This window comes from Clostridium sp. FS41, assembly GCF_000954015.1.
GTDB classification, from domain to species: Bacteria; Bacillota; Clostridia; order Lachnospirales; family Lachnospiraceae; genus Enterocloster; species Enterocloster citroniae.
The window spans coordinates 115,343-472,921 of record NZ_JYHN01000069.1; the positions used below are offsets into that span (position 1 = coordinate 115,343).

The window sequence follows — 357,579 nt, forward strand, 5'->3', positions numbered from 1 at the left end:
AAACATTACGATCATATAAAGTGTAAACGGATTAGCTGATTCCAGATTAAATTTATCAAATACCGTATTAAGAAGAAAGGAAGCCGCACCTGACGCATCCAGCGAAAGCCCTACTGCATATGCCCCTGCGGAGAATACCATCAGGTCCCACGGGATCTTTGTCTCTTTCCAGTTGAGGATTCCTACATAAGGAAGGAAAAACAGGGCAGATGCCAGCAATGCTACCATGACTAGACTGATCTGGAACCCGAACAGTTGGATATGATGTCCGTCTGTTGCCCACAGGAATACGGTAAGGGCAAAAATGCACAAGGCCTTTATCTCATTCCTACTGATCGGTCCCATCTCCTTTAGCTGGTCCTTCAGGGACTGGGCACCTGAGTCGCCGGCACCTGAGGGCGGAGCCTTAACCTCGCTCTTAAACAGAATATTTCCTATGATGATGGAAGCGATCAGTGTCAGGATTGCTATGGGCATACTGGCAATAAACCATTCTCCCCAGGTCACGTTTACATTTGCCATGCTTAGGATATATCCCACTGCCAGAATCTGGGGAGCTGTGGCTGTAAGGATGCCACTGGTTGAAATATTATTAAAATGGATCTCCTGTATCATCAGCTGTTTGCCAAAATTGCTCTTGCCAGGCACTGCCTGATATACATTCAGAACCATAAGGCATATGGGCAGAAGCATGGCTGCCCGGGCGGTGGTGGACGGAACCACAAATGCCAACAGTAGATTTACCACGCCCAGGGAGATCAACGCCTTTTTAGCCGTTGTGCCAAACCGTGAAACAATGAACAGAGCCATCCTTTTTGCAAAACCAGACTTCTCCATTCCAGATGTAATGATAAATGCGGACAACATCAGCCAGATCACATCCTGTCCAAACACAGCCAGTGTATCCTTCTGTGTCCATCCGCCTGTAAATACAAGAAGAACGATCGCCAAAAGAGCTGCGGCATAGGTGGGCACTGCCTGTGTAACCCAGAGCACAAACACCATGCCAAACACGGACAGTGACGCCTTTCCCTGAAGCGTCATCTGTATTGGTGTATCCATTGTGTAAATGAGTGCAAAGACAAGAAGCGCAACCGCGATTCCCATGATTTTCATCCATTCCTCAAAGGACAATCTTCTCTTTTCCTTTTTCACCCCTGAAGAAACCTCCATAAATATCTTGACCTCCCGTCATTTATGTTTTATCATCTTAATAGAACTATTGGTTATATATCCGATCGGTAATTATATTATATTTCTCATTATACCATAAGTCAAATTCCCTTTTTGTCGTCATCATATAACTTTTTGTAATATAGGGAGGTATTCCATGGACATACATAAGATCTTCAGTTTCTGCGCAGTGGTCGATCAGGGAAGCCTTTCCCAGGCAGCTAAAGCCCTTTACTGCTCACAGCCCGCCCTTTCCAAACAGATCCACTCCCTGGAAGCGGAAATCGGCTACCCACTGTTTGACCGTACAGGCAAGAAGATGGCCCTGAATAAGAACGGACAGCTTCTGTATCAGTTCGGCCGTCATCTGGAAAAGGATTTTAATCAGCTGAAAGCTGACCTGTATTCATCCAACCATTCCTATGGGCATGAGATCAGTTTTGGAGCCACCAACTTTATCGGTATCTATCTGCTTCCTCCCATACTCAGTGGTTTCAAAAAACAGTATCCCGATATACCGATAAATTTTACAGTGAACTTTTTTCCTAATATCCTGAACATGCTGGACCAGGACGTGATCAGTTTTGCCATCATTCCCGAGGATGAGGAAACCACCCAGAATCCCGGCTATATCTGCAGGCCCTTCTATGATGACGAGATGCGTGTGGTCTTCCCTCCCTCCCATCCTCTCAGCGGCAAAAAACAGATTATGCCTGAGGATCTCCTTGATTATCCCTTCCTGATCTCCCAGATCCAGTCAGCCACAAGGAAATTTGTGCTCTCACGGCTGCAGTCCTATGGGATTCACCTTGGAAATGTACTCAATATGTACAATACTGAGGCCATTAAGCAGGGGATCCTTAATGGGATGGGAATTTCCGTGCTATCCAGGTACTCTGTATTAAACGAGGAACAGAATGGGCGAATCTGCACCATGCCTTTGCAGGGAATCGATATTATGCGCAGGCTCTACTTTATCCATAAGAAATCCCACATTCTCTCCAAGGAGGAAATGCTGTTCATCAATTCCTTTTTTAAGGAAGCATGATAAACCTAGAACAAAACGAACATAGATAACAAAAGAGTGAAAAAAAAACTGCGCATCCATGGTCTTTCAACCATGATTGCGCAGTTTTCATATACGTTTGGACACAATATCTATTCAGATATACCTATACAGGCAAAGTTATCAATTACTCGATAACGCTTACAACTCTACCAGAACCAACGGTTCTTCCGCCTTCACGGATAGCGAAACGAAGACCCTGCTCCATAGCTACTGGATGAATCAGCTCTACGGTCATCTCTACGTTATCGCCAGGCATACACATCTCGGTACCAGCTGGCAGCTCGCAAACGCCGGTAACGTCAGTTGTTCTGAAGTAGAACTGTGGACGATAGTTGTTGAAGAAAGGAGTATGACGGCCGCCCTCGTCCTTTGTCAGAACGTAAACCTGAGCGGTAAACTTCTTGTGGCACTTAACAGAACCTGGCTTACACAGACACTGTCCTCTTTCGATTTCAGTTCTCTGAACACCACGCAGCAGAGCGCCGATGTTGTCGCCGGCCTGAGCCTCGTCAAGCAGCTTACGGAACATCTCGATACCGGTGATAACGGACTTACGAACGTCCTCATGGATACCGATGATCTCAACTTCGTCATTCAGGTGCAGAGTTCCACGCTCTACTCTACCGGTAGCAACAGTACCACGGCCGGTGATTGTAAATACGTCCTCTACTGGCATCAGGAATGGCTTGTCAGTCTCACGAACTGGGTCTGGCACCCACTCGTCAACAGCCTTCATGAGCTCAAGAACCTTGTCGCCCCATTCGCTGGAAGGATCTTCCAGAGCCTTCAGAGCAGAACCCTGGATAATAGGTGTGTCATCGCCTGGGAACTCATATTCATTTAACAGTTCACGGATTTCCATATCTACTAATTCAAGCAGCTCTGGATCGTCAACCATATCACACTTGTTCATAAATACAACGATATAAGGAACGCCTACCTGACGGGAAAGCAGGATGTGCTCTCTTGTCTGAGCCATAACACCATCGGTAGCTGCTACAACCAGGATAGCGCCGTCCATCTGGGCAGCACCAGTGATCATGTTCTTAACGTAGTCAGCATGTCCTGGGCAGTCAACGTGTGCATAGTGTCTGTTCTCTGTCTCATACTCAACGTGAGCAGTAGAAATCGTGATTCCACGCTCTCTCTCTTCTGGAGCTTTATCGATATTCTCGAAAGCAACTGCCTGGCCTGTACCTAATCTCTCATGCAGAGTCTTTGTGATTGCTGCGGTTAAAGTGGTTTTACCATGGTCAACGTGTCCGATGGTACCAATGTTACAATGAGGTTTGTTTCTTTCAAACTTAGCTTTAGCCATTTTATAACGTCCTCCTTAATTTGCGCCCTGTATAATGGGCTATTATAGTTAATGTCAGGCTATCAATCATTATATTCCATTTTCCCTTGATTTACAAGCCTTTTGTTAATTATTTCTTGTGGTCGGAAAGCACCTTTTCCTGTACATTCTTGGGAACCGGCTCATACTTCTCAAAGAACATGGAGTAGTTTCCACGGCCCTGAGTTCTGGAGCGCAGGTCTGTTGAATAACCGAACATTTCTGACAGCGGAACATATGCTTTTACCATCTTGCCTCCGCCGATATCTTCCATGCCTTCGATGCGTCCACGGCGGGAGTTGATATCACCGATAACATCACCCATGTAGTCTTCAGGCATGGTTACTTCAACCTTCATGATAGGCTCAAGCAGGATTGGGTTGCCCTTGTGCATAGCATCCTTAAATGCCATGGATCCGGCAATGTGGAATGCCATTTCGGAGGAGTCAACCTCATGGTAAGAACCATCGTATACATCAGCGTGAACACCCAGCACTGGGAATCCGCCAAGGATACCGGTCTTGCATGCTTCTTCGATACCTGCTCCGACTGCCGGGATGTATTCCTTCGGAATCGCACCGCCCACAACGGAAGAAGTAAACTTAAAGGTCTCTTCTGCATTTGCCTCCATCGGTGTGAAGTGAACCTTACAGTGACCGTACTGTCCACGTCCGCCGGACTGCTTCGCATACTTGCTGTCAACATCAACAGCCTTGGTAAATGTCTCCTTGTAAGCAACCTGAGGAGCGCCTACATTGGCCTCTACGTTGAACTCGCGCAGCAGACGGTCTACAATGATGTCCAGATGAAGCTCGCCCATACCGGAGATAATGGTCTGGCCGGTCTCTTCATCCGTGCGAACACGGAAGGTAGGATCCTCTTCAGCCAGCTTCACCAGCGCATCGCCCATCTTATCCTGGCTTGCTTTGGTCTTAGGCTCGATCGCGATATCGATAACCGGCTCTGGGAATTCCATGGACTCCAGGATAACCGGATTCTTCTCATCACAGATCGTATCACCGGTAGATGTCATCTTAAAACCAACAGCAGCAGCGATATCACCGGAGTAAACACGATCCAGCTCGTTTCTCTTATTGGCATGCATCTGAAGGATACGTCCTACACGCTCTTTCTTGCCTTTTGTTGCATTCAGTACATAAGAACCGGAGTTCAGGCTTCCTGAATACACACGGAAGAATGCAAGCTTACCAACAAAGGGGTCGGTCATGATCTTAAATGCAAGAGCTGCAAATGGCTCATCATCGGAAGAATGACGCTCAACCTCATTGCCCTCCAGGTCAACACCCTTGATAGCAGGGATGTCTAATGGGGACGGCATGAACTCAATTACTGCATCCAGTAACTTCTGAACACCTTTGTTTCTGTAAGCAGTACCGCAGCATACGGGGATTGCCGCACACTGGCAGGTAGCTGTTCTCAGAGCTTTCTTCAGCTCCTCGTTGCTGGGTTCCTCACCCTCCAGATATGCCATCATTAAATCGTCATCCAGCTCACAGATCTTCTCTATCAGCTCAGAGCGGTATAATTCGGCATCATCCTTCATATCCTCAGGAATATCAACGATGGATATGTCATCGCCCTTATCATCATTATAGATGTAGGCTTTCATTTCAAACAAATCCACGATTCCCTTGAAATCATCTTCTTTGCCGATTGGCAGCTGAATGCAGATCGCATTCTTGCCAAGTCTGGTCTTAATCTGTTCTACGGCGCCGTAGAAGTTTGCGCCCAGAATGTCCATCTTGTTGATGAAGGCCATACGTGGTACGTTATAAGTGTCTGCCTGACGCCATACGTTTTCAGACTGGGGCTCTACACCGCCCTTTGCACAAAATACGCCGACAGCGCCATCCAGCACGCGCAGGGAACGTTCAACCTCAACAGTGAAGTCAACGTGTCCTGGTGTATCAATAATATTAATACGATGCTCTAATGCACCCGGCTTCGGCTTGCAGTTTTCCTGCAGGGTCCAGTGACAAGTGGTAGCAGCGGAAGTAATGGTGATACCTCTCTCCTGCTCCTGAGCCATCCAGTCCATGGTAGCAGTACCCTCGTGGGTATCGCCAATTTTATAGTTTACACCAGTGTAATACAGAATACGCTCAGTCGTTGTGGTCTTACCAGCATCGATATGGGCCATGATTCCGATATTCCTGGTTCTCTCCAATGGATATTCTCTTCCAGCCAAGGGATTTTCCTCCTTAAATAATCAAACAAGTTTAGCACATGACCGCGATTAGAAGCGGAAGTGTGAAAACGCCTTGTTTGCTTCTGCCATCTTGTGCATGTCTTCTTTCTTCTTTACAGATGCGCCGGTGTTGTTGGCAGCGTCCATAATCTCATTAGCAAGTCTGTCCTTCTGGGTCTTCTCGCCTCTCTTACGGGAGTACAGGGTGATCCAGCGCAGAGCCAGTGTCTGCCTTCTCTCAGGCCTAACCTCGATGGGTACCTGATAGGTAGCTCCGCCGATACGTTTTGCCTTAACTTCCAGAACAGGCATGATGTTGTTCATTGCTTCTTCAAATACTTCCATGGCGTCCTTGCCGGTTGTCTCAGCAACACGGTCGAAAGCACCATATACAATTTTCTGAGCAACACCCTTCTTACCATCTAACATAATGTTGTTGATCAATTTGGTAACAACCTTGTTATTGTAGATCGGGTCTGCCAGAACGTCTCTCTTCTGAGTATGTCCTTTACGTGGCACGTTACTTCCCTCCTTAATAGAACTGTCCAGACCTGCGCTGCAGATCCTCACAGCGTTTCATTAGATCATAGGTACTCGTATTGAGTTAATACGTTCATGCACGGTCTTACAATATATAATCCTGCAACCACAGGTCAATATCATCATTCCGGCACAATTCCTACAAATCAAATATGCGGTCTAACTAATTATTTCTTCTCTTTTGGTCTCTTAGCGCCGTACTTGGAACGGGCCTGCCTTCTGTTAGCAACACCTGCTGTATCCAGTGTACCTCTAACGATATGATATCTGGTACCTGGCAGATCCTTTACTCTTCCTCCACGGATCAGTACAACACTATGCTCCTGAAGGTTGTGACCCTCTCCTGGAATGTAGCTTGTAACCTCGATGCCGTTGGAAAGACGAACTCTGGCAATCTTTCTCAGTGCTGAGTTAGGCTTCTTAGGGGTAGCAGTCTTAACAGCGGTACACACGCCACGCTTCTGTGGTGCGGAAACCTCTGTAGCCTTCTTCTGTAAGGAGTTGTAACCCCTCTGCAGAGCGGGTGCAGTAGACTTCTTTTCGCTGGTCTGTCTTCCCTTTCTCACTAACTGGTTAATTGTTGGCATTCTTTTCACCTCCTGTGATATTGTCTGCGGTTGCTGTATGTCAGCTTTTTGCGCACGAAAACATTACGTGTTTAAGCACGCCATATCATTATATACATGCAAAAATGTTCTGTCAAGGAATTTCTTGTGTTTTTTCGATTTTTCCCCCTAAAATACCCCCAGAACCGCCGTATATCCCAGGGCCGCTGCAAAAAACAGCAGTATCATAGGTATGTTCCGTTTCACCAGTTCACCAATATTTACCTTAAAATATTCCGCTGCAACAAACAGGCATACATGGGTGGGGCTGATCTGCATGGCAGCATAGGAGGAACTCATAAGCAGCACCAGCAAAGGCACTCCTCCCTGGGGCATGGCGGCCATGGCCATGGGCATACAAAGGGGAATGATGGCATTTGCACCGCTGATAATGGATCCAAAAAAGAAAATAAGGGCAAAGACAAGAGGCATGGGGATCGGAAGGCTTCCAAAAAAAGCGGGGAGCTCGTGGATCACCCCGGTGGAGGTGATGATATCCTTAAACATCATGATCAAAATGGTATTAAAAATAATAATGGACTCAAAGGCGGAACGGAACATGGGTCTGATCTCCTCCATCCCCAAACGGTCCACAAACACATTGAGCACTGCCACCAACGGGGTGGCCGCATACACGGGAATGTCAGCCGCAATGATCAGAACCACAATAAGCAGGATGGACCACAGGCTCCGGACCAGCATTTTTACGGACTCGATCCTGCCGCCCTTGGGAGCGCGTCCCGTGGCCTTTGGCAGCTTTCTCAGGTAGAACACATATCCGATCAAAAACAAAACCGCCACCAGGGGAAGCATGGCCACCACAAACTCCCCCGCGCCTATGCCCGACACCGCCAGGGCAATGAGGATGGATGAGTAGGTGGGCAGGAAACACTCCGGTATATGGCGGAAAAAGCTGGTGACCGTTGTCATATCCTCCCTGCTCATGTAATCCTCACAGGAGGATTTTACAATATCCGCGCACAGGTTCATGGCCCCGGCCGAGGGCAGAAGTCCGATCACCGCAGGAGCGGCGGATGCGTTGATCCTCCGGTTGTTAAACAGTCCGTTTAAGGATTCCTCCGCCTGCTTTAACCTGCTCCGGCATTCCAGCATCCGCTGCAGGAAGGTAATGAAATAAAAACTCAGCACCACGGTGATGGTATCCCTGCCGGCCATGGACCTGCCCATGATCACAACCGCATCCGTTACAGGAATGCCATAGAGCACCAGGGCCGCCACAAGGCCGCCGGAAATGGCCATAAACAGAGGGCGCTTCATCCAGAGGATGGCAATGATCACCAGGAAGACAAGACAAAGTTTTGCGATCAAGAGGTTCATTTGGATCTCCTATCTCCATTATTTCACTTCTTTATGATAAAATACAAAAAATATACAGCTGCCATGATATTGATTTTATCATGGCAGCTGTATTCCACACAATCTGTTTTATTACGTCTTTTCAGATATCATATATTATTTGCTGTGGTTCTCCAGCCATCTGGCCGCACAGTTTGCAAAACCGGCCGCACCATACGGCAGCATCTCCTCATTAAAACGGACCTTGGCGTTATGCTGGCTGCAGAAATAGCCGTTTTCCCGGTCCGGTCCCGCACCAATGTAAAAATAGGCGGAGGGGATCTGTACAGTAACACTGGCAAAATCCTCTGATCCCATTTTCATGATCGGCGGCTCCACCACGGAGGCTTCATCACCCAGAACCTCCTCCAGGTAACCCCGCATCTCGGTCTCCACCTGGTCGTCCACGATCAGGGGATCATTCTGATGGCCGAATGTCACCTTGCTGGTACAGTTAAAGGTCTTGGATATCCCATCCACCACTTCCTGAAGACGGCGTACCAGGAGCGCTCTCTGCTCTGTATTATAGGTACGTATACTGCCTGTCATGGTGACCACCTGAGGGAATACGTTAAATGTCTTGGTATCACTCTCAATGGAGCACACGGTCAGCATGCATATCTCAGTGGGTGTGCACTCACGGCTGATCAGCGCCTCCAGTCCGGTAATGATATGGGCGGAAGCATTGATGGCATCCACTGCCTGATGAGGACGCGCCCCGTGGCCGGCTTTTCCCATTACCTCGATCTTAAATACATCATTGGAGCAGAATGCAGGTCCCTTGCTGTAATTCAGTTTTCCCAGTGGAAGAAGGGCATCCACATGGAAAGCCATGGTGACATCCGGCCTTGGGTTTTCCAAAAGGCCGCCATTGATCATTTCCTGGGCGCCGTTTCCGGTCTCCTCACCTGGCTGGAACATCAGCTTTACCGTACCTTTGAGATCCGCTTCATTTTCCTTTAACATTTTAGCCGCCCCCAACAGCATGGCGGTGTGGTTATCATGGCCGCAGCAATGAGCCTTTCCAGGGTTTACGGAGGCAAAGGGAAGTCCGCTCTCCTCTTCCATAAGCAGTCCGTCCATATCGGCACGCAGCAGGATCACAGGGCTTCCGTGGCCGGCCATGGCAACAAGGCCCGGGCCTACGTGCGCGACCTCGTATCCCATGCATTTTAACTTATCTTCGACAAATGCTTTGGTTACAGGTATGTCGCAGCCTATCTCCGGGTGCTGGTGCAGAAACCTTCTGTTTTCAACGATCTCTTCTGTCAGTTCATGTGCTCTCTTTAAATAGTCCATCATGTTTCTCCTTTCATGCGCCTTTGTACACGGGTTCTCTTTTCATCCAACTGTGTTACAAGCCGATCATGGTGGCGATCACCACCATAACGCCGCCAAGACACAGATTGGTTACGATAATCCTCCAGATGTATCTCACATACTGGCCGTAGCTGATTCCCGCAATGGCAACCGCACCCATGGTGGCTGCCGACATTGGCAGAAGCAGATTGGTCAGACCGTCACCAAAGATAAATGCCGTTACAACGGTCTGAGGGGTAAGGCCCAGTACATCGCCCAAAGGTCCCATGATTGGAATGGTGGCTGCTGCCTGGCCTGAGCCGGAAATAATAAAGCAGTTCATAATGATCTGGAATATATACATAAACAGAGCGCCCACAACCTTGGGCATACCGCTTAACAAATTGGAGAACGCATATACAATGGTATCACTGATACATGCCTGGTCCATAACAAGGCTGATGGCCTTTGCAAAGCCCACTACCAGAGCGCCTACCAGGACCTTTTTGGCCCCTTCCACAAACTCATTGCAGATCTGGTTGCCGTTAAAGCCTCCGGTCAGGCCGCATACAACCGCCATGATCAGGAACACGCCGCCTAATTTTGGTCCAAAATCCCAGCCGTTTAAAGTGCCGTAGATAACAAAAGCAATGCCGGCAATAAACTCTATAAGGACAAGGATCCGCCTTGGGGTCATCTCAGAGTCGATCTCACTCGCCTCCGTCATTTCCTCCTTGGCAGCCAGTTCCACATTATAGCAGCAGCTTCTTGCAGGGTTTTTCCTGAGTTTCAGGGCATACCATACGGTCCAGAAACTGACGGAACACAGCAGCAGTCCGTAGCCGATGGCACGGTACCAAAGACCGGAAAACAGTTCAATCCCAAGAAGGGTCTGGGCCACACCCGTGGTCATGGTGTTAAACAGTCCGCTTGCAAATCCGGCATTGCCGGCCGCAATGGTGATGGACAGGCCTACCATGGCGTCAAAGCCCAGGGTCCGGGCAAAGAGAATGCCCAGGGGTACAAATGCCAGCATGCTCTCCGCGCTGCCGGTAAAAGCCGGCAGCAGGGAGAATGCCACAATAACAATGGGAAGCAGGGCTGCGCCCAGATGGCCGCCCATTTTAAGCACCTTGGCCAAAACAGCCTTGGTTGCGCCTGTGGCCTCGATCACGGCAAAGGAACCGCCGATGATCAGGACCATGTTGGCAATTCCGGCAACGGCTTGCATACCGGCTGGAATTGCAACAAAAATATCAAATGGAGTTGCACGGTTCGCTGGAACCGTATGATAGCTGGAAGGGTCTACCACCTTTCTTCCCGCAACTTCGATACGGTCATACTGCCCCGCCTGAACTAAATAAGTTAAAATGGCCGCAAACACGATCATGATCAGGATGATGATCAGCGTATGGGGAAACTCCATTTTCTTTTTGTTGTTGGTTTGGTTCATTTTATTTTTTCTCCTACCTGCCTTAATATGCCGGCCAGCTTACAGACCGATCATGGTGGCGATCACCACCATAGCACCACCGATACACAGGTTGGTCACAATGATTCTCCAGATGTATTTCACATACTGGCCATAGGTGATGCCCGCAATGGCAACCGCACCCATGGTAGCTGCGGACATAGGAAGAAGCAGGTTGGTCAGACCGTCACCAAAGATAAACGCAGTAACAACAGTCTGTGGTGTCAGGCCCAGAACATCGCCCAGAGGTCCCATGATCGGGATAGTAGCCGCCGCCTGGCCGGAACCGGAGATGATAAAGCAGTTCATAATAACCTGGAATATATACATAAACAGTGCGCCGATCACTCTAGGCATACCGCTGAGCATGCTTGAGAATGCGTATACGATGGTATCGGTAATGCAGGCCTGGTCCATAACAAGGCTGATCGCCTTTGCAAAGCCAACTACCAGTGCGCCCACTAAAACTCTCTTAGCGCCTATAACAAACTCTTCACAGATCCTGTTGCCGCTGAAACCGCCGGTCAGTCCGCAGATCACAGCCATGATCAGGAATACTGCAGCAATCTGGGTTCCAAAATTCCATCCGTTTAAAGCACCATAGATAACAAAGCCGATACCGCAGGCAAATTCCAAAAGTACAAGAATTCTTCTTGTGGTCAGTTCAGAGTCGATCTCGCTAACGTTTGCCTGTTCTGCCTTGGCAGCCATTTCCACATCATAGCAAACACTCTTTGCAGGATTCTTCTTAACTCTCACTGCGTACCATACAGTCCAGAAACAGACGGAGCACAGCAGGAGGCCGTAGCCGATGGCACGGAACCACAGGCCGGAGAACATCTCAATACCCAGAAGTGTCTGAGCCACACCGGTGGTCATGGTGTTAAACAGGCCGCTTGCAAATCCGGCATTACCGGCTGCAATGGTGATGGATAAACCTACCATGGCATCAAAGCCCAGAGTCCGGGCAAAGAGGATGCCCAGGGGCACGAATGCCAGCATACTCTCAGCATTGCCGGTGAATGCTGGCAGCATGGAGAACGCGATGATAACGATAGGAAGCAGACCTGCGCCCAGGTGGCCGCCCATTTTAAGCACTTTGGCAAGGATTGCCTTGGTTGCGCCGGTTGCCTCGATTACGGCAAAGGAACCGCCGATAATAAGAACCATGTTTGATATGGATGCCACGGCCTGCATGCCTGCAGGGATTGCCACAAAGATATCAAATGGGGTTGCACGGTTGGACGGCACCGTATGATAGCTGGCCGGGTCTACAACTTTTCTTCCTGCAACCTCTATACGGTCGTACTGACCCGCTTGAATCAGATAGGTTAGAATGGCAGCAAACACGATCATGATCAGGATAATGATCAGGGTATGCGGAAACGCCATTTTCTTTTTTGTTTTCGTATCGTTCATTATATATTACCTCTCCTACATTTCTACATTTGTATTCCTGCAGCGGTCACAAACCGTTTTAAATAATCCGCAGGTCTTTGCTCATCTTATTCAGGCATTCATAGCCGTTTTCAGTGACAGCCACCAAATCCTCGATCCGGACCCCGCCCAGATTGGGGATATAGATCCCAGGCTCCACAGAAAAAGTCATATTCGGCAGTACTTCCATGGTATTTGCACCCCCAACATCCGGGAACTCATGGCCGTCAATACCGATGTTATGACCGATCCGGTGAGTGAAATATTCTCCATATCCGTATTTGGTGATAATGTCACGGCCGATCTTATCAATATCGCAGAACCGCATGCCCGGCTTTATGGCATCCATTGCTGTCAGCTGGGCTTCCTTTACCACCTCATAGATATTTCTCATCTCATCGGAAACAGATTTGTAAAACACGGTGCGGGTCATATCGGAACGGTAGCCGTTCAGACGCGCGCCGGCATCAATCATGATGCAGTCGCCGGCCGCAGGTGTGGTCCCGTCAGGCTTATGATGGGCATAGCCGCAGGATTTTCCATAGGCAACCACGCCTATAATGTTGTAGCCGTCCGCACCATGGGCACAGTACATCTCGTGAAGCATGCGGTGATGCTTCTGCTCAGTGAGTTCCGGGGAAACATATTGAAACATCTCGCTGATTACTTTTTCATTCACAGCCTGTGTTTCGCGCATCAGCTGGATCTCCCCGTCATCCTTTACCATGCGTATGTAATCAATGATCCCGCTGTTCAACACATATTTGGCATCTGCCGCTGCCATCAGGCGCAGCAGGAAACTGGAAGGCCAGTTTTTATCAATACCCACGGTCCCGCCGGTACGGATCTTTTTTGCCAGAATCTGAATGGAATCATCACTGTCAGTATACCAGACGATCTCAGCGCCCTCTGCCAGAGGAGCGTAGTCGGTCTGAAGGGAATTAATAAAAAAGGTACATGCACCCTGAGTGTCCAGACACAGGGCAAACAGGCGTGCACCGGAGGCAACAAATTTACCGGTCAGATAAAAGATAGTGGATGGATCGCTGATGACCATTTGATCCATATTATGTTGTCTCATGCTGTTAATAATTTTTTCAATACGGTCCGTTCTCATTATGGGGCCTCCAAATTCTTGCTGTATGCATAAACCGTTAATTTATAAACTATAAACGCGCGTCCGCGCGCGATAAACGGCCGGTGCGCTGAAACGCTTTTGACCTTTTCTTCACAGCCTTTAAGCCTTCTTATAAGGAGGCAGAAAGATCGTTATCAGCAAAGGGCAAAGAGGAGGAGGCTGGTTCCAGGCCTCCCCGCTCTCAGGTCAACCCTCTTTTTTTATTTAATGTACCACACAGGTGCCTTTATGCTTCAGGCGCCCAGGATTTAACAGCTGCAATGGAGCCGCCCATATCGCACAGCTGTGTCTTTACACAGATCGCATCGATCAGGTAGCAGCGTCCGGATGCCTCTGTGGATGCTTTTGCTCTTACCAGAGCGGCAGTCAGTTCCTCTGGGCTGAATACACGCTCAGCCACACAGCCGTAAGCCTCTCCAAGCTTCACATAGTCAATGGTTCCATCCTGGTTGTATGGCATTTCCACTGCATATTCAAATCCGTATCCCTTCTGGTTCTGACGGATCAGTCCCAGGTATGCATTGTTAACAACAACTACAATGATGGGTTTCTTAAATGCAGATGCAACTGCGATCTCTTCGCCCATGAATGTCAGGCCGAAATCTCCTACAACTGTTACGCTGTTGCATTCCGGATGTGCTACCTTTACGCCGAATGCTGCTGGTACTTCGTATCCAAGAGTACCTGCACCACCGGATGGCAGATACTTTCCGGCCTTGTTGATCTTCTGAAGCTGGCCGCTCCAGATCTGGGTGATACCGCATCCAACCGTGTAATAAGTCTCATCATCAAAGGCTTCATTCACTTCCTGGAATACGCGGTGAGGCATGATTGGGCTGCAGTCATAATCGGTCTTGCGTGCCAGTTCCTCACGCAGCTTGGATATCTCTGCTGCGCGGGCAGGATTGATCGGCTGTACGCCTGCTGCCTTTACTTCTGCGATCAGGGCCTCGGTTGCCAGCTTGGCATCGGACACGATTCCCAGCTCCGGCTCAAATACCATACCGATCTGGCTTGGCTCGATATTGATGTGGATGAACTTACGGTCCTTGCAATAGGTTGCCAGGTCGCCTGTATGACGGTCTGAGAAACGGTTTCCAATACCGATCACAAGATCGGAATCCAGGAAGATCTTGTTTCCGATGGGCTGTCCTACCTGGATACCTACATGGCCGGCATTAAGAGGATGATCCTCTGGGATTCCGCCCTTTGCCTGATAGGTGGTAACAACTGGTGCCTGCAGCATTTCTGCCAGCTTAACAACCTCATCCGTACAATGGCTGATAAAGCATCCGCCGCCCATGATGATAACCGGCGCCTTGCTTGCTTTTACCATCTGTACCGCTTCTTTGATCTTATCCATGTCAGGTGCAACTACGGGGATTTCCATTGGAACATAGCTGTCAATATCAAAATCCAGTTCTGCCTTCTGTACATCCAGAGGAAGTTCAACAAGAACCGGGCCCGGACGGCCTTCCCTCATCAGGTAGAATGCTTCTTTCATTACATCCACGATATCCTCTGCCTTTAACACGCTCCATGCTTTCTTGGTAACGGTCTTAACTATGTCTGGCATATCCACACACTGGAAAGGCTCCTGCTTTAACTGATTCGCATTGGCCTGGCCTACTACGCAGAGTACGGGCATGGAATCGATGAACGCGGTGTAAAGACCGGTCACAAAGTTGGTAGCGCCGGGACCTGCGGAGCAGATTGCCAGGGCAATTTCATTCTTTGCTCTCTGGTAACCGTCAGCAGCATGGACACATGCCTCTTCATGTCTCATGGTGAAATGCTCGATGGGGGCATTCTCCATGTACTTGTATACCGGATTGATGGCTGCTCCGGGGATACCAAATGCAGTATGGATTCCCTCTTTGCACATAATCTCTACAATGGCTTGCGCAACTGTCATTTTCATTGTTTTTCTCCTTTTATGCTTAAAATAAATGGTTCCTTTATCAGTTCACCACATGGATGGGAGCGCCAGCAAGATATGCTTTTACGTTCTCTACCGTATGGTCCATGATCCTCTGCCTGCTCTCCTTTGGTGCCCAGGAAATATGAGGCGTAATGATGCAGTTCTTTGCCTTCAGAAGCGGATTGTCTCCCTTGATCGGTTCTGTGGATACCACGTCCAGACCCGCACCGGAAACCTTGCCGGAATTCAGTGCGTCTGCCAGATCCTGCTCCACAACCAGAGGACCGCGGGAATTGTTAAGGATCATTACCCCGTCCTTCATCTTTGCAATGGCATCCTTGTTGATGATCCCCTGTGTTTCAGGGAACAGCGGGCAATGAAGGGCAATGACATCTGATTTCGCGTACAGCGTATCCAGATCCACATATTCGGCAATCTCTTTTCCGGACTCATTGGGATAGTTGTCATAGGCCAGGATATTCATACCCATGGCTTTGGCGATCTTTCCTGTCTGCTGTCCGATGCGTCCGAAACCAATGATACCCATGGTCTTGCCGTCCAGCTCGATCAGGGGGTAATCCCAATAGCACCAGTCCTGGCAGTGTTCCCATTTGCCTTCATGTACCGTCTGGCTGTGATGAGCCACATGGTGGCACAGCTCCAGCAGCATGGCAATTGCAAACTGGCCCACGGAAGCTGTTCCGTAAGAAGGCACATTGGAAAGGGGGATCCCTTTTTCCCTTGCATATACATAGTCCACCACATTATAGCCGGTGGCCAGCATGGCGATGTATTTTATGCCAGGGCATGCATCCATGATATTCTTTGTGATCGGTGTCTTGTTGGTGATGACCACCTCAGCATCTCCGATACGGGAAATGATCTCATTCTCATCCGTTACGCTGGTCCTGTCATAAACCGTAAGCTCACCTAACTTTTCCAGTTCTCCCCAGCTTAAATCCCCTGGGTTCTCCGTATAACCATCCAGAACTACTATTTTCATGCGTTATCCTCCAGCAGAGCCCATGCCCGGTTCAGCACCCTCTTGGTATTGGCCAGGACAATGTCCTCATCCTCACCAGGACGCAGTGTCACTTCCATAGACAGTACATAAGGGTTCTCTGCATCAAAGAAGCCTTCCTCTTTCATAACTTTGAGATAATCCAGCAGCTGTGGTGTGTCATTGGCGCTGTTGGGATATCCGAATCTTGGATGAAGGTCACCGTAGCCATCGCAGCCTTTCACGACAACTGCATTTCCAAAGTGGAAATGGGTGATATACGGCCTCAGTGTGCGTATTACGAACCTGCTTGTTTCATAGGTGGTTGGGAAATGGCTTAAATCCACCAGAAGTCCAAAGTTGCTGTGGGTGGTGCGCATATCAGCGGCAAACTCCGCTGCATAGGGCGCCGGGCCAATGAGTGCAGCCTTATCCATATCGTAATCAAACACCTCCAGCTCCACCATCATGCCCTTTGCCGCGGCATAATCGCATACTGCCCGTGTTGTCTTTAAAAGCTGCGCATAAGCCTGATCCTTTGTCTCCGGCTGCCATTTACCTGCCAGAAATGCAATTCCCTTTGCACCCAGGTATTCAGCCTCATCAACTGCTTCGATCAGTGTTGCTTCCGCCTTCCTGCGCCCTTCCTCGTCAAGGTCATTGGGGTTTAACTTTCCGCCCAGAAGACGTGGCTGCGCGCCGTAGCAAACCTTCAGATGGCTCTGTTCCAGAAGCTTTTTCGCCTCCTCATTCTTATCGCCGTAGCCCTTTAACTCAATGGCGTCAAAGAAATCATCTTTGCAAATGGCCTTCAATGATTCCATGGGATCTCTCTGGGGATAGCTCATCCACTGAATGGTTCCTACCTGAAAATATTTGTGAATTGATTCCTTCATGGCTCTCTGCTCCTTACTTGAATCCTAAATTACGTGTGTCAATATTCCCTAAATGTTGTGATCAGCTGCGCTCCACCGCTTCACGCACAGCGCGCAGATTTTCCTCCGGTGAACGCGGGTCTGCCACACAGCCCGGGCCGATCAGAAGGCCCTTTCCATCCACCATGTCGATGGCCTCGCGGATATGCTTCTTGATCATGTCCGGAGTGGTACCCTGGCGTGACATGATGCTGTCATATTCCAGGGATGAACCAACAATGGCCGGTCCCTCATAAAGTCCTCCCAGGAATGCCTTGGGGCACTTCTCCCTGGCTTCCTTTAAGGATGGTCCGCTCTGACGGTCATGCCAGTTTATCACGTTGCACGGATAAGCGGATACTTCATCAAATCTGATGTTGCTGCCGTGGATATGAACCACATTAAACCAGGTTACATCCTTATAAGCGTTGATGATCTGAATATCATACGGCTTACAGAACTCCGCAAACATGGCATCGCCCATAAAATCATAGCTTGCGCACTGTTTTGCAAAAAAGAATCCGCTTACACCAGCCTCAATGTTGGCCTTCACAAAATTAATCGTGGTCTCCGTAATGGCTGCCAATGCTCCGTGTACCAGTTCAGGGCATTCCAGCATATCCTGAAGCATACGGTTTCCTGCCAGTTTTTTCAGGGTGGTGGCAGGGGAGAAAATGGTCTGTATGTAAGGGGTTCCCGGTTTAACCAGCCTCTCCAGCCACTGGGACAGCTGTAGCACTTTGCCCCAGGTTCCGTAAACTGCCGGCAATGGCTGGATCCTCTTGTAGTCTTCCCTGCATTCAATACCAGGAGCCGCAATTTCCACTTCCTTATATTTGTCGCAGTAGATATCCAGCTTTGCGCCCCAGTCAGAGACGGTATAAGCGCCAAAGGGCATCATTTTGATAAAATCATAATCATAGGTTTCGTTAAACTCCACCATAGCCTCTGCCAGGGAGCGTGGATCCTGATCCTTGTCAGATATATGCATCCACACACTGGCCGGAATGCGGTCCGGTTCACGGCCCTCTATGGCCGCACGTACACGTTCTTCCCTATTCATAAACATCCTCTCCTGTATCAATTAATTTAATATGTTTTCAGCTGCTTTAGTCAGAAACCATGATGCGCAGGATTTCCTTGTCAGTCTCTGCCATACCGTCACGGCCCAGACGTCCAACACTGGCGATCATGTTCTCTACGCCCTTCTTTACAATACCGTCTCCGCCGACAAACTGCTGGCCTTCCTGATACATCTCATAGCCCAGGATACCGTTGTCAACTGCCAGTGCAATCTTGCCTGCGCAGGATGCCTTGGCACCGTCACATACAACACCGGAAGCAATGGCAAGAGCATTTACAAGTGTATGGATGATTCCATCCAGGTCAGCGCCCTTGAGGTAAGCAATACCACAGCCGGCAGCAGCGCCTGCATTGATTGCGCCGCAGTATGCGCTAAGACGGCCGATGGGGGTCTTCTGATGGATTCCTAACAGGTTGGACAGAACCAGTGCGCGGTAAAGTTTTTCTTCGCCTACGCCCATTGCTCTGGCATAAACAATAACCGGTACAGAAGCGGTGATACCCTGGTTTCCTGAACCGGAGTTAATGATAACAGGCAGTTCACAGCCGTTCATACGCGCATCGCTTCCGGCAGCAGCCATGGCTCTTGCCTTCAGGCGGAGTGCGGACTCATTGCAGCTGTCCATAACTTCCTTGTTTGCTTTCAAAAGTACGGAACCGATGTTAGCGCCGTAATCGTTCTTAAGGCCCTCTTCGGAAATGTCCATATTGTAAGCGATCTGAACATCCAGAAGCTTCTTAACATCTTCAACATCAACGGTATTTGCAAAATCATAGATTTTCTCAACAGAGAGGCAGGAACGGTCTGTCATATCGGACTCGCTGTCATCCTTAACCTCGCTGGACTGAAGGACTTCTCCGTCCTTTTCAACCAGTACGATATTAGTGTGGTAGTTGGCAATACGAACCTTAGCATAGGATTCGCCTGCATATACGGTAACAACAATGTCAAAGATCAGTGGGGAGGAAGCGATATTTACTGCGATGGGAACCTGCTCCATAAATACACGGATGGATTCCTGCTCTTCCTTGGTTACGGAAGCGATTACTTCCAGCTGCTTATCAGCATTGCCTGCAACAATACCTGCTGCCGCTGCTGCCGGGATACCGCGCAGGTGTCCTGTGTTAGGAACAATTACGCTCTTTACATTCTTGATAATGTTGCCGCTGGCTTCCACTACCACACGGTCGGGAGCTGCTCCCAGTATTTTTCTGGCCATTGCCGCACAGTAAGCAACAGCAATGGGCTCCGTACATCCCATTGCAGGAAGAAGCTCTTCCTCCAGGATCTTTATAAAATTCGTATAATCGATATCGTTCTTATTCATTGAACTTACTCCTTTATCTATCCTTATCCTAATTGTAGGAACCGCTTTACCCCAAAGGGGCAGCGGTTCCTTGGTTGATTAAATTGTTGCCAGTATTTCCTGAGCCTTAGCCAGACGATCCTCCGGTACATACAGCGGTACGCAGCAGCCTGGTGCAAGGATCAGACGGCCATCCGGAACCTGATCCATGGAAGCTTTCAGGTGAGCCTTCAGTTCTTCATCAGATGCTGTGCCCAGAACCTTCAGTTCCTCTACGCCGCCGATGAGAAGCTTATCGCTCTTCTTGCGTGCATCAGCCAGGGAGATATCCACCAGCTGGTCATGCCAGTTCAGTGCTGCAACAGGATACTGTGACATGATATCGAACATAGGTGCATTTCCATGCATATGCATGATATTGAACCACATATCCTTAGCTGCTTCCAGAACTCTCAGGTCGTAAGGACGGCCAAATTCTTCGTACTCAGCAACGCTCATCTTATCGTAGGTTCCCAGCTGGCTGGCAAAGAAGATACCGTCAGCTCCCATCTTAGCCATTTCCTCAACCAGCTTAATGGTTGTCTGGCAGATGGTCTCAAGGCCCTTGTGGAACAGTTCAGGATTGCGGCGCATATGTACGAACATCTTGTCGCCAGCCATCTTAATAGCGGTTGTCAGTGGGTTGAAGATTGTGATAACAACAGGAACCTCGCCCTTATAGTGGTCAACAACGCCCTTTGCAGCCTCGATGGTAGCAGCCATGGAACCCTGATCCATAGGAAGTACGTTCAGCTTAGCCCAGTCTTCGTCATGTTTAATACCGAAATCTGTAACAACACCTACGCTGGAGCAGGTCTCCGGCCATACATTGTCGCGCTCCGGCCACTTAATAGCTGAACCCCAGTCCTGAACGCTGTAAAGGCCCTGGTATGTTACCTTAACGAAATCCCACTGGAAACGGTCCTGGAACTGAATGATCTTCTTAACAAGTTCCTTCGGATCCTCGTCATATGGTGGAAAATGTTTCCAAAGGTTCATGGATTGTGTATCCAGTTTTTTGCCCTCTAATAAAGCTTTGATTCTCTCGGTCTTAGTCATGATAATACTATCTCCTCTCATAATGTGTGATATATTGTAAAAAAGTCTCCTTTTGTAAGGATTCAGGTGTTAAGCCGGGAATGCGGTGGGAACCAGCATCTTTGGCAGGAACAGGAACAGGTTGGGGAACAGTACGCCCAGGAAAATCACCAGCAGGGTCACTCCAATGATGGGCGCAACGCTCTTAAATGCCTGGGGTATGGTGATCTCTCCAATCTGGGAAGTGATCATCAGGCAGGTGCCGTATGGAGGCGTAACCATGCCCAGTGACAGTGTCAGCACAACGATCAGTCCCATATGGACATCATTGATACCAACCACAGCTGCAAGCTGCTTTATAATAGGAAGGAAAATAATAATAGCTGTAATGGGGCTCAGGAATGTTCCGATAAACAGCAGGAACAAGATCAGGAGCAGGTAAACGCCCAGGTAGGAGTCCGTGATGCCCAGGATCGCATCTGCGATCATCTGCGGTGCGTTCAGGTAAGCGATCAGCCAGCCCGTAACACCTGCGGCAGCCACTGCAAACATGCTCAGGGAAAAGTCCATGGCTGTTTTCAGCAGAATCTTTGGAACATCCTTGATCTTATAGGTACGGTACACACAGAACATCAGGATCAGTGCATAAAAGCAGGAAATGGATGCTGACTCTGTGGCAGTGAACAATCCGCTGCTGGTGCCGCCCAGGATGATCATGGGAAGGAAGATAACCGGAAGGGCTGCGCGAAGAGCCTTGCCCCGCTCTTTCCATGTGTATCTCTCCCCTCTGGGGTAGTTATGTTTAATTGCCATATAATATGTATACATACACTGGGCAAATGCAATAAGGAAACCAGGAACAAAGCCTGCAATAAACAGTGCGCCGATGGAAGCGCCGCTCATGGCTCCGTACACAACCAGCAGGACGCTGGGAGGAATGATAACACCCAGAGTGGATGAACAGGCAGTGATGGCAACGGAGAAGCCGCTGTCATAGCCGGCTCTCTTCATGGCCGGAATAATCATGGCGCCGATACCGGCGGCATCAGCCTGAGCGGAACCTGAAAGATGTCCGAATAAAAGGCTGATCAAAACATTTACATGGCCCAAACCGCCCCGTATGTGCCCCACAAAGGCATCGCATATGGCAAAGAGCCGGTCCGTGATACCTCCCTTATCCATCAGCTGCGCCAAAAGCATAAACAGCGGAACTGCCAGAAGTGAAAAGTTATTCACCGAACTGTACATACTGTTAATGGCACTGGTAAGAGGAAGGCCCATCTTTATAATAACGATCATGGAGGAAAGTCCTAAAGCGTAAGCAATCGGGATCTTGATCATGACCATAATGGCGAAACTCACTAACAAAATTAAAAGCAATTGACCGTTATCCATTGAGATCCCCCTTCTTATTAAATAGTGAAATCATCCGTTTTACATCATTGACCATATGAATCAAGGTGTACCACATCATAAAACACCCGGACAGAGGAATGCACATAAAGAAATATGCCTGCGGAATGTTAATAGCTGTGGATAAACGCTTCATACCCATAATGGTGTAAACCGAGCCATAACGGATCAATACGTAAAAGAAGATAATGCCCGCAATATTACTGATAATGTCCAACAGGCAGTTGGACTTTTCAAAACGGTCAGGCAGGAATGCCAGCACATAGTGGGCGCGGTGGCGGACAGCAATGGCGCTTCCCAGAAATACCGCCCATACAAAACACACAACACTGATGTCATTTGCCCATACCATGGGAATCTTCAAAAAATTACGGCAGACAACCTGCAGGGAAATTATAACAACAAAGGCGGCAACCGACAAAGTGCCAATACCCTCGCAGACCTTTTCAATCAGGTCTGAGAATACTTTTACAAAGTTTGAAATAGCTTTCATATAATTTTCCTCTCCTATTGCGTAAAGGTACTGAAAACACCAGTTTTCACATTGATATCTGTGATTACTTGATCAGTCCGTTGATCAGGTCCAGGAATTCCTGTCCGTTGCAACCGGAGGCAATCTGCGGATACAGTTTTTCAACAATTTCTTTAAACTCAGCCATGTCAGGCTCGCATACGATCAGACCATGGTCTGCTACCAGCTTGTCAAGCAGTGTATCATCCGCCTCATCTGCGATCTTGGTGCCCAGTTCCGATGCCTCAATGGCAACTTCCCTGATCAGCTGCTGGTATTCCTCAGGCAGTTTGTTGTAGCTGAGTTCACCCATGGTAATGTGGGTTGGTGTAAACTGATGAGCTGTCTTTATGTGGTAATTGGCAACCTCATACAAAGCGTTGGTATCAAATGCAGCCAGTGTGCACTCAAACGCGGCAACCGTATTACTCTGGATCGCGGAATAAATATCATTAAAGCTCATGGATGTGGGGATGGTTCCCAGCGCTTCCCAAACCATTGCTTCCGTAGCGGAGGAGGTGGTCCTGATCTTCAGGTTCTTTAAATCTGCAACTGACTCAATGGGCTTATTGGTGTGCAGGTCTCTCTGACCTCCGTTGCTAAGTCCCAGAAGAATCAGGCCCAATCCGTTATCATCATACATTTTCTGTATGTAGTTAAACACTTCGCCGTCCGGAGTCAGAACGCTTTCAAATGCATCACGGTCCGGGAACAGGTATGCCAGTGATAAGATCTGGAACTGGTTTACAAAAGGAGCTGCATTCTGGGTGGATCCGATTACGATGTCCAGGGCACCTGTACGCATGTCATCAATGGTTCCTTCATCATTTCCCAACTGACCGCCCGGGAAAACAGTGGCTTCAATAGCACCGCCGGAACGCTCTTTCAACTGATCAGCCATGTACTGCCCCATCTGGACCCATGCATGGTCGCCTGTTACAACAGTGGCGATCCTTAATTTAAACTCGCCCTCTTTATACTTGGATTCGGTTGCTGCTGAGGAAGAATCAGAATCAGATTTTGTGGTAGCCTCCTCAGATTTGGCCGGAGCCTCTGTTGCTGAGGTCTTTGCGTTGCTTGAACCGGATCCGCATCCTACCATAGAAGCGGTCATTGCAGCTGCCAGCACAAATGCCATAAGTCTTTTTTTCATAAATTCTTTTCCACCTTTCTTTTTCATCATTTCTTTTTCATCATTTTTATGATATCCCCCTGTTGTCAAATTCACCTGACAACATATCGTTTAGTCATATACCTCGGGCCCATATATATTAAGGCATATGGCTTGATCGAGGGTGATCCACCCCTTCTTTTTATTCTGCCCTGTAGCTTAGCGGCGGTGTTTAGTTCCTGCTAACCCATAAGCAAAATTTTAATAAATAAAATCACGTTTCACTATTTGATATCGTCATTATAACAGTGCATTTTGCATAAGTCAATACGGGAACTATAATATATTTTAGGAATATTTTATAAGATTTAAAAGACATTGACAAACCTGGTTTAGATACTATATAATAAAATAACATGAAATAAGATTTTAAATATTGAAATATCATGACATAGATATTTTATGAAAATACAAATACGCGAAAGACCTTGTAACCGGCAGAAACCTGCCCCGGGCGCCCCATGGGATCTTAACGGAAATGTAGCGGCGGCTGTCTATTGTGGAAACAAAGCAGGGCATGTTATAATAGGTGGAAGGTTTCAAAGTATGTTGAAAGGAAGTGCAATTTTGGAAAAAGCAACCGGCAAGGACGGAACACAGTCAAATCATTCCGCAGGAAAGCTGCTTATGATTATAGAATGTCTGGCAGATAAATCCGAGCCAGTCCGTCTCATGGATATCTCCAAGGAACTGAAGATGAACTCCAGTACAGTGCTGCGCTTTCTCACTGCTTTGGTGGATAACGGTTATGCCAAGCAGGAGCCGGAAACAGCCAGGTACAGCCTTACTTATAAGATATGTACCCTTGGAAGCAAGGTAAGTTCCCATATCGGTATCAAGGATGTAGCACGTCCTTATATGACCGAGCTCTCCATGTTGTTCGGAGAGGTTGTCTGTCTGGCCGTGGAACAGGACCGGGAAGTAATCTATATTGATATTGTCCAAAGTTCCACGAAGATGCTCAGAAGCATGCAGCGCATCGGCCACATAGCACCGCTCCACTGCACCGCGATCGGCAAACTGCTCTTACTGAACTACACGGACGAACAGCTGGACCATGTGATCGCCGACAAAGGTCTGACCAAATTTACAGAAAGCACCATAACCACAAAGGAACAGTTGGTGGAGGAGCTGCAAAGCATCCGCTGGAATGGGTATGCCTATGATGATGAGGAGTGCGAAATCGGCGCACGCTGCATCGCCTTCCCCCTATATGACGTGGAAGGCAAAGTGATCGCCGGAGTAAGCGTAACCGGCCCTACCGCGCGCATGTCCATTAAGCAGATCCAGCTAAAACTCCAGCCGGCCCTTCAGATCATAGGAAGGCTGCGGAAGGAATTGGGATATACGGGATAAGGGATTTTTCAATGGATTTTCATGGGGGCGTTCAACGCCCGCCAATCCCCCCTCACCCTTTATCCGTATTGAAGTCATCTTAGCACTCCTCATGATCAAAGTCAATCTTTTTCCAGCACCGCTCCCCCGCAATAGGGCAAATTGTACAATTAAAAAGGACTGGTCACACTGGCCGGACCTAAAAAGGATTCCTCTGGCCGAAACAGCCCGAGGAATCCTCTCTTTTGCATATCATATCTCACCACAGACGTAATAGAAGCGCTGAAGCATTTGTGCTAAGCTTTACAAAGGGCATCTTCCCTCATCTGACGGGTGGACCATGGTATCAGGAATACCATACGGATATATCCTCTCATATTCAGCCTTCAGTTCCATCAGATTCTCCGTGCAGATGGTACGCCGCCCTGCTTCTATCTCCTTTACCATGTCTACCAGTTTTTTGTTAAGGGGAAGTGAAAGCCCCAGTTTTTCCCCCATCTGGACCGTAACCCCTACAGTACCATCAATCTCACTTTTGCGATGACGCACCGCCAGGTCACGGTATAGACCTGTATAGTTTTTGACCATAGGCCGGTAATGGTCCGCAGTAACTTGCAGCGCCTCCTTAAAGCGGCCCTGACGGTACAGATCCGGCCGGAAGTCGTCAAAGGACACCAGTTCTATCCCAAGCTTTTCAGGAACCTGCATGGCCTCCAGCGCAATACATGCAATGGTTTCCTGGGTGGGCCCATACTCCATCCCGCCAGGAATAAGAAGATGGGTGATCCCCGTGGCAAACATGGCGCAGATATTCACCTGTTTGCTCCAAAGCTGACGCATCACCTGGCCGCTGATCTCCACCTGCTGGAAGGGACTAATAAACTCCCGCAGATGTTCCAAACGCTCTGTTATCCTTCCGTCCAGTTCCCCGATCACAAAATTGCTATGTCCTCCGAATTGGATGACCCCTGGCTCTATGTAATCTGCCGCCCAGTTTACAAAGGCGCCTACCACCCGGTTCTGGCCCACATACTCAGCGATTACATATTCGTTGATGCCATTTTGCAGACTGACCACATATCCGTCTTTCTTTAGCAGAGGAGCGATCTTCTCCATGGCCGCTCTGGTATGCTGGGTTTTAGTCGCGAGAAACACCACCTCCAGCGGTTCCCCCAAGTCATCAATATGGACTGCTTTTACCGGAACCGTGAAGTCCCCTCCCCGGGGATCACGGATGGTCAGCCCTCTCTCATTCATAGCCCGGATATGGTCAGGAACAGCGTCCACATACAGGATCTCCGCCCCGGCTCTAGTAAGCCAGGCTGCCATGGAACCTCCGATCGCCCCGGCTCCCACTAATGTATATTTCATTTGTACCCTCCCCTGTTTTGTCACATTCCGGCATTCTCCAGCCGTCTGGCGGCCTGTATGAGAAAATGGCGGACCCTGTTTCTGTTACGCAGCAGCTGGCGTTCAAGGAATTTGAATTCATTGCTGTTCCTGTCCATGGATGCCAGTTCGGACAGCTGGTCAAATTCCGGAAAAGCCGGAATGGGTACAGCCAGATCGGCCTGGAACAGGTCGCCGTCTTTACAGTAGTGCACCGGTATAAGGATCCTGTTCAGATCCATGCAGAGATCGTTCAGCATGCCTGCCTTTTGAGTATCAGATTCATTCAGCTGTTCCAGGGTGTTCAGGCGGGTAATTTCCCTGTCCAGGGTCAAGAATTTATCTTTTAACCCCCCAACCAGTTTCATCACCTCCGTCAGATCAAAGGCGCCTGACGCAACACTCTGGTAATGTTCCAAATTCCCCATCATCTCATCCGCCAGTTCCGCATAGGAAAATGGATATACATTGGCCATAACCACTCGGGCGATCGCTAATGCAAATATCTGGGCATCCCTGCGCAGTTCCTCCTCCCCCAGATGTTCAAATACATCCTGGGTGGTATGCCAGTACCAGGGAAGTCCGGGCATAAAGGTTCCCTCCCCCTGTCCATCCACCGGCTGCAGGGACAGGCATTCAAACAGGGTCGGTACGCCGTGAGCCCAGAAGGACTGGTCTCCATTCCGCTGAATACGCATGTATTCCGGATCCTGACCGGTCCTTTCCCTGACCACCTGACGCCCCAGGGCATAGCACTGTTTGTTGCACTCTATATGGGAAAAGTTGTTGGATCCTTTGGTTCCTACCGTGTCTATATCAAAGTTAGCCACTGCATGATCATGCAGATCCTCCCAATAGGTATCCCCATACCAATTGCTGCCGCTGTAGCGCCCATTGCTGTGGCCGCTCCACCATACGAACCGGATATTTACGTTCATCTTATCCTTGTATTTGCTGAACACCCGGGCCAGTTCCAGGACCACGGCATTAGAACCGCCATTGTCCGCGCCCCCTTTATGCCAGGAGTCCACATGTCCTCCAAACATGACAAACCGGTCCGTGGGTTTGTCCGCCTTCAGCTCTGCCACACACACAGGCACGGTGCGAAATTTAGTAGACACCTCGGTTACCATCTTTACGCAGGTCTCTCCCCGGTCCAGACTGTCTAAAAGCCGTTTGCCGTCTGATGCATTTACCGTCACCACAGGTATCTTGGAGAGCATGCCCACTGTGGAGGGAACCGGCTGGCCCCAGATGGGGCTGATGGACATATTGTACGGGTAGTCTCCGCTGGTAATGCAGATGATCCCGGCAGCTCCACGGTTCTCCAGCGCCTTGCAGGGAACCGCCGAAGCCAGACCATTCATCACGGCGATCCTGCCCGTGATATCCTCCTGTCCGTTGGCAGGCTTTTTACCGCCCACGTAAACCGCTTTCCCCTCCAGGCCTGCTTCCCCTGTGGAAGCGCCATAGCTGTGGGTAATGCAGGAAGATAGTTCAGTCCCGTCCTGAAGGGTCAGGCTGCCAAAAACAGGCAGGCTGATGTAATTCTCCACATAATGGATGTCCACATCCAGCCCCAGTTCCCCCATCACACTGCGAAAATACTCAGCCGCCCGTTTTTCTCCCGGGCTACCCGATTCCCTGTCCTGGCTTGTGATGTATTCGGCGTGCTCCATCAGTTTTTTGCCGTCCACCTCCTCCATCAGCTTGATTTCTAACTCTTTATTTATCATCTTATTACACTCCCTCTCTTGTCTGATCCGATATTCCCAGGTACAAAACCTGGAATCTCAGTCTGCAAATGGTACCCGTCCGCAGGATTCTCCTCCGTCTATGATAAAGTCACTTCCAGTAATCCAATCCCCACATTCGCTTGCCAGGAAGCAGACCATTCTGGAAATATCCCTGGGCGCACCAGGACGCCGCAAAAGAATACGCGGGATAATATTGGCCCGCACAGCATCCTTGCTTGGATCGCCCTCCCAGCGTCCAACCTCCACGTATCCCACCGAAACCGAGTTGACATTGATATGCGCAGGCGCAAGCTCCAGAGCCATAGCCCTGGTCAGGCCCAGTATCCCCGCCTTGCTGGCACAATAATTGCTGAAATTCACACGGCCTGAATGAGCCGCACCTGAAGTAATATTTATGACCCGGCCAGGCGTACCCGCGTCAACCAAACGCCGGCATACCTCTCTTGACATATACATGGTTCCCTTTAAGTTAATATCAATTGTATTGTTCACCTGATCATCACTCATCTCTACCAGAGGGGCTACATCATAAAAATATCCCGCATTATTGACCAGTATCTGAACCGGCCTGCCATAAAACTCCATGGCCTCCTCCGCCATGCGGCTGCAGTCCTCCGAATGGGAGATATCCCCCTGAAGGACGCAAACCCTGCGCCCCATTTCCCTTATCTGATCAGCCAGTTCCTCGCACCGCGCCCTGGACCCCCTGCAGGTCAGGACCATATCAGCCCCCAAACCTGCCAGATCCAGGCTGAGAGCTCCGCCGATCCCTCCTCCGGCGCCTGTTACCATTGCTATTTGATTGGATAAATCCATGGAAATCATATACCTTCTCCTTTCATGACTGCCTTATTTTTCCTACGCAGGCCCTCATAAGCCGGAAGGCCTGCTATAATGATGATACATACGCCAATGATCATATCCCGCTTTCCTTAATTCAGGAAAATACCGGCTCCCGGTCCAAGAGGCAGCTTCAGGAAATAGAATACCAGGACCAAAAGGAAAAATGCGATCAGATACGCGAACGCATAAGGCATCTGCATCGAAATCAATGTACCAAGTCCAACCTTGTCCTTCTGGCTCACTTTATAGGATTCCAGGAGCCCCAATGCGATGGGGACATTAAGTTCAACAGGAGACAGGATATTAAAGCATGAGTCACCAATACGGTACAGGACCTGTGTCATGGCCGGACTTATGTTCAGCATGGCCAGCATGGGAACCAGGAAAGGTGCCAGCATAACCCACTTTCCGCTATTGCTTGTGATAAAGAGGTTACAGAAGCAGGACAATAGGATGATCAGGATAAAGAGACCAATATTCCCCATATTCAGACTGATCAAAAGTTCTGCTCCTTTGGCAGCCAGAACAGTAGCAATACCGCTACGTGAGAACAGATCCACAAAAATACAGGCAGTCAGACAGACAACCATAAATGAAGCCGCCATATCCAGACATTTTTCCATCATCAGAGGAACATCCTTCCATGCCTTTATCTTACCGATCCCAATACCATAAGCCGAGCCTATAATCATAAAGAAAAAGAACAGCAGCGGTATAATCATGTTCAAGAACGGTGAATTAGGTATCAAAGTTCCATCCGGGCTGCGCATAAAAGAGTTCTTTGGAATACAGGCAATTACAAGAAGAGCTATATAGATCACAGTAGCCCATCCTGCAAATTTAAGCCCCCGCGCTTCCTGGCTGGTCACCTTCATCTTTTCCAGTTCGCTGGCGTCCTTTTTCAGAACAAGTTCCGGATGCTGGCGGTTCAGGTGAGGAACTGTTACGTATTTAGTGACTACCACACAGACAGCAGTGATAATAAAGGTTGCCGCTGCCACGAAATAATAGTTAATAGCCGCATGGGTAGGCGCAAGCGCACCGGTGGCATCCACAATATGGTTAGCCTCAACAATCTGAGCAGATATTCCAGCCAGAGTTGTATCTGTAGCCGCAATCATCAAACAGGCCGTGTAACCGCCATTGGCTGCCGCATACCCCATGATGATTCCAATCCACGGATGCAGTCCCAGAGATTTAAACACAGCGGCTGCTATAACCATGGTAAACACCACCCCGGCGCCAAATCCTATGCTGGAATTGACACCCACAAAAGACACAGCGATGAAAACGATCATGATGGGAGCGCCAATTACCGCCTTACGCATCAGAGCATCAAAAAGGCCCAGCTTTTCTGCATATCCCACAGCCACTGTCATAAAAATCAGCATGCCCAATGGATAGTAATTTACGAAGATACTAATAAAGTTTGTGAGATAATGGGCCAGGGTCTCGAAAGTCATCAGGTTCGTGACCTGGGCAGTGGTTACCTGAATGGCCCCATCCACCACGGTTTCGTAAGAAGCTGACCAATTCATGCCGTGCAAAACAGCACTGAGTACCACCGTAATCAGAGCCAGGCTTGCAAACAGCCAAAATGGATGCGGCAAGAGATTCCCCACCTTTTCAATGGCGCCCATGGATCGCTCTAGCCAGCTTTTCTTAACTACTTTTTCATCATCTTCCTTTTTCATTAACATTCCCCTTTCTTTTGTATGGAAGCGTCAAATCCAACACTCCATTTTTTATTAAAAACCTTAGATTTTAAGGTTTTATTCACTTTTTGCAAAAAAAATGCATGAACAAATAAACATGTCCATGCGCTCTGTCTTTTTGACCTGAAAGATTTGGCTTCGTCGGTGCATCATTGCTTTCCAGAGTATCGTCCAGTATTCGGTCCTTTTGCCTGAGAGTTCTCCGCTTCCCCTTCGGCGCCGCGTCCTGCGCGGTCTCTCCCGAATCTATCATCCGATAATATGTAGTTGTCCGTAAATATTTGACTCTTCGTCCACTCTTGCTGAACCTATATTAGCACAATTAACGATTTCAGTCAATAGATAAAGTTCTTGAATTTTGGCAGTTTTAACTATGTAATTTTCAATTAATCAGAGGTATTATAAGCAGATTTTTTTAAAAAATGTTTTTTTTAATAAATTTCGCACTATTATATTGTGAAATTATACAATACCCCCCCCCCCCTCCGTCCAAAGTTTTATCTCAATTATAAATGCACAAATCTGAAAATTAAACAAATTAAGACATCATACTCTTTTGTTATACGCTGTTTATGCTTAATAAACAACAATAACCATAAAAGATGATGTCTTATAAAAAAGCAAATCAAATTCAGACTTATTTACAACTGTTCAGAGTCCCATCCTATGACTTCCGCTTTGCCTCACTTATAAAGACCTTGGCCCGTTCCGGGTCAATTGGATTCTTCATATCCCCGTTCTTGATCCAGGTGGCAACGGACACGCCGTCAAAATATTGCATCAGCTCATGGATGTTGTCTCCGGTGGCTCCTCCGCCAAGAAAAATGGGCGTGTCCTTTACCCTCTCCCTGGCTTCCTTGACCATACGGATGCTCTCATCCACAGACTTACCGGACATAAACAGGCCGTCTGCAAACGCCTCATGGACACACTCCCATGCAGCATCCCCCACCGGCTTTCTGCCCAGGGGGATTCCGTGCACCTCGTACACATCCGCATAGACGGGCACCTTGGATCCGGTGCGTTTTCTAAGGTTTGCGATGTCCACACACTGGGCCTGAAGGATACCGGCGCTGGTAACGCTTGCTCCTGTAAACAGGTGCTCCACCCTTACAAAGTCCGCTCCCACCGCATCGGCCACGGAAAGGCCGGCCACTCCGTCCCAGTTCATAAGGATCCCCATGAGCAGTTCAGGAAAACGCCTCCTGATCTCATAGGAGATCCTGGTCATGTAGGCGATCGCCTCGGGACTGGATTCCTGTTTAATGGGCATGTCGTTCATATTCTGTACAATGATTCCGTCAAAATGGTTCTCCGCCACCATTTCCGTCTCCCGCAGGGCCATATCCACGATCTCCCGGATCCCCATCCCCGCGTGCCGGTAACTGCCGGGCAGCGGCTCCGGCTGTATCATGGACAATACGATCTTTGAACCGCGTCCTAAACAATTCATCTGCGTTCTCTCCTTTTCCTCATCCTATACTCCCCTTAAATTCCGGCTGTACTCCATGCTGATCCCATACATCTGACCAGAGGGTATCACACCCTTTTCAGTCACAAACCCCCGGATGAACTCCGGTTCCACACCCACCAGCTCGGGGGTGATAAAATCAACGGACCCCCTGTCCAGGTCCTCTCCCCAGTTCGCTGTCAGCTTTTCCTTCAGGTCATCATATACCAGCTTCTTCCTGCCGCCAAACACCGGCCTTATATCAAGCTTGATCAGAGGTGTAAGGAAATACAGCGGTACCCCGTAATGCCTGCATATCAGGCCCACTATATCAGAGCCTGTGGTATTAAAGCCCGTGCCGTCCGGATAAAATGTCTCCGCGCCCATGAAGGCGCCATGGCAGTCCTTAAGATAATACATCATGGACGCCTCCGGGATAAACTTGATCTTATGCCCGGACTCCAGGCACGCCTTTACAAAAGGCCTTCCCCCGTCAATGATCCGGCTCTCCGCAATATAGACCGTATACTGCTTTCCATTCTCCTTTAATCCCCGGAGGAATTTCTCAACCGTGCTGGAATAATCGTATACAAATATGGTCTCCATGGTCTCCGCCAGTCTGACCCCATAAGCCACACACTGCTTCACTGCCTCAGCAGCCGTCCTGGCATAGCTGTTCTTTGTCTCCAGTATCAGGGGCGCCGCTTCCTTCAAGTCCATCCCTGCATAAGATCTGATATTATGAGTCATAAGCAGGATCGCATTGCTGACCGCCTGGCTGGCCTCCCCTCTTGTGGCGATAAAAAAATCCGCCACCGCCAGGATCTCATCAATCACCTGGTCCGCGGGCCTTTGTTCATCCTCTCCCCTTCGGACCACGGCTTCGATCATATCCCCGACCATGGCGATATGATTGCTCGCCCCCAGGACCCTTTGCTCCACAATTGAATCAAATACTTCCCTCATAGGGCCGGGCAGTATATTCCTTACGTTGTTTTCCATTTTAACAAATCTCCCCTTGTGCGGCGCGGATACAGGATCCGCCCCGCATTTTGTTATCTCAATTGCCTCAGCAGTTTCCGTTGACTCAGTCAAGCCCCAGTATCCTGGCGCCGTTTTTTCCAAACAGATACTCCCTGTATGTTTCATCCAGATGGAACATATCAAACACATCCAAAGAGCATCTGGTCAACCGTTCCGGATAGGATGAGCCAAACACCAGCTTCTCCTTTGGAAGGCTGGTCACTGCTTTCTTCAGAATCTGGACCTCATACTGGTTGGAGGTCTCAAGATAAATATTAGGGATCTCCTTTCCCAGGTCCACGCAGCCATATCCATAATCGAAACATCCCATGTGAAGGAACAGGAACACAAGGTCCGGATGCCTTCTCACATGTCCCAGCCACTGCTGCGGCATGGAGCGGGAGCCGATTCCGGTAAATACCTTGACCGGAACCCTGCGTTCCTCAGCCACTGCAAGCACATCCTCAATCCCGCTGCATGCATCGGGATAATAGCCGTGCTCCACGGAATTAAATTCCAACATCACCATGCCGGGAAGCTTTAGGGCTTTCCTGGCTGTTTCGGCGCAGTTATCCTCCTTTGGGTTGATGACCGCGCAGCCGGCCAGACGGTCCGGATAAGCGGACACCAGCTTTGATATATACCGGTTCCCCGCTTTCACAGGCCAGCCATCCAGGGCAGAAACCACGCGGAAGTCAATCCCGTTCTTCTCCATATCCAAAAGGAGTTTTTTCTCCTCTTCTTCCTGTCCTGCAGGATTCCTCTTAATATGCGAATGGATATCAACGATCATCCTTCTACCTCCAGTCTTATCCCAAAATACCGCAGTAAGTTCCCACAATACCCACGATCATGGTAACCAGGATCAGTCTAACTGCGGATATCTTCTTTTTGGAGATCAGCAGATACATAAGCCCAGTGTACAGCATCCCCAGTATGCCCGGCATCAGCCCGTCAAGGGTTTCCTGGATGCTGAGCACCGTATCGCCGCTCTGGTACACAATGGGAATGGAAATGACCACAAGGGCCGGTATAAATCCGCCCACGATCACATAAGCCGCAATGGCCGCCAGCTCTGAGATCCTACTGATCAGTCCGCTGGACTGTATCTTTTCCACAAATTTAACGCCCTGTTTATAGCCCTGGAACACCCCCAGATACCTTACGCCCAGCGACACGATGGACATGCCGATCACAAAGAATATGGGCCCTATCCAGCCGAGTCCCGCTGTGATAAGTGAAATGGCGATACCTGCCAGGATGGGTCTGGCCGTACCGTTTAAGAGGGAATCCCCCAGTCCTGCCAGAGGTCCCATCAGGGCGGTCTTAACAGCATTGATAGAATCAGGGTCAATATCGCCCTCCGTAGCGTACCGCTCCTCCATGGCCGCGGCCACTCCCACGGGAATGGCTGAAGTGATGTCATTGGTAAGGAAATATTCCATATGCCTTGCATATGCTTCCTTCTTCTCCTCAGGGTCCTCATAATACTTTTCAATCACAGGCATCATTGCCTCTGTAAATCCCGCGTTCTGCTGGCGCTCATAGTTGTTGGTACCCCTGATGGTAAGCTGGTGCAGGAATACCTTCCATAAGTCGCGGTTTGTAAGCTTGTTCTCATTCCCGTTGTTCTCTGTACTCATATCATTCTCCGTCCTTTCCCCAATCACGCGTTTGCATCCGCAATCTTAAAGTAATAGTACATGGCCACACAGATCACTGCCAAAAGGGCGATCCCGATCATGTTGATATTCAGGTATGCTGCCACAAAGAAGCCTAGCAGGAAGAAGGGCCAAAACTTCTTTACCTTAATGGAATTGAGCAGCAACGCAAAACCGACCGCTCCGATCATGCTGCCTCCCACTGACAGGCCTGTGATGACCTTGGCCGGGATGGCGTTGATGATCGCCTGCACATAAGATGCCCCAAAATAAATGGCCAGAAATGTGGGAACGCCGTACAACAGGGCGTTGGCTGCCATGGGAAAGATCAGGTTATTGGCAACGATCCCCCTGGTATCCAGGCGTTCCGCCGCCTTTTCCACGCGGTGCATCAGGTATACGTTGATCACTGAATTCTGGAATGTCTCTGCCATCTGTCCGATAAAGGAAACAGGAAGTGCGGTCGCCACGGCCAGATCCGTTCCGCCTCCGCCCAGGATAGCGATCCCGGTTGCAATGGCTGTGCTGATGGTGGGATTGGGCGGCACTGCCGTACCCACAAAGATAACAGCCAAAAACATAAGTTCCACCGTAACACCCACTGCAAAGCCGGTCTGCACATCCCCCATGATCAGACCCACCACCGGGCCGACCACCACCGGACGGAATATATGCGTCTGGGTCGTATGGGAATCAATAAAAGCAACCGTCACAAACACTGCTACCAATAATGCCTGCATAAATAAACTCATAACCTTATCCTCCCCTTATTATGCCAACTTACACTTTTTCAGAAGTTCCATCACATCCTGGCTGCGCTCATTTGGAACCGCCCGCACTTCCAGTCTTACGCCATGTCCATAGATCCCCTTAATGGCCTCCACATCCTCCGGGAACACCCACAGGTTGCCAAGCACTTTGGTCTTGCCCTTTTTCATGTTCATATTTCCCACATTGATCTGATCTTTCTCAATCCCCGCCTCTATGAACTTCAGGGCCTGCTCCGGACCGCGCATAAGCAGCAGCACCTTTCCGCTCCCCTCGCCTGACTGGATATAGGCAATGGCGTCATCCACGCTGAGGATCTTCAGGGCAATGGAATCCGGTGTGGCCATCTTAAGAAGGGACTGCTGGAACTCATCCTTAGCCGCCTTGTCATCCGCCACAATAATAGTCTTTGCATCAGCGTAGGCAATCCACGCCGTAATGATCTGTCCATGAATCAATCTGTCATCAATACGAAATACGCTTATATCCATCTCTTATAACCTCCTCGTTATGAGCACTTGGAGACCGTATTTTGGTCTCCTACGTGCGATACATGTCACTGGCACTTAGCGAGGTCTCCCACGAGCTTAGTGCAGTGGCTCGTTATGAGCACTTGGAGACCGTCCTTTGGTCTCCTACGTGCGATCCTACAGTTCACTTAATCCAATGGTGGAGCCGCTCTGCTGCTGTAAATACTCAGCCAGGTCCTTAAGTTTAATATCCGGGTTTCCGCACTGTACAATGGCCTCGATCAGTATAGGAAGGTTCATCCCGTATATGACAGCCACGTCCTCATTCTTAAAGGAATACCTGGACACCACGTTAAAGGGCGTTCCTCCCTTGATATCGCACAGGACCAGATACTGGTTATCCGGTGAAACACCGGTTATCTTCTCCCCGTACAATTCATCCAATTCATCCGAACCCATCTCCTCGCCAAAGGTAACGTAATCCAGGTGTTCCTGTTCTCCTACCAACATCTTCACCGACTGCATCATCCCCTCAGCCATGCCGCCGTGGGATGTGATTAAAATGTGTATCATTTTCCTGCCTCCAATCTCTTTATAAACACCTGGAAGAATGGCTCCAAAGATATTCTGCGTTCTTATGGAATATATACTCCAGCTTTTCCTCCGGTACTTTCAGCTCATAAAACTTCTCAACCTCTATGTTCACAGGCTTATAAGGCCAGTCCGTCCCAAAGCACACACGCTCAGGCCCCAGCACATCGATGGCCCTAAGAAGCACATCCACATCCATCTGACCGGAAGTCTCAACCCATACATTCTTTAGATCCTTCACCGCCTCTATGGCGGAAAGCCCAAACTCATAGTAACCGATATGGGTGAAAAGGAAATTGATATCCGGAAACTTCCTGGCATATTCAGCCCAGGTATAAGGCGTTGAAAAGGGAGCGGTCCCCACATGGGTCTGCACATGCACTCCATACTTGCGGATCTCGGCAAAGATATCATTCAGCGCCGGCGTATTATCCGGGTAATATCCATGCTTCCAGGAATGGAACTTCACACCGTCCATCCCATAATCTCCCAGACAGCGGTTCACCTCGTCAATGGCGTCCGGCGCCTTGGGATTAATGAATGCATATCCCTTAATGACCCCCGGAAATGCTTCCATGGCCCTGTGTACCAGATCATTCTGTGCCCTTGTGGAAATACCTGACAAACTGCTGATCCCTACTTTTGATATCCCGTAGGCCTTCAGGTCGTTCACCAGATCTTCCGGTGAATTCTCATCCCCCGAACTGGTCTTTCCCAGATGAGAGTGAATATCATAGATAAGCATCTGACCATCCTCCTGACTTGTGGTTTTAACATATTATGATTATAACGTTATAATCATAATATAGTAAACTTGAATCATTTTGTCAATAGTTTTTCCAAAAATAATGTACAATAAAACAGGGATACCGGATCCTCATCCGATATCCCTGCCATATTTTTCTCTTATATCAGTCCAGACGCAGCTCCACCTTATATTGATAGTAGTCTGGATTATAAAACATCTGAACATACTCAAAGGGGTTCTTATCCCCTGAATAGGTCACCCGCTCCTTGTAAAACACAGCTGTCTGGGGTTTCAGTCCCAGCACCTCCAGTGTCCGGTCCGATGGCGTCTTCACCTCCAGAACCTCAGACGCCGTGGTGGGCACGATTCCATTGGCCCTCAATATGGCATAGAGGGACACATCCGGCCCAAACTCCTCCTCCCTAAGCTTCAGCCCGGAAACCATCTTAATGTATGATTTGTGAAGGCCCACTGCCACATCCTGACGGTACCGTTTCCGTTCAATATAAAAGACAGGCTCGCCCTCCTCTAATTCCAACAGCTGTGCGATCCGCTTTTCCGGCACCAGTTCCTGAAAATCCAAGAGCCGGGAGCTGGCCCTCTCCCCGTACAGGCGGACGTCATCCGTAAAGCTTGTAAGCTTTTTCATGTCATAGGCATGCTTTGCCTTACAGACAACCGTCCCCTTCTTTCCCCGGTTCTTTTCCACCAGCCCTTCCTGGGCCAGCATCTCTATAGCGCCCCGGACCGTCACCCGGCTGACCCCATAAATCCGCTCCAGCTCAGGCTCCGAGGGAATCCTTTCTCCTGGCCTGAGGAGACCGCTTTGAATCTTCTTGAGCAAATCCAGATAAATCTGGTAATGCAAAGGGACCTTGATTTTCTTATCTATCACTGAATCCACGCCTCTACCCGCCTTCCCCTGCAATACAGTATGAAAGTTTAACATTGTAATCTTATGATGTTACTATTATAACATCTTATTTGGTTTTTTTCATCCTCTTTTTGCAGGATGAAAAAGCAAACAGCCGGCTGTCACCAGCCGGCCGTCTGCCCATACCCATACCTAATCTTCTATAATCTCATATCTGAACCAGTCAAAATCCGCATGGTTCTTTGACTTTTCGTGACCGGACGAAGCATACATTCCCAGGTATGTGCCCACATATCCATCGGCCACCAAAGTGCTCAAGATGGAGCCGTCAGCGCCCAGGACCACCACCCTTTTGTCCCGTTCCTTTGAACCGCAGTAAAAATCATAGCGCCCTTCGCTGCCTTCTACAAACAGATAGACTCTGCCTGAACCAATCTCGGAGCATCCGATCAGCTCCCTGGTTCCGTTAACCACACGGTAACAGCTGATCCTGGGTTTTCCCCTGTGGATTTCCTTTACCAGGAGGAAAGAAAAACGTTCATTCTGGGTCAGGACCAGCCCAGCCTCCTCACCGTCCCTCAATGGTTCAAACTCCATGGCGAGCGCTGCCTGAAAATTATAATGCTGCTGCCGCCGCACAAGCATGGCCGGAGTTTCCATATCCTCCAGCTTTACCGGCAGCAGTTCCATTCTCAGATATCCGGGCCGCTGGGTCAGATCATGAAACGGAGTTTGTACAGGGCGCCTCATGCACCAGATCATGTCCAGGGATTCATCCTCAAAATTGTCCACCCTGCTGTGGAGAGGCGGACGGTTGTAGGAAAGGCCCGGCCTTCTCTCCTCCAGGTTCACCATCCCATTATGGTTGTCCACCAGAGGCCACCCGTCATAGTCCCAGGCAATGGGGACCATAAACACCTCCCGCCCCAGATTAAACTGCGCATTCCTGTTGCGGTCAGGGGTACGGATCCATTTCCTTGGCTGGTACCGCTCATAATCATCGATTTCCTGCTCATAGGGCCTGATCCCCAGCAGGAGCATATACCACTCCCCCTCCTGCGTCTGAACCAGATCCCCATGCCCAGTCACCGCAACCCCCAGGTCATTGATCAGGCGCAGGCCCCGGTTGGTTACAATGGGATTTCTGGGACACGGCTCATAGGGTCCGAACAAACTCTTACTACGGCAGATATTTACGCAGTGGTTTGTCTGCGTGCCTCCGCAGGCTGTCATCAGATAGTACATGCCCTGGACATGATAAATGTGGGGAGCTTCCATGAACAGGCTGTGATCCACATTTCCATCATATATGATATGGCGTCTGCCAATGAACTGAAAGGTATTCCGGTCCAGCTCGCACAGATAGATCATCTTGTGGGTGGGGTATTTTAGATCTTCAGGTATCATGTTGCCGCAATACCAGATCCTGCCCTCCTCATCAAAATACAGGGATGGGTCGATCCCGTCCGCGCCTTTGATAATCACCGCATCGGACCACTCCCCGGCAGGATCCTTACTTGTAAGGATAAAATTATACCGGTAAGTCCTGCCCTGGACGTCCAGGGTATTCACAATATAAAACATGCCCTTATGGTATCTTATGGTGGCTGCCCACAAACCTTCTGAACTGTCACAGTTTCTGTAGTCCAGCTGGCTTGGCCTTGATATAGCGTTGCCGATCTGCTCCCAGTGCACCAGATCCCTGCTTTTAAACACCGGAAGCCCCGGAAAATAGGAGAAGGAGGACGTAACCATATAATAATCATCCCCTACCCTGCACACAGACGGATCCGGGTATCCTCCCTTGATAATTGGATTGCGAAATGTATCATTTTTCATAACTGCACCTCTAACCATCACTCCTTAACTGCACCTGCCGTCATACCGGCGATCAGGTATTTCTGCATAACTGTAAAAACCGCCAATGTGGGTACGCTGGAAATCATGGCAGCGCACATCAGGTAGTTCCACTGGATCTTGTACGCGTCAGCCATGGTGCTGATCGCGTAGGTGATCGTCTTTTTCTCATCAGCCGACATTAGCACGGATGCAAACATATACTCGTTCCAGTTCTGTAAAAACGCATAGATGACCGTTGCCACCAGCCCGGGAAGGGCAATGGGCATGATAATCCTATAAAATGTATGGAACGCACTGCTTCCATCCACCCTTGCGGCCTCATCCAGTCCGGTGGGGATACTCTTAAAATATCCGTACATCATCCAGGTACAAAACGGAATGCTGAAGGAAGCGTACACGATCAGCAGACCGGTGCGGGTGTTATTTAAGTGCAGGGAAACCAGGATCTTATAATAGGGAATGATCTTCATCACTGCCGGAAACATCTGGGTGACCAGCAGAAAGCTGAGCAGCAGGGCCTTGCCCTTAAATTCATATCTGGACAGTCCGTATCCGCACAGAGCCGCGCATACAACGCCGAATATGGTGGATCCCCCCACGGCTATGGCACTGTTTTTAATGTATGTGGCAATGGGATATTCTTTCCATATATTTACAAAGTTTTCCAGGGTGGGGCCTGACGGAAACAACTTCAGGCCCCTGGAAAGGGTAATATCCGTCATGGATTTAAGGGATGTAATCACCATCCATGACAATGGGAGCAGCACCAGAAGGCAGCCTGTAATAAGGACCACGTACCCCAGCAGCAATACAAGTCTGTTCTTATTTGTTCTAGTCATCGCGCAGCAACCTCCTGAAAACAACTCCTATAAGGTAACATATCACAAGAATATATACTGACTGGGCCGAGGCAAAGCCGTATTTGAAGTAGGAAAACGCATTTTTGTAAATCTCAATGGCCGACACCATGGTGGAACTTCCCGGCCCTCCGGACGTCATGAGCCAGATCATGGTAAACTGCTTAAACACCCACACCGTATCCAGGATCAGGATAGTGGTCAGGATCGGCTTTAAAGCCGGAACCGTTATATAGCAGAACCGCTGCCATGCATTGGCACCATCTATTTTGGCCGCCTCATACATGTCCGTTGAGATGGTCTGGATTCCCGCCAGTATCTGCACCATAACAAGGGGATACCCCTTCCAGATGCTCACCAGGATCACACAGGGAAATGCGGTTGCCGAAGTGGTAAGCCACCCCACCGGTTCAGATACAATATTAAAATGCATCAGCAGCTCATTGAGGATCCCTCCCTGGGTGTTCAGGATCCATTTGTACAGGTACGCAATGACCACGTCCGGGAACAGCCAGGGCAGTATCAGGATCCCCCTCAAAAGGGTGCGCATCTTAATATCCATGTTGAGGAAGGATGCGAATATAAATCCCAATACAAAGTGGCCTCCAACCACGGTCACTGTAAACACCAGGGTCTTCCACAGGCTGTGCAGGAATGAGGAATCTGTCAATGCCTGGATATAATACTTAAAGCCCACAAAGTTCCATTTATTGACCAGGTTGGTATCAAAAAAACTGATGTAAATGCCGTACATGATAGGGTATAGGACCAACAGAACTATGGTCAGTGTGGCCGGTGTGATAAAGCCATATGGAACCAGCGCCGACTTAAGCTTATTCCGGCTCATCCCTTGCAATTTTCCTTTCAAACCCTTACCTCCTAATTGCTGTATGACGTTGCAACCTCTTCCGCCTTGGCTGCAGCGGCAGCAACCGCATCATCAATGGACACATTTTCTGAAACAACGGTCTGCCAGCACTCGCCGCATATATCCCTCAGCTCAGCAAGACCTGCAAATGCAGGATAGATCACCGCACTGTCAGAGGCTTCCGCAAAACCGGCATATGCCTCATCCTTTTCACAGATCGCCGTCAATGCGTCATTGACAACCGGCAGACGGCAGGTGGCTTCGTTCCAGGTTACACTATTTTCAACGCTTGTCATATATTTCAGGAAATCCGCTGCTACTTCCGGATTCTTGCAGGTGCTGCTGACCGTCATACCCACGCTGGAAAATGAAGTCACAGGGTCAACTCCTTCAGCTGTTGGCATTGGGAAACTTCCCATCTTACCCCGCATCTCAGGATTGGCGTTGTAAATTCCTCCCAATACATTGGATGCGCTGAAAAACATACAAGCCTGGTCAGCCGCTATCATTGTGTAAGCCTCAGAATAACCGGTCTCGATCAGTCCCGGAGGTGTTACTCCCTGGTTTGCAGCCATATTGACAAAGGATGTCATTGCATTTTTAAACTCCGGTGTTCCAAAGCCCGATGTAAAGGTACCATCCCCATTGTCAGTAACAAAGTCACAGCCGTAGGTCAGGGCAAATGTCTGGAACCTGGACTCGGCGGAATCATTTCTGGTTCCTGCAAAGGCACAGCCATACCGGTCGGTTTTGCCGTCCCCGTCCAGATCCTCCGTCAGAGCCTTGGCTGCCTCAAGGAACTGCTCCCATGTCTTTGGTATCTCAATTCCTTTTTCCTCAAACAGGTCTTTTCTGTATACCATGGCCGTAATGTTATTCTGCCATGGCATATAAACCAGTGTGCCGTCCACTGTTGCATTTTCAACAGCCGCAGGCATGAGGCCATTTAAGTATTCCTCACCCAGAAGCTGGTCCATATTGCTGACGCTCATTCCCATCTCCAGACAATTAGCGGAATACGCCTCTGTCATGGTGAAGATATCAGGAAGGGTCCCCGCCGTGGCCTGAGTGATCAGTGTGGTATACAGATCATTCATGGAACACTCCACCGGTGTCAGCTTGACGTTTGGATACATGGCCATATAATCATCCATCACACCTCTTAAATAGGGTCCCCCGTCAGAATCCCCAAGGGAGGTGATCATCACATCCAGAGAGACATCTCCTGCCCCCGCCACATCAAAGGTGCTGTTATAGTTCTTTTCTACAGCAGGCGCTGAATCTGCGGCAGCCGCTGTATCTGCGGCCGTTGTATCCGCCGCGTTCCCCTCTTCTGCCTTTGCAGCGGTGGTGCCTGCCCCCGTTGTGCTCTGCGTTCCTGATCCCCCGCAGCCCCCCAGCATGCTTACAGCCATAACCGCCGCTGCCACAGTACGCATTAACCTTCTCTTTTTCATAAAATACTTCCTCCTTTTTTGATTTGTACATATTTATGATTTTTTTTATTTAGTACACTTGCATTTTGTATGTTTTTATTATATAAATATGTATATTGAAAAGCAACTTAATTAAAATAAATATCTCTTTAGTTTTTCTAAAGTTCATTGTGTATTTTTCCATATTTTAATTTTAGAGGAAGGGGGTTTTTGTTATAGAAAGTAAACTGATCGAATATATCATAACCATTGCCAAGCATAAAAGCATCTCAAAAGCCGCAGACGAGTTATATCTGACCCAATCCGCCCTGAACCAGCAGCTGCTGAAATTGGAGACAGAACTGGGCGCTCCCCTGTTTGTCCGCACAAGGAATCACTGGGAGCTTACTGAGATCGGGAAACTCTACGTGGAACGCTCCCAGCAGATCCTCCAGATAAAAAAGCAGACCTACAACCAGATCCAGGATATGGCAAAAAAATGGACTGGCACCATCACCATTGGGCTGACACCAGAGAGAGGGATACAGATGTTTACAGCTATTTATCCCATCATCCATGCCAAGTATCCGGAAACTATTTTCCAGCCCATTGAAGCAAATGTGGATACACAGGTTAAAATGATGGATTCCAAGGAAATGGATATCAGCTTCCAGACCATTTTCGAGAGAAAGTATAAGCATCTGGTGTACGAAACTATTTTCTATGAGCCCTTTTACCTGTGTATCCCCAAAACCCACCCCCTGGCTTACAAGGAGAAAACAGAACCGGACCAATATCCTGAGATATCCCTGTCTCTTTTTAAAAACGAACTGTTCACCCTGGTCAAAAAATCCTCCACCATGCGTGTTGTCATTGACCAGCTTTTTAAAAAGTCGGGTTTTGAACCAAATCTTCTCTTTGAATCCACCAGCATGAGAACCATGCTCCGGCTGACTGAAAACAGCCAGTGCTGCTCCATCATCCCCAGATATTACGCCCTGCCCAACAGCCATGTTTCCTACTTTTCCCTGGGACCTGACGCCAGCTGGGAACTGGCCGCCGTCCACGCCCGGAACCACTATATCAACAATGCTGCCAAAGACTTTATACGGATGGCTGTCACCTATTGGCGGGCCCACCCATACAGCGACTAATGCAGATCCATTGAAAGAGGAACATAAGCTTGCCGGAAACGCCGGGGCTTTTCCGCTGAAGATACCGGCAGCCTGCCGGAGGAAAGCAAAAGAAGAACGCTTCCAGGTGTCTATACCTGAATGCGTTCTTCTTTTTTATAATACGGGACTTATTCACAGCCCCTTTATACCTTAATCCGCCGCTGGATCTCACGCGGCCGGCCGATGGAATTTCTTTTATACTTCTTCATCCTCATCCACATCAGCCATATCATCCAATGCCAGGACTTCTTCCGCCACATTGTCCTCTGTGAGATTCATCTCATTCTCATCCTCAGAGGCCAGGACCAGCTCATCCTCATCGGAAAGCATAATCTCATCGGAAAGCATCTCATCCGTGTCCAGCTTCACATTGCGGTAACGCTTCATGCCCGTACCTGCCGGGATCGGCTTGCCGATGATAACATTTTCCTTTAATCCGATCAGATGATCCACCTTTCCGTTGATGGCCGCCTCGGTCAGAACCTTGGTAGTCTCCTGGAAGGATGCTGCTGAAAGGAAGGAATCTGTTGCCAGGGATGCCTTGGTGATACCAAGCATTACCTGTCTTCCGTCCGCCGGTTTCTTGCCATCGGCGATCAATGCTTCGTTCATCTCGTTATAATCAAGCACATCCATGGATACGCCGGGCAGAACATCGCTGTCGCCGCTCTCCTCGATCTTGATCTTCTTTAACATCTGATGAACGATCATCTCAATATGCTTATCATTGATCTCCACGCCCTGGAGACGGTAAACGCGCTGTACTTCCTGAAGCATATAATCCTGAACCGCACGCACGCCCTTGATCTTCAGGATATCGTGTGGATTGATACTGCCTTCCGTCAGCTCATCGCCTGCTTCCAGCACCTGGCCGTCCAGCACCTTGATCCTGGAGCCGTAAGGGATCAGATAGGTTTTGGAATTTCCTGTCTCGTTGTCCGTTACAGTAATCTCCCTCTTCTTCTTGGTATCCTTGATCTGTACCACGCCGCCAAACTCAGTGATGATGGCAAGACCCTTTGGCTTACGGGCCTCAAAAAGCTCCTCCACACGGGGAAGACCCTGTGTGATATCGCCGCCGGCCACGCCGCCCGTATGGAACGTACGCATGGTCAGCTGCGTACCAGGCTCACCGATGGACTGTGCCGCAATGATTCCGACTGCCTCGCCCACCTGTACAGGCTGGCCGGTAGCCATGTTGGCGCCGTAACACTTGGCGCACACACCCACGTGGGACTTACAGCTTAAGACTGTACGGATCTTGATTGTCTTTCGGCCGGTCTTGTTCAGCACCTTCATAACAGCTGCCGCACGCTTTGGTGTACACATATGGTTAGCCTTGACCACAACCTCTCCTGTGTCAGGATCCGTAATGGTCTCAGCAATATAACGTCCTGTGATCCTCTCTTCCAAGTCCTCGATCATCTCGTTGCCGTCCATGAAAGCCTTGATCTCCATAAACGGGATATCCCTGCCCTCACAGCAGTCCACTTCACGGATGATCAGATCCTGAGAAACATCTACCAGACGCCTTGTCAGGTAACCGGAGTCAGCCGTACGCAGAGCCGTATCGGACAGACCTTTACGCGCTCCATGGGCGGAGATGAAGTACTCCAGTACGTCCAGACCTTCACGGAAATTGGACTTGATAGGAAGCTCGATGGTGTGTCCCGTTGTATCCGCCATCAGTCCACGCATACCTGCCAGCTGTTTGATCTGCTTATCAGAACCACGGGCGCCGGAGTCAGCCATCATGTAGATGTTGTTGTACTTATCCAGCCCGGTCAGCAGGTCATGGGTCAGCTGATCATCGGTGGTCTTCCAGGTCTCAATTACCTCTTTATAGCGCTCCTCCTCGGTGATCAGTCCGCGGCGGTAGTTCTTGGCAATACGGTCAACGGTTGCCTGCGCTTCCTCGATCAGCCTCGGCTTGCTCTCAGGCACGGTCATATCGGAAATGGAAACCGTCATGGCTGCCCTGGTGGAATACTTGTAACCGATAGCCTTGATATCGTCCAGTGTCACGGCTGTCTGGGTAGCGCCATGGACATTGATAACCTTTTCAAGAATCTGCTTCAACTGCTTCTTGGCCACATGGAAGTCTACTTCCAGCTTTAACTCATTCTCCGGGATGCTTCTGTCCACAAAGCCCAGATCCTGAGGAATGATTTCATTGAAAATAAAACGTCCGATGGTGGATTCAATCACACCGGTTTTCACAGTACCGTCCGCCATGGTCTTGTTGACCCTTACCTTGACGCGTGAATGCAGGGTTGCCTCCTGGTTCTCATAAGCCAGGATCGCCTCATTGACGCTCTTGAAAACCATGCCCTCACCCTTTGCGCCGGGACGCTCCTGGGTCAGATAGTAGATACCGAGTACCATATCCTGTGAAGGAACGGCAACAGGGCCGCCGTCTGAAGGCTTTAACAGGTTGTTAGGGCTTAAGAGCAGGAAGCGGCATTCTGCCTGTGCCTCTACGGACAACGGCAGATGGACAGCCATCTGGTCGCCGTCAAAGTCGGCGTTAAACGCAGTACACACAAGAGGATGAAGCTTGATCGCCTTGCCCTCTACCAGAATCGGCTCAAATGCCTGGATTCCCAGTCTATGGAGCGTAGGGGCACGGTTCAGCATAACAGGGTGCTCTTTGATAACATCCTCCAGCACATCCCATACTTCTGACTGCAGTCTCTCCACCATCTTCTTGGCGTTCTTTATATTGTGGGCGGTTCCGTTGGAAACCAGCTCCTTCATAACAAAGGGCTTAAACAGCTCGATAGCCATCTCCTTGGGAAGACCGCACTGGTAGATCTTCAGTTCAGGTCCTACTACGATAACAGAACGTCCGGAGTAGTCAACACGCTTGCCCAGAAGATTCTGGCGGAAACGTCCCTGCTTACCCTTTAACATATCGGAAAGGGACTTGAGTGCACGGTTGCCCGGGCCTGTAACAGGTCTGCCGCGGCGGCCGTTGTCGATCAGGGCATCCACAGCCTCCTGGAGCATACGCTTCTCGTTGCGGACAATGATATCCGGAGCGCCCAGTTCCAGCAGTCTTGCAAGACGGTTGTTCCTGTTGATGATCCTTCTGTATAAGTCGTTAAGGTCAGAGGTGGCAAAACGTCCGCCGTCCAGCTGTACCATGGGACGGATATCAGGCGGGATCACAGGGATCACATCCATGATCATCCACTCGGGACGGTTGCCGGAGTTTAAGAATGCCTCCACCACTTCCAGCCTCTTGATGATCCTTGCACGCTTCTGGCCCGTGGAATCCGCCAGGGCCTTGCGCAGGTCCAGAGAATCCTTTTCCAGGTTAATGCTCCTTAACAGCTCCTGCACGGCCTCAGCGCCCATTCCCACACGGAAACCGCCGGTGCCGCCGTACTTCTCCACCTCTTCCCGGTACTCCTTCTCAGACAGTACCTGCTTATACTGCAGGCTGGTGGAACCGGCATCCAATACAATATAGGAGGCAAAATACAGCACTTTCTCCAGTGTTCTGGGGGAGATGTCCAGGATCAGGCCCATACGGCTGGGAATTCCCTTAAAATACCAGATATGGGATACGGGAGCGGCCAGCTTGATGTGGCCCATGCGCTCTCTACGGACACTTGCCTTTGTCACTTCCACGCCGCATCGGTCGCAGATAACACCTTTATAACGAATCTTCTTGTATTTACCACAATGACACTCCCAGTCCTTACTAGGCCCGAAGATCCTCTCACAGAACAGGCCGTCTTTCTCCGGCTTTAACGTTCTGTAGTTAATGGTCTCCGGCTTTTTGACCTCGCCGTGGGACCACTCCAGGATCTTATCAGGGGAGGCCAGACCAATCTTAATGGCATCAAATGTCATTGGATGATAAGTTTCATTAGTTTCTGGCATGAGCATTTACTCCCTTCTATTCTTCGTCTTCATCGTCAGCAGAATCATCCAGGAAGATCTCCTCATCATCTGCCTCCTCGATATAATCATCGGCTGCCTCTTCTTCGTCCACAGTCACCAGTTCGTTGTTCTTGAACTCCTGTTCCTGGTAGCCCAATTCAGCATAAGGCTCCTCTGAAGGTGCAAAACGGCGGTCGCCTTCCAGCATGGCGCGAAGCTCTGTATCGCCGTAATCGATATTCTCGGCCATCTCAACTTCCGTGCCGTCATCGCGCAGAACCTGAACATCCAGTCCAAGGGACTGCATTTCCTTAAGGAGAACCTTAAAGGACTCAGGCACGCCCGGTTCAGGGATGTTCTCGCCCTTAATAATGGCTTCATAGGTCTTCACACGGCCTACCACGTCATCCGACTTCACAGTCATGATCTCCTGCAGGGTGTAGGAAGCGCCATATGCCTCCAGAGCCCAAACCTCCATCTCTCCGAAACGCTGTCCGCCGAACTGTGCTTTGCCGCCCAGTGGCTGCTGTGTTACCAGGGAGTATGGGCCGGTTGAACGGGCATGAATCTTATCATCAACCAGATGGTGCAGTTTCAGATAATGCATGTGTCCGATGGTAACGGCTCCGTCAAAGAACTCGCCGGTACGTCCATCGCGCAGGCGCACTTTACCATCCCGGCTGATGGGGACACCCTTCCACAGTTCGCGGTGCTCCAGATGGGAGCCAAGGTAGTCCATAACCTCGGGTTTAATAAGGTCTTTATATTTTGCCTCAAAGTCTTCCCATGTCATATTTACATAATCGCTGGAAAGCTCCAGGGTATCCTGAATATCATTCTCGTTTGCTCCGTCAAAGATAGGCGTGGACACGTTAAAGCCCAATGCCTTGGCAGCAAGGCTTAAGTGGATCTCCAGCACCTGTCCGATGTTCATACGTGAAGGCACGCCAAGAGGATTCAGCACAATGTCCAGAGGACGGCCATTGGGCAGGAATGGCATATCTTCCACAGGAAGCACGCGGGAAACAACACCCTTGTTGCCGTGACGTCCGGCCATCTTATCACCAACGGAAATCTTACGCTTCTGGGCAATATAGATTCTCACGGTTTCGTTCACGCCAGGGGAAAGCTCGTCTCCGTTCTCCCTTGTAAACACCTTTGCGTCCACAATGATGCCGTAGGCACCATGGGGCACCTTTAAGGAAGTATCCCTTACTTCCCTTGCCTTCTCACCGAAGATGGCACGAAGCAGCCTTTCCTCAGCGGTCAGTTCCGTCTCTCCCTTGGGAGTAACCTTACCTACCAGGATATCTCCTGCGCGCACCTCAGCGCCGATACGGATAATACCGCGCTCATCCAGATCCTTTAACGCATCCTCGCCCACGCCGGGAACATCACGTGTGATCTCTTCCGGTCCCAGCTTGGTGTCACGGGCCTCTGCCTCGTACTCCTCAATGTGGACCGATGTATATACGTCTTCCTGGACCAAACGCTCAGAGAGAAGAACCGCATCCTCGTAGTTGTATCCTTCCCAGGTCATGAATCCGATCAGCGGGTTCTTGCCAAGGGCGATCTCGCCGTTGGATGTGGATGGGCCATCGGCAATTACCTCCCCAACCTCCACGTGGTCGTTCTTATAAACGATCGGCTTCTGGTTGTAGCAGTTGCTCTGGTTGCTTCTCTTAAACTTGGTCAGATGGTATACATCACGGTTGCCGTCCTTATCCCTCTTGATGATGATCTCGTTGGATGCGGAACGTTCAACCACACCGGCATTCTTTGCAACCACGCAAACGCCGGAGTCAACAGCTGCCTTTGCCTCAATACCGGTTCCTACTGCAGGCGCTTCCGTGGTCAGAAGGGGCACTGCCTGACGCTGCATGTTGGATCCCATCAGGGCGCGGTTAGCATCATCGTTCTCCAGGAAAGGAATCATGGCCGTAGCCACGGAGAATACCATTTTCGGAGAAACGTCCATCAGGTCAATGGACTTTTTCTGGAACTCGGATGTCTCTGTACGGAAACGTCCGGATACATTATTATGAATAAAATGCCCCTCGTCATCCAGTGCCTCATTCGCCTGGGCAACCACGAAGTTATCCTCCTCGTCAGCTGTCAGGTACACCACCTCGTCCGTAACCCTGGGGTTATTCGGATCCGTGCTCTTATCCACCACACGGTAAGGCGCTTCGATAAAGCCGTACTGGTTCACCCTTGCATAGGTTGCCAGTGAGTTGATCAGACCAATGTTGGGACCCTCAGGCGTCTCAATGGGGCACATACGTCCGTAATGGGTGTAGTGTACATCTCGCACCTCAAATCCGGCACGGTCCCTTGACAGACCGCCAGGGCCCAGGGCGGAGAGACGGCGCTTATGGGTCAGCTCGGCCAGAGGGTTATTCTGATCCATGAACTGGGACAGCTGGGAACTTCCGAAGAACTCCTTAACCGCCGCGGTCACGGGTTTGATATTGATCAGGGACTGGGGCGTAATACCGTCCATGTCCTGGGTTGTCATACGTTCCCTTACCACACGCTCCATACGGGACAGACCGATGCGGTACTGGTTCTGAAGCAGTTCGCCCACGGCGCGGATCCGCCGGTTGCCCAAATGGTCGATATCATCTGCGTTTCCCACTTGCTGCTCAAGGTGCATATTATAGTTAATGGAAGCAAGAATATCTTCCTTTGTGATATGCTTTGGGATCAGGTCATGGATATTCCTGCGGATCGCTTCTTTCAGCTCCTGGGGATCGGTGCCAGCTTCTTCCAGAATAGAAGAAAGTGCAGGGTAGTATACTAATTCCGTGACCCCCACCTCTTCAGGATCAAAGGGCACATAGGAGGAGAGTTCCACCATCATGTTGGATAAAACCTTCTGCTTCCTGTCAGGTCCGTCAACCCAGACATAAGGAACAGCGGCATTCTGGATCTGCATGGCAAAATCCTTGTTAAGCTTAGTTCCGGCCTCTGCCAGGATCTCACCTGTGGAAGTATCCACCACATCCTCTGCAAGCACCTGTCCGTTCAGACGGTACTTGAAGGAAAGCTTCTTATTAAATTTATATCTTCCCACTTTGGCCAGATCATATCTTCTGGGATCAAAGAACATACTGTTAAGCAAACTTTCCGCACTGTCAACAGATAATGGCTCACCGGGACGAATCTTCTTGTATAATTCCAGCAGACCATCCTGGTAATTATCGGATGTATCCTTTCCAAAGCTGGCTAATAACTTAGGCTCTTCACCAAAGAGCTCCAGAATCTCCGCATTGGTACCGAATCCCAGGGCACGGATCAGAACAGTCACTGGTACCTTACGGGTTCTGTCTACACGTACATAGAACACGTCATTGGAATCTGTCTCATATTCCAGCCATGCACCACGGTTGGGGATGACAGTACAGGTATACAGTTCCTTACCTACCTTATCATGGCCAATACCGTAGTAGATACCAGGGGAACGTACCAGCTGGCTGACGATAACACGCTCAGCACCGTTGATCACAAAGGAACCGGTATCTGTCATCAAAGGCAGGTCGCCCATGAATATCTCGTGTTCGTTCATTTCATCTTTATCTTTATTGTACAGTCTTACCTTTACCTTTAGTGGTGCGGCGTAAGTTGCATCCCGTTCTTTACACTCTTCGATGGTATATTTAATATCATCCTTACACAATGTAAAGTCAACGAATTCCAGACTTAAATGTCCTGCGAAGTCTGCTATCGGAGAGATATCATCAAAAGCTTCCCTGAGTCCTTCGGCTAAGAACCACTGGTAGGAGTCTTTTTGAATCTCAATCAGGTTTGGCATCTCAAGCACTTCTTTCTGTCTTGAGTAGCTCATTCTTACGCTTTTCCCGGCCGGTACCGGACGTATTCTGCTTTTCTCCATTGACGTTTCACCCCTGTTTTCTAATTTGGTTCGTAATATTTTTATTCCGTTTGTTATTGATACAATCTTCACTGAAATCCAGTGCTGCCGCGGGGGATGATCCCTCCGGGAGGCAGTAACATTGCGCCGAACAAAACAAAATATCACTGTCGTTCTCTGTGATTGGGCGGAGGGCATCTTACCAAAGGGCGCAAAAAGCCCACCTCACCACAATAGTGCACACTCCATAATAACACAGCCCTGTCAAGGTGTCAAGCATTTTTTACTTGCTTTTTGCCGGTGAAAATGATATACTATTAAAGAATGTCCCCTGGGGTTGTGGAATAATTAACAGGTGTACCAGAGCATGCCAGAAAAATATTTGTGCCTGTCTGACTGCTCCGCTTGCAAGGGCGGAGACTGCTGATCCGATATGAGAAGAGGAGCAGCCAGACAGGTGCAATGATGTTTCAAGCAGGCTCCAACGGGGGGAATGACAATATATTTACAGTTTGGAGGTATACCTTTATGGCAGATACCATTATGCACGTACTGCTTGTAATCTTAGCCATTGCAGTGGTCGTTCTGGTTGTTCTCTATTTTCTGGGGAACAGGCTGCAGAAGCGTCAGCTGGAGCAGCAGCAGCTCATAGACGCGGCTGCCCAGACCGTATCCATCCTGGTGATTGACAAGAAGAAGATGAAGATTACCCAGGCCGGACTACCAAAGGCAGTGACTGACCAGACGCCAAAGTACATGCGTTGGGCAAAGGTACCGGTGGTCAAGGCTAAGATCGGTCCTAAGGTCATGACTCTCATCGCGGACGGACGGGTGTTTGAATCCCTGCCCATCAAGACAGAGGCCAAGGTTGTGATCAGCGGTATTTACATCACCCAGATCAAAAGCGTGCGCGGGGGCGCGATCCCGACTCCTCCCAAGAAGAAGGGGTTCTTTGCCAGATTCAGGAAGAACAAGTAAACAAAAAGAAGCGGCCAAACCGCTTCTTTTTTATTTGCCTTTATACCATTTGCCTTCATACCGCTGCTTACCATTCCTGCACATTCCCGCATCATCAGCCCATATACTTTAATTAGCGGACATCTGTGTGTAGGAACCGGCACATGACTGGACATCCAGCCGTATGCTGCAGTCCGACAGATGCTCGTAGTTGATGTCCAGGGAGTAGTCAATATCCACCTTCAGGCTGTCAGGCTGTTCCTTGATCTTTATCTTGTTTGCCTGGATCCCCACCACCATATCCCCCAGGGGGGTAGTATAGCAGGACAGGTTTTTCTTGTTCTTCTCAAACTGCATATGGGTGTTGGCGATTCCCTTTTTGATGATATCCATCCCCACCGGGGATATCTTGATCACGTTCTTCACCTTGCCCTCAAAGCCTTCCATCACTTCATCATAGAGGATGTAGTGCTTTCCATTCTTCTGATAGTAATCACCCCTTACTATCATCTCGACGTCTGAGTCCTCTTCGTCCATCATCTGGATACCGCTGATAGTGATCAGCACATCTTTCGTCATAGTTCTTCCTCTTTTCCTCGCCCGTCACCTGTGCCTGTCTTACAGCCGTTTACGTGCAAACGCATTTCGCCTGCCCAGCGAGGTCCTTATGAGCTTAGTATCGTCAAAGTTTCCATTATGCATAGCGTTCCATGCCATGGGACAACAGCTTTTCCACCAACTGGTCCTTGCTGATCCCCCTGGCCTCCCACAGCATGGGGTACATGCTGATGGCTGTAAATCCGGGCATGGTATTGATCTCGTTAAAGACCACCTCGCCATCGTCCTTTACAAAGAAATCCACGCGGGCCAGACCGTATCCGTCCACTGCCCGGAATATATCCATGGCAGCTCTGCGCACACGCTGGGCGGCCCCGTCCGGGAGTTCAGGATCTGTCACGGTACGTGAGTCCTCGTTAAAATACTTGGCATCAAAGTCATAAAACTCTGCGGCTGCCAGGATCTCTCCCACGCCTGAGGCTTCCACCGCACTGGCGCCTCCTCCGAACACAGCGCATTCAATCTCCCGTCCCACAATGGTCTCTTCCACCAGTATCTTCCTGTCATGGCGGGCCGCCTCTGTAAGTCCGTCCATCAGCTCCCGCCTGTTGTCAGCCTTGCTGATGCCCCTGGAAGAGCCTGCATTGGAAGGCTTGATGAACACGGGATAGGGAAAGTGCTTTTCAATCCGTTCCGCCACCTGGTCCATGGCAGACAGTTCTTCCCTGTACACCGCCTCGTATTCCGCCTGGCGTATTCCCAGGTCCGACACAATGATTTTTGTATACAGTTTATCCATGGATACTGCCGAAGCCAGAACACCGCAGCCCACGTAGGGAATCCGGGCCAGTTCCAGAAGTCCCTGGATGGTGCCGTCCTCGCCATACAGCCCGTGAAGGACGGGGAACACGACATCCAGCTTCACCTCTTCTATCTTATCTCCATCCATCAGGATCATGCACTTCCTGGTAGCATCCGGCGAAAGCAGGGCTGTCACAGTACCTCCTCTCCAGGCACCAGTCTTCACATCATCCAGTGAGTCCGCCTTGATCCAATGTCCTTCTTCTGTGATGCCTACCAGCAATACATTGTAACGTGTTCTGTCTATGTGCTCTATAACATTGGCAGCCGACATACAGGACACAATGTGCTCTGATGACTGTCCGCCAAATATAACTGCAGCTGTTAGTTTGCTCATGTCAGTCTCCTTTTAGTCCGCAAAAAATGCGCTTGGTTCATGATTATAGTATATCATATGTGGCAATAATTACAAACAGAAATTAATTTGGCAAGTAGGGCCAATTTATCAAAAAACTTTGATTTTAGGAGGTTTTAACATATTATGAAATACAAAATCAGCCTGTGCATATCCGCACTTTGTTTTTTAACCGCATTTCTCATCACACTGGCCGGCCGCACCACCGGGGAGGAGGCCCTGGCTTCCCGCATCGCCCCGGAAATCCTTCGTTTCCATATATTGGCGGAAAGCGACAGCGCCCAGGATCAGGCTCTTAAGCTGGGTCTTAAAGGACTGGTCCTGGACTATGTCCACAGCCAGGTACCGGACAGCTCCGGCAAAGAGGAACTCATAACCTGGTTGGAAAACAATAAGACCAGCATCGAAACCATGTCCGAGGAATGGCTTTCGGACCAGGGCAGCGACCATCCGGTGACACTGGAAGTCACACAGGACTATTTTCCCACCAAGGCATACGGCGACATGGTATTTCCCTGCGGCACTTATGACGCTGTGAGGATCACCATAGGCAGCGGAAAAGGACACAACTGGTGGTGTGTCCTCTATCCTTCCCTCTGTTATACGGATTCCATCCGCGCGGTTGTGCCTGATTCCTCCAAACAGACCCTGGCCTGTCTCCTGGATGAGGATGACTATCGTTCCCTGCTGGCACAAAAAGACAAGGACGGTAAAAAAACGGAGGTCCGGGTCAGGTTCCGTTTCCTGGACCTGCTGCAATAAGTATTCCCAAATAAAATATATTAAAGCGCCTTCTGTCCGTCCAGCAATTCCTGAAGCGCCTCATCGCTCACATCGATCCACACATCCTCTTCCTCTGCATTCAGGCCCAGGTACTGGGCCAGGGTGCGGGGATCATCACTGTTGTTCCAGCGGCTGATATACCGGTCTATCTCCTCAAAGGGGATCTCCCCTGCCAGATAACGCTCCTTAAAGGTTCCTTCTTTTAATGCTTCTTTCCTGTCCAAATCTTCCTCCATTACCTTCTCCCCCGGCCTACAGCCGCGCTGTCCATTTCCTGCTCCTTGATATTGCGGGAAACCGTGATCTCCTGGTTATCAATATGCTCCCTGGCCGCGTTCTTGGCCTCCGCGATATTGCGGTTTCTCAGGGCCTTCAGAATGTGCTCATGCTCCACCAGAAGGACCTGGCGCTTATCCTCATCCTTTATGTACTCCAGGCGGTATCTGTACATCTGTTCCCGAAGATTGTTAAGCATCTGAACCAGCTTGTCGTTGCCTGTCCCCTGGTAGATCACATCATGATAATGCTCATCTGTCTCCGCAATAGCCATTGCCTCTCCCCTGGCAATGGCATTCCTGAAGCTTCCCTGGACCCGCTCCAGCTCATCCATATCTTCCTCGGACATCCTCTGACAGGCCAGTTCTATGGCCAGTTCCTCCAGGGAACGGCGCACCTCCAGCACATCCCTCAGGCTCCGCTCAGATATCTTGGCAACCTCGGCGCCCTTTCTGGGTATCATCAGCACCAGGCCTTCCAGCTCCAGTTTGCGGATGGCCTCCCTGATGGGTGTTCGGCTGACCCCCAGCTTTTCCGCCAGCTGGATCTCCATGAGACGCTCTCCCGGAGCCAGCTCCCCCTTTAATATAGCCTGCCTTAATGTATTAAATACAACATCCCTCAGCGGCAGGTACTCGTTCATGTTAACCTTAAAATTATTTTCCATTGTATCAAACCCCTTTCCTCCATGATTTGCCATGACTGATATACTCTATTACTGATTTCTTCTCACATTAAAAAAGTTAGTCAGGTAGACCTGCCTTGCAAGCTCTGAAGCCTGCCCAAACCGAAGCGCCTCATAAGCTGACTGGGCCGCTCTTGGATTGGTAAAAAGCCCGAATACGGTGGGACCGCTGCCGCTCATCATGGCGTTTACCGCCCCGTAATCCCGCATCACCTGTTCGATCTTTGCAATCACCGGATACGTTTCCCCGGTTACCAGTTCCAACACATTGCCGAATTTACCGGCCACCTCCATCAGGTCCCGGCGGCGGATCGCATCCACCATTCCGTCTATATCCGGGTGGTCTTCCGGGGCCAGCTCCATGGCATCCAGTCTCTCGTACACGGTCTTGGTGGAAACGCTGATACCCGGTTTTGCTATGAGCACCTGGCACTGTGGCATGGGAGGCAGCTCGGAGAGCTTTTCACCGATCCCCTCGGAAAGAGCGGTTCCCCGCATCAGGCAGTACGGGATGTCAGCCCCCAGCGTCACGCCTCTCTCCATCAGATCCCTGGTGGTAAGGCCAAGCCCGAACATCTTGTTCACGCCAAACAGCACCGAGGCAGCGTCCGTGCTTCCGCCTGCCATGCCCGCGGACACGGGAATGAACTTGCGCAGATGAATGGCAACCCCCTGCCTGATATGGAACTCATCCATCAGAAGCTTTGCAGCCCTGTAAGCCAGATTCTGCTCATTGGTAGGCAAATAGAACAGGTTGGTCTCAATCCGTATGCCCGGCTCGCTGGTCCGGTACAGGTCAATGCGGTCATGAAGCCCAACGGTCTGCATGATCATCCGCACTTCGTGGTATCCGTCCTGGCGCCTGCCCAGCACATCCAGGGCCAAATTGATCTTTCCATATGCTTTTAAGCGTAAATGTGTAATCATACCTGCGCTCCTCTATATGTAAATTGCTGACACTGTTCAGGACATTCATTTTCCCTCTGTTCTGAACTGTTACAAATTGTTTGTATTTCTGTTTTTATAATACATTATATTGTATACAATACTTTCAGGTTTTTTTCAAGTTAAAAATGAAAAAACCGGCAGATTTTTTTCTGCCGGCCGGAGATTATCTGCTCTTTAAATTTTCAATTGCCTTTTTCATGGCCTCATCCTCCTCACCCAGCATGGGCGTGGAATCAGAATGTACCTTGTCCTCATCTTCCTTGGGAATGTACTTCTTAAAGATCATGGTAAAAAAGTAAGAATTGACAAACGCAATCAGCGGCATTCCAAAAAGCATCAGGAGCATGGAAGCCTGGGGCAGGTAAAACAGGCTGAAATAGGAGGCGGCCACCATGCCCGCATCAATGACAAGGATGCCAATGGTCTGCAGCAGATGCCGCACCGACATAAAGAACGCGTTCATGATGGTCCGCTTTACCGGGTTATAGAACCTGGCCTGCAGTGGGAATACGTAGGTGAGGATAAACATGTAGATTAAAAGCATTCCCCCTGACACAGCGGTGAGAACTGTCTTTAACATACCTCCAAGGGCCATCTGTCCGCTGATAAAAAACCAGAAGTCCACCGACAGCACCAGTCCTGCCGCCAGCAGGATGAGCCAGATGGCAGTTGCCTGCTTAAAATTATTCTTAAAGGACCGGAAAAAGGAACGGATGGTGGAATCATCCTCATCCCTTGCCAGTTTCAGGGTTACATAATATACGGCCGTGGTGGAAGCGCCAATGGTGAACACAGGGATGGAGCAAATGATCCACAGGATGTTGAGGAGGATCAGATCTCCCAGCTTGCCTATGAACCTCCACACCGGATTGTCATAATTGAATAAACCTTGCAACATATACCGTCCTCTTCTTTCTGTAAATAGATTTTCAAACACACTTCAGAACTATTCTATCATATTAAACAGAAAATGCAAAGAGTTATAACATGCCCTACCCCCCTGCGCCATATATCAATCATTTTCATAAATTTTTAATGTGCCCCTTTTCCCATTCTATGGTATACTAACAGGAAATACCATATGAACAATACATAAAATGGAAGGAACAGCATTTCTATGTCCGTAAGAAAAGAAGCTGAGGCTGAGAAACAAAAGTTAAAGAACATGTCCTGGAAGGACAGGGCATGGTATGTATGGGAATATTATAAATTCCACATCCTGGCCCTGATACTGGCAGCCGGCGCCCTGTGGACCGTGGGCACCATGATCTACCGCCAGACTTTTACCACCCGGCTGTCCATAGCCGTCATCAATGATAGGGCGGGAACCACCAGCTCCACCGCCGGTCTGGAGGCAGGGCTTAAGGAGGCCCTTGGATGCGGCAGCAAGGACCTGATCGAATTCAACGAAGGCCTGTCTGCAAGCTTTAGTGAAGACAGCATGTCCCAGTACGATTATGCAACTCTTGCCAAGATATCCGCACTGGTGGCCAGCAGGTCACTGGATGTGGTCATAGGGGACCAGGCCTCCATTGACCACTATGCCTCCATCAATGCGTATCAGAACCTGGAGGAGTATCTGCCTCCCGAACTTTACCACAAGGTGAAGGACCATATATACCGTGCCAATGATGAACAGGGCAGCTTACAGCCCTTTGCCATTTCCCTGGAGGATACCGCCTTTGCCCAGGAGACCGGGATCCTTATGGATCCTCCCTATCTGGCGGTGATATCCAGCGCTCCGCATAAAGAAGCTGCCCTTGTGATGGTCGGGTACCTGTTTCCCTGACCGGTGGTTGGGTACCTGCATCCCCGGTTGGTGATCGGTTATCTGCTTCCCTGATTGGGGGCAGAATGCGGGTTTCTCTGATACATTCCATTCCCAGGCGTTCCGCCATCGCGCGGCTCGCCTGGTTTTTTTCATCAATCAGGGCGCACAGCCTGACATCCAGCACCTCATGGGCATAGTCCATGATGGCGGAAACAGCCTCGGCCCCATACCCCCGGCGCCTGTACGGCCGGAAAATGTGATATCCCAGCTCCAGCCACGACACGGTCCGGTCCGGATCGTTTTGGTATAAAAGCTCCTCCATCTCCTCCGGAAGCCTGGGATTGGAGACCCCGGCCATTCCCACCAGCACATCCGTCTCTTTCTCCGTCAGGGCCCAGGTCCCGTATTCGTAAAATCCATACTGCCTGTCTATGTATAGGGCCAGAAGCTCCCGGGAACGGAACACGCCCTCCTGGGCACCGTACTCCTCCTCAGGTATATGATCCGCATCCTCCTCCACAAACTCCCGTATGACCAGCCTTCCTGTGGAGGCAATGAGCCAGGGCAACCCCAGATGCCGGCGCAGCACCAGCTGTGCCAGTTCCCGGCTGGCATCCTCAAACCCGGGAATAACATAGGAAACGCCCTTTAAATACCATTTATTTTCATCTCCCTGAACGCCAATAATGGCCCTCCCGGCTGCTTGCGCTGCCAGAAGGGCCTCAGGCTCATCAGATATAATCACCGGATGGGATACTCCATCCAGTTGGATCCTATATTCGATTACCATACACGGCCTGCCTTTTACTGTTGCTTACACTGTCTCCGGTTCCGGATATGTCTCCCCAAAGGTTTCCACTGTCATGGACTTGATCTTCTGCTCCTTCATGGGACGGTCATTATAATCCGTCTGCACATCCGCGATCTTGTTCACAACATCCATACCCTCTGTCACCTTTCCAAATCCGGCATAGGCACCGTCCAGATGCGGGGAAGTGGCATGCATGATAAAGAACTGGGAGCCGGCAGAGTCCGGCATCATGGATCTGGCCATGGAAAGAACGCCTGCCGTGTGCTTTAAATCATTCTTAAAACCATTCTGCGAAAACTCTCCCTTGATAGAGTAGCCTGGACCGCCCATACCGTTTCCGTTGGGGCATCCGCCCTGGATCATGAATCCGCTGATTACACGGTGGAAGATCTTCCCGTCATAAAAGCCCTTGTTTACAAGGCTGATGAAGTTGTTAACTGTATTGGGTGCGATCTGCGGATATAACTCAGCCTTCATCACATCCCCATTGTCCATGGTAATGGTAACTACTGGATTTGCCATCTTACTATTCTCCTTTTATCAACGGCCGGATAAGGCCGGCCTTTTTTCTTTTCTAACTATAACAAATTCCGTCAGGTTTGTCCAGACGCTCCCTCAGATGCGGTCCGGTCATCCCTCTGCATTTTCCTGAAAATGCGGCACAGCATGAATACGGCAGCAATAGCCAGTACAAATTCCGCTGTAAACTGCGCATAGGCAAGGCCGTACAGGGGAAACAGCCGGTTCAGCACATAGAGGGCCGGTATCTCTAATACGATCTTTCGCAGGATGGCAAAGCTGAGGGCGGCCCGCCCCATGCCCACGGCCTGGAACACGCCCACGGCAAGGAAATCCATGCACAGAAAGGACAGTCCCAGACAAAAGCCCCGCAAAAACCGTGTGCCGTACGCAATAATGCTCTCATTGTTCATAAAGGACCGTATCAGGGTGCCTGCGCCAAAATAATATCCCAGAGATACCACGATCAGGAAGGGAAGCAGGGTCCTGACGGCAAAGATCACGGTCTCCTTCATGCGCTTATGGTTCCCGCTGGCATAGCTGTAGCTGATCAGGGGCATGATTCCCTGGGAGAATCCCATGGCCACCTGCATGGGCACCATATTGATCTTCTGGGAAATGCCCATGGCCGCCACTGCCTGTGCACCGTAAGATGAAGTAAAATTGTTCAGTATGGTCATCCCGGTCACGTTGAGAAGGTTCTGGATGGCGGCGGGGATGCCCACGCCGCACACGCCCAGCACAACGGCCTTTTGCATGGAAAATTTCTTAGGCAGGATACACACAAAGGTATTCTTTCGCCTGACATACAATAGTACAAAAAAGTAAATGCAGGCAACGCAGTTAGACAAAAAGGTGGCCAGTCCTGCTCCTGCCGCCCCCATGTCCAGTCCCCATGGAAGGATAAAAACAGGGTCCAGGATAATGTTGAGAAAGCAGCCGCTCATGGTTCCAATGCTGGCGTGGAGGGCCGATCCCTCAGAGCGTACCATGTAGGCCATGACCACGTTGAGAATGGCAGGGGCTGCCCCGAAAAGAACAGTCCACTTCAGGTATCCCAAAGTGGCTTCCATGGTGTTGGCGTCCGCCCCCAAAAGCACCAGCAGGGGATGGAGGAATACGGTGCACAGAAGGGAAAACAGAATGCCGCTGAACAGGGCGCAGTAAAACCCAAAGGCCGAACTTCTTCGGACCGCCTCATAATCCTTCCTGCCCAGCGCCCTGCTCATCATACTGGAACTTCCCACTCCAAACAGGTTGTTCACCGCATTAAAAGCCAGCAAAACCGGTGCAGCCAGCGTAACAGCCGCGTTCTGCACCGGGTTATTCATCATACCTACAAAATATGTATCTGCCAGATTATAGATCACCATGACCAGCGAACTGAGGATCGTGGGCACCGCCAGCTGCATCACTGCTTTTGGTACCGGTGTCTGCTCGAATAATATGGTCTTATTATTGTCTATCATGTCAAAACCCCCTTGCCTGAAACGCCGTCCAACCGCGGACGCCTTTTTTATTTTATCATGCCAGGGGGTATAAAACAAGATGGTTCATACTGCACTTATTAACTGTACTGTCCCTGACGGCTGTTCAGGGCCTTAAACTTTTCCAGCACCTGGTCTACCAGTTTTACGGCTCTTTGGAAGGTCTCATCCCCCATCTGATTGTAGGGGAAAATAGCCCTGTCCGCGATCCCCAGTCCCCTGTGGTTCATCACCTTCTTAAATAGCAGGGAAAAGTTGGAATCCAGATCATATAAAGGCATCAGTTCATGGATCAGCCCGGACAGTTCCATGGACCGGCGGAAATCCTTATCATTGGTAGCCTTCACCAGCGCGCTCCAAATCTCCGGCACCAGGTTTGACAGGCCCCCAATGCACCCGTTTCCTCCGGAAGTGATGTTATACAGGTACTGGTCGTCAAAACCAGAATATGTGTCAAAGGAATGCCCCCTTGCAGCCAGGCAGATGAGATTGGTGTGGTTGGGCTCCGACACGGAATCCTTGAGCCCGGCAATATTGGGATTGGCCTCAAGCAGCCTTGCCACGGTGGAAGGGGCAATGGAATATCCTGTCCTGGCCGGATAATTATATATGTAAAGGCTGCCCTTCACCGACTTTGCCAGGGTATCATAGTAGATAAATAGTTTTTCCTGGTCCATCCCGTAGTAGTATGGGCCGATTACCATAGGCCCCGCATACCCCATGTCACAGACTTCGTTGGAAAGGGCCACCGTGTCCTGGAAATTCATGCTTCCTGTCCCCGCATACAGCTCTACGCGTCCTGCGGTGTACTCCGCGTAAAAGCGGAAAAAATCACTTTTTTCCTGTCTGTCCATCCCTGTAAATTCACCCGTGGAACCCAGCACCAGAATGCCGTCCACACCTCCGTTTACAAGAAAATCGATCACCTTCTTGTTGGCCTCGTGATCCGGCTTTTCATGCTGGTCCAATACAGTTACTACAGGTGTTATGATCTTATACATTTCTTTCCTCCTCTTTGCAGGCAATTGGCCTGGGTCATAAATGTTCATAAGCGGTTTGCTTGGTGTTTTTATTACAGTGTCTTTGGTATGTATATACATACTTAGTTTGATATAACGTACATTATAATGATACGATATCATTTCCATGCCTTCTTGTCAATTCCGCCGGGATACTAAATAAGACTTTTTGAGAACTGAATAAAATTTTCTTTTTCATTTGTAGATGATGTGCAAAATGGTTTCTGCAATTCTTTGTGGAGTTTCTTGAGCAGCGTGGGAAATCCTTAGGACCGGCAGCAGGTACCTGGCTTGCGGCGTACGTCTGGGCTTACAGCGTATATCCTGGCTTGCATACACATTTTCGTGACAGACCTGCACGATTTCTGCTATAATATTATTTAAAGCGCCTTTATAGGCTGACTGTTTCGATCGTCAAACATCTCCGGCGGATATACCGGACGCCCATCAGAATCATTCCATGGGTATGAAGGACAGCAATATCATGCCGGGGTGACATGGCGGAAGCCTTTACCAACCGCCCCCATCCGCCAAGGCGGATCCGATCATTTACACACTTAAGGGAGAGATCATATGCCATCAAACCAGCACAGACCCACGGAACGCGTCCTGGACATCCTGGAACTGCTTTCCACTAATCCTGACGGAATGACCCTGACCCAGCTGTCCAGGGCGCTTAACGCACCCAAAAGCAGTATCATGCCCCTTGTGCACACCATGACATCCAGGAAATTCATCTACCAGCATAAGGACACATCCAGGTACTGTATGGGAATCGCAGCTTACTCTGTGGGTTCCTCCTACACCAATACAAAAAACGCCCTGGAATTTATCCAGAGCGAAATGAAATATATTGTTTCCCAAAGCAATGAAACCTGCCAGCTGGGAATCCAGGTGCGCAGCAATCTGCTCTATATTGCAAAAGAAGATTCCGCGGAACCTCTTAGGCTTGTCTCCTATGTGGGAAAGCAGATTCCCCTGTACTGCACCGCCATTGGCCGGGCCCTCCTTGCCCAGAAGACGAAGGATGAGATCCGGGCCCTGTATCCGGATGGGCTCACTGCCTTTACAAAAAACACCATCACGGATTGGGAGGAACTGTTCCGGGAGCTGGAGCAAACCAGAAACCGGGGATATGCCCTGGAACACGAGGAATGTATGCCCCTTTTAAACTGCGCAGGCATTCCCCTGTGCAGCAACGGCCAGGTCATTGCCGCCCTGAGCGTGTGCATCCCAACCTTCCGCTATTCCGAGGACAAGCTGCAGTCTATTATCCGGCTTTTGAAGGAATCCAAGGCAAAGCTGGAGACATATTTCCAGGGATGCGATGTGGACCTGGGAAGTATCAGCTGACCTGTTCCGGCATGCCGTAGGCGATCAGAGGATCCCCCTCTCCGATTCCAAGCCCCCTGGTCTGGTAAAGCACGATCCCATCGTACTCTGCCCTGTATTCATCCAGAAGGCTTCCCCACACATCCTTCACCTGTCCCAGCAGGGCACCTTTCTTAAAACGGTCCCCCGCCGCCAGCGCCGGATACCAGAACCCCTGTGTTTCAGCTTCAATGTAGGTCGCACGTCTGACCCGTTCCTGGGTCATCGTGTGTATCTCCCTGCCCTCCAGCACCCGGAGGCGGATTAGGATATTGCGGATATCCTGTTTATAGAGTTCCACCTCCTTATTTGTAAATATCCCTCCTCCGCCCCTCTCCATGAGAACCGAGGGGATACCGTGGATGCAGGCGCAGCTGTAGGCGCCTGTGGCGGCACCTGATCTGGCTCGGACAGCAGTATCCGTTGCCATGGCCATGGCCTCCGATGCCCGGCACACTTCCTCCCGGGCAGCTCCCGTATAATACACAAAAGGCATCACCTCCTCGCTGGTATCGCCTCCATGGACATCGATGCAGTAATCTGCCAAGCTTTGGAGTTCATGCACCATGGAATAGGCGATCTTCTCCGAAAGTGTCCCATCCTTTTTTCCCGGAAAGACCCGGTTCAGGTTCTTCCCGTCCTCAGGCACCACAAATCTGGTAAATGTCCTGGCTGCCGAAGGATTGGCAATCAAAAGGCAGATCACATTTCCATGGACCAGCTCCGGGTCCAGCTCACGGGACAGCTCCATTACGGTCTGGATGCCGATATATTCGGCCCCGTGGACTCCGGCGGATATGAGTACGGTCGCGCCCTCCTCCCTGCCGCAGATCACGGTGATGGGGAGTTTTATATCACTGTCCTCCACTTCCAGCCAAATGTTTTTCTTTTCGCCGGACACGGCCCGGTATGTCCCAACCTGTATGGATTTTATTTCCTGTCTCCCATCCGTCTCCTGTCCTGCCTTACCTTCCTGTCTCACATTTCTTTTTTCCATCAAACAGTACTCCTCTTTATTTCCGTGTATAAATTTGTGTGCGCTGGCGGGAAATCAGCCGCAAAGATGGGTCCCTGGAAGACTCCGGGAACACACTTTCATCCACAGACTGTGTCTGTAAGCTGCCAGCCCCAGGCTTCTGCCCCCATAAAAGGTCAAGTACCCGATCCACAGCCCGTCATTGCCCCAGGCATATACTCCCAGCCAGCATACCGGCAGGCACAAAAGCAGTGACCACAGTGTGGACAGAAATATCGGTCTGGTTACACTGCTGCCCGTATATACCCCGTAAACTGCCAGGCCCGCCGCTGCCACCGGAGGGTAGAGTAAACAGTATATCCCGTACTTACGCGCCAGTTCCAGTATGTGGGGTATATCTGTAAATACCATAAACATGCGGCTGCCCAGCACAAGGCATGCTCCGCTCATCGCCGCTGCCGCCAGCCAGCCCCACTGCCATGTCTTCTTCAGGATCTCCCTGAACAGGGACTGTGACCGCTGCCCGACCGCCCTTCCCGCAAATACGCTGGAACCATTGGCAAGCCCCTCAAACAGGTACGCCTGTATGGAAGTGATCTGAAGCAGGATAGCGTTAACTGCCAGGATGTCCGTACCCAGTCTGGCTCCCAGGGCTGCAAATACATTATTGTGTATTACCAGGCAGATGGTGCGAAAGAGCAGGTCCCTGTTTTCCTGTACCATGCCTCTCACACCCCGGCGATCCCAAAGTCCGCGGATATTTACGGTTCCAACCTTCCCATACCGGTACATGCAAAGCACGCCGCAAGAGCAGGTATAAACCTGGGATATGAGGGTGGCGGCGGCAACCCCCGTGATCCCTTTTCCCAGGATACATACAAACCAGTAATCCAGTGCCATATTTACAATGTTTCCGCTGATCTGCATAAACAGGGAAGCCTTCACACGGCTCTGACCCATGAGCCATCCCAGCATCACATAATTGGACATGACAAAGGGCGCTCCCCAAACCAGGATCCTAAAATACCCCTGCACATCCCCTGCCACTGCTGCCTCCGGTCCGGTCATCCACAGATATCCACGGATGATGGGTTCCTGGAACACCAGGAAGGCCGCGGAGATCAAGAGCGCAGAGAAAAGAGGCAGGAAAAAGGTGCGTTTTTTCTCCCCGTCATCCCCTGTACCCCGAACCTGGGCGCTGTGGCCTGTGGTGCTGACTCTCAAAAAGCCAAAGAGCCAGTACAAGGTATTAAACAGGTTTGCGCCCAGAGATACCCCTGCAATGGCCGGAGCATCCCCCATCATGCCGATAACTGCCGTGTCCACTGCTCCCAGCAGGGGCTGCGTTACAGTGGAGACCATAAAGGGAATGGCCACTGCCAGATATTCCCTGTGTGTCAGTGTCAGACTACTTTTTCCCATATGCGGCGTTCCTCTTCTTCCCTGGAAATGATCCCCCTGTCATCAAACTCCACAATGGAGTTCAGCAGTTTTTTGGCATAAGGATGCTCCACCTGGGAGATGCAGTCCACTTCCCGGACCTCAGCCACCCTTCCCTGATACAGAAACAGCACGTTGTGGCAAATATAGGTGACAGAAGTCAGATCATGGGTGATAAACACATAGGTTAAGTTCCGCTTTCGCTGGATCTCCTTTAACAGGTCCATGACCTGGACCTGGGTGTGGGCGTCCAGGGAACTGATGGCCTCGTCAAAAAGAATGATTCTGGGGTTCACGGCAATGGCCCTTGCAATGCAGACTCTCTGCAGCTGGCCTCCGCTGAGTTCATGGGGAAAACGGTCCCTGTACCCCATGTCCAGCCCCACCAGGTCCAGAAGATGTTCCAGCTCCCTTTCCATATCCATCTTGATTTTCTCTTTCTTTTCCCTGACTGTCAGGGATTCAGCGATCAGATCCCTGACTCTGAATCTTGGATTGGCCGATGTGGTGTAGTCCTGAAAAACCACACTCATCACGGTTTTATCCCTATTTTTCTTTCCGCCGTACAACCGGCTTCCATCCAGGTGCACGCTTCCCTTATCCGGCTTTAAAAGCCCGCACAGCACCCGGCCCAGCGTGCTCTTTCCGCTTCCGCTCTCGCCAAGAATCCCCAGGCACTCCCCCTCCTCCACATGAAAGGAAACGTCAAACAGCACCTGCTGACGCTCCGTACCGAATATCTTTTTCTGGTTCTCCCTGCGGAAACTTACATTGATGCCCTCTGCCTCGATCATATTCATATCAGATTCATCCTCCTTCCTGCCAGCGCCTCCCTGTACCTGGCCATGACAGCCCGCTTCTTTTCCACCAAAAGCCTGGTATAGGGATCCTGGGCATGTTCCATGATCTCCCGGAATGTCCCCCGGTCAGCCACTCTCCCCTGGTTCATCACCAGCACCTGGTCTGCTATCTCCGCTATAACTCCCAGGTCGTGGCTGATAAACACCATAGCTGTCCTGGCTTCCCCTTTTATCCTGACAAATTCCTTCATGATCTCATACTGGGTAATTGCATCAATAGCGGTTGTGGGTTCATCCGCAATAAGGATATCCGGCTCCATGGACATGGCAAGCCCGATCATAATGCGCTGAAGCATACCACCGCTTAACTGGTGGGGATATTTTTTCAGGACTTCCTCTGCTCCCCGTATCTGCATGGATCGTAAGACCTCAATAGAACGGGCGTGGATCTCTTCTTTCCCCATTTCAAAATGCTCCCCATATGTCTCCGCCATCTGATGACCGATGCGGTACAGAGGATCAAAGCAGGTCATGGGATTTTGCAGGATCATGGCGATCCGCCTGCCCCGGATCCGTCTTAATCCCTCCCTGCCTGTCCGGATCAGGTCTTCCCCCTGGTACACCGCCTCGCCACGGACAGAAAAGCTCTGGTCCAAAAGCCCCATGACGGCCTTTAGACTCATGCTTTTTCCGCTCCCCGATTCTCCCAGGATCCCAAGGCATTTTCCCGTATATACGTCAAAATCCACTCCCCGTATAATCTCCTGCACACGCTTTTTATAATGAAACGCCACATGCAGGTTCCTTACTGACAACACCGGCTCTGTCAACTTAACACCTCCTTTGGGTCAAGGGCATCCCTGAGGGCATCACCCAACAGATTAAATGCGGCAACCACCACCACAATGGCAACCCCCGGGGCGATCATCTGCACCGGATTGGTGGTCATCACGTTTTTTGCCTCGTTTAACATGGCTCCCCACTCAGGTGTGGGCGCCTGCACCCCCAGCCCCAGAAAGGACAGGGTGGAAATATTCAGGACGGCCCAGCCGATATCCAGGGTAGCCAGAACCGCCATCTCAGAGGCAATGCTTGGAAGCAAATGCCTGGTCAGTATAAATGTCTCTCCGCTGCCAATGCACCGGGAATACAACACAAAGTTCCTGTCTCTGTATTTCATTACATTGGTCCGTATCATGCGGGCATACCAGGCCCATTTGATCAGCACATTGGCCATGATCACATTGCGGACATCGATCCCCAGCAGGGCCACCACGGCGAAGACCATGATCTGACTGGGAAATGACATCATTACATCCACGGCACGCATGATAACCTCCTCCACCGGTCCCCGGAAATATCCGGCCAGAAGCCCCATGATGGTCCCCAGTCCAATGGTTCCCACCATGGTCACCAGTGACAGAAACAGCGTGGGGCGGATTCCATATATCATCCTGGAGAGGATACACCGGCCCAACTGGTCTGTGCCCAGGGGAAACTGACGGCTGCCGCCTGCAAACTTATTCAGGATATCATTTTCATAAGGATCATTGGGCGCGATCCAGGGGGCAAATATCCCTGTCAGCGCCACCATGAGCAGGATAACGATCATCACAACCGCCATTTTATTTTGGAACAGCCTTTTCCACATACTCAGGACACCTCCCTTCTAAGCCTTGGATCCGCGATACACTGGATAATGTCAAAAAGCAGATTGAATACCACAAACAATGTTCCGATCAAAAGTACATATGTCTGGATAACAGGGTAATCCCGGTTAAAGATGGAATTAATGCATAGCTTGCCAAGACCCGGCCAGGCAAATACGTTTTCCACCACAATGGTCCCCGCCATCAGCTGGGGGATACTCATGCCAATAGCCACAATACAGGTGTGGAGAGAGTTTTTCAGGATGTGTCTCACCAGGATGGATCTTCGGCGCAGCCCCCTGACATTGGCATAAAGCACATAATCCTCCTTCATATTCTCCAGCATGTTGTTGCGTATGAGCCGGATGTACGTGGATATGTAAGTAAGAGATACGGTAAAGGAAGGCAGGATCAGATGTTTCCATCCCCCGTTTCCGCTGGTGGGCAGCAGGTCCAGCTTGATGCTGATGAACCAGATCAGCAAAAGCCCGATCCAATACGCAGGCATGGCAGTGGTCATAAACACGATCCCCCGCACTACCCGGTCAAACCAGCTGTTCTTGTAAACAGCGCAGAAAAATCCAATGGGAAGACTCAGTAAGATCACAAAGACCAGGGATGTAAATGCCAGCACTGCGGTGGCAGGCAGGCATCTTTCAATCTCTCCCAGAACGGTTCTGGACGGGTTGGTGTAGCTGACCCCAAAGTCCAGGCGCAGACAGTCCATTACCCAGCGGCCGTACCGCACCAGATAAGGATCATTCAGCCCAAGTTCCTCCCGGACCTGCTCAATGGCCTCCTCTGAAATGATAGGTGTCTGGCGCACCCGCAGGGCAACCTCTGCCGGGTCAGACGGGATCATATTGATAAAGACAAAACATAAAAATGAGATGCAGACGAGAAGCGGGACCGCGGATAGGACCCGCTTAACAATATACGTTTTCATATACCCTCCTTTTCCTAAAAAAGCATGCCGCCCGGTCATCCCGCGGCAGGCATGCTCATGTGCTTCAGACAATCACCTTACTCAAAATACATGCTGGTAAAGGGTACCTCATACTGGGTCTGGGTAAATCCGACTCCCTTAAGGGCCGAAGTGGAAATGGCCTTGTTGCACTCATAGGTGAGAGGGATATAGACCGCATCCTCATGAAGCCTTGTAAGCACAAAGGTGTAGAGTTCCTGCCGTTTGGCCTCGTCCGTGGACACCAGGATATTGGTGATGGCCTGGTCGATCTCCTTTTTATCCTCCAGACCCAGCTGGGCCGCATAGTCTCCGTACACAGGCTGCCTCATGGCTGCCAGGGAGGACTGAGGGTCATAGGGCGTTCCCCAGCAGATATTAAATACCATGTCAAAATTACCGGCCTTCATATTATCCCTGTAGGACTGCTCCTCCTCGCCCTTGATATCCAGCTTGATCCCCAGCTTCCCGTACTCGGACTGGAGATACTCGGCAATGGTCTTTTCCGTCACACTGTCGCTGTTGTACAAAAGGGACATGGCCATGGTCTGTCCGTCTTTTTCCCTTAGGCCGCCGCTGCCCATGGTCCATCCGGCTTCCTCCAGCATGGACTCTGCCAAAGCCGTGTCGTATCCATAGGGTTTGAGGTCTATGTCACAGTAGGGCACCGTGGACGCAAACAGGGTGTCTGCCGGCTTTTCCAGCCCATAGAACACTCCATCGGATATGGCCTGGCGGTTTGTAGCGTGCTGCAGCGCCTGGCGCACGGCCTTATCCCGCAAAACCCCGTTGGCAGTGTTCAGCACGATCTGACGGGTGGAGGTGGGGTCTGACAGCGCCACCTGAAATTCTTCACTGTCCAGGTACTTGTTCACCGCATCCGCATCGATCATGTTCTTTCCAAAGATCAGGTCGATCTCCCCTTTCTCCAGGGCAAGGACACGGGTCTGGTTGTCCGGGATCACCTTCACTGTGATCTTCCGGATCCGGGGCTGCCGGCCCCAGTAATTTTCATTGGCTTCAAAAACAGCATACTCATCTGTCACAAAATCCGTCAGCACATAGGGTCCTGTTCCGATGTAAGCGTCAACACCGTCCTTGGTGCTTCCCTCTTTCATGGCATTGGGAGAGATCATGGCAAAGGGGCGTGTAACGCCCAGCTCCGTAAGCATGGGGTAATAGGGCTGGGAGAGTTCAATCACAAAGGTCTCATCATCAGGGGCCGAAACATCCACCAGAAGATTCATCATCTCCAGCCATGTATGGCGGTCCTTGTTCTCTATGATGGCGTCAAAATTGGCTTTTATGGCATTGGCATCACAAACCTGTCCATCGGAAAATGTCACTCCCTGGCGGATCTTAAATGTATATATCCTGCCGTCCCCGCTGATCTCCCAGCTTTCTGCCAGACACGGCTCGTAGCCGTCTTCCGTGATATTTACAAGAGTCTCATAAAGCATTTCCTGGGCATACATTTCACCCGCATACAGATGAGGGTTCAGATCCCGGATATCCCGGTAATTGACAAACACCAACTCATCCCTTGCTCCCATTTCATTACCTGCGCCGGAACCTTCCTCATCTGCCCGGGTACCGGAACCTTCCTTATCATCGCCCGCCGGGGCTGTTACGGAGCTTTCCGCTTTGTCATCCCCAGCCGATTTACCGGCCGTGCCCGAGCCGGATGCCGAGCAGCCGACAACAGATGCGGCCAGAACGCCTGCAAGGCACAGACTCCAAATTCTTTTTTTCATCATGTTCCTCCTCAATTAGATTTCAGAGGATACTATACCATAGTTAGTCAAGACTTACTAATGCCAAATTGAGAGGGGTTGGTTATCAGGATTTGTTATATCCATCATTTCTGCTCTCCGTCCAACGCCTGTTTCAGGGCATCGATATAACGTTTTGCTTCATCAGACAGATTTCTTCCCGCCAGGGTCACGTACCCGATGGACAAAAAGGGTTCGCAATGTTTTACCTTCAGTGCTTTGATATCATATTTTCCATAATCCCCTGATACAAAATCCACTCCCATACAGCAGACATCAGTGTGCAGCAGCAGGTTATTGATCATGTAATCACTGTTTGTGGAGAAAACATTGTTCATATGCTCTATCATGACCGCTCCCACGCTCACCCTCTCAATGTGATGCTCCATTGCAAAAAAGTCATCTGTCTCCTCCACAAATTTCAGTCCCCGCAATTCGGAAAAATCCACTGACTCCCTTTCGTACAGCGGATGGTACTTTCCCACATAAATACAGATTCCCCTGTTGTCCAGCGGAAAAAATTCCAGCTTTTTATGCCCGATAATATGCCGGAAACACTGCATCTGTGCATTTGCCAGGTATACGATCCCAATCTCGGAAATATGGTTTGCCACATCATCCGTGATCTCCTCCACCGTGCCCTCCCGGTACTCATAATGAAGTTCGGACCTTTCCCCGTTTCCTTTATACAATTCCACCAGCAGCTTTGTCAAAAGGCTGCTCTGGTACCCGGACACTCCGAACTTGGCAGCCCCCTGGCTGGCTGCCAGGGACCGTATGATATGGGAATGCCTCAGAATATGTACGGCATTCCTGTAAAGCATTTCCCCCTGCTCCGTCATACGGATCCCCTTGTTGCTCCTGACCAGCAAGCTGGTCTTCAGTTCCCGCTCCAGGCAGTGAATAACCCTGCTGACATTGGGCTGCGTGGTGTAGAGCTGCTCTGCGGCCCGGTTCAGGCTGCCGTGATCCACTGCTGCCACAAAGTATTCCAATTGCTTGATTTCCATATCCTCTCCTCCATGGGTAAACAAGGCCATAACAATAAAGCCGTTCAATCAAAAGCCATATAATAGAAGCCATACAATAAAAATTGCCACACGATAAAAGCAGCCCCATGTTAGCATGGGCAAACCCCGTGTGGCAAGTATTTCCAGCGATAATTTTTATCATCATGGAGGAGAACTCCGATTTGTTTCGCTCAGGCCGCCAATATGCCGGAAAGTTCCCTTAATTTTTGTTTGGCTTCCTCTGTCAGTTTTTTCGGCGCCCGGATCTCCACGGTCACGTACTGGTCGCCGTAAACAGACGGATTCCCCATGGACACGATCCCCTTTCCTTTTAACCGGATCTTGCTGCCCGGCTGGGTACCTTCTTTTATCTTGCATACAACATCCCCATAAAGAGTGGGAATGGTTGCCTCACCTCCCAGGACCGCTGTGGTAAATGGGATCCTGACCGTGGTGTACACATCCTGGCCTTCCCTGCGAAATCCCGGTTTGTCTTTTACCCTGACCGTGAGCAGCAGGTCCCCTGGCTCTGCGCCTTGTGTTCCCGGATTCCCCCTGCCCTTTAGGCGTATGGTTTTCCCGGATGCAATGCCTGCCGGGATATTGACTTCCAGGACTGTCATTTCCAGCCCGCTGCCCTGCAGCTGAACGCGCTCCTTGCCGCCAAAAGCAGCTTTATCAAAACTGATCTCTATCTCAGCCTTCAGATCTGAACCTTTCCTGTTAGAATCATGGCCAAACAGGCTTTTTAGAATATCGTCCATGTCCTCCCCGCCCTCAAAATGATACTCCTGAAAGCCTCCCCCCGGCCTGGTGTAAGAGCCGCTCCGGAAACCATTCTGGAAACCGCCCTGGAACCCATTTTGGAAACCACCCTGAAAACCATTCCGGAAGCCGCCCTGAAATCCTCCCTGGAAGCCACTGTCACGGGCGCCTTGATATTCCCCTGCGCTTGCGTCAAAAGCAGCGTGACCAAACCGGTCATACAGTTTCCTCTTTTCCTCATCTCCCAGTACGTCATAAGCCTCATTAACTTCCTTAAAACGTTCTGCGGCCTGTGCATTCCCTTCATTGCTGTCCGGATGGTATTTTTTTGCCAGCTTTCTGAATGCTTTTTTGATTGCCTGCGCATCCGCATGTTTGTCAATGCCCAAAATCTCATAGTAGTCTCTTTTCATTCTCCTCACTTCCCTTCTGATCTTGGCTCTACATGAAAGGAGAGGTCAGACTGGCTGACCCCTCACTGTCCCAATGATGCTTTAATCGTGCTCCATCATTATTCTATGGTAATATATTTCTTCTCTTCCACCGCAGGCTTTGCCTCCTTTTTCGGCACAAAGAGTTTCAGGATTCCGTGTTTGAACTCACCCTTTATGTCAGCTTCCGTGAGGTTCTCCCCCACATAGAAGGAACGCTCACAGGCCCCTGCATAGCGCTCCCTGCGGATGTACCTTCCTGTCTTCTTCTCCTGCTCATCCTGGTCAAACCCCTTGGACGCACTGATGGTCAGCGTGCCGTCCTTCAGGGAAACCTTTACCTCATTCTTAGCAAAGCCCGGCAGGTCCATCTCCAGCTCATAGCCGGAATCAGTCTCTTTGATATCGGTCTTCATCAGGTTCTTGCCCCGATGGCCATACAGCTTCCTTTCCAATTTCTTCTGCTCTTTATCATCAAAGAATGGAAAATCAAAAAAGTCGTCAAACAAGTTTTCTCCAAAAATACTAGGCATTAACATAAGTCATCTCTCCTTTTTTTATATGCTTGTGTACCTTGTTTCTTTGGACTGGGAATCCGGATCTGTGGGAGTAGAACCCATTATTTCAGCCTTCCCTTCTGATCCCTTTTCCTTTGTTCTGGCTACGTTATACCACTTATTGTTAGCACTGTCAATAGGCGAGTGCTAATTTCACAAATACTTCACAACTTCATACTTTTTTGTCCCTTTCATTCTCCTCTTATCCCCAAACAACCGGCTCCATAAGTATACTTTCCCTAAAATCCCACTCCCTCTGAAACCACTACATCGGCGGATGTAAATCCCCCTCCCGCCTCCATACCGGCGCCAACGTCCGTCATTTGGCCCGCATACGGGTCTAGGCTGCCGCACAGCCGGTCCAATGCCTGATCCTTCCTGTCCCGCCTGATGCCCAGGATCCAGTATGCGTCTGAAATCCCCTCCCGGACCAGATTATGATCCGCCCTCTTTCTGGCAGAACGCATTTTCTTTATCTCCAGCTTGACGGCTCTGACCTTTCTCTCTTTCCCGGCTCTTTTTGCCTTCTTTTCCCTCACATCCATTATCTCTATCCATACCCCGGTACAAACATTGTCCCCCGCTCCACACCCACAACCATACCCCTTTCCGGCGGTCCTCACCGCCCGCGTCCATGTTCTTGATTAAATCACGCAGGCAAAATGCAGTCAAATCCCCTTTCGCAGGCAGGTTCAAAAACAGTAACAATGGCATGGGGCCGCTGTGGAAACCGGCTCATTCACACAATGTTCATATTTCATTCAAAAACCTTTTACACAATCAACATTTTTTCTTCATCTTTGCCGTATATACTTTAACCATAGACAGAGAGATACAAAGCTGTCACATAAAAAACGCTTACAAGATTTTTTTCATAATACTCGAGCTGATAAGAAATTATCAGCTCTCCTCCCTTTTAATAATACTTTTTCAAAAAACGTATCATCCGCGGATGATACGTTTTTTACGTTTGGGAGGATCAGACCTCCCATCATTTTTCAGTTCCCATTCCTGTCAAAACAATATGATCTTGAACAGCCCCAGAAGAAAGAGCAGGATGACTCCGGCCAGAATCACTTTCATTGCCATATCCTGTTCCGTAACCCAGCCCCACAGTCCCCGGCCGCCATCTTCCTCCGAATCCGCCCAATCATCATTGGAAACATTTTTGGATGCGCCCATTGAGGTGTTCCTTGAAGTCTTCTTTGAAGTGTCCCTTGACATGTCCCTTGGAGCATCCTGCGGCTCCTCCATAGGCATATCCAGAAATACCACCGGGGCCTCCTCGTCCTTTTTGGTCTCCTGGGCGGCACTTTTTAGGGCCTCCCGGGCTGTTTTCCAGTTACTTTTATCCACATAATAATTTGTATAAGGTACGATTTCCACAATCCCCTCTTTATAGCGGTTGGTAGGCACGGTATTTTGGCCTTTCTCCACATAATAGGGTATGTTCCTCTCTTTTAACGCCTCCTCCAGATATACGGTGTCCACCTTATGCCCATTGGACAGGAGCACCGGGTCCCTCACCATCTGAAAGGACGCCTCAAAATCTGATGCAACATCGATCAGCTGCTTCCCACATTCCTCACACACAATTGCATCCGGCGGAAATTTCTTTCTGCATTTCGGACAAATCCGTCTTGTTTCCATTGCTGTTCCTTTCCGGGTCCGGCCGTTGCCGAACCGCAGCCTGTCTATGGTACGATATTTCCTGTAGGCTAATTATAGCCGTATCAACCGTTATTTTCAAGGGGTTGTTTTCCCTCCCGCGGCTCTCCTTCCCAATCCTCCGCGAAATCCCTCAGGCAGCGTCACTTCCCTGGACAAAAACAGCAGGGCGGTCAGGTTGGGAAATGCCATTAGTCCGTTCCATATATCCGACAGCATCCAGACCACATCCAGACGTGCCTCGCTGCCCAGGAACACTGCCCCCAGAAACAGCAGGGGATAGACTCTTGCCGCAAATTTACGGCCCGCATATTCCCCCAGCCCTGTCCTGCTGACAAAATATGCTGCCGCCTGTTTCCCCAGATAAAACCAAGCCATAATGGTGGCAAAGGCAAACACCACCATGGAACCGCTGACCAGATACTCTCCCACAAGTCCCAGTCGCCCGCTGAAGCACCAGGCCGCCAGGGCCGCTCCCTGATAAGGCACGGTTTCCGGCGCCGAGTCCGTCATGCACAGGATCACCAGGGCGGTAAGGGTGCAGAGGATCACCGTGTCAAAAAACACCTCAAACATGGCCCACATCCCCTGCTCATGGGGCGTGGTATTCTCCGCCGGCCCATGGAGCACTGCCAGGGTTCCCAGGCCTGCCTCATTGGAGAACACACCCCGGGATATTCCATACCGGATGCTGCGGCTCACCACATAGCCGGCGCCGCCGCCCGCCGCCGCTTCCGGACAGAATGCCGAGGAAACCATGGACGCCAGGGCTGCCGGTATCCTGTCAAAGCAGGAAAATATCACGATCAGGGAAAATATGATATAAATGCCTGAGGCGGCAGGCATCAGCTTTTCCGCCACATTTCCGATCCTGCTGATGCCTCCGCATATGACCAGCGTCAGGATCCCTGTAAACACCAGCCCTCCGGCCAGGGCAGGGACCTGCCACGTGTATTCCATGGTGCTGATGGCAGAATTGGCCTGGACCATGCTGCCCATCCCCAGGGAACACATAAGGCAGAGAAAGCTGTAGAGCACTCCCATCCCCTTGATCCCAAGGCCCCGCTCCATGTACACAAAGGGACCGCACACATAATGGCCCTCACTGTCCTTATAACGGTACCGTATACCCAGCATGGTCTCCACATAAGCTGTTATCATGCCGATCAGGGCCGATATCCACATCCAGAACAGGGCTCCCGGCCCGCCTGCGGTCAGGGCCGTGGCCACTCCCGCTATATTGCCCGTGCCAACAGTGGCCGCCAGGGCCGTGCACACGGACTGGAACTGGCTGATTCCCTTTTTGGCCTCCCCATGTCCCTTCCCGGCATGGTCCGATTCCTGCTGTCCCCCTGTTTCTGATGCCTTGCCTGACAGGATACGGCCAGCCGTATGGCTCCACCAGTATAAAAAACCCCTTATCTGGAAAAAATGACATTTAACAGTAAAATAAATACCAACCCCCAGAAATATGACAAGGGTCCATGGCCCCCATACCATCTGGTGTATCCGCTCCAGCCATTTCATCATATTAATAATATACCGTCCACTATGAGTTCTTATTAAATGTCTTATTCCCCAAATATGCTTGCTATGACAATTCCAGGAATTTTCTTGTGGTTGTACCTCGCAATTTAAGGTGGTTTATGATAAAATAATTGTAACAGTTCAGGAGTGCGCCAAACCGCTCCCTATACCTGGGATACCCTTGTCCACTGAGGGTGAGAATGATTGAGAAAAGAGGTATGCCGATGCCAGGTTTTACAACCCACTACATTTTAGGCATGAAAGCATACAATGATATGCCGCAGAACAATCTGAAGTTTATCATTGCCAAATACCGGTGGCTTTACCAGCTGGGACTGCAGGGACCGGATATGTTCTTCTACAACCTGCCCATCCTGCGCCACCGCGACCACCGCAATGTAGGTTCCTATATGCATGAGCATCATGTGAATGACTTTTTCCGCTGCTGTTTCCTGCAGCTTTCCAGGATTGATTCCAGGCAGCAGAGGGAAGAGGGACTGGCCTATATGTGCGGCTTTATCTGCCATTATATCGGAGATTCCATCTGCCATCCATATGTGTACGGGCGCATAGAGTATGATGTCCACCACCCTGGTTCCTATTACCACGGTCTTCATGCCAAGCTGGAGAATGATATTGACGCCCTTCTTCTTCAAAAGTATAAAAGGAAAAAGCCGTCCCAGTTTAATCAGGCCGCTACCATCTGCCTGAATGGCATGGAAACCCAGTTTATTTCCCGCTTCCTGTCAGACTGTATCAATGAGGCGTTCTATCCCCTCAGCTACAAGAACCGGTATCAGGTGACAGCACCCATGATCCACCGTTCCATACTGGCCCTGCGCTTTGGATGCAGGACCCTGTCGGACCCCAACAGCCGCAAGAAGGATAAGATCGAGTTCTTTGAATCCATTTTCCTGAAGAATCCCGTGGCCTCCAGCAAGCTGGTCACCGATATAGTGGAGAATCCGGCCTGGAGTCTGAACCTGCACCATGAGACCTGGTGTAACCCCTGGGATAAGCGGATCGCCTCCAAATCCTCCTTCCCGGACCTGTTTAAGCAGTCCCTGGGAAAGCTGAGCACGGTTTTTTACATGATCAATTCCATGCTGGATACGGGACAGCTCCTGCGGACATCTACACTGGAGATGCTGCTCTCCGAACTGGGAAACTATTCCTATCACAGCGGTCTTCCGTGTGTGGATGACTAAAGCGTGTTTGAAACTTTTCCCGCATATGTAACTGTTCAGGACATCCGATGTGATGATAAATATGATGATAAAAAGTACGGTCTCCCCGGAGCGCTTCTGGGAAAACCGTACTTTTTTATTAATCAGGCAAAGTCTCTATTCGATCACCTGGTCTCCGTCTTTGATACAGTAGGAGGTCTTGATGCCCAGACGGACCATCCAGTTCTTTGTCTCCTGGGTGAGCCACGGGCCGCTTCCCGCGCCGCCGCCATTGTCATTATCCCACAACCACTGAGGTGTGGGCCAAAGGGCAACGCTGGGCCTTAAAGCCTTGTACACTTCATAGTCCACTCCGTTCTGCCCGTGATGGGCCAGCTGGACAATGTCGCACTTCAGCGCGCTCAGATCGTGGTCCGCCATGAGCTGGGCTCCTCCGGCCCTTGCCAGATCTCCCAGGAACACTGCATTGGTCCCGTTCAGGGAAACCAGATATGCCACGCTGCTGTTATTTACAAAATCACTGGTTGTCTTATATGCCTTGTTCAGCACCTGGATCTTGGCCGGACCTGCGTTAATGACCTGGCCTGACACGATGTCGCCGTGAAGTGTGCCCTGGGGCACAAGGGCAAACGCTCCCTTGAGGTAGGATACCATGTTGGCTACCTCCTGGTCCTTCTCGGCATACCAGCTGTCCTCATGGAATGAGTAATAGATCCCGTCAATGGTTATCTCGCCGTTGTGTTTGTAAAGGATATCCGCAAGGGCGCCGGCATGGTCTGAGTCAGGATGGGTGATCAGCCAGGCCTGAACATGACCGCCCTTTTGTTTGATCTGCTCCAGCAAAAAATCGGCATTGTCGGTCCATCCGCCGTCCACAACGATCAGACCGCCCTCTCCTGTCTCAATAATAACCGACAAAAGCTGGGCCGATGTATTGTGGTTGGCGTACATGGTAAGGCGTCCCGCCCCAAACAGAGAGGACGCATCCGTCTTAGGAGTGGATACCTCACCGAACTGTGCGATCTGTGCCTTTGTCTGAATCACAGGCTGGTCTGAAGCCGCTGCCTGCGAAGAACCGGCAGACGCATCTGCGGCCTGCCCTGTGGTCTGGCCCGCCGCCTGGCCTGCTGTCTGTGACTGTTCTGCTGCCTGTGACTGTTCTGCTGCCTGGCCTCCTGACTGTGCGGGCTGGATCACTGCCGCTGCCTGGTTGGACTGTGCGGACTGGCTGTTATCCTGGTCATCCTTTATGATAATCTTATCAGGCGAGGTGAGGGCCTGTCCCTGGGCCTTAAACGGCTGTGAATCAGTCATTGCAAAGCTGTTCATGCTGCTCCCCGCAGTCATGAGCAGCATCATGGCCAGCAGTCCTGCCGCCGCCTGTTTCCAGTATCTGTCAATTCGCATTCCCATAATCTCCTTAATTAATTCTGGGCCACCAGCGCTCTCTGCTCTCCGGCCTTCACGGTATCATTTACCAGATAAGTGTCTGTCTCGCCCTCTTTATCATAGAAGAATACCTGCACCAGGACGTCATGGTCATCAAAGTAGCTTCCATAGTATGTCCCGTCCGTATCTTCCTCTTCCGGAGCTTCATAATAAAAATTCTGGGTGGAGACCGAGGTGCCCACTTCCTTTAACACGGTCTGGGCAAACACAGTGGCGATTTCCCCTGTCGTCTTATGGCTTACAGGAAGAAGCAGGGTAACCAGGCCGCTGTCCTTATCATATCTCACATCCATGTCCATAACATAATCTGCAAATTCCCCGTATGGCTCCAGGAACTTGTCCCTTAGATCCTCCCTTACTTCTGTCCAGTCAATGTCAATGTCTTTTCTTACTTCCAGATCAGGCTGTCCGTCTCCTTCCACCAGTCCGCTGCTGGGTGATACGATATTACTCTGTGTACAGCCGCAGAGCATGGCCACTAAAGCCACTAATATCAATGATAATTTTCCAAATTTTCTCATGATATAAAAACCTCCTTTTTGTCAACGGTACTATTATAACGAAGTTTACTGTAATTTAACAGTCCTTTTTTCTTACAAAATTATTGTTATTTTTCCAAATTCCGCTTGCTTTTTCCAGGGACTGATGATAATATGTTCAATATAAATCTTAATTTTATTTTTTTGAACACCAAAGGAGGACATAGAATGAAACCGGAAGCAAACATCCCACAGGAACAGACCTTGACGAAGCGCCTGGACTGGATCACCACCATCATACCTTTTATCTGTATTGTCACATTATGTTTCCTTTTTATGGCATTTCCCTCAGGATCCACCTCCATACTGGAATCCGTCCGCTTTTTCCTGGGCGACCAGCTGGGGAGTTACTATCTGATCATTGGGCTGGGGGCTTTGATCTGCTCCTTTTACATGGCATTTTCCAGATACGGGAAAATAAAGCTGGGTAACCTGGAAAAGCCGCAGTATTCCTCCTTTCAGTGGGGCTCCATGATGTTCACCGCCGGCCTGGCCGCTGACATCCTGTTTTACTCACTCTGTGAATGGATGCTGTACGCAAACGAATCCCACATCCTGGACATGGGTTCACAGCAGGACTGGGCCTCCACCTATCCATTATTCCACTGGGGTCCCATACCGTGGAGCTTTTACCTGATACTGGCTGTTGCCTTTGGATTCATGATCCATGTGCGCAAACGGAGCAAGCAGAAATATTCCGAAGCCTGCAGGGCCCTTCTTGGAAAAAGGGTGGACGGCATCTGGGGGAAGATCATTGATCTGACAGCCGTGTTCGCGCTGCTGGCAGGAACCGCAACCACCTTTTCCCTTGCAACCCCTCTTCTGTCCATGGCCTTAAGCCGTGTGTTCGGAATTGCTGAAAGCAACCTTCTCACCATTGGCATCCTTGTGATCATCTGTATCGTATACACCATGGCAGTATACTTTGGGATGCAGGGCGTGGCAAAACTGGCTGCATCCTGCGTGTACCTGTTCTTTGCCCTGCTGGCCTACTTCCTTTTCTTTGGCGGGGAAACCCGTTACATCATTGAGACGGGGATCACTGCGGTGGGAAACATGGCACAGAACTTCATCGGCATGGCCACCTGGACCGATGCCCTGCGCACCACCTCGTTTCCCCAGACATGGACGATCTTCTACTGGGCATACTGGATGGTCTGGTGTGTTGCCACCCCATTCTTTATCGGGACCATCAGCAAGGGAAGGACCATACGCCAGACCGTGCTGGGAGGATATTGTTTCGGGCTGTCCGGAACCTTTACCTCTTTTATCATTCTGGGCAACTATTCCCTGGGACTTCAGATGCACGGAAAGCTGGACCTGATGGCGTTCTATGAGCAGACCGGCGACCTGTATCAGACGATCATCGCCGTATTTGAAACCATGCCCCTGGCAAAAGCAGGACTGGTCCTGCTGGCCATTACCATGATCGCATTCTACGCAACCTCCTTTGACGCCCTGACCATGGTTGCCAGCTCCTACTCCTATAAGGCCCTTGGCGCTGACGAGGATCCGGACAAATCCGTAAAGCTGTTCTGGGCCATCATGCTGATGCTCCTGCCCATTGCCCTGATCTTTGCGCAGAATTCCATGGCCAACCTGCAGACGGTTTCCATTATAGCTGCATTTCCCATTGGTTTTATCATTGTATTGATCGTGTGGAGTTTCTTTAAAGACGCCAGGCATTACCTGGACCATGAAAAGCATACCTGAGAATGATCACAAAAAGATACAGCAAAACGAGGGCCGCCCTTACAGCCCTCGTTTAGTGTCTACATCGCATAGTTGCTACGCTCCTTGTCCCTTATTTATCCTCCCAAAGAATACTCTGTATTCTGTCTTCGGCTTCCAGCTCATCGCTTCCCTTAAAGTAAAAAGTCAGAAAACCGGTCATTCTGAAGTTCTTTACCTCATCGTACCGCTTAATGTTGGCCGTGGTTTTATCGCTAGTAACATAGATGTCACAGTCAAATTGATTTGCTGTCTGAATTAAATAGGAGATGGGAATGGGTCTGAATATCCTCTCCTTACTGTCAACCTGTCTCGTTAACATAGAATCACCTCAATTCAAGAACAAAACCAACTACTTGTTACCACTCTCCTCTGGATAATTATTCATGCCCCTATATAGAAAGAATAACATTTTTTTCCTTTAATTGCAAGGGATAAGCTTCATAACCTGTTGTTTTTTTGTAAAATATTAATAAAATAAAGTCATAAAATCCCCCGTTTTACCGTTACCTTTGACAATAGGCAAATTTTATGGTAAAAACAGGGGATTATTGTAACCAGATATCTACTCGGCGTCTACAGTCAGACCGGCCACTGCCCAGTTGTAGTCCTGCATGGCCTGCTGAAGATTCAGGTCCGCGCTTCTGTACGCGGCCCTGGCCTGCAGGTATTGAAACTCCTGCTGCATGAAGCCGATCTTGCTCAGGCTTCCGTTGCCGTGCTGGATCTGGGCCGCCTGCCAGGTATTCTGAGCCGCCTGCCATGCTGTGGAGGCGGAATCAAAGGTCACCTTTTTCTCCAGTATGGTATCATACAGGGTCTGGATATTGGAGCGCACGGAATCTTCATTGTATTCCACGCTGCGCATCTTGTTCCTGGCCTGGGTGGTGGACTTCGTCATCACCTTTTCGATCTGGCTCATGTCTCCTCCCTGGGTCCCTCTGAGGGAGATCAGGGAATAATTGTTGTTTACTGCCTTTTCCTTATCCGCATTTACATCAATGGATGCAATGGCCGCCACGTCAGCTGAAGGCACGGTCCCGATCACAGGGTCCCCCTCCGGTCCCCATCCCGTAAACTGGCACAGGGTCTTCTTAAGGCTGGCCGCCTGGGTATCCAGGGCTTCCAGCTGGGATTTGGCAGATGTAAGGCTGGCTGCCGCGCTGATCACGTCCGCATCCACCGCAAGGCCCTGGGCCTGCATGGTCTGCTGTATGCTCTTTGCCGTCTCTGCGATCTCCACGCCTTTTGCAGCCGCATCCCGGTTGACCATAAGCTGCTCATAACCGTTCATGGCCAGCTGAAGGCTGTACACGATCTGGTTTACCTGGCGCTGAAGGGACTTCATTCCCTTGCTGTCGTCCCTTGTGGAGGTTCCTATGCTCATCCCCATGGACTGGGCCACACGCCGGTACTGCTTTGCATAACCGCGGTTGGTATATACCTTCTCCATCTCATCCTGGATCTTCTCTGCCTCCACCTGGCCGCTCTTTACGGCATCCTCTATATCGTCCGCTGCTTCCTCCATCTCCCGTGCGGCTTCAAACATGGTGCTGCTGATATCCGCCATTTCCTTTGTGTAGGTGTTGGTGGCGGCATCGTATCCCTTTTTTATGGGTTCATAATAGTTCTTGATCAGGTCTTCCAGTTCATCATAATCCATCTGATTATCCTGCAGTCTTGCATAGGCTTCTGTAAACTCCGCATCCGGAGCCGGCGCCGGGAGCGCCAGGGCTGTAAACGGGCCGGAAGCAGATAATATCAGAGCCATGGAAGCGCCAAGTAAATACCTGCTGTATATCTTCATCATAATTGTCACCCTTTCCTGCTTCCTGATGTTAGAATGTAAGTCCCTTTTTGATCCAGTCATATTTTTCCATGGCCAGCATGAGCTGCATTTTTCCGGTTTCAACATCATTCTTGGCAGATGTGTAGGCGTTCTGCTGCTGGACCAGTTCCAGTGAGCTTATATTTCCCGTGGCAGCCTTGGCAGATGCCGCATTCATGTTCACTGTCTCCAGCTGGAACTTTATATTTGCTGCATCCAGGGCATCTCTGGCATCCAGCACCGTATTGTACTGGGTCTTAAGGCTGTTGTATACCTTGTTCCTGGCATCCTCCAGGGTCGCGTTTGTGGAAGCGATCAGGTCCTCGGACCTCAGGTTCTGTATTTTACGCTCATTATATTTCACATCATAATTATTGGCAACAGCCTGTTCCCTGTCCGCCTCCGGATTCATGGCCGCGATCCGGTTCAGGTCCGGCGCCGGTATGGACCGGATCTCAGGCTGGGAATCCGCTCCCCATCCCAGCATCATGCAAAGATTGCGGTGTACGTTGTCCGTTGACTTCTGGGCCGACAAAATGCTGGCATCAATGTCCTGGACACTCTTAAGGGCTGTTAGCACATCGGTCTCAGTGGCCATTCCCGCATTCCTGCGCGCAACGGTTGCCTCGTAGGAAGCCTGGGCCAGCGCCCTGCTGGCGTTAAGGTTCTCCATGGTATAGGCGGACTGTTCATAGGTTGCCATCAGCTGCTGGGCCTGGAACACAAGGTTGGCTTCTGTCTGGTCATACGTTATCTTATACATATCCGCGTCCATATAGTTCTGGTCCGCCACCTTGGCCAGGGAATTGCCTGCAAAATCCAGCTGGGCTGCCTGCATCCTGCCATTATAGGAATCCGTATCCGTGTTGCTGGCATCATCCCACAGATCCCTGGCATCATCCAGAAGCTGTTCATTGATGTCGGTAAGATTCTGCTTTTTCTGGTCGCTGAGCGTGGAACGGTTGCTGCGCACCGTGGGGTTATACTCGTGTATCAGATCCGCCAGTTCGCCGTATTCCATTACATTGTCCCTTAGGCTGGCCCACTTGTCGGCAGAATAGGCAAACTCCGGGCTGATGTCCTTGGTGATGTCCGGGGCGGGCGGTTCCGCAACCGCGTAGTTCTCATCCGGCTTGCTTGCAAGGGTGGCAAATGCTGTCATGGGCATGGATCCGGCAATGGCGGATGCTGCCAATAAGACAGCTGCCCGGTGTCCGTATTTTTTCATATTTCTCATCTTGATTCTCCTCTTTGTCCGTGTTGCAATGTGGTAATATTACAGATTCCCTTTTCCAGGATCTGCATTTCTTTTCTGGTCACTGTAAGAAGCTGCTCTTTATCCACAACATTTTTATAATACTGGGTAACGGCCTTGATGGTAATAAGCATGAGCATCTCCACCAGATATGCCAGATTCTCTTCATCAATGGGGTAATGATCCCTGTCAATGCGCTCATAAATATTCTTAATGAACGTCCTGTAGGCTTCATCCTCAAGCATGAAGCCACTGATCCCAAACAAATGGTTCTGGTTGACCAGGCTCAGGTCGGAAAGCATGTTCCTGTACATGCGGTATCCCAGGCCGTCCTCTCCCTGCTCCATCACTGCCTCCAAAAGCTGCACCGCTGCTGCAAACGGGTTCCCCCCTGATTCCTTCAGGGTCCTGAACACCTTTGCCTGGCAACTCTCCCTGAACCCACGCAGCATATACTGCATAAGGTCATCCTTATCCTCAAAATATGTATAAAAGCTTCCCCTGGAGATATCGGCTTCCTTGATGATCTGGTTAATGGATGCAGAAGAATAGGGTACTCTGGAGAACTCATGGACAGCTGCTTCCAGTATGGCCTGCTTCTTTTCTTCCTTTAGTTTCAAAAAACGCTGTGTAGGCATTAAGCCAGCCTCCTTGCTATCATTGGTATCCTCATATTCCCTTAAAATGACACAATGTCATTGTGACATATTGTCACGTAGCCAATTATAAACACTTATGCCAGGTATTGTCAAGAAAGGAAGCATTAAATTTCCATAAACTTAAACAATATATCCTGCCAAAGAACCAAATTAAAAAAGAGGAACCTGAACATGTCAAGCCCCCTTCATATGATCACTTCCCGATCTCCTCAAAATTTTCCGTCCTGTCAACAATGTAGATCGGCCTGTCTTTAAGCTCTGTAAACAGAATGGCAATGTATTCCCCGATAATGCCAATGATCACAAACATCATGGCAAACATAAAACAGATCAGCACCACGATGGTGGCGTAACCGCTGGGCGCCCCCCTGCGCGTAAACAGCGTATAAATCATAACCAGCAGCCCCAGCAGGGCTGAGAATATCCCCGCATAGATTCCCAGCTTCAACGGCATATTGGAAAAACATAAAATCGTATTAATGGAGAAAACAAACAGCTTTTTGATGCTGTATTTGCTCTCCCCCGCCACCCTGGCCCTGGCCTCATATTCTATTGTAGTCTTTTTAAAGCCTACATTCTGCACATAGCCCCGCAAAAAACGCACCTTTTCACGGTAGTTTTCCTTCAGGACCTGGGCAACGTGACGGCTGATGGCAAAGAAGTCAGAGGCATTGGCCTCAAAATGTACGTCTGAAATATGATTGATCAGCCAGTAAAAACCGGAAGATGTTATGTTCTTTACAAGACCCGCGGTCTTATTTCTGGTGCGGACCATGTTGATAACTTCATATCCCCTCTCAAAGCATTCCAGAATCCCGGGAATACATTCCGGAGGGTGCTGAAGGTCCGCGTCCATACATATGATGCCATCCCCCCTGCTGTAATCCAGTCCGGCGATCATGGCGGCCTCGTGGCCGAAATTTCTGGAAAAGCTGACCACCTTTACGTTACTGTCTCCTGCAGCAAGGCGTTCCAGTATGGATAAACTCTGATCCCCGCTTCCGTCATTTACAAAAATCAGTTCATACTCCCACGCAATCCCCTTTAGTACCCCCGTTGCTTCTCTGTAAAAATCTTCCAATGCCTTTTCTTCGTTGTAGACTGAGACCACAACCGATAACAATCTGTCCATGAACTATGTCTTAAGTCCTTTCTTCATTCAGAGCCGGAGCAATTTTCAAACTCACTCTAATCAAACACCTCAATCTCCATGCTGGAGTGGGCGGGAACCCGTTGCTCCTCAGGAGGCAGCTGCATGTAATCCCCATACAGAAGGGTCAGGACCTCATGCCAGCCCTTTGGTATCATCAGCTGTGTATCCTCAAACGGGGCGTCCTCCACATTGTCGCACCAGTCCTGGTCCACGGTCACGTACAGGAAATCCGGCTGGTAGTTGCTGTAGTAGCGCAGTCTGCCCTTGCTTTTCCTGTCCTTTAATGCAAGGGCCCTCTGCATGGAGAAAATAGCCTTCATAGGGACGCACCGGCCCACACCGGCCAGGATACCCACAAATATCTTATTGGCCAGACTGTACTTTTTAAAATCCAGCTCATACCTGTGTCCCATGGCCATTCCGTATACCGCCATGTGCAGTAATTTTGTAATGGAAGCCCCCATCCTGCCGGCAGGCAGCCTGTCTATGACAAACAGGTCCACCCACAGGTGGTTCAGCTTTCCCTCATAGAACCGCATTTGCGGGCTGTCTTCATGACACCTGCTGTTCTTATAGATGATCCGTGCCGTAAAATCATAGAATCCCTTCCCATTCCGAAAGCTGTCGGGCTCCACAAGCTCCAGACCTTGGGGAAGTTCCCTTTTTACCACCTTCATAAACGCATCGTACTGGTTTCTGGTAAATGCCACATCCGCGTCATCATCCCAAGGTATGAACCCCTTGTGGCGGACCGCACCGATCAGTGTTCCTGCATCCAGCATGTATTTGATATTGTATTTGCGGCAGATCCTGTCTATCTCTTTCAGGATCGTCAGATTGGCCTGATGGACCCGGCTCATATCATAATCTGATTTCATCTTACCGTACTCCTTTTCACTATGCGCCCACTGCCTCACGGATGGTCTTTGCCATATGATCGATCATCTCATCCGTCATTCCCGGATACACGCCCACCCAGAAGGTATCTGACATGATCCTGTCCGTATTGGCCAGTTCACCCACGATCCTGTATCCCGTGCCTGTGCTTCTCATCTCATCAAAACATGGGTGTTTAGTCAGGTTGCCTGCAAAGAGCATCCTGGTCTGGACGCCTTTTCCTTCCACATACCGCACTACCTGGTTCCGGTCCACTCCCTCCCGGCATGTGATCAGGAAGCCGAACCAGCTGGGCTCAGAGTGAGGCGCTGCCTCGGGCAGGATCAGTTTGTCCTCCAGCCCCTTAAGGCCTGCCTTCAGGCGCGCAAAATTATGACGGCGGCGCTCCACAAAGGATGGGAACTTTTCAATCTGGGCGCATCCGATAGACGCCTGCATGTCGGTGGCCTTCAGATTGTATCCAAGATGGGAATACACATATTTGTGGTCATATCCCAGGGGCAGCTCGCCGAACTGTTTGTCGAACCTGTGCCCGCACATATTGTCCCGGCCCGATGGACACACACAGTCCCGCCCCCAATCGCGGAAGGAGCGGATGATCTTGTTGAGAAGGGGATTGTCCGTGTATACGGCTCCGCCCTCTCCCATAGTCATATGGTGTGGAGGATAGAAGCTGGAGGTCCCGATGTCTCCGATGGTCCCGGTAAATCTGGTCTGCTCCTTTCCCTCCGCCTCCACGGTATACCGGCTGCCCAGCGCATCGCAGTTGTCCTCCACCAGCCACAGGTTATGGCGCTCACAGAAGGACTTCACTGCCCTCAGGTCAAAGGGATTGCCCAGGGTATGGGCGATCATCACCGCCTTTGTCCTGTCTGAGAATGCCTCCTCCAGCTTAGTTACATCTATATTATACTGGGGAATGGTCACGTCCACAAATACGGGGACAGCCCCATACTGAAGTACGGGAGCTACGGTTGTGGGGAAGCCGCAGGCCACCGTGATGACCTCATCCCCTCTTTTGACCCTGCGTTCGCCCAGCAGCGGGGATGTCAGGGTCATAAATGCAACCAGGTTGGCGGAAGAGCCGGAATTTACCAGGGAGCAGAACCTGATCCCCAGATAGTCCGCCAGCTTCTTTTCAAATTCATCCGTAAACCGGCCGGACGTAAGCCAGAATTCCAGGGCGCTGTCCACCAGGTTCACCATCTCATGGTGGTCATAGACGCGGGATGCATAGGGAATCCTGTCACCCTCCTTAAACGGGCCTTTCTTATTATGGAAGGTACTGCAGTATTCCTCCACCATGGCAAGGATCTGTTCTCTTGCCTCCGCTTCTGTTTTATGATCAAACATAGTTCAAAATCTCCTCTCTCAATTCTCCCGGGTAAAAAACTCCCGTATCTGTCTGTCCATGACCTCCAGCATCTCCTCGCCCTCCAAATATGCCCTGGACCACTCCACGGTCTTTGCAATGGCTTCCTCCACCCCGTATCTGGGCTGCCAGCCAAATACCGACTTGATCCTGGAACAGTCCAGCTTCAGGAAACCGGCCTCATGGGGGCCTCCGTCATAGCGGTCGATCCACTTGATCCCCTGTCCCCATACGCGGCAGAACATATCCACCAGATGTCCGGTTGTCACGCAGTCCTTGTCATCAGGGCCCACATTATAGTATCCCTGATAACGCCGGTCTTCATACTGCTTCATGGCAATGGTGAGGTAAACCGCCAGGGGCTCCAGCACCAGCTGGTACGGCCTTGTGGAGTGGGGGTTGCGAACAATGATATCCTTGCCGGCAGCAGCGGCTCTCACACAGTCCGGTATGATCCGGTCATTGGCAAAATCACCGCCTCCGATCACATTACCGGCCCTTGAAGTAGAGACAGCACAGCGTCCCTGGGACAGGAAGGATTTCTGGTAACTGTGGGTCACCAGCTCCGAGCATGACTTGCTGTTGGAATAGGGGTCAAATCCATCCAGGGGATCATTTTCCCTGTATCCATACTCCCACTCCTTATTCTCATACACCTTATCCGTGGTCACATTAAGGAACGAGCGCACGCTCTCTGTAAGCCGCACGCACTCCATCACATGGACGGTTCCCATCACATTGGTCTCATAGGTATACACCGGATCCTTATAGGAATCCCGCACAATCGGCTGGGCGGCCAGATGGAACACGATCTCAGGCTCCACCTGTTCAAACACATCCCGCAAATGCTTCAGGTCCCTCACATCCCCGGTCACGCTCTCCATGGTATCCTCAAGACCTGCGATCTCAAACAGGCTGGGATCCGTGGGCGGTTCAAGGGCATACCCCGTCACCTTCGCCCCCGCCAATGTGAGTATCCTGGAAAGCCAGGCCCCCTTAAACCCGGTGTGGCCTGTCACCAGCACCCGTTTATCTTTATAAAACTTTGTCAATTCTTCCATGGTCATGATTCCAACGCCTCCCTGCAATCAATCATTCTCCAACTGCCGGCAGCTCCGCAGCCGCACAGCTTTTCTCAATCTTTCCAAATCTTCCAGGGAGCTTTACCGGACTGCCACAATTCCTCCAGTTTCTTCATCTCACGCTGGGTGTCCATGCACTGCCAGAACCCGCTGTGGTAAAAGGATTTAAGCTGCCCCTCAGCTGCCAGCCTCTGCATGGGCTCCTTCTCGAACACAGTGGAATCCCCCTCCAGATAATCAAAGATACCGGGTTCCATCACCATGAAACCGCCGTTGATCAGGGCGCCGTCATTGTCCTCCTTTTCCCGGAAGGACATAATGGTGTTGTCCTCATCAATATCCAGCACCCCCTTCATCTGCCCGATGTTCACGGTGGTGATGGTTGCCGTCCTGCCATGGGACTTGTGGAACTGCACCAGTTTGTCCAGGTCCACTGTGGATACCCCATCGCCGTAGGTGAGCATAAACGGCTCATTCCCAATATACGGCTGGATCCGCTTCACACGCCCTCCGGTCATGGTGTTAAGCCCTGTGTCCACCAGGGTCACCTTCCATGGCTCGGAATAATTGTTGTGCACCTCCATCTTGTTATTGGCAAGGTCAAAGGTCACATCTGATGTGTGAAGGAAATAATCCGCAAAAAATTCCTTGACCACGTACTGCTTATATCCAAGGCAGATAACAAAATCATGGAATCCGTATTCGGAGTAGTACTTCATAATATGCCACATAATGGGCTTTCCGCCGATTTCAATCATGGGCTTTGGTTTCAGATGACTCTCCTCGCTGATCCTTGTGCCAAGTCCGCCTGCTAAAATTACAACCTTCATTCTTTTCCTCCATTATGTGCTTTTATCTGAAAATATTCAGCCTGTTTTCCTCTAAGATACGGAATGCCTCCTGGATCTTGTCCACGCCTTTCCTGTACTCGTATGTGTCTTCCAGATCCTTCTTGGCGGCCTCCAGCTCCTCCCGGCTCATACCCGGGATCAGCGGGGCCATTGCCGCCTTTTTCTCAAAGCTCGCCTCCCGGTTTGGGGCCTTCCTGATCTCATGATAAGTAGTATAACCATTTCCCGCCAGGATTGCAAGGCAGAATACTGCCGTCAGCCACTGCCGCACCCTACGTTTTCCCCCGCCCTCATTCCAGGCAAGCGCAAAGGTAAGGACCAGCCCCAGGATCCCCACCTGGAACTGCAGGGCGTAGCGGGAACTTAAAGCATATGTCTCACTCTCAAATATATAGCGGGATATGAATATGATCACATGGTTAAGCCCGCCTCCCACCAGCAGCATCATGGGAAATATGGTCCTCTCATAAAGCTTAAATCTCAGGTTCAGATAAAGGGCATACACATAGCCCAAAAGGACAAACATGCCTATGAGGTAACACATCCGGCTGCTCAGCACCCCCTGTCTCATCAATTCCTGAAGTTCCTCTCCCCCCACCAGGATCCCTGCAAAGGATTTGAGCATGAACCGTACCGGAAATGTGGGATTGTCCGAAAGGATCTCCATCAAAGAGCGCCCCGTGGCCCCGGCATGTTCCTCCACTGCAAAGGAATTGCTGAGAATATAAAGAAGCAGCGGGATCAGGGTACATGCCATATAAGCCAGATACCGCATGTCCCAGGACCGGACATCTAAGACTCCCTTTCCGGTCCGCTCCCCTCTCCCAAGTCCGTCCCGCACCATGCAGAATCCGTAGGACATAAGGAGCGTCACTGCATAGACGGCGCAGTAAGGGCCTGCTGTTCCCAGTATGATCAGCCAGGGAAGCGCCAGGAGTTTCATCCTGTCATGTTTTTTTTCCCCGCCGGACCACACACGGTCCAGAACCAGTTCATGGTAGTAAAAACAGGCAAAGGCAAAGAAATGGGACCATCCGCTTCCGTTTGTAAGCATTTCCCATTTGTTCAGGCTGAACATTACCGCCATGAGAAGGGCAAACCAGCCGCAGCCGATTCGTTTGTCCCTGCAGTAAATACCGAATGCCCATCCGGCCAGCCCCAGGCTCACCACCCCCAGGACCCGCTCAAAGGTAATGGAGAATCCGAACAGTTCCACGTTCACGATCCTGCAAAGGTAATTGATGGGGATCCTGGTAAGCACATCCGGTACAAAGAACTTGTCCGGATCATACACATCGGGAAGATAGCTGTTTACCAGCCTGATATAATCGGAATATACCACATCGCAGGTGGCATTCTTCACATACCACAGGCAGAATAAAACGCCCAGAACAGGGAGCATCCAATATATGATTTTTCTGTATCGTTCTGCGTTCATGGTTTCTTTTCCTCTCTTTGGGATGTACCAGGCGTCCCGTCCGCTACCTGGCCGTCATATGCACGATTGCGGCAAGCCTGTCGTCTCCCCGCTGCTCCTGGGCATTGGGCATATAAAAATTATAATCAAAGGTCAGGTGTACCATCTGCCATGGTTCCGCCTCAATGGTGGTATTCACCACCGTGGAGCGGACCGGGATGACCCTCGGCTCCTCCTGGTCCATGGTGATCTTGATGCCCTCCCCTCCGTTCATGACGCCCGGGTACATGATCTCCAGATCAATGCAGCCCGTCTCTCCCGCCATGACTGTAAGGCTGGCATGTTCGTCCATCCATCCGTCCTCATAGTAGCCATAGTCCACCTGGAGCTTCAGCTCTTTCACAAACTGGGTGATGTCCTGGAATCCGTTGTGGTCCGGATCCTCCCGCAGCACAAGCATGCGGTCGTTCACCAGCCCGATATCCCGGATACTGTCTATGAATTCCACCCTGGTCCCCTCCGCTGTCCTGTCCTTGTCATACACCTTAAAGAACGTGTGGGCAGTAAAATCGCTCATCTCATAGCTGTTGCCTATGATATAAATGGTCTTTCCGAAAATACTGTCCCCATACCGCTCATAAGTCTCCTCAGCCAGAGAGTTGTACCTGAGCTGGTTGGGCCACAAATACAGTTTGGGATAGTATCCCCTGTAAAACAACTCCACGGGCAGCATCAGCGCCACATAACAGGCAAACACCACACCCCAGGGCCACAGGCGTTTCAGGTAAAGCTCCGGCTTCACCCCCTGGGTCAGCACCCCATACATATATGCCAGAAACAATAGGGATGCTGTGAGGGAGACATAGACCCAGCGCATTTCCACCCGAATGGTAACACTGGAGGACGCAATGCAGGCCCCGATAAACAGCAGGAACAGGACTGAATTCCAGATGATCCGCAGCCTGGCATCCTTCCGTTTATCCCTTATGAGTTTTACCAGAAAGCCAATGACAAGAATTACAATGGCCAGGTCGGCCGCAAGCACCAGGAGCCGGATTCCCAGCGGGCTCTGGTCCCACGGACAGCCGTTCAGGTGTTCCGGGCCTGCATTGATCCCAAACACATAGGCGGCCTGGCACAGGGCATAGCGGATAGTATCCCCTATGGAAAAGGTGTCCGCCACCTGGGTTCCTCCCGTGCCGGCCGGAAGAATGCTTCCGATGGTAAATGCCCGGATCAGCTGGACAAGGAGGAAGGAACCGATGCTGATCCCCCATTCCCAAGGCCCTTTGGAGCGCTTTACCAGCAATGCGAACAGAAGCAGCGGAAACAGCACCATATACCGTTCATGGACAAAACATACGCCGAAATAAAGGGCGCAGGACAGGTAAATACATCCCTGGCTGTCCTCCTCATTCATATAGCGGTAAAGATACCATAGGATTCCGATGGCCATCCACAGGGCCATGGTCTCCATCAGCCCCAGGACCTGGCCGATCTGGTAGTAAGCCATACGGCTGGACAGATACATAAAACCGCACAGGAAACCGATGGCCTTGGAGCCGGCCAGACGGCGTCCCACAAGGTAGACGGACCATGACACCGCTGCGTTCAGCAGTACGTTAAAGGGCACAAACCAGTTCACATGATTGCCCACCACCGCCATCTCCAGCCAGGCGGCCAGATAGTACAGGAATCGGAACCTCGTACTGCCCACGGGAAATACATACTGCAGGAATCCCTGTTCCCCGTAGCAGGACCAGAAATACAGGTCATCCATGTAAAGCCCCTTGATCTCAATATTCCTGTTCACCCAGATTGCCGTGGCCAACAGAAGCCCCATAAAGATCACATGGTCCTTCCATTCATATTTTTTCTCCATTCTGGAGAAACCGATCCTGGTTCTTGCACTCTCTTTTGTCTCCACTGTACGCGCCTCCTTGTCCCGGGCACCCGGTGCCCTTGCTCTTGCAGGTTTCCTTATGGATGTGTCATGTGGGCCGTCACACGCTCCATGCTGTAATTTTGGTAAAACTCCTCCACAGCCTGCTCCGGATGTTCAGGGGCAGCGCCGTCAAGGGTAACCCTGGCTGTCATATTCCCCCATTCATACCGGATATCGGTAAGGCTTCCCTCCTCGATCATGTCCTCGATCATCTCAAGGGCCCTTGGCTGCCCCGCCAGATATCCTGCCTCCACAAAGAAATATTCCGTACCCGCATATTCCAGGAATTCCTCAAAATAAGCCAGCCTCTTTACCAGATACACGTTTCCGCCGCTGCCCGTCACATCATAGTAGCTCTGAACGCTGCAGGGCAGTTCCAGGACATCGGGGTGGGTCCCAAAAGCAACCACCCTTGTCCTGGGCGTAAAGCTGCCGGCCAGAGCCTGATATCCCTTTTCCCGCCTTCTCACAAGCGCCTCCCGGCGGTGGTCGTAATATCCCCTGTGCTTCAGGCTTATGGGGGTAAATCCGGGATTTCCGGCCCAGCTGGTCAGACAGGTAATAGGGACGTTGCATACCATGAAGAGAATGACCGTCAAGCAGCACAACCTGCCTGCTTTCCCGGCGCCTGCTTCCTCAATCCCGGCTTTCTCAACTCCTGCTTCACCGATCCCCCCCGCCATCCTCATGGAGCTGATGACCACCAATGCATAGAACAATATAAAATAGTTTCCGTCCACCTGGGAAAGGGTATAGATGCTTGCAATACATCCCAGTGCCATAACAGGAACCAGGACCAGGTCAAAGAAAACCCTGGGGTTCCTCCTGTCCCTGCTCTTTACCGCCGACCATATCCAGATAAAAAGGAACAGGGTCACCAGACAGGTTCCCCAGGCAATGATCACATGGTCCATATCCTCCGATACGGGAGCCAGGAGCATTTCCCCAAGGCGCCTTCCCAGACGGGCCAGCTTTTCCTCCACTGTGAGCAGGGACGCATCCCCGATCACATGGCGGAAGGTAAAGGGATATTTAACCGCCCAGCCGATCTTCTCGCAAAAGCCCGCAAAGATGGAGGTCACCGGCACCCCGGTCAAAAGCCAGGTGCGGTACCACAGCCCCGCCACCGCGCCCGCGGGAAATACCAGCAGCAGCCATCCTCTTTTATCCCCCAGGGTGAGACGGCCTGTAAGGATCAGGCACAACAGCGCCACGCCTCCAAGGGCGGTGGAAAATACCAATGCAGTGGGTTTATAGACCATGGTCAGAAGATAGGTACCTATGGCCATAAGAAGCCAGGGCGTTCCCGACTGTCTGCCAGGGCCTTTTTCATCCTTTTTCCCTGTCTCAAATGCCTGGCACAAAAAATAATAGATAATCAGCTGGTGCAGCAGGGTGATGATATCGCTTTTGGCCGTGGCCGCCATGTTCATGATACCCGGTATGGAGGAGAGGACGGCCGCCGCAAACAGCCCCATCCCGCGCCCTTTGACCCGGCTCACCATGGACGCCCCAAGGGCCAGTACAGCCACGGCGATCCACAATGAAAATGCCAGCACGAACCCATATGTGGGCGTGCCGCACAGGGGAAGCACCAGCACCTCCAGTCCTTTGCTGTAGGTATATACCAGGTTGATCATCCCCAGATTTTCATAGATCCCCCTGCCGTTGTCCAGGACATAGACGGAGCGGAGTCCGTAATGCAGGGAATCATAGTCCAGCTCAATATTCAGGCGTCCTGCCTGGATTAACACCATAGTTATGATAAATGCCAGGAGCCAGGCATGGGACCTGCGCTCCGGCATCCAGCCAAGGAATACGCTCCGGCAGCTCCTGGGGGACCGTTCCCCCTGGGCCGGCATTCTCCGGCGCCTCCTGACAAACAAGGCCCCCTCGGCCAGCAGGGCGGCGGCCCCCATAATCAGCGCGCACCACCGCCACAGGCGGATTCCTCCATGGCCTGTCAGGGAAATGAGGCACACAAACACGATCCAGAATCCGCTTCCGGTCACCAGGGACAAAGACATTTCCAGGATCGTGCATTCCTTTAGTTCAAGGGATATGAGCCGGTTCAGCCATCTGCCCCAAAGCATCAGGGCCGCCAGATACAGGAATGATACCGCCCCAGGAAGGAAGATCCGGTGACACCAGGTAAATACCACGATACCCGCAGCAAGTCCCAGACACCTGACCCACGCTTTTCCCCTGCCCTTCAGCCAGAGCAGGTTCCATATAAATACAGCTCCCACTTCAGCCATCATGGTTCTGGAAGATGCCTCCTTCAGGACAAGGCTCAGGGGACCGGTGACCATTACCTTATGGCATGATATGATAAGAAATATTCCTGCCAGCCCAAAAAGCCCTGCCAGGAGCAGGTTCTCTCTCTTGCTACCTTTCATATATAACCTTTAATCCTTCTGTTCTTTCGATTTTCCAAAACGGATCCGTCACTCATATTCTGCGTAAGCCGACTTATAAAAATGCATCAGAAGACGGGCAACAGGTTCCGGCCAGAAGCGTCTGAACATGATTTCCTCCTCCAGCTGCCTTCTGTTGTCCGCAATACATGCCTTGGTTGTAGCGCCCTCATGGACTCGATAATAGAGAAGGGGACGTTCCACGCAGATAAAACGGCCCCTTTCCCCGGCCAGCTTGTAAAGATTGTCCCAGTCAAGGGCAAACTGGAATCCGGAACGCACCAGGGGTACACCCAGCATTTTTTTCTGGTAGGTGGTGGCCGGGCAGCAGATCGGATTGCCAAGGATCAGGGACAGGCGTTTGACCCAGGTCAAACCATTCAGACAGGGCATACGCAGCGGAATGCGCAGCAGACGCTTGATCCAGAGCATTTTATCCCCTGTGATCAGACGGCCGTTCTTTATAATGGCATAGTCCGTGGTAAACACGGTCATATCCGGGTATCTGCCATAGGCTTCCAGCAGTTGGGCCGAATATTCCCTGTGATACATATCATCCTGATGTGCGATGGTGACCAGCTCACCATCCGCCATCTCATAGGCAAAATTCCAGTCATCCCTTATATTGCTCTCCCCATCCCTTACATACAGAGGAATTCCATATTTCCACGCAAGCCCGTCTATGTAGGGGCTTGGGGTGGATGTGCACAGGATCATGTGGCCCGGCAGGCTCTGGGCCTTCAGAGAACGGATACAGCGCTCCAGATAAGGGGAATCCTTGTATGCGCAGATAGAAAACACATGCTTATACTTCATAGAAATGCTCCTCCAGCATCAGGCAAAGGGCGTGGTAAACCGGAAGATGGAGTTCCTGGATCTTAAAGGTCTCCTTTTCCGGAACCACAATGGGCACATCGCTGGCCTTTGCCAGGGCTCCCCCATCCTTTCCGGCCAGGCCAATAACCTTAATTCCCATGGCTTTTGCCACAGCCGCGGCATACATCACATTCTTTGCATTGCCCGATGTGGAAATACCTATGAATACATCTCCCTTTTTTCCATAACCATACAGCTGCTGGGCATAGATCATCTCCCCATCCACATCATTGAGGAATGCGGTGGACAGGGCCGTATGCCCGGTGAGGGCGATTGCGGGAAGCGCTCCCTGAAGTCCCTCCGCCAGCGCAGCGCCCCGCTGGGGATCGGCCTGTCTGAGCGCATGGGCAAACTCCGGGGACACGGGGCGCCGTTTAACAAAGCCCTTCATAAGTTCCCCCACAATGTGTTCACTGTCCGCGCAGCTTCCTCCGTTGCCCGCGATGAGGACCTTTCCCCCTTGCTCATAACAATCCTTTAAAAGCTCATAAGCGGCCCGGATATCCTCCTTTACCGCTTCAAGCACCGGATATCTTCCGGTCAGTTCCTCCAGATATTCCATCTCTTTCATGGGTTCACACCTGTCCTTTCTCCACAATCCACCGTGCCGCGTCCATAAGGGTCTCGCCATAATGATCGTACACGGGGTTTACTCCCCGGTCCATATCCTTTTGGTGCTGCTCCCTGCCGTATCCGGTGCCCACCAGAATGGAGGCAATGCCGTAATTCCTTCCCGCTTCCACGTCCAGCAGTTTATCGCCCACCATAAAGGAATGGGCCTTGTCCACTTCAAAGTCCTTTTCCGCCATCTCAAACATACCGGTCCCGGGCTTGCGGCATCTGCACTGGGTTTTGTATTTTCCCAGACCATGCTCCGGATGGTGGGGGCAGTAATAGTAGGCGTCAACGGCCGCCCCCTCCCGCTCCAATACACGGTTCATATAGCGGTGCAGCGCCTCCACATCCGACTCCTTATAGTACCCCCTGGCCACCCCTGCCTGATTGGTCACCACCACCAGCCGGTATCCGGCCTGTTTCAGCAGCCTCAGCGCCTGGGGAACGCCTGGGATCAGCTTTAAGTCCTCCCGTCTGTGAAGATAGTGGACCTCCTCATTCAGGGTACCATCCCTGTCTAAAAATACAATTCGTTCCATTCAGATCATATCTCCCTGTATCCGGCTTACAGGCCGAACCTGTACTCTCCGTCAGGCATATGGACCGTCACCTGGTCATACTGCCATCTGTCGTCATCCATAACCCAGCTCTGGGCTCCCCGCAGTTCAAAGTTCCAATCAGCCAGCTGGCCTCCTACCTGCTCCATGCGGGCCGCCACCTTGTGGCGCACATTATAGGGGCAGTACATCAAAAGATAGCCTCCCCCGCCGGCTCCCAAAAGCTTTCCGCCCAGGGCCCCTGCTTTCAGGGCCTCGTCATAGAGCTCATCAATCTGGGGTGTGGTTATCTTGGAGCTCATGCGCTTTTTGCTCTGCCATCCATAGTCCAAAAGCTTTCCGAAGCTGTGGAGGTTGCCCTTTAACAGCTCATCCTTTAATGCATAGGCCAGGGCCTTCACCTCGCACATGGCCTGAAAACTGTCCTTTTTCTCATAGTTTTGGACCTGGTCCTTGATAATGTTGGCGGATACATGGATCTTTCCCGTGTAGCAGAGCAGCAGGTTGTACTGCAGCTCATGGATGATATCCTTCTTAATGCGCAGAGGATTCACCACCACATTATTGCGTCCATGGAACTCGATAAAATTAAATCCGCCAAAGCTGGCCGCATACTGATCCTGGTAACCTCCATCGATCCCCAGATCCAGACGCTCCACCTGGTAAGCCAGGTCCGCCATGGCATAGGCGTCCATCATGGTTCCCTTCCAGCGGGACATGGCCATGAGCATGGCTACCATCACCGTGGAGGACGTTCCAAGACCTGAGCCCGGAGGCGCGTCACACTGCAGGAACACCTCGCAGCCCTGCTTGATATCCATGGCCTTTAAGGCGGCGGTTACCAGGTCCAGCTTTCCGTTATAGACATAATTCTCATTTGTATTGTATTTGACCGTCATATCAAAATCAATGGAATTCACAATGATCTGGTCATCCTCCCTGGGGACAATGGAACAATACGCATATTTATTAATGGTGCTTCCGATAATGGCCCCGCCCTGTTCCTCGCAGAACGGCGCCACATCGGTTCCCCCTCCGCCAAAGCTTACGCGAAGGGGCGCCCTTCCTCTGATCACCATATAACCTTCCTCCTCACATCTTCCTGGAACTGGTAGTATGCCTCGGGAATGCCGATATCGATAAAATATCCGTCATTGACAAAACCTCCCAGCCTTTTTTCCTCGCCCAGCCATCTGGGTATCATGTCATTTTCCAGTGAAACCTTTCCCTCCGGGATCCTGTCAAGCAGCTCCCTTTTCATCAGGTAGACGCCGCCGTTAATGGTCCCTGTTCTGGCTTCCTCTGTTTTTTCGTTAAATGCAGTGAGTATCCCTTCCCGGTCCAGGACAGCCTGTCCATATCTGGACACATCCTCCACTTCCCGCAGTACAAGGGCCATGTCCAGATCCCGGACATCCATGATCTTGGACAGCCGCGTATAATCGATCTGATAAAATGTATCCGCATTGAGGACATAGAACCTGTCCTGTGTGATCAGACGGCCCGCATTCTTAATAGCCCCCGCTGTTCCCAGCAATGTCTCCTCATAGGCGTAGGAAGCATGAAATCCAAACCTGTCTCCACTGCCAAAATGCTCCTCCACCATGGAACCCTTATACCCCACGGCAAAAATAATGTCCGTGATCCCGTGGCGCACCAGTTCCCTGGTCACATACTCCATAAAAGGGCGTCCTTCAATCAGCGCCATGGGCTTGGGCCGGTCGCTTACCACGCTGCGAAGCCGTGTGCCAAGTCCGCCGGCCAAAAGTATTGCTTCCATTCCTCATCCTCCATTCGGTCCGTTTTTCCGTCTGTCCTTCCGGTCTGTTCTTCCGGTCTGTTCTTCCGGTCTGTTCTTCCGGTCTGTCCGCCGGTCCGGTCTGCTGCAACGGCCAATGCACATCCTTATCTCTGTGTAAAATCTTCCTCAATTACCTTCCAGGCCCCATCCAGGCTGAAATATTTCTTAATATAATCCTGGGTTTTGCGGCAAAGTTCCCTGCACCGCTCATTGTCCCGGTACAGGTTTACCACCCGGTCCGCGAACTGCTCCGCCTCGTCTGCCGTCTCCAGGACGGATTCCACAAAGGGAATGCCCTCCGCTCCCGTGGAGGTGGTCACAATGGGAGCGCCATTGTAAATGGCCTCCACCACCTTGCCCTTGACTCCGGCTCCGTACCGGAGGGGCACCACCACCAGCTTGCAGCTTGCATAAAGGCTTTCCAGTTCCTCCTCGCTTACAAACCCCTTGATGATGATTCCATTTCCATCCTGCTCCAAGGCCCTGATCTCATCCGTCACCTTAGAGCCCACCACGTAAAACTTTATGCCCGGTATGCGCTCCCTGATCCCCGGGAAGATCTCCCTTGCAAACCAGAGCACCGCATCCGCGTTAGGCGGATGGGCAAAGCCGCCCACAAACAGCAAACCTTCCCTTTTTGCAAAGTCATCCCGGATGTCCGTAAGGAATGTGTCATATACATAAGCGGTTATGGCCTTTGCCCGGATGCTTCCGTCAATGGCATGGATGGCATCGATCTCCACATAGGAGGGATAATAAGATACTGCTGCCTTATGCATCATGGTCAGTTCCACGGATTTCCAGTAATCCGCTTCCCGCTTGATCTCAATATCCCCGGTCAGGGCATACTCCCTTCCCAGACGCAAAAAATGCAGGTCATGGCCATAATAGATCACCTTTATCCCGGTGTAATCCCTGATATAATCCACATACTTGGTGGCGATATGGGGACGGTTCAGGTAAGCATAGGAAATCTCATCCCCATTTTCCTTAAGCCAGTCCCAGATGCCGGCCGCGTATCCATCGCCGTAGAGCACCTCGATCCCCATCTGCTGCAGGGTGGTGGAATAGGGCTCCTCGTGAAGGAAATTATCGCCCAAAAACTTCACCACATATCCCTTTTTCAGGAACATCTTCAGGTACTGGTATGTGGTCTTGGAACCGGCGTCCCTGTCAAAGGTGGGCACATAGTGGTCCACCACCAGGATAATCTCCTTTCCCTGGCTGCGTTCCCTTGCCCTAAAGGGATTGGGATTGCCCGTATTGACGCACTGCCCCTTCAGCTCCACCGTCCATTTTTCCTTCAGCTTTTCACTGTTCTCCACCTGATAGCGCTTAAGCCCGGTACCATTCACATCCGTGCCATTGGAAATGCCTTCATAGTGGATCACCTTGGACAACGGCTGGTACACTACCCGGTACCCGGCCTTTCTCACCTCAAACGCAAGGTCCGAATCCTCGCAGTAAGCCGGCGCATACCGCTGGTCAAATCCTCCGATCCGCTTCCACAGGGACGCGGGCAGCAGAATGGCTGCTCCTGATATATAGTCTACATCTTTTACATAATTGTATTCCGCTTTGTCCGGGTCATCCAGACGGCCGTAGTTCCAGCCGGAGCCATCGCTCCAGATAATGCCGCCTGCTTCCTGGAGACGTCCGTCCGGGTACACCAGCTTAGATCCCACCATGCCGATGGAGGGATCCGACTCAATCAGTGTTACAAGAGATGAAAGCCATCCCCGGGTCACCTTGGTGTCATTGTTCAGGAACATGATATATTTGCCCCGCGCCGCCTCTGCGGCATGGTTGCAGTTTCTCAAAAATCCCTGGTTTGTCTGGTTGCGGCTGATGACCAGGCCTTCCACATACTGGTCCAGCCGGGCGGTGGCATCCGTGGATACATCATCGGCAATAATGACCTCATATGTCACATCCTTTGTAAATTCCAGGATCGACTGAAGGCAGGCATAGGTGTAATGCACCTGGTTGTAGCAGGGAATGACAATGGATACCATGGGGCCTTCCCAGCCTCCGGGTCCCTCTTTTCCCTGGCCCGGCACCTGGGGGAACCTTAGTCTGCCATATTTCAGGTAATCCTCCCCGATTTCAAAATCCCCATTGATCAGGTTTCGCCCCTCTTTGGCCGCATACATCCTGCCGTAACGCACCGGGTGTTTTACCGTATTAAAACAATAGTTCAGGATCTTGCGTTTCCTGGTCCCCTTTGGGAATACCCGGTTCACCCCATTGCCCAGCTTGCGGCGCAGTTTGAATATAAGGGCTTCGTGGCCGTTCAGATAGGTGGCCAGCTTGCCAAGCTCATCAATCTCATGGCGCAGGTCCCTGATCATCACCTCCAGGTTGGCCACATGGTTGTTGGTCAGGCGCTGCACCTCCTGTTCCTTGCGGATCTGGAGATTCTTTTCCTCCACCTCTGCCTGGAGCTGGTTGATCCTGTCCTTTGCCCTGGCAAGGCCCTGGTCTGCCTGCCTCAGTTCCTCCAATGTGGTCACCTTCTGGCTGTAGCCTGCCAGATATCCCTGGTTTCCATCCCCGTGCACATAGGACTGGAAGGCTCTTTCCATGGAAGCATACACGGACGCCATCTCCCCGGATACTGAGAATTCCTTCAGAAACCCTTCCAGCCCTTCATAGTCCAGTAAGTTTTCATATTTATAATAGAAATAAGCCAAATTACGGTATTGTACAAAATGGGCCGGTACGGGAAAATCAAACACCCATTCGTAATCCAGACAGTACAGACCGTCTTCCCTGCCGTCCTCTCCCTCTACGACCATCAGATTTTCAAACAGCCCGTCAATGTTGCTCACACGGTAGGAACTGTCGCTGATATCCGGTATCTCCCCAAATACCTCCGTAAACTCAGGTGTAACGGCAAAGGGCATGATCTGGTCCTCTGGCACGCCAAAGAGCACCTTCATGGCTGCCTCTATAGCCTCCACAGGCGCTTTTCCTTCCCTGATCTCCCTGCCCAGACGTTCTGCCAGTGTCTCTCCACGCAAAAAGGAAAACCGCACCGTCATCCCGTCCCGGGATATATCCGGCTCCAGCACACGGACCGAAGGGTTAAATTCCTGGAGTTGTCCGTATTTCTTCTGAAAGGAAAGAATATGCCAGCTTCCCTGGCTCCCAAGAGCCGCCTTTTCCACATAGCGGGTTCCCTTTTCCTCCAGAATGCTGGTCCGGATCTGGAATTTTCCTTTCCTGGTACGGTTATATTTTGTGAAGATGGTTTTCTGGGCAGAGGCATCCGCTGACGCCACAATTAAAAATCCATTGGCAAACCGTCCAAAGTCCCCCTCGCTGATAAGCCTGTCAAAGATCTCTTCCTCATGAAAACAGGCATACCGCGGTTTGTCATAGGCCATATCCATGTGGGTAATGTCACCCTTGCCCGGAAGATAGCGGTCTGAATAAATGGACACAGGCAGCCTGTGATCCGGCATAGGGTAGTAGAACTCAACCCGGGGCAGTCCGGCATCCAAAAAGGCTGCCTCAAGCTCCCCCTTCATCCAGGCGCCCTCCTGTGGGTCATGTCCGCCTCCTGCCAAAAACCGAAGCCCTATGGTATTCTCACATGCAAATACAAGGCGGCCATGATCCTTCAGGTATTTCCCGGCCCGGCCTATGATCTGTCTTATATCAGCCTTTTGCCCCGTTCCGCTGCTCGGCCCTATGAGGAAAACCCAGTCAAACCTGCTCTCCCCGTCCTCCAGTCCATAGGTAATATTGGACTTGTCCCGGTTCCGTTCCCGGTTAACGGCCAGATTTTCATCCCTGCTGTCCATCACCGTCACATGGGCACAGCGGTCAGCCAGGAGCCCGGTGAACGCACCGTAACCGGATCCTATCTCCAACACCTGGTCATGGACAGAGAGATCCAGCCACTCCAGAAGATTCTCCCGGACAGGAGTCAGGGCATGAAGCACCTCCGGACGGTGGTCTGATGTAAGCGCCCGCTCTATGCCTTCCTGCGTGCTGCCGTATGTTTTAAATAAATCTAAGATTTCATAACTGATGTCGTTCATGAATTTCCTCTTTTTACTTTAGCATGTTAACTGTCACTGCTTTTCTTTTCTGCCCTGACCTGGGACTCCATATCATATACGCCCACTGTGTTCTTGTTGGATATCACGGTGATATTGGTCACATTATACAGGCGGTGGTACACCACGTGCTCCCCGTGTTCAAATCCGGTACAGGACATGCTCAGCAGATATTCGCCTCCCTGAAGCGTCATCTTCTGGGTAAACTCCACGGTATATTCATCCCCATTTTTCACCGGCTTTATGTCCGCTCCCTCAAACATGGTGTTGGTGCCGGTCAGATCCGTGCCCTTTTTGTCCTTGATCGTATAGGTGAAAATGGGTGCGTCAATCTCGGTGTTAAACCGGATGCACTCCTTGATCGTAAACATTTCCCCTTTAAGGAGAAGGTTGGTGATATTGCCCCTCTCATCAAAGAGGCCCAGGTCATAGATCTCCGCCCGTCCGTCCCCGTATTCCGTCCTGTCAAAGTTAATGGTCAGCTGGTCCTTCATGAGTTGGCCTGTTACATGGCCTTCCTCCTTTTGATCCAGGCCCATGCCTCCGGAAAAGTCAGACATCCCTACCGGATCCTCGGCCTTTTCCCTGTCCAGCTCCGCTTTCAGGGAATCCATCTGACCGGCCAGTATCTTCTTATATAGATCCACCATATGGCCGGGCTCGCCCTCCGACACAAATTCACCCTTGTTTAGCAGCACTACCTTGTCACAGTATTTGATGATGCTCCCCATGTCATGGGTCACCATCAAAATGGTCGTTCCCTTCTGGCGTATCTCCTCCATCCTGCGGTAGCATTTCGCCTGGAAAAATACATCTCCCACGGACAGAGCCTCATCCACGATCAGTATCTCAGGATCCACATTAATGGCTAACGCAAAAGCCAGCCGTACAAACATACCGCTGGAATAAGTCTTCACCGGCTGGTATACAAAATCCCCGATCTCCGCAAAGTCCAGAATATCCTGAAGCTTGGCGTCCATCTCCTTTTTCGTATACCCCATCATGGTGCCGTTCATATATATATTTTCAATTCCCGTGTAATCCATATTAAAGCCGGCGCCCAGCTCCAGCAGGGCCGATATCTTTCCATTCACTTCCACCTGGCCTGTGGTGGGGGTCAGAACACCTGTGATGATCTTTAAAATGGTGGACTTGCCCGAACCATTGGTTCCTATGATACCTACGGTCTCGCCTTTTTTTACCTGGAAGGACAACTGGTTCAATGCATAAAAATCCCTGTGGTAATTCTTATGGGAAATGCTCATGGATTCCTTCAGCCTGTCAATGGGTTTCTCATATAGTCTGTATACCTTTGTCACATCCGCAACATTGATGGCATACCCGTTGTCTTGATCTTTTACTGGCATAAAACAATCTCCATCCTGAAACATGTCTGTTTAAAAACAGGTTCCGGCAGCAGCACGTCCCATCTCCCGGAAACTATGGCCCCGAAGAAGATGACGTAGAAGGCTACGCCGGCTGAATCGGGGCCAATGTACCGCGAAGCGGGCGCGCTATGTCCCACTGTGCCGGGCAGGGCCTGGCGGATCCGTTGGGACAGACTGTCGGAAATGAATTTTTAAACACGCTATGGGCATAAGTATAGCATACAATGCGATATTTTTATACCTCAAACAATATTTTTCAAAAAAAGTTAAGGATTCCTATTGACATTTTTAACTGTATGTTTTATAGTTACAGCATGAACTGTATCAAAACCAATTACAGAAAGGAGCCATGTGATGAAGAAACTAAATCCCACCCTATTTGCTGTTTTTCTCCTGTGCGGCGCCGCCCTGGCCGCGTGCAGCACATCCGGCGGCACCGCAACAGCAGCTCCCCCGCCTTCTGCGCAGGCAATGCCCCAGGAAACACAAGCACAGGAAGCACAGCCCCAGGAAGCACAGGGCACCTACCGCAAGATCACGGCCCAGGAAGCAAAGGCAATGATGGATAAGGGAAACGTTACGGTGGTGGATGTGCGCAGGTCGGATGAATATGCGGCAGGACATATCCCCGGCTCCATCCTGGTTCCAAATGAGGAGATCGGCGACACACAGCCGGAAGAACTTCCGGACCTGGACGCGGTCCTTTTAGTCCACTGCCGCACCGGGATAAGGAGCAGGCAGGCCTCCGACAAATTGATCAAATTGGGATATACCAATGTCTATGATTTTGGCGGCATTGCAGATTGGCCCTATGACACGGTGACAGAGTGAAATAAAACCCTGTCCGTCCTCTTATAAGTTTGGCTTAAAGGAGGAATCTTAAACATTAGATATAAGAATGAATGTTTGGTGATTTTTGTCACATAACTCTCCGCTAAAATGTGGTATGCTATAAGCAGTTAATGAAATAATAATATTGAATATAAATCAGGAGGTTTTATCATGGAAATTAAACATTTATCTAAAAGCGAATTTGATCAGGCAGTAAACGCAGGGGATGATCTGGTGATCGTTGATTTCTTTGCAACATGGTGCGGTCCCTGCAAGATGCTTTCACCCGTTGTAGAGCGTATGGCTGACAAGTACGGGGACGTACATTTTTATAAGGTAGATATTGATGAGGAGATCGATCTTGCTTCCCGTTTCCAGGTCATGAGCGTTCCCACCCTCCTCTACATGAAAAGGGGCGAGATCATTGGTAAGTCCGTAGGTCTTGTGTCCCCGGCCGATATGGAGCGGGAGATCCAGAAGAATAAATAGTCTGCACGATCCTTACAAAATTGGTAACAGTTCAGAACGGCGGGAAAATGGGTGCAAAAGCGGGCATTAAGCTTGCTTATAAGTCCGTTTTTACACCCATTTTCACATCGGACGGACATCCGATGCTTCTTGACCGGCTTTTCCGGTCAAGAAGATGAGCTGTCCTGAACAGTTACCAAAATAGATTTAAAAACCGCGGTCCCTCACACAGGCCGCGGTTTTTAATTTTTATACGGTACATCTGTACACCGCTTCCGTACATTGCTTCTATGTGACCGCGGTCACCGACCCTATCCCCGGTATGTGGTATCCTTTAACAAGATACAGTGTACTCCCATAGTCTCCCGCTACCCGGATTTGCGGGATGACTCCGAGAGTACACTACAGCAAACCGGAGGTATTTAATAATGAAACCCTTATCTAAATCCATTGCCTATGTTCACCAAGACGACTGCGTTGCCTGCGGCTGCTGCCTTAAGGTATGTCCACGCCAGGCCCTGGACATCTGGAAGGGCTCCTACGCAGTGGTACACCCGGACCTGTGCGTGGGATGCGGCAAATGCTCCAGGGAATGTCCTGCATCTGTCATTGATATCATTCCCCGCCAAATAAAAACCAACTCATCTTCAGACAACCGGAAAGGAGAAGCATAGTATGGGCAGCACATCAAAATCAGATTCCATTTCCCGGAAAATAAAAGCCGGTTCCGGCAAACACTGGTACGATTATTTATGGATCGCCTCCCTCGCTTACCTGATCCTGGGATTTTTCAACATCATGTTCGCCTGGCTTGGCCTGATCTGTTTTCTGGTCCCTCTGTTCATCTCCCTGTCCGCAGGCTCCAAGCTTTACTGTAACCGGTACTGCGGCAGGGGACAGCTGTTTTCCGTTATGGGGAAAACATTCCGCCTTTCCTCCAACCGGCCCATTCCCAACTGGATGAAGTCCAGGGCATTCCGCTACGGCTTCCTTGTCTTTTTCCTGGTCATGTTCTGCCAGATGCTTTTGGGCACCTACCTGGTGTTCAGGGGAAGAACCGGTTTAAAACAGGTGGTGACTGTGCTCTGGACCTTCCGCCTTCCCTGGAACCACGCCTATTACGTTACAGGGCTTCCCCTGTGGATGTCACAGTTTGCATTCGGCTTTTACAGCGTGATGCTCACCTCCACCATACTGGGCCTGGTTACCATGGTACTGTTCCGCCCCCGCTCCTGGTGCGTCTATTGTCCCATGGGCACCATGACCCAGATGATCTGCAAAGCCAAAGCAGGCACTCAGACAGATTCTTTGACAAAGGACAAAAAACAGGATACACTTATGGCAGATGAGTGTGCTCCCGGAATCTCCCGGCACACAGATTTGTGAGATGATTTTTTGTTAAAGGAGGAACATCTGCCATGAGTACTGTTTCCTATAATATAACAGAGACCTTAAAAACCAGCTATCCCTTCTGGGACCATCTCAGTCCCGGACAAAAGGACCAGCTGGTTTCCTGTTCCCACATCCGCGCCTACTCCCCCGGCAGCTTTATCCACAGCCGCTCCGAGGAGTGCCTGGGTGTGATCCTTGTGCTTTCAGGCCAGGTCCGCACCTATATCCAGTCTGAGGAAGGACGTGAGGTAACCCTGTTCCGGCTGGGTGCCGAGGATGTGTGCACTCTTTCCGCTGCGTGTATGATGCAGGAAATCACATTTGACATTTTCATAGAGGCTGTGGAGGAATCCACCCTTCTCATCACAACGGCTGCCTGCATCCACCGCCTGATGGAGGATAATATCTATGCGGAAAATTACATTTACCGCCGGACAGCGGAACGTTTCTCCGATGTGATGTGGTCCATGGGCCAGCTCCTCTTTTCCAGCTTTGACAAACGCCTGGCCGCATATCTGGCCGATGAGCAGGTTAAGTCCCGGACTAACACCATTTCCACCACCCATGAACAGGTTGCAAAAAATCTGGGTACGGCCCGGGAAGTGGTTTCCAGGATGCTGAAATATTTTGAAAAGGAAGGGATTGTTTCCCTTGGAAGGGGGACCATCACGGTGGTGGACACCCGGAAGCTGCGTAAGCTGCTGGCATAAGGCCCTTATCCTGTTTTGGAGTTTCCCGGAAACTCCTCCCCCTTGCAGATTTCCACCAAGGTCCTTGCGCTTTGGGACAAAAACTTGTTCTTATGGTAGATCACGGAGTATTTGCGGCTCAGGGCCATTCCCTTGATCTTAAATTCCGCAATCTCCCCCTTTTTAAGGCTTTCCTGCACAAGAGAATATGGCAGGATGGATATCCCCAGCCCTGACCTGACCCCGTGAAGAATGGCCTGATTGCTGGCGCTCTGCCACAGCGGAGCAACCGCCAGCTCCTGGGCGGCCAGCAGACCATCAAATATCTCCCTGCCCGCGCTCCCCTTTTCCCTGAGGATAAAATCCTGATCCTTCACTTCGGCCAGTTCCTTCAGCGTCCTGCCCGCAAAGGCATGTTCCACGGAACAGATAAAAGCCAGCCTGTCCCCCTGGAAGCTCTCGCTGAGTATATAGCTGCTGTGGGATACCCCCTCTATGACTCCGATATCGATCTGATTATCCAGGATCTGCTGCTCAACACTCCCGGAATTTCCAATGAATGCCTCCACCCGGACGGAAGGATATACCTGCTTTAACCTGTTGATATACTGGGGAAGCAGATAGGTGCCAATGGTAATGCTGGTGCCCACCCTCAGCTGTCCCACCGCGTCCTGGTCCCTGATCCCCTGCTCCATCTCGTCAAACAGGTCTATAAGATGTCTGGCATACTGAAGGGCCCTGCGCCCATTATCCGTCAGGTACAGCTTGCGTGAGATCCGGTCAAACAGCTTTACCCCATAATATTCCTCCATCTCCGATATGGCCAGGCTGATGGACGGCTGGGCAATAAACATCTGGGCCGATGCCGCCGTCATACTCCCCGTCTCACATACAGCCACAAAGATCCGTAAGTGGCGCAGCGTCATACTATTTCTCCTTTCCAATTTTCCCGGCCCATGGATCAGCCGAAAATATATAATGGTTTTATTATAAATATTATTTAATTATAGTATTTTACATATATATTTGCAAGCTGTATAGTGTATAGAGACAGAATAAACGCGGAAAGGAAGTACTCCCTATGGTCGTCAATGTAAAATCCCAGCCCGCGTCCCATCCAAAGGGGCGCCGCTCTTTATTATGTAAGCTTTTTATCTCTACCCTGTACCTGAGCACCTTTACCTTTGGAGGCGGGTACGTGATCATCACCCTGATGAAAAAGAAGTTCGTGGACGAATACCACTGGATCGATGAGCAGGAAATGCTGGACCTGGTGGCCATTGCCCAGTCCTCTCCGGGGGCCATTGCCGTCAATGGCGCCATTGTGGTGGGCTACAAGCTGGCGGGCATGGCCGGCGTTCTCACCTCCGTGTTAGCCACGGTCATCCCTCCCTTTGTCATCCTCTCTGCCATTTCCCTGTTCTATGCGGCGTTCCGCTCCAACCTGGTGGTGGGCTGGATGCTGGGCGGCATGCAGGCCGGAGTGGGAGCCGTCATTGCCCAGGTCGTGTGGGAAATGGGCAGCGGTATTGCAAAGAACCGGCAATGGATCTCTGTATGCATCATGATCGCTGCGTTTGTTGCCAACTATATTCTTAATGTGAACGTGATCCTGATCATCCTGATCTGCGCCCTGATCGGTGTGGCCCGCACCCTCCGAGCGGAAAAGACGCGCAAGGAAGGAGGCCGGACATTATGATTTATTTTCAGCTGTTCCTGAGTTTTCTTCAGATTGGCGCCTTTAGCTTTGGAGGCGGATATGCCGCCATGCCCCTGATCCAGAATCAGGTGGTGGACCTGCACCATTGGCTGAACCTGGCTGAGTTTACCGACCTGGTAACCATTTCCCAGATGACCCCCGGACCCATTGCCATCAATTCAGCCACCTTTGTGGGGACCCGGATCGCCGGAACCCCAGGCGCCCTGGCAGCCACGGCCGGGTGCGTGCTGCCCTCCTGTATCCTGGTAACCCTGCTGGCACGTATCTATCTGAAGTACCGAAACCTGAGCATTATACAGGGTGTGCTCCAGTCCTTAAGGCCCGCGGTGGTGGCCATGATCGGCGCTGCCGGTGTCAGCATCCTGGTGACTGCCTTCTGGGGGCTGGGCGGATTTACGCCGGACCTCCAGGCGCTCAACCTGCGCTCTGTCTGCATTTTCCTGGGCGCTCTGGTACTGCTGATACGTTTTAAAATGAGCCCTATCCTGGTAATGGTGCTGTCCGGCGTGTTTGAGACAGTGTGCCAGCTTATCATGCGGTTCCTGCCGTACAAATGAAACCCATTGACTTTATATCCCTTACGCTATAGAATACCATATAGAATATAATAAGCGGCCGCTTGTCGGCCGCCTATTTTTCCGTATCAGGGGGATTAAAATGATTGCTGAAATCATCACACTTGGACTGTTTCTGGCAGGGCTTGGCCTGTGTATCTTTACAGGAATACAAATCCTGTACGCGCTTTTGTTTGGGCTTGCCTGCTTTTCCCTCTACACCCTTTCCAGAGGGTATTCTGTCAGGGAAACCTGCTCCATGCTGGGAGAAGGCATGGGAAAAGTTAAGAATATCCTTATCATCTTTGTGCTGATCGGCTCCCTTACATCCATCTGGCGCACCTGCGGCACCATTCCCTTTATCCTGTACCATGCCATGGGGTTGATCGATCCCAGGTTCTTTGTGCTGTGCACATTTCTCCTGTGCTCCATGATGTCCTTTCTCACAGGCACCTCGTTTGGGACTGCCAGCACCATGGGTGTTATCTGCATGCTGATATCCAACGCGGCCGGTCTGGATCCCGCCCTCACAGGAGGAGCGGTCCTCTCCGGCAGCTTTTTTGGGGACCGCTGTTCCCCCATGTCCTCCAGCGCCCAGCTGGTGTGCACCCTGACCAGGACCGATATTTACACAAACCTGAAAAATATGTGCCGCACCTGTCTCATTCCCCTGCTCATAAGCTGTATCCTGTACGTGGCTCTGGCAGGAAGGGAAACAGGGGCGCAGGTGGACAGCGGCCTGTTGGCACTGTTCCGGGACAACTTCTCCCTTCACCCGGCAACAGCCCTTCCCGCCCTTATCATTCTCGGACTGGCCCTTTTCCATGTGGATGTAAAATACGCCATGGGTGCCAGTATTGCTGCCGCTGCCGTGGTGGCGGTCCTGTATCAGGGAGCTATGCCTGCGGATCTTATGAAAAGTCTCTGGACCGGTTACCGGGCAGAATCCGAAACACGCCTGTCATCCCTGTTAAATGGAGGCGGTATATCCTCCATGGTCAAGGTGGGCATCATTGTACTGATCTCTTCCTCCTACTCCGGCATTTTTTCCCGCACCCGCCTGCTGGCCGGTGTGAAATCCGTACTCCAGCGCTCAGCCAGGATCTTTACGCCGTTTGGGACCGTGGTGGTCACTTCCGTACTGTCCTGTGCCGTGAGCTGCAACCAGAGCCTGGCAACCATACTGACCTGCCAGATGTGCGATACCCTGTATCCCAGCAAGGAAAAACTGGCTCTGGCCCTTGAAGATACCGTGATCGTGCTTGCGGCCCTGGTTCCCTGGGGAATTGCAGGCGCCGTACCTGTGGCCACCATCGGAGCGCCCATGGTGTGTATGCTGTACGCATTTTACCTGTACCTGCTTCCCGTGTGGAATTTGCTCACTGCCTTTTACCATGAACGGCCCAAAGCGCCGGTGCCTGCCTCTCACTCATGAGGCTCCAAAGGAAGGCCGTCCGGGTCATGGAAAAATTCCTTCAGCTTATCATCTCTGCTCCTATGGTATAACTCCATCCGCCATCTTGGAATGTTGCCTTTACATCTGTAAAATAATATGCCCCTGTGCCGCTTCTGTACTTTCTCGCATTGCAGTTCACAGTGATCACATCGCCATCCCCGCCCTCATCGGCCGTCTCCGTGACGGATATCTCCTCAATGGTTATAAGTATCCCATGTTCCAGGCCCTTTTGGGGGTCCATGATCCCATCCTGTGTCAATTGCTCCGGCGTGGAGAGGAATCCCCATACATTAAAACTACCGCCTCCCATGTACGCCAGGCCTTCCTTTTCCGCATCAGTCAGGGATTCCATCTGGGTTAAGTCAAAATAGCTCTCTGTGACCCCGTCATTCAGCCCGGGATCCACCTCCGCCAGATCCCGGATCAGCTGTTTGTAGAATTCCAGTTCCCTGCTTCCCCTTTCCTCCGTGACCTGAAGTTTCCGGTAACTAAACTGCCCAGGATATGTTTCCTGCACAGCCCCATTCCAGGTCAGGTCCACGATCATCCCTGTTTCTAGGTCCGATACCTGGATCGCCTTCTGATCCACATCTTTCAGAACCTCACCGTGCCCCACATGGTACAGGCCTTTCATATCATCCAGGCCGCAGACCAGCATGCTGCTTTCCTTTACATCCAGGATCTCAAAACGATTAACGGTTTCTTCCATCGGGGGCGGAGTATCTTCATTTCCCTGTATTCCCGTTGTCCCCGGCATTCCTGCCTCCTCTGCTGCTCCTGGTGTGTCCGTCTCTCCCGCTGCTCCTGCTGTTCCTGTCTCCACCGGCGTTCCTGCTGTCCCAGCCCCATCCGCTCTCTGGCTGCATCCGATCAGCACCGCCATGCACAGCACTAGGATCCAGGCCCCGCTTCTTCCTGTGATCATCCGTTTCATGTCCCATGTTCCTCCTTCTCTCGCTGTAGTGTCAGTATGCTTTGATTATATCAGAACTGCGGAGCCCATACCTTATTATTTACTGAATATTACATTACCGTGATATTAATATTCATCTCTTACCGGCGATTGGGATCTGCCTCAAGATGAAGTCTCCGGACAACGGCATTAAGGGGCAACTGAGAATAAAAAGGATCCCCTTTGTCAGTTTGGCTGAGCCAGGGGATCATACTTGATTCTTTCTTTACAATGATTGGGTTCCAAAGGAATTTCAAATAATCATCCCCGGGTGACGGTCCTTTGTTTCACCACCGCCTCCACCTCCGCCAGCTCAGGCATTGAGCGCAAAGCCCCCTTCCTAGTGGTGACAATGGACGCCGCCCCGCTGGCGCCTGTGAGCATTTCTCCGACCTTATCCATGGTCAGGGATCCCAGCGGATGGTCCAGGAGATAATTCAGGCAATATCCGCAGAACGTATCTCCCGCTCCCGTGGTGTCAATGGTCCGGTCCGTTAAAAACGCCTCTGCTTTCAGGGAATTTCCAGCCCAGTAAGCCCTGCTCCCTTCTGCTCCTGCCGTGACCAGAATAAGGGGAATACCATATGTATCCTGTAAACGGCGCACCCCTTCCCCCTCATCCTCGGTCCGGGTCATGAAACTCAGCTCTTTATCCTCGATCTTCAGGATATCGCACACAGATACCCCGTAAATCATCTGTCTCCTGGCCTCCTCCATATCCTCCCAGAGAGGCGGACGGAGATTGGGGTCAAAGGAAATCATACATCCGCTGGCCTTTGCACATTCCACCGCCTCCTTGGTGGCCCTGCGCACTCCATCGTGGGTCATGGACAGGGTGCCAAAGTGAAATATCCTGGAATGGCGGATCATATCCAGATTCACCTCATCCGGCCTCAGGGCCATATCAGCGCCGGGGTTACGGTAAAATGAGAAACTCCTGTCCCCCGATCCGTCTATGCTTACAAAGGCAAGGGTTGTATGGACCTCATCCGACATGACCAGGCCGTCCAGGCCAATGCCTGCTTCCATAATAGCATCTTTCAGGAACCTTCCATGAATATCATTTCCGATCTTACCGATAAATCCCACCTGCCTGCCGCATTTTGCCAGCATGGCCAGGACATTACACGGTGCGCCGCCCGGATTCTGCTCCAGGACAGGATTTCCCTGGGCGCTCAATCCGGAGGGAGTGAAGTCGATCAAAAGCTCTCCCAGCGCTGTCACATCATAGTTTGTCATTGTCTTCCCCTCTCCGTTCACGTCTCTTATTCCTGTACGTTGATGATAACCTTCATGGTGCTCTCCCTGTTCTCATCTATGTACTGGTAGGCCTTCAGGTAATCCCCAAACGCAAAATGCTTGGAAACCAGAGGCGCCAGCACCACCTTTTTCTCATTCACAAGACGGATGGCATCCAGATAGTCCTCATTCCGGTACATCATGCTGGTGTTCAGGTCCAGCTCATGGTCGTTGAGAACCGCCAGGTCAAGCTGTCCCGGACCTGCAAATACGGCCACCAGGATGATGACGCTTCCCTTGCGGGCATATTTGATCGCCTGGCCCATGGTAATGTTGTTGCCTGCGCAATCATAGATCACGTCCGCCTTATCCGGTCCGAAGTTATGGACCATAGCCTCACCGAAGTCCTGATTCCTGGTATTGACACAAAAATCAACTCCGCACTCCTTAGCCTTTTCCAGGCGGAGGCTGCTGACATCGGTGATCATCACCTGGTCTGCTCCCATTCCTTTGGCTGCCTGGGCCACCAGTATGCCGATGGGTCCTGCTCCCAGAACCGCGATCTTTGCCCCTTTCACATCCCCCGCCCGTCTCACTGCATGGACGGCGACAGCCAGGGGCTCGATCATGGCGCCTTCGTCATAACTCATCTCATCCGGCAGAGGGGTAACCTTTGCCTGGTCAACAGCAAAGTAATGGGAGGCAACACCGGTGGTCTGAAACCCCATAACCTTAAGTTCCTCACACAAATTGTATTTGCCGTGGCGGCATGGATAGCAGCGGCCGCAGACCACCTGGGGCTGGATAGTCACCTTCTGCCCCGGCTTTATTCCTGACACCGCTGTCCCTGTCTTTACCACCTCGCCGGAAACCTCATGTCCCTGGGTCACGGGATAGCTTGTAAACGGATGCTCCCCGTGGTACACATGGATATCCGAACCGCAGACACCGATCTTCATAATCTTGATCAACACTTCATTCTCACCGATCTCCGGTACCGGAATCTCACGAAATTCAATTTTTCCCGGAGCTGTCATTACCTGCTGCAACATATGGTTTTCCCCTTCTCTTTGTTTATATATGATCTTTTATAAAATATTTTATTAAAGTAATTATATTATTGCACTGCTAATAAATTTTGTCAATATGGTATTTGCATTTTCCGGCTTTTTCCCCCTTTTATATCAGGGTCCTGAAATACTCATCCAGGAAGGTCATGGCAATCCCCACGGCGGAAGCCTCCTTCTCATAGCCGCAGGTCCTCAGATACAGGGTGTCGTTGTCAAACATATTATACGCCATTACCTTGTGTTCCAGCTTTGACATGTACTGCTTCAGATAACCGCCCACATATCCCCCCAGCACAATGTCACAGTCAAAAGCCATCCTGAGATTCGTTATGACGATGGACAGGTCCTCCAGGTAGGTATCCCAGATTTCCATGGCTTCCCGGTCCCCCTGTTCCAAAAGCTGGAAGAAATCAGCCAGCCCTGCGTCCTCTCCCGCAAAGGAAGACAGCACTCCTGCGGAACAATAGGGATCCACGCATCCGCGCTTTTTGCAGTAGCAGGGCTTTCCCCCAGGATGTATGATCATATGCCCAAACTCGGCACTGCGGAAATGATCCCCGGCATATATGGTATTGTCCAGATACACCGATCCCCCCACCGTGTTGCTGAGGGAGAGATAAACCGCATCCCGGTCCGTCCCCTGCAGTTCTGCAATGGCGGCGCTGTTGGCATCATTTTCAAAGTGGACCGGATAGGGGATCAGGCGGCTGATCACCTCCAGATTAATATCACTCACCTGAAGGATATGGGAACGGATCAGACGGGCGTTCTCTTTATCAATGATCCCAGGCATGGAAATACCTACCCCCAATAGTTTATCCCTGTTAATCCGGCGGCTCTCCCCGGCCTGGTCCAGAAACTTCTCCAACTCCCCCGCCACTTTCTCATAATACTCAGATGTATTCTCATACCGCCTGCGGATCCGGTGTCCGCACACAGCATCCCCGTTCAGGTCAATGATCACATAGCTGACATGGTTGGCCGTAATGTCTATGCCCGCCGCGTATTTTACACTCTTTACAACCGACAGGGCCTTGGCCTTGCGTCCTCCTGTGGATTCGTACTCCCCCACCTCCTCCACAATACCGGCTTTCATTAACTCCTTCACATTCTGGAGGACCGTGGGCATACTAAGTCCCAGCTCCACGGCAAGCTCAGGTTTGGAAATATGCTTTCTGAGACGGATGTGGCTGGCGATCCTAGCCTTGTTCAGGCGCTTTTTCTCTGCTGCTTTTTCATTTATCTTCATATGATCCGCCTACTTTCATCAATGCTTTCATAAAAGTAATCATACATCCCCGCTGGTTATAATGCAATGTATTTTCTCTGGGACAGGGCAAAAAAAGAGGCCTGAACAGACCTCCTTTTAATTTCTATGTACCCTCGGCGGGCAGGCTTACACCTGGCCTCCGTTCTCCTTCAGCCATTTCCTGCGCCTTTTATAATCAGGCATGATCCGCTCCACCTCGGTCCAAAATCTGGAAGAATGATTCATCTCCCTGCGGTGGGCCAGCTCGTGGACCACCACATAGTCCAACACCTCCGGAGGCATAAGGATCAGCTTCCAGTGAAAATTCAGGTTTCCCCGGGCGCTGCAGCTGCCCCACCGGGTCTTTGCAGCCCGTACCGTGATCCGGTTATAGGTCACGCCCATCAGACCAGCATAATACGCGGCCCTGTCTTCCAGCTGTTTCCTGGCCTTTTTCCTGTACACTGCTTCCAGCCCGGGATCCTGCACATAGTCAGGCTGGGGCCTTTCCTCCCGGATGCGGCGCCTTTCCTCTGTAAGAAACCACTTCTGGACGATCCAGTCCTGGCGTTCCCGGATAAAGTCCATCACGGACTGGCCCGGTATTCTCTGGGGGACACGGGCACAGACCCGCCCATCGGCATTGACCTCCAATCCCATGGTCCTGCGCCTGGAGTAGATCACCTCCACGGGGATCACCCCCTCTTCCTGTCCACGGCGCCAGTTGATTTCCACTTTTCGTATCATTGAAAACACCTGCTTTTTACAAAATACCTGAAACCGGGTCTAAACATCCGGAAACACACGCTCTAAAGCACATCGGAAAAATGCGGCCTGAGACGCTTGAACATCTTAAGTCCAACCAGGAACACGGTGATCGTCACCGCCCAGTAATATATGGTCATAAGCGGCCGTTCCCAGAACCAATTTCCGGTGAGCATGCTGTCCCTATAACCGGCGGCAATATAATAAAATGGATTAAACTTTAACAGGGACACGATCCAGGGCCTGTCTGAAAACATAGACTCCGCATACATGATAGGCGTCATCCAGATCCCAAACTGAAGACAGATACCCACGATCTGCGTCATATCCTTAAAAAACACATTGACCGCGCTGGTGAAAAACCCGATCCCAAGAGCCAGCATACTGGCTGCAAAGGTATAATAAATGGCCTGGATCCAGGTAATTCGGACCTGTACTCCCGTAACCAGGTACATGCCGATCATGATCAGCACAAAAAATCCATGGACCAGAAGGCAGCTCACCAGCTTGATCAGGGGAAGGATCTCCACCTTAAACACCACTTTTTTTACCAGGTAGCTGTATTCCTGAAGGCAGCCCGTGATCGCGTTCATACATTCACTGTAAAAGAACCAGGGCACGATACCGGGGACCAGCCAGGCCACATAGGATGCCCCAGGCACGGGCGGCGGCGTCTTAAAGCCTCCCTCACCAAATATAAAGGCATAGATGGCAATGGTCACAATGGGCTGTATGAACATCCACACAATGCCGAAATAGGATCCCACAAACCGCTTGCGGAAATCCGCCTTGCCTAAATCCCAGATCAGCTTTCTCTTCTCTATAATCTCCTTACCAAGAGACAGTACGTAATTCATATGTTATTTCCTTTTCCAATGCCACTTAGACAGCTAAAATTTAAAAGTATCCTCAAGGCCGCTCCACTTCTTGTCCTTGTCGGAGATGATCAGCTCCATGCCCTCTTCAATGGGCCACTGAACCCCGATCTGCGGATCGTCCCATTTAAGGCCGCCCTCATCGCCGGGATGATAGAAGTCCGTACATTTGTAAGCAAACTCCGCTTCATCAGAGAGCACCAGGAAACCATGGGCAAACCCCTCCGGAATATAGAACTGCTTTTTGTTCTCCGCAGAGAGCACCACGCCGAACCATTTTCCATATGTCTCAGAATCAGAGCGCAGGTCCACTGCCACATCAAACACAGTTCCCCTGACCGCGCGCACCAGCTTGCCCTGGGGATACTGTTTCTGGAAATGCAGGCCTCTCAGCACGCCTTTCACGGACATGGACTGGTTGTCCTGGACAAATACCATATTCAGTCCCGCTTCCCTGAAATCGTTCTGATTATAAGTTTCCACAAAATATCCCCGCTCGTCCTTAAAAACAGTTGGCTCAATCACATATAACCCCTTGGTCTCACAGGGCGTCACTTTTATCTTTCCCATTATTATCTGCTCCTTTTATCTCTTATCCACATCCATCTGGCAATTTTATCACTTTATCCACGGTCTGGCAATACTTTATCTACTTTATCCACGGCCGGGCAAACCGATCCACCCACTGCGGTCACGAAACCCGAAGGCATACAATAGAAAAAATCCTCAGCACCACATACAGATCCATGACTGCCATCACATAAAGCAGCGGCCTGTCGCTGCAGTCCGTCCGCACCACCCTGTTGTTTTTAAGGGTCAGCAGGAAAATGGGAAGCAGGGGCAGCAGGTATCTGCCCTGTACGCCGTTGATCACATTGGAAGTCACCGGAGTCCATGCCAAAAGCATGGAGAACATCAGGGCCCCAAGGCACAAAAAACAGAGAAACCAGATCCATGCCCTGTTCGCCATGGTCATGACCAGGCGCTCTCCCGGTTTTCTGAACGCAAGCATCAAAAGAATGGCTGTCAGCCCAAGGATCAACACATAGGGGGTGTTCAGCACCGCATCCATGTTGCCCAGGGATTCCCCCAGCATACCGGAATACAGCTTCTCCCCCTGCCACATCAGGGTATTGTAGCACATTCTAAGTACCAGCAGGGGACTGTGCACCAGCTGGGCAAATGTATATCCCGTCTCCTCAGCCCAGGCAATGTAGCCCTCCGAAGCCTCCGTATACATGGCCACCGTCCGGCTGTTTACGGCCAGCATAGCGGCCCCGAAGGCACCCAGCACAGCGGCAGCGCTCACCGTCCATTTCCCCCATCCCCCAAATTTCCTTACAGGGATCAGCAGGCAGAAACCTGCGATTACACCGTACACCATCTTACACGGTCCCATGACTGCCATGATAAGGGCCAGCAAAACCACATCTCTTACCTTTACACGCTGCGCCTCATAAGCCAGATGCAGGCAGACCGCGGCAAAATAGCCGCTGAGGGAGATGATCATCACATCATAGGAAAAAGATGCCGCCAGATGCAGGGTCATGGGAAGCAGGTACACGCCAAACGCCGCCTCTTTCCCAAAGGGCATCCGCCTTATGGTAAGGCAGCCCATGGCCGTAAAGAAAAGCAGGTTGAACAAACGGCCCATATAAAGAAGGCCAATGCCTCCCAGTCCCATCAGCCGGGCCAGGGTAATTCCCAGGGCCTGGGGCACGTATGCCAGAGGGGTTGTCCTCACCGGAGGCTGGTAGGAAACCGCCGTCTCCTCCATCTCCTCCCCCTCTTCTTCCTGGTGCGCGCCTCTTATCCCCCGGTCATGGATGGTGCGGTAGGTATCCTGGCCCAACTCCTGGCCCAGGACCACTGCCTTTTGCTGTTCTCCTCCATGTTCCCTGAATCCGGTCCCGTCCGTCTCCATCACATCATACAGGTCCTCGATGAACGCATCCTGCGCCCGCAGGAGCACCCGCCCGTCATGGGCATTGGCTGTCTTTCCCATCATATGGCTGGACAGCTGGTAAGCACTGATAAAATGGCTCACCTCATCCGGTGCTGAAAGGGGAGGCAGTACAAAGAGGAACAAAAGTCCCAGGCTGATGGCGGACGCTGCAAATATCTGTTCCAGTTTCCACTGCTTTCTTATAAAAACCACATATCCCAGCCCCCCAGCTGTCAGTGCCGCCAAAAAGCAGAGCCCTCCATACCAGCCGTAAAGCCAGGTCTCTCCTGTTTCCAGTACCCCGGCCCTCACATCCAGGAAATGCCAGGCTGCCAGGATCAGCAGAGTCAGGCCGCAGCCCACCCAAAGTCCATACCGCTTACAGGACACCGCCTGCTTGCCTGTGGTCCGCTTACCTCCCATCTTCTTCCTCCCCGGCCGTGCTGGCTTCCAAAAGCTCCTGCATCCGCAGCTCCAACTCCTCCTGCTCCTTCTGGGCAAGAGCGATCTTTTGGACCAGCTCCTTCTGTTTGCTCTCCAGCTGGGATACCTGGAGGGTCATGCTGAATACCTTTACCATAAGCAAAAATATCATAAAAAGGAACAGGAAATTGGGGGTGGAATAGATTCCCAGAAGCCTGGCGCAGGCATCAGCCACGGCCGGACACAGGGAAAACACCACCAGGATCAAGGCTACGATCACCCAGAACATGGCTGCCTCGATCTGGACCTTTGCCTGACGTATTTTCCTCAGCATAAAGGACATAGTCAATAAAGAGACTATAATCAATATGATCCTGAATATAGGTTGCATCATGGTCCTACCTGCTTTCTTTTGTTATTTCCAATATTCTTTATTCATGCTGCATTTGACTGCCAAGCTTTTGGGCAGCATGCGGTAGCATCTTCCCACCCGGTATCCCATATACTTGAATCCGCTTTTCACGATCATACCCGGTATCAGCCATGGACGGCGGATCTTCACAAGGTGTCCTGCGGTCTGCTTCACAAGACGGATTCCTTCGCTCTCCGACCGGATGCCGGCAAATACCTCAGGATGGTCTGTCTGGGATACGGCCAGATCAAAATTCCGCCGGAACTGGGCTGCGCACCCGTAGTTATGGGAATGGATCACCCTTGCCTCCGCCACATAGGCAATGGCGTAGTCGTCCTGAAGCACGGCCCTGCCCGCAAATATCATATCTTCATTAAATATGGTCTTGGTGATAAACCCGCCCTGGAACCAAAACTTTTCACGGTCGTAGGCGCAGCACGCATTGGAGGCAAAAAAGGTCTTGATCCCCATGCGCTCCAGGTCCTCCTTTGTCTTGATACAGCTCTCCTCCGGATAGTTAAAGGACCTGGTATAACGCTCTGCCATGGGGCAGTCCTTATCCGGCAGCTGGCGTGCATAGGCCATGATCACAGACTCCCCCTGGGGCCCCCGCTGTTTAAACGCATCCACAAGATGCCCGATCAGGTGCTCATCCGCAGGCACGGCGTCATCTGTCATGAATACTATGATGTCCGCCCTGCTGTAGCGGGCGCCCCGGTTCCTGGTGGCTCCATGGTCAAACTCGGTCTTTGACAAATGGTGGACCTCCATATTGGGGATCCCCTGATATCCCTTGTCATTCCAGTAGGCCTTTTCCGTATTCATCACTATGATCCTTCCCACCGGATATGTCTGAAGCCCCAGCATTTTAAGCAGCCTGGAAAACTTCTTTCCCGGCTTATAGGTGGGTATGATCACATCCACTTTAGGGCTGTATGTGTGTTCTGATATTCTAGTCCTCTCTTCCTCCATTACAAGCATACTCCTTTTTTTCCTTCTGATAAACGCCTGCCGTATACAGGCCGAATCCCAGCACTAATCCCACCATTAACAGCAGATAACATCCTGCCGCCCCATTGATCCCGAAGCCAGACACCAGGGTTCCCGATAGGGCTGCTGCCAGAACCGCAGCCAGCAGATAGACCACAAAGATCGCTCTCTGCCTGCGCATGATAACCAGCGAATAATACATAAGATTAGCCAAGGCATAAAATCCTCCCCCCAGCACAATAACCACAAATGCCCCATAATAAGGCACCAGCATGCCTGTGTACTGTCCGCCCAGAAGCATTTCCATCACGGACAGTACCCATTTTCCCAACACAGCCGTGGCGCCCACTGCCAGCACGGTCAGGCCGCCAATAACAGCGGCGATCCGTTTAAGCTCACTTTTAAAACAGTCAAACTCATGCCCGTTCCACATATCTGTCAGCTTGGTGAGGAATGGCCGTATCACAAAGTTAGCTACCATATAAATAACAGAGGTAGGCATAAAAATCAAGTTAAAGTATCCGGAAGCGGCATTGTTCATTCTTGCGTCAATGGCGTACCTGGCTGCGGAAAACACATAAAAGTCCAGAAATGTGGCCACAAACAGGAATACGGTACTGCCAAGCACCCTCAGGTTCTGCTTTTCCCTCTTATTCCAGTCCACTGTCCCGATGGCGCGGATCACGTCCAGGTTAAACAGGGCCACCCCCAGCATCTGGGCCGCCACTGCGGCCAGACAGGCCAGCAGAAGGTGCTCCAAAGAGACCAGCACGATCAGGAAGGAGGACACGGAAAGGATGGTCCTGAAAAAGTTGGATTTCCCTGTCAGGTACAGACTGCCCTGGCGCTGGAACTCCGACTCATATACATCAGCATACCCATCTATTACCTTGTATATGACAAGAAGGATGAGAATCATGCATTTCCCCGCGCTGTACTCCCCGGTTCCATGGCGGTAGGTCAGGTACACCGCCCCCATCACCAATGCCAGGATACATGTCGCATTTCGGCATTCCAGGTACTCCCCAAAGGAATACTCTCCCTTGTTGTCCGTGATCTGAAAGGGCCGGATGCCAAAATAAGCCACAATGAACATCTGCTGTCCCAGGGTGGAAAATCCAAAGGAAAAGATCCCTCCCTGGTCATCCCCCACCACGCGTATGACCAGAAAAGACAGAACCATGCTGGCAAATGCATAGACAAAGCTTCCTGCAATGTTCCAGAGCACGTTCTGCCGCCCAATGTCAGTGCCTTTATATAATAAATGTCTCGTTAAATTCTTCATTCCGGTTCAACGCTTTCTAAAATTCTGTATAAATAATATGGATAAAAGCATGCGGGTCATATAATGAACTGCGGTGAGGGGCCTGAGATAACTCTCCCCCTCCAAACGCTCGTCAATGGTAACCGGAACCTCCGCCACCTGCGCGCCCTGTTTGATCAGAAATGAAACCGTATCCGGCTCCGGCCCGTAATTCAGGTTCAGGGCAAACTCCTCGATCATCTTCCTGTCAAAGAGACGCATACCGGAAGTGGGGTCCGTGATCCTTGCCCCTGTGGTAAGCCGGATCGCCGCTGCGATCAGGCGGCTGCCCACCATGCGCATGGACCAGTCTTTTTTTGCAGTCAGGAACCTAGACCCTATGACAATATCATATCCCTGGTCCAGCTTCTCCTTCATGGAGGCAACATACTCAGGTCTGTGCTGCCCATCCCCGTCAAACTGGATCGCGTACCGGTATCCCCTCTGGTAGGCGTATTTCATTCCGGCCTGAAAGCAGCCTGCAAGTCCCAGGTTCACGGGCAGATCCAGAAGGTTGTACCCGTTTTTCCTGCAGATTTCAGCCGTGTGGTCCCTGGACCCATCGTTCACCACCACGTAATCCAGTTCCGGAAAATCCTGCTCCAGATGATTTACCACTTTTTCAATATTTTTTTCCTCATTGTAGGCCGGTATCACCAGCAGTACCTTTTCCATATAGATTCCTCTGTCAGATTTATTCTTACCAGACCAGCATGCATATGTCTTTCTGTGCCTTCACTCCGGTCCTGGCCGTGAGAAGCCCTGGCGGCAGTTCCCTGCCCATGGCCCAAAGCACCAGCGCCAGGGGCAGGTTCACCCCGGCCGCATGGCTGAAGGGATAACCGCCTCCAAAGCGTGCATTCATCTCCAGCACGTAATACCTTCCATCTTCCTCCAGCACATCCACATCCAGGTTTCCTCTGTGCCTTATAAGGGTGCCCAGACGTTCTCCCAGCGCGGAAAGTTCCCTATCTTCCACAGTCTCCGCCGCATCCGTCTCACCGGACCGCATGGCCGTCTTCTTCTTAACAATGGTGGTGCAATATCTGCCTTCCAGGTCGTTGATCACATCCAGGCCGTATTCCAGTCCCTTTATCTTCTGCTGGAACAGGACACAGCGTTCCTGATCCGCCATGGCTTCGTACTTCAGATAGGATTCCTGTATGCCCCGGCGGCATTTGCCTGCAAATACCTCCATCTCCTCCCGGCAGTCTGCCTGATACACGGAAATGGATCCCATGCCCCAGCGCGGTTTCACCATAAGAGGCCAGGACATGCGTCCATCCTCAATAGCGCCCAGGGCCAGTTCCCCGTCCAGCCAGGCCGCAGGCACCCGGATCCCCGCCTCTGCCAGCGCCCTGTGGGTCCTCCACTTGTCATTACAGATACCTACCGCCTCAGGGTCCGCCGTAACCACCACGGTACCCGCTGACGCGAACGCTTCCCTGTGGGCCGCCAGCACCGGCACATCAATGTCAAACAGAGGGATCAGCATGCCTATTTCCTCTCTTTTACAGTATTCCAGCAAAAAGGGAATATATCCCTGGTCATAGATGATGGGCGTTACCACGGATCTGTCCGCACATGCAAATGCCGGACATTGGCAGCTGTTGGCCGCATGGACCAGACCGCCGCAGCCCCCCAGTCTCAGGGCTTCCTTAAAATATTGGACCAGGTAACTTCTCCTGCCCGCGCTTGTAAGCAAAATGTTCATCTTTCCCTCCGATCCCATCCACCTAAATATCCTTCATGATCCTGCATATCCTGTCCACCTGCTCCAAGGAAAGGCCGGCATACAGCGGCAGGGTCAGCACCCGGTCCGCCATATAAGCTGCAACCGGCGTATCCTCCGGCGAAAACCGGTCCGAATAACACTGGAACCCGTTGGTCAGGGGATAGAAATACTTTCTGGGGAAAATATTGTGCTCAGCCAGACGGTCATACACTTCATTCCTGTCCGCCTTAAACCCGTCAAACACAACCGGAAAATAGGCATAGTTGGGCGTCAGTCCTTCCTTATATGCAGGGAGCTTAAGCCCTGGAACGCCTCCAAGGTTCTCATGGTAGCGCTCCGTCACCATTTTGCGCTTTTCGATCTCGTCATCCAAATGACGCAGATTGCACAGACCCATGGCTGCCTGGAATTCGTTCATCTTGGCATTGCCGCCCACCCAGACCACATGGTCCTGGTCCACAATCCCGTAATTCTTCAGGCAGTTCAGCCTGTGGTCCATCCATTCCTCCGCAAAGGACACCGCGCCTCCCTCAATGGTGTTGAACACCTTGGTGGCATGGAAGCTGAATATACTGGCATCCCCAAACTCAGCCACGCTCTTTCCCTTATACCGCTCCCCAAAGGTATGGGCGGCATCGTAGATCACCTTCAGCCCATGCTTTTTGGCAATGGCGTCTATGCGCTCCACATCACAGATATTCCCGTACACATGGACCGGGATAATGGCCGAGGTCTTGTCCGTGATCAGGGACTCTATCTGCTCCACATCCATGGTATAGTCCAGGGGATTGATATCGCAGAATACCGGTGTAAGCCCATTGCGCACAATGGCATGGGTGGTGGAAGCAAATGTAAACGGCGTGGTGATCACCTCACCGGTGAGATTCAGGGCCTGGATAGCCATCTCCAGCGCCATATGCCCATTGACAAACAGCACCAGGTTGCTGATTCCCATGTAATCCTTCAGTTCCTGTTCCAGGCGCTTGTGGAAATCGCCCATATTGGTCAGCCAGGCGCTGTCCCATATGGGTTTTATCATTTCAATATATTCTTCATAGGAAGGCATGGAAGATCTTGTTACCAGGATCTTCTCGCCGTTCTCTCTCTGTTGGCTCATGTAACATTTCCTTTCTGCCCCTTTACCACCGCATCCTGCACACAACTGTGAGGAACCACACCTCCGCCAGCACCAGGCCCAGAAGCACGCGGGCCGCCGCCATCTGGGCCGGTGTTCCGTGAAGATATTCCCTGTAATAGTAACGTTTGCTCTCATGGAGCAGCTTCTGCTTATCCACGATCCGCTTCACGCTTTTATCTATGGTGGCGGAATGGGCATGTACGTAGGATGCATCCGTCACCAGAAGGGTCTTTAGGCCCATCTCCTTAAACTTCTGCCCCAGTACCTTTTCTTCATAGTACAGGAACATATGCCTGTCAAATAATTCCTTGATCTCCTGAGGTGTAAGCAGTCCCAGCTTCAGCATAAAAAAAGACCCGGGTACGGCATCCACCAGACGGCAGCCCTCATCTCCACCCTCCTTTAACCGGTAAGCCGGGGTGTTAAGCATGGGCTTAAACAGGCGTCTTGTAATAAGGCCCGTATCCAGCAGATCCTTCCACATGGGCAGCAGTGTCCAGTAAGAAAACAGATCCCCGCCCTCCGGGCTTGTCACCCGGGCCGAGGCCATCACAGCCTCAGGCATCCCATCCAGGGCGAGCTTTACCCGCTCAATACAGCAGGCCCTGACGTGGATGTCAGGATTGGCAATTATAACATACCCGGCCTCCAGGTAGGTGACCGCATAATCTATCCCCGCCTGGTTCCCGCTTCCGTAACCGCCATTCTCCTCTGTACGCAGCACATGGACCTTGTCCAGGTCACGGAGCGCCTTAAGCTGCTTCCAGGACCCATCGGTGGAGCAGTTGTCCACCACCACAATACTGTCCAGACAGTCGTATTCCCTTATCTCATCCACCAGACTCATGGTTGTGGAAGCATCATTATAGTTTAATATAATACAGCAAACTTTGTCCATATCCATCCCTGTTCTTAAGATTTTACATAGTAAGATTTTACATGTTTTCTGCGGCTGTCCACCAATTTCATGCCCAGGCAGCGGCTGATCCACAGCCGGAAGGGCGGGCAGATCCAGGTCAGGCGGTTAAATACCCACCACATGTGCATGTACCGCTCCTTTCCCCTCTGCTTTGGGGTATCTTTCCAGGGTGTCTTGGCCAGGTAATATTCATACAGCTTCCTAAAATGGTTGTGGTTGCCCGCGATCCATGGCCTTTCATCCCCCAGATAATGGATGACTGCCGGGGCTTTCCCGGCTTCCCTGTATGCTTCCTCCCCCACTTCCCTGTATGCGCCGCACAGGGAACACAGGGTGGCGTACCTGAAGTACCTGTAATTGGTAAAATAATTGTATTTCACAGGAAGGGTTTTTATTCTTCCTTTCAGCGCGCCGTTGATGGTATCCTGGTCGCAGGCAAAAAGCCTGCCCTGACAGCTTTTGTAGAAATCCAGCAGCCGCCCCAGCACACCCTCCCTGCGCCAGCCTCCAAGGTCCATAAGCAGAACACCTGAGTTGTAATAGGGGTCGTCCTTTTGAAGGCCGATGGACGCCTTCATCTCCTCATAGACCGTGGGTTCCATCACCATGCCCACCAGGCAGTCTCCCAGATCCGTCTCATACAGGGGGCGTATACTCTGGCACACAATGGTATCACAGTCCAGGTACAGGGCCCTTGTTACGGTTTCCGGCAGGACCTGGGGAGCGAACAGCCTTGCCATGGCGCTGATGTCAAATCCCCTGGTGTCAATGTCAAAATCAAACCTGCTTTTAAGATCACCCAGTTCCACCACGTACAGACCCCTGTGAAATCTGTCCGCGATCCCGGAAAGCCGTTCCCGGTATTCCCTGCACATTCCAACGGACAGCACATAGATGTCCATATTCCTTATATTGCGGTTATGATCCATCAGGGAATACAGGGATGCTGCCAGATGTCCGGCGTATCCGTCATTGGATGCATATATGATATTTGCTGTATCTTGGTTCCAATCCATATTATGCCACCTGTTTCTTACATTCTTTGGTCTTTCTAAGGTCATTTTGTTTACAATTTTACAATACCGCCGTTAAAAAGTAAATCACATCTGGAATTTTTACCGTAAATATGATAAATTAGGACATGTATGGTATATATAAAACTTAGGAGGATTTTCCAATGCATAAGTACATGAAACGTACTGCTGCCGCTCTCCTGGCCGGAATCTTTATTCTCGGACAGGCATGTACGGCATTTGCAGCACAGGACGATTCCAATTACGGGCCTGCCTTTGGCACCACGAAACCTGCACAGGTTTCACCTGGCAGCGAACAGGCCCCTGGAGATAATCAAACACAGGCAGCGCCCCAGGAGACGCAGTCTCAGGAGACACAGCCCCAGCAGACCCAGGGCACTCCCACAGAGACCCTTCCGGGAAATGACGCGGCGGCCAATGCACAGGCCGATGCCAATGCAGCGGATGCCCAGGCGGCGGCCGAACAGGCAGCGGCGGCTGAGGAAGCAGCCATGCAGGCGGCCATCATTGCCAACACGCCTTATCTCCAAATTCAGGTCCTTCGTCCTGACACTACCTGGAGTGAGCCGGTGATCGGCGACACCCCGGTGGCATCAGAGGGCGGCTTCCGCTCCCTGTGCATTTACTTAAACAACATTGTGGGCAATGTCCTGTACAGGACCTACACCAGCGCCCATGGCTGGAGTGAATGGGCCATGAACGGCGACCACACCACGGTGTGGGAGGACGGATCCCTGGTGGAGGCGATCCAGATCCGTTTTACCGGATTTGTGGGCAACACCTTTGATGTGTATTACAGCTCTACCCTCAATGACGGGACCGAACTCAACTGGGCCCGCAACGGCCAGACTGCCGGAACCATGGGCACGGGCAAGGTGATGCAGAGCTTCCGCGTGTCCCTGTGGGGAAAGAATGTGGACGGCGCCACCTACAACACCACCAAGCCGGTGGAAGCAGCTGCTCCGGACGGCATCCAGACCATTGACGGTGCTGTTGTTTACAGCAGCGGCACAGGCGTTCCCTTTACAGGATGGGGATGGAATGACAGGGACAGGTATTATTTTGTCAACAATGTTCCTGTAACAGGATGGCAGTATATTGACGGATACAAGTATTACTTTGACGAGACAGGAAAGGTGGTAACGGATCTGGAGCCGATCCTCGGCGCAACCGGTCCCTTCCTGATCCGGATCAACAAGCAGATGAACACCACCACCGTGTATGTGCAGGACGGCGGAAACGGCTTTATCATTCCCCTTAAGACATTCCTGTGCTCCACCGGTGAGGATACTCCTCTGGGCACGTTCAAGACGCCTGAGAAGTACCGCTGGAGGCTGATGAACAGCGGCGTGTACACCCAGTACGCAACCCGCCTTGGCTCCGGCTTAAGCTTCCTGCTCCACTCCATTATTTACGATTCACCCAATGTGAACACACTGAAGCCCGAGACTTATAACTTCCTGGGCGTGGTACGTTCCGCCGGCTGCATCCGCTATACATCCGGTGATTCCAAGTGGATCTTCGACCACTGCTCTCTGGGCACCACGGTTGAGGTATACAATTCCTCCATCCCCGGCCCATACGACAGGCCTGCCATTGAGCAGCCGATCTCTGCCGACCAGCACTGGGATCCTACGGACCCGGTTGCCGTAGCTGCTTTAAACGCAGGTCAGTAGGTTCATAACAGATACGGGATATGATTATAACAGATTACAGGGCTGTGCCCGGATTTTCACGATCCGGGTCCAGCCCTGTTTTTATGCCTGTGATGATCCCCTTCTTTTGATCATTCCCAGCAGATACATAAAACTTTCCATTTTTAATATCCAGGCCGCGCCCCCGTAGAACAGGGCCCCTGCCACGATCTGCATAACCAGTTTCCCCCATGGGCCGCCGGGCAGTGCAAACTGCAGGAAATATACAAAGATGCACATTACAGCGGAGAGAGCCATGGAAGGCATGATATCCATCCACTGGCTGGATATGCTGTACCCAAGCAGCTTCTTGTTGGGCCATGCATTGATAAAGGTACACAGAAAATCGATCCCCGCCTTGATGGACACCAGGATCACCGGGCTGTACATGGCCCCGATCACAAGTCCCATGATACCGATGGATTTCTTGATGACCTCCAGTTTCAGGAAAATATCGCTGCGCCCCACCGCATTGATGGCCTGAAGGTTGGTGATGTGGATGGGCCAAAAGGAGTATGCGATACACATGATCCGCAGATACGGCACGCAGATCATCCATTTTTTCCCCAACAGGGCCAGCACCATGGTGTCCGCCACCGCAAACAGCCCCAACAGCATTGGCAGGACCAAAAAGGAACTGGTCCTGATCGCCCTGCGCACCATGCTCCTGACCTGGGCAATGTCCCCCTGTCTGGAGGAAAATGCCGGCAGCAGCACTGCCTGGATGGCCGCCCCCAGGTTATTGACAATCAGTTTTGGGAACTGGTCGCCTCTGTTGTAAGCGCCCAGAAGTTCCTCATTGTAGATTTTCCCCATGATCAGGCCGTACAGATTGTTAAACAGCGTATCCAGCAGAGCTGCTAAAAGGAGCTTCCAGCCAAAGGCAAACATGGCCCGAACCCGCCCTATGGCAAACATAAAGCCCGGCTTCCAGCTGACCGTAACAAACAAGGCGGTCATGAGGGCCAGGTAATAAGAGATCTGCTGTCCCACCATGGCCCATACACCGAGTCCCCTGAACGCCATGGTTATGCTCACAGCCCCGGATACCAGGACCGCTGCCATGGTCGCCTTAAACAGGCCCTTAAACTCCATTTTCCTGGAAACATAGGCTGTCTGCACTGAGATGACGGCCCCCGGAAACAGCACCACTGAGAGCACCCTTACAATGGGTACCAGCACATCACTGCGGTAAAATCCTGCAATGGAGGGGGCTGCCATGTACAGCACAACGTACATAGCCGCCGCAATGGCAAGGCTGAAATAAAAAACCGATGAAAAATCCACGTCATCGGAATGGCGCTTCTGCACCAGGGCCGTGCTGAAACCATTTTGCACCACCACATTGGCAATGGTGATAAATATCATGATTATACTTACAAGCCCATATTCCGCCGGGCTCAACAGCCGGGCCAGGATAATGGCGATCACAAACTGAATGCCCTGGGCCCCGCCATTCTCCAATATTTTCCAGAACAATCCGTGCATGACCTTGTTCTTAATCTCCGTATCTGCCAAAGCACAACTTCCTTTCCTTAAGATCCGTACAAAAAAGTGCCTGCCAGAGCATCAGTTGCTCCCCCTGACCATTCTCTGGAGCAGACGGTACAGACCGGGGGCCAGTATCTCAAACCGTATAAAAAACCTGGTCCTGAAACTGAGTTCCCTGTAATACCTTCTGTATTCCTTACTCATGACCTGATCATAATGCTTTGTATTGACCTGGGTAAGAAAATAGATCCGCGTTGCAGCGCTCACTGCCTGCTCATGGAACCTGCCTCCCGTGGCCCGGTCAAAGGCCTGATACATTTCCCTCATCTGGTCACTGTATCGCTTCTGTTTCCCTTCATAATCCCCCTGTTTCATCAGGTTGGTCCAGGAGCTGGCCACGCCCACCCGGTACACGCACATGGGCTCATCCATATAAAAGGCATCCCCCACCGATGCCATCATCAGCTGCATGGGAATGTCCCCCACCGGACAATCCAGATAATAATCAGGCAGTTTCTTGACGATCCAGGCCGGAAACACCAGGGAGGCCGTGGGATAACCTGAGGTCTTATCCACGATCTCCTCCGGCTCCACCCTCCGGCTCTCCCCATAGGGGCGCATCAAACCTTCTGTCTTAGAACCGTCCACGCTGATGATCTTTGCGCTGTGAAAACAAAGGGAACAATGGGGATGCTCCTTCAGGTAATCCACCTGCTTCTGAAGCTTATGGGGATCCGTCCAGTAATCATCGCCCTCACACATGGCAATGTATGTTCCCCGGGCTCTTGGGAAATTAAATATACTGATATTGGATATTCCCTTTGAATACTGGTTTTCCTCTCTCAGGATAGGCTTTATGATATGGGGATATCGCTCCGTGTACTCCCGGATGATATCCGCCGTGCCGTCAGTGGACGCATCATCATGAATCAGGATCTCGTAGGTAAAGTCCACCTCCTGCATGAGAAACCCGTCCAGGGCGCTCCTTATATACGAAGCATGGTTAAATGTGATACAGCAAATACTCACAGCGGGGCTGTCCCACTGCTCCCCGCCCTGCAGCGGATCCGCCTGATCCGCCGGTCCTCTGTGCACATTTTCCTTTATCCGCTCGTCCATTTTCTCAGTCTCCAATCAACAGCATCTGTCCCAGGGTACGCAGGACAGTATTTTTCGTAAAACCATACCTGAGTATGAGGAACATCTTGCCCGGCCTGCTCCTGCCCGGCAGGCCCGCAAACGCGGCCAGGATCTTCCTCTGCCCCGGGCTCAGCTCTTCCCCAAACAGCTCCAGCAGGCTCTCGGCCTGGCCGAACATCCGCCTGTAATTCTCCCTGGCCGCGCTCCCGTCCTTCAGGCGATTTTCCATTCCCGCCAGGTTATCACCCTTTTCCGCCCCCAGGGTGTTTGTCCCATGCTGGCGGTAAAGGTAAAGAGGCCGGTCCACACATCCCACGCATCCAAAACAGCTGGCAAGCAGCGCCAGCCAGGCATCATGCATCAGGCAGATTCTGGGGGTATGCTCCAGGTAGGGAAGCAGATAACGGTTGATCATGACCGCTCCGCCTGTCACATTGTTCTGGACCAGCAGCTGGGAAAGCCGGGTGCGCTCCGGGGATATTTTCTGATACCTGAAAAAGCTGGGGGCGATTTCCCTCAGATCCTCATCCACCACTTTCAGGTCGGAGTGGACCAGGACCGGAGGCGTGGGACCGGGTTCTTTGGCATTTGTTCCAGCATTTGTTCCAGCATTTGTTCCGGGCTCGGCCCCGGCATTTGTTCCACTACCCGGCTCGGCCCCTGCCGCATTCCCATTTCTTTCCATCTGTTTCATCTTCCCAAGAAGGATCTCCGCCTTTTCAGGCAGCCACACATCATCTTGGTCGCTGAGCATAAAATACCCTGCGCCGGCAGCCTCCCTTAACCGGAGACAAGTCTCCTCCCCCAGGTCATAGATCCCGTTCCACGCCTCCATGCCCCGGCCTGAGGCCAGGTCCGCCATCAGCTTCAGCATGGCAAGAAAATGGGCCGCCGCACCGCCCGATCTAATTTTCCGGTGAAGGACGATCACCTGGTCTCCATGCTCCGCCCCATACCGGTCCAGAAGTTTGTCTGTGCCGTCTGAGGAACAGTCATCAGATACCACAAGAAGGATTCCTCCCTGGCTCTGGGCCAGGATGGAATCCATCTGCTCTTTAATATATTCCCTGCCATTGTATGCGGCTGCCAAAACTGTTATAAGATGGTCTGTGCCCTGGCTCATACCTGTATCACCCAAAAATCATCACCCCAATATTTCCTCTGCCCGCCTCATGGCTGACTCAATTACCTTGTCCATGTCATAATACTTATATTCTCCCAGACGGCCGCCAAACCATACATGTTCCTCCGCCTTTGCCAGCTGCTCATAGCGGCAGAACAGTTCCTGGTTTTTCTGGTCATTGACCGGATAATAGGGCTCCATCCCCTCCTGCCAGCTCACCGGATATTCCCTGGTTATAACAGTCTTTGGCTGGCTTCCGAACTCAAAGTGCTTGTGCTCGATCACCCTGGTATACGGTGTCTCCCTGTCTGTATAGTTGACAACAGCCACGCCCTGGTGGTTCTCCTCCTCCAGGACCTGGGATTCAAATCTCAGGCTGCGGTATTCCAGTTTCCCGAACCGGTAACCATAAAACGCGTCAATGGTTCCCGTATAGACTACGGTTTCGCCCAGACTGTCGTAATGCTCCCTGTTCTCCAGGTAATCCACTCCCGTCTCTATGTCACAGCCCTCGAACAGCTTTTCCATGATCACGTTATATCCGCCTATGGGGATTCCCTGGTACAGGTCATTAAAATAATTGTTGTCATAGGTATACCGCACAGGAATGCGCTTGATGATAAAGGCCGGAAGCTCCCTGCAGTCCCTGCCCCACTGTTTTTCCGTATACCCCTTGATCAGTTTTTCGTACAGTTCCCGTCCAACCAGGCTGATCGCCTGCTCCTCCAGGTTCCTGGGCTCTTCTTTTATCTCAGCCCTCTGCTTCTCAATGACGGCCTTTGCCTCATCCGGCGTGGAAATGCCCCACATCTTGCTGAATGTATTCATATTAAAGGGCATGTTATACATCTCCCCCTTAAAATTAGCCACCGGGCTGTTGGTATAGCGGTTAAACTCCGCAAGGCTGTTCACAAACTCCCACACCTTTTTATTGCTGGTATGGAATATATGGGCGCCATACTTATGAACATGGATTCCCTCCACATCCTCACAATATATATTTCCCCCAATATGGTCCCGTTTCTCCAGAACCAGGCATGTCTTTTTGTTCTTTCTTGCATACCAGGCAAATACTCCTGCGTATAGCCCGCTGCCAACCAACACATAATCATAATGTTTCATTCCGGATCTCTCCTCCTCGTTATGAGCACTTAGAGACCGTATTTTGGTCTCCTACGTGCGATACATGTCACTGGCACTTAGTGAGGTTTCCCACGAACTTAGTGCAGTGGCTCGTTATGAGCACTTGGAGACCGTATTTTGGTCTCCTACGTGCGATACATCTAAGCGTTTATTTGCTTTCACAATTGTACTATGTTTTTACGGAAATGTAAATGAGGTTTGGGATTCGTACAGAAAGGAGACATTTTAATGAAAAAAAGAAATCATTCCTCTGTCTGGACCGCGGTCGCGGTCGCCATGGCCCTGGCTGTCATCAGCTATTACCCTGAAAACCACGGGGGATCCGGTCCTTCCCATGGGGAAAAAGCCCCGGACTCTTCCCCTGACTTCCCTGCACATGACGCTTCCACCCCGGACTCCTCCACCCCGGACTCCTCCGCCCCGGACTCCATCCGCGCCTCAGAAGCAGCCGCACCGCCCAGGGCCAGTACGGTCCCGTCTTACGCTGATGATTTTTACAGCGCGGTAAACCGCCGGACTCTGGAGGAGTGGACGATTCCGGCAGACCAGCCTGAGATGAGCTGGTTCCGGGTATCCCGGGAGGACAGTTATGAAAAGGTCAACAAAATCATCCAACAGGTTTCCTCCCTGGAATCCCCCCTGGAGAATACCCGGGAGAACGCCCGGGAAGGCGCCTTGGGGAATAGTCAGGAACGTCCCCGGGAAAGCAGGGATATGTATAATATCCGTGCCCTGAACCTGACCGGACTGGATAAGGAAGCCAGGGACAAGGGAGGTTACGGCCAGGCGGCCGGGGCATTTCTTAAGGAGGTGGACGGAGCCGGAACACTGGACCAGCTGTTAAGATCCTGCCTCCAGTTCCACAAGGATTACGGATATTACAGCCTGATAGGAATTGAGTATGAAGGGGACAGCCAGGACTCCTCGGTCAAAGCAGCCTACGTGTGCCCGCCGGACAAGGGGCTTACAAGGGAAATATGGTTTTCAGAGGATGACTCCAACAAGAAACGTGTGGAGGAATATATAAAATATCTCACCACACTCCAGGAAATAAACGGAGCAAGTCATCAGGAGGCAGTGGAAACCGTGGCGCAGGTGACTGCAATGATGAAGGATCTGGCATCCTCGTCCCTGACTATACAGGAGGCCTATGATTCGTCTAAGACCTACAATGTGTATACAGCAAAGGATGCGGCTGCTATTTATTCCGGCGCACTTCCCTTTTCCCTCCTGGAAGATGTCTACGGCGTTCAGCAGACTGAAAAAACCATCATACCGGAGCCCGACCTGTGCCGTAAGTTGGGCCAATACCTTTCAGAGGAACATCTTCCTCTCTTGAAACGTTATGTAAAGACATGCCTGTATTCGGACCTGTCCCGGATCGCAGGCACAAAGTCCCTGGATGCGGCCCAGGTATATGAGACATCCGCCAACGGCATTGAACAGAAAAAATCATTTGACAGGACCGTATCCGAATCCGTCCAGCAGTTTTTGGGATATCAGTGCGGCAGGATATACTGCCAAAACTATTTTGACGAGAGTGCCAAACAGGATGTGACCGCTATGATCCAAAAAATCATAAGGGTATATGACCAGCGGCTTGCATCAATGGACTGGATGAGCGGGTCCACACGGCAGGAAGCCCGGAAAAAGCTGGCTAACCTGACCATAAAGGTGGGCTATCCGGATCAATGGCCCCAGGACAGATATGAACTGGAATTAACTCCCCCCGATCAGGGCGGGCTCTATATAGATAATATCCTGTCCCTAAAAAAAGCGGAACAGGATTTCAGGTTTGAGACCAGACACGATCCCGTGGACAGAGGCGAATGGGGGATGACTCCCCAGACCGTCAATGCCTATTATAACCCCGGGAACAATGAAATCGTATTCCCGGCAGCCATCCTGCAGGCCCCCTTCTACTCTGCCAATGGGAATCCGGTGGCCAATCTCGGCGGCATCGGAACCGTGATCGGGCACGAGATCACCCATGCCTTTGACACTACCGGCTCCCAGTATGATGAAAAGGGAAACCTGCGGGACTGGTGGACTGATGAGGACCGACAGCATTTTAAGGAGCTGGGCCAAAAAGTCATAGATTACTACAGCTTGATGGAGGTCAATGGGATACCGGTCAACGGCAGTCTCAGCGCCACGGAAAACATTGCTGATCTCGGGGCTGTCTCCTGCCTGACGGAGATTGCCAAAAAGGAAGGCTATGACCTGAAAGAGCTATACAAAGCCTACGCCTCTGTGTGGGCCAGCAAATACAGGGATGAATACCTGTCCTATATCATGTCCAATGATGTCCATGCCCCCGGGATCATACGTGTCAATGGGGTTCTGTCCGCAACCGATGGCTTCTATACTGCCTTTGACATAAAAGAGGGGGACGGCATGTATCGGAAGCCGGAAGACCGGCCTAAAATATGGTAGGGACAGACGGATTTACCGTTACCCGCACGAACTGTCTCCTCCTGTCCTGTTCCGTATATACACCCGGCTTTCATAGGGACGCAGACTCCTTAACCAGGATTTCCCCACACCATCATCTCCTAACCCGGCTCCATCCTCATCCTCATAATTTCCAATGAGCAGCTTCCACCCCCACAGGCCAAAGGGCTCAGGAAGCGCAGCAGCCGTACTCCCCATATTATTCCAGACCATCAGCTCATTTTCCTCATCACTTCGCCTGTATGCCAGGATCCGGGGATGGCTGCGATGAAGGAACTCAATGTCCCCTTCCTGGATCACACCATATTCTTTTCTCAGGGATATGAGGCGCTTATAATAATGGAAAATGGAATCAGGATCCTTTTTTTCATCCTCCACATTGATATAAGTATGGTTCTCAGGTATCCCGATCCATGGCCGGGCATCGGAAAAACCGGCATACCGGCTGCCGTCCCACTGCATGGGGGTGCGGCTGTTATCCCTGGAGCGGTTCTGGATGACGTAAAGCGCCTCCTTGGCAGTGCAGCCCTGTTCCTGGAGGATCTGATAATAGTTGGTGCTTTCCACATCCCTGTACTGGGAAATGCTTTCAAAGCAGGGATTGGTCATTCCCAGCTCCTCCCCCTGGTACACATAGGGCGTTCCGCGGAACATATGGATCACGGTTGCCAGCATTTTGCCGGATTCCTTCCAGTAACGCCTGTCATCCCCAAAGCGGGAGATGGCCCTGGGCTGGTCATGATTGCACCAGAATACCGCATTCCACCCGCCTCCTTTTGCCATATCCTCCTGCCATACCATAAACAGACGCTTCAGTTCCGCCATATCAGGCTCCATCAACTTCCATTTATCACCACCTCTGTAATCCACTTTCAGGTGATGGAAATTAAAACACATGGAAAGCTCTCTGTTTTCCGGGCAGCTGTAACGGATGCAGTTGTCCAGAGAAGTGGAGGACATTTCCCCCACCGTGACCATAGCATCAATCCCCGTGTTTCTTGTAAGTTCCTGAAGGTATTCATGGACATGGGGACCATCGGTATAAAAGCGGCGTCCATCTCCCTCATAGTCATCCTCCAGCAGTGGAGGCTTGGATATCAGGTTCACTACATCAAACCGGAATCCCCTGACTCCCTTTTCCTTCCAGAAAAGGACCACCTTCTCAAGCTCCCTGCGCACCTTTGGATTATCCCAGTTCAGGTCGGCCTGTGTTACATCAAAGAGGTGGAGGTACCATTTCTTCAGATGGGGCACATATTCCCATGCACTGCCTCCAAATTTGGACTGCCAGTTGGTGGGAGGGTTCTCCGGCTCCCCGTCCCGGAATATATAATAGTCCATATAAGCCGGGTCCCCCTCCAGGGCCTTCTTAAACCAGGCATGTTCCGTGGATGTATGGTTAAATACCATATCAAACATACAGCCGATCTCCCGCTTTCCGGCCTGGGCGATCAGTTCCTCCACATCCTCCATGGTGCCGAACATAGGATCCACGGACAGATAGTCCGCCACATCATATCCATTGTCATTCTGGGGGGATTTGAAAAAGGGTGTAAGCCATATATAATCAATTCCCAGCTCCCTGAGATAATCCAGACGCCGGATCACTCCCCTTATATCACCCTGCCCGCTTCCGCTGGAATCCTGAAATGATCTTGTATATATCTGATAGATGGTACTGCTCTTAAAATCCCGCATTATGATCCTCCTTTATTGTCTCACTTAAGCACTGCCACCGCATCGGCCCCCGCGCTGGCGAGGAAACCGAATTTCCATTCTATGCTGGCCGTATTTCCCGGGTTGGTCACAACCATAATAACCATATCGGGGTGGCCCGCCTTGCGAATCCGTTCCCTGCTGAAGCGGATCAGCTGATCTCCCGCATTCACCCGGTCCCCCGGTTTAACCAGGGCCTCAAACCCTTCCCCATTCATGTCCACTGTATCCAGACCAATATGGAGCAGCACCTCCATTCCATTATCCAGTACCAGACCGCAGGCATGAAGGCTTCCATCCATGACCACTGCAACCGTACCGTTTGCCGGCGCTCTCAGCACTTCATCCTCAGGTTCAATGGCAACGCCGTCCCCCAGGGCTTTGGATGCGAACACCTGGTCCGGCACCTCCTCCATGGGAATGACCCGGCCGGAAACATATGCTGTCAGCTGTTCTACAGCCACATCCCCTGTCCGTTCCTCCCTTTCGCCGTCAGACTTTCCCTCTGTTCCAATTCCCCTGCGCTTTCCAATAATAAATGTCAGACCAAAGGGAATTACGATCACTACGGCCATTGCAATTACAAAGATCCCCATGTATTGAGGCTGTATGGACAGGACTCCGGGAATACCGCCCACTCCGATGGCATTAGCCTTTACACCGGACATTACGGAAAGCGCTGCCGCCACCGCGGATCCGGCCATACCGCAGATAAAGGGGAATCCATACTTTAAGCTCACGCCAAACATGGCCGGCTCCGTAACGCCCAGATAACAGGAGATGCAGGCCGGTACAGATACTTCCTTTGCCTTTGCATCCCTTTTTTGCAGGCAGATCATAGCCAGAACCGCGGAGCCCTGGGCAATATTGGAAAGGGCGATCATAGGCCACAGGGTGGTTCCCCCAAAATCAGCGATCAGCTGCAGATCGATCGCATTGCTCATATGGTGAAGGCCGGTGATGACAAGGGGCGCATAAAAGAATCCGAACACTGCCGCAAACACTCCTTTAAAGGAGGATGTAAGGCCTGCATTCACCAGGTCTGAGATCACGGCTCCCGCCTTCCAGCCAATGGGTCCCAGGATTCCATGGGCCACGATCACGGATAAGATCAGGGAACAGAAGGGAACCACGATCATGGATATCACGGACGGACAGATCTTTCGGAAAAACCGCTCCAGATAGACCAGTGTAAATCCTGCCAGCACTGCGGGCAGCACCTGTGCCTGATATCCGATCATATCCACCTGCATGAACCCAAAATTCCACTTGGGTATCTCAGCCGCGGCCGTTGAAGCCACACTGTAGGCATTAAGAAGCTGGGGCGAGACCAGTGTAATGCCCAGCACGATCCCCAATGCCTGGGTAGTCCCCATCTTCTTTGTGATAGACCATACAATACATACAGGCAGGAAATGGAACACAGCCTCGCCGATCAGCCACAGAAAGCTGTTCATGCCTGCCCAGAACACGGATACCTGGGTCAAGGTCTTGGTCCCCCCGTCAAACAGGGCGATCTCCCCGATGATATTGCGGAAGCCCAGGATCAGACCTCCCACTATGATAGCCGGGATCAGGGGGGCAAATATCTCCGCCAGGCTGCTCATGATCCTCTGAAGCATGTTCTGGTTCTGTTTGGCCGCCTTTTTCACCGCATCCTTGGACACGCCTTCAATCCCTGCCACTGCCACAAAATCATTGTAAAATGTACTCACTTCATTGCCGATAATAACCTGGAACTGTCCCGCCTGTGTAAATGTGCCCTTGGCGGACGCCAGGGATTCAATGGCCCCTGTATCTGCCTTGGACGGATCATTGAGCACAAACCGCATCCGTGTAACACAGTGGGAAACAGCCGCTATATTCTCCCGTCCTCCCACATACTCCAACAGCTTCTTAGAATCCTCGGTAAATCTCCCTGCCATAATTACCTCCTCAGACTGAAACATCTCACTTTAACCTGTTTCTTTGCAATCATCTGTTCATTTTAAACTGCCTCTTAGCACATCATCGCCCGCACTTGTTTAGACAAGTATTTTATGATATGATTATATCTTGTTTAAACAAGTTTGTCAAGAGCAAAAATAAAACTCCCACAATAAATGTGAGAGTTTCCAGTATTAAACTTTTTCCACAATCAATCGCTGTCCCAATTTCATGATTTCATATTTGCGCCCCGGATACAGTTCTTCCATATAAAAGGCAAATAAAAGCGGATTCTCTGTGTTTCCCTCAACCATATCATAGTGAAGGGGCACCACTAAGTCAACCCCGGCCTCTGCTGCCAGATAGGCGGCATCCCGGCCATCCATATTTCCTACGATCCCTCTGCCGCGTCTCTCTAAATCCGTGCCATTGACAGGAAGGAAAGCGGCGGTGATCGGCCCTTTGTTTTTGATATCTGTGAGAAGCCTTTCTGTTAACATAGTATCCCCGGAATGATATATCCTAATACCACCCAAGTCCAGGAAATAGCCAAGATAACACTGGTTGCCTGACGTATCCGTCTCATAGGATTCATGGGCTGCCCCCACTGGAAGAAGCTGGATCTCCTCTGTTAACGATACAGGCTCAAACTCCTTTGCCCCCACAATTGCATGTTCAGGAATCCCGGAGCACTCCAGCACTTTTGTCACCGGATAAGGGACCACTACCCTCATATGCCTGTTATTTTCCCACATAGGTTTCAGTGTGTCTGCATTCATGTGGTCCGCATGGTTATGGGAACAGATGACCCAATCCACCCGATCCACCATTTGGCCGGTGTACGGCGGAGGATAAAGCCTCCTGCTGATTCCATCCGGCCTGAACAGATCATTCAGGACCGGATCAATATATATAATTGTTCCCTTCCATTTAATAACCAGACCCATCTGTCCAATATACCATATGGCCGCCATATGATCGGGATATTCTGTCTCTTTGATCTGATCCAACAGCTTTCTCCCTGAAAGATACCACTTATTTCCCACAATGTTCCTTTCCACACAGTTCAGGGGAGCCGGTCTTTCCGCTGCTCCCGCCCCCCTGCTCCATGTTACCTTAATGTTGATAAAATGTCCTCGATCAGTGTCATTGCCTGATCTGCCGCAGACTCTACCTTTGTGGAATCATAAGAAACCACTTCCGCCGCATCGATCAGTACCGCTGTTATCTCTGCATTTGTAGATGCTGTGTTTTCGTAAAGTCCGGCATTTTCCTGTGCATACTGGGTTGCAATGATCACGCTTTCGTTTAAGACGCCCGCCTCCATACATGCGTCCTGAACCGCCTTATAGGGAGGAACTCCACGGCAGTCCCCCAATACCTTTCCTGCCTCTTCATCAGTAAGGAGGAAGTTCAGGAAATCTGCTGCTACCTCAGGATTTTCACATGTCTTTACAATGGCATACAGCTGTGACGGTTTCACCACCACAGATGTGTCCTTTGCATCCTGACGCATGGGAAGTCCTGTGGGTACAAAGGTATCTTCAGAATCTGACGTTTCACTTGTAATAAGGGATGTCCACGAAAGCCTGGATGTCAGTTTTCCGTTGATCCAGTCCGGGTTGGTCCATGTGGCGTTCAAAAAGGTATTGCCCTCCGCAGCAGGGACTGCCACGTTCTCCGTGTACAGTCTGGCTGCATAATTCAACGCATCCACCAGATCATCCCTTGTAAAGCCCAGTTCAAAGTTATCGTCAATAAGGAATTTCCCCGTCTTCTGAATGATATACGGACGCATTACAAACTCTACCATATCACTTTTATCAATGTTCAGAAAATACATGTCCGGGTTCTTCTCATGTACGGTCCTGCCAATGGTAATGAGGTCATCCCATGTCCACGCTGTATCTAAACCAGAAGGAATGCCAAACTCATCTAGCTTGGTTTTATTCATAATATAACATCTGGCATTAAGGCCGCTGGGAAGTGTGATCAAGGTACCGTTATAGGTACAATAGTTATCGATCAGCTTTTTATCAAATCCCTCAATATCGTAACCATATTGCCCCAGGTCCACAAAAAAATCACCGTTGGAAACAAAATCTCCCATCCACGGAGGGTTCAGCTGCACAATATCCGCTGACGTACCGCTCCCCAGCTCCGTTGCTACCTTCTCTCTCTCAGATTTGCCCCTGTATTCCGGTTCAATGGTCACATTGGGATGTTTTTCCTGGTACATTTTAATCACTTCTATGGTCTTTTCATGCCGCGCATCATTGCCCCACCAGGCAAAACGAAGCGAGACCGGTTCCCCTGCTTCCGGGCTCTCCGCTGCCGGACTTTCTGCCGGATTCTCCGCTGTCGGGCTTTCTGCCCCGTCCTTGTGCGGGACCTCCTTCTGCTCAGGGGCAGATGTTGTCTCCTTGGTTTCTGCTGTGCAGCCTGACATGGCAGATGCCATCATGATCCCTGAAAGCGCTATACATACCAGTTTTTTAATTTTTTTCATACGTACCCTCCTGAATTCATTATTTGTTCCCTGTTCTTTAAATACCCAAGTTCCACAGCCCGCCGGTAATAATGCAAAAGGGGGAGCAGAGTCTGGGCACACCTCTTTGGGCCGGACGGACAATCATAGATCACTGTATAATCATCATGTTTGTATTTTGAGAAATCATACAAGGGCGGCTGGTTTTCCCTGGTGATCCACTCAAACATCCCAAGTCCGGTTTCCATATATGCACGGTCGCCGGTAAGCTCATAGGCTATGGCAAGGCTCTCCAACACCATTCCGTTCAGGTTTAAAAATCTGACAGCCGGAAACTGTTTTCCAAAGAACACATCCGCCCTTGGGATGTAACAATACCGTATCATATCGTCCACCACATTTATCATGGTCTGTTTTATCTCCCGGGACGGGCATACCTGATCATATTGATAGAGTCCCACAATACCCACATGCATCATAAAAGGCACCCGGTCCATGTAATTGTCAGGGTATGGGGTAGTCCATGTTCCCAGTTCCTCTGCCCATTTCAGGTATACCTTCACAATAGGTTCACAGGCATCCAGCCATTTCTGCTCCCAGGTTTCCCTGTAAAGAGCCATAAATGTCCTCATGGCCCACCCGATCTCACGCGGTTCCACTGTGGCTGTGGCATGGTAAATGGGCAGTTCCATCAATTTCAGCAGCCCCTGTCCAATGGATCTGGCAGCCTCCAAACCGTACGGACTGCCGGTCAGGTGATAGTAATCCAGAAACCCCTCTACCCATTGATGGCTGGGTACCGGCTGACCGCTGACATGATCCACGCTATGGGTATACAGAAGTCCCTTTCTGTAAGGTTGGCCGCTGTAATGGCAGAGATCCACGTCATACCAGTGCTCCACAGCCGCTTTCATATAATCATAGTATCTGCGGTCCCCGGTCCTTGCCAGCATAACCATAAAATTGTGGGGCATATCATATTCATTGTTGATCCAGATCAACTCTCCCCCAGACCTGCCCTGTTTGATATACTCCCATTCCGGCCCGTCCCCGAAGTTCAGGATTCCCAGCCCCTTGGCTCTTGAATCCACATACCGGTATAAAAAGCGCTCTGTCTCATGGTGGTATTGGTCGGTAATATAGGGATCTAATACAGATGCCTCCATATAAACCTCAGGCGCCAGCACAGGCAGCGCGGGCATCTCAAACTGATGCGCCCTGTCAACGAGCATTCTGTCTTCCAATTCTACCTCATGGAAATACAAATAGCATCTGGTAGTTTTTGCCACTCCCTGAGGCACCTTAAGAATGGTGTTCAGTTCCGGAAGAAAGCTGATGCAGATCCCCTGTCCCGAAGCCTCCAATGCTTTGGGGAAATTCTGGTATGCCTGCTGGATGCCTGCTGTAACTCCATAATCCCGGTTTCTCCAGTCCGCTGCAAAAATACTGAACAACACTTCAGGAAACATCTCATTTGCCGTATTGATGATCGTATCAGCTGTGATCAGTTCTGAAATGGGTTCCTGATTTCCTTTCTTCACATGATAATTAAAGCCGGATGTATAAATTCCATATTCTTCTTCCCCTGTGCATTCGCCTCCAATTCCAGGCCTGATCTCCAGTTTCATTTCCCTTACCGCTTCATAGGGATAGTCTTTGTTATATTTAAGACCGGCCTGTTCATTATTGATGACCATTTCCCGCCTGTCGGCTGAGGATCTGTCATCCTCCGTGTTTATGATCTGGTAGTCTGCCAGGATCCATGGTTTTCCGGCCCAAACGGTGATCATAAGAGCATAATCAAACCAGCTCTTTTCCCCACAGTAATGCCTCCCCCTTGTTCTCACCACGGCTCTGACAGGTCCCTCTTCGATCACTTCCCATCCACCTGCTCCTATCTCTGCCTTAAACTCATCCCCTTCCTGATCCTTAATGACCGGCCCGATAATTTCATCCGCACCGTATGTATGTCCGGGTGTCACAATCCTGTGGAATATGCATCTCTGTCCTGATTTGGCCAGTTCTATATGCATTGATCCGTTTTCAATGGCTGTATACTCACCTCCCCGCTGCACATGAATCATTGGAAATCCTGTTTCTTCTTTATCCTGCATCTCCGCTGCCAGGCAAAGTTCATAATCCGTTTCCTGGTTTGCAGGTAAATCTCCAAGAAAATGAACCAGAAGCCACCTGACCGTGCCATCCTCCCAAAAGCCGGTTGCCCTGAACTGCGCCGGATAGCACCTGCCCTCAGGCAGTTTTTTCAGTTTCAGAGACTTTATTTTTCCCGAATACAGCTCTCCTTTTGGTAACGGAACAGCCACTGTGGCTGGTTCCATTTTTTTGTCATACCTGGATACAATCTCAAAATGTATTTTTTTCCTCATCCTGCCCTACCTCTCCCATTGTTGGATTTTATCCCTTTAACCCCGTGGTGCTGATGCCCTCAACAAAATATTTCTGTGCAAAGAAAAACAGTATGATAAGGGGCAGAATGCTGATCATGGACATGGCCATGACCTTATCCCACTGTACCTGTGCGGCAGTGTCAAGAGACGCCCTTAGCCCAAGGGAAACAGGAAACTTCTTAACTGAGCTGATGTAAATCAAAGTATTAAAAAAGTCATTCCACGTCCACATAAACTGGAACAGACCGGCTGAAAATAATGCAGGCTTTATAAGAGGCAGCAGGATCTGAAAATAGACCTTCAAAGACGAACATCCGTCAATATACGCTGCTTCATCCAATTCTTTCGGCACTCCCCGCAAAAATTGTACGATCATGAAAATAAAAAACGGGAAACAGGCAAATGCGGCCGGAAGATAAAAAGGCCAGTATGTATTTAGAAGTCCCGCCTTATTAAAAATTAAGTACCGCGGAATGATGATAACGGAGTTTGGAAGCATAAGCGTGGAAATCATCAAGGCGAAAAAAAACTTTTTAAAAGGAAACCTGAACCTGGCAAAACCGTAAGCCACAAAGGAACAGGAGAACACGGTCAGCAGCACGGTGGGTATTACCATCACAAAGGTGTTTTTAAAATAAGTGGCAAAGGTAATGTTGCCCACACCGTTCCACCCTCTTGAGAAAGCCGATAAATCAAAGGAAGAAGGGAGGAGTTTAGTGGAGCCCAGTATCTCCGCATTGGTCTTAAAACAGGCGAAAAACATCCAGATAAAAGGAAACGTAATCACCAGACCTACCAATACCAAAAGGATGTACGCAATTGCATTGTGTTTTTTCATTTAAAAGTCACCTCCATCCTCATAATAAACCCATGCATCGGAGGATTTGAAAATAAACAAAGTAAAGATCAATATAATGGCAAACAGGATCCAGGAAATTGCAGAAGCATAGCCCATCTTAAAATTGCTGAAGCCTTCTGTGTACAGTTTCATTCCAATTAAATAGGTGGATTTTAGAGGCCCCCCATTGGTGATCACAAATGCAGATGTGAAATTCTGCAGTGCGTTGATGGTCTGCATGATCAGATTAAAAAATACAATGGGTGTTATAATGGGAAGGGTGATATAGAAAAACCGCTTCACCTTTCCTGCCCCGTCAATACTTGCAGCTTCATGCAGGTCCACGGGGATCTGCTTCAGCGCGGCAAGGAACAATACCATTGAGGAGCCAAACTGCCATACCTGCAGCAGGCATATGGTAAACATAGCCGTGCCTGCCTGCCCTAGCCAGTTGACAGAGGGCAGTCCTATGAGTTCCAGCAGCTTGTTCAAAATCCCGTCTGACATAAACATCAGCCGCCACAGCGCTGATACCGCCACGCTTCCTCCCAAAATGGACGGGATATAGTAGACAGTCCTAAAGCCATTGATGCCCTTTAACCTCATGTTCAGGATCAATGCAACGATCAGGGCAAAGAAAAGCTTGCTTGGAACTGAGATCAACGCATATTTCATTGTAACCATAATGGATTTTTTAAAATCTGGATCAATGGTAAAAAGACGGATATAATTGTCTAGCCCTATGAATTTCGGCTGTCCCAAAACACTATATTGGGTAAATGAGTAGTACAGTGAGGCTAAAAACGGATACAGCTGCAAAAACAAAAAACCGATCAGCCAGGGCATGATAAAAAACAGTCCCCTGTAGTCTTTCAGCCTCTTTTTTTTCTGATTATTGACCGTATATTTTATGGCTTTCATATAATATCCCCCCTGGTCATTCTATCTTTACAATTTTTATAGTATCTAATATAATTATGATATAATTCAGCGTGATTTCTGACAAGAATTGCAAGCAACGAAATGGTATCATTATCTATCTGTTTGGAGGAATGTATGTACAAGTTGATTATCGTAGATGATGAAAGCAGTATATGTGAAGGTATAGCTGCCTGTTATCCATGGGCCGAGATGGGATTTGAGATAGCCGGTACATTCCCCAATGGAAAAAGTGCACTGGACTACATAGAGCGCTATCTGGTGGACGTGGTCTTAAGTGATATCCGTATGCCCAAAATGGACGGGTTGGAGTTGTCCCACGCCCTTTCCAAGGATTATCCCGATGTGACGGTTGTCCTTCTAAGCGGATATGCGGAATTTGAGTATGCCCGTGAAGCCCTCCGTTTTGGGGTAAAGGAATACATCCTGAAACCCATCAAATATGATACCATTATACAGGTTTTCACCAAGATACGCGAAAGCCTGGACGCATCCAGGGGAATCCGTAAAATAGATGAACAATCACCTGGTTATTACGATCTTATTGTGGACCAGGTAACCCAGTATGTGGATGAACATTTTCAGAATGCAAACCTGGAGGATGCCTCAATCCTTGTCAGTCTGAGCCCCAATTATCTGTCAAAGATATTCAAGCGTAAGAAGGGGAAAAACTTTTCCGAATACGTGTTGGATGTGAAAATGGAAAAAGCAGCGGGACTGCTGCGTGATATCACCCTGAAAACATACGAAGTGGCAGCCGCAGTGGGATATGACAATCCCAAGAATTTTTCCCGCGCATTTAAACAGTATTGCGGAAAAACTCCAAGGGAATTCCGGGAACAGGAGCTGCCTATATGAAAAAGCAGTTTTTTATTTCCAAATTTATCATGTTCATAAGCCTGACACTGATCCCCATCTGCATTTTCGGCTCTGTTTCCGTATTTTTCATCAATCTGAAAGTAAAGCAGGAGGCGGAGGCCAAAACCATGGCCACCACAGATTTAATGGAACAGTTCTTCAGTGAGCTGACCAATACCCTGGAATTTTACAGGGTCACCATGAACTCAGATGCCCAGCTTCACCTGGCACTGATCCAAGCGCTGAACAATGAACATCTTGACATGGAAATGATACAGAGGCTGGAGCAGTCCATGCAGAACATTTATTACTCACAGAGTACTAAGCCTTACATACAGTCGCTGTACATAACAATGCAAAACAGCCCTTATTATATAAACGGCCTTAACCGTGAACGGTTCTCTGACTCCATTGACAAAGATTGGGCCGGTATAATGGATGGGCGTGAGGAATCTTCATATATACAGATACGCCACATCAAAAAGAATAAATTTGATACCCATACCATACCGTCCGTAACCGTGTATCAGAGGATGAAATACAATGAACTGATGGCCATTAACATCAATCAGGAATATTTTAACAAATGGCTGAATTCAGTAGCTGATTATGATGGTCAGGCCCTTATGATCTTAAGCAGGGACGGCCAGATCCTGTTTTTTAATGAGAATGCCGGTTCCCTTCCAGAGGACGTACAATCCCAGGCCTTGTCCGATACCCTGGACAACCATCCGGACAACCTGCTCTTACACGGTTACTATATAAACTCAGAGACATTTCCGGGAAACTATGGTTTTCGCTACGTATCCATGATCCCACGAAGCGAAGTCTTCGGGCTTTCCAATAAAATCCTCCAGCTTACTATTGCCGCCGGTTTCCTTAGTATCCTTGTATCCTCAGTTCTGGCATATTGTTTCACCCGCCGTGATTATCAGCAGATATTCCAGATCATTGACCTGTTTGACCAGGCTGAAAAGGGAGAATTCCATGCTCAGAACGGACTAAAAGCAGTTCCTGGCAGTCCTTATTTCCACATTATCAACAATGTGATCAACCTGTTTATGTCCCAGACGTATCTGAAGGTACAGCTGGATGCAAAAAAATATGCTTTATCAACCGCCCAATTATCCGCCCTGCAATATCAGCTGAACCCTCATTTTTTATTTAATACCCTTCAAAGCATCGACCTAGAGATTTTGAAGGCATGCGGCAGGCCCACCTCTGCCAATCAGATGATCCTGGAGCTGTCTTCTCTGCTGCGGTATTCCCTGGATGAGCCTATGAAGCCGGTAACCGTGCAGGAGGAAATCGCTGTTACCAAAAATTATATCCAACTCCAGTCATTTAAATACAGGGACTGCTTCCATGTCACCTGGGAATACACCGATGACATACTGGACGCCCCCATCCTCCGCCTGCTTCTGCAGCCCATTATTGAGAATTCCATCACCCATTCAGGCAAAACCACGCCTGAAAAGCTGTGGATCAAAATCAAGATCCGTTCTACGGATGGATTTCTTTCAGTTTTTATTATTGACAACGGCTATGGAATGGACAAAAAGCGCCTGGCTGATCTGCAGCAGGCGCTGATGGAAGAACAGGTAGACAGTTCGGGAAAACACATTGGGCTTAAAAATATCAGCCAGCGTATCCGCCTAGCATATAGGAGCGGTTATGTCAGGATCCAAAGCAAAAAAGGGATGGGAACCATTGTGGAATTGGGAGGGATTGAAAGCTGATCCACTCCCTATCCCCCCAACACTGGCTTTTGGTTAAAATCCCGGTTCCAGTATCCCCAACTCCATTACATACTTATAAAAGTGCAGGAAAGGAATCAAAGATTGGGCGCAGCGCTTTGGCCCCACCGGACAATTGTATATAACGGTAAACTCATCCCGCTTTATCTTTGAAAAATCATACACGGGCGGAAGGTTCTCAACGGAAATCCATTGGAACATCCCCATGCCTGCATCGATATATTTCCTGTTCCCTGTAAGCTCATAGGCAATTGCCAGGGACTGCAGCACCATACCGTTTAGATTGAGGTAGCGGACCGCAGGTGACTGTTTGCCATAAAAAGTTCCGGCCCGCTCCACATAACACTCATCCATCATCTCATTGATCACAGACAGGACCGTTTCCTTGATCCGCTGGTCCGGACGCAGCCTGTAATAGCCTGTAAGCCCCACCACTCCCACATTGATCATAAACGGCACCCTGGCAAGGTGGTTGTCAGGGTAGGGTGAGGTCCATGACCCATATGCATTGGCCCACTCAATATAAACCTCCACGATCGGCTGGCATGCGTCCAGCCAGCGTTCCTCATGTGTCTCTTGGTACAAAGCAAGGAATGTCCTCATGGCCCATCCGATCTCCCTGGGTTCCACCGTTCCCGTGGTTTGATAAAGGGGCAGCTTCAGCAGCTGGATCAAACGGTTCCCGATGGTCATGGCAGCCTCATATGCCTGATTATTTCCCGTGAGATGATAGTAGTCCAGGAACCCCTCCACCCATTGATGGCTGGGCACCGGCTGGCCTGTCACATGATCCACGCTATGGGTATACAGTAATCCGTATTTGTGGGGATTCTGGCTATAATGGCAGAAATCCACATCATACCAGTGTTCCGTGGATGCCTTCAGGTAATCATAATACCTGGAATCCCCTGTTCTGGCAAGCATGAGCATAAAGTTGTGAGGCATATCATACTCATTATTGATCCAAACATCCAGCCCTTCTGAGCGTCCCTGCTTCATGTACTCCCATTCCGGGCCATCACCAAAGTTCATCATCCCCAGTCCCTTTGCCCTGGAATCCACATAGCGGAACAGGAAACGCTCCGTGCTGTGATGGTACTGGTTGGATACCAGACTGCCAAATACACCTGAGTCCATGTATACCTGGGGATCCAGCACCGGTATTACCGGACGCTGAAACAACAGTTCCCTGTCCACGATCTGGTCTTCTGTCATATCCTTTCCATGGAATGAGAGATGGAACCGGGATGTCCTGGCCGCCCCCTGGGGCACCTTCAGCATTTCCCCATACTCCGGAGGCATTAGCTTCAGAACAATCCCCTCCCTGGAGCTTTCTATTGCCTTTGGGAAATTCTGGTACGCCTGATAGACGCCGGCTGTAAGCCCGCGGGTTTGATCCTGCCAGTCCAATGCATAGATGCTGAACAGGACTTCGGGAAACATTTCATTTGCCGTTTGAATGATTGTATCTGCTGAAACCAGATGGTATAGGCGCTGGCTCCCTGCTTTTTTCTCCGCCGTATAGTGGAAACTGGACGTAAAAAGAGTATGGTTAAATTCCTGCCCCCCGCCGCAGCCGGGATCGATCCGTACCTCGATCCCCTTAACATCCTCGTATGCGTAATCCCTGCTGTACTTAAATCCTGCTGCCTCTGCATTCAGTTCAAGGTCATAGTGTTCCCTGTGTTCCCTGTCTTCCTCACAGTTTATAAACTGGTAATCAAACTTCAGCCAATCCTTGTTGCGGTACGCATAGACAAACAGCTTATAATCAAACCAACTCTCCCCTGATTCGTCATAATGTTTACCCTCTGTACAGAGGACAGCCCGGACCGGACCGTCCTCCAGTATCTCCCATCCATCATCCCCAATGCGGATCATATATTGCCGGCCGGCCCTGTCAGTCATATACGGGCCCATTACCGTCCTCTCATTATACAGGTATCCCCCTGTTTCTATGGTTGAAAATATATGGTCCGCCCCTGCTGGGGATAGGACAGCCTTCATGCTTCCCGTATCTATCACCACATGGCCATCTTCTTTAAAAACAATTGGGGTTAACGGCCGGGACTCCCCCTCCTCCCTGGAAAGCCAGTAATCCACGGCACGGTTAGCCGGCAGATCTGCCAGGAAATTAACAAGAAGCCACTTAATGGACCCATCTTCCCAGTCAGCGGTCACCTTGTACTGAGCCGGGTAAGTTTCCTCTCCCCTTTGCACAGTAAACAGAGGCAGATCCCCATAATCCGCTTTTCCTTTGGGAAATGGGACCGCAACCGATACAGGTTCCCCCTTCTGCTCATATTTAGACATGATCTCAAAATGAATTTTTACCATAGCGCCCTCCCTATGTATGATTCTGCCTTACAGCAGCCCTCCAATAGTTACCTACAGAGATATCATAGCATAGGGGATCACGGTGAGAGAATACCACGAGAAATCAAATGGTATCATAATCGGTCTTTTTTCACTTCGCCCTATGAGCCAGATCATAGAACACAAACCGGTCCGGCCTGTGGCGCGACTGGGTAAACTCAAACATTATGCCCTGGGCATTGTAAGTCATGCTGCTGACCACGGCCATACAGTTATACCCTTTCATGTCCAGATACTTTTCATCAATCTGGTTCATCCGCTCCACTGTCATCTTTCTTTTTGTGGTGACAATACTCTCCCCCAGCTCCTGTTCCATGTATTCATAGATGGACTTTTGTGCAATCTCCGGGGTCAGGGACTTCACCACGCATTTCAGGAAATAGTTATGGTCAATGATCAGGGCTTCCCCGTCAATGTAACGCACTCTCTGGATATAGTAGATCTGTTCACCCAATGGAAATGTGGTCCGCACCTGTATCTTCTCATCCACAGTCAGTTCTGCAAAGCATACCACCTGGGTGGTATAGGACTTTTTGTTCCTGGCCACAGCCTCCTTCATGCTCTCAATATTGCTCAGGAAGAATTCAGACTGCTCCTGGGGCTGATAGATCACCTGCACCCCTTTTCCGTGGATGCTCTGCACATATCCCTCATCCGCCAGCCGGCCTATGGCCCGGCGCACCGTGTTCCTGGAACAGTCAAACTCCTTTATAAGGGTGTGCTCCGATGCAAGCAGGTCCTGATAAGGATAGGTTCCGCTTTCGATCCTGTTTCTCAGCTGTGTATAAATATGGTCATATTTTGTTTTAGCCATGATAACCTCTCTGTCCCATATTAGGGTTTCTTACTTTGAAACACTCCTGCGCGGGGTGTTTCACATGATCCCCAGTGCGTACCTGCGGATCAGGAACAGCACCAGCAGGTGCAGGGGATAAAAACAATAAAACAGATATTTATTTCCCTGTCCGCCCTTTTCCCCGCTATAAAGCAGCAGAAAAACCGCTGACAGGGCTCCTGACCCAAAGCAGCTTTCCCAGCTGCCTGTGAATGCGACCAGTCCGCCCGCACCCGCCCGGGCTGTCCTGTGTTCTCTCAGGAAATAGAAAACTGCGATCAGGACCATCCCTTCCACCCCGTAATCCATTTGTCCCAGCCAGGCTGCTGCGCTGGCTGCGCAAAATACAAGCAGCATCCAGACATTCCTTCTCAGGTCATAATACCGCTGTGCCATTCTAAAGCCCTGGAGCATCAGGATACCGGTGGCCAGTTCAAAGAACACATTCCTTACGGAACCGACCCACATGTCAAATACAGCCAGTGAAAAGGGAATCTCTGAAATCAGGGCAAAGGCCATCAGCCTCAGCCAGTATTTTCTCCAGCTGCGGGTGTGGAGGAATCCCTCTGTGAGCAAAAAGCAGTACAGCGGAAATGAGATTCTTCCCACCACCCGCATGGTATATCCAACAATACCCACCACATTCTCCCAGGGCGTCTGCAGCAGGGGGCAGTACCCCAGAAGGGGGCCTTTATATACGTACAGATACTCAAACAGCACTAGGCCTATGTGGTCGGTCAGCATTGCAGCCATGGCGATCCATTTGAGGGCATTGGAACTTAATTTCATCTGAAATTCTCCTTTAGAACCGCCAGCAGCCCCTGGCGGTCATTGTCCAGGGTTACATGGGCGGCGCTTCGCTTCACCTCTTCACACGCATTGGCCATGGCATAGCTGTTGTGCACAGCCTGAAGCATGTCCATGTCATTGCATCCGTCCCCCAGGGCAATCACCTCATCCATCCCTACCCCGAAATAGCTGCACAGAAATCGCACCCCCTCTGATTTTTTTACCTTTCCGTCCATCACTTCCATATACACAGGTGAGGAGGTGGCAATGGAAAGCCGGGGATATTTTCTCTTAAGGCATCCCTCCAGCCGTTCTATCTCCTCATGGTCTCCCATGAGCAGGAACTTATGGATCCCCTGGTCTGCTGTAAATACAACCTTCATATCGCCGCGCTCCGCTTTGCGGCCGGTGATGGCTTCCTCCTTCATCACCCAGGGATTTTTATCATCATCCACCACCCATCTGCTGCCCCCGTAGGTATTGCAGCAGATCCGTGGATACTCTCTGTCCAATAGTTCCTTGATTTCCATAGCCACACCCAGGTCCATCTGACAGCTGTACAGGTTTTCACCCCTTTCATCCCGGATCAGCGCTCCGCTGTAGCACACCATGGGAGCACTGTTTCCAATCTGGTCCTGTATGGTGGTCATGGCATCCGGCATCCTGGCTGAAACAAGGATAAACGGGACTCCCTCCCGCTCCAGTTTAAGGATCTCCTGCCGGGTCTCCTCCGGCACCTGATGGCTGCTGTCTAATAATGTGCCGTCAATATCACTGAATATCATCTTATATTTATGTGGTGTCTCTATTGTCCTTCTCAAGCCTTACGGGCCTCCTGCTGCTTACTTTTTATAACATCTTATCACTGACCGGCAGGTTTGCAAAGCATTTTTTATGGTCATCCGGTATGGCTTTGCACTACATACCATCCATTCCCCCTTGTAATTATTCCAGCATGTTATATAATCAATAGTATGACCTTTGTTAAAAAGTCGTTAAAATTATGGAGGAAACACATGAAAAAAAAGACTCAGTTTTTACTGAACCTGGTTCTGACCCTCGTCTTTGCGGCGCTGATCATCTTCCAGGGTCCAAACTTAAACCCCCTGTACCCTGACGGTGCATTTTCCTGGTGCTTTATCATCAGCTGTTATGTGGTGCTGAATTTCTTCGTGGCCCTTGGAAGCCTGCGCATTACCAGCAATGAATTTTACCGTCCCCAGATAACCCTTGACAAAAGCGTAAAAGGCTACAAGACAGGTTTTGTCCTGCTGGCCATTTTGTGGGTCCTGTATTTTGCAGCGACCGTGCTATCCATGCCCCTGTTCAACTACAAGGCATACCGCGACCAGCTGGGAACACCGGTGGTGTCGGAATTTACGGACACGGTCCAGCCCCTGGCCTTAAACCAGCTCCCCATTGTGGACAAGAGTCTGGCCAAGGAACTGGCTGACAAAAAGGTGGGTGAGAACCCGGGACTGGGCAGCCAGGTGGTACTGGGCACCCCTGTGATCCAGAAGGTGAATGACAAGCTGGTATGGGTGGTTCCCCTGGAGCACTCCGGCTTCTTTAAATGGCTTAAGAACATGGACGGCTCTGCGGGATACATTGTGGTATCGGCCAGTGATGTCAGCGATGTCACCCTGGTAACGGACCACAAGATCAAGTACCAGGCAAACGCCTATATCCTGGATGACTTGAATCGTCATGTGCGCTTATTTGGAGGCGGACTTTTTAAAGGGCTGACGGACTACTCCTTTGAGCTGGACGATAACGGCGTGCCCTACTGGGTCATTTCCACTTATAAAAACCGCTGGCTCTTTAATCTGCCCGAGGCCACCGGAGTGCTGACAGTCAATGCCACCACAGGTGAGACAACCCATTACACCATTGACAGTCTGCCGGAATGGGTAGACCGCGTGCAGCCTGAACGCTTTGTGATGGAGCAGATACAGAACCAGGGTATGTATGTCCATGGCATCTTCAACTTCTCCAACCAGGATAAATTCCGCCCCAGCCAGGGTGATATCATCATTTACAACGGCTCCCGCTGTTACCTGTTTACGGGTCTTACCAGTGTGGGCTCCGATGAGTCCGCCATCGGTTTTATCCTGGTGGATATGGTCACAAAGGAATCTAATATTTACCAGATGAGCGGCGCCACGGAGATGGCTGCCCAGAGTTCAGCCGAGGGCAAGGTTCAGCAGTACGGATACAGAGCCTCCTTCCCCATGATCATCAATATGGACGGACAGCCCACCTATTTTATGACCCTTAAGGACAATGCGGGCCTGATCAAGCAGTATGCATTTGTGTCTGTTTCCAACTACACCAATGTGGGTACCGGAGAGACCATTGACAGCGCTCTGCGCAATTTCCGTCAGGTCCAGGGCACTGCCAACAGCAACATTTCCACAGGTCAGGCCACATCCGCCATCAAGGGAACCGTGCTGCGGATCGCCAGCGAGACCATTGACGACACCATCACCTACAAGGTGATCCTGGAAGAGCAAAAGGACCACATTTTCACCGTATCCTATGAACTCAGCAATGAACTGGCATTGACCCAGCCAGGGGACAGGGTGTCCATGGATTATATGGAGGACAGCTCCGGCGTGTGCGCTGCCTTCTCCTTTGACAACCTGGAATTCAAACAATCCGGCGCCAAGCCTGCCTCCTGACCCAGTGCCAAACCTGCCTCCTGACCCGTGAGGCAGTCCGGCGGGCCTTAATCCCGCCAGGATTGGAGCCTTATAACAACCGGAACGTACACCGTCTGGTATACCATGCAAAAATACCACGCAAAAATGCTGCCATAAGCGGTTTATATCCCGCCTGTGGCAGCATTTTAATGTTTCCCCCTTTTTGTCCCATCTTTCGCCGGTCAGTCAAACATCCGGACAATGGGCTTAAGCCGCCTTGCCAGCACTGCTGCCATGACGCATAATATGAAATCACCGCCCACGGTCAGCAGGAAACAGTTGATAAACACCAGCTTCCAGGTTACAGGCATATGGATGACAAAATTGCTGATAAAATAAAAATAAAACATTCCGGACAAATACATGACGATCATGCCCCAGAAAGCGGAAAACAGATACCATCTTACGGTTGTCCGCTGGGAAAGCCTGGCAATACTGCCCGTCACATAACAGGCAAAGGCAAATCCCAGGAGGAATCCGAATGTGGGCCGGACCAGATAGGCCGGGCCTCCTCCTGCGGCAAAAATGGGAACCCCCACCAGACCCACTGCCAGATAGATACAGACACTGAGGGTACCCAGCCGCGGACCTAAAAGGAATCCCGCCAGCAGCACAAAGAAAAACTGCAGGGTGAAATGCATGGGAAAGGGCTGCACCGGTATGTTGATCTGTATAAATGCCCCGGTTGCGATCAGCGCTGTAAATAAACCGCAAAATGCCATCTCCCGGACTGACAATGCCCCGTGTTTTACTAGTTTGATTCCGTTCATCTGCTGTGAGTCTCCTATTCTATGTTCGTATTCCAAATTTAGCTGATTTTATTATTGTACCAGCAATTACCCTGTATGAAAAGGAAAATTACAAAAAAGAGGGCCGGCCTCCCCTGGGAGATACCGGTCCCCTGACCTCAATTCCTATGTCTGATCCTGTAGCTGGTCCTGTATTTAATAGAATAATCTGTTCACGGCGCTGAATATGCCGCGGATGGAGGCCCTTGTGATATTGGAACTGATGCCAACGCCATAAGTGGCCTTGCCAGTGGTCTGGTCTACCAGATGGATATAGGAAGCAGCCTCTGCCCCGGAACCGGATGCCAGTGCATGCTCGCTGTAGTCCAAAACCTTGATCTGGATGCCAAGGGCATCCTCCATACCTCTTTGAACCGCATCGATGGGTCCGTTTCCAACGCCCTCAAAGGTCTTCTCAATACCATGATCCATATAGGTGACCTTAGCCAGTGTTGCAAACTCGCCATCCCCTGTCTCTGTATCTGTAATACGGCATTTCCTGAAATGCATTGGTTCCTTGCGATCCAGATAACTTTTCTTGAATTCCTCCATGATCTGCTCAGGCGCAACCTCACCCTGCTGCTCGGAAATCTTCTGGATCACATCCGCAAACTCCTTGTGCATACCCTTTGGAAGCTTGAAGCCATAGAAGGTATCCATTACAAAAGCTACGCCGCCCTTGCCGGACTGGCTGTTGATTCGTACAATGGGCTCGTACTCCCTGCCGATATCGCTGGGATCGATGGGAAGGTAAGGCACCTCCCAGTACTCCCCGTTCCTCTCGTGAAGAGCCTGCATGCCCTTGTTGATGGCATCCTGATGGGAACCGGAAAATGCAGTAAACACCAGCTTGCCCGCATAGGGATGTCTGGGCGGAATATCCATCTTGGTACAGCGCTCATAGATCTCTGCGATCTCACGGATATTCTCAATATTAAGTTCAGGGTTAATGCCCTGTGAAAACATATTATAGGCAACAGTCAGGATATCTACATTACCGGTGCGCTCTCCGTTACCGAACAGAGTTCCTTCCACACGGTCCGCTCCTGCCAAAAGGGCAAGTTCCGTGGACGCAACACCCTCTCCGCGGTCATTATGGGGATGTACGCTTAAGATAATGCTTTCCCTGTTCTTAAAATGTGTATTCATCCATTCGATCTGGTCCGCATACACATTGGGAGTTGTCATCTCAACCGTGGACGGAAGATTGATGATAATGGGATTCTCCTTGGTGGCGCCCCAGGTTTCCTGAACAGCCGTACAGATATCAAGGGCAAATTCCAGTTCCGTGCCAGTAAAGCTCTCAGGAGAATACTCCAGGCGGATCTGGGTGTCGCACTCAGCCGCATACCGCTGGACCATCTTGGTGCCGATCACAGCAATATCCTTTATGTCTTCCCTGTCCTTGTGGAATACCACATCCCTCTGTAAGGTGGAGGTGGAATTATAAATATGTACGATCGCCTTCTTAATTCCATCCAATGCCTCAAACGTCCTCTTGATCAGGTGTTCACGGCACTGTACAAGAACCTGTATCTGCACATCATCCGGGATCAGCTTGCGCTCAACCAGTGTGCGTAAAAAGTCATATTCAATCTGCGAAGCAGCGGGAAAGCCCACTTCGATCTCCTTAAAGCCCAGTTTCACAAGAAGATTAAACATCTCCACCTTCTCTTCCACCACCATGGGCTCTACCAGGGCCTGGTTTCCGTCCCTCAGGTCAACACTGCACCATACCGGCGCCTTCATAATCTCCTTGCCCGGCCAGGTGCGCTCCGGAAACTCTACAACAGGGACTCTCTTATATCTCTTATAATTTAACATAACATTTCCTCCATTCTGTTCATCAGTTTAATTGCAGCATGCCAATCCTACGGTATTCTTCCTCAGCCCGTACCGGGCAGTCGCTCAATTACGCCGTAACGGCGGACGATGAACAGTACTACTCTTACTGATTCAGCCCCACTTCACATCATTCCTTTACTTTTAAAATCGCTGTTCTTTTTCGCAACGTTAACTTATTATAGCATATTTCAAAATATCTGACAATACAGATACATTTCTCTGCTATTCTCAATAGTTATACCTTTCATTCCTCTGTTTTATAAATAGATGCTGTTTTCCACCATATTCAGGGAGTTGGGCTTAAAAAGGCTGCCGCAGCCCGCGCTAAAACAGCAGACTGCCACAGCCCATATCAAGTCCGTATCCTTACACACAATGTCCCTGGCCCTTCATCACGTCAATGACCTGGTCCACATATTTTTCACATAGATCCAGAGCCGGGGCCTCCACCATAACGCGCACCACCGGTTCCGTACCGGACTGGCGCAGAAGGATCCTGCCGTCAGTGCCCAGACTTTCAGCCACCCTGGCAACCTCTGCCTGGACAGCCCCGTCATCCTGGGCCTCCTTTTTATCCTTTACACGCACGTTTTTAAGTACCTGAGGATAGATCTCAACCTCTGACGCCAGCTTATCCAGAGGCTGCTTTTTCTCCAGTACTACCTCCATCACCTTCAGAGATGTAAGGATCCCGTCACCTGTGGTGGCATGTTTGCTGAAAATGATATGTCCGGACTGCTCTCCGCCCAGGCAGTTGCCTGTAGCCGCCATGTTTTCATACACATACTTGTCGCCCACAGCTGTCTTCACATAGGAGATGCCTTCCCTTTCAAATGCCTTATAAAGGCCGAAATTGGACATAATGGTGGTGACCACCGTATTGTCAAACAAGGTTCCCTGCTCTTTCATATACTTACCGCAGATGTACATGATCACATCGCCGTCCACCACATTTCCCATGGCATCCACTGCAATGCATCTGTCCGCGTCACCGTCATAGGCAAATCCCAGGTCGCATTTGTTGTCTGTCACAAACTTCTGGAGATACTGGATGTGGGTGGAACCGCAGTCCGTGTTTATATTCAGGCCGTTGGGCTCATTGTTCATCACGTGGGTCTCTGCGCCCAATGCATCAAATACATTCTTAGCAATGGCGGAGGCGCTGCCGTTGGCACAGTCCAGGGCCACCTTCATATTCTTAAAGGAACGGGTGGCAATGGAGATCAGGTAGCCGATATAGCGGTTGCGGCCTGCGGCAAAATCCACGGTGCGGCCAATATTTTCCTTCCTGGCCAGAGGGATCTCGCCCATCTCCCCGTCCAGATATTTTTCGATTTCCAGGATTACTGATTCCTCCAGCTTTTCACCCTTTTCATTGATAACTTTTATACCGTTGTCATAAAATGGATTGTGGCTGGCGGAGATCATAATGCCGCAGTTAAAACCTTCGGTGCGCACCACATAGGACACGCTGGGGGTTGTGGTCACATGGAGCAGATACACATCTGCGCCGGAAGCCGTAAGGCCTGCAACCAGGGAATACTCAAACATATAACTGCTTCGTCTGGTATCCTTTCCGATGACGACCCGGCATCTCTCATCCGGAGTCTTCTGTCCATAATACCATCCAAGAAAACGGCCCACTTTGTAGGCATGTTCCACTGTCAAATCCACATTGGCTTCCCCGCGGAAACCGTCCGTACCAAAATATTTACCCATTGATTCTTAATTCCTCCCTGTCTCTTTTTTGGCTGCTGTCATATTCCCCCGGCACTGTCTTATATAAATTACGGTACTACATCATACCATTCTCTTTTAAAGTCTCCAGGTAACGGCCCAGGGCATCCTGCCAGGCCGGCAGCCTGTCAAATCCATTTTCCGTCAGTTTTTCTTTGCTCATACGGCTGTTCTGAGGGCGCTTTGCCTTGGCCGGGAATCCGGACGAGTCCACGGGCGTCACCTTCACCCGGTCCATACCGGCCTGGCGGAAGATCTCGCAGGCAAATTCATACCAGCTGCACATCCCTTCATTGGTGGCATGATAACGGCCATAGCGGTCTGTCTGTATCATATCCACCAGAAGGCGGGCCAGATCATAGGTATAGGTAGGGGAACCCACCTGATCGTCCACCACGCTTACCGCACCCTTTTCTTTCCCCAGGCGCAGCATTGTCTTAATGAAATTCTTACCGTTAACCCCAAATACCCAGGCGATCCTCACAATAAAGTATTTGGACACGTTCTGCTCCACGCTGATCTCACCCTCGTACTTGGTCAGGCCATAGACATTGAGCGGTTCCCTGTGGTCATCCGGCTCCCACGGGCGCTCACCGCCACCGTTAAACACATAATCCGTGCTGATATACATCATCTTGATGTCCAGTGCCTTGCAAACCTTGGCGATATTGCGGGTCCCCTCAGCGTTGACCCTGCGGCACAGCTCCAGGTTATCTTCAGCAGCATCTACTGCAGTATATGCTGCGCAGTGGATAACTGCGTCTGGTTTTACATCGGAAATCACGGTTTCACAGGCTTTCTTGTCAGTGATATCCATCTCCTCCACGTCCACGCCAATGCCTTCAATCCCCCGTGAAGCCAGTTCGTTCATCACATCATATCCCAGCTGCCCTTTTACACCTGTTACAAGAACTTTCATAATACAATTCCCTCCGTTCTTAATAAAGGCTGGCAGAAAACCGGTACGCCCTTTGGGAAATCTTTCCCGGGCGTTCATGTCCTCCGTCAGCCACATCCACAACATTCAACTATATTGGTAACTATTCCAACAATACAGTTTCTGCACGGTTCTGCGTAGTTTTACACAGTTCTGCACAGCTTTACAGGCGGCTGCCGTACATCTTATCAAAGTAATTGCTGTACTCACCGCTTAAAATATTCTTCCACCATTCCTGGTTCTCAAGATACCATTTTATGGTCTGATCAATTCCTGTATCGAAATTATAGTTCGGCTTCCAGCCCAGCTCTGTCTCGATCTTAGTTGGGTCAATAGCATAACGCATGTCATGTCCCGGACGGTCCGTGACAAACTTGATCAGGCTCTCCGGTTTGTCCAGAGCCCTCAGTATGGTCTTGACCACTTCCAGGTTGGTGCGCTCATTATGTCCGCCGATATTATATACTTCACCTTCCCGTCCCTTATGGATCACAAGGTCTATGGCCTCACAGTGGTCCGCCACATGAAGCCAGTCCCTTACATTTTCGCCGGTGCCGTATACCGGAAGCTCCTCATCCGCCAGGGCACGGCTGATAATAAGAGGGATCAGCTTTTCCGGAAAATGATAAGGGCCGTAGTTATTGGAGCAGCGCGAAACAGTCACCGGCAGTCCATAGGTCCTGTGGTAAGCCAGCACAAACAGGTCGGCACCGGCCTTGGATGAGGAATAGGGACTGGATGTGTGAAGAGGCGTTTCCTCGGTAAAGAAAAGGTCTGGCCTGTCCAAAGGCAGGTCGCCGTACACCTCATCAGTGGACACCTGGTGATAACGCTTAATGCCATAGGTGCGGCATGCGTCCAACAGTGTGGTGGTTCCCATAACATTGGTCCTTACAAAGCTCTCGGGATCCGTAATGGAGCGGTCCACATGGCTTTCCGCCGCAAAGTTAACGATCACATCCGGCTTTTCCTTTTCAAACAGGTCAAAGATAAACTTCCTGTCGGCAATATCACCCTTTACAAACTTGTAGTTAGGCTTGTCCTCTACCGGCTTTAAGTTCTCCAGATTACCTGCATAAGTCAGCAAGTCCAGGTTGATGATCTGGTAATCCGGGTACCGGTTCACCATATGGTGTACAAAGTTACTTCCAATAAAACCGGCACCGCCGGTTACGATGATCTTCATCTTATGCTTCCTCCTTGTTGCGAACGCTTTGGATCGTCCGTCCCTTTAGATATCCTGGGGATGGATCTTATCCACATATTTGCCATCCAGAACATCCTTTAAATATTTTCCATACTGATTCTTTTTAAGGACCTCATAGGTTTCCATTACCTGTTCCCTGGTGATCCAGCCCCTGAGATATCCGATCTCCTCCAGACAGGCGATCTTGCGGTGCTGGTGGGTTTCCACTGTCTTCACAAAATTGGTGGCCTCCACCAGGGATTCATGGGTTCCCGTATCCAGCCAGGTAAAGCCCTGGCCCAGCAGGATCACATCCAGCTCTCCGTTTTCCAGGTAAATGCGGTTCAGGTCCGTGATCTCCAGCTCACCTCTGGCTGAAGGCTTTAAGTTCCTGGCATACTCCACCACCCGGTTGTCATAAAAATAAAGGCCGGTCACACAGTAATTGGATTTTGGCCGGGCGGGTTTCTCCTCAATGGACACAGCCTTTCCGTCCTTGTCAAACTCCACAATGCCAAACCGCTCAGGGTCGTCCACATAATAACCGAACACAGTTGCCCCTGTCTCTTTAGCCGCGGCCGCACGCAGTCGCTTTGTAAGCCCCTGTCCATGGAAAATATTGTCCCCAAGTACCATGGCCACAGAATCGCCGCCAATAAACTCTTCCCCGATGATAAATGCCTGAGCCAGTCCGTCCGGGCTGGGCTGCACCGCATAGCACAAACGAATGCCAAACTGATGCCCGTCCCCCAGCAGCGCCTCAAAACGCGGTGTATCATCCGGAGTGGAGATGATCAGGATATCCCTGATCCCTGCGTTCATAAGAACTGACAGCGGATAATAGATCATTGGTTTATCATAAATTGGAAGCAGCTGCTTCGAGGTTACCTTGGTCAGAGGATACAAACGTGTCCCGCTTCCTCCGGCGAGTATAATCCCTTTCATTTTTCCTCCTTCGCTATGAGCAGTGCCCATACCTCATTCGCTCTATTTTTCTTTGTCCAATATACCATACTATCTTTATTTTTTCAAATAAACTGATAAATATTTCGTTATTATTCAGGAAGACTTAATATTATTCCATCCCGGTCATTCCGGCTGTACTCCCGGCTCCCCCGGATAGAGGACACTGCACTCCCCGCCATTGTTAATGGTCTCCACCCGGATCGTACCCTCAGAGGACATCAGCCACACCTCACCGTTCCCCAGGGCAACTCCCATGTAATTGCCAAACAGCTCGCCATCCAAATCCCTGGACAGCCGTTCCTTGAAGTCTTCCGTAAACACCTGGTCATAGTAATCCAGAAACTGTTCTGCATCCTGTACCTCTATCTCCCTGTCAGGGAACACGATCTTTCTGGGGAAACGGATCATAGCGCTGGCCTCCTCCTTTTCGTCCGCAGTTATATGGCCAACAAACTTCCTGAACATATCCCTGGCATCCGTTTCGTGAATACCTGAGATCCTGAACATTTTGTCAGTGTCATCGGCCGCAGCGGCATCGGCCCGGTTCTCAGCGGACGGTTCCTCCGTGTTATTTGCTGCGGCGGCGTCATTTGCCTGATCCTCCTCTGTGGTCCGGGCCAATCTGTCCCCGCCGGCCGTTGAAGGTGAGCACGCTGTAAAAAGCATGCACACCGCTGTAAGTAAAACTGCAACTTTTCTCCTCATTTTCTTTCTCCTTTGTCCATATCCCTTCAAACAGTTCTCGGGATCATCACTGTATAGTATCTCATTTCCAAAGGATTATACCCCGTTTTATGTAACACTGCAAATTTATTCATAAAATTGTAAGGCGGCAGCCTTCCTCCACAAAAAGAGGCGCTTTCCCTTTTAAGGGCAAAGCGCCTCCTCTGTCCGGTTAACCGGTTTTCAATCAAAAAGTAATCTCTTTAAACTTCTCAATATGACCCTTGATGGCCACTTCCACCGGCAGACGCTCCGCACTGGACGCGCCGTAAAAGCCATGGACCCCCTTTGTGTGGGTCAGGACATATTTGGCATCCTCGGGACTGGAAATCGGCCCTCCATGACAGAGGACTATGACATCGCTGCGCTCAGATGTTGCAGCATCATGTATTTCCTGTACGGTCTTTACCGCAATATCCAGATCCATAATGGACTCGGCCCCAATGGAGCCGCCCACCGTACAGCCGCAGTGTGCTACGATCACATCCGCACCGGCCTTTGCCATCCTGACCGCCTCATCAGGGTTAAATGCATATGGCGTTGTAAATAAATCCATTTCGTGGGCAATACGAATCATTTCTACCTCTAGGTTGTAGCTCATCCCAGTCTCCTCAAAGGTCTGTCTCATCCTTCCCTCAAACAAGCCTACTGTGGGGAAATTTTGGACCCCTGAATAACCCACATCCCGTACTTTTTTCAAGAAGCAGGTCATATCCTTAAACGGGTCCGTTCCATTAACTCCCGCCAGGACCGGTGTGTCTTTAACCACTGGAAGTATCTCCCCCGCCATGTCCATTACAATCTGGTTGGCGTCCCCATAAGCCAGCAATCCGGCACTTGACCCCCTGCCCGCCATGCGGTACCGCCCGGAGTTATATACGATAATTAAATCCGTTCCTCCTGCCTCCTCAAATTTGGCGCTGATTCCCGTACCTGCCCCTGTGCCAATAATGGGGCGCCCTTCACTGATATTTCGGCGAAGCCTGCGAAGTATTTCCTCTCGTCTAATTATCATACTATTTTACTTCCTTTCCTTAATCAGTTTTATTATGATCCATGATCTTAAGCAGCAGCTTAACTGCCTGCTCAGCGAACAAATCATCATTGATATTGGCATCCACCTTAACAACAGGAATGTCTTTATGTACACTGCGTTGGATCGCATCAAACAAAACCCGGTCTGCTTCCCAATCGCAAAACGCCTCCCCCTCTCCGTCCAGTATGGATACACCTTTCAGAGGAAGGATAAAGGCAACAGGGGAGTCAGACTTATTGGCCTTTTCCGCAAGTATTTTCCCCAGGGCCGCATTTTCCTTTTTATCGGTTCTCATAAGGGTTACCATAGGATTCCACTCATAAAATATGCGTTTTGCTTTTATGTATGTTTCAGGGACAGTGTCCCGGCATCCGAAATTGACCATGTCAAGACATCCCGGAGCGATCACATGGGGAATCCCGGCAGCTGCTGGGCCATCCAGACGCTGGGGCCCTGCGGACAGAATTCCATGGCAGATCTCATCCGCCCATTCCGTGGTGGTGATATCCAGACATGCGGCGCAGTGCCCGCCCATAATCAGTTCCTCCATGGAACGCCCGCCGCTGCCCGTGGCATGGAAGATGATGGGCGCATACCCGGCTTCTTCCAAACGGGCAGCACATTTTTCCACACAGGCAGTGGTATTTCCAAACATAGAAATACAGATAATGGGTTTATCGTTCCCATCCGGTATAAAATCATACTGCATCATCCCCCAGACCGCTCCGGCTGCCCTTGATATGATCATCCTGGAAAAACGGTTCAGCCCGCAGATATCCACAATGGACGGGAACAGCACAATGTCCTTGGTACCCACATACTCCCTTGTATCCCCTGACGCCAGTGTAGTAATACACACCTTGGGGAACCCCAATGGAAGGCCCTGCATGGCTGTGGCTGCAATGGATGTTCCTCCGCCTCCCCCCATACCGATCACACCCTGGATGGAATGTTCCGCCTCCAATCCCACCGCGATCTTACGGGCGCCAAGGCACATGATCTTCATGGCCCAGCCGCGGTCCCCCTTTTTCCTCAGTTCTTCCAGGGGCACACCCCCTGCAAGAGCTACCTCCTGCGCTGCTATCCGGACAGGGAACGAACCCACAGGTTCAAATATACCCACATCCATGGCAATTATGTCCGCTCCCCTTCTCTCAAGTTCCCGGTACAGATAATCAAATTCCTTTCCCTTGGAGTCAAATGTCCCCAACATCAAGATCGTCTTTTTCATGCTGTTTGTCCTATTTGGTATTAATAATTCCCGCCATGGCTCTCGCGGTATTCCTGAAGGTTTTCCTTTGTTACCAGCAGCGGATCCACATAGATTTCCTTTTCCTTCAATGTTCCGCCTGTTACCAGGGTCTTCATTGCCTCCACTGCCGCCTCACACTGTGACTGCGCGTTCATATCAAAGGAACCTCTCTGTTCACCTGCTTCGATCGCATCCAGCGTATCCAGCTCACAGTCATTTGAATAAATGGGCAGGGTTCCAAGCACTCCGTTGTCCTTCATAACCTGCCGTACACCAGTAGCCATACCATCATTCATACACACCACGCCATCAATCTTGGTCCCTGATGAAAACCAGGTTTCTGTCAATGCCATGGCATCCTCTGCGTTCCAGTTGCCTGCTCCGTCAAACACCACATTGATATTGGGATACTCTGCCAGTGCCTTGTCATACCCCTTGCGGATCGCCACGGTTGCGCCATGTCCTTCCGAGCCGTTTACAATTGCCAGGTTAAAAGCTTCTCCCAGTTCTTTTACTTCCAGGCTGATGGCTTCATATCCGGTCTGGGCCAGGCTGCAGGCCACTACACAGTCAACATATGTATTATCTTCCACTCCTTCATGTAACGTCATAACAAACATACCGGCTTCCTTGGCCTCTTTAAATCCCAGGGTCACGCCCTCACCTGTACAGTCGCACACAATGCCCACATATTCCTTGCTGGCAATTCCCTGCTCGATCTGGGACAGCTGCTTTGCCTCATCGGAATCAGCGGTAAGGTGATCACACTCAAATCCGTTTTCGTTGGCAACCTCCACAAAGACCTCCCCCATATATGACATAAAGGAATTGTTGTTGTGTGTCTGAAGAAACAAGATTTTTCCCAGGCTTCCATCGCTTTTTTCCGTTTGAGCTGATTCACCTGCTGTGGTTTCCTCTGGTTTTGTAACCTTTTCCTCTGATGTCTCCTTTGCAGTTGATGCCTGCGCTGCAGGAGCCGGTTCATTCTTCTGACCGCACCCCGCCAGGCCAAGCACCATAGTTGCCGCCATTGCCACTGCTAATAATTTTTTCATCTTTTTCCTCCTTTTATTTTGGTGTACTTCTGGAATCTTCCAGAGTACACTTTGCTTTTTATTTCTTTTTTCCATTTACACGCACATCAATATATACGGCAACGAATATGATGACTGCCTGCAGAATCTGCTGAAAGTATGTGTTAATTCCCAGGATATCCATTCCGTTGCTGATAACACCCACGATCAGCACGCCCACCATTGCCCCGTACATGGTGCCTACTCCTCCGGAAAGTGAAACGCCTCCGATCACTGCGGCGGAGATAACGGTCATCTCATAGCCGCTGGCGGAATTGGCATTGCCTGAGGAAATACGGCTTGCCATCAGAAAGCCGCAGATTCCGGCGCACAGTCCGCTGATCGCATAGGCGGAGCATTCTATGAGCTGCGTGTTGATACCCGAGTACCTTGCCGCGGATTTATTGCCTCCCAACGCATAAATCCTACGCCCATATGTGGTAAAATGAAGGATCAATACTCCGATGATCACAGCTCCTGCAAAATAAAAAACCATGTAGGGGATTCCATAATTATCTATGATCCCGTCCGCATTATAGGTCCTTCCCAAAAAACCGTTTGATATATTGACAAACCTTTCATTGAGATTAAAGATCGCCTTTGCGTTGGTGTACACATAAGCAGCTCCTCTGGCCGCAAGCATCATGCACATGGTCATGATAAACGGGGGAATCTTTGCATAGGCAACTCCCAGTCCGTTGATGACCCCGCATGCAGTGCCGATCAAAACGGCGATTATAATAGGTATATACAGGGGCATATTAAGATGATCACCCGAGCAATAGCGGGCTGCAAATACCGCGGACAGCGCTACAATAGATCCAATGGAAAGGTCGATTCCCCCTGTGACCAGCACGATGGTCATTCCCACACACAGGATACTGTATAAGCTGACCTGCTTAATGATCAAAAGCAGATTATTTACAGTGAAAAAGGACTGGGACAGACTGGACCATAGTATGATCAGTGCGATCAACACAAACACAATTCCCATTTTTGAAACAATTTTTTTAATATCCGGCTTCTTATCTTTCGATTTCAACATAACCTCGCTCCTCAGACATTATTCTTTTACAATGGCGGCCATAATATTTTCCTGTGTGGCATCCTGCGCAAGCAGCTCCCCAGCAAGGCGCCCCTCCTTAAGAACCACGATCCTGTCACACATGCCCAGGAGTTCCGGCATCTCCGATGATATCATCAGAACCGCCTTCCCCTCCTTTGCCAGTTCCTGGATCAGCTGATAGATCTCAAATTTAGCTCCCACATCGATTCCCCTTGTGGGTTCATCCAAAAACACAATATCAGGCTGTGTCAAAAGCCATTTTGCAACCACGATCTTCTGTTGGTTCCCTCCCGACAGGGAATTGACCGGCTGTTCCTGGCTGTTGGACTTAATATTCATCTGCTCGATCATCCTTGCCGTACAATCCCGTTCCCCCTTACTATCCGGAAATATCCCCCTGCATCGGCTGACTCCCTTTAAGATGGTCAGGCACATATTGGATCGGATTGACCCCACAAGATTCAGTCCGTCACGTGCACGGTCCTCGGGTATGAATGCGAAATGATATCTCATGGCATCCCGCGGACACCTGATATGGATCTCCTCTCCATTTAACAGGACTTTTCCCTTTGTATAAGGATTGATCCCAAATATGGAGGACACTACCTCGGTTCTCCCCGCCCCCACCATGCCGGCCAGCCCAAGTATCTCACCCTTGCGGATGGTAAAACTTATATCGTGGAATTCTCCCCTGCGTTCCAGCCCCCTTACTTCAAAAACAACATCCCCGATCTGCTTTTCCACCCTGGGATATATGTTTTCTATCTTCCTCCCCACCATTTCACTGATCATGACATTCTGCTCCACTTCATGGATCGGGCGGGAACTGATGATATTGCCGTCCCGCAGTACACAGACCGTGTCCGCAACCTGTACCAGTTCATCCAGCTTATGGGTAATATACACCATTGCCACACCATGTTTTTTCAGGTTTGAGATGGTGGCAAATAAAATCCTGACCTCCGAGTCGGTCAGCGCCGAGGTGGGCTCGTCCATGATCACAATCTTGGAATCATATGAGATGGCTTTGGCTATTTCCAACAGCTGCATTTCCGAAACCGTAAGGTCCTTTACCTTGCGGTCCAGGTCTAAATGGATCCCCAGCCGTTCCAGCAGGGCTTCCGCCATTTTCCGCTGTTCCTTTTTTCTGATAAAGATAAATTTGTGAGGCTCCCGCCCCACGTACATGTTCTCCGCCACCGTAAGTTCCGGAAACGGGGACATTTCCTGAAAGATCATGGATATTCCCCTTGACAATGCCTGGTGGGGATTGGAAAACACCACCTTCTCCCCCTCCAGAAAGACCTCACCGGCATCCGCATGGTACTCTCCCATAAGAATCTTCATCAAGGTTGATTTTCCCGCTCCATTCTCTCCGACTAATGCAGTTACTTTTCCTTTCTCCAGTGTCAGATCCACTGAGTGAAGGACTTCGACTCCGTTAAATGACTTCCTTAATCCTTTTATTTCCAACAAAGGAATTTTTGCCATAAAGCACCTCTCCTCGCAGGGAAAAATTAGCTAATTTTTTATTTTTATACAATAATATTAGCATCATAATCAACCTATGTCAATTTAATATACAACCTAATTTTATCTATGTTAGGTTCCAGTTGTTAGACTAACAAAAAAGCCCCCTTACCAATCTCTTACGATCGATAAGGGGGCTTGATATAGCCGGCTCAGTCAACTGCCTTTGTGGTCGCTCCCAGCACCAGCTGCGGAACAATGGAAATCCTTCTCACAGCCAGCCCGGGGTTCTCAATCCTGTCCATAAGATAATGGACCACCAGTCTGCCATACTCTCTTTTGTTAAAACCAACGCTGGTCAGAGGAATGGGAAGATGATCATCCAGATCATTATTAAATCCGGTCACTGACACATCCTCAGGCACTTCAATCCCCATTTTATTCAGCAGGAATATCAGCGACTGGGCATATGTATCCGTGCTGCATATAATGAGGGACGGCAGGCTTCCATTGTTTTTTAGATCCTGCAGCTCATGCACCAGGTCACTGGATTCAAAGTAGTTTTCTTTATCCCAGATATTGGATATTACCACCCCGTACTGGGCAGCTGCCTCCTTGACTCCGTCAAACCGTTTTTTCATGGACGGCCGTTCCAGGGAACCGTAATAGCCGATCCTCGTATGGCCCATCCGGATCAGACGTTCGCACAGGCAGAAGGCGCCCTCCCGGTCCGCAAAATGCATGGTGTCATAGGGAAATAAGTTATAGGGAGGGTATGTCAGGATCATCATAGGCCGGTCATAAACCGCTGCCTTTTCCACAAAAGACAGGCTCTTGTATCCTGCAAACAGTATCCCTGCCGCTTCCTCCGCCTCCTGCTCCACCAGGCTGTCCTCCACATCGGATGTAACCTTTAAATGCAGGGAATATCCGATAAGGGCCAGAGCATTCTCCACCCCCAGCATCACCTTCATCCAAAACCCCGTATCCTGGGCATCATATTTAGGTATAATGAATAAAACATACTTTTTACCGCTGTTCTGCGCCTTCTTTCTCACATAACCCAAACGCTCACAGGCATCCAGCACCTGTTTCCTGGTCTCCTTGCTTACACCGCTTTTACCGGCTATTGCCCGCGACACTGAAAACTTTGAAAGCTTTGTCTCCGCTGCAATATCATCCAGCGTTATCTTCTTTGCCTTTTCTGTCATTTCGGCCTCCGCAACATCTATAATAATATTATTATATAGTATTGCTAATTTTTATTCAAGCCTTTTGTGCGGATTCGGCCGTTAAATCCCCCTCCGGCCTGTTCACTCACTCCCCGATCCCCATCAGGTCCAGAAGTTCCTGCACCTTCTCAGGGCTGTCTCCAAAGGACTTAACAGGCGCGCCGGCGTACTGGGAACACTCCTTCTCCGTGATGGTGCCGCAGCGCTTGGCGGGTCCGCTTTCCAGTTCCACGGTGTACGTCCAGTCAACCTGCCCCAGATTCCCGGTCAGGGCTATGAGCACACAGGAATATGCCCGCATCTTTTCTTCCATCACAGCGGAATTGGATGTGCTGTCCTCAAACTTCATGGTCCATCCATAGGGCTCTTTTGTTGTCTGAAGCTCATTTTTAAAGCTTCCCAGTTCCTTTCCTATGCCCAGAAGCCCGGCGAGTTTTCCATTGGCCGACATGTTCCCCACATAGGGATTCCTGGCCGCGTACAGATCATTGGCAAGGCGGCTCACAACCGTACCGTCCCCCTTCACAGTGATGCCGTTGATATCCATCTGCCTGCCCGGCTGGGGAAGCTTTAAATCCAGGTTAAAGGACCCGCTCCTGTTCCATGGGGATGCCAGGCATGCATAGATTACCAGCCTATCCTTTCCGTCCGCCCCTGAGACCACCTTATAGCGGCTGTATACAGAGGCCGAATTATAGAATACGCCTCCAACCTGCACCCGATCATGATTAACATTGGTGTAAGTGATCATGTAGGAATCCGCAGGAAGCCCAATGATAAACAGTTTTACAAACAGCACAGAGACAGTGAGGAGGAATACGGCCGCGGCTCCTGCCAGCACACTCCTTACGTTTCTCCTCCTTACCTTTTTCAGGTAATCGATCTGCCCCTCCTCCTTGGCGGACCGGCCTTCTCCTTCCACATCCTTTTTCATGCGCTGGTACATTTCCCTGCACTCCCCGCATTGCTCCAGGTGTTCCCTGATCTCCTGCCCGCTTGCCTCACTGGTCAGCCCATCCGCATACAAAGGCAGCAAATCCCTTATGACTTCACATGGTATCTTATGGTTCATAATTTTTCCGCCTCCTTCATTACCCGCTCTTTTCCGCGGTAATAGGTCACCCTTGCCCAGTTCTCACTTTTCTCCATAATCTCCCCAATCTGACCGAATGTAAGGTTTCCCACCAGCCTGAGATACATCACCTCCCGCATGGGATTCTCCAGCCCATGCACCAGCCTCAGGATCTGGATGCTGTCCCAGGAATGGAACATCTGCTTTTCAGCAGAATCCACAGGTATCTCTGCTGCCTCCTCCAGGGGCACATGCTTTTTCTGCTTCCGCAAATGCTCATACCACAGGTTCCTGGCAATGCCGCAAAGCCAGGTGGATACGCTGCTTTTCCCTTTGTAGGTACCAATATTCTTTACCGCCTGGTAAAATGTCTCCTGGGTCAGCTCCTCCGCCAGATCGGGATCCTGTGTCCGGGTCAAGAGAAAACCATATATCATTTTTCCGTGCTTTAAATAGATTTCTTCCATGGAATCCATATATGTATTTCCTCCTTCTGTTAATTAGTGTCACGGCCCCCGGATTCGTTACAGACAAAGACAAATTTTCATATAATTTTTTTATGGGACATTACCCTCAGTATACCCAAAATGCAGCCGGGATTCAACCTTCGCGGCAAAATGCAGCCGGGGTCCATCCTGCGCAGAAAAAGATGCCCATACTCCTCAGAGGAATACAGGCATCTGATAAAAGGTCCAAAATGGTTGCTGAGACCATTCCGGGTTTCTGTTTAATTCCAGGAAAATTCAGACCAGTTGTAGCTTTCCATGGCAGGGCATACCTTGCAGTTTAAATCCTTGTTGTAGGCAATATTGGACACCATATAGAACAGGTTGATCCTGGGCACGTCCTCTGCCTCTATGTCCAAAGCCTGCCTGATCAGATCCAAACGCTGATCCGGGTCATCTGTATTGGCCTGCTGTTCCACCAGTTTGTCATACTCGGGATTGGAGTAGAATGTCATGTTGGAATCCGGGATATTGTCAGTTGACAATGTTCCCAGAAGGAAGGTGGAATCCAGGGTCATGCTTACATTCCCAACCGTATAGCACCCCAGCTTTCCGGCCTTGATATCAGACAGCAGTGCTGCGCGTTCCATAACCTGGATCTCGGCATCCACGCCGATCTCTTTCCACTCGCTCTGTACAATGCTGGCGATCTTCTTGGTGTAATCTTCCCTCACAGAGATAGTGGTCTTAAATCCATTGGGATATCCTGCCTCTGCCAGGAGGGCCTTGGCGCCTTCCGGGTCATACTTGGGCGTATCAATGGTATCCGCGCCCGGGTTGGGAGTGGTCTGGTCAGTGAGAATGATCTCTGCCGGCATTCCTGCGCCGTCCATTGCGCCTGCTATGATATCATCGCGCTTTACAGACATAGCCAGGGCTTTTCTCACCTTTACGTCATTAAAAGGCTCTGCGTTTACATTAAATGCAAGATTCCAGATTGATGTGCCGTTGGTCTCCTGGTATCCCAGTTTATCGTTGGACTGTACGGTCATTACATCCAGCCCTCCTATATTGTGCACCAGATCCACATCCCCGCTCTCCAGGGCAACCATGGCAGTGGTGGCTTCCTTGAGCACACGCAGTTCAATGTGTTTGATGGCCGGCGCACCCTTATAGTAGTCCTCGTTGGACTCCAGGATGATCTTGCTTCCCTTCTGCCATTCCACCAGCTTGTATGGACCGCTTCCGCTTGGCTTTGCAGCGTAGTTCTCATCACCCACAGATTCCACATATGCCTTTGATACAATGGCGCTGTTAGTCTGGGTCAGATACTGGAGCGCTGCCAGCTCCTTATACTTTAAATTCACTTTTACCGTGTTTTCGTCCACAACCTCAGCGCTGTCCATAAAGGATGTGTACAGCTCAGACTGGGGCTTGTCAATGGCCCTGTTCAGGGAAAACGCCACGTCCTCCGCTGTCAGGGCGGAACCGTCCTGGAACTTCACGCCCTCATGCAGATGGAAGGTGATGGACAAACCGTCCTCCGCCACATCCCATGAGTCCGCCAGTCCTGGCACCACGTTGCCCTCCGCGTCCCTGCGCACCAGCGGATCATGAAGGTTGAGGATGATCATGCCTCCGATGGAGTCTGCTGCCAGCTGTGGATCCAGGGTTGTGGGTTCATTGGTCAGCGCAATGGTCAGGGAATCCTTGGTTTCCCCGGATGCCGCTGTCTGTGTCTTTTCAGAGGACGCGGGCGCATCCGTGCTTTTTTGTCCGCCGCATCCTGTAAGGGTTAAGGCCAGCACTGCTGCTGTAATGGCACAGTTCAACATTTTCTTTTTCATAACTTCTCCTCCTATTTGTGTTGTGTACCCCATATTTATGAGGCGTACACGGTGTGTACGTTGATCCGATTCGTGTGCGGCCTGCGGGAAATCAGCCGCAGATATGAGCGCCGGGGAGACTCCGGGAGTTCACTGCTATATAAGATTACAGGCAACAAAATGACCTGCGCTCACCTCTCGAAGCGGGACCGGGCTGCCCCAGCATCCGTCAGTGGCAAGGGGACAGCGGGTTGCAAAACGACATCCCGGTTTGGGATCAATGGGGCTTGTTACCTCCCCGTGGATAACGGGTTTTCTCTTTCCCCTCAGTGAGATGTCAGGCACCTGGATGGCATCTAGAAGCGCTTTTGTATAGGGATGGATGGGGTTGTCAAACAGTTCCTTTGACTCACACCGCTCCACACACTGCCCCAGATACATGACCGCAATCTCATCAGAGATATGGCGCACCACTGAGAGGTCATGGGTAATAAACATGTAGGTAAGGCCCATATTATCCTGGAGATCCATCAGCAGGTTGAGGATCTGCGCCTGAATGGACACATCCAGGGCCGATACCGGCTCATCACAGACAATAAACTTGGGATTTACGGAAAGGGCCCTGGCAATTCCGATCCTCTGACGCCTTCCGCCGTCCAGCTCGTGTGGGTAGGCACTTTCCAGGCGCGGGGCCAGGCCCACCGTCTCCATCAGCTCCGCCACCCTTTCCCGAAGCTGCGCTTTATTCTTCATCACCCGGTTGACCACCAGGGGTTCCGCGATCAGCTCGCTGACCGTCATACGCGGATTCAGGCTGGAATAGGGGTCCTGGAAAATAATCTGCATTTCCTTTCGCAGTTCCCTCAGCTGGTTGGGATTGCAGGACAGGATATCCTTTCCATTATACAGTATCTTTCCCTCTGTGGCCGGTGTGAGCCTGAGGATGGTCCTGCCCAGGGTGGATTTTCCGCACCCCGACTCCCCTACCACACCCAGGGTCTTCTGGGGGCTGATGGTCAGGTTCACATCATCCACTGCATGAAGCACGCCGGAACCTGTATCAAAGTATTTCTTCAAATGGACTGTCTCGATCAAAGGCGTATTCTGGCTGTTCCGGCTCATATGCGCATAACCTCCTCTCCGTCAGATGTCACATTCTCCTTACCAACAAACAGATGGCAGGCGATCTCATGGGTGCCCTCCTTGCAGACCGGGGGCAGACTGTGCCTGCAGACTTCCATGCAGTGGGGACATCTGGTGTGGAACTTACATCCCTGGGGCAGGTTGGTTGGATCAGGCATCAGCCCAGCAATGGGATTCAGGCGTTTGGCATCCCCTGTCATGCTGGGAATGGAGCCGAACAGGCCCTGGGTGTAGGGATGGTGTCTCTTCCCCGTGAATATATCCTCAATGGTCCCATGCTCCACGATCTCACCCGCATACATAATGGCAACCCGGTCGCAGGTCTGGGCGACCACGCCCAGATCGTGGGTGATCAGCAGCATGGATGTACCGAACCGTTCCTTTAATTCCTCCATCATTCCCAGAACCTGGGCCTGGATCGTCACATCCAGAGCCGTGGTGGGCTCATCTGCGATCAGCAGCCTGGGATTGCAGGCCAGGGCCATGGCAATCACCACCCTCTGCTTCATGCCTCCGGAAAATTCATGGGGATAGCAGTTTTTCCTGGCAGCAGGTATTCCCACCAGTTCCAGCATCTCCTCCACCTTTTTTCCCATCTCTGCCCGGCTCAGGTTGTTGTGGTTATGGAACTGAAGCACTTCCAGGATCTGGTCCTCCACTGTGAGCACAGGATTCAGGCTGGTCATAGGATCCTGGAAGATCATGGCGATCTTCTGTCCGCGGACGGACAGCATCTCACTCTCCTTTAGATCCAGCAGGTTTTCCCCGTCAAAAAGCACCTGTCCCTGCTCCACCTTTCCAATACGCTCCGGAAGGAGGCGCATAATGGCAAGGGCCGTAGTAGTCTTTCCTGCCCCGGTCTCACCTACCAGGCCCAGGGTTTCCTTTGTATGTACCGTCAGGCTGATACGGTTTACGGCATGGACAGTCTCCTCGTCAGTCTGATATACAATGTTTAAATCTTTGATCTCCAATAATGCATCTGACATACCTGTCCCCCCTTAATTTTTAAGCTTGGGATCTAACGCATCCCTCAGTCCGTCTCCCAATAGGTTAAGCGCCAGGGAGGTCAGTATAATGGCCAGGCCGGGGAACAGGGTAATGTACGGGGAGTACCTCATAAAATCCCGCCCTTCTGCCAGCATGGAACCCCACTCCGGAAGGGGAGGCTGAACGCCCATGCCGATAAAACTCATTCCCGCGGCTGTCAGTATCATTCTTCCCACGCCCATGGTTGCCTGGATGATGATGGGGCCCATGGCATTGGGCAGGATGTGTTTTACAATGATATAGGAATCCCTGGCCCCGCTGGCTATGGCTGCCTCTATGTAATCCTGGTCGATCACGGTCAGGATGGAGGAACGGATCACCCTGGTAAAGGGAGGGATCCTTGCTATGGTAACGGCGATCAGCAGGTTGGTCATGCTGGGCCCCAGGGAAGCCACAATGGCCATTGCCAGGAGCTCACCCGGGATTGCCAGAAAGGTATCCAGCACACGCATGATAACATTGTCCACGCGGCCTCCGTAATAGCCTGCGATCGACCCCAGGATCCCGCTGATACAGACGCTGCCGACCGTGGCAGCCAGCCCGATGACAATGGAGATCCTGGCCCCATGGACTACCCTGGCAAAGATATCCCGGCCGTAGGCGTCCGTTCCAAACCAGTGGGCCGCGCTGGGCGGCTTCAGACGGTTGGCCACATTCTGGGCGATCACCTGGGTGTCATAGTCGCAGATCACATCCGCAAATACGGCAAGGATCACCATGACGGAAAATATGGCAAGGCCCAGCATGGCTGCCTTATTCTTTTTAAAACGTTTCCAGATCTCATAGGCGGGACTGTTCCGCTTCACAGCTGTTTTTTCACTTTTTCCACTCATATCTTCTGCCCTCACTTACTGTATCTTGAACGTATACGCGGATCAATAAATGCATAAAGGAGATCCACAATCAGCATGATGATACAAAACAGGGCGGCCAACATCAGCACGGCGGCCATTACCTGCGGCGTATCCTTGCTCCGGATCGCGTCAATGGCCAGTGTCCCCACTCCCGGCATGGCGAATACGGACTCTGTGATCACAGAACCGCCCAACAGCGCGCCGAAATGCATACCTGCCACTGTGATGACCGGCAAAAGCGCATTTTTCAGGGCATGCTTCCATATGACCACCATGCTGGTGGCTCCCTTTGCCTTTGCGGTACGGATATAATCCTGGCGGATGACTTCCAGCATGGTGGAACGGGTCAGACGCAGGATCTCCGCCGCCCCGGGCAGGGCCAGGGTAACAATGGGCAGGATAAAACTCTTAAACGAGTCCGCTCCGTTGGATGGCAGCCACCCCAGCTTCAGTGCAAACAGCAGGATGGACAAAAGGCCCAGCCAGAAGGCGGGAATGGATGAAAAGAACATGGCTGTGACGGAATTGATAACGTCCAGGGCAGAATACTGCTTTACGGCGGATAAGATCCCAAGAGGCACTCCAATGGCCACGGACAAAAGCATGGCACCCGCGGCCAGCTTCATAGTGGTTGGAAACCTGGAAAATATCTCGGTAAACACAGGCGTCCTGGTGCGGTAGGATAGTCCGAAATTCCCCTGAAGGGCATTGAGCACATAATCCACATACCGCAGCCAGAAGGGCTTATCAAGCCCCAGTTCCCGGGTCAGCTCCTCTCTGGCGGACAGCGGGGCGTTATCCCCCAGAACCAGGGAAGCCACATCCCCCGGAATCATATTCATGATTGTAAAGATAATAAAGCTTACGCCCAATAAAATGGGTATCAGCAGCAACAGTCGTTTTATAACATACTTTCCCATACAGGCTTCCCCTTTTCGCTGACAGCAGGAACTGTTTAAGACGCTTTTGGCCCGCGCCTAAACCCTGCTGATTTTTGTGATGCAGCTGTTATTCTGCCGGAATATTTCCCTGACATCCTCCCAGTTGTTTACCAGGTCCTGACGTCCTTCCAGCTTTTTCTCCACGATCTCTGCCAGGCGCAGTCCCAGTGCCTTTACATTATAAGCATGGACCACGGTTCCATGATCCAGTATTTTCATGGAATAATTGGTATATGGAGGAAAATGCAGGATATCACGGGCATTTGCCACAAAGGTCCCGCCCAGCACGGTCACTTCCACGCGGCCTTCCTTCACCACATACAGGTCCCAATCAGGATGAGGGCTGTCCCATTCCACACAGATCCCCTTTTCCATCACAAATTCCCAGACTTCCTTTTCCCCGCCCGTCTCATGGCGGCCCACCTTCTGGTTGCACACAATGCCGTCAAACACAAACCTGGCAATGCTCCCTCCCTTGGGCCGGATCTGCGCCAGCTGCTCCTTTGGCACCACCTCCGGTTCAGGCTCTCCCAGACGCATGGTATGGTGCTTCAAACGGTACTCTGCCATAAATGCATCATCCTGGAGTTTTTCAGGATAGCTCCTGTCTATGAGCTGCTTTTCCAGGATGCCTCCGTACATGTTCATGCCTGAAAACAGCTCCCGCCATATGGTCCCCTCCTCCAGGAAGCGGAATCCATGGGACATATACGGCTCAATGTGGATCATGTCCCCTGTCTCTGCTATGGCTCTCTTTCCATTGATGGTAACCTCCACACTGCCCCTGTCAATGGCAAATGTCTCATACCCCTTCTTATGCTCATGGTAAGGGACAAAAGCATTTTCCTGATAATACACATCACTCATCTCATTGTTCAGCGTCTCCCCCACCGGAGCAATAAAAAGATAATCCTTACAGTCCTTTTCCTCCAGTTCATGGATATAATCATCCGGCGTTATATGTATTTTATAATCGAACATACCCTTCCATCCTTTACACAGTTATTTTCCGTATCCCGGTAATCCAGCAGTTGTTCTCACGCAGTATCTTCTCCACATAGCCCCAGTCCTTTAGGTTTTCAGGAGAGCGCTTCTTCTCTGCGTTGAGGCGTTCCATGATATGCATCAGATAGGACTGTACATTGTAGGCATAAATCTGCGTCCCCTCCTCCAGCACGGTGAGGGTGTGCTTGTAGTAAGGCGGGATATTGATAACATCCCGTTTTTTGGCCACAAAATCATGGCCGTCAGCCTGAACGTGGACAGAACCTTCCATAACCAGATACACATCATTTCCCGCATATGGATAATTCCACTCAATCTGAAGCCCCTTTTGGGGAAGGAGTTCCCAGATTTCCTTTACTCCGTCCGTCTCCCAGCGTCCCACCTTCAGGTTCAGCCGGATCCCCTCCATGTCGAACCCCGCAATGGCCCATCCCCTTGGACGTACGGCAGGAATGTCATATTTGCCGGCCGGCTCCGGAACAGGATCCTCCCTGTACAGGGTTCCTAACAGGGTGTATCTCCTGGCTTTGAATTCCTCATCCTCCCAGTACTGCGGGCTGTAGGTACGGATCACATGTTTGTCCTCCACACAGTTATACATGTCCATGTCCTGGAACATCTCCCTCCAGATGGTATTTTCCTCCAGGTAGCGGTATCCGTGGTTTACATAAGGACGGATATGTACGATGTCACCCCGCTCAATAATACATTTCTTCTTGTTGATACAGACCTCGGCAGACCCCCCATCGATCAGAAAGGTCTCATAGCCCTTCTCGTGGTCGTGATAGGGAACAAATGCATCCTTGATGTAGACCGTATCTCCCAGCTCATTCACCATTCTCCCACCCTGGGGACGAATCAGCAGGTCCCCGTGATTGTCGCTGTCCGGTATGGAATACAGCACATCCTTCAGGGGATCAATGTGCATTACGCTCCGCAAATTCTCCACACTCATGTTTTCTCCTCCTCCACTCACTTATTTTATCACTTTAAACAGCTAAAATTCCGGGATTCAAAAAAAGGAAGGCTGCCTTGCCTCAATGCAACTCTTCCGGGAATCCACTTTTCATTTTATGAAAAATAGTATATACTATTTTTATAATTCTGTCTAATATATGTTTATTTATGTTTTTCATATCTTATAGGTTATAGATCTTCAAACAAGGAGGAATTACTATGGAACTGCTGCAGCTCCGCTACTTCTGTGTGGTGGCAAAACATCAGAATATGACAAAGGCGGCTGCCGAACTGATGATCTCCCAGCCGGCCCTGAGCAAAACGATCATTGCCCTGGAAAAGGAACTGGGCACCCCCTTGTTTGACCGGCGTAACCGCTCCATTTTCCTGAACCGCGCAGGAGAGATCTTTTACCAAAAAATCGACCAGGGCATCAATCTCATTGACGACACGGTGTCTGAGGTGGGCGAGCTGTCCAACGAACCCTTTGGCAATATCAAGCTCCTGGTGCTGGCAGCCTCTTCCTATATGCCTGAGTTTTATATTGCCTTTCACCAGCGCTATCCCTATATCAAGCTGCAGCTGAGCAACTATATCCGCGCCGAGCACCTGTTTATGTATGACTGCGACTTTTGCTTTACCGCCAATGACAGCTACACTCCCCTGGCGGGCAACTGCGTCATCCCCATACTGACCGAGCGCTTTGTGCTGGCCGTCCACAAAGACCATCCCCTGGCCTCCCGGACCTCCATCCATCTCAAGGAAGCTGCTTCCTATCCCTTTGTGGCATCCAACCGAAAGGAGGATCTGGAATTCTATTGCCTAAAAGCCGGATTCCGGCCCAATATCATTGCGGAATGTGACAACGGCACCACCTATGAGGCCCTGATGCGGCACGGGGTAGGTATCTCCATCATTCCTGAGATCACCCTGGGATCCGTGCTCCCCCGCGATATTGTGTGCATTCCTCTTATCCACCCGGTGCTGGAACGTACCATCAGCCTTTCTTATGACACCAAACGGCGCATGTCCAATGCCGGACGTCTGTTTAAAGATTTCTGCATGGAGTATTTTAAGGCGGAGCCGGTCAGCTGAACCCTGAAAACATGGAAGACTCAATTGACAGAAAGGATAAAAAGTGCCCGATATCAGCTGTTAAAACCAATCTCGGGCACTTTATTTTCTTCTCTCAGCATCTGTATTTGCAGATGATACAACTGCTCATGGTATCTTCCTAATTTTCGTTCATCTTTGCCAGCTTCGCCGCCTGGTCGGCCGCGATCAGGTTATCCAGGAGCTCCTGTATATCCCCGTTCATAATGGAATCGATCTTATACAAGGTCAGCTTGATCCTATGGTCCGTGACACGGCCCTGCGGGAAGTTATAGGTACGTATCTTCTCGGACCGGTCGCCGGTTCCGATCTGGCTGCGCCGCTCCTCCGCCTCTGAACTCTGGCGTTTCTCCAGTTCAATGTCATACAGCTTGGAACGGAGCAGGCGGAAGGCCTTTTCCTTGTTCTGAAGCTGCGATTTTTCAGTCTGGCTGTAGATCACAATGCCGGAGGGCATATGGGTCAGACGGACCGCGGAGTCCGTGGTATTTACACACTGTCCTCCATTGCCCGATGCCCTCATTACATCGATACGGATATCGTTCATGTCAATCTGTACATCCACATCCTCCGCCTCAGGCATGACGGCAACCGTTGCAGTGGAGGTGTGTATTCTGCCGCCGGACTCAGTCTCCGGCACACGCTGCACACGGTGTACGCCGGACTCATACTTAAGCTTGGAATATGCGCCCTTTCCCGTCACCATGGCCACCACTTCCTTAAAACCGCCGATCCCGTTCTCATTCAGGCTGACGATCTCCACCTTCCATCTCTGGCTGTCCGCATACCCTGAATACATGCGGTAAAGCTCGGACGCAAACAGTGCTGCTTCGTCCCCGCCTGCCCCTGCGCGGATCTCCAGGATGATGTTCTTATCATCATTAGGGTCCTTTGGAAGCAGCAGGATCTTAAGTTCATGCTCCAGGTCCTCAATGCGCTTCTTGGCATCGGACAATTCCTCCTTGGCCATCTCGCGCATCTCATCATCGCTTTCTTCCTCCAAAAGAGCAAGGCTGTCCTCCACATCCTGCTTTGCCTGCTTGTATTGTTTGTAGACATCCACAATAGGGGCCAGATCAGCCTGCTCCTTCATCAGCCTGGTGAACCGCTTGGTATCCTGGGTCACGGCCGGGTCACCCAGCATCAGCATCAGTTCCTCATAGTGAATCAACATATCATCTAACTTATCAAACATAGTTTTCTCCTGCCTCTATCCAATCACTTTACCTGTTACGTACCATTCTTATTCCCAGTCCGCCCGCACCACACGGTCCAGCCCGGCCATATCTTTTCTCACTTCCACCTGTCCGTATCCATGGTCGGTAAACAGTTCTTTTACCGCCTGCCCCTGGTCATATCCGATCTCCATGTACACACTGCCTCCCGGATTCAGATGGTCCTTACATTCCGCGGCCAGGATCCGGTAAAACTTCAGTCCGTCCTCTGTCCCGTCCAGTGCCATCCTGGGCTCGTGGTCCCTTACCTCAGGCTCCAGCTCCTCGATCACCAAGCTGGGTATATAGGGAGGATTAGAGACAATGATATCATATCTGTCTTCTGATCCCAGGCCCTCAAACATGTTGCTGTGAACAAGCCTGAACTCCCCTTTATATGGTTCCAGCAGACGGTCCGCGTTCCGCCCGGCCACGGCCAGGGCCTCCTCAGATACATCCAGGGCCGTAACCCTCCCATAGCCGCCCATGAGAGCCAGGCTGATGGCAATGCACCCCGACCCCGTACACACGTCCAAAAGCGCGGTATCCCTGTTAAGGTCTGTCTTTTTGTTGTAAGCGTTATCTCTGCCCCAGGCCCCGTCCTTACCGCGCCTGTCCCCCAGCACCAGTTCCACCAGAGTCTCCGTGTCCTGGCGCGGGATCAGCACATGCCCGTTCACAAGGAACTCAAACCCCATAAACTCCTGGACACCGGTAAGGTGCTGCAGCGGGATCCGGCCGGCCCGCCTGCGGATCAACTCCTCATATGTTCTGCGCATTTCCAGGGTTTCCTCATCCTCTGGAAGTTCCCTGTTCTTTACTGCCAGCAGGGACGCCAGATTTAAGTGAAACGCCTCCATCAAAAGATATCTGGCATCCAGTGCCTCATCCGGCACTCCTGCCTTATTCAGTATCTGCGCACCCTGCCATAGCAACTGCTGTATGGTCATGTCCTGCCGCTCCTTTGCAGTCTTCCCTGCTGCTGTTCTCTCTCCAGCCCGGAAATGTCTCATCCAGATATTGTCTCCAGTCAAACACGGTTTCAACCGCGGCAATGGCAACTTCTATCATTGTGTCGTCAGGCTCCGTGGTGGTCAGCCCCTGCATCCACATACCGGGACGGCTTAAAACATTCACCAGCTTGGAATCATGCCTTCCCGCAAAGCGCAGGAACTCATAGGATACACCTGCAATGACCGGGATCAGAACAATACGGCTGACGATCCTGAGCCAGATGGTGTCCACGCGGATCACCAAAAAGAACAGGATACTGATGATCATAACGATCATGATAAAGCTGGTGCCGCAGCGCTTATGCTCCTTGGAGCTGGCCCTTACATTATCCACGGTCAGTTCCAGCCCGTGTTCTATACAGTTGATACACTTGTGCTCCGAGCCGTGGTACATGAACGTCCTCTTTATATCCTCCATCCTGGACACCAGCTTGATATACAGGATAAAGATAAGGATCCTGATCACGCCCTCCAGTATGGCCATCACGGTCTCCGAGGCAATAAAGCTTTTGCAGATCCGCGCAATGAACAGGGGAAGCACCATGAATATGCCGATGGCCATGACAAAGGAAAATACCATCACCACACTCATGAGTATGCTCTCCAGCTTCTCCCCAAACACCTTATCCAGCCATGCCTCAAACCGTCCCGGCTCCGCCTCCTCATCATCCTCAAAAAAGCTGCAGGACCAGGTCAGGGCACGCATTCCCACAACCATGGAATCTATAAAACTGAAAATACCCCTGATAAACGGAAGTCCAAGAAACTTGTGCTTCTTGGTAATGCTTACGTAGGTATCCTTTTTCACCTCAATATCCCCGTCCGGCTTGCGGACTGCAATGGCGTAATCATTGCCGTTCTGCATCATGATGCCTTCAATTACGGCCTGACCGCCAATTCCCGAATATTTCATCCTTTCTTACCTTTCTGTGAGATCCATACTACGCCGCGCAGATATCAATCGGCCAAGCGCCTTAAATCCGCAGGGCGTAATACCAGAAAGGGCTGAGCCTGATGCCAAGCCCAACCCTCATCTTTTCTTGCCTATTAGTTAGCATTCATGCCATACTTACGATTGAACTTGTCAATACGTCCACGAGCCTGAGCAGCCTTCTGCTGACCGGTGTAGAATGAATGGCACTTGGAACAAACCTCAACGTGGATGTCCTTCTTTGTTGAACCTGTTACGAACTCATTACCACAGTTGCAGACAACTGTTGCCTGGTAATAATTTGGATGGATTCCTTCTCTCATGATATTCACCTCTCTGATATTAGTTGCGGTTTCCGACCGCGGCCTGTATGCCAATCTGCCTCTGTACATTACAGGCAGCCGGCTCATGCCGTCACCAGAACGCACAGATATCAGCACTGTTCAAGTTTAACGCACCCTCACCGTAAGGTTCTGACTCACGCGGATGCTAAAACTGCCGTCAATCCAGACAGCTTAAACAGTATAGCATAAAAAAAATATGAATGCAAGATATTTTATGAAAGCTTGGCCAAAATTTTATCTTTTATCTTTTTAACTTTGCATGCTTTTGCCAACGTCATAAAAAGGTGCTAAGCCACAGTTTCTAATCTGCAGCTTAACACCCATTCCCCTTGGCGTTTACATGAAATTATACTCTGTGAGTATCTTCTCCCGCCCAGTGGTCACATCTGTAAAATATTCATAGCAGCTGATTCCCAGGAAGGAACCGGAAATGTTGATGATATTATCATACCCCCGGCCCTTTAATGCCATGATGGCGTTGTAGCTTCTCTGGCTGGTTCTGCAGTGCAGGTACACCGGCCTGTCATGGGGTATCTCAGGCAGCCGCTGCCTCAGTTCACCCAATGGGATGTTCACCGCACCTACCAGATGTCCCATCTCAAACTCGTCCCTGCCCCTCACATCAATGATGCAGGCTTGGCTTTCCACCAGTTCCCTCACTTCACTTACATGAACCTGCTTAAATACTCCGTGGAGCACATTGAGACCCACAAGGGCAGCCAGATTCACCACATCCCTGGCCGTACCGAACACAGGGGAATAGCACAGTTCCAGATCCTTTAAATCCTCCAGTGTCCCATCCATGGAGATCAATGCGGCGATCACATCGATCCGCTTATCCACATTGCCCTTACCGATTGCCTGGGCGCCCAGGATCCTTCCTGTGGGCACCTCAAAAACCAGTTTAAAATGCATAGGCGCGCTGCCGGGCATGAGTCCCACCTTATCCATGGACATGGTGTACACCGAGTCACATGGGATGTTATTTGCCTTGGCCGTCCGTTCATTCAGGCCAGTAGCCGCTGCATTCAGCTCAAACAGCCTAACGGCGCAGGAGCCGATCACTCCCTTGTTCCTGCTAGTTATACCGTACATGGCATCCGCCGCAGCCCTTGCCTGGCGCAGGGCGGGACCTGCCAGGGGAAGCTTCACCGGCTTATGGGTCAGCTTCTGGAAAACCTCAATGGCATCCCCCACCGCATAGATATGGGGATCACTGGTGCGGTAATCCGGCGTTACCATGATCCCGCCGGTTTCACCGATCTTAAGGCCTGCCTGCTTTGCCAGTTCTGTCTCCGGCAGCACGCCGATGGAAAGCACCACCGCTTCGCAGGGCAGCTCCCTTCCTGAGTTTAAGATCACCTTGTCCTGGGTGATGGCCTTGACACCATCCCCCACTGCCAGTTCCACCCCTTTGTCGTAAAGCTCCTTTTGCAGGATCTGGCTCATATCATAGTCAAAGGGAGCCATGATCTGGACGGCAGCCTCTGCAACTGCCACCTGCTTTCCCGCTGATTTCAGGTTTTCCGCCACCTCCAGGCCGATAAAACCGCCGCCGATTACAACCACGCTGCGGACCTCTTCCCTGGCAACATACTGATCCAGTTTAGCAATGTCATTCACATTGCGCACTGTGAACACATGAGGGAGAAATACTCCCTCAATGGACCCCGGACGGATCGGGTAGGATCCGGGCGAAAGCACCAGTTCATCATATGCCTCCTCGTATTCCCGGCCTGATACGCTGTCTTTGACGCGTATTTTTCTGAGGGTACGGTCGATCATGCACACCTCGCTGTTCACACGCACCTCAATATCATAGGAGGACTTAAATCCCTCCGGCGTCATCAGCACCAGGTAGTCCTTATCCGCCACTGTCCTGCTTAAATAGTAGGGAAGTGAGCAGTTGGAAAAGGATACATGCTCCCCCCGTTCAAATATGGTTATGGACGCATCCGCATCCAGGCGCCTGATTCTGGCCGCCGCGGACGCCCCGCCTGCAACCCCTCCAACTATGAGCACACGTTTACCCATGTTCACACTTCCTTTCCAGATGATCCTCTGTCATTTATGTCTGTTCATGATCCCTGAACATGATCTCTGTTCATGATCTCTGTTATCCGTCCCTGCCATTAATCCCCGCTTGAGGCGGATTTCTTTTCCAGGTTCACGGATTTGTCATTATATACGTTCATATCAATATTCTTAGTCAGCTTGGCGGCCACCAGACCGGTCACCATGCCATCGCTTACATTCAATGCTGTTCTGGCCATATCGATAACAGGCTCAATTCCCACCAGAAGGCCGGCAATACCCACAGGAAGTCCCAGTGCGGATAATACGGTGATACCCGCAAAGGTAGCGCCTCCGCCCACGCCGGCGATACCGATGGACGCAAAGGTGATGATGATCACCATAAGTATAAAGAAGGATGGAGTAATAGGCTGTCCCACAGCGGGAGCCACCATGACCACCAGCATAGCCGGATAAATAGCCGCGCACCCGTTCTGTCCAATGGAAGTACTGAGTGAACCTGCCAGGTTGGAAACTCCGTTGTCCACGCCCATCTCATCTGTCAGGGTCCTGATGGTCAGCGGCAGGGTTCCTGCACTGGTACGGGAAGTAAATGCAAATATCAGGGTTGTCATAGCCTTCTTAAAGTAGATAAGGGGGCTTACTCCCACTGCGGCCAGTATCAGTCCATGGATGATGAACATGACAAATATGGCTGTGTAGGATGCGAGAACAAAGGTTACAAGTCGCAGGATACTTGTATAATCGCTTCCGGCAATGGTCTTGGTCATCAATGAGAAAATGCCGAACGGCGTCAGCATAATAATCATCATGACCACTTCCACCACCAAAGTATTTAGCGAGTTCATTATCTTCCCGAAAAACTCCGCCTGTTCCGGTGCATAGGTCCGCACCCCGATCACTCCGATTCCAAGGAATGCCGCAAAAAGCACTACGGAAAGAGTGGCGTTATTTCCCTGTCCGGTCAGGGCATAGATTGGGTTGGAAGGAATGATATCAATGATGGTATCCTCAAAGGAAATACCCTCCTGAGCCTTCTCTTCCAGCTGGGATGTCTTTTTGCTCTCGGCCTCGCCGATCTCCAGTCCCTCTGCGCTGACGCCAAATGCAGTTGCCGTAACGCCGCCTACCACTGCTGCAACCGCGGCTGTGGACAGGAGGATCGCCAGTACAAGGGCCGTGATCTTTCCAAGGTTCTTGCCTGACTTCTGGTTGATGATAGCACACACAATGGATACAAAGATCAGCGGGATTACCATCATCTTTAAAAGCTTGGTGTATGCGGTGCCCACCAGGCTGATCCACCGCAGACTCTCTGAAACCGCTGCGTCATCCGCCACTGTCTTTAAAATCGCACCAAATATAATACCGCCGAACAGACCGGCCACTACACGTACATTAAAGGATTTGCCTTTTTTCTGCAATACAAACAGAACGCCCAGATAGATTAAAAAACAGATTATACTGATATAAACAGCCATTTATTCCCCCACCTTTTCCTTGATGTTTTTAATAATGCTCTCAACAGCAGTAACGATATTCTTCTTATCTGTAGCCAGGTTAATACGAATAAACCCTTGCGCCATAAGGCTGAACCACTCTCCCACATCACAGGCAAGACGGCACTTGGTCTGGATAAAGTCCGCTGTCTCCTCACCTGTGAGATAACCTCGAAGGTCGATCCAGGACAGGTATGTTCCCTCAAGAGGCGTAACCACAATCTTGGGAAGCTCCCTTGCAAACTCCTGCTTCATATAATTATAATTGTGCATGATCAATGCCTTTACATGATCCAGCCATTCTTCTCCGCCACGGAAAGCGGCCTCCACGCCCACAATTCCCATCAGGTTGACTTCCGCAGAGCCGATCCCCTTAATATAAGCATCATAGGTCTCCATCAGCTGCTTGTCGAAAATGATCACATGGGAATGGATCAGACCGGCCAGGTTAAATGTCTTGGATCCGGCATTGAGGGTGATCAGGATATCCTTGTACTTGCCGTCCCCAACCAGGGCGGAGGATACGAACTTCTTTCCCTCGTAAGTAAAATCCTGATGGATCTCATCAGAAACCACCAGCACTCCATGTCTGCGGCAGATGTCAAACATGGTGTCCAGCTCCTCTTCAGACCATACCCGGCTCACAGGATTGTGAGGGGAGCACAGGATAAACATCTCTACCTTATTATCCGTGATTTCTTTCTCAAACTTTTCAAAGTCCAGTGTGTAGTAACCGTTGTTGTTATCAAGTTCACAGGTTACCAGCTTTCTTCCTGTATTCAGTATGGCATCGTAAAATGGATAGTATACCGGAGGGCAGATGATAACGGAGGCTTCCTCCTTGGTATATGCCCTTACAGCCGCATACAGTGAGCCTACCACTCCGGTGGCAAATCTTACATTCTCACTGACATACTCTACATTGTGGTGCTTCTTCTGCCATGCAAAGAAAGAGTCAAAATATGAATCCTCCACTCTTCCATAGCCAAACACGCCGTGCTCCACACGCTTTACCAGTGCTTCCCTCACTGCTGCCGGTGACTGGATCTCCATATCCGCCACCCAGAGCGGGAGCAGTTCGGCATCTCCAAAGATCTCCTGGAGGGAGTCCCACTTCAGCGTACCTGTTCCTCGCCTCTCCACACAATTTTCCCTGCAGAACTTCTCAATATCCATTACATATACCGTCCTTTCTCTTAAGAAATATTGTTAACCAACTGAACTATATTATAAAATACTTAGTGCATATTGTCAATAAAATTTTAATACATTTTTTATAAATCGGGCATTTTGCACACAAAAATGTTGAAAATAAATTTTTATAGTTTATTTACTTAACAATATTTCCATATTTTGCTGGAAATAAATGATTGAAGCCATTTTCCATCTATGATACTATTACATATAAAGATCATTTTTAAACATATTTCGGAATAGGAGTACTAATATGAGCCATCTTTCAGATATAAACAGCGCCTATCAAAAGCTGAACGCCAAGGCGGATAAATTATATGAATTCGTCATCTTATACCATAATTACATCTACGCCCATCACACTTATGAGAACGAAAACTTCAGTATGCTGGAGATCCATACCCTTACATATATTGAAGATTCCCCGGGCATTACGGCCACTGAACTGGCAAAGATCTGGCACAAAAGCAAAAGCGCCATTTCCCAGGTCATCAAAAAACTGGTGGACTCCGGATATGTGGAGAAGCGCTACAAGGAAAATAACGAAAAGTCAGTATGCCTGTATGTAACAGAAAAAGGACAGAGGCTCTCCTCTGTCCACAAAGCTTATGACGTTGCCGACATCACACAGACTACCTCATACCTGATCGAACAGTGCGGAGAGGCGGATCTGGATGCCTTTTACCGGATTATTGAAACATATAATGAACTTCTGAAATCTGATCTGGAATCATAAGTATATCATCATAAACATATCATTATAAGCATATCAGACAACCCCATCCACAGGATAAGGCAGATTCAAATTCATTGCAGGGAAGGATCAAGGATCGGGAGAAGTTCCCGGATGTCCCTGATCACATAGTCAGCCCCGGCATCCAGGTATTTCTTCCCGGATTCTTGATTGTACCTGATAAAGTACGATCCATATCCTTATCCTGCCCGAAAAAACCACTGTGAACCGGTCACAAAATGGTGTATACTGTATCTATTACATTGTACTCCCGGAGTCTCCCCGGCATCCATCTTTTGGCTGACTTTTCGCCAATCTGAGTACCAAGAGATTCCGAGAGTACACTACATAAGACAGGAGGGTCACAAATGAGTAACTTAAACAATGTAATGAAGGAATTTAAAGCATTTATCCTGAAGGGCAATATCATTGATATGGCAGTGGGCGTTATCATCGGCGGTGCTTTCAGCAAGATCGTCACATCCCTTGTGAACGATATACTGATGCCTGTGCTGGGAGCCCTGACCGGCGGGGCAAGCTTTAACACGCTTAAATATGTAATCAATCCCGCGGTATGGGAAAACGGTGAAAAAGTAAAAGAAGAAGCCGCCATACTGTACGGCAGCTTCCTCCAGAATATACTTGATTTTATCATTATCGGAGCATGTATGTTCTTTATGATCAAGGCCGTGGCCGTGGTCAGCTCCCGCTTCCACCACGAGGAGGAGAAAAAGGAGGAGGCCCCTGCACCGGCCGGTCCCACCCAGGAAGAGCTTCTGGCTGAGATCCGCGACCTGTTAAAGGAAAGGAACGTGTCCCTGTGACCGAACCGACCTATGTTCCCCATTAATAAAATCTGATTCTCTTTGCGTTTTCCACAAACTCCCTGTTGTTCCTGGTTCTTGCGAACAGATCCAGTACCTTTTCCACCGCATCCTCAGGCTTCAGGGAGTTCGTGGCTTTGTGAATAATATCCACTGCCTCGGCTTCCTCCCTGGACAGCAGAAGGTCATCCCTTCTTGTGCCTGACTTAAGGATATCAATGGCGGGGAAAATACGCTTCTCGGACAGCTTCCTGTCCAGAACCAGCTCCATGTTGCCGGTTCCCTTAAATTCCTCATACACAACATCATCCATACGGCTTCCCGTGTCCACCAGCGCGGTTGCCAGCACGGTCAGGCTTCCTCCCTCGCGCATGTTGCGGGCAGCGCCGAAGAATCGTTTCGGCATGTGAAGGGCCGCCGGGTCCAGACCGCCGGAAAGCGTACGTCCACTGGGCGCAACGGTCAGGTTGTATGCCCTGGCAAGACGGGTTATGCTGTCCAAAAGAATGATCACGTCACGTCCATGCTCCACCAGCCTTTTAGCTCTCTCTATTACCATCTCGGACACCCTTTTGTGGCGGTCCGGAAGTTCATCAAAGGTGGAGTAGATCACCTCCACATTGGGCCCAACGATCGCTTCCCTGATATCCGTCACTTCCTCAGGGCGCTCATCGATGAGCAGGATCATCAGATGCATGTCCGGGTGATTGGTGGTAATCGCCTTTGCCACCTGCTTTAAAAGCGTGGTCTTACCTGCCTTGGGCGGGGATACGATCATGCCTCGCTGTCCCTTACCGATGGGTGAAAGCAGATCCACCACCCTCATGGCCACGGATGTCTTGATTCCAGGCATCTCCATGTGCAGACGCTTGTTGGGGAAAATAGGGGTCAGATCTTCAAAATTAGGCCTGGTCTCAGTGGCGCTGAGAGGATAGCCGTTCACTGTCTTGATATAAAGAAGGGCTGCAAATTTTTCTGTTGCAGATTTCACTCTCCTGTTGCCTGCAATGATATCGCCTGTTTTCAGGTTAAAACGGCGGATCTGTGACGGTGCCACGTACACATCGTTCTCACCTGGAAGAAAATTCTCACAGCGTATAAACCCAAATCCATCCGGCATGACTTCCAGAATTCCGTTGGCCTCGATCCCGCTGTCCAGTTCCGCCATGTCCTGATTGGACATGCCTGCCGCATCCGTCCTGTTATCCTGCCTGAAGGACCGCTCCCCGCTTTCGGAGTTCTGCTGGTATGACCCCTGGTTCTGTCCGCCGCCCGTATGCTGTCTGGACATCTGGGGTTTGGAGGAAGAATATTTGTTATTTTCATAAGACCGGTTCATATTGCGTCTGGGATCCTGGCTTCTGGACTCCTGGTTTCTGTTCTCCTGATTTTTGGAATCCTGATTTCTGGACTCCTGGTTTCTGGACTCCTGATTTCTGGTCTCCTGATTTCTGGTCTCCTGGGATTCCTGAGCCCTGTTTTCCTGCCTGTCCTGAAATTCCGTGTTCCTGGAAGATGTATTATCCTGTCTGCTCTCCTGCCTGTTCTGGGGTTCTGCGCTTCTGGACGGACCGTTCTCCTGCCTGTTCTGGGACTCTGCGCTTCTTGTCAATGCGCTCTCCTGTGCCGGCGGCTGGCGTCTTTCCTTTTTCTTCATCTCCGCCGGCTTGATCTCCGGGTTTTTATCAGCCTCTGCACAGAGCAGTTCGATGATCTCCGCCTTGCGAAGGCTGCTGATGCCTTTGATTCCCCTGCTCCTTGCCAGTTCTTTTAATTCTGCAAGAGGAAGGGTCTGTAGTTTTTCCCGCATAGTATCTCTCCTTATTCAAAATTAATCATATCATCCGCCAAAACAGACCGATGGTTTATGCCTAACATTCAAGAGCATATCTGAAAAATGCTCAAGAACTATAATCTTCTGTTCATTCAAATTCGGGGTTTATTCCAGATTTGGGAATTGCTCGGGACTAACAGACTGCTGACAGCATGAGAAAACTGTCAGCTAATCTATGTATAGCCCTATTATATACACGAAACTACAAGAATGTAAAGTAAAAATTTCCATAACTACTCTTTCAGCCACTTCATATGCTGTCCGATCTGCTTCTCATATCCATTGTCGGAAGGCTCATAAAACACTTCCCCCTCCAGCCCATCGGGCAGGTACTGCTGTTTCACGTAGTGCTTGGGATAATCATGTGCATACTTGTATCCTGCCCCATGGCCCAGCTTTTCCGCCCCCTTATAATGCTTGTCCTGTAAGTGGACGGGAACCGGCATGGTCCTCTGGCTCTTTACAACTTCCATGGCCTTAAATACAGCATTGCAGGCAGCATTGCTCTTGGGAGCCGAAGCCACATAGGTCACTGCCTGGGACAGGACGATCTGAGCCTCCGGCATGCCGATGCGCTCCACTGCCATGGCCGCATTGACCGCCACCACCAATGCCTGGGGATCCGCATTGCCCACATCCTCCGAGGCGCATATCATAATACGCCTTGCAATAAACTTGATGTCCTCCCCCGCATACAGCATACGGGCAAGGTAATATACCGCCGCATCCGGATCCGAGCCCCGCATGCTTTTGATAAACGCGGAAATCGTATCATAATGGTTGTCCCCATTCTTGTCATAGCGGACCACCCGCTTCTGGATACACTCCTGTGCAACAGCCAGGTCAATATGTATCTTTTGGTCCTCTCCCCTTCCGGTGGTCAGGACTCCCAGTTCCACTGCGTTCAAGGCTGCCCTGGCATCTCCATTGGCCGTGTCTGCCAGAAAATCCGCTGCATCCTCATCGATCACGGCGTCATAGGAGCCCATGCCCCTGTCCCTGTCATATACAGCCCTGTGGATCAGTTCCTTGATATCGTCCTTTTCCAGGGGCTTTAACTCAAATATCCTGGAACGGGATATGAGAGCACCGTTTACCTCAAAATACGGATTCTCCGTGGTTGCCCCAATCAGGATCAGGGTCCCGTCCTCCACAAAAGGAAGGAGGTAATCCTGCTGCCCTTTATTAAAGCGGTGGATCTCATCCACAAACAATATGGTCTTCCTGCCGTACATGCCCATACTGTCCTTGGCTTCCTTCACCACTTCCTCCATATCCTTTTTACCTGCCACCGTGGCGTTGATCTGTTTAAAATCCGCACTGGTGGTATTGGCGATCACCTTGGCCAGGGTCGTCTTTCCGGTTCCCGGAGGTCCGTAGAATATGACCGACCCCAGTTTATCCGCCTGAATGGCCCGGTAAAGCAGCTTATCCCTGCCCACAATATGCTGCTGCCCTACCACCTCATCCAGTGTCCTCGGCCGCAGTCTGGACGCCAAAGGCGACTCCTTTTCCATGCTGTTTTCTCTCATATAATCAAATAGATCCATCATTCTGCCCCTTCTGCTGTGTTTTTCCGCATCCGCTTATCCCACCGCACCTGAGTCTGCACAGTACAGTGCTAGTCGATCAGCAGTTCATCAACCGTAACAAAAGTATATCCCCGCTTGGTAAGTGTGTCAACAAGTTCCAGCGCCGCATCCACTGAGGTGGGGAAAATATCATGCATTAATATAATATCCCCATCCTCTACATCTTTCAAGACCCGCTTCACGATCTTATTCTTGTTCCTCAGCTTCCAATCCAGGGAATCCACCGACCACAGCACCGTGGTCATTCCCACCTCGCACTCCAGTTCCTCATTCCAGTCCCCAAAGGGAGGACGCATATACTGGGGCCGCTCCCCCGTAATATCCTCTATCATCCTGCTGGTCCTGTCCACTGCCTGGCACACTGCAGCCGACCCGGCCTTGGTAAGCTGTACGTGGCTGTAACTGTGGTTACCCACCAGGTGCCCCTCCTCCTTCATACGCTTTACCAGGTCCTCATTTCCCTCTATGTTCTGCCCCATGAGGAAAAAGGTGGCCCGTACCCCGCGTTTCTTCAGGCCATCCAGCAGCTGGGGCGTGCAGTCTTTGTGGGGTCCATCGTCAAATGTCAGGGCGATGCACTTTCCCTCCAGCCCCTTGGCCCGGTCCAATGTGTCCCCACCCTCCTGCACCCAGGTTCCATCGTCAGTTGATACGTGGGCAGGCTGCGGGTCTGAGACAACACGGAACAACCCGCCCAGAAGGAACAGGTCCACCATGCAGATTACAGCCAAAAGCTTTATTTTATTTCCAAGTTTCACACTATGCCTTCTTTCATCTGATACCCTCTATCTATCCAATATATGATATGACCGGATATGAAAATGCATCCATAATGAAAAATCAGCGCCGGGTATGTAATCCCGGCGCTGAACATGTAGGCAAGGCAAAACCCCGTCCCTGTTTTCTATCTGGTATAGCGTACTCCAGTATGATGTTTCCTGACTTGATTTGCCGGCCGCGGTCTACTGGCCTGGTGCCACTGGTGTGATCACCACACCTGGGCCGCCTGAAGAACCGCTGTTTTGGGAATTTCCCGGTCCCTGGCTGCTGCCCGGGGTGCTTCCTGTCTGGCTGCCGCCCGGCGTACTCCCGGTTTGTACACTATCCGGCGTGCTTCCCGGCTGGCCCTGGCTGCTGCCCGGCGTGCTTCCTGACTGGACCTCGCCGCCATCCTGTGATCCTGATGTTTCCTGGACCTGGCTGAGAACACCGCTGCCGTCTGCCTGATAATTGGTTCCATTGATATCGACCACGGTATTTGCCGCCATCCTGCCTGTGGAGGGATCCATATAATAGTGGAGCCCGCCCACATCGATCATGCCTTTTGCCATGCGGCCTGAACCCTCAAAGTAATACCAGGCCCCGTCCATCTCACGCCATCCTGTGGCCATGGCGCCTGAACCCTTCAGATAATACTGACTGCCGCCTTCCTCCAGCCACCCGGTCTGCATCACACCCTGGCTGTCTGAGTAATACCACGTCCCGCCGTCATTGATCCAGCCCTTGGAAAGGGAACCTGAACTGTCCAGATAGTACCATTTACCGTTCTGGTTGGTCCATCCCGTGGCCATGGTGCCTGAACTCTCCAGGAAATACCTCCTGCCGTTGTCATCCAGCCACCCGGTCTGCATCACACCCTGGTTGTCTGAGTAATACCACCGGCCGCCGTCATTGATCCAGCCCTTGGAAAGGGAACCTGAACTGCCAAAATAGTACCACTTTCCATTATCCGACTTCCAGCCGGTGATCATCCGGCCCGTACTGTCGTCCAGATAATAGCTTGTCCCTGAAAGTGTGAGCCAGCCCTTGGATGCCAGCCCATCGCCGTTCATGTAGAACCAGCCCGTACCGTCATCGATCCATGCATTTTTCTGCTTCACATAGTTCTGGTAATAGTAGGTATTTCCCTGGATCGTCCTCCACGTATTGGCAGGGATCACAGAGGTAAAGTCCTTAAACTGGAAATCAATATCCACATTCCCGCTGATGCCGTTTACCGCTCCCGTGCTGGTCGCCTGCCACATCACCGGATTCTGGTAGGCCGGTTTTGCGGAATAACGGGCCACCCATACAGGATAATCCATCTTGCTCATGTCCAGCTTGTTGGCCAGCCAGTTGTCATTGGCATAGATGACGGGATAGTATCCTGCCTGGGAGATCCGGGAACAGAAGGCATTGGCAATGGCCGCCAGTTCATCCTTGGAAAGGGCGCCCTGGGTTGAATCCTCCATGTCAAAGGCCACCGGATAGGAAACCGGATAATCGTGGATCAGGTCCAGCACAAAATTGGCCTCATCCACCGCCATCTCAGGCGTGGTGGCAAGGGAGTATATGTATACCCCCACCTTCACTCCGGCAGCGCTGGCCTGCTGGATATTCCTGTGAAAATACGGGTCCACTGCCCCCTTTGACCTGGTTCCCAGCATGACGAATGACACGTCATCCGCAGCCACCTGGCTCCAGTTAATATCTCCCTGCCATCTGGAAACATCAATCCCCCTAAACAGCACATTGTTGATCGCTGATCCGTCCGGCATCTGATAGGTTCCGTTTACCCTCTTCCAGGCATTGGGGTTGGTGCTGGAGGAGGACTGGGTATTGGTGCTGCCGGTGGTGCTGGTGGTACTTCCGGATGCTGCCTGCCCGGGCCCTCCCGGTCCTGGGGATGAAACTACGGTTGGGGATGTCTCCCCGGGTCCGATCGCCAATGCGGTTCCTGAGGGCAGCAGTGCGCCTGCCCCTATGAGCCCGGCCATTGCAAGTGCCTGGCAGCGCTTTATCATGTGCAGCTTATTTTTCATACTGTTCTCCTTATGCAAAATCAAAGGGGATGTGCAGCCGTCCGCTGTGACATCCCCCTATATTATGATCTGTTTCCCTGTCAGAATGGTCCGTCAGCCTGGTCCGTCTGTCCGTCCCGCCTCCAAGCTATTGGAAGAACTGCCGGAAGGGCTGTTGCTGGTGTTACTGCTGTTGCCGCTGGTTGGACCGCTGCTTCCTGAAGAGGTGCCTCCAGGTCCATTGTTGCTGATGCCTGAGGAGTTATTGGACGCCCCCGGACCGCCGTTTACGCCGGAATTGCTGTTGTTGCTGTTGTCAACCGTACCAGGAGTCTGGGCGGATACACCGCCTGCGTTCTGGCACACACCGCTTGAGTCAAAGTTATACTGGGTTCCGTTGATGGTTGCTGATGTTCCTGCAATCATCTTCCCTTCATTGGCAGGGTTCAGATAGTAATACTTTCCGTCCAGCTGGATCCAGCCGGTCATCATATGCCCGTTGCTGTTAAAATAGTACCAGGAGCTGTCGATCTGCTTCCAGCCCGTGGACATCTTTCCGTTTGACATGTCCATGTAGTACTTGTTGCCGTCACTGTCGCTGAGCCAGCCGATCAGCATCCGTCCGTCTGTGTTCAGGTAAAAATAATCCTTGTCCACCTTAGCCCATCCGGTCATCATCTTGCCGTCTGTCCCGAACAGGTACCAGTTGTCCTTGATCTGGGCCCAGGAATTCACAACACACTTTCCATTGCTCTGGAAGAAATACCATGCGCCGTCCATCTCGCGCCATCCCGTACCCATGGTACCGTTGCCGCGCATGAAATAATAGTCATCGCCAATCTTCAGCCATCCTGTCACCATGGTCCCATCATCGAGCATGTAATACCACTTGCCGTCCTCAGGGTTGACCCATCCTGTTGCCATAAGACCGCTTGGCTTAAAGAAATACCATTTGCCGTCAATCTGCTTGAATCCCGTTGTCATCTGACCAGTGGAAAGGTCCATATAGTACCATCCTTCACTGGTCTGGAGCCACCCCGTATGTACCTGGCCATTGTATATATAGGTCCAATGATCATTCGACTTTGTCCAGCCGTCTGCCGCATAACTTGTGAATGCGTTTCCCAATGCCATGGCCCCAATCATACCGGCCGCGGTGATAGCTGCCCAGTACCTTTTCCGTCCCATGTGTCATCCTCCTCGTTATGAGCGTCCTCAGGAACTCAGCCCCAAAGACGGGTACAAGGGAGTTTCCGAGGGTACTCTTATATCAAACCGGGGCACAGAATTCCCCAGCTTCTTACATATCTTCGATTATAGCACAATCCCATATTCAAATGGTAACATTTTTATTACAATTTCCGTAATTTCCTATAATATTTTTTAGCGTACCGGTACATGATGATGGTGTACTCGCCAAATTCATCTCCCAGCGCACTCTTATAAACAGCCCACAGACTCCACAAAAAACCTCCCAGTGCAGCATACCCGTAAACGGCAAACAGCTCCTCAGGTTCAGGTTCCCTCTGAAGGTACAGCCTGAGCAGATGCTCCATGTCCTCTCCATTATAATAGGAATAAATAGCGCTCATGGAAATATCCATAATGGGATCACACATGCCCGCGTACTCCCAATCCAGAAGTTTTACACTGCCATCCTTTAAAAACAGGAAGTTATCCACATTTGCGTCAATGTGGCACAGGCATTTTGTGCGTTTCATGGCCTCCAGGCTGTCCATGATCCAGTCCATCCAGCCCCGCACTTCCTCGTAGTCCTCAAACAGGATCGCACCGTGGCTGCGGCACAGCTTTTCGTAAAAGTCGATCCGCTCCCGGATATCAAATTCATGTCCCACCTCAATACCGGACTGGTGGAGACACCGCACGATTCCCATGCACTGCTCCATATCGGACCAGCTGTCCGCCGCTGCATTTCTTGCCCCCTCATAGTACTCCGCGATCTTATATCCTGTGCGCTCGTTCATGTAGATCACATGTTCCGTAACTCCCAGAGGCGCCACCGCGTCATAGACCTGTTTTTCCTGCCTTCTGTTAATGAGAAGCTCCGTGCCCGGTCCCGGTATCCGGCAGATACAGTGGCGTTCCCCCACTTTAAACAGGAAGGATTTGTTGGTCATTCCCGATTTCAGGCAGCGTATATCCCTGATCTGGGACTCAGGCACCTGAAATACCTCTGCCACCAGCTTCATGGCCGCATTGTCGGAATGATTCTGATACCTGGGATCAAAGAGCCTCAGCTCTTCCAGGTTTTCAAACTCATAGACCTGGTCCTCCGGCTGCCGGTTCGCATCCATTTCTATCTCATTCCAATGGCCGGCCGGCAGGGCGGATTCCCTGACCGCCTGTTTCAGGATCTCCTGATCCTCCTGCTCCAGGCGTCTTTTGGCCTCCCCGGTGAGCATATCCACATAGACCTGCTCCCAGTAAAACTGTTCCGTTCCAGGTGTTTTATAATAGGCTTCCAGCACCGGCATGAACCGGCTTGTAAACTCCCTGGAAAAATACGTGGGCCCGTACATCACCCACTGGTCCCGTCCCCCTACCTTTACATCCGTGATCCTTCCCTTTTTATTAAATGAAAGGCACCACTCCTTGGTCTCCCCTTTTTGGAACGCCGCACTGTACCATGCGCCGCATTCGTAGGCGTGGTACATGTTCTCCCTCATCCAGTTATCAGATGAGAGCACGTACATGTTGCGCCCCTTCAGCACCCTTCTGGCCCGGTAAATAGTGGCAAGGGTGTTCTTGCCGGAATATTCCGGATTGTACAAAAGCTCCACGTCATATTTGTCAATGAGATATTCAAACTTTTCCTTCAGATATCCCACTGCAATGGTAATGTCTCTGATACCAACCTCATGAAGCTGGCGGATCTGCCGCTCGATCATGCGTTCCCCAAACACTTCCAGAAGCCCTTTCGGCATCTCAAATGTAAGCGGCACGAACCGGGAACCAAAACCTGCTGCTATGATCAGCGCGCCGTCCACCTTATATTGCTCCAGAAGGCGTCTTCCCTCCTCCTTAAGTTCCCACTTGGAGCCGTACCTAAAGCCGTCCTCTCCCTCTGTCCTCTCAGCAATATATCCCCTGCCCATGCACTCCTTTACAAGCCCGTTTGCTGTTCCCAGGGATACATTCAGCTTTGCCGCCAGTTCCCTCTGTGTAATATCCGGCTGTTCCAGCACCGCCCTGCACACAAGTCCATGTCTGTCCATATTCTGATTCCTCGCTTCCGCTCTATTTATGTTCAAAATATTAATTATTGAAAAATATATGAACATTATACCATATACTTGGGAAAATGCAAGACGGATTAGAGTGTGTTTGAAAATTGCTTTTTGAAAATATACGCACAAAAATGCTGCAGGAAAACCGGATTCCGGCCATCCTGCAGCACGCTGTGATCTTACGATCTGTACTTTTTTAATATAACTATACTTCAAAAATCAGATCGCCGTAGCTTGGCATGGGCCACAGCTCTTTATCCACGATCATCTCCAGCTGATCCACAGGCGCCCTCAAGGCCGCCATGGCCGGAACCACATCCTGATGATAGACAAGGGCCTGCGTCTTGCCCCCTTCCGCTGCGGCTGCTTTTTCCGTCATCTCTGCCAGTCTGGAAAGGGCAGTCTTGGTCTCGCTTAAAAGGTCTGATGTCTCTAACAAAAGCTCTGTCTGCGTGCTGACATCCGCATCCGGGCAGGCGCTCTTAACAGCTGTGATAGATGCTGCCAGACCGGTGGTATACTTGATCACAGCCGGTATGATGGACTTACTGGCCATATCATACATGGTTCTTGCTTCAATATTAATGGCCTTGGAATAATTCTCATATTCAACCTCAGCCCTGGATTCCAGCTCCGCCCTTGTGAATACGCAGAACTCCTCAAACAGCTTTACCGCCTTATCCGTAGTCAGGGCGGGGATGGCATCAACCATGGACCGGATGTTGGGAAGCCCTCTCTGTTCCGCCTCCACGACCCACTCATCAGCATAGCCATTCCCATTAAAAATGATCCTTCTGTGAGCGGACAGTGTTTCCTTGATCAAATCATGTACGGCCATGTCAAAGTCACCAGCCTTTTCCAGCTTATCAGCCGCTTCCTTAAATGCCTCGGCCACAATGGTATTCAGCACTGCGTTGGGGGAAGCAATGGAATCCGAGGAGCCCACCATACGGAACTCAAACTTATTGCCTGTAAATGCAAAAGGTGAGGTCCTGTTCCTGTCCGTTGCATCCTTATCAAGGTCGGGAAGGATATCAACGCCTGTCTTCAGGGTGCCGCCCTTCTTGGAATGGGTGGCCTCTCCTGTGCTGCACAGCTGATCGATCACATCCTCCAGCTGTTCTCCCAGGAAAATGGAGATAATGGCAGGCGGCGCCTCGTTGGCTCCCAGCCTGTGGTCATTTCCCACATCAGCTGCCGATTCCCTCAAAAGGTCTGCATGGACATCCACAGCCTTGATGATGCAGGCCAGAACCAGCAGAAACTGGATATTCTCATGGGGCGTATCCCCGGGATTTAAAAGGTTGGTGCCGTCATCCGCGGTGAGGGACCAGTTATTGTGCTTGCCGGAACCGTTCACGCCCGCAAACGGCTTCTCGTGGAGAAGGCATGCCATACCATGGCGCCCTGCAACCTTTTTCAGTGTTTCCATCACGATCTGGTTGTGATCCACTGCCTGGTTCACTCCCTCGTATATGGGGGCCAGCTCATGCTGCGCCGGAGCCACCTCGTTGTGCTGTGTCTTGGCAGGAACCCCCAGCTTCCACAGCTCTTTATTCACATCGTTCATATAGGAACCGATCCTCTCCCGGATGGCCCCAAAGTAATGATCCTCCAGTTCCTGTCCCTTGGGAGGCATTGCCCCGAACAGGGTGCGCCCTGTGTAGATCAGATCCTTGCGCTGTAAGTACTTTTCACGGTCAACCAGGAAGTATTCCTGCTCGGCTCCCACGGAGGGCGCAACCCTCTTTGCAGTTGTATTGCCAAACAGCCTGAGGATCCTCAGTGCCTGTTCATTCACTGCCTGCATGGAACGCAGCAGCGGGGTCTTTTTATCCAGGGATTCACCCTTGTAGGAACAGAAGGAGGTGGGGATACAGAGGGTCACGCCAATGGCATCCTCCCTTAAGAATGCAGGTGAGCTACAGTCCCATACCGTATATCCTCTGGCCTCAAAGGTAGCCCTCAGACCGCCGGAGGGGAAGGAGGAAGCATCCGGCTCGCCCTTGATCAGCTCTTTGCCGGAGAACTCCATGATCACCTTTCCGTCATTTGGGGCGGAGATAAAGGAATCATGCTTCTCAGCCGTCACGCCGGTGAGAGGCTGGAACCAATGGGTGTAATGGGTTGCCCCCCTCTCAATCGCCCAATCCTTCATGGCGTGTGCCACCACGTCAGCTATGCTGGGATCCAGCTCTGCGCCGTCTTCGATGGTCTTCTTCAGTTTTTTGTACACGTTCTTGGGCAGACGGTCCTTCATCACCGCATCATTGAATACGTTCTTACCAAACATCTCAGATACATTCAATACTTCGCTCATAGATTCATCCATCCTCTCTTTTTAATCTTCCTCATCCATTTCCATCATCCAGATATTGTCATATACCCTTATCACTTAATTCTATTAGGCTTTGGCGGATATATAACAAAAAGGTGTTCCCCCTTTGAGAGAGAACACCTTTGTTCTTTATTAAAATAAACCATTTCACTTAAAATTGCAAGTGATTTTTTCGGAAATCATGTCTTTTATTCTAATAAGCTTTATTAAGCTGTCTTAATATCTGGCGTGATCCGTGCCATTAAGCCTTGCCCACGGAACCGAATAATTCCATCTTCTCTTTCACAGTTGCCTTGATGGCATCTGCGCCGGGAGCCAGAAGCTTTCTTGGGTCAAAGCCTTTGCCCTGCTGATCCTTGCCTGCTTCAATGTATTCCCTGGTTGCTGCCGCAAAGGTCAGCTGGCACTCTGTGTTAACATTGATCTTAGCTACCCCAAGGCTGATGGCCTTCTTGATCATGTCCTCAGGAATGCCTGTTCCGCCGTGGAGCACCAGAGGCATATCCCCAACCTTTTCCTTAACGCTCTCCAGAACATCGAAGCGCAGTCCAGGCCAGTTGGCAGGATATTTTCCATGGATGTTGCCGATACCGGCCGCTAAAAAGTCGATTCCCAGGTCAGCAATGGCTTTGCACTCATTGGGATCCGCGCACTCGCCCAGACCTACAACGCCGTCTTCCTCACCGCCGATGGAGCCAACCTCTGCCTCCAGGGACAGACCCATTGCATGGGCGATCTTTACCAATTCCTTTGTCTTCTCGATGTTCTCCTCGATTGGATAATGGGAACCGTCAAACATAATGGATGAGAATCCTGCTTTAATACATTTATAGCAGCCCTCATATGAGCCGTGATCCAAATGCAGCGCTACAGGGACCGTGATGTTCAGTTCTTCCATCATGGCCTCAACCATGGCTGCCACTGTCTTAAATCCTGTCATATACTTTCCTGCGCCCTCGGATACTCCCAGGATCACAGGGGACTTCAGCTCTTCTGCTGTCAGAAGCACTGACTTGGTCCATTCAAGGTTATTGATGTTAAACTGTCCAACTGCGTACTTGCCTTCCCTAGCCTTGTCAAGCATCTCTTTTGCTGAAACTAACATATGATACCCTCCTTATAAACTTTGTTATTTTATTAACCATCTTGCTTATTATATCGCAGTTGCGAACAAAAAGGAAGAGGTTTTTGACTACAGGTCATGCATACGGCGTGAATGAATGGTCAAACACACTCAAGTATATCTTTTACCGTTGCTTTCATTTTATCCACATCACACTCTGTATTGTGGCGGATGGGAGCATTGCGGATCTCCTCCACCGCCTTTGGAACTGCGACTTTGGACAGGCTGCTGAGGGCATCCACCACCTCAAACTCATCCCTGCCTCTCACGCTGTCAGGTCCGGCAATGGCTTCCATCACGCTGTTGGAGAATTTATATGGGCTGGCCGTGGAAGCGATCACTGTCTTTGTATGGTCACCGCTCTCCGCCCTGTACTGGCCGTACACAGCTGCGGCAACGCCCGTATGGGTATCGATCAGGTATCCTGTGCGGTCAAACATCTTTTTGATGGCGGCCGCATTCTCCTCCTGTGTTGCGTAACCGCCCTTAAAATCAGACATGAACTCACGCATATCCCGGGTCACGGTGTAGCTTCCCTTTGCAGAAAGCTCCTGCATAAGGGCCTCATTGGCAGCCCCGTCACAGCCGGTGCTCAGATAGATAAGGCGCTCCAGATTGCTGGATATAAGGATATCCATGGAAGGTGAATTGGTGAGAATGAACTCCCTCTTCCTGTCATAGGTTCCTGTGGTAAAGAAGTCATACAGCACTTTATTGTCATTGGACGCGCAGATCAGGTTCTTGATGGGAAGACCCATGCGCTTAGCGAAATAGGCGGCCAGGATATTGCCGAAATTGCCTGTGGGGACCACTACATTGATCTCCTCGCCCTGCTTGATCTCCTCATTGGCCAGCAGTTTGGCATATGCATATACATAATAGACGATCTGGGGAACCAGCCTGCCGATATTGATGGAGTTGGCTGAGGAGAACTGAAATCCCTTTGCGGCCAGCTGCGCCTCCAGCTCCTTATCCCCAAACAGCTTCTTAACGCCGGTCTGGGCATCGTCAAAGTTTCCATGGATTGCCACAACACTTGTATTCTCACCCTTCTGGGTACGCATCTGGAGTTCCTGCACCTTGCTGACCCCGTCCTTGGGATAAAATACAATGATACGCGTTCCAGGAACATCCGCAAACCCTGCCATGGCGGCCTTTCCCGTATCGCCGGAGGTGGCTGTCAGGATCACGATCTCCTTATCCACCTGGTTCTTCTTTGCCGCTGTTGTCATGAGATGGGGCAGAATGGAAAGAGCCATGTCCTTAAAAGCAATGGTGCACCCATGGTACAGTTCCAGGAAATATGCTCCCTCGGCCTTTGCCAGGGGGGCGATCTCCTCTGTGTCAAACTTGCTGTCATACGCCCTGGCAATACAGCTTTTTAATTCCTCCTGGGTATAATCCGTAAGGAACAGCTTCATGACCTCATAGGCGGTTTCCTGGTAGGTCATGGCTGAAAGGCGTTCCATTGGAACATCCAGCTTTGGTATCTCAGTGGGCATGAACAGGCCGCCGTCCTTTGCCAGGCCCTGCAGAATGGCCATGGATGCCGACACGCCCGTCTCACCGCCCCTTGTACTCTGATAGGTTAATCCCATACTCTTGTCCTCACTTTTTACATTTATGTTCAGATTTATTGTTTGGATCCGCGCTCTGCCTGTGGAGGCAGGGGAATCCTGGCTTACGTTATTGAAATATTAACACATTTCCTGGTTGGGTGCAACTGAAATCATGGGCAGCGCTTTACCGTGGCAAAATAATCTGCTATACTGGTCATGTTTTACAGCAGGAGGAACGATCAATGACTTATAAACATACAGTAACCGGAACCTTTCTAAGCCGCCCCAACCGTTTTATCGCACATGTGGATGTAAACGGCCGGACGGTTATATGCCATGTTAAAAATACCGGGCGGTGCAGGGAGCTTCTGATTCCCGGCGTTACGGTCATCCTGGAGTATCACCCGGAAGCAGGTGTTACAGGGCGCAAAACAGAATATGACCTGATCGGGGTATATAAAGGGAATGTGCTGATCAACATGGACTCCCAGGCTCCCAACAGGGCGGCCTGGGAATGGCTGGAAGCCATGAAGGGCCGGGCATTCCCCCAGCCGGGCGCGAACCCGGGTGATACTGTCCGGACACCTGACAATATACGCAGGGAGGTGACCCACGGGGATTCCCGCTTTGACCTGGCATTTACCCTGGATCATATGGACGGAAAAAGCCAGGTTCCCGCCTTTATGGAGGTAAAAGGAGTGACCCTGGAAGACCATGGTATGGCCATGTTCCCTGACGCCCCCACACTGCGGGGCATCAAACATCTCCACGGACTTGCCCAGGCCGTGAGGGAGGGGTATGACGCTTATGTATTGTTTGTGATCCAGATGAAGGGGATCAAAGGGTTCAAGCCCAACAATATAACCCATCCCGCCTTTGGAGAAGCCCTGAGGGAGGCGTCCTCCGGCGGGGTCCATGTGCTGGCCTATGACTGTATCATAACGCCTGACACCATGGCCGTGGATCAGCCGGTTCCTGTGTTTTTGGACTGAAAGGAGGGGCTCCGGTCATTCCGAAGCCCCCGTATCCCCAAAATTCTGTCATGTCTGAGATTCCAGTACCTCCAAGGTTCTGTCATGTCTAAGATCCCCCTATCCCCAGAGCCCTGGTATATCCAAAGCCCCAAGGATCAGAATTATTTACACAGACAGGATTATGACAGAATTACCGGCAATTCCAATTATTGCACTGGCAGCAGCAGGAACATCTGCTGGCGGCAGCGGCTGTGCGCTCAGCTGCCTGGGCAGCTGTCCTGGTCACAGCCGACTGATTGCAGCCGTTGTTGGAATAAAAACCAGCCATAAATCCCTGCCAGTACAGGTCGCAGCCGCGCCTGGAGTTATTGCCCCCTCTGTTTGATGCTGACGCAGCATTGCAGCCGCTGTTGCTGTAATTGATGCCATTGTTGGCAAATCTTTCATTTTCACTGAAAACAGCTTCCTCAAAGTTCTCACTGTATCCACCACAACTATTACAACTCATATTATATATCTCCTTTCATTTTGGTTGTACTCTATTATATGGGCCTGTACCAAATGTGTTCCTCACGTCCCCCTCCCCCGTTTCATCCCCCGGGATAAGCGCTCTGCATATAATATAATAACGAACCTGAAACGGTGAAATTTATGGTCTATCCGTTAAATGAATTAAATCCAGGAGATACCGCCGAAGTGGTCTGGATCATCAGCGATTCCTTTATGTCCTCACAGTTAGACGCCCTTGGCTTTACATTTAAGGAACGTGTCACCTGCATCCTGGGCAACCGCAGGGATTCCATGAATGCCTATCTGATCCGCGGCACCCTCATCGCTCTGCGCACTGAAAACGCAAAGGAAGTGCTGGTCCGGGCCCTGGAACCTTCCTCATAGACGGTCCCGCCCTGCCGGCACTTCCTCTGGCTGATGGCTGCTCTTATGTGATCTTTTAATACCTGTTGTCAAACACCCTGGTGGATTTTTTCTCGCTTCTGGGAAGTTCACCCAGTTCCACCAGCTTTACCACCGGTGTCAGACCGATCCTGTTCTTAAACTGGTTCTGTATCTCAATCTCAAGGGCATACCGGTTAATGGAGGGATTGGTCTCCACAAACAGGGTCAGCACATCCTTGCCCAGGAGATGGTCCACCATGACCTGGTACTCGCTGGATGCCCCGCCAATGGAGCTGAGCAGTTCCTCGATCTGGCTGGGGAAAATGTTCACACCCTTTACCTTGACCATATCATCCGTGCGTCCGATCAGGGTATCGATCCTGGGATACGGCGAACCGCAGGGGCAATCTCCCGGCACGATCCTGGAAAGGTCATGGGTGCGGTAGCGGATCAGGGGCGCTCCCTCTTTTTTCAGGGTGGTGATCACGATCTCTCCCACCTCTCCGTCAGGAAGGACTTCGCCTGTTTTGGGGTCCACAATTTCAATGTATATAAAGTCATCCCAATAATGCATGGCCCCCTGCTTCTGACAGTTGATGGCAATACCAGGCCCATAGACCTCGGTCAGGCCGTAGATATCGTAGAGATCCACTCCCAGCTCGGAGGCGATCCTTTTTCTCATTTTCTCGCCCCAGCGCTCGGAACCGATCACACCCTTTTTCAGGCAGATCCTCTCCCCGATTCCTCTCTTGGCGATCTCCTCGGCAAGAAGCAGGGCGTAAGATGAGGTTGCGCACAGGACCGTGGATTTCATATCCATCATCATGCGCAGCTGTTTGTCCGTGTTTCCCGGTCCCATGGGCACGGTCATGGCTCCCAGGCGCTCGGCTCCCAGCTGAAACCCGATTCCGGCAGTCCACAGTCCATATCCCGGCGTGATCTGGATCCTGTCCATGTTGGTGATCCCCGCCATCTCGTAACAGCGGGCAAACATCCGGGCCCAGTCATCCACATCCCGCTGGGTATAGGGAATGATGACCGGTGTTCCGGTGGTGCCTGAAGAGGAATGGATCCGCACGATCTCTTCCTCAGGAGCAGCCATAAGCCCAAGAGGATAGGCCTCCCTCAGATCTCCCTTCCATGTAAACGGAAGTTTCTCAAAATCCTCCTGCGACTGGATCTGGTCCACATTGATGCCTTCCAGTTTCTGTTTGTAAAAGCATTCTTTGCTGGTCAGTTTCTTAAGCTGTTCCTTGATAAGAAGGAACTGTGATTCTTTCATCTTCATTGATTTTTCCTCCATCTGTTATATGCTGGGGTGTGCCCGGCGGGAATGGTCAGCCCACCCCCCGGGTGTCAGAAAGCTGTTTTCAGGCACAGTCTAAACATGCTCTGAGGCAGCGCCCATTTTTAATGCCGTCACGTTCATGTCTCTGAATTTCTCAGGCACCCGCTTTAAGATGGCCTGCTCCATCTCCTCCAGGGAAATGCCTATAAGGCCGCTGGCAATGGCAGCGCCCAGAAGGGCCACATTTAAAACCTTGGTTGAGCCGCACCGGCTGCAGATGGAGGTTCCATCCACCACTACCAGATGATCCACTGTCTGTTTCAGATATTCCATCATCTCCTCACCTGTGTAGGCGCCTCCTGTCAGGGACGCGGTCACCGGCCGGATAGGAACGGGTGATACCACCACGCATCCGCCCTTTTTCAGATAGGGAAGGCAGCGTACTGCCTCCGCAGGCTCAAATCCGATCATGACATCCGCCCCTTTGTGGGGAATCATGGGTGAATAGATCTCTCCCCCAATGCGCACATGGCTTACCACGCTTCCGCCTCTCTGAGCCATTCCAATGGTCTCCGCGCCTCTGGCTTCCATTCCCTTTTCCATGGCTGCCAGGGCTATCAGGCGGGATGCAAGGACTGTTCCCTGACCGCCCACTCCGCATAACAATACATTCTTTGTCATATCCATCCTCCTAGTTATGAGCACTTAGCAGCCTTCATCTACAGGCTCTATGGCTTCCACTGTACAGATCTGGCCGCAGAGTCCGCATCCATTGCAGAGTCCGGCATCGATCCTCACCATATCCCCGTCCAGGACCAGGGCCGGGCAGCCGATCTCATTGATACAGGTCCGGCAGTTCACACACTTATCCTCCACGATCCTGCACTTTTTGGAGGTTTTTACAATGGCAATGCAGGGCGCCTTAAATATCACGGCACCCACTCCCTTTTTAGCTGAAATCTCCAGTACGGCGTCCACACACTGGTCCAGATCCAGTGCATCCACTGTCACAATGTTCCTGACACCGATGCCTTCCAGCACCTTTGTTATATCGATCTTATCCACCACCTGTCCCATCATGGTATGCCCGGTGCCCGGATGGGGCTGGTGCCCGGTCATGGCCGTGGTGGAATTGTCCAGAATGCACAGGGTCAGGTTTGCTTCATTGTACACCGCATTGACAATGCCTGTAAGGCCGGAGGCAAAAAAGGTGGAATCTCCCACAAAGGAAAAATACCGCTTGTCAGGCTCCACTCTCTGCATACCCTGGGCCATGGTTATGCCAGCCCCCATACAGAGACAGGTATCCACCATATCCAAGGGCTTCGCATTCCCCAGGGTATAGCAGCCGATATCGCCGCAGTAGATCCCCTCCACCGGCTTTTGGCCCTGAGCCAGATTCCGGTTCAGCTTTTCCATGGCCCGCTTCACTGCATAAAAGGAAGCCCTGTGAGGACATCCGGCACACAACACGGGAGGACGGATGGGGAGAGGCGGAACCGGGAGCGGGGAAACCGGATGGGCCGCCCCGATTTTTTCCAGGTATTCTATGTAAGGACGGCCCAAATATGCCTCCAGCACATTTCTAACAGATTCCACACTGTTCTCACCCGCGCTTTGGACATCCCTTGTCAGCTTCCCCCTGACATTCACATCCAGATGGTGCTTTCCGCACAGAAGCAGAAGTTCCTGCTCCAGCACAGGATCCAGTTCCTCCACTGCCATGACCTCCTTAAGGCCGTCCATAAACTCCAGCATCAGCTTCTCCGGCATGGGGTTGGGGGTGGAGATCTTGAGGACACGGACTCCCTGATAGCCGTTCAGGGCTTCCATCACAGACTCATAGTTGATGCCGTGGGTGATAATCCCCTTTCCCGATTCCTCATTCTCCCTGTGCAGCAGATTGAACCGATAAGAGCTGAAATCCTCGCCGATCACAGGATTGCGCTCCTCTATCATCCTGTGGTTGGCGTTGGACAGGCGTGGAAAGATCACCCATTTATTGGAATCTTTCACAAAACCCTCGGGTTCCGGAAGACAGACACGTTCTTTTAACTCCACACTGGCACAGCCATGGCAGATCCTTGTGGTGGGGCGGAACAGCACGGGCGTGTGGTATTTTTCCGAATACTCAAAGGCATCCCCGATCATCTCATACGCCTCCTCCGGGGAACTGGGATCAAAGACCGGAAGTTTGGAAAACTGGCCGAAGCAGCGTGTATCCTGCTCTGTCTGGGAGGAAATGGGACCTGGATCATCCGCCACCATCACCACCATGCCGCCCTTTACTCCCACATAGGCCAGACTCATAAGGGGGTCTGAGGCCACGTTTAACCCTACCTGCTTCATGGTCACCATGGTTCTGGCCCCTGTATAGGCAGCCGCGGCAGCCACCTCCATTCCCGCTTTTTCATTTACAGACCACTCCACATAAATATCGCCCGGGTTATGCTTTGCCACTGTCTCAAGGACCTCTGTGGACGGTGTCCCGGGATATCCGGAAACCACCCGCACGCCGGCTCTGATGGCTCCCAGGCCGATTGCTTCATTTCCCATTAAAAATGATTTGGACATTACCTCTCTCCTTCCGTATGGTCAGATGATATATTTATGTACAAAAAGACCTGCCCTTCAAGAAAGGACAGGTCTGAATATACAATACCTGCAATACCACCTTATCTGTTTACCGCTTCAACAAATATGCCAACACATATTCTGCCTTTAACGCAGGCCTGCGGTCCGGATACTGATACAGATCCCAGTTCATGACAGCCGCAGGGGCTGCTCCTGGTCTGACTTTCACCTTTCCCTCAGCGGTCCATTTGCCGTCCGGCCTATTACAGGGATCCCACCATCCCCTGCTCTCTGTGAATGCCCTTTACGGTTTGATCTCCGCTTCATCGGTTTAAAACTCTACTTTATCAGTTATTATTGCAGAAATTCCCCTAAATGTCAATGACTTTTCATTCCTGGTCATTGGTCAGGTGGAAATAATCCAGAAGGTAGAATACCAGGCTTAAGATCATCCCCACCACACAGGCCAGTACCATGCCGGTGAGCTGGATATTGCCGATCTTTACAGCAATTCCTGAAAGGCCGGTGACAAAGATGACCGAGGTCAGGGCCAGGTTCCTGGAGTTGCCGTAATCCACCCTGGAATCCACCAGGATCCGCAGGCCCGAGGTACCGATCATACCGTACAGAAGGAAGGAAATGCCTCCGATCACAGGTCCCGGAATGGTACTGATCAGGGTGGACAGTTTTCCTATAAAGGAGCATACAATGGAGAGCACTGCCGCGCCGGCGATCACGCGCACGCTGTATACCCTGGTAATGGCCATAACACCGATGTTCTCACCGTAAGTGGTGGTGGGAACGGAACCGATGAGGCCTGAGATCATGGTGGAGAAGTTGTCTCCGAACAGGGAACGGTGAAGCCCGGGATCCTTTAACAGGTCACGGCCCACGATCTTGCTGGTCACCACCTGATGGCCAATGTGTTCTGAGGTAATGACCAAAAGCACCGGAAGGATGGTCATAATGGCATCCAGGTTGAATTTGGGTCTGGAAAAATTAGGAAGGGCAAATACAGGAGCTGCTGCCACCGCCGTAAAATCCAGAAGTCCGCATGCAAATGCCGCCACATACCCTGCTATGACCGCGATCAGGATAGGAATAACGGAAAAGAATTTCCTAAACAAAATGGAACCAAATACCGCGGTGCCCAAAGTGATCATAAACACAATGATCTTTTTAGGATCCATGACTTCGTCCAAAAGGCCTGCATTCTGGGCCGCATTGCCGGAAAGTTCAAGTCCGATCAGGGCCACAACCGGTCCCATGGCAGCCGGGGGCAGAACTACATCGATCCACTCCGTGCCGAACTTATACACTATAAACGCAAGGATACATCCGCAAAACCCCACTACCACGAAACCGCCCAGGGCATAAGCATATCCTGACTCCCCGAAGCTGCTGATAACCACACCCGCAGGTGCCAGGAATGCAAAACTGGATCCCAGATATGCAGGCGCCTTTCCCTTTGTCACAAAGATAAACAGCAGAGTTCCCATGCCGTTCATAAACAGCACCACTGCCGGGCTGATGCCAAACAGGAACGGCACCAGGATGGACGCTCCGAACATGGCAAACATGTGCTGAATGCTCAGAGGGACCAGCAGTTTAATGGGCACCTTGTCCTCCACCTGAATGATACGTTTACTTTCCATTTTCTTCCTCCTTTGCCTCTCTCACTTTTATCATACACGCCCCACTGTGCCCGGCGAGTGCCGGCGCCCCCCGCGGTTGTGGGCGCGGTTTATCTTACCCCTCTCAAAACATCTCTCACATACGGAGAAGGGGTAATCCCATGACAGCTCTTTTCCGCAGGCAGAACACTTGCGGGAATAGCTGGCACATTCTGTTTTCAGGATACGGCTGATCTCTTCTTCTGTCCGGCGCCGCTCCTCGGCCAGATTCTCGGTCTGCACAGGCAGTCCCGCTTTTCTGGAAAACTGGAAATACAGATCCAGCATCTTATAATAGCTCTCCAGGTCATACAGGTCATCCCCGGGACTGTAAGGGAATTCCAGTTCTTCCATTTCCCTGTAATCCCTGCAGTAATCCTTCCAAAGATCCATGACCATCTTATTATCTATATCAATGGAACAGGTGATCAGTTTATAGATCTCCTGTCTGGTGAAATCCTCTATATCATTCTGGTGCACATGTTCAAACGTCATATACAATGCCAGCAGCTCATCCACCTCCATCTTCTCATAGATAGACGGGGTGTCCATGGATGCCCAGATCTTTACCAGGGTATCAATCTCAGCAGGCAGGTTTAAAAGCTGTTCCGGGAATCCCACATACGCTTTCATAATGGGAATAGGCAGCCGGGACAGTCCGTCCCGGATCACCTCCGGCTCATCAATGGCCGAGACAAATCCCTCATCATACAGGCCGAACCTGCCCGCCCTGCCCGCGATCTGCTTGATCTCCTCCGGAGTCAGGGTGCGCTTGTTCACGCCATCGAATTTCCTGGTTTCCACAAACACGATCCTGCGGATGGGAAGGTTGAGCCCCATTCCAATGGCATCCGTGCTGACCACAACCTCTGTCTCTTTTGCAAGGAAACGGCGGACCTGTTCCCTTCTGGTGGCAGGAGGAAGGCTTCCGTATATAACGCTGCAGTGGATCCCTTCGTTTTCCAGATGGGCTGCCAGGGCCAGCACTGATTTCTTGGAAAATACAATCAATGCATCTCCTTTTTTCAGGTCCCTCTTCAGATTATATGGTTTGGACTCCATGGTCAGCCTTGTATTCCTCTTATGGCGCACCACCCGGTACTGATCACCGCACCGCTTGATCATCTGGACCACAATATCCTCCGCCTCCGGCGCCATGCACAGATGTATCTCATCAGCCCGAAGTCCCAGCACGGCCCTGGTCCAGTTATGTCCCCTATATGGATCTGCGATCATCTGGCACTCGTCCACCACCACAATGTCAAAATATTCATGGTCATTGAGCATTTCCACGGTACAGGACTGGCAGATCGAACCGGGCACCTCCAGGGTCTCCTCCCCTGTTATCATGGAACAGGGCAGTCCTTCTGCGTTCAGCTTGTCGTAAACCTCCAGAGCCAGAAGCCTTAAGGGACCGAAATACGCTCCATGGCCGCACTCCTTCAGGCGCTCCAGGGCATCGTGGGTCTTACCGCTGTTGGTAGGCCCCACATGGAGGATAAACCTTCGCTTCATCTCCCTGGCTCCGGGGTATTCCTCCTCCGGCTTCTGGTTCACGGATTCCCGTATTCCCTTTTTTATGGTTTTGGGTATATAGAACAGCTGATAGGCCCGTTCCAGTGAATTGGTCAGAAGATAGCGGCGGATGCCCTGCATCTTCAGCACATGCTCCAGTTCCTCCAGTGACAGGCCGGACAGATATTCCAGATCCTTTCTTGCCAGCGCCTCGCAGAACTCCCCCATGGAGGCGCAGTTCTTTTCCCATTCCTCCACCGCCGGTCCCGGAGGCAGGTTCCCCTCCTTGCGCATGAGACAGGCACAGACTTTGGACAGCATGGCATGGATATCACTGAGCTCATTGGCCTTTTCAATGGGCTTTAAGTTCTCCTCTGTCAGGCGGCGCAGGCGCTTCTTTAATTCCGCCCCGGTCATGGCCCGGTAGCGCTTGTTCACATTTCCAAAAAACAGTTCCTTATAGTACTCCCCCAGAAACTGGACGCACTCCTTCTTTATCTCCATGAACACTCTCTTTCTAAACCATGGTCGTATCTACGAAATGCTCAAAGCCGGAAATACCGTACTCCGCGCATACGCTGTTAATGCCATCCACAATCTCTTCCCTGGAATAGTTGGCCTGGTAAAGGATGTCATCATTAAACTGGTTCAGATACATATAAAAAGTAAGGGCCATCTCCAGACAATCCAGGTCCGGAGGGTCCAGCTGGTCGGAAAGAAAATTCTCAGCCTCGTTAATGTCACCCGCATCCGCCAGATCCTTTAACTGACGGTATGTCCTGTCCAGAGGGGTATACTTTTCCTCGTCCTCCGGCAGTTCATAATCAATATCGTTCTTGCCCAGCACCAGCCTTGCAATGGCCCTTACCAGATCACTGATCGTTCTCATAACATAATCGTCCTGATATCCCATAACCGTTCATCTCCTGATTGTTTTTGAATTAGAGTGATGTTCAAACTCGCTCCAGTACTGCGTATAAGTATAGTTGATATCGATTCTGCCGTCAAGCAGTGGATTCATCCTGTCATATGTGATATAAATGCCCCCGGACCGGGGGAGTTTTCACGGTTATTTGCGCAACCCGGTATCGGGCCTTGCACAGAGGTATTTCTGCGGCATATGTAATTATAAGAACTGCTCCGCCCTCTGTGGCGGATTTTATATATATGGAGTGATTCAATGGAAAATGGATGCAGTGTCATTGCTCTTACAGGCAGTCCCAAAGCGGGAAAAAGCACGATATTTAACGGTCTTACAGGTAAATGCCGCTATACCGGCGGCTGGTGGGGGGATGACGGTACACCCGGCCGGGGAACCTACCGGTACTGTGATACCACCTACCTGCTCATGGACCTTCCAGGCATCTATTCCCTTCCCAGGGAGGCCTTCCCTGCGCCGTACCGGAAACAGACCCCTGTTCCCCTGTTTCCGGTACGGCCTGATGTGATCGCTGTGGTGGCTGACGCCACCCGGCTGGAGATGGGCCTCCATCTTCTCAAGCAGGTTGTGAAGCGGGCGGCTCAGGAAGAAACCAACACCCCCATTGTACTGTGTGTGAATTTTTGTGATGAAGCCCTGCGTCAGGGAATCCTCATTGACTTTAACCTTCTGGAGGATGTGCTTCAAATCCCCGTCATTCCCTGCTGCGCCAGAAAACAAAGGCACCTGGATGATATAAAGACAGCCATCCACTATGCGGCAAAGCCGTCCAACAGTCAGATGTTTTCCTATGACTGTCTGGACTTTTCCCCTAAAAATCTGACCCGCGAATGTATTACCGTCATATCCGCTGCTTCCGGAGCACGCAGGGTCATAGCGGATCATCTGCTCACCAGCCCGGTTCTGGGAAAAGTCATACTGCTGCTGGCCCTGGCCGCGGTGCTCAGGCTGACCATGGCTGCCTCCGGCCTTCCATCGCGGATCCTGTGGGATGCGCTGGCACGGCTGGAAAACCGCCTGGACATGATCATGACTTATCTGGGAACAGCTCCATGGGTCACGGGAAGCCTGATCCACGGGGGATTCAGGGCCATGTCCTGGGCCGTGGCCGTGATGTTTCCCCCGCTTACCGTCTTCTTCTTTTGCTTTACCCTGCTGGAGGACCTGGGCTTCCTGCCCAGGGCAGCCTGCGTCATGGATCCTGTATTGGAAAAATGCAGTTCCTGCGGAGGACACTGCCTTTCCATGGCTCTGGGACTGGGATGCAACGCCGCGGGCGTGGCCTGCTGCAGGGCGATCCGCTCTCCCAGGGAGCGCATGGCAGCCGTGCTGACCAGTTCCATGGTTCCCTGCTGCGGCCGGCTTCCCATTTTTATTGCCCTGATCCCCCTGTTTTTTGCTTCAGCCCCGGTTGACTCTGTGGCCGGCTCCCTGGCCTGCGCCCTGTTTTTTGCCATCCTGCTGCTGTCCGCAGTCTACATGGCCCTGGGAATTTCCTGGCTTTTATCCCGTACCGCATTAAAGGGACTTCCCTCTGCTTTTGTCCTGGAAATGCCGCCGTACAGGAAGCCGAGGATCACGGCCTCCGCTCTGCGCTCCCTGCTGAACAGGACCCTGGTCATGGTGGCCCGCGCCGTCAAGGCTTCTGTTCCTGCCGGAATCCTTATCTGGTTCCTGGCCAATGTGATCTACACAGGGTCTGACGGGTTTGCGCTGGCCTTTGCATCCCAGGGGGTAAACGGGCCCAGTCTTCTCTCCTTTTTTACCGGCGTTCTGGACCCTGCCGCCCGGCTTCTGGGAATGGACGGCATCATCCTTGCCGCATTTATCCTGGGTTTTCCTGCCAGCGAGCTGGTCCTGCCCCTTCTGATCATGATATACATGCAAGGGGACAGCCTGGTGTCCATGACCAGCGGGCTCCCTCTGCACCAGCTGCTCACATCCAACGGATGGACCTGGACCACTGCGATGTGTACCCTGGTATTTGCCCTGTTTCACTGGCCCTGCCTGACCACATGCAAAGCCATTGCCAGAGAGGCCAGGGGATGGAAATGGGCAGCGGCAGCCGTATGTATCTCCACCCTTCCCGGCATTGCATTGTGTATGGGGATCTCATTTCTGACCCGCTTGCTGGCCGGCTTCTGATTCCGGTAATTACAGCGGAGGCGGTCCCTATTTTTCATATTCCGGGGGATGCCAATGGTATATGGAGGAACATGTGCAAAACAACACTGTTCCAGCAAAAAATATACCAAAGGTTGTCCCCCATTTTCTGGGGATTCTTCCTTGACTGTGACTTGCGGAATGCCTATAATAGAGGTAATGAAATAAACAGGAATCTAATTTATGGACATTCAAAAGCGCAGGACATTCATTATCAGCTTCGTCTACTTTTCCATCATTGGCGTGCTCTGCTACATACTTTTTAAACGGCTGATTCCCATGCTCATGCCTTTCATAGCGGCACTGGCCATTGCCGCTATGCTGGATCCTGCCGTCTCCCTGCTGGAAGCGCGGATGGGGAGAGGAAAGGAACAGGCAGCTGTGGTGGTTCTGCTGGTATTTTACGGGTGTATCCTTGGGATCATAGCGCTGGCAGGAAGCCAGGCCGTGACCATGATCCAGGAACAGGGAAAAAAACTGCCCGCCTTTTACAGCGAGGTGGTGGAGCCGGGTCTGTCCCGATTCTTTTCCCTTTTGGAAAACAGCTTTCCCGGACACAGCATCCATATCTCCTCCCTTGGAAGCAGTCTGGAACATGCCATGGAAAATGCGGCGGGCGCCCTTTCCTCCAGCCTGATCGGCTGGGGGGCATCTGTGATCGTGGGATTCCCCACCCTGCTGGTGGATCTCCTTGTAACAGTGATCGCCTCTTTTTTCCTCACCGGCAGTTATCGCCAGGTCATCTCTTTTCTCCTGCGCCAGCTGCCAAAAGACAAACGCACCATGCTTATTCAAGCCTGGACCAGCGCCCGTAATGTTACAGGCCGCCTTATAAGGGCCTATGCCCTGTTAATGTCCCTGACCTTTGCGGAACTCTATGCAGGATTCTATATACTGGGTGTACCCATGGCATTTACAACCGCCTGCCTCATTACACTGGTGGATATCCTCCCCGTATTGGGTACAGGCACCATTTTACTTCCCTGGGCCCTGACAGCCTGGGTCAGCGGTCCCAAAAGCCTGGGCTTCGGCCTGCTCTGCCTCTACCTGCTGATCACTGTCATCCGCCAATCGCTGGAGCCCAAGGTGATCGGCCTGCAAATGGGGCTTTCCCCGGCCGCTACCCTGCTGTGCATCTTTGCAGGAGGAAAGCTTCTGGGCCTTCCCGGCATTTTCCTTTTCCCCATTGCGGCTACCGTGCTGGTGGAACTTGACGAGGCCGGTGTGATCCATATATTAAAGTAATCGCTAAAAATAACAGCGGGTGTGATACTAAATAAAGGCAGGTATACCTATGAAGCTTCCCTTAAAAGCCAACTTACGATCCTCCGGTTTAGCCGCCAATTGCCCCGGGACTGCGCTCCGCCTTTTTATAGCGGGTCTTGTTCTGGTTCTTCTCTCAGGCATCCTCACCATGTGTTCCAGGATGGTCCCCGGATTTGCCCAGAACTACTCCGTCACAGTCTATCCTGTGCTGGTGAACACACTGGGGCGTTTTAGCGGGCTGTTTCCATTTTCCCTCTCTGAGGCAGGTCTGTACCTTACCGTAGTATTCTGCATCATCAGCATTGTCCTCCTGTTTAAGAGGCCCCTGTGCTCACTGGCCCGTGTCTTCTTTTATGCCTGTCTCCTGCTGTTCCTGTTTACAATAAACTGCGGGATCAACTATTACAGGAGCCCATTTTCCTATGAGGCGGGTATGGTTATGGAACAGTCCTCTACAGAGGAGCTTTACAGCCTGTGCCTGTTCCTGACCAGTCAGGTGAACAGTTCCCTGGAGGAAGTGGACCACTCTACGGATTTCCTGTCCGGCCTGTATCCGGGCCAGACAGAGGATACCCCTCTGCCGGCAATGTCCGCTCTCAGGGAAATGGGTCTGGAAGGCGTAACCGCCATGAACAACCTGGGAGCTTCCTATGCCCAGCTGGATGGATACTACCCCTACCCCAAGCCCCTGATGAACCCCAGGCTGCTGTCCATCCAGCAGCTCTGCGGCATCTATTCCCCCTTTACCATTGAGGCGAACTATAACAGGGAAATGCCCTACTACAATATTCCCCACACCATCTGCCATGAGCTCTCCCACCTAAAAGGCTTTATGCGGGAGGACGAGGCCAACTTCATCGGCTACCTGGCATGCATCGGCTCCCAGTCATCGGATTTCCGCTACAGCGGCTACCTCACCGGCTGGGTCTACGCAGGCAATGCCCTGGCAAAGGTGGACCTGGAAGCATACTATGAACTCTATGGCATGCTCTCCCCCAAAGCAGCCCAGGATCTGAAATGGAACAACCAGTTCTGGGACCAATATGACGGCAAGGTGGCAGAAGCCTCCACCCAGCTCAATGACCGCTACCTGAAAGCACACAGCCAGGAGGATGGTGTCAGGAGTTATGGGCGGATGGTGGATCTGATGCTGGCGTATTATAGAGAAGCGCTGGAGGAAGAAAAGATAGATCCTGATCTTCATAGTTAGGATTTTCATGAACCGAATTAAGAGGCAGGCTGATGGACAGTCTGCCTCTTATCATTCTGTTTTTAATATGCAATAATTACAATGGCCGTGTTACCGACAACACAACTTCCAGGGATTTACACGCTTCTTCTATAGTGCATGACACAGGAAGATCCTCAGCAACTGCCCGAAGGAACTCGAGATCTTCGTCTATAAACATATCATCCCGGGTTGTGACTCCTGTCTCCTTTTCCCAGTTACCATCTGCACGCCCTAAATAAATCGTATAATCCTCCCACCTTGAAAAATCGATAAGTATGGTTCCCTCCGTACCCACAAGTTCCATTACCCTTCTACGGGGACGCTGATAAAAATCCAGATGTATGCTGGCAGAAAGCCTGTCCTCGAATTCCAAAAGTAATTCCACATTATCTGGAGACTCAAATCCCAAGTCTGTGTAGGCACCGTAGATACCATAGCTACGTTTCACCGGTTGCCCCGCATACCAGATAGCCAAGTCTAGATCATGTACCATCTCAAAAGCGCCGGAATACTTTACGTAATAGGTTTTCCGATAATCACGGCGGACAGTGGGAAGATGTTCCCCCACCATAGCTCTGACAGATATCAGCCTTCCAATTTCTCCCTGACTTAAAAGATCTTTTGCCCTTAAAAGGCCCTGGTGATAGCGAAAACAAAAACCTACCATAACTTTCAGCCCTGTCCTATCCCGTAATTCCTTTAGGTGCGCAACCCCGTCAAGATCAACTGACAATGGCTTTTCCAAAAACACATGGCATCCACGAGTCAAAGCCTGGACTGCCATATCTATATGGAGTCCAGTGGGAGTGAGGATAAACACCACCTCCGGATGGCTGTCCAGTAAATCATCATATGAATCTTCCAGCCCTATCCCCGGAGTCCCAGCAAGGGCCGCCTCCATCTTTTCCCTTGAGGAATCAAAAACCCTGATATCCTCAACTCCCAGGGTATGCAAGATACGAATATGCCGTTTGCCAATGGAACCGCACCCCGCCACAGCTACCTTTAGCTTTTTATAATCCAAATTATCCATATCAGCCTTTCCTTCTCCTGCTTGTTTTATCTGTATATAGAGAATCCACCATCTACCACCAAGTTGTGCCCTGTCACGTAATCTGATGCACTGCTGCACAAGAACAAAACCGGCCCCATGATATCTCCCCCCATATGTCCCATATGTCCCAGGGGGATTTTTTTACTGGAATCCCGGTCAAATCCCTGGCTCAGTTCTCCTTTATTAAATAATCCCGGTGACAGCGAATTGACATGAATTCCATAAGGGGCCAGATATGCCGCAAGATCCCGGCTCATTCCAATAACACCGCTTTTTGCCGCCGCATATTCCACCGGCTGCTGGTTACGTCCATTCTCCTTATATATGATCCGGTTTCTTCCCACCATACCTGCAACTGATGCAATATTAACAATTTTTCCCCTTCCCTGCTTGATCATATATCCAGCTACTGCCCGACAGCAGTACAAAACACCCATAAGGTTAACGGCAATCATCTCCTCCATAGCGTGGATATCACGGACTGCAAAATCTCCATCTGAAAGTCCCGCACCTCCTCCGGCATTATTTACCATAATATCAATCCTGCCTTGAAATGCGGCCGCTTCCCCTGCCATCTGCTCTACACTGTCCCATTCCTGCTGCACTAACTCCAATCCAAGACTATTTATACCATAATGTTCTGACAATTCTCTGGCAGCGTCTTTAGCCCGTTTAAGACTTCTGGAGGTTACAATAACGTTAGCCCCCGCCTGTGCAAGAGCCGAAGCCATATCCGCACCCAGCCCTGTATTTCCTCCTGTGACGATTGCAGTTTTTCCCTTCAGGCAAAAGCGTTCCAATATACAATCTGCCTTTTCCACTCCTGCTTTTTCCATTTTGTCCTTTCCTAATATTTAGTAAGCTCTGATTTCATAAATCTTTCCGAAATCCGCCCCATAAGTGTCTGTCACGGTCACCTGAATCTGATCACAGCATACCTGCTGTCCCAGTGGAAGTTTCACCATTCGCATATAGTTTTCCAAGACAGGGATTGTTCTCACCACCTGATGATCTAGTAAAAACTTAACTGTAAAATCTTTTACCAGTTCCGGCGGCACCCCGGGAATCTGGTCCACTAAATGGGCTTTGAACAAAAACAGCGAAATCTCTTTACCTAAGTTAGTATCAAAACGTAAAATCAGTTCAGACAGCTCTACGGCTTTACCAAAATCCAGAATAATCGACTGCCCTTCGCCCAATCGGCCGGACTGCCAACAATGGGAATTGTCCTTTTCGCTTCTGTGTACGCCATCAACCACATGCCAAGGCTCCTTTCCCTCTATCCAAGAGGTAGCCGTAATGTTGGTGCATACAGGTGCCTTGTCTTCTGCATCACTATTTTTGACATCCGGAATATAACAATCATCACGCAAAAGCTGCTGCTGTAATTCCTCTATACAATTCCCAATGTCCTTTGGGAGGCATTGCTTACGGATAGCAAGAGCCGCAGCAGTACCTACCGCTTGCCCGCCAACCCCGCAGGTTCCCATCATCCGGGTAGAACCGTGAGCCATATGAGATACACTGATACATCGACCTGCCATCATAAGATTCCTGATATTTTTTGAATAATAGCATCGATAGGGAATTTGGAATATATCAGGAACATGGATATAGTCTGTCGGTAAAGATTCCAAATTCTTCATTCCTCTGATTGCATGCATATCCATGGGCCAGCCTCCATACGCAACTGCATCCTGGAATTTGGATGAGGAGAGCAGATCCCTTTCATTAAGGACATAATCTCCCGTAATGCGCCGGCTCTCCCGCTTTGCGGGAAGGAACTGTACCCAATCCAGCACATAATTTTCCGCTCCGTGGTCACCTCCATTCTTCAGATGATCCCATACTCCATATAGGATTTTTAACAGTTCATCCCGGATTTCCTCTGTATCTTCTATGACATCTAACTCTCCTCCCCCTAGCTCGATCCACCAATATCCGGAGTCTATTCCATATTTGGACTGCCAGATATGGGCACCGGAACAGTGTCCACGATGTTTTAAATCCTCTTCAGTATAGGTGTTGGCCCAAAAAGGTTTCTCAAACTTTACCGGCCTCCCGGTATTAAAAGATTTAAACATCAGAGTAATCCCCATTACATAATCGTCATGGGTATCCGGCGCATCCGGTTCGTTAAATTCGGTTTTTGCCTCCCGTCCTTTCATATATTCAGCGCCTGCTCTGGCTCCTACAAATCCATCTCCAGTACTATCCACAAAAATTTTACCATTTATTTGGTACTCCTTTTCATTAGTAATCTGGACTGCTGATACTGCTGTAATCATATCTCCTTCTGTTTCCACCTGAGTAACCCGCGTGTTAAGATAAAGATCCAGATTTTCCTGAAAATGTGTCATTTCCCAAAAAATCGTATCAGAAATAGAGAATGACTGCTCCACATTGCATCTTCGGTTCTTTAGTAAAAACTCTTCCACGATTCCGGTCTCCCTGGCATTGGGGCGCGTTCCATGGGCATCTGCCCCGCAAATACACATCCGCACCTCAGAACTGGCATTTCCTCCAAGAACCGGACGATCCTGAATCAAGGCTGTAACTGCTCCCCCTCTGGCACTGGCCAATGCGGCGCAGACTCCAGCAAGCCCTCCTCCTACCACTACCACATCATAATTTTTTTCTATCACTGACATGTTCCTCTCCTCCTTTTTTCGTTCATTTTGTTTCCTGCTTTCAGCAGCTCCTATTCTTTAATTGCTCCCATGGTAATTCCACTTGTAAAATACCTCTGAAACACAAAAAACACTAAAATCATAGGCACTGCCGCCACACAGGCACTGGCCATCTTAAGTCCGTAATCAGGATTATTCTCCTGCTGCATCAATGCGACCCCCAGCTGCAGTGTCTTCATAGAATCCTTAGTTATCATCACCATTTGCCACAAATAATCATTCCATGTTTGTACAAACATCAGGATTGCCAGTGCCGACAATCCCGGCTTACAGATAGGAAGCATGATTTTCGTAAATACATTCCACTCTGAACCTCCATCCAACCAGGCCGACTCCCTAAGCGAGTCGGGCACTGTAGCAAAAAATTGGCGGAGCAGGAACACACCGAACGGCAGAGCCACATTGGGCAGAATAATACCTATGTAAGTTCCCTTTAAATTCAAATACTGCATTACCTTTATAAGAGGAACAATATAAATCTCCTTTGGAATCATTAATGTCAGAATAAAGGCAAGGAAAATTGTATTTCTTCCCCAAAATCTCAGCTTGGCAAAGGAATAGGATGCCATAGCACTTACCAGCAGAATCGCTGCTGTTGTTCCAATCGCAATGAGGAAACTGTTACAGGTCCATGTCAATGCATGGCCAGTCTGGAACAGGTTCTTATAATTTTGTACAGCTGGAGGAAATGGAATCCAGTCCGGAGGCATCTTACTCACATCCTGCGAAACCTTCAGCGAACTGCTGATCATCCAATAGAGGGGAAACAGATTCAAAATTGCCGCGGCGGAAATGACAATATTGCAGATAAGATCAAACCTGCCCATGTGCTCAAGCCTGTGCTTCATAGTCTCCCTCCCTCAATCTTCCATTCTAAATGTTTTAAACTGAGTTATGGAAAGCAGTAAGACAACCATAAACATAATGACCCCGATTGCTGACGCGCTCCCTAACTTATTATTTTTAAATGCCTCCTGATAGCAGAGATACATCATTGTAGTGGTAGCATAATTAGGACCTCCCCTGGTCATCAGATCAATAGCGATAAACACCTTAATAATGCTTATAATGCTTAATACCATCAAGTACACAACATTATTTTTTATCATGGGGAGAATCACATAAATAATCTTTTGGAAACGACTGGAACCATCGATTTCAGCCGCCGCAAGAATATCCCCTGAGATTCCTTGCATAGCTGCTACAAATAAGATAACCGCCTGCCCTATATTTACCAACCAAACCATAAAGATCAATACCGGCATGGCAAACTTTACATTTCCCATGAAATTGACCCGCTCCATCCCCATTTCCGCCATATAATAATTGATGATACCCATGGCGGGATTCAGAAGCCATGACCAGACAATGGAAAGTACCACTACCGATATGATCGTGGGGAGATAAAAACTCCCCCTGATCACCGACACATACCTGGGCGCTTTGTCAAAGATGGAAACTGAAATAAACAATCCGGCCACTACAGTAAAAAGCGTGCCCCAAAAGACAAAAGCCAGGGTATTTACAAGGGCTTTCCTAAAAACCTCATCCTGAAATAGTTTTACATAGTTACCCAGGCCTGCCCATTCCTTATCCAAGAATTTAATATCATACAAGCTCAAATGAATTCCTTCTAATACAGGGTATACCAAAAATATCAGAAAGAGTGTCATCTGAGGTGCAATAAAGAGATATCCCCATTTCTGTTTTTTCCACCCTTTACCTGCACGGTACAGGAATTCCATGGGCTTCACCTCCTTTGTCCATTTTTCCCACAGCTTTTTTTATAAGCTCCTAATGATTCAGCAGTTTTGACTTTTCAACATTCTTTTTTAGTATTTCATTCCCTTTCTGAGCATAAGAATCCAAAGCCTCCTGAGCTGTCTTCTGTCCTGTGAAAGCTGCCTGTAATTCCGGGAAGAACAGTGCACGCAATTCCAGATATCCCGGTGCCAACTGATTAAACGGTTTGGAATACTGGAGGGATTCTGCCAGCTGTGCCATAGTTGGATTGGTTTCCCTTAGTTTATCTGCCACCGAATTACGGAAAGGAAGCATAATCATCGATGCATCAGAATATGGAGGTGAAGAATAGAATTTTATGAAATCCTTTGCTGCTGCGATCTTTTTCTCATCTCCTGTAGCAAAGACAGCACTGCCAAACACATAGGTAAAGCAGGTAGGACCTTCCTCGTTAGGAATGTAAGCAAATTTCAAGTTAAACGGTTTCTCAATGGTTCCTTCATTTAATCCCTTCATCAGGTTATTATAATGGAGCACATTAAACACACTGACTGCCGCTTTCTTGTTTAAGAAAATCTGGACTGCATCTTCCACTGTCAGAGTCTCACAACCAGGTGCAATCAGCCCCTCCTCCTGAAGGCTAAGGAGAAAATCCAGTGCTTTCACTCCCTTTTCGTCATTCAATACGATTTCCGTGGTGTCCTCATTAAAGAATTGGGCACCAAACATGCGGAGCAACATGTTATTCCATGTATCCCCCGTGGGTCCCCCGCAATAAAATACAAAAGGATATACATCCTCCGGCAGCCCCTTTTTCAGCGCACGCAAAGCATCCCGAAATTCTTCCGGCGTCCACTGGCCTATCTCTCCTTCCGGCACATAGTCCATGGCTCCCGCCTGCTCAAAAAGATCCAGATTTAATCCCATATGTCCATCTTCTGACGTAAATGGAAACATGTAAGTGTTGCCGTTTAACGTAACATTGTCCCAGGCGGCTGCCGGAATATCTTCTCTGTCCTCAGGCGTTATAATATCATTTAGAGGAAGAAGAATCCCTGCATGTGCATAGTCAAACAGCGCAAAATGAGTATCAAACATCAGGTCCGGCATCTCATTAGACTGTACCGCTACACTCAGCTTTTCCGCCCGCTCCTGAGGCCCCACAACCACAACTTCAATATCCACATTGGGATGAATCTTCTTATATTCCTCTGCTACATATCTGTGGAAATCCCCAAAATCAGCTCCTGGTTCCGTCTGGTCATAAACACCACGGAAAGCTGCTTCAAACCAGCAGGTCAGCTTCACCGGCTCATCCGTCACAGGAGGCTCAGAGGTTTGAGATGCTGCACCGGCACTATCCGTACCTGGCGGCGGTGATGAGGACGTGGAATCCCCTTGGTTGTTCTTTCCACACCCCGATAACATGATCATTCCAAGAAGGATAGGAATGAACCTAAGAAACCATTTTTTTGCCATAATTAATTCTCCTTTCTCTTATTCCCCAATATATTATCTGTAATTATGGTAACATTTTTATAATATCCAAACAATGCAGGGGCACGCATAATTACTATATCTTTTAGTGATTATTTTCCCATCATTTACCATACTCTTTTGTGGAAATAATACAAAATAATGTTTTATTGTACATATTTATGGTAAATATAATATCTCTTTCATTTTTAGTTTCTATTTGTTATACTATATCAAACGATATCTTGGGGGTGGTGGCTTGAAATTCTTTCCTAAACAACATGTTTCATTGAGAACTCAGCTCATTGCCTACTTTTGTACGGTTGTTCTGATTGTAGGGATATTTTTTTCCTCCTACTACTATGATTCGTCCTCCCAGCTGATCATTAATAATGCCGGTGAGCAGGTGTATCTTCTGGTTTCCTCCAGGATGGATACCATTGACCGTGACCTCTATCAATTAAACAGTTTTATTGACTGGATCTGTCTTAATGAGGATATTCATGTATTGTTAAAACGACAGGGAGATTCAATACATATTTTTGACACGGTAAAAAGCAGGGTTTACAATAATATTAATGACCGCAATCTGTTCTTCAGTTTGAAAAATTGGATCAGTTCACTCTATATCATCGGAGACAACGGACTCATTATCAAATATGGTTCCAATGCATACAATGTGGATGTGCACATGTTCAACCATGATTCCTGGTATAAGCAGGCTTCCACCACAAAGGGGCAGACTGTCTATTACCATGCGATTCCTAATCACAACCGAATCCCCACCATTCTTCGGTCCTCCCCGGCCGAATATGTAATACCTGTTTACAAACAAATAAAATATGACTATAACAGTAAACCTCTTGGCAAACTGGTCATTCTCTTAGACTCAGAAATGCTGGTTGAAAATAATAATCCGCCCCATTCCAGCGTTCAAAGTTTTCTGATGGATTCCAAAGGGGAAGTCCTGGCATCCAATCGTCCAGAGCTTACCGGAACCAATTTAAGCGATCAGGAGTTTTATGAACGGATTCAAAAGGGAGGAGAACGTTTTTTCATCCACAAAGAAAAGAAAATCAAAGAACTGATCACCTATAAAAAATCCGATCACAGCGATTATACACTGGTTCATATTCAACCGGTAAGTGAGGTTACTCAGCTGAATAAAACAGCTCTGAACACAGGGTTCATAGTTTCCGGTCTGGTCTTGCTATTTGCATTTTTCCTTTCCTGGTACCTGTCACTGAATTTTACCAAGCCTATTAACCAAATCGCAAAAAAAGTAAATCAGATTGCCAAGGGAAATTTTCATCATTCTGAGGATATAGAACAATTACCGGGAAACAATGAGATCGCATCCTTAAATCGTGATCTCTACGAGATGGAGCAGGGGATCAGACAATTGATGGCAGAGGACTTAAACCGGGCAGAGGAAAAGCGGCAATTGGAAATTCAGATGCTGCAGGCTCAGATAAATCCCCATTTTCTCAACAATACATTAAATTCCATCCGATTAATGGCCATTATGCAGGGAGCTCAGGGAATTGTAGATATGATTACTTCTCTGGGCATCATTATAGATTGTTCCACCCGCAGCACAACAGAAAAAATTACTATCCGTGAGGAGCTGTCTGTAATTGATGCTTATTTTGCTATTCAGAGAGTTCGCTATAAAGGAAAAGTGTCATTTCATATGTACTGTGAAAATGACACTCTTCTGGACTGCATGATCGTAAAATTTGTACTACAGCCTATTGTAGAAAATGCTATTTTTCATGGGATTGAGAGAAAGAATACAACGGGACATATCACCATAGAAATTTGCCAGAAAGAACATGATATTCTCATAAACATTAATGATGACGGAGCTGGCATGGATCACGAAACGCTTATGCATATCCTGGAAGAGATACAAGATACGGATTCCTCCCACAATACGAAAGGAATGGGATTGGGAAACGTAAATAAGCGATTAAAATATGTCTATGGGGAGAGCTATGGACTCCACATTTCCAGCAAAAAAAATCAATTCACTCAGGTAGTTATGAAGATTCCTATGGAGAGAGAGTGAGGGCTGATAAAATGAAGGTTTTAATTGTAGATGATGAGATGGTAGTACGGGTAGGGTTAAAGTCAATTATTGACTGGGAAAATAATCAAATTGATTTGATCGGAGAAGCGGCCAATGGAGTTGCAGCCCTATCTATCATGGAAAAAAATATCCCTGACGTGGTTATCACTGATATTAAAATGCCAGAAATGGATGGTTTAGAATTAATACGGGAAATCCGCAGACGTAACTATCCTACCAAGGTGGTAGTACTGAGCAGCTACAATGATTTTGACCTGGTTAAAGAAGCTATGCTTTTGGGTGCCTGTGATTATCTGCTAAAAATGAGAGTGACCGAAAATGTCCTGTTGGAAACCCTATTGCAGATCAGAGAGAAAATACATATTGTTCCAACAGAAAGCAAAGAGGCTGATTGCTTGGCTAAAAGCCTTTCTTTTCTAAGGCAAAAATTTCTGCGGGATCTGCTCTCCCTAGGCGGTGAAGCAGATGCCCTATTCCTTCAACTAAAGGACATTCTTCAAATACAGCTGGATCCTGCCTTCATCTGCTGCATATTGGTTAAATTGGCCCCCTTTTCTCCTGCCAAACCCTCTCCGCCTTCGGAGATTTTATCTTCATCAGCGGTCAGTATCACTGAAGAGATCATTGCCGACAGATTCACGGGCCATTGTTTTCTTGTGGAAAAAGACGAGTTGTGTATACTGATATCACCCTCTGCCCAAGGTGATTTTTCTCCCACCTCCATTAATCAGCAGACTGATACCCTGCTGCAAATGCTTGAAACCTATTTGAACATACATCCTGCAGCAGGCATCGGGAGCATTATAAATTCCAGTTCCAATATTCCTGCTTCATATGCGCAGGCCAGAACCGCTTTATTCCTTGGATCCATAGACTCCGAAAACATAGCATCAATCTATACTTACATGAATTTCCCCTATATCGAAGAAATCGCTTCCTTTACCAATGGGAAACTGATCGATATTCACATTCGCAGCATCCTATCTCAAACTAATGTTTGTGGCCAGCTGCCTGAAACCTTCCGCATGTTGTCCACACTGGCAGAAGATTCTGCCAGTGATGTTCAATTCAGGGACCACTCTGGTGTAAAGGAAGGAACCGCCTGTTTTATATTTACACTGCATGTTTATGCCTGTATTCTCAAATACTTCAAAGGATATGGCATCGACATTCACACCGTACTTCCCCACAGCATCCGTACCCTGGAGCAGGTTTCCAATCTGTCCACTGATTCTGCCGCGGTTCAATGGCTGGATGGAATCATAGATGACTTATCCTGTTACTTAGACATAAGCCGTCAGGGAAATTGTCCTCTCTCCGTACGCATTGGAAAACAGTATATTGAAAAAAACTATTTTCAGAATATTAATGTAAAGGCGCTTGCAGACTATGTCCATCTGAGTCCAGCCTATTTTGGTGTTCTATTCACCCAGTATACGGGAATGAGTATTGGGGCTTACCTTACCAAGGTCAGAATAAGGAACGCTCAAACCCTTCTCCGGGAAAATAACCTGAAAATCTATGAGGTGGCCCAGATGGTTGGATATACCAACAGCTACTATTTTAACCGCATCTTTAAAAAAACAACTGGTCAGACTCCTTTGGAATATCGGAATCTGAAGTAATTAATCCTTTTCCTTCCTCCCCTTCACCAAAACCCACAAGACAACAACTCCAACGCACAGGATCATAACCTGAAGCACGATCACGGCCCCCACTCCCAGGAGCAGGATCATTACCGCTGAGAGCATCCGATGTCCCTGGAGGGCGGTGTTGGTATCATAGCCATCGCTTTCCTGGGGCAGTTCTTCCCCCGGCTGGACCTCTGACCCATCGGCCAAGCCCTGCATGCTTCGGATATCCCGGGCCAGGTCTTCCATCTGCGGTTGGTCGAATACATCCCTCATTCCCCACTTGCTGATGGTTCCTTTATAGGGTGCATCCATACCTTCATGAAGGATTCCCATGTATGTGTCCACTGCCAGATCCCAGTCATCACCGGACAGTACCCACAGGTCAAGAGCGGAAAGGGCCGAGGTTCCATAACCGATATAGTACATGGGGCTGTGGAACAGATGGGGGATGTCCACCCATTCATAGCATTCATCCCCATATACCCGGTAGTACCATCCGTCATAGGAATCCTGGATCTCCTTAAACTTGCGGTTCATCTCCTCCAGGGTCATATCCGGATTCCTGTATACGGCCTCCTCAAATTCCTGGAACATGCAGGCTGTGATGGTTACATAGAGCATATCCGTAAGTGTCTCGAATACATAGGCCTCAGCCCCTTCCCCCAGCATGCTCTCCGCCTGTCTTGTAACAAGAAGTTCCAGCCCCTGGGACTGTATCTCGCACACATCCACGTTAAACCCCTGATATAATTCAGGCCCCGCGTTGTAATAGTAGCTGCTGAAATGGCCGAATTCATGGATCAGGGACTGGTAATCCCTGAAGGTATTGCTGCGGTTGATAAAGATAAATGCATCTTTATAACTGGGAAGAGCCACGGTATAACTGCAGTCCGCGCGGTCCTCCCCCTCTGCCCCGGCCTGGATATCATACAGATGGTTATCCCGCATATACTGGAATATTTCCCCCAGTTCCGGCTGGGTCCTCACCAAGGCAGGCCCCACCGCATTAAACATGTCCTCTGCGGAACTGCTCTCCAGCTCATCCAGGCTGTCATAGGAAGCATAATCCACGTCCAGATACCACATATCATCATTGAGCGGAACAATGGTGTCCTTCACATTCCCGCACAGCTTTTTTGCGTCCTCCATGGTATAATCACGCCCATATACCGCATTGTATGCGTATTCCGCATAGTTGTCGTATCCTGATACCCCGGCTATCTGGTCACGGACCTGAACCAGCTCCATAAACTTATTTCCCAGGATCCTGTTCTTTTCCCGGCTCAGCTCTTTCAGTATGTCGCGGTATGTGTCGGTGCTTAGATCTTCCTCTGTCTCCAGGCGCTGGTAATTCCACTGCTGTCCATTATACTCCACTGTTATGTCATCCGCCGCCAGCTGGTCATACTGGCGAAGCAGCTCCTGCTCCTTTTTATCCAGTTCCTGTCTCTCCTGTGAGTCCTCCTGGTAATACTCCACCATGGACACATATTCCCCGCCGATCCTGTCTTCCAGAGCATTGGCATAGGAAGTGGCAAGCCCTCTGCTGATACAGGATGCGGCCTTGTCCCCCAGCTCTGCATACAGATCCGTGGTATATGCCTGCTCCTGGGCAGCTGCCTCATTGGACACGTCTTTGTCATATTCAATCTGGGCCATATAGGTCATGGTGGCCAGGCGGTCAAACTCACTGATGATCAGGTCGTACAGACGGAGCACTTCCTCCTCCTGTCCCTCGGTCTGGCAGGCCTTTTCAAAATCCTCCATGGCCTGGTCAATGACCTGGGTGGAATAATGCTCATAGGGCCTTTGGGAATAGTCCGCTGCATCGGGCAGCTGCTTTTTTATTCCCGGGCGGCCGGCTCCTGAAGGAACCGCTGCCTGTGCGGCTGCCGCACCGTAGGACGGCACGGATACTGCTATCATAAACGCCAGGGCAAGGGCTGCACCGCGCTTTAAGACATTTTTCCAGTCAAACTTTCTCATGGCCGGTTCCTCCTTTAGTGTATGTGTACTCTCAGAATCTTCTTGAGCCAACAATTTCTTACATTTATTCTAACACACAGCAAAAACAGCCACAAGGCTCAGGAGGGGCGGAATTGCCATGTATTTTCACCGTATATTTTATCCTAATCCAGAAACCATCCCTGTTCCTCCGGGAGAAGGAAATAATTATTATCCCTGTCCGAATCCGCGATCATGGCGTTCAATTCCCTGAGAAGGTAGCTGTCCGGCATATTGCGCTCCCACCACCGGTATCCTCTGGTTCCCTTAATCCCTTTTGCGTCAATTTTGCGCCCGGCATAATAGTCAATGTACACGCCTGCATAGGTGGCTGCCATGGAGCGCTCCACATCATTCCCCAGGTTTTTTACCACTCCCCGTATCTGATCGCTGATCAGCTTTTGTATGTAGCGGAAGGACCAGTCCTCAAAATCCAGAAGATCCGGGTTATCAATCCCCGTTCTCCTGGCCCAGGCAGACACATCCACAGACCTGGTCTCATAGGATATGCTTCCGTCCTCCTCCCATATGATGTGCCCATATTGGCAGGGAGGGATACTCAGCGCGTCTGTGATGATCTCCTGTATGCCGTAAGCTGCTTCCGGGACTCCCGGTTCCGCCTTGTATTTGCGCACCCGCTGTACATGCAGGTGGCCGCTGAAAAACAAGGGCAGCCTGTATTTCTGCAGGAGTTGGATCACATCCTGATTGTTATCCATGGCGCACTGGGTTGTGTACATCCGGCTCTGGGCCAGAAGATTGTGATGGGCAATGGGAACCACAAATATTCCTTCCTCACCGGCTTTGGCAAGCTGCTCATCCATCCAGGCCATGGTCGTATCCTTGATCCTGCCCTCCACCTTGTTATCCGGCTCATACTGGCAGGAATCCAGCATCAGCAGCCAGTTTCTCTCATCCAGGGCATAGACATAACTCAGGGAATCGCTGTCACGGCTTAATGCCTGGTCATAGCCGTACTCGTGGTAAATATCATAAAACTCAGGTCCGTCAATGGATGGGGCTGCTGCTTTTTCCGCCCCGTAATATACCGCCGCATTCCCGTTATTGATATCATGGTTGCCGGGAATCACCAGCACCTGTACGCCGGCGTCCTGTACCCGCTTTAACCGATCAGCCAATTCCTGATGGTTGACCTTTTCCCCGTTCATGGTGATGTCACCGCTGAGCACCAGCGCGGCAGGCTTTTCTTCTATCACCTCGTCCAGAAATGCCTCCAAAAGCTGGGGCAGATACCGGATAACCTTTCCGTCACTGCGCTCCACAAAAAGCTGGAACGCCTCCCCTCCGTCATCCGTCAGGGCACTCTGATAGTGGAGATCCGTTGCAAGGATCACATCCGGCGGAACGTAGGGCACCTCGGTTTCCTGGGGCGGGGTCCAAACAGAAGGGAACTCCTTCTTCCATCCCGTGTATCCCCCCTCCCGCTCCACTGTCTCCTCTTTTTCAGCCTCAGAGTCCGTGGCAGCCGGTACAGGCTCGCCCGTATCTTCCCGGGTACCACGGGGGCTGTCTGAAGGCTCCTCTATGGGCTCGGTCCCCGCCACCTGTACAGGTCCCGGTGGTTCCATAACCTTTTTCATAAAATGCAAAACCCCGAAGCATGCCATGAATACCATAGCATACATCAGGGCGCTTATCATCCAAGTCTTTCTCTTCATCCGGTCAGCTCTTTCTATATAATGCCTAACTCTTTCATTGCGTAAGCGATACCATCTTCCTCCACATCCTTTGTCTCGAATGTGGCATAGGGGACCAGTACCTCACTGTGCTGTCCCATAAGCACACAGTTGGTTGCGTATTGGAACATGGACAGATCATTGCTGCTATCCCCAAACACATAGGCATCATCCTTGGAAATACCGTAGTGTTTCAGTACCTGATCCATGGCAGTGGCCTTAGAATGGCCTCTGGGGACACACTCATAATATCCATCCCCCCTGTCAATGACCTCTATATCCTTAAGACGTCCAAATAATTCCATACACCGGCTGTTCCCGTCAGACGCAAGGTAAAATTTGGAGAAATCATAGCAGTCATCTTCCCAGTCATACCTGCCGGCGCATCCCGCTTCCCTGAGTGCTGCTTTTAGTTCCTCCACCCGCGGCATCCTTGAGATGGTTCTGTGGAAATAACAGCCGTCCACACCTTCCAAGGCTCCGTCCAGACCGCACTCGTCAATGTCCTTTTTAATGCGGATGCCGCGCTCCCTGGGAATATGGTAATAGTAAAGTACCCTGCCCTCTGCAAGGACATACGTGCCGCACCCGCACAGACAGCCGTCAACCTCGATCTCTGAACGTATCTGCCATGTATGTGGGTAGACCCTGCCTGTATTGATAAAAACCAGATGCCCTTTTGACCTGGCTTCTTTGACCGCCTGTTTTGCACTTTCCGGCACCTCCCCTGTCTTTTCAGACAGGAGGGTTCCGTCAATATCGAAAAATAATGCTTTTGTCTTATTACTCATCATCTCTGAACACAATCGTCTGTGTCTCCTCATCCATGCTCTCTACAATTGCCAGGGACTCCAGCCTGATCCCCTCGGAACGCAGCAGATCGCCGCCTACCTGGAAACCTTTTTCAATTACAATGCCGGCTCCTACCAACTCCGCGCCCGAATCCCTTACAAGGGCTGCCAGACCTTCCAGCGCCTTTCCATTGGCCAGGAAATCATCAATCAGCAGTACCTTATCCCCAGGACCCAGGAATTCCCTGGATACGATGATATCATACACGCGCCCGTGGGTAAAGGATTCCACCTTGGTGGTATACACTTCCCCGGCAATGTTCTTGGTCTGCGTCTTCTTGGCAAATACAACCGGCACATCAAAATACTGGGCCACAATACATGCAATGCCGATGCCGGACGCCTCAATGGTCAAAATCTTTGTCACCGGCACATCGGCAAATCTGCGCTTAAACTCCCTGCCAATCTCTCCAAACAGCTTAATGTCCATCTGGTGGTTTAAGAAGCTGTCTACTTTCAGTACGTTTCCGGCCTTGATCTTGCCGTCCTTTCGTATCCTGTCCTTTAAAATCTGCATGTATGTCCCCTCCTCACAATTCGCTCCCGTTTATTTTGCTGCCGTAGTCTCTTCTGCTGCTGTTGCCCCGGCTGCTGTCTCTGCCGCGGATGTCTCCGTCTCTGTGGTTTCAGCCACGTTGGAAGCATTGTCAGCCATAAACTTCATCACCTTATAATTCAGCGCCATCTCGTCAAAGGTCTCCTGGCCGTAATATGCAACAGCATCCTCCACATCCTGTCCGTTGCTCTCTGCAAATGCCTGGCGGTCTGCATCCTCCAGCACAATGCCCTCGCGCTCAGCAACCGTATTAATGACCAGCTGGTTCCGCACATCATCCTTCACAGAAGCATAGATTGCTTCCTGGAGTCCTGGTACATCCATACCATTGGCCTGGGCCATGTGGGACAGGCTGCTTCCATACATCTTTGCCTGTTCTTCGTACTGTTTGATCCTTGTATTATAGCGCCTGGACAGGGCAGTCTTATTCAGCTTGAACGTGGAACTCTCCACTACCTGCTGCAGCACGGACTGCTGAACCTGAAGGTCTGCGGACTGCTGCTTCTGCTTTAAGAGATCCGCCTTAATGCTCTCCTTATACTCGTCCACTGTCTTGTAATCGGAAACCCTCTGTACAAATGCGTCATCCAGCACAGCGTCCTTTTTCTCCTTCACCGCGTTGACAATGACCTCAAATACCACTGGCTTGCCGGCCAGGGTTTCCTCTGAATAAGTTTCCGGGAACGTCAAGTTCAACTCCTTCTTATCCCCTTTCTTTGCTCCGATCAATCCATCCTCAAACCCTTCGATGAATCTTCCGGAACCAAGTGTCAGGTCATATCCGGTATCTGTACCCCCGGCAAATTCCACGCCATCCTGCTTGCCCACATAATCGATATTGACCACATCGCCTTCCTGGGCCGGGCGGTCCAATTCCTCCTCGGACGGATTCTGGCTCAGAACCTGATTGATCCTGGATTCCACCTCCGCGTCTGTTACGATCACAGAAGGCATGTTCACCTTAACGCCTTTGTATTCTCCCAGCTCCACAGATCCCAGATTTTCATTTCCGCTGCCTGTGCTGTTAGAACAGCCTGTCAGAAGTGACAAGGCCGTCATTGTACATAAACATATCAATGCTATTTTTTTCATCTTACATTTCCCTTTTCTTTTACTCGTTTTACGCATCCTTGTGAAAACCCTTATATTCCCAGTATTCATACCATAAAAAGCATGTGCTTTTCCGGGCGTGCGCTGTACATAGTTATACCATACCTGTGTGGGAAAAAAAAGTGTTTCCATCAATTTCATGAAAATTTAAGGTTGTTATTTGTAGAATGCCCTGAATGCCTTGTAGGTGTTGTAAACATCCAGTTTGGACGCAAGCTCAAAGGGCGAGTGCATGGACAAAATGGGAACCCCAAGGTCCACGGTATCCACATTCATATGGGCTACGAACTTGGCGATGGTCCCGCCTCCTCCCGCATCTACCGCGCCCAGTTCCCCGGCCTGCCAGTACACCCCTTCCTGCTCCATCATGGATATGACCTTTGCCATGACTTCAGCGCTGGCGTCATTGGAGCCTGACTTCCCCCTGGCGCCTGTGTATTTGGTCAGAACGCAGCCCTTATTCACATAGCTGGAGTTCCGGCTCTCGTAAACATCAGGGAATGTGGGGTCATAGGCAGCGTTTACATCCGAGGAAAGGCACAGGGAATTACGCAGGATATCCCTCACCTTTACTCCGGCCTGGTCGGCAAGGTCTTCTATGTAATGAAGCACATAGTCGGAATTCAGTCCGGTATTGCCGTCCGAACCTGTCTCCTCCTTGTCTGTCAGTATGGTTATGGTGGTATGGGCTGGCTTTTTGGCATCGATCTCCGCGGTCAGTGCAGTATATGCGCATACGCGGTCGTCCTGTCCGTAAGCTCCGATCATGCTGGCGTCCAGTCCCACATCCCTGGCCTTTACCGCCGGAACCAGTTCCAGTTCGGCCCGGAAAAAGTCCTTTTCCGTTATGCCGTAACGCTCGTTCAGCAGGGACAGGGCCAGAAGCTTAAATGGCTCCTTGATCTCCTCGTCCTGAAACGGCAGGGAGCCCACCACAATGTTTAACTCCTCCCCTTTAAGCCCGTCCTTTAAGGGCCTTTCATTCTGCTTTGCGGAAAGGTGGGGCAACAGGTCGGTGACACAGAACACGGGATCCGATTCCTTCTCTCCAATACATACCTCTACGGTTTCACCGTTCTTCTTTACCACAACGCCGTGGATGGCAAGAGGGATGGTCCCCCACTGGTATTTGCGGATCCCGCCGTAATAGTGGGTTTTAAAATATGCAATCTCTTCCTTTTCATACAAGGGATTGGGTTTTAGATCCAGGCGCGGGGAATCTATATGGGCCCCGTTGATCCTGACCCCTTCTGTAAGAGGCTTCCTGCCAAAGGTGGTGGCGATCAGCGCCTTGCCCCGATTGACATAATACACCTTATCTCCCGGCTCGTAGGACGCCTTTCTGTCAAAAGGTTTATAGCCTGCCTTTTTAAGCATTTTGATCCCTGCTTTCACACATTCACGCTCTGTTTTACCACCGTCCAGGAATGCCTTATAACCCTCGCAATATCCAAAGGCCTTTTCCACCTGCTCCGGCGCGTCCTTTGCAATGTGTGGAAATGACCACGTGAGTTCTTCCCTAAGTTCCTGTGCTTTTGTTTTTTTAGCCATGTTTTTCCTCCTTTTATAATTCAAACGTCCTGGCCTTTGACGGCACATGACCGAATCTTTTGTGTTTTACATCCATGAGCAGGGCCGCGTCACCTGCATCGCCGGAGCGGGCCGCTGCTTTTAGCATTGCCCTAAGAGCCGCCTCATTCATGTACGGTTCCCGGGCCAGCCATCCCAGGATGTCCCGCTCACCCCGTTCAAAGAGACCGGCCGCTGCTTCCTCTGCATGGGCTGCCACATACTCCCGGTATCCCCGGGCCGCCTCCTCCTTAAGCCCCCAGGGCCGGTACAGACGGTACAGGGCCAGGCGCGTCACAAGTCCGGGAAGTTCCTGGACCACCACATGGGGAAACAGTTTGTCATACTCCCCTACCTGAAACCGGGTCTCCTCAAAGCAGTACCGGTACAGGTGGCCGCAGCCGTGCATCTGCCTCATAATGATCCGGGCAGGGGTATTTTCCACGGATTCCTCAAAATATTCAGGAAACACCAGCCTGCAGAGCAGATTCCCCGCTCCGTCCCTGTAATCCACATCCAGTGTCTGGCGCAGCTCTGACAGGATCTCCCTGAGACAGGATTTGCAGTTTTCCGCCACCTGGATACTGAGACTTGTGATCCCGCTGCATCCTGTGAATACACCTGCCCCCCAATCCGCTATGGTGCTGTGGCAGGAAAGCTTTCTTAAGCCGGAACAGTTGTAAAAGGCATATGCCCCTATCCTCTTTACGTGCACGGGCAGCGTCAGTTCCTTCACCTGGCTGCCGCAGATTTCCGGCTCGCCCTCATACACAGAAGGAGGCACCTGGCGCCCCCTGACTGTCTCAGAAAAAAGGTAGGATGCCAGCCCTGTCACCGGCTTTCCCTCTATCGTGTCAGGAATCTGTACAATTCCATCCAAACCATAACAACGCTGGACAGATATTCCGTCCAGCGTTTCTTCATATAATAACTTCATGGTAACAGTTTAATCACTTTACTGTATTTTTTCAAGAGAATTTTTATGGAAATGGAAAACCGGCCCGCAAAACATTCCTAAAAAAAGGGCATGGATACCAAATCCACGCCCTTGGGGTTTTATTCATCCACAAACCGGTAGCCCACGCCCACCTCGGTGAGGATAAAGCGGGGATTGGCCGTATTGTCCTCAATTTTCCGCCTGATATTGGCCATGAATACACGCAGGGACTGGTAATCGTCCGTTGTGTCATAGCCCCACACCTCCTGCTGGATATAGTGGTGGGTCAGCACCTTGCCGCTGTTGTTCACCAAAAGCACCATCATCTTGTACTCCAGGGGGGTAAGGTGGATCTCCTGGTCATGGACATACACCTTCCTCTTCTCAAGATCCATCCTGAAATAGTCCAGCACAAACTCCTGGTCCTGTCTGCTTACAAAGGAATTCTTATGCCTCAGCCCCACCCTTATCCTGGCCAGCAGCTCCTCTGCGCTGAAGGGCTTTGTCACATAATCATCAGCCCCCTGGTCCAGGGCGCTGATCTTTTCCCGCTCCTGTCCCCTGGCGGACACAACAATGATCGGTGTGTTGGATTGCTGCCTGATCTGCTTTAACACCTCCATGCCATCGATGTCCGGCAGTCCCAGGTCCAGCAGGATAAGGTCCGGATGGTTGGCATAAAAAAGAGAAATACCGGACAGGCCGTTATCTGCCAGAATATAGGAGTATCCTCTGGTCCTCAGGGATATCTTCATAAAATTCTGGATGGTCTTGTCATCCTCAATAACCAGTATCGTGGTATCATTCATCCTTCTTATCCTCCAATGGCATTCTGATTTCAAAAACCGCGCCGCCCTGGCTGCTGTTATACGCCTGGATGGTGCCTCCCTGGGCTTCCACAATGGCCTTGCAGATGGTAAGTCCCAGTCCCACCCCTCTCTGGCGGTCGCCCTTTTCATAGGCGGTGGTAAAAAAATTATCAAATATCTGGTTTATCTTGTCCTGGGGCAGTCCCTTGCCGTCATCCGCCACCACAAACTTCAGGTTTCCGTCCTCCACGCCCACGCTGAGTGTGACAACCGTGCCGTCCCCTGAATGGCGGAAGGCATTATCCAGCAAGTTCACCAGGACCTGTATAAACAGCCTGCCATCCACGGAAAAAAGCAGGATATCGTCCGGTGTCCTGGTCCTTAAGGTATGGTTTCCGATCCGCTTTGAGACCAAACGGACTGCGGATGACACAATATCATCCACCACCTCTTTTTTCTTATTGATATCCAGACGTCCCTCCTGGATCCTTGTCATGTTAAGCAGGTTCTCCACCATGGAACTGAGCCACTCCGAATCCGTGCAGATATCCTTTAACATACTCCTGATGGTGGACGTGTCCATGATCTCCAGATTCTCATACAGGAACCCGGAGCTTCCGCTGATCCCGGTCAACGGCGTCCTCAGATCATGGGAAACGCTTCTGAGCAGGGTACTCTTAAGCCGCTCCCGCTCCATCTGTATCCTGGACTCCTCCTTTTCCCTGCTTAAAAGCTCCCTCTCTATCACAAGGGTGATCTGGGAAATCACCGTGTCCACGTATATTTTTTCTTCTTCATTTAAGGTCCAGCCCGCGCAGTCGAAAATGATAACCCCGTATGTCTTTTCCCGGTTTCTGATGGGTATATAAAGCCCGTTGTCATCCGGGAACTGGCACTCCCCGTGGCCGCAGGGGATGGACTGCCTGTAGCACCACTCCGCCATGGAATTGGAAAATTCCTTGCTTTCATCCTCCTTGAGAAGGACCGTCACGCGTTTGCCGATCAGGTTGGCAAGACTGGCCTCGCTGTAGTCCTTGATCTGCTGATATCCGGACAGGTTTAAAAAACCGCTTCCGATCTCATTTAACTTGGCTGTTATCTCTGTCTTCTTGTTGGCGATCTGCATCTGCTTTTGAAGCTTTACCACCAGGGTGGCCACAATTGCGGCCACTGCCACAAATATGACGGATGATATCACATAGTTCAGGTCATCCATATGGAAAGTCAGCTTTGGTTCCGTAAACAGATAGTTAAAGGTAAAGGTAAAAACCACAGCCGCGCACAGGGACCATGCCAGGCTTCCTGTTGCCAAAATGCTGATCAGCACCCCTACCAGGTAGATCAGCAAAAGGTTCTCCGCCCTGATCCCGCAGCTGTCCAGCACGATCGTCAATATGGTTGAAAATACCCAGATAAGGGTAATCTTCACACACGCCTTTACAAAATCAAGTATTTTTTCCCAGTGGTCAAACATAGTCCTATCCTTTTCTGTCTTTATGCTGCCGCCAGCGGCCAAATACGCCCTACAGCATTCCGGCTATGATCACGGGTATGTTCACTGCCTGATCAACTCCCAATTTTTCAAATAGTTCCACGTTTCTTGGGTTTCTCACAAGGCATAGGGTCTTACGGATGCCGAATATCTTCTTGCCCATCTGGCATATCTCAAAATTATCCGTATCTTCCGGTCCCAAAGCCACGATCACGTCAAAATTTCTTATTCCGGCTTCCTCCAGCACACATTCCTGACAGGGATCGCCCAATATGGCATCTACATCATAGGCGCCGCATACCCGCTCGCAGAATTCCTTATCCCGGTCAATCACCGTCACCCGGTTCTTGCCAGCTGCCAGGATCCCCAGAAAAAACTCCGTATATTCATTTTCTCCGGTCACTGCAATCCTCATACAGCCACCTCCCGGCTCACAGAGTCAGCCAGATCCTTGTAGTCATCTGCCGACAGGTTATAAAGGCTGATGGGCTGAATGGGCATGTCAGTGATCAGACGGCATCTGCTGGTATCATCCAGCCTCGCATACACACGCCCCACCTGGAAAATGCTGCTGGCTATCTGAGAAATGAGGAGATTGGAATTATCATCCTGGGTTGCCGCTATGATCATCCCGGCCCGCTCGATCCCCGCCTCTTTTAACACCCTTGGATCGGTGGGATCCCCCTCCAGCTCGGACCCGCCAAACTCCTCAGGCAGATACCGAAAGCTCTCCCTGTCCTTGTCAAGCACCACCACCTTGTGACCTCTATGATATAAGGTATTGGCCAGGGCCGCGCCAAAGGGGCTGCAGCCTACTATAATAACGCCCTTTGATTGATGGAATAACATAATATTTCCCCCTTTCTATGATAGGTTCCCACTTTATTGTAAAAGAAAACCATATAAAGAAACTAGGGAGAATGTACAAACAGGATATAAAGATTCTATAAAGATATCTTTATACCCCTGTTCCATACATACAATATATCTGTAAATCCTTGTCCTGTCAAATATAATTATCCCAGTTCTTTTTCAGTCCCCGTTCCAGTCTCCATTTCGTTCCCGTTTCAGTTCCTGCCATCACATGACCCCAAACAGTTTATAAAACAGCCAGATGACTGAACCTCCCGCCATGGCGATGGATCCCACCACGCAGATCATGGATATTGCCGCAGCCAGCTGAATGCACACACTGGAAAACAGCGGAAAACGCTGACAGAAACAATCTATTTTATGTTCCAAAGGACCCTTGAGTTTTAAGAGCAGTTTAGCAGCCATTTCAGATTCCTCCTTGTTCTAACTTAAGGATACTGCATATGGCCGTAAAGATTCCATGCATCACTTGGAACATCACATAAATTAAGTGCAAATACGTTTCCCGGCCGACAGGGGCGCGCACCCTTTGTCTACCGAGGGCATCCTTCCTTCATATCTCCCAGCCTGTAGGATGTCTCCTCGGCAATGATATTAAGCACATTTTTGTCATTGGGCTGAATGGTATCCCCTCCCTTCATTTCCACTCCAATCACCGCATACACCCTATCGTCCTTGTACACAGGCGTATAGCGGGCCTGGGCTCCGGGAAGGGTATCCGTTGTTGCTCCCGCCTTATGCCGGTTCTTATAGACCCAGAAGGCAACCGCTGCCTCACTCTGCTGTTTAAACAGGGATGTGAGCCTTGCCGAATCCTCATTCTCCGAAGCAGGATATATCTTCATCCTGTCCGTCCTGCCCTCCCTGGTATCATAGATCACTATGTTGCGCTTTAACAGATTACGCACCAAGGTTCCGCATATATCCAATATTTCCTCCCCGGTGGAGCCTTTACGGAGGTTACGGTTAATATCAAAGAGAATCTGCATATACCTGGACTCCGCCTCCCCCTTTGCAGCTTCCCGCTTCAGCCTGGACGCCATGGAACTGGTCACCAGGGCACAGACCAGCATGGCCGCAAAGGTAAATGGATAGATGGACGCATCCGCCTGTAGGGTGTAACGTGGCTCGGTAAAAAAGAAATTAAACAGCAGCACCGATGCCACCGATGCCAGAAGACCGCACCACCCCGCCCTGGTAAGGTAAGCGGACAGCATGGTGCCCATCATATAGATCATGGCCGCATTGATGATTCCCAGCTGGTAATGATCCAAAATAAGGGACATGGCGGTACAAAACGCCATGACCAATGCGGTTTTTAAAAGATCTGACCCTACTCTGCGTTTTTGCTCTGTTCCCCCATTTCGTTTGCGTTCCCTTGCCGAGGCATCAGGAATCACATAAATATCCATGTTGGGGACCGCCTTGATCAGACGGTCGATCAGCGTGGGCTTTGCAAATATACTGTGGCGCGTCCTCACAGTCCTCCCTATGACGATCTTGGAAATGCCGTTCTGCCTGGCATAGGAGGCCACCTGTTCCACAATATCATCCCCGTACAGCGTGATCACATTGGCCCTGAACTGCTTTGCCAGGTTTATATTGGCCTCCATGCTCCGGCTTATCCTGACATGTTCCTTTTTTAGGTGTTCTGTCTCCACCAGGACCGCGGTAAAGTCTGCATGAAAGGCACTGGCCATCCGGGCAGCTGTCCTGATCACCTTTGCATTGGTGGGCGAGGGCGACAGGCAGACCAGCACGTGCTCCCCTGTAAAATAATCCTTTCCGGCCGCGTCCCGCTCCCTGATCACCTCCCGGTTTACCCGGTCCGCCGTGCGCCTTAAGGCAATCTCACGAAGGGCGGACAGGTTTTGTGCTGTAAAGAAACTGATGCTTGCCCGGTCAGCCTGCTCCCTGTGGTATATCTTTCCCTCCTCCAGGCGCTGGCGCAGTTCCTCGGGTCCAATATCCACAAGCTCCACCTGGGCCGCATTGTCAAAGACCCGGTCCGGTATGCGCTCATTGACCCGGACATGGGTAATGGAGGCCACAATATCGTGCAGGCTCTCCAGATGCTGGACATTGACCGTGGTATACACATTGATCCCCGCGTCCAGAAGTTCCGTCACGTCCTGATACCGCTTTTTATGCCGGCATCCCTGGGCGTTGGTATGGGCCAGCTCATCCACCAGCACCAGGTCAGGATGCCGGATCAAAACCCCGTCCAGGTCGAATTCCCGCAGGGTTATGCCTTTATATTCCACATATTTTGGAGTCAGCAGCTCCAGCCCATCCAAAAGGGCCAGGGTATCCGGCCTGTCATGTGGTTCAATGTAGCCCACCACCACATCCCTTCCTCCTGCCTTTTCCTGGCGCGCAGCTTCCAGCATGGCAAATGTTTTCCCCACGCCGGCCGCATACCCGAAAAATATCTTCAGTTTTCCCCTGCCTTTGTTATTGCTGTCCGGGAAATTCTGCCTGAGCAGAAGCTCCGGGTCAGGCCTGCCGTCCCATTCCTTTTCCATTTGGGTCCCTCCTTACATCGATCTGCCTCCCGGCGGGCATCCGGTCCGCATCCAGGCCATTCTAAGTCCTTTACATATACAATATCACCTTTTTTCAGTTCTGTGGATTTAACCTGGATCATTTTATCTTTTTGACCTGGTAAAGGTATCTTTAGGGCCATGGTATCCCGGCGCCGCATCCCCGACACTCTTACTAAGTTTTTTGTTCTGTTTCTATAAAATATCAGACATACATATTAAAAAGCCATAAGTCATTTTCCGTTTCATATAAAAATCCTATAAATACCAGGCGCGTCACAGCGCACCTGCGGAGGCTGCCCTGCCGGGGACGGCGCAAACACAAAAAACAGGAGCGATCTGCTCCTGTCTGGTTGTAGGCAAATTCTTATCTGGGATATGGCCATATCCGTGATGAAATTCACAATAACTGGGAAGATAGTTTCCATATGGCAATCAATATGGAAAATACTGCGATTCCTTTTTTTAAAACAACCTGATTGATCCTGACCGCATTCCTGCTGCCGTAGACCACCCCCACTGCGTGGAACACCAGGGCTGCCGCCATCACAGGCAAAAGGGATTTTATATTGCACTGCATCATATAACCGATACAGGCAGGTATACCGATAAACACGGAATTAAACAGGGACACGCCCACAGCCGTCCTTATGCCGATTCCCAGGACCACCAGAAGGGGCATGACCAAAACCGGACCGCCGGCCCCGGACAGGGCGCAGATGGCGCCTGTAACAAAGCCTAATACCAATGTGGCTGCCAGGTGTTCTGAGATCACATAGCCCGTTTTCCCGTCTTTTGCCTTTTTATCCTTTCTCAGGAGAATGGAGATGCCGGATAAGAGCACCACCATATACAGAAGGATCTTCACCACGGATTCCGGAATGACCAGATTCAGCTTCACTCCCAGGATGGCTCCCACAAGGCTTCCCAGACTCAGGCGGATCCCAAAGGGGATATCCAGGTTTCCTGCCCTGTTATAGTTTACCGAGCCCAGGGCTCCCGACACAATAAAGGCCGCAAAGCTTAATGCCAGCCCCTCTGTCACTCCCATGGCCAGCGGCCCTGTGTACACAATGGGCAGTAAAAAACCCGCCACTCCCGTCAATCCTACAAATGCGCCTACCACCAGGTTCGCTGCCACAACAATCAGCCAAAATCCCATGACCCAGTTAACCTCCTTGCTCTCTCCTCTGCCGGCGCCAAAGGTCACCGGCTGTTATTTCCATAATGATTTATACGTCCAAAGACTCCATATATTTTCTTGATTCGTACAGGATCCGCTCTTCATCCAGGGATAAGACCTCCCTGTCCTTCATGAGGATCCTTCCGTTTACGATCATATCCCACACATCCCCTGCGTTGACACATTCCAGCAGGGTATGGATCACATTGCCGGTGGGGATGAGATGGGGCTGATCCAAATTAATGCCTATGATATCTGCTTTATAACCCGGTTCCAGCCGTCCAAGACTGCCCTCCTCATCCAGCGCCGCCGCGCCGCCCTCCAGCACGATCCTGAGTATGGTTTCAGCCGGCATCACTTTTGGATTTCCGTTTGGCACTCCGTGATAAATGTTCATGACAGAGCGGAATATCTTCATTTCATTCCACAGGCTCAGCCCTCCGTGGGCCGCGCCGTCCGTACCCAGCCCCACCGGGATGCCCATTTCCAACAGCTGGGGTGTATCCGGCACCGCCTTGCCGCAGTTGCTGAAGGGGCAGTGGCATGTCTTTACCCCCCGCTCCATCACCAGGGTCTTTTCCTGCTCGGAAAGGATCAGGCTGTGGGCGCCCAGGAAATTAGGCCCCAGCACCTGCATTTTTTCCAGGTATTCATAAGGGCGCATACCCTCCCGGTTCATAATGCCGTTTATTTCCCCCATATACTCATTCATATGAGCCTGAAGCATGGTCCCCCGCTCCCTTGCATGGGCTGCCTCCAGTTCCACCAGACGGTTGGAACAGGAATTCAAGGCCCTGAGGGAATAGTATACCTTCAGGTTATCCCTGCCGTGGAACCTGTCGTACAGGGAATCGGTGCGGCGCACCGCCTCGTCCGCGTCCATGGCAATGGAATCCGGCAGCCCTTCCTCATCCATGGTGGAGTAGGACAGCGCCCCTCTCAGCCCGCTCCGGCCGTAGACATCTGCTGCGTCCTCCATATAGTAGCTGCCTGCATCGATGAATCCGGCCGTTCCGCATTTGATCATCTCAAGGGCTGCCGCCTGGGCGCTAAGACGCATTTTCCCGGGCGTCAGAGTGCTCTCAAAGGGAAGCATGATCCTGGTCCAGATAATGGGCTTTGCATCCAGCACCTGTCCCTTTAACAGCTGCTGCCCGGTGTGCATATGGCTGTCAATAAGCCCGGGCATAAACAGTTTTCCCTTTCCGCACAAAGTCTCGGCCGCCTGGTACATTTTCCCCAGATCCGGCCCCACTTCCAGAATCCTGCCATCTGAAACAGCAATATCCGCATGTCTGCTTATAACATCAGATTTTATCAACACAGTGCTGTCTTTTATCAACAAATCACATGTCTGCATTCTATTCTCTCCTCATATCATTTCTATGGCATCCTATTACATTTTCCGGTGACATGATGTTCGTACAACATCAGATCACGCCTGCCAGGGTCAGCAGCATCTGGTCCCAGAGACAGGATCCCAGAAATGTTCCCGTCATAACAAAGATTCCCACGATCAGGATCTTCCAGCCCTGGCTGATAAATGTCTTTAACTGGTCGCTGATGGCCAGACCGGCAAAGGCGCCCACCATGGTAAAGGGAGCTGTAAAATTAATGTTGGCCGCTGCCTGGATCACAAATTCCCTCACCGGTGAAATAGGCGAAGCGCTTAAAAGTCCGATGATGGAGCAGTAGGCCACAATGGGAAGCTTCAGGGGAAGGACCTTGGTAAGGACCACCGCCACCATGGAAATCACAATAAGCACCACCAGACCCGGGATGGAATCACCAAATCCCACACCGTAACCGATCAAATTGGCAAGACCTGTTCCGCACGCTGCTATGACAAACAATACAAGCCATTCTATGTATCTCATACCGTCCCCTCCTTTATTTCCTTGCTCTTAAGTGCAAACCTCCCCAGTTTTGGCTCCAGTATCCGGTAAAGCTTATCCGTCATGGGGATGGCAATCAGCATTGTGATATACATACCCGTAATTCCCGCAATGGTCTCCCCCACACTGGCCATGGCTGAGATAGTCTCGGCCCAGGAAGGATAGATGGCGCACAGGCTTGCACTGGAGCTTGCCATCATAATGCCGGCCCACACACCGGATGCCAGCCCCAGAGCCTGGGGATGGAACCAACCTGTCATGCCGATTACGGAAGCCATAAGTCCAAAGTAAATGGTTCCCACCATTCCGCCAACAATGTAGATAGACAGGCTGCCTCTGGCCTCGGCCGAATCAGGACCATAAATATTGTTAACCAGCGCCATGTGATACTCCCTGTTAATGGAATGACATGCTCCGATGGCCTCCCGCTTCATTCCCAGGAGAATGGCAATGGGCAGTGCCAGCAGCGGGCCTAACAGGTTGCCGAACCCGTGGAGCAAAAGCACCGGGCCTGACTGAAGGATGGTATCGATATTTGCCCCTGCCGTGATCCCCAGCTTTGCGATAAAGGGGCAGATGCCCACAACCACCAGTTTGGAGGCTGCCTTCACCTGCTTGCTGTTTACGATCTTAAGCACCTGAGGACCGCTTAACACCCCCAGTATAATGGCATAAAAAATCGGAAACAGGATAAACATCCCTTTTCCCACCGGGATCTTCACCTGACCAATATTATCCGCGATCAGGATAAATACAAATGCCAGGGCGAAAATCTTCCATTCCACTGCAAACCGTTCCTTCAGAGAACCATACACATATGTTTCTTTTTTCTTGCCGCTCATAAGAGCCCCTCCTTTCCAGCCGGCTTTTTTTCACCCCGCCGGCTGTTACAATCACCTTGTATTGAGTATTTTAGCCAAAACGCCTTTCTAAAAAAAGGACAAATGAGCACTTTTAACGAAAATTTGCATTGATTTTAAAATTTCCCTGATGTTATACTAATAGGTGTCCCTGTCCGCTGTGACCGGGAGCGCTGTATGGAAGCGGAGTGACTAAATAGTGTGCTCTCGGGAGTACACAATAAGGAATTGAGGGAATACCAATGACACTGACCCAATTGGAGGAACAGGTTCCTGCCTTGAAGGAATACACGAAAAATATGCCTGAGGATATACGAAACCGGTGTACGGTGAGGACCCATCCGGCAGGTTCCATCATACATCAAAAGGATATGGAATTGGGATATTTTGGAATTGTCGTCCTGGGCGAGAACCGCGTGATCAATGAATTTGAAAATGGAAATGTATACATGATAGAGGGCAACAAGGCCATTGACTTTATCGGCGAGGTAACCATACTTGCCCGGATGGAACGGACCTCGGTGACAATCGAGGCGGTAACCGACAATGTGGTCGCCTATATCAGCCGCAGGGATGCGGAGCGCTGGCTGGCAGAAGACATGAACATCCTGCGCCTCACTGCCAGGCACACGGCATTTAAGCTCTACCGCTCCTCCTATAATAACGGGGCCAAACTCTTTTATCCGCCCTCCTACCTTCTCCTGGATTATATGGTCCGCTATGGAAGGCAGAACGGCATGGACAGCGTCCATCCCCCAAAGGCCATCACCGTGGGACGCACCCGCCAGATGCTCCAGGAGGAGATCGGCGTCAATGTAAAGACCCTGAACCGGACCATCCGGCAGTTAAAGGAGGAGGGGTTCTTTGATCTCTGCAAAGGAAAACTCACCTTTTCAAAAGAACAGTACCGGGCAGCCATGGATTGGCTGGAGGCAGCCAAAGACAAGTGATGATTCCTGCTATTTAATCGCGGGAATTCAGCGGATGTTTGAGCCTGCATTTTGATATAATGGCAATATTCTACGTTTCAGGAGTGTTGCCAAATGAACTTAAATCCGGATATAACAGAAGACAATACAGATTACGGGGCCGCCCAGATACAAATCCTGGAAGGACTGGAAGCAGTGCGCAAGCGTCCCAGCATGTACATCGGCAGTACCACGTCCCAGGGCCTTCACCACATGGTATATGAGATCGTGGACAATGCAGTGGACGAAGCCCTTGCCGGGCACTGCACCAGGATCGAGGTGTCCCTGAATGAGGACGGCTCCGTAACCGTCCGGGACAACGGACGGGGCATCCCCGCCGGTGTCCAGAAAAAGACCGGCCTTTCAGCCATACAGGTGGTGTTCACCGTCCTCCACGCAGGAGGCAAATTCGATAACAGCAGCTATAAAGTATCTGGAGGCCTCCACGGTGTTGGGGCCTCTGTTGTCAATGCCCTCTCGCGCCGTCTGGAAGTGCAGGTGGACCAGGACGGATATTCCTATGTGCAAAGCTATGCCCGTGGCGTTCCCCTGGACCAGGTCCATATCCTGTGTCCCTGCGCCGGCCAAGAACACGGAACCACCGTTACCTTCTGGCCTGACGGGGAAATATTTCCGGACTGCAGCTTTGACTTTCGGACATTGATGCTCCACCTGCAGGAAACCGCCTTTCTTACCAGCGGACTTGAAATTATTCTCTATGACAGGACCTGTGCCGATGACGCCGGCTCCAATGTCTGTTGTTTCCGCTATCAGAACGGCCTTCGGGACTTTATCAGTTTTATGAATGACGGCCAGCCCGCGCTGTATTCCGATATTCTGTACGGTCAGTGGGGAACAGAGGACATACAGGCTGAATTTGCCTTGATCTATAATACATCCTATGAAGAAAAGCTCTTAAGCTTTGCCAACAATATATCCACGCCGGAAGGCGGCACCCATGTAAGCGGTTTTAGACAGGCCCTTACCCGTGCGGTCAATGAATATGCCAGGAAACAGGGATTGTTAAAGGAATGTGATTCCTCCCTCTCCAGGGATGAACTGTCTGAGGGCATGGTGGCCATTGTCAGCGTCCGTTTAAAGGATCCGCAGTTTGAGGGACAGACTAAGCAAAAGCTGGGCAGCAGCTCCGCCAGGCCGGTGGTGGACCGCCTGGTATACGAAAAGGTCACCCTGTTCCTGGAACAGAACCCCCAGGCAGCCAAGGCCATCCTGAACAAAGCAGTCCTGGCAAAAAAAGCCAGGGCAGCTGCCAGAAGCGCCAGGGATCTGGCCCGCCGCAAAACAGCCCTGGCCGGTCTCGCCCTTCCCGGCAAGCTGGCCGACTGCTCAGGCCGTGATCCCAGGGAGTGCGAACTTTTTATTGTGGAAGGGGACTCCGCAGGCGGCTCCGCCAAAATGGCCCGCTGCCGTGAGAACCAGGCGGTGCTCCCCCTTCGCGGCAAGATCCTGAACGTGGAAAAGACTTCCCTGGACAAGGTCTGCGCCAATGCGGAAATCAAGGCCATGATATCCGCATTCGGGACAGGGATCATGGACAGCTTTTCCCTGGAAGGGCTGCGTTACCACAAGATCATACTGATGACCGATGCGGATGTGGACGGAGCCCACATCACCACCCTGCTGCTCACCTTCCTGTTCCGCTATATGCCAAAACTGATCGAGGCCGGGCACGTCTATCTTGCCCAGCCCCCGCTGTACCGGGTAGAAAAAGGAAAGAAACTCTGGTATGCTTACAGTGACATCGAGCTTGCCCGGATACTGGATGACATAGGCAGGGACGGCACCAATAAGATCCAGCGCTATAAAGGACTGGGGGAAATGGACGCCAAGCAGCTATGGGAAACCACCATGGATCCCATGCACCGCACCCTGCTGCGTGTAAGCCCTGAGGAAGGCGCCGGTGCATCGGACCCTGCCAGCGAGACCAGCCGTATGTTCAGTATCCTTATGGGTGATGATGTGGAACCCAGAAAAAACTATATCCTGGAACACGCACAGTATACCACCATGCTGGATGTATAAGTGTAAAGGTGTAAAAAGCCGGCAGCATTGCGGGCAAACAGCCAAAAAGCACTGCGGCCGGCGATCAGAAAGGGGAATTTATCTTGAACCGTGAAGACTTGCAGCTATTCATGACCATACTGGAGGAAAATAATCTCATAAAGGCAGCCGAACTCCTGTACATGTCCCCTTCCACGGCAGGGTCAAGACTGAGGGCCATGGAGGAAGAACTGGGATTTGAGCTTTTTGAGCGCAGGCGGGGCGTTAAGACAGCGCTTCCAACGCCCAAAGGCCAGGAATTCTCCAGGCTTTCAGCCCAGATGCTGGCCCTGTGGAACGAAGCGGACCAGATCCGCCACCACTGTGAATCACCCTTCCTCACCATTGCCACCGTGGACAGTTTTCTGGATCACAATCTGACCCCCCTTTACAGGGAGCTGGTATCAGCCCACGGATTTTCCCTGGACATCAAATGCTATCCCGCCGACATGATCTACTCCCTGGTGAGCAGCAAACAGGCTGACATCGGCTTTGCCCTTTACCATACCAGCTGTCCCCATGTGGACGTGGTTCCCATTATGGAAGATGACATGGTGCTGGTCGTGCCAAAAGGACAGCCCGCATTTCGCGAAAGCAGTGAAAACCATGCCCCGGTCCACCCGTCCTCCCTTGCGCCGGATAAGGAACTGCTTACAGGATCCCGGTTCAACAGCAATATGGGATGGGGACCGGAATTCAGGCTGTGGCATGACCGTTACATCAATCCCCAGGCCCGCCCTCTTGTAACTGCCTCCAGCATTTCCATTCTCACCGGATTTCTGGAAGCAGGGGATTACTGGACCATCATGCCCTCCACCACCGCCAACGGCCTTAAGGAGCAGTATCCCATCTCCATACTGCCCCTTTCTCCCCCTCCGCCGGGACGCACCCTGTATATGCTGACCCATGAATCCCCCTCCCGCATATCCTCCGGCAATACGGAGCTTTTTACCCGGTACCTCAGGGAATACCTGAAAATGCATAATTCTGAGGGGTGTTTGATGGAGTAGAATGTGATAAAATCAATATTTATTTTGTAAAAGCCAGATTGTGGTATTCCACGCTGCAGTCCTGTGCAAAAACCCCAATCTTATACGGCATTTCCGTATAACTCCTGTACGAGAATGCAATGGTGTCCCCCACAAATATTTCGATCAGATCATTGCACATAACCACTTTTACATTAATATAATCTCCAGGTTTAAATGGAAACGGCTTTTCACAAACCCTGGGACCATCCACCTCCGGCGGTATAATGGGCTTTCCGGAAAGTGTAGACCAGAAGGGATCCAAAGGTGCAGGCAGTTTATTCAGGGATACCTGCTGATTTGCAATATTAAATGCCAGCAGATAACCATTGTCCAGATCCTCATCCGTCTTTATGGACAGGCCAAAATAATCAGCCGGGTCCGTTGCCTTGATAACGCACTCCATCATAAATTCAGGTTCATCAATATCAAAGTAACCATAGGATAAGGTGCCTGCGGAATTTACCTCCAGGGACGTATCACCATACTCCTTGATATTACCAAGCTTTGGCATGAATTTATAAGGAATTTTAGTGCCCTTAAAAGCCCTGCACACTTCCTTTGGCATAACCACCCTTAAGTTTCCGTCTTCCATGGGGATCACTTCATGAGGAATACCGAAGTCTCCGCCGGTCTGCCACAGGTCCTGGTCTGTTCCGTTTTCTCTTTCATGGATCCAGGCAAAGTAAAACCGTCTCCCATTGTCATCCACAAGAGACTTGGCTGCATAAAAGCGGCGTCCGTCAATCCCGTCAAATTTAGGCGTTCTCCATGGCCCATAAGGGGATTTGGAAACCCGGTACAGGGTCTGAGCCCTTTCAGAAAACCTGGAGTAAACCAGATACCAGTAATTACCCATTTTGTACATCTCAGGACACTCCGGGCAGTTGGTGTGATATGGCTCATATATAGGTCCTCGGTGTTCAAAATGTACCAGATCTTTTGTTGTATACAGTACAACCACCCCTCGCCTGTTAGACGGGCCGCTGTTTTTTCTGGCCGCGATCAGCATCCAATAGCATCCGTCATCTTCATTATAAAAAATATACGGATCCCTCCAGTCAATACTTTCATAATATCGGGTATCCGGCACAATGTACGGACTCTTCTCATCCTTGACCCATGTTATGGAATCATCACTGGTTGCATGGCAGATGGTCTGCGGAAACTGGGCGTTGATATGATAACCCGTATAGAAAATATGATATTTATGATCCGCATATAGAACAGAACCGGTCCAGCATCCGTCCGCATCAATGGCCGGCTCCTCCCCCGGCAGTAAAACCGGGGGCAGTTCTTCCCAATTCACCAGATCCTTTGAAATCACATGCTGCCAGGTATTTCTGGTACGTTCCGGATATCTCACCGTATTGGCAGGCACGGATAAAAAGAACAGGTGGTATGTGCCATCATGATAAAAGGGAATAGAGTCCCCACAGGATAATCCGCTGCTCAATCTTCTGAAAACCTTCATAATTTCCTCCTCATCCTACATCATAATTTTTGTGCTATTGTATAACTCATGATAACGTTTAAAACTCTCCCTGTATATCCGGCAGTTTTCCGGATCAGGCTCATATATTGTATTGCTGAACGTGACAAAACGCCTGCTGGCTGATTCTATATCCTTTAACACACCTGTACCTATACCCGCGAGCATACAGGCTCCCAGACACGCCTGCTCCTTGACGTTACAAACCTTAATCTGTTTTTCAAAGATATCAGCCTGCATTTGCAGCAGAAGATTGCTCACAGAACCTCCGCCCGAAGCTATTACCAAATTGCTTCGTATGCCCATGTCTTCCAGTAAATCAAGCGAATCCTTTAAGCTATATATAATTCCTTCCATTACCGCCCTGATCATATGCCGCTTATCATGCTCCAGCTTAAATCCATATATGACACCTTTTGCATGGGCATTCATGATCGGAGTCCTTTCTCCGGACAGATAAGGAAGATATATGATTCCATCACTTCCCGGAGCTATCTGGGATGCCAGTTCATTACACTGTTCAAAATCATCGATTTCCAATATCTGGTTTGTCAGCCACTTTAATGATAAACCGCAGCTAAGGGTTGCGCCAAACACAGTATATGCATGGTTTAATGCATGACAGAACGTGTGAGTCCGAAGCTGCCTATCATATATGTCTTTATCTGCATAAGTGGAAATCTGTCCTCCGGTCCCTATATTAGAAACAATGCAGCCTTCACCAATTACTCCGTTTCCAATGCTTTGGGCCATCTGATCCCCACAGCCGAATACAACGGGAATCCCCTCCTGCAGTCCACAAAGTACGGCGCTTTCTGAAGTCACCATCCCTGCGATCTCCGTTGATTCGTGACAGTCTGCAAATATATGTTCCGGAATTCCAAACCGTCTGATAACCGCCCAGGCCCATTCCCTCTGCCCTACGTCAAACATAGCCGTAGCAGACGCATCACTCACATCAGTGCCAATATAACCGGTCAGCTTATACCTGATATAATCCTTTGGCTGCATGATCTTAGAAATCTGGCCATACAGATCAGGCTCATGCTTTTTTATCCACAGAAGGGAAGGAAATGCAAAACCAGGATAAATACGGTTATGAAGTATCTGCTTTTTTTCATCCTCCGTCATGCCCTGATTTATTTCTTCCACCTCTTCACAGGAGCGCTGATCCAGCCAGATGATTGCCGGGCGCAGGATATTTCCCTGTTTGTCAACAGTTACAAGTCCATGCATCTGACCGGACAATCCTATTCCCCTGATCTGGCCAAACGCCTCCTGATACTTTTTCTTCAGACGGCTACACAGTTCTATGGTCGCATTCCACCAATGGTCAGGGTTTTGTTCTGCACAATTGGCTGCAGGAATTTCCACATCATATTTTTGGGATTCAATTCCTATTACTCCCCTTTCCGTATCCAAAAGCATGGCCTTAATACTGGATGTTCCCAGGTCAATACCTAATAATGTCTGCATGTGATTCCTTTCTGCAACGCATCAGCCCTTGCTCTTTTCTTTCTTTATGTAATCAATATAGACTGCCAGGAGAACCACAAGGCCTTTTACAACATATTGCCAGGATGAATCAATGCCTAATAAGTTCATGCCATTGTTCAGCACGCCTATGACCAGACACCCGATAATAGTACCGCTGATCCGCCCAACTCCTCCTGTCATGCTGGTTCCTCCCAGTACAACAGCTGAGATAGCATCCATTTCAGCGCCGTCACCTACGCTGAACTGCCCTGAAAAGGTCCTGGCCGCGCTCAAGACCCCGGCGCATGACGCGAACAGTCCTGACAGGGTAAATATCCAAAAGGTAATTCTCTTGGCATTGATACCGCTGTATTCAGCCGCCTGCCGGTTATCCCCTACCGCATATATGTTTCTTCCGAATTTAGTCCGGTTCAGAATGATTGCCGTTATCACCACTACTATGATCATAAATACGATCTGTATTGGTATACTGCCAAATATTTTTCCGCTGCCGATCCAGATAAACAGATCATCATCCACCAGTATAGTGGTGGCCTTGGTATAGATACGTGCAAATCCACGTCCTATGTTCATCATTGCCAAGGTCACAATAAACGGAGGAATCTTTGTGTTGGATATGATCACTCCATTAACAGCCCCCACTGCCGTGCCGATGGCAATAGCCAGAATAATGGCTGCTGCGGATGGTATCCCGTTATTTGTTATAAACCCGGCACTCAGACAGCCTGATATTGCTATGATCGACCCCACAGAAAGGTCAATTCCCCCTATCAGAATTACCATGGTCATACCGCATGCCAAAAATACATTGACTGAAATCTGCCTCATCACATTAAAGATGTTCCTGGTTGTGGCAAAAGAATCCGTAATCACAGTCAGGGCAATACACATGATGGCAAAACCAATTAATATACCCAAATTCCCCTTTACCATTTGTATCATTTCATTGGAAGAATCTCTTCTTATACTTTTTACCTCTGCGCTTTTCATGACTGCCTCCTAAACTGTTCCTACTTCTGTTGTGGCCAGCATCATTATCCGTTCCTGGCTGAACTCTTCTCTGGAAATAACACCGGTACTGTATCCTCTGCACAATGTAACAATGCGATCACTCATATTAATCAATTCCGGCAATTCAGAGGATACCATAATGATCGACAGTCCGTTTTTTGCCAGATCATTGATCAGCGAATAGATCTCCGCCTTTGTCTTAACATCGACTCCTCTTGTAGGTTCATCCAGAATCAAGATCCGCTTTGCGGAAAGAAGCCACTTTCCAATCAAAACCTTCTGCTGGTTGCCACCGCTGAGATTACCTACAACCTGATTACGCCCTGTGACCTTTATCTGGATATCTCGGATCATCCCATCAACAATTCCGATTTCCTTTTTTCCATTATATTTTAGCCGGTGGAAAAGCTGGTCCAAAATTGTGATGGTGGTATTAAACTGAACATCCTGTTTAAGGAACAGGCCTGCCCCCTTCCTGTCCTCAGGAACAAAACCGATCCCAGCCTCCATGGCCTTTCCGGCTGTATTAAAATCCACCTGTTTCCCGTCCATCCAGATGGTTCCGCCTGTTTTTTTCCTCAAGCCGAAAATACATTCCATGGTTTCACTTCTGCCAGCACCAACAAGGCCGGCCAATCCCAGGATTTCCCCCTGGCAAAGGTCAAAGCTTACATCCTTTACAACCTTCCCATCGGAAAGGTGTAGAGCCTTAAAGACCACCTGATCGGAAGCCTTATTATTCTTTATGTAATAACTGGAAAGTTCACGGCCCACCATCATAGCCACCAGCTGGGAACGTTCCGTTTCCTTTGTAACTACAGTGCCCACATTCGTACCGTCACGCAGTACCGCCACCTGATCCGTTATCTCATAAAGCTCATCCAGCCGATGGGATATATATATGATTCCAACCCCTTCCGACCGCAATCTGCGTATCATATCAAACAGGATCTCCACCTCGTGGGAAGACAGGGAAGACGTAGGTTCGTCCATGACAATGATCCTGGCCCCAAAGGAAACCGCCCTGACAATCTCTACCATCTGCTGCTGGGCAATTGTCAAATGCCCAAGTATCTCACCCGCATCAAACCCCAGATTATACTGGCCCAGTTTTTCCTGGGCAGCCTGGGTCTGGGACTTTAAGGACAGAAAGCCTCCTTTTGCACACAGTTCATTACCCATAAAAATATTTTCTGCAATGGACAGGTCTTTGGCCAGCATCAGTTCCTGATGAATGATACTGATTCCGAATTTTCTAGCTTCATCCACACTATTTATACCGGCCGCCTGACCTTGAATGAATATTTCCCCGGAGTCCTTGGTGTAAATGCCTCCTAATATTTTTATTAAAGTAGATTTGCCGGCACCATTTTCACCTAATAATGCAAGCACCTCACCTTCGTGGAGTTCCAGACTTACATCCTGAAGCACCAGATTGCTGCCAAAGCTTTTATTGATATTTTTCATTTCCAATAAAATGCCCATAACTACTTCCTCTCTGTCTTATCAACCGCGGATTTTACTGCCAGTCAGATCCGGCATACTGATCAATATTAGTCGCATCGATCGCAAATGTGGGAACCAGGGTTTCCTTTTCATAGTTCTCGCCTTCCAGAATCTTATATGCAATTTCAGCGCTTTCCTTTCCAACGGTAAAGGGCGACTGTGCCGCACTCATTTTCCAGATGCCATCGGCCCCGTCCTTTTTGATCGCTGCCTTTGACTCCGGTCCTCCATTGGCACTGTAGATACCCACTTTTTCACCGGACGCCTTAACCGCAGAATAAGCTCCCTGGGCACATTCATCATTGATGCAGTAAATAGCCACTAGATCACTGTTGGCCTGAAGGATATCCTCTGTTGTTGACAATCCGGTTTCCGGCTTTCCTCCGGCATCCAGTCTGGCAGCCACCTCAAATCCCTTTCCTTCAATTGTATCTAACAAACCCTGGATCCGCTGTGCAGCCGCATTATCGTTTGTCCTGTCCAGGATAGCAATCTTTCCGCCTTCCGGATGATCCTTGATCATGGATTCCCCTGCAACCTTTCCGGCCGAGTAATGGTCCGTTGCCACAAAGGCTGTCACCATATCCAGATCTGCCACTGCAAGGTCAAAATTCACAACCGGAATGCCTGCCTCCTGTAAAAGTTTAAGTGCGGGACCTGCCGCCTCTGCGTCAACCGGATTGTAGAAAACACAATCCACATCCTGAGCAATGAAGTCCTCAATAACCCCCAGCTGATAGTTACTGTCTGTCTTTCCCTCAACTCTGATCACTTCTCCGCCCTTTTCATTCACAACCTCCATTACACCATCATAGCATGCATCAAAAAATGAACCGGCCGCCCATTCAGTAAACCCAAATTTATATGTTTTCTTTTCTCCCTCCTCTGTTCCCTCTGCTGTCCTTTCTGTCTGTGATCCAGACTGGTCTGCGCTTGTCTCTTTTTCGCTTGTTCGAGCTGCAGTCGTATCTGCTTTTACTTCTTCCTGCTTTGCTGTGGTTGCCTCCGCCTTTGCCCCATTTCCGCATCCTGTCAATGCCATAGTCACCAGACTCACACCAATTACCATGTTTCTCAAATACTTTGTCATAATCCCTCTCCTTTTCATTCATTGCATGAATTAGTTAATTGATTTAACTCAGTATCATAATACTACCATTCACTATATTTGTCAATTGAATTAACTATTAAATCCTTTTTTTGTGTATATTATATAAAGATACCAACTTTTTTTCATGCAAAAAGCCGGTATCCGATCAAAATAAATTAATTACTTTGTCTGCTACCGGCTTTTCTCATCCATAATCTTTCCATGCATATTTAATTCTGCAAATTCATTTAACTAAATATAACTCTAAATTTCCCAATACTTCATTGATGCAGATCGCACCGATCCCATGGAGAACAGAATCCTTCACTGCTTTGCTGACCTTGACTTTTAAATTTGAATACACTTCAGGCAAAAGCCGTTCTTTCAGGACATGGTCCACTTCCTCCAGCATAATATCATCATTTATGTGGCTCATTTCATCTCCCAGAATGATCACACTGGGATTAAAACTGTTCACCACATTCACCAGCCCGTACCCCAGATAGCTGCATTCTGTCCGAAATTCATCCATGGCGGCCATATCCCCAACCTCTATCATTTCTCCAATCTGACCCAGATCATACTGTTCGCCTCTCCCCCGTTTTCTTGCAATATTCCTTGCCAGGACAATACTGGAGCAGTATTTCTCCAGACATCCCCTGTTACCGCATTCACATCTGGGTCCATCATAATTAATGGTAGTATGCCCGATTTCCCCTGCAATGCCCAATTCTCCCTTTATGATCTCACCATGATAGACAATGCCGGCACCCACGCCCTGTCCTATAGCGACATAAATAAGTGAACTGTTTTTATCAATGGTTTTATCATACCATATTTGTGCATATGCTCCCGCATTGGCATCGTGCTCCATAAAAACCGGGTATGAAAAATGTTTTTCCAATTCTTCCTTAAACGCCATATTCCCCCATCCTGCAGTCTCTGTAAGAACGGCGATCTTTCCCTCCTGTTTTATAAACGGCCCCGGAATAGCCATACCGATCGCAAGGATCTTATCCGGCTCAACCTGGTCCACCACAGCGTGAATATTATTGATAATATATTCCATGGTCCTGTCCGGGCTCTGTCCGGACTCGATCTGCTGCTGTTTCATATAGATTAGCCTGCCATTGATACTGAATAATCCTATCTTAAAATTACGCCTGGCCAAACGTATGCCTATTACATAATAGCTGTCCTCAGCCAGAGTGATGCCTATGGATCTCCTGCCTTTATCCCCCTGCATAAGGCCAACTTCCCTTACACATCCCCAGCTGATAAAATCATTGACTATATATGTAACTGTAGCCTTCTTAAGACCGGACAATTTTGCCAGGTTAGCGCGGGAACAGACCCCCTGTTCCTTTAGAAGTTTTATGATTAGTGTACGGTTCATAGACTGAATACTGTCCTGGTTTACTCCTTTTAAATCATTACCCGCCATTGTACTCTCTCCCATTGGTTAATTCGTTGAATTAGGTTAATCATAACTTAAATATAGAATTCTGTCAATAAACCGATTGAAAATACCGCACATAGAACGTGAAATTTATATGGCTCCTACTGCTCTCCACTAAAAAATCAGGAGTCCCTATAAGAGGGAAACGTAAAAAGCCCGCCAACAGGCGGGCCTGAAATGCTAACCATGCTATCTTCTCATCTTGTTATCCCAGCGGCAATCCCGCTCCACTTTCAGTCCTTAGTGTACGCTCGGAGACTGCGAGAGCACACCTTACATAGCCAATACCTGATTCCACTTCTCCTCGATCACAGGAATACCATTGGCCAGATTATCCTGGATGGTCAGGGCCTCGGGCTCTCCGGGATAAAGTACGTCCCTGCCCTCCTCCACCGGTTCGGAGGACTTAACATCTGCTACGATCTGATCCACGATCTCATCTGTCAATTCCACTGAGTTGGCCTTTGTAGGGTCAATGGCGATCATGACCTGGGTCAGCCCCACCTCGTCCCCAAAGGTTCCAATGGTCTGCACGGAATTGCCGTTTGTAAGTACAGTGGCGATCAGGTCCAGAGCGATGGAGATTCCGCTTCCCTTCCAATAACCCATGGGAAGCACCCTCCAGGTCTTCTCAATCTCTGCCGGATCAGTGGTCAGTTTTCCCTTTGTATCATATCCGCCTGGAACCGGAAGTTCAATCCCCTTTAATTTGCAGTCTTCGATCTTTCCATAGGAGAACTGGGATACCGCACAGTCAATGACCACATGCTGTCCATTGCTTCTGGGCACTGCAAAGATAATGGGGTTATTTCCGATCTTTCTGTCTTTGCCTCCCCATGCCGGCATGTTCGGGCATGTATTGGACCAGCAGATCCCTATGCAGCCCTGGTCTGCTGCCTGAAAACCATAGCTTCCGCCCCTCATCCAGTGGTTGTTGTTCCCAAGGGCTACCAGGCCGATCCCGTATTCCTTTGCCAGTTCACAGGCCCTGTCCATTGCAAGCTTTGCATTTAACGGGCCAAATCCCCTGTGTCCGTTCCAGCGCTCAAATGCCCCCAGCTTTAATTCGCACTCTGCCACAATGTCCGGATCGATCTCACCCTTTTCCAGATACTCCACCACCCTGGGAAAACGGTTCAATCCATGGGAGTACACGCCGGCCAGGCTGTTCTGGGCAAAAATAGTTGCCGCTGCCCGGGCCCGGTCCTCTTTGAATCCTTTCTTTTTAAGTACACGCTCAAACTCGCTTACCATTGTCTCATAGGGAATTCTCATCATCTTTATATCCTCCTGTTTAATATATTCGCAGTTTTACAATCATTTACAGTTGTTGCAATCGATTGCCAAAACAATCGAAGGAAAAGAGTCTGTGTTTGATCACCACAAACCCTGTCGTCATAAAGCCCGGCTTATCCTACAGCGTGCTCATCCTTATCTTGATAACGATCTTCTTTATATCCTCAGGCCCATCCACCTGGCAAAAGGGGCGGTGTACATCCTCAGGGAAAAATATTCCATAGGAGCCCGGCACCAGGGGAAGCATCACCTCGCCCGAACCGGGATTCTCCTTATAATACAAGGTATCCTTTTCCTCCAGACAGTCCTTTAATACCTCATTATCACCCCTGTCCGGATAAAATCCCATATATTCCCTGCCGGAGACCATGTACTGCAGTTCCGCATATTCCCGGTGCACTTCAGGGAGCTTTTCCTCCCGGCTTCCGGTACGGCGCTGATTGATCAATACAATAAAATCATCCCCATCCTGAGGATAACGGCCTTCCTCCATCCCGGATACGTCCGTATCCCTGCAATAGGCAATGGCCCTTTGTATCTGTTTTGAATATGCGGCCTCGCTTTCCCTGGCATTGATATGTCCTAATATCATGGTTTACCTCTTTCCGGTTTTGTTGAAGATTCATATCGTTTATTTGAAATAAAAATGCTTTGCAATCGATTGCTATTTATGTACAAATCATATCACAACTGGTATGTGTTTTCAAGTCTATTTTTATTGTCTTATTTACTGTATTTACTCAACAAATATTGTGCATTTTATCCAGAAAATGCCCGATCTGTTTATTGATCTGTTCCACATTCTGCAATCGATATCGTTTTACATATAAAAGCAGGGATGCAGTCCTGTTAATATAACCCCAGGACACATCCCTTCCATATGATCTTTCTACCAGCTCCTATGCGTTTACGGGCCTTACACGCTTACGGGCCTTATTACATACCCGCAGCCCTTACGTGCTTTCCCTTTCCACAATCCGTGAAAACAGCATGATCCGATCGGGATTCTCCCTGCCCTCCAGACTGTCAAACAATATCCTTGCAGCCTCCAGGCTCATTTCCACCATCCGGTTATTTAATGAGGTAAGCTTGGGATAGCAGATATCACAGTATTTGGAATTATCCACTCCAATCACGGCAACCTGTTCCGGCACCTTTATATTCCGGTCCACCAGAGCCCGTATGGCGCTTACCGCCGACAGATCCTCCCCGAAAATAACCCCTTCCACATCAGGATGGTCCTCTAGGATCCGCTCCATCATGGCATATCCGTCCTCAAGCGTGGTAGGGCATTCATAAATCCAAAGTTCCTCCCGTTTAAAGCCGCGGCGCTCCATCCCCTGCACAAATCCCTGCTCCTTGGAAAGACTGCTCTTGGTGTGGCTGGGACGCACAAAGGCAAGCTTCTCATGCCCTTTCACGCGCATCAGCTCCACGCAGTTCTCCACGCCTTCCCGCTCATCCACCAGGACCCCCTTTACATTGGGCAGGTTCAGGTATCCGTTGGTCATTATCACCGGAACGGCGGAAAGACCAGCATCCAGGGCCCGTTTCACGGCTTCTGTTTCAAAAGTGGAGCCAACCAGTATGACTCCGTCCACCCGCCTCTGCGCCAGTACCTTAACGGCCTCCACCTTTTTGTCATCCGTGAGGCCGGTATTCAGTATCAGGCTGCAGTAGCCGTGCTTTCCCATCTCCTCCTCAATATAGTAGGCGATATCCACATGATGAGCATACCGGATATCCTCAATCAGTATGCCGATCATACGGCTGGCCTTATTCACCAGCCCTCTTGCCGTCTCATTGGGGCTGTAATCATACTGCTCCAGCAGTGCCAGAATCTGCTTCCTTGTTTCTTCCTTGATGCCCGGTTTGTTATTCACCACCCGGGATACCGTACTGGCGGAAACCCCGGCGATCCTGGCAATATCATAAATAGTCATAGCCCTCTGCCCTTTCCCCTGCCTATACCCTGCAGCTGTATCCTGCAATCGATTTCTAAATAAAAATATTGTAGCACGGGAACGCATTTCCCGCAACCCCCATCATGCTTCCGGGACGCTAGTCAAGGGGCTGGCACACCGGGCAATAATACACTGCACCTCCCAGATAAGATTCCTTTATAATTCTTCCCCCGCAAACAGGGCATCCCTTGTCCCACGTATTCTTGGACATCACTGTCTTATACCCGCCTGCATGTCCCAGCAGATCCTTTTCCGTATCCCTTCCGCCCTTTGCCGTCATATCCGCCATCACATCCTTTATGGCTGAAAACACCCGCGCGGCATCCTCGCCGGACCAGGCGGCAAGCTTTCTTTTAGGATGCATCCTGGCTTTGAACAGAATATCCTGAAGGCACCCATTGCCCAGGCCCGGAATCCTCTGCTCCGTGGCCAGAAATGCCTTGGCGCTGACGGAAGGCTTTACCGATCTCATCATATTTCCAAAATACTCCAGATTGAACCTGATGTCCATGGGAGATATTCCTTCACGGCTCCTGACGTAATATTCGTTGTCATAATCTTTGCCGTGACAAATGATCCCCCCATACATTGCCACAGAAAACACCAGAGCGGACCCATCCAGGAACTCTGCCATCAGCTGATATTTCGGCGGCCTTTTATCCCCCGGTTCCACCAGCCTTACATTTACGCCATCGTTAAATGCCAGGCTCATGTCATCCTCCAGTTCGAGTTCTCCATAAATGCCGAATGCATCTGCCCCCGCCACACGTTTTCCTGCCAGACGCTCATGATAGCGCTCCGGTTCCCCGTTAAACCAGCAAAATTTATGGGGCGAGGAAGGCGGATATACCCGGGCAATTGTCCTCCCAACCACATACTGCTCCAAATCCTTTTTATATGTAAGTGCTTCCGGTAATTCGATCATACTGACTCCTTCTGTATATTTACGGATAACAACGCATCACTTCCGGCCCCATATCACTCAGAGATCCTTTACCATCACATAATTGGTAAGCATCTGCCCTCTCCGCTCCACCTGCTGTTCCTTCACTACCCTGTAACCCCTCTGTTCAAAAAAGGGTCTGGCCGTAATTGACGCATGGGTCGTGACCCTATGGGACGTGGCCGTATCGGACGTGACCTCATGGGGCGAACCATCCCTGTCCCCGGCCATGCCCTTCTCCCTGTACCACTGTTCCATACAGTCGCACAGCGCCCTGCCGATCCCCTTTCCCTGATGATCCCTGTGCACGTACAGCCGGTCCAGATAACCGTCCTTTGCCATGTCCCCAAATCCCACCAGCGTTCCATTGTCCTCCGCTATCACTGTAAAATGCTCCAGGAAAGACCGGTTCCAGACATCCGGATCCACATGTCCGTCTGCCCATGCACAAACCTGCTCCTCTGTGTAATCCCTGCGGTTCACTGTATGTACGGTGTCATAAAAAAGTTCTGACATCCCGCCGCAGTCCTTGGACTGATATTGCCTTAGTTTCATTGCTTCCTCCTGTCTTCATACCGCCTGCACGCAATGCCGTACATGGGCTGCTTTTTTATGCGCGGATTATAGGATCAGTATACCACAAAAACAGCCTGGGGACAGCAAAAGCAGTTCATAAGAAGAACCCGGTAAGAACTTGTTCCTACCGGGCTGTCCCTGTCATACACGATTTCTCATCTGTTCAATGGGCCTTATGGTTTAATATCCCAAACACGCTCTACGCTACAATAATCTCCCGTCCCAGGCCCTCATACCGCCTAATCACCTCCTGGCTCAGCCCGCTGTCCGTGATAAAGGTATCCACCTCATTCAGCCTGGCCACCTTGGTAAATGCCGTACGGTCAAACTTAGAAGAGTCCGCCAGGCAGACCACCCTGTCCGCCGCATCGATAAATGCCCTCTTAGTGAAATTATCCCCGTAATTAAAAATCATCAGCCCTTCCTTCACGTCAACGGTACTGGTTCCCAGGAACAATTTGCTGACGCGGTACTTCTTAAGGAACTGGATCGCATCCTCTCCCGTGACAATGTAGGAATCACTGTCCCTGCGCACCAGCCCGCCTATGATGTAAAGGGTGATATTGGGTTTATACATCAGTTCATTCACGATCAAAAGATCATTGGTCAGTACGGTTACCCGAAAATCCCCCAACAGCTTTGCCACCTCCTGGGTGGTGCTTCCGTCATCCAGAAGGATCACGTCATTTTCCTCTATCAATGTCAGAGCCCGCCTTGCGATCACCTGCTTCTGCTCCAGATGTGATGTCCTGCGGGAGGAATCCTTATACCCCAGGGACAGTTCCTGGGTCTTAAGCACGGCCCCTCCATGGACACGCTCCAGAAGGTTCTGATTCTCCAGCTCTTTAAGGTCCAGCCTGACCGTCTTTTCCGTGACTTCAAGCCGTTGGCTCAGGGTCTTTACATCCGCCATGCCCTCTTCCTTTAGAATGCCCATGATCGTGTCCAGGCGTCTTTTTTGTATCATCCTGAATCCTCCCCTCTGATTTCAATATACCATAGGAAAAAGTCCTTATCAACCGCTTTTCTCCAGTCCAGGGGTGAAAACCAATCTATGTAACCCTCGTGTGCACAAAGTCCGTATAGTCGTCATTGGCTGCCCTGTTGGGATCCTGCCCCAGGGCCTCGGGCATAAATACGGAAAGGACCTGCACAGCCATGGTAATGGGAAGCACCGACTGTGTAAGGGGGTAATGATCCAGCTTCAGCACTTTTTCATGGCTTTCTTCACATCTTATATCCTCATTGCCCGCATAGAGCATCAGCACTTTTTCCGTTATGCCCAGCAGGTAGGAAAATGTTCCCATGGCCAGTTCTTTATAAATCCCATCCGTGCACAGCAGCAGGACGCTGGATCCCCTTCCGATGGAGCGGTGCATCCCATGGGAGAACTCCTCCAGATCATTGTACATGGTGGGAATACACATGGTCTCCATCAGCTTAAGCTGTCCCTCCATGGCCGTGCCGTAATTCATTCCTGTTCCCAGCACGTAGAGGTCCTGCATCTTCCAATCCATCCCATATCGGCTGCACCAATCCATGGTCCGCTCCATGGTACGATCCAGCCGTTTTACACACAGCCGCAGTTCCTCCAGGATATTCCTGCAGCTTTCCTGGTCCATACTGCCGTATTTCTGCCCATATCCGATGCCCATGATCATAAGGGCCAGAAGGGTACTGCTGTACCCCTTGGTCTTGGCATTGCTGTTCTCCCCGCCGCATCCCAGATACAGACACCGGTCCGCCAGACGGCTGATAGGAGAATCAGTTACCTGGGTGATCCCCACCACAGCAAAGCCCAGTTCCCTTGCATGGACAGCAGCCTCCAAAAGCCCTCTGCTGGTACCGGTCTGGCTGATAGCCACCACCATACATCGTTTCCTGTCCTCACACAAAAGGGAGTGGCAGCTGTGAATGAAATTGGCCGGCATATAGCCGTACACTCTGGCATTCATGCACCGGGACAGAAAATCCGACATCACCACAGCGCCGTTAAAGGAACTGCCATGGGCCACAATATAGATTGCATCCACCTGAGGAAGGGATCCGGCGCAGTCAAACAGTGCTTTGTCATCCAGCATCCGGCTGAGCGCCGCCTGTTCTTCCCTGATGTAATCCCACATGATACTTGTACCCTTCATCTTTCTCTCCCCTCAAGGCTCCTATCTGTATTCCATCCCCATGATCCTGGCCGCATTCCTTCCAAGCATCATTTCCAGATGTTCCTCATTCTTTGTCACGTAACGGATCTTATCCATCTCCTGTGTCTGGTCGCAGAAGGGGGCATCGGATGAAAACAGTATTTTTTCCGGTCCCAGCCGGTCATATGCCATCTGGATCACAGGCACATACGCCCCTGCCGTGCTGAGGTAAAAATTCGGAATTTCCCCGGCCAATTCTATGGCCCTCTCATACATTAAGGGAACCCCCATATGAAACAGCACCACAGGCACATCCGGAAAACTTTTTGCCATCTGGGCCCATTTGTCCGGAATAGAGAACATATCTGATTGTCCGTGAACTACCACACATTTGTTGTATTTACAACATAATTCAAAATATGGATCCAGCAAGCTGTGGCGGTCGGCTGAGTATCCAAAGCGTATGGCATTCATTTTCAATCCATAAAAATGATAATCACGGAAACATTTTTCCAGCTGCTCCTCACCGTCAATATCCCATGGATTAATGACCGCAAAACCAAAGGTCCTGTCCGGGAATTTCTGTACGGACTCATATATGTATTCGTTGTTCACCGTTTCCAGCTGGGAGCAGATCATGCACTTGTCCTCGCCGGACTGGTCCATGATCCGGATCAGGGATTCCACATGGTAATCCTCACCTTTTTTTATGCCAATATGTGCAAGCATGTCAATGATCATCTAGTCCACCTCCCCTATGCGGAATATCCTGGCTGCATTTTTCCACAAAACCTTTTCCTCCCCATCCGGGAAATTGACTGCCGCCTTTCTCACCTTTACCAGTTCCAGCTCATAGAATCCCGCATCCGGCGTGCCCGTTCCCAAAAGCACCTGGTCGATCCCCGCTGTTTTCATGGCTCTCAGAGTATTAAAATCCATACTGGAGGACGTTTCCAGGAATACATTCTTATGGCGTTTCCCCACCACGACCGCGCTTGCATTGTCGTACTGAAGTCCCATCCGCCCCATGATAATGTTGACGTCCGGATAATCCTCCGCGATCTGTTCAAAGAAAACAGGGTTGGAAAATACCTCCGCCGCCCCATAGCACCACACAGGCGCCTGGTGCTTCCTGCACACATCCAGCAGGGGATAGAACACTTCGCGCTCGCACAGCATGTAGCCGTGGCGGACCGGATCCATGTACAGCCCCTTAAACCCTTTTTCCTTCAATGCCTCCTCAAGCTCCCCGGCGCTGTCCGTTGACCAGGGATTTACCGTATAAAGGCCGATAAACCGGTCCGGATGGCCCGTGACCGCCCTGTATACGGATTCGTTGTCCATACTCTCCCCATAACAGTGGATTACCGCCATATCAATATGGTTTTTGTCCATCTCCTTTAACAGTTCCTCTGCTTTGATCTCCGGTTTGAACCGGTGGCGTCCCAGTGTATTTGATACATCAATAATCATGCAGATCTCCTCCTTTCTAAACGCTTACATGCCGGCCTGGCCACGGCAACTGCGGGGCCGGATCAATGGTCCTTTACCCAATCCGCTCCATACAGCATACCCAGAAATGTTTCAGCTGCAATGCTTTCCACAAGAGGCATCAGCGAATCCTGCACCCTGGGAAGCCGCACCACCATCAGGTTCTCCTGGAGTTTTATGGGAGTACATGTATAAAGCATCACTTTTCCCCCATGATCCAGTATGTAGTCTTTCATTTTCATTTCCTTTGTGCCTTCCAGAAAATCCGGAAAAAACATCTGGGCCAGGTACTTTGCCCCCAGCTTGGAACTGTGATACTGCCCGTGGGCATAATCCGCGCATTCCCACACGGCTGTACAATTATGCAGTCCCTCCCTGTAAGCCAGGGACAGCTGGCGCGCAGCCGCCAATGATGCGTCATTTGCAAGCAGGTCGTACAGAAGCGTGCCCTGGGCGAACTCAAACATGGGTCTGGTGTTTTCCTCCCAGTTTTCCAGCCACCGGCATGCCCAGTCCGCCGTCTTCCGGCACTCCTCCATGAACCCCTGGTCCAGTTCGCCTGTCAGCCTCCGGGCGACCAGATTGAGGATCAGCATGGTCAGCTCATATGTCTTGTTTGTCACGGAATACTCTTTGTCGGCATGGATCTGAAGCATAAAGCCGCATTCCTCTTTCAGAGGACTCTCCTCATAATTGTGGATACCCACCACTGTGGTAATCTGAGCGGCCTTCTTTGCTATCTCCACCACCTCAGGTGATTTTCCGGACTGGGAAATGATGATCACCAGGCAGCGGCTGTCAATCTGGTTAAACTGAAATCTGGACAGTTCAAAGGAACTGAATGCCAGGGCCGGGATTCCGTGTCCGGTGAGATAGCTTCTGACCGCATCTATGGCGTACAGGGAGCTTCCCATGCCGGTAAGGATCACACGGTTCATGGCCTTGGACTTAAAGCATTCGGCAATCGCATCCACAACTTCCCGGTCCACGGGCCAGTATTCCTTCAGGTAGCGTTTCAGAAGCATCCCCTGGGTACATACTTCCTCTATAAATCCATTCATTCTTTGACTCCTTCCCCTTTCCTGATCTTTGCCTTCACAATGGTCTTGATCATATCCTTTTCCGCCGTGCTGGTCATAAGAATGTCCATGGCATGGAGCAGAAGCATATTACAGGGGATCTCCTCCCCTCCTGCCTGGACGCTCATAAGCTTCAGGAACTGGATCTCATGGGCCTTTGAGAGATGATCCTCCGCTTCCTCTATTTTCTTCAGAGCCGCCTGATACTCATCCGCCACCATCAGTTCCACCGCCTCATACACCAGGGATCTCCCTTCCCCCGTATAGCCGATCATCTCCATGCAATGGGCTGCTAATTCTTCCAATGAAAGTGCCATTTACTCCATCCTCCCCTGTCACTCTTGGTAATGATCCAATACATCCAGAGCCTCCTTCAGGATCTCCCCGCCCTTTACCAGCCCATATTCACGCATCGGGATATTCATATAGGGGATATCCAGCCCAAGGCTCTTTACATACTCCATGATATCTCCGGTGGAGCTTTTAACCTGAGGGGCGATCAATATAATATCCAGCCCATTGTAATCCAATTCCCGGTAACGCAGGCTGGGCGAACAATGCACATCCGCCTCCACGCCGTATTCCCCCGCATGCCGGATGATACTGTCAACCACCAGTCCGCTGGACATGCCGGACGCACATAAAACCATCATTTTAACTTTTCTTGCCATTATCGCACACTCCTTTTTATTTCATTCCTGTGAACCGGTTCCTATAACCCCGCTTCTATAAGCCCGTTTCTATGAATTCTCCTCCTCGATCATCCTTGCCTCCCAGATCTTAGCAAATGGATAGTAGATGACAAAAAGTACGATCAGCAGCACCACCTGGGCAACCACACACCACACATCCCCTCCGGATGACAGGTATGGATTGATCAAAAGAGGCGTGGTCCACGGTGTCGGCACATAGGCTGCCGTGATCATCCCCAGCCTTGTGAGGAAATACGCAAACATGGATCCCACGATCCCCGACAGCATGAAAGGCACAAACATAATGGGGTTAAATGCAATGGGAGCGCCGAAGATAATGGGTTCATTGATATTAAAAATGCCGCAGGGCAAAGCCAGGTGAGCCACCTCCCTCAGGGTCGCGGACTTGGACTTCCACCAGATCAGGCACAGGGGCAGTGTACTGCCCACGCCTCCGATCATGATCCAGGTGTACACAAAGGGCTCTGTAAATACATGAGGCAAAGGCTGGCCGATCAGGGATGCTGCTGTATTCTCAGCAATATTGGTGATCAGCAGGGGATAACATACCCCCCATACAGTAAAGGATCCTCCATGGATTCCCACAAACCAGAGAAGCTGAAGCAAAATAACGCATACCAGCACGCCAAACCATGTATCCTGAAGCACCAGCAGGGGACTGATGATAATATTGAGGAACTGGGTCAGGTCAAATCCCAGTACCACCCGGGCGATCCAGAAAAAAGTTGCCAGAATGGACATGGGGACCAGGGCGCCAAAACTGGTTGCTATGTTGGCAGGTACGCCCTTGGGCATACGTATGGTCAGGTTCTTGTCATGGGCAAATTTCATAAATTCCGCCACGATCACGCTGACAATGATAATGGAAAACATACCCTTGACCGAAAGTCCGGTACAGTCCATGGTATTGGCGGAAAGATCAATGGGAGACACCACAATAAGAGAACATGCCACCGTCACAATGCTTCCAATGTTCTGGTCCAACCCATACATTTTAGCCATCTCCGCGCCAAGACTGATCGCCAGCCACAGACCGATAAAATTAAAGGTCATGGAATAGAGGACATTCAGCTTATCAGCATAGGGTGCAAACAGGTTTGCCAGTCCGGGAATCGGCAGGTTTGTAAGGATCAGCGGAACAGAACCCACGATGATAAACGGGATGATTCTGATATACGCGGTCCTGATCGCAGCCATATGCCTTTGGTTGCCGAACTTCACAAGGGGAGGCGCCACATACTTCTCAATCCACGCGCCAAACTGTTCCATCCTGGTCTCGAATTTACTCACTTTTCTTTCTGCCATCTCATTACCTCCTTTATACTGTTTTCTCTCACATCCGACATTTTCTTTTTAAACCTGAAATAACCGGGAGGGATCATTGATACAATGATCCTCCATACATGGAATCCATCCACACCCCCTATTGTTTATTATTGTTTGTTTTGTTCCTTTATGTAGTTCTAATCAGTTCGTTTTTAGTGCTTTTATTCTATACCAAACCTGTTTTTAAGTCAATGGTTTGTATAATTCTTTTTATTTTCAGCTTTTTGTACATATATTTATGTGCACTATTTATATATTCGTTCTGCCATCTCCTTTCCACATTTGTTCGTTATGGTTCTTTTTATCTTCTGATTCGATAATACGAAAGCAAAAAAGGGCCGCAGCCTGTGATGTGTGATTCACAAACTGCAGCCCTTATACACCGGCCCTTATACACCGGCTTACCCGCTTCTATCTCTTTGTCTTCATCCTTACACCTATCAGTTCCTTTACATCCTCCAAGATCTCCTCACTGGTCACCTCAATCATCAGCCACCGCCCACCGTTGAAAGGGGTACATCTTTCATACAATTGCCGGAGATAGGCAGTGCATCCCTTTAATACCAGCTCTGCTTCAGTTGCTTCCTTTGCTCCGATGGAAATCATACAGATAAACTTCCCCTGTTCAGGATACAGGGTGCAGATTGCCCGGGAACTTTTTTTGTATTTCACATTCCACCCCGTCTGCATGGTGCATCTGCTGAATTCAATGCGCGGTGTTACAAGATAGTTTCTCTCCACATAAGTGCACAGGGATTTCCAGTATGGGCTCCCGATAAAACTATCTATTTCCTTCATATCAGGCTGTCTGTCTGCAGGATACGCTTCATGCCAAACCATAAATCCACCTCTCTCATCTGCTTTATTGTATGGATAGTATATCAGATCAAACATGACATCTGTGTGTCATTTTATATGGTCTGCTCAGGCTCTGTACATTTCACGGCACCCCATACATTTCCCGGGACAGCCTACGCCTTTTCCCAAAACGCGCTGATATCCTCCCGGCTCAGTCCCTGGACAAATTCCCGCTTCAGCACCAAGAACCGTTCCAGTTCCAGCAGCACCTGAAACAGCACAGCCCTGGCCTCAAATTCCTCCCTGGTCGCGGGCAGGGGCTGCTGTCTCATCTCCAGCTTCACCCATTCCGTTTTCTCCAGAAGTCCTAACGCATTGTTATACTCATGAAACGACCGGCTGATATCACGGGCAAGAACAGCCAGACGTTCAGCCTGCACCGGGAAGGAATCTGCCCGCTCCAGATATGACCGGATCCTTCTGAGCACGGCCAGCTGATTTTTCCTCAGTCCCATATAACTCAGATAATACCTTGTATCTGCCAGCAGGCTGTTCTCCATATGGCGGTATGCCTCCTGTTCGCCGTCTCTCAGCATCTGTTCCAAGCTCCCCACACATGTATCATAAGATCTGCGTCCTTCCTCTCCGCGTTTGGATTTTCCGTCCAAAACATCCGCCATCCCTGCCAGCAGAAAGCGAAACTGTTCCTCGATCATCTGCTGTCTCCGCCGAATGGCCGCCCTTCTCCCCGGAATATAGAGATTCATGGCAACCCCCACACCGGTGCCGATTACTAAAAGCAGAACCTCGTTCACCACATTGGCAGTTCCCATGGCGCCTTCTGCAAGGAAATGTGTCATAAGCACCGTGCTCACCGATATTCCGTCCTGTATCTGAAGCCAGGTACAGGCAGGAGTGAACAGGAGAAGAAACACACCTATGGCCAGCGGACCGTATCCGCACAGCCCAAAGCACAGGGGCGCCAGCGCCAGGGCCAGAAGAAAGGCAGACATTCTCCTGGCCATCAGCCGTATGGTCTCACGTTTGGTGTCATGTATGCTCAAAAGAGTGATCACCCCTGCTGACGCAGCATAATTTAATCCAAGCCCCTCTGCGATCAGCATGGCAAGAAGGCTGCCGCCGGCTATTTTCACTACTTTTAAAACATTAAAATGCTGGTTCATTTGCCCACACCCGTCCCTTTTCAGTCACACTCCAAGCTAATTTATTCTGCCCCTGCCATGCCCGATCCATACGGCTCCCATGCCTTCTGTTCCGTAAAACAGGACAAACCGGAAGCTGCAGCAGTCTTCCGGTTCCACACATCTCTTTGTCTTTTTCTGGCAAGCCGTCTTTTACTGGTAAATCTGGTTGATCTTCCAATATCCATTAAACCGATACATATTCAGGCCGCTGTCACCGCCCATCTGCACGCCGGCATTTCCTACCTCTTTTAATTTAGACACCTCCACCCTGTCGATGGCTTTGGACAACTTATCCGTAAACACTTTATCTTCCCCAAGGGCCTTTAACTGGTCCGGTGTCTGGATCTCCTGGCTGGTACCGTTTGCATAGGTCATTACCATTGGATAATTACACATCATGGCAAGAGTGTCAAGGCTTTTATAAGAAAATGTCTTCTGAATCTGCTCAGCCATCTCAGAAAGGCTGCTGATATCCACAGCCTGCTGGTCTGAACTGCCTGCCGCATCCAGATAGAAGTAGCCTGCCTTCCATTTTCCTCCCACTTTATACAAAGACAGCCCGCAATCATCCCCCATCTGGGCCCCCGCCTTGCCTACGCTGACTAATTTCGCCACATTGGTGGAAGCAACGGCATTTCTCATTGCCCTGGAAAATATTATCTCACTGCCCAATGCCAGAAATCCCTGCTTATTTTTTATCTCCACCAAATCTCCGTTCTTATAGGAAACCGTCAAAGGATACGTACACAGCCCGGCCAGCTTATTCAGATCCTGTTTATCAAATGCCTCCTGCACATGTGCTGCCGCGTCCCTCATTTTACTCTCATCAGAAGATTGGGATCTGGCCCCATAGGCTGTGCCTTTTGCAATAGCCTGCCCTTTGACAGGGATGTTTCCATTCGCAAATGCCGGTATGGCCGGCACGGTGGTGGCCATTGCCAATGCGCATAGCATAATTACCGTGTGTCTTCTTGTCATATTTAATCTCATTTCTTTATCCCTTCTTTTTTGTGATAGCTTCCTATTGGTTACATATCTTAGACGGAGAAATGAGGATTAAAGTTGCAGGCACTTTCTGATTTTTATTTTATAGTAACAGTTCAGGACAGCGGGAACCTGAATCCAGAATTTCCATGAAAACATGGTTTAATTCATCCCATCCGTTTTTCCTGTCTTCAGGCAAATGATCCGTATAGGATTTCTGCCTTGCCAGCTCCTCCTCAATAAAACATTGAATGGCCGGCATTTGCGTCCCCTTCTCGCCCTCTCCCATGCGTCCCTTGATCTCCAGAAGTTCCTCTATACCCTCCCTCAGTTCCTGGGGTATGTCCATTTTCATCAGATCAGAAAAAAGCACCGGCGGCGGACAGTGGGTTTCCTCAATATATTTTCCTGCAAGAAGAGGCCTCAGGGCATAAAAATACTTTTTATAACTTACCCTCTCCTCCTGCAGATACTGGGCATATGTACTGTTGGCCGTCCCATAATAGTGATGGGAGGCCGCCTTTGAGGAAAAGAAGCCGGCTGCCGCCTCATAGATCCGCCCCCACTCTTTTGTGGTCCTGTATACGATAGGAGAATTGCTCCACTCAAACAAAGTCGCATTCCCTCTATGGAATTGTCTCAGAGCCTTTTTCAGATCCCATCCATTGATATCCAGCACCTCGTCCAGCTGCCATTCGATCACATCCCTTGGTTCATCCAGTCTCAGGTAATCTTCTCCGCTTCTCACATAGATAAACCTTACATCATAATCACTGTCCGGGGAAGCAAAGCCCCAAGCGCGGCTTCCCGACTCCACTGCGTGAAGAATCCTGACTTTTTCCTTTTTCTCAATTTCCCCAAGCTTTTGCTGGATCGTATTAAAAATATCATCCATCATCAATAATCCCCCTCTATGGATCTTCGGTTTACATATTCCACAAATGCCCCCACCTTTTCCATGTCCGGATTATCCGGAAGCACGCTTTCCCTGGTGGCGGTTTGAAGCCGTTCCTCAAAATCGGCAAGGATATCGTAAAATTCACTGTCAAATGTCCCGTCCTCTTTCCGGAACCCTCCGCTACGTATCTTCATCAGCAGATCCAGATCATGCCTCCGGTTGGTATTAATCTCCCCTTTTTCCAATATATCTACGGCCATCATAAATAACCGGATCAAATGCATTGCATGTTTATTCAGATGATTATCATCCTTTTTCCTGTTGCGTTTACCGATCTTATCATAATCCTTCACAACGCTGTGCATGGCCGCCCACATACTTTCATAATCCCGAAGAGGCATATGCCGGTAGTCCGCATCCATATAGATTTCAGTCTCCAATTCCGGATTCTCAGACCGGTCAATGTACAGGCGGATACTTCCCCTGTCAAAGCTGGAATACCGCCTTTCAAAATCCTCCAGGGCATTTCTCACCGACCGAAGGATGTGCTGCTCCTTTTCGGTCTGGGGCATGGAGTCCCTGGCAATGGCGTTCTGAAGCCGTCTCAGCTGCGCTCCCGCATATCCCCCAAAGGACTTGGCCGCCCGTTTGGATAAAAAGATCCCCTTGTGATCCAGCAGTTCCTGGCCCAGTTTTGATTTGATCAGGTACTGGTCCTCATCCAGGCCAAGGATCTCACAGGTGTTGGGATTGCAGTCCAGCAGCAGTCTCACGATCTTGTTAAATGAATAGATCACCGTGTCCGTATTGGCATCCTCATACTGTTCAAATTCCGTAAGCCCGATCAGGTCAGAAGGCATATTCAAGGTAATCCCGCGAAAATCAATGTCACTGTTCTCATTACACGTTCCGTATGCATAGCTTCCCCCCAGGCCCAGAAGGATGATCCTGTTTCCCAGCCTTTTCTCTGTCCGGAGGAAATCATATTCACTTGTGTTCATCAATTGTTTGAAATCAATCATGCTATTCTCTGTTTCCATTTCTGCAAATTTCCCAGTATAGTATCGGGATGAGGGGTAATATTATCTGCGGGTATGTATACGTTTATTCTTGGAAGGCGAGAAGACATTTTAGACCATTTAAGCCCAAGAATACAGCGCGGCACAGTGTTCGCGTCAATAGGAAATCCGGTTAATAATGATGTCTGAAGAAACGGAGTCCGCCTTAGCGCAAGGGGATCTCTTGTTCGCTTCTGTCAAGTTCTGAAAAGAATACAGGCTTTTCCTTTGAGATCTTGGCATGGTAAAGCGCTATATCCGCCTTTTTAAATAGAAGGTTAAAATTTGCCGCCTCCCTGGGAAAAACAGCAACTCCCATACTGTTCGTGCAGACAAAATCATCAATCTCCAAACGGCTCAGATTCTGAAGCTTACGGTACAGCCATTTCTCATCTTCGATATCCGGAATAAATATAATAAATTCGTCACCGCCAAAGCGGCCCAGTATGTCTGTTTTACGGAATGACATTTTAATTGTCCGGGACAGCGATTTGATAATCCTATCACCCTGATCATGTCCATAAGTATCATTAAAATGCTTAAAATTGTCAATATCCAATATTACAAGAGCATGCTGTAAATTTTTACGTTCCTCCAGGATATCACGAATCAATGTGATGGAATATTCTTTATTGTAAAAGCCTGTAAAAGCATCCCGGTTGACAGCTTGTTCCAAGCTTTCGGTCTTTTTCTTTGTATCAGTTATATCCATGATTACGCCGATCATTCTTACGGGCTTATTATCTTCTATGATAGGAGTCACATGGATCCTGCACCATATAAACCCAGACCCTCCGGCTTTCATGCGGGCATCATAGATCGCCGGTTTGCCGTTCAGAATTTGTGCAAAAGCATCCTCGATCACTTCCCAATCATCCGGATGTGAAAAATATTCGCTAACAGCCAGTCGGTATGCTTCCGGCTCCAACACGCTGTAGGGCTGCACGTCTTTTAGAATATCATCCCCTGAAACGCCGAATATGGTCTCCGCGTTTTCAAAAAAGGTGTATTGCTGCCGCAAAATGTCAACTTCAAAAATACAGATCCTTGCAGCACTCAAAGCGATACGCAGTCTTTCTTTGTATTGTTCCAATTCATTCATGCTATTTTGGGCCTTTCTTTAATGATGGTTGTCTTCCGTTTCCATCAATTGAACGGGAATGACTGTTTCTTTCGGTTACATTTTTCCATATATACATATCTGTACTCACACCTCCATTCGTAGTAGTCCGTCCTTTTACATTTTAATCAGCCGAATCTTTCCTTCAAAAGCTTTACGCTTTCCCTTAGTTCCTCTGAAAATTCGTCCAAATCATCAAATACAATTACTTCATCCTGCAAAAAACGGACTAGATCAAATATCATATTTCTTTTACTAAGTTCTATACAGACCCCAGGTGTTTTCTTATCCTGTTTCATACGCTTCTCCATTGTCCAAAACTTTGTTGAAGCAGGTTCATTACTGTTTAAGTAAGCAACATAATCCTCAATGAGCCGCTCCATATAATGTTCCTGCCAACCAGATACTTTTTCTCTATAAAGTTTCCAATCACGTTTCGATGGTTCCATAAAATTATCCCCTTCTATTTTTCTCTCCGTTCTAATTTTACAACAGTCTCGACATGTGTTCAAATACATTTAACAATAACCCAAAACACATACCATACCTTCTAAGTATTAACTATTCCGATGCACAGTACCATCTGATTATCGGGCGCAAAGGAAAATCTGTAGATATCACCATTGAATTTAAACCTATCGACTTTCATCATCTCATGGGGCTTGGGAAATTAAAAGACCTGCGTATTGCAACGCAGAACCAGGAATCCGTTTATTTCGGAATCCTGAACAGAACAATCACGTATCCTTCCATCTGTAAGAGTCGTTACATAGGACAGATTGAAAACCGCTTCACTCCCCTTTCCTATATCGAGCAGATTTTTGACAGCAATAAACTGATCTTCCGCTATAATGAAAAACAGAATCAATTTTCCCTAATTGAAACAGACTACCTTTTGTCCACCGCTTTTTCTGGGAATGATATTTATATTTTTATCAAGGAAAAAGAAACTGTAGGACGATTTTTCTGTCGTTCCTTTTTTCCTAAAGAAAAGAAAGATTATACGATTGGGCAACCACAATACACGTTACTCTTTAAAGAAAAGATTACTGTCAGTACTGGAGAGAAAGTCATCCAGCATGACCGGCTCACTCCCAAAAGCGACTCCGCAAAGATATCTCTGCAAGAGAACCCTAAAAAGTGAAAAGCGGAATAACCGTACTGACCATTCTGCTTTTCACTTTTTAGCTTCTATCTCTGCTTATAATAACAACATCTTGTGGTTCAACCCCGCTATTTCTTCTTATCACCACAATACGTCATGTTTACCACGACCTCGCAATGCCTTGTTGCTGCAATTCTGATGACCATCGAGCCTGGTACCCCCTTGGCGTCAGGATATATCTTCAACAGTTCCGACGCTCAACCTTTGTTTTTTATAAAAAATAACTGTATTGATTATAGCATGACAACTCTCATTTTTCGATGTCTAATTTAATAAAGATAAAAGCTGCCAACAATAAAACCCCCAGCGTACTGAGGGCTTTAGTCTTAGCAGTTTTTCAACAGAAATAGGCATCTTACTTCTACCTGTTTGATGGCTGCGCCTTACTTAGAATTTATAGAATTCTCATATAGTGACCCTTGCCAATTTTTTTACCCTTGCTTCAATAGTCTTTATGACCTTAATGAATTCCTCATCACTCTTGCCTGTCGGATCATCAAGCCCCCAATCCTCACGGTGCTTGCAGGGCAGGAATGGACACTGTACATTGCAGCCCATTGTAACAACAATATCTACGGGCGGGATATCAGACAATAGCTTGGAATACTGCGTCTTTTCCATATCAATTCCATAAAGTTCTTTCATAAGCCGCACAGCATCTTGATTGATTTGCGGCTTTGTTTCTGTTCCGGCTGAATAGCTCTCCAACGCATCCCCTGCAAAATGTTTGCAAAGGGCTTCTGCAATTTGTGAGCGGCAGGAATTATGCACACATATAAATGCAACCTTTTTCATACCTACTTCCCTCCTAAAAGCGAAAGTAAATAACTACCCTTAACATCCTCCGCACTCCACTTGATAACAGCGAAATTGCCGTGGGACAGTTCATCCACCTTGTTTATCCATTCAATTTCATGGCTTGCTTTCGCCCTTAGAAGAAGATTGCTTGTTTCAGTAGTATATAGTGACGAATTAATAATCCACCATTTTGTCGCAATCTCGGCGCGCTTCAAATCTTCCTCTAAACGCACGGCTTCATAGACGGGCGTGGTTTCCGCAAGGGTCACGATGATAACCGCCGTTTCATCGGTATTGCGAAGCCGGGGTAGCAGCTTTTTAACGGCTTCGGGTATATCGCCTTGTGTGCGCTTTACCTCACGGTGGTAGCTTTGGGTGGAATCCAGAAGCAGTAGTGTATGGCCTGTGGGCGCAGTATCAATGACAACAATCTCATTTTCAGCCCGTTCCACAATCTCGGCAAAGGCACGGAATACAGCAATCTCCTGTGTGCAGGGGGAACGCAAATCTTCCTCCACATAGGCCACATCATCTGCCGACATGGTTTCCCGCGCCTTTTTCAGCACTTCTTCTTGATAGCGTCGAAGTTCTTCTTTTTCATCAATATGGCTCATGGTAATGCTACTTGTTTCATCCATGACAAACTTTAGATGGGCGGCGGGGTCGGTGGTGGTCAGATGCACCTTTTTCCCTTTGGCCGACAGACCAAGTGCGATGGCGGCGGCAATCGTCGTTTTCCCAACGCCGCCCTTGCCCATTGTAAAAATGACCTTTTTACCGCTTGCATCCAAATCGTCAATGACCTTGCGGAGCGTTGGAATATCTGTGGTATGCAGGATTTCATTGTTCATGGTAAGGCTGTCTTTTTGGAGCAAATTGCGGACATTTTCCATGCCGGTAATATTGTAGGCACGGAGCGGCACAACGTAGACGGCGATGCCTTTCAGTCCGACGGGCATATCGACAAGAGCCTTTTGCTGTTTAGTATATAGGCTTTCGGATATGCCATCATCAAAGGAGGAAAGCACCCCGTTGATAATTAAAAGCTGATTGTGTACGCCCAAGTCGGCAAGCTCTTTTGAAGCTCGTTCTGCTTCTTTGAGGGGAGCGCTTTCGGGGCGGGAAACGAGGACGAGGGTTGTCAATTTGCTGTCTGCTAAAGTGTCCATTGCTTCTTTGTACATTTCCTTGCGCTCTTCCAAGCCGGAAAGCTGCCCCAAACAGGATGCTCCATGTGTGCATTCGCTGATAAAATTACTCCATGCGCTGGGCAGTTGCAGCATCCTTAGGGTGTGTCCAGTCGGGGCGGTATCGAAGACAATGTGATCGTATTCCTTTGCGGCAGCTTCATCCGTGATAAAGTTTGTAAACTCATTGAAAGCGGCGATCTCCACTGTGCAGGAGCCGGAAAGCTGTTCCTCCATGTTGGTGATAACCGATTCCGGCAGCTTTCCACGATAGGGGCCCACAACACTTTCACGGTATTGAGCTGCCGCTTGTATCGGGTCAAGATTGGCAACGATAAGCCCCGGCACTTCCGCAATTGGTACGCCTTTACCATTAAGCTCAGTGTTGAACACATCTTGCAAGTTGGAAGCGGGATCGGTGCTGACAAGCAGCACCTTCTTCCCACTGTCGGCAAGGGTCACCGCGGTAGCACAGGCGATAGAGGTTTTCCCAACGCCCCCCTTACCAGTATAGAACAGGTATTTTGTAAGGTTTAGATGTTGCAAGTCAAATGGTTTCATCATCAGCAGCCCTCCGAGCAGCAGCACCCGCCATTCACCTTTTTCGTTTCAGTCGCTTCCAGGTACGAAGCCGGGATTTCCAGCCATGCTGCGATTTCCTCATTGGTGGGGTACGCCTTCGTCTTAACGATTTTGCCATCAATGACCGTGGCAGGTAAAGATTCCACGCCGTCCCCCATGATGAGTTTGTTGATGTCGGTGTTGTTGATGAACGCTTGTGGGGCGCTGTTCAAGTTGAAACGGGCGGCGGTAATGCCGTTCCTTTGCAGATTATTAAACACGGTGGAAATGCGAAGCAATTCGGAGTCAACTCCGATGCCGCAGATACCAGTTTCACAGCACATAGCCGGTTCATAGATAGACATTGTTTTCATGGAAAAGTCACTCCTTAAATTAGTGTTGGATGGTGTATCAGAACAGCAATAGCCACTATCACAGCAGCCGCTTTTTCCTGTAAAAAACCGTTCGAGATTGTCTGGAAGCGTATAGGCTTCTTCTGTTTGAGGCTGCCCGCCATAGATGGCCTTTAGGATACCGTCCACAATCATCGGGACGGGTGGCTGCTCATATTCCTTGCCCTCATAGAGAAATACCCTGCAATCCACGCTATCACCGCAGAGGTCGCCGCAATCTGCACAGTTGCTTTCCACAAGCTCGCTGCAACTATCCACGCCATTCACGCGGATAGTTGGGGAACTTATAAAGCGGTATTCCTCCGCAAGCTCCCGCGATGTAATGTTGACCGAATTGACCTTGATTTCAAACCCAAGGGTATCAAATACTCCTGACAGGACTTCAAGCGCCTGTTTGAGAGTTTCATCCGTTGCCATGCACCGCCCACAGGTATTCAAATCAAGATATAGAAAATCAATGACAAGCTGTTTCATTCTGGAAAATACCTCCTTGTATTATTCGCAATTTTAACGAGTATCAGCATAACAGGCACTTCGGTCAGTACACCCACAATAGTAGCCAAGGCTACCGGCGACTGTGCACCGAACAGAGCGATGGCAACCGCAACCGCAAGCTCAAAGAAGTTTGACGCGCCAATCATTCCAGCCGGGGCGGCGATGTTGTGCGGCAGTTTAAGCGCCTTACTTGCTAAGTATGCAATAAAGAAAATCAAAAATGTCTGAATAATCAGAGGTACCGCAATCAAGATGATGTGCAGCGGATTTTCCAAAATAACATCGCCTTGAAAAGAGAAAATGATAATCAGCGTCAAGAGCAGCCCCGCAATGGTGGTGTTGTTAAACTTCGGCAGGAATGTCTTGTTTAAATATTCCTCACCTTTTTGTTTAATAAGCTGTGTCCGTATGATGATACCCGCCGCAAGAGGGACGACAACGAACAGCGCCACCGATAAGAGAAGCGTATCCCACGGAATGGAAACACCGCTTACACCAAGCAAAAAAGCTACGATTGGCGCAAAGGCAGGTAGGATTATAAGGTCATTGGTTGCAACCTGTACTACAGTATAAGCGGGGTCGCCTTTTGTCAAATGGCTCCACACAAATACCATTGCAGTACAAGGGGCGGCTCCGAGCAGAATAGCACCGGCTAAATAGTCCTTTGCCAAATCTGCTGGAATAAGCGTTTTGAATACCACAAAAAAGAACAGGCTTGCAATCCCGAACATGGTGAACGGCTTAATCAGCCAGTTTGTCACCCAAGTTACAAAAAGTCCTTTGGGATTCTTGCCCACATTCTTAATGCTCTTGAAATCCACCTTGAGCATCATGGGGAAAATCATCAACCATATTAAAATAGCAATAGGGATAGATACCTGCGCATACTCAAACTGTCCTAAGAATGTGGGGATGGCGGGTAAAAACTTGCCGATCAGAATGCCCGCTACCATGCAAAGCAGAACCCAAACAGTCAAATATTTTTCAAAGAAGCCAATACCTTGATTTTGTTTATTCTTTCCCACAACTACACACCCCTTCCTTGCAAATGCACTCCTCTTTGTCGGTGGTAATTGCACATAAAAAGTTTTTAAATTCCTGTACCTTTTCACCGTTCAGCGAGTAGTGCATCCACTTGCCCTCTTTACGGCCACTCACCAAGCCGCAGTCACAGAGGATTTTCATGTGGTGGGATAAGGTCGGCTGTGTGATGCTGAACTTTTCTAAAATCTTGCAAGCACAAAGCTCACCACAGGACAACATATCCACAATCATAAGCCTGTTTGTGTCCGCAAGAGCTTTGAACAATCCGACGTTTTCAGCGTATTTGTCATTCATCTTAAAATCACCTCACATAGATATTCATCTATGTGTTATTATATGCGGTCATATAGATAATTGTCAATGTATTTTTAAATTTATTTTTAAATTAAAAAAGGTGGCAAAAGTGCCGTCAGTTTAGTTTGTATATATATCATAACATCCGCAATGGTATAACAACTCTCATTTTTCAAGGTCTAATTTAATAAAGATAAAGCTGCCAACAATAAAGTCCTCAGCGTACTGGGGATTTTAGTCTTTGCAGTTTTTTAAGCAGGAGCGGAAATTTCCACTCCTGCTTAATTCTTCATACTGCATCTCTCCTTGTTACTTATCACTCTCATTGGTGGTATCAATCTTCATAAAATGCCACTTCTTGTTCCACGATGATACCTGATTTAAAGTGTATTTCTATTTTAGATTCACTGATTACCCTGATCCTAAGTATCAGACGCCTGATTAAATCCTCATCAAACTCTCCGACCCTGCAGCTTACCCTACCAAGGCAGGAGTCCATTCCTTCCACCCTTTGTCCATATTCGCCAGCCAATTTCTGCTCTCTGGCCTGCTTTAGTTTTTTCATTTTAAGGGCTTGCATTTCTTCGGCAATTTCCCTATACTGCTCATCAAAATCCTCATTGACGGCTCCCTGCTTAGCATTTTCTTCGATTAGGGTAAGGAGCTGTTTTTGAAGCATGGCAATTTCCTCATCAAACCCTGTCTTTATGTTTTTAGTTGTGTAGCTGCCAATCACTCGGATCACATTTTCCCTGAAAGCTCCTACAACCTCCCTTTGATTTTCTACCACGCTGTCCACAGCCGTCATAATCGCTTCTTGCAGGGGTTTTTCCTTTAAAGTAGCGGAATGCTTGCAGGTTTTTGTTCCGTTTAACAATCGGCTCTCACATCGCCACACGGGGGTAAGATTTCCGTTCCTTGACCATGTCTGCCTGCGGTAAGGGTGGGAGCATTCTCCGCAGACAAGGATGTCCGAGAGTACATATTTCGAGATGTACTTACTTTTTTCTTTCTTTGCCCGTCTTGCAATGGATGGCTTATGGAGACTTGCCCGTCTTGCCCTTTCTTCCTGTACCTGGTAAAAAAGCTCTTTAGGGATGATTGCTTCATGGTTATCCTCGATGTAATATTGAGGTACGATACCGTCGTTCTTCACTCGCTTTTTTGTAAGAAAATCCACTGTATAGGTCTTTTGCTGCAAAACATCTCCCATGTATTTTTCATTCTGGAGTACCTTTGCGATAACCGTATCATGCCATTTATCTTTGCCGGTTACCGTCTGAATGCCCTCTGCCATGAAAGTGTCCGCTATCTGCTGTGTGCTTAAGCCTTCCAGATAAAGGCGATAGATTCTTCGGACTAACTTCGCTTGCTCCGGTACGATGATCAGCTCACCATCTTCATCTTTTGTGTATCCTAAAAACTTTTTATGGTTGACCAGTACCACGCCATTTTCATATTTTCTTGCGATTCCCCAGCGTGTGTTTTCACTTAAGTTGCGGCTTTCTTCCTGTGCCTGGCTACTTAAAATGGTGATCAAAAGCTCGCCTGTCGCCTCCAGTGTATTGACACCTTCTTTTTCAAAGATGATGCCAATGTTTTTCTCTTTGAGCTTTCGTATGGTTTGCAGGGAATCCACCGTATTTCTTGCGAAGCGACTGACTGATTTGGTCAGTATCAGGTCAACTTTCCCTGCCAAGCAATCCTCAATCATGGCATTAAAGTCATCTCTTTTTTTGGTATTAGTTGCAGATTTCCCATCATCGGCATAAATACCTGCCAGTTTCCAGTTTGGGTTCTGCTGAATTTTCTCTGTATAATAAGATATTTGCGCTTCATAACTGCTTTCTTGCTGTTCCAGCAGGGTGCTGACACGGCAGTATGCCGCTACCCGCAAGGCTTTTAACTGTACCTTGATGCTCCTATCATACGCTGGTTGTGAGGGTATAATGGATATGTTTTTCTTTCTCGCCGCTTGCATATTCTCCATCCTTTCTTTATGTTTTTATAGGCTTTCTGAGCGATTAGTCCATGGATAATTTCTGAACGGTTTCACTGGCCTCATCTCTGCCATCTTGCAGTTGTTCCCGAGTATTGACCCTGCAGTACATCGCTATCCTTAACTTTTTAGACTGCGCCTTACTATTTGAGTCATCTTCCGCCTTTGGCGGCATAATGGTTATGTTTTTCTCTGTCTCAGTTTGCATATGTTTCATTTTCGTTCCTCCCATTTTTATAAGTTTCATGGACTGTCAGCCCATTGATAAATTCCACATCAATGCGTCCGTCTGCATAAATGACCATCCGTTTGACTATCTGTAAAAACAGTTCTTCATGAAATTCTGTTTGCAGCTTCTTATCGGAAAGAACCTGCTTCATGGTTTCTGTATGGTGGTCATAATCATGAACCTGTGCGGCCTGGTAGAATGATCTTGCCCTTTGAAAAATTAGTACCGCCAGCTCCTTGGAGGAGAACTGTTCGTCTGCCTCCATATCCTTTATCTTTTGATCCAGTTTCCGAAATTCCGGATTGTAACGCTTTGGAGCTTCCTTTGGTTTTTTCTCCAGTAGGGAAGGGATTTTTATTACCTTGTTTACTGCAAGGATAAAAACTTCTTTTATTTGTTTCTCTGTGATTGCCCCGCAGATGCAGTGGACTCGGTTCTTATAAATGTAATGCTTACATTTCCATTTGCTTTTTTCTGAAGGTTTCCCGCAGTTCTCTACATATTTCCGAAAGACCTCACCGCATTCTCCGCACCAAAGTCTGCCGCTGAATGGGTTTTGGGTATTCATGCTATTGGGCTGTATGCCCCTCCCAAGCCTTTGGCGCAGTTCCTCTCTGTGGTTTTGTACCTGTTCAAAAACTTTCGTTTCTATCATCTGGGGGTACATCTCATCGCCCAGATATTTGGTATTTTCTAAAATCTTGCCGACGGAGCCGTGATTCCAGGATGGCTTATTGTTTGCGTTCAGGATTCCATTCGCTGTGAGCTCCTTGGCTATGGCATAGGTAGAAATTCCCGAAAGGTAATCAGCAAAAACCTTTCTTACAACCTTTGCTTTTTCTTCTTCAAGAAATATTTTTCCGTTTCGCATCCGATATCCCATCGGCGTATGTCTTTGCATCATCGCAGTCCTCCTTTCCGCAGTGCTCTGAAAGCTCCAGCTTGTTCTTTAAGCGGAAGGTTACGGTCTTTCCTTCCTTGATGATAATCTGTTCCACACTTTGTAAAAATAAGTCCTCACGATAGGTATCCTGTATCCCCGGATGGCTTTCAAGAAGTCCGATAAGCTGTTCCGTATAGAAAATCTCGCTCTCAAATCCGCTCTCATCCAGAAGGGCTTTCCTCTTTTTCCGCATGGCATCCAGCTCTATTTGCAGGGCGGTCTGTTTCTCTATAAAAATAGCAGAGTCAAGATATCCTTTTGCGACTACGCCGCTTAAGATATGACTCTGCTTTGACAGTTCCATTATTTTTTCGTTACACTCCCTGATTTCCTTTTCCTGCTGTTCATCCGCACGCAGTCTTTTTAAGGATTCCAGCATAGGGGAGAGCATTTCCGTATAGTTACTGGAGAGCTTATTCCACATCAAGATAAATGCATCTTGTATAATATCCTCTCGGATTGCCGTCATGCTACACTTCTCTTTATGCTCAATGTGCTGGATACAGCACCACTGCACTTTCTCATATGGCTTTCCGATATAGATTTTCTGTCGTCTGAATACTCCGCCACATTCCCCGCATATGATCTTGCTGCTGTATGCGTACCGATTTTGTGACTTTGTGCCATCGAATTTCATCTGCTTGCGGCGGTATTCATAAATCTCTTTGACCGCTTCCGCTTCCTCCATACTGATGATGGGCTCATGGTTTTCAGAAATAAAATATTGAGGCAGCTCTCCTTTGTTTTTTTTTCGTTTAAAGGGAACTACCTCAGCAGAATAGGTTTTTTGCAATATTAAATTTCCGGTATAAACTGGATTTTGAAGAATTTCCTTTACCACCCCATCGGACCATTTTTCAGCACCCCGTACGGTCTGGATTCCTTTCTCGGTCAACTTCCTGGCAATGACATAGGAGCCTTTTCCATTTAAATATTCCTTGAAAATGAAGCGAACCGTTTCAGCCTCTTGCTCATCAATTACCAGCTCACCCTCTACATTCGTGTATCCGTGGGCTGGAGTTGATACGATAAATGTGCCCTCCTGAAACCGTTTGACCGCCGCCCATTTATTATTGGTTGAGGTACTTTCTGACTCTCCTTGGGCTAGAGAGCTTAAGATGGTCAACAACATTTCACTGCTCTCAGATAAGGTGTTGATATTCTCTTTTTCAAAAAACACCGCAATTCCAAGCAGTTTCAATTTTCGGATTGCTTTAATGCTGTCAACGGTGTTTCTGGCAAACCGGGTAATTGATTTTGTAATGATCATATCAATTTTCCCGGCTTCGCAATCTTTCATCATCCGCAAGAAATCATCTCGCCTTTGCAACTTCGTTCCGCTCCGTGCTTCATCTGCATAAATTCCGACGTACTGCCAATCACTTCGACTGCTGATCATTTCTTCATAATAAGCTGTCTGTGCAGTAAATGAATTTTGCTGTTCCCTGGAATCTGTACTGACACGGCAGTAAGCGCAGACACGTTTTTTTGGCTGAAGCTGCATCATTACCTGGGGTTTTACAGGATTTATTTTAGTTATCTTTTTTACTTTTTCCTGCTTGCCTGCCATGACTTTCTCCTCCTTTCTAACAGGATTTCCTCCTGTTAGCAACATACATTACCACACAAGTTTTAGAATAGCTACTGTTATTACACATATACTTTCGCAAGTTGAGGAAGAAAAGTCTGGCGGTTCAAATCATCGATTTTTTCATATTCTTCACTGGTAATCAGACCGTTACGAAGCAGGATTCCTAAGAACTTCAATGTGATTTTATATTTGACTTCATTGGCTGCTTGTTCCTTTGACATAAATAATCCCCCTTATCTCTGATGGAATTTTCCTTTTTTATAACTGCATCATTTCGACAGTATCACTTCCGTCATGGTCAGCCCCACACTGACCGCCAATGCCCTATCAACTGAAAGCATCCGCAGCCTGCTAACATTACCTATGTATTCCAAAAGCCGAATGCGGTCAATGGTGCGTATCTGCTCCAGCAGCACCACCGAGTTTTTCTGTAGAGACTCTATACACCCAATTTGAACATGAGTGGGAAGCCACTTTTTGGGCTGACTGGTTATGGCGGCAGCAATAATTGTGGGGCTATAACGGTTTCCGATATCATTCTGTAAAATAAGAACGGGTCGGATGCCGCCCTGCTCACAGCCTACCACGGGACTTAAATCAGCATAGAAAATATCCCCGCGTCTTATGTTTCTTTTTTGTTCATGCAAAATGCGCACCTCCTTTTGTCCTTAATGGCACAAATATAGGGACCACTCATTTTGCTCCAATAAAAAGCAAACCTGTTGAGTGATCCCCATCGCTTCTGACATTAAGTCTTTATAATAAGACTCTTAAGATCTGTGCTTAATTCGACACTACTCCCCAAGCACTGTGTGCAGAGCATATGATGCTTTACACAACAAAGGCGACGGCCTGAACTGCGGCTGGCTTCACCGCATCATGGGAATTTCACCCCCGGCAGGATCTCTGTCGGCTGCCCTCATTGCGTGGTCCCCTGTTCAAAGGGGGCTGTGACTGGACAGAAGTATCAATATAGGCTGACGGGGTCATTGCGAGACAGGCTGCCATAGCCTGTTTTCTGGTCGGATGGGTACCGCTTTGCACCTTATTTGGCCGTCTTTTATAGGGACAGAAAGAAACACACGAACAAAAATAAGTGATTTCGCTCTTCTTACTGCCTGCCTACAGGTGGTCTTGGCGCATCCCCCAGGGTCGCTTTTCCTTTTAAAGCCCGTCAGCTAACGTATTCAGGTCATCGGATATGAAGTTGTCAAGGAACCAAGAGGGGAATAGAAAAACCCCCTCACTACTAATCCGGTTTCGTGAGGGGGTTGGACCAAATTATTTTTTATTTTTCCATAAGTTTTTTCAATCGAGACAGTATCCGGTTCTTCCTATTATGGATTGTCATGCGGGGAATACCTGTTTCTGCAGCCATCTGATGTTCGCTTTTATTCTGAAAAAACAGAGTAAAAATCAGCTCCTGTTCCTCTTTAGAAAGCTGGGCAAGACACTGATGGAGTTTTTCGGCAATCAGCTTGTCCATGACAACATCCTCCAGAGGAAGAGAAATGGAGTCTGGAATCGCATCCTCTCCATTAATTTCTTTGGTATCTAAAGCGCTGTAGTGAAATACGCCATGTGCTTTATCCTTTTCCTCCAGATGAAGCTCCCGGCGTTTCATGCGGTAATAGGTGTAATATACTTCCTCGCTAACCGGTACAAGCTGACCCTGTACCTTAATCTGATATTCTTTCTTTTCTGCCATATGGCTTGTCCTCCGTTTCTGAATTTTGATAATGAGTCAAAATGTCAGAAGCGGAGGTGAGCGGCAACGTGGCTCAGTGATCAGATAGCTGCTCAGTCTTGAATTTGGGTTAATTTGGAAAATTAACAGTTTTTTTGTCGAAAAAAATAAGCCAGCACTTCGCCCTTGGCAAAATACTGACTTTTTGAATTTCTCGATATAAAGTTGTGTTAGGATGAAGGGATATGTAAGGATAGAGCCGTCTTTATTTCCAACTCCCAGAATCGTCAAGGCAATAGGGCATATAGCGTCCTCCTTCGCCATGGCAGCGAAAGCCCTGTATCCCGATACCCAAACGCTCCATCAAAAGCCGAAAAAGAGAACAAGAGCCTGCCCATTTCACAGGGCAGGCTCTTGCGAAGCTTTTTGCAGCCAGGCTATCATAGCGTGTAAAGCGCCGTAGACCCTATGGCTTTGCGCCCCTATTTTTCAATAGGTTTGCCCTTGGCTCTATTTATGTTATTGTCGTTACCTTGTTTTTCTTGTGCCGTTTCTATCGATCTAGCATGAAACAGTTAAGAAACGGTGAAAAACATCACGCCACAGCCGTTGGAAGAAAGAGCGCTTTTGAGTCGCAACAGATTTCCATCGTTCTATTCTTCATATTCATTCTCTCTTCAAGAATACATTTACTGATTATCAAATAACCAACTGTATATTTCCTTTTTTGTAGGATATTCTTCGATTTTTTCTATTCTGCCGTTAATATAGGTAGCTGGAAGCATATCCCTACCTGCACAGCAAATCAAATGCCACAAATCCTTATTTTGTCTAATCTGCTCGCGATCTTTGTCGAAAGAATATCGCATTATATAAATATCCTTAGTTTCAAGTATTTTACACAGCTTATTAAAAACATGCAGATTTTTGCTGTCGGTAAATTCTTCATTATCTTCATATACAATAATTTCAGCATTCCTCTTTATTTCCATAACGACCACAACCTTGCAGGGGATTTGAATACCCGAATACAATCAAATGAAAGCGTGAAACGGGACATACAGGTTTTTAACTTTCGCATTCATCAGCATGCTGATGTTCATGGCAAATAGATCCGGTCGATTTCAGCTTACCCTGCAAATAGTCGCTTACGGTCTTCTCAACTTCTCCAGATGCGCCGACAATAACTTCAATTCCTTTTTCATTAAAGATATCAACAGCACCCCCGCCCATACCACCTGAAATGATGACGTTAACTCCCTTTTCATGGAGGAAGACCGGCAAAAATCCGGGTTTATGTCCGGGATTCGGGATAAACTCCTTATTTTTGATCTGATTGTTTTCAGCCTCAAAGACGGCAAAACCCTCACAGTGACCGAAATGCTCCGTTACCATTTTGCCTTCACTTGCAACAGCAATTTTCATAATAAATTTCTCCTTGTATTATATAGTCATAGCTTTTCTTTACCTTTTCTTAGGTATGAGCTATGCTGTTTTAGATACTGTGGATTAGTTCATTTCTCCTACCACTTGATGGTTTAGTAAAGGCTCTAACCACAGTCTCTTTGTTCACTTGTTAATCAGTTAGATACCGCATGACGGTTTATTTAGAACAAGGTTACAATCGCAGAGAGCCACCGTGGTCTAAAACAGTATCAAATTCATTTAATAGGAGTTTCGCTATGATATACGCAGGGATTGATGTTTCCAAGGATAAGCATGATTGTTTTATCACCAACTCAGATGGGAAGATTCTCTTTAAATCCTTTACCATTCCCAACAACCGGGAAGGTTTTGAGGTCCTCTATCAGAAGATCACTTCCACTACAGATGATTTAACCAATGTAAAAGTAGGCCTTGAAGCCACTGGACACTACAGTTATAACATCTTGGGCTTTCTTCTTGATAAAGGTCTGACCACCTTTGTTATCAATCCGTTACATACCAGTCTTTTCAGAAAAAGTCTAAGCCTTAGAAAGACGAAAACGGATAAAGTTGATTCCCATACGATTGCTACAATGCTTATGTCTGATGTGAACTTAAAGTCCTACTCAGACATATCTTACCACAACGAGGAATTAAAGTCACTAACCCGTTACCGTTTTGATAAAGTCAGGGAGCGCGCCAAGCTTAAAACTTCTGTTTCCCGTCTGGTTACGATTCTTTTTCCTGAACTGGAAAAGCTGGTTCCCACTCTTCATATGCCTTCCATTTCCGCTTTACTAAGCGAATTCCCCGGTGCTTTTCAGATTGCTTCTGCTCATCTTACCAGACTGACCAATCTGCTTTACGAAACCTCTAAGGGTCGTTACGGCAGAGACAACGCCATCCTGTTCAGGGAAACAGCCAGAGCCTCTATCGGTTCGAATATGCCTGTAAAATCTCTGGAACTGAAACACACCCTAAAGCTGATAGGTGAATTAGATGCCGAAATTGATGAAATCGAACAGGAAATAAAACGTATCATGGATGAACTCCATTCCCCTATTCTTACGATTCCTGGAATCAGTTACCGGATGGGCGCCATGATTCTAGCTGAAATCGGTGATTTTTCCCGTTTTGACTCTCCTGATAAGATTCTTGCCTATGCTGGATTATCTCCCTCTACCTACCAATCCGGACAGTTGGAATCTTCTCATTCACATATGGAAAAGCGTGGTTCCAGGTATCTGCGCTACGCACTTTTTAATGCTGCTAAATTTGTCTGTAAGTGGGATCCGGTATTTGCCGCCTATCTTGCAAAAAAGAGGGCGGAGGGTAAGCATTATAACGTTGCTGTTTCTCATGCTGCGAAGAAGCTGGTCAGAGTCATTTATCGGTTAGAAAAATCGGGACAGGCATACAACAAAGTCTCTTAACTTTTCTGTTTAATAATTTTCTTTTTGAGCACCTGTAAAGATGCTCTGTTTGTCATGCGGTTTTCAAGGTACTGATTTACTTGAAATGCATTTCTGCAATTCATTCATAAACTTTCTTTTTTAGACTTGACTTTTAATAGTTAGTCTTTACTTGTTTATCGCTTATTTTACGCAGCAAAAGACGGATAGTGCCTTGGGAAGGATTATTAATGATTTTTATACTTAACATATTTGTTTGTACCTCCGACGAAACAAATTGCGGTTAACATTTAAATTCCTATCATAAATTAAATAAAATCTATTTTTGTAAAATCTATCTCGCCTTTGCTGTCTAAAAGTTTAGCATCAGCATGGACATATTCCACTTTGCCGATGAACATTTCATGGGAGCCGGTCATAATGGAATCCACCACCGAGCATTCGATATTCACCGGACAATCGGGCAGAATGGGTGCGTTGACTTTCATGCCATTTTGCAACCGCACATTCATTGCTGTTAATTTGTCCTCATCATGCTTGCTGTGACTCCCCAGATAATCAAAGGTTTCTTTGTATTTTTTATCCACAAGGTTTACTACAAAGCAACCGGATTCCTTGATCATTGAATAAGAATATCTTGTCGGAACAATCCCGACCATTACCATGGGTGGCGCATAGCTGCAATTACCGCAATATCCTACCGCCAACACATTGTTTTCTCCGTTTAGACCCCGGCAGGAAACGAGAACCTTCGGCATGGGCTGGAGGCAAGATCTCATATTGGCCTCCTGTTTCGCAGTCAAGACGAATTCCTCGGCGATTTTGTCAGCTCTTCCCGACACACCAGTTATAACGCAAATACCTTTTTCAGCAAACACCTGCACGGTCTGTCCGTCCATGTCTTCGCAAAGAAGCGCTTTAATTTTAAGCTTCTCAAGAAAGCCGGGCAGTGAATCCAGTTTATGTCCGGAATTCTCAATGTTTTGCCGCATGGTGATCTTAGAGTTTTCTTCCTCAAAAATTAGAAAGGTATCGCAACATTCAATATCCTTTGATACATTCGCACCTTTCACAGCAACTGAAAATTTCATTTTGTAAGACTCCTTTCAAAATTCATTATGTAGTGCATAATTCACATATTGGTGTCAACCTTCCACATGACATGATGTTCGGCTAAAGTAGTTATCAATTGCGTTTTTCAACGCCGTCGCCCCTAATACGGAACAATGCATCTTGTGTTCAGGAAGTCCTCCCAAGGCGTCTGCGATATCGTTATCGGTTATCTTTAAAGCATCTTCCAGCGTTTTGCCTTTCGCAAGCTCCGTTGTCATACTGCTTGATGCAATAGCCGCGACGCATCCGAAAACCAAAAAACTGATATCCGTAATCACATTATCTTTCACCTTAATATAAAGAGTTAAGCTATCGCCGCATGCCGGGTCACCACAAGTACCTTCACCATTGGCATCTGGCATGTTACCGATATTCCTCGGGCACATAAAATGTTCTATTACCATATCTGAAAAGTCTCCACAAAACATACCACCACATCCTTTCATAAAAATTTAAATGCCCTTGTCAGCCATGAATGCCTGTATCATAACAGCGCACTCAATCCTTTTCTTCTGAAGGGTACAGGAAAGATCATTGGGCTGCACAATGTTGCCATTTGAAAAATATGCGTTTGCATGGCATCCGCCAGAACAAAATAGCTTTGCCCAGCACTTCCTGCATTTTTCTTTGGAAAAAATATTGTTTCTCATAAATTCATCTTGCACTTCATTGTTTTGGATACCGCTAAACACATTGCCGATTGCAAATTCATCCTGTCCTACAAACTGATGGCAAGGATATAAGTCGCCATCGGGAGATACTGCCAGATATTCGTATCCTGCTCCGCAGGCGGTTACTCTTTTAAACAGGCATGGGCCATTGTAAAGATTGATATTGAAATGGTAAAAACGGAACCTGCGGTCATCGGATAACCGCTCAATATACTGAGCAGCCAAGTTTTCGTATTCTTTCAATACCTCTGGTATGTCGAATTCCTCGAAATACAAATCGCTTCCCGAACCTACTACAGGCTCGACGGATATCTCCTTAAATCCCATATCCGCCAGATGCATAACGTCCTTTGAGAAGTCCTTATTCCTTGCCGTAAAGGTACCGCGAATAAAATAGCTTTTTCCGTTTCTCCCGGCAACAAGCTTTTTAGCCAGAGGCATAATCTGATCATAACTCCCATGGCCTATCCGGTCGTGGCGGACAGCATCATGAACCTCTTTGCGTCCATCTATGCTAATTACCACGTTATCCATGTTTTCGTTTATGAAATCAATGTTCTCTTTGTCGAGTAACGTACCGTTGGTGGTAATTGTAAAATAGAAATGCTTACCGGTTGACTTCTCAAGCTGCCTGCCGTATGCGACAGTTTCCTTTACTACGTCAAAGTTCATCAGCGGTTCACCACCGAAAAAGTCGATCTCAATGTTGCGCCTATCCTGAGAGGCAGCAACAAGATAGTCTACGGCTTTTAACGCAACAGCCCTGCTCATCAACTTGCGCCCACTGTTGTAATCTCCGCTTGATGCAAAGCAATATTCACATCGTAAATTACAGTCATGAGATACATGCAGGCAAAGAGCTTTCAAACAGGTATTTAGTTGTTTAGAGTTTGCAGCATTTTCTAAGGCTTCTTCAGAAGAAAAAAGCATTCCCTGCTCATTCAGGGATTGGATTTCGCCGTAAGCCTCACGAATTCTATCAGCAGAATATGTTGCATTCAATTTCTCCTGCATATCGGTAAGCGTCGGCATTTCACCTTCATTTTTCAACATTTGGAAGACCATATCATCAAGGACATGAATGCTCCCGCTGTTTCCATCAATTGCAATGTTATATCCATTAAGTGAATAAGTATGAACCAAAAATATCGATCTCCTTTATAACTCGACAGAATCACTCGCACACAAGGGAAAGCACCGATTTTTCAACGCCTGCTTCATCTCACAAATTGCGAAGATACCTGTACAATGAAGTGGGATGATTTTTTGGATATCTAAATCAATCATGTGCTGAATTGTCATTTGCAGGCGCTTGGGACTTACACTGTCCAGGTGCATTCCGGCTACCAATGTATGAATCTTTTTGTCCGGAAACAGCTTTAGGGCATAATGCAAGCAATTTACAATACCCACATGACTGCAGCCAAGAAAGACAGAAAGACCTTGCTCACCGTCACACACAAGCATTTGCTCGTCCTTCAACATATCCTTTGACTTATCTGTGCCATCTCCGCAATAAAATCCATTTGGTACTCCCTCAAAATCCACCGTACTCGGTACTTCTCCGCAAAGATGTAAGCTGGGTGCTATCTGTGTATTTTTTTTAGTCAATACAAGATTGCTTTTAATATTTTCATACTCCTCATAAGACCATGGAATGCCGATTTCACGACAGGTTTTTCCGTCTGGATTGAGGACATATTTCTTTGCAAAAGCTGTCTCATGCACATAGATCTTAGGGGAATGAGCTAATTCAGGGAAATAGACCAGCCCTCCACAATGATCGTAGTGCCCATGACTGAGCACAATGCAGTCGGCGCTGTTCAAGTCTACACCCATTAAAGCGGCGTTGCGGCAGTAAACATCCGACTGACCGGTATCAAATAAAATATTGCAATTTTCATGTTCAATAAAGAGAGATAGCCCATGCTCAGCGAGAAAATTGCGCTTTTTTGTTCTGTTATCTGTCAAGATGTGTATTTTCATATATAAAAGCTCCCTTACCATTCAAACAAGTTATGGTCTTATGCTCACAACTAATATTAACTCCATTATGGGCATATGTCAATATGCACAATAAAAAATATATAAAAAAGTAGGGTCAAAATCGTTGTAATATAAAAATTACTACAGAAGCTTCCTCCTGTAGTAATTTCCGGCTAAATTATTTTGTACTTATAATTTTATGATTTAACCGACAAAGAGCAAAAACAGAAGTGCCTTTACTTTTTTTGTCAGAGTGCACCTTGACAATTTAACATAACACTGGTTTTTAGTCGACAGATAAACGTTTTCCCAAATATCATTGTCGACAAACGTAGGGCTCTACTGTGTAACTTAGTTACAGATTTAGGAAGGTGCCTCTGATATTATAAGCGCATAACCTTTAGACAAACAATATCAAAAATACGAAAGGAGATTATGAATTATGGAAGAAATACAAGTAACCAGAATGCCCTTAATCGGAGATATTGCTCCCAGCTTTAAGGCTGTGACCACACAAGGAGAAATTAATTTTCCTGAAGATTACAAAGGAAAATGGGTCATTCTTTTCTCACATCCCGCAGATTTTACACCTGTCTGCACTACCGAATTTATGACTTTCGCATCTATGGCGGAGGAATTCAAAGCACTTAATACCGAACTCATCGGCCTTTCGGTGGATTCCCTCTATGCTCATATTGCATGGCTACGTAAGATTCAGGAATTAGAGTGGAATGGAAAGAAAAACATAGAAGTTAAGTTCCCTCTGATTGAGGATATCCGCATGGAGGTTGCTAACAAATATGGTATGATGCAGCCTGGACAGTCCAATACACAGGCGGTACGGGCGGTATTCGTGATAGATCCTACTGCCAAAATCCGCACTGTTTTGTATTATCCACTTTCCACTGGCCGTAACTTTGATGAAATTAAGCGAATTGTTCTTGCACTGCAAAAGGCTGACAGCGACAGTGTAGCAACTCCTGCTGACTGGCGTCCCGGAGACGATGTAATTGTTCCTACTGCCGGCTCCTGTGGAACTGCAAAAGAACGCATGGAAAGTAAAAATGATGATCAGTATTGTCTGGATTGGTTCATGTGTTTCCGTAAAGAAAAGAAATAGACTTATCGTTATGAACTATTAAGCAAGTAATTGTATTACTAATAAAACTTAGGCAGGTCCTATACAAAAGTTATGTATAGGACCTGTTTTTTTACAAATCAACATAAGAGCAATCCTGCTGCACAAAGAAAATATTTTTTAATTTTAAATACTTGACAAGATTCAAAAATATAAGTATATTAGCAATTACTAATATACTGAAAGGTGGTTTTTATGAAAGGTAGAAAAAAGGCACTCTTAAACTCTAAAGAATGTGTCGCATGCGGATGTTGCACAAAAAGCTGTCCTCTGAATGCGATGTCAATATACAAAGGAATGTATGCCTTGCTCGATGAAAAGAAATGTGTAGGTTGTGGAAGATGTGAAGCTGCCTGCCCTGCACAAGTCATATCTATTGTCTTAAAGGAGGCTGCCGCATGTTAAAACAAAAACGCTGGTATGACTACCTTTGGATTGCATCAGCCATTTATTTATTGCTTGGCTTTTTTAACATCTTATTTGCATGGTTGGGATTAATTTGCTTTATTATACCACTGCTCATAGCAGCCGTGAAAGGAAACAAATCCTATTGCAACAGCTACTGCGGGCGTGGTCAGCTTTTTGAGCTTCTGGGCGGCCAATTCGGTTTTTCTCTCAAAAAAGCTCCTCCCCGTTTTTTACGCACCAAATGGTTTCGATATGGATTTCTTACCTTTTTTATGGGAATGTTTTTTATGATGATCTACGCTACTTACCTTGTTTTTGCAGGTGCAACACTCCGGGAAGCTGTAACGCTTTTATGGGTATTTAAACTCCCCTGGGATTGGGTCAACACCTCTTTTGTAACTCCGTGGGCTGCACAATTTGCCTTTGGATTTTACGGCGTTATGCTTACCTCAACGGTACTGGGTCTATTAACGATGCTTCTGTTCAAACCCCGTTCTTGGTGTGTATACTGCCCAATGGGAACCATGACACAGGCAATCTGCCAAATAAAACACAGAAAGGAGATTTCAAATGGAACACAAAGCGAAACAAATTGCGGAACTTCTGAAGGTTCTTGCGAATGAATACCGGCTGCTCATTTTATGCGAACTGATCAAAGGCCCTAAAACCGTAGGCAGTCTCGGAGAAAAAATACCAAACATTACACAATCTGCTCTCTCTCAGCACCTAGCACTTTTAAAGGCTCATGGAATTCTGGATCATATAAAATCAGGACAAAATGTTACTTATTCTATTGCTGATCATAGAGTGGAGGAGATTATCTTCCTATTAGGAAAATATTACTGTGACAATCAGGAGCATTAATATCAATGGCGCCTATTATTGCTCACAGAATCTTGGAACATGAAACGATTTTACTTAAGTGGATTATGGATATATAAATCGGTCAGTTTAAATTGGTTCAAAATTTTTCTGTCTGGTTTTCAAACTATAAGGGAGGGTTGATATGCAGTATATTTTGTTATTTTTAGAAGGAGTCATCACATTTATTTCACCTTGTCTTCTGCCTATGCTACCCATATACGTGTCTTATTTTGTTGCAGATAAAGCAAATAAGAAAAAAGCTCTTACGAATTCAGTTGGATTTGTTTTAGGCTTTACTCTTGTATTTATTACTATGGGAGCTTTTGCTGGAACAGTCGGAACGTTAATACGTAATTATACGTCTATTCTTAATATTGTGACAGGTCTGATTGTAATTGTATTTGGGCTCAATTTCTTAGGAATCTTCAAAATAGGTTTTTTGAATCGGATCAGCAATAAAAATGTTAATGTGAAAAACCTTGGATTTTTTTCAGCCGTACTTTTCGGAATTGTATTTTCGATTGGATGGACACCTTGCGTAGGTGCTTTTTTAGGCTCTGCATTACTGATGGCATCACTTGGCGGTTCAATGCTACAGGGAATAAGTATGCTGCTTGCATTCTCGTTAGGATTAGGTATCCCTTTTATTGCAAGTGCTTTATTAATTGACCAACTGAAAGGTACCTTTTCATTTATTAAAAGAAATTATAAGATAATCAACATTGTGTCAGGTGGAATACTCATTGTCATCGGTATCTTGATGGCAACCGGATATATGGGCTATTTCCTTTCATTTCTAACTTTGTAGGAGGAATTCATCATGAATAAGAAATCAAAAACTATACTGTTGTTTGTAGCATTTGCTCTATTTATTGTCATAGCTGTTTTTGCATACGACACACTTAGTAAGAAAATATCACCTCAGAGCAATATTAATGTTATCCAAAATGAGGGCGAAGTAACCCAAAACAGTCAAAACGAAGAAAAAGAAAAAATAGAAGCGCCTGACTTCACGGTTTTAGATATAGATGGAACTCCCATCAAACTGTCCGATCTGTTTGGTAAGCCTATTGTGTTGAACTTCTGGGCAAGCTGGTGTTCTCCATGCAAATCTGAAATGCCTGAATTTAACGAAGTATACAAGGACCTTGGGGAAGATATAACCTTTGTGATGGTAAATCTCGTAGATGGACAGCGTGAAACAAAGGAAACAGGGACGCAATATATAACAGAACAGGGGTTTTCATTCCCTGTATACTTTGATACGGAACAGGAAGCTGCCAATGCCTATGGTATTAGATCTATACCGACAACCGTATTTATCGATAAGGACGGTTATATTGTAACAGGAGCACAGGGCACTATCGATGCAGAAACTTTGAAAAAAGGAATTGATTTAATAAAATGATATTCCTGCGTGATTCTGTCACAGAACAGTTATCATTAATATTGCTATAATTTGCACAATCAAAGAGAAAGGTGGTAATTATTATGCCAAATGTAATTATTATTGGAAATGGACCTGCAGGTATTTCTACCGCATTATATACAACAAGAGCCGGTATCAACACTATGGTCATAGGAAAAGATCATGGTGCTTTAGGGAAAGCCTCTGAAATCGAAAACTATTATGGTTTTAGTCAGCCTATATCCGGAAAAGATTTGATTACAGACGGAATGGAAGGCGCACGTCGGCTGGGTACAGAAATTATTTCGGATGAGGTAGTAGGCATCTCTTATAATAATAAATTTACTGTCATCACAAAGGAAGGCGAATATGAAGCTGACAGTATTGTCCTTGCCACAGGAACCTCTCGTACAGCTCCAAAAATCAAAGGATTAAAAGAGTACGAAGGTCATGGGGTAAGTTATTGTGCAGTATGTGACGCCTTCTTCTATCGCGGAAAAGATGTTGCTGTTTTAGGCGATGGTGAGTATGCACTGCATGAAGCTCTTGAACTATTGCCCACAGCCAACTCCGTTACCCTTCTTACAAACGGAAAACAGCCAAGCGCTATTATTCCGGATAAAATCAGGATAAATACCAGTATTATCGATTCTCTTAAAGGCAACGATGTGATAGACTCCGTTGTATTTCAAGATGGCAGCTCACTGGCAGTTTCAGGGTTATTTGTAGCGATTGGAACTGCCGGAAGCACTGATCTGGCTAAAAAATTAGGTGCTACTATAGAAAATAACAAGATATTGGCCGATGAAAATATGGCTACCGATATTCCTGGCCTTTTTGCTGCCGGAGACTGTACCGGCGGATTATTGCAGATATCCAAGGCAGTATATGAAGGTGCCAAAGCAGGAACTGAAGTAATTAAATATCTTAGAAGCCAGCGCAATAGCATGAGTGCTTAATGATAAAAGAGGAGGTATCTGCAATGATCTTGAAGATGATTATTGGTACAGTTATTGGAGGCTTCTTAGGCTATCTTTACTATAAAAAAGTAGGCTGCCCCACCGGAGCCTGCCCCATTACATCAAATCGCTATAGTTCCACGATCTATGGAGCACTGATCGGGTTCATGTTAACTAGTTCATTTTAACTATAACAAATATAATAAAAATTAGGAGGCTGCCCCATATGGATTCTTATATCTTCTATGGACTTGCCATTGTCTTATTAATTTTCTCATTTATCAAGGATAAGAAGAAGACAAAAATGGCACTTAAAAAGGCATGGAAAGCATTTGAAAATATCCTGCCTGAATTTCTTGTTGTAATATTGCTGGTGGGATTTCTGCTCGCAGTTCTTAATGCTGAAACAATTTCAAAAATAATCGGCTCCGAATCCGGTTGGGTTGGTGTTATACTCGCCGCAATTATCGGATCTGTAACATTAATTCCTGCATTTGTAGCATTTCCGACTGCGGCACTTCTTTTGGAAAATGGCGCAGGGTATATGCAGATTGCTGCTTTCGTTTCAACATTAATGATGGTCGGTATTATATCGCTGCCAGTTGAAATGAAATACCTTGGAAAGAAAATTTCTGTCCTGCGAAATGTATTGGCTTTCTTCTTTTCCTTAATCGTTGCTTTGATAATCGGAATGGTGGTGGTGTAAATGAGAGAATGGATAAAAAGGTACCGCGTTTTTATAATTGTATTTTTGGCTATGATAATACTGACATTTTTTAACCCGCAGTTAGGCTGGAAGTCCATTAGCATTACTGTCAATTCGGTGAAGGAAATGCTGCTTGTAATCCCTCCTGTCTTCGTCCTTCTTGGTCTTCTCGATGTATGGGTGCCAAGAGAAACCATGGTTAAATATATGGGAGAAGGATCTGGACTAAAGGGTGTATTATTAGCTATTTTAATTGGTTCGGCAGCTGCCGGTCCCCTTTACGGTGCATTTCCGGTTGTTGCCGTCTTTATGAAAAAGGGTGTAAAATTCATGAACATCCTAATTTTCATCGGAGCATGGTCAACTACAAAAATCCCCATGTTTCTTTTTGAGATGGCTGCCCTGGGAAATAAATTTGCTATCACAAGGCTGATTATAGATATTCCAGGAATTATCATAATAGCTTTCCTTATCTCCAAAATGATATCTAAAAAAGAAATAGAAAAACTCTATGAAAATGCTAAGAAAATTGATTAATATAAATCAAAAAAGGGCCTATCGTTACGAATGCGCACTGGAGATTAAAAACCTCCTGTGCGCACTTTTAATTTTAACATAAGAATGGTTTGCTAAGCGTTCCACTTATTGTTTTTTAAGTTTTATTACGGCAGCTTCTGCTGCCTTACGGCAAATACATCCTTTAACAGGAATGGAACTCAAAAAAACTTTCTCTGATATAGCCTGAGCACTCCCAGTGTTCAAGACAAGAGAGGCATTGTGGCAATATGGGTAACGAAAATTACAGCTACTGGTAAATACAGTGGCCGCAATTTTTTTGGGATAGTCAAGCAGTGTCATTTTTTGCAGTCCTGATATTTTCACCATTTAACCTCACAAGAATATTAAATTATACCGCTAAATTGAATTTTGCCTTTCACCATACGAATGAATTATTTCTCTTCAAAGTATCTTTCCTGCTGCAAAATTTCTTTGACTTCGCTAAGGCGTAAATCCCAATATTTTTGCAGAAGATAACCGATTTTCTCATCTTCAACTTCGGCTTCACGCAGAGCCGCAGTTGCCTTTTCAATTCCAATGATTCTTTCTTCAAAGGCAGCTTCATCTAGCCTTGTATTGTTATTTTCTCTTATACGTTCCAACAGTTCGCTACCAAATCCCGAAAGGGAATCTTTAATAGAACGTGCCATATCTATTCCACCTCTAAATTCCTATCTGCCGTTATTGCAGATTCTGTCTTTTTCTTAATTAGCATTCCGATAAACATACCAATTAAGGGAAAAGGGTACGAGTTTTATTCTTCTGTCCAACCATGCCGACGGCAGTGCCCTCGGCAGAACCTACCCTTACAGCTCTGTGCACAGGTAACTTTCTTTGAACCACAGGCAGGACACGCATACTCTCCATTTTTGATGGACTCCATGTTCTCGTAGCTCTCCATCCATTCCTTGCCGCAATCGGGACATTTTACAGGGCAAATATTCCGAGTAAAATTACCACCCTCTATACGAATGATCTTTCCATTCACCAGACTGTCAGCAACTTTTTCTCTCGCCGACAAAAGAATACGTTGAAATGTGGGGCGAGATACCTCCATCTTTTCCGCACATTCGCTCTGTTCCAGTCCTTCCAGATCTTTCAGACGGATGGCCTCCAGCTCCTCAAGTTTTAATATATTCTCCGGGATCTCGTCCACATCTTTATCCGAAGGAATAAAGTAAGGAACGATAGGTACATTCTCAATCTTTCTCCATTTGGTTGGTCTTGCCATATCCATCAACTCCGTTTCATCAAACTTGCCTATCGGCTTATACTATTATACAGGAAAAATAGGTTCTTTTAAACCGACACTGATCTTTTCGAAACGTAGATAACAGGTCCTGTATTCTTTCATTTTAATGGGTATAATCGATAATTTTAACCGATTCACCCAAATTTTTAGCAATAGCTTCTTTAATTGCTTGTGCGTGGGGACAGGGGAATCCAATGGGATTTCCTTTCGTAATACAGGACGCCAAAACGATTGTGTCTGCACCTCGCTTTACCATTTCGACAGCTCTTGTTACAGCCTTTTTGCCAGGGCAGCCGCCGCATGTAGTGAATCCAATGAGTTTGACCTCGTCCTCAACATGTTCAAACGCGCATTTCTTTTCTCGCATGACCTTAAAGTCGGTGGTGCCTGGACATATGTCCTCTGTCTGCATGCACCGGATAATTCCTGCTTTCATCGTAACCCTCCCTACATGTGATGAATCTTATTTGTGTTGATTATACAATTTGTTTTTGTAATAATTCTCCGACAAATACAGCGCACCTAACGGATTATGCGCTAAAACCCTATCTTTCACTGCAAATACAGTTACCGGTGAGTCGGAATATTTGATAAATAAGGAATCGTGCCCCACACATAATCCAGAATGACATTTAATTCTGTTTGTGCTTTATTCAGGAAAATTGCCTGTCCGATGGGATTGCACATCGGCTCATATGTACCGGGACGAACCTTTTGCTTATCATTGATTCCCAAAAACTCTTTGGGGATACTTCCGTTTTTGCATGCAATGGAGTGTATTTCAAATCCGTTATCTATCAAAATTTTACAAAATATATTTGCTTCTTTTGTCAGCCCAACACAAAAAGCCAATCCCAGTTTTTTATAGTTACACTTATTTGCAAAGTCCATAATTTCTTCAAGCCTTGTTTTGCTGCAATAACCCTCCGCTTCTGTCAGCGCAGAGAAATATGCCAGTTCTTTGTTGTCTTCATCCTGATATAGGTTCTTAACTTTTTCCTGTTCTTCCTCTCTGCAGGGGCAATTCAGCGGTGTTTTGTCAAGCTCTCCCGCCCTACAGCTTTGATTACTGCACATCGCACATGTATACATATTATCTCTTCTTCCTTTTATACAGCCGATTAATCAAAATACCTATTATTATATGCTAATCTAATTATGGGCATATGTCAACTTATTCTTTGTTTGTTCGCACTTATTGCTTGTTTTGCAGGTCTTTTCTATAAAACTTTTTTCTTCATATACATATTCAATCAGTCGGCCCTGCTCCCGATGCTTTGCCCCAAGCGCCTTGACGGCACCGGTCCATACACAATCATATAATTTCAGCCCCCCGTAAATGATTCTGATTTATAAGAGATCCAGATATCACCTTGTCTATAAACAGTATTCCATTCAGATGGTCTATCTCATGGCAAAGAGCGCGTGCCAGCATTCCCGTACCTTCTAAATCGAACGGTTTCCCATTTTCATCAAGTGCCTTCACCACTACCTTTTCAGGACGTTTTACCTTACCATAGATACCTGGAATGCTCAGGCATCCTTCCATCTCCTGCTGCTCTCCGTCAGCCTCCACGATAACAGGGTTGATTAATTTGATAAGTCCAGCTCCAATGTCTATGACGACAAGCCTCCGCAATATGCCCACCTGTGGAGCCGCCAGTCCTGCTCCGTCTGCATGATACATGGTTTCAGTCATATCTGCAAGTAAAGATTGAATCCGGCTTTTGACATTCTCAACAGCCTTTGCTTTTTTCCTTAAAATTTCATCTGTCTGATAATTCATAATGTTTCGCAATGCCATAAACATCTTCCTCCTGAAATAATATTTCATGAGAAAAAGGCAGGTGTTTCTTCCTGCCTTTCGCTCATAGGCTATTCTTCGTCTTCCTTCAAATGTGAAAGACGCTTTTTCACCTGCTGAAGCTGTTTCTCCAGAAGCTCCGCCTGATTGTTTAAAATCGCTTTTTCATCAGCAGCTTCTCCGTTTGCTCCTTCATACGCGGGGTATCCAAAACGCGTACATCCCGGTAGGCCAGTCGCATGAAACATTCTCCTGAATCCGCGTCTTCCGCCGAATCCATGTCCACAATCTCCCGCGAATCCAACCAGATTAGCATAGCCCGGTGCCGCAAAGCCTGCGCAAAAACCCGCGCCTCTTCCCACCGTTCGACCCATTCCCATCGGGCCTGTTCCGTCTCCTCTTGGCATAGTTCTCACCTCCTTTCAGATTTCATATCCTTACTTTTGTCTCCTACGATTTGCCCATTGGTAAGCAAAGTATCCACATCCGGGCAGTAGGCTTGAAATACAAAACATCCGTCTGAATCCTCGGCCTCGCCCCATACCTCGGCCAAAGCCGGTGTTCATAAATCCGGGAGTTTTGAAGCTTGCGCAAAAACCTGCGCTCTGTCCCGTCAACGGTCCCTTTCCCGCAGGACCTGTTCCGTCTCCTCTTGGCATAATTCTCACCTCCGTAAACCTTATTTTTTTATAACTCTATTCCGTACTGATATTCGGACAGTTTTTCAAGCTTCCGATCCATACAGTCCGCTGTCTCGGAACTGATTAAATGTTCCATATGGCAGGCATCCTCTGCGGCTATTTCAGCTTCCACTCCGAGAACATAATGAAGAAACCGTCTAAGCACTTCATATCTTCTTTTTATATTGGCAGCAACATTTTTTCCACTCTCGGTTAAGGTTACAACACCGTACTTTTCCTTAGTGACATACCCCTCGTCCCTGAGAACATTCATCATATTGCTCACGCTGGCTTTTGAGACGCCAAGAGCGGTTGCAATATCTATCAAACGAATGCCCCCCTCGCTCGACAGCCCCAGCATGACCTTCAAATAATTCTCTTTGGATGGAGTCATTTTTCCAGTTTGGCTGTTCCCGCTCATTTTTTTAAGAACCTCTTATCATAGCTGATCCACACTTAGGGCATTTCATTGAAGTGCAGGGCGTGCCGGTCGCATGCGCGGTTTGCTCGCCGCATTTCGGGCAAACACAATATTTTGCCTGACCCTTGCCCAATGGTCCTGTTCCATCTCTTCCGGGCATAATCATTCCCCTTTCTAAAATTATAAACGTATTGCCTCGATTGGACATCCTCATACACAAGCGCCGTGCTCAACAAAATCGTCATCGATAACTGCTTTCCCATCTTCAAGCTTGATTACATCCTCGCAGCCTATGCATTTACTTTATCTACTATCTTAGCTGCAATGAAAATCGTCTTGCATGCAACTTAAACTTTAAATAGTTATTGGCTTATGCTCATAACTATCATAACTCCATTATGGGCATATGTCAATAACTATTCTAAAAATATTTCTTTCTACAAAGTATAACCCCCCTTGCTTCAAAGTGGAGCAAGGGGGGTTATACTTAAGTAGGCTTAACAAGCGGTATTAAAGTGAACGATCTGAGCAAAGACAAGCCGGGGAGCATAACACCAATAAAACGCAGTTTCACCAACTCACCGTTTTCTTTGACATTCGGGACAATAACCATAGATATCGAGCCTATGTCCGGAAATCGAATAATGCGTCTCTTTTTTCAGGCTTTCCTCATAGCCTTTTAGCGGGCAATGTTCAATCGCAAGAATTTTCTTACACTCCAAGCATATCAAATAATGCCTGTGTCCTATCCGATTATATTCAAAAAGCGTTTTATCTTCTCCAGTAATCGTAAGCTTTGTAACCAGATTCTTTTCCGTTAAAGCCTCAAGTGTCCTGTAAACGGTGGAAAAGCTCACTCTTATGTTCTTTTTGCTTAATTGGCGAAACAAGCTGTCAGCCGTGACCGGCTGATCGCTTTGCTCCAGCATCTCAAGCACAGCGGCGCGGCATTTCGTGTTTTTCAGTCCATTTCGCTTTAAGTCATCCACAATATCCATACTCTTTGTTTTACACTCCTTTCTGTCAGTTAACTACAGTTGTTCACTTTCGGTGGAGATCTTCTTTCGTTCCAAACCTCTGCGGATAGAACGTATTATATATACTAAAAAATAGCATATGACCGACAAGATTACGATAGCGGCTCCAGATGCAATATTTATAACATAGGATATCCATAAGCCTGACATACAAAAAATCATCCCAAGTATCACCGAATAGAACATGCGCTTTTTAAGATTTGAGGTAAGCATACCTGCTGTGGCTGCAGGAGCCGTAAGAAGGGCGAGCACAAGGATAATGCCCACGACTCGAATCAACACCACAACGGTCATCGCAATCAGGACTAAAAGAAGATACTCCAGGAACATCGTTTTAATGCCCCTGATTGTAGCGAATTCCTCATCGAACAGATAAGCTTTCCAGTCGTTAAATAAAGCGATGATTACGAGCATTATAATGACCGTCAGGCTGATCATTAAATAAAGGTCGGCCTTAGTAACAGATAAAATGCTGCCAAAAAGATAAGAACTTAGGTCAGGAGGATATCCGGGCATAAGGAAAATAAAGAGAATGCCCAGAGCCATGCCGAGTGACCAGAATAAACCGATTACGACATCCGAGTGTGTACCGCCTTTTCTTTTGATCCAACCGATTCCAAGTGCTGCGCATATGGAAAACAAAAATGCACCGATGATGGGTTCAAATCCCATCAGATAGCCCAAGCCTACACCACCGTAAGAGGTGTGCGCTATACCGCCGCTCATCATGACCAGCCTTTTCTCTACAATAACCACACCAATCATGCCACAAACAATGCTTGCGAGTATGCCTGAAAGAAAGGCATTTTGTAAGAACTGATATTCAAAAATCGCATTAATCACTGCTCTTTACCTCCTCATGATCCCTAAGTACCCTATGAGGTACTCCATGGGCGATTAGGTCGACAGGACATCCGTAGAGGCTGTTTACAACCTTTTCAGTAAGTTCAGGCTCCCCATGATAAACAAGCTGTCCGTTCAGACAGGCCAAACGGTTCACCTGAGAGGATACAGCAAGCAGATCATGCGTCACAAGGATAATAGTCATACTTTTATTCAGCTCTGCAAGCAAGCTGTAAATCTGTTCGCGTGAACGTACATCCACGCTGGCGGTCGGCTCGTCCAAAAGCAAGAGCTTGGGATTTGTGGCAAGCGCCCTTGCGATGAGCATTTTTTGAAATTCCCCTCCCGACAGCTCCGATATCTGCCGGTTTGCGAGGCTTGCGATTCCAACCCTTTCAAGCAAGGAATACGCAGTATCCTTATCCTCTGAGGAATATCTGAAAAAAGGGGATAAGCCTTGTTTTAAGCGCCCTGTCAAAACAACCTCAAAAAGGCTGATAGGAAACTTTCTATTTAATAGGGCAAATTGCGGAACGTAACCGATAAATGTCCTATTCCTGTGCGTATTATCTCCGTAGATCCGGACGGCTCCGGATGAGAGGGGAACAAGACCTAAAATTGCTTTCAGCAGTGTGGATTTTCCTCCACCGTTTGGTCCTATGATTCCAAGATACTCTTTGTCGGATACATTCAGGCAAACGCCCTTGATTGCAGGTGTCTGTCCGTAATAGACAGACAGATTTTCTATGTGGACAGCGTACTCTTCGATCATTTCATCGCCTCGCTTATTGCCTCAGACATACGTTCGAGATTTGCAATATAATCATCCGATAAAGGCTCCAGCATGATTTTTTCTCCGCCGATTTCTTCTGCAAACGCATCGGGCTGCTTGCTGTCAATTTCAACTTGGGAAAAGATGACTTTGATATTCTTCTCTCTGGCAAGGTCTATCATGTCCTGTAAATGTTGCGGCGTGGCTTCTTTGCCATTTTCCTCAAGGGCATGCATCTCAAGACCATAATCATCCGCAAAATATCCATAGGCTGGATGGAATACGATGAATTTAGGATTTTGGATTCCTGAAAATGCTTCTTTGATTTCAGAATCGACGCGGTCGAGCTCTTTTAAAAATGCCTTCGCATTCTCCTGATAGGCCTTTGCATTCACGGCATCCAAATCGACCATAACTTCCGTGATTGCCTCAACCATTACCTTTGCCCTCTTGGGGGAGAGCCAGATGTGCGAGTCACGCTTTCCTGGGCTGAACTCCCTGTCGGGATAGATTTCTGCAACCTTGGCAGGCAGGTCTACGATTTTCATATTTTCCGCCTTTGGCAGTATGTTAGCTTTTTCCGTAGGTACGCCTATCGTAAAATAAACAGAAGCTCTGCTGAAATCTTCCATCTCCTGCGGTGTAGGCTCATAATTGCCTGGGCTGTTTCCAGGAGGCACAATTGTAACTACCTCCGCCAAATCCCCACACACCGCTTCTACGAGAGCCTTCTGCGGCAGTACCGTTACCGCAACAATCATTTTTTCATCTCTGACTTTCGATGTTTGCCGATTACCACAACCTGAAACAAGCAAAAGGCTGAGAGCAAGAGTCAAGCTCAATCCAGCGTACATGATCTTTTTGAATTTCATCTACTTCATCTACCTTTCAGCATTAATTGCAAATGGTTTGCATTTGCAATTTAATTATATGAGGGTTATGGGCATTTGTCAATAACCATTAAGTATTCTTCATAATGTGATTACGAAAATGATGATATGCATAATAAAAAGCAGATATTATAAAAGCTCAATTGATTTAGAGTCATATTTGATTAACCCATCTCTCCTCATTTTTGCCAGTTCTCTTGACAATGACGTACGCGGAATACCGATTTTTTCTGCCCAGGCTTTTTTAGTTATATTTAGGTGGATTTGATTTGAGTTTTGCCTTTGCCTCTCATATTCCAGATAATTCATAATACATTCCCGTATTGTTTTATTGACATAATGTTTAATCCGATCCCCGAGAATCACCGCATGGTCAGAAACAAATTCAAGATAATGTCTTAAGAAATCATGATTGTCTGAAAAAAGCTCACAAAGAAGTTCCCTATCAATTTCTAAAATGACAGCAGGCTGCTTTACAGTGATTGTCATCGGGTAATGTGGATTTTTTGAAAATAATAAATTTCCTCCTAAAATATCATCACTGTAAAACTCCGCTATCACGGTTAGGCTTCCTGATTCGTCAATGCGTTCAACGGTTACCTTACCAGATAAAATAATTTCAAGCTTTGAGCATACGTCACCTGAAAAATGAACAATGTTGTTTTTTCCATACATGTTGATTTTAAAGCTTCCATTCCTTAGATAAGCTTTTATTCTCTCGGCAGACACGGTACTTAAAAGTGTGCTTTTTTCTATCAAACCTCTATATTTATTCATGTTATAAACCTCCATAACAAGAGTTACCTTGGTAACACCTTTTTTTTTCATTTTATCTGTATAATAGAGAAATATCAAGTTAAGGAGGTATAAAGCGTGAAGTATATTCCGACGATTATTCGGGTACTATTTTTGGCATTATTCGTATTTTTTCTGATAACCGGCAAAACGATGCTATGGCTGGGGCTGTTTGCCGTAAGTCTTTTGGCTGCGTTGGTTTTCGGAAGAATTTATTGCGGATATATATGCCCCATGAACACATTGATGATCCCTACAGAATGGATTGCAAAGAAGCTTAAAATCCCAACCTTTAAAACGTCGAAGTGGTTAAGTAACGAGTATTTTGCATGGATAGCTCTTGCAGTCAGTATCGCGGCGATGCTTTTATTGAAAAAATTTCTTCACATTAATCTGCCCATTTTACCGATATGGCTGGTTATCGCGATCCTTACAACCCTTCTGTATAGGCCCGCAGTATTTCACAACTTTATTTGCCCGTTTGGGGCGCCTCAGAAGTTATTCGGACAGTTTGCGAGACGAGCAAAAAAAGTTGATAGAACCATGTGTATTGGATGTAAATTATGCGAAAAGGCTTGTCCCTCCGATGCTATAACCGTTACGGGGGATGAGAAGAAAGCCTTTATTAATCCCGCATTGTGTCATCAATGTACAAATTGTCAGGCGGTTTGTCCAAGAGAAGCCATTCATTACTCTAAATGAACATACTTTGGCTTGTTGTATTTACAATAGACTCGGAAACCAAATCTATATTAAAATAAGTTCATGAGTTTTGTAGTTGTTGTATATTAAAATTAGGAGGATGTAATAATGGTAGAGCAAATTTTTAAATCAACACTAAACAATGAAAAGGCTGTAGAAAAAGTTGTATTTGACGAAAACGTTCATTACCTGCACATGGTATTTCCTCAAAACGATGGTCTTCCCGAGCACTTTTCAAATTCAAACGTATACATGACTGTTGTAAAGGGCACGCTCTCAATTGGACTCAATGATCAGGAAGTCCATGAGTATGATTCAGGCACTTTACTGAAAATCCCAGAGCATACCAAGATGAATGTTAAAAACCTGCATGCGGACATTCTGGAGCTGATCGTTGTAAAAGCTCCGGCTCCGAAGAACTGAAGTATGCTGAATCTTCTTCCCAACCAGTAATCATATTTTTAAGTGCTTATTAAAACCACGCTTAGTCTGCCCCCTGTGTCTGGGGGCAGACTAAGCGTGGTTTTTGGCATGTAAACTATTATCGCGTCCGTAAACGCCTTGGCCCGATGGCTTTACACCACTGGTTTTCACCGAATTTGCCCATCACTTAATTTATAAATTTTCTATTACTTGAGATTCTGGAAATAGAAAAGTGCTTTTCTCGGCTTTTTGACTACTATATGCGCTTTTTATCTTTTCAAAGGTTTGATTACTCACTACATGCTCAATCCGGCAGGCATCCTGTTCAGCCGTCTTCTCATCCACGCCCAATGAAGTAAATATTTCCGTAAAGCACTTATGACGTTCTAATATCTTTTTCGCACAGATGAGGCCATCTTCAGTAAGGCATAAATTCCATTCACAATTGAAAGGATTTTTTTATATCACATTATCAGATTTTATGCCAAGCCTCCTCCTATACTCTATATGTTCCTGCTCCAGCCGTTTCCATTCTCGATCTGCTGCTTCAAATTCTTGCAGGGCTGCTTCCATTTGAGATGAATCGTAGGGTACCTTTTTCTCGACTAATCGCCTTAACTTTTCCTTACATTTTTCCACCGTTAATCCATAGGTATAAAGTTTACCGGCCTGTTTAATCAATTTTGATTTTTCTTTCACTGTCATTACTCATCATCCTCTCTTTTGTATCTTGATATTTTAATTTGTATTATTATAAGCTACAAACCAAGAGAAAAGCAAGACAAACAAGACATAAAAAAAGAGCCCCTTTTTTGAGGCTCCCATTTGCTTGCATTATTCCTTTGTTGTGTGCCGAATCATAACTTCTAGCATTTCATTGATCATATCAATCTGATCCGGATCTAAATGCTTTAGCTGCTTGCCAAGCTGCTCCACGCTGTCTGGTATGACCGGGTTGTCCAGAAGGTCACCCAGCAGATAATCCGCCGAGGTACCCAGCACGTTGCATATTTTCAGAAAGAGAGAAAAGCTGGGCAGACTGCCTCCACTTTCAATCTTGCGGATATGCACTGCGTTTACTCCACACAATTCCGATAGTTCCTCAGATGTTAAACCTTTATTCTTGCGCAGTTGATTAATCCTTTTCCCCAATGTCTGCCGCATTGTTTTCACCTCACTTTTGTAACCTGATACTTTTCTTTGTATATTACCAGTTTACAAAAATAACATCTCCATAAATAGCGTCCATTATGCTACACAAAAATATTTAAGGCTACAAGTTATTCTTTTTCTGTGATAAATCTTTCTTAGAGTGAGAGGTTCTGGTGGGTTCACAGTGAACCGTACCTCGGTTCTCGAACAAGCCATAGCTTTCCCTTGGCGGCAAATACGTCTTTTTGTGCGTATTGGATCACTGATTTTTCAAAATGAGCCTGTTGCTGGTGTTGCTCCCGTTTTCCCGGTAGCGGGGTTCCTTTTCAATGAGCCCCGCTCTGACCAGATCATGCAGGGCGCGCTTGACGGTGCTACGGGAGAGCTGCAAGTCGGACGCAATAGTCTTTACTGCTGGCCAGCAGTCCGACCCTTTCCCCGCACGGTCGCGAAGATACATATAAACAGCTCTCGCCCGATGGGGAAGCTCATCGGGCGAGGCGGAATAAAGATGGTTGAAATAGCTCATGGATACCCCCCTTTACGTTTTAAGCATTGTGCGGCGGCGCATGGTATTTTCATTAGGCTCTGCTGTCGGCGTATGAAGTGTTCCGGTTCCGGACGGCGGTTCTATAACCTCACCAGTTTCCTCATCCACCATTAGACAGGCCATGTGCTTGCGGACGATGTTTTCCTCCAGTGTATTCTTATCGGCATACATGACCTTGCGATGTGCCTTTTCCTCTACGACATAGGGCTTTCCGAAGCGGATGCCCCAATCAAGAAACAGGTGCAGCCTTGTTTTCATGGGGTGGGTGCCGGTTTTCATGACAACAAAGTTTCCCTTGGGAATAGATTTGAGTTCATCCGGTGTCATGAGTGGGCGCTCCATCATCTGTAGAGACTGACTGGGGTCATTTTTTCCACGGTTCACGCTGCCGCTCATGACAGTTCTGGAACCCAGCGCCTTACTCAGCACCTCGGCAGTCTGGCTATTGGGAGCGAAGCCGCCGAAGATGGTGTCCTGGCAATTGTCTATGATGATTTCTGAACCTTCTTTGCCGTAATTCTTTTCAAGTTGGCCGAAGGATTGTATGATCGGAACCATGGAAAGGCGGCGTGAGCGTGAGGCTGAAAAAATCAGCTCCAGCGACTCAATGGCTGGCAGAGTGCCCAGCTCGTCACAATAGAACATGACCCGGTTGCGGAGCTTGCCGCCGTTATCATCAGCAACCGCAAGAATCTCCCGGTAGAGCTGCTGAATCATAAGGGACACCATAAAATACTTGGTCAAATCTTCTTCAGGCAGTACGATAAACAGTGCGGATTTTTCCTTACAGAATTTTTCCGCATCAATGGCTGTTTCAAAACAGAGAATCTGTTCCATTTCACTGTCCAAAAAGGAGTTGAGCCGGGAGAGTACGGTGGAAAGCACCGATGCCATTGCCTGCTCTGCAGAGTTAAGGGCGGCGCCTGCAAACCAGCGTGTCTTGTGGTTGGAAGGGAGCTTATCCATAAGGAGTTGGAACTGGCTTTTGCCCTTTACCTTGCTTGGGGCAAGCAAATCCTGCACCAGCTTGAACACGCTGATGATATGACGGCAATCAACTCTCTTTCCCTCCATTTTAGTGGGCGGCAGGTATTCGGCAATCAGCAGAATAACCGAGGTCAAAAGTCCTTCAGCAGCATCATAGAAAAACTGATTTTGCCCGTAATTCTCACCGCTGGCATTGATGATTGTTTTGGAGATAATCTTAGCGTATTTCTCTGCCTTTGCCTTTGCTACAAGATTATTTTCATCAGCAATGTATTGATCCATATAGGTGTTGACCAGGTGGAGCATATTGTTGCCATCTGATCGGGTGGGATTTCTAAGATCAATGACTGCCACATGGTAGCCATAGTGGTCATGCGCAATGGTACCGTAATTGCGGTAGAGATCACCCTTGGTATCGGTGGTCAGAAAGCTCATACCGGAAGCACAGGCATATTCCAAATTGGGGTATAGAAAAAATGCCGTCTTTCCCACTCCGGAAGCGCCGATCATAAGACAGTGGATATCATCAGTGTCTACCAGTGCCGTCACCTTGTTCTTTGCTCCTGTGCTGCCAAGGATGATGCCCTGCTCGTCTGTGGCAGGGAGACACTGCCCCTGCCTCCACAGCTCCGGCTCAAAAGGGATATGCTTGTAGATTCTTTTGATTTCCTGCTTGGTGGAAAAGCGTGCCGTACCATGCTGGCCGTCACCTACTGTGCGGGATTTGATTCCGTTTAAGGTATAGTAATGCGCTAAAAGAGAAAGACCGCCTATGACGAGAAACATCACGGCGGCCGCTGCAATCAGTATATAGATTTGTGATGGCATGAGAGGCTCCTTTCTTTTCGGGGTATTTCGTGATAAAATAAGCTGCATGCTTTAATAATCAAGCTGCAGTAAAACTATGGTACAAAGGGGGAATACGCGTTGAAAAACAATCTTTTTATAATAGGCAACGGGTTCGACCGTGGACACGATATGCCCACTTCATATAATAATTTTAAGGACTGGCTGATTGAGATGTATCCCGAATCTCAAGATACCGAGCACTTCATGGTTTCTGATGCTACGCTGATGCCAAAGGGTGATATGTCCATCTCTGATGAAGATCTGGCTTCCTTTTTGGTTTATTGCATTAACGAAGCGGCAGGTGGAAATTGGGCAAACTTTGAGGAAGCTCTCGGCAGAATCGATTGGGAATTATTCTTCGATGATGTTGATGATGTAATCGGCAGAGATGGAGACATTGACCTTTGGAAAACAGCATATACAAGAGAGGACTTTACATCCACGCTGAGCTTTAATACCTATGGGTTTTCCAAGCTGTTTTCACAGTGGATCAATACCATTTCATATCCGAAAGCTATCTCCTGCAACAGCTTTTTGACGGATTCTTTGAAAGGCTCAAGTATTTTCCTGACCTTTAACTATACTAAAACTCTTGAGGATATTTACCACATTCCATCGGAACAAATCTGCCACATACACGGTGTTCAAGGTAAAGAGATTATCATTGGACATGGCATAGAAAAATCTCATTTAGCTACAGAGGCTTACTCAGATGATGAATATGATTGTGAAGCTGATTGTGAATCGGATTATGATTTTGGAATGGAAGGCATCGATGACATACATGATTCACTTCGGAAGCCGACAAAGCAAATTCTTAAGCAGACACCATTCTTTACGAGTCTAAAACATCATAGCATTAAAGATATATTTTCATGGGGCTTTTCATTTTCAGCAGTTGATCTTTGCTATATAAAAGAAATTTGTAAAACTATTGACACAGGGAATATTATCTGGCATCTTCATGACCGGGGAAACGGAGACCCTGTCCAATTTGAACAAATTCTTCGCCAGTGCGGTTTTTCAGGTAACGTCACAACCTTTAAGGCATAATATTTTGCATCAGAGTTATCTCTCTTTGATGGTAAGGCAGGGCAGCTTAATAACTGTCCTGCCTTTTTGCTATGCCATCTTCATTTCAAATCCATCCTGCCTTTGCTGTGCCATTGTCAGGTCATCATTCCAATCTTTGGCCTGCGAGACAAGCCGCTGCGGGAAATATTCTTTTTCAACAAGCTGATTTTTCAATCGGTCACTTGCTTTGTGACCAGCTTCATCGTTATCCAGACACAGCGACACATTGCATAGTTTCGGGCACTGCTCCAGCATCCACAACATCGCCTGTCCACCGACACCGCAGAGAGCAACATAGCTATGCTGCTGCCAATTCTCTGGGTGTAGGGTAATAAAGGACAGCATATCAACGGGGGCTTCAAAAACATACAAGGTATCGCTTTCTCCGAACCAGTGAAAGCTGTACCGGGGATCGCAGCCATCCACATTTCCTTTGAAGCCAACACCCTCGGTATAAAGCCCTCTCTTGTGGGCATGTCTGGCAGTACCGGTTTCATCTATGCCTACAAATACAGCATTATGGTATTCCTTAGTGCCATCCTTGGATTTCTCACAGCTCTCATACAGGAGCTTTGCTTTGGCAAAAAAACTGACCACCTCCCGATCAATGAGTCGGGTTTTGACCAGATAAGCATAGGCACGGCGCATATCGCTGTGAGGATTCGGAAGTGCAAAGGGCTTTTTCACTTCCAGTTTCCTTTTCTCTGCGGGACGGTAGGCTTCGCCCTGTTCACCGCCCAGCAGCATGGTTACGGCCTCGGGAAAGGAAAGACCATAAAACTGTTTTACAAAATCAATAGCATACCCGCCGCTCTCTGCGGAGTGATCGTACCATTCATTTCCTCGGACGGTAATGCTGTGATCCGAAGCAAGACGTTTTTCTCTGCCTGACCTAATTAGTTTTTCACCCCTCATTTCCAAAAAGCTCACAAGGTCAACACTGTTGGCACGCTGTTTCTGCTCATCCGTAAAATGTACATATGCACCCATGGATACACCTCCTATCTGTGGCGGCAGCCGATTCGATGAAAAAGCACCGGACGTTTTCCTGCCCGATGCTGATTTTGATTTATCACTATTTTTTTGGTAGACTGCTGGTTACATTTCTTTTTCTGTTTGTTCATCAGATTCCTCCAATCGTTATAAAGACATGGTTTGCTCCTGATCATCCCTTGCGTGACCCTGTGCCTGCTTCTTCTCCCGAAGCTTACGCAGGAGTTTCCGGTCTGTCCGCTGACCAATCGGTTTTAGCGGCGGTACATTATCTGAAAAAATACGACTCATATGATGCAGCAGGCGGGTGCCTGCCATAAGGGCAGAAGGGTCTTTGAAACTGTCCATATGGTCGAGGAAAAATTGGGCATAAATATTGCCCTGTGCTGCCGAGAGGGTAAACCATCGAACAGCGGCAGCCTTGTCCTTTGGGACTTCTTTTCCCATCAGATATAGCTTGCCGAGGGTGTACTGCGCATATTGATTTTCCTGTTCAGCGGAAGCCGCCAGAAATTGCAGGGCAGCCTGTATATCCTTGGGCGCATCCTCGCCCATGAGATAAATCTTACCCAGCCGGTATTGTGCAAACTGGTTTCCCTGCCCGGCAGACCGTTTCAGGTATTCCAGAGCTTTCGGGATATCTCTCGGAACATCTTCCCCTTTGAGGTAAAGGGTGCCGAGGGCATATTCGGCAAACTGATTTTTTCTGTCCGAGGCAAAGGTCAACCAGCGAATGGCAGACTCCACATCTTTCAGCACACCATCACCGCCAAGATACAGCTTGCCGAGCCGGTATGCAGCAAAGTCATTTTCTTGTTCTGCCGACATTGTATAGAGCCGTACTGCCTCGGAGATATTCTGCGGAACGTGCTGTCCCTTTTGATAGAGCTTGCCGAGAAAATATGCGGCATAGGGATTTTCAGCCTCCACCGCTTTTCTGAGATAAGCAAGGGCTTTCTCCACTTCCTGCAGCTGTGCTTTTTCATCGGAGAGGATGAGCTTGGCAAGCTGATAGCAGGCAAAGGGATTTCCCACGGATGCCGCCTTTTCAAAGTATTCTTTGGCCCTGGCTTCATCTTTGTCTGTACCCACGCCGTTTAAAAGCATCCAGCCCAGCCGGTATTGGAGTTTATCGTCATGACTCTGTTCCTCCATGGACACAAAACCGAGAAAGGCTTCCTTGAAGCGGCGGTCAGCATCCTGCTGATTTTTTACACAGCCGATTCCGTCCCGCAGCATTTTCCCAAGCTCAAAACTGGCATAGGGAAAGCTCTGATCCGCCGAGCGTGTGTAGAGGGCAAATGCGGTTTCATGATCCTGATCCACGCCTTTGCCATGGTAATACAGACCGCCAAGGGAATACTGCGCGTACTTGTAGTTCTCATCCGCAGACAGGGTGAGCCAATCTGCCGCCTGCAGATAGTCCTGCTCTGTGCCAAGTCCTGCGGCATACATTTTGCCGATACGATACTCGGTGTACTTCCAAGGCTTTTCTTCTTCCGCAGTATGGAAAACGGCAAGGGCCTTTTTGTACCAGCGGTATGCTTCATCGATGCCCGCTTCGCAGCCAAGACCATCCGCGGACATTCGGCCAAGGTCATACAGGGCGAGAGGATTATCTGCCTCCGCTTCCGCAAGGAAGAGTTCACGGGCCTTTTCAAAGTCCTGCAAAATCCCGGCATCCTCATCGCCGTACAAATATTGCTTTGCCAGTTTGTACTCGTCTGTCCACCATGAGCCTGATGACTTCTTACTGGCAGAGGCTTCATTCCGTTCTTCAACAGTCGGTCCTCTGAAATCATCATCAGGTTCCTGATTTTCGTCCTCTGTCATTTCATCGAAAGGTATCTTCCGCTCATCCTCTGGCTCCGGGAGAGCCATATTCAAGGATGCCGGTTCCTCAAAGGCCATGGAGCCAATCAGCAGCGCTTCCTGAATAACCATGTTCCGTATGGCTTTGAAATCATCACAGTGTGAAAGAGGCGGCGGGTCGTCTGACGGAGTTTCGGTGTAGACGGATTCAATGCTACCCCTGACCTCCCACCACAGGCCGTAGGCTTTTGCAATACGGTTGTCTCTCCCAAGCTCATCTACAATTTCGTCCACCACATTTTTATGGTCCGCCTTGAGGTAGCCATATTGCTTTTTTCCGGAGGTATTCTGCAAGCGTTCCGCAAGGTGGATGATGAGTTGCTCCATACGGCTGCTTTGCAAAACACCGTTTTTCATTTGCCGGATGCATTCATGCATTGCTCCGGCAGCTTCTTCTTTCAAGGCATCCCGCCGCTGGGTCTTTTCTCCATAAAGGGGAATGAGTTCTTGACGGAAGATTTCATTTGCAAGGGAAGATTTCAATTTTTTAATACCCTGTCTGGTGAGGTAACCCTCCCTCGATTCGGTGCTGTAGCAGATCATGTGGACATGGGGATGATGGGATTCATTGTGAAAGGCTGCATACCACTTCAGATGATCAGGATGAATTTTTAAGTTCTCGGCAAACTCCATGGCTTTGGAGGAAAGCAGAGCTTTCCAAGCAGCAGCATTGTCATAGCCGATTTTGGATGCATCCTCCCGGCGCAGAGAAATAATCGGCGTCCATACATTTCCTGCGTGTTCTGATACTTCTTCAGCAACTTGTGACAGGATGAGTGGTTCATCTCCAGCGGTGAACAGACCATGGCGGTCAATTCTTTCGACACGGGGCCGGTTTGCAATGTAATCCAGATATTTTTCCCGACCGCTGATTTTATCAAGGTTCTGTTCCAGTGCGATGGTGATAAATTCAGAAGCATTTTTCCGGTTGGGGTTTTCGCAGTAGTCCTCATATTCAAACAAATCCCTGGTATCGGGAAACTCCCGGAGGATCTGCACAATCAAATCCTTCTGCTTTTTTGTGGCATGCCAAAGCTCTCGGCCATTTTCCATCTTTTCCACGCCGTCGCGGGTGGCGATATACTTGACGAGGTTATGCAGATGGGCGGCTGTCTTTTCGCCTCCTTTGAGATAGGGGCACTTTAAAATGATTCGGGCCATTATTCTTCCGTCTCAGGACTGCTCTGGAAATCCACCGCATCGTCCAGACGTATTTTACCTCTGGTTCGTTTTACTTCAGCAACGCACCGACCACGGAGCCGATACAGTTCTTCATCGGTAATCTCCAGCGTGGTTGCCAAAAGATGCATCATCATACTGATTTCCACTGAAAGCCTGAACAAATTATTTGCCACCCGGTTTTCAGTGTTCTGCAGCGTGCCTTGTATAGAGCCCAGTAGGGTTTGGGAGAGGAAGGTTGTACTGCTTTTGCTGCCCAGATAGCCGATATAGAAATCCACTGCCTTTGAAATAAATTCGGTATGATTCTTCATGTCATTTGCCGCCATGAGCGCTTCCATGTTGGCAATCATTTCGGGATAGAGCCATGCGGTGACTCTTTGCTTCAAGTCATTATTTATCTTTTTCATCGCTTCACCTCTCCTGTTTTTTGATGTATCACCTATAACAGCACCTTGCAAAGCCCTCCAATGCCGGGACTTTTAGAGGATTACAGCACCCTACAGAGCCAAAAGCCCCATTTACAGCACCTTTTTTAGGTTGGGGAAATTTCGCTCACCGTATCTGGAAATCCTTGGTTTCTCCGTAAAATGCGGGCGGCACTGCCGTCCGCTGTGACCGCAAGGGGCAGTTTACAGCCCCTTGCTTTATCCTGCATCGTTTTCGACCCCATGGTTCACCACGACTTTCCTTGTTTCTCCAGCCGTCAAGCTTGTGCGCACACGGCTCCAACAAGGGGCTTACAGACCCTTATGGTGTAACGCTGCCACCCCAGCCGGAAGAACGCGACACAGGGGCACACGGGCGGTAACGTGGCGTATCTACATCTGCTGCGTGTCTGGGCCTGTCAGCGGCTCGGATTCCTCCTGCAGCTGGAGGCTGTAATCCTCCAGCGTCATACCCTCCTGCTTCATGCAGTAGTCTTGCATTTTGCTCAGCAAAAGCTTTTTTTCATGATCATCCAGCCGATAGGCCAGTTCTTCGCAGGAGCCATCCCCACGATTCAAGACAATGTCCAGGGTATCACACACCTGTCCATGAACGGTATCATAGTTGGCGTAGACATTGATCCAGTCATCGTTTTCCGTTGTTTCCACATGGGTTCCGAATATCTCGTCCACGTTGAAGGGGACATTGATATAAAAATTGAGGCGCCCATCCGTTTCCATGATCTCGTCTGAAAAGGAGATATCACCTTCCTCCAGCTTGCGGCAACCTGCCGTGATCAGTGGAGCAGGCTGTGTCAGCTCACACCCTTCGAGATGTTCAAGAAAAATAGGCCAGCGCTTATCCTCTGGAAGATAATTGGCACGGTAGGCGTAATAGGCTGCAGTGCCGGTGTCCTTCATGGAGTAAGCCTTCCAACCATCCATAATATTGACTCCAGAAATCATTTGCCGGTCAAAGTCAATGTCAAACACGCCGGTGATCTGACCGCTATTGTCCATTCGCTTTTTCACGTATTCTTCAAACTGTACGGCGTTGATGGAAACAGAATTCCGGAACAGGGCTGTAAAGCTCTCCGGCTGATATTTTAGCTCACCGCGTTGGTATCTGCGTACCAACAACGCCAACTGCATCAGTTCCAAGCAGTAATCCGATTCGAAGTAATGGCTGTTGCCGTTTTCTGTCACATGGTATACGGAAAACCGTCGCATCTCCTGTGCGCGCTGCTCAGTATCAAGGCATTCTGCATTAATCCGGTTCTCAATTTCAATTCGTTCCTGTTCGGGAACGGTTTGTACATATAGCTCCACCAGCTTTTCCTGCATGACAGCTTTTATGTTAGTGCCGTTTTCATAAAGGATATCCGACAGTGCGGTATATTGGTATTTATTGAGCCAAAGCTCGATTGATTCGTCACCCATTTCAATCCTCCTGTCATTTAGAGTTTAAGATTCATTCCGGGTACCTGCTCTTCGCCCTGCGAGGATTCATAAGAGCCGAATTCACAAATACTCTCAATCCGGGATAGAAAGACCTTTTCGTTTTGATCCTCCTTTCATCCACACACTGATTTTCGCAGCGCGAACCTCAGAGAAAAAAAGAGGCAGCGCTCACACTACGCGCTGTCTTCCACCGCTGCTTCAATTCGTTCCCGCACATCGGAGGGAACATACTTTTCATAAAGCGCGGGAAGCACCGATTCCAGTCCTTCCTGCAGCTCTGCTTCTGTCCGATACTGCCGGAGGGCCTCCAGCCTTTCTGTGCTGTAGCAAACAGAAATTACCACTGTTTTCATAGATAACATCTCCTTTTCATAGAATTCTTGAATAAATAAGTGAGCCAAGTTGGTGCATACCGTTTACACCCATACCGAAAAACTGCGCCAAGTTGGTGCAAGTTATTTTTACCTTAACAGGTATTAGGCAGGGAAGTGGAGCCGTTACAATTCCTCCAATGCATGGATCAGGCTGTCAGGGAGCTCCTCCAGATACACAGAGGGCTCCGGCACATTTGTCGAAGAAGGGACTGTTACCCGGAGCTGATTCAGTTCTTCCCGAACAGCCTGCCGCACCACCTGTTCCAGCTGAACATTTTGCTCTAAGGCGAGAATACTGGACACCACAAATTCTGTGCGCTGGCGGCTGGCCTGCTGCGTGAACAGCCGCTCGGTCTCCCGGTGTCTGGGATCTTCCATATCAAAAGACAGATAGTAACGCTTGCGCATATTCCTAACCCAGAAGGAGCTTGTACCCGTCTGCATTTGCAAACCGGTTCAGCACCGCCACAGTATTGAGTCCATCCCCGCGCAGCCGGGATTCCAGAAGTTCAGCACCGCCGCCCGCAAACACAGTGGGAAGCCGCAGATCAAGCCCCCGTTCTCGGAGTGCATTAAACAGCTCTTTGCAGTAGGCCGATACTTCTTGCTCGACAGTTTCTCCGATCTGCCTGCTGGCGGTATGCTGAATATTGCCCTGGATAGCATCAGTGATTAAGGTGTCTGAAAGCAGGATGCCGCTTCGTTGAAGGGCATCCTGAATGCGGCTGTATAAGGTGATGGTCCCCATCCGAAGGCTGGCACAGCTGGATCTATCCAGTCTGAAATTGTGGACGGTAAGAACATCCACCGTATAACCGCCGATATCAACGAGGGTAATGCTGCGGTATTCCTTCAGCTGAGGATAATAGCGGCACAACGCCGCATGTCCCTGTGCGAACACCTTACAGTCTGCAATACGACACTGGTAAGGTCTGCCCTCGAACACAAAGGAGATATTTTCCCGCAGAAAATACCGGCGGAACGCCTCCTTTTGTGTGCCATAGCTGTCAATGGGAAGCCCCACACCCAGCATAATGTCGGTACTGCTCACACCCAAGCGCTTCATGGCTTCCGCAATGGCCGGCAGGGTAAGAATAAACGTATCCTGCTCTCTGGTTTTATCCTGTTGAAAGCGCAGGCGACGTTCTCCAATCGCGAAATAGCTGCCTTCATAGAACAGCTGCATTTCCGGTGTAATGAATTCCCGGTCGCTGACCGCAAAGCCGGAGGCATAAAGCATCCCCTCCGAGGATTTTGTATTGTAATTTCCGTTGTCTATGCCAAGCTTAATCATGACTAACACCTCCTTGTTCTTTTTCTGTTGTTACATACTCATGTTCATGCTCTGGGTTTCCTGCGGCGAATCCTCCGATGGTTCTTCTTGAGGGGGAGCGTCCATTTGAGACTCTGCAGCAGTCTGCTCCCGCTGGCGGCGGCTTTGGCGTACCGGACGTTCTCTAACCGGGGGAGACCCCTGTGTTTCCTGTGACACGGGCGTCTGCTCCATGCGGCTCTCTACATATTCCCGCACCTGCGCCGGAACTGCCTTTTCATAGGTTTTATCCAGATAATCCTGCAGCTCCTGTTCAATGGTAAGCTCCTTTTTATCCATGAAAAAACGGAGGGCTTCCAGCTTTTCCGTTGGAAAGGACAGCTTCAATTCGGTTGTACTCATGGGTTAATTCCTCCTTCTTTTACAATTTCAGTTCCATGCCTGGAGTATCCTCCGGCTCTCTGACCCAGCGGTCATAATCCTCACAGGGACAATCCCCGGCAAGCATCCGGGCAAATTCAGTCAGGCGCTGAGAGGATACTCCCGCACACTCCGCCTGCATGCCATAAATTCCGTGAAACACTCTAAGCACCTGCGCATTCAGCACATCCTCCCATGCCTGTTTTCCTTCCTCTGTCAAGGTGGCAGAGTCAAGATACACAATGGTGGAAGGGTCCATATCCACCTCGTGATGCACAAGATGGAGGTTTTCAAAGGGTACACGGATCAGCTCCTTTAAGCGCAATGTTTGATCTCCGGCATCCCCTTCACTCAAAGTGTCATTCTCCAGATTTGGGCAGTAATCCAGATAGAAGGTCATGTCGAGACAGTCCTCCAATGATTCAATTTCAGCCATTTCCTGCCGAACCGAGAGAAGGTCACACAGCATCGTGCTGATGTATTCGCTGTCCTTTAGATTCACACCGTACTGCTCTTGTATCTCATCAAAATAAATGGCCCAGAAGACAATGATATGTTCCGTTTTTCTCCATGTACATGGAATCCGTGCTCTCTGAAATGAAGGGAGCGTCCCGAAGCAACCCGGAACGGAAACGGGTGTATTCCGCATCCGGAAGCTCCACTGCCTTTTCAACATAGCGTACTCCTTTCTTTTCTGCCTATGGCAGATAGCTTCTTGGGTTTTGGGCCGTTCCGTTTATCCGCACCTCAAAATGCAGATGGTTCCCGGTACTTCGTCCAGTAGAGCCCACCTTAGCCACAATTTCCCCGGCCTTTACCGTCTGTCCCTGCGTAACGAGCAAGTCCGAGCAATGTCCGTACAGAGTAACCATTCCTCCGCCATGGTCAATGGTCAGATAATATCCGTATCCGGTGCTGCCATAGCTGACCGTCTGTACGGTTCCAGCGGCAGCTGCACGGATCGGAGTCCCCTTAGACGCCCCCAGGTCAAGTCCGGAATGTCCCGACCATGCCCCTGTGATTGGATCTGTTCTTCCGCCAAACTCCGAAGTGACCATGGAGCGCCAGCCGTTTCCCAACGGGGAGTGCAAACCAGAGGAAGATGCCTGAGCCTTGTTTTCAACATAGGGCCTTGCATACAGCACCTGCTTATCTGCATCAAACAAATTCCGGTATACCACCTGTCCTCTTGAAGAGGAGGCATCTACTACCTTGCCATCACCTGCATAGATGCCGACATGGGTAATATTGAGATAACGTCCATTTACCTTATGGCTCCAGAACACTAGATCACCGGGTGCCAGATTGGACTTTGAAATAGAAAGCCCATTGTTCACACAGTATTTACCTTGCTCGGCAGCGGTACCGGGGAGCTTAACTTCCAACTGGCGGTATACCCACTGCACCAGATAGCTGCAGTCCGTATAATCGCCCTGCCCACGACGCTCCTGTGAATAGGGATCTCCCAGACGGGATAGTGCAAGCTGAACAGCCCCAGCTCCAATCTCACCCACAGGCAAATCATACGTCAGACCAGAGAGCTGCTCCGGCAGCCAGTCTGCCCACTGGTCAAATCCATCGCCTTCACCGGGTGCGCCGGTTCCATGCAATGCCCGGTAATAGATTTCTGATGCATTGGCCTGCTTCTCGTAGGAAATATACAGACCAAGCGTTTCTTCCAGTCTTGCATAAATTTCCGGCAGGGAGGTAAGGGGAACCGCTACGGTATAGGTTTCCTTATGTTCCACCTTATCCTCGTCTGTCCAGGTGCGGGTTCGTTCTTCATAACGGACGAAGCAGTCCGAAAATACCTGGTAATCCATCCCACGCAGGGAATCTGCGCCGAAATACAGAGCATAAAAAATGGCCTTGACCTGCGTGGAGTCAAGGCTTCCGTCCTCTATCAGGGGAGTGATTTCGGAGATTGCTGTGTCCAGTTCCGAGAAGCTTTGTCGCATGTCCTCAATGTACTGCCGATAGTCCTCCGGCACCTGACCGGATATAACGCCACCATGAAAAGAAAGTGCAACAGCGGCATTGTTGTGGTTTGCGGTTCCTGACAAAAGACTTGTGATCATGACGATGATCAGAATAAAGGGCGTTAATATGGTAGCGATGAGAACACCCACCGCCTTCCATGTTCGTTTATCAGACGCGGCCGCAATTGCTGCTTTGACTGCAAGTGTGATGGTTGCAGGATCTGCCATGGATAACCTCCTTTCAAACACATATGCCCTCCGGAGAATTCCCGGAGGGCATATGTGTTTTCCTCATTCAATTAATTGATCTTGTTTAATACCGAGCCGGCTGCGAAAGTCTAAATGTTCCTGCTCCAGACGCTTCCATTCACTGTCCGCCTCTTCAAATTTTGCAAGAGCATCTGCCATCTGTGGAGAATCATAGGGTACCTTTTGTTCTACCAGTCTACGCAGCTCGCTTCTGTGCTTTTCCACCGAGTGTCCCAGCAGGTATAACCGCCCTGCCTGCTTGATCAGCTTTGCTTTTTCCTTTGATGTCATTCTCTTATTTCCTCCGTTCTTATATCTTTTAATTAGCTTTAAGAGATATTATAATTCTCTCAAAGCTTATTTTTAAGTGGAATTGGAAACTATAAGCTAATAATAAAAGGAGCTGATAGAGATGGATAACAAATTACAAAAGGGTGTCTTGGGCTCTGCGCTCCGGGCGGCGCGGCTGGATAAGCACTACACCCACGAAGCATTGGCAGAGCTGGTCGGTATTACGCCCACACACTTAAAGCATATTGAGAGTGAACACCGCAAACCTTCCATTGATTTGCTGTATCGTCTGGTTCAGGCATTGAACCTTTCGCTGGATGCACTGTTTTTCCCTGAACGCGAGGATGAAGCCTTCCGTAAAACCGAGAGGCGCATGCGACAATGCAATGAAAGCCAACTGCGCATTCTGTACGCGACTATGGAAGCGATGCAGAAGGAAGAGAAGTAGAACAGGTCGTACCGCAAGGTACGGCTTGTTTTTTTACCACCATCTCTGTCCAAACAAATTGCCCTGTTCCGGCTCGGCTTCCTGCTGTTCCTGTGCCAAACGAATGGACTTTTCCACCGCCTGTTCCAGAAAATCCGAATTAAAACCTGCAGATTGGTAGCCTTCCAGAATCGTGTTGAGATAGTAATCTGACGGCGCACCCAGCTGATGACCGTCATTCATCACATACATCATGGCATTAACAGATCGTCCGCCCAGCTCCACAGGAAACAGCTCCTTGCGGTAAAAATTCGGGTAGCCCTCATAACGGTCAAGTGCAAGCTCATCCTTTGGTCGGATCTTCCACAGAAGCACCGGAACGCTGAACCCCGCAAGAGGCTCCACAGTTGCAACAGCGCTGTTGCGACTGCCGCGAAATAATAGTTCATAGTCCTTGATTTCGCTTACCCCTACCACCTTGGCAGTGGGGCATCGAAAAGACATCTGCGGCAGATTCAGGTTACTGCCATAGGCAATATACAGGGTTTCATTTTTCATATTTGAATACCTCCTTTTACATTGACATAGAAAGGCCGGGGCTTTGCTCATCAACCCCGGCCTGTTCCTGCTCATTTTCAATTGTTTGCTCTAATTGCGGTGATGGTGTATGAGCCGCTTCCTCTAGAGCCTTTTCTTTTTTCTGCCTTAATCGTTCCTTTTGCTGCTGAGCCTGAGCAGGGTCCTTCCACGCAATACAGCCATCCAAATGCTCCAGCAGGTGAAGCCTTGCAGTCTTAAATTCATCCCCGATGAGTCCAAGGCGCAGAAGCCAGGTACGAAAGGTATATTTTTCATTGGTGCTTTGGGTCTTTGTACGGCTGGCACACTTCTGATTCAGGGCCTGTGCGGAAATTGCCATACACAACTGAATGTATGACTTGATCTTACCGGCATGTGTGGTGCTGTTGAATAAACGGAACTCAACCGTACCTTTCTGGAACACACTATGAAGGTTAAGGCAATGATAACGACTATCGTGATAATGCTCATGGCGGCCATCCTCTCCGTCATACCAGATACGGCTGACCTGCTCCAATGATTTGGGCCTACGGCGGTTGAGTTCTTCCAGAAAACGATTGTCCACCGGCTTGCACCAGCGGTGTTGTCTGGCTACGGTTACCTGCAGTGCCTTGTAGATCATATCCTCCTTGGCAGCCATGATGTTGGTGATATTTCGCAGGGTATTGGCATCAAAGGGGGAGGCATCCACATGCACATGAATGCCGCAGCTGGAGTTTGCAATGGCGCCAGCATCTCGCAGCTTGCGGATCAGTTCCTGTACGGTTTCGATATCCTCCCAGCGGCAGATAGGGCTGACCATCTCAGTTTTGTATTCATCCGAAGCTGATATGGTTTGACGCCCGGACTTACGCTGGGGCGTGATGCTGGCATCGCTCATAAACTTCCACTTCCGTCCCTGCGAATCCAAAGCAGAGTAGGTATTATAATAGGTTCCGTCATAGTGGCTGTCGGTCCCGAAGTATTCCGCAGCAACCTTTGCTGCCTGTTCGCGGGTTACGCCGGTCATCTCTATCTCAATGCCGAAGCGCTGCTCTCTCATGTCCATAGACTATCCTCCCTTCGCCCTATGTTTCGGGTGGTCATCAGCGACCTCCGGCTTTTCCGAACAGCTTTGCCTTATGCTCTGGTGCATGAACCATCAGGTTGTACCGCTCATTGCCGCATTTATAAAGACACACACCCTGCTGAGGATAGCGGATCAGCTCATATTCGGATTTCTCCAGCTGGAGCGTATCCATGTAAAACTTGGCATCAATAGAGCCAGCGTTGAACAGGAACTGGTGGGTCGGAATGGAGAATAAGGGCTTGGTCAGCTCACGGATATGCTCTACGTTGAAATCCTCCAGATTCTGTGATGCCAGGATAACGGCGCTTTCTTTTTTTCTGACTCGTTTCATGAAGTTACGGATGTACTCAATGGCGGTGAGATTCGTCAGGAACAGGTATAGCTCGTCGATGCTGGCTGCAGTATTTCCGGTAGTCAAAAGTTCGTTGCTCATGTAGGAAAGCACATTAAACAACAAGGCATTACGCAAATTCTTGCTTGCATTTAGCACACCCTTGACACCGAAGGTAATAAAATCATTGCTGGTGATATTGGTATGGCCGTTAAAAAACTTGGACTCCGCTCCTTTACACATGGAGTGAAGTCCAAGGCAGATTTCTCGAAGAGAATCGGCTGTATAGAGCTGGCGGTGGCTTTCATCGAAGCCCTTATATTCCTTTTCAATGAGATCGTACAGATCAGATAAAATCGGGTAATCTGAATGATTTAAGCGGTCAAAATTGCTGCGGTCCGTGATGCCCCATTTTTCATAGAGCTTCCCCAGCATGATTTCAATGGTGTCGATCTCCCGGTCCGTAAAGTCCTTGTAGGTGCGGAAAAAATCCTTTAGAAAGCTGACATGCTGGCTGAGCTTGCTGGTCTGGCGGAATGCCTGGGGTGCATCCGTATCTTTGGGATCACCAGTTTCATCCCAGCTTTTTGGTTCCAGCACATTGATGATGAACTCGCCGGACATGAGGTCGATAAAACAGCCCCCGAGATTGATGGTCAGATCCTCATACTCCATTTCCGGATCTAACCCGATAATATGCATGCCGGATTCTCGTAGGTTGCACAGGATTAACTTTAGCAGGTAACTCTTACCCTGACCGCTGTTTCCAAGAATGAGAATGTTGGCATTGGTCTTGTCATCGGCGCGGCGGTTGAAGTCCGCCAGAATATTGCTGCCAAACTTATCCCTGCCGAGGTAGAAACCATTGGAGTCTGTTTTCCCGGAGTAATTAAAGGGATACAAATTTGCCACAGAACTGGCAGGCAGCACCCGTTCAAACTGATCCCCAAACACGTTCCATCCAGAGGGCATGACGCAGATAAAACCTTGCTGCTGGCGCAGCATCAGCCGATCCACGTTAAGTTTTGAGCGTACCAACTCTGTCAGGACTTCCGTCTGCAGGAGCTTCAGCTGGTCATAATCATGGGAAGTCAGCTCAATATATACAGCGGCATGGAGCAGAGGCTCCCGGCTCCGATGCATCTGTGCCACAATGGTGGCCACGTCCTGTAGATTTGACTCTGCTGTCACGGTCTGCTGGAGATCCTGCGTACTGGTTCTCTGCATCCGGTTTTTGTTGGCAGCGTTTGTGATGATTTTCTTTTCCTCCACTGGGGTGACATGTCGGGTATAAAGGTGCAGAGTAACGCCATCCTTCTCCCCAAGGTGCCGGAGGATAGCCTGTTCATCGGTTGCAGTAGGATATTCCCGGAGCGCCCAAACACAGCGGTAGGTATTGCCGCAGATGAAATGGTCGGTATTAAACCTGATTACCGAAGGGGTGATCATATCCAGAAATTCTTGTATCCGCACCTCCTCCTGCGGCTGGGCTTTGGGTTTTACTTTTCTTGCCATGGGCTTCTTCCTTTCTGAGTTTGATTATGGGTATTGAAAAAGCCGCCACAATTTGTGACGGCTGGATAAAAACGGTTTATTTATGTTTGAAAACATGGTATTATTGTAATAACACTTTAATTATTTACACATCACATATAATCAAGTGCTGTGTGCCCATTATTTATATATAATGGGCAATTGGATGAAGTGCTGCTGTAGCAGCCAGTTGGCTAATAAGCGACGTTGGATTTGAGCAATTGAGCAGCGGGTAAATAACTTTACATAAATTGGACGCTGAATATTATTTTTGTCGTGAACACGAAAAGCTGCTTTATTTTAATATTTGAGGTGAAAACTGAATGGCTATTATTGGGTTTGGGCATGAAAACTTTGATATAAATGAAAATGACATAATTTTAGAAAACGGTTCGAATTATATCATTATTACAAAAGACGTGGGGTCTGGTTTAGATTCATTCCACCCTACGATATCTAAAACTGATTTTAATGATTTAAGAAAACATGGCATGATTTTTACAAATAACGAACTGATGCGAGCTGCACGTGAAAACGAAAAATCAAACACAGTTACTTATTGGAAGTTCAAAATGGAATTGATAAATCAATATTACGGATAAACCATATATATCTGCGTTTTGGGCTATGATGGGAAGTTAGGTGTTATGAGCAAGATGGGAAGCTATGTACAACCATGGCTTCCCATCTTGTATTTTCTTCATCGGCAAGATTAATGTCATAGAGCACCAAGGTCTTTCAAAAGCCGCACACAGTCCTTTGCTCCTTGTAGATATAGGTACTTTTCCTGAAATCCCCAAATCTCCAAATTGAGTTCAAGGTATTCCTGAAAAATCTGTCTATCTGGTTCATCAAGCTTTGCCAGATATCGCTCTATCGAAGCCCTTAGCTCAGCTTGCCGCAGAATAAGCTGATCGAGGTTCTCATCTTCCTCTCGCTGCCGGCTAAGTGCCCGCTGGGTTAATTCTCCTACAATCATATCCATGATTTCCTCATATTCCATTTTCATCACCTCCCGTGTATTACACAAGACAATAAACGAATACCTCGCACAAGTCTAGATGGAAAACCCAACAAAAACAGACGAGTTTACTCTCCGAAAATAATCCAACGTTCACCGTCAAAGTCCTCGAACTTTTCCGTTGTGACATTTTGCTCAAAATAGACGGCCAGAAGCCGTTTGATGTCCTCCTTGCCGGAACGCTTGGCAATGAAGCCTTGCTCCCGTAACGTTTTCTCGATGCGGCTTAAGTAAGGGAACACCTCGCTGTCCTTTTCATTTTTAAGCCGGATAATGACGAGGAATTCCCTGGCTGTAGCCATCTGCACCTGAATACGGTCAAGATGGATAAGATCCTGCTCCAACAGCTTGCGCACAGCCGTATTGTCTTCTTGTTCCATACGGCTTCGCAAAAACCGCTTATTATCCTCGTAGCTTTCACGGCTGTTCAAGCACAGAAATTCCAGCTCCGCCATGCCCTTGAGAACCGTCATCAGGGCATAAATCCGCGCAGAGATACTTTCCTCAGATAACACGGAGATATTGGTGGGTTTGATCATAAAATACACAAGCCGGTCGCCGCGATAGGTATCCAGGCTGTAATCTGTCACTTCTCTGGTTCCAATGAGCTGACGGGTAACCTTGCGCTGTTTTTCTGTTTTCTTTTCTGTTTTACTCATCTCGGCTGATACCCCCATTCGTAGACCTGCTGCATTGTCAAAAAGAATGCGCAGGCATATTGGATAAAGTCAAGGATACTGGTATCGTCAAACCGTATGGTCAAAAATGCGTAGAGGGCTGTGATGACAATGGGCGGCAGAAATCCCAGCTGCGCCAGCGCAAACACAGAGATTAAAAGCCCCACGCCAATGATGCCGATATCCCGGAGCTGCCAAAGCCACAGCGTGGCTTTCGATTTTAGGTTGTCGGGGTAGATGTACATTCTGATTCCTCCTGTTCCAATTTATATTTGTGTAAAAAATAAGCGATTCCCCGGAGCACATGCACCACACAGGGAATCGCCACACTATTGCCAAGGGCTTTATATCTTGCGCTGTCCGAAGCGCCGGGGATATCCGTCCAGTAATCGGGATACCCCTGGAGTCTTTCGCATTCCAGAGGCGTCAGCCTGCGGATCAGCTTACCGATGCGAATGGGATGCACATTGTTAAGAGAATAGCCTCCATTCGTTTTGGATTGCAGGGTTCCGCTTAAGTCACCGTTTTCCACTCCATTGCGGCAATCCAGTCCGGCCACATCCGCCTCGTATATAAGGTCTGTTGCATCCTTATACTGTCTGGCACTTTGCGTGCTGACTACTTCATTTGGCGCATACTCATCGCTCCGCTGCTGTGAAAAAACGCAATGACGGTCTGTGGATGTCACGGTATAGCTGATGTCCGGCTGAACGCCAAGTCCATTGCCCCCATTGTGATCCTGTCGATCAATGATATTTCCGGCAATACAGTAAGTCGAATCATGTGCCAAAGCTTCACCGGACTCCCCGGCAAGAACAGCTGGCTGGGAAATCAGGGGAACATTGTTTCCACCGGTTCCATACCGGGCAGACATCGTCGGAGCTACCGGGTGAGGTCCGGTATAGCGCGAGTCAATGCCATGGTTCTCAAACAGTTCCGGTTGGGAGTCCAGGATCAATGGCTGATGTCCATGTTCCTGTGCTCGAAGCGTACCGGTCTGGTTTTCGGAGCAGTACATCTGCCCGCCGCCCTGGTCGTTCAGGCAAAGGATGGAGGGCACCATGTTGGTTCCGCTCTCCGCTGCCTTCAGTGTCGAGGAAATTTCCTCACTGTAACCAATCCCTCCCGCAACCGGACCGGCTCCTGCACAGAAGCCAGCTGTCAGCACACAGGGATAGCCCTGTCCGGCCTGCCCGCCACCCGATGTGAGGGATGTGTGCTGCTCCGGGGTCAGGAAGCAGTCGCCGTTTCCCTTGGTAACTACACCTGCCGAAAACACCAGCCCGCCCGGATTCCTTCCACCGCCGCCATCCGCACCGGCCAGCGTTAGCGCGATGCTGTCCTCTGTAAAGATTCGTTCCTGCTGGGTATCCCATGGGGTCAGGCAGTTTGGCTGCTGAACTCCAGATTCCTCTGAAAGCTGCGCCACAAAGGTCTGCTGTTTCATACCGGGTTGAGCTTGGATTGCCCCGGACACATCATTTAAATTCCTAACCTCATCCCTCTGGTTACAGGCAAAGGCGATGGTTCCGCTTTCTGGTGCAGAATGAAATACGGCATGGGAGTGCGATGCCTGGAGGGTAAAAGCGGGATCATCATCGGCTCCTATCCCAAGACCTGTTCCCTCTCCCAAACGCTCATGCCTAGTTGCTATCTGTGTATTGATTGGAATCGTTACAGGTTCACTTTTTTCTTCTGTTATATACCCGTGTCCTCCACCTTCGCCGCCATACAGTGACGGCCACACACCATCGCCTTCATAAATGCGGCGGCTTTGCACATCCCATGGTGTCAGGCATTCTCCGGAGCTTCCTCCATCGGCTCCGGAGCTTCTGACTGGATCTCCAGCGCTCGTTTCAGAACAGGCGGCAGTTCCTTGCCACGTTTCCTCGCCCTGCGCAGAATCCCCAAACAGGCGGTCTTGCTCAAATAATATTTGTGATGCGGTGTGGCCTCCAAAATCTGCGACAAGGTATATACGTTTTCTTCTCTGGGGGGTGCGGGGCCAGTATTGAGCATCGTATACTCGCCAAGCAACGGAGAATTGATCTCCCAATATGGCCCCAGCAGATTTCCATACCCCTCCCGGAGGTCGAGGTATAGATACGGTACTGTCCGCAATTCTGCAGGTTTCCTCAAGTACCGCCCGGAAATCCTCTGACTCAGAGGAGCTGAAGGCTCCGGGGACATTTTCCCAGCACATATACCGAGGTCGAACAGCGTCAGCTGGCCTTCCGTTTGCTTTGTCATAGGCTCTCATCTCCTTGATTACGCGGACCTGCTCCATAAACAGGCCGGAGCGCTCTCCCTGCAAGCCCGCACGCTTCCCCGCGACACTCAGATCCTGGCAGGGTGAGCCCCCGCAGATCACATCCACAGGCGTAAGATGAGCACCATCAAGCTTTGTAATGTCGCCTACATGGCACATTTCAGGGAAACGCAGCCGGGTCACTTCGATAGGGAACGGTTCAATTTCGCTGGCCCAGACAGGCGTAAAACCCTGTCCGACGCCTGCCAGCGGAAAGCCGCCTATCCCGTCAAACAGGCTGCCGAGGGTCAGCGGTTCAGTCAATACTGCAGCTTCATGCCAGAGAAAGGCGCTTCCTCCAGCGTGATGTCCATTCCTTTTGCAAAGTAGGCTACATTGGGTGTGCGGGTATTTTCTATCAGCCGCCTGGCTTCAGAGGCTGCTTCCTCATAGGTATCAAAGGTCAGAGGTTCTACGTCCTGTTTTACCCAGGCTTCCGATGCCCCACACACGGAGGCGGCACTCCTGCGCGCCCATATTCCGTATTTCTCCATGGTATGTCCTCCTTGTATTTGTTCTGCGGATATTCGTCTGATCGGAATCCCCAGCCGCTCAGCTTCCGCAATTTCATAGCTCATTCCAGTGCTGATCCATAATTCCTCACAGGCAGCCAATACTCGAAGGCCCATTTGAATGCCGGCTTCTCGTTCTGCCGGTACAGCATCATTTAGCAGTTGGGGGTATAACAGATGCACAGCCATCGGCGCACAGCATTGCGATATAGCATAGCGGCAGGCATCCTGCGCAAACCTCACGTTCCGTTCAATTTCCCCGGCATAGGGGGAACAGATATAGACCAGCTTCATTTTGCTGCCACCGCCTTTACAATCGTCCTCGTAATGTTCATGGCAGTCTGCCCGGCATAGACGGCGCTCATAAAGTTAGCCCTGGTGCTGGTATCTAATCCGAAAGCTCCGGCGATTCGGGGAATTTCTCCCGCCGCCAGCATAAGCCCCAGCCCAAGCAGAGCCTGATCCTTCACTACCATCAATCCAGCTATGAGAATGGTGGCTTGTAAAAAGGCGGTTAGACACAGCCCAATAATCTGCTTGCACCAGCTGGTGAAACCGTCCATGTAGCCGCGGGGAACGGAAAACATATACAAGCTCCCCACAGCGATTTGAATGAGCAGGATACCGCCGCGTTTGAGATTTGCAAAGAACACCTTAATTACGGCGTAGCCCATCAGAATCAGGATAAACAGCATCATAATCGGACTGGTGATCACTCCCAGCCCGCCAAAGACGTTCAAGCTACCAGCGCTTTCTAAATTTCCGGCTGCGGATAGCTCATTGATAATATTACCTGCAAGAGTATCCAAGCCACTTCCGTAGCCAGTGATTCCCGCCGTCAGACTACTCTGCAGTGAAACGGACAGTTTGTAAAGTTCTACCGGAACTGTGGAGAATAACCCCACTGCCATAAATCCCTTGATGGCATTCAGCGCGGCATCCCGGATGCTGCCCCGGCCGGACTGGTATTCGATGGCACATTCAAAAACGGACACCACCAGCCCGGTTCCATACAACGCCCAAGCCAGATAAACAAAAAACAGGACGATGGACTGAACCCAGCTCATTTCGAACAGGTCAGCTCCCATGCCGCCCATTGCGGAAAAGAAATTTCCAAGAAAGCCGATAATTTGACCGTAAATCCAATCAAGAATCTGACCCAGCACGGTATCGGCTACAAAATCCCATATGAACATGGGCATCACCTCCAATAAAAAAAGGCTCTCGCATAAAATACGAAAACCTTTTTTACTGATTTTTATTTAGTTCCTTGAGGAAAACATATCTTTCCTCCAATCAAAAGAACAGGACAACTACCTTTTATAGTGACTGTCCTGCCCTTATATCAATTGTAAAAATTTGAGCCAGTTGCGTCTGCCATTACCTACAGCGAATGCCATCCACCGTTCATCAGCTTATCTCGCCCATAACCGGACCGCTCGTCTGCTCCTTAGACGGGATCAAATCATCCTCCTGAGACATAAGAATTGAATCCATACGACTGATCAGCATGGACATATGCTCCTGCCAGCCGTTCCAGTCTTCTTCCTCAAACCAGCCACCCCATTTTCTATCGGAATTGGCTGCCAGCTCCGCTTCCTCCTTGATGCAGCCAAGTGCGTGAGCAAGATAATTCCGGAGCCATTGAACGGATTCCCCGGTAACGGTAAAGGATTTGACCTTGCTGAATTTGTTTTGGTTTGCCGCCCATTCTCCGTCATAGTCCATATCGCTGATATCTTCATCCTGGAATTTTACAATCATTTCTGCCAATGCCATCGGTCCGGTGTGCGATGCTAAATCTGTGACTTCGGGCACACACCACTCCTTCTGCCTCATTTCTTCGATGATTTTTTCAAGCTCCAGCATTCCATTCTCCGGCAGTTTACTTCTGATGAAATCCACTGTATCCAATCCGGTGTCAGACTCGAAGGCCGTTATTCCCCAGCATCCCATAAGTTAATTTCCTCCTTTTTATTTTATTTCCATAGGCTTACATACCAAGGATCTGCCAGAGTATCCTTGCATAAGGACGGTGAGCGGTTCTTGATTTTCATGATAGCTACCTCTTTTTATTGTTTATAATGAGTAACTTGAAAACCCTGATTTACTGTGGTAAACTTTCTACCCCAGCAGAAAGCTATTCAGCAATGTTTACAAACAAGAGGGTTGCATCGATCGATTTATTATGATAAAATGTTGGTAATTACTCTATCGGAGATAATATTTGCGAAAAGGTAGTGATGAAAAAAGTGCCCTATGGGGTTATTTATATTTGATACTATGGGGGGAAGTAAAGTGCAAAATCCTATCTTTGCGTTAATTACAAGTAGTGCAATCAATATACTTATGCTTCTAATTCTATTATATCTAATTTTAAAGAACACAGTTATGTCTGTTGGAAAAACAAAAGCATATATTGCAGTGATTATTTTAACGGTTATTGTGATAATTGCTGAATTATCTACCAGTGTGCTGGATTTACTTGGAGCGACATTTCGTATTCCAAACATAATTGCTAATATAGTTGGATTCTCACTTTCAACATGTATTCCTGTTCTGCTCGCCATGGTATTTGATGAAAAACTATACGGAAAACTTAAGTGCATTTGCATGCCTATTGCATTGAATTTTGTGCTTCTGATTTCTTCCGCATGGACTGGATGGATTTTTTTTATTTCAATGGATAATCAATATACGAGAGGTCCACTTTTTGGTATTTATATCATAACATACCTATGTGGTTTAGTTGTACTGATGATTTCCAACCACCACCAACTTTTACAATTTCAAGATACCGAACGTGCCTTTTTAATGATGCTGTATGCCATTTTTTTTATTGGAACAACGGTTCAAATTTTATTTCCTTTCATACACTCTACATGGCATTGTATTACCTTGGTTCTTGTTATGTACTATCTATTTCAGCGTGAATTGCAATTTAAATATGATATCGTTGCCGAAGTGTTAAATAGGCAGGCGTTTGATAAAAAGCTAAAAGCCATAAGTGCGACAGACCATTCGGGTATCATTTTATTCGACTTGGATGGATTTAAAAAAATAAATGACACATACGGTCATGCCAAGGGAGACTATTATCTTAAAACAGCGGCCGGTATTATTAAAAACAGTTTTAAGGATATAGGGCAGTGTTATCGTATTGGCGGAGATGAGTTTTGCGTTCTTGCTCAAAATACTAGCGAAGGTGCCATACATGAATGCATTAATCTTATGTTGCAATCTTTAAAAAAAACAAGGGAAGCAGACACTATAATGCCCATTATCTCATATGGATATAGCATTTATAGTAAGGGTGAACAGAGGGACATATTACTATCGTTCCAAGAAGCCGATAAAAAAATGTATACCTGCAAAAAGAACAGACGGATTGAATTCTTATTGTAAGCAAACATCTTAGTATGGCTAAATCAGCCTTGCTAGAACTAATCTCTATTACTACGAAAATATGGGCAACCTCGCCGTTTATGGTGGTTGCCCACTTTTCATTTCACCATCATAATCCAAGAATATTCCAGAGTATCCTTGCATAAGGGTGGTGAACGGACTTTTTTCATAGTATCTGTGTCCTTTCCATTGTTCATATTTGTTTGATTGAAAGTTCCGATTTACTATGGTAAACTCACTTTATATATCTACCGTGTAAAACTTTTGTGAAACGGTAGCGTGGGAAATTAACGCTCGGTGAGCAAGTTTATATAATGTGCGAGGTGGTGCAATAAATGTTTAATGAAATTTGTATCTATGAGGCAAAGATTGAAAAGCAAGAGGAAATTGAGCAACTTATGAAAGAGGTTGCCGCCTTTTATATGGAGCAGGATGGTGTTATTGAAGTTAGATATATCAAACGCACCCACCGCCAAACAGATTTTAATGCCGTTAAAGAAGGGGCATTGCCTGTTCGCCTCACACGCAATGTAGGCAAAGTCACTTATGTTTTACATTGGACTGTTAGAGATGAAGAAACTCACGCAAGGGTGTCAAAGTTAGGGTTAGAGCATTTTTACAAGCGGTGGAACAGATGCTTAACCACTATGCCAAAAATTATTTTGGGTGAAAACATTGTGTAAGGGTATGAGCACACCCTCTGTTAGTGTTTAACTTCACCTACACAATAAAATCTGACTTATCACGAAATTGAGCCGTTGCATCTAACTTGACGCGACGGCTCTTGCTTTGTCTACATGCCAAGAATAGTCCAGGGTATCCTTGCATATGGGTGGTGACAAATTTATTTCTAAATATAAAAAAGCAAAGATTCCGATTTCCAACCAGAATCTTTGCCTTTCATTTAAAACATCAGTACCAATTATTCTCCCATGAATAACTTGATATCATCTTCAACTTGTCCGATACCTGCAATGCCAAACTTTTCAACAAGGACCTTTGCAACGTTCGGAGATAAAAATCCTGGCAAGGTAGGACCAAGATGAATATTCTTCACACCTAAATAAAGTAACGCAAGTAAGACAATTACCGCTTTTTGCTCATACCATGCGATGTTAAATGCAATCGGCAGATCGTTAACGTCCTCAAGCTCAAATATTTCTTTCAGCTTCAATGCGATTACTGCAAGAGAGTAGGAATCATTACATTGGCCAGCATCAAGAACTCTTGGAATACCACCAATATCTCCTAACTCAAGTTTATTATAACGGTACTTGGCACATCCTGCAGTAAGAATAACCGTATCCTTCGGTAGTTTTTCTGCAAACTCAGTGTAATACTCACGAGATTTCATTCTGCCATCACAGCCTGCCATGACGAAAAACTTCTTAATTGCACCTGATTTTACTGCATCAACTACTTTGTCTGCAAGAGCAAAAACTTGGTTGTGAGCAAAACCGCCAACAATATTGCCTGATTCAATTTCTACAGGAGGCTTACACTGCTTTGCCATCGCAATAATTTCAGAAAAATCTTTTTTTCCATTTTCGTCAGCTGTGATGTGAGGACATCCGGGATAGCCTGATGCACCGGAAGTAAAGATTCTTTTTCTGATTTCTTCGCTTCTTGGAGGTACGATGCAGTTTGTAGTAAACAAGATTGGTCCATTAAAGGTTTCGAATTCGGTAACTTGCTGCCACCATGAACCGCCGTAATTTCCTGCAAAATTGTCATACTTCTTGAAGAAAGGATAGTAATGTGCAGGAAGCATTTCACTATGTGTATAAACATCAATACCAGTACCCTTGGTTTGTTCCAGTAGTTGCTCTAAATCAGTGAGATCATGGCCTGAAATCAGAATGGCAGGATTGTTTCTTACCCCAATATTAACACTGGTGATCTCAGGATTTCCATATTTGGAGGTATTGGCATCATCTAACAGCGCCATCGCTTTCACACCAAACTCGCCTGTCTTTAATGTTAATGCCACAAGATCATCTGCAGACAACGAATCATCAAGGGTTGATGCAAGTGCTTCATAAATAAATGCATTGATAGCAAGATCTTCTTTTCCGATATTAAGAGCGTGATGTGTATACGCTGCCATACCTTTCAAACCATAGATAATCATTTCTCTAAGAGAACGAACATCTTCATTTTCGGTTGAAAGAACACCTACTTTAGATGCTTTGTCTAACATAGACGCTCTATCGCTTACTTCAAACTCCGATGCATCACCAAGATTAACACCAGAAATTTGTTTTTTTAGCTCGTTTCTAAATCCAATCATTTTATGAATTTGATTTTCGATTGCACCGTCATCAAAATTAGCATTTGTAATAGTGATAAAAAGGCTTTTTAAGACTTGATGATTTACTTCACTTATGGATTTTACTTCTATATTGCCTTTTACAACAATTTCGGAGATTCCTTTTGTAACATAAATCAGCAAGTCTTGCAATTTTGCAACTTCCTCATTTTTACCACACACACCTCTTACTTCACAACCGGTACCTTTTGCAGTTTCTTGACATTGAAAACAAAACATACTCATAATTATTTCCTCCTTCGTATTATTCCTTTACTGGTTCAAACTCATCTTTACCCACAAAGCAAATTGGGCAAACCCAATTATCAGGGATATCTTCAAACGCAGTGCCAGGGGCTATTCCACTATCTGGATCACCTATTTGTGGGTCATAGATATATCCACATGGGATACATACATATTTTATCATTATTTGCTCCTCCTTTCAATGATTATAAATTTTGTTTCACTATTTCAAAGGTGCCGGTGCTTTTACAACAATTAACTCAAGCACACTTTTGGATAAATTTTTTACATTCATCTTTGTATTTACAGGAATCTTCAAAAGAGTTCCTTTATCATATTGGTGAACTTCTTGATCATTTAGCCCGATAGATAAAGTCCCTCTTACCACTGTCATATAAACGTTGGAATTAGAGAAATGTTCTGGGAGGCCTTCCTCCTTATTAAAGACCATATGAAGATAATGAATATTTTCATCCTGAATTACTCTTTCAATCGCTTTTTCATCTCCGGTTGACATCTCATGAATTTGCTCAATCATTGTATATATCTCCTCTTTTATTATAATAGGTTTTGAATTGTGGGGGTTATTATTCAATAATTCCTTATTGTTAAAATAGCTAATGATTAAATTATACCGCATATACTAAGAAATGTACGTTGCTTTTACAACATTTCTTAATTATTCATTAAAATGAATGGCTCTAACAGGACAAGCTAATATTGTTTGGTTAAGCCTTTCTTTGTCTATTTCAGAGTCATAAGCTTTTATATATGCTTTTTTACCTTGCATACCAAAAACCTCAGGATATTTTTTAGTACACAATGTACAGCCCATGCAAGATCCTCTGTTTAATATAAGTCCACCCGCTTTTTCTTCTTCCTGTACTATATCTTCGTCTTTCACAATCTTTGAAGCAATCCACGAAAATACTACTATAGCAATTACTGTTAACACCCAACGGATTGCCATAAACTTTATTCCCAAAAATTTTGCTTCATTTAGCAGCATTGGAACCTTTATTACTGCCCACGAACTTAAAATTATAACTAAGTTTCGTACAGAAGCTCCCTTTTTGTGGAGCATGACACACATAGGAAATGCTGCATATATCGGTCCCGCAGAAATGCTGCCTAAAACGAACGACAATATGATACCTTTAACTTTGGATTCTTTTCCTAAGTATTTCGTGATTTTTTCTTTTGCAATCCATGTATCCAAAAGCGCCGTAAGAACAAATATCACGGGCATTATCATAAGCATTTCTTTAATGTAATAGGCACTGTTTTTAATTGATGTGACACCCATATCTGGTTTAATTACAAACAGTAGGATATAGGAAGTTGCAATCAATATCAAGAAGATATTATCTTTTGCTTTTTTTAAGATTTTCATACAATCACCCCCATTACCATAGCGATAATTATGGCAAATAAAAAGCTTAATCCATTTCTGGTAGCAGTAAATTTAAGCCCAAATTCACGCTTTTCAAGTGGAAATGTTACGATCCCTACCATTGTAAGTGTAGTTAAAAATGCTACGGAAGGAACAATACTAACCCCAGCGTCAACCAGTGTACCGACAAGCGGAAAAGCAATAAAAGCAGGGATCAGTGTAATTGTTCCAAATGCCGCCGAACCCACCGTTGCTATAAACAATGATTGACTTCCTACAAATTTGGCAATATTCTCTGGTGGTAATATTGTCAGAATTAAACCAATTAAAAAAATAATTGATAATATACTTCCCAACATACCCTTGCCCATACCAAATGCCATTTTAAGGGCTTTCACTGTCTTTGTTTTATCCTTTTTCAAGGAAATCAAAAGGAATATAATCGTTCCTATCCACATTGCCACTGTAAAAATATCCATACGAATCCTCCATTCTTTTTGTGATAACCTAATTATAAAGTAGTTTCTTATTATCAAATAGACACCAATGTTTCTTTTTGATATAATGTTTTTAAATGGAGGGCTTAATTCATGAATATTGACATTTTACGAAACATTTCATTATTCTCAGCTATAAAGGAATCTGATTTAGAAAAACTAATAGCAGGTAATCATATTTATCAAAAGCACTATATGAAAGGTACAACCGTCCATAATGCAAATGAAACTTGCCGTACATTAGATAATGTATTGTCAGGGAGTTTGGTTGCGTATTCTTTATCAATTAACGGCTCAGCAACTACGATGTTTGAATTTAGTCAGGGAAGTGTGATAGGAGCAAATTTATTATTTGGTGAAAACCACAGTTATCCTCTTAATATCTATTGTCTTACAGATTGTCAAATTATCCATATTGACATAAATGCTGTTTTGGAGTTTTTGCATGATTACAATTTTACATTGCACTATATAAAGTCAATCTCACAAAATTCGCAAGGAATAAATCAGAAGATAGCAATGTTTACTCAAAGAACACTTCGAGAAAATATTATGGATTATTTTAAACAGCAAACTATTATACAGAAATCTTCGGTAATTCTTCTTCCAATGAGTAAAAGACAACTGGCAGATTATTTGGGTGTACAAAGACCTTCTCTATTTAGAGAGCTTAAGAAATTAAAAGAGGAAGGTATTATTGAAATTAATAACCGTACAATCACAATAAAAAAATGACATACCTTAGTATGACATAAAGTAGGATTACCAAAGCTGATCTTGACTACTACGAAAGTGTGGGCAACCTTGGCTTGGTTGCCCACTTCCTATTCCAATATCATAATCCAAGTATCGTCCAGATGTACAGAGGGCAGGTCAGTGCAAACACGAGGCAGGCGAACAGAATCGCGGGCGCGGCCCACTCAAATTGCCCGTGTTTGCGGTAATCAAAGTACGCCGTCGCAAGTTTAGCAAAGAAAAAGACCGCCAGAATCAGGTCGATTGCGGGAAATACGACCTTGTTCACTACAGTCTTGATTTGCCCGGAGGCATCGTTCCATGTTCCTTCAATTGCTCCCGCCACATCGCCAGAGCCTGCCGCATACGCTGTCGTACCGAACAGTCCGATAATCAGCAGCATGACACAGAGCATAGACAGGATTCGTTTCATTTTCATAGGGTTACCACCTTTCATTATTGGTTTTGGTGCAGAAAAAAAGCCGTGAAGTTTTCACTCCACAGCCTTGCTGTTTTTCTGCTGTTGTTTGCTATATGGAAAGCCGGGGCTGCTGATTTTGTTCCAACAGTGAAGAAACCTCTATCACCTCCGGATTTGCCTGAAATTTTAAATCACTACGGAAACCGACCTTTAACCGGCTGAATTCCTGTGCTTCCGCCAGCAGCTCGGGAGGACTGCCGTGGGGCATCTCCTGATTCCAGCGAACCCATTCACCATTCTGGTATCGGGGTGTGAGTCTGAGAATCACATAATCCTCCGGCATAAAGGTTGGATACTGCCGGAGGATGCCGTTCACGTCATAATAGGGCTTACCCTCCTGCATAACTGTTCTTTCCATCAATGCCAGAGTATCCTCCAGCGAGGTACAGAACCAGCATTCCCGGTCACCAAACCGGCGTATTCTGTCATCCTGTAGGATGCTGTCCAGCTGCGCTCGATTTGTGTAGTGGTATAAGCTGCCCTCTGGTTTTTCAATGCGTTCATATGCCATATCACACCTCTCAGTCCGGTTTGACAGGCGCAATGTGCCAGTCATCCCAAACGCTTCCCTGGATGTTTACTGAGTCGGTCAGATTCATAGAAAGCATTCCCGAAGGTGTCCAGCAATCTATCAGCCATGTGTAGGGAGTATAGCTTCCATTCGGCATCCATACGGGGGTGAAGTGCGTTCTGCGTTTGTAGGTAGAATACTTATTAGAGGCAAATTCAAACTTGGAGCTATAGCCGGATTGGGTACGCTCTAAAAGCCGCCAGTACGTCTGATACTGGAACTCTGGAAAATAGGTGACTGCATTTTGTGCATCGGTCACTGCAGAGGATTGATTGGTACTGACATTAGCAGTGGTGCTTTGATTAATGCCATAACCGCTTCCCATGGTTTTTCCCGAGGCGGTCGGTACCTTTGAATCGGGAGTGATGCTTATAGATGCGGAAAGACTGGCATGGTATGCGTCCCAATCGAACTCCCACCATCCTTCGTCTTCCCACCAGCCATCCTCATCGTCGTCACCGCTGTGCCAGACCCAATATTCATGCCACCACGGGCGCCAGACACCCCAAGAGGCCGAGGTATTCTGTTCCTTACTCGGCACGGATGGTTTGGTATAGCCGTCGTTCCGGTCATCTGCCACAGGATTGGGCGGATCATTGCCGGATAGATCAACGATTTTAGCTGTAATGGTGCCCTTGCTGGCAGAACCGCTGCCTGATACTGACACATTAATGGTCATGGTCTGTGGTGTGGAGGGTGTCCTCCAGCGCACCCATACCAGTTGGCTGTCTCCCTCTGGGTAGTACACGCCACTGACGGTATAGGTTCTGCCTCCTATGTTAAATCGTACTGTTACCGGATGGTCAGGATCGGACTGTCCACCGCGGACGGTGACTGAGGTGATGACATCGGTATTAACGCGGTACTCATAATCCCATGCAGTCACTTCGGGTTGTTCGTTCGGTTTTTCCTTAAACCTGACAACACCAATTCCGAGAGACGAAATGATATCAACATTAGAGGCCGATGATGATCTTGAGCCTGACCATGCGGGATAACCGAGATCCGATACCTCTAAAAACATTGCTAAGGGCAAGTTTTTGTGGCTAAGCGAAACCATCTTGCTTCGCAGTCCACCACCCAGCTGCTGATCGTAGAGAGCCGCTTCAGTTGCTGTCATTGCCATCTTCATTCCCTGGAAAGTCATGTATGCAATAGGCTCCAACATAAGTTTGTAATTGCCATTTATAAGCACATCATAATCCATACCTGTGACTTGAGCAATATACCGGATAACAAGTTCATCTGTAAAGTAACTTTTAATTTGTTCAATACTTGCCTGTCCGCTGCCTGAACTAATGATACGTGGCAAAGCCTTACCGGGATTACTGTATGTGTATCCACCCATTTTAACCGATAGACTACTACCGCTGTTATACTGTATCTTGCTCACTTTTCCAAAATGAACAAGACTATTTGGCTGCGTTTTATTTGTAAAATCCACGGGAGTGGTGACTGTAATTCTATCTTCTGCTCTGACTACTGTGATACGGACTCCTTCATTCCCAGAATTCCAATAGTTTTCACTGGTGCCACTACCCATTCCACCGCCTCCATGGTCAATGTTTCCTTCTCCTTCGGCGTAGGCGGTAATGGGTGAAAATACAGAAATCAGAATCACCAATATAAGAAAAAAGCTAAGATATCGTTTCATATGATACCTCCTAAAACAGTGAAAGCACCGGAAAATCCGGTGCTTTCACAAGAATTATTTTATACTATAGTGCTAATCCATCTCTCCTACTTTATTTCCAGTAAGCTCGTCATCATCATTGCCTACTTTTGTTCCAACATTCTCACCACTGTTATCTACCCAGCCAAAACCAGGTACCCACATCTGCCCCTTATCATTTATAGTGCCTGCAGCCGGTTCCTGCGGTGTTGTCTTTACCGTGCCCTCCGTCTTATTCTCGGAAGTCTTACTTGGGTTAACAGTAGGATTTTCTTCCTTTGAAGTCGAAACTTCCGTTTTAGGTTCCTCTGTAGGAGCAGGTGGTTTCGTAGGCTCTGCCTGGATGCTCTGCTCGGTACCGGTTGATTTTCCAGTATCCGCGCCCTCTGCCACAGCCGGCGTTTCTGTCGGATCAATTGATGGTACGCTGATCTTCGGCGTTTCCGAAGGCAGCGTGGAAGGGTCAGGAATATCTACACTGGGGGTGACCTCACTGGACACCGCCTGCGTTGGCAGTATCTCCGGTTCGTTGAGAACCTCTGTTTTAAACTGTGAGGCAATTGCTATTACAAGGGCGATGCTCACAACACCGAGTCCTGCAACTGTAAGTCTGCGTTTTGTTTTTTCTGTCAGTTTCATGTAGGATGACCTCCTTTTCGTGAATGGTTGATGGTATGTTTTTCAATGACACACCATACTACATAAGTTTTCGGAAGTCTATGGATAATCCGAAAACAGCTAAAATAAAGGCATATATTTCGCCTGCGTTTTGAGGTTAATCACCATCGGCGGAAGCAGCTTGCCCCCAAACCGTACCGGAACCTCCAATCGGATCACTGCATCAGCCAGAAATCCACGGCTGTTGTTTGGGCTGCCCGGTGCCAGCGGCATATTTTCTAAGTTTACAGATAGTCGTGAGAGTTTGAATTCCAAGCCATCTCCGGCATATTTCACATGATATCCGCCTTCGTAGCGCAGCCCCAATAGCTCGTCCAGATACCCATAGATGTCGCCGTAGTCAAGGCTTTCCTCAAATTCGTCTGCAGATGGCATATACGCTCCGGCGTAGCCCTCACGGACACCGTGATATACATCGTCATAGCTGTCGTTCACGGTGGAAATTACTGCGGATTGAACCGCGTCCCGGACGCCCTGGGCAATGATCGCCAGTCGGATATACTCGGCGGCTCCGCACAGCACCATCAGCAGCACCAACGCTACTGCAATAATTAAGGGAAACGAGGTTCCTTTGTTATCTTTCAGAATAGCATATTTTTTTCCATTTGTCACTTCCAATACACCTCGCTTTTCCCGCTGGCCTGTGCTTTCAGTGTGACAGGGAAACTCCCGAAGCCACCAAATAATCCGAGATCTGTCTGCACGGTTACCGTCACGGTAAATTCCTGATTCAGTTGAATTTTCCCGCTTCTCGACCATGAGATATCGGGATTAAGCCCGGTCTTTTGGGTCAGTACCTGTGCCCGCAGGGTGGTTTCATTTCCCACACGTCCGGCGATTTCCGCTTCCCGGCACAGCTCGGCGGCATAGGTGTCCAGCTTATTCTTTGTAACGAATACAGGCAGGACGCTGACTGCCACCGCGATGACCAGCATCATGCACAGCACCAGCACGGCTACGTCAATATAACCTTCACCGCGTCTGTTTTTCAGAATTTTCTTCAGCACAGGGTCACCCCCTCCATGGGAGTCTGCTCCTGCTCCATATCCATTTCATGAATGTAATCACTGAGCAGATGCCATGCACCATCACTGAAACGGGCATTTACAACCTCCTGTTCCAGCAGCTCTTCTGCAGGAATTTCCACTGCATACTCCGGGCTTCCCGGATGCCCCTTCGTGCTCTGCCCATCCAGCAGAAGTTGTGCCTTTTCCGGTGTCAGATACACATATCCGCCTGGCGTCATCATATCATAGGCAACGCCTTGGTGCTTTTCAATGAACTCCCGAACAGTTACAGGGCGATCCCGGTTGGTGGACGGTTCTGCGCCTTTTGACAATGCATAGAGGTTTTCTGTATCCTGGCTGTCCATTACCGCCCATAGCACATGGGAGAAATCCTCATCATGCACCATCTCCATACCGTTCTCTGCTATCCATCTATCCCGCACGACCTCCAGTGGATTTTCAAAACGCAGAAGCCATGCGGCCTGCTGCTCATCCACACGTCCCATGAGGTGTTCTTTTGTCATCTGAACCGCATAGATTTCCTCCGCTTTACCAATCAGTTCCTCCGGTGAAAGTCCCGACCATTCTGCGGTAAAGGCATTGTAATTCTCCTGCAGGCGGCCAAACAGCAGGACTTGATATTTGTTTTCCAAAGTTACACCTCCAATCTAAAACATTGTTTCAAGTGAATTTAAAATCTCCACGGCGATGATGGCGAGATAGGTAAAAAGAAAGCACATCAGCATAATAAAGGAGAATACTCGGATTTTCGGCGGGATCTTCTGTGCCTGCCCCTTGAGTCTCTGAAGCTCCAGCGCTTTAAAATCATGAGCCAGCATCTGAAAATATACAGCACTGTCATCCCCGCGCAGTACGCCAATGAGACCTCTGACCACATCAGAGAGCATGGGAGAATTAAGCCTTGACTCAAATCGGGTCAGCGCCGCTTCATAGCTGGAGGAGCGCATGTCGGCGGTCAGAACATCCAGCTCATGGGCAAAGGCAGGTCCGGCATTCTTCTTGTAGGTTTCAATCATCGCCAGCACATCCCGGCTGGCCTTTAGGGTCTGCTCAATGGTTGCCACAAATCGGGGGAGCTCACCTTCTACCTGCTCCCGCTTCTCCCGAAGCTGCTCGTCAGCACGTTTCGTTTCCTGAAAATAGGTCAGTACTGCCAGAATCAACAGTACCGGAGCCAGCAGCGGAAGCAGGAACAGGCACGGTAACGCACCAAGTGCAATGGCTCCGGATTTGGTAATGGCATAGGCCGTATACACCTCCGGTGTCATGGAAATGCCGGAAGCCTTCAGGATATTTGCCATCCGGCTGCGCTTGTACTCATCCATCCGGATGTATTTCGAGAGCTTTACGGCACCTGTCATCAGCCACGCTTCCACTGTTTTAGCAGCTTTCTTATTTTCCTTGCCGGCACCCAGCATGGCCTTTCCGGCCCCCATGGCGGGAAGCTTTAGCACATCCGCCAATATCAGAAATAACCCCGCGGCAATTAGGATTCCGGTAAAAAACAACTGTGTCATCATCCCGGTCACCTCCTGTACTCAATGGGCTTGGTTAGCCGTATCACAAATGCCGCAGAAATAAAGATAGCGGCAGCGCAAATTGCCAGAATGATCTGCCCCACCATAGTGTGCATCAGCGTATGATACCAGTCCCGGTTCAGCATGTACATAATGGGGATATTGCCCACCACCAGCATCGCCATGATGATAAATTCCTTGCGGGGCTCTGATACCAGATACTCAAGCTCCGCATTGACAATCCGCATATCGCTGAGCTTTGAGACAATAGGCGTCAGCGTGGTTTTTAGGCTTCTGTCATAACGGCAGGAGCTGATGGCATCCACCCATTCATGAAACACATCGTTCTGGATCTTGGGCTTCATGGCATGGAGTGCCGCTTCCACATCTGGGTCAATGAGCTGGGTTTGTGCCAGAAATTCTGTAAACACGTTTTTTACCGGCGGGTTCAAATACTGTACGCTTTCCTCCACGGCGGTGAGGATGTCCTCATTTCTTAAGTAAGATGTGGTAATGATGGAGAGCGCGGTTTCCAGCTCAGCCGCCACCGCCTTTTTGTAATGGGACGCCGTCAGTCGGATGTACCAGAAGGGCAGAAACATCAGCCCCGCCGCCAGCACTGGCACCAGAAACACATTGTTTAGCAGAATAGCAAAGGCCGCCCCTGCCGCGAAAAGTAACAGCGACACCGCGCACACCATGGAAAAGCGGCTTGCGCGTCCGGTGAGCTTTAAAATCTCCTGCACTTCAATTATCTCCCGGCGTAGAAAACGAGTCTTTTTCCGGTTCGTGCTTTCGTTGATCTGCGCACGAATGCTTTGATCCTTTCGGGTCAGAAACCCGAACAGGCCATCTGTAAATTCCAGAGGGGAAAGGCCGAGGATGAGAAAAGCGCCTGCAATCAAACCGATGCAGGCGATTAAAAGGATTCCTGTCATGCGGCACCTCCCATCGCAAGAATGCGCTTCAAGGTACTTTGCGGCATGCCGTTCTCCAGCAGCCTTCTCTGCAGACTCCCTGAGATGCCCTGTACGATCTCATGGTGTCCTGTAATGATGAATTTACCGTTATCCATACGGTTTTCGGTAATGTGGTACTGGAACAGCGGTCGGAAGTTTCTTGTGCCGTCCGGCAGGATCTCGCATTCCATAATTTCCATCACGCGGCGGGCCTTATTCTCAAGCTGCTTGCAGAACACCACAAGGGGATAGGCTTCTGTCACATACGCCATGAGGGTTTCATCAGACATATCCACCGCGCGTTTGCACAGGGATACCATCCTGCGCCATGTGGCTTCGCAGGAATTGGAATGGATGGTGGTCAACACTGTGATACCGGTTCGAGCGGCTTCCTGGGCCGCGTTTGCCTCAGCGCTTCGCATTTCGCCCACCACTACATAATCCGGGTTAAAGCGCAGGGACATATCCAGCAGACTGGTCTGCGTAATCCGCTGCCTTTCATTTTCACTGTCGCGGGTCAGCGTATGGATGACGCTGTTTACGACTTGCCCATCTTGGCGCCTTACCAATGCAAGCTCGCGGGAGCCGTTCTCAATGGTAAAGATACGCTTTCCATCAGGTATGGTGGTCAGAAGCCAGCCTGCCAGCGTAGTCTTGCCAGAGCTGGTGGCTCCTGCCACACAGGTGGAAACCCCGTACCGCAGGCATTCCGATAAAAAGTCCAGCATTGGCTCGGTAGCTGTCCCACCTCTGGTAAAGTCATCCTTTTGCATGGACTGCGGGTTTACAATACGGATAGATGCGGCAACTCCGACATCTTCATCTACCACCGGTGACTTAAGGACCGCAATACGGATATTCTTGCTTAAATGTCCAAGTGCAGTAGGGCTGGCGTTATCCAACACCATGCCGGATACATGCAGCATACGGCGTACCACATTGATCGCGTGTTCGGGACTTTCAAAGTGTTCCTCCAGCTTTCTCGTGATACCATTGCTGTACTGCACCTCCACGTCATCCCAGGCGTTCAATAGTGATAGGTAATCCTTTGAAGTTATCTCCGGATTTTCCCCCACTCCACACC

332 protein-coding genes, 4 pseudogenes and 2 riboswitches (1 of these 338 running past the window's edge) are annotated in these 357,579 nt (G+C 49.1%); of the genes and pseudogenes, 55 read left to right on the forward strand and 281 right to left on the reverse strand.

Annotated features, from left to right (window positions below):
- A protein-coding gene (locus tag CLFS41_RS22110; protein WP_007866443.1) for a DASS family sodium-coupled anion symporter crosses the window boundary here: on the reverse strand, window positions 1-1,173 show its 5' portion. Its footprint begins 306 nt before the window's first position; the window shows 1,173 of its 1,479 coding nt (coding positions 1-1,173); its start codon is at window positions 1,171-1,173; its stop codon lies beyond the left edge, outside the window.
- 157 nt (window positions 1,174-1,330) lie between these two features.
- Here CLFS41_RS22110 and CLFS41_RS29130 point away from each other — a divergent pair, with 157 nt between their 5' ends.
- Window positions 1,331-2,221 carry a LysR family transcriptional regulator gene (locus tag CLFS41_RS29130; protein ID WP_007866446.1) on the forward strand — a complete coding sequence of 297 codons (891 nt, stop codon included), beginning with the start codon at window positions 1,331-1,333 and terminating at the stop codon, window positions 2,219-2,221.
- 145 nt (window positions 2,222-2,366) lie between these two features.
- Here the strand turns inward: CLFS41_RS29130 and tuf are convergent, their stop codons facing one another.
- The 18 genes from tuf to dctP form a co-directional block, all read right to left on the reverse strand.
- Window positions 2,367-3,560 (reverse strand): elongation factor Tu, encoded by a 1,194-nt coding sequence (gene tuf, locus CLFS41_RS22120; RefSeq protein WP_007866448.1) that lies wholly within the window; start codon window positions 3,558-3,560, stop codon window positions 2,367-2,369.
- Window positions 3,561-3,669: 109 nt separating this feature from the next.
- Window positions 3,670-5,787, reverse strand: a complete 2,118-nt coding sequence (fusA, locus tag CLFS41_RS22125) for an elongation factor G (protein ID WP_007866451.1) — start codon at window positions 5,785-5,787, stop codon at window positions 3,670-3,672.
- Between the two features lie 48 nt (window positions 5,788-5,835).
- Window positions 5,836-6,306 carry a 30S ribosomal protein S7 gene (rpsG, locus tag CLFS41_RS22130; RefSeq protein WP_002568226.1) on the reverse strand — a complete coding sequence of 157 codons (471 nt, stop codon included), beginning with the start codon at window positions 6,304-6,306 and terminating at the stop codon, window positions 5,836-5,838.
- Between the two features lie 188 nt (window positions 6,307-6,494).
- On the reverse strand, window positions 6,495-6,914 hold the full coding sequence (gene rpsL, locus CLFS41_RS22135; RefSeq protein ID WP_007866466.1) for a 30S ribosomal protein S12: 420 nt from the start codon (window positions 6,912-6,914) through the stop codon (window positions 6,495-6,497).
- Between the two features lie 147 nt (window positions 6,915-7,061).
- Window positions 7,062-8,270: a DUF401 family protein gene (locus CLFS41_RS22140; protein ID WP_045093503.1), complete on the reverse strand. Its 1,209-nt coding sequence runs from the start codon at window positions 8,268-8,270 to the stop codon at window positions 7,062-7,064.
- Window positions 8,271-8,405: 135 nt separating this feature from the next.
- Window positions 8,406-9,587, reverse strand: coding sequence for a M20 family metallopeptidase (locus CLFS41_RS22145; protein ID WP_045093504.1), 1,182 nt, complete (start codon window positions 9,585-9,587; stop codon window positions 8,406-8,408).
- A gap of 55 nt (window positions 9,588-9,642) precedes the next feature.
- Window positions 9,643-11,040, reverse strand: a complete 1,398-nt coding sequence (locus CLFS41_RS22150; protein ID WP_007866473.1) for a YfcC family protein — start codon at window positions 11,038-11,040, stop codon at window positions 9,643-9,645.
- Between the two features lie 39 nt (window positions 11,041-11,079).
- The gene (locus tag CLFS41_RS22155) at window positions 11,080-12,477 is read right to left on the reverse strand and encodes a YfcC family protein (protein WP_045093505.1); all 1,398 of its coding nucleotides are present in this window, start codon (window positions 12,475-12,477) and stop codon (window positions 11,080-11,082) included.
- A gap of 58 nt (window positions 12,478-12,535) precedes the next feature.
- Window positions 12,536-13,612, reverse strand: coding sequence for a Xaa-Pro peptidase family protein (locus CLFS41_RS22160; RefSeq protein ID WP_045093506.1), 1,077 nt, complete (start codon window positions 13,610-13,612; stop codon window positions 12,536-12,538).
- Between the two features lie 247 nt (window positions 13,613-13,859).
- Complete coding sequence (locus CLFS41_RS22165; protein ID WP_082082662.1) at window positions 13,860-15,554, reverse strand: thiamine pyrophosphate-dependent enzyme; 1,695 nt, start codon at window positions 15,552-15,554, stop codon at window positions 13,860-13,862.
- A 40-nt stretch (window positions 15,555-15,594) separates the two neighbouring features.
- On the reverse strand, window positions 15,595-16,557 hold the full coding sequence (locus tag CLFS41_RS22170) for a D-2-hydroxyacid dehydrogenase (protein ID WP_045093507.1): 963 nt from the start codon (window positions 16,555-16,557) through the stop codon (window positions 15,595-15,597).
- Entirely contained in the window at window positions 16,554-17,450 is an 897-nt protein-coding gene (locus tag CLFS41_RS22175; RefSeq protein ID WP_045093508.1) for a TIM barrel protein, read from the reverse strand. Before CLFS41_RS22175 ends, CLFS41_RS22170 begins: the two co-directional genes overlap by 4 nt.
- A gap of 61 nt (window positions 17,451-17,511) precedes the next feature.
- A complete protein-coding gene (locus CLFS41_RS22180) occupies window positions 17,512-18,531 on the reverse strand; it encodes a uroporphyrinogen decarboxylase family protein (RefSeq protein ID WP_007866483.1) in 1,020 nt (339 codons plus the stop codon).
- A 46-nt stretch (window positions 18,532-18,577) separates the two neighbouring features.
- On the reverse strand, window positions 18,578-19,879 hold the full coding sequence (locus tag CLFS41_RS22185; protein WP_045093509.1) for an L-serine ammonia-lyase, iron-sulfur-dependent, subunit alpha: 1,302 nt from the start codon (window positions 19,877-19,879) through the stop codon (window positions 18,578-18,580).
- A gap of 78 nt (window positions 19,880-19,957) precedes the next feature.
- The gene (locus CLFS41_RS22190) at window positions 19,958-20,956 is read right to left on the reverse strand and encodes a uroporphyrinogen decarboxylase family protein (RefSeq protein WP_007866485.1); all 999 of its coding nucleotides are present in this window, start codon (window positions 20,954-20,956) and stop codon (window positions 19,958-19,960) included.
- Window positions 20,957-21,025: 69 nt separating this feature from the next.
- A complete protein-coding gene (locus CLFS41_RS22195) occupies window positions 21,026-22,330 on the reverse strand; it encodes a TRAP transporter large permease (protein WP_007866487.1) in 1,305 nt (434 codons plus the stop codon).
- Complete coding sequence (locus tag CLFS41_RS22200; protein ID WP_045093510.1) at window positions 22,323-22,841, reverse strand: TRAP transporter small permease; 519 nt, start codon at window positions 22,839-22,841, stop codon at window positions 22,323-22,325. Before CLFS41_RS22200 ends, CLFS41_RS22195 begins: the two co-directional genes overlap by 8 nt.
- 64 nt (window positions 22,842-22,905) lie before the next feature.
- On the reverse strand, window positions 22,906-24,012 hold the full coding sequence (gene dctP / locus CLFS41_RS22205; protein ID WP_007866497.1) for a TRAP transporter substrate-binding protein: 1,107 nt from the start codon (window positions 24,010-24,012) through the stop codon (window positions 22,906-22,908).
- A 585-nt stretch (window positions 24,013-24,597) separates the two neighbouring features.
- Here dctP and CLFS41_RS22210 point away from each other — a divergent pair.
- Window positions 24,598-25,386, forward strand: coding sequence for an IclR family transcriptional regulator (locus CLFS41_RS22210; protein ID WP_161797504.1), 789 nt, complete (start codon window positions 24,598-24,600; stop codon window positions 25,384-25,386).
- Between the two features lie 282 nt (window positions 25,387-25,668).
- Here CLFS41_RS22210 and CLFS41_RS22215 read toward each other — a convergent pair whose 3' ends face one another.
- The 17 genes from CLFS41_RS22215 to CLFS41_RS22300 all read right to left on the reverse strand — a co-directional run bounded on the left by CLFS41_RS22215 (window position 25,669) and on the right by CLFS41_RS22300 (window position 43,696).
- The gene (locus tag CLFS41_RS22215) at window positions 25,669-26,736 is read right to left on the reverse strand and encodes a 2-dehydropantoate 2-reductase (protein WP_007866510.1); all 1,068 of its coding nucleotides are present in this window, start codon (window positions 26,734-26,736) and stop codon (window positions 25,669-25,671) included.
- A 20-nt stretch (window positions 26,737-26,756) separates the two neighbouring features.
- The gene (locus tag CLFS41_RS22220; RefSeq protein WP_007866513.1) at window positions 26,757-28,490 is read right to left on the reverse strand and encodes a M28 family peptidase; all 1,734 of its coding nucleotides are present in this window, start codon (window positions 28,488-28,490) and stop codon (window positions 26,757-26,759) included.
- 57 nt (window positions 28,491-28,547) lie between these two features.
- Window positions 28,548-29,336, reverse strand: a complete 789-nt coding sequence (locus tag CLFS41_RS22225) for an SDR family oxidoreductase (protein ID WP_007866515.1) — start codon at window positions 29,334-29,336, stop codon at window positions 28,548-28,550.
- A gap of 107 nt (window positions 29,337-29,443) precedes the next feature.
- On the reverse strand, window positions 29,444-31,048 hold the full coding sequence (locus CLFS41_RS22230; protein ID WP_007866517.1) for an AbgT family transporter: 1,605 nt from the start codon (window positions 31,046-31,048) through the stop codon (window positions 29,444-29,446).
- A 190-nt stretch (window positions 31,049-31,238) separates the two neighbouring features.
- A riboswitch (glycine riboswitch) is annotated at window positions 31,239-31,322 on the reverse strand.
- A gap of 411 nt (window positions 31,323-31,733) precedes the next feature.
- Window positions 31,734-32,522 carry a BtpA/SgcQ family protein gene (locus CLFS41_RS22240; RefSeq protein WP_045093511.1) on the reverse strand — a complete coding sequence of 263 codons (789 nt, stop codon included), beginning with the start codon at window positions 32,520-32,522 and terminating at the stop codon, window positions 31,734-31,736.
- 24 nt (window positions 32,523-32,546) lie between these two features.
- Window positions 32,547-33,521, reverse strand: a complete 975-nt coding sequence (locus tag CLFS41_RS22245) for a hypothetical protein (protein ID WP_007866524.1) — start codon at window positions 33,519-33,521, stop codon at window positions 32,547-32,549.
- Window positions 33,522-33,606: 85 nt separating this feature from the next.
- On the reverse strand, window positions 33,607-34,335 hold the full coding sequence (locus CLFS41_RS22250) for an amidohydrolase family protein (protein WP_052665835.1): 729 nt from the start codon (window positions 34,333-34,335) through the stop codon (window positions 33,607-33,609).
- Window positions 34,336-34,351: 16 nt separating this feature from the next.
- A complete protein-coding gene (locus CLFS41_RS22255) occupies window positions 34,352-35,185 on the reverse strand; it encodes a PTS system mannose/fructose/sorbose family transporter subunit IID (protein WP_045093679.1) in 834 nt (277 codons plus the stop codon).
- A 23-nt stretch (window positions 35,186-35,208) separates the two neighbouring features.
- Window positions 35,209-35,955, reverse strand: a complete 747-nt coding sequence (locus CLFS41_RS22260) for a PTS sugar transporter subunit IIC (RefSeq protein WP_045093512.1) — start codon at window positions 35,953-35,955, stop codon at window positions 35,209-35,211.
- An 18-nt stretch (window positions 35,956-35,973) separates the two neighbouring features.
- Complete coding sequence (locus CLFS41_RS22265) at window positions 35,974-36,462, reverse strand: PTS sugar transporter subunit IIB (RefSeq protein ID WP_007866535.1); 489 nt, start codon at window positions 36,460-36,462, stop codon at window positions 35,974-35,976.
- 156 nt (window positions 36,463-36,618) lie between these two features.
- Complete coding sequence (locus CLFS41_RS22270; RefSeq protein WP_007866538.1) at window positions 36,619-37,014, reverse strand: hypothetical protein; 396 nt, start codon at window positions 37,012-37,014, stop codon at window positions 36,619-36,621.
- Window positions 37,015-37,033: 19 nt separating this feature from the next.
- Window positions 37,034-37,777 carry an amidohydrolase family protein gene (locus CLFS41_RS22275; RefSeq protein ID WP_045093513.1) on the reverse strand — a complete coding sequence of 248 codons (744 nt, stop codon included), beginning with the start codon at window positions 37,775-37,777 and terminating at the stop codon, window positions 37,034-37,036.
- Window positions 37,778-37,943: 166 nt separating this feature from the next.
- Window positions 37,944-38,684, reverse strand: a complete 741-nt coding sequence (locus CLFS41_RS22280) for a GntR family transcriptional regulator (protein ID WP_007866550.1) — start codon at window positions 38,682-38,684, stop codon at window positions 37,944-37,946.
- Window positions 38,685-38,846: 162 nt separating this feature from the next.
- A complete protein-coding gene (locus tag CLFS41_RS22285; RefSeq protein WP_007866566.1) occupies window positions 38,847-40,493 on the reverse strand; it encodes a glycoside hydrolase family 43 protein in 1,647 nt (548 codons plus the stop codon).
- A 17-nt stretch (window positions 40,494-40,510) separates the two neighbouring features.
- Window positions 40,511-41,353, reverse strand: coding sequence for a carbohydrate ABC transporter permease (locus CLFS41_RS22290; RefSeq protein ID WP_007866567.1), 843 nt, complete (start codon window positions 41,351-41,353; stop codon window positions 40,511-40,513).
- Complete coding sequence (locus tag CLFS41_RS29570; RefSeq protein ID WP_007866568.1) at window positions 41,346-42,239, reverse strand: sugar ABC transporter permease; 894 nt, start codon at window positions 42,237-42,239, stop codon at window positions 41,346-41,348. Before CLFS41_RS29570 ends, CLFS41_RS22290 begins: the two co-directional genes overlap by 8 nt.
- 11 nt (window positions 42,240-42,250) lie before the next feature.
- Window positions 42,251-43,696: a sugar ABC transporter substrate-binding protein gene (locus CLFS41_RS22300; protein ID WP_007866569.1), complete on the reverse strand. Its 1,446-nt coding sequence runs from the start codon at window positions 43,694-43,696 to the stop codon at window positions 42,251-42,253.
- Window positions 43,697-43,914: 218 nt separating this feature from the next.
- Here CLFS41_RS22300 and CLFS41_RS22305 point away from each other — a divergent pair, with 218 nt between their 5' ends.
- Complete coding sequence (locus tag CLFS41_RS22305; protein WP_270279512.1) at window positions 43,915-44,808, forward strand: LysR family transcriptional regulator; 894 nt, start codon at window positions 43,915-43,917, stop codon at window positions 44,806-44,808.
- A 216-nt stretch (window positions 44,809-45,024) separates the two neighbouring features.
- Here CLFS41_RS22305 and rpoC read toward each other — a convergent pair whose 3' ends face one another.
- Window positions 45,025-48,720: a DNA-directed RNA polymerase subunit beta' gene (rpoC, locus tag CLFS41_RS22310; protein ID WP_040417063.1), complete on the reverse strand. Its 3,696-nt coding sequence runs from the start codon at window positions 48,718-48,720 to the stop codon at window positions 45,025-45,027.
- 16 nt (window positions 48,721-48,736) lie between these two features.
- Complete coding sequence (locus tag CLFS41_RS22315; RefSeq protein WP_007866572.1) at window positions 48,737-52,615, reverse strand: DNA-directed RNA polymerase subunit beta; 3,879 nt, start codon at window positions 52,613-52,615, stop codon at window positions 48,737-48,739.
- Window positions 52,616-53,122: 507 nt separating this feature from the next.
- Between CLFS41_RS22315 and CLFS41_RS22320 the strand changes: the two genes are divergently transcribed.
- Window positions 53,123-53,572: a hypothetical protein gene (locus tag CLFS41_RS22320; RefSeq protein ID WP_007866573.1), complete on the forward strand. Its 450-nt coding sequence runs from the start codon at window positions 53,123-53,125 to the stop codon at window positions 53,570-53,572.
- A 108-nt stretch (window positions 53,573-53,680) separates the two neighbouring features.
- Here the strand turns inward: CLFS41_RS22320 and CLFS41_RS22325 are convergent, their stop codons facing one another.
- Together CLFS41_RS22325 and CLFS41_RS22330 are read right to left on the reverse strand one after the other, a co-directional pair.
- Complete coding sequence (locus tag CLFS41_RS22325; protein WP_007866574.1) at window positions 53,681-54,130, reverse strand: DUF1934 domain-containing protein; 450 nt, start codon at window positions 54,128-54,130, stop codon at window positions 53,681-53,683.
- A 115-nt stretch (window positions 54,131-54,245) separates the two neighbouring features.
- Window positions 54,246-55,307, reverse strand: a complete 1,062-nt coding sequence (locus CLFS41_RS22330) for a D-alanine--D-alanine ligase family protein (protein WP_045093514.1) — start codon at window positions 55,305-55,307, stop codon at window positions 54,246-54,248.
- A gap of 144 nt (window positions 55,308-55,451) precedes the next feature.
- Here CLFS41_RS22330 and spoIIR point away from each other — a divergent pair, with 144 nt between their 5' ends.
- Window positions 55,452-56,087 (forward strand): stage II sporulation protein R, encoded by a 636-nt coding sequence (gene spoIIR, locus CLFS41_RS22335; RefSeq protein WP_045093515.1) that lies wholly within the window; start codon window positions 55,452-55,454, stop codon window positions 56,085-56,087.
- Between the two features lie 20 nt (window positions 56,088-56,107).
- On the opposite strand, the gene CLFS41_RS22340 is transcribed toward spoIIR, so the two are convergent.
- The 4 genes from CLFS41_RS22340 to CLFS41_RS22355 all read right to left on the reverse strand — a co-directional run bounded on the left by CLFS41_RS22340 (window position 56,108) and on the right by CLFS41_RS22355 (window position 58,915).
- On the reverse strand, window positions 56,108-56,344 hold the full coding sequence (locus tag CLFS41_RS22340; protein ID WP_007866590.1) for a hypothetical protein: 237 nt from the start codon (window positions 56,342-56,344) through the stop codon (window positions 56,108-56,110).
- Window positions 56,344-57,051 (reverse strand): GntR family transcriptional regulator, encoded by a 708-nt coding sequence (locus tag CLFS41_RS22345; protein ID WP_040417065.1) that lies wholly within the window; start codon window positions 57,049-57,051, stop codon window positions 56,344-56,346. The genes CLFS41_RS22340 and CLFS41_RS22345 overlap by 1 nt, the downstream gene beginning before the upstream one ends.
- A gap of 48 nt (window positions 57,052-57,099) precedes the next feature.
- A complete protein-coding gene (ispE, locus tag CLFS41_RS22350; protein WP_007866596.1) occupies window positions 57,100-57,996 on the reverse strand; it encodes a 4-(cytidine 5'-diphospho)-2-C-methyl-D-erythritol kinase in 897 nt (298 codons plus the stop codon).
- 184 nt (window positions 57,997-58,180) lie between these two features.
- Window positions 58,181-58,915, reverse strand: a complete 735-nt coding sequence (locus tag CLFS41_RS22355; RefSeq protein WP_045093516.1) for a YesL family protein — start codon at window positions 58,913-58,915, stop codon at window positions 58,181-58,183.
- Window positions 58,916-59,134: 219 nt separating this feature from the next.
- Between CLFS41_RS22355 and CLFS41_RS22360 the strand changes: the two genes are divergently transcribed.
- Entirely contained in the window at window positions 59,135-59,806 is a 672-nt protein-coding gene (locus CLFS41_RS22360; RefSeq protein WP_007866602.1) for a hypothetical protein, read from the forward strand.
- Here CLFS41_RS22360 and CLFS41_RS22365 read toward each other — a convergent pair.
- The 4 genes from CLFS41_RS22365 to CLFS41_RS22380 form a co-directional block, all read right to left on the reverse strand.
- The gene (locus tag CLFS41_RS22365) at window positions 59,721-60,578 is read right to left on the reverse strand and encodes a GNAT family N-acetyltransferase (protein WP_045093517.1); all 858 of its coding nucleotides are present in this window, start codon (window positions 60,576-60,578) and stop codon (window positions 59,721-59,723) included. The two genes, CLFS41_RS22360 and CLFS41_RS22365, sit on opposite strands and share 86 nt — an antisense overlap.
- 24 nt (window positions 60,579-60,602) lie before the next feature.
- On the reverse strand, window positions 60,603-61,121 hold the full coding sequence (locus tag CLFS41_RS22370; RefSeq protein WP_007866607.1) for a peptidylprolyl isomerase: 519 nt from the start codon (window positions 61,119-61,121) through the stop codon (window positions 60,603-60,605).
- 71 nt (window positions 61,122-61,192) lie between these two features.
- Window positions 61,193-62,587, reverse strand: a complete 1,395-nt coding sequence (locus CLFS41_RS22375) for an MATE family efflux transporter (protein ID WP_007866608.1) — start codon at window positions 62,585-62,587, stop codon at window positions 61,193-61,195.
- Between the two features lie 98 nt (window positions 62,588-62,685).
- A complete protein-coding gene (locus CLFS41_RS22380; protein WP_007866609.1) occupies window positions 62,686-63,606 on the reverse strand; it encodes a dihydrodipicolinate synthase family protein in 921 nt (306 codons plus the stop codon).
- A gap of 591 nt (window positions 63,607-64,197) precedes the next feature.
- Between CLFS41_RS22380 and CLFS41_RS22385 the strand changes: the two genes are divergently transcribed.
- A complete protein-coding gene (locus CLFS41_RS22385) occupies window positions 64,198-64,977 on the forward strand; it encodes an IclR family transcriptional regulator (RefSeq protein WP_007866610.1) in 780 nt (259 codons plus the stop codon).
- Here CLFS41_RS22385 and CLFS41_RS22390 read toward each other — a convergent pair.
- The 13 genes from CLFS41_RS22390 to CLFS41_RS22450 all read right to left on the reverse strand — a co-directional run bounded on the left by CLFS41_RS22390 (window position 64,970) and on the right by CLFS41_RS22450 (window position 78,557).
- Window positions 64,970-65,992, reverse strand: a complete 1,023-nt coding sequence (locus tag CLFS41_RS22390; protein ID WP_052665837.1) for a M14 family metallopeptidase — start codon at window positions 65,990-65,992, stop codon at window positions 64,970-64,972. The genes CLFS41_RS22385 and CLFS41_RS22390 overlap by 8 nt on opposite strands.
- Before the next feature lie 54 nt (window positions 65,993-66,046).
- Window positions 66,047-67,393, reverse strand: a complete 1,347-nt coding sequence (locus tag CLFS41_RS22395) for an MATE family efflux transporter (RefSeq protein WP_052665839.1) — start codon at window positions 67,391-67,393, stop codon at window positions 66,047-66,049.
- A complete protein-coding gene (locus CLFS41_RS22400) occupies window positions 67,375-68,211 on the reverse strand; it encodes an ABC transporter ATP-binding protein (protein WP_347468762.1) in 837 nt (278 codons plus the stop codon). Before CLFS41_RS22400 ends, CLFS41_RS22395 begins: the two co-directional genes overlap by 19 nt.
- Window positions 68,208-69,041 (reverse strand): ABC transporter ATP-binding protein, encoded by an 834-nt coding sequence (locus CLFS41_RS22405; RefSeq protein WP_007866616.1) that lies wholly within the window; start codon window positions 69,039-69,041, stop codon window positions 68,208-68,210. The genes CLFS41_RS22400 and CLFS41_RS22405 overlap by 4 nt, the downstream gene beginning before the upstream one ends.
- On the reverse strand, window positions 69,038-69,862 hold the full coding sequence (opp1C, locus tag CLFS41_RS22410; protein ID WP_045093518.1) for a nickel/cobalt ABC transporter permease: 825 nt from the start codon (window positions 69,860-69,862) through the stop codon (window positions 69,038-69,040). Before opp1C ends, CLFS41_RS22405 begins: the two co-directional genes overlap by 4 nt.
- A 2-nt stretch (window positions 69,863-69,864) precedes the next feature.
- The gene (opp1B, locus tag CLFS41_RS22415) at window positions 69,865-70,806 is read right to left on the reverse strand and encodes a nickel/cobalt ABC transporter permease (protein ID WP_007866619.1); all 942 of its coding nucleotides are present in this window, start codon (window positions 70,804-70,806) and stop codon (window positions 69,865-69,867) included.
- Window positions 70,807-70,883: 77 nt separating this feature from the next.
- Window positions 70,884-72,578, reverse strand: a complete 1,695-nt coding sequence (gene nikA / locus CLFS41_RS22420) for a nickel ABC transporter substrate-binding protein (RefSeq protein ID WP_007866622.1) — start codon at window positions 72,576-72,578, stop codon at window positions 70,884-70,886.
- Between the two features lie 104 nt (window positions 72,579-72,682).
- Window positions 72,683-73,606 carry a LysR family transcriptional regulator gene (locus tag CLFS41_RS22425; RefSeq protein WP_007866624.1) on the reverse strand — a complete coding sequence of 308 codons (924 nt, stop codon included), beginning with the start codon at window positions 73,604-73,606 and terminating at the stop codon, window positions 72,683-72,685.
- 191 nt (window positions 73,607-73,797) lie between these two features.
- On the reverse strand, window positions 73,798-74,784 hold the full coding sequence (locus CLFS41_RS22430; RefSeq protein WP_007866626.1) for a DnaJ C-terminal domain-containing protein: 987 nt from the start codon (window positions 74,782-74,784) through the stop codon (window positions 73,798-73,800).
- 98 nt (window positions 74,785-74,882) lie between these two features.
- Window positions 74,883-75,341 carry an Hsp20/alpha crystallin family protein gene (locus CLFS41_RS22435; protein WP_045093519.1) on the reverse strand — a complete coding sequence of 153 codons (459 nt, stop codon included), beginning with the start codon at window positions 75,339-75,341 and terminating at the stop codon, window positions 74,883-74,885.
- 257 nt (window positions 75,342-75,598) lie between these two features.
- Entirely contained in the window at window positions 75,599-75,898 is a 300-nt protein-coding gene (locus CLFS41_RS22440) for a hypothetical protein (RefSeq protein ID WP_152649063.1), read from the reverse strand.
- Window positions 75,899-76,373: 475 nt separating this feature from the next.
- On the reverse strand, window positions 76,374-77,009 hold the full coding sequence (locus tag CLFS41_RS22445) for a zinc ribbon domain-containing protein (RefSeq protein ID WP_007866631.1): 636 nt from the start codon (window positions 77,007-77,009) through the stop codon (window positions 76,374-76,376).
- Window positions 77,010-77,105: 96 nt separating this feature from the next.
- Window positions 77,106-78,557, reverse strand: a complete 1,452-nt coding sequence (locus tag CLFS41_RS22450) for an amino acid carrier protein (RefSeq protein ID WP_007866633.1) — start codon at window positions 78,555-78,557, stop codon at window positions 77,106-77,108.
- A 221-nt stretch (window positions 78,558-78,778) separates the two neighbouring features.
- Here CLFS41_RS22450 and CLFS41_RS22455 point away from each other — a divergent pair, with 221 nt between their 5' ends.
- On the forward strand, window positions 78,779-79,762 hold the full coding sequence (locus CLFS41_RS22455) for a zinc dependent phospholipase C family protein (protein ID WP_045093521.1): 984 nt from the start codon (window positions 78,779-78,781) through the stop codon (window positions 79,760-79,762).
- 135 nt (window positions 79,763-79,897) lie between these two features.
- Here CLFS41_RS22455 and CLFS41_RS22460 read toward each other — a convergent pair whose 3' ends face one another.
- Both CLFS41_RS22460 and CLFS41_RS22465 read right to left on the reverse strand, forming a co-directional pair.
- Window positions 79,898-81,148 (reverse strand): MBL fold metallo-hydrolase, encoded by a 1,251-nt coding sequence (locus tag CLFS41_RS22460; protein WP_007866637.1) that lies wholly within the window; start codon window positions 81,146-81,148, stop codon window positions 79,898-79,900.
- 17 nt (window positions 81,149-81,165) lie between these two features.
- Window positions 81,166-81,711, reverse strand: a complete 546-nt coding sequence (locus CLFS41_RS22465) for a hypothetical protein (RefSeq protein WP_007866659.1) — start codon at window positions 81,709-81,711, stop codon at window positions 81,166-81,168.
- A gap of 186 nt (window positions 81,712-81,897) precedes the next feature.
- Between CLFS41_RS22465 and CLFS41_RS22470 the strand changes: the two genes are divergently transcribed.
- A complete protein-coding gene (locus CLFS41_RS22470; protein ID WP_007866661.1) occupies window positions 81,898-83,442 on the forward strand; it encodes a BCCT family transporter in 1,545 nt (514 codons plus the stop codon).
- Between the two features lie 91 nt (window positions 83,443-83,533).
- Here the strand turns inward: CLFS41_RS22470 and CLFS41_RS22475 are convergent, their stop codons facing one another.
- The 19 genes from CLFS41_RS22475 to CLFS41_RS22565 all read right to left on the reverse strand — a co-directional run bounded on the left by CLFS41_RS22475 (window position 83,534) and on the right by CLFS41_RS22565 (window position 107,619).
- Window positions 83,534-83,782 (reverse strand): HPr family phosphocarrier protein, encoded by a 249-nt coding sequence (locus CLFS41_RS22475; protein WP_007866664.1) that lies wholly within the window; start codon window positions 83,780-83,782, stop codon window positions 83,534-83,536.
- Window positions 83,783-84,025: 243 nt separating this feature from the next.
- On the reverse strand, window positions 84,026-85,270 hold the full coding sequence (locus CLFS41_RS22480) for a TolC family protein (protein WP_048929951.1): 1,245 nt from the start codon (window positions 85,268-85,270) through the stop codon (window positions 84,026-84,028).
- Between the two features lie 28 nt (window positions 85,271-85,298).
- Window positions 85,299-86,525, reverse strand: a complete 1,227-nt coding sequence (locus CLFS41_RS22485; RefSeq protein WP_045093522.1) for a TolC family protein — start codon at window positions 86,523-86,525, stop codon at window positions 85,299-85,301.
- Window positions 86,522-87,181, reverse strand: a complete 660-nt coding sequence (locus tag CLFS41_RS22490) for a TetR/AcrR family transcriptional regulator (RefSeq protein WP_007866672.1) — start codon at window positions 87,179-87,181, stop codon at window positions 86,522-86,524. The genes CLFS41_RS22485 and CLFS41_RS22490 overlap by 4 nt, the downstream gene beginning before the upstream one ends.
- 214 nt (window positions 87,182-87,395) lie before the next feature.
- Window positions 87,396-88,334 (reverse strand): glycosyltransferase family 2 protein, encoded by a 939-nt coding sequence (locus tag CLFS41_RS22495; protein ID WP_007866674.1) that lies wholly within the window; start codon window positions 88,332-88,334, stop codon window positions 87,396-87,398.
- 56 nt (window positions 88,335-88,390) lie between these two features.
- On the reverse strand, window positions 88,391-89,233 hold the full coding sequence (locus CLFS41_RS22500; protein ID WP_007866676.1) for a LicD family protein: 843 nt from the start codon (window positions 89,231-89,233) through the stop codon (window positions 88,391-88,393).
- A gap of 19 nt (window positions 89,234-89,252) precedes the next feature.
- Window positions 89,253-90,605, reverse strand: coding sequence for a lipopolysaccharide biosynthesis protein RfbH (gene rfbH, locus CLFS41_RS22505; RefSeq protein ID WP_045093523.1), 1,353 nt, complete (start codon window positions 90,603-90,605; stop codon window positions 89,253-89,255).
- Window positions 90,606-90,623: 18 nt separating this feature from the next.
- Window positions 90,624-91,691 carry a CDP-glucose 4,6-dehydratase gene (gene rfbG / locus CLFS41_RS22510; RefSeq protein ID WP_007866679.1) on the reverse strand — a complete coding sequence of 356 codons (1,068 nt, stop codon included), beginning with the start codon at window positions 91,689-91,691 and terminating at the stop codon, window positions 90,624-90,626.
- Between the two features lie 68 nt (window positions 91,692-91,759).
- Window positions 91,760-92,536: a glucose-1-phosphate cytidylyltransferase gene (rfbF, locus tag CLFS41_RS22515; protein ID WP_007866682.1), complete on the reverse strand. Its 777-nt coding sequence runs from the start codon at window positions 92,534-92,536 to the stop codon at window positions 91,760-91,762.
- A gap of 22 nt (window positions 92,537-92,558) precedes the next feature.
- On the reverse strand, window positions 92,559-93,995 hold the full coding sequence (locus CLFS41_RS22520; protein ID WP_045093524.1) for a hypothetical protein: 1,437 nt from the start codon (window positions 93,993-93,995) through the stop codon (window positions 92,559-92,561).
- Between the two features lie 43 nt (window positions 93,996-94,038).
- Window positions 94,039-95,901 (reverse strand): glycosyltransferase family 39 protein, encoded by a 1,863-nt coding sequence (locus tag CLFS41_RS22525; protein WP_045093525.1) that lies wholly within the window; start codon window positions 95,899-95,901, stop codon window positions 94,039-94,041.
- Between the two features lie 53 nt (window positions 95,902-95,954).
- On the reverse strand, window positions 95,955-98,318 hold the full coding sequence (locus tag CLFS41_RS22530) for a hypothetical protein (protein WP_045093526.1): 2,364 nt from the start codon (window positions 98,316-98,318) through the stop codon (window positions 95,955-95,957).
- Between the two features lie 48 nt (window positions 98,319-98,366).
- On the reverse strand, window positions 98,367-99,152 hold the full coding sequence (locus CLFS41_RS22535; RefSeq protein ID WP_007866691.1) for a glycosyltransferase family A protein: 786 nt from the start codon (window positions 99,150-99,152) through the stop codon (window positions 98,367-98,369).
- Window positions 99,142-99,783 (reverse strand): SIS domain-containing protein, encoded by a 642-nt coding sequence (locus CLFS41_RS22540; RefSeq protein ID WP_045093527.1) that lies wholly within the window; start codon window positions 99,781-99,783, stop codon window positions 99,142-99,144. Before CLFS41_RS22540 ends, CLFS41_RS22535 begins: the two co-directional genes overlap by 11 nt.
- 4 nt (window positions 99,784-99,787) lie before the next feature.
- The gene (gmhB, locus tag CLFS41_RS22545) at window positions 99,788-100,366 is read right to left on the reverse strand and encodes a D-glycero-beta-D-manno-heptose 1,7-bisphosphate 7-phosphatase (RefSeq protein WP_007866695.1); all 579 of its coding nucleotides are present in this window, start codon (window positions 100,364-100,366) and stop codon (window positions 99,788-99,790) included.
- 26 nt (window positions 100,367-100,392) lie between these two features.
- Window positions 100,393-101,463 carry a GHMP kinase gene (locus CLFS41_RS22550; RefSeq protein WP_007866698.1) on the reverse strand — a complete coding sequence of 357 codons (1,071 nt, stop codon included), beginning with the start codon at window positions 101,461-101,463 and terminating at the stop codon, window positions 100,393-100,395.
- Window positions 101,457-102,164, reverse strand: a complete 708-nt coding sequence (locus tag CLFS41_RS22555) for a nucleotidyltransferase family protein (RefSeq protein WP_045093528.1) — start codon at window positions 102,162-102,164, stop codon at window positions 101,457-101,459. Before CLFS41_RS22555 ends, CLFS41_RS22550 begins: the two co-directional genes overlap by 7 nt.
- A gap of 125 nt (window positions 102,165-102,289) precedes the next feature.
- Complete coding sequence (locus CLFS41_RS22560; RefSeq protein ID WP_045093529.1) at window positions 102,290-106,234, reverse strand: glycosyltransferase; 3,945 nt, start codon at window positions 106,232-106,234, stop codon at window positions 102,290-102,292.
- A 26-nt stretch (window positions 106,235-106,260) separates the two neighbouring features.
- Window positions 106,261-107,619 (reverse strand): ABC transporter ATP-binding protein, encoded by a 1,359-nt coding sequence (locus CLFS41_RS22565; protein ID WP_007866704.1) that lies wholly within the window; start codon window positions 107,617-107,619, stop codon window positions 106,261-106,263.
- A gap of 375 nt (window positions 107,620-107,994) precedes the next feature.
- Between CLFS41_RS22565 and CLFS41_RS22570 the strand changes: the two genes are divergently transcribed.
- The 5 genes from CLFS41_RS22570 (at window position 107,995) to CLFS41_RS22590 (ending at window position 111,041) form a co-directional block, all read left to right on the forward strand.
- The gene (locus CLFS41_RS22570; protein WP_082082663.1) at window positions 107,995-108,471 is read left to right on the forward strand and encodes a rhodanese-like domain-containing protein; all 477 of its coding nucleotides are present in this window, start codon (window positions 107,995-107,997) and stop codon (window positions 108,469-108,471) included.
- 171 nt (window positions 108,472-108,642) lie between these two features.
- The gene (gene trxA, locus CLFS41_RS22575) at window positions 108,643-108,960 is read left to right on the forward strand and encodes a thioredoxin (RefSeq protein WP_045093530.1); all 318 of its coding nucleotides are present in this window, start codon (window positions 108,643-108,645) and stop codon (window positions 108,958-108,960) included.
- A 407-nt stretch (window positions 108,961-109,367) separates the two neighbouring features.
- Window positions 109,368-109,613: a 4Fe-4S dicluster-binding protein gene (locus CLFS41_RS22580; RefSeq protein WP_007866711.1), complete on the forward strand. Its 246-nt coding sequence runs from the start codon at window positions 109,368-109,370 to the stop codon at window positions 109,611-109,613.
- Window position 109,614: 1 nt separating this feature from the next.
- The gene (locus CLFS41_RS22585; RefSeq protein WP_045093531.1) at window positions 109,615-110,325 is read left to right on the forward strand and encodes a hypothetical protein; all 711 of its coding nucleotides are present in this window, start codon (window positions 109,615-109,617) and stop codon (window positions 110,323-110,325) included.
- A 32-nt stretch (window positions 110,326-110,357) separates the two neighbouring features.
- Complete coding sequence (locus tag CLFS41_RS22590) at window positions 110,358-111,041, forward strand: Crp/Fnr family transcriptional regulator (protein ID WP_007866714.1); 684 nt, start codon at window positions 110,358-110,360, stop codon at window positions 111,039-111,041.
- A 5-nt stretch (window positions 111,042-111,046) separates the two neighbouring features.
- Here the strand turns inward: CLFS41_RS22590 and CLFS41_RS22595 are convergent, their stop codons facing one another.
- Complete coding sequence (locus CLFS41_RS22595) at window positions 111,047-111,946, reverse strand: LysR family transcriptional regulator (RefSeq protein ID WP_007866716.1); 900 nt, start codon at window positions 111,944-111,946, stop codon at window positions 111,047-111,049.
- Between the two features lie 155 nt (window positions 111,947-112,101).
- On the opposite strand from CLFS41_RS22595, the gene CLFS41_RS22600 reads away from it, so the two are divergent.
- The 3 genes from CLFS41_RS22600 to CLFS41_RS22610 all read left to right on the forward strand — a co-directional run bounded on the left by CLFS41_RS22600 (window position 112,102) and on the right by CLFS41_RS22610 (window position 114,729).
- The gene (locus CLFS41_RS22600) at window positions 112,102-112,719 is read left to right on the forward strand and encodes a chromate transporter (protein WP_007866718.1); all 618 of its coding nucleotides are present in this window, start codon (window positions 112,102-112,104) and stop codon (window positions 112,717-112,719) included.
- A complete protein-coding gene (locus CLFS41_RS22605; protein ID WP_007866721.1) occupies window positions 112,716-113,297 on the forward strand; it encodes a chromate transporter in 582 nt (193 codons plus the stop codon). Before CLFS41_RS22600 ends, CLFS41_RS22605 begins: the two co-directional genes overlap by 4 nt.
- Window positions 113,298-113,397: 100 nt before the next feature.
- Window positions 113,398-114,729, forward strand: coding sequence for a Na+/H+ antiporter NhaC family protein (locus tag CLFS41_RS22610; RefSeq protein WP_045093532.1), 1,332 nt, complete (start codon window positions 113,398-113,400; stop codon window positions 114,727-114,729).
- A 40-nt stretch (window positions 114,730-114,769) separates the two neighbouring features.
- On the opposite strand, the gene CLFS41_RS22615 is transcribed toward CLFS41_RS22610, so the two are convergent.
- The 16 genes from CLFS41_RS22615 to CLFS41_RS22690 form a co-directional block, all read right to left on the reverse strand.
- Window positions 114,770-115,684 carry a hypothetical protein gene (locus tag CLFS41_RS22615; protein WP_045093533.1) on the reverse strand — a complete coding sequence of 305 codons (915 nt, stop codon included), beginning with the start codon at window positions 115,682-115,684 and terminating at the stop codon, window positions 114,770-114,772.
- Between the two features lie 279 nt (window positions 115,685-115,963).
- Window positions 115,964-116,941, reverse strand: a complete 978-nt coding sequence (locus CLFS41_RS22620) for a carbohydrate kinase (RefSeq protein ID WP_045093534.1) — start codon at window positions 116,939-116,941, stop codon at window positions 115,964-115,966.
- Window positions 116,942-116,967: 26 nt separating this feature from the next.
- On the reverse strand, window positions 116,968-117,993 hold the full coding sequence (locus CLFS41_RS22625) for an alcohol dehydrogenase catalytic domain-containing protein (RefSeq protein WP_007866732.1): 1,026 nt from the start codon (window positions 117,991-117,993) through the stop codon (window positions 116,968-116,970).
- A gap of 127 nt (window positions 117,994-118,120) precedes the next feature.
- Complete coding sequence (locus CLFS41_RS22630; RefSeq protein WP_045093535.1) at window positions 118,121-119,260, reverse strand: ROK family transcriptional regulator; 1,140 nt, start codon at window positions 119,258-119,260, stop codon at window positions 118,121-118,123.
- Window positions 119,261-119,407: 147 nt separating this feature from the next.
- On the reverse strand, window positions 119,408-120,007 hold the full coding sequence (locus tag CLFS41_RS22635; RefSeq protein ID WP_045093536.1) for a SprT family zinc-dependent metalloprotease: 600 nt from the start codon (window positions 120,005-120,007) through the stop codon (window positions 119,408-119,410).
- Between the two features lie 62 nt (window positions 120,008-120,069).
- Window positions 120,070-120,882: an ABC transporter permease gene (locus CLFS41_RS22640; RefSeq protein ID WP_045093537.1), complete on the reverse strand. Its 813-nt coding sequence runs from the start codon at window positions 120,880-120,882 to the stop codon at window positions 120,070-120,072.
- A 33-nt stretch (window positions 120,883-120,915) separates the two neighbouring features.
- Entirely contained in the window at window positions 120,916-121,470 is a 555-nt protein-coding gene (gene rfbC, locus CLFS41_RS22645) for a dTDP-4-dehydrorhamnose 3,5-epimerase (protein ID WP_045093538.1), read from the reverse strand.
- Between the two features lie 121 nt (window positions 121,471-121,591).
- Window positions 121,592-123,268 carry a DUF2142 domain-containing protein gene (locus CLFS41_RS22650; RefSeq protein WP_045093539.1) on the reverse strand — a complete coding sequence of 559 codons (1,677 nt, stop codon included), beginning with the start codon at window positions 123,266-123,268 and terminating at the stop codon, window positions 121,592-121,594.
- The gene (locus CLFS41_RS22655) at window positions 123,258-123,662 is read right to left on the reverse strand and encodes a DUF2304 domain-containing protein (RefSeq protein WP_045093540.1); all 405 of its coding nucleotides are present in this window, start codon (window positions 123,660-123,662) and stop codon (window positions 123,258-123,260) included. Before CLFS41_RS22655 ends, CLFS41_RS22650 begins: the two co-directional genes overlap by 11 nt.
- Before the next feature lie 21 nt (window positions 123,663-123,683).
- Window positions 123,684-124,661 carry a glycosyltransferase gene (locus tag CLFS41_RS22660; protein ID WP_143111153.1) on the reverse strand — a complete coding sequence of 326 codons (978 nt, stop codon included), beginning with the start codon at window positions 124,659-124,661 and terminating at the stop codon, window positions 123,684-123,686.
- The gene (locus CLFS41_RS22665) at window positions 124,633-125,955 is read right to left on the reverse strand and encodes a hypothetical protein (RefSeq protein WP_007866764.1); all 1,323 of its coding nucleotides are present in this window, start codon (window positions 125,953-125,955) and stop codon (window positions 124,633-124,635) included. The genes CLFS41_RS22660 and CLFS41_RS22665 overlap by 29 nt, the downstream gene beginning before the upstream one ends.
- Before the next feature lie 6 nt (window positions 125,956-125,961).
- Entirely contained in the window at window positions 125,962-126,648 is a 687-nt protein-coding gene (locus tag CLFS41_RS22670; protein WP_007866767.1) for a glycosyltransferase family 2 protein, read from the reverse strand.
- 25 nt (window positions 126,649-126,673) lie between these two features.
- The gene (locus CLFS41_RS22675; protein ID WP_007866770.1) at window positions 126,674-127,687 is read right to left on the reverse strand and encodes an ATP-grasp domain-containing protein; all 1,014 of its coding nucleotides are present in this window, start codon (window positions 127,685-127,687) and stop codon (window positions 126,674-126,676) included.
- 22 nt (window positions 127,688-127,709) lie between these two features.
- Window positions 127,710-128,825, reverse strand: a complete 1,116-nt coding sequence (locus tag CLFS41_RS22680; RefSeq protein WP_007866773.1) for a DegT/DnrJ/EryC1/StrS family aminotransferase — start codon at window positions 128,823-128,825, stop codon at window positions 127,710-127,712.
- A gap of 22 nt (window positions 128,826-128,847) precedes the next feature.
- Window positions 128,848-129,744, reverse strand: coding sequence for a glycosyltransferase (locus CLFS41_RS22685; protein ID WP_045093541.1), 897 nt, complete (start codon window positions 129,742-129,744; stop codon window positions 128,848-128,850).
- Between the two features lie 14 nt (window positions 129,745-129,758).
- A complete protein-coding gene (locus CLFS41_RS22690; protein WP_045093542.1) occupies window positions 129,759-130,781 on the reverse strand; it encodes a glycosyltransferase family 8 protein in 1,023 nt (340 codons plus the stop codon).
- Between the two features lie 161 nt (window positions 130,782-130,942).
- Between CLFS41_RS22690 and CLFS41_RS22695 the strand changes: the two genes are divergently transcribed.
- Window positions 130,943-132,475, forward strand: coding sequence for a L,D-transpeptidase (locus CLFS41_RS22695; RefSeq protein ID WP_045093543.1), 1,533 nt, complete (start codon window positions 130,943-130,945; stop codon window positions 132,473-132,475).
- An 81-nt stretch (window positions 132,476-132,556) separates the two neighbouring features.
- Here CLFS41_RS22695 and CLFS41_RS22700 read toward each other — a convergent pair whose 3' ends face one another.
- The 4 genes from CLFS41_RS22700 to glf are packed head-to-tail and all read right to left on the reverse strand — an operon-like array spanning window position 132,557 to window position 137,369.
- Window positions 132,557-134,011 (reverse strand): lipopolysaccharide biosynthesis protein, encoded by a 1,455-nt coding sequence (locus CLFS41_RS22700; protein ID WP_330412715.1) that lies wholly within the window; start codon window positions 134,009-134,011, stop codon window positions 132,557-132,559.
- Window positions 134,012-134,062: 51 nt separating this feature from the next.
- Entirely contained in the window at window positions 134,063-135,103 is a 1,041-nt protein-coding gene (locus CLFS41_RS22705; protein WP_045093544.1) for a glycosyltransferase, read from the reverse strand.
- Window positions 135,104-135,107: 4 nt separating this feature from the next.
- Window positions 135,108-136,247, reverse strand: coding sequence for a glycosyltransferase family 2 protein (locus tag CLFS41_RS22710; protein ID WP_045093545.1), 1,140 nt, complete (start codon window positions 136,245-136,247; stop codon window positions 135,108-135,110).
- A 21-nt stretch (window positions 136,248-136,268) separates the two neighbouring features.
- Window positions 136,269-137,369 (reverse strand): UDP-galactopyranose mutase, encoded by a 1,101-nt coding sequence (gene glf, locus CLFS41_RS22715; RefSeq protein ID WP_045093546.1) that lies wholly within the window; start codon window positions 137,367-137,369, stop codon window positions 136,269-136,271.
- A 249-nt stretch (window positions 137,370-137,618) separates the two neighbouring features.
- Between glf and CLFS41_RS22720 the strand changes: the two genes are divergently transcribed.
- Window positions 137,619-139,826 carry a M13 family metallopeptidase gene (locus tag CLFS41_RS22720; protein WP_045093547.1) on the forward strand — a complete coding sequence of 736 codons (2,208 nt, stop codon included), beginning with the start codon at window positions 137,619-137,621 and terminating at the stop codon, window positions 139,824-139,826.
- Window positions 139,827-139,844: 18 nt separating this feature from the next.
- Here the strand turns inward: CLFS41_RS22720 and treC are convergent, their stop codons facing one another.
- From treC to CLFS41_RS22755, 7 genes are all read right to left on the reverse strand, one after another.
- A complete protein-coding gene (gene treC, locus CLFS41_RS22725) occupies window positions 139,845-141,542 on the reverse strand; it encodes an alpha,alpha-phosphotrehalase (RefSeq protein ID WP_007866798.1) in 1,698 nt (565 codons plus the stop codon).
- Between the two features lie 20 nt (window positions 141,543-141,562).
- Window positions 141,563-143,485, reverse strand: coding sequence for a PTS system trehalose-specific EIIBC component (treP, locus tag CLFS41_RS22730; protein WP_045093548.1), 1,923 nt, complete (start codon window positions 143,483-143,485; stop codon window positions 141,563-141,565).
- 195 nt (window positions 143,486-143,680) lie between these two features.
- Window positions 143,681-144,496 (reverse strand): MBL fold metallo-hydrolase, encoded by an 816-nt coding sequence (locus CLFS41_RS22735; RefSeq protein ID WP_152649064.1) that lies wholly within the window; start codon window positions 144,494-144,496, stop codon window positions 143,681-143,683.
- A 101-nt stretch (window positions 144,497-144,597) separates the two neighbouring features.
- The gene (locus CLFS41_RS22740; RefSeq protein ID WP_045093549.1) at window positions 144,598-145,995 is read right to left on the reverse strand and encodes an ABC transporter substrate-binding protein; all 1,398 of its coding nucleotides are present in this window, start codon (window positions 145,993-145,995) and stop codon (window positions 144,598-144,600) included.
- Window positions 145,992-148,361, reverse strand: a complete 2,370-nt coding sequence (locus CLFS41_RS22745; protein WP_045093550.1) for a hypothetical protein — start codon at window positions 148,359-148,361, stop codon at window positions 145,992-145,994. Before CLFS41_RS22745 ends, CLFS41_RS22740 begins: the two co-directional genes overlap by 4 nt.
- Window positions 148,362-148,389: 28 nt before the next feature.
- Entirely contained in the window at window positions 148,390-149,220 is an 831-nt protein-coding gene (locus CLFS41_RS22750; RefSeq protein ID WP_007866821.1) for a carbohydrate ABC transporter permease, read from the reverse strand.
- The gene (locus tag CLFS41_RS22755) at window positions 149,221-150,141 is read right to left on the reverse strand and encodes a sugar ABC transporter permease (protein WP_007866825.1); all 921 of its coding nucleotides are present in this window, start codon (window positions 150,139-150,141) and stop codon (window positions 149,221-149,223) included.
- A 135-nt stretch (window positions 150,142-150,276) separates the two neighbouring features.
- Here CLFS41_RS22755 and CLFS41_RS22760 point away from each other — a divergent pair, with 135 nt between their 5' ends.
- Window positions 150,277-151,017, forward strand: coding sequence for a response regulator (locus CLFS41_RS22760; RefSeq protein WP_007866829.1), 741 nt, complete (start codon window positions 150,277-150,279; stop codon window positions 151,015-151,017).
- Window positions 151,014-152,756, forward strand: a complete 1,743-nt coding sequence (locus CLFS41_RS22765; protein ID WP_045093551.1) for a histidine kinase — start codon at window positions 151,014-151,016, stop codon at window positions 152,754-152,756. The genes CLFS41_RS22760 and CLFS41_RS22765 overlap by 4 nt, the downstream gene beginning before the upstream one ends.
- A 33-nt stretch (window positions 152,757-152,789) precedes the next feature.
- Here CLFS41_RS22765 and CLFS41_RS22770 read toward each other — a convergent pair whose 3' ends face one another.
- The 4 genes from CLFS41_RS22770 to CLFS41_RS22785 all read right to left on the reverse strand — a co-directional run bounded on the left by CLFS41_RS22770 (window position 152,790) and on the right by CLFS41_RS22785 (window position 157,595).
- Window positions 152,790-155,111, reverse strand: a complete 2,322-nt coding sequence (locus CLFS41_RS22770; protein ID WP_045093552.1) for a hypothetical protein — start codon at window positions 155,109-155,111, stop codon at window positions 152,790-152,792.
- Window positions 155,112-155,241: 130 nt separating this feature from the next.
- Entirely contained in the window at window positions 155,242-155,964 is a 723-nt protein-coding gene (gene treR / locus CLFS41_RS22775; RefSeq protein WP_007866838.1) for a trehalose operon repressor, read from the reverse strand.
- 60 nt (window positions 155,965-156,024) lie between these two features.
- Window positions 156,025-156,774 (reverse strand): TraX family protein, encoded by a 750-nt coding sequence (locus CLFS41_RS22780; RefSeq protein WP_045093553.1) that lies wholly within the window; start codon window positions 156,772-156,774, stop codon window positions 156,025-156,027.
- Window positions 156,771-157,595 carry an HAD family hydrolase gene (locus CLFS41_RS22785; RefSeq protein ID WP_082082664.1) on the reverse strand — a complete coding sequence of 275 codons (825 nt, stop codon included), beginning with the start codon at window positions 157,593-157,595 and terminating at the stop codon, window positions 156,771-156,773. Before CLFS41_RS22785 ends, CLFS41_RS22780 begins: the two co-directional genes overlap by 4 nt.
- A 195-nt stretch (window positions 157,596-157,790) precedes the next feature.
- Here CLFS41_RS22785 and CLFS41_RS22790 point away from each other — a divergent pair, with 195 nt between their 5' ends.
- Entirely contained in the window at window positions 157,791-159,455 is a 1,665-nt protein-coding gene (locus CLFS41_RS22790) for a hypothetical protein (RefSeq protein WP_045093554.1), read from the forward strand.
- Between the two features lie 203 nt (window positions 159,456-159,658).
- On the opposite strand, the gene CLFS41_RS22795 is transcribed toward CLFS41_RS22790, so the two are convergent.
- From CLFS41_RS22795 to CLFS41_RS22905, 22 genes are all read right to left on the reverse strand, one after another.
- The gene (locus CLFS41_RS22795; RefSeq protein WP_007866849.1) at window positions 159,659-160,246 is read right to left on the reverse strand and encodes a biotin transporter BioY; all 588 of its coding nucleotides are present in this window, start codon (window positions 160,244-160,246) and stop codon (window positions 159,659-159,661) included.
- Between the two features lie 174 nt (window positions 160,247-160,420).
- Window positions 160,421-162,088 carry a 2-isopropylmalate synthase gene (gene leuA / locus CLFS41_RS22800; protein WP_045093555.1) on the reverse strand — a complete coding sequence of 556 codons (1,668 nt, stop codon included), beginning with the start codon at window positions 162,086-162,088 and terminating at the stop codon, window positions 160,421-160,423.
- A 387-nt stretch (window positions 162,089-162,475) separates the two neighbouring features.
- Complete coding sequence (gene glmM / locus CLFS41_RS22805) at window positions 162,476-163,828, reverse strand: phosphoglucosamine mutase (RefSeq protein ID WP_007866856.1); 1,353 nt, start codon at window positions 163,826-163,828, stop codon at window positions 162,476-162,478.
- Between the two features lie 76 nt (window positions 163,829-163,904).
- Window positions 163,905-164,765 carry a dTDP-4-dehydrorhamnose reductase gene (gene rfbD / locus CLFS41_RS22810; RefSeq protein ID WP_045093687.1) on the reverse strand — a complete coding sequence of 287 codons (861 nt, stop codon included), beginning with the start codon at window positions 164,763-164,765 and terminating at the stop codon, window positions 163,905-163,907.
- Window positions 164,766-164,946: 181 nt separating this feature from the next.
- The gene (rfbB, locus tag CLFS41_RS22815) at window positions 164,947-165,969 is read right to left on the reverse strand and encodes a dTDP-glucose 4,6-dehydratase (protein WP_045093556.1); all 1,023 of its coding nucleotides are present in this window, start codon (window positions 165,967-165,969) and stop codon (window positions 164,947-164,949) included.
- 45 nt (window positions 165,970-166,014) lie between these two features.
- Window positions 166,015-166,914: a glucose-1-phosphate thymidylyltransferase RfbA gene (gene rfbA, locus CLFS41_RS22820; protein WP_045093557.1), complete on the reverse strand. Its 900-nt coding sequence runs from the start codon at window positions 166,912-166,914 to the stop codon at window positions 166,015-166,017.
- 144 nt (window positions 166,915-167,058) lie between these two features.
- Window positions 167,059-167,640, reverse strand: coding sequence for a hypothetical protein (locus tag CLFS41_RS22825; RefSeq protein WP_045093558.1), 582 nt, complete (start codon window positions 167,638-167,640; stop codon window positions 167,059-167,061).
- Window positions 167,641-167,845: 205 nt separating this feature from the next.
- Window positions 167,846-168,673, reverse strand: a complete 828-nt coding sequence (locus CLFS41_RS22835) for a phosphoenolpyruvate hydrolase family protein (RefSeq protein ID WP_007866869.1) — start codon at window positions 168,671-168,673, stop codon at window positions 167,846-167,848.
- 19 nt (window positions 168,674-168,692) lie between these two features.
- Window positions 168,693-169,925, reverse strand: coding sequence for a Tm-1-like ATP-binding domain-containing protein (locus CLFS41_RS22840; RefSeq protein ID WP_045093559.1), 1,233 nt, complete (start codon window positions 169,923-169,925; stop codon window positions 168,693-168,695).
- Window positions 169,926-169,945: 20 nt separating this feature from the next.
- Window positions 169,946-171,001 carry a substrate-binding domain-containing protein gene (locus tag CLFS41_RS22845; protein ID WP_007866876.1) on the reverse strand — a complete coding sequence of 352 codons (1,056 nt, stop codon included), beginning with the start codon at window positions 170,999-171,001 and terminating at the stop codon, window positions 169,946-169,948.
- 58 nt (window positions 171,002-171,059) lie between these two features.
- A complete protein-coding gene (locus tag CLFS41_RS22850) occupies window positions 171,060-172,064 on the reverse strand; it encodes an ABC transporter permease (RefSeq protein WP_007866878.1) in 1,005 nt (334 codons plus the stop codon).
- A gap of 18 nt (window positions 172,065-172,082) precedes the next feature.
- Window positions 172,083-173,576 carry a sugar ABC transporter ATP-binding protein gene (locus tag CLFS41_RS22855; protein ID WP_045093560.1) on the reverse strand — a complete coding sequence of 498 codons (1,494 nt, stop codon included), beginning with the start codon at window positions 173,574-173,576 and terminating at the stop codon, window positions 172,083-172,085.
- A 191-nt stretch (window positions 173,577-173,767) separates the two neighbouring features.
- Window positions 173,768-174,766, reverse strand: a complete 999-nt coding sequence (locus tag CLFS41_RS22860) for a LacI family DNA-binding transcriptional regulator (RefSeq protein ID WP_007866884.1) — start codon at window positions 174,764-174,766, stop codon at window positions 173,768-173,770.
- Window positions 174,767-174,872: 106 nt separating this feature from the next.
- A complete protein-coding gene (locus CLFS41_RS22865) occupies window positions 174,873-175,859 on the reverse strand; it encodes a DUF4825 domain-containing protein (RefSeq protein WP_007866886.1) in 987 nt (328 codons plus the stop codon).
- Window positions 175,856-176,335: an RNA polymerase sigma factor gene (locus tag CLFS41_RS22870; protein ID WP_007866888.1), complete on the reverse strand. Its 480-nt coding sequence runs from the start codon at window positions 176,333-176,335 to the stop codon at window positions 175,856-175,858. The genes CLFS41_RS22865 and CLFS41_RS22870 overlap by 4 nt, the downstream gene beginning before the upstream one ends.
- A gap of 251 nt (window positions 176,336-176,586) precedes the next feature.
- Entirely contained in the window at window positions 176,587-178,152 is a 1,566-nt protein-coding gene (locus tag CLFS41_RS22875) for an ABC transporter substrate-binding protein (protein WP_007866889.1), read from the reverse strand.
- A gap of 135 nt (window positions 178,153-178,287) precedes the next feature.
- The gene (locus tag CLFS41_RS22880; RefSeq protein WP_007866074.1) at window positions 178,288-179,253 is read right to left on the reverse strand and encodes an oligopeptide/dipeptide ABC transporter ATP-binding protein; all 966 of its coding nucleotides are present in this window, start codon (window positions 179,251-179,253) and stop codon (window positions 178,288-178,290) included.
- On the reverse strand, window positions 179,250-180,263 hold the full coding sequence (locus CLFS41_RS22885; RefSeq protein WP_045093561.1) for an ABC transporter ATP-binding protein: 1,014 nt from the start codon (window positions 180,261-180,263) through the stop codon (window positions 179,250-179,252). The genes CLFS41_RS22880 and CLFS41_RS22885 overlap by 4 nt, the downstream gene beginning before the upstream one ends.
- A 12-nt stretch (window positions 180,264-180,275) precedes the next feature.
- On the reverse strand, window positions 180,276-181,157 hold the full coding sequence (locus tag CLFS41_RS22890) for an ABC transporter permease (protein WP_007866070.1): 882 nt from the start codon (window positions 181,155-181,157) through the stop codon (window positions 180,276-180,278).
- An 11-nt stretch (window positions 181,158-181,168) separates the two neighbouring features.
- Window positions 181,169-182,098: an ABC transporter permease gene (locus CLFS41_RS22895; protein WP_007866068.1), complete on the reverse strand. Its 930-nt coding sequence runs from the start codon at window positions 182,096-182,098 to the stop codon at window positions 181,169-181,171.
- A 57-nt stretch (window positions 182,099-182,155) separates the two neighbouring features.
- Window positions 182,156-183,100, reverse strand: a complete 945-nt coding sequence (locus CLFS41_RS22900) for a cupin domain-containing protein (RefSeq protein WP_007866065.1) — start codon at window positions 183,098-183,100, stop codon at window positions 182,156-182,158.
- Between the two features lie 13 nt (window positions 183,101-183,113).
- Window positions 183,114-184,079 carry a hypothetical protein gene (locus tag CLFS41_RS22905; RefSeq protein WP_007866063.1) on the reverse strand — a complete coding sequence of 322 codons (966 nt, stop codon included), beginning with the start codon at window positions 184,077-184,079 and terminating at the stop codon, window positions 183,114-183,116.
- Between the two features lie 221 nt (window positions 184,080-184,300).
- On the opposite strand from CLFS41_RS22905, the gene CLFS41_RS22910 reads away from it, so the two are divergent.
- The gene (locus CLFS41_RS22910; RefSeq protein WP_007866060.1) at window positions 184,301-185,176 is read left to right on the forward strand and encodes a LysR family transcriptional regulator; all 876 of its coding nucleotides are present in this window, start codon (window positions 184,301-184,303) and stop codon (window positions 185,174-185,176) included.
- 139 nt (window positions 185,177-185,315) lie between these two features.
- Here CLFS41_RS22910 and prfA read toward each other — a convergent pair whose 3' ends face one another.
- The 7 genes from prfA to CLFS41_RS22945 form a co-directional block, all read right to left on the reverse strand.
- A complete protein-coding gene (gene prfA, locus CLFS41_RS22915) occupies window positions 185,316-186,389 on the reverse strand; it encodes a peptide chain release factor 1 (RefSeq protein ID WP_045093562.1) in 1,074 nt (357 codons plus the stop codon).
- A 48-nt stretch (window positions 186,390-186,437) separates the two neighbouring features.
- Window positions 186,438-187,358, reverse strand: a complete 921-nt coding sequence (gene prmC, locus CLFS41_RS22920) for a peptide chain release factor N(5)-glutamine methyltransferase (RefSeq protein ID WP_007866056.1) — start codon at window positions 187,356-187,358, stop codon at window positions 186,438-186,440.
- A complete protein-coding gene (locus tag CLFS41_RS22925; protein WP_045093563.1) occupies window positions 187,312-188,334 on the reverse strand; it encodes a DUF1385 domain-containing protein in 1,023 nt (340 codons plus the stop codon). Before CLFS41_RS22925 ends, prmC begins: the two co-directional genes overlap by 47 nt.
- Window positions 188,335-188,468: 134 nt before the next feature.
- Window positions 188,469-188,675 (reverse strand): 50S ribosomal protein L31, encoded by a 207-nt coding sequence (gene rpmE, locus CLFS41_RS22930; RefSeq protein ID WP_007866051.1) that lies wholly within the window; start codon window positions 188,673-188,675, stop codon window positions 188,469-188,471.
- Between the two features lie 357 nt (window positions 188,676-189,032).
- Complete coding sequence (locus tag CLFS41_RS22935) at window positions 189,033-190,730, reverse strand: FAD-dependent oxidoreductase (protein WP_007866046.1); 1,698 nt, start codon at window positions 190,728-190,730, stop codon at window positions 189,033-189,035.
- Between the two features lie 98 nt (window positions 190,731-190,828).
- Complete coding sequence (locus CLFS41_RS22940) at window positions 190,829-192,211, reverse strand: cation:dicarboxylase symporter family transporter (RefSeq protein WP_007866044.1); 1,383 nt, start codon at window positions 192,209-192,211, stop codon at window positions 190,829-190,831.
- The gene (locus CLFS41_RS22945; protein WP_045093564.1) at window positions 192,212-193,405 is read right to left on the reverse strand and encodes a MalY/PatB family protein; all 1,194 of its coding nucleotides are present in this window, start codon (window positions 193,403-193,405) and stop codon (window positions 192,212-192,214) included.
- Window positions 193,406-193,676: 271 nt separating this feature from the next.
- Here CLFS41_RS22945 and CLFS41_RS22950 point away from each other — a divergent pair, with 271 nt between their 5' ends.
- Both CLFS41_RS22950 and mscL read left to right on the forward strand, forming a co-directional pair.
- A complete protein-coding gene (locus CLFS41_RS22950; protein WP_007866040.1) occupies window positions 193,677-194,159 on the forward strand; it encodes a MarR family transcriptional regulator in 483 nt (160 codons plus the stop codon).
- 365 nt (window positions 194,160-194,524) lie between these two features.
- The gene (gene mscL, locus CLFS41_RS22955) at window positions 194,525-194,980 is read left to right on the forward strand and encodes a large-conductance mechanosensitive channel protein MscL (protein ID WP_007866038.1); all 456 of its coding nucleotides are present in this window, start codon (window positions 194,525-194,527) and stop codon (window positions 194,978-194,980) included.
- Window positions 194,981-195,002: 22 nt separating this feature from the next.
- Here the strand turns inward: mscL and rho are convergent, their stop codons facing one another.
- The 9 genes from rho to thrC form a co-directional block, all read right to left on the reverse strand.
- Complete coding sequence (gene rho, locus CLFS41_RS22960) at window positions 195,003-196,790, reverse strand: transcription termination factor Rho (RefSeq protein WP_045093565.1); 1,788 nt, start codon at window positions 196,788-196,790, stop codon at window positions 195,003-195,005.
- Between the two features lie 257 nt (window positions 196,791-197,047).
- Window positions 197,048-198,364 (reverse strand): replication-associated recombination protein A, encoded by a 1,317-nt coding sequence (locus CLFS41_RS22965; RefSeq protein WP_040416978.1) that lies wholly within the window; start codon window positions 198,362-198,364, stop codon window positions 197,048-197,050.
- A 71-nt stretch (window positions 198,365-198,435) separates the two neighbouring features.
- Window positions 198,436-199,164 (reverse strand): polysaccharide deacetylase family protein, encoded by a 729-nt coding sequence (locus tag CLFS41_RS22970; protein WP_007866029.1) that lies wholly within the window; start codon window positions 199,162-199,164, stop codon window positions 198,436-198,438.
- A gap of 204 nt (window positions 199,165-199,368) precedes the next feature.
- Window positions 199,369-201,207, reverse strand: a complete 1,839-nt coding sequence (locus CLFS41_RS22975) for a GH25 family lysozyme (protein WP_045093566.1) — start codon at window positions 201,205-201,207, stop codon at window positions 199,369-199,371.
- Between the two features lie 93 nt (window positions 201,208-201,300).
- A complete protein-coding gene (locus CLFS41_RS22980) occupies window positions 201,301-202,374 on the reverse strand; it encodes a cell wall-binding protein (protein ID WP_007866027.1) in 1,074 nt (357 codons plus the stop codon).
- 164 nt (window positions 202,375-202,538) lie between these two features.
- The gene (locus CLFS41_RS22985; protein WP_045093567.1) at window positions 202,539-204,422 is read right to left on the reverse strand and encodes a sugar phosphate nucleotidyltransferase; all 1,884 of its coding nucleotides are present in this window, start codon (window positions 204,420-204,422) and stop codon (window positions 202,539-202,541) included.
- A gap of 217 nt (window positions 204,423-204,639) precedes the next feature.
- Window positions 204,640-206,754 carry a glutamine synthetase III gene (locus CLFS41_RS22990; protein WP_007866023.1) on the reverse strand — a complete coding sequence of 705 codons (2,115 nt, stop codon included), beginning with the start codon at window positions 206,752-206,754 and terminating at the stop codon, window positions 204,640-204,642.
- A gap of 259 nt (window positions 206,755-207,013) precedes the next feature.
- Window positions 207,014-207,877, reverse strand: coding sequence for a class II fructose-1,6-bisphosphate aldolase (gene fba / locus CLFS41_RS22995; RefSeq protein WP_007866016.1), 864 nt, complete (start codon window positions 207,875-207,877; stop codon window positions 207,014-207,016).
- Window positions 207,878-207,996: 119 nt separating this feature from the next.
- Window positions 207,997-209,493 (reverse strand): threonine synthase, encoded by a 1,497-nt coding sequence (gene thrC / locus CLFS41_RS23000; RefSeq protein WP_007866012.1) that lies wholly within the window; start codon window positions 209,491-209,493, stop codon window positions 207,997-207,999.
- Between the two features lie 203 nt (window positions 209,494-209,696).
- Here thrC and sfsA point away from each other — a divergent pair, with 203 nt between their 5' ends.
- Window positions 209,697-210,446, forward strand: a complete 750-nt coding sequence (sfsA, locus tag CLFS41_RS23005; protein ID WP_045093568.1) for a DNA/RNA nuclease SfsA — start codon at window positions 209,697-209,699, stop codon at window positions 210,444-210,446.
- 172 nt (window positions 210,447-210,618) lie between these two features.
- Here sfsA and CLFS41_RS23010 read toward each other — a convergent pair whose 3' ends face one another.
- Window positions 210,619-210,936, reverse strand: a complete 318-nt coding sequence (locus CLFS41_RS23010; protein ID WP_007866008.1) for a hypothetical protein — start codon at window positions 210,934-210,936, stop codon at window positions 210,619-210,621.
- A 143-nt stretch (window positions 210,937-211,079) separates the two neighbouring features.
- Here CLFS41_RS23010 and CLFS41_RS23015 point away from each other — a divergent pair, with 143 nt between their 5' ends.
- Window positions 211,080-211,322: a FeoA family protein gene (locus tag CLFS41_RS23015; protein ID WP_040416901.1), complete on the forward strand. Its 243-nt coding sequence runs from the start codon at window positions 211,080-211,082 to the stop codon at window positions 211,320-211,322.
- Window positions 211,323-211,377: 55 nt separating this feature from the next.
- Here CLFS41_RS23015 and CLFS41_RS23020 read toward each other — a convergent pair whose 3' ends face one another.
- The 6 genes from CLFS41_RS23020 to CLFS41_RS23045 form a co-directional block, all read right to left on the reverse strand.
- Window positions 211,378-212,610: a phenylacetate--CoA ligase gene (locus tag CLFS41_RS23020; RefSeq protein WP_007866003.1), complete on the reverse strand. Its 1,233-nt coding sequence runs from the start codon at window positions 212,608-212,610 to the stop codon at window positions 211,378-211,380.
- 93 nt (window positions 212,611-212,703) lie between these two features.
- Window positions 212,704-213,291: an indolepyruvate oxidoreductase subunit beta gene (locus tag CLFS41_RS23025; RefSeq protein ID WP_007866001.1), complete on the reverse strand. Its 588-nt coding sequence runs from the start codon at window positions 213,289-213,291 to the stop codon at window positions 212,704-212,706.
- Between the two features lie 24 nt (window positions 213,292-213,315).
- Window positions 213,316-215,184 (reverse strand): indolepyruvate ferredoxin oxidoreductase subunit alpha, encoded by a 1,869-nt coding sequence (gene iorA, locus CLFS41_RS23030; RefSeq protein WP_045093569.1) that lies wholly within the window; start codon window positions 215,182-215,184, stop codon window positions 213,316-213,318.
- 389 nt (window positions 215,185-215,573) lie between these two features.
- Window positions 215,574-216,839: a uracil permease gene (uraA, locus tag CLFS41_RS23035; protein WP_007865995.1), complete on the reverse strand. Its 1,266-nt coding sequence runs from the start codon at window positions 216,837-216,839 to the stop codon at window positions 215,574-215,576.
- Window positions 216,840-216,869: 30 nt separating this feature from the next.
- A complete protein-coding gene (locus CLFS41_RS23040) occupies window positions 216,870-218,876 on the reverse strand; it encodes a helicase-related protein (RefSeq protein ID WP_045093570.1) in 2,007 nt (668 codons plus the stop codon).
- 13 nt (window positions 218,877-218,889) lie between these two features.
- The gene (locus CLFS41_RS23045; RefSeq protein WP_007865991.1) at window positions 218,890-219,285 is read right to left on the reverse strand and encodes a DUF6483 family protein; all 396 of its coding nucleotides are present in this window, start codon (window positions 219,283-219,285) and stop codon (window positions 218,890-218,892) included.
- 267 nt (window positions 219,286-219,552) lie between these two features.
- Here CLFS41_RS23045 and CLFS41_RS23050 point away from each other — a divergent pair, with 267 nt between their 5' ends.
- The 3 genes from CLFS41_RS23050 to CLFS41_RS23060 all read left to right on the forward strand — a co-directional run bounded on the left by CLFS41_RS23050 (window position 219,553) and on the right by CLFS41_RS23060 (window position 223,951).
- On the forward strand, window positions 219,553-221,457 hold the full coding sequence (locus CLFS41_RS23050) for a FeoB small GTPase domain-containing protein (protein ID WP_007865989.1): 1,905 nt from the start codon (window positions 219,553-219,555) through the stop codon (window positions 221,455-221,457).
- 201 nt (window positions 221,458-221,658) lie between these two features.
- Entirely contained in the window at window positions 221,659-222,720 is a 1,062-nt protein-coding gene (ytvI, locus tag CLFS41_RS23055) for a sporulation integral membrane protein YtvI (protein ID WP_007865987.1), read from the forward strand.
- 49 nt (window positions 222,721-222,769) lie between these two features.
- A complete protein-coding gene (locus tag CLFS41_RS23060) occupies window positions 222,770-223,951 on the forward strand; it encodes a DUF3810 domain-containing protein (protein ID WP_045093571.1) in 1,182 nt (393 codons plus the stop codon).
- A gap of 76 nt (window positions 223,952-224,027) precedes the next feature.
- On the opposite strand, the gene CLFS41_RS23065 is transcribed toward CLFS41_RS23060, so the two are convergent.
- From CLFS41_RS23065 to CLFS41_RS23090, 6 genes are all read right to left on the reverse strand, one after another.
- Window positions 224,028-225,005 carry a Gfo/Idh/MocA family oxidoreductase gene (locus tag CLFS41_RS23065; RefSeq protein WP_045093572.1) on the reverse strand — a complete coding sequence of 326 codons (978 nt, stop codon included), beginning with the start codon at window positions 225,003-225,005 and terminating at the stop codon, window positions 224,028-224,030.
- Window positions 225,006-225,031: 26 nt separating this feature from the next.
- Window positions 225,032-225,862, reverse strand: coding sequence for an SDR family oxidoreductase (locus CLFS41_RS23070; RefSeq protein WP_045093573.1), 831 nt, complete (start codon window positions 225,860-225,862; stop codon window positions 225,032-225,034).
- An 18-nt stretch (window positions 225,863-225,880) separates the two neighbouring features.
- Window positions 225,881-227,677: an FAD-dependent oxidoreductase gene (locus tag CLFS41_RS23075; protein WP_045093574.1), complete on the reverse strand. Its 1,797-nt coding sequence runs from the start codon at window positions 227,675-227,677 to the stop codon at window positions 225,881-225,883.
- Window positions 227,678-227,727: 50 nt separating this feature from the next.
- Window positions 227,728-228,564: a carbohydrate ABC transporter permease gene (locus CLFS41_RS23080; protein ID WP_045093575.1), complete on the reverse strand. Its 837-nt coding sequence runs from the start codon at window positions 228,562-228,564 to the stop codon at window positions 227,728-227,730.
- Between the two features lie 12 nt (window positions 228,565-228,576).
- Window positions 228,577-229,338 (reverse strand): sugar ABC transporter permease, encoded by a 762-nt coding sequence (locus tag CLFS41_RS23085; protein ID WP_197092182.1) that lies wholly within the window; start codon window positions 229,336-229,338, stop codon window positions 228,577-228,579.
- Window positions 229,339-229,510: 172 nt separating this feature from the next.
- Window positions 229,511-230,938, reverse strand: a complete 1,428-nt coding sequence (locus CLFS41_RS23090) for an extracellular solute-binding protein (protein ID WP_048930003.1) — start codon at window positions 230,936-230,938, stop codon at window positions 229,511-229,513.
- A gap of 688 nt (window positions 230,939-231,626) precedes the next feature.
- Between CLFS41_RS23090 and CLFS41_RS23095 the strand changes: the two genes are divergently transcribed.
- Together CLFS41_RS23095 and CLFS41_RS23100 are read left to right on the forward strand one after the other, a co-directional pair.
- Entirely contained in the window at window positions 231,627-233,006 is a 1,380-nt protein-coding gene (locus CLFS41_RS23095) for a sensor histidine kinase (protein ID WP_152649065.1), read from the forward strand.
- 11 nt (window positions 233,007-233,017) lie between these two features.
- Window positions 233,018-234,652, forward strand: a complete 1,635-nt coding sequence (locus CLFS41_RS23100) for a response regulator (protein ID WP_152649066.1) — start codon at window positions 233,018-233,020, stop codon at window positions 234,650-234,652.
- Here CLFS41_RS23100 and CLFS41_RS23105 read toward each other — a convergent pair whose 3' ends face one another.
- The 17 genes from CLFS41_RS23105 to CLFS41_RS23185 all read right to left on the reverse strand — a co-directional run bounded on the left by CLFS41_RS23105 (window position 234,653) and on the right by CLFS41_RS23185 (window position 253,022).
- Complete coding sequence (locus tag CLFS41_RS23105) at window positions 234,653-236,647, reverse strand: oligoendopeptidase (RefSeq protein ID WP_045093579.1); 1,995 nt, start codon at window positions 236,645-236,647, stop codon at window positions 234,653-234,655.
- Window positions 236,648-236,790: 143 nt separating this feature from the next.
- Window positions 236,791-238,344 (reverse strand): metallophosphoesterase, encoded by a 1,554-nt coding sequence (locus CLFS41_RS23110; protein ID WP_045093580.1) that lies wholly within the window; start codon window positions 238,342-238,344, stop codon window positions 236,791-236,793.
- A 14-nt stretch (window positions 238,345-238,358) separates the two neighbouring features.
- Window positions 238,359-239,168: an HAD family hydrolase gene (locus CLFS41_RS23115; RefSeq protein WP_007865975.1), complete on the reverse strand. Its 810-nt coding sequence runs from the start codon at window positions 239,166-239,168 to the stop codon at window positions 238,359-238,361.
- The gene (locus tag CLFS41_RS23120; RefSeq protein ID WP_007865972.1) at window positions 239,146-239,730 is read right to left on the reverse strand and encodes a xanthine phosphoribosyltransferase; all 585 of its coding nucleotides are present in this window, start codon (window positions 239,728-239,730) and stop codon (window positions 239,146-239,148) included. Before CLFS41_RS23120 ends, CLFS41_RS23115 begins: the two co-directional genes overlap by 23 nt.
- A 30-nt stretch (window positions 239,731-239,760) precedes the next feature.
- Window positions 239,761-240,861 (reverse strand): trigger factor, encoded by a 1,101-nt coding sequence (gene tig, locus CLFS41_RS23125; RefSeq protein WP_045093581.1) that lies wholly within the window; start codon window positions 240,859-240,861, stop codon window positions 239,761-239,763.
- Window positions 240,862-241,035: 174 nt separating this feature from the next.
- Window positions 241,036-242,430, reverse strand: coding sequence for an aminopeptidase (locus CLFS41_RS23130; RefSeq protein WP_007865969.1), 1,395 nt, complete (start codon window positions 242,428-242,430; stop codon window positions 241,036-241,038).
- 13 nt (window positions 242,431-242,443) lie between these two features.
- Complete coding sequence (locus CLFS41_RS23135; RefSeq protein WP_045093582.1) at window positions 242,444-243,385, reverse strand: leucine-rich repeat protein; 942 nt, start codon at window positions 243,383-243,385, stop codon at window positions 242,444-242,446.
- A 119-nt stretch (window positions 243,386-243,504) separates the two neighbouring features.
- Window positions 243,505-244,194 (reverse strand): response regulator transcription factor, encoded by a 690-nt coding sequence (locus CLFS41_RS23140; protein WP_007865934.1) that lies wholly within the window; start codon window positions 244,192-244,194, stop codon window positions 243,505-243,507.
- Window positions 244,187-245,668 (reverse strand): ATP-binding protein, encoded by a 1,482-nt coding sequence (locus tag CLFS41_RS23145; RefSeq protein ID WP_007865933.1) that lies wholly within the window; start codon window positions 245,666-245,668, stop codon window positions 244,187-244,189. The genes CLFS41_RS23140 and CLFS41_RS23145 overlap by 8 nt, the downstream gene beginning before the upstream one ends.
- 49 nt (window positions 245,669-245,717) lie before the next feature.
- A complete protein-coding gene (locus CLFS41_RS23150) occupies window positions 245,718-246,101 on the reverse strand; it encodes an NAD-binding protein (protein ID WP_045093583.1) in 384 nt (127 codons plus the stop codon).
- Complete coding sequence (locus CLFS41_RS23155) at window positions 246,098-246,535, reverse strand: TrkA family potassium uptake protein (protein WP_007865927.1); 438 nt, start codon at window positions 246,533-246,535, stop codon at window positions 246,098-246,100. The genes CLFS41_RS23150 and CLFS41_RS23155 overlap by 4 nt, the downstream gene beginning before the upstream one ends.
- 231 nt (window positions 246,536-246,766) lie before the next feature.
- Window positions 246,767-246,964, reverse strand: coding sequence for a hypothetical protein (locus CLFS41_RS23160; RefSeq protein ID WP_045093584.1), 198 nt, complete (start codon window positions 246,962-246,964; stop codon window positions 246,767-246,769).
- A gap of 128 nt (window positions 246,965-247,092) precedes the next feature.
- Window positions 247,093-249,084 carry a DUF4118 domain-containing protein gene (locus CLFS41_RS23165; protein ID WP_007865920.1) on the reverse strand — a complete coding sequence of 664 codons (1,992 nt, stop codon included), beginning with the start codon at window positions 249,082-249,084 and terminating at the stop codon, window positions 247,093-247,095.
- Window positions 249,085-249,502: 418 nt separating this feature from the next.
- Complete coding sequence (locus CLFS41_RS23170) at window positions 249,503-250,264, reverse strand: sulfite exporter TauE/SafE family protein (RefSeq protein WP_007865917.1); 762 nt, start codon at window positions 250,262-250,264, stop codon at window positions 249,503-249,505.
- Window positions 250,265-250,334: 70 nt separating this feature from the next.
- Entirely contained in the window at window positions 250,335-251,645 is a 1,311-nt protein-coding gene (locus tag CLFS41_RS23175) for an amidohydrolase family protein (protein WP_007865915.1), read from the reverse strand.
- A 70-nt stretch (window positions 251,646-251,715) separates the two neighbouring features.
- Complete coding sequence (locus tag CLFS41_RS23180; protein ID WP_007865912.1) at window positions 251,716-252,162, reverse strand: hypothetical protein; 447 nt, start codon at window positions 252,160-252,162, stop codon at window positions 251,716-251,718.
- Window positions 252,159-253,022 (reverse strand): DUF3100 domain-containing protein, encoded by an 864-nt coding sequence (locus CLFS41_RS23185; RefSeq protein WP_045093585.1) that lies wholly within the window; start codon window positions 253,020-253,022, stop codon window positions 252,159-252,161. The genes CLFS41_RS23180 and CLFS41_RS23185 overlap by 4 nt, the downstream gene beginning before the upstream one ends.
- Before the next feature lie 260 nt (window positions 253,023-253,282).
- Between CLFS41_RS23185 and CLFS41_RS23190 the strand changes: the two genes are divergently transcribed.
- From CLFS41_RS23190 to CLFS41_RS23200, 3 genes are all read left to right on the forward strand, one after another.
- A complete protein-coding gene (locus CLFS41_RS23190; protein ID WP_045093586.1) occupies window positions 253,283-253,990 on the forward strand; it encodes a Crp/Fnr family transcriptional regulator in 708 nt (235 codons plus the stop codon).
- Window positions 253,991-254,083: 93 nt separating this feature from the next.
- The gene (gene gyrB / locus CLFS41_RS23195; protein ID WP_045093587.1) at window positions 254,084-256,051 is read left to right on the forward strand and encodes a DNA topoisomerase (ATP-hydrolyzing) subunit B; all 1,968 of its coding nucleotides are present in this window, start codon (window positions 254,084-254,086) and stop codon (window positions 256,049-256,051) included.
- Window positions 256,052-256,134: 83 nt separating this feature from the next.
- On the forward strand, window positions 256,135-257,079 hold the full coding sequence (locus CLFS41_RS23200; RefSeq protein ID WP_040416899.1) for a LysR family transcriptional regulator: 945 nt from the start codon (window positions 256,135-256,137) through the stop codon (window positions 257,077-257,079).
- Window positions 257,080-257,098: 19 nt separating this feature from the next.
- Here CLFS41_RS23200 and CLFS41_RS23205 read toward each other — a convergent pair whose 3' ends face one another.
- From CLFS41_RS23205 to CLFS41_RS23330, 26 genes are all read right to left on the reverse strand, one after another.
- Window positions 257,099-258,571 carry a family 43 glycosylhydrolase gene (locus CLFS41_RS23205; protein WP_045093588.1) on the reverse strand — a complete coding sequence of 491 codons (1,473 nt, stop codon included), beginning with the start codon at window positions 258,569-258,571 and terminating at the stop codon, window positions 257,099-257,101.
- A gap of 15 nt (window positions 258,572-258,586) precedes the next feature.
- Window positions 258,587-260,065, reverse strand: a complete 1,479-nt coding sequence (xylB, locus tag CLFS41_RS23210; protein ID WP_007865896.1) for a xylulokinase — start codon at window positions 260,063-260,065, stop codon at window positions 258,587-258,589.
- 21 nt (window positions 260,066-260,086) lie between these two features.
- The gene (locus tag CLFS41_RS23215; RefSeq protein WP_007865894.1) at window positions 260,087-261,076 is read right to left on the reverse strand and encodes an ABC transporter permease; all 990 of its coding nucleotides are present in this window, start codon (window positions 261,074-261,076) and stop codon (window positions 260,087-260,089) included.
- Window positions 261,077-261,085: 9 nt separating this feature from the next.
- Entirely contained in the window at window positions 261,086-262,582 is a 1,497-nt protein-coding gene (locus tag CLFS41_RS23220) for a sugar ABC transporter ATP-binding protein (RefSeq protein ID WP_045093589.1), read from the reverse strand.
- 34 nt (window positions 262,583-262,616) lie between these two features.
- Entirely contained in the window at window positions 262,617-263,693 is a 1,077-nt protein-coding gene (locus CLFS41_RS23225) for a substrate-binding domain-containing protein (RefSeq protein WP_045093590.1), read from the reverse strand.
- Between the two features lie 244 nt (window positions 263,694-263,937).
- Entirely contained in the window at window positions 263,938-265,137 is a 1,200-nt protein-coding gene (locus CLFS41_RS23230; protein WP_045093591.1) for an ROK family protein, read from the reverse strand.
- A 288-nt stretch (window positions 265,138-265,425) separates the two neighbouring features.
- Window positions 265,426-266,427 (reverse strand): 3-dehydro-L-gulonate 2-dehydrogenase, encoded by a 1,002-nt coding sequence (yiaK, locus tag CLFS41_RS23235; RefSeq protein WP_040416971.1) that lies wholly within the window; start codon window positions 266,425-266,427, stop codon window positions 265,426-265,428.
- Between the two features lie 139 nt (window positions 266,428-266,566).
- Window positions 266,567-267,040, reverse strand: a complete 474-nt coding sequence (locus CLFS41_RS23240) for a YhcH/YjgK/YiaL family protein (protein ID WP_007865884.1) — start codon at window positions 267,038-267,040, stop codon at window positions 266,567-266,569.
- A gap of 361 nt (window positions 267,041-267,401) precedes the next feature.
- A complete protein-coding gene (locus tag CLFS41_RS23245) occupies window positions 267,402-268,391 on the reverse strand; it encodes a LacI family DNA-binding transcriptional regulator (protein WP_007865882.1) in 990 nt (329 codons plus the stop codon).
- Between the two features lie 118 nt (window positions 268,392-268,509).
- Window positions 268,510-269,337, reverse strand: a complete 828-nt coding sequence (locus tag CLFS41_RS23250; RefSeq protein WP_007865880.1) for a DNA-formamidopyrimidine glycosylase family protein — start codon at window positions 269,335-269,337, stop codon at window positions 268,510-268,512.
- 57 nt (window positions 269,338-269,394) lie between these two features.
- Window positions 269,395-269,910, reverse strand: coding sequence for a GNAT family N-acetyltransferase (locus tag CLFS41_RS23255; protein WP_007865876.1), 516 nt, complete (start codon window positions 269,908-269,910; stop codon window positions 269,395-269,397).
- A gap of 220 nt (window positions 269,911-270,130) precedes the next feature.
- Window positions 270,131-270,898: a DeoR/GlpR family DNA-binding transcription regulator gene (locus CLFS41_RS23260; protein ID WP_007865873.1), complete on the reverse strand. Its 768-nt coding sequence runs from the start codon at window positions 270,896-270,898 to the stop codon at window positions 270,131-270,133.
- Window positions 270,899-270,983: 85 nt separating this feature from the next.
- Window positions 270,984-272,072 (reverse strand): SIS domain-containing protein, encoded by a 1,089-nt coding sequence (locus CLFS41_RS23265; RefSeq protein WP_045093592.1) that lies wholly within the window; start codon window positions 272,070-272,072, stop codon window positions 270,984-270,986.
- A gap of 21 nt (window positions 272,073-272,093) precedes the next feature.
- A complete protein-coding gene (locus CLFS41_RS23270; RefSeq protein ID WP_007865868.1) occupies window positions 272,094-272,813 on the reverse strand; it encodes a TatD family hydrolase in 720 nt (239 codons plus the stop codon).
- The gene (locus tag CLFS41_RS23275) at window positions 272,814-273,545 is read right to left on the reverse strand and encodes an amidohydrolase family protein (protein ID WP_007865867.1); all 732 of its coding nucleotides are present in this window, start codon (window positions 273,543-273,545) and stop codon (window positions 272,814-272,816) included. It lies immediately after the preceding gene.
- 62 nt (window positions 273,546-273,607) lie between these two features.
- Window positions 273,608-274,624, reverse strand: a complete 1,017-nt coding sequence (locus CLFS41_RS23280; RefSeq protein WP_045093593.1) for an SIS domain-containing protein — start codon at window positions 274,622-274,624, stop codon at window positions 273,608-273,610.
- On the reverse strand, window positions 274,621-274,959 hold the full coding sequence (locus tag CLFS41_RS23285) for a PTS lactose/cellobiose transporter subunit IIA (protein ID WP_007865861.1): 339 nt from the start codon (window positions 274,957-274,959) through the stop codon (window positions 274,621-274,623). Before CLFS41_RS23285 ends, CLFS41_RS23280 begins: the two co-directional genes overlap by 4 nt.
- An 18-nt stretch (window positions 274,960-274,977) precedes the next feature.
- Complete coding sequence (locus CLFS41_RS23290) at window positions 274,978-275,313, reverse strand: hypothetical protein (protein ID WP_045093594.1); 336 nt, start codon at window positions 275,311-275,313, stop codon at window positions 274,978-274,980.
- A gap of 69 nt (window positions 275,314-275,382) precedes the next feature.
- Window positions 275,383-276,660 carry a PTS transporter subunit EIIC gene (locus CLFS41_RS23295; RefSeq protein ID WP_007865855.1) on the reverse strand — a complete coding sequence of 426 codons (1,278 nt, stop codon included), beginning with the start codon at window positions 276,658-276,660 and terminating at the stop codon, window positions 275,383-275,385.
- Window positions 276,661-277,092: 432 nt separating this feature from the next.
- Complete coding sequence (locus tag CLFS41_RS23300) at window positions 277,093-277,521, reverse strand: DUF3788 domain-containing protein (protein WP_007865849.1); 429 nt, start codon at window positions 277,519-277,521, stop codon at window positions 277,093-277,095.
- Between the two features lie 131 nt (window positions 277,522-277,652).
- The gene (locus CLFS41_RS23305) at window positions 277,653-278,663 is read right to left on the reverse strand and encodes an aromatic acid exporter family protein (protein ID WP_045093595.1); all 1,011 of its coding nucleotides are present in this window, start codon (window positions 278,661-278,663) and stop codon (window positions 277,653-277,655) included.
- A gap of 171 nt (window positions 278,664-278,834) precedes the next feature.
- Window positions 278,835-279,662, reverse strand: coding sequence for a hypothetical protein (locus CLFS41_RS23310; protein WP_227162486.1), 828 nt, complete (start codon window positions 279,660-279,662; stop codon window positions 278,835-278,837).
- 109 nt (window positions 279,663-279,771) lie between these two features.
- The gene (locus CLFS41_RS23315) at window positions 279,772-280,566 is read right to left on the reverse strand and encodes a nucleotidyltransferase domain-containing protein (RefSeq protein ID WP_045093596.1); all 795 of its coding nucleotides are present in this window, start codon (window positions 280,564-280,566) and stop codon (window positions 279,772-279,774) included.
- Window positions 280,566-281,606: a nucleotidyltransferase domain-containing protein gene (locus CLFS41_RS23320; RefSeq protein ID WP_242827934.1), complete on the reverse strand. Its 1,041-nt coding sequence runs from the start codon at window positions 281,604-281,606 to the stop codon at window positions 280,566-280,568. The genes CLFS41_RS23315 and CLFS41_RS23320 overlap by 1 nt, the downstream gene beginning before the upstream one ends.
- A 184-nt stretch (window positions 281,607-281,790) precedes the next feature.
- Entirely contained in the window at window positions 281,791-282,726 is a 936-nt protein-coding gene (locus CLFS41_RS23325) for a sensor domain-containing diguanylate cyclase (protein ID WP_007865836.1), read from the reverse strand.
- A gap of 146 nt (window positions 282,727-282,872) precedes the next feature.
- Window positions 282,873-283,193 (reverse strand): hypothetical protein, encoded by a 321-nt coding sequence (locus tag CLFS41_RS23330; protein ID WP_045093597.1) that lies wholly within the window; start codon window positions 283,191-283,193, stop codon window positions 282,873-282,875.
- A 53-nt stretch (window positions 283,194-283,246) separates the two neighbouring features.
- Between CLFS41_RS23330 and CLFS41_RS23335 the strand changes: the two genes are divergently transcribed.
- Window positions 283,247-283,888: a PBECR4 domain-containing protein gene (locus CLFS41_RS23335; protein ID WP_045093598.1), complete on the forward strand. Its 642-nt coding sequence runs from the start codon at window positions 283,247-283,249 to the stop codon at window positions 283,886-283,888.
- Window positions 283,889-284,314: 426 nt separating this feature from the next.
- Here the strand turns inward: CLFS41_RS23335 and CLFS41_RS23340 are convergent, their stop codons facing one another.
- The 15 genes and pseudogenes from CLFS41_RS23340 to CLFS41_RS23405 all read right to left on the reverse strand — a co-directional run bounded on the left by CLFS41_RS23340 (window position 284,315) and on the right by CLFS41_RS23405 (window position 296,578).
- Entirely contained in the window at window positions 284,315-284,704 is a 390-nt protein-coding gene (locus CLFS41_RS23340) for an arsenate reductase ArsC (protein WP_045093599.1), read from the reverse strand.
- A gap of 2 nt (window positions 284,705-284,706) precedes the next feature.
- Window positions 284,707-286,458: an arsenical pump-driving ATPase gene (gene arsA, locus CLFS41_RS23345; protein WP_152649067.1), complete on the reverse strand. Its 1,752-nt coding sequence runs from the start codon at window positions 286,456-286,458 to the stop codon at window positions 284,707-284,709.
- Entirely contained in the window at window positions 286,458-286,829 is a 372-nt protein-coding gene (gene arsD, locus CLFS41_RS23350; protein WP_045093690.1) for an arsenite efflux transporter metallochaperone ArsD, read from the reverse strand. The genes arsA and arsD overlap by 1 nt, the downstream gene beginning before the upstream one ends.
- A gap of 171 nt (window positions 286,830-287,000) precedes the next feature.
- Window positions 287,001-287,342 (reverse strand): annotated as a pseudogene (locus CLFS41_RS30825) (DUF2703 domain-containing protein); the annotation flags it as partial.
- Window positions 287,339-288,388 (reverse strand): ACR3 family arsenite efflux transporter, encoded by a 1,050-nt coding sequence (gene arsB / locus CLFS41_RS23360; protein WP_045093600.1) that lies wholly within the window; start codon window positions 288,386-288,388, stop codon window positions 287,339-287,341. The pseudogene CLFS41_RS30825 and the gene arsB, both read right to left, overlap by 4 nt.
- On the reverse strand, window positions 288,375-288,701 hold the full coding sequence (locus tag CLFS41_RS23365; RefSeq protein WP_045093601.1) for a metalloregulator ArsR/SmtB family transcription factor: 327 nt from the start codon (window positions 288,699-288,701) through the stop codon (window positions 288,375-288,377). Before CLFS41_RS23365 ends, arsB begins: the two co-directional genes overlap by 14 nt.
- Before the next feature lie 334 nt (window positions 288,702-289,035).
- Window positions 289,036-290,682, reverse strand: a complete 1,647-nt coding sequence (locus CLFS41_RS23370; RefSeq protein WP_045093602.1) for a recombinase family protein — start codon at window positions 290,680-290,682, stop codon at window positions 289,036-289,038.
- A gap of 43 nt (window positions 290,683-290,725) precedes the next feature.
- Window positions 290,726-290,917 (reverse strand): hypothetical protein, encoded by a 192-nt coding sequence (locus tag CLFS41_RS23375; RefSeq protein WP_045093603.1) that lies wholly within the window; start codon window positions 290,915-290,917, stop codon window positions 290,726-290,728.
- Complete coding sequence (locus CLFS41_RS23380) at window positions 290,898-291,833, reverse strand: recombinase family protein (protein WP_045093604.1); 936 nt, start codon at window positions 291,831-291,833, stop codon at window positions 290,898-290,900. The genes CLFS41_RS23375 and CLFS41_RS23380 overlap by 20 nt, the downstream gene beginning before the upstream one ends.
- A complete protein-coding gene (locus CLFS41_RS23385; RefSeq protein ID WP_045093605.1) occupies window positions 291,775-293,442 on the reverse strand; it encodes a recombinase family protein in 1,668 nt (555 codons plus the stop codon). The genes CLFS41_RS23380 and CLFS41_RS23385 overlap by 59 nt, the downstream gene beginning before the upstream one ends.
- A gap of 80 nt (window positions 293,443-293,522) precedes the next feature.
- Window positions 293,523-293,684 carry an SHOCT domain-containing protein gene (locus CLFS41_RS30495; protein WP_200895109.1) on the reverse strand — a complete coding sequence of 54 codons (162 nt, stop codon included), beginning with the start codon at window positions 293,682-293,684 and terminating at the stop codon, window positions 293,523-293,525.
- A gap of 48 nt (window positions 293,685-293,732) precedes the next feature.
- Entirely contained in the window at window positions 293,733-294,110 is a 378-nt protein-coding gene (locus tag CLFS41_RS23390; protein WP_045093606.1) for a type II toxin-antitoxin system PemK/MazF family toxin, read from the reverse strand.
- A gap of 641 nt (window positions 294,111-294,751) precedes the next feature.
- A complete protein-coding gene (locus tag CLFS41_RS23395) occupies window positions 294,752-295,171 on the reverse strand; it encodes a sigma-70 family RNA polymerase sigma factor (protein ID WP_045093607.1) in 420 nt (139 codons plus the stop codon).
- Between the two features lie 403 nt (window positions 295,172-295,574).
- Window positions 295,575-295,663: riboswitch (cyclic di-GMP riboswitch) on the reverse strand.
- A 176-nt stretch (window positions 295,664-295,839) separates the two neighbouring features.
- Window positions 295,840-296,142 carry an arsenic metallochaperone ArsD family protein gene (locus tag CLFS41_RS23400; protein ID WP_045093608.1) on the reverse strand — a complete coding sequence of 101 codons (303 nt, stop codon included), beginning with the start codon at window positions 296,140-296,142 and terminating at the stop codon, window positions 295,840-295,842.
- A 76-nt stretch (window positions 296,143-296,218) separates the two neighbouring features.
- Window positions 296,219-296,578: a NifB/NifX family molybdenum-iron cluster-binding protein gene (locus CLFS41_RS23405; RefSeq protein WP_045093609.1), complete on the reverse strand. Its 360-nt coding sequence runs from the start codon at window positions 296,576-296,578 to the stop codon at window positions 296,219-296,221.
- 254 nt (window positions 296,579-296,832) lie between these two features.
- On the opposite strand from CLFS41_RS23405, the gene CLFS41_RS23410 reads away from it, so the two are divergent.
- A complete protein-coding gene (locus tag CLFS41_RS23410; RefSeq protein ID WP_024291828.1) occupies window positions 296,833-298,008 on the forward strand; it encodes an IS110 family transposase in 1,176 nt (391 codons plus the stop codon).
- A 287-nt stretch (window positions 298,009-298,295) separates the two neighbouring features.
- Here CLFS41_RS23410 and CLFS41_RS31040 read toward each other — a convergent pair whose 3' ends face one another.
- Genes CLFS41_RS31040 through CLFS41_RS23430 form a run of 4 tightly spaced genes read right to left on the reverse strand, consistent with a single transcriptional unit; the run spans window position 298,296 to window position 301,757 of the window.
- Window positions 298,296-299,078 carry a flavin reductase gene (locus CLFS41_RS31040; protein WP_278280163.1) on the reverse strand — a complete coding sequence of 261 codons (783 nt, stop codon included), beginning with the start codon at window positions 299,076-299,078 and terminating at the stop codon, window positions 298,296-298,298.
- A 54-nt stretch (window positions 299,079-299,132) separates the two neighbouring features.
- Window positions 299,133-299,528 (reverse strand): iron-sulfur cluster assembly scaffold protein NifU, encoded by a 396-nt coding sequence (locus CLFS41_RS23420; RefSeq protein WP_045093610.1) that lies wholly within the window; start codon window positions 299,526-299,528, stop codon window positions 299,133-299,135.
- A gap of 24 nt (window positions 299,529-299,552) precedes the next feature.
- Window positions 299,553-300,914, reverse strand: coding sequence for a thioether cross-link-forming SCIFF peptide maturase (scfB, locus tag CLFS41_RS23425; protein ID WP_045093611.1), 1,362 nt, complete (start codon window positions 300,912-300,914; stop codon window positions 299,553-299,555).
- A 15-nt stretch (window positions 300,915-300,929) separates the two neighbouring features.
- Window positions 300,930-301,757: an MBL fold metallo-hydrolase gene (locus CLFS41_RS23430; protein WP_045093612.1), complete on the reverse strand. Its 828-nt coding sequence runs from the start codon at window positions 301,755-301,757 to the stop codon at window positions 300,930-300,932.
- Between the two features lie 442 nt (window positions 301,758-302,199).
- Between CLFS41_RS23430 and CLFS41_RS23435 the strand changes: the two genes are divergently transcribed.
- The 10 genes from CLFS41_RS23435 to CLFS41_RS23465 all read left to right on the forward strand — a co-directional run bounded on the left by CLFS41_RS23435 (window position 302,200) and on the right by CLFS41_RS23465 (window position 307,777).
- Complete coding sequence (locus tag CLFS41_RS23435; RefSeq protein ID WP_045093613.1) at window positions 302,200-302,877, forward strand: peroxiredoxin; 678 nt, start codon at window positions 302,200-302,202, stop codon at window positions 302,875-302,877.
- Window positions 302,878-303,090: 213 nt separating this feature from the next.
- On the forward strand, window positions 303,091-303,300 hold the full coding sequence (locus tag CLFS41_RS29580; RefSeq protein WP_082082667.1) for a 4Fe-4S binding protein: 210 nt from the start codon (window positions 303,091-303,093) through the stop codon (window positions 303,298-303,300).
- Complete coding sequence (locus CLFS41_RS23440; RefSeq protein ID WP_045093614.1) at window positions 303,294-303,926, forward strand: 4Fe-4S binding protein; 633 nt, start codon at window positions 303,294-303,296, stop codon at window positions 303,924-303,926. The genes CLFS41_RS29580 and CLFS41_RS23440 overlap by 7 nt, the downstream gene beginning before the upstream one ends.
- The gene (locus CLFS41_RS29585) at window positions 303,874-304,167 is read left to right on the forward strand and encodes a metalloregulator ArsR/SmtB family transcription factor (protein ID WP_082082676.1); all 294 of its coding nucleotides are present in this window, start codon (window positions 303,874-303,876) and stop codon (window positions 304,165-304,167) included. The genes CLFS41_RS23440 and CLFS41_RS29585 overlap by 53 nt, the downstream gene beginning before the upstream one ends.
- 142 nt (window positions 304,168-304,309) lie before the next feature.
- Entirely contained in the window at window positions 304,310-304,975 is a 666-nt protein-coding gene (locus CLFS41_RS23445) for a cytochrome c biogenesis protein CcdA (RefSeq protein ID WP_045093615.1), read from the forward strand.
- A 12-nt stretch (window positions 304,976-304,987) separates the two neighbouring features.
- A complete protein-coding gene (locus tag CLFS41_RS23450; protein ID WP_045093616.1) occupies window positions 304,988-305,575 on the forward strand; it encodes a TlpA disulfide reductase family protein in 588 nt (195 codons plus the stop codon).
- An 83-nt stretch (window positions 305,576-305,658) separates the two neighbouring features.
- Window positions 305,659-306,534 (forward strand): NAD(P)/FAD-dependent oxidoreductase, encoded by an 876-nt coding sequence (locus tag CLFS41_RS23455; RefSeq protein WP_045093617.1) that lies wholly within the window; start codon window positions 305,659-305,661, stop codon window positions 306,532-306,534.
- Between the two features lie 23 nt (window positions 306,535-306,557).
- Window positions 306,558-306,722, forward strand: a complete 165-nt coding sequence (locus CLFS41_RS30835; protein ID WP_278280165.1) for a DUF6132 family protein — start codon at window positions 306,558-306,560, stop codon at window positions 306,720-306,722.
- Between the two features lie 38 nt (window positions 306,723-306,760).
- Entirely contained in the window at window positions 306,761-307,240 is a 480-nt protein-coding gene (locus CLFS41_RS23460; RefSeq protein ID WP_045093618.1) for a permease, read from the forward strand.
- Window positions 307,241-307,777, forward strand: a complete 537-nt coding sequence (locus tag CLFS41_RS23465; protein WP_045093619.1) for a permease — start codon at window positions 307,241-307,243, stop codon at window positions 307,775-307,777.
- Between the two features lie 413 nt (window positions 307,778-308,190).
- Here the strand turns inward: CLFS41_RS23465 and CLFS41_RS23470 are convergent, their stop codons facing one another.
- The 12 genes and pseudogenes from CLFS41_RS23470 to CLFS41_RS23525 form a co-directional block, all read right to left on the reverse strand.
- On the reverse strand, window positions 308,191-308,448 hold the full coding sequence (locus CLFS41_RS23470) for a hypothetical protein (RefSeq protein WP_045093620.1): 258 nt from the start codon (window positions 308,446-308,448) through the stop codon (window positions 308,191-308,193).
- 104 nt (window positions 308,449-308,552) lie between these two features.
- Window positions 308,553-309,029, reverse strand: a complete 477-nt coding sequence (locus CLFS41_RS23475; RefSeq protein WP_045093621.1) for a DUF134 domain-containing protein — start codon at window positions 309,027-309,029, stop codon at window positions 308,553-308,555.
- Between the two features lie 124 nt (window positions 309,030-309,153).
- Window positions 309,154-309,486, reverse strand: a complete 333-nt coding sequence (locus CLFS41_RS23480; RefSeq protein ID WP_045093622.1) for a CGGC domain-containing protein — start codon at window positions 309,484-309,486, stop codon at window positions 309,154-309,156.
- 27 nt (window positions 309,487-309,513) lie between these two features.
- Window positions 309,514-310,142 (reverse strand): annotated as a pseudogene (locus tag CLFS41_RS23485) (DUF1847 domain-containing protein).
- Window positions 310,143-310,365: 223 nt separating this feature from the next.
- Window positions 310,366-310,854 (reverse strand): peptide deformylase, encoded by a 489-nt coding sequence (gene def, locus CLFS41_RS23490; RefSeq protein WP_045093623.1) that lies wholly within the window; start codon window positions 310,852-310,854, stop codon window positions 310,366-310,368.
- Between the two features lie 71 nt (window positions 310,855-310,925).
- Window positions 310,926-311,261 carry a DUF5320 domain-containing protein gene (locus CLFS41_RS23495; protein ID WP_045093624.1) on the reverse strand — a complete coding sequence of 112 codons (336 nt, stop codon included), beginning with the start codon at window positions 311,259-311,261 and terminating at the stop codon, window positions 310,926-310,928.
- A gap of 280 nt (window positions 311,262-311,541) precedes the next feature.
- A complete protein-coding gene (locus CLFS41_RS23500) occupies window positions 311,542-311,955 on the reverse strand; it encodes a metal-dependent transcriptional regulator (RefSeq protein ID WP_045093625.1) in 414 nt (137 codons plus the stop codon).
- A gap of 578 nt (window positions 311,956-312,533) precedes the next feature.
- Window positions 312,534-312,953: a Fur family transcriptional regulator gene (locus CLFS41_RS23505; RefSeq protein WP_045093626.1), complete on the reverse strand. Its 420-nt coding sequence runs from the start codon at window positions 312,951-312,953 to the stop codon at window positions 312,534-312,536.
- Window positions 312,954-312,986: 33 nt separating this feature from the next.
- Window positions 312,987-313,835, reverse strand: a complete 849-nt coding sequence (locus CLFS41_RS23510) for a metal ABC transporter permease (RefSeq protein WP_045093627.1) — start codon at window positions 313,833-313,835, stop codon at window positions 312,987-312,989.
- Window positions 313,828-314,607 (reverse strand): ABC transporter ATP-binding protein, encoded by a 780-nt coding sequence (locus tag CLFS41_RS23515; RefSeq protein WP_045093628.1) that lies wholly within the window; start codon window positions 314,605-314,607, stop codon window positions 313,828-313,830. The genes CLFS41_RS23510 and CLFS41_RS23515 overlap by 8 nt, the downstream gene beginning before the upstream one ends.
- Entirely contained in the window at window positions 314,604-315,479 is an 876-nt protein-coding gene (locus tag CLFS41_RS23520; RefSeq protein WP_045093629.1) for a zinc ABC transporter substrate-binding protein, read from the reverse strand. The genes CLFS41_RS23515 and CLFS41_RS23520 overlap by 4 nt, the downstream gene beginning before the upstream one ends.
- A gap of 147 nt (window positions 315,480-315,626) precedes the next feature.
- Complete coding sequence (locus tag CLFS41_RS23525; protein WP_161797505.1) at window positions 315,627-316,274, reverse strand: Crp/Fnr family transcriptional regulator; 648 nt, start codon at window positions 316,272-316,274, stop codon at window positions 315,627-315,629.
- 96 nt (window positions 316,275-316,370) lie between these two features.
- On the opposite strand from CLFS41_RS23525, the gene CLFS41_RS23530 reads away from it, so the two are divergent.
- Both CLFS41_RS23530 and CLFS41_RS23535 read left to right on the forward strand, forming a co-directional pair.
- A complete protein-coding gene (locus CLFS41_RS23530; RefSeq protein ID WP_045093631.1) occupies window positions 316,371-316,994 on the forward strand; it encodes a 4Fe-4S binding protein in 624 nt (207 codons plus the stop codon).
- Window positions 316,995-317,102: 108 nt separating this feature from the next.
- Window positions 317,103-317,417, forward strand: coding sequence for a cupin domain-containing protein (locus CLFS41_RS23535; protein ID WP_045093632.1), 315 nt, complete (start codon window positions 317,103-317,105; stop codon window positions 317,415-317,417).
- 192 nt (window positions 317,418-317,609) lie between these two features.
- On the opposite strand, the pseudogene CLFS41_RS29600 reads toward CLFS41_RS23535, so the two are convergent.
- From CLFS41_RS29600 to CLFS41_RS23555, 5 genes and pseudogenes are all read right to left on the reverse strand, one after another.
- Window positions 317,610-317,828: pseudogene (locus tag CLFS41_RS29600) on the reverse strand (iron dependent repressor, metal binding and dimerization domain protein); the annotation flags it as partial.
- Between the two features lie 48 nt (window positions 317,829-317,876).
- Window positions 317,877-318,122 carry a hypothetical protein gene (locus tag CLFS41_RS23540; RefSeq protein WP_045093633.1) on the reverse strand — a complete coding sequence of 82 codons (246 nt, stop codon included), beginning with the start codon at window positions 318,120-318,122 and terminating at the stop codon, window positions 317,877-317,879.
- A gap of 129 nt (window positions 318,123-318,251) precedes the next feature.
- Complete coding sequence (locus tag CLFS41_RS23545) at window positions 318,252-318,581, reverse strand: helix-turn-helix transcriptional regulator (protein WP_045093634.1); 330 nt, start codon at window positions 318,579-318,581, stop codon at window positions 318,252-318,254.
- Between the two features lie 247 nt (window positions 318,582-318,828).
- Window positions 318,829-319,098 carry a helix-turn-helix domain-containing protein gene (locus CLFS41_RS23550; RefSeq protein ID WP_045093635.1) on the reverse strand — a complete coding sequence of 90 codons (270 nt, stop codon included), beginning with the start codon at window positions 319,096-319,098 and terminating at the stop codon, window positions 318,829-318,831.
- A 12-nt stretch (window positions 319,099-319,110) separates the two neighbouring features.
- Window positions 319,111-320,934 carry a VirD4-like conjugal transfer protein, CD1115 family gene (locus tag CLFS41_RS23555; RefSeq protein ID WP_045093636.1) on the reverse strand — a complete coding sequence of 608 codons (1,824 nt, stop codon included), beginning with the start codon at window positions 320,932-320,934 and terminating at the stop codon, window positions 319,111-319,113.
- 99 nt (window positions 320,935-321,033) lie between these two features.
- On the opposite strand from CLFS41_RS23555, the gene CLFS41_RS23560 reads away from it, so the two are divergent.
- On the forward strand, window positions 321,034-322,008 hold the full coding sequence (locus CLFS41_RS23560) for a bacteriophage abortive infection AbiH family protein (protein WP_045093637.1): 975 nt from the start codon (window positions 321,034-321,036) through the stop codon (window positions 322,006-322,008).
- A gap of 69 nt (window positions 322,009-322,077) precedes the next feature.
- Here CLFS41_RS23560 and CLFS41_RS23565 read toward each other — a convergent pair whose 3' ends face one another.
- The 11 genes from CLFS41_RS23565 to CLFS41_RS23615 all read right to left on the reverse strand — a co-directional run bounded on the left by CLFS41_RS23565 (window position 322,078) and on the right by CLFS41_RS23615 (window position 332,548).
- A complete protein-coding gene (locus CLFS41_RS23565) occupies window positions 322,078-323,019 on the reverse strand; it encodes a DUF3991 and toprim domain-containing protein (RefSeq protein ID WP_045093638.1) in 942 nt (313 codons plus the stop codon).
- Window positions 323,020-323,169: 150 nt separating this feature from the next.
- Window positions 323,170-326,055 carry a MobP3 family relaxase gene (gene mobP3 / locus CLFS41_RS23570; protein ID WP_045093639.1) on the reverse strand — a complete coding sequence of 962 codons (2,886 nt, stop codon included), beginning with the start codon at window positions 326,053-326,055 and terminating at the stop codon, window positions 323,170-323,172.
- A complete protein-coding gene (locus CLFS41_RS23575) occupies window positions 326,055-326,483 on the reverse strand; it encodes a hypothetical protein (protein ID WP_045093640.1) in 429 nt (142 codons plus the stop codon). The genes mobP3 and CLFS41_RS23575 overlap by 1 nt, the downstream gene beginning before the upstream one ends.
- Before the next feature lie 411 nt (window positions 326,484-326,894).
- Window positions 326,895-327,941 (reverse strand): hypothetical protein, encoded by a 1,047-nt coding sequence (locus CLFS41_RS23580; protein ID WP_045093641.1) that lies wholly within the window; start codon window positions 327,939-327,941, stop codon window positions 326,895-326,897.
- 194 nt (window positions 327,942-328,135) lie between these two features.
- Entirely contained in the window at window positions 328,136-328,315 is a 180-nt protein-coding gene (locus CLFS41_RS23585; protein ID WP_045093642.1) for a DUF6103 family protein, read from the reverse strand.
- Window positions 328,316-328,459: 144 nt separating this feature from the next.
- Window positions 328,460-328,744 carry a plasmid segregation centromere-binding protein ParR gene (locus CLFS41_RS23590; RefSeq protein ID WP_242856901.1) on the reverse strand — a complete coding sequence of 95 codons (285 nt, stop codon included), beginning with the start codon at window positions 328,742-328,744 and terminating at the stop codon, window positions 328,460-328,462.
- 4 nt (window positions 328,745-328,748) lie between these two features.
- Complete coding sequence (locus tag CLFS41_RS23595; RefSeq protein ID WP_045093644.1) at window positions 328,749-329,630, reverse strand: ParM/StbA family protein; 882 nt, start codon at window positions 329,628-329,630, stop codon at window positions 328,749-328,751.
- Between the two features lie 30 nt (window positions 329,631-329,660).
- Window positions 329,661-330,011, reverse strand: a complete 351-nt coding sequence (locus CLFS41_RS23600) for a DUF6103 family protein (RefSeq protein ID WP_024345923.1) — start codon at window positions 330,009-330,011, stop codon at window positions 329,661-329,663.
- A 19-nt stretch (window positions 330,012-330,030) separates the two neighbouring features.
- The gene (locus CLFS41_RS29135) at window positions 330,031-330,531 is read right to left on the reverse strand and encodes a hypothetical protein (RefSeq protein WP_152649068.1); all 501 of its coding nucleotides are present in this window, start codon (window positions 330,529-330,531) and stop codon (window positions 330,031-330,033) included.
- 196 nt (window positions 330,532-330,727) lie between these two features.
- Window positions 330,728-332,194, reverse strand: a complete 1,467-nt coding sequence (locus CLFS41_RS31045) for a peptidoglycan DD-metalloendopeptidase family protein (RefSeq protein ID WP_347468858.1) — start codon at window positions 332,192-332,194, stop codon at window positions 330,728-330,730.
- Window positions 332,195-332,299: 105 nt separating this feature from the next.
- Window positions 332,300-332,548, reverse strand: a complete 249-nt coding sequence (locus CLFS41_RS23615; RefSeq protein WP_045093646.1) for a hypothetical protein — start codon at window positions 332,546-332,548, stop codon at window positions 332,300-332,302.
- 121 nt (window positions 332,549-332,669) lie between these two features.
- Between CLFS41_RS23615 and CLFS41_RS23620 the strand changes: the two genes are divergently transcribed.
- Window positions 332,670-332,996 (forward strand): helix-turn-helix transcriptional regulator, encoded by a 327-nt coding sequence (locus CLFS41_RS23620; RefSeq protein ID WP_045093647.1) that lies wholly within the window; start codon window positions 332,670-332,672, stop codon window positions 332,994-332,996.
- 33 nt (window positions 332,997-333,029) lie between these two features.
- Here the strand turns inward: CLFS41_RS23620 and CLFS41_RS23625 are convergent, their stop codons facing one another.
- Genes CLFS41_RS23625 through CLFS41_RS23635 form a run of 3 tightly spaced genes read right to left on the reverse strand, consistent with a single transcriptional unit; the run spans window position 333,030 to window position 336,469 of the window.
- Window positions 333,030-333,533, reverse strand: a complete 504-nt coding sequence (locus CLFS41_RS23625; protein WP_045093648.1) for a gamma-glutamylcyclotransferase family protein — start codon at window positions 333,531-333,533, stop codon at window positions 333,030-333,032.
- Between the two features lie 16 nt (window positions 333,534-333,549).
- Window positions 333,550-334,602 carry an amidoligase family protein gene (locus CLFS41_RS23630; RefSeq protein ID WP_045093649.1) on the reverse strand — a complete coding sequence of 351 codons (1,053 nt, stop codon included), beginning with the start codon at window positions 334,600-334,602 and terminating at the stop codon, window positions 333,550-333,552.
- A gap of 37 nt (window positions 334,603-334,639) precedes the next feature.
- On the reverse strand, window positions 334,640-336,469 hold the full coding sequence (locus tag CLFS41_RS23635) for a DUF87 domain-containing protein (protein WP_045093650.1): 1,830 nt from the start codon (window positions 336,467-336,469) through the stop codon (window positions 334,640-334,642).
- Window positions 336,470-336,810: 341 nt separating this feature from the next.
- Here CLFS41_RS23635 and CLFS41_RS23640 point away from each other — a divergent pair, with 341 nt between their 5' ends.
- A complete protein-coding gene (locus tag CLFS41_RS23640; protein WP_045093651.1) occupies window positions 336,811-337,089 on the forward strand; it encodes a hypothetical protein in 279 nt (92 codons plus the stop codon).
- A gap of 116 nt (window positions 337,090-337,205) precedes the next feature.
- Here the strand turns inward: CLFS41_RS23640 and CLFS41_RS23645 are convergent, their stop codons facing one another.
- The 8 genes and pseudogenes from CLFS41_RS23645 to CLFS41_RS23675 form a co-directional block, all read right to left on the reverse strand.
- Window positions 337,206-337,490: a hypothetical protein gene (locus CLFS41_RS23645; RefSeq protein ID WP_045093652.1), complete on the reverse strand. Its 285-nt coding sequence runs from the start codon at window positions 337,488-337,490 to the stop codon at window positions 337,206-337,208.
- Window positions 337,491-337,576: 86 nt separating this feature from the next.
- Window positions 337,577-338,167 (reverse strand): hypothetical protein, encoded by a 591-nt coding sequence (locus CLFS41_RS23650; RefSeq protein WP_045093694.1) that lies wholly within the window; start codon window positions 338,165-338,167, stop codon window positions 337,577-337,579.
- The gene (locus CLFS41_RS23655; RefSeq protein WP_045093653.1) at window positions 338,164-338,430 is read right to left on the reverse strand and encodes a hypothetical protein; all 267 of its coding nucleotides are present in this window, start codon (window positions 338,428-338,430) and stop codon (window positions 338,164-338,166) included. Before CLFS41_RS23655 ends, CLFS41_RS23650 begins: the two co-directional genes overlap by 4 nt.
- Window positions 338,406-340,757 (reverse strand): DNA cytosine methyltransferase, encoded by a 2,352-nt coding sequence (locus CLFS41_RS23660; protein WP_045093654.1) that lies wholly within the window; start codon window positions 340,755-340,757, stop codon window positions 338,406-338,408. The genes CLFS41_RS23655 and CLFS41_RS23660 overlap by 25 nt, the downstream gene beginning before the upstream one ends.
- Window positions 340,754-340,987, reverse strand: coding sequence for a hypothetical protein (locus CLFS41_RS30855; RefSeq protein WP_242856902.1), 234 nt, complete (start codon window positions 340,985-340,987; stop codon window positions 340,754-340,756). The genes CLFS41_RS23660 and CLFS41_RS30855 overlap by 4 nt, the downstream gene beginning before the upstream one ends.
- Before the next feature lie 48 nt (window positions 340,988-341,035).
- Window positions 341,036-341,299 (reverse strand): annotated as a pseudogene (locus CLFS41_RS31220) (DUF4406 domain-containing protein); the annotation flags it as partial.
- Window positions 341,296-342,201, reverse strand: a complete 906-nt coding sequence (locus CLFS41_RS23670) for a conjugal transfer protein TrbL family protein (RefSeq protein ID WP_024345943.1) — start codon at window positions 342,199-342,201, stop codon at window positions 341,296-341,298. The gene CLFS41_RS23670 and the pseudogene CLFS41_RS31220, both read right to left, overlap by 4 nt.
- Before the next feature lie 214 nt (window positions 342,202-342,415).
- Window positions 342,416-342,961, reverse strand: a complete 546-nt coding sequence (locus CLFS41_RS23675; protein WP_045093656.1) for a DUF4259 domain-containing protein — start codon at window positions 342,959-342,961, stop codon at window positions 342,416-342,418.
- 435 nt (window positions 342,962-343,396) lie between these two features.
- Here CLFS41_RS23675 and CLFS41_RS23680 point away from each other — a divergent pair, with 435 nt between their 5' ends.
- Together CLFS41_RS23680 and CLFS41_RS23685 are read left to right on the forward strand one after the other, a co-directional pair.
- Window positions 343,397-344,410, forward strand: a complete 1,014-nt coding sequence (locus CLFS41_RS23680) for a GGDEF domain-containing protein (protein ID WP_161797506.1) — start codon at window positions 343,397-343,399, stop codon at window positions 344,408-344,410.
- 335 nt (window positions 344,411-344,745) lie between these two features.
- Window positions 344,746-345,093 carry a hypothetical protein gene (locus tag CLFS41_RS23685; protein ID WP_018213991.1) on the forward strand — a complete coding sequence of 116 codons (348 nt, stop codon included), beginning with the start codon at window positions 344,746-344,748 and terminating at the stop codon, window positions 345,091-345,093.
- 239 nt (window positions 345,094-345,332) lie between these two features.
- On the opposite strand, the gene hcp is transcribed toward CLFS41_RS23685, so the two are convergent.
- The 5 genes from hcp to CLFS41_RS23705 form a co-directional block, all read right to left on the reverse strand.
- Window positions 345,333-346,964: a hydroxylamine reductase gene (hcp, locus tag CLFS41_RS23690; RefSeq protein WP_045093658.1), complete on the reverse strand. Its 1,632-nt coding sequence runs from the start codon at window positions 346,962-346,964 to the stop codon at window positions 345,333-345,335.
- A gap of 19 nt (window positions 346,965-346,983) precedes the next feature.
- Window positions 346,984-347,148, reverse strand: coding sequence for a rubredoxin (rd, locus tag CLFS41_RS29605; protein WP_082082671.1), 165 nt, complete (start codon window positions 347,146-347,148; stop codon window positions 346,984-346,986).
- A 39-nt stretch (window positions 347,149-347,187) separates the two neighbouring features.
- A complete protein-coding gene (locus tag CLFS41_RS23695; RefSeq protein ID WP_045093659.1) occupies window positions 347,188-347,502 on the reverse strand; it encodes a cupin domain-containing protein in 315 nt (104 codons plus the stop codon).
- Between the two features lie 141 nt (window positions 347,503-347,643).
- The gene (locus tag CLFS41_RS23700; RefSeq protein ID WP_045093660.1) at window positions 347,644-348,357 is read right to left on the reverse strand and encodes a permease; all 714 of its coding nucleotides are present in this window, start codon (window positions 348,355-348,357) and stop codon (window positions 347,644-347,646) included.
- Window positions 348,354-348,836 (reverse strand): permease, encoded by a 483-nt coding sequence (locus tag CLFS41_RS23705; RefSeq protein ID WP_045093661.1) that lies wholly within the window; start codon window positions 348,834-348,836, stop codon window positions 348,354-348,356. Before CLFS41_RS23705 ends, CLFS41_RS23700 begins: the two co-directional genes overlap by 4 nt.
- A gap of 111 nt (window positions 348,837-348,947) precedes the next feature.
- Here CLFS41_RS23705 and CLFS41_RS23710 point away from each other — a divergent pair, with 111 nt between their 5' ends.
- On the forward strand, window positions 348,948-349,589 hold the full coding sequence (locus CLFS41_RS23710) for a Crp/Fnr family transcriptional regulator (protein ID WP_045093662.1): 642 nt from the start codon (window positions 348,948-348,950) through the stop codon (window positions 349,587-349,589).
- Between the two features lie 100 nt (window positions 349,590-349,689).
- On the opposite strand, the gene CLFS41_RS23715 is transcribed toward CLFS41_RS23710, so the two are convergent.
- The 10 genes from CLFS41_RS23715 to CLFS41_RS23765 form a co-directional block, all read right to left on the reverse strand.
- Window positions 349,690-350,028 (reverse strand): DUF3852 domain-containing protein, encoded by a 339-nt coding sequence (locus CLFS41_RS23715; protein WP_045093663.1) that lies wholly within the window; start codon window positions 350,026-350,028, stop codon window positions 349,690-349,692.
- Window positions 350,029-350,119: 91 nt separating this feature from the next.
- Complete coding sequence (locus tag CLFS41_RS23720) at window positions 350,120-350,581, reverse strand: hypothetical protein (protein ID WP_045093664.1); 462 nt, start codon at window positions 350,579-350,581, stop codon at window positions 350,120-350,122.
- A gap of 10 nt (window positions 350,582-350,591) precedes the next feature.
- Window positions 350,592-352,295: a hypothetical protein gene (locus tag CLFS41_RS23725; RefSeq protein ID WP_045093665.1), complete on the reverse strand. Its 1,704-nt coding sequence runs from the start codon at window positions 352,293-352,295 to the stop codon at window positions 350,592-350,594.
- Between the two features lie 72 nt (window positions 352,296-352,367).
- Window positions 352,368-352,952 carry a DUF6550 family protein gene (locus CLFS41_RS23730; RefSeq protein ID WP_045093666.1) on the reverse strand — a complete coding sequence of 195 codons (585 nt, stop codon included), beginning with the start codon at window positions 352,950-352,952 and terminating at the stop codon, window positions 352,368-352,370.
- 99 nt (window positions 352,953-353,051) lie between these two features.
- A complete protein-coding gene (locus tag CLFS41_RS23735; RefSeq protein WP_045093667.1) occupies window positions 353,052-353,603 on the reverse strand; it encodes a hypothetical protein in 552 nt (183 codons plus the stop codon).
- Window positions 353,600-353,995 carry a DUF4320 family protein gene (locus CLFS41_RS23740; RefSeq protein ID WP_045093695.1) on the reverse strand — a complete coding sequence of 132 codons (396 nt, stop codon included), beginning with the start codon at window positions 353,993-353,995 and terminating at the stop codon, window positions 353,600-353,602. The genes CLFS41_RS23735 and CLFS41_RS23740 overlap by 4 nt, the downstream gene beginning before the upstream one ends.
- On the reverse strand, window positions 353,992-354,651 hold the full coding sequence (locus CLFS41_RS29140; RefSeq protein WP_052665842.1) for a hypothetical protein: 660 nt from the start codon (window positions 354,649-354,651) through the stop codon (window positions 353,992-353,994). The genes CLFS41_RS23740 and CLFS41_RS29140 overlap by 4 nt, the downstream gene beginning before the upstream one ends.
- A gap of 15 nt (window positions 354,652-354,666) precedes the next feature.
- Window positions 354,667-355,536: a secretion protein F gene (locus tag CLFS41_RS23755; RefSeq protein ID WP_082082677.1), complete on the reverse strand. Its 870-nt coding sequence runs from the start codon at window positions 355,534-355,536 to the stop codon at window positions 354,667-354,669.
- A gap of 8 nt (window positions 355,537-355,544) precedes the next feature.
- The gene (locus CLFS41_RS23760; protein ID WP_045093669.1) at window positions 355,545-356,474 is read right to left on the reverse strand and encodes a hypothetical protein; all 930 of its coding nucleotides are present in this window, start codon (window positions 356,472-356,474) and stop codon (window positions 355,545-355,547) included.
- Window positions 356,471-357,579: CpaF/VirB11 family protein (locus CLFS41_RS23765; RefSeq protein WP_045093698.1), on the reverse strand; the 1,109-nt coding region annotated here is incomplete at its 5' end. The genes CLFS41_RS23765 and CLFS41_RS23760, both read right to left, overlap by 4 nt.

What these genes read in the sequence shown, in the direction of transcription:
- CLFS41_RS29130 (WP_007866446.1), top strand. Translation starts at nt 1,331, where the DNA reads ATGGACATACATAAGATCTTCAGTTTCTGCGCAGTGGTCGATCAGGGA.
- tuf (WP_007866448.1), bottom strand. Translation starts at nt 3,560, where the DNA reads ATGGCTAAAGCTAAGTTTGAAAGAAACAAACCTCATTGTAACATTGGT.
- rpsL (WP_007866466.1), bottom strand. Translation starts at nt 6,914, where the DNA reads ATGCCAACAATTAACCAGTTAGTGAGAAAGGGAAGACAGACCAGCGAA.
- CLFS41_RS22140 (WP_045093503.1), bottom strand. Translation starts at nt 8,270, where the DNA reads ATGAACCTCTTGATCGCAAAACTTTGTCTTGTCTTCCTGGTGATCATT.
- CLFS41_RS22145 (WP_045093504.1), bottom strand. Translation starts at nt 9,587, where the DNA reads ATGGACTATTTAAAGAGAGCACATGAACTGACAGAAGAGATCGTTGAA.
- CLFS41_RS22150 (WP_007866473.1), bottom strand. Translation starts at nt 11,040, where the DNA reads ATGAACCAAACCAACAACAAAAAGAAAATGGAGTTTCCCCATACGCTG.
- CLFS41_RS22155 (WP_045093505.1), bottom strand. Translation starts at nt 12,477, where the DNA reads ATGAACGATACGAAAACAAAAAAGAAAATGGCGTTTCCGCATACCCTG.
- CLFS41_RS22160 (WP_045093506.1), bottom strand. Translation starts at nt 13,612, where the DNA reads ATGAGAACGGACCGTATTGAAAAAATTATTAACAGCATGAGACAACAT.
- CLFS41_RS22165 (WP_082082662.1), bottom strand. Translation starts at nt 15,554, where the DNA reads ATGAAAATGACAGTTGCGCAAGCCATTGTAGAGATTATGTGCAAAGAG.
- CLFS41_RS22170 (WP_045093507.1), bottom strand. Translation starts at nt 16,557, where the DNA reads ATGAAAATAGTAGTTCTGGATGGTTATACGGAGAACCCAGGGGATTTA.
- CLFS41_RS22175 (WP_045093508.1), bottom strand. Translation starts at nt 17,450, where the DNA reads ATGAAGGAATCAATTCACAAATATTTTCAGGTAGGAACCATTCAGTGG.
- CLFS41_RS22180 (WP_007866483.1), bottom strand. Translation starts at nt 18,531, where the DNA reads ATGAATAGGGAAGAACGTGTACGTGCGGCCATAGAGGGCCGTGAACCG.
- CLFS41_RS22185 (WP_045093509.1), bottom strand. Translation starts at nt 19,879, where the DNA reads ATGAATAAGAACGATATCGATTATACGAATTTTATAAAGATCCTGGAG.
- CLFS41_RS22190 (WP_007866485.1), bottom strand. Translation starts at nt 20,956, where the DNA reads ATGACTAAGACCGAGAGAATCAAAGCTTTATTAGAGGGCAAAAAACTG.
- CLFS41_RS22195 (WP_007866487.1), bottom strand. Translation starts at nt 22,330, where the DNA reads ATGGATAACGGTCAATTGCTTTTAATTTTGTTAGTGAGTTTCGCCATT.
- CLFS41_RS22200 (WP_045093510.1), bottom strand. Translation starts at nt 22,841, where the DNA reads ATGAAAGCTATTTCAAACTTTGTAAAAGTATTCTCAGACCTGATTGAA.
- dctP (WP_007866497.1), bottom strand. Translation starts at nt 24,012, where the DNA reads ATGAAAAAAAGACTTATGGCATTTGTGCTGGCAGCTGCAATGACCGCT.
- CLFS41_RS22215 (WP_007866510.1), bottom strand. Translation starts at nt 26,736, where the DNA reads ATGAAATATACATTAGTGGGAGCCGGGGCGATCGGAGGTTCCATGGCA.
- CLFS41_RS22220 (WP_007866513.1), bottom strand. Translation starts at nt 28,490, where the DNA reads ATGATAAATAAAGAGTTAGAAATCAAGCTGATGGAGGAGGTGGACGGC.
- CLFS41_RS22225 (WP_007866515.1), bottom strand. Translation starts at nt 29,336, where the DNA reads ATGATTTCCATGGATTTATCCAATCAAATAGCAATGGTAACAGGCGCC.
- CLFS41_RS22230 (WP_007866517.1), bottom strand. Translation starts at nt 31,048, where the DNA reads ATGAAAAAGGAAGATGATGAAAAAGTAGTTAAGAAAAGCTGGCTAGAG.
- CLFS41_RS22240 (WP_045093511.1), bottom strand. Translation starts at nt 32,522, where the DNA reads ATGAATTGTTTAGGACGCGGTTCAAAGATCGTATTGTCCATGATACAG.
- CLFS41_RS22245 (WP_007866524.1), bottom strand. Translation starts at nt 33,521, where the DNA reads ATGGAAAACAACGTAAGGAATATACTGCCCGGCCCTATGAGGGAAGTA.
- CLFS41_RS22250 (WP_052665835.1), bottom strand. Translation starts at nt 34,335, where the DNA reads ATGATCGTTGATATCCATTCGCATATTAAGAGGAATCCTGCAGGACAG.
- CLFS41_RS22255 (WP_045093679.1), bottom strand. Translation starts at nt 35,185, where the DNA reads ATGAGTACAGAGAACAACGGGAATGAGAACAAGCTTACAAACCGCGAC.
- CLFS41_RS22260 (WP_045093512.1), bottom strand. Translation starts at nt 35,955, where the DNA reads ATGAGTTTATTTATGCAGGCATTATTGGTAGCAGTGTTTGTGACGGTT.
- CLFS41_RS22265 (WP_007866535.1), bottom strand. Translation starts at nt 36,462, where the DNA reads ATGGATATAAGCGTATTTCGTATTGATGACAGATTGATTCATGGACAG.
- CLFS41_RS22270 (WP_007866538.1), bottom strand. Translation starts at nt 37,014, where the DNA reads ATGATACACATTTTAATCACATCCCACGGCGGCATGGCTGAGGGGATG.
- CLFS41_RS22275 (WP_045093513.1), bottom strand. Translation starts at nt 37,777, where the DNA reads ATGCTTATCTATGATATTCACTCTCATCTGGGAAAGACCAGTTCGGGG.
- CLFS41_RS22285 (WP_007866566.1), bottom strand. Translation starts at nt 40,493, where the DNA reads ATGAAAAATGATACATTTCGCAATCCAATTATCAAGGGAGGATACCCG.
- CLFS41_RS22290 (WP_007866567.1), bottom strand. Translation starts at nt 41,353, where the DNA reads ATGACTAGAACAAATAAGAACAGACTTGTATTGCTGCTGGGGTACGTG.
- CLFS41_RS22300 (WP_007866569.1), bottom strand. Translation starts at nt 43,696, where the DNA reads ATGAAAAAGAGAAGGTTAATGCGTACTGTGGCAGCGGCGGTTATGGCT.
- rpoC (WP_040417063.1), bottom strand. Translation starts at nt 48,720, where the DNA reads ATGCCAGAAACTAATGAAACTTATCATCCAATGACATTTGATGCCATT.
- CLFS41_RS22315 (WP_007866572.1), bottom strand. Translation starts at nt 52,615, where the DNA reads ATGGAGAAAAGCAGAATACGTCCGGTACCGGCCGGGAAAAGCGTAAGA.
- CLFS41_RS22320 (WP_007866573.1), top strand. Translation starts at nt 53,123, where the DNA reads ATGGCAGATACCATTATGCACGTACTGCTTGTAATCTTAGCCATTGCA.
- CLFS41_RS22325 (WP_007866574.1), bottom strand. Translation starts at nt 54,130, where the DNA reads ATGACGAAAGATGTGCTGATCACTATCAGCGGTATCCAGATGATGGAC.
- CLFS41_RS22330 (WP_045093514.1), bottom strand. Translation starts at nt 55,307, where the DNA reads ATGAGCAAACTAACAGCTGCAGTTATATTTGGCGGACAGTCATCAGAG.
- spoIIR (WP_045093515.1), top strand. Translation starts at nt 55,452, where the DNA reads ATGAAATACAAAATCAGCCTGTGCATATCCGCACTTTGTTTTTTAACC.
- CLFS41_RS22340 (WP_007866590.1), bottom strand. Translation starts at nt 56,344, where the DNA reads ATGGAGGAAGATTTGGACAGGAAAGAAGCATTAAAAGAAGGAACCTTT.
- CLFS41_RS22345 (WP_040417065.1), bottom strand. Translation starts at nt 57,051, where the DNA reads ATGGAAAATAATTTTAAGGTTAACATGAACGAGTACCTGCCGCTGAGG.
- ispE (WP_007866596.1), bottom strand. Translation starts at nt 57,996, where the DNA reads ATGATTACACATTTACGCTTAAAAGCATATGGAAAGATCAATTTGGCC.
- CLFS41_RS22355 (WP_045093516.1), bottom strand. Translation starts at nt 58,915, where the DNA reads ATGTTGCAAGGTTTATTCAATTATGACAATCCGGTGTGGAGGTTCATA.
- CLFS41_RS22360 (WP_007866602.1), top strand. Translation starts at nt 59,135, where the DNA reads ATGTCCGTAAGAAAAGAAGCTGAGGCTGAGAAACAAAAGTTAAAGAAC.
- CLFS41_RS22365 (WP_045093517.1), bottom strand. Translation starts at nt 60,578, where the DNA reads ATGGTAATCGAATATAGGATCCAACTGGATGGAGTATCCCATCCGGTG.
- CLFS41_RS22370 (WP_007866607.1), bottom strand. Translation starts at nt 61,121, where the DNA reads ATGGCAAATCCAGTAGTTACCATTACCATGGACAATGGGGATGTGATG.
- CLFS41_RS22375 (WP_007866608.1), bottom strand. Translation starts at nt 62,587, where the DNA reads ATGATAGACAATAATAAGACCATATTATTCGAGCAGACACCGGTACCA.
- CLFS41_RS22380 (WP_007866609.1), bottom strand. Translation starts at nt 63,606, where the DNA reads ATGTATAAGATCATAACACCTGTAGTAACTGTATTGGACCAGCATGAA.
- CLFS41_RS22385 (WP_007866610.1), top strand. Translation starts at nt 64,198, where the DNA reads ATGCCATCAAACCAGCACAGACCCACGGAACGCGTCCTGGACATCCTG.
- CLFS41_RS22390 (WP_052665837.1), bottom strand. Translation starts at nt 65,992, where the DNA reads ATGGAAAAAAGAAATGTGAGACAGGAAGGTAAGGCAGGACAGGAGACG.
- CLFS41_RS22395 (WP_052665839.1), bottom strand. Translation starts at nt 67,393, where the DNA reads ATGGGAAAAAGTAGTCTGACACTGACACACAGGGAATATCTGGCAGTG.
- CLFS41_RS22400 (WP_347468762.1), bottom strand. Translation starts at nt 68,211, where the DNA reads ATGAATATGATCGAGGCAGAGGGCATCAATGTAAGTTTCCGCAGGGAG.
- opp1C (WP_045093518.1), bottom strand. Translation starts at nt 69,862, where the DNA reads ATGTGGAAAAGGCTGTTCCAAAATAAAATGGCGGTTGTGATGATCGTT.
- opp1B (WP_007866619.1), bottom strand. Translation starts at nt 70,806, where the DNA reads ATGAAAACGTATATTGTTAAGCGGGTCCTATCCGCGGTCCCGCTTCTC.
- nikA (WP_007866622.1), bottom strand. Translation starts at nt 72,578, where the DNA reads ATGAAAAAAAGAATTTGGAGTCTGTGCCTTGCAGGCGTTCTGGCCGCA.
- CLFS41_RS22425 (WP_007866624.1), bottom strand. Translation starts at nt 73,606, where the DNA reads ATGGAAATCAAGCAATTGGAATACTTTGTGGCAGCAGTGGATCACGGC.
- CLFS41_RS22430 (WP_007866626.1), bottom strand. Translation starts at nt 74,784, where the DNA reads ATGAAAAGAGACTACTATGAGATTTTGGGCATTGACAAACATGCGGAT.
- CLFS41_RS22435 (WP_045093519.1), bottom strand. Translation starts at nt 75,341, where the DNA reads ATGTTAATGCCTAGTATTTTTGGAGAAAACTTGTTTGACGACTTTTTT.
- CLFS41_RS22445 (WP_007866631.1), bottom strand. Translation starts at nt 77,009, where the DNA reads ATGGAAACAAGACGGATTTGTCCGAAATGCAGAAAGAAATTTCCGCCG.
- CLFS41_RS22450 (WP_007866633.1), bottom strand. Translation starts at nt 78,557, where the DNA reads ATGATGAAATGGCTGGAGCGGATACACCAGATGGTATGGGGGCCATGG.
- CLFS41_RS22455 (WP_045093521.1), top strand. Translation starts at nt 78,779, where the DNA reads ATGCCAGGTTTTACAACCCACTACATTTTAGGCATGAAAGCATACAAT.
- CLFS41_RS22460 (WP_007866637.1), bottom strand. Translation starts at nt 81,148, where the DNA reads ATGCGAATTGACAGATACTGGAAACAGGCGGCGGCAGGACTGCTGGCC.
- CLFS41_RS22465 (WP_007866659.1), bottom strand. Translation starts at nt 81,711, where the DNA reads ATGAGAAAATTTGGAAAATTATCATTGATATTAGTGGCTTTAGTGGCC.
- CLFS41_RS22470 (WP_007866661.1), top strand. Translation starts at nt 81,898, where the DNA reads ATGAAACCGGAAGCAAACATCCCACAGGAACAGACCTTGACGAAGCGC.
- CLFS41_RS22475 (WP_007866664.1), bottom strand. Translation starts at nt 83,782, where the DNA reads ATGTTAACGAGACAGGTTGACAGTAAGGAGAGGATATTCAGACCCATT.
- CLFS41_RS22480 (WP_048929951.1), bottom strand. Translation starts at nt 85,270, where the DNA reads ATGATGAAGATATACAGCAGGTATTTACTTGGCGCTTCCATGGCTCTG.
- CLFS41_RS22485 (WP_045093522.1), bottom strand. Translation starts at nt 86,525, where the DNA reads ATGAGAAATATGAAAAAATACGGACACCGGGCAGCTGTCTTATTGGCA.
- CLFS41_RS22490 (WP_007866672.1), bottom strand. Translation starts at nt 87,181, where the DNA reads ATGCCTACACAGCGTTTTTTGAAACTAAAGGAAGAAAAGAAGCAGGCC.
- CLFS41_RS22495 (WP_007866674.1), bottom strand. Translation starts at nt 88,334, where the DNA reads ATGGACAGATTGTTATCGGTTGTGGTCTCAGTCTACAACGAAGAAAAG.
- CLFS41_RS22500 (WP_007866676.1), bottom strand. Translation starts at nt 89,233, where the DNA reads ATGAAATCAGATTATGATATGAGCCGGGTCCATCAGGCCAATCTGACG.
- rfbH (WP_045093523.1), bottom strand. Translation starts at nt 90,605, where the DNA reads ATGTTTGATCATAAAACAGAAGCGGAGGCAAGAGAACAGATCCTTGCC.
- rfbG (WP_007866679.1), bottom strand. Translation starts at nt 91,691, where the DNA reads ATGACCATGGAAGAATTGACAAAGTTTTATAAAGATAAACGGGTGCTG.
- rfbF (WP_007866682.1), bottom strand. Translation starts at nt 92,536, where the DNA reads ATGAAGGTTGTAATTTTAGCAGGCGGACTTGGCACAAGGATCAGCGAG.
- CLFS41_RS22520 (WP_045093524.1), bottom strand. Translation starts at nt 93,995, where the DNA reads ATGAACGCAGAACGATACAGAAAAATCATATATTGGATGCTCCCTGTT.
- CLFS41_RS22530 (WP_045093526.1), bottom strand. Translation starts at nt 98,318, where the DNA reads ATGAAAGGTAGCAAGAGAGAGAACCTGCTCCTGGCAGGGCTTTTTGGG.
- CLFS41_RS22535 (WP_007866691.1), bottom strand. Translation starts at nt 99,152, where the DNA reads ATGAAGTATAAGCATGTGTTTTCTATCTGCGCATACAAGGATTCCCCT.
- CLFS41_RS22540 (WP_045093527.1), bottom strand. Translation starts at nt 99,783, where the DNA reads ATGAAAGAGATGGAATATCTGGAGGAACTGACCGGAAGATATCCGGTG.
- gmhB (WP_007866695.1), bottom strand. Translation starts at nt 100,366, where the DNA reads ATGGAACGAATTGTATTTTTAGACAGGGATGGTACCCTGAATGAGGAG.
- CLFS41_RS22550 (WP_007866698.1), bottom strand. Translation starts at nt 101,463, where the DNA reads ATGGTGATCAGAGGAAGGGCGCCCCTTCGCGTAAGCTTTGGCGGAGGG.
- CLFS41_RS22555 (WP_045093528.1), bottom strand. Translation starts at nt 102,164, where the DNA reads ATGGAAGCAATACTTTTGGCCGGCGGACTTGGCACACGGCTTCGCAGC.
- CLFS41_RS22560 (WP_045093529.1), bottom strand. Translation starts at nt 106,234, where the DNA reads ATGAACGACATCAGTTATGAAATCTTAGATTTATTTAAAACATACGGC.
- CLFS41_RS22565 (WP_007866704.1), bottom strand. Translation starts at nt 107,619, where the DNA reads ATGCCAGTAAAAGATCAAGACAACGGGTATGCCATCAATGTTGCGGAT.
- CLFS41_RS22570 (WP_082082663.1), top strand. Translation starts at nt 107,995, where the DNA reads ATGAAGAAACTAAATCCCACCCTATTTGCTGTTTTTCTCCTGTGCGGC.
- trxA (WP_045093530.1), top strand. Translation starts at nt 108,643, where the DNA reads ATGGAAATTAAACATTTATCTAAAAGCGAATTTGATCAGGCAGTAAAC.
- CLFS41_RS22580 (WP_007866711.1), top strand. Translation starts at nt 109,368, where the DNA reads ATGAAACCCTTATCTAAATCCATTGCCTATGTTCACCAAGACGACTGC.
- CLFS41_RS22585 (WP_045093531.1), top strand. Translation starts at nt 109,615, where the DNA reads ATGGGCAGCACATCAAAATCAGATTCCATTTCCCGGAAAATAAAAGCC.
- CLFS41_RS22590 (WP_007866714.1), top strand. Translation starts at nt 110,358, where the DNA reads ATGAGTACTGTTTCCTATAATATAACAGAGACCTTAAAAACCAGCTAT.
- CLFS41_RS22595 (WP_007866716.1), bottom strand. Translation starts at nt 111,946, where the DNA reads ATGACGCTGCGCCACTTACGGATCTTTGTGGCTGTATGTGAGACGGGG.
- CLFS41_RS22600 (WP_007866718.1), top strand. Translation starts at nt 112,102, where the DNA reads ATGGTCGTCAATGTAAAATCCCAGCCCGCGTCCCATCCAAAGGGGCGC.
- CLFS41_RS22605 (WP_007866721.1), top strand. Translation starts at nt 112,716, where the DNA reads ATGATTTATTTTCAGCTGTTCCTGAGTTTTCTTCAGATTGGCGCCTTT.
- CLFS41_RS22610 (WP_045093532.1), top strand. Translation starts at nt 113,398, where the DNA reads ATGATTGCTGAAATCATCACACTTGGACTGTTTCTGGCAGGGCTTGGC.
- CLFS41_RS22615 (WP_045093533.1), bottom strand. Translation starts at nt 115,684, where the DNA reads ATGAAACGGATGATCACAGGAAGAAGCGGGGCCTGGATCCTAGTGCTG.
- CLFS41_RS22620 (WP_045093534.1), bottom strand. Translation starts at nt 116,941, where the DNA reads ATGACAAACTATGATGTGACAGCGCTGGGAGAGCTTTTGATCGACTTC.
- CLFS41_RS22625 (WP_007866732.1), bottom strand. Translation starts at nt 117,993, where the DNA reads ATGTTGCAGCAGGTAATGACAGCTCCGGGAAAAATTGAATTTCGTGAG.
- CLFS41_RS22630 (WP_045093535.1), bottom strand. Translation starts at nt 119,260, where the DNA reads ATGAAGATAAATGAAAAAGCAGCAGAGAAAAAGCGCCTGAACAAGGCT.
- CLFS41_RS22635 (WP_045093536.1), bottom strand. Translation starts at nt 120,007, where the DNA reads ATGATACGAAAAGTGGAAATCAACTGGCGCCGTGGACAGGAAGAGGGG.
- CLFS41_RS22640 (WP_045093537.1), bottom strand. Translation starts at nt 120,882, where the DNA reads ATGAATTACGTACTGTCTCTTGGTAAGGAGATTATAGAGAAGAGAAAG.
- rfbC (WP_045093538.1), bottom strand. Translation starts at nt 121,470, where the DNA reads ATGGGAAAGATAAAAGTGACGCCCTGTGAGACCAAGGGGTTATATGTG.
- CLFS41_RS22650 (WP_045093539.1), bottom strand. Translation starts at nt 123,268, where the DNA reads ATGGGAGGTAAGCGGACCACAGGCAAGCAGGCGGTGTCCTGTAAGCGG.
- CLFS41_RS22655 (WP_045093540.1), bottom strand. Translation starts at nt 123,662, where the DNA reads ATGATGCAACCTATATTCAGGATCATATTGATTATAGTCTCTTTATTG.
- CLFS41_RS22660 (WP_143111153.1), bottom strand. Translation starts at nt 124,661, where the DNA reads ATGCTTGTAATGGAGGAAGAGAGGACTAGAATATCAGAACACACATAC.
- CLFS41_RS22665 (WP_007866764.1), bottom strand. Translation starts at nt 125,955, where the DNA reads ATGAAGAATTTAACGAGACATTTATTATATAAAGGCACTGACATTGGG.
- CLFS41_RS22670 (WP_007866767.1), bottom strand. Translation starts at nt 126,648, where the DNA reads ATGGAAAAGGTACTGCTGGTGATACCGGCCTACAATGAGGAAAAAAAT.
- CLFS41_RS22675 (WP_007866770.1), bottom strand. Translation starts at nt 127,687, where the DNA reads ATGAACATTTTGCTTACAAGCGCGGGCAGGAGAAGTTACCTGGTCCAA.
- CLFS41_RS22680 (WP_007866773.1), bottom strand. Translation starts at nt 128,825, where the DNA reads ATGAGCCAACAGAGAGAGAACGGCGAGAAGATCCTGGTAACAAGATCT.
- CLFS41_RS22685 (WP_045093541.1), bottom strand. Translation starts at nt 129,744, where the DNA reads ATGGACAAAGTTTGCTGTATTATATTAAACTATAATGATGCTTCCACA.
- CLFS41_RS22690 (WP_045093542.1), bottom strand. Translation starts at nt 130,781, where the DNA reads ATGGATTGGAACCAAGATACAGCAAATATCATATATGCATCCAATGAC.
- CLFS41_RS22695 (WP_045093543.1), top strand. Translation starts at nt 130,943, where the DNA reads ATGCATAAGTACATGAAACGTACTGCTGCCGCTCTCCTGGCCGGAATC.
- CLFS41_RS22705 (WP_045093544.1), bottom strand. Translation starts at nt 135,103, where the DNA reads ATGGACGAGCGGATAAAGGAAAATGTGCACAGAGGACCGGCGGATCAG.
- CLFS41_RS22710 (WP_045093545.1), bottom strand. Translation starts at nt 136,247, where the DNA reads ATGAGCCAGGGCACAGACCATCTTATAACAGTTTTGGCAGCCGCATAC.
- glf (WP_045093546.1), bottom strand. Translation starts at nt 137,369, where the DNA reads ATGAAACATTATGATTATGTGTTGGTTGGCAGCGGGCTATACGCAGGA.
- CLFS41_RS22720 (WP_045093547.1), top strand. Translation starts at nt 137,619, where the DNA reads ATGAAAAAAAGAAATCATTCCTCTGTCTGGACCGCGGTCGCGGTCGCC.
- treC (WP_007866798.1), bottom strand. Translation starts at nt 141,542, where the DNA reads ATGCGGGATTTTAAGAGCAGTACCATCTATCAGATATATACAAGATCA.
- treP (WP_045093548.1), bottom strand. Translation starts at nt 143,485, where the DNA reads ATGGCAGGGAGATTTACCGAGGATTCTAAGAAGCTGTTGGAGTATGTG.
- CLFS41_RS22740 (WP_045093549.1), bottom strand. Translation starts at nt 145,995, where the DNA reads ATGAAAAAAATTAAAAAACTGGTATGTATAGCGCTTTCAGGGATCATG.
- CLFS41_RS22745 (WP_045093550.1), bottom strand. Translation starts at nt 148,361, where the DNA reads ATGAGGAAAAAAATACATTTTGAGATTGTATCCAGGTATGACAAAAAA.
- CLFS41_RS22750 (WP_007866821.1), bottom strand. Translation starts at nt 149,220, where the DNA reads ATGAAAAAACACAATGCAATTGCGTACATCCTTTTGGTATTGGTAGGT.
- CLFS41_RS22755 (WP_007866825.1), bottom strand. Translation starts at nt 150,141, where the DNA reads ATGAAAGCCATAAAATATACGGTCAATAATCAGAAAAAAAAGAGGCTG.
- CLFS41_RS22760 (WP_007866829.1), top strand. Translation starts at nt 150,277, where the DNA reads ATGTACAAGTTGATTATCGTAGATGATGAAAGCAGTATATGTGAAGGT.
- CLFS41_RS22765 (WP_045093551.1), top strand. Translation starts at nt 151,014, where the DNA reads ATGAAAAAGCAGTTTTTTATTTCCAAATTTATCATGTTCATAAGCCTG.
- CLFS41_RS22770 (WP_045093552.1), bottom strand. Translation starts at nt 155,111, where the DNA reads ATGGTAAAAATTCATTTTGAGATCATGTCTAAATATGAGCAGAAGGGG.
- treR (WP_007866838.1), bottom strand. Translation starts at nt 155,964, where the DNA reads ATGGCTAAAACAAAATATGACCATATTTATACACAGCTGAGAAACAGG.
- CLFS41_RS22780 (WP_045093553.1), bottom strand. Translation starts at nt 156,774, where the DNA reads ATGAAATTAAGTTCCAATGCCCTCAAATGGATCGCCATGGCTGCAATG.
- CLFS41_RS22790 (WP_045093554.1), top strand. Translation starts at nt 157,791, where the DNA reads ATGAAAAAAAAGACTCAGTTTTTACTGAACCTGGTTCTGACCCTCGTC.
- CLFS41_RS22795 (WP_007866849.1), bottom strand. Translation starts at nt 160,246, where the DNA reads ATGAACGGAATCAAACTAGTAAAACACGGGGCATTGTCAGTCCGGGAG.
- leuA (WP_045093555.1), bottom strand. Translation starts at nt 162,088, where the DNA reads ATGTTAAATTATAAGAGATATAAGAGAGTCCCTGTTGTAGAGTTTCCG.
- glmM (WP_007866856.1), bottom strand. Translation starts at nt 163,828, where the DNA reads ATGGGTAAATATTTTGGTACGGACGGTTTCCGCGGGGAAGCCAATGTG.
- rfbD (WP_045093687.1), bottom strand. Translation starts at nt 164,765, where the DNA reads ATGAAAGTTCTTGTAACAGGTGTAAAAGGGCAGCTGGGATATGATGTG.
- rfbB (WP_045093556.1), bottom strand. Translation starts at nt 165,969, where the DNA reads ATGAAGATCATCGTAACCGGCGGTGCCGGTTTTATTGGAAGTAACTTT.
- rfbA (WP_045093557.1), bottom strand. Translation starts at nt 166,914, where the DNA reads ATGAAAGGGATTATACTCGCCGGAGGAAGCGGGACACGTTTGTATCCT.
- CLFS41_RS22825 (WP_045093558.1), bottom strand. Translation starts at nt 167,640, where the DNA reads ATGAGGAGAAAAGTTGCAGTTTTACTTACAGCGGTGTGCATGCTTTTT.
- CLFS41_RS22835 (WP_007866869.1), bottom strand. Translation starts at nt 168,673, where the DNA reads ATGATAATTAGACGAGAGGAAATACTTCGCAGGCTTCGCCGAAATATC.
- CLFS41_RS22840 (WP_045093559.1), bottom strand. Translation starts at nt 169,925, where the DNA reads ATGAAAAAGACGATCTTGATGTTGGGGACATTTGACTCCAAGGGAAAG.
- CLFS41_RS22845 (WP_007866876.1), bottom strand. Translation starts at nt 171,001, where the DNA reads ATGAAAAAATTATTAGCAGTGGCAATGGCGGCAACTATGGTGCTTGGC.
- CLFS41_RS22850 (WP_007866878.1), bottom strand. Translation starts at nt 172,064, where the DNA reads ATGTTGAAATCGAAAGATAAGAAGCCGGATATTAAAAAAATTGTTTCA.
- CLFS41_RS22855 (WP_045093560.1), bottom strand. Translation starts at nt 173,576, where the DNA reads ATGGCAAAAATTCCTTTGTTGGAAATAAAAGGATTAAGGAAGTCATTT.
- CLFS41_RS22860 (WP_007866884.1), bottom strand. Translation starts at nt 174,766, where the DNA reads ATGACAGAAAAGGCAAAGAAGATAACGCTGGATGATATTGCAGCGGAG.
- CLFS41_RS22865 (WP_007866886.1), bottom strand. Translation starts at nt 175,859, where the DNA reads ATGAACCATAAGATACCATGTGAAGTCATAAGGGATTTGCTGCCTTTG.
- CLFS41_RS22870 (WP_007866888.1), bottom strand. Translation starts at nt 176,335, where the DNA reads ATGGATTCCATGGAAGAAATCTATTTAAAGCACGGAAAAATGATATAT.
- CLFS41_RS22875 (WP_007866889.1), bottom strand. Translation starts at nt 178,152, where the DNA reads ATGAAAAAGAAAATGTTGAACTGTGCCATTACAGCAGCAGTGCTGGCC.
- CLFS41_RS22880 (WP_007866074.1), bottom strand. Translation starts at nt 179,253, where the DNA reads ATGAGCCGGAACAGCCAGAATACGCCTTTGATCGAGACAGTCCATTTG.
- CLFS41_RS22885 (WP_045093561.1), bottom strand. Translation starts at nt 180,263, where the DNA reads ATGTCAGATGCATTATTGGAGATCAAAGATTTAAACATTGTATATCAG.
- CLFS41_RS22890 (WP_007866070.1), bottom strand. Translation starts at nt 181,157, where the DNA reads ATGAGTGGAAAAAGTGAAAAAACAGCTGTGAAGCGGAACAGTCCCGCC.
- CLFS41_RS22895 (WP_007866068.1), bottom strand. Translation starts at nt 182,098, where the DNA reads ATGGGAAAGTATGTTATAAAACGACTGTTGCTGCTGATACCCATTTTA.
- CLFS41_RS22900 (WP_007866065.1), bottom strand. Translation starts at nt 183,100, where the DNA reads ATGTTCGATTATAAAATACATATAACGCCGGATGATTATATCCATGAA.
- CLFS41_RS22905 (WP_007866063.1), bottom strand. Translation starts at nt 184,079, where the DNA reads ATGAGTGTGGAGAATTTGCGGAGCGTAATGCACATTGATCCCCTGAAG.
- CLFS41_RS22910 (WP_007866060.1), top strand. Translation starts at nt 184,301, where the DNA reads ATGGAACTGCTGCAGCTCCGCTACTTCTGTGTGGTGGCAAAACATCAG.
- prfA (WP_045093562.1), bottom strand. Translation starts at nt 186,389, where the DNA reads ATGTTTGATAAGTTAGATGATATGTTGATTCACTATGAGGAACTGATG.
- prmC (WP_007866056.1), bottom strand. Translation starts at nt 187,358, where the DNA reads ATGACCATACAGCAGTTGCTATGGCAGGGTGCGCAGATACTGAATAAG.
- CLFS41_RS22925 (WP_045093563.1), bottom strand. Translation starts at nt 188,334, where the DNA reads ATGAAATATTCGGGAATTGGCGGTCAGGCCGTAATTGAAGGCATCATG.
- rpmE (WP_007866051.1), bottom strand. Translation starts at nt 188,675, where the DNA reads ATGAGAGAAGGAATCCATCCAAATTATTACCAGGCAACAGTTGTCTGC.
- CLFS41_RS22935 (WP_007866046.1), bottom strand. Translation starts at nt 190,730, where the DNA reads ATGGGTAAACGTGTGCTCATAGTTGGAGGGGTTGCAGGCGGGGCGTCC.
- CLFS41_RS22940 (WP_007866044.1), bottom strand. Translation starts at nt 192,211, where the DNA reads ATGGCTGTTTATATCAGTATAATCTGTTTTTTAATCTATCTGGGCGTT.
- CLFS41_RS22945 (WP_045093564.1), bottom strand. Translation starts at nt 193,405, where the DNA reads ATGGATATTGAGAAGTTCTGCAGGGAAAATTGTGTGGAGAGGCGAGGA.
- CLFS41_RS22950 (WP_007866040.1), top strand. Translation starts at nt 193,677, where the DNA reads ATGAGCCATCTTTCAGATATAAACAGCGCCTATCAAAAGCTGAACGCC.
- mscL (WP_007866038.1), top strand. Translation starts at nt 194,525, where the DNA reads ATGAGTAACTTAAACAATGTAATGAAGGAATTTAAAGCATTTATCCTG.
- rho (WP_045093565.1), bottom strand. Translation starts at nt 196,790, where the DNA reads ATGCGGGAAAAACTACAGACCCTTCCTCTTGCAGAATTAAAAGAACTG.
- CLFS41_RS22965 (WP_040416978.1), bottom strand. Translation starts at nt 198,364, where the DNA reads ATGGATCTATTTGATTATATGAGAGAAAACAGCATGGAAAAGGAGTCG.
- CLFS41_RS22975 (WP_045093566.1), bottom strand. Translation starts at nt 201,207, where the DNA reads ATGAAAAATAAGCTGCACATGATAAAGCGCTGCCAGGCACTTGCAATG.
- CLFS41_RS22980 (WP_007866027.1), bottom strand. Translation starts at nt 202,374, where the DNA reads ATGGGACGGAAAAGGTACTGGGCAGCTATCACCGCGGCCGGTATGATT.
- CLFS41_RS22985 (WP_045093567.1), bottom strand. Translation starts at nt 204,422, where the DNA reads ATGGACAGACATGGACTTGTGTGCAGGGCGGTGCTGGAACAGCCGGAT.
- CLFS41_RS22990 (WP_007866023.1), bottom strand. Translation starts at nt 206,754, where the DNA reads ATGAGCGAAGTATTGAATGTATCTGAGATGTTTGGTAAGAACGTATTC.
- fba (WP_007866016.1), bottom strand. Translation starts at nt 207,877, where the DNA reads ATGTTAGTTTCAGCAAAAGAGATGCTTGACAAGGCTAGGGAAGGCAAG.
- thrC (WP_007866012.1), bottom strand. Translation starts at nt 209,493, where the DNA reads ATGGGATTAACCTATCAGAGTACAAGGGGCGGTGAGACGGGCGTGTCG.
- sfsA (WP_045093568.1), top strand. Translation starts at nt 209,697, where the DNA reads ATGACTTATAAACATACAGTAACCGGAACCTTTCTAAGCCGCCCCAAC.
- CLFS41_RS23010 (WP_007866008.1), bottom strand. Translation starts at nt 210,936, where the DNA reads ATGAGTTGTAATAGTTGTGGTGGATACAGTGAGAACTTTGAGGAAGCT.
- CLFS41_RS23015 (WP_040416901.1), top strand. Translation starts at nt 211,080, where the DNA reads ATGGTCTATCCGTTAAATGAATTAAATCCAGGAGATACCGCCGAAGTG.
- CLFS41_RS23020 (WP_007866003.1), bottom strand. Translation starts at nt 212,610, where the DNA reads ATGAAGATGAAAGAATCACAGTTCCTTCTTATCAAGGAACAGCTTAAG.
- CLFS41_RS23025 (WP_007866001.1), bottom strand. Translation starts at nt 213,291, where the DNA reads ATGACAAAGAATGTATTGTTATGCGGAGTGGGCGGTCAGGGAACAGTC.
- iorA (WP_045093569.1), bottom strand. Translation starts at nt 215,184, where the DNA reads ATGTCCAAATCATTTTTAATGGGAAATGAAGCAATCGGCCTGGGAGCC.
- uraA (WP_007865995.1), bottom strand. Translation starts at nt 216,839, where the DNA reads ATGGAAAGTAAACGTATCATTCAGGTGGAGGACAAGGTGCCCATTAAA.
- CLFS41_RS23040 (WP_045093570.1), bottom strand. Translation starts at nt 218,876, where the DNA reads ATGGAGATAAAGAAGGAGTGCGTCCAGTTTCTGGGGGAGTACTATAAG.
- CLFS41_RS23045 (WP_007865991.1), bottom strand. Translation starts at nt 219,285, where the DNA reads ATGGGATATCAGGACGATTATGTTATGAGAACGATCAGTGATCTGGTA.
- CLFS41_RS23050 (WP_007865989.1), top strand. Translation starts at nt 219,553, where the DNA reads ATGGAAAATGGATGCAGTGTCATTGCTCTTACAGGCAGTCCCAAAGCG.
- ytvI (WP_007865987.1), top strand. Translation starts at nt 221,659, where the DNA reads ATGGACATTCAAAAGCGCAGGACATTCATTATCAGCTTCGTCTACTTT.
- CLFS41_RS23060 (WP_045093571.1), top strand. Translation starts at nt 222,770, where the DNA reads ATGAAGCTTCCCTTAAAAGCCAACTTACGATCCTCCGGTTTAGCCGCC.
- CLFS41_RS23065 (WP_045093572.1), bottom strand. Translation starts at nt 225,005, where the DNA reads ATGGATAATTTGGATTATAAAAAGCTAAAGGTAGCTGTGGCGGGGTGC.
- CLFS41_RS23070 (WP_045093573.1), bottom strand. Translation starts at nt 225,862, where the DNA reads ATGGAAAAAGCAGGAGTGGAAAAGGCAGATTGTATATTGGAACGCTTT.
- CLFS41_RS23075 (WP_045093574.1), bottom strand. Translation starts at nt 227,677, where the DNA reads ATGTCAGTGATAGAAAAAAATTATGATGTGGTAGTGGTAGGAGGAGGG.
- CLFS41_RS23080 (WP_045093575.1), bottom strand. Translation starts at nt 228,564, where the DNA reads ATGAAGCACAGGCTTGAGCACATGGGCAGGTTTGATCTTATCTGCAAT.
- CLFS41_RS23090 (WP_048930003.1), bottom strand. Translation starts at nt 230,938, where the DNA reads ATGGCAAAAAAATGGTTTCTTAGGTTCATTCCTATCCTTCTTGGAATG.
- CLFS41_RS23095 (WP_152649065.1), top strand. Translation starts at nt 231,627, where the DNA reads ATGTTCAACCATGATTCCTGGTATAAGCAGGCTTCCACCACAAAGGGG.
- CLFS41_RS23100 (WP_152649066.1), top strand. Translation starts at nt 233,018, where the DNA reads ATGAAGGTTTTAATTGTAGATGATGAGATGGTAGTACGGGTAGGGTTA.
- CLFS41_RS23105 (WP_045093579.1), bottom strand. Translation starts at nt 236,647, where the DNA reads ATGAGAAAGTTTGACTGGAAAAATGTCTTAAAGCGCGGTGCAGCCCTT.
- CLFS41_RS23110 (WP_045093580.1), bottom strand. Translation starts at nt 238,344, where the DNA reads ATGAAGAGAAAGACTTGGATGATAAGCGCCCTGATGTATGCTATGGTA.
- CLFS41_RS23120 (WP_007865972.1), bottom strand. Translation starts at nt 239,730, where the DNA reads ATGCAGATTTTAAAGGACAGGATACGAAAGGACGGCAAGATCAAGGCC.
- tig (WP_045093581.1), bottom strand. Translation starts at nt 240,861, where the DNA reads ATGAAAAAAATAGCATTGATATGTTTATGTACAATGACGGCCTTGTCA.
- CLFS41_RS23130 (WP_007865969.1), bottom strand. Translation starts at nt 242,430, where the DNA reads ATGGCTAAAAAAACAAAAGCACAGGAACTTAGGGAAGAACTCACGTGG.
- CLFS41_RS23135 (WP_045093582.1), bottom strand. Translation starts at nt 243,385, where the DNA reads ATGAAGTTATTATATGAAGAAACGCTGGACGGAATATCTGTCCAGCGT.
- CLFS41_RS23140 (WP_007865934.1), bottom strand. Translation starts at nt 244,194, where the DNA reads ATGAATGATACCACGATACTGGTTATTGAGGATGACAAGACCATCCAG.
- CLFS41_RS23145 (WP_007865933.1), bottom strand. Translation starts at nt 245,668, where the DNA reads ATGTTTGACCACTGGGAAAAAATACTTGATTTTGTAAAGGCGTGTGTG.
- CLFS41_RS23150 (WP_045093583.1), bottom strand. Translation starts at nt 246,101, where the DNA reads ATGAGGATTGCAGTGACCGGAGAAAATGAATATACGGAGTTTTTTCTG.
- CLFS41_RS23155 (WP_007865927.1), bottom strand. Translation starts at nt 246,535, where the DNA reads ATGTTATTCCATCAATCAAAGGGCGTTATTATAGTAGGCTGCAGCCCC.
- CLFS41_RS23160 (WP_045093584.1), bottom strand. Translation starts at nt 246,964, where the DNA reads ATGGCTGCTAAACTGCTCTTAAAACTCAAGGGTCCTTTGGAACATAAA.
- CLFS41_RS23165 (WP_007865920.1), bottom strand. Translation starts at nt 249,084, where the DNA reads ATGGAAAAGGAATGGGACGGCAGGCCTGACCCGGAGCTTCTGCTCAGG.
- CLFS41_RS23170 (WP_007865917.1), bottom strand. Translation starts at nt 250,264, where the DNA reads ATGGGATTTTGGCTGATTGTTGTGGCAGCGAACCTGGTGGTAGGCGCA.
- CLFS41_RS23175 (WP_007865915.1), bottom strand. Translation starts at nt 251,645, where the DNA reads ATGCAGACATGTGATTTGTTGATAAAAGACAGCACTGTGTTGATAAAA.
- CLFS41_RS23180 (WP_007865912.1), bottom strand. Translation starts at nt 252,162, where the DNA reads ATGAGATACATAGAATGGCTTGTATTGTTTGTCATAGCAGCGTGCGGA.
- CLFS41_RS23185 (WP_045093585.1), bottom strand. Translation starts at nt 253,022, where the DNA reads ATGAGCGGCAAGAAAAAAGAAACATATGTGTATGGTTCTCTGAAGGAA.
- CLFS41_RS23190 (WP_045093586.1), top strand. Translation starts at nt 253,283, where the DNA reads ATGACACTGACCCAATTGGAGGAACAGGTTCCTGCCTTGAAGGAATAC.
- gyrB (WP_045093587.1), top strand. Translation starts at nt 254,084, where the DNA reads ATGAACTTAAATCCGGATATAACAGAAGACAATACAGATTACGGGGCC.
- CLFS41_RS23205 (WP_045093588.1), bottom strand. Translation starts at nt 258,571, where the DNA reads ATGAAGGTTTTCAGAAGATTGAGCAGCGGATTATCCTGTGGGGACTCT.
- xylB (WP_007865896.1), bottom strand. Translation starts at nt 260,065, where the DNA reads ATGCAGACATTATTAGGTATTGACCTGGGAACATCCAGTATTAAGGCC.
- CLFS41_RS23215 (WP_007865894.1), bottom strand. Translation starts at nt 261,076, where the DNA reads ATGAAAAGCGCAGAGGTAAAAAGTATAAGAAGAGATTCTTCCAATGAA.
- CLFS41_RS23220 (WP_045093589.1), bottom strand. Translation starts at nt 262,582, where the DNA reads ATGGGCATTTTATTGGAAATGAAAAATATCAATAAAAGCTTTGGCAGC.
- CLFS41_RS23225 (WP_045093590.1), bottom strand. Translation starts at nt 263,693, where the DNA reads ATGACAAAGTATTTGAGAAACATGGTAATTGGTGTGAGTCTGGTGACT.
- CLFS41_RS23230 (WP_045093591.1), bottom strand. Translation starts at nt 265,137, where the DNA reads ATGGCGGGTAATGATTTAAAAGGAGTAAACCAGGACAGTATTCAGTCT.
- yiaK (WP_040416971.1), bottom strand. Translation starts at nt 266,427, where the DNA reads ATGAGAATTCCCTATGAGACAATGGTAAGCGAGTTTGAGCGTGTACTT.
- CLFS41_RS23240 (WP_007865884.1), bottom strand. Translation starts at nt 267,040, where the DNA reads ATGATATTAGGACATATCAATGCCAGGGAAAGCGAGGCCGCATATTCA.
- CLFS41_RS23245 (WP_007865882.1), bottom strand. Translation starts at nt 268,391, where the DNA reads ATGACTATTTATGATATTGCCAGGATCGCCGGGGTTTCCGCCAGTACG.
- CLFS41_RS23250 (WP_007865880.1), bottom strand. Translation starts at nt 269,337, where the DNA reads ATGATCGAATTACCGGAAGCACTTACATATAAAAAGGATTTGGAGCAG.
- CLFS41_RS23255 (WP_007865876.1), bottom strand. Translation starts at nt 269,910, where the DNA reads ATGAAACTAAGGCAATATCAGTCCAAGGACTGCGGCGGGATGTCAGAA.
- CLFS41_RS23260 (WP_007865873.1), bottom strand. Translation starts at nt 270,898, where the DNA reads ATGATACAAAAAAGACGCCTGGACACGATCATGGGCATTCTAAAGGAA.
- CLFS41_RS23265 (WP_045093592.1), bottom strand. Translation starts at nt 272,072, where the DNA reads ATGAAGGGTACAAGTATCATGTGGGATTACATCAGGGAAGAACAGGCG.
- CLFS41_RS23270 (WP_007865868.1), bottom strand. Translation starts at nt 272,813, where the DNA reads ATGATCATTGACATGCTTGCACATATTGGCATAAAAAAAGGTGAGGAT.
- CLFS41_RS23275 (WP_007865867.1), bottom strand. Translation starts at nt 273,545, where the DNA reads ATGATTATTGATGTATCAAATACACTGGGACGCCACCGGTTCAAACCG.
- CLFS41_RS23280 (WP_045093593.1), bottom strand. Translation starts at nt 274,624, where the DNA reads ATGAATGGATTTATAGAGGAAGTATGTACCCAGGGGATGCTTCTGAAA.
- CLFS41_RS23285 (WP_007865861.1), bottom strand. Translation starts at nt 274,959, where the DNA reads ATGGCACTTTCATTGGAAGAATTAGCAGCCCATTGCATGGAGATGATC.
- CLFS41_RS23290 (WP_045093594.1), bottom strand. Translation starts at nt 275,313, where the DNA reads ATGGCAAGAAAAGTTAAAATGATGGTTTTATGTGCGTCCGGCATGTCC.
- CLFS41_RS23295 (WP_007865855.1), bottom strand. Translation starts at nt 276,660, where the DNA reads ATGGCAGAAAGAAAAGTGAGTAAATTCGAGACCAGGATGGAACAGTTT.
- CLFS41_RS23300 (WP_007865849.1), bottom strand. Translation starts at nt 277,521, where the DNA reads ATGGTTTGGCATGAAGCGTATCCTGCAGACAGACAGCCTGATATGAAG.
- CLFS41_RS23305 (WP_045093595.1), bottom strand. Translation starts at nt 278,663, where the DNA reads ATGAACCAGCATTTTAATGTTTTAAAAGTAGTGAAAATAGCCGGCGGC.
- CLFS41_RS23310 (WP_227162486.1), bottom strand. Translation starts at nt 279,662, where the DNA reads ATGACAAGAAGACACACGGTAATTATGCTATGCGCATTGGCAATGGCC.
- CLFS41_RS23315 (WP_045093596.1), bottom strand. Translation starts at nt 280,566, where the DNA reads ATGATGGATGATATTTTTAATACGATCCAGCAAAAGCTTGGGGAAATT.
- CLFS41_RS23320 (WP_242827934.1), bottom strand. Translation starts at nt 281,606, where the DNA reads ATGGAAACAGAGAATAGCATGATTGATTTCAAACAATTGATGAACACA.
- CLFS41_RS23325 (WP_007865836.1), bottom strand. Translation starts at nt 282,726, where the DNA reads ATGAATGAATTGGAACAATACAAAGAAAGACTGCGTATCGCTTTGAGT.
- CLFS41_RS23330 (WP_045093597.1), bottom strand. Translation starts at nt 283,193, where the DNA reads ATGGAACCATCGAAACGTGATTGGAAACTTTATAGAGAAAAAGTATCT.
- CLFS41_RS23335 (WP_045093598.1), top strand. Translation starts at nt 283,247, where the DNA reads ATGTGTTCAAATACATTTAACAATAACCCAAAACACATACCATACCTT.
- CLFS41_RS23340 (WP_045093599.1), bottom strand. Translation starts at nt 284,704, where the DNA reads ATGAAAAAGGTTGCATTTATATGTGTGCATAATTCCTGCCGCTCACAA.
- arsA (WP_152649067.1), bottom strand. Translation starts at nt 286,458, where the DNA reads ATGATGAAACCATTTGACTTGCAACATCTAAACCTTACAAAATACCTG.
- arsD (WP_045093690.1), bottom strand. Translation starts at nt 286,829, where the DNA reads ATGAAAACAATGTCTATCTATGAACCGGCTATGTGCTGTGAAACTGGT.
- CLFS41_RS23365 (WP_045093601.1), bottom strand. Translation starts at nt 288,701, where the DNA reads ATGAATGACAAATACGCTGAAAACGTCGGATTGTTCAAAGCTCTTGCG.
- CLFS41_RS23370 (WP_045093602.1), bottom strand. Translation starts at nt 290,682, where the DNA reads ATGCAAGCGGCGAGAAAGAAAAACATATCCATTATACCCTCACAACCA.
- CLFS41_RS23375 (WP_045093603.1), bottom strand. Translation starts at nt 290,917, where the DNA reads ATGAAACATATGCAAACTGAGACAGAGAAAAACATAACCATTATGCCG.
- CLFS41_RS23380 (WP_045093604.1), bottom strand. Translation starts at nt 291,833, where the DNA reads ATGATGCAAAGACATACGCCGATGGGATATCGGATGCGAAACGGAAAA.
- CLFS41_RS23385 (WP_045093605.1), bottom strand. Translation starts at nt 293,442, where the DNA reads ATGGCAGGCAAGCAGGAAAAAGTAAAAAAGATAACTAAAATAAATCCT.
- CLFS41_RS30495 (WP_200895109.1), bottom strand. Translation starts at nt 293,684, where the DNA reads ATGTCAAAGGAACAAGCAGCCAATGAAGTCAAATATAAAATCACATTG.
- CLFS41_RS23395 (WP_045093607.1), bottom strand. Translation starts at nt 295,171, where the DNA reads ATGGCAGAAAAGAAAGAATATCAGATTAAGGTACAGGGTCAGCTTGTA.
- CLFS41_RS23400 (WP_045093608.1), bottom strand. Translation starts at nt 296,142, where the DNA reads ATGGAAATAAAGAGGAATGCTGAAATTATTGTATATGAAGATAATGAA.
- CLFS41_RS23410 (WP_024291828.1), top strand. Translation starts at nt 296,833, where the DNA reads ATGATATACGCAGGGATTGATGTTTCCAAGGATAAGCATGATTGTTTT.
- CLFS41_RS31040 (WP_278280163.1), bottom strand. Translation starts at nt 299,078, where the DNA reads ATGAAATTTTCAGTTGCTGTGAAAGGTGCGAATGTATCAAAGGATATT.
- CLFS41_RS23420 (WP_045093610.1), bottom strand. Translation starts at nt 299,528, where the DNA reads ATGTTTTGTGGAGACTTTTCAGATATGGTAATAGAACATTTTATGTGC.
- CLFS41_RS23430 (WP_045093612.1), bottom strand. Translation starts at nt 301,757, where the DNA reads ATGAAAATACACATCTTGACAGATAACAGAACAAAAAAGCGCAATTTT.
- CLFS41_RS23435 (WP_045093613.1), top strand. Translation starts at nt 302,200, where the DNA reads ATGGAAGAAATACAAGTAACCAGAATGCCCTTAATCGGAGATATTGCT.
- CLFS41_RS29580 (WP_082082667.1), top strand. Translation starts at nt 303,091, where the DNA reads ATGAAAGGTAGAAAAAAGGCACTCTTAAACTCTAAAGAATGTGTCGCA.
- CLFS41_RS23440 (WP_045093614.1), top strand. Translation starts at nt 303,294, where the DNA reads ATGTTAAAACAAAAACGCTGGTATGACTACCTTTGGATTGCATCAGCC.
- CLFS41_RS29585 (WP_082082676.1), top strand. Translation starts at nt 303,874, where the DNA reads ATGGAACACAAAGCGAAACAAATTGCGGAACTTCTGAAGGTTCTTGCG.
- CLFS41_RS23445 (WP_045093615.1), top strand. Translation starts at nt 304,310, where the DNA reads ATGCAGTATATTTTGTTATTTTTAGAAGGAGTCATCACATTTATTTCA.
- CLFS41_RS23450 (WP_045093616.1), top strand. Translation starts at nt 304,988, where the DNA reads ATGAATAAGAAATCAAAAACTATACTGTTGTTTGTAGCATTTGCTCTA.
- CLFS41_RS23455 (WP_045093617.1), top strand. Translation starts at nt 305,659, where the DNA reads ATGCCAAATGTAATTATTATTGGAAATGGACCTGCAGGTATTTCTACC.
- CLFS41_RS30835 (WP_278280165.1), top strand. Translation starts at nt 306,558, where the DNA reads ATGATCTTGAAGATGATTATTGGTACAGTTATTGGAGGCTTCTTAGGC.
- CLFS41_RS23460 (WP_045093618.1), top strand. Translation starts at nt 306,761, where the DNA reads ATGGATTCTTATATCTTCTATGGACTTGCCATTGTCTTATTAATTTTC.
- CLFS41_RS23465 (WP_045093619.1), top strand. Translation starts at nt 307,241, where the DNA reads ATGAGAGAATGGATAAAAAGGTACCGCGTTTTTATAATTGTATTTTTG.
- CLFS41_RS23470 (WP_045093620.1), bottom strand. Translation starts at nt 308,448, where the DNA reads ATGGCACGTTCTATTAAAGATTCCCTTTCGGGATTTGGTAGCGAACTG.
- CLFS41_RS23475 (WP_045093621.1), bottom strand. Translation starts at nt 309,029, where the DNA reads ATGGCAAGACCAACCAAATGGAGAAAGATTGAGAATGTACCTATCGTT.
- CLFS41_RS23480 (WP_045093622.1), bottom strand. Translation starts at nt 309,486, where the DNA reads ATGAAAGCAGGAATTATCCGGTGCATGCAGACAGAGGACATATGTCCA.
- def (WP_045093623.1), bottom strand. Translation starts at nt 310,854, where the DNA reads ATGGCATTGCGAAACATTATGAATTATCAGACAGATGAAATTTTAAGG.
- CLFS41_RS23495 (WP_045093624.1), bottom strand. Translation starts at nt 311,261, where the DNA reads ATGCCAAGAGGAGACGGAACAGGCCCGATGGGAATGGGTCGAACGGTG.
- CLFS41_RS23500 (WP_045093625.1), bottom strand. Translation starts at nt 311,955, where the DNA reads ATGAGCGGGAACAGCCAAACTGGAAAAATGACTCCATCCAAAGAGAAT.
- CLFS41_RS23505 (WP_045093626.1), bottom strand. Translation starts at nt 312,953, where the DNA reads ATGGATATTGTGGATGACTTAAAGCGAAATGGACTGAAAAACACGAAA.
- CLFS41_RS23515 (WP_045093628.1), bottom strand. Translation starts at nt 314,607, where the DNA reads ATGATCGAAGAGTACGCTGTCCACATAGAAAATCTGTCTGTCTATTAC.
- CLFS41_RS23520 (WP_045093629.1), bottom strand. Translation starts at nt 315,479, where the DNA reads ATGAAATTCAAAAAGATCATGTACGCTGGATTGAGCTTGACTCTTGCT.
- CLFS41_RS23525 (WP_161797505.1), bottom strand. Translation starts at nt 316,274, where the DNA reads ATGAATAAATATAGAGGTTTGATAGAAAAAAGCACACTTTTAAGTACC.
- CLFS41_RS23535 (WP_045093632.1), top strand. Translation starts at nt 317,103, where the DNA reads ATGGTAGAGCAAATTTTTAAATCAACACTAAACAATGAAAAGGCTGTA.
- CLFS41_RS23540 (WP_045093633.1), bottom strand. Translation starts at nt 318,122, where the DNA reads ATGACAGTGAAAGAAAAATCAAAATTGATTAAACAGGCCGGTAAACTT.
- CLFS41_RS23545 (WP_045093634.1), bottom strand. Translation starts at nt 318,581, where the DNA reads ATGCGGCAGACATTGGGGAAAAGGATTAATCAACTGCGCAAGAATAAA.
- CLFS41_RS23550 (WP_045093635.1), bottom strand. Translation starts at nt 319,098, where the DNA reads ATGAGCTATTTCAACCATCTTTATTCCGCCTCGCCCGATGAGCTTCCC.
- CLFS41_RS23555 (WP_045093636.1), bottom strand. Translation starts at nt 320,934, where the DNA reads ATGCCATCACAAATCTATATACTGATTGCAGCGGCCGCCGTGATGTTT.
- CLFS41_RS23565 (WP_045093638.1), bottom strand. Translation starts at nt 323,019, where the DNA reads ATGGGTGCATATGTACATTTTACGGATGAGCAGAAACAGCGTGCCAAC.
- mobP3 (WP_045093639.1), bottom strand. Translation starts at nt 326,055, where the DNA reads ATGGCCCGAATCATTTTAAAGTGCCCCTATCTCAAAGGAGGCGAAAAG.
- CLFS41_RS23575 (WP_045093640.1), bottom strand. Translation starts at nt 326,483, where the DNA reads ATGAAAAAGATAAATAATGACTTGAAGCAAAGAGTCACCGCATGGCTC.
- CLFS41_RS23580 (WP_045093641.1), bottom strand. Translation starts at nt 327,941, where the DNA reads ATGGGTGACGAATCAATCGAGCTTTGGCTCAATAAATACCAATATACC.
- CLFS41_RS23585 (WP_045093642.1), bottom strand. Translation starts at nt 328,315, where the DNA reads ATGAAAACAGTGGTAATTTCTGTTTGCTACAGCACAGAAAGGCTGGAG.
- CLFS41_RS23590 (WP_242856901.1), bottom strand. Translation starts at nt 328,744, where the DNA reads ATGCGCAAGCGTTACTATCTGTCTTTTGATATGGAAGATCCCAGACAC.
- CLFS41_RS23595 (WP_045093644.1), bottom strand. Translation starts at nt 329,630, where the DNA reads ATGATTAAGCTTGGCATAGACAACGGAAATTACAATACAAAATCCTCG.
- CLFS41_RS23600 (WP_024345923.1), bottom strand. Translation starts at nt 330,011, where the DNA reads ATGAGTACAACCGAATTGAAGCTGTCCTTTCCAACGGAAAAGCTGGAA.
- CLFS41_RS23615 (WP_045093646.1), bottom strand. Translation starts at nt 332,548, where the DNA reads ATGACATCAAAGGAAAAAGCAAAGCTGATCAAGCAGGCAGGGCGGTTA.
- CLFS41_RS23620 (WP_045093647.1), top strand. Translation starts at nt 332,670, where the DNA reads ATGGATAACAAATTACAAAAGGGTGTCTTGGGCTCTGCGCTCCGGGCG.
- CLFS41_RS23625 (WP_045093648.1), bottom strand. Translation starts at nt 333,533, where the DNA reads ATGAAAAATGAAACCCTGTATATTGCCTATGGCAGTAACCTGAATCTG.
- CLFS41_RS23630 (WP_045093649.1), bottom strand. Translation starts at nt 334,602, where the DNA reads ATGGACATGAGAGAGCAGCGCTTCGGCATTGAGATAGAGATGACCGGC.
- CLFS41_RS23635 (WP_045093650.1), bottom strand. Translation starts at nt 336,469, where the DNA reads ATGGCAAGAAAAGTAAAACCCAAAGCCCAGCCGCAGGAGGAGGTGCGG.
- CLFS41_RS23640 (WP_045093651.1), top strand. Translation starts at nt 336,811, where the DNA reads ATGGCTATTATTGGGTTTGGGCATGAAAACTTTGATATAAATGAAAAT.
- CLFS41_RS23645 (WP_045093652.1), bottom strand. Translation starts at nt 337,490, where the DNA reads ATGGAATATGAGGAAATCATGGATATGATTGTAGGAGAATTAACCCAG.
- CLFS41_RS23650 (WP_045093694.1), bottom strand. Translation starts at nt 338,167, where the DNA reads ATGAGTAAAACAGAAAAGAAAACAGAAAAACAGCGCAAGGTTACCCGT.
- CLFS41_RS23655 (WP_045093653.1), bottom strand. Translation starts at nt 338,430, where the DNA reads ATGTACATCTACCCCGACAACCTAAAATCGAAAGCCACGCTGTGGCTT.
- CLFS41_RS30855 (WP_242856902.1), bottom strand. Translation starts at nt 340,987, where the DNA reads ATGGAGAAATACGGAATATGGGCGCGCAGGAGTGCCGCCTCCGTGTGT.
- CLFS41_RS23670 (WP_024345943.1), bottom strand. Translation starts at nt 342,201, where the DNA reads ATGTTCATATGGGATTTTGTAGCCGATACCGTGCTGGGTCAGATTCTT.
- CLFS41_RS23675 (WP_045093656.1), bottom strand. Translation starts at nt 342,961, where the DNA reads ATGGGATGCTGGGGAATAACGGCCTTCGAGTCTGACACCGGATTGGAT.
- CLFS41_RS23680 (WP_161797506.1), top strand. Translation starts at nt 343,397, where the DNA reads ATGTCTGTTGGAAAAACAAAAGCATATATTGCAGTGATTATTTTAACG.
- CLFS41_RS23685 (WP_018213991.1), top strand. Translation starts at nt 344,746, where the DNA reads ATGTTTAATGAAATTTGTATCTATGAGGCAAAGATTGAAAAGCAAGAG.
- hcp (WP_045093658.1), bottom strand. Translation starts at nt 346,964, where the DNA reads ATGAGTATGTTTTGTTTTCAATGTCAAGAAACTGCAAAAGGTACCGGT.
- rd (WP_082082671.1), bottom strand. Translation starts at nt 347,148, where the DNA reads ATGATAAAATATGTATGTATCCCATGTGGATATATCTATGACCCACAA.
- CLFS41_RS23695 (WP_045093659.1), bottom strand. Translation starts at nt 347,502, where the DNA reads ATGATTGAGCAAATTCATGAGATGTCAACCGGAGATGAAAAAGCGATT.
- CLFS41_RS23700 (WP_045093660.1), bottom strand. Translation starts at nt 348,357, where the DNA reads ATGAAAATCTTAAAAAAAGCAAAAGATAATATCTTCTTGATATTGATT.
- CLFS41_RS23705 (WP_045093661.1), bottom strand. Translation starts at nt 348,836, where the DNA reads ATGGATATTTTTACAGTGGCAATGTGGATAGGAACGATTATATTCCTT.
- CLFS41_RS23710 (WP_045093662.1), top strand. Translation starts at nt 348,948, where the DNA reads ATGAATATTGACATTTTACGAAACATTTCATTATTCTCAGCTATAAAG.
- CLFS41_RS23715 (WP_045093663.1), bottom strand. Translation starts at nt 350,028, where the DNA reads ATGAAAATGAAACGAATCCTGTCTATGCTCTGTGTCATGCTGCTGATT.
- CLFS41_RS23720 (WP_045093664.1), bottom strand. Translation starts at nt 350,581, where the DNA reads ATGGCATATGAACGCATTGAAAAACCAGAGGGCAGCTTATACCACTAC.
- CLFS41_RS23725 (WP_045093665.1), bottom strand. Translation starts at nt 352,295, where the DNA reads ATGAAACGATATCTTAGCTTTTTTCTTATATTGGTGATTCTGATTTCT.
- CLFS41_RS23730 (WP_045093666.1), bottom strand. Translation starts at nt 352,952, where the DNA reads ATGAAACTGACAGAAAAAACAAAACGCAGACTTACAGTTGCAGGACTC.
- CLFS41_RS23755 (WP_082082677.1), bottom strand. Translation starts at nt 355,536, where the DNA reads ATGACACAGTTGTTTTTTACCGGAATCCTAATTGCCGCGGGGTTATTT.
- CLFS41_RS23760 (WP_045093669.1), bottom strand. Translation starts at nt 356,474, where the DNA reads ATGACAGGAATCCTTTTAATCGCCTGCATCGGTTTGATTGCAGGCGCT.